The organism is Flavobacterium sp. 103, from assembly GCF_003096795.1.
Taxonomy (GTDB): domain Bacteria; phylum Bacteroidota; class Bacteroidia; order Flavobacteriales; family Flavobacteriaceae; genus Flavobacterium.
Window position 1 is genome coordinate 3,090,514 of record NZ_QENX01000001.1, and the last position, 461,373, is coordinate 3,551,886.

At 34.4% G+C, this 461,373-nt stretch carries 397 protein-coding genes, 8 tRNA genes, 3 rRNA genes, 1 other RNA gene, 3 pseudogenes and 1 riboswitch (2 of these 413 cut by a window edge); of the genes and pseudogenes, 169 read left to right on the plus strand and 243 right to left on the minus strand.

Going from position 1 to position 461,373, the window contains the following annotated elements; all coding sequences use genetic code 11:
- From C8C85_RS12960 to uraH, 6 genes are all read left to right on the plus strand, one after another.
- Positions 1 to 30 carry the end of a lycopene cyclase domain-containing protein gene (locus C8C85_RS12960; protein WP_207786933.1) on the plus strand. Its footprint begins 651 nt before the window's first position, so 30 of the gene's 681 nt are visible here — the last part of the coding sequence; its start codon lies beyond the left edge, outside the window; it ends in the stop codon at positions 28 to 30.
- A complete protein-coding gene (locus C8C85_RS12965; protein ID WP_116797435.1) occupies positions 27 to 488 on the plus strand; it encodes an SRPBCC family protein in 462 nt (153 codons plus the stop codon). The genes C8C85_RS12960 and C8C85_RS12965 overlap by 4 nt, the downstream gene beginning before the upstream one ends.
- On the plus strand, positions 488 to 1,783 hold the full coding sequence (locus C8C85_RS12970; RefSeq protein ID WP_116797436.1) for a cryptochrome/photolyase family protein: 1,296 nt from the start codon (positions 488 to 490) through the stop codon (positions 1,781 to 1,783). The genes C8C85_RS12965 and C8C85_RS12970 overlap by 1 nt, the downstream gene beginning before the upstream one ends.
- Before the next feature lie 364 nt (positions 1,784 to 2,147).
- Entirely contained in the window at positions 2,148 to 2,717 is a 570-nt protein-coding gene (locus C8C85_RS12975; protein WP_116797437.1) for a Crp/Fnr family transcriptional regulator, read from the plus strand.
- Positions 2,718 to 2,863: 146 nt separating this feature from the next.
- Complete coding sequence (locus C8C85_RS12980; protein WP_243412108.1) at positions 2,864 to 3,310, plus strand: heme-binding protein; 447 nt, start codon at positions 2,864 to 2,866, stop codon at positions 3,308 to 3,310.
- Between the two features lie 21 nt (positions 3,311 to 3,331).
- Positions 3,332 to 3,739 (plus strand): hydroxyisourate hydrolase, encoded by a 408-nt coding sequence (gene uraH, locus C8C85_RS12985; RefSeq protein WP_116797438.1) that lies wholly within the window; start codon positions 3,332 to 3,334, stop codon positions 3,737 to 3,739.
- Positions 3,740 to 3,855: 116 nt separating this feature from the next.
- On the opposite strand, the gene C8C85_RS12990 is transcribed toward uraH, so the two are convergent.
- From C8C85_RS12990 to C8C85_RS13025, 8 genes are all read right to left on the minus strand, one after another.
- A complete protein-coding gene (locus C8C85_RS12990; RefSeq protein ID WP_116797439.1) occupies positions 3,856 to 5,274 on the minus strand; it encodes an SDR family oxidoreductase in 1,419 nt (472 codons plus the stop codon).
- Positions 5,275 to 5,404: 130 nt separating this feature from the next.
- Entirely contained in the window at positions 5,405 to 6,016 is a 612-nt protein-coding gene (gene folE / locus C8C85_RS12995) for a GTP cyclohydrolase I FolE (RefSeq protein WP_243412109.1), read from the minus strand.
- Positions 6,017 to 6,036: 20 nt separating this feature from the next.
- Positions 6,037 to 6,720 (minus strand): SDR family NAD(P)-dependent oxidoreductase, encoded by a 684-nt coding sequence (locus tag C8C85_RS13000; RefSeq protein WP_116797440.1) that lies wholly within the window; start codon positions 6,718 to 6,720, stop codon positions 6,037 to 6,039.
- A 13-nt stretch (positions 6,721 to 6,733) separates the two neighbouring features.
- Positions 6,734 to 7,018: a TIGR03643 family protein gene (locus C8C85_RS13005; RefSeq protein WP_116797441.1), complete on the minus strand. Its 285-nt coding sequence runs from the start codon at positions 7,016 to 7,018 to the stop codon at positions 6,734 to 6,736.
- 17 nt (positions 7,019 to 7,035) lie between these two features.
- On the minus strand, positions 7,036 to 8,520 hold the full coding sequence (locus C8C85_RS13010; protein WP_116797442.1) for a cryptochrome/deoxyribodipyrimidine photo-lyase family protein: 1,485 nt from the start codon (positions 8,518 to 8,520) through the stop codon (positions 7,036 to 7,038).
- Positions 8,507 to 8,662, minus strand: coding sequence for a DUF2256 domain-containing protein (locus C8C85_RS13015; protein WP_116797443.1), 156 nt, complete (start codon positions 8,660 to 8,662; stop codon positions 8,507 to 8,509). The genes C8C85_RS13010 and C8C85_RS13015 overlap by 14 nt, the downstream gene beginning before the upstream one ends.
- Before the next feature lie 4 nt (positions 8,663 to 8,666).
- Positions 8,667 to 9,974 (minus strand): ABC1 kinase family protein, encoded by a 1,308-nt coding sequence (locus tag C8C85_RS13020; RefSeq protein ID WP_116797444.1) that lies wholly within the window; start codon positions 9,972 to 9,974, stop codon positions 8,667 to 8,669.
- Positions 9,974 to 10,633: a TetR family transcriptional regulator C-terminal domain-containing protein gene (locus C8C85_RS13025; RefSeq protein ID WP_116797445.1), complete on the minus strand. Its 660-nt coding sequence runs from the start codon at positions 10,631 to 10,633 to the stop codon at positions 9,974 to 9,976. The genes C8C85_RS13020 and C8C85_RS13025 overlap by 1 nt, the downstream gene beginning before the upstream one ends.
- A gap of 118 nt (positions 10,634 to 10,751) precedes the next feature.
- Between C8C85_RS13025 and C8C85_RS13030 the strand changes: the two genes are divergently transcribed.
- Positions 10,752 to 11,663, plus strand: coding sequence for a TIGR01777 family oxidoreductase (locus C8C85_RS13030; RefSeq protein WP_116797446.1), 912 nt, complete (start codon positions 10,752 to 10,754; stop codon positions 11,661 to 11,663).
- Between the two features lie 2 nt (positions 11,664 to 11,665).
- Here C8C85_RS13030 and C8C85_RS13035 read toward each other — a convergent pair whose 3' ends face one another.
- From C8C85_RS13035 to rmuC, 4 genes are all read right to left on the minus strand, one after another.
- A complete protein-coding gene (locus C8C85_RS13035) occupies positions 11,666 to 12,205 on the minus strand; it encodes a YceI family protein (protein WP_116797447.1) in 540 nt (179 codons plus the stop codon).
- A 209-nt stretch (positions 12,206 to 12,414) separates the two neighbouring features.
- Complete coding sequence (locus C8C85_RS13040; protein WP_116797448.1) at positions 12,415 to 12,963, minus strand: acyl-CoA thioesterase; 549 nt, start codon at positions 12,961 to 12,963, stop codon at positions 12,415 to 12,417.
- 4 nt (positions 12,964 to 12,967) lie between these two features.
- Positions 12,968 to 13,333 (minus strand): 6-phosphogluconate dehydrogenase, encoded by a 366-nt coding sequence (locus tag C8C85_RS13045; RefSeq protein ID WP_116797449.1) that lies wholly within the window; start codon positions 13,331 to 13,333, stop codon positions 12,968 to 12,970.
- Between the two features lie 6 nt (positions 13,334 to 13,339).
- A complete protein-coding gene (gene rmuC, locus C8C85_RS13050; protein ID WP_116797450.1) occupies positions 13,340 to 14,713 on the minus strand; it encodes a DNA recombination protein RmuC in 1,374 nt (457 codons plus the stop codon).
- A gap of 183 nt (positions 14,714 to 14,896) precedes the next feature.
- Here rmuC and C8C85_RS13055 point away from each other — a divergent pair, with 183 nt between their 5' ends.
- From C8C85_RS13055 to C8C85_RS13070, 4 genes are all read left to right on the plus strand, one after another.
- A complete protein-coding gene (locus C8C85_RS13055) occupies positions 14,897 to 15,763 on the plus strand; it encodes a protease complex subunit PrcB family protein (protein ID WP_116797451.1) in 867 nt (288 codons plus the stop codon).
- Positions 15,764 to 15,854: 91 nt separating this feature from the next.
- Positions 15,855 to 16,175 (plus strand): hypothetical protein, encoded by a 321-nt coding sequence (locus C8C85_RS13060; protein ID WP_116797452.1) that lies wholly within the window; start codon positions 15,855 to 15,857, stop codon positions 16,173 to 16,175.
- 22 nt (positions 16,176 to 16,197) lie between these two features.
- Positions 16,198 to 16,743, plus strand: coding sequence for an RNA polymerase sigma factor (locus tag C8C85_RS13065; protein ID WP_116797453.1), 546 nt, complete (start codon positions 16,198 to 16,200; stop codon positions 16,741 to 16,743).
- 32 nt (positions 16,744 to 16,775) lie between these two features.
- On the plus strand, positions 16,776 to 18,386 hold the full coding sequence (locus C8C85_RS13070) for a hypothetical protein (RefSeq protein ID WP_116797454.1): 1,611 nt from the start codon (positions 16,776 to 16,778) through the stop codon (positions 18,384 to 18,386).
- Between the two features lie 102 nt (positions 18,387 to 18,488).
- On the opposite strand, the gene C8C85_RS13075 is transcribed toward C8C85_RS13070, so the two are convergent.
- Positions 18,489 to 18,854 carry a hypothetical protein gene (locus C8C85_RS13075; RefSeq protein WP_116797455.1) on the minus strand — a complete coding sequence of 122 codons (366 nt, stop codon included), beginning with the start codon at positions 18,852 to 18,854 and terminating at the stop codon, positions 18,489 to 18,491.
- Between the two features lie 168 nt (positions 18,855 to 19,022).
- On the opposite strand from C8C85_RS13075, the gene C8C85_RS13080 reads away from it, so the two are divergent.
- Genes C8C85_RS13080 through C8C85_RS13090 form a run of 3 tightly spaced genes read left to right on the plus strand, consistent with a single transcriptional unit; the run spans position 19,023 to position 20,560 of the window.
- On the plus strand, positions 19,023 to 19,598 hold the full coding sequence (locus C8C85_RS13080) for a pseudouridine synthase (RefSeq protein WP_116797456.1): 576 nt from the start codon (positions 19,023 to 19,025) through the stop codon (positions 19,596 to 19,598).
- Between the two features lie 25 nt (positions 19,599 to 19,623).
- Positions 19,624 to 20,076 (plus strand): tRNA (cytidine(34)-2'-O)-methyltransferase, encoded by a 453-nt coding sequence (locus C8C85_RS13085; RefSeq protein WP_116797457.1) that lies wholly within the window; start codon positions 19,624 to 19,626, stop codon positions 20,074 to 20,076.
- Position 20,077: 1 nt separating this feature from the next.
- Positions 20,078 to 20,560 carry a hypothetical protein gene (locus tag C8C85_RS13090; protein ID WP_116797458.1) on the plus strand — a complete coding sequence of 161 codons (483 nt, stop codon included), beginning with the start codon at positions 20,078 to 20,080 and terminating at the stop codon, positions 20,558 to 20,560.
- 15 nt (positions 20,561 to 20,575) lie between these two features.
- Here C8C85_RS13090 and C8C85_RS13095 read toward each other — a convergent pair whose 3' ends face one another.
- A complete protein-coding gene (locus C8C85_RS13095; RefSeq protein ID WP_116797459.1) occupies positions 20,576 to 21,073 on the minus strand; it encodes a hypothetical protein in 498 nt (165 codons plus the stop codon).
- 309 nt (positions 21,074 to 21,382) lie between these two features.
- Here C8C85_RS13095 and C8C85_RS13100 point away from each other — a divergent pair, with 309 nt between their 5' ends.
- Positions 21,383 to 22,990: a class I SAM-dependent methyltransferase gene (locus C8C85_RS13100; protein WP_116797460.1), complete on the plus strand. Its 1,608-nt coding sequence runs from the start codon at positions 21,383 to 21,385 to the stop codon at positions 22,988 to 22,990.
- Between the two features lie 60 nt (positions 22,991 to 23,050).
- Here the strand turns inward: C8C85_RS13100 and C8C85_RS13105 are convergent, their stop codons facing one another.
- The 4 genes from C8C85_RS13105 to C8C85_RS13120 all read right to left on the minus strand — a co-directional run bounded on the left by C8C85_RS13105 (position 23,051) and on the right by C8C85_RS13120 (position 26,499).
- Positions 23,051 to 23,827, minus strand: coding sequence for an ABC transporter ATP-binding protein (locus C8C85_RS13105; RefSeq protein WP_116797461.1), 777 nt, complete (start codon positions 23,825 to 23,827; stop codon positions 23,051 to 23,053).
- A gap of 51 nt (positions 23,828 to 23,878) precedes the next feature.
- Positions 23,879 to 24,223 carry a 5-carboxymethyl-2-hydroxymuconate Delta-isomerase gene (locus tag C8C85_RS13110; protein WP_116797462.1) on the minus strand — a complete coding sequence of 115 codons (345 nt, stop codon included), beginning with the start codon at positions 24,221 to 24,223 and terminating at the stop codon, positions 23,879 to 23,881.
- 97 nt (positions 24,224 to 24,320) lie between these two features.
- Complete coding sequence (locus C8C85_RS13115; protein ID WP_116797463.1) at positions 24,321 to 25,349, minus strand: iron ABC transporter permease; 1,029 nt, start codon at positions 25,347 to 25,349, stop codon at positions 24,321 to 24,323.
- 7 nt (positions 25,350 to 25,356) lie between these two features.
- Entirely contained in the window at positions 25,357 to 26,499 is a 1,143-nt protein-coding gene (locus tag C8C85_RS13120) for an ABC transporter substrate-binding protein (RefSeq protein WP_116797464.1), read from the minus strand.
- 97 nt (positions 26,500 to 26,596) lie between these two features.
- Here C8C85_RS13120 and C8C85_RS13125 point away from each other — a divergent pair, with 97 nt between their 5' ends.
- The 5 genes from C8C85_RS13125 (at position 26,597) to cobC (ending at position 30,703) form a co-directional block, all read left to right on the plus strand.
- Positions 26,597 to 26,959, plus strand: a complete 363-nt coding sequence (locus C8C85_RS13125) for a DUF5522 domain-containing protein (RefSeq protein WP_116797465.1) — start codon at positions 26,597 to 26,599, stop codon at positions 26,957 to 26,959.
- Between the two features lie 32 nt (positions 26,960 to 26,991).
- Positions 26,992 to 27,522, plus strand: coding sequence for a bifunctional adenosylcobinamide kinase/adenosylcobinamide-phosphate guanylyltransferase (cobU, locus tag C8C85_RS13130; protein ID WP_116797466.1), 531 nt, complete (start codon positions 26,992 to 26,994; stop codon positions 27,520 to 27,522).
- 150 nt (positions 27,523 to 27,672) lie between these two features.
- On the plus strand, positions 27,673 to 29,370 hold the full coding sequence (cobT, locus tag C8C85_RS13140) for a nicotinate-nucleotide--dimethylbenzimidazole phosphoribosyltransferase (protein WP_116797468.1): 1,698 nt from the start codon (positions 27,673 to 27,675) through the stop codon (positions 29,368 to 29,370).
- Between the two features lie 14 nt (positions 29,371 to 29,384).
- A complete protein-coding gene (locus tag C8C85_RS13145; protein WP_116797469.1) occupies positions 29,385 to 30,182 on the plus strand; it encodes an adenosylcobinamide-GDP ribazoletransferase in 798 nt (265 codons plus the stop codon).
- Complete coding sequence (gene cobC, locus C8C85_RS13150) at positions 30,167 to 30,703, plus strand: alpha-ribazole phosphatase (RefSeq protein WP_116797470.1); 537 nt, start codon at positions 30,167 to 30,169, stop codon at positions 30,701 to 30,703. The genes C8C85_RS13145 and cobC overlap by 16 nt, the downstream gene beginning before the upstream one ends.
- Before the next feature lie 15 nt (positions 30,704 to 30,718).
- On the opposite strand, the gene C8C85_RS13155 is transcribed toward cobC, so the two are convergent.
- Positions 30,719 to 30,982, minus strand: a complete 264-nt coding sequence (locus C8C85_RS13155; protein WP_116797471.1) for a Txe/YoeB family addiction module toxin — start codon at positions 30,980 to 30,982, stop codon at positions 30,719 to 30,721.
- A complete protein-coding gene (locus C8C85_RS13160; RefSeq protein WP_116797472.1) occupies positions 30,973 to 31,185 on the minus strand; it encodes a DUF2683 family protein in 213 nt (70 codons plus the stop codon). Before C8C85_RS13160 ends, C8C85_RS13155 begins: the two co-directional genes overlap by 10 nt.
- 64 nt (positions 31,186 to 31,249) lie before the next feature.
- Positions 31,250 to 31,529, plus strand: a riboswitch (cobalamin riboswitch).
- A 30-nt stretch (positions 31,530 to 31,559) separates the two neighbouring features.
- On the opposite strand from C8C85_RS13160, the gene C8C85_RS13165 reads away from it, so the two are divergent.
- On the plus strand, positions 31,560 to 33,407 hold the full coding sequence (locus C8C85_RS13165) for a TonB-dependent receptor plug domain-containing protein (protein ID WP_116798486.1): 1,848 nt from the start codon (positions 31,560 to 31,562) through the stop codon (positions 33,405 to 33,407).
- A 4-nt stretch (positions 33,408 to 33,411) separates the two neighbouring features.
- Positions 33,412 to 34,509, plus strand: coding sequence for a YncE family protein (locus tag C8C85_RS13170; RefSeq protein WP_116797473.1), 1,098 nt, complete (start codon positions 33,412 to 33,414; stop codon positions 34,507 to 34,509).
- Positions 34,510 to 34,727: 218 nt separating this feature from the next.
- Here the strand turns inward: C8C85_RS13170 and C8C85_RS13175 are convergent, their stop codons facing one another.
- On the minus strand, positions 34,728 to 36,176 hold the full coding sequence (locus tag C8C85_RS13175) for a S41 family peptidase (RefSeq protein ID WP_116797474.1): 1,449 nt from the start codon (positions 36,174 to 36,176) through the stop codon (positions 34,728 to 34,730).
- Between the two features lie 124 nt (positions 36,177 to 36,300).
- Between C8C85_RS13175 and C8C85_RS13180 the strand changes: the two genes are divergently transcribed.
- The 4 genes from C8C85_RS13180 (at position 36,301) to C8C85_RS13195 (ending at position 38,570) form a co-directional block, all read left to right on the plus strand.
- The gene (locus C8C85_RS13180) at positions 36,301 to 36,810 is read left to right on the plus strand and encodes an RNA polymerase sigma factor (RefSeq protein ID WP_116797475.1); all 510 of its coding nucleotides are present in this window, start codon (positions 36,301 to 36,303) and stop codon (positions 36,808 to 36,810) included.
- The gene (locus C8C85_RS13185) at positions 36,797 to 37,246 is read left to right on the plus strand and encodes a hypothetical protein (protein ID WP_116797476.1); all 450 of its coding nucleotides are present in this window, start codon (positions 36,797 to 36,799) and stop codon (positions 37,244 to 37,246) included. Before C8C85_RS13180 ends, C8C85_RS13185 begins: the two co-directional genes overlap by 14 nt.
- 255 nt (positions 37,247 to 37,501) lie before the next feature.
- Positions 37,502 to 38,029 carry a DUF4252 domain-containing protein gene (locus C8C85_RS13190; protein WP_116797477.1) on the plus strand — a complete coding sequence of 176 codons (528 nt, stop codon included), beginning with the start codon at positions 37,502 to 37,504 and terminating at the stop codon, positions 38,027 to 38,029.
- 1 nt (position 38,030) lies between these two features.
- Positions 38,031 to 38,570, plus strand: coding sequence for a DUF4252 domain-containing protein (locus C8C85_RS13195; protein ID WP_116797478.1), 540 nt, complete (start codon positions 38,031 to 38,033; stop codon positions 38,568 to 38,570).
- A gap of 218 nt (positions 38,571 to 38,788) precedes the next feature.
- Here C8C85_RS13195 and C8C85_RS13200 read toward each other — a convergent pair whose 3' ends face one another.
- The 8 genes from C8C85_RS13200 to C8C85_RS13235 all read right to left on the minus strand — a co-directional run bounded on the left by C8C85_RS13200 (position 38,789) and on the right by C8C85_RS13235 (position 43,893).
- Complete coding sequence (locus C8C85_RS13200; RefSeq protein ID WP_116797479.1) at positions 38,789 to 39,424, minus strand: NTP transferase domain-containing protein; 636 nt, start codon at positions 39,422 to 39,424, stop codon at positions 38,789 to 38,791.
- Entirely contained in the window at positions 39,414 to 40,175 is a 762-nt protein-coding gene (xdhC, locus tag C8C85_RS13205) for a xanthine dehydrogenase accessory protein XdhC (RefSeq protein ID WP_116797480.1), read from the minus strand. Before xdhC ends, C8C85_RS13200 begins: the two co-directional genes overlap by 11 nt.
- Positions 40,176 to 40,216: 41 nt before the next feature.
- Positions 40,217 to 42,400: a xanthine dehydrogenase family protein molybdopterin-binding subunit gene (locus C8C85_RS13210; protein ID WP_116797481.1), complete on the minus strand. Its 2,184-nt coding sequence runs from the start codon at positions 42,398 to 42,400 to the stop codon at positions 40,217 to 40,219.
- Between the two features lie 2 nt (positions 42,401 to 42,402).
- The gene (locus C8C85_RS13215; protein ID WP_116797482.1) at positions 42,403 to 42,861 is read right to left on the minus strand and encodes a (2Fe-2S)-binding protein; all 459 of its coding nucleotides are present in this window, start codon (positions 42,859 to 42,861) and stop codon (positions 42,403 to 42,405) included.
- 163 nt (positions 42,862 to 43,024) lie between these two features.
- Positions 43,025 to 43,369, minus strand: coding sequence for a hypothetical protein (locus C8C85_RS13220; protein ID WP_116797483.1), 345 nt, complete (start codon positions 43,367 to 43,369; stop codon positions 43,025 to 43,027).
- Positions 43,370 to 43,584: 215 nt separating this feature from the next.
- Positions 43,585 to 43,667, minus strand: a tRNA-Leu gene (locus tag C8C85_RS13225).
- Between the two features lie 42 nt (positions 43,668 to 43,709).
- Positions 43,710 to 43,782, minus strand: a tRNA-Lys gene (locus tag C8C85_RS13230).
- 38 nt (positions 43,783 to 43,820) lie between these two features.
- Positions 43,821 to 43,893 (minus strand) — tRNA-Lys (locus C8C85_RS13235).
- Between the two features lie 127 nt (positions 43,894 to 44,020).
- On the opposite strand from C8C85_RS13235, the gene C8C85_RS13240 reads away from it, so the two are divergent.
- Positions 44,021 to 44,539 carry a shikimate kinase gene (locus C8C85_RS13240; protein ID WP_116797484.1) on the plus strand — a complete coding sequence of 173 codons (519 nt, stop codon included), beginning with the start codon at positions 44,021 to 44,023 and terminating at the stop codon, positions 44,537 to 44,539.
- On the opposite strand, the gene C8C85_RS13245 is transcribed toward C8C85_RS13240, so the two are convergent.
- Together C8C85_RS13245 and C8C85_RS13250 are read right to left on the minus strand one after the other, a co-directional pair.
- Complete coding sequence (locus tag C8C85_RS13245; protein ID WP_116797485.1) at positions 44,531 to 45,031, minus strand: phosphoribosyltransferase family protein; 501 nt, start codon at positions 45,029 to 45,031, stop codon at positions 44,531 to 44,533. The genes C8C85_RS13240 and C8C85_RS13245 overlap by 9 nt on opposite strands.
- Before the next feature lie 92 nt (positions 45,032 to 45,123).
- The gene (locus C8C85_RS13250; RefSeq protein ID WP_116797486.1) at positions 45,124 to 45,513 is read right to left on the minus strand and encodes an RNA-binding S4 domain-containing protein; all 390 of its coding nucleotides are present in this window, start codon (positions 45,511 to 45,513) and stop codon (positions 45,124 to 45,126) included.
- Between the two features lie 79 nt (positions 45,514 to 45,592).
- Between C8C85_RS13250 and C8C85_RS13255 the strand changes: the two genes are divergently transcribed.
- Complete coding sequence (locus tag C8C85_RS13255; RefSeq protein WP_116797487.1) at positions 45,593 to 46,624, plus strand: FKBP-type peptidyl-prolyl cis-trans isomerase; 1,032 nt, start codon at positions 45,593 to 45,595, stop codon at positions 46,622 to 46,624.
- Positions 46,625 to 46,868: 244 nt separating this feature from the next.
- On the opposite strand, the gene C8C85_RS13260 is transcribed toward C8C85_RS13255, so the two are convergent.
- From C8C85_RS13260 to C8C85_RS13285, 6 genes are all read right to left on the minus strand, one after another.
- A complete protein-coding gene (locus tag C8C85_RS13260) occupies positions 46,869 to 47,666 on the minus strand; it encodes a hypothetical protein (RefSeq protein WP_116797488.1) in 798 nt (265 codons plus the stop codon).
- Positions 47,667 to 47,955: 289 nt separating this feature from the next.
- Positions 47,956 to 48,909 carry a transketolase family protein gene (locus C8C85_RS13265; protein ID WP_116797489.1) on the minus strand — a complete coding sequence of 318 codons (954 nt, stop codon included), beginning with the start codon at positions 48,907 to 48,909 and terminating at the stop codon, positions 47,956 to 47,958.
- Positions 48,910 to 48,972: 63 nt separating this feature from the next.
- On the minus strand, positions 48,973 to 49,827 hold the full coding sequence (locus C8C85_RS13270) for a transketolase (RefSeq protein WP_116797490.1): 855 nt from the start codon (positions 49,825 to 49,827) through the stop codon (positions 48,973 to 48,975).
- Positions 49,828 to 50,163: 336 nt separating this feature from the next.
- Positions 50,164 to 50,478: a rhodanese-like domain-containing protein gene (locus C8C85_RS13275; protein ID WP_116797491.1), complete on the minus strand. Its 315-nt coding sequence runs from the start codon at positions 50,476 to 50,478 to the stop codon at positions 50,164 to 50,166.
- A gap of 8 nt (positions 50,479 to 50,486) precedes the next feature.
- Positions 50,487 to 50,765, minus strand: coding sequence for a rhodanese-like domain-containing protein (locus C8C85_RS13280; protein WP_116797492.1), 279 nt, complete (start codon positions 50,763 to 50,765; stop codon positions 50,487 to 50,489).
- A 132-nt stretch (positions 50,766 to 50,897) separates the two neighbouring features.
- Positions 50,898 to 51,332: an endo-arabinase gene (locus C8C85_RS13285; RefSeq protein ID WP_116797493.1), complete on the minus strand. Its 435-nt coding sequence runs from the start codon at positions 51,330 to 51,332 to the stop codon at positions 50,898 to 50,900.
- Positions 51,333 to 51,530: 198 nt separating this feature from the next.
- Here C8C85_RS13285 and tgt point away from each other — a divergent pair, with 198 nt between their 5' ends.
- The 8 genes from tgt to C8C85_RS13325 all read left to right on the plus strand — a co-directional run bounded on the left by tgt (position 51,531) and on the right by C8C85_RS13325 (position 60,522).
- Positions 51,531 to 52,661: a tRNA guanosine(34) transglycosylase Tgt gene (tgt, locus tag C8C85_RS13290; RefSeq protein ID WP_116797494.1), complete on the plus strand. Its 1,131-nt coding sequence runs from the start codon at positions 51,531 to 51,533 to the stop codon at positions 52,659 to 52,661.
- Positions 52,662 to 52,763: 102 nt separating this feature from the next.
- Positions 52,764 to 53,852: an LptF/LptG family permease gene (locus C8C85_RS13295; RefSeq protein WP_116797495.1), complete on the plus strand. Its 1,089-nt coding sequence runs from the start codon at positions 52,764 to 52,766 to the stop codon at positions 53,850 to 53,852.
- On the plus strand, positions 53,839 to 54,726 hold the full coding sequence (locus tag C8C85_RS13300; protein ID WP_116797496.1) for a DMT family transporter: 888 nt from the start codon (positions 53,839 to 53,841) through the stop codon (positions 54,724 to 54,726). Before C8C85_RS13295 ends, C8C85_RS13300 begins: the two co-directional genes overlap by 14 nt.
- Before the next feature lie 128 nt (positions 54,727 to 54,854).
- The gene (locus C8C85_RS13305; protein ID WP_116797497.1) at positions 54,855 to 55,808 is read left to right on the plus strand and encodes an acetyl-CoA carboxylase carboxyltransferase subunit alpha; all 954 of its coding nucleotides are present in this window, start codon (positions 54,855 to 54,857) and stop codon (positions 55,806 to 55,808) included.
- 140 nt (positions 55,809 to 55,948) lie between these two features.
- Entirely contained in the window at positions 55,949 to 57,496 is a 1,548-nt protein-coding gene (dnaB, locus tag C8C85_RS13310) for a replicative DNA helicase (RefSeq protein ID WP_116797498.1), read from the plus strand.
- A 325-nt stretch (positions 57,497 to 57,821) separates the two neighbouring features.
- The gene (locus C8C85_RS13315; RefSeq protein ID WP_116797499.1) at positions 57,822 to 58,493 is read left to right on the plus strand and encodes a sensor histidine kinase; all 672 of its coding nucleotides are present in this window, start codon (positions 57,822 to 57,824) and stop codon (positions 58,491 to 58,493) included.
- A 3-nt stretch (positions 58,494 to 58,496) separates the two neighbouring features.
- Entirely contained in the window at positions 58,497 to 59,162 is a 666-nt protein-coding gene (locus C8C85_RS13320; RefSeq protein WP_116797500.1) for a response regulator transcription factor, read from the plus strand.
- Positions 59,163 to 59,262: 100 nt separating this feature from the next.
- Positions 59,263 to 60,522, plus strand: coding sequence for an asparagine synthetase B (locus C8C85_RS13325; protein ID WP_116797501.1), 1,260 nt, complete (start codon positions 59,263 to 59,265; stop codon positions 60,520 to 60,522).
- Positions 60,523 to 60,592: 70 nt separating this feature from the next.
- Here the strand turns inward: C8C85_RS13325 and C8C85_RS13330 are convergent, their stop codons facing one another.
- Positions 60,593 to 61,396 (minus strand): endonuclease/exonuclease/phosphatase family protein, encoded by an 804-nt coding sequence (locus tag C8C85_RS13330; RefSeq protein ID WP_116797502.1) that lies wholly within the window; start codon positions 61,394 to 61,396, stop codon positions 60,593 to 60,595.
- Positions 61,397 to 61,841: 445 nt separating this feature from the next.
- On the opposite strand from C8C85_RS13330, the gene C8C85_RS13335 reads away from it, so the two are divergent.
- The 8 genes from C8C85_RS13335 (at position 61,842) to C8C85_RS13370 (ending at position 73,258) form a co-directional block, all read left to right on the plus strand.
- Positions 61,842 to 62,612 carry a DUF2490 domain-containing protein gene (locus tag C8C85_RS13335; RefSeq protein WP_165818124.1) on the plus strand — a complete coding sequence of 257 codons (771 nt, stop codon included), beginning with the start codon at positions 61,842 to 61,844 and terminating at the stop codon, positions 62,610 to 62,612.
- A gap of 253 nt (positions 62,613 to 62,865) precedes the next feature.
- Entirely contained in the window at positions 62,866 to 64,482 is a 1,617-nt protein-coding gene (locus C8C85_RS13340; protein ID WP_116797504.1) for an NAD-dependent malic enzyme, read from the plus strand.
- Positions 64,483 to 64,739: 257 nt separating this feature from the next.
- Entirely contained in the window at positions 64,740 to 66,419 is a 1,680-nt protein-coding gene (aspT, locus tag C8C85_RS13345; protein WP_116797505.1) for an aspartate-alanine antiporter, read from the plus strand.
- A gap of 185 nt (positions 66,420 to 66,604) precedes the next feature.
- Positions 66,605 to 68,014 (plus strand): aspartate ammonia-lyase, encoded by a 1,410-nt coding sequence (gene aspA, locus C8C85_RS13350; protein WP_116797506.1) that lies wholly within the window; start codon positions 66,605 to 66,607, stop codon positions 68,012 to 68,014.
- 51 nt (positions 68,015 to 68,065) lie between these two features.
- On the plus strand, positions 68,066 to 69,496 hold the full coding sequence (locus C8C85_RS13355) for an aspartate ammonia-lyase (RefSeq protein WP_243412110.1): 1,431 nt from the start codon (positions 68,066 to 68,068) through the stop codon (positions 69,494 to 69,496).
- Between the two features lie 60 nt (positions 69,497 to 69,556).
- Positions 69,557 to 70,615 (plus strand): type II asparaginase, encoded by a 1,059-nt coding sequence (locus tag C8C85_RS13360; protein ID WP_116797508.1) that lies wholly within the window; start codon positions 69,557 to 69,559, stop codon positions 70,613 to 70,615.
- 80 nt (positions 70,616 to 70,695) lie between these two features.
- Positions 70,696 to 72,036, plus strand: a complete 1,341-nt coding sequence (locus C8C85_RS13365; RefSeq protein WP_116797509.1) for an anaerobic C4-dicarboxylate transporter family protein — start codon at positions 70,696 to 70,698, stop codon at positions 72,034 to 72,036.
- A gap of 19 nt (positions 72,037 to 72,055) precedes the next feature.
- Positions 72,056 to 73,258, plus strand: a complete 1,203-nt coding sequence (locus tag C8C85_RS13370) for a porin (protein ID WP_116797510.1) — start codon at positions 72,056 to 72,058, stop codon at positions 73,256 to 73,258.
- A gap of 90 nt (positions 73,259 to 73,348) precedes the next feature.
- On the opposite strand, the gene rplT is transcribed toward C8C85_RS13370, so the two are convergent.
- The 5 genes from rplT to C8C85_RS18370 form a co-directional block, all read right to left on the minus strand.
- Positions 73,349 to 73,693: a 50S ribosomal protein L20 gene (gene rplT / locus C8C85_RS13375; RefSeq protein ID WP_086453231.1), complete on the minus strand. Its 345-nt coding sequence runs from the start codon at positions 73,691 to 73,693 to the stop codon at positions 73,349 to 73,351.
- A gap of 99 nt (positions 73,694 to 73,792) precedes the next feature.
- Positions 73,793 to 73,990, minus strand: a complete 198-nt coding sequence (gene rpmI, locus C8C85_RS13380) for a 50S ribosomal protein L35 (protein WP_007810722.1) — start codon at positions 73,988 to 73,990, stop codon at positions 73,793 to 73,795.
- 121 nt (positions 73,991 to 74,111) lie between these two features.
- Positions 74,112 to 74,669 carry a translation initiation factor IF-3 gene (gene infC, locus C8C85_RS13385; RefSeq protein ID WP_371594681.1) on the minus strand — a complete coding sequence of 186 codons (558 nt, stop codon included), beginning with the start codon at positions 74,667 to 74,669 and terminating at the stop codon, positions 74,112 to 74,114.
- A 16-nt stretch (positions 74,670 to 74,685) separates the two neighbouring features.
- A complete protein-coding gene (gene thrS, locus C8C85_RS13390) occupies positions 74,686 to 76,632 on the minus strand; it encodes a threonine--tRNA ligase (RefSeq protein ID WP_116797511.1) in 1,947 nt (648 codons plus the stop codon).
- Positions 76,633 to 76,645: 13 nt separating this feature from the next.
- The gene (locus C8C85_RS18370) at positions 76,646 to 76,855 is read right to left on the minus strand and encodes a hypothetical protein (protein ID WP_133243388.1); all 210 of its coding nucleotides are present in this window, start codon (positions 76,853 to 76,855) and stop codon (positions 76,646 to 76,648) included.
- A gap of 693 nt (positions 76,856 to 77,548) precedes the next feature.
- Here C8C85_RS18370 and C8C85_RS13395 point away from each other — a divergent pair.
- From C8C85_RS13395 to C8C85_RS13420, 6 genes are all read left to right on the plus strand, one after another.
- Positions 77,549 to 79,062: ribosomal RNA gene (locus C8C85_RS13395) — 16S ribosomal RNA — on the plus strand.
- Positions 79,063 to 79,209: 147 nt separating this feature from the next.
- Positions 79,210 to 79,283 (plus strand) — tRNA-Ile (locus tag C8C85_RS13400).
- Positions 79,284 to 79,375: 92 nt separating this feature from the next.
- Positions 79,376 to 79,449, plus strand: a tRNA-Ala gene (locus C8C85_RS13405).
- Positions 79,450 to 79,575: 126 nt separating this feature from the next.
- A 23S ribosomal RNA gene (locus tag C8C85_RS13410) occupies positions 79,576 to 82,461 on the plus strand.
- Positions 82,462 to 82,617: 156 nt separating this feature from the next.
- Positions 82,618 to 82,727 (plus strand): 5S ribosomal RNA (rrf, locus tag C8C85_RS13415).
- Together the 16S, 23S and 5S rRNA genes with 2 tRNA genes alongside form the textbook arrangement of a ribosomal RNA operon.
- 258 nt (positions 82,728 to 82,985) lie before the next feature.
- On the plus strand, positions 82,986 to 83,390 hold the full coding sequence (locus tag C8C85_RS13420) for a T9SS type A sorting domain-containing protein (protein WP_116797512.1): 405 nt from the start codon (positions 82,986 to 82,988) through the stop codon (positions 83,388 to 83,390).
- A 287-nt stretch (positions 83,391 to 83,677) separates the two neighbouring features.
- Here the strand turns inward: C8C85_RS13420 and C8C85_RS13425 are convergent, their stop codons facing one another.
- Entirely contained in the window at positions 83,678 to 84,322 is a 645-nt protein-coding gene (locus C8C85_RS13425; RefSeq protein WP_116798487.1) for an endonuclease III domain-containing protein, read from the minus strand.
- A gap of 90 nt (positions 84,323 to 84,412) precedes the next feature.
- The gene (locus C8C85_RS13430) at positions 84,413 to 84,850 is read right to left on the minus strand and encodes a DUF4268 domain-containing protein (RefSeq protein WP_116797513.1); all 438 of its coding nucleotides are present in this window, start codon (positions 84,848 to 84,850) and stop codon (positions 84,413 to 84,415) included.
- A 92-nt stretch (positions 84,851 to 84,942) separates the two neighbouring features.
- Here C8C85_RS13430 and C8C85_RS13435 point away from each other — a divergent pair, with 92 nt between their 5' ends.
- Positions 84,943 to 85,596: an NUDIX hydrolase gene (locus C8C85_RS13435; protein ID WP_116797514.1), complete on the plus strand. Its 654-nt coding sequence runs from the start codon at positions 84,943 to 84,945 to the stop codon at positions 85,594 to 85,596.
- A gap of 97 nt (positions 85,597 to 85,693) precedes the next feature.
- Entirely contained in the window at positions 85,694 to 86,503 is an 810-nt protein-coding gene (locus C8C85_RS13440; RefSeq protein WP_116797515.1) for a lysophospholipid acyltransferase family protein, read from the plus strand.
- A 32-nt stretch (positions 86,504 to 86,535) separates the two neighbouring features.
- Here the strand turns inward: C8C85_RS13440 and C8C85_RS13445 are convergent, their stop codons facing one another.
- A complete protein-coding gene (locus C8C85_RS13445) occupies positions 86,536 to 87,189 on the minus strand; it encodes a hypothetical protein (protein ID WP_116797516.1) in 654 nt (217 codons plus the stop codon).
- Positions 87,186 to 87,689 carry an RNA polymerase sigma factor gene (locus C8C85_RS13450; RefSeq protein WP_111409049.1) on the minus strand — a complete coding sequence of 168 codons (504 nt, stop codon included), beginning with the start codon at positions 87,687 to 87,689 and terminating at the stop codon, positions 87,186 to 87,188. Before C8C85_RS13450 ends, C8C85_RS13445 begins: the two co-directional genes overlap by 4 nt.
- A gap of 319 nt (positions 87,690 to 88,008) precedes the next feature.
- Between C8C85_RS13450 and C8C85_RS13455 the strand changes: the two genes are divergently transcribed.
- Entirely contained in the window at positions 88,009 to 89,184 is a 1,176-nt protein-coding gene (locus tag C8C85_RS13455; protein WP_317046348.1) for a lactonase family protein, read from the plus strand.
- A gap of 1 nt (position 89,185) precedes the next feature.
- Here the strand turns inward: C8C85_RS13455 and C8C85_RS13460 are convergent, their stop codons facing one another.
- On the minus strand, positions 89,186 to 90,247 hold the full coding sequence (locus C8C85_RS13460) for a DUF3810 domain-containing protein (RefSeq protein ID WP_116797517.1): 1,062 nt from the start codon (positions 90,245 to 90,247) through the stop codon (positions 89,186 to 89,188).
- A gap of 147 nt (positions 90,248 to 90,394) precedes the next feature.
- Here C8C85_RS13460 and C8C85_RS13465 point away from each other — a divergent pair, with 147 nt between their 5' ends.
- Positions 90,395 to 91,858, plus strand: a complete 1,464-nt coding sequence (locus C8C85_RS13465) for an aminoacyl-histidine dipeptidase (RefSeq protein ID WP_116797518.1) — start codon at positions 90,395 to 90,397, stop codon at positions 91,856 to 91,858.
- Between the two features lie 257 nt (positions 91,859 to 92,115).
- Here C8C85_RS13465 and C8C85_RS13475 read toward each other — a convergent pair whose 3' ends face one another.
- The 8 genes from C8C85_RS13475 to C8C85_RS13510 form a co-directional block, all read right to left on the minus strand.
- On the minus strand, positions 92,116 to 93,408 hold the full coding sequence (locus C8C85_RS13475; protein WP_116797519.1) for a DUF389 domain-containing protein: 1,293 nt from the start codon (positions 93,406 to 93,408) through the stop codon (positions 92,116 to 92,118).
- On the minus strand, positions 93,401 to 93,760 hold the full coding sequence (locus C8C85_RS13480; RefSeq protein WP_116797520.1) for a DHCW motif cupin fold protein: 360 nt from the start codon (positions 93,758 to 93,760) through the stop codon (positions 93,401 to 93,403). The genes C8C85_RS13475 and C8C85_RS13480 overlap by 8 nt, the downstream gene beginning before the upstream one ends.
- Before the next feature lie 37 nt (positions 93,761 to 93,797).
- Positions 93,798 to 94,946, minus strand: a complete 1,149-nt coding sequence (locus C8C85_RS13485; protein ID WP_116797521.1) for an acyltransferase family protein — start codon at positions 94,944 to 94,946, stop codon at positions 93,798 to 93,800.
- Between the two features lie 248 nt (positions 94,947 to 95,194).
- Entirely contained in the window at positions 95,195 to 98,536 is a 3,342-nt protein-coding gene (gene secA, locus C8C85_RS13490) for a preprotein translocase subunit SecA (RefSeq protein WP_116797522.1), read from the minus strand.
- Between the two features lie 96 nt (positions 98,537 to 98,632).
- The gene (locus C8C85_RS13495; protein ID WP_007138072.1) at positions 98,633 to 98,854 is read right to left on the minus strand and encodes a DUF2795 domain-containing protein; all 222 of its coding nucleotides are present in this window, start codon (positions 98,852 to 98,854) and stop codon (positions 98,633 to 98,635) included.
- Between the two features lie 182 nt (positions 98,855 to 99,036).
- Positions 99,037 to 99,606, minus strand: a complete 570-nt coding sequence (locus tag C8C85_RS13500) for a cob(I)yrinic acid a,c-diamide adenosyltransferase (RefSeq protein WP_116797523.1) — start codon at positions 99,604 to 99,606, stop codon at positions 99,037 to 99,039.
- A 57-nt stretch (positions 99,607 to 99,663) separates the two neighbouring features.
- Positions 99,664 to 100,521 (minus strand): RimK family alpha-L-glutamate ligase, encoded by an 858-nt coding sequence (locus C8C85_RS13505; protein WP_116797524.1) that lies wholly within the window; start codon positions 100,519 to 100,521, stop codon positions 99,664 to 99,666.
- Between the two features lie 65 nt (positions 100,522 to 100,586).
- A complete protein-coding gene (locus tag C8C85_RS13510) occupies positions 100,587 to 101,303 on the minus strand; it encodes an ABC transporter ATP-binding protein (protein ID WP_116797525.1) in 717 nt (238 codons plus the stop codon).
- Between the two features lie 460 nt (positions 101,304 to 101,763).
- Here C8C85_RS13510 and C8C85_RS13515 point away from each other — a divergent pair, with 460 nt between their 5' ends.
- Positions 101,764 to 102,438, plus strand: coding sequence for a hypothetical protein (locus C8C85_RS13515; RefSeq protein WP_116797526.1), 675 nt, complete (start codon positions 101,764 to 101,766; stop codon positions 102,436 to 102,438).
- 364 nt (positions 102,439 to 102,802) lie between these two features.
- Here C8C85_RS13515 and C8C85_RS13520 read toward each other — a convergent pair whose 3' ends face one another.
- Together C8C85_RS13520 and C8C85_RS13525 are read right to left on the minus strand one after the other, a co-directional pair.
- The gene (locus C8C85_RS13520) at positions 102,803 to 103,432 is read right to left on the minus strand and encodes a carbonic anhydrase (protein WP_116797527.1); all 630 of its coding nucleotides are present in this window, start codon (positions 103,430 to 103,432) and stop codon (positions 102,803 to 102,805) included.
- Between the two features lie 23 nt (positions 103,433 to 103,455).
- A complete protein-coding gene (locus C8C85_RS13525; RefSeq protein WP_116797528.1) occupies positions 103,456 to 104,235 on the minus strand; it encodes an O-methyltransferase in 780 nt (259 codons plus the stop codon).
- Between the two features lie 215 nt (positions 104,236 to 104,450).
- Between C8C85_RS13525 and C8C85_RS13530 the strand changes: the two genes are divergently transcribed.
- On the plus strand, positions 104,451 to 106,004 hold the full coding sequence (locus tag C8C85_RS13530; RefSeq protein WP_410501041.1) for an SDR family NAD(P)-dependent oxidoreductase: 1,554 nt from the start codon (positions 104,451 to 104,453) through the stop codon (positions 106,002 to 106,004).
- A 147-nt stretch (positions 106,005 to 106,151) separates the two neighbouring features.
- Here C8C85_RS13530 and C8C85_RS13535 read toward each other — a convergent pair whose 3' ends face one another.
- The 7 genes from C8C85_RS13535 to C8C85_RS13565 form a co-directional block, all read right to left on the minus strand.
- Entirely contained in the window at positions 106,152 to 106,595 is a 444-nt protein-coding gene (locus C8C85_RS13535; protein ID WP_116797530.1) for a hypothetical protein, read from the minus strand.
- Positions 106,596 to 107,043: 448 nt separating this feature from the next.
- A complete protein-coding gene (locus tag C8C85_RS13540; protein ID WP_116797531.1) occupies positions 107,044 to 107,508 on the minus strand; it encodes an FKBP-type peptidyl-prolyl cis-trans isomerase in 465 nt (154 codons plus the stop codon).
- Positions 107,509 to 107,554: 46 nt separating this feature from the next.
- Positions 107,555 to 108,037 (minus strand): FKBP-type peptidyl-prolyl cis-trans isomerase, encoded by a 483-nt coding sequence (locus tag C8C85_RS13545; protein ID WP_116797532.1) that lies wholly within the window; start codon positions 108,035 to 108,037, stop codon positions 107,555 to 107,557.
- A gap of 297 nt (positions 108,038 to 108,334) precedes the next feature.
- Positions 108,335 to 109,576, minus strand: coding sequence for a BamA/TamA family outer membrane protein (locus tag C8C85_RS13550; RefSeq protein ID WP_133243389.1), 1,242 nt, complete (start codon positions 109,574 to 109,576; stop codon positions 108,335 to 108,337).
- A 187-nt stretch (positions 109,577 to 109,763) separates the two neighbouring features.
- A complete protein-coding gene (locus C8C85_RS13555) occupies positions 109,764 to 110,336 on the minus strand; it encodes a hypothetical protein (RefSeq protein WP_116797534.1) in 573 nt (190 codons plus the stop codon).
- Positions 110,337 to 110,514: 178 nt separating this feature from the next.
- Positions 110,515 to 112,377, minus strand: coding sequence for an ABC-F family ATP-binding cassette domain-containing protein (locus C8C85_RS13560; RefSeq protein WP_116797535.1), 1,863 nt, complete (start codon positions 112,375 to 112,377; stop codon positions 110,515 to 110,517).
- Positions 112,378 to 112,502: 125 nt separating this feature from the next.
- Positions 112,503 to 113,456, minus strand: a complete 954-nt coding sequence (locus C8C85_RS13565) for a T9SS C-terminal target domain-containing protein (protein WP_116797536.1) — start codon at positions 113,454 to 113,456, stop codon at positions 112,503 to 112,505.
- Positions 113,457 to 113,804: 348 nt separating this feature from the next.
- Here C8C85_RS13565 and C8C85_RS13570 point away from each other — a divergent pair, with 348 nt between their 5' ends.
- The 11 genes from C8C85_RS13570 to ftsY all read left to right on the plus strand — a co-directional run bounded on the left by C8C85_RS13570 (position 113,805) and on the right by ftsY (position 122,847).
- A complete protein-coding gene (locus C8C85_RS13570) occupies positions 113,805 to 114,995 on the plus strand; it encodes a BamA/TamA family outer membrane protein (protein ID WP_116797537.1) in 1,191 nt (396 codons plus the stop codon).
- Positions 114,996 to 115,079: 84 nt separating this feature from the next.
- On the plus strand, positions 115,080 to 116,243 hold the full coding sequence (locus C8C85_RS13575; RefSeq protein WP_116797538.1) for a glycosyltransferase family 2 protein: 1,164 nt from the start codon (positions 115,080 to 115,082) through the stop codon (positions 116,241 to 116,243).
- A gap of 83 nt (positions 116,244 to 116,326) precedes the next feature.
- Positions 116,327 to 117,637, plus strand: a complete 1,311-nt coding sequence (locus tag C8C85_RS13580) for a dihydrolipoamide acetyltransferase family protein (protein WP_116797539.1) — start codon at positions 116,327 to 116,329, stop codon at positions 117,635 to 117,637.
- Between the two features lie 133 nt (positions 117,638 to 117,770).
- Positions 117,771 to 118,541 carry a 3'-5' exonuclease gene (locus tag C8C85_RS13585; protein WP_116797540.1) on the plus strand — a complete coding sequence of 257 codons (771 nt, stop codon included), beginning with the start codon at positions 117,771 to 117,773 and terminating at the stop codon, positions 118,539 to 118,541.
- 66 nt (positions 118,542 to 118,607) lie between these two features.
- Positions 118,608 to 119,219 carry a fumarylacetoacetate hydrolase family protein gene (locus tag C8C85_RS13590; protein ID WP_116797541.1) on the plus strand — a complete coding sequence of 204 codons (612 nt, stop codon included), beginning with the start codon at positions 118,608 to 118,610 and terminating at the stop codon, positions 119,217 to 119,219.
- A complete protein-coding gene (locus tag C8C85_RS13595) occupies positions 119,219 to 119,563 on the plus strand; it encodes an Hpt domain-containing protein (RefSeq protein WP_116797542.1) in 345 nt (114 codons plus the stop codon). The genes C8C85_RS13590 and C8C85_RS13595 overlap by 1 nt, the downstream gene beginning before the upstream one ends.
- Positions 119,564 to 119,688: 125 nt before the next feature.
- Positions 119,689 to 120,942 (plus strand): CinA family nicotinamide mononucleotide deamidase-related protein, encoded by a 1,254-nt coding sequence (locus tag C8C85_RS13600; protein WP_116797543.1) that lies wholly within the window; start codon positions 119,689 to 119,691, stop codon positions 120,940 to 120,942.
- Positions 120,943 to 121,014: 72 nt separating this feature from the next.
- Positions 121,015 to 121,251 carry a 50S ribosomal protein L28 gene (gene rpmB, locus C8C85_RS13605; protein ID WP_024980263.1) on the plus strand — a complete coding sequence of 79 codons (237 nt, stop codon included), beginning with the start codon at positions 121,015 to 121,017 and terminating at the stop codon, positions 121,249 to 121,251.
- A gap of 27 nt (positions 121,252 to 121,278) precedes the next feature.
- Positions 121,279 to 121,461 (plus strand): 50S ribosomal protein L33, encoded by a 183-nt coding sequence (rpmG, locus tag C8C85_RS13610; protein WP_017495179.1) that lies wholly within the window; start codon positions 121,279 to 121,281, stop codon positions 121,459 to 121,461.
- A 74-nt stretch (positions 121,462 to 121,535) separates the two neighbouring features.
- Positions 121,536 to 121,688 carry a DUF4295 domain-containing protein gene (locus C8C85_RS13615; RefSeq protein WP_111409010.1) on the plus strand — a complete coding sequence of 51 codons (153 nt, stop codon included), beginning with the start codon at positions 121,536 to 121,538 and terminating at the stop codon, positions 121,686 to 121,688.
- A 178-nt stretch (positions 121,689 to 121,866) separates the two neighbouring features.
- The gene (gene ftsY / locus C8C85_RS13620) at positions 121,867 to 122,847 is read left to right on the plus strand and encodes a signal recognition particle-docking protein FtsY (RefSeq protein ID WP_116797544.1); all 981 of its coding nucleotides are present in this window, start codon (positions 121,867 to 121,869) and stop codon (positions 122,845 to 122,847) included.
- Between the two features lie 298 nt (positions 122,848 to 123,145).
- Here the strand turns inward: ftsY and C8C85_RS13625 are convergent, their stop codons facing one another.
- The gene (locus C8C85_RS13625; RefSeq protein ID WP_116797545.1) at positions 123,146 to 124,216 is read right to left on the minus strand and encodes a serine hydrolase domain-containing protein; all 1,071 of its coding nucleotides are present in this window, start codon (positions 124,214 to 124,216) and stop codon (positions 123,146 to 123,148) included.
- Between the two features lie 268 nt (positions 124,217 to 124,484).
- Here C8C85_RS13625 and C8C85_RS13630 point away from each other — a divergent pair, with 268 nt between their 5' ends.
- On the plus strand, positions 124,485 to 124,928 hold the full coding sequence (locus tag C8C85_RS13630; protein ID WP_116797546.1) for a hypothetical protein: 444 nt from the start codon (positions 124,485 to 124,487) through the stop codon (positions 124,926 to 124,928).
- A complete protein-coding gene (locus C8C85_RS13635) occupies positions 124,909 to 125,205 on the plus strand; it encodes a DUF721 domain-containing protein (RefSeq protein WP_077376378.1) in 297 nt (98 codons plus the stop codon). The genes C8C85_RS13630 and C8C85_RS13635 overlap by 20 nt, the downstream gene beginning before the upstream one ends.
- A gap of 150 nt (positions 125,206 to 125,355) precedes the next feature.
- Here C8C85_RS13635 and C8C85_RS13640 read toward each other — a convergent pair whose 3' ends face one another.
- From C8C85_RS13640 to bshC, 3 genes are all read right to left on the minus strand, one after another.
- Positions 125,356 to 125,775 (minus strand): nucleoside-diphosphate kinase, encoded by a 420-nt coding sequence (locus C8C85_RS13640; protein WP_035625955.1) that lies wholly within the window; start codon positions 125,773 to 125,775, stop codon positions 125,356 to 125,358.
- Positions 125,776 to 125,886: 111 nt separating this feature from the next.
- A complete protein-coding gene (locus C8C85_RS13645) occupies positions 125,887 to 127,158 on the minus strand; it encodes an acyltransferase family protein (protein WP_116797547.1) in 1,272 nt (423 codons plus the stop codon).
- Positions 127,159 to 127,256: 98 nt separating this feature from the next.
- Positions 127,257 to 128,867: a bacillithiol biosynthesis cysteine-adding enzyme BshC gene (gene bshC / locus C8C85_RS13650; protein WP_116797548.1), complete on the minus strand. Its 1,611-nt coding sequence runs from the start codon at positions 128,865 to 128,867 to the stop codon at positions 127,257 to 127,259.
- 104 nt (positions 128,868 to 128,971) lie between these two features.
- Here bshC and C8C85_RS13655 point away from each other — a divergent pair, with 104 nt between their 5' ends.
- The 11 genes from C8C85_RS13655 to bglX all read left to right on the plus strand — a co-directional run bounded on the left by C8C85_RS13655 (position 128,972) and on the right by bglX (position 144,903).
- Positions 128,972 to 130,255 carry an MFS transporter gene (locus C8C85_RS13655; RefSeq protein ID WP_116797549.1) on the plus strand — a complete coding sequence of 428 codons (1,284 nt, stop codon included), beginning with the start codon at positions 128,972 to 128,974 and terminating at the stop codon, positions 130,253 to 130,255.
- 178 nt (positions 130,256 to 130,433) lie between these two features.
- Positions 130,434 to 130,688, plus strand: a complete 255-nt coding sequence (locus C8C85_RS13660; protein WP_116797550.1) for an autorepressor SdpR family transcription factor — start codon at positions 130,434 to 130,436, stop codon at positions 130,686 to 130,688.
- Between the two features lie 4 nt (positions 130,689 to 130,692).
- Positions 130,693 to 131,349: an SdpI family protein gene (locus C8C85_RS13665; protein ID WP_116798489.1), complete on the plus strand. Its 657-nt coding sequence runs from the start codon at positions 130,693 to 130,695 to the stop codon at positions 131,347 to 131,349.
- Positions 131,350 to 131,581: 232 nt separating this feature from the next.
- Complete coding sequence (locus C8C85_RS13675) at positions 131,582 to 132,958, plus strand: alpha/beta hydrolase family protein (RefSeq protein ID WP_116797552.1); 1,377 nt, start codon at positions 131,582 to 131,584, stop codon at positions 132,956 to 132,958.
- A 116-nt stretch (positions 132,959 to 133,074) separates the two neighbouring features.
- Positions 133,075 to 135,279: a B12-binding domain-containing radical SAM protein gene (locus C8C85_RS13680; RefSeq protein WP_116797553.1), complete on the plus strand. Its 2,205-nt coding sequence runs from the start codon at positions 133,075 to 133,077 to the stop codon at positions 135,277 to 135,279.
- Positions 135,280 to 135,751: 472 nt separating this feature from the next.
- Positions 135,752 to 136,237, plus strand: coding sequence for an acetyl-CoA carboxylase biotin carboxyl carrier protein subunit (locus C8C85_RS13685; RefSeq protein ID WP_116797554.1), 486 nt, complete (start codon positions 135,752 to 135,754; stop codon positions 136,235 to 136,237).
- Between the two features lie 120 nt (positions 136,238 to 136,357).
- Positions 136,358 to 137,797, plus strand: a complete 1,440-nt coding sequence (accC, locus tag C8C85_RS13690) for an acetyl-CoA carboxylase biotin carboxylase subunit (protein ID WP_116797555.1) — start codon at positions 136,358 to 136,360, stop codon at positions 137,795 to 137,797.
- A 247-nt stretch (positions 137,798 to 138,044) separates the two neighbouring features.
- Positions 138,045 to 139,586: an acyl-CoA carboxylase subunit beta gene (locus C8C85_RS13695; RefSeq protein ID WP_116797556.1), complete on the plus strand. Its 1,542-nt coding sequence runs from the start codon at positions 138,045 to 138,047 to the stop codon at positions 139,584 to 139,586.
- Positions 139,587 to 139,748: 162 nt separating this feature from the next.
- Positions 139,749 to 140,846 carry an SGNH/GDSL hydrolase family protein gene (locus C8C85_RS13700; protein WP_116797557.1) on the plus strand — a complete coding sequence of 366 codons (1,098 nt, stop codon included), beginning with the start codon at positions 139,749 to 139,751 and terminating at the stop codon, positions 140,844 to 140,846.
- A complete protein-coding gene (locus tag C8C85_RS13705; protein ID WP_116797558.1) occupies positions 140,836 to 142,215 on the plus strand; it encodes a sialate O-acetylesterase in 1,380 nt (459 codons plus the stop codon). The genes C8C85_RS13700 and C8C85_RS13705 overlap by 11 nt, the downstream gene beginning before the upstream one ends.
- 393 nt (positions 142,216 to 142,608) lie before the next feature.
- Positions 142,609 to 144,903, plus strand: a complete 2,295-nt coding sequence (gene bglX, locus C8C85_RS13710) for a beta-glucosidase BglX (RefSeq protein ID WP_116797559.1) — start codon at positions 142,609 to 142,611, stop codon at positions 144,901 to 144,903.
- Here the strand turns inward: bglX and C8C85_RS13715 are convergent, their stop codons facing one another.
- Both C8C85_RS13715 and C8C85_RS13720 read right to left on the minus strand, forming a co-directional pair.
- A complete protein-coding gene (locus C8C85_RS13715; protein ID WP_116797560.1) occupies positions 144,904 to 145,239 on the minus strand; it encodes a DUF5615 family PIN-like protein in 336 nt (111 codons plus the stop codon).
- Positions 145,239 to 145,469, minus strand: a complete 231-nt coding sequence (locus C8C85_RS13720) for a DUF433 domain-containing protein (protein ID WP_116797561.1) — start codon at positions 145,467 to 145,469, stop codon at positions 145,239 to 145,241. The genes C8C85_RS13715 and C8C85_RS13720 overlap by 1 nt, the downstream gene beginning before the upstream one ends.
- 97 nt (positions 145,470 to 145,566) lie before the next feature.
- Here C8C85_RS13720 and C8C85_RS13725 point away from each other — a divergent pair, with 97 nt between their 5' ends.
- Entirely contained in the window at positions 145,567 to 146,523 is a 957-nt protein-coding gene (locus tag C8C85_RS13725; protein WP_116797562.1) for an aldo/keto reductase, read from the plus strand.
- A gap of 62 nt (positions 146,524 to 146,585) precedes the next feature.
- On the opposite strand, the gene C8C85_RS13730 is transcribed toward C8C85_RS13725, so the two are convergent.
- The 7 genes from C8C85_RS13730 to C8C85_RS13760 form a co-directional block, all read right to left on the minus strand.
- The gene (locus C8C85_RS13730; RefSeq protein WP_116797563.1) at positions 146,586 to 147,515 is read right to left on the minus strand and encodes an ROK family protein; all 930 of its coding nucleotides are present in this window, start codon (positions 147,513 to 147,515) and stop codon (positions 146,586 to 146,588) included.
- A gap of 49 nt (positions 147,516 to 147,564) precedes the next feature.
- Positions 147,565 to 148,860, minus strand: a complete 1,296-nt coding sequence (locus tag C8C85_RS13735; protein WP_116797564.1) for a glycoside hydrolase 5 family protein — start codon at positions 148,858 to 148,860, stop codon at positions 147,565 to 147,567.
- Positions 148,861 to 149,015: 155 nt separating this feature from the next.
- Positions 149,016 to 150,248: a glycoside hydrolase family 26 protein gene (locus tag C8C85_RS13740; protein ID WP_116797565.1), complete on the minus strand. Its 1,233-nt coding sequence runs from the start codon at positions 150,246 to 150,248 to the stop codon at positions 149,016 to 149,018.
- An 8-nt stretch (positions 150,249 to 150,256) separates the two neighbouring features.
- Positions 150,257 to 151,441, minus strand: a complete 1,185-nt coding sequence (locus C8C85_RS13745; protein WP_116797566.1) for an AGE family epimerase/isomerase — start codon at positions 151,439 to 151,441, stop codon at positions 150,257 to 150,259.
- Positions 151,442 to 151,443: 2 nt separating this feature from the next.
- Positions 151,444 to 152,637, minus strand: a complete 1,194-nt coding sequence (locus C8C85_RS13750) for a glycosidase (RefSeq protein WP_116797567.1) — start codon at positions 152,635 to 152,637, stop codon at positions 151,444 to 151,446.
- A gap of 24 nt (positions 152,638 to 152,661) precedes the next feature.
- Positions 152,662 to 154,077 carry an MFS transporter gene (locus C8C85_RS13755; protein ID WP_243412111.1) on the minus strand — a complete coding sequence of 472 codons (1,416 nt, stop codon included), beginning with the start codon at positions 154,075 to 154,077 and terminating at the stop codon, positions 152,662 to 152,664.
- Positions 154,078 to 154,081: 4 nt separating this feature from the next.
- Positions 154,082 to 155,227: a glycoside hydrolase family 26 protein gene (locus C8C85_RS13760; protein WP_116797568.1), complete on the minus strand. Its 1,146-nt coding sequence runs from the start codon at positions 155,225 to 155,227 to the stop codon at positions 154,082 to 154,084.
- 278 nt (positions 155,228 to 155,505) lie between these two features.
- Between C8C85_RS13760 and C8C85_RS13765 the strand changes: the two genes are divergently transcribed.
- The 8 genes from C8C85_RS13765 (at position 155,506) to C8C85_RS13800 (ending at position 170,169) form a co-directional block, all read left to right on the plus strand.
- Positions 155,506 to 156,384, plus strand: coding sequence for a helix-turn-helix domain-containing protein (locus C8C85_RS13765; protein ID WP_116797569.1), 879 nt, complete (start codon positions 155,506 to 155,508; stop codon positions 156,382 to 156,384).
- A gap of 314 nt (positions 156,385 to 156,698) precedes the next feature.
- The gene (locus C8C85_RS13770) at positions 156,699 to 159,887 is read left to right on the plus strand and encodes a SusC/RagA family TonB-linked outer membrane protein (RefSeq protein WP_116797570.1); all 3,189 of its coding nucleotides are present in this window, start codon (positions 156,699 to 156,701) and stop codon (positions 159,885 to 159,887) included.
- Between the two features lie 11 nt (positions 159,888 to 159,898).
- Positions 159,899 to 161,494: a RagB/SusD family nutrient uptake outer membrane protein gene (locus C8C85_RS13775; RefSeq protein WP_116797571.1), complete on the plus strand. Its 1,596-nt coding sequence runs from the start codon at positions 159,899 to 159,901 to the stop codon at positions 161,492 to 161,494.
- Between the two features lie 18 nt (positions 161,495 to 161,512).
- Entirely contained in the window at positions 161,513 to 162,553 is a 1,041-nt protein-coding gene (locus C8C85_RS13780) for an IPT/TIG domain-containing protein (RefSeq protein WP_116797572.1), read from the plus strand.
- 196 nt (positions 162,554 to 162,749) lie between these two features.
- The gene (gene galA / locus C8C85_RS13785; protein WP_116797573.1) at positions 162,750 to 165,635 is read left to right on the plus strand and encodes a beta-galactosidase GalA; all 2,886 of its coding nucleotides are present in this window, start codon (positions 162,750 to 162,752) and stop codon (positions 165,633 to 165,635) included.
- Positions 165,636 to 165,733: 98 nt separating this feature from the next.
- Positions 165,734 to 166,972 carry a glycoside hydrolase family 27 protein gene (locus tag C8C85_RS13790; RefSeq protein ID WP_116798491.1) on the plus strand — a complete coding sequence of 413 codons (1,239 nt, stop codon included), beginning with the start codon at positions 165,734 to 165,736 and terminating at the stop codon, positions 166,970 to 166,972.
- A gap of 9 nt (positions 166,973 to 166,981) precedes the next feature.
- A complete protein-coding gene (locus C8C85_RS13795; RefSeq protein WP_116797574.1) occupies positions 166,982 to 167,947 on the plus strand; it encodes a glycoside hydrolase family 5 protein in 966 nt (321 codons plus the stop codon).
- A gap of 107 nt (positions 167,948 to 168,054) precedes the next feature.
- On the plus strand, positions 168,055 to 170,169 hold the full coding sequence (locus C8C85_RS13800) for an ATP-binding protein (RefSeq protein ID WP_116797575.1): 2,115 nt from the start codon (positions 168,055 to 168,057) through the stop codon (positions 170,167 to 170,169).
- Positions 170,170 to 170,302: 133 nt separating this feature from the next.
- On the opposite strand, the gene C8C85_RS13805 is transcribed toward C8C85_RS13800, so the two are convergent.
- A complete protein-coding gene (locus C8C85_RS13805) occupies positions 170,303 to 170,752 on the minus strand; it encodes a GNAT family N-acetyltransferase (RefSeq protein WP_116797576.1) in 450 nt (149 codons plus the stop codon).
- Between the two features lie 466 nt (positions 170,753 to 171,218).
- Here C8C85_RS13805 and C8C85_RS13810 point away from each other — a divergent pair, with 466 nt between their 5' ends.
- From C8C85_RS13810 to C8C85_RS13820, 3 genes are all read left to right on the plus strand, one after another.
- Positions 171,219 to 172,586 carry an NAD-dependent succinate-semialdehyde dehydrogenase gene (locus C8C85_RS13810; RefSeq protein WP_116797577.1) on the plus strand — a complete coding sequence of 456 codons (1,368 nt, stop codon included), beginning with the start codon at positions 171,219 to 171,221 and terminating at the stop codon, positions 172,584 to 172,586.
- Positions 172,587 to 173,141: 555 nt separating this feature from the next.
- Positions 173,142 to 174,155, plus strand: coding sequence for an outer membrane beta-barrel protein (locus C8C85_RS13815; RefSeq protein ID WP_116797578.1), 1,014 nt, complete (start codon positions 173,142 to 173,144; stop codon positions 174,153 to 174,155).
- Between the two features lie 165 nt (positions 174,156 to 174,320).
- Complete coding sequence (locus C8C85_RS13820) at positions 174,321 to 175,058, plus strand: tyrosine-protein phosphatase (RefSeq protein ID WP_116797579.1); 738 nt, start codon at positions 174,321 to 174,323, stop codon at positions 175,056 to 175,058.
- Between the two features lie 239 nt (positions 175,059 to 175,297).
- Here the strand turns inward: C8C85_RS13820 and C8C85_RS13825 are convergent, their stop codons facing one another.
- From C8C85_RS13825 to C8C85_RS13915, 19 genes are all read right to left on the minus strand, one after another.
- On the minus strand, positions 175,298 to 177,667 hold the full coding sequence (locus C8C85_RS13825; RefSeq protein ID WP_116797580.1) for a GumC family protein: 2,370 nt from the start codon (positions 177,665 to 177,667) through the stop codon (positions 175,298 to 175,300).
- A 7-nt stretch (positions 177,668 to 177,674) separates the two neighbouring features.
- On the minus strand, positions 177,675 to 178,466 hold the full coding sequence (locus tag C8C85_RS13830) for a polysaccharide biosynthesis/export family protein (RefSeq protein ID WP_116797581.1): 792 nt from the start codon (positions 178,464 to 178,466) through the stop codon (positions 177,675 to 177,677).
- Positions 178,467 to 178,512: 46 nt separating this feature from the next.
- Positions 178,513 to 179,655 carry a DegT/DnrJ/EryC1/StrS family aminotransferase gene (locus tag C8C85_RS13835; protein WP_116797582.1) on the minus strand — a complete coding sequence of 381 codons (1,143 nt, stop codon included), beginning with the start codon at positions 179,653 to 179,655 and terminating at the stop codon, positions 178,513 to 178,515.
- A gap of 1 nt (position 179,656) precedes the next feature.
- Positions 179,657 to 180,457, minus strand: a complete 801-nt coding sequence (locus tag C8C85_RS13840; protein WP_116797583.1) for an FkbM family methyltransferase — start codon at positions 180,455 to 180,457, stop codon at positions 179,657 to 179,659.
- Positions 180,458 to 180,516: 59 nt separating this feature from the next.
- Positions 180,517 to 181,551 carry an ATP-grasp domain-containing protein gene (locus tag C8C85_RS13845; RefSeq protein ID WP_116797584.1) on the minus strand — a complete coding sequence of 345 codons (1,035 nt, stop codon included), beginning with the start codon at positions 181,549 to 181,551 and terminating at the stop codon, positions 180,517 to 180,519.
- A gap of 2 nt (positions 181,552 to 181,553) precedes the next feature.
- Positions 181,554 to 182,150, minus strand: coding sequence for a sugar transferase (locus C8C85_RS13850; RefSeq protein ID WP_116798492.1), 597 nt, complete (start codon positions 182,148 to 182,150; stop codon positions 181,554 to 181,556).
- Entirely contained in the window at positions 182,143 to 183,297 is a 1,155-nt protein-coding gene (locus C8C85_RS13855; RefSeq protein ID WP_116797585.1) for a glycosyltransferase family 4 protein, read from the minus strand. The genes C8C85_RS13850 and C8C85_RS13855 overlap by 8 nt, the downstream gene beginning before the upstream one ends.
- The gene (locus tag C8C85_RS13860; RefSeq protein ID WP_116797586.1) at positions 183,297 to 184,367 is read right to left on the minus strand and encodes a glycosyltransferase; all 1,071 of its coding nucleotides are present in this window, start codon (positions 184,365 to 184,367) and stop codon (positions 183,297 to 183,299) included. The genes C8C85_RS13855 and C8C85_RS13860 overlap by 1 nt, the downstream gene beginning before the upstream one ends.
- A gap of 14 nt (positions 184,368 to 184,381) precedes the next feature.
- Positions 184,382 to 185,257: a glycosyltransferase family 2 protein gene (locus tag C8C85_RS13865; protein ID WP_116797587.1), complete on the minus strand. Its 876-nt coding sequence runs from the start codon at positions 185,255 to 185,257 to the stop codon at positions 184,382 to 184,384.
- 2 nt (positions 185,258 to 185,259) lie between these two features.
- Entirely contained in the window at positions 185,260 to 186,330 is a 1,071-nt protein-coding gene (locus C8C85_RS13870; protein WP_116797588.1) for a glycosyltransferase, read from the minus strand.
- Complete coding sequence (asnB, locus tag C8C85_RS13875) at positions 186,330 to 188,141, minus strand: asparagine synthase (glutamine-hydrolyzing) (RefSeq protein ID WP_116797589.1); 1,812 nt, start codon at positions 188,139 to 188,141, stop codon at positions 186,330 to 186,332. Before asnB ends, C8C85_RS13870 begins: the two co-directional genes overlap by 1 nt.
- Positions 188,142 to 188,154: 13 nt before the next feature.
- On the minus strand, positions 188,155 to 189,279 hold the full coding sequence (locus C8C85_RS13880) for an O-antigen ligase family protein (RefSeq protein WP_116797590.1): 1,125 nt from the start codon (positions 189,277 to 189,279) through the stop codon (positions 188,155 to 188,157).
- A complete protein-coding gene (murJ, locus tag C8C85_RS13885; protein ID WP_165818125.1) occupies positions 189,276 to 190,535 on the minus strand; it encodes a murein biosynthesis integral membrane protein MurJ in 1,260 nt (419 codons plus the stop codon). The genes C8C85_RS13880 and murJ overlap by 4 nt, the downstream gene beginning before the upstream one ends.
- Positions 190,536 to 190,630: 95 nt before the next feature.
- Entirely contained in the window at positions 190,631 to 191,725 is a 1,095-nt protein-coding gene (locus tag C8C85_RS13890) for a glycosyltransferase family 4 protein (protein ID WP_116797592.1), read from the minus strand.
- A gap of 265 nt (positions 191,726 to 191,990) precedes the next feature.
- Positions 191,991 to 192,896 (minus strand): N-acetylmuramoyl-L-alanine amidase, encoded by a 906-nt coding sequence (locus tag C8C85_RS13895; protein ID WP_116797593.1) that lies wholly within the window; start codon positions 192,894 to 192,896, stop codon positions 191,991 to 191,993.
- 36 nt (positions 192,897 to 192,932) lie between these two features.
- Positions 192,933 to 193,424: a hypothetical protein gene (locus C8C85_RS13900; protein ID WP_116797594.1), complete on the minus strand. Its 492-nt coding sequence runs from the start codon at positions 193,422 to 193,424 to the stop codon at positions 192,933 to 192,935.
- A gap of 79 nt (positions 193,425 to 193,503) precedes the next feature.
- Positions 193,504 to 194,817, minus strand: a complete 1,314-nt coding sequence (gene rimO, locus C8C85_RS13905) for a 30S ribosomal protein S12 methylthiotransferase RimO (RefSeq protein ID WP_116797595.1) — start codon at positions 194,815 to 194,817, stop codon at positions 193,504 to 193,506.
- Positions 194,818 to 195,167: 350 nt separating this feature from the next.
- Entirely contained in the window at positions 195,168 to 196,673 is a 1,506-nt protein-coding gene (locus tag C8C85_RS13910) for an OmpP1/FadL family transporter (protein WP_116797596.1), read from the minus strand.
- A gap of 44 nt (positions 196,674 to 196,717) precedes the next feature.
- A complete protein-coding gene (locus tag C8C85_RS13915) occupies positions 196,718 to 197,668 on the minus strand; it encodes a hypothetical protein (protein ID WP_116797597.1) in 951 nt (316 codons plus the stop codon).
- Between the two features lie 102 nt (positions 197,669 to 197,770).
- Between C8C85_RS13915 and proS the strand changes: the two genes are divergently transcribed.
- The 5 genes from proS to rpsT all read left to right on the plus strand — a co-directional run bounded on the left by proS (position 197,771) and on the right by rpsT (position 199,920).
- Positions 197,771 to 199,249: a proline--tRNA ligase gene (gene proS, locus C8C85_RS13920; RefSeq protein WP_116798493.1), complete on the plus strand. Its 1,479-nt coding sequence runs from the start codon at positions 197,771 to 197,773 to the stop codon at positions 199,247 to 199,249.
- 78 nt (positions 199,250 to 199,327) lie between these two features.
- A tRNA-Glu gene (locus C8C85_RS13925) sits at positions 199,328 to 199,399 on the plus strand.
- A gap of 45 nt (positions 199,400 to 199,444) precedes the next feature.
- A tRNA-Glu gene (locus C8C85_RS13930) sits at positions 199,445 to 199,516 on the plus strand.
- Positions 199,517 to 199,560: 44 nt separating this feature from the next.
- Positions 199,561 to 199,632 (plus strand) — tRNA-Glu (locus C8C85_RS13935).
- Positions 199,633 to 199,668: 36 nt separating this feature from the next.
- Positions 199,669 to 199,920 (plus strand): 30S ribosomal protein S20, encoded by a 252-nt coding sequence (gene rpsT / locus C8C85_RS13940; protein ID WP_039109573.1) that lies wholly within the window; start codon positions 199,669 to 199,671, stop codon positions 199,918 to 199,920.
- 95 nt (positions 199,921 to 200,015) lie between these two features.
- On the opposite strand, the gene C8C85_RS13945 is transcribed toward rpsT, so the two are convergent.
- Both C8C85_RS13945 and C8C85_RS13950 read right to left on the minus strand, forming a co-directional pair.
- The gene (locus C8C85_RS13945) at positions 200,016 to 200,414 is read right to left on the minus strand and encodes a response regulator (protein WP_116797598.1); all 399 of its coding nucleotides are present in this window, start codon (positions 200,412 to 200,414) and stop codon (positions 200,016 to 200,018) included.
- A gap of 4 nt (positions 200,415 to 200,418) precedes the next feature.
- Positions 200,419 to 202,131 carry a PAS domain-containing sensor histidine kinase gene (locus C8C85_RS13950; protein WP_116797599.1) on the minus strand — a complete coding sequence of 571 codons (1,713 nt, stop codon included), beginning with the start codon at positions 202,129 to 202,131 and terminating at the stop codon, positions 200,419 to 200,421.
- Positions 202,132 to 202,304: 173 nt separating this feature from the next.
- Here C8C85_RS13950 and typA point away from each other — a divergent pair, with 173 nt between their 5' ends.
- A complete protein-coding gene (gene typA / locus C8C85_RS13955; RefSeq protein WP_116797600.1) occupies positions 202,305 to 204,101 on the plus strand; it encodes a translational GTPase TypA in 1,797 nt (598 codons plus the stop codon).
- A 110-nt stretch (positions 204,102 to 204,211) separates the two neighbouring features.
- Here typA and C8C85_RS13960 read toward each other — a convergent pair whose 3' ends face one another.
- From C8C85_RS13960 to C8C85_RS13975, 4 genes are all read right to left on the minus strand, one after another.
- A complete protein-coding gene (locus C8C85_RS13960; protein ID WP_116797601.1) occupies positions 204,212 to 206,347 on the minus strand; it encodes a GH92 family glycosyl hydrolase in 2,136 nt (711 codons plus the stop codon).
- 3 nt (positions 206,348 to 206,350) lie between these two features.
- Complete coding sequence (locus C8C85_RS13965) at positions 206,351 to 207,271, minus strand: alpha/beta hydrolase (protein ID WP_116797602.1); 921 nt, start codon at positions 207,269 to 207,271, stop codon at positions 206,351 to 206,353.
- A 16-nt stretch (positions 207,272 to 207,287) separates the two neighbouring features.
- Entirely contained in the window at positions 207,288 to 209,123 is a 1,836-nt protein-coding gene (locus C8C85_RS13970; RefSeq protein WP_116797603.1) for a glycoside hydrolase family 13 protein, read from the minus strand.
- Between the two features lie 79 nt (positions 209,124 to 209,202).
- A complete protein-coding gene (locus tag C8C85_RS13975; protein ID WP_116797604.1) occupies positions 209,203 to 211,110 on the minus strand; it encodes a beta-L-arabinofuranosidase domain-containing protein in 1,908 nt (635 codons plus the stop codon).
- A gap of 123 nt (positions 211,111 to 211,233) precedes the next feature.
- Between C8C85_RS13975 and C8C85_RS13980 the strand changes: the two genes are divergently transcribed.
- Entirely contained in the window at positions 211,234 to 212,079 is an 846-nt protein-coding gene (locus tag C8C85_RS13980) for an AraC family transcriptional regulator (RefSeq protein ID WP_116797605.1), read from the plus strand.
- A gap of 154 nt (positions 212,080 to 212,233) precedes the next feature.
- On the opposite strand, the gene C8C85_RS13985 is transcribed toward C8C85_RS13980, so the two are convergent.
- From C8C85_RS13985 to C8C85_RS14000, 4 genes are all read right to left on the minus strand, one after another.
- Complete coding sequence (locus C8C85_RS13985) at positions 212,234 to 216,709, minus strand: T9SS type B sorting domain-containing protein (protein WP_116797606.1); 4,476 nt, start codon at positions 216,707 to 216,709, stop codon at positions 212,234 to 212,236.
- A gap of 22 nt (positions 216,710 to 216,731) precedes the next feature.
- A complete protein-coding gene (locus C8C85_RS13990) occupies positions 216,732 to 219,065 on the minus strand; it encodes a T9SS type B sorting domain-containing protein (protein ID WP_116797607.1) in 2,334 nt (777 codons plus the stop codon).
- Between the two features lie 13 nt (positions 219,066 to 219,078).
- Positions 219,079 to 219,915 carry an ABC transporter permease gene (locus tag C8C85_RS13995; RefSeq protein ID WP_116798494.1) on the minus strand — a complete coding sequence of 279 codons (837 nt, stop codon included), beginning with the start codon at positions 219,913 to 219,915 and terminating at the stop codon, positions 219,079 to 219,081.
- A 71-nt stretch (positions 219,916 to 219,986) separates the two neighbouring features.
- The gene (locus C8C85_RS14000) at positions 219,987 to 220,880 is read right to left on the minus strand and encodes an ABC transporter ATP-binding protein (protein WP_116797608.1); all 894 of its coding nucleotides are present in this window, start codon (positions 220,878 to 220,880) and stop codon (positions 219,987 to 219,989) included.
- Between the two features lie 366 nt (positions 220,881 to 221,246).
- Between C8C85_RS14000 and C8C85_RS14005 the strand changes: the two genes are divergently transcribed.
- Positions 221,247 to 222,314 (plus strand): hypothetical protein, encoded by a 1,068-nt coding sequence (locus tag C8C85_RS14005; RefSeq protein ID WP_116797609.1) that lies wholly within the window; start codon positions 221,247 to 221,249, stop codon positions 222,312 to 222,314.
- Between the two features lie 19 nt (positions 222,315 to 222,333).
- Here C8C85_RS14005 and C8C85_RS14010 read toward each other — a convergent pair whose 3' ends face one another.
- From C8C85_RS14010 to C8C85_RS14065, 12 genes are all read right to left on the minus strand, one after another.
- On the minus strand, positions 222,334 to 222,576 hold the full coding sequence (locus C8C85_RS14010; RefSeq protein ID WP_111408951.1) for a hypothetical protein: 243 nt from the start codon (positions 222,574 to 222,576) through the stop codon (positions 222,334 to 222,336).
- A 215-nt stretch (positions 222,577 to 222,791) separates the two neighbouring features.
- Positions 222,792 to 223,850 (minus strand): nucleoid-associated protein, encoded by a 1,059-nt coding sequence (locus C8C85_RS14015; protein WP_116797610.1) that lies wholly within the window; start codon positions 223,848 to 223,850, stop codon positions 222,792 to 222,794.
- A 45-nt stretch (positions 223,851 to 223,895) separates the two neighbouring features.
- On the minus strand, positions 223,896 to 224,255 hold the full coding sequence (locus C8C85_RS14020; RefSeq protein WP_116797611.1) for a four helix bundle protein: 360 nt from the start codon (positions 224,253 to 224,255) through the stop codon (positions 223,896 to 223,898).
- Positions 224,256 to 224,384: 129 nt separating this feature from the next.
- Entirely contained in the window at positions 224,385 to 224,924 is a 540-nt protein-coding gene (locus C8C85_RS14025; RefSeq protein ID WP_111408949.1) for an IS1096 element passenger TnpR family protein, read from the minus strand.
- A gap of 94 nt (positions 224,925 to 225,018) precedes the next feature.
- Entirely contained in the window at positions 225,019 to 226,689 is a 1,671-nt protein-coding gene (locus tag C8C85_RS14030; protein WP_116797612.1) for a S41 family peptidase, read from the minus strand.
- A gap of 133 nt (positions 226,690 to 226,822) precedes the next feature.
- Positions 226,823 to 227,428 carry an HPP family protein gene (locus C8C85_RS14035; protein WP_116797613.1) on the minus strand — a complete coding sequence of 202 codons (606 nt, stop codon included), beginning with the start codon at positions 227,426 to 227,428 and terminating at the stop codon, positions 226,823 to 226,825.
- Positions 227,429 to 227,438: 10 nt separating this feature from the next.
- The gene (locus C8C85_RS14040; protein ID WP_116797614.1) at positions 227,439 to 228,710 is read right to left on the minus strand and encodes a chloride channel protein; all 1,272 of its coding nucleotides are present in this window, start codon (positions 228,708 to 228,710) and stop codon (positions 227,439 to 227,441) included.
- A 185-nt stretch (positions 228,711 to 228,895) separates the two neighbouring features.
- The gene (locus tag C8C85_RS14045) at positions 228,896 to 229,285 is read right to left on the minus strand and encodes a VOC family protein (RefSeq protein WP_116797615.1); all 390 of its coding nucleotides are present in this window, start codon (positions 229,283 to 229,285) and stop codon (positions 228,896 to 228,898) included.
- Complete coding sequence (locus C8C85_RS14050; protein ID WP_116797616.1) at positions 229,282 to 229,542, minus strand: hypothetical protein; 261 nt, start codon at positions 229,540 to 229,542, stop codon at positions 229,282 to 229,284. The genes C8C85_RS14045 and C8C85_RS14050 overlap by 4 nt, the downstream gene beginning before the upstream one ends.
- A 64-nt stretch (positions 229,543 to 229,606) precedes the next feature.
- Positions 229,607 to 230,068 carry an SRPBCC domain-containing protein gene (locus tag C8C85_RS14055; protein ID WP_243412112.1) on the minus strand — a complete coding sequence of 154 codons (462 nt, stop codon included), beginning with the start codon at positions 230,066 to 230,068 and terminating at the stop codon, positions 229,607 to 229,609.
- Between the two features lie 127 nt (positions 230,069 to 230,195).
- Positions 230,196 to 230,654, minus strand: coding sequence for a YciI family protein (locus tag C8C85_RS14060; RefSeq protein ID WP_116797618.1), 459 nt, complete (start codon positions 230,652 to 230,654; stop codon positions 230,196 to 230,198).
- Between the two features lie 21 nt (positions 230,655 to 230,675).
- Positions 230,676 to 231,134: a DinB family protein gene (locus tag C8C85_RS14065; RefSeq protein ID WP_116798495.1), complete on the minus strand. Its 459-nt coding sequence runs from the start codon at positions 231,132 to 231,134 to the stop codon at positions 230,676 to 230,678.
- Positions 231,135 to 231,284: 150 nt separating this feature from the next.
- On the opposite strand from C8C85_RS14065, the gene C8C85_RS14070 reads away from it, so the two are divergent.
- From C8C85_RS14070 to C8C85_RS14100, 7 genes are all read left to right on the plus strand, one after another.
- A complete protein-coding gene (locus C8C85_RS14070; protein WP_116798496.1) occupies positions 231,285 to 233,444 on the plus strand; it encodes a TonB-dependent receptor domain-containing protein in 2,160 nt (719 codons plus the stop codon).
- A gap of 251 nt (positions 233,445 to 233,695) precedes the next feature.
- Entirely contained in the window at positions 233,696 to 234,109 is a 414-nt protein-coding gene (locus C8C85_RS14075; RefSeq protein WP_116797619.1) for a DUF2141 domain-containing protein, read from the plus strand.
- A 26-nt stretch (positions 234,110 to 234,135) separates the two neighbouring features.
- On the plus strand, positions 234,136 to 234,756 hold the full coding sequence (locus tag C8C85_RS14080; protein ID WP_116797620.1) for a hypothetical protein: 621 nt from the start codon (positions 234,136 to 234,138) through the stop codon (positions 234,754 to 234,756).
- A gap of 24 nt (positions 234,757 to 234,780) precedes the next feature.
- Positions 234,781 to 236,136 (plus strand): 2TM domain-containing protein, encoded by a 1,356-nt coding sequence (locus C8C85_RS14085; RefSeq protein ID WP_116797621.1) that lies wholly within the window; start codon positions 234,781 to 234,783, stop codon positions 236,134 to 236,136.
- A gap of 79 nt (positions 236,137 to 236,215) precedes the next feature.
- Complete coding sequence (locus C8C85_RS14090; protein ID WP_116797622.1) at positions 236,216 to 236,521, plus strand: 2TM domain-containing protein; 306 nt, start codon at positions 236,216 to 236,218, stop codon at positions 236,519 to 236,521.
- A 127-nt stretch (positions 236,522 to 236,648) separates the two neighbouring features.
- Complete coding sequence (locus tag C8C85_RS14095; protein WP_116797623.1) at positions 236,649 to 237,002, plus strand: 2TM domain-containing protein; 354 nt, start codon at positions 236,649 to 236,651, stop codon at positions 237,000 to 237,002.
- Between the two features lie 105 nt (positions 237,003 to 237,107).
- On the plus strand, positions 237,108 to 237,878 hold the full coding sequence (locus C8C85_RS14100; RefSeq protein ID WP_116797624.1) for a LytR/AlgR family response regulator transcription factor: 771 nt from the start codon (positions 237,108 to 237,110) through the stop codon (positions 237,876 to 237,878).
- 92 nt (positions 237,879 to 237,970) lie between these two features.
- Here C8C85_RS14100 and C8C85_RS14105 read toward each other — a convergent pair whose 3' ends face one another.
- The 9 genes from C8C85_RS14105 to C8C85_RS14145 form a co-directional block, all read right to left on the minus strand.
- Entirely contained in the window at positions 237,971 to 238,744 is a 774-nt protein-coding gene (locus C8C85_RS14105) for a CDP-alcohol phosphatidyltransferase family protein (protein ID WP_116797625.1), read from the minus strand.
- A gap of 171 nt (positions 238,745 to 238,915) precedes the next feature.
- Positions 238,916 to 239,935 (minus strand): COX15/CtaA family protein, encoded by a 1,020-nt coding sequence (locus C8C85_RS14110; protein WP_116797626.1) that lies wholly within the window; start codon positions 239,933 to 239,935, stop codon positions 238,916 to 238,918.
- Between the two features lie 24 nt (positions 239,936 to 239,959).
- Positions 239,960 to 241,381, minus strand: coding sequence for a CCA tRNA nucleotidyltransferase (locus C8C85_RS14115; protein WP_116797627.1), 1,422 nt, complete (start codon positions 241,379 to 241,381; stop codon positions 239,960 to 239,962).
- 84 nt (positions 241,382 to 241,465) lie between these two features.
- The gene (locus C8C85_RS14120) at positions 241,466 to 242,032 is read right to left on the minus strand and encodes an L-threonylcarbamoyladenylate synthase (protein WP_116797628.1); all 567 of its coding nucleotides are present in this window, start codon (positions 242,030 to 242,032) and stop codon (positions 241,466 to 241,468) included.
- Positions 242,033 to 242,038: 6 nt separating this feature from the next.
- Entirely contained in the window at positions 242,039 to 243,016 is a 978-nt protein-coding gene (locus C8C85_RS14125; RefSeq protein WP_116797629.1) for a glycosyltransferase family 2 protein, read from the minus strand.
- Positions 243,017 to 243,074: 58 nt separating this feature from the next.
- Positions 243,075 to 244,667 (minus strand): capsule assembly Wzi family protein, encoded by a 1,593-nt coding sequence (locus C8C85_RS14130; protein ID WP_116797630.1) that lies wholly within the window; start codon positions 244,665 to 244,667, stop codon positions 243,075 to 243,077.
- Positions 244,668 to 244,887: 220 nt separating this feature from the next.
- Positions 244,888 to 245,841: a glycosyltransferase gene (locus C8C85_RS14135; protein ID WP_116797631.1), complete on the minus strand. Its 954-nt coding sequence runs from the start codon at positions 245,839 to 245,841 to the stop codon at positions 244,888 to 244,890.
- Between the two features lie 9 nt (positions 245,842 to 245,850).
- Positions 245,851 to 246,795, minus strand: coding sequence for a hypothetical protein (locus C8C85_RS14140; protein WP_116797632.1), 945 nt, complete (start codon positions 246,793 to 246,795; stop codon positions 245,851 to 245,853).
- A gap of 82 nt (positions 246,796 to 246,877) precedes the next feature.
- On the minus strand, positions 246,878 to 247,819 hold the full coding sequence (locus C8C85_RS14145) for a glycosyltransferase family 2 protein (RefSeq protein WP_116797633.1): 942 nt from the start codon (positions 247,817 to 247,819) through the stop codon (positions 246,878 to 246,880).
- 558 nt (positions 247,820 to 248,377) lie between these two features.
- Between C8C85_RS14145 and C8C85_RS14150 the strand changes: the two genes are divergently transcribed.
- Positions 248,378 to 249,139, plus strand: a complete 762-nt coding sequence (locus tag C8C85_RS14150; RefSeq protein ID WP_116797634.1) for a Kdo domain containing protein — start codon at positions 248,378 to 248,380, stop codon at positions 249,137 to 249,139.
- On the opposite strand, the gene C8C85_RS14155 is transcribed toward C8C85_RS14150, so the two are convergent.
- The 3 genes from C8C85_RS14155 to C8C85_RS14165 all read right to left on the minus strand — a co-directional run bounded on the left by C8C85_RS14155 (position 249,123) and on the right by C8C85_RS14165 (position 252,029).
- On the minus strand, positions 249,123 to 249,914 hold the full coding sequence (locus C8C85_RS14155; protein WP_116797635.1) for a glycosyltransferase family 2 protein: 792 nt from the start codon (positions 249,912 to 249,914) through the stop codon (positions 249,123 to 249,125). The genes C8C85_RS14150 and C8C85_RS14155 overlap by 17 nt on opposite strands.
- Complete coding sequence (locus C8C85_RS14160; RefSeq protein ID WP_116797636.1) at positions 249,911 to 250,891, minus strand: glycosyltransferase family 2 protein; 981 nt, start codon at positions 250,889 to 250,891, stop codon at positions 249,911 to 249,913. Before C8C85_RS14160 ends, C8C85_RS14155 begins: the two co-directional genes overlap by 4 nt.
- A gap of 73 nt (positions 250,892 to 250,964) precedes the next feature.
- Positions 250,965 to 252,029, minus strand: coding sequence for a glycosyltransferase family 9 protein (locus C8C85_RS14165; RefSeq protein WP_116797637.1), 1,065 nt, complete (start codon positions 252,027 to 252,029; stop codon positions 250,965 to 250,967).
- Between the two features lie 124 nt (positions 252,030 to 252,153).
- On the opposite strand from C8C85_RS14165, the gene C8C85_RS14170 reads away from it, so the two are divergent.
- Positions 252,154 to 252,903: a glycosyltransferase family 2 protein gene (locus tag C8C85_RS14170; RefSeq protein WP_116797638.1), complete on the plus strand. Its 750-nt coding sequence runs from the start codon at positions 252,154 to 252,156 to the stop codon at positions 252,901 to 252,903.
- Positions 252,904 to 252,982: 79 nt separating this feature from the next.
- On the opposite strand, the gene C8C85_RS14175 is transcribed toward C8C85_RS14170, so the two are convergent.
- A complete protein-coding gene (locus C8C85_RS14175; protein ID WP_116797639.1) occupies positions 252,983 to 253,798 on the minus strand; it encodes a 2,3,4,5-tetrahydropyridine-2,6-dicarboxylate N-succinyltransferase in 816 nt (271 codons plus the stop codon).
- Positions 253,799 to 254,088: 290 nt separating this feature from the next.
- Between C8C85_RS14175 and ruvX the strand changes: the two genes are divergently transcribed.
- Together ruvX and C8C85_RS14185 are read left to right on the plus strand one after the other, a co-directional pair.
- A complete protein-coding gene (gene ruvX / locus C8C85_RS14180; RefSeq protein WP_116797640.1) occupies positions 254,089 to 254,499 on the plus strand; it encodes a Holliday junction resolvase RuvX in 411 nt (136 codons plus the stop codon).
- 109 nt (positions 254,500 to 254,608) lie between these two features.
- Positions 254,609 to 256,102, plus strand: coding sequence for a malate:quinone oxidoreductase (locus C8C85_RS14185; RefSeq protein WP_116797641.1), 1,494 nt, complete (start codon positions 254,609 to 254,611; stop codon positions 256,100 to 256,102).
- A 242-nt stretch (positions 256,103 to 256,344) separates the two neighbouring features.
- On the opposite strand, the gene C8C85_RS14190 is transcribed toward C8C85_RS14185, so the two are convergent.
- The gene (locus C8C85_RS14190; protein ID WP_116797642.1) at positions 256,345 to 258,558 is read right to left on the minus strand and encodes an FUSC family protein; all 2,214 of its coding nucleotides are present in this window, start codon (positions 258,556 to 258,558) and stop codon (positions 256,345 to 256,347) included.
- 194 nt (positions 258,559 to 258,752) lie between these two features.
- Here C8C85_RS14190 and def point away from each other — a divergent pair, with 194 nt between their 5' ends.
- The 3 genes from def to mazG all read left to right on the plus strand — a co-directional run bounded on the left by def (position 258,753) and on the right by mazG (position 260,792).
- Positions 258,753 to 259,340 (plus strand): peptide deformylase, encoded by a 588-nt coding sequence (gene def, locus C8C85_RS14195; RefSeq protein ID WP_116797643.1) that lies wholly within the window; start codon positions 258,753 to 258,755, stop codon positions 259,338 to 259,340.
- 69 nt (positions 259,341 to 259,409) lie between these two features.
- The gene (locus C8C85_RS14200) at positions 259,410 to 259,889 is read left to right on the plus strand and encodes a DUF5606 domain-containing protein (protein ID WP_116797644.1); all 480 of its coding nucleotides are present in this window, start codon (positions 259,410 to 259,412) and stop codon (positions 259,887 to 259,889) included.
- A 129-nt stretch (positions 259,890 to 260,018) separates the two neighbouring features.
- Complete coding sequence (gene mazG / locus C8C85_RS14205) at positions 260,019 to 260,792, plus strand: nucleoside triphosphate pyrophosphohydrolase (protein ID WP_116797645.1); 774 nt, start codon at positions 260,019 to 260,021, stop codon at positions 260,790 to 260,792.
- A gap of 36 nt (positions 260,793 to 260,828) precedes the next feature.
- Here the strand turns inward: mazG and C8C85_RS14210 are convergent, their stop codons facing one another.
- Complete coding sequence (locus C8C85_RS14210; RefSeq protein ID WP_116797646.1) at positions 260,829 to 261,509, minus strand: Crp/Fnr family transcriptional regulator; 681 nt, start codon at positions 261,507 to 261,509, stop codon at positions 260,829 to 260,831.
- Between the two features lie 109 nt (positions 261,510 to 261,618).
- Here C8C85_RS14210 and C8C85_RS14215 point away from each other — a divergent pair, with 109 nt between their 5' ends.
- The 8 genes from C8C85_RS14215 (at position 261,619) to C8C85_RS14250 (ending at position 270,461) form a co-directional block, all read left to right on the plus strand.
- A complete protein-coding gene (locus C8C85_RS14215; protein ID WP_116797647.1) occupies positions 261,619 to 263,997 on the plus strand; it encodes a heavy metal translocating P-type ATPase in 2,379 nt (792 codons plus the stop codon).
- A gap of 117 nt (positions 263,998 to 264,114) precedes the next feature.
- Complete coding sequence (gene ccoS / locus C8C85_RS14220) at positions 264,115 to 264,294, plus strand: cbb3-type cytochrome oxidase assembly protein CcoS (protein ID WP_100430019.1); 180 nt, start codon at positions 264,115 to 264,117, stop codon at positions 264,292 to 264,294.
- A 61-nt stretch (positions 264,295 to 264,355) separates the two neighbouring features.
- Positions 264,356 to 266,533 carry a cytochrome-c oxidase, cbb3-type subunit I gene (gene ccoN / locus C8C85_RS14225; protein ID WP_116797648.1) on the plus strand — a complete coding sequence of 726 codons (2,178 nt, stop codon included), beginning with the start codon at positions 264,356 to 264,358 and terminating at the stop codon, positions 266,531 to 266,533.
- A 16-nt stretch (positions 266,534 to 266,549) separates the two neighbouring features.
- Complete coding sequence (locus C8C85_RS14230; protein ID WP_116797649.1) at positions 266,550 to 266,717, plus strand: CcoQ/FixQ family Cbb3-type cytochrome c oxidase assembly chaperone; 168 nt, start codon at positions 266,550 to 266,552, stop codon at positions 266,715 to 266,717.
- Between the two features lie 27 nt (positions 266,718 to 266,744).
- Positions 266,745 to 267,674, plus strand: coding sequence for a cbb3-type cytochrome c oxidase N-terminal domain-containing protein (locus C8C85_RS14235; protein ID WP_116797650.1), 930 nt, complete (start codon positions 266,745 to 266,747; stop codon positions 267,672 to 267,674).
- 87 nt (positions 267,675 to 267,761) lie between these two features.
- Positions 267,762 to 269,180 (plus strand): cytochrome c oxidase accessory protein CcoG, encoded by a 1,419-nt coding sequence (gene ccoG, locus C8C85_RS14240; protein ID WP_116797651.1) that lies wholly within the window; start codon positions 267,762 to 267,764, stop codon positions 269,178 to 269,180.
- Positions 269,181 to 269,239: 59 nt separating this feature from the next.
- Positions 269,240 to 269,692 carry a FixH family protein gene (locus C8C85_RS14245; protein WP_116797652.1) on the plus strand — a complete coding sequence of 151 codons (453 nt, stop codon included), beginning with the start codon at positions 269,240 to 269,242 and terminating at the stop codon, positions 269,690 to 269,692.
- A 67-nt stretch (positions 269,693 to 269,759) separates the two neighbouring features.
- Complete coding sequence (locus C8C85_RS14250) at positions 269,760 to 270,461, plus strand: sulfite exporter TauE/SafE family protein (protein WP_116797653.1); 702 nt, start codon at positions 269,760 to 269,762, stop codon at positions 270,459 to 270,461.
- A 231-nt stretch (positions 270,462 to 270,692) separates the two neighbouring features.
- On the opposite strand, the gene hemN is transcribed toward C8C85_RS14250, so the two are convergent.
- The 8 genes from hemN to C8C85_RS14290 form a co-directional block, all read right to left on the minus strand.
- Positions 270,693 to 272,057, minus strand: a complete 1,365-nt coding sequence (gene hemN, locus C8C85_RS14255) for an oxygen-independent coproporphyrinogen III oxidase (protein ID WP_116797654.1) — start codon at positions 272,055 to 272,057, stop codon at positions 270,693 to 270,695.
- 124 nt (positions 272,058 to 272,181) lie between these two features.
- Positions 272,182 to 272,652 carry a hypothetical protein gene (locus C8C85_RS14260; RefSeq protein WP_116797655.1) on the minus strand — a complete coding sequence of 157 codons (471 nt, stop codon included), beginning with the start codon at positions 272,650 to 272,652 and terminating at the stop codon, positions 272,182 to 272,184.
- A gap of 111 nt (positions 272,653 to 272,763) precedes the next feature.
- Complete coding sequence (locus tag C8C85_RS14265; RefSeq protein WP_116797656.1) at positions 272,764 to 273,111, minus strand: hypothetical protein; 348 nt, start codon at positions 273,109 to 273,111, stop codon at positions 272,764 to 272,766.
- 343 nt (positions 273,112 to 273,454) lie between these two features.
- Entirely contained in the window at positions 273,455 to 275,467 is a 2,013-nt protein-coding gene (locus tag C8C85_RS14270) for a DUF349 domain-containing protein (protein WP_116797657.1), read from the minus strand.
- Between the two features lie 288 nt (positions 275,468 to 275,755).
- On the minus strand, positions 275,756 to 276,505 hold the full coding sequence (locus C8C85_RS14275) for a shikimate dehydrogenase family protein (protein WP_116797658.1): 750 nt from the start codon (positions 276,503 to 276,505) through the stop codon (positions 275,756 to 275,758).
- Positions 276,505 to 277,902 (minus strand): tetratricopeptide repeat protein, encoded by a 1,398-nt coding sequence (locus C8C85_RS14280; RefSeq protein WP_116797659.1) that lies wholly within the window; start codon positions 277,900 to 277,902, stop codon positions 276,505 to 276,507. The genes C8C85_RS14275 and C8C85_RS14280 overlap by 1 nt, the downstream gene beginning before the upstream one ends.
- A gap of 177 nt (positions 277,903 to 278,079) precedes the next feature.
- Positions 278,080 to 279,261, minus strand: a complete 1,182-nt coding sequence (locus tag C8C85_RS14285) for an aspartate aminotransferase family protein (protein ID WP_116797660.1) — start codon at positions 279,259 to 279,261, stop codon at positions 278,080 to 278,082.
- A 125-nt stretch (positions 279,262 to 279,386) separates the two neighbouring features.
- Complete coding sequence (locus C8C85_RS14290) at positions 279,387 to 281,015, minus strand: OstA-like protein (protein WP_116797661.1); 1,629 nt, start codon at positions 281,013 to 281,015, stop codon at positions 279,387 to 279,389.
- A 286-nt stretch (positions 281,016 to 281,301) separates the two neighbouring features.
- Here C8C85_RS14290 and C8C85_RS14295 point away from each other — a divergent pair, with 286 nt between their 5' ends.
- Positions 281,302 to 283,173 carry an alpha-amylase family protein gene (locus C8C85_RS14295; protein WP_116797662.1) on the plus strand — a complete coding sequence of 624 codons (1,872 nt, stop codon included), beginning with the start codon at positions 281,302 to 281,304 and terminating at the stop codon, positions 283,171 to 283,173.
- A gap of 61 nt (positions 283,174 to 283,234) precedes the next feature.
- On the opposite strand, the gene C8C85_RS14300 is transcribed toward C8C85_RS14295, so the two are convergent.
- The 7 genes from C8C85_RS14300 to rsfS form a co-directional block, all read right to left on the minus strand.
- Positions 283,235 to 284,011 (minus strand): superoxide dismutase, encoded by a 777-nt coding sequence (locus C8C85_RS14300; RefSeq protein WP_116797663.1) that lies wholly within the window; start codon positions 284,009 to 284,011, stop codon positions 283,235 to 283,237.
- A 13-nt stretch (positions 284,012 to 284,024) separates the two neighbouring features.
- A complete protein-coding gene (locus C8C85_RS14305; RefSeq protein WP_111408894.1) occupies positions 284,025 to 284,291 on the minus strand; it encodes an acyl-CoA-binding protein in 267 nt (88 codons plus the stop codon).
- A complete protein-coding gene (locus C8C85_RS14310; protein WP_116797664.1) occupies positions 284,291 to 284,944 on the minus strand; it encodes a phosphatidylserine decarboxylase family protein in 654 nt (217 codons plus the stop codon). The genes C8C85_RS14305 and C8C85_RS14310 overlap by 1 nt, the downstream gene beginning before the upstream one ends.
- Entirely contained in the window at positions 284,934 to 285,785 is an 852-nt protein-coding gene (locus C8C85_RS14315; RefSeq protein ID WP_116797665.1) for a phosphatidate cytidylyltransferase, read from the minus strand. Before C8C85_RS14315 ends, C8C85_RS14310 begins: the two co-directional genes overlap by 11 nt.
- A gap of 1 nt (position 285,786) precedes the next feature.
- On the minus strand, positions 285,787 to 286,389 hold the full coding sequence (locus tag C8C85_RS14320) for an LUD domain-containing protein (protein ID WP_116797666.1): 603 nt from the start codon (positions 286,387 to 286,389) through the stop codon (positions 285,787 to 285,789).
- Between the two features lie 110 nt (positions 286,390 to 286,499).
- Complete coding sequence (gene ftsH / locus C8C85_RS14325; protein WP_116797667.1) at positions 286,500 to 288,425, minus strand: ATP-dependent zinc metalloprotease FtsH; 1,926 nt, start codon at positions 288,423 to 288,425, stop codon at positions 286,500 to 286,502.
- Positions 288,426 to 288,440: 15 nt separating this feature from the next.
- On the minus strand, positions 288,441 to 288,812 hold the full coding sequence (gene rsfS / locus C8C85_RS14330) for a ribosome silencing factor (protein ID WP_077374189.1): 372 nt from the start codon (positions 288,810 to 288,812) through the stop codon (positions 288,441 to 288,443).
- 96 nt (positions 288,813 to 288,908) lie between these two features.
- Between rsfS and C8C85_RS14335 the strand changes: the two genes are divergently transcribed.
- A complete protein-coding gene (locus tag C8C85_RS14335; RefSeq protein ID WP_116797668.1) occupies positions 288,909 to 289,637 on the plus strand; it encodes a biotin--[acetyl-CoA-carboxylase] ligase in 729 nt (242 codons plus the stop codon).
- A 77-nt stretch (positions 289,638 to 289,714) separates the two neighbouring features.
- Here C8C85_RS14335 and C8C85_RS14340 read toward each other — a convergent pair whose 3' ends face one another.
- Both C8C85_RS14340 and pyrE read right to left on the minus strand, forming a co-directional pair.
- Positions 289,715 to 290,107 (minus strand): SRPBCC family protein, encoded by a 393-nt coding sequence (locus C8C85_RS14340; RefSeq protein ID WP_116797669.1) that lies wholly within the window; start codon positions 290,105 to 290,107, stop codon positions 289,715 to 289,717.
- Between the two features lie 66 nt (positions 290,108 to 290,173).
- On the minus strand, positions 290,174 to 290,815 hold the full coding sequence (gene pyrE, locus C8C85_RS14345; RefSeq protein ID WP_116797670.1) for an orotate phosphoribosyltransferase: 642 nt from the start codon (positions 290,813 to 290,815) through the stop codon (positions 290,174 to 290,176).
- Between the two features lie 7 nt (positions 290,816 to 290,822).
- Here pyrE and C8C85_RS14350 point away from each other — a divergent pair, with 7 nt between their 5' ends.
- The gene (locus C8C85_RS14350) at positions 290,823 to 291,425 is read left to right on the plus strand and encodes an NUDIX hydrolase (RefSeq protein ID WP_116797671.1); all 603 of its coding nucleotides are present in this window, start codon (positions 290,823 to 290,825) and stop codon (positions 291,423 to 291,425) included.
- Positions 291,426 to 291,435: 10 nt separating this feature from the next.
- Here C8C85_RS14350 and C8C85_RS14355 read toward each other — a convergent pair whose 3' ends face one another.
- The gene (locus tag C8C85_RS14355) at positions 291,436 to 293,166 is read right to left on the minus strand and encodes a M14 family metallopeptidase (RefSeq protein WP_116797672.1); all 1,731 of its coding nucleotides are present in this window, start codon (positions 293,164 to 293,166) and stop codon (positions 291,436 to 291,438) included.
- A 290-nt stretch (positions 293,167 to 293,456) separates the two neighbouring features.
- Between C8C85_RS14355 and C8C85_RS14360 the strand changes: the two genes are divergently transcribed.
- From C8C85_RS14360 to C8C85_RS14370, 3 genes are all read left to right on the plus strand, one after another.
- Positions 293,457 to 294,653 carry a BamA/TamA family outer membrane protein gene (locus tag C8C85_RS14360; RefSeq protein WP_116797673.1) on the plus strand — a complete coding sequence of 399 codons (1,197 nt, stop codon included), beginning with the start codon at positions 293,457 to 293,459 and terminating at the stop codon, positions 294,651 to 294,653.
- Positions 294,654 to 294,951: 298 nt separating this feature from the next.
- Positions 294,952 to 296,301: a DEAD/DEAH box helicase gene (locus C8C85_RS14365; protein WP_116797674.1), complete on the plus strand. Its 1,350-nt coding sequence runs from the start codon at positions 294,952 to 294,954 to the stop codon at positions 296,299 to 296,301.
- A gap of 236 nt (positions 296,302 to 296,537) precedes the next feature.
- The gene (locus C8C85_RS14370) at positions 296,538 to 296,978 is read left to right on the plus strand and encodes a hypothetical protein (RefSeq protein WP_116797675.1); all 441 of its coding nucleotides are present in this window, start codon (positions 296,538 to 296,540) and stop codon (positions 296,976 to 296,978) included.
- Positions 296,979 to 297,049: 71 nt separating this feature from the next.
- On the opposite strand, the gene C8C85_RS14375 is transcribed toward C8C85_RS14370, so the two are convergent.
- From C8C85_RS14375 to C8C85_RS14395, 5 genes are all read right to left on the minus strand, one after another.
- Positions 297,050 to 297,628: a PhnA domain-containing protein gene (locus tag C8C85_RS14375; RefSeq protein WP_116797676.1), complete on the minus strand. Its 579-nt coding sequence runs from the start codon at positions 297,626 to 297,628 to the stop codon at positions 297,050 to 297,052.
- A 159-nt stretch (positions 297,629 to 297,787) separates the two neighbouring features.
- Positions 297,788 to 298,252 carry a pantetheine-phosphate adenylyltransferase gene (gene coaD, locus C8C85_RS14380; RefSeq protein ID WP_116797677.1) on the minus strand — a complete coding sequence of 155 codons (465 nt, stop codon included), beginning with the start codon at positions 298,250 to 298,252 and terminating at the stop codon, positions 297,788 to 297,790.
- Between the two features lie 6 nt (positions 298,253 to 298,258).
- The gene (locus C8C85_RS14385; RefSeq protein ID WP_116797678.1) at positions 298,259 to 298,831 is read right to left on the minus strand and encodes a TMEM175 family protein; all 573 of its coding nucleotides are present in this window, start codon (positions 298,829 to 298,831) and stop codon (positions 298,259 to 298,261) included.
- Between the two features lie 48 nt (positions 298,832 to 298,879).
- Complete coding sequence (locus C8C85_RS14390; protein ID WP_116797679.1) at positions 298,880 to 299,494, minus strand: hypothetical protein; 615 nt, start codon at positions 299,492 to 299,494, stop codon at positions 298,880 to 298,882.
- 124 nt (positions 299,495 to 299,618) lie between these two features.
- Complete coding sequence (locus C8C85_RS14395) at positions 299,619 to 300,590, minus strand: D-alanine--D-alanine ligase (RefSeq protein WP_116797680.1); 972 nt, start codon at positions 300,588 to 300,590, stop codon at positions 299,619 to 299,621.
- Positions 300,591 to 300,707: 117 nt separating this feature from the next.
- Between C8C85_RS14395 and C8C85_RS14400 the strand changes: the two genes are divergently transcribed.
- Positions 300,708 to 301,328: a PASTA domain-containing protein gene (locus C8C85_RS14400; protein ID WP_116797681.1), complete on the plus strand. Its 621-nt coding sequence runs from the start codon at positions 300,708 to 300,710 to the stop codon at positions 301,326 to 301,328.
- Positions 301,318 to 302,358, plus strand: a complete 1,041-nt coding sequence (locus C8C85_RS14405; RefSeq protein ID WP_116797682.1) for an RluA family pseudouridine synthase — start codon at positions 301,318 to 301,320, stop codon at positions 302,356 to 302,358. Before C8C85_RS14400 ends, C8C85_RS14405 begins: the two co-directional genes overlap by 11 nt.
- A 65-nt stretch (positions 302,359 to 302,423) precedes the next feature.
- Here the strand turns inward: C8C85_RS14405 and C8C85_RS14410 are convergent, their stop codons facing one another.
- Genes C8C85_RS14410 through C8C85_RS14425 form a run of 4 tightly spaced genes read right to left on the minus strand, consistent with a single transcriptional unit; the run spans position 302,424 to position 306,946 of the window.
- Entirely contained in the window at positions 302,424 to 303,650 is a 1,227-nt protein-coding gene (locus tag C8C85_RS14410; RefSeq protein WP_116797683.1) for an ABC transporter ATP-binding protein, read from the minus strand.
- Positions 303,651 to 303,675: 25 nt separating this feature from the next.
- A complete protein-coding gene (locus C8C85_RS14415) occupies positions 303,676 to 305,091 on the minus strand; it encodes an adenosine deaminase (RefSeq protein WP_116797684.1) in 1,416 nt (471 codons plus the stop codon).
- A 53-nt stretch (positions 305,092 to 305,144) separates the two neighbouring features.
- On the minus strand, positions 305,145 to 306,422 hold the full coding sequence (locus C8C85_RS14420) for an MFS transporter (RefSeq protein ID WP_116797685.1): 1,278 nt from the start codon (positions 306,420 to 306,422) through the stop codon (positions 305,145 to 305,147).
- Positions 306,422 to 306,946 carry a GNAT family N-acetyltransferase gene (locus C8C85_RS14425; RefSeq protein ID WP_116797686.1) on the minus strand — a complete coding sequence of 175 codons (525 nt, stop codon included), beginning with the start codon at positions 306,944 to 306,946 and terminating at the stop codon, positions 306,422 to 306,424. Before C8C85_RS14425 ends, C8C85_RS14420 begins: the two co-directional genes overlap by 1 nt.
- Before the next feature lie 167 nt (positions 306,947 to 307,113).
- Here C8C85_RS14425 and yaaA point away from each other — a divergent pair, with 167 nt between their 5' ends.
- Complete coding sequence (gene yaaA / locus C8C85_RS14430; RefSeq protein ID WP_116797687.1) at positions 307,114 to 307,872, plus strand: peroxide stress protein YaaA; 759 nt, start codon at positions 307,114 to 307,116, stop codon at positions 307,870 to 307,872.
- A gap of 354 nt (positions 307,873 to 308,226) precedes the next feature.
- Here yaaA and C8C85_RS14435 read toward each other — a convergent pair whose 3' ends face one another.
- The 29 genes from C8C85_RS14435 to C8C85_RS14570 all read right to left on the minus strand — a co-directional run bounded on the left by C8C85_RS14435 (position 308,227) and on the right by C8C85_RS14570 (position 336,832).
- The gene (locus C8C85_RS14435; RefSeq protein WP_116797688.1) at positions 308,227 to 309,810 is read right to left on the minus strand and encodes an MDR family MFS transporter; all 1,584 of its coding nucleotides are present in this window, start codon (positions 309,808 to 309,810) and stop codon (positions 308,227 to 308,229) included.
- Positions 309,811 to 309,956: 146 nt separating this feature from the next.
- Positions 309,957 to 311,036: an HlyD family secretion protein gene (locus C8C85_RS14440; RefSeq protein WP_116797689.1), complete on the minus strand. Its 1,080-nt coding sequence runs from the start codon at positions 311,034 to 311,036 to the stop codon at positions 309,957 to 309,959.
- A gap of 14 nt (positions 311,037 to 311,050) precedes the next feature.
- Positions 311,051 to 312,370 (minus strand): TolC family protein, encoded by a 1,320-nt coding sequence (locus C8C85_RS14445; RefSeq protein ID WP_116797690.1) that lies wholly within the window; start codon positions 312,368 to 312,370, stop codon positions 311,051 to 311,053.
- Positions 312,360 to 312,986, minus strand: a complete 627-nt coding sequence (locus C8C85_RS14450) for a TetR/AcrR family transcriptional regulator (RefSeq protein ID WP_116797691.1) — start codon at positions 312,984 to 312,986, stop codon at positions 312,360 to 312,362. The genes C8C85_RS14445 and C8C85_RS14450 overlap by 11 nt, the downstream gene beginning before the upstream one ends.
- A gap of 228 nt (positions 312,987 to 313,214) precedes the next feature.
- On the minus strand, positions 313,215 to 313,682 hold the full coding sequence (locus C8C85_RS14455) for a GyrI-like domain-containing protein (RefSeq protein ID WP_116797692.1): 468 nt from the start codon (positions 313,680 to 313,682) through the stop codon (positions 313,215 to 313,217).
- 6 nt (positions 313,683 to 313,688) lie between these two features.
- Entirely contained in the window at positions 313,689 to 314,144 is a 456-nt protein-coding gene (locus C8C85_RS14460) for a GNAT family N-acetyltransferase (protein WP_116797693.1), read from the minus strand.
- 20 nt (positions 314,145 to 314,164) lie between these two features.
- Entirely contained in the window at positions 314,165 to 314,926 is a 762-nt protein-coding gene (gene trpA / locus C8C85_RS14465; protein ID WP_116797694.1) for a tryptophan synthase subunit alpha, read from the minus strand.
- A gap of 58 nt (positions 314,927 to 314,984) precedes the next feature.
- Positions 314,985 to 315,722, minus strand: a complete 738-nt coding sequence (locus tag C8C85_RS14470; RefSeq protein ID WP_116797695.1) for a carbon-nitrogen hydrolase family protein — start codon at positions 315,720 to 315,722, stop codon at positions 314,985 to 314,987.
- 36 nt (positions 315,723 to 315,758) lie between these two features.
- Positions 315,759 to 316,079 carry a gamma-glutamylcyclotransferase family protein gene (locus C8C85_RS14475; RefSeq protein ID WP_116797696.1) on the minus strand — a complete coding sequence of 107 codons (321 nt, stop codon included), beginning with the start codon at positions 316,077 to 316,079 and terminating at the stop codon, positions 315,759 to 315,761.
- 156 nt (positions 316,080 to 316,235) lie between these two features.
- Complete coding sequence (trpB, locus tag C8C85_RS14480) at positions 316,236 to 317,417, minus strand: tryptophan synthase subunit beta (protein ID WP_116797697.1); 1,182 nt, start codon at positions 317,415 to 317,417, stop codon at positions 316,236 to 316,238.
- 1 nt (position 317,418) lies between these two features.
- The gene (locus tag C8C85_RS14485) at positions 317,419 to 318,060 is read right to left on the minus strand and encodes a phosphoribosylanthranilate isomerase (RefSeq protein ID WP_116797698.1); all 642 of its coding nucleotides are present in this window, start codon (positions 318,058 to 318,060) and stop codon (positions 317,419 to 317,421) included.
- Positions 318,061 to 318,141: 81 nt separating this feature from the next.
- Positions 318,142 to 318,924, minus strand: coding sequence for an indole-3-glycerol phosphate synthase TrpC (gene trpC, locus C8C85_RS14490; RefSeq protein ID WP_116797699.1), 783 nt, complete (start codon positions 318,922 to 318,924; stop codon positions 318,142 to 318,144).
- Between the two features lie 86 nt (positions 318,925 to 319,010).
- Positions 319,011 to 320,003 carry an anthranilate phosphoribosyltransferase gene (trpD, locus tag C8C85_RS14495; protein ID WP_116797700.1) on the minus strand — a complete coding sequence of 331 codons (993 nt, stop codon included), beginning with the start codon at positions 320,001 to 320,003 and terminating at the stop codon, positions 319,011 to 319,013.
- A 71-nt stretch (positions 320,004 to 320,074) separates the two neighbouring features.
- A complete protein-coding gene (locus C8C85_RS14500) occupies positions 320,075 to 320,917 on the minus strand; it encodes a c-type cytochrome (protein WP_116797701.1) in 843 nt (280 codons plus the stop codon).
- Between the two features lie 37 nt (positions 320,918 to 320,954).
- Positions 320,955 to 321,521 (minus strand): anthranilate synthase component II, encoded by a 567-nt coding sequence (locus C8C85_RS14505; RefSeq protein ID WP_116797702.1) that lies wholly within the window; start codon positions 321,519 to 321,521, stop codon positions 320,955 to 320,957.
- Positions 321,522 to 321,601: 80 nt separating this feature from the next.
- Positions 321,602 to 323,002 (minus strand): anthranilate synthase component I family protein, encoded by a 1,401-nt coding sequence (locus C8C85_RS14510; RefSeq protein ID WP_116797703.1) that lies wholly within the window; start codon positions 323,000 to 323,002, stop codon positions 321,602 to 321,604.
- Positions 323,003 to 323,294: 292 nt separating this feature from the next.
- Positions 323,295 to 323,861: a YceI family protein gene (locus C8C85_RS14515; protein ID WP_116797704.1), complete on the minus strand. Its 567-nt coding sequence runs from the start codon at positions 323,859 to 323,861 to the stop codon at positions 323,295 to 323,297.
- 303 nt (positions 323,862 to 324,164) lie between these two features.
- A complete protein-coding gene (locus tag C8C85_RS14520; protein WP_116797705.1) occupies positions 324,165 to 325,442 on the minus strand; it encodes a hypothetical protein in 1,278 nt (425 codons plus the stop codon).
- Positions 325,443 to 325,897: 455 nt separating this feature from the next.
- Complete coding sequence (locus tag C8C85_RS14525; protein WP_116797706.1) at positions 325,898 to 326,464, minus strand: YceI family protein; 567 nt, start codon at positions 326,462 to 326,464, stop codon at positions 325,898 to 325,900.
- Between the two features lie 51 nt (positions 326,465 to 326,515).
- Positions 326,516 to 327,148, minus strand: coding sequence for an NAD(P)H-dependent oxidoreductase (locus C8C85_RS14530; RefSeq protein WP_116797707.1), 633 nt, complete (start codon positions 327,146 to 327,148; stop codon positions 326,516 to 326,518).
- A gap of 13 nt (positions 327,149 to 327,161) precedes the next feature.
- Positions 327,162 to 327,617 (minus strand): MarR family winged helix-turn-helix transcriptional regulator, encoded by a 456-nt coding sequence (locus C8C85_RS14535; RefSeq protein WP_116797708.1) that lies wholly within the window; start codon positions 327,615 to 327,617, stop codon positions 327,162 to 327,164.
- Positions 327,618 to 327,750: 133 nt separating this feature from the next.
- Positions 327,751 to 328,197, minus strand: coding sequence for a ZIP family metal transporter (locus tag C8C85_RS14540; RefSeq protein WP_133243390.1), 447 nt, complete (start codon positions 328,195 to 328,197; stop codon positions 327,751 to 327,753).
- Positions 328,198 to 328,316: 119 nt separating this feature from the next.
- Complete coding sequence (locus tag C8C85_RS18475) at positions 328,317 to 328,478, minus strand: hypothetical protein (RefSeq protein WP_165818126.1); 162 nt, start codon at positions 328,476 to 328,478, stop codon at positions 328,317 to 328,319.
- Positions 328,479 to 328,555: 77 nt separating this feature from the next.
- On the minus strand, positions 328,556 to 329,881 hold the full coding sequence (locus C8C85_RS14545; protein ID WP_207786934.1) for a DUF2252 domain-containing protein: 1,326 nt from the start codon (positions 329,879 to 329,881) through the stop codon (positions 328,556 to 328,558).
- Positions 329,882 to 330,321: 440 nt separating this feature from the next.
- A complete protein-coding gene (locus C8C85_RS14550) occupies positions 330,322 to 330,507 on the minus strand; it encodes a DUF2892 domain-containing protein (protein ID WP_116797711.1) in 186 nt (61 codons plus the stop codon).
- 16 nt (positions 330,508 to 330,523) lie between these two features.
- Positions 330,524 to 330,829 (minus strand): hypothetical protein, encoded by a 306-nt coding sequence (locus C8C85_RS14555; protein ID WP_116797712.1) that lies wholly within the window; start codon positions 330,827 to 330,829, stop codon positions 330,524 to 330,526.
- 62 nt (positions 330,830 to 330,891) lie between these two features.
- Entirely contained in the window at positions 330,892 to 334,128 is a 3,237-nt protein-coding gene (locus tag C8C85_RS14560) for an efflux RND transporter permease subunit (protein ID WP_116797713.1), read from the minus strand.
- Between the two features lie 233 nt (positions 334,129 to 334,361).
- A complete protein-coding gene (locus tag C8C85_RS14565; RefSeq protein ID WP_116798497.1) occupies positions 334,362 to 335,453 on the minus strand; it encodes an efflux RND transporter periplasmic adaptor subunit in 1,092 nt (363 codons plus the stop codon).
- 68 nt (positions 335,454 to 335,521) lie between these two features.
- The gene (locus C8C85_RS14570) at positions 335,522 to 336,832 is read right to left on the minus strand and encodes a TolC family protein (RefSeq protein WP_116797714.1); all 1,311 of its coding nucleotides are present in this window, start codon (positions 336,830 to 336,832) and stop codon (positions 335,522 to 335,524) included.
- 246 nt (positions 336,833 to 337,078) lie between these two features.
- On the opposite strand from C8C85_RS14570, the gene C8C85_RS14575 reads away from it, so the two are divergent.
- Together C8C85_RS14575 and C8C85_RS14580 are read left to right on the plus strand one after the other, a co-directional pair.
- Complete coding sequence (locus C8C85_RS14575) at positions 337,079 to 339,094, plus strand: PAS domain-containing protein (protein WP_116797715.1); 2,016 nt, start codon at positions 337,079 to 337,081, stop codon at positions 339,092 to 339,094.
- A gap of 219 nt (positions 339,095 to 339,313) precedes the next feature.
- A complete protein-coding gene (locus tag C8C85_RS14580; protein WP_116797716.1) occupies positions 339,314 to 342,625 on the plus strand; it encodes a PAS domain S-box protein in 3,312 nt (1,103 codons plus the stop codon).
- Positions 342,626 to 342,653: 28 nt separating this feature from the next.
- Here C8C85_RS14580 and C8C85_RS14585 read toward each other — a convergent pair whose 3' ends face one another.
- The 17 genes from C8C85_RS14585 to C8C85_RS14660 form a co-directional block, all read right to left on the minus strand.
- Complete coding sequence (locus tag C8C85_RS14585; RefSeq protein WP_207786935.1) at positions 342,654 to 344,897, minus strand: tetratricopeptide repeat protein; 2,244 nt, start codon at positions 344,895 to 344,897, stop codon at positions 342,654 to 342,656.
- Positions 344,898 to 345,045: 148 nt separating this feature from the next.
- Entirely contained in the window at positions 345,046 to 345,222 is a 177-nt protein-coding gene (locus C8C85_RS18480; protein ID WP_165818127.1) for a hypothetical protein, read from the minus strand.
- A 62-nt stretch (positions 345,223 to 345,284) separates the two neighbouring features.
- A complete protein-coding gene (locus C8C85_RS14590) occupies positions 345,285 to 346,409 on the minus strand; it encodes an ABC transporter permease (protein ID WP_116797717.1) in 1,125 nt (374 codons plus the stop codon).
- Between the two features lie 84 nt (positions 346,410 to 346,493).
- Positions 346,494 to 347,600 carry an ABC transporter permease gene (locus C8C85_RS14595; protein WP_116797718.1) on the minus strand — a complete coding sequence of 369 codons (1,107 nt, stop codon included), beginning with the start codon at positions 347,598 to 347,600 and terminating at the stop codon, positions 346,494 to 346,496.
- 96 nt (positions 347,601 to 347,696) lie between these two features.
- Entirely contained in the window at positions 347,697 to 348,437 is a 741-nt protein-coding gene (locus C8C85_RS14600) for an ABC transporter ATP-binding protein (RefSeq protein WP_116797719.1), read from the minus strand.
- Positions 348,438 to 348,540: 103 nt separating this feature from the next.
- A complete protein-coding gene (locus tag C8C85_RS14605) occupies positions 348,541 to 349,437 on the minus strand; it encodes an ABC transporter ATP-binding protein (RefSeq protein ID WP_116797720.1) in 897 nt (298 codons plus the stop codon).
- A gap of 55 nt (positions 349,438 to 349,492) precedes the next feature.
- A complete protein-coding gene (locus C8C85_RS14610; RefSeq protein WP_116797721.1) occupies positions 349,493 to 350,368 on the minus strand; it encodes an HlyD family secretion protein in 876 nt (291 codons plus the stop codon).
- A 71-nt stretch (positions 350,369 to 350,439) separates the two neighbouring features.
- Positions 350,440 to 351,693 (minus strand): TolC family protein, encoded by a 1,254-nt coding sequence (locus C8C85_RS14615; RefSeq protein ID WP_116797722.1) that lies wholly within the window; start codon positions 351,691 to 351,693, stop codon positions 350,440 to 350,442.
- Positions 351,690 to 352,283, minus strand: a complete 594-nt coding sequence (locus C8C85_RS14620) for a TetR/AcrR family transcriptional regulator (protein WP_116797723.1) — start codon at positions 352,281 to 352,283, stop codon at positions 351,690 to 351,692. The genes C8C85_RS14615 and C8C85_RS14620 overlap by 4 nt, the downstream gene beginning before the upstream one ends.
- A 119-nt stretch (positions 352,284 to 352,402) precedes the next feature.
- Positions 352,403 to 352,603 carry a DUF6132 family protein gene (locus C8C85_RS14625; protein ID WP_116797724.1) on the minus strand — a complete coding sequence of 67 codons (201 nt, stop codon included), beginning with the start codon at positions 352,601 to 352,603 and terminating at the stop codon, positions 352,403 to 352,405.
- The gene (gene trxA / locus C8C85_RS14630) at positions 352,600 to 352,902 is read right to left on the minus strand and encodes a thioredoxin (RefSeq protein WP_116797725.1); all 303 of its coding nucleotides are present in this window, start codon (positions 352,900 to 352,902) and stop codon (positions 352,600 to 352,602) included. The genes C8C85_RS14625 and trxA overlap by 4 nt, the downstream gene beginning before the upstream one ends.
- A gap of 12 nt (positions 352,903 to 352,914) precedes the next feature.
- On the minus strand, positions 352,915 to 353,103 hold the full coding sequence (locus C8C85_RS14635) for a hypothetical protein (RefSeq protein ID WP_116797726.1): 189 nt from the start codon (positions 353,101 to 353,103) through the stop codon (positions 352,915 to 352,917).
- Between the two features lie 57 nt (positions 353,104 to 353,160).
- Positions 353,161 to 353,994: a methyltransferase domain-containing protein gene (locus tag C8C85_RS14640; protein ID WP_116797727.1), complete on the minus strand. Its 834-nt coding sequence runs from the start codon at positions 353,992 to 353,994 to the stop codon at positions 353,161 to 353,163.
- 1 nt (position 353,995) lies between these two features.
- Positions 353,996 to 354,199 carry a DUF2892 domain-containing protein gene (locus C8C85_RS14645; protein WP_116797728.1) on the minus strand — a complete coding sequence of 68 codons (204 nt, stop codon included), beginning with the start codon at positions 354,197 to 354,199 and terminating at the stop codon, positions 353,996 to 353,998.
- A gap of 62 nt (positions 354,200 to 354,261) precedes the next feature.
- Positions 354,262 to 355,674: an MBL fold metallo-hydrolase gene (locus C8C85_RS14650; RefSeq protein ID WP_116797729.1), complete on the minus strand. Its 1,413-nt coding sequence runs from the start codon at positions 355,672 to 355,674 to the stop codon at positions 354,262 to 354,264.
- A gap of 195 nt (positions 355,675 to 355,869) precedes the next feature.
- Complete coding sequence (locus C8C85_RS14655; RefSeq protein ID WP_116797730.1) at positions 355,870 to 356,658, minus strand: sulfite exporter TauE/SafE family protein; 789 nt, start codon at positions 356,656 to 356,658, stop codon at positions 355,870 to 355,872.
- Between the two features lie 170 nt (positions 356,659 to 356,828).
- A complete protein-coding gene (locus C8C85_RS14660) occupies positions 356,829 to 357,455 on the minus strand; it encodes a Crp/Fnr family transcriptional regulator (protein WP_116797731.1) in 627 nt (208 codons plus the stop codon).
- 280 nt (positions 357,456 to 357,735) lie between these two features.
- Here C8C85_RS14660 and C8C85_RS14665 point away from each other — a divergent pair, with 280 nt between their 5' ends.
- The 8 genes from C8C85_RS14665 to C8C85_RS14705 all read left to right on the plus strand — a co-directional run bounded on the left by C8C85_RS14665 (position 357,736) and on the right by C8C85_RS14705 (position 369,275).
- Positions 357,736 to 358,041, plus strand: a complete 306-nt coding sequence (locus C8C85_RS14665; RefSeq protein WP_116797732.1) for a rhodanese-like domain-containing protein — start codon at positions 357,736 to 357,738, stop codon at positions 358,039 to 358,041.
- A gap of 76 nt (positions 358,042 to 358,117) precedes the next feature.
- Positions 358,118 to 359,698, plus strand: a complete 1,581-nt coding sequence (locus tag C8C85_RS14670) for an NADP-dependent glyceraldehyde-3-phosphate dehydrogenase (RefSeq protein ID WP_116797733.1) — start codon at positions 358,118 to 358,120, stop codon at positions 359,696 to 359,698.
- A 525-nt stretch (positions 359,699 to 360,223) separates the two neighbouring features.
- Positions 360,224 to 362,110 (plus strand): M1 family metallopeptidase, encoded by a 1,887-nt coding sequence (locus C8C85_RS14680; protein WP_116797735.1) that lies wholly within the window; start codon positions 360,224 to 360,226, stop codon positions 362,108 to 362,110.
- A 141-nt stretch (positions 362,111 to 362,251) separates the two neighbouring features.
- Positions 362,252 to 362,653 carry a c-type cytochrome gene (locus C8C85_RS14685; protein WP_116797736.1) on the plus strand — a complete coding sequence of 134 codons (402 nt, stop codon included), beginning with the start codon at positions 362,252 to 362,254 and terminating at the stop codon, positions 362,651 to 362,653.
- 400 nt (positions 362,654 to 363,053) lie between these two features.
- Positions 363,054 to 366,371 carry a sensor histidine kinase gene (locus C8C85_RS14690; RefSeq protein ID WP_116797737.1) on the plus strand — a complete coding sequence of 1,106 codons (3,318 nt, stop codon included), beginning with the start codon at positions 363,054 to 363,056 and terminating at the stop codon, positions 366,369 to 366,371.
- Positions 366,372 to 366,396: 25 nt separating this feature from the next.
- The gene (locus C8C85_RS14695; RefSeq protein WP_116797738.1) at positions 366,397 to 367,746 is read left to right on the plus strand and encodes a sensor histidine kinase; all 1,350 of its coding nucleotides are present in this window, start codon (positions 366,397 to 366,399) and stop codon (positions 367,744 to 367,746) included.
- A 109-nt stretch (positions 367,747 to 367,855) separates the two neighbouring features.
- Entirely contained in the window at positions 367,856 to 368,239 is a 384-nt protein-coding gene (locus C8C85_RS14700) for a response regulator (protein WP_116797739.1), read from the plus strand.
- The gene (locus C8C85_RS14705) at positions 368,232 to 369,275 is read left to right on the plus strand and encodes an adenylate/guanylate cyclase domain-containing protein (RefSeq protein ID WP_116797740.1); all 1,044 of its coding nucleotides are present in this window, start codon (positions 368,232 to 368,234) and stop codon (positions 369,273 to 369,275) included. The genes C8C85_RS14700 and C8C85_RS14705 overlap by 8 nt, the downstream gene beginning before the upstream one ends.
- 95 nt (positions 369,276 to 369,370) lie before the next feature.
- On the opposite strand, the gene C8C85_RS14710 is transcribed toward C8C85_RS14705, so the two are convergent.
- The 9 genes from C8C85_RS14710 to C8C85_RS14755 all read right to left on the minus strand — a co-directional run bounded on the left by C8C85_RS14710 (position 369,371) and on the right by C8C85_RS14755 (position 380,570).
- Positions 369,371 to 369,787 carry a cupin domain-containing protein gene (locus C8C85_RS14710; protein WP_116797741.1) on the minus strand — a complete coding sequence of 139 codons (417 nt, stop codon included), beginning with the start codon at positions 369,785 to 369,787 and terminating at the stop codon, positions 369,371 to 369,373.
- Positions 369,788 to 369,928: 141 nt separating this feature from the next.
- Entirely contained in the window at positions 369,929 to 370,987 is a 1,059-nt protein-coding gene (locus C8C85_RS14715; RefSeq protein WP_116797742.1) for an NAD(P)-dependent alcohol dehydrogenase, read from the minus strand.
- A 529-nt stretch (positions 370,988 to 371,516) separates the two neighbouring features.
- Positions 371,517 to 371,951, minus strand: a complete 435-nt coding sequence (locus C8C85_RS14725; protein WP_116797744.1) for a DUF6526 family protein — start codon at positions 371,949 to 371,951, stop codon at positions 371,517 to 371,519.
- A gap of 36 nt (positions 371,952 to 371,987) precedes the next feature.
- Positions 371,988 to 372,173, minus strand: coding sequence for a Thivi_2564 family membrane protein (locus tag C8C85_RS18710; protein WP_116797745.1), 186 nt, complete (start codon positions 372,171 to 372,173; stop codon positions 371,988 to 371,990).
- Positions 372,174 to 372,428: 255 nt separating this feature from the next.
- Positions 372,429 to 373,532, minus strand: coding sequence for an NADH:flavin oxidoreductase (locus C8C85_RS14735; protein ID WP_116797746.1), 1,104 nt, complete (start codon positions 373,530 to 373,532; stop codon positions 372,429 to 372,431).
- A 380-nt stretch (positions 373,533 to 373,912) separates the two neighbouring features.
- A complete protein-coding gene (locus C8C85_RS14740; protein ID WP_116797747.1) occupies positions 373,913 to 375,331 on the minus strand; it encodes a TolC family protein in 1,419 nt (472 codons plus the stop codon).
- Between the two features lie 65 nt (positions 375,332 to 375,396).
- Positions 375,397 to 378,621 (minus strand): efflux RND transporter permease subunit, encoded by a 3,225-nt coding sequence (locus tag C8C85_RS14745; protein ID WP_243412113.1) that lies wholly within the window; start codon positions 378,619 to 378,621, stop codon positions 375,397 to 375,399.
- Between the two features lie 9 nt (positions 378,622 to 378,630).
- A complete protein-coding gene (locus tag C8C85_RS14750; RefSeq protein WP_116797748.1) occupies positions 378,631 to 379,773 on the minus strand; it encodes an efflux RND transporter periplasmic adaptor subunit in 1,143 nt (380 codons plus the stop codon).
- A 218-nt stretch (positions 379,774 to 379,991) separates the two neighbouring features.
- Positions 379,992 to 380,570 (minus strand): TetR/AcrR family transcriptional regulator, encoded by a 579-nt coding sequence (locus tag C8C85_RS14755; protein WP_116797749.1) that lies wholly within the window; start codon positions 380,568 to 380,570, stop codon positions 379,992 to 379,994.
- A gap of 405 nt (positions 380,571 to 380,975) precedes the next feature.
- Here C8C85_RS14755 and C8C85_RS14760 point away from each other — a divergent pair, with 405 nt between their 5' ends.
- A complete protein-coding gene (locus tag C8C85_RS14760; protein WP_116797750.1) occupies positions 380,976 to 381,233 on the plus strand; it encodes a hypothetical protein in 258 nt (85 codons plus the stop codon).
- A gap of 222 nt (positions 381,234 to 381,455) precedes the next feature.
- Here C8C85_RS14760 and C8C85_RS14765 read toward each other — a convergent pair whose 3' ends face one another.
- The 4 genes from C8C85_RS14765 to C8C85_RS14780 all read right to left on the minus strand — a co-directional run bounded on the left by C8C85_RS14765 (position 381,456) and on the right by C8C85_RS14780 (position 388,634).
- Positions 381,456 to 382,355 (minus strand): alpha/beta hydrolase family protein, encoded by a 900-nt coding sequence (locus C8C85_RS14765; RefSeq protein WP_116797751.1) that lies wholly within the window; start codon positions 382,353 to 382,355, stop codon positions 381,456 to 381,458.
- 521 nt (positions 382,356 to 382,876) lie between these two features.
- Complete coding sequence (locus C8C85_RS14770) at positions 382,877 to 383,962, minus strand: efflux RND transporter periplasmic adaptor subunit (RefSeq protein WP_116797752.1); 1,086 nt, start codon at positions 383,960 to 383,962, stop codon at positions 382,877 to 382,879.
- 1 nt (position 383,963) lies between these two features.
- Entirely contained in the window at positions 383,964 to 387,236 is a 3,273-nt protein-coding gene (locus tag C8C85_RS14775; RefSeq protein WP_116797753.1) for an efflux RND transporter permease subunit, read from the minus strand.
- Positions 387,237 to 387,248: 12 nt separating this feature from the next.
- Positions 387,249 to 388,634: a TolC family protein gene (locus C8C85_RS14780; protein WP_116797754.1), complete on the minus strand. Its 1,386-nt coding sequence runs from the start codon at positions 388,632 to 388,634 to the stop codon at positions 387,249 to 387,251.
- Positions 388,635 to 388,797: 163 nt separating this feature from the next.
- Here C8C85_RS14780 and C8C85_RS14785 point away from each other — a divergent pair, with 163 nt between their 5' ends.
- Complete coding sequence (locus C8C85_RS14785; RefSeq protein WP_116797755.1) at positions 388,798 to 389,832, plus strand: sensor histidine kinase; 1,035 nt, start codon at positions 388,798 to 388,800, stop codon at positions 389,830 to 389,832.
- An 89-nt stretch (positions 389,833 to 389,921) separates the two neighbouring features.
- Positions 389,922 to 390,629, plus strand: a complete 708-nt coding sequence (locus C8C85_RS14790; protein WP_116797756.1) for a LytR/AlgR family response regulator transcription factor — start codon at positions 389,922 to 389,924, stop codon at positions 390,627 to 390,629.
- A 47-nt stretch (positions 390,630 to 390,676) separates the two neighbouring features.
- Here the strand turns inward: C8C85_RS14790 and C8C85_RS14795 are convergent, their stop codons facing one another.
- The 4 genes and pseudogenes from C8C85_RS14795 to C8C85_RS14810 form a co-directional block, all read right to left on the minus strand.
- Entirely contained in the window at positions 390,677 to 391,867 is a 1,191-nt protein-coding gene (locus tag C8C85_RS14795; protein WP_116797757.1) for a thioredoxin family protein, read from the minus strand.
- A gap of 144 nt (positions 391,868 to 392,011) precedes the next feature.
- Positions 392,012 to 392,575, minus strand: coding sequence for a 2'-5' RNA ligase family protein (locus tag C8C85_RS14800; protein WP_116797758.1), 564 nt, complete (start codon positions 392,573 to 392,575; stop codon positions 392,012 to 392,014).
- 127 nt (positions 392,576 to 392,702) lie between these two features.
- On the minus strand, positions 392,703 to 393,083 hold the full coding sequence (locus C8C85_RS14805; RefSeq protein ID WP_317046351.1) for an alpha-ketoglutarate-dependent dioxygenase AlkB: 381 nt from the start codon (positions 393,081 to 393,083) through the stop codon (positions 392,703 to 392,705).
- Positions 393,084 to 393,091: 8 nt separating this feature from the next.
- Positions 393,092 to 393,256: pseudogene (locus C8C85_RS14810) on the minus strand (hypothetical protein); the annotation flags it as partial.
- Between the two features lie 16 nt (positions 393,257 to 393,272).
- Here C8C85_RS14810 and C8C85_RS14815 point away from each other — a divergent pair.
- On the plus strand, positions 393,273 to 393,848 hold the full coding sequence (locus C8C85_RS14815) for a helix-turn-helix transcriptional regulator (protein ID WP_207786936.1): 576 nt from the start codon (positions 393,273 to 393,275) through the stop codon (positions 393,846 to 393,848).
- A 165-nt stretch (positions 393,849 to 394,013) separates the two neighbouring features.
- On the opposite strand, the pseudogene C8C85_RS18570 reads toward C8C85_RS14815, so the two are convergent.
- Positions 394,014 to 394,136 (minus strand): annotated as a pseudogene (locus C8C85_RS18570) (beta-xylosidase); the annotation flags it as partial.
- A 65-nt stretch (positions 394,137 to 394,201) separates the two neighbouring features.
- On the minus strand, positions 394,202 to 395,047 hold the full coding sequence (locus tag C8C85_RS14825) for an AraC family transcriptional regulator (RefSeq protein ID WP_116797759.1): 846 nt from the start codon (positions 395,045 to 395,047) through the stop codon (positions 394,202 to 394,204).
- Between the two features lie 179 nt (positions 395,048 to 395,226).
- On the opposite strand from C8C85_RS14825, the gene C8C85_RS14830 reads away from it, so the two are divergent.
- The 6 genes from C8C85_RS14830 (at position 395,227) to C8C85_RS14855 (ending at position 403,585) form a co-directional block, all read left to right on the plus strand.
- On the plus strand, positions 395,227 to 396,141 hold the full coding sequence (locus C8C85_RS14830) for a dihydrodipicolinate synthase family protein (protein WP_116797760.1): 915 nt from the start codon (positions 395,227 to 395,229) through the stop codon (positions 396,139 to 396,141).
- A 67-nt stretch (positions 396,142 to 396,208) separates the two neighbouring features.
- Complete coding sequence (locus tag C8C85_RS14835) at positions 396,209 to 397,801, plus strand: aldehyde dehydrogenase (NADP(+)) (protein WP_116797761.1); 1,593 nt, start codon at positions 396,209 to 396,211, stop codon at positions 397,799 to 397,801.
- The gene (locus tag C8C85_RS14840; RefSeq protein ID WP_116797762.1) at positions 397,794 to 398,804 is read left to right on the plus strand and encodes a 4-hydroxyproline epimerase; all 1,011 of its coding nucleotides are present in this window, start codon (positions 397,794 to 397,796) and stop codon (positions 398,802 to 398,804) included. The genes C8C85_RS14835 and C8C85_RS14840 overlap by 8 nt, the downstream gene beginning before the upstream one ends.
- 75 nt (positions 398,805 to 398,879) lie before the next feature.
- Positions 398,880 to 400,115, plus strand: coding sequence for an NAD(P)/FAD-dependent oxidoreductase (locus tag C8C85_RS14845; protein ID WP_116797763.1), 1,236 nt, complete (start codon positions 398,880 to 398,882; stop codon positions 400,113 to 400,115).
- Positions 400,116 to 400,119: 4 nt separating this feature from the next.
- The gene (locus C8C85_RS14850; RefSeq protein WP_116797764.1) at positions 400,120 to 401,415 is read left to right on the plus strand and encodes an aminopeptidase P family protein; all 1,296 of its coding nucleotides are present in this window, start codon (positions 400,120 to 400,122) and stop codon (positions 401,413 to 401,415) included.
- 10 nt (positions 401,416 to 401,425) lie between these two features.
- Positions 401,426 to 403,585: a S9 family peptidase gene (locus tag C8C85_RS14855; protein ID WP_116797765.1), complete on the plus strand. Its 2,160-nt coding sequence runs from the start codon at positions 401,426 to 401,428 to the stop codon at positions 403,583 to 403,585.
- 75 nt (positions 403,586 to 403,660) lie between these two features.
- Here C8C85_RS14855 and C8C85_RS14860 read toward each other — a convergent pair whose 3' ends face one another.
- From C8C85_RS14860 to C8C85_RS14870, 3 genes are all read right to left on the minus strand, one after another.
- Entirely contained in the window at positions 403,661 to 404,872 is a 1,212-nt protein-coding gene (locus tag C8C85_RS14860) for a M24 family metallopeptidase (RefSeq protein WP_116798499.1), read from the minus strand.
- A gap of 69 nt (positions 404,873 to 404,941) precedes the next feature.
- Positions 404,942 to 406,006, minus strand: a complete 1,065-nt coding sequence (locus tag C8C85_RS14865; protein ID WP_116797766.1) for a proline racemase family protein — start codon at positions 406,004 to 406,006, stop codon at positions 404,942 to 404,944.
- A gap of 10 nt (positions 406,007 to 406,016) precedes the next feature.
- Positions 406,017 to 406,979, minus strand: a complete 963-nt coding sequence (locus C8C85_RS14870) for an ornithine cyclodeaminase family protein (protein WP_116797767.1) — start codon at positions 406,977 to 406,979, stop codon at positions 406,017 to 406,019.
- 151 nt (positions 406,980 to 407,130) lie between these two features.
- Between C8C85_RS14870 and C8C85_RS14875 the strand changes: the two genes are divergently transcribed.
- Positions 407,131 to 408,417, plus strand: a complete 1,287-nt coding sequence (locus C8C85_RS14875; protein ID WP_116797768.1) for a S28 family serine protease — start codon at positions 407,131 to 407,133, stop codon at positions 408,415 to 408,417.
- A gap of 373 nt (positions 408,418 to 408,790) precedes the next feature.
- Here C8C85_RS14875 and C8C85_RS14885 read toward each other — a convergent pair whose 3' ends face one another.
- From C8C85_RS14885 to C8C85_RS14920, 8 genes are all read right to left on the minus strand, one after another.
- On the minus strand, positions 408,791 to 411,088 hold the full coding sequence (locus tag C8C85_RS14885) for an aminotransferase class III-fold pyridoxal phosphate-dependent enzyme (RefSeq protein ID WP_116798500.1): 2,298 nt from the start codon (positions 411,086 to 411,088) through the stop codon (positions 408,791 to 408,793).
- A gap of 26 nt (positions 411,089 to 411,114) precedes the next feature.
- Positions 411,115 to 413,226, minus strand: a complete 2,112-nt coding sequence (locus C8C85_RS14890; protein ID WP_116797769.1) for a beta-galactosidase — start codon at positions 413,224 to 413,226, stop codon at positions 411,115 to 411,117.
- A 19-nt stretch (positions 413,227 to 413,245) separates the two neighbouring features.
- Positions 413,246 to 415,243: an MGH1-like glycoside hydrolase domain-containing protein gene (locus tag C8C85_RS14895; RefSeq protein ID WP_243412114.1), complete on the minus strand. Its 1,998-nt coding sequence runs from the start codon at positions 415,241 to 415,243 to the stop codon at positions 413,246 to 413,248.
- 243 nt (positions 415,244 to 415,486) lie between these two features.
- Entirely contained in the window at positions 415,487 to 416,992 is a 1,506-nt protein-coding gene (locus C8C85_RS14900) for a RagB/SusD family nutrient uptake outer membrane protein (RefSeq protein ID WP_116797770.1), read from the minus strand.
- Positions 416,993 to 417,013: 21 nt separating this feature from the next.
- Positions 417,014 to 420,151 carry a SusC/RagA family TonB-linked outer membrane protein gene (locus C8C85_RS14905; RefSeq protein ID WP_116797771.1) on the minus strand — a complete coding sequence of 1,046 codons (3,138 nt, stop codon included), beginning with the start codon at positions 420,149 to 420,151 and terminating at the stop codon, positions 417,014 to 417,016.
- A gap of 120 nt (positions 420,152 to 420,271) precedes the next feature.
- Positions 420,272 to 421,825 (minus strand): aldehyde dehydrogenase family protein, encoded by a 1,554-nt coding sequence (locus tag C8C85_RS14910; RefSeq protein WP_116797772.1) that lies wholly within the window; start codon positions 421,823 to 421,825, stop codon positions 420,272 to 420,274.
- Positions 421,826 to 421,892: 67 nt separating this feature from the next.
- Complete coding sequence (locus tag C8C85_RS14915; RefSeq protein WP_116797773.1) at positions 421,893 to 422,705, minus strand: DUF1338 domain-containing protein; 813 nt, start codon at positions 422,703 to 422,705, stop codon at positions 421,893 to 421,895.
- A gap of 763 nt (positions 422,706 to 423,468) precedes the next feature.
- Positions 423,469 to 425,163 carry a tetratricopeptide repeat protein gene (locus C8C85_RS14920; protein ID WP_116797774.1) on the minus strand — a complete coding sequence of 565 codons (1,695 nt, stop codon included), beginning with the start codon at positions 425,161 to 425,163 and terminating at the stop codon, positions 423,469 to 423,471.
- 572 nt (positions 425,164 to 425,735) lie between these two features.
- Between C8C85_RS14920 and C8C85_RS14925 the strand changes: the two genes are divergently transcribed.
- The 15 genes and pseudogenes from C8C85_RS14925 to C8C85_RS18730 all read left to right on the plus strand — a co-directional run.
- On the plus strand, positions 425,736 to 426,995 hold the full coding sequence (locus C8C85_RS14925) for a tyrosine-type recombinase/integrase (RefSeq protein WP_116797775.1): 1,260 nt from the start codon (positions 425,736 to 425,738) through the stop codon (positions 426,993 to 426,995).
- A 53-nt stretch (positions 426,996 to 427,048) separates the two neighbouring features.
- Positions 427,049 to 427,723 carry a hypothetical protein gene (locus C8C85_RS14930; protein WP_116797776.1) on the plus strand — a complete coding sequence of 225 codons (675 nt, stop codon included), beginning with the start codon at positions 427,049 to 427,051 and terminating at the stop codon, positions 427,721 to 427,723.
- 74 nt (positions 427,724 to 427,797) lie between these two features.
- Positions 427,798 to 428,067, plus strand: a complete 270-nt coding sequence (locus C8C85_RS14935) for an excisionase family DNA-binding protein (protein ID WP_116797777.1) — start codon at positions 427,798 to 427,800, stop codon at positions 428,065 to 428,067.
- Positions 428,068 to 428,073: 6 nt separating this feature from the next.
- On the plus strand, positions 428,074 to 429,312 hold the full coding sequence (locus C8C85_RS14940) for an AAA family ATPase (protein WP_116797778.1): 1,239 nt from the start codon (positions 428,074 to 428,076) through the stop codon (positions 429,310 to 429,312).
- A gap of 47 nt (positions 429,313 to 429,359) precedes the next feature.
- Positions 429,360 to 430,649 carry a DUF6371 domain-containing protein gene (locus tag C8C85_RS14945; protein ID WP_207786937.1) on the plus strand — a complete coding sequence of 430 codons (1,290 nt, stop codon included), beginning with the start codon at positions 429,360 to 429,362 and terminating at the stop codon, positions 430,647 to 430,649.
- A gap of 19 nt (positions 430,650 to 430,668) precedes the next feature.
- A complete protein-coding gene (locus tag C8C85_RS14950) occupies positions 430,669 to 430,896 on the plus strand; it encodes a helix-turn-helix transcriptional regulator (RefSeq protein ID WP_116797779.1) in 228 nt (75 codons plus the stop codon).
- 645 nt (positions 430,897 to 431,541) lie between these two features.
- Positions 431,542 to 433,989: a type I restriction-modification system subunit M gene (locus tag C8C85_RS14955; protein WP_116797780.1), complete on the plus strand. Its 2,448-nt coding sequence runs from the start codon at positions 431,542 to 431,544 to the stop codon at positions 433,987 to 433,989.
- On the plus strand, positions 433,980 to 435,197 hold the full coding sequence (locus C8C85_RS14960) for a restriction endonuclease subunit S (RefSeq protein WP_116797781.1): 1,218 nt from the start codon (positions 433,980 to 433,982) through the stop codon (positions 435,195 to 435,197). The genes C8C85_RS14955 and C8C85_RS14960 overlap by 10 nt, the downstream gene beginning before the upstream one ends.
- A complete protein-coding gene (locus tag C8C85_RS14965) occupies positions 435,194 to 436,981 on the plus strand; it encodes an McrB family protein (RefSeq protein WP_116797782.1) in 1,788 nt (595 codons plus the stop codon). The genes C8C85_RS14960 and C8C85_RS14965 overlap by 4 nt, the downstream gene beginning before the upstream one ends.
- A 2-nt stretch (positions 436,982 to 436,983) precedes the next feature.
- Positions 436,984 to 438,303, plus strand: a complete 1,320-nt coding sequence (locus C8C85_RS14970; protein WP_116797783.1) for a 5-methylcytosine restriction system specificity protein McrC — start codon at positions 436,984 to 436,986, stop codon at positions 438,301 to 438,303.
- A gap of 4 nt (positions 438,304 to 438,307) precedes the next feature.
- On the plus strand, positions 438,308 to 441,391 hold the full coding sequence (locus tag C8C85_RS14975) for a type I restriction endonuclease subunit R (protein ID WP_116797784.1): 3,084 nt from the start codon (positions 438,308 to 438,310) through the stop codon (positions 441,389 to 441,391).
- A gap of 1 nt (position 441,392) precedes the next feature.
- On the plus strand, positions 441,393 to 442,109 hold the full coding sequence (locus C8C85_RS14980) for a M48 family metallopeptidase (protein WP_116797785.1): 717 nt from the start codon (positions 441,393 to 441,395) through the stop codon (positions 442,107 to 442,109).
- Positions 442,110 to 442,156: 47 nt separating this feature from the next.
- A complete protein-coding gene (locus C8C85_RS14985) occupies positions 442,157 to 443,599 on the plus strand; it encodes an ATP-dependent RecD-like DNA helicase (RefSeq protein ID WP_116797786.1) in 1,443 nt (480 codons plus the stop codon).
- A gap of 63 nt (positions 443,600 to 443,662) precedes the next feature.
- On the plus strand, positions 443,663 to 445,498 hold the full coding sequence (locus tag C8C85_RS14990) for an NACHT domain-containing protein (RefSeq protein ID WP_133243391.1): 1,836 nt from the start codon (positions 443,663 to 443,665) through the stop codon (positions 445,496 to 445,498).
- A pseudogene (locus tag C8C85_RS18730) lies at positions 445,485 to 449,108 on the plus strand (S1 RNA-binding domain-containing protein); the annotation flags it as partial. The gene C8C85_RS14990 and the pseudogene C8C85_RS18730, both read left to right, overlap by 14 nt.
- 1,256 nt (positions 449,109 to 450,364) lie before the next feature.
- On the opposite strand, the gene ssrA reads toward C8C85_RS18730, so the two are convergent.
- Positions 450,365 to 450,761, minus strand: a transfer-messenger RNA (tmRNA) gene (ssrA, locus tag C8C85_RS15000).
- A gap of 495 nt (positions 450,762 to 451,256) precedes the next feature.
- On the opposite strand from ssrA, the gene C8C85_RS15005 reads away from it, so the two are divergent.
- A complete protein-coding gene (locus tag C8C85_RS15005; protein WP_116797789.1) occupies positions 451,257 to 453,335 on the plus strand; it encodes a GEVED domain-containing protein in 2,079 nt (692 codons plus the stop codon).
- A gap of 198 nt (positions 453,336 to 453,533) precedes the next feature.
- Here C8C85_RS15005 and C8C85_RS15010 read toward each other — a convergent pair whose 3' ends face one another.
- Positions 453,534 to 454,742 carry a serine hydrolase domain-containing protein gene (locus C8C85_RS15010; RefSeq protein WP_116797790.1) on the minus strand — a complete coding sequence of 403 codons (1,209 nt, stop codon included), beginning with the start codon at positions 454,740 to 454,742 and terminating at the stop codon, positions 453,534 to 453,536.
- Positions 454,743 to 455,173: 431 nt separating this feature from the next.
- Between C8C85_RS15010 and C8C85_RS15015 the strand changes: the two genes are divergently transcribed.
- Positions 455,174 to 456,376, plus strand: coding sequence for an NAD(P)-dependent oxidoreductase (locus C8C85_RS15015; RefSeq protein ID WP_116797791.1), 1,203 nt, complete (start codon positions 455,174 to 455,176; stop codon positions 456,374 to 456,376).
- A 149-nt stretch (positions 456,377 to 456,525) separates the two neighbouring features.
- On the opposite strand, the gene fumC is transcribed toward C8C85_RS15015, so the two are convergent.
- The 3 genes from fumC to C8C85_RS15030 form a co-directional block, all read right to left on the minus strand.
- Positions 456,526 to 457,911, minus strand: a complete 1,386-nt coding sequence (gene fumC / locus C8C85_RS15020; protein ID WP_116797792.1) for a class II fumarate hydratase — start codon at positions 457,909 to 457,911, stop codon at positions 456,526 to 456,528.
- 145 nt (positions 457,912 to 458,056) lie between these two features.
- Positions 458,057 to 458,485, minus strand: coding sequence for a hypothetical protein (locus C8C85_RS15025; protein WP_116797793.1), 429 nt, complete (start codon positions 458,483 to 458,485; stop codon positions 458,057 to 458,059).
- A 437-nt stretch (positions 458,486 to 458,922) separates the two neighbouring features.
- Positions 458,923 to 461,373: the 3' portion of a M16 family metallopeptidase gene (locus C8C85_RS15030; protein ID WP_116797794.1), read on the minus strand. The gene runs 261 nt beyond the window's last position; only the last 2,451 of its 2,712 coding nucleotides appear in the window; its start codon lies off the right edge, out of view; the stop codon is at positions 458,923 to 458,925.

Below are 461,373 nucleotides of genomic sequence, written 5' to 3' on the forward strand. Positions count from 1 at the left end.
TTGATGAAAATAATTGATAGAGAAAAATGAAAGTATATAAAAAAGAAAGTGTTCAACATGTCAATGCAACTTTGGATGAATGTTGGGCTTTTTTCTCCAGTCCAGGAAATTTGCAAAAAATAACTCCAGTGTCTATGGGATTTGAAATCACCGATTTTGATAACCAATTGATGTATGCTGGACAAATTATTCAATACAAAATTTCTCCCCTTTTGGGATTAAAATTAAATTGGGTCACCGAGATTACCAAAGTAAAAGACAAATCCTATTTTATAGACGAACAACGTTTTGGACCCTATAGTTTTTGGCACCACAAGCATTTTTTTGAGGCAACTGAAAATGGAGTCAAAATGACCGATGTTGTACATTATGCATTGCCTTTGGGGTTTTTGGGGCGAATCATGAATGCTTTAATTGTCAAAAACAAACTGAAAGAGATCTTTGAGTACCGTTTTGTAAAAGTTGATCAAATTTTCAATTCAAAATAATGCAAAAACAAGAAGTATCTATTTTTTGGTTCCGACGCGATTTGCGTCTCGAAGACAATGTGGCTTTGTATCATGCTTTGGGATCCGATTATCCTGTCATTCCTCTGTTTATTTTCGACACTGATATTCTGAATAGTTTGCCAAAAAACGATGCCCGTGTTGGTTTTATACACGAGTCACTCAGTAAAATAAATATGAAATTGAAAGCCATAGGTAGTTCAATTTTAATCAAAAAAGGAACAACAACTGAAGTTTGGGAATCTCTTTTTCAAGAGTTTGCTATTTCGAAAGTTTTCTTCAATAAAGATTATGAACCCTATGCTATTAAAAGAGATTTAGCCATTTCAGAATTGGCAAAAGCGAATAATGCGGTTTGTTTTTCGTTCAAAGATCAAGTCATTTTTGAAGAGAAAGAAATCACGAAAGCGGATGGATTACCCTATACTATTTATACGCCATACAAAAATAAATGGTTGGAAAAATACAAATCCATAGCGCCGCTTGTAGAATACGATACCCAAAGTTATTTCTATAATTTTCACAAAAGCAATTTTGATTTTCCCACTTTACAACAAATAGGTTTCGAGGAAAGCAACATAAAAGTACAGCCACATAATCTCACACAAATAAGTAATTACCATGAAACCAGAGATTTTCCTGCTATAGACAGCACTTCGTATTTATCACCCCATTTGCGTTTTGGAACATTGAGTATCCGAAGATTAGTGAATTGGGCGGTTCATAAAAACGATGTTTTTTTGAGTGAATTGATATGGAGAGAATTTTTTATGCAAATTCTGTTTAGCTTCCCAAAAGTAGTCAGCCATAATTTCAAATCTGCTTATGATGGAATTCAATGGCGCAATAATGAGGAAGACTTCAAGCGCTGGTGTACAGGAACTACAGGTTATCCTATGGTGGATGCAGGAATGCGTCAGCTCAATGCAACAGGTTATATGCACAATAGAGTACGTATGGTGGTGGCGAGTTTTCTATGCAAACATTTACTGATTAACTGGCAATGGGGCGAAGCTTATTTTGCCGAAAAATTATTGGATTATGATTTGTCGGCTAATGTCGGCAACTGGCAATGGGCGTCAGGAACGGGCTGTGATGCGGCACCTTATTTTAGGGTTTTTAATCCCGACATTCAGCTGAAAAAATTTGATGAAAAAGGAATTTATATCCGCAAATGGATTCCTGAATTTGATTTAGGTTACGGACAGCCAATGGTAGAACATGCTTTTGCGAGAGACCGAGCGATTGCTGTCTATAAAACGGGGATTTTGAAGTGATTTTTTATTCCACCGACAAACATTTATAAAATCGTGAATTATTGGAAACGTTTATGACAGTTGTGCAGAAGTTCTATTGAAAATTAGTAAAAAAAGAAGAGAGAACAATAATGTACAAAAAATTTATAGGTCTTAATCCTTAAAATAAAAATGTGAAAAGAGTTTTAGATGAACTTTTATTACAATCGTAAATAAAAAAAACGACAACACTTGCTGCGATTAACTTGGCTAATTGACTTAGTGAGAAAAATGATTTTGCATTGGGATTCATGTGGCATATTCGAAACGGGACTTAATTTAGTCTCAGCCCTACTTTATTTTCATTACCTTATATACTATTTTTAACTACGATTATCATAAACCAATGTATTCAACTCTTGAGAAATTTATACGAAGTAAAACCGATATTGATGACAAAACACTTGAGGAAATATCATCCTGTTTTAGACTAATAATAACAAAGCGAAATGAAATACTTTTAAGTTATGACCAAGTTTGTAAACATTACTATTTTATAAATAAAGGTTGCATTCGTTTATTTACTACAACTAAGGAGGGTAAGGAAAATTCAAGATATTTTGCTTTTGAAGGAAGTTTTGCTACAGCTTTACCAAGTTTTATTGACCAACTGCCTGCCGAAGAGTTTTTACAAACAATTGAAAAGTCTGAATTGCTTTGTATTTCAAGAACGGACTTCTATTATCTAACTAAAACGGTACCTGAATTTGCAAAAATATACACTGAGATTTTAGAGCTAGGTTTTATAGTAGCACAAAAAAGAATTTATGGTTTTCAGGGTTTTAGTGCATTAGATAGGGTGAAATGGGTAATTGAAAATCAGCCACAATTGTTGCTTAGGGTATCAAATAAGAAGGTGGCTTCTTATTTAGGAATATCTCCATCAACGTTAAGTAGAATAAAATCCAAATTGTAAAAACGTTGACATAGGGCAACAGTTTTGATTTTTACTGTCATTAATTTTGCAGAAACAAATATGACGTGAAAATACAATTCTTATTTCTGCTGCTAAGTTCAAGTATATGTTTTGGACAAAATAATACTGACATAAAAAAGTTACTCTTGCCGGTTGATTACTACGTAAAGGCAGTTAATAATTTAACTCTTGAAGCCTCGTTGGAGTTGGCGAATCGTGTTGCAAAAGCAGCATCTTTACTAGACAAAAAAGTTTCTTTGGCCATAATAGACGCTTCTGGATCCACTATTTTAATTATCCGAGGAGATGGTGTTGGACCACATAACACGGAGGCCGCAAGGAGAAAAGCTTATACAGCTTTATCTACAAAAACATCTACACTTTTATTATTAAGAAGCGCAGAAGTAAATATTGATACAAAAAATTTAAATACACTTCCAGAGTTATTGTTATTGAGCGGTGGAGTTCCGATTTGGTTCAAAGGTGAGATAATCGGTGGAGTTGGAGTGGCAGGTGGTGGTGGTCCTGAAAATGATGATTTGATAGCCAAGTCTGCTTCCATACCTGAAATCGGAATTACAACAACAAAATAGTTAAACTTAATAAATGACAAAATGAAAAAATTAATCGTTACCATCCTTTTATCCATATTATCAGCAGGAGCTTTTGCTCAAAAAAATAACTATCAACTTTCAAGTCATATTTTAGATGTATCTAAAGGTACACCAGCTATAGGAGTGACTATTAAACTAGAGAAATATAATCAACAGTCAAAAATTTGGAATTTTATTGATGAAAAAACTACTGATTCAAATGGTAGGGTTTCTGATTTTCTAAATTCAGAAAAATCTAATACAGGTATTTATAAACTGACGTACTATACTAGCGATTATTTCAAAAAAAATAACACGGATAGTTTTTACCCTTTTATTGAAGTTGTATTCCAAATCAAAGACAATAATCATTACCACGTTCCAATAACACTTTCAGCCTATGGTTACTCGACTTATAGAGGTAATTAATAGTAAGGGAAATGAGAAAAATACTGTATAATATTTAGTAAACGAGGCAAAAAAAGGCTCTTATAATCCTTTCTTTTTGAAAATTTAAATTATTTTTTGAGTAAAAAAGAGGAAAACTATTGAATCAACTTATTGAGCATTCCCTTAAAAATAAAACCGTGAAAAGGCAAAACGGAATACCAGTACAATTTTCCCCAAATACCCTCGGGTCTAAAAGTTGCCGATTGGTACAAAGTATTGTTGATGATTTTGAATTCGAGCCAGGCTTCTCCAGGTAGTTTCATTTCGGCATAGAGAATGAGTTTGCCCTCGTCTTTGTTGGCATACAAAACCCGCCAAAAGTCTAATGCATCACCGGCATGAATGTCGTGTTTGTTGGTGCGTCCTCTTCGAGAACCTACACCTCCAAAAAGTTTATCGATAAATCCGCGTAACTCCCAAAGCCAATCTCCGTAATACCAGCCGGTTTCACCACCAATGGACCAAATTTGGTTAATGGTAAACGCTCTATCTTGGATTTCCATTTTTCTTCGGTCGATAAAACAGTCTTTCTTGGGTACTTTGAGATAGTCGCTTACGTTGCCCACAAATTGCCCGCTAATCATGGCATCTTTCCAACTCGAAGCAATAGTGTCATTGTCAATTTTGACTAAGGCTTTGGACAATGCCAGTTCATAAGGCATAGGCGTAACATTCAAAATGGAATTGATGCTGTTGTCTCGGCAAATGACTTCGACTTTCATACTGCTTACCAATGCCGATGCTAATTTATAGGAGGTCGAGGTTACAAAATACAGCCAATAAGAAGATAATTTTGGAGTCATTACAGGTATGGTGTAAATGTATCTTTTGAGGTGAATGGCTTTGGCGAAGCCTAAAAGCATTTCTTTGTAAGTGAGGATGTCTGGGCCGCCGATATCAAAGCTTTGATTATACGTTGATGGGTTTAAAAGTGATTTTGTCAAAAATTCCAAAACATCTGCAATAGCTATGGGTTGGCATTTGGTATTGAGCCATTTCGGGGTAACCATTATGGGTAATTTTTGAACTAAATCCCGAATAATTTCAAAGGATGCACTACCGGAACCTACTATGATTCCGGCTCGCAATGTGGTCGTAGCAAAGGTTCCCGTATTCAAAACCTGTTCTACTGCTTTTCGTGAGGATAGGTGTTTGGAAAGTGATTGGTCGTTGACAATTCCACTTAAATAAATGACTTGTTTGGCATTCGTCAGATTGATATGTTCTACAAAATTTAAAGCCGAAGTATGTTCCAATTCATCATAATTATTAGCTGAACCTGACATGGAATGGATTAAATAATAAGCGGCATCTATGTCTTTTGGTATGTTTTCTAAAGAGTCTTTTTTTAAGAAATCAACTTCGATTACTTTTACCTTATTTTCATATTCTTTTGGACAAAAAAAACGCTGCTTGTCCCGCACGCAACAAATTACGTCATGGCCTTGTTCTACCAAAATTGGTAAAAGTCGTTTGCCTACGTATCCTGTTGCGCCTGTTAAAAGAATTTTCATATTATATTGATGTTAATTTTATTAGAACTTTACTCTTAAGAATGACTTCTAAAAAAAAGCCACGAATTTTACGAATTAGGAGTAATATTCGTGGCAGATAAATTATTTCTTATTGGTTTTGTTTTATGATTTAGCTCAATTTGTTTGAAACGAGACTTATAAATTCTTTTCTGGTTTTGTCTTTTTCGAACGCACCTGTAAAGGAAGAAGTTGTTGTTACCGAATTTTGTTTTTGAATTCCACGCATTTGCATGCACATATGTTGTGCTTCGATGACAACAGCTACGCCAAGAGGGTTCAATGCTTCTTGTATGCAGTTTTTAATCTGGTCAGTCAATCGTTCTTGTACTTGCATTCTTCTGGCAAAAGCATCGACAATTCTGGGAATTTTACTTAAGCCAACAATTTTTCCGTTGGGAATGTAAGCAATATGTGCTTTGCCAAAAAAAGGCAGCATGTGATGTTCGCACATCGAATATACTTCTATATCTTTTACTACAATCATTTGTTTGTGGTCTTCAGAAAACAATGCCGATTTTAATATGTTTAACGGATCTAATTCATAGCCGTGTGTTAAATACTGCATTGCTTTTGCTACTCTTTCGGGAGTTTTTTCGAGTCCTTCTCTTGTTACATCTTCACCTAAATCACCAATAATTTTTTTGTAGTTTTGGGCTAGTTGTTCTGTTATTTCGGTGTCGTATTGTTCGATTTTCTCGTAACTTCTCATTTCTTTGATCATCTTTTTTTTGCTTTTTTTTATTAAATTTTAAAACTTACGATTCCATAATCCATTTCAAAAACTTGTCCAGAAATGGATTTTGCATTTTCTGAAATTAGGTAATTTGCCATTTCGGCAACTTCACTGGGTTTTAGATAATTTTTCATCGGGTGGCGTTCCACCATGTTTTCTTTCATGCGGTCGTTTCTAAGAATATTTGCCGAAAGCGAAGTTTCGGTTATCGTCGGAGCGATTGCATTTATGCGAACCACCGAAGCCAATTCGGCACCGAGGGATTTTACCAAACCTTCAATTCCAGCTTTTGCAGTAGCAATACTGGCGTGAAAAGGCATTCCTAGTTTTGCCGCAACCGTACTAAATAATACAATCGAAGGATTATTTCCTTTTTTTAGAGCAGGCAAATATTTCTGAATCGCTTTTACAGAGCCAATTACGTTGATTTCAAAATCATTTCTAAAATCGTCAAGATTCAAACTCAAAATGGGTTTTAGTGTAATTGAACCGGGACAATATATAAGAACATCTACGGCTTCAATTTCGGGTAAATCATCTTCAAGAATCGAAATTGGATAATGAATTAAGTTAGGGTGTGTGATGTCAGGAGTCGTCCTGCTGATGTTATATACTTTATTGTTTTCTAATTGTTGCAATAGGATAGCGCTTCCAATTCCTTTGCTACCGCCAATGATTACTATGTTTCGCATATTTTTCTAAAAATTATCTTTTTGATATTTTATTGTTATTGATTTGTCTTTGTCTGGAACATTTGAATCGGCCTTCTTGAAAGTTTCTTAATTTTTCGTGTTTTGTCTTTCGGCCTTGCACTCGCTCGCGCCACATTTTGAAACTGGAAGGCTTCATTTCGGCACGCATAAGGTTGATTACTTCTTGTTCTTTTAAACCAAATTGTATCTGAATTGCATCAAAAGTGGTTCGGTCTTCCCAAGCCATTTCTATGATTCGGTCTATTTCTATTGGTGTTAGTTTAATTTGTAAATTCATCCTATACAATTTTGGGATTAGTCACTATCTCCGATATCAGCCATAGTGTGTAGTTTTAAGATTCTGTTGTTTTCTTCTTTCACAAGAGGATTTTTTTTCATTTCCCACAAAAAATCGCTAGCGTGTTTTCTGGTTCTGTCTATATTAACAATTGGTTTTGGATAGTCAACTCCTAAATCAAAATTGCAAAACTTCTGATCCAAAAAAGTCATTTTTGATGGATTGTGTACAAAAGGAATAGGCAGATTTTGTAATTCCGGAACCCACTTTTTTATAAATTCTCCATTAGGATCGTGTTCTAAACTGTTTTTTAAAGGATTGTAAATGCGCAGCATATTGATTCCGGTTTCTCCCGCTTGCATTTGCAATTGCGGAAAATGAATTCCGGGCTCAAAATCCAGAAACATTTGGGATAAATGTTGGGTTGCTTCTTGCCAGGGTTGCCAAAGATTATGGGTAAAAAAGGAAACGACCATAGCTCGCATTCTGAAATTCAAGTAGCCCGTTTCGTTCAGACATCGCATACAAGCGTCTATTATTGGAAATCCTGTTTGTCCTGTTTGCCAAGCTTGGATATAAGAATCGTTTATTTTCTTTTTTAAAGTATGATATCCCTTGTTTACGCTTTCAAATTCCATGATTTCTTCCATTTCAAATTTTTGTATGAAATGAGCTTGCCATGTTAATCTGGAGACAAAAGAGTCAATTTGTTTTTTGTCAGTACTGATAAATCGAAAATTGGCGGCCTTTTGTAAAACCTGTCTTGAGGATAAATTTCCCCAAGCGATGTAAGGCGATAAACGGCTGCAGCTTTTTCTGGCCAATAAAGGCTTCGAAATATTGCGATTATAATCCAAATACCTATTAGAAAAAAAACTTTCTAAATATTTATTGCCCATCGTAGTTCCTCCTTTTTGAAAAACATCATTTGGAATGGTTTCCAGCGAAACGGTTTCGAAACTGTTTTCTAAAAATTGGATACTTTCGAGAGATAAGAAATTTTGAGAAGTTGCTTCAAAAGGAAATTGCTTGGAATTCATATATTCTTCCCAAAGGCTTACCCATTTTTTTCTGTTTTCTAATCCTCTAAAGATTCCATTATTGATATTTTCTTTCCAATGGATAATATTGTTTTTGCAAAAGCGTTTAAAGGATTTGTCTCTTTCATAAGTAGTTTTGATACCTGTTTCCTGATGAGAAAAAACACTGTCAATTTTGTAAATTTCCTGGATGGAATTGATAATTGAAATCACTTCGCCCGAAACGCTTAAAATTTTAGTATTAAAAGTAACAAGCTGTTGATTGATGTCTTTAATGGATTGTTTGATAAAGTTCCAATGTCTCTCGCTATAATGGCCATCATTTTGTAATGAATTTTCAAAAACATACAATAACAAAGTAGGTTTATTGGACTGAATGGCATTGAATAGAGCTTCGTTGTCTTGCAAGCGAAGGTCTCTTTTGAACCAAACTACATTGATATGACTTTTATTTGTGCTCATTTTTTTTGCTAATGATTTTGTTTCTCCTGCATTTTTCGCTACAGTATTTTACGTCATCCCAAATATGTTTCCATTTTTTACGCCAATTAAAAGGACGTTTACATACCACACAAATTTTTGACGGCAACCCTGATTTTTTCAAACCTTTATTCGTATTTTTTATACTGATTCACCACAATATTAGCTTTCAAATCAAACAGCAAATTGTACAAACCAAAAAAGGTTCGGTTCATATAAATGAAATGCTTCGAACCACGATTACCGTTCATTTTTTTTAAGTTGGTGTCTTTCGAAAATCGTTCTCCGAGTTGTGCAATATTTCCAAAAAATTCCGGATCCGAAAAATCAAAGGTTTCTCCCTGAAAAGGCTGGGTGAAGAGAGACAATAAATCATAAAACATTTGAGTGAAATAGACAATCTCTTCCGCAGAATCATCCGTTCTTAGGATTTCTAATTCAAAAAGTTTCTTTTTGAACAATTGTGGGTTGTCGAGAATTTTTGGATCGACCAATTCAAAATACGGAACGTAAAAATCATTTGGAATTTTCTTCATGCAGCCAAAATCCAAAGCAACCAATTGATTATTATCGTTAACCAAAAAATTACCGGGATGCGGGTCTGCATGTACTTTCTTCAAAATATGAATTTGATACATATAAAAGTCCCATAACGCTTGCCCCAGCTGGTTTCCTAATTCCTTATTTTTGTTTTTGGCGGTGAATTCAGAAAGGTGAATTCCTGTCATCCAGTCCATCGTGATGATTTTCTCAGAAGAGAACTCAGGATAATATTCGGGGAAAACTAAATGCTCTATTTTTTTGCAGGCGGCAACGACCTCTTGACTTTGTTGGAGTTCGAGTATATAATTGGTTTCTTCAATCAATTTGTCTTCGACTTCTTTAAAATACTTATCGGAGTCTTTTCCTTGCAAATTAAACATTCGAATAGCAATGGGTTTTACCAAAGCCAAATCAGAAGAAATGCTATTGGCAACGCCAGGATATTGAATTTTTACGGCCAGTTTTTTACCATTTTTCGTGGCAATATGTACTTGTCCAATACTAGCCGCATTAACCGAATTGGCATTGAATTCGTCAAAAACTTCAAAAGGCGTTTTTCCTAAGTTGGTTTTAAAGGTTTTCAAAACCAAAGGCGCCGACAGAGGCGGTACTGAAAATTGTGACAATGAAAATTTTTCCACATACGCCTGTGGCAAGAAACTTTTGTCCATACTTAGCATTTGCGCCACTTTTAGAGCACTGCCTTTGAGACTCTTTAGACCATCGTAAATATCCTCGGCATTGTTTTCATTGAGTTTGTCGCGGGTCAAATCAGAATTGACCATTTTTTCTCCGTAATATTTCAAATAATTCACGCCTACTTTGGCACCGGTTTGCACTAGTTTTGAAGCTCTTTCTATTTTGGAAGTTGGTATGTAGTCTATCGTTTTCATTATTTGTTGTTTATTTTTTCTTTGAAAATGAATTTTCCAAAATCTATTAAGCTGTCTATTGGTGTAATGTCTATTAATTCGAAAGAAACTTTTACCGATTTTTCGATGTAGATATCCGTTTTCTCAAACGAAGGAGAGGAATCTTCCATCCAAAATTTTAAGGTTAATAGAAATTGAATCCAAAATGATTCCGCTAATACTTTTTCTTGGTATTGCTGTAGCTTTTCAATTTTGATTAGGAAATCATCAGTGATTATCTCGGAGATATAATCTTTGAATTTATTTCTAAATTCGGATAAAATCATTAGGTTTTTTAGTTGATTTTGATGTTGTTTCAAAGTCATGACTATATAACTTCTATTGGCGGTTATCAATTCAAAGAAAGTAAAATAAAAACTCAAGAGTTTGGTTTTCATATCGTAACTTTCGTAATTATCATCTTTCTGCAATAGCTCGATTGTTTTGTCAAAAAGGATATTGAATATTTCCTTTTCAATACTTTCCAATGTGCCAAAAAATGTATAGAATTCAGCCTCTGTAAAACCATTCACTTTTGAAAAATGAAATACAGACTTTGGTTTTTCATTATGTTCTAAAGTATAGTTCATATACATTGAGACAATGAGGTCTTTGGATAAATTTATTTTTTTAGTTGCCATGTTTTAAGTTTTATTTGTGTATAAAGGTAGTAATGTTTAACGTATTATTAATAATGTTAAACAAAACATTAACTTATATTTGTATAGTTTTAATTGATTGCCCCTAATTTATAAAGTAATGAAGCAAAATGTTTTAATAACTGGAGGTACTGGATTTATTGGTAAAAAATTGACCGAAATATTGTTGGAAAGAGGCTTTTCTGTTTCAATACTTACACGAAATAGTAAACCAAATATAGAGGGAGTTACCTATTATATTTGGGATGTATCTAGTCAAAATATTGAAGAAGCTGCTGTGCTCAATGCCAATTATATTATTCATTTGGCAGGAGAGAATATTGCCGAAAAAAAGTGGACTGCCACGAGAAAAACTGAAATCAGGGACAGCAGAACACAATCAGCTCAATTGATTTATAACGTTTTGAAAAAACACAATAAACGGATTGAAGCTTTTGTTTCGGCTTCAGGAATCGGTTTTTACGGAGCCATTAACGGGGAAGGCATTTGTACCGAAAACACATTGCCAGCCAATGACTTTATTGGAGTGACTTGTCAAGAATGGGAAAAATCAGCCGATTTGATGGAAGGTTTGGGTATTCGAACCGTAAAAATTCGAACCGGTTTGGTTTTAGGTAAAGATGAAGGAATATTAAAAAAACTTACTCCAATTTTTAAACGAGGTTTAGGTAGTGCTTTAGGGTCAGGGAAGCAATATATGCCTTGGATTCACATATACGATTTATGTATGATGTATATCGAAGCGATTGAAAACGATAAGATGTCTGGGGCGTACAATGCCACGATTAACGACAGTACTACTAATTTATCCTTCTCCAGAGCATTGGCGAATTCTCTTGGTAAGACAATTTGGTTACCGAAAGTTCCAGCTTTTTTAATCCGAATAGGAATGGGGGAAATGGCCGATATTGTTTTGACCGGAAGGAGAGTCTCTTCGGATAAAATAAAGAAACTGGGCTTTAGATTCCAATTCAAAAACCTCAAAAAGGCACTGAAAGATTGTTTGAAATAAGATTAGTTTAAAATACAATCGATTTGAGTATTTACACTTTTTGAAATTTTGGCAATTACAATACTTGGGATTTCAATATTGAAGTCGTCTGTATTTAATGTGAAATGGGAGTTTATCTGGATTCCATTATCTACTTTTTTAATTTTAGCATTTACAGTAATCAACCTGGTTTGACCATGGAGTGTTAGTTTTCCTTTTATCTGAAAATCTTTTTCAGTTTCAGTTACAATTTTCAAATCAAATTTTTCGATAACTCCTTTAAAAATAGCTTTCGAATAGCGGTCACTTTCCATGTAATTGCTATTGAAATGTTCTTTCATCAAATCTCTTTTGAATTGAAAATTTTTAATGACAGCAGTAAAGGTGATTTGGCTTTTGTCTGGAATCAATGTACAGTCAACTGCATCGTTTTTTGCTTCAACGGCTTCAAATAATGGTACAGAAGCTTCGAAGTAAATGGTGCATTTTGAGGTGCTTAGTTTTTTTTGGGCACTAAGGGGGTATAAGACAAACAACAAGGCTAATAGAGTAAATTTTTTCATAATTATTTCTATTATAGGTTTAATCTAAAGTTACGTTTTTTTTTGTGACAATACTCTTAAAATTACGCCAAAAAAGAAGCCAATATCAAAAGATCGATCTTTTGATATTGGCTTCTTTAAATAGATTTTAGTGTCTAAAAAAAATATTTTCAGTGAGTGTTCTACTCAGAAGCTTAGTAAATTAGGGACTTATTGTTTTTAAGAAAAAATTAATCCAAATTGATTTGAATATTGTATTTTTTTAGTCCCTCCAATGTTTCTTTTGAGGTGTAATTGAATTCTTCTTCGTGCAATTCGCGTTCTTTTTTTAGGGCTATTTGTTTTAATGAATTGCAAAAACGTTTTACATCTTCAAAATTCGATAGTATTAAGCCCGGAACTGCCACACTATTGCCTTCATTATCTTTGGCAACCATAGTGAAATACGAAGAATTACAATGTTTTTTATAACCAGTCTGAATGTTCTCGGCTTCTACTCGAATCCCAACAATCATAGAGCTTTTTCCAACATAATTTACAGAGGCTTTCATTGTCACTAGTTCACCGACTTCAATAGGTTTCAAGAAATTGACAGTATCTACGGAGGCTGTAACACAATAATTTCCGGAAAATTTGGATCCACAGGCAAAGGCTATTTGATCAAGAAGAGATAATATATAACCACCGTGAATTTTTCCGCTAAAATTGGTATGTGAAGGCAGCATTAATACCGAAATGCTGACATGCGATGAAGCAACTGTTTTGTATATTTTCTCCATAGGTTTAGTTTTGGTTAAAAGGGGATTTTTCTTTTTGTATTGTTTTGATAAAGTATCTGGTTTCTCCCCACCAGAAAAAGGTTCTGTATTTTTCTACATAAGTAAGTTTGACGTAATGTCCTTGTAAGATCTTCATTTGTTCAATCACTTCTTTGTCACTATCCAAAACAGAAAATTTGAAAATTTGTGCACCGGAAATTCCTTGGCTCAATTCACCTTCCCAAGTTTTTATGACAATGCCTTTGTGGCTCAATCGAATCAATTCTCCGGATCGAATTCCTTCGCTGACAGGAACATAATAGATGAAAGCAAAATAGCTTAGAAAACCAACCGTAATTGCAACTATAATAAAGGCAAGGACTTTTTTCATTTTGTCTTAATTTAAAAGTGAATTCTCGTCTGTTTCCGCTCTTTTCAAAATATTGTCGGGAAGTGCTTTTTTGGCTTTGGCTCCCATTTTTTTAAGTTTTTCAACGCTGGTGATCAGGTTTCCTTTTCCGTCTACCAGTTTGTTCATGGCGCCTTGGTATTCTACTTTGCTCTCGTCTATCTTTTTTCCAATTTTTATCAAATCGGCGACAAAACCTTCAAATTTATCATATAATGCACCCGCTTGTCTTGCAATTTCGAAAGCGTTTTCCTGTTGTTTTTGGTTGGTCCACATACTGTCAATGGTGCGTAAAGTAGCCAATAAAGTAGATGGTGTAACAATTACGATGTTTTTTTCGAATGCTTTGTTGTATAAGGTGGTGTCTTCATTTAGGGCTATAGCAAAAGCAGGTTCCATAGGGATAAATAACAAAACAAAATCGGGGCTTTCTATTTGGTATAAATCCTGATAATTTTTATTTCCTAATTGTTCTACGTGAAGTTTTATCGAATTGACATGCTCTTTTAAATAACGATTTTTTGTCGTTTCATCGTCATCTTCGTTGATGTATTTTTCATAGGCAACCAGAGAAACTTTAGAATCGACAACCATTTTTTTGCCATCAGGCAAATTGATGACAACATCCGGAAATACTCGATTTCCATCTTCGGTGATATGGCTTTGCTGTACTTCGTATTCGCGTCCTTTTTCCAATCCTGATTTTTCCAGTACGCGTTCCAGCACTAGTTCGCCCCAGTTACCTTGCATTTTGCTGTCACCTTTCAAGGCTTTGGTCAAGTTGATGGTTTCCTTGCTCATTTGAATATTCATTTCGCGTAAACCCAATATTTGTTGGCGTAAAGCAGCATGGTAATCAATACTTTCCTTGTGTGTGTCTTCGACTTTCTTTTCGAATAACTGAATTTTATCTTGTAACGGCGACAGGATATTTTTCATGTTTTCCTTGTTTTGCTCGGTAAACTTATTTGATTTTTCTTCCAATATTTTATTGGCAAGATTCTCAAATTCTTTGGTGAATTTTTCCTGAAGTTTTTCGACTTCCTCTTTTTGTTCCTTGTTGCGTTCCCAAAGATTTTCAAAGTCAACTTCTTTTTTAGAAAGTTGAATGGCCAGACTGTCTTTCTCGTTTCGAATGTTTTCCTTTTCGGAATTGGATAATTCCAGTTGTTTTTCGAAAGTGTTTTTATCCAATAAAAATTGTTCTTTTTGTTGGTTGAATTGTGAATTCAGTGCGATTAATTTCTCTTCCAGGCTTACTTTTTCCGACTGGAATCGTGCCGAAAAAATGAGTTTACCAATAAAGATACCGATTGCAAGAGCAATAATAAAAACCAATAATAAAGGAAGAGTTGTTAACATAGAATTTCATTTTTTAAAAAAGTAAAAGTACGCATTAATACGTAGTACTTAATTTTAAAAAATGAAATTTCACGAATTATTCTAAATCTAATACTAAACGAACAATTTTATTTTTTTTTAAGATTGCAACGCAACCTTTTTATAATAAAGCCATCTTTATTATAAAACCAATTAAAATATAATATGAAGAATTTAATTTCAATCTTGTTTGTTGCCTTAAGCTTTTATTCGTGTAATGATATATCTGATGATAATGCGCAAAATTGCGGCAGTATTACCAATGTAGTTTATGAGAGTTTTAGTTATTGCGGTGTTTTGAAAGAAAACCCAAAACAATATTCTTTTGTGATTTTAAACTCAAGTGAAGATGTACAAAAAATATTTACAACTTGTCAAACTGTCAATGTCGCGCTACCGGATTTTACTCAGAAAAGAATATTGGGGATTTATGCTGGACCAAAACCAACAAGTGGATATGCCATAAAAATTCAATCAGTGGTTGAAGATGATTGCCAAATAGTTGTTGAGTATTTTGAAAAAGAACCAACAAAGGATGAGGTTGTAACTACTGTTATAACTTACCCAGCAGACTATGTTATACTTCCAAAATCAAACAAACCCATTTTATTTAAGAAAGCGAATCAAATTAATGATTATGTAGTTATGGGAACTTATTTTGGTAACTGTACTGGGAATGATTGCCAACAATTTTTTAGAATAGAAAACGCAAAAGTTCTTCATTATCTAAAAGTGAATTATGGTTCTTATGATTTTAATCAATACAGTTACAAAACGTTAGGTTTTAAAGATGATTTTGCAGCTTTTCTTTTGAAAATCCCAACTGAAATTAAAGATTTGAAAGGGAAAACAAAAACATTTGGCTCACCTGATTCCCATGATCAAGGCGGTGTATATTTTGAATGGAGTCAAGCTGGCACTGTAACTAAAATATATTTAGATGCCGATAATTCAGCAGATCAAACGCAAAACATTATCCTTTTTAAGAAAGTAATTCAAGACAAAATAACTGAGTTAAAAACAAAATCATAAAAGAGGGTTAGTTATCAAGACAAACGATGATTTGCGGATAGTAAATCGGAATTGAAGATGAAAACCAGTATCAATATTTAATACTTGCGAAATGGAAAAATTAATTTTTATAATTTTTATTGCTCTTACTTTTTGTTCATGTGCTAATGACGATGCTGGTTTTGATTCAAATTCCAAAAAAGAAATAATGGAGAGTTGGGCCTGGAAAATTTTTATTTTTACAGATGAAGGAGAATTTACACCTGTTGAGACGGTCAAAAATAAATTTGATAATACTACAAAAGTAAGACCTATTTTTGTAGAAGATGTTTTGGGAATTTATAGCAATGACGATTTGTTTTTGAATAATCAAAAAGAAGTATCCAATGCTCCAATTGTTTTTGCCAATTTAAATTTAGCTAAAAGAAAATAATAACGAGTTTAAAACTTATTTCTTGAAAGAAAACATAGAACTATATATAAAAAAATGTGTCGAAAACGACCGGGAAGCACAACTGAAAATTTATCAGTTGTTTTCTCCTGTTTTATATGGGCTATGTCTTAAATACATGCGAAATGAAGATGATGCAAAAGATGTTTTTCAGGAGGCTTTTGTAATTGCTTTTCAAAAAATGGGACAATACAAATTTGAAGGCAGTTTTGAAGGTTGGATTAAACGAATTTTCATCAATAAATTACTGGAAACACTAAAGAAAAAGAAAAAAGATGTACTCTTTCTGGATGTTTTTGATACCGATGTAATTGAGGAAGAAGAGTTAGAACTGGCTTCAATTGATCAAGAAAAGTTATTGGAATACATTCAAGAATTACCCGACCAATACCGAATGGTTTTCAATTTGTTTGTCTTCGAAAAAATGAAGCACAAGGAGATTGCAAAGTTGCTTGAAATTTCAGAAGGAACGTCGAAATCGAATCTGAATAGAGCCAAGAGTATTTTGAAAAAAAGAATTTTGGCTGTATTAAATTGTAAAATAGCATGATAAAATACCATAAAAGTAAATAGAAACAAGGCATGAAAAATAAAGAAGCAAAATCTATTTTTTCTTCATTGGAAAACTTCTCCAGTATTCCGCCTCCCGAATTATGGGATAAAATTGAAGCGCAACTAGATGAACCTAAAAAGAAGAAACGCGCCATTATTTGGTGGTCGATTGCTGCTAGTTTAGTAGTTGGACTTTCTGTTCCAACTATTTTGTATTTTAATGCCAGTCAAGGAAATGGTCTTGAAATGAATATGGAAAATAATGCGAATGAAGTTGTTTTGCAAAAGGATTCGAATTTGAAAAGCAAGAGTGCTCAGGATGGAAATAAAAACCAAAGGGGAAGTAGTAATCTCAATGATAAAGGAATTAAAAATGATGATTTAAATAACAATCAAGTTGTCACAACAACTGTTTCGAGTATTTTTTCTAAAGCAAAAGATTCTGCAAAATTTAATAATTTGAATCAGTGCAGAAAGAAGGGAAAGATTCAAATTGCTAAGAATGAATCACAATCAAATGCAATAGTTTCAAATCAAAATTCAACTTCTACTATTCTAAAATCTGACTTGGCAATTGCCAAATCTGCTCATGGCGAAAATTCAAATTCAAATAAAAATGCAATAGTTAGTAATAAAAAAAGTGACGTTTCAAAAGCAAATAAGGATAAAGGAATTGCAGAAAATACCATTTCAAAATCAGAGATTGTAATTAGTAAATCGGTTCAAGTAAACCAAACATATGCCAATAACAAATCTATTGTAAGTAATCAAAATAATGATATTTCGGGATTAAACAATGATAAAGGAATTACAGAAAAAACAAGTTCAAAAGATTCTTTAAGTAAAATAAAATCAGAAGTTGAACAATTAGAGAAGGCTTTAGTGCAATTGGATAAAGACAAAACAGAGAAAAAAACGGTTTCAGAAAGTATAGATAAATGGTCGCTTCAAGTTTTTGCGGGTGTTATGAGTTCTCAAAATTATAACAATGAAAAAGCGCTGGGAAATACTGTGGCTTCAAAACAGTCTAATGGTTATGGTGTGAAGACGAATTATAAACTGAACAAAAAATGGGGTGTAAGTTCCGGTTTCAAAATTAACGAACTAGGGCAAAAAATAGCTGGAGTTTCTTATTATAAACAGCAAAATTATTCAGGAATGGTATCTGGAAGTTTACCAATAGCAAGTGATACCTATCAACCTAGTTCTGCCAAAAACAGCTATCAGATAGTTTTAATATCAAACAATCAAGATTATATGTTTGCTTCTAATTCTAAAGCTGATAACGGTTTTGAAAAAGGGGATGTAACACAAAACTTGAAATATTTCGAAATGCCATTGGAGGTTTCGTATGCTATTTTGAGTAAAAAGAAAACCAATATTAGCATGAACACAGGAGGTTTTGTCGGGAAATTAATTTCTAATGATATTGCTTTGAATGGTAGTTCAATAGGGGAAAACAAAAATGTAAATGAATTTGTTTACGGAACTTTATTGAGCAGTACGCTGCAATATGAACTCTTTAAAAAGACCAAATTTTTCATTGAGCCAGGAATGAATTATTACATCAATCCTTTAGAAAATCAATCCTTCAATCAATTTCAATGGATGTTTAATGTGGGTTTAAATGTTACTTTTTAATTGGAAATATTAATTCTATACTATTATTTAATTCTTAATACGATTAATATAAAATGCTAGATATTCTTGCGAAAATCTAGCATTTTGTATTTTAAATTAATTTCACTCATCCAATTTTTGGTTCCCTCTGTCTATATGATTGTCTGGATTTGAGTTTGGATATCGATTGGGGGTTATATCAGAATTTCGATCTCTATTTTCTAGTGTTTTTTCTGTGTCTTTTTCCGTTAAAACTCCACGGTTCAAGCCTTCTTTTTCTAGTTGATCTTTATCGATTTCTTCAGGAAGATCTGGAGTAGTTCCTTCAATATTGCGAGCTCTTTGAACTATTTTTTTATTTCCATGGCTATCAATTTCTATTTCTTCCTTAAGTTGTGATATTTCTGGATTCAAGTTTTTGCCGATGGATTCAGTGTCCGAATTTTGCTTGTTATTGGTTTTTTTAGAACCTAAATTATTACTTTCCATATCGTTGAATTTTATGTTAATACTATAAATTACTATAATGATACGCTTTTTATCTGCAGTAATTCAATCAATTAACATAGCATTGGGTTTGAAGAATGAAATGTGCAGTAGTCTTTTTTTAATACTGCAAAAACAAATCTATCTTTGTGCTCACAAAACAAATCTAGAATGTCCCACCATCATTTCGTCCTTCACAAACCTTATGGTTATTTAAGTCAATTTATTTACGAATTGAAGCGTAAGAAGAAACTCTTGGGAGAATTACACGATTTTCCTGCCGGAACAATGGCTATTGGTCGGCTTGATGAAGATTCCGAAGGACTACTTTTATTGACAACCGATGGAAAAATGAGTGAAATCATTCGGAGCAAAAAAGTTGATAAAGAATACTATGTGCAAGTTGACGGTATTATTACTCCCGAAGCCATTGAGCAATTGAAAAGTGGTGTCGAAATTGGTTTTAATGGCACAAAATACATCACCAAACCCTGTGAGGCTTTTATTGTAAATGAAATTCCTAATTTTGGGGCAAGAGGAAAAAAGATCCGGGACGAGCGCCATGGTCCTACTTCTTGGGCTTCTATAACTGTGAATGAAGGGAAGTTTCGACAAGTACGCAAAATGACGGCAGCTGTTGGTTTTCCAACCTTGAGATTGGTGAGAGTCAGGATAGGAAACGTACTTTTGAATGACTTGAAAGTGGGTGAGGTTTTGGAGGTTTCTAATTTCCAATTAAACGATTAAAAAATTACCGATTAAACAAATAAATATGCTAAACATTGTTCTCGTAGAACCTGAAATACCTAATAATACCGGAAATATTGGTCGTTTGTGCGTTGGCACCGAAAGCCGTTTGCACCTTATTCATCCTTTTGGATTTGTCATCAATGACAAAAACCTAAAACGTTCCGGACTTGATTATTGGGTACATCTTGATGTCACTGAATATCAAAATGTAGCAGAATGGATGTCGCAAATTGCAGATCAATCAAGAGTTTTTCTGATGAGTTCCCATGCTTCAACATCAATTTATGACGCAAAATTCCAAGACGGGGATTGGTTGGTTTTTGGCAAGGAAAGTGTGGGTTTGAGCGCCGAAGTTTTAGCTTTATTCGAAAACCACCTGACTATCCCTATGTCTCCGTTAATTAGAAGTTTTAATATTGCTAATTCAGTTGCTTTTGTTGTTGGAGAAGCAAAGAGACAGGTTAATTTTAGATAGGATGAGACCAATAATAGATCCAGATAATTTATTACATTCAGAAGAAACCCGGGTTTATATTTCAAGGGGTACTATTGGTTTCAGGATATTTATGCTTGTCCTAGCTTTTGGATTCAGTTTATATTTATTTTGCGTTAAGGAATATTTTTCTGCTCTTATCGTTTTTGCTTTTTCCTGTTCTTTTATTAAAGAAATTAAGAAGTTAGCATCTGAATGGGAGGTAGTTCAAATGAGAATCAATTCCCAAGGAATTCAAATTAAAAATGAGCCAATAGTTACGTGGGATAAAATTGAAAACGAAAGAATCGTTACTGTCGTATTGGATACAAGTGATGGTCACAGTTATCAGCATGACTTTGCTTTTTATGATGCCAATAATCATACCACAATGCAATTCAGTGAGAATGAATTTAATCTCAGCTCACAGGAATTATTAACTTCTACTAAAATCCACAGACAGCGATTTAACAATAAAAAAAACTAAGTAATCACCAACTTCCTATCGGGCAATGAAATTAATATAGGAATTTACAATTCTATTTGCGGTGCTTTCCAATGAAGGTTTTGCATCTTTGAAATCTTCCTTGAGTTTACCTTCAGGAGTAAAAAAATTAGCCACTTTAGTTTTCAGAGGAACCTTATCAATATAAATTTCTTCTACAGTAAAAGTAAGGGTATATTTTTGATTTTCTCCAAACACAATTTTAAGACTGTATTTGATGTCTAAATTATATTGTACAGCTAAATTCCAATAGTAATATGCATTTTCGTAGCGAGCCTCTATTGTTAAGGAATTTTCGGTCACATCAAAAACATCAGAACCCTTTGCATTGTAATACGATGCCCATTCTTTAGATTGTTCTATTAACTTATGAATGGGTTGATTGGGTATATCTATTACAAGAGGAGCAAAGCCTTTAGGTGTTAATTCCAATTTTGTCTGTGCCGAACTTACGATAATCCAAAAAAGTAAGACTATTTTAAATAAGTATTTCATTTATAAGTGTTTATGGCTTTTACAAAGATAAACAACTTATTGTAGGTTTTTGAAAGTAAATTTTCCTTTTTCCCTTTGGAAAATTCATTTTCGTCCCTGAATATGAGATCAAAAACTATTGACCAGACCTAATGTTGTAATTAATCACAAGTTTAATCTTGCTAATTCAGTTAGCAGAGACAACGAGATAGATTTGATTATGTATTTAGGATGAGGAGTTTAAAATCTATTGATTGTAATGGATATCAGTTTTTTAAAGGAAATTTCATATATTTGAGATGGACAATATTAGGTCTTAAATCTCTTTTTATGATAGATAACGTATCCTTACGAAGTACTATTTTTAGACATCTCGACGGTTTGGTAACTGCTCCGGTAGCTTTTTGTTTGTATAAAAAAGGAGTGTTAGCTTATATTTTAGACAAAAAGGAAGTAAGCCTTTCTGAACTCACCGATAAATTTAAAGCCAATGAAGGCTATCTCAATGTGGGTTTGCGGGTTTTGGCTTCTCAAGGTTTCCTCAATTATCAGATTGATACGAATACTGACCTAATTACCATCAGTGGTAATGAAAAAAGTGAAATCGCTTTTTCCCTGTTTCCATTGTACAAAGATGCTGTTGATTTATTGCATTATTCGATGGATTTTCATCCCAGATTATTTGAAGAAGCTCCCTTTGAACGCTTAAAATCTATTTTTGAAAAGTATAAAGACAATTATGGAATTTCGTTCTCTGAAGATTCTTTGACCAATACCATTCAGCATCAAATTTTAAAGCATATTGAAGGCTTTTTGGTTGGCCCAACTGTAGTGCGTCTCGGTATGAGTGGTATGTTCCATAAATATTTTATGGAAATATCCTTTCGCCCTGAAGAGTTTCATAAATCACCTGAAAATTTCAAAATCATTCTTGATTTTCTGGTTTATTTAGAATGGTTTACCCAGAAAAACGGCAATTATCAGTTTACAGAAACTGGTTTGTTTTTTGCCAAAAGAGCTTCTGCATATGGTGTAACGGTTTCGTATCTGCCTACTTTTAGTAAAATGGATGAATTAATTTTTGGTAATCCTTCTGTTTTAAGAATCGTTGGAGATGGGGAAGATGAAATTCATGTGGATCGAGAAATGAACGTCTGGGGAAGTGGTGGTGCACACGATACATATTTTAAAGTAGTTGACGAGATTATTATCAAATTATTCAATTTGCCTATTGCTAAGCAGCCGAAAGGGATATTGGATATGGGTTGTGGAAATGGTGCATTCTTGGAACATATTTTTGATGTAATTGAACGTCAAACTTTGAGAGGAAAAATGTTGGATACGCATCCTTTATTTTTGGTTGGTGCAGATTATAATCAAGCTGCTCTCAAAGTAACAAGAGCCAATTTAATCAAAGCCGATATTTGGGCCAAAGTAATTTGGGGAGATATTGGTCGTCCAGATTTGCTGGCAGAAGATTTACGAGAGAATTATAATATCGATTTGAAAGATTTGCTAAACGTGAGAACTTTTTTGGATCACAACCGAATTTGGGATATGCCAAAACAAATTACCAACGGTAGAAAAAGCAGTTCAACAGGAGTATTTGCACATAGAGGCGTTCGAATAAGCAATAATTTAGTCGAGGATAATTTATTGGAACACTTCAAAAAATGGTCACCTTATGTTCATAAATTCGGATTGCTCATTATTGAATTGCATACTGTTTCACCTCATTTGACAGCTGCAAATTTAGGCAAAACAGCTGCGACGGCTTATGATGCGACACACGGTTTTTCGGATCAATATATTGTGGAGATTGATGTTCTACATAAAATTGCCGCCGAAGCAGGATTGTTTCCAGACTTCAATTATTTTAAAAAATTCCCAGATTCGGAAATTGCGACAGTAAGCATTAATTTATTGAAAGGAGAGTAGTTATCAGTTATCAGTTTTCAGTCGCGTTGGGATAACTGACAACCGACAACCGACAACTTTCTAAGTAATAACAAACTTCCCTTTTTCGCTGTCAAAAACGATATGTTCGTCTTTGAATAAAGTATTAAAACTTCCTTTGCTGATTAAGTTGCAAGGTTCGTCTTGTACCACACTTTCGGGAGTCATAATAATCATCTCGTCACTTAATTGTATAGCCATATCAATATCGTGAGTCGAAAATAAAATACATTTTCCTGTTTCATGCGTTAGTTTTTTAAGGAGTTTTAGCAACGAAACTTTGTGTAATAAATCCAAATGAGTTGTGGGTTCGTCTAGAATAATCAAAGGAGTATCTTGTGCCAAAGCTCTTGCAATCAAAACCTTTTGTAGTTGGCCATCACTTATTTCGTAATGTTTTTTTTGTGCCAAATGGCCAATTTGAGTTAGCTCAATTGCGTCTTGTACAATTTGAATATCCGCATCGGATAAAGTACCTATCCAATTCGTGTATGGCTGACGCCCCAAAGCAACCAATTCAAAAACGGTTAAATTACTAGGAGGTAATTTTTCGGTTAAAACCATGCTTAAATTTTGGGCGAGTGCTAAAGGTTCATAGCTGGTTATTTTCTTATCGTTCAAAAAAACAGTTCCCTGTAAAGGCTTTTGAATTCCAGTAATAGTGCGCAACAAAGTAGATTTTCCGATACCGTTTGCCCCAATCAAAGCAATCAGTTTTCCTGCCTGCAAGTTCAGGTTGAGGTTTATGGCAATGGTCACAGTTTCTTTTTTGGAAGTGTATCCAATGCTTAAATTTTCTGTGGTTAGGATATTACTCATTTTTGAGATGTTCTAAATTCTTAGGTAGTTACTTTACTGAAAAACGAAAATTTAAACCATAGATTTATTACAATAGGTTGCTTTTTCAAAATCTCTAATGTTTATGGATAAAATCGGGACCTCAGGAAACATTTGCTTCAACTGACTAACTATTTTGTTCGAGAGATTGCTTTTTTGAGTTATTGTCCGGCCTTCCATGATGTTTGCAAAAATATGAATAAAATCATCGGTAGTATTTCCAACATTGTAATATTGAAAAGGATTGATGCGAACTTTGATGTCACCGGGGCTAAAAAGGCCAGTGGATTCTGCAGTGTCATAAACAGCTTGCATAATTTCTTGGGGGGATTTTAGATTCAGTATGCTTTCGGAACAATCAATTACAAAATGTGGCATAATATGTTTTATTTATAGTTTTATTTTTTTTTAACCACATAGATTAAATTTTGAAATCAACACAGAATCTATGTGGTTATAATTGAATCCTGCACCATTACTTAAAATTCCTCTTTCGAACCAACAACCAAATGACTACTGGCGCGCCCAATATCGAAGTAATAGCATTTATAGGCAAAGTAATTTCCATTCCTGGCATTTGGGAGACTACATCGCAAACCAACATTATAGCTGCTCCAAAAAGCAAAGTGCTCCAGAATAAAACAGTATGATTACTGGTTTGAAAAACTAATTTGGCTATATGGGGAACTGCCAATCCAATAAAAGCGATTGGACCTGCATAGGCTGTTATACTTCCTGCCAAAATACTCGTCGCTAATATGATTATAAGCCGAGCTTTGTTGAAATTTAAACCCATACTTTTGGCATAATTTTCACCTAATAATAGTGCATTTAATGGCTTTATACTAAGCAAACTGAGGAATAATCCCAATAAGACACAAATCGTTAAAATAAGGATGGATGTCCAAGACAAATTGCCGAGATTACCCATCGACCAAAAAGTGAATTTTTGCAGTTGTTCTGCTGAACTGAAATACGTTAAAACGCCCACAACTGCACTGGTAAAACTGCCAAACATAAGTCCAACTATCAAAATTGCCATAGTGTCCCGCAAGCGTTGGGAAACCAATAAAACCAATAATAAAACGGAAGTACTGCCCAGCGTTGAAGCCAATACAATTCCGTAAGGTGACAATAAAAGACCACTCAAAAAAGAAGGCAATACACTAGCTCCCAATATTACAAAAGCAACACCCAAACTAGCACCCGAACTGAGTCCCAAAACATAAGGCCCAGCGAGTGGATTCCGAAATAAAGTTTGCATTAATAATCCACTGATAGATAGACCCATCCCAACTAAAACTGCCGTAATCGCTTTGGGTAAACGGTAGTTGATGATGATGTATTCCCAAGTCGATTTACTGGATTGGCCTCCTGTCAAACTGGTGTAAATTTCCTTGAAAGGGATAGTAATTGACCCCAAACTGATGTTCACAAAAAACAGCACAATGAGCCCTAAAAAAAGGAATGAGAATAAGATTGTATTTCTTTTTTGATTGTTCAATTTGTATCTAATTCAGTTTAGTAGCAAAAGTAAAAGCATAATCGGGAAGCAATTCAGGATGAAAAATTTTAATGTAATCTTTCAATACTAAATCAGGTCTCGATGGTGATAATTCATAAAAAATAGTACCTCCAGTAGCTCCCATTTTTCCTTCGAAAGTATAAATGGTTTTATTTGTAAAAGCATCAAATTGGCTGTAATGAGGATTGGCTTTTTCCAGTTCAGACAATGATTTGAACGAACCAGTTGCAATCCAAAAATTAGCAGTTTTTGCTTTGTCCAATATGTTTTCAAAAGACAACCCAAGACTTCCGGTACCTTCGAGGTCTTTCCAAAGATAATCGGCTTTGGCATCTTTCATAAATTGGGCAACCCAGCTGCTTCCTTTGGCCACAAACCATTGGTCTTGGTACATAGAACCATACAAAACAGTCGAAGTTGGTTTTTTATCAGCAACCAAAGCTAGAGCGTTGTTGTATTCTTTTACAATGTTTTCAAACAGAACGTCAGCTTCTTTTTCCTTTCCAAATAAAGCTCCGTAAAGTTTTAACCATTCTGCTTTTCCAAGAGGGGATTGCTCCATCCAATCGGCTTGAATTAATACTTTTAAGCCACTTTTTTGTAAATTTTCAATAGAGGGATTGTTATTGTCAATCCCAAAAGTGACGATGAGTTCCGGTGACAATTCTATCAGTTGTTCAATATTGAGTTTCTCGTTTTGTCCAACATTTTTAACTGAACCAGCATCAATTAAGGCTCTTGTTTTTTCGGATGAGATATAATCGGTATGAGGGAAACCAACAAGTGATTTTTCGACACCGAGCATTTCAAGAAACGGAATATTTGTGGTCGAAGTTACTACAATAGATTGCAATGGAACTGAAATTTCAGTGTATTTTTTTAAGCTGTCCGGAACAATTCCGTTTTTTTCTTTTAGAATATAAGTGAAATCTTTAACCGCATCCGGCCAAGGATTTGAAACCGTTACCACTGTATAACCTTCGTGTTTGTGAATGGCTAAACTTTTGGCATACTGAATGCTATTTGGAGTGTTGACATCAGTTTGAGTGTCATTTTTTTCATTTTTTTTACATCCAATAAATGAAAAAAGAATGACGAATAAAATAACTTTGTAGAACGAAAATTTCATATTATATTTTTTACAATAAGAGCAAAGGTATATTAAATTATAAATTTCCTGTTTAGTTTTTGAAGTAAAAAATTAAGACAAACGCTATCTTTACCAAATGAATACATTAAAAGTGAAACATTGTTCGGCTTGTAAAATGCCTTTTGGCTGTGGAGATTCAGTTGAAGGAAAGGAATGTTGGTGCAATGATTTTCCTCCCATTTTCAATCCTTTTGATATTATGGATTGTCTATGCCCCACTTGTTTTAAAACCGCTTGTTCCAATAAAATAGACGAATTTGTGGCCACTATAACTCCTGAAACGGCGGTAGGAAACAAAGCTTCACTTTTGCCCGAAACCGCAAACATAATTGAAGGAATTGATTATTATTTTGAAGACGGGAACTATGTTTTCAAACCGTGGTTTCATCTCAAACGGGGATATTGTTGCAAAAGTGATTGCACGCATTGTCCTTATTAAAAAAATAGCTACAAAACACAATATACCCAAAAATGATCTATTTAATTACAGGCGGAGAACGTTCCGGAAAAAGCAGTTATGCCGAAAATTTAGCCAAAGGTTTGTCCGAAAACCCAATGTATGTGGCAACGGCTAGAAAATGGGACGATGATTTTCAAAAAAGAGTTGACCGACACCAAAAAGATCGAGATGAACGTTGGATTAACATAGAAAAGGAAAAACATTTAAGCGAAATTGATTTCTCTGGAAAAGTGGCCGTTGTTGATTGTGTGACGCTTTGGCTGACTAATTTTTTTGTGGATACCAAAAATGATGTTGCTTTAAGTTTGGAACAAGCCAAAGCCGAATTGGATGCAATTGCAAAACAAGAAAACACAAATATAATAATCGTAACCAATGAAATCGGAATGGGCGTTCATGCGGATACGCACATTGGTAGAAAATTCACAGAACTTCAAGGTTGGATGAATCAATACATCGCCCAAAAAGCTGAAAACGTTGTATTAATGGTTTCAGGAATTCCGGTTGTGATAAAAAAACAAGGTCAATATCAATTGCAATAGCAAAAATCAATAACAATAACAATAACAATAGCAATAACAATAGCAATAGCAATAGCAAAAATAAATTTTTAAACATTGTCATTGACATTGATATTGCAATTGACATTGAATACCCCATTGCCATTGAAAAATTTTAAAAAGACAGTTAAGATGTCCAATTTAGATGATATTATAAAATCCCGTCGTGACACCCGTCATTTCACAAGCGATGCAGTCCCAGATGAAGTGATTCAAAATGCTTTACAGGCTGGACATCATGCTCCATCTGTGGGTTTGACGGATGCCACCAAATATTATCTGATAAAGTCGGCTGAAATTAAAAAAGCGATAAAGGATTTATTTTTGGATTATGACAAAAAAGCATCAAACCTAACCGATGATGAACTGCAAAAAGCACAATACAAATCTTTAAAATTGGAAGCGATTGAGGAAGCTCCTCTTGGATTAGTGATTTGTTACGACCGTTCCGTTTTGAATAATTTTACGATTGGAACAGTAGGAAGTAATGAAGCCATAAAATTTAGTGCAGTTTGTGCAGCCCAAAATATTTGGCTTTCATTGACGGAACAAGGCTATTCGATGGGCTGGGTTTCAATCCTAAATTATTATCAGTTCAAACAGCTTTTGGGATTACCCGAAAACATAGAGCCTTTGGGATATTTTTGCGTAGGCAAACCTGCTACCAATTATGACAGCCAACCAATGTTGCAACAATTGAATTGGAAACAAAAGCGAGAAAATCCTTTTGTGGAAGAAATTAAGGTTGCAAATAAAAGTAACATTACTATAAATCCTGATTTTTTACCTAAAATTTCCAATTCGCAACTTATCCATGTTCCCCCTTCGGGGGTTAAGGGGCTTCTCCAACAAAAAATAGACAATAAAACCAAACCCACAGGTTCACTTGGCGTTTTGGAAAGTTTGGCAAAACAAATAGGAACCGTTTTTCAAACTTTAGAACCCAAAATAACAAAACCCAATATAGTTGTTTTTGCCGCCGACCACGGTATTGCCAATCACGGCGTAAGTGCCTATCCGCAAGATGTTACCCGACAAATGGTGACTAATTTTCTAGATGGAGGAGCAGCAATAAATGTGTTTTGCAAACAAAATAATATTGATTTAACGATAGTTGATGCAGGAGTAAATTATGATTTTCCAACAAATACTAATTTGGTTTCAGCGAAAATTGCGAAGGGAACACAATCATTTTTACATTGTCCGGCAATGAGTCACTCAGAATTGGATTTGTGTTTTGCTAAAGGGGCAGCAATAGTGAATTCCATTTTTGAAACGGGTTCCAATTGCATCGGTTTTGGTGAAATGGGTATCGGAAATACTTCCACAGCTTCGGTTTTGATGAGTCTACTTCTGGAATTACCTATCGAAGATTGTGTCGGAAACGGAACGGGAGTTGTTGACGAAAAGCTAATTCAAAAGCAAAATATTCTGAAAAAAGCTCTTGAGAATTATAATGGGTCAAATGATTTAGAAAGTAAGTTAGCCTATTTTGGAGGATTTGAAATTATGCAAATGGCGGGAGGAATGCTTCAGGCTAAACAAAACAATATGCTCATTTTGGTAGATGGTTTTATTTGCACGGTTGCTTTTTTAATTGCCTACAAAATGAATCCATCAGTAAAAGAAAACGCTATATTTTGTCATTCATCTGCAGAGAAAGGACATCAAACAATATTGGATTATCTAAATGTTCAGCCGTTGTTGCAACTTGATTTGCGATTAGGTGAGGGAACAGGTTGTGCTGTTGCATTTCCAATTATTCAATCCGCTGTTTGTTTTTTGAATGAAATGGCCAGTTTTGAATCTGCTGGAATTAGCGGTTCATAAATTTAATTTTAAATATGAAAAAACAATTACATATATTTTTCACGGCTTTGATGTTTTATACCCGAATTCCGTGTCCCAAAAACATCGATCACAATTCCGAATACTTAAACAAAGCATCCCGATATTTTCCTTTAATTGGCTGGATTGTTGGCGGAATTTGTTTCGGAATTTACTATCTGTCTTCGATTGTGTTTTCTGTAGAAATAGCTTTGATACTATCCATAATTGCTGGAATTTTGACTACGGGAGCATTTCACGAAGATGGTTTTGCTGATGTTTGCGACGGTTTTGGAGGTGGCTGGACCAAAGAAAAGATCCTTATGATAATGAAAGATAGTGCCATTGGAGCGTATGGAGCTATTGGTTTAGTGTTACTTTTTTTATTGAAATTTGAAGCTGTTTTTAGTCTAGTTTCCAAATCAGAAATTATTAATCTGCAATCTGCCGTCTGCAATCTTCTCCTCTTTATTTCTGCTCATTCGATAAGTCGATTAGCGGCAATCTCCATAGTTTTTACACATCAATATTCAAGAGAAGATGCGTCGAGCAAAAGCAAACCAATTGCTCAGAATTTCACTTGGAAAGAAGTAATTGGAGCTGCGTTTTTTGGCTTGTTGCCTCTTGTGGTTTTGTCGTTTTTTCAATGGCAATTAGTATTGGCTTTAATTCCCGTTTTTATTGCCCGTTTCTTTCTTGCCCGTTATTTTCAGAAATGGATTGACGGATATACCGGAGATTGTTTGGGGGCCACGCAGCAAGTATGTGAAGTTATTTTTTATCTGTCAATTATTGGAATATGGAAGTTTATTTAGTCCGTCATACTGAAACGGTTTGTGAAAAGGGGATTTGCTATGGTCAGAGTGATGTCGGAATTCGGGAGCCTTACGATGCCGTTTTTGAATCCATTTTAAATCAATTGCCACAAGATGCTATTTTGTATTCCAGTCCGTTGCATCGATGTGCTATTTTGGCCAAGCATATCAAAGAAAATACTCAAATCGATTCCATTATTGAGGATTCAAGATTGATGGAAATGAATTTTGGAGATTGGGAACTAAAAAGTTGGGATGACATCCCTCAAGAAGTTTTAGATCCTTGGATGGAAGATTTTGTCACCGTAAATGTGCCTAATGGAGAATCATTCGTGGATTTGGATTATAGGGTTAGAGAATTTTTGGATAATGATATTTCGAAAGGACATTCAAAGCCGATTATTATTGTTGCGCATTCTGGAGTTATTCGAAGTATTTTGTGCAAAATAAATAATCTCCCTCTGCAGGAAGCTTTTAAAACGTCATTGGATTACGGTGCTGTGATTAAAATTGAGATTTAAAAAAGATAGTGATTTTTAGTAATGCCCTTTTAAAGAATGGATTAAAATAATAGAATCATCTTCGAATATTTCATAAACTAATCTGTGTTCCAGATTAATTCTTCTACTCCATAACCCTGATAAATTATGTTTTAATGGTTCAGGTTTTCCAATTCCTTCGTATGGGGTTTCCTGAATGGATACCAAAATCTGTTTGATTTTCTTTAAAACGATTTGGTTATTTGTCTTTTTGAAATAGTCTAAATGGGATTTAGATTTTGGAACGAAAATTATTTCAATATATCATCTAAATCAACCTTAATACCTTTTCCAGCTTTATAATCTTCTCTGTTTTCTTCAACCATAGCAACAAAATCTGGATCATAAGGACTTTCTGCTGAATCAGTCGTTTGGTTTTCAAACTTTATTTTCAATGCTTCAAGAAAAGCTTTGACCACTTTTTTCTCCTCATTGTTCTTTGGATGTATGATGAAAGTTTCCATAATGAAATTGTTTAGTACAAATATAAAAAATAAAACTCTAGGATTTTTAAATTCATTTTTGCAATATTTGCACCCGAATTAAGGTTGTGTTTTACTTTTTACGAAAACACATTAAAAGGGAAGCAAGTGATTGAAGATTGCTGATTAACGATTTTTGATTTCAGAATTTAACTTCTGAAATCAAGTATCAGACATCAAAATTCAAAAATCTTGCGCTGTTCCCGCAACTGTAAGCTATCAAGCTTGTTGTTATCTACAATGCCACTGTCTCGTTCTAAAAACGAGATGGGAAGGTGAACAACAAGACGCAAGCCAGGAGACCTGCCTTTTTTCTTAACGAATATCGAACTTTCGGGAAAAAAGGTTCAGAAATTATGACTTTAAGAAAACTAATATTTGCCCTTTCTTTGTTAATGTGCCAATTGATTTCGGCGCAAAATGACTCTATAACCAATTTAAAAGAAGTTATTGTTTCTGACCGTACGTTGTATTCAGGCAATAAGTCACAATCCATCCAGATTCTTAATGATTCGGTTATTAATAAAAATCAGTCTTCCCTTTCCAATTTATTAAATTATAACAGTGTATTGTATTTCAAGGAATATGGACGCGGAATGTTGTCTACGGTTTCTTTTAGAGGAACGACAGCTTCACAAACGGCCGTAATTTGGAACGGAATAAATGTCAATTCTCAACTCAATGGCAGTGCTGATTTTAATACTTTCACTGCTCCGGATTTTAATTCGATAAGTATAAAAGCCGGTGGAGGAAGTGTGAGTTACGGAAGCGGTGCCATCGGAGGGACAGTTCACTTAAGCAATGATTTGGTTTTTAAAAATAAATTTGAAAATGATTTTCGATTGGATTATGGAAGCTTCAATACTATTGGAGTCAATTATAAAATGGTTCTTTCGAACAAAAAATGGAGTACTCAGCTCGGATTTTCCAGAAATAGCTCGGATAATGATTATCCTTACCTAAACCAATATACTTGGGATGGCATTCAACGAAAAAACGAAAATGGGCAATATGCTACGACCAATTTGTTTGCTAATGTGGGTTACAAAATAAAGCCCAATTCTATCATTACCTTTTACAGTCAATCCTCAAACACGGACAGGAATCTTTCTTTGATATCCGAATCGGATTCGAAAACAAAATACGTGAATACTTTTAGCCGAAACCTTTTAGAATATTCAACGACCAAAAATAGTTTCAGTAGTAATTATAAAGTGGCGTATCTCACAGAGCAATATCAATATTTTGAGAATATCGACAGCGATGATTTTAGTTTTGGAAAATCAGAATCATTTATCGCAAAAATGGATTTGGGTTACAAAGTGACGGAATCCATCAAAGTGAATGGAATTTTAGATTACAATCGTACCAAAGGTTTTGGTACTAGTTTTGGGGATAACACGAGACAAATTGGTGCTCTTGCGATTAAAGCTTTAGAACAACACAATGAAAAATGGCAAAACGAATTGGGCTTTAGAAAAGAAGTAAGTTCAGATTATGATAGTCCTTTTTTATTTTCGTTGGGCTCTTCCTATAAGTTTTGTTCACTTTATAATTTAAAAATCAATCTTTCTAGAAACTTCAGAATCCCGACTTTCAATGATTTGTATTGGGAAACAGGCGGTAATCCTGATTTGAAACCGGAGAGTTCCTATCAGGCTGAGCTTGGAAATGTTTTTAAGTATAAAAAATTCACTTTGTCCGAAACAATTTATTTCATAAAAATAAGCGACCTGATTCGTTGGGCTCCTTTGGATGGCAGCAATTGGACACCCGAAAATATTGACCGGGTAAATAGTTATGGTTCTGAAACGAATTTGGGTTGGACTAATACCTATGGAAAAAATAATATTGCACTAAATGCAAGTTATGCTTACACTGTTTCCGAAAATGTAGAAACAGGAGAACAATTAATCTATGTTCCGTATCATAAATTCAATTCGAATCTTTCCTATTCGTATAAAAAAATAGCTGTAACCTATCAGTTTTTATTTAACGGAGCCGTTACGACACCTTCCCAAAAAAATCATTTAGTCAAAGAATATTGGGTCTCCAATTTGGGTTTCTATTACGATTTGGGAAAGGAATATACATGCAAAATAGGTTTGCAGGCATTGAACCTTTTTAATCAAAATTATCAAAGTATTTCACAGCATTATATGCCGGGAAGAAATTTTACAATCAACCTAACCTTTAAATTTTAATAAAATGAATTTCAGTAAACTAGTTTTAATAGCGTTAATTTTTTCGTTGTTTTTTGTTTCGTGTACCAATGATGACACGAATGAAGACACTCCATTAGGAAGTTATGACAATGGATTCTTGATTTTGAATCAAGGAGGATTTGGTCATAATGATGCTTCGGTTTCTTATGTTTCCTCAGATTTTTCAATTGCTCAAAATGATATTTTTTCGGTAGTAAATCCTTCAATAACATTGGGTGACACAGGACAAGATGTTGGTTTCAATAATGAATTTGCTTATATCGTTTTGAATGCAAGCAACAAAATAGAAATTGTAAATCGCTATACTTTAAAGAGTGTTGGAAGCATCAATTCAGGATTGAAGAATCCAAGATATATTGCTTTTGCAAATGGTAAAGGATATGTTACTAATTGGGGTGACGGAAGCGTTGCAACAGATGATTATGTGGCCGTAATCGATTTGAACACAAATAAAGTATCAAGCGCTATTCCGGTTGTAGAAGGACCTGAAAAAGTTATAGCGAATTTGGGAAAATTATACGTAGCTCATAAAGGGGGGTTTAACTATGGTAATAAAATTTCGGTTATTGATGCAGCTTCAAATACTGTTTCAACAACAATTACTGTTGGAGATGTTCCGGAGAATATGGAAATAAAAGACGGAACTTTATGGGTATCGTGTGCCGGAAATCCTAGTTATGTAAGCGCTCCTTTGACAGAAACTGCAGGTCAAATTGTTAAAGTAAGTTTAGCGTCAAATAAAGTGACTAGCACAATTGCCTATTCAGATGCCACTAAGCATTTATCGAATTTGGTATTGAACGGGAACGATGTTTATTACACTATCGATTCTGATATTTATAAAATGAGTGCAACTGCAACAGCTTTATCTACAACTTCAGCATTTAGTACTACGGCACAAGGAGTTTACGGAGTGTATAGTTTTGCAGTACACGGAAACCATATCTATGTTGGGGATGCAGGAGATTACACCCACAATGGAAAAGTTTATATTTATGCATTAACCTCACCATCAATTGGTACATTAGAAAAAACATTCTCAGTTGGTGTTATTCCAGCGGGTTTCTATTTTAATGATTAATTTATACTCTTGGTCAATTTTTTTAGTCTAATAGTTTTTATTATAATACGGTTGTGGGTTTAATAGTTTGTGGTATTTCTATTGGCTTAATTAACGTATTAGGTAATTGTTTTTTGAAAAAAGAAGGCTTTCAGTGATGAAAGCCTTTTTTTGATTGAGTTTGTTTGTTTTAATTTGGTTAGAAATGAAAATAATTTATCGTTTCTAACAATGCTTTATTATTCTAAAGATCTTAACAATCCCGCTGGTACTTTGTCAACATACATTTGGTTTTGTACTCCATTAATTGATTTTGAATCTTCAAAATAAGGGAATTGTTTTCCTGTAGTTTTTTTAACCATTTTGGCAGTTCCAGTAATTTTTCCAATGGCAGTACTCAAAAGAGGTTCTGAAGAAGTACCTAAAACACCCAAATTGGTTATGTTTTCTTTTAAAGAATATGTTGGTGTTAAGCCATTAAAATAATCACCAAAATCATCAGCGTTTACAATTTTTAGAACAATAGGCTGCATTGCATAACGATGATGTGGATTTCTGTTTTCTTTTCCAAAAGTAGGTGAGTCATAAATGGTTATAGATCCTACATTTTTTCCTGTAGTTATATCTCCAATCTGAACCACATCGATATAAGGTTTTAAACCATTGATTATCAGTTCGCTTGCAGAAGCAGTGCTTTTTGTTGTTAAGATGTAAACCTTGGTAAGGTTTAAGCTGTTTACCGCTGTGCCTTCAATACTGCTTGTAAATAAATTATTCAATGCGCTTGGGTCTTCGGATTCGAAATAAGCATTGATTTTGTCATTCCATCTCTGTTTAGAAAATACTTTATCGGTAAATTGCCCTGTTATCATGCTGGCCAAACGTGTTGCTGTTTGTACAGAGCCGCCACCATTGTATCTTAAATCTAAAACTAAATCGGTAATACCTTGTGATTTTAATGAACCAAAAGCCTCATTCAATTGCGAATCATAGTTTGGATAAAATCCGTTATACATAAGATATCCAATTTTATGGCCTCCAGTTTCAATTACATTGTTTATTAAAATTGGATTCTCGGAAAGTTCTGTTTTTGTTAATTTTACCGATTTTCCGTTAGGCGTAATTTGACCATTATTATAATCAGCTAAATTTAAAGTGTAGTTTTCTGCATTTAATAATAAGGTTTGGTAATTGCTTACTGTAAGTTGAGTTCCATTTACACCATAAAAAATGGCACCACGTTTAATGTCTTTTGTTGAAGCATCAGAATTGGGTATGATATAACGTACCCAACCAAATATATCATTAGAATCTGAAGCTTTACGGTAAAGACCAAAATCTACACCGTCATTTTTGGTAGTTCCTTGTAGCATTCCTTCCAATTCTCGATAATCGCTTACAATCCAACTGAATCGATCGATCGATTTATCAACTCTTAGCGCATCAAATAAAGCTTCTGGTTCTGGATATCCTTTTAAGAATGTATTTAAATCGGCTTGATTGGCAAATCGGGTATCTGCTAAATTAGGAACATCGGCTTGCCATAAATAATATAAATTGAGGCCTTTCCAGATAAAATCATTTACCTCCAAGTACTCTGGAGCTGCAACATCGTCCATGTCTTCGCAACTCTGAAAAGTAAAAAGGGCTATGAATAATAAAAGTGTAATTTTGAAAGATGCCTTCATGTTAAGAATTTATTTGTAGGTATAGAACGCAAAAATACTAACTTTAGTTTAAATTAAACTTTTTTTGTAACAAATATAATTGTGAATCGTCTTGATTATATAACCGAATTAATATAGCCGTTTTATGAACCAAAATGAATTTGTGCTTTTAATCAATCCATTCAAAGATAAACTCTTTCGATTGGCCAAGCGATTACTCGTGAGCACAGAGGAAGCAGAAGATGCTACTCAAGAAATTTTGGTAAAATTATGGAGTAAAAATGGAAGTTTAGAATCGTATAATAGTGTCGAGGCAGTGGCAATGACAATGACCAAAAATTATTGTTTGGATCAGTTAAAATCGAAAAGAGCGGGTAATCTTAAAATTGTTCACAATAATTTCACCGATAGAGAGCCAAGTTTAGATAAAAAAGTTGAAGATAACGATAGTTTAAATTGGGTTGAAAAAATTATAGACCAATTGCCGGAACAACAACGACTGATCATTCAGTTACGGGATATAGAACAATGCGAATTTTCGGAAATCGCAAAAATAGTAGAGATGAATGAAACTGCCGTGAGAGTGGCACTTTCAAGAGCAAGAAAAACGATTAGAGAATATATGTTAAAAACACACAGTTATGGAGTTCAATAAAATGGAAGGACTTTTAGAAAAATACTTTGAAGGAGAGACAAGTATTGCCGAAGAAAATGTGTTGAAAAACTATTTTTCTTCTTCAAATGTAGCGCCACATTTAGAACAATACCGACCACTATTTGGGTATTTTACTGAAGCAAAAGAACAAAAGTTTGCAAATGAGGTATTACTAGTTTCTAAAAAAAGAAAAATGGCATGGTTGTCAATAGCAGCATCTATTGTGGTTTTGATGGGAGTAGGAACATACAGTTATTTCAATGAAAATGCAGTAAATGAAAACAAGGAGCTGGGAACCTATGATGATCCTAAGGAAGCTTTTGAAGCAACGCAGAAAGCATTGGCGATGTTATCCGATAATGTAAATGTCGGTGTTGAAGGGGTGCAATATCTTCAGGTATATCAAGTGACCAAAGAGAAAGTATTTGTTGAATAAAAGGAATAAATGTCAGAATAAATCAGATTTTGTTTTGCGTGAGTGATGGCAGTGGAGCTCTTTTTTTGATCCCGTTTTTTACGGGATAAAAAAAAAGCGGGAACGTACAGCACGACCCGTAGGGACACGCCCAAAAGATTTTAAAAAATTAGTTGAAGAAAATAAAAATAATAAAAATAAAGCGAGAGTGATTCTAGAGCATTCAAGCCCATTAGTTGAATTGAATTTTAAAAATAATCATTAAATCAAAATAAAATGAAGAAGTTAATAATCACATTAGTAGTAGTATTAGTATCAAGTCCGTTTTTTGCGCAAGGAGCATTCGATAAATTTGACGGTCAAGACGATGTAACATCGATTGTTGTCAATAAGAAGATGTTTGAATTGATGAGTAAAGTAAAAGTGGATACCTCCGATAAAGAGGCACAGCAATATATGAATCTGATAAAGAAATTGGATAATTTGAAAGTGTTTACCACTCAAAGTACAAGGGTAGAAGGCGAAATGAAAACTGCAGCAGAGAAGTATATAAAAACTGCAGGTTTGGAAGAATTGATGCGTGTAAATGACAAAGGAAGAAACATTAAAATAATGGTGAAATCTGGAGCAAAAGACTCACAAATTAAAGAGTTGCTTATGTTTGTTGAAGGAGGGAAAGATGAAGACACTGTTTTGATGTCATTGACAGGAGACTTTGATTTGAATGAGATTTCGGTCTTGACGGATAAAATGAAAATTCCTGGAGGTGATGATTTGAAAAAAGCAACTAAAGGTAAAAAGTAAAATGAAAGTCATATTATTTATAATCACGTTGCTTGTCAGTTTGGTTTTTGGAAGCTGTAACTCAGAGCCTACTTTACAAAAATACTTTGTTGAGAATACCGAAAACAAAGATTTTATTGCTTTGGACATTTCATCAAATATTTTGAATGTTGATAAAACCAAATTGACTGTTGCACAAAATGAAGCATTGCATTCTTTTGATAAAATGAATGTTTTGGCTTTCAAGTTGAATGAGAAAAACAAGGCTCAGTTTGAAGTAGAGCGTGCTAAAGTGAATTTAATTTTAAAAGATCCAAAATATCAGCAGTTGATGAAGTTTGGTTCAGGCAAACAAGGTGCTTCGGTAAGTTATGTGGGGACAGACGAGCATATCAATGAATTTGTGTTTTTTGCGAATAAAAACGATGCTGGTTTTGCAGTTATCCGAGTTTTGGGAAAAGACATGAATCCAACGAACATTATGAATATGATTTCGGTTTTGAAAGAATCCAAATTGGATTTGGAGCAATTAAAACCATTGCAGGAATTAATCAAGAAATAAGGTTGAATTTAATTTTAAAAAAGCGTTTCGATAGATTTCGAGACGCTTTTTTTATGTTTATTTCTGATTGGAATTTGAATTAATATTCCACAATTAAATTTCGCGAAGATACTCAAAGGAGGCACAAAGGTTCGAAAAGAAAAAAAGGATTATTTAAATTGTGTTTAAAACCTTTGTGAATCTCTATGAATTCTTCGCGTTTCTCTGTGAAATAAAATCTAATGCCTACTTTGGGCTAAATACGTTGCCCAATCGTTATGTGTGTTTAAGTTTTTTAGGATGCAGGAATCGGTTACTGTTATTGTTGTTATTTTGGAAGGAATTATTTTTTTGATTTCCAAATCCAATCTGTTGTTTTCATCGATTGGATTAAGTAAAAGTAAAGGTTCCCAAAATTCAAAATCTAGCTTTATCGGATGACCATTTTTACCTTCGAAATTTGGAAGTACAATTTGGTTTTGTTCTGCAATAATGTTCTGCAATTCTGTTGTGTTCAATATCGGAATGTCAATGGGATTAATTAATACCGATTTGTTTTTGGAAATTTGCCTCAAAACGGTTTGGAGTGTTGAGAAAGATCCAAGTTCAGGATTTTGGTTTATGAGAACTCTTACGTTTAAATTTTTATATGAAACAAAATGTAATTGTGCTTCTGTAAACCAAGCAATTTTATTTAAATATTCTTCGTAACGATAACCCAATCCGATATAAACTTCGGTTATTGTTGAAGTTGAAATTCGGTTCAATTGCTCCAAAATCCAATAGGTGTTTTGATATTCCAGCAAGCCTTTTGCAATGCCCATCCTCTGTGATTTGCCGCCGGCCAACAATACAAATACTGTATTATTTTTCATAATAAACTTTCAGTAATTCGGAGGCGACGCTTATGGCAATTTCTTTGGGAGAATTACCACCCAAATCCAATCCTATCGGACAATGAACTGGTTTGATCCCGGGTTCAAAATTCAATTCGTTTATCAATAAGTTGTTGAATTTGTTTTTCTTGGTTTTGCTACCAATTAATCCAATATATTTGGTTTGTTCGTGAAGTGCCAAAGCTGTAATTTCAAAATCCAGTTTGTGGTCGTGTGTCAAAATAACAACGTAACAATTCGGTCCCCAGTTTATTGTTTGTTTATAAAGGTCAAAAGGAATGGCACTGTAAGTAACCGTTTGGTCAATTTCGATAGTTTCTCTCCAATCTTCCCGAGTGTCAAGAAGAGTAATAGCGAAAGGTGTGTCTTTTAAAACCTCGCATATGGCAACACCTATATGTCCAGCTCCAAAAAGGTATAATTCTGGGGATTGATTCATGGGTTCAATAATTAATTCTACTTTTCCTCCGCAACATTGTTCAAATTCGGGGCCTAAAGTATAACTGGTTTCAAAAATTTTATTTTCTCTAATGGCGCGAACAGCTTCATCTATTACCTGAAATTCTAATTTTCCGCCTCCAATCGTTCCATATATTTCTTTTTGTGGCGTGACAATCATTTTTGAAGCTACTTTACATGGAGCCGAACCAAGAATTTTAGTAACGGTAACAAGTGCAACAGGTTTCTTTTTGTTTTTAAAATCTTGTAATAGTTCAATCCAATTGTTCATTAAAAATAAGTATTCGTTTGGGATTTTAATTTGTCAATCAGTTATACAAGATCGTAATCACTTAAAGGCAAGTTGTAATACCGCTTTCCTGTTAGTTTGAAGATTGCATTGATTATGGCCGGGGCAATTACCGGAACGCCAGGTTCGCCTACACCTGTTGGTCTTTCTGAGCTTTCTACAATTTCTACGTGAACTTTTGGTATTTCATTCATACGAATCATTCTGTAGTCACTGTAACTGTTTTGTTCAATAGCTCCATCCTTAGCTGTGATTTTACCGTAATAGGCTAATGACATTCCGAAAACAGCAGCACCTTCCAATTGAGATTTTATGGTGTCCTTATTAACTGCTATTCCGCAATCAATAACAGTATGAACATTATGTACTTTTACTTTGTCATCAACCATTGAAACTTCGACAACGGAAGCTACATAGGAATAAAAACTATAATGAACCGCTATTCCGTGCACATGCCCTTTGGGTAATGGTTTCCCCCAATTGGCATTTTTTGCTGCCATTTTCAAAACATTTTTGAGGCGAGCTGTATTGTATTTTATGGGGTCTTTGGTGTCTTCTATTCGATCGTCACCAATTAATTTTAGTCTAAATTCTAATGGATCCTGTTTGGCGGCATGTGCCAATTCATCGGCAAAAACATTGATGGAAAATCCATGTAGAATATTAATCACCGAACGCATCCATCCAATTCTAACCATTGCAGGGGCTTGACCTGATTCAACTTTGAAATTTTTTATGGCAAAAGGAACGTCAGCAGCACTGGAGGCTTCCCATCCGGCAGGATAATCGGTGCCTGGTTTAAAGGTGGACATTATTGAGGGAAATGCAGAGCGGTGCAACCAACCTGTAACATTGCCTTGCGGATCCAGCGAAGCTTTCATGTATTGTGAACTTACGGTATGATAATAACCATGTTTTATGTCGTCTTCCCTTGACCAAACCACTTGTACAGGTGCATTGATGGCTTTGGAAACCATAGCCGCTTCTACAATATAGTCGGGTTTTGATTTTCGTCCAAAACCACCACCAAGGAAAGTGACATTTATAGTAACTTTATCTAGCGCGGTTCCCAAATAATTAGAAACTTCCTCTCTGGCAGATTGTGGAGATTGAGTTGGTGCCCAAACTTCACAAGTGTCCCCTTGAACCCAAGCTACCGCATTGGGAACTTCCATCGGGGCATGCGCCAAGTGAGGTAATTGAAAAGTACTTTCGATAACTTTAGCAGCTTCGCTAAAAGCTTTGTTTACATCTCCAATTTCTTTTTCAACTTTGCCTGCTTTATGAACTCTTTCGGTTAATTCGGCCATGTATTTCTCGGAATCATAACCTTCGTTTTTGCCATAATTCCATTGTATTTCAAGAGCTTCTTTTCCTTTAAATGCGGCCCAAGTATTCGAAGCAATAACCGCAACGCCACCAAGTGGACCGAAAGGTTTTTCGATTCTTGGAATTTCGATTACATCTTGTACACCACGAATTTTCATGGCTGCTGTTTTGTTAAAAGATTTGACAGTTCCAAAAGTAACGGGGCATCTTGCTATGGCAACTATTTTCATGTTGGGTAAGCGTTTGTCAATACCATAAACAGCACTTCCGTTTGCAAAATCTTTAACATCAACACTTTTTAGCGTTTTACCAATATATTTGAAATCTTTAGGGTTTTTATAACTAATGGTTGTTGGAACTGGCAAAGTTTTTACTATTTCTACCAATTCTCCAAAGCCTATTTTTTTTCCGCTGGAATGAATAATAAAATGGTTCTTGGCCGTACATTCACTTTCGGGAACTTGCCATTTTTTTGCGGCAGCGGTTATAAGCATCATTCGAGTCATGGCACCCATTGTTCGCATGGTGTCGTAAAAATCGGCTACACTTCTGGAGCCATCGGTGTTTTGGTCACCATATTTGGCGTCTCCTGTGGCTTGTTTTACTGAGACTCTATTCCAATCGGCTTCCATTTCATCAGCAACTACAGAGGTCAAGGAAGTTCTTACTCCATTACCCATTTCGGAGCGAGCAGCAATTATAATAAGACTTCCGTCCGAATTTAATTGTACAAAGAGATTAGGATTAAATTCAGTTACAGTTCCCGATTCGGTATCTTGAGAGAATAAAGTGTAATTACAGGCTAAGATTAATCCACCAGACGCTAATCCCATGTTCTTGATAAAAGCCCTGCGACTTATGTTTTGAATTTCATTCATGACTAGCGTTGTTTTTTAAGTTCTACGGTATGTTTAATGGCATTTTTGATACGCTGGTAAGTGCCACAGCGGCAAATATTACCACTCATGGCATCGTCAATATCAGTATCCGAAGGGTTTTTATTAGAATTGAGTAGAGAAGTGGCCGTTATTAATTGTCCAGGTTGACAATAGCCGCATTGGGGCACGTTGAATTCTTCCCATGATTTTTGTAATAATTGCAAATTTTCCGCTGTACCCTCAATAGTTATAATGTTTTTGCCGACAACCGTTGAAACAGGAGTCAAGCATGAATAGGTAGCGACATTGTCAACTAATACTTTGCAAGCGCCGCAAGCACCAATGCCGCATCCAAATTTGGTCCCAGTAAGACCGATGATGTCTCTTATAGCCCAAAGTAAAGGCATTTCTTGATCAACATCTATTGTGTATTTCTTCTTGTTTATGAGTAGTGTTGTCATTTGGATTTCAATTTTGCAATTAGGAAGTTGAAAGTTATGACTTTTTTTAAAATTTGTGTTTAAATTTTTTAAAGAAGATATGAGTTTGGGTTTAATGTAAAAAAAAACAGCAGCTATAAAGTTTTGATATAGCTACTGTTTTATGCTGAGTATTAAATGATTTCTAATAAATCGATTTCCTTATTAATTGATATCGTTCTTTGCTTTTGGAGGAAATTTGAGATAAACTGTATTTACCAAATAGCTTGTCAAAATATAATTTTGATTTTAGGTAATTTTTATTTTCATAATAGTAATTTCCAAGAGACTCATAGATTTCAACCGATTCATAGCCCTTGTCGGCAATTCGTTCATAGGTTTTTTGGACATCTACAAGTACATATTTTTGTTTACTTACACTATCATATCGAACGGTTTGCGAATTAGCAGTTATTGTAGCCAAAAGTATAAAGGCAAAGCTTAAAAATAGGGATAAATTGTATTTTGATGATTTTGCAGTTTTTTTCATGGACTAAATTTGTTTTGGTAGAAAGGGATTACTAATGTGTTTAATTTGAGTAAATTAACGTTTTTATTTGCTGTATATTGCATTAGAATAAAAAAAATAATTAAAAATTAACAATAATATTGATTTGCGCTTCCATGAAATTCCGCTTTGAAACCAAAAAGAGTATTAAAAAAGGGCTATATAAGCCTACTTTTTTAATACTCTTTTTGATTTTGTGACCACGGTGGGATTTGAACCCACACGCCCTTACGAGCACCACCCCCTCAAGATGGCAAGTCTACCGTTTCTCCACGTGGCCTTAAAAAATAAAAGGTCAAGTAATAAATTACTCGACCTTTTGTGACCCGACTGGGGCTCGAACCCAGGACCCCATCATTAAAAGTGATGTGCTCTACCAACTGAGCTATCGAGTCATTGCTTCAAGGAAAATATGTGTTGATCACTAAAATTGTGACCCGACTGGGGCTCGAACCCAGGACCCCATCATTAAAAGTGATGTGCTCTACCAACTGAGCTATCGAGTCATATTCTTTCCTTGAATGCGGGTGCAAATATAGGGACTTTTTTTTGAAGTTTCCAAGCAATTTTATTATAAATTTGTCTTTTTTAAACAAATAATCTTAATGCCTTAATTTGTAAGGGCTTATTCAAATGAAAAAAATTATATTATTAGGGTATATGGGTTGTGGGAAGTCTACAATCGCTCAAAAACTTTCTGGAATCGTCTCAATTCCGTATGTTGATCTCGATGAATATATCGAAAAAAACGAAAAAATGTCAATCAAACAGATTTTTGAAGATCATGGAGAAATCCATTTTAGAAAATTGGAACATACTTATTTTGTCGAATTATTGAATACTCCAGAGGAAATTATTATTGGACTAGGAGGAGGGACACCTTGCTATGCTAATAATCATGAATTGTTAATAGGGGATGAGGTGACTTCTATTTATTTGAAGGCATCGATAGATACGTTATTTAATAGATTGGTGTCTAATAAAAGCAAAAGGCCGCTTATTGCGGATAAAAGCGAAGAGGAAATGAAAGAGTTTATAGCCAAGCACCTTTTTGATAGGAGCTTTTATTACAACCATGCACAATATAAAGTGAATGTTGATGATAAATCAATCGAGGAAACGGTAAATGATATTTTAAATCTATTAGCTTAAACTGGCATAACTATCGCCATTCTTGTCGAAAACAACATCTACGTGTTCTAATAGGGAAGTAGAAAGTGATATTCCTTTAAAATCGGCTTTAATCGGAAATTTTTTGTGATTTCTGTCAACAAGGACAACGGTTTTGAACTTTTTTAAAGGAACATCCAAAAAATGCTTTACTGCATATATTAATGTAGTTCCAGAACTCAATACATCATCTACTAATATTAAGCCTTTATTGCTGTATTGTTCCTTCGTTAAGGAAGTAGTTATGGGTAATTCTGGTTTTTGTTTGCTGACATTGACTTCGCAAAGTGAAATTTTTATAGGAGAAATGGTAGACAAAACTTGAGCAATTTTTTCAGCAAAAACAAAACCATTTGTCGTAATTCCGGCAATCACAATTTCTTCTTCCTCTACAAAAGTTTCATAGATTTGGTAAGCTATTCTTTTGGTGGTGTGTTCAATTTGTTGATTGGTAAGAATAATATTTTTGCTCATGGCGTTTTGTTATTTTTTTCAAAGATAAAAAAGTTAGACGAATTTTATATGATTAAATCTGGTTTCAAAACTAAAAAGGGAAACTGAATATTTTAGTCTATTTCGTCTTCATCTTTTATTTCATTTCCAAATTCATCAATGTCTCTTCGGTCTTTTTTGGTGGGTCTTCCGGTTCCGTTTTTTCTGTAATGCTCTTTTGAAAGTTTTAATAATTCTAAGTGAGCATAGGCTTCGGCGGGAGTTTCATTTTTTCGATAAATATCAACAAGTTTGGCACCCACACGATTTTCAGGGATGTCAAGAACGGTAATAATTTGTGTGATTTGGTCTTTTCTAAAAGTGATTTTATCGGTAGGAAAAACTTCCTTCGAAGGTTTGGCAACCATACCATTTACGGTAATATGATTTTTTTTGCACGCTTCGGTTACCATATTTCTGGTTTTGTAATACCGAACACACCATAAATACTTATCTATTCTCATGAATTTTCTAAAATCGAAGTTAAATACTTTACAAAAGTAAATCATTAATGTATATTTGCGGCTTAAACTACACCTAATAATGAGCAAAATTAAGTTTTATTTTATTTTTTTGATAGCAGCAGTCGTTTTAATAAGTTCATGTAATAAAGATGATAATAATGTGCCTGTTACGCCTCCAAAACCTTACGCTGAACAGTATCCTATAGACATTGCTACTATTGAAAGTTATTTGAAAGCAAACTATATAACTGTTGTGAATAATCCGGGTGCTGTAAATGATCAGGATATTACAATTGCTGCTTTAGATGCAGACCATCCAACGTCAATTTGGGATCAAACAGTATACCCTTTAAAAAGCAGAAACGTAAATCTTCATGGTATTGTATATAAATTGTATTATTTAATATTGAGAGAAGGTACGGGTGAGTCTCCTTGCAATGTAGATGGTGTATTTACAGCTTATAGAGGTGAATATTTGGCAAGTGAAACAGCATCGGGTGTTACTACAATTACCTCGAAATTATTTCAGGAAGTAAAGTCTCCAAATACTATTTTTGAATTATACGGTACTATAAGAGGTTGGAAAGAAGTTTTTCCTCAATTAAAAAGTGGAACATCTACACCAAATGCTGACGGAACAGTTTCTTATAATGATTTTGGTGCTGCAGTAATGTTTATTCCTTCTGGTTTGGGGTATTACAGTAAAGAGCAGGTAGGTATTCCGGCTTATTCTCCGTTGGTTTTTAATGTTAAACTCTATGCTTTAAAAAGGTTAGATCAAGAAATCAACATTATAAATGGTGTGCCAGTTACAGATCCGGATGGCGTTAAGTCGTTTCAAGAGGATCGTGATGGAGATGGGTATATGTGGACTAAAAGTGAATTGCAAGATGGTGTAACTACAAATCCAGATGATACTGATGGTGATGGAACACCAGATTTCTTGGATTTTGATGATGATGGGGATAATTACGCTACAAAAGGTGAAATCAAAGATGCGAATGGAAATTATTATCTGTTTGAAAATATTCCTGATTGTTCAGGAAATACAGCCGATCCGAATAGGTTAAAAAGGTATTTGGATAAAGATTGTATCAAAATGAATCAATAATATATTAATCCCATCCATAACGAATGGGATTTTTTTTTTGATATATGTCTAGTCCTGAAATAGCAATACACAACAATAATCGTTATGAAAGAAAATGCTAATTAGTAAATCTCCCAATGTGATTAAGTATGTCCAATGAGGACTTATAAAATAAAAAACAGTAGTAAACCTGAGCTCACTACTGTCTAAAATTATGCTTTTATTTTTGTTAATCCTGTATTCCTTTTTCAGGATTAGATGTCTTTTAAATACTATTATTTACACTCATTTTAAAAGAGCTAATTCTATTGTCGTAGTATTTACTTCCATTTATCCAGCTTTTATACATTCTTAAAGTGGCTAGATTATTGTGGCTTGTTTGTGAGTTATATGAATTCAAAGACATGCCAAAAGAATAGCCTCCATAGTTTCTTTCTTCATAAAATATTGCGGTCACTTGTTGAAAACCTTGAGGGGAAAAACCTTGTGGTCCTACCGAAAGATTAATCGAAGATATTTTATCTTCAATGTTATTAATATATGCTGAATCTCCTATTCTAAGAATTGATAGATTAGGCTCTCTAATTGTATAATAAGGGAAAGGGACGTTTATTTCTACTTTATGTAGTAAAGTATTAGGATCGAAATCTGGATTGTCATACAAAGATAGTGTTATTAATGAGGCACCGGTAATTGAGGCTGTTTTATTGGTCGATGTAGCTTTTAGTGTTTTTATTTTAGTGTTTTTATTTATAAAATTCACCATAGTTTCACTATCTTTAAATAAATAAAGAATTTTGTCGCTTTCATCATAGTAAGAACTTGCTGTAAGATTTGTTTTAAAATAATCAGTTATTGTTTTTTCTTTTCCTTCTTGACCTTTGTCTAATGTAATATTTCCTTGTTTGTCTTCAGTAAAAGTAAAAGAATGTTTTGTTCCATCAATGGAAATTACATCTGTTTCTTTTTTAGAAACTTGATCTGAGTTTTCTTGATCACTTTCTGAGCATGCTACTAGAGAAAGTAATAATGTAATTGCAAATAATTTAATTAAATGTTTCATTTTGTTTTGTTATTATTTATAAGATTAATATTATGCAATGATATCATATTTTTTTTAAATAATCTAATTCCTATGTTTTTTTTTAGTCAATTTCTTTCTTTTTAGCAAAAAAATAAAAATGAACAAGAGTTATCGCTAATTATGGTAATGATAAAAACAAAGAAATCCCATTTCGTTGACCGAAAATGGGATTTCTTTGTTTTCTAATAATTGTATTCTAAGTTTTATACTAAAAAAATCCCATCTCATTTTTTACAACGAGGTGGGATTTTATATTTATAGAGAAAGATTACTTTCTTTTGATCACTCTTTCTACAGCTTCAACAATCGCTTGATTGTTTAGTTTGTATTTCTCCATTAATTGCTCTGGTGTTCCAGATTCTCCAAAGCTATCATTAACCGCTACAAACTCTTGTGGAGCTGGATGGTGTAATGCTAATACTCTAGAAACGCTTTCTCCAAGACCTCCAAGAATGTTATGCTCTTCGGCAGTAACGATACATTTGGTTTTTGCCAATGATTTTAGAATCGCTTCTTCGTCTAATGGTTTAATGGTGTGGATGTTGATTACTTCGGCAGAGATTCCTTTTGCTTCCAAAGCTTCAGCAGCAATAAGAGCTTCCCAAACCAAATGTCCTGTAGCAACAATTGTCACGTCAGTACCTTCGCTTAAAAGAATCGCTTTTCCAATTACGAATGGTTCGTCAGCAGGCATGAAATTAGGCACAACCGGGCGTCCAAAACGCAAGTAAGCTGGACCATGGTGGTCAGCAAGGGCTAATGTAGCCGCTTTTGTTTGGTTGTAATCACAAGTGTTGATTACAGTCATTCCTGGTAACATTTTCATTAATCCAATGTCTTCCAAGATTTGGTGTGTAGCTCCATCTTCTCCAAGAGTTAATCCTGCGTGAGAAGCACAAATTTTCACATTTTTATCTGAATAAGCAACAGATTGACGAATTTGGTCATAAACTCTTCCTGTAGAAAAGTTAGCAAAAGTTCCTGTGAAAGGAATTTTCCCTCCAATAGTTAATCCTGCTGCAATTCCGATCATGTTTGCTTCTGCAATTCCAATTTGGAAAAAACGCTCTGGGTGATTTTTCTTGAAATCATCAAATTTCAATGATCCAATTAAATCAGCACAAAGTGCCACTACGTTTTCATTCTTTTGACCCAATTCAGTCATTCCCGCTCCAAAACCGGAACGAGTATCTTTACTTCCTGTATTTGTATATTTTTTCATTTCTTAATTTAAAAAGTTGAATGCATTCATTACTGAATACTGAAATCTGAATACTGCAAACTATTAATAGTCTTGTTCGCCACCTCTATTATAGTTTTGAGCTAGAGCATTTTCAAGTTGAGCATCATTTGGCGCTTTTCCGTGCCATGCGTGAGTGTTCATCATAAAATCTACACCGTTACCCATTTCGGTATGCAATAATACACAAACAGGTTTTCCTTTTCCGGTTCTAGATTTAGCATCTGTCATGCCAGCAATAATTGCTTCAAGATCATTTCCTTCTGTAATTTCAAGAACGTCCCAATCAAAAGCTTCAAATTTAGCACGGATACTTCCCATACATAAAACTTCGTCGGTAGTGCCATCAATTTGTTTTCCGTTAAGGTCGATAGTAGCAATAAGATTATCTACTTTTTTTGCAGATGCATACATAATTGCTTCCCAGTTTTGACCTTCCTGTAATTCACCATCACCGTGTAGTGTATAAATAATATGGTTATCACCGTTTAGCTTTTTAGCCTGTGCAGCACCAATTCCTACAGATAATCCTTGTCCTAATGAACCAGAAGCCATACGAATACCAGGTAATCCTTCATGTGTTGTTGGGTGTCCTTGCAAACGAGAGTTCAATAATCTGAAAGTAGCCAATTCCTTTATTGGGAAATAACCGCTTCTTGCCAAAACGCTGTAAAATACAGGTGAAATATGTCCGTTCGAAAGGAAGAATAAATCTTCTCCAATTCCGTCCATGTCAAATCCTTTTTTGCGATCCATAAGGTTTTGGTACAAGGCCACTAAAAATTCGGTACATCCAAGAGACCCTCCTGGGTGACCTGAATTAACAGCGTGAACCATACGAAGAATGTCTCTTCTTACTTGGATAGTTAAATCGTTTAATTGTTGTGTGTTAGGCTTCATTTTGTGTGTAAAAGTTAAACTGCTGCAAAAGTAATTTTTATTTTGGCGTAAGACAAATGATTTCAAGTACAATTTCAATGATAAAGGCAATTTTAATTACAATTTCAACTATTGCCTTGTGTGAAGTAGAAGAGATAAAATTTAAAATCTACAATCTAAAATCTGTAATCCGACTTCATCTGGGCGTGCCACCATAAGAAAAAGGGGCTGACTAATAGTATCGATTAGTCGCCCCTTTTTCTTATGCTGTCGGGCTATCCGCGCTACTTCGGTAGCTAGCTTTTATCCCTCACGCAATCGTTAAGCCAGATATTTAGTGATTAAAAACGAATTGATTTATATTTTATTCTGTAGGCCACTCCATCCGCCGCCATTATGGACATCAGTATATCCGTGTGTTTTCAGGATACTTTTGGCTGATGCGCTTCGCATACCCGATGCGCAACAGGTAATGATGGTTTTATTTTTGTCTTTCAATTGAGTCAAACTGTTTTTTAAAACATCAACAGGAATGTTTATGGAATCTTTGATGTGACCGCCAGCATATTCCCCTTTGCTTCGTACATCTAGGATAATGGCACCTTTTTTCACAAGATCTGCATAATCTACAGTTGTCCCGAAACCGAATATTTTTTTTAGTTTATTTAGCATTTTATTTTTTATTTGGATTGATAATAATTGACGTCAAGCCATGAGCCTCCATTGTAGCAGTCGATTTCTTTTTGAGAAAGATAATGCTGCGCTTGTCCGCTTCGGTTTCCGGAGGCACAACAAAGAACCAAGGGTGATTTTAGGTTCTGGATTTCTTCAAATCGCTCTTGAACTTCATTCAGTGGGATATTAATTGACCCAACAACGTGACCTCCGCTGTATTCCTCTCGCGTTCGTACATCTACAATCGTGCATCGTTTTTCTTTAATTATATTTTCTAATGTCATAGTGTTTGCTTTAAAGTGTATTGTTTATATAATGCAAAATTACAACAGAAATTAAGGATGTACAGTAACTTTTGTTACACAAGTTTTTTTATCCAATCTTTCATCAGATTTTCAGGTTAGATGTCTCAAATATTATTTATAGGCGTGAATAGATTGTCCTACAAGTTTCCAATCGCCATTTATTTTTTCAAGTAATCGAATTTCATGCGAAAAGGTTTTCTTACCATCTTTCGCAATCGATACTTCATCATGACTGACCCAAGCATTATCGTCATGAATACTCATTTTATAATTTGTATTTATGGAGGTACCACCACTGGAGTTTGCAATCGGTTTGATAATGTTTTCAGCAGGAATATCTAACGTTTTACCATCAACAGTCGAAATCAAAATTTTGCTATAAGGCTGAATGTGCCAGCATGCAGCATGTGTTTTACTGTCGCCCAATCTCCAACTGGAAGATTCTTTCTCAAGGAGACTTTTAATGGCTTGCGCATCATCTGTTTTTGAATTACAACTCAGTAAAATTAAACTCGGTATAAGATACAGGACTAATTTCAATTTCATGATAGTGTGGTTTTTGGTTATTAGAGTCGGAAAGATACGTTTTGTCTAAATTAAATACTAAAACATTTTTAATTTCGTAATTACCTAATAAGTATTTAAATTTTGACTGTCATGAATCCGGTTTTCATTCATCGGAAGGAAAATTTTTTGATGCGGGTTTTAAATTAGACTATCTTTGCCGACTGATAAAAAGCCTATATGAAGTTTGATTTACTAAAAACAGATCCGCAATCGAAAGCTCGTGCGGGAAGTATTACTACCGATCACGGTGTTATTGAAACGCCTATTTTTATGCCTGTTGGAACGGTTGCATCAGTAAAAGGGGTGCATCAACGGGAATTGAAGGAAGAAATAAACCCAGATATTATTCTTGGAAATACATACCATTTGTATTTGCGTCCACAAACCGAAATTCTTGAAAAAGCGGGTGGATTGCATAAATTCATGAATTGGGATCGTAATATTTTGACCGATTCCGGAGGATATCAAGTGTATTCCCTTTCGGCAAACCGAAAAATTAAGGAAGAAGGAGTAAAATTCAAATCACATATTGATGGTTCGTATCACTTTTTTACGCCAGAGAATGTGATGGAAATTCAGCGTACCATTGGGGCAGATATTATTATGGCTTTTGATGAGTGTACGCCTTATCCATGTGATTATCGTTACGCTCAACGCTCAATGCACATGACACACCGTTGGTTGGATCGTTGTATCAACCATTTAGAAAAAGTGCCAGTAAAGTATGGTTATGACCAAACTTTTTTCCCAATTATTCAAGGAAGTACTTATAAGGATTTGAGAAGACAATCGGCAGAATATATTGCCAATTCCAACCAACAAGGAAATGCGATTGGTGGACTTTCGGTAGGGGAGCCTGCAGAAGAAATGTATGCCATGACCGAAGTGGTTTGTGAAATTCTACCTGAAGACAAACCTCGTTATTTGATGGGAGTGGGAACGCCAATCAATATTCTGGAGAATATCGCTCTTGGAATCGACATGTTTGACTGTGTGATGCCTACGCGTAACGCCAGAAACGGAATGTTATTTACGGCCAACGGAACGATCAATATCAAGAATAAAAAATGGGAAGCCGATTTTTCTCCATTGGATGAAATGGGATATACATTTGTAGATACGGAATATACCAAAGCGTATTTGCGTCACTTGTTTGCTGCCAATGAATATTTGGGGAAACAAATTGCCACAATCCACAATCTAGGTTTTTATATGTGGTTGGTTCGTGAGGCCAGAAAACATATCTTAGCAGGCGATTTTAAACCATGGAAAGAAATGATGGTAAAAAATATGAGCCAAAGATTATAAAAGAAGTTTAAAAGTTTAAGTGTTTAAAAGTTTAAAGTTCTCTCGAAACTCCTAAACTATCTTAAACTCTTAAACCATATTTAAACCTTTAAACACAAAAGAATGCTAACAATAATAGACAAATACATTTTAAAAAGATATTTAGCCACTTTTGCGGTGATGCTTTTGTTATTTGCTCCTATTGGGATGATTATTGATATATCCGAGAAGATCAATAAAATGATTGAGAATAAAGTGCCGGTTTTAAAAATCGCCATTTATTACTATCATTTTACGATTTACTTTATGAATAACCTCTTCCCGATATTTTTGTTTATATCGGTGATTTGGTTTACCTCAAAATTAGCAAATGACACAGAGATTATTGCCATTCTGAGCTCTGGAATTTCATTTACTCGATTCATGAGGCCTTATATTATTGGGGCTTCCATCGTATCTGTTATCGTTTTGCTTATGGGGTTTTGGGTTATTCCCGTATCAAGTGAGGGTTACAATAATTTCCGGTACACCTATCTGCGGAATGATGGGAAGGCGCTCATGCGGGGTGATAATACAGATGTTTACAGACAGATAAGCGATAATGAGTTTATCTATGTAAATAGCTTTAATAATGAGTCTCAAATGGCTTATAATTTTTCATTGGAGCGATTTAAAAAAGAGAAATTAGAATATAAAATCACGGCCAGCAGAATCAAATGGAATCCTAAAGAAAAGAATTATTCTTTGTTTGATTATACCAAAAGAATCGTTGGGAAAGAAGGGGATGTGATCGAAAAAGCACCGGAAAAGAAGATGAAGTTCAGTTTTGATCTGGAGGATTTGGCGCCGGTGGTTTATATTGCCGAGACTCTAAGTCTTGGTGATTTGAAAGCTTTTATCGACAAGGAAAGAAAACGTGGTTCATCCAATATCAATGTTTATTTGGTTGTTTTGTATAAAAAATTCAGTGTTCCTGTTTCAGCATTTATATTGACTATTATAGCTGTTTCCGTGTCTTCGATGAAACGAAGAGGAGGGATGGGAGTCAATTTGGCCATTGGAATTGCCGTGGCATTTTCATTTGTCTTTTTTGATAAGATATTTGGTGTCTTGGCCGAAAAATCTGCATTTTCGCCACTCCTGGCTGTTTGGTTACCCAACATTGTTTTTGGAATATTAGCTGTTTATTTATTACGAAATGCGAAACGATAATTTAAGAAGTTACCTTAATCTACATTTAATTGTTTTTATTTGGGGATTTACAGCAATTTTAGGGGCATTAATTACGATACAGTCTCAATTTTTAGTTTGGTATAGAATGTTTTTTGCGGCAATATTTATTGCTGTTTTTCTTGCTGTCAAAAAGAAATCATTTAAAGTTGCTCCCAAGTCATTAGTTAAATTCATAATTGTTGGTCTTTTGATAGCACTGCATTGGATTTTCTTTTTTGAAGCGATAAAAGTCTCAACTGTATCCATAACCTTGTCTGTTTTTTCATTGGGTGCATTTTTTGCCTCCTTGTTGGAACCTTTATTTTACGGTCGAAAAGTACTTTGGTATGAGGTTTTCTTTGGACTGATTATCATTGCGGGTTTAGGATTAATCATGCAGGTGGAGATTAATTACTGGAGCGGTATGTTATTGGCATTGGTTTCCATAATATTGGGAGTATTATTTACTTTAATAAATGGAAAGTTAATCGCAGATCATGACCCATCGGTGATTTCATTTTATGAATTCTTAGCCGGTTTTATTTTTATTTCAATCTATTTTTTATTTCAAGGTTCTTTCAATGCAGATTTTTTTGTGTTATCTGCCAAAAACTGGATTTTGATTTTGATTTTGGCATCCATTTGCACCGCTTATGCTTTTACGGCTTCGGTAAAAGTAATGCGACAATTATCACCATACACGGTTATGTTAACGACTAATTTAGAGCCTGTTTACGGTATTGTACTGGCTTTTTTTATCATTGGCGGAAAAGAAAAAATGAGTACGGAATTTTATATTGGAGCCGTTGTAATTGTAATTACGGTGCTCTTAAACGGTATTATAAAACATTATAGAAAAGAAGATGAATTGTAAGATTTTTAATTGCCGTAACACCTATTTTTTCTACTTGAATAAAAAAATAAGTGTATAACGATATTAAATTTTATATTTGCAGTTCCAAATCGAAAAATTAAAAACAATAATAAATACGCACAAATCCTATGGAATATTTAGATTTTGAGCTTCCAATAAAAGAACTTGAGGAACAATTAGATAAATGTGTTGTTATTGGTTTAGAATCGGATGTTGATGTTACCAATACTTGTAAACAAATCAACAAAAAATTAGAGGAGACCAAGAAACAGATTTATAAAAACTTAACTGCTTGGCAACGTGTGCAGTTATCAAGACATCCAAGCAGACCTTATACTTTGGATCATATCAAAGGGATTTGCGGAGATACTTTTCTGGAACTTCATGGGGATAGAGGTTTTAAGGATGATAAAGCCATGATTGGTGGTTTAGGAAAAATTGGAGGACAATCTTTTATGATTGTTGGACAGCAAAAAGGATTCAATACCAAAACGCGTCAGTATAGAAATTTTGGGATGGCAAATCCTGAAGGATATAGAAAAGCATTGCGTTTGATGAAAATGGCAGAGAAATTTAATATCCCTGTAGTTACTTTAATTGACACTCCGGGTGCTTATCCAGGTTTGGAAGCGGAAGAACGCGGACAAGGTGAAGCTATCGCAAGAAATATTTTTGAAATGGTTCGTTTGAAAGTGCCAATCATAACTATTATAGTTGGTGAAGGAGCATCAGGTGGAGCATTGGGAATTGGTGTTGGAGACCGTGTTTATATGTTGGAAAACACATGGTATTCTGTAATTTCACCAGAATCTTGTTCATCAATTTTATGGAAAAGTTGGGATTTCAAAGAGCAAGCTGCCGAAGCCTTGAAATTGACTTCTGCCGATATGAAAAAACAAAAATTAGTTGACGATATTATTCCAGAACCATTAGGTGGAGCTCATTATGACAGAGAGACTACTTTTACTACAGTTGAGCAATATATCATAAAAGGATATAATGAATTGAAAGACTTATCAACAGAGGAATTAATCGCTCAGAGAATGGATAAATACTGTAAAATGGGAGAGTTCAAAGAATAAACCGCCATTTTTAAGACCTTAATCCGAAGCCTTACAGTTTCGGATTTTTTTTTGGTTATAAACAAAAAATAGGTATTTATAAACAATAAATTATAATAACTCAATTGTGATTTTTTTTTAATTTTAGTTACTTTCGCTACATGGAAAATTTCAAAAATATAAGTCCGGTTAAAGTGGACAAAACAACAATTATTAACCTAGAAAAAGGAAAATTACCACCACAAGCATTAGATTTAGAAGAAGCAGTGCTTGGGGCAATGATGATTGATAAAAAAGGGGTAGATGATGTAATTGATATTCTGCAAGCTGATGCATTTTACAAAGATGCTCACAAATATATTTTTGAGGCCATTGTTCAATTATTCAATGACACACAACCAATCGATTTGTTGACCGTTTCGGCACAACTTCGAAAAACTGCTAAATTAGATCTTGCTGGAGGTGATTTTTATTTAATTCAGCTTACGCAAAAGATTTCCTCATCGGCACATATTGAATTTCACTCCAGAATTATTCTGCAAAAATTTATTCAACGTAGTTTAATCCGCATTTCATCTGAAATTATTGAAGATTCCTATGATGAAACTACCGATGTATTTGATTTGTTGGATAAAGCCGAATCTAAACTTTATGAAGTAACTCAAGGAAATATCAAACGTAGTTCCGAAACTGCTCAGAGTTTAGTTTTGCAAGCTAAGAAACGTATCGAAGAAATTGCAGGTCAAGAAGGACTAAGTGGTGTTGCCACTGGTTTTGATAAACTGGATAAATTAACTTCGGGCTGGCAGCCAAGTGATTTAATTATTATTGCGGCGAGACCTGCGATGGGAAAAACTGCTTTTGTATTGTCTATGGCTAGAAATATAGCTATCGATTTTGGGCATCCAGTTGCTTTGTTTTCCTTAGAGATGGCATCCGTACAATTGATTACCAGGTTGATTTCTTCTGAAACAGGTCTGTCTTCCGAGAAGTTACGTACTGGAAAGTTAGAAAAGCACGAGTGGGAGCAGCTTAGTACCAAAGTTAAGAACTTAGAAAAAGCGCCACTTTATATTGATGATACACCTTCTTTATCCATTTTTGATTTACGTGCAAAAGCACGACGTTTGGTGTCGCAACATGGTATAAAAATTATCATCATTGATTATTTGCAGTTGATGACTGCCGGTGGAAACGGAAAAGGTGGAGGAAACAGAGAGCAGGAAATTTCTACAATCTCCCGAAATTTAAAGGCATTGGCGAAAGAGTTGAATATTCCGGTGATTGCACTTTCACAATTATCTCGTGCTGTTGAAACTCGTGGTTCTAGTAAAAGACCTTTGCTTTCGGATCTTCGTGAATCTGGAGCGATTGAGCAGGATGCGGATATCGTTTCATTTTTATACCGTCCTGAATATTACAAAATTGATGAATGGGATGATGAAGAAGCCTCTCCAACTGCTGGTCAAGCAGAGATTATGATTGCCAAACATAGAAATGGTGGTATTGAAAATGTTCGTTTGAAATTTATTGGTCATTTAGGTCGATTTGACAATCTAGAAGATTACAGTGGTGGTTACGATGATTTACCATCCAGTATGAATCATGATGAAAATTCATTTATTACCAAAAATCTTCCGTCCGCAAATGAGGCTTTCGGAAGCAATTTTAATAATGATGACGATGATGATGGTGATGTTCCTTTTTAAAATTTAAAGATCGTATTTCACAACAAAAGAGAATATTTTATGAAGATAAGATATTCTTTTTTTTTATGCTTTAATTTTTGCTTATATGATTCTAGTTTACAGTAATTTAAGTTTTTTTATTCTTCTCAAATAAGAATTTTTACTATGTTTGTGCTAATAAAAAACATTTAATTTTATTAGGAAAATAGCTAAATATGGTTATATTTGTCGTTTAAAGTTATATAAAAACAGATAAAGTGCGTGTTTATTTATTTATAATAAGATAAATAGTGTAAAATTTCATCAAAGCGATAAGGAAGTTAATCATACTTACAATAAAAAGAAGATGGAAAAGAAATTAGAATTTGATAATTTAGATATTTTCCTGAAAAACAAGCAATTATCGGCGGTAATTCGTACACTAGAGTCGGATAGAAAGCGAATTGCACAGGAATTACATGACGATATATGTTCAAAATTGAATGTGATTTCGTTGAATTGCCATCTTCTGAAGATTCCTAATTTACCTGCAAAAGAGATTGAAGAAATCACCAAAAACATTATTGAATACACCTCAAAAGCTTTGAATAGTTCAAAAAAAATGACGCATAGTTTGCTTCCACCGGTATTGGATAAATTTGGTCTTCATGCTGGAATTGAAGAATTATGTGCTCAGTTAATTGACGATATTGCTATTGATATTCAATACGAGAATAATTTAAAGTTTGATTTTAAAGAGAACGATAATCATATTCATGTTTTTAGAATTCTACAGGAGTTATTTACCAATTCGATAGAACATGGGAGGGCAACTTCAATATCTGTTTTTTTTGAGGAAATTGATGGAAAAAGAACATGTAAGTATTCAGATAACGGAATCGGTTTTGATTTAAATCAATTGGAAAATCATAAGGGTCTTGGAATGAAAAATGTGGTAAGTAGAGTAGCTATTTTAGAGGGAAGCCTCTCGATTGAATCGCAAATGAATAATGGAATTTCAGTGATTTTTAATTTCTAAATTATGAAGGAAACTATAAAAATAATTTTAGCTGATGATGAAGTTCTATTCAGAAAAGGAATTTCTTTTTTATTATCTAGAGAAGAAAATATTGAAGTGATTTTTGAAGCTTCGGATGGTATTGAATTAATTGATTTTCTAAAAGGGGATAACCCTAAGCCCGATATTGTGATTATGGATTTGAAAATGCCATTGCTTAATGGGATAGAGGCCACTAAAATTATCCATAGAGATTTTTCGGATATAAAAATCATTGCCTTGACGAGTTATGATTCAAAATCGTTTATAGCCAATATGATTGATGTGGGAGCTGTTTCTTATTTGGTTAAAAATGCCACTCCTCAGGAATTATTTGCAACCATAAATGAAGTAGCCACAAAAGGATTTTATTATTCAGAATATGTGATGGACATCATTCAAAATGATTTGATTACCAATAAAAAAACCAAGTGCAGTTTTGATACCGGATTTATAACTTCTCGTGAACTAGAAGTATTACAACTTATTTGCAAGCAAAAAAGCACGATAGAAATTGGTGAAAAACTATTTATTAGTCCAAGAACTGTAGAAGGTCACAGAAATAATTTGTTGCTTAAGACAGAATCCAAAAACATTGCAGGATTGGTCGTCTATGCTATTCAAAATGCCATTGTATCTTTGGATATTTAATAGACTGAATGTTAAAAATATTTTTTTGCACGATTATAAAAGATAAAAGAAGTACTTTAATTCCTTCCAGTTATCTTTGCTTTAAAAATAGTTTTCAATGATGTGCAAAAGGATTCTTTTTATATTTATTTTTCTATTATCGATTTCCTCGAGGGCTTCTTTTATTTTGTTGCCAATGGACGAAACTACGCAGCAAAATCACCTGAAAGCGTATGGAATTACCTATTGGTGTTTAGCCAAAAACTACAAAGCCAGTTGGTTACTTAATTACCGTGGAGGTTCTTTTTTATTACCCGATGCTGAAGAAATTAGAAAAGAATGCCAAATACGAGGTGTTAGTTTTGAAGTCATTTCGGATGCTGAGGAGACATCTATTTTGAATGAGATTTCAAGTCCTTCGCAGAATATGGAAGCTGTTATACTAGAAAAAGCTCCCAAAATTGCAGTTTATACCCCCAAAGGAAAGCAGCCTTGGGATGACGCCGTTACTTTAGTATTGACGTATGCTGAAATTCCTTTTACACCCATTTACGATGAAGAAGTTTTAAGTGATCAATTATTGCTTTATGATTGGCTGCACTTGCATCATGAGGATTATACTGGACAGTATGGAAAGTTTTATGCAGCTTACAAAAATATTCCTTGGTACATAGATCAAAAGAGAGATGCTGAGGCTTTGGCGAAGAAATTAGGTTACGAAAAAGTATCTCAGGAAAAAGGGGCAGTTGCCAAAAAAATTAGAGATTTTGTAATTGGAGGCGGATTTTTGTTCGCAATGTGTTCTGCAACCGATAGCTTTGATATTGCTTTGGCGGCAGATGGTGTTGATATTTGCGAATCCATGTTTGACGGTGATCCCAGCGAAGCCAATTATCAGTCCAAACTGAATTTTAATAATACTTTTGCTTTCAAGAATTTCACTCTGGAGCGAAGACCAGAGCAATATGAGTTTTCGGATATTGATATGACCTTAAAAAGAAAGGTACCAATGGATAAGGATTATTTTACTTTGATGGAATATTCGGCCAAATGGGATTTTATTCCAAGTATGTTGTGTCAAAATCATACACAATTAATCAAAGGGTTTATGGGGCAAACGACTTCATTTGATCCAGAACTGATAAAATCGAATGTTTTGGTTATGGGAACTTGTGAGCTGAATGGTGAAGCACGATACATACACGGTGAAAAAGGAAAAGGAATGTTTACTTTTTATGGAGGACATGATCCAGAGGATTACCAGCATCAAGTTGGCGATCCAGCTACAGTTTTGGATTTGCATCCCAATTCTCCAGGCTATCGATTAATTTTGAATAACGTTTTGTTTCCTGCAGCCAGAAAGAAAAAGCAGAAAACATAGAAAAATAAATCTCAAACTGAAAAATCCAAATTCCAATTGTAACTATTGGATTTTGGATTTTTTTTGATAATTAATTCAAGGAAAATTCAAACCAAATAGGAATATGATCAGATATTTTCCGCGCTTCTTTTAAGGAAATGAATTTTTTATAAAACATAATCACATCCGATTTTATATAGTTTATGGAACTGGTTTTATAAAACATATTGTCATATTCAGACGCGAGGTAATTGTCACCTTTTGGTTTTGTTTTTAGTGATGTCTTTTGATTTTCTAAAATAGGAGCGAAGCCCATTTTCTTTAAAGGCGTAAAAACCGAATGCGATTGGGGACAATTAAAATCTCCTGCAAACAGTAAATTCAAAGTAGGGTATTCTCGTGGCAAAAGCTTGAAATATTTAATCTCAGTTTCGGGTTGCTTACTTTTTGTGATAGCATGAAAAGTAGCAATGGTAATGTTTTTTCCTTTGATTTCAAAAGTAGCAAAATAAGGTTCACGATCTATTTCCAAATGATATTTTTGCTCCAGCCAAGGTTTTCCTTTTAGTTTTAGACTACTGGTTTTCCAGATAAAAGCATAACGTTCTGTTTTATAGTTACTGCTTGAAGTGGGGTCACTTATCCGATAATCCCATTTACTTCCTTTTTGGTTGAGTGCATCAGCTAGTTTTACCACGGCCTGTGCTCCACCGTTTCCAGCCACTACTTCTTGAATTGTGATTATATCATATTCTTTTACTGTATTGACAATAAATGCAATCTCCTGATCTGATTTGGATTTACCAAAGTTTTCCAGATTCCAGGAAAGGAGTTTGGTTTGGGAATAAAAAGTATTGAAAAAAAGTAAAAAGAAAAGAAAAAATACTTTGTTCATAGATTAGGATTAATGCCCAAATATAAAGATTGTAAAAAGAATTATCAGTCTTCCGGGAAACAAAGAGTCGTTTTCAATTTGCTTCCGGTTTAAAAACATTTCCATCTTCGTGAGTATCTTTTAGTTTGCCATAATCAATTCATTCAACTTGAATGTCGATAGTTTCCTCTTTCTATATTGACGATTGTATAGGAACCCTGTTTGCTTTTTATATTGATGACATCCGATATGGGTTTGAAAACACAAGCAATATATTTTTCGAATTACTTAGTATTTATTAAAGGTCTTATTTTTTCTAATTATAAATGCCTCATTTTCTTCTTCCAAATGATAAATATCATGTTTAAATATTGAAAGGGAAAGTAATTTTACTGTAAAAAAAATAGTAATGATATTTTAATTAATTTTATTACAAACTTATTTTCGATTTAAACCCTATGCTATTTTGAAAAATTTATCTAAAATTTTAGTTTTATTCTTCCCCTTTTTAATCTTCGGTCAAGGGGCGACAAAAAAAGAAGTTAATCAGCAAGTTCAAACTTGGGTTTCATTGAACACGGTGACAAAGTTCAGTGATCACTGGGGAGTTGTTGCCGATGCCCATATTCGTGAAAATGGTTTCTTTGAAAGTAATAATTTTTATTTTTTGAGAGGCGGTGCTTCTTATATACCTAATGCATCGGTTTCATTAACGGCAGGTTATGCCCATATGTGGTTAGCTCCAACAAAAGAGGGATGGTCAACTTACGCGGATGAAAACAGAATATATCAACAAGCACAATTAATCACCAAAGTTGGAAAAGTAAGTATTCTTCAAAGATTGCGAAACGAACAAAGATGGCAAGAGAAAATGGTGAATGATGAACCCTCAGGCGAACTTCGTTTTACCGATAGAATACGTTATTTAGCCAGTTTCACTATTCCAGTATTCAGAAAAAAAAACTTACCTTCATTGGTTTTATCGGATGAGTTGTTAATTCATTTCGGCAAAGAAGTGGTCTATAATACATTTGATCAAAACAGATTGTTTATTGGAATCAAACAAAATATTAACCCCAAATTGAGTTATGATTTTGGTTATATGAATGTTTATCAAGAAAAATATTCAGGTTATCAATACGATATGAACCATACTATTCGATTGTTCTTTTACCTGAATACAGCAATAAAGCATAACGCACCTAAAGCTCCAGAGCATCATTCGGGAGACGAATAATTACCATATCTGTTTTTTTAGTAGCTAAATATCAAAGAATGATATTCCGAAAGTAATATTTAACGATTTGGTATTGAATATTTTAGTAAGTTTATGTTGTAAAATTCAAAAAGCAGGAATCCTCTTTTTGAATTGTTATTTTTTTAAAGTTTTCTTTTATAGGACGAAATGATTTTAAGAACATTCATTTCTGAATTGTAATAATAGATATTTTGTTGATTTTAAAAAATATATAATTTTTAAACTGATTAAAATGGAAGATAGCACTGGTTATTCAATATTACGGAATCCTCGATTAAATAAAGGATCAGCTTTTACTCAGGAGGAAAGAGATAAATATGGTTTGCAAGGAATGTTGCCAGAAGCAGTTGAAACCATTGAAACACAAATAGTACGTATTCAGGAACAACTGGAAAATTTTGAAAAACCCATAAATCAATACATTTTCCTGATGCAGTTGTTGGAGAATAATGAAACTTTATTTTTTAAAACAATCACCAGTGATCCTGCCAAGTTTTTGCCCCTTGTATATACTCCGACAGTTGGAGAAGCTTGTCAAAAATTTGGACAAGTAACACGAAGACCCAGAGGTTTATATCTATCGATTAATCAAAAAGATCATATAAAAGAGATTCTGCGAAATTGGCCCGAAAAAGATGTCCGATTTACTGTTGTTACAGACGGCGGACGTATACTAGGATTGGGGGATTTGGGTATTTTTGGTTTAGGAATACCCATAGGGAAATTAGTTTTATATACCAGTTGCGGAGGAGTTCCTCCAGAATATACGCTGCCAATTGTGTTGGATGTTGGTACCAATAATGAAGAGTTTTTGAATGACCCACTATATCCAGGTTTGAAATGTAAAAGAATTAGAGGTAAGGAATTTGATGATTTTGTTGCCGCATTTGTTGAGGCTATGAACGAAGTTTTCCCAAAAATTTGCATACAATGGGAAGACTTTCCAGGAGTTGATGCCATCAAGATTTTAAATACCTACAAAGAGAAAGTTTGTACTTTTAATGATGATATTCAAGGAACGGCCGCTATCGCTACTGCAGGATTTATTTCCATAAGTCGTTTGATGGAAAAAAGATTTATTGATCAGCACTTTTTATTTTTAGGTGCAGGTGCCGCAGCTTTCGGTATCGCTGATATGCTTGTTAAAAAATTCCAAAGAGATGGTTTGACTAGGGAAGAAGCTTTAAATCAAATTTGGATGTTTGATGTAAATGGATTGTTGGTAAAAAGCCGAACGGATCTTGTTGAGCATCAATTCGATTTTGCCCATGATTCAGATCCTTGTACCGATTTTGCCGAAGCAGTCCTTAAAATTAAGCCGACAGCCATTGTAGGTGTTAGTACAGTTGGAGGAGCATTTAATCAGCAAGTAATCGAAAATATGAGTGCCGTAAATGAACGGCCTATAATTTTCCCCTACTCCAACCCAACTTCTCATTCTGAATGTACTGCTGAACAGGCATATAATTGGAGTAAAGGGAAAGCCATTTTTGCTAGTGGAAGTCCATTTGCCCCGGTAAAATATCAAGGTAAAATCTTTACACCAGGCCAAGGAAATAATGTATTTATTTTTCCGGCTTTAGGACTCGCTATTTTTGCAACCGAAGCGAAGAGAGTTACAGACGATATATTATTGACTGCCGCAGAAGCTGTAGCAGAACAAGTATGTTTAGCGGATTTTGAAAAAGGTTTAATTTATCCCAATGTTACCGATATTTTGAAAGTATCAGTAAATGTCGCTGTAAAAGTTGCGGAAGATATTTTTAATTCAGGTTTAGCAGGTGTTGAAAGGCCTGAAAATATTAGTGATTTTATCAAAAGCAAAATGTACATTCCGAAATACAAATAGTCTAATTAGTTTTGGAATGTATGTAGATAATAAATTATGGAGAATTGAAAATATTGTGATTGTTAAGTTATTATGAATGTTTGTTAATTGTTTGAATATAATTGCTAATATTAATTATATTCAATATAAATTGATGAAAAAAAGTGTGATATTCTTTGTTATACTTATTTATGTATTAACTTTATTGTTAATTTAAAAGCTTGCCCCTGTTTTTAAAGTAGAGTGTATTTTGTTAATGGATTTTAAATCTGAAGTTAATGGAAAGTTTTGCACATATTTTACGGGATCATCCTGAGTTAGCCGTTTTTTTGACACTATCTCTAGGTTTTGCTTTAGGGCATATAAAAATTGGTACTTTTAAAATTGGGGTAGTTTTGGGAACTTTGTTCGCAGGGGTTCTTATTGGCCAATTGAACATCGAAATCCCCCCAATTGTCAAAACTATTTTCTTTGATTTTTTTCTTTTTGCCACCGGTTATAAAGTAGGACCACAATTTTTTCAAGGTTTAAAGAAAAATGCATTCCCTCAATTGATGCTTACAATTGTTATTTGTGTTAGCTGTTTGCTAATTGCTTTCGGGAGTTCCAAAATTTTAGGTTACGATACAGGAACTGCTGCCGGACTTTTGGCGGGAGCATTTTCAGAATCTACACTTATAGGTACTGCCTCTGAGGCGATACATCAACTTTCTATTTCTGAAGTAGAGAAAATAAAATTAATTAACCATATACCTGTTGCTTATTCACTTACCTATCTTATTGGGGCAACTTCTTTTGTTTTCTTTTTGACAACAATTGCTCCAAAGTTATTAGGAATCAATTTAGTTGAAGAGAGCGAAAAACTCAGCCAAAAATTAACTGGCGAAACGGAACATGAACCAGGTATACAATCTGCCTATCAAAGATGGATCATAAGAGCTTATCAAATAACCAATGAAAAATGGGTTGGACTTACCATATCCGAATTTGAAAAGCAAAATAAAGATTTAAGGTTAATCATTCAACGAATGAGACACAATCAAGAATTAATAGAACCTACTCCCAAAACAATTATTCAAAAAGATGATATATTGGTAATAATGGCTCAACATGGGATTATTTTGAACAGTCTCTCCAATATAGGTCCTGAAGTTTTAGATGAAGAATTGTTGAAATTCCCATTGGCACACATGGATATAACAATCACAAATAAAGAAATTTCTGGAAAAACAATTAAAGAGTTACGTAATCGTTTCGGGAATGGATTGATGTTGGATAAGATTACTAGAGAGTATCAGGAGATTCCTTTTAACTTAAATACTGTTTTACAAAAAGGCGATGTTTTGAAGCTTACGGGCAAAATGGTTCTAATGGAAAAGGCCGCCAAAGAAATTGGATATTTAGATAGACTAAGTACTGCAACTGATATTGTTTTTTTAGGATTGGGAATTGTTTTAGGCGGACTTTTTGGATTGCTTTCAATAACTGTTTTTGGCATTTCAATTACGCTGACAGCCAGTGGTGGAGCATTGGTAATGGGATTGGTTTTTGGCTGGTTGCATTCACAAACACCAATATTTGGCAGTATTCCAGAACCTGCTTTGTGGATTTTTGACAATGTTGGATTGGCAACATTTATTGGATTGGTAGGGATGGCAGCAGGGCCTAGTTTTATTTCTGGACTTCAAGAAATGGGTTTTAGCATTGTTATCGCTGGTTTTTTTGTGTCAATCGTGCCACACATAATTGGGCTATTTTTCGGAAAATATGTTTTAAAAATGAACCCAATAATTCTGTTGGGTGCTCAAACGGGGGCTGGGACTTCAACCATTGGACTTAAGGCTATCCAAGATGCTTCGGCAAGTAAATTTCCAGTTTTAGGTTATACAATTCCTTATGCATTGGGGAATATACTGTTAACGGCTTGGGGACCAATTTTGGTTTCCATGATGAATTGATTTTATATTGAACTCAAAAAATATGGATTTTAAATAGAATCAAATGTAAAGCGTTATTTTTTTTCAAATGTTTTTTTATTTCTTTATTAAAAACAAATATTAGTATTAATCTTTATAAAAAATATAAATTTATATTACTTTTATTATAAAATAAAAAAAATTAAATTTAATAAATTAATGTTATTATGGAAGCAACAAGAAGAGAACATGATTTTTTAGGTGAATTAGAAATTCCAAATCATCTATATTATGGGATTCAAACATTTAGAGCAGTCGAGAATTTTAATATAACAGGTATTCCAATTTCGAGAGAACCATTGTTCATTAAGGCTTTGGGCTATGTGAAAAAAGCTGCTGCAATGGCTAACAAAGATTGTGGTGCTTTGGATGCTAAAATTGCTGAGGCCATTTGTTATGGAAGCGATCAAGTAATTGCGGGAAAATTTGATAAGGAATTTGTTAGTGATTTAATACAAGGAGGAGCTGGGACATCCGTAAATATGAATGCTAATGAGGTTATTGCTAACATTGGTTTGGAGTATTTGGGACATAAAAAAGGAGAATATAATTTCTTGCATCCAAATAATCATGTGAATTGTTCTCAATCTACAAACGACGCATATCCTTCTGCTTTTAGAATTGCACTGTATTTAAAAATGGATCATTTTATAAAAACAGTAGAAAATCTTGAAAAAGCTTTTGCAGCAAAAGGTAGCGAGTTCAAGAAAGTTTTAAAAATGGGAAGAACTCAACTGCAGGATGCAGTACCAATGACATTGGGACAGGAATTCCACTCCTATGCAACTACAATAGGTGAAGATGTTTTAAGGTTAAGAGAGGCTCAAAGTTTAGTGTTAGATATTAACATGGGGGCAACAGCCATTGGAACTAAAGTAAATGCTCCGGAAGGTTATCCAGAAATTTGTGTCAATTATTTGGCTAAAGAGGTTGGAATTCCATTGACATTGTCGCCAGATTTGATCGAAGCAACTGTGGATACTGGGGCTTATGTTCAAATAATGGGTACAATGAAAAGAACAGCGGTCAAAATTTCAAAAATATGTAATGATTTACGTTTGTTAAGTTCAGGACCAAGAACAGGATTTAATGAAATTAACCTGCCTCCTCGTCAGCCTGGCTCATCAATTATGCCTGGAAAGGTAAATCCTGTAATTCCAGAAGTGGTGAATCAAACCTGTTTTTATGTTATAGGGCAAGATTTAACCGTGACTATGGCGGCTGAAGCTGGACAATTACAATTAAATGTTATGGAGCCGGTAATTGCTTTTGCAATGTTTACCTCATTAGATTATATGTCAAATGCAATTCAAACATTAATTGATAAATGTATTACTGGTATTACTGCAAATGAGCAACATTGCTACAATATGGTAATGAATAGTATTGGAATTGTAACTCAGTTGAATCCAATTTTAGGATACGAAGAAAGTGCCAGTATTGCAGGAGAAGCATTAAAAACTGGAAAAAGCGTACATCAAATTGCAGTTGTGGAACGCAAACTTATTACTCAAGATAAATGGGATGAAATCTATTCAATAGAGAATTTAATTAATCCTAGGTTTATTACCTCATGATTTTATTTTAACTATAGTATTAGACTAATGAAAAATAAATTAAAAATTTTGATGATAGTATCTCTAGTTCTGCTAAGCTATTCGATGTTTGCTCAGTTTAGAACTGAAAAAGATTTACTAGGTGAAAAACAAATTCCTGCAGATGCTTATTATGGTGTGCAAACGGCCAGAGCATTAGAGAATTTTCAGGTAAGTGGTGTAAAGACAAGCTTTTATCCAGATTATGTAAGGGCATATGCAATGGTTAAATTAGCCGCTGCCAGAGCTAATGCAGATGTTGGTCGCATGAAAAAAGATAGACTTGACGCTATTGAAAAAGCTTGCCAGGCAGTAATTGACGGCAAGTACCACGATCAGTTTTTGGTAGATCTTTACCAAGGGGGAGCGGGAACATCTGCCAATATGAATGCCAATGAAGTACTTGCGAATATTGCCCTTGAATTAAGCGGTCATAAAAAAGGGGAGTATAAATTTATAGAGCCTCATGACGACTTGAACATGGGACAATCTACAAATGACGTCTATCCAACGACCATTCATGTCGCATTGCTATTACACAATGATAAATTGATGAAAGAGGTAAAGTTACTTTCGGATGCTTTTCATAAAAAAGGGGATGAATTTAATAAAATACTAAAAATGGGTCGTACCGAGGGTCAGGATGCTGTTCCAATGACTTTAGGACAGGAGTTCCATGCTTTTGGTTACCAACTTGATGCAGAAATTGAAGGCTTACGTAAAAGTGAAGCTTATTTGTATGAAGAAAACATGGGAGCTACCGCTATTGGTACAGGGATTACGGCTACCCCTGGTTATGCAGAAAAATGCGCTACACATTTAGCAAAAATTACAGGAAAGCCTATGAAATTAAGTCCAGATTTGATTGCAGCCACTTCTAGTATGCAAGGATTTGTGATGTATTCATCAGCCTTGAAAAGTTTATCCGTGGCAATTTCAAAAATTAGTAGTGATTTAATTATTCTTGCTATGGGACCACGAACAGGGTTATTTGAAATCAACCTGCCGGCCTTACAACCAGGATCGTCTATTATGCCGGGTAAAGTAAATCCTGTGATGCCAGAATTAATGAATCAGATTTGCTACAAAGTGATTGGAAATGATGTGACAGTTACATTGGCTTCCTCAAATGGACTTCTTCAATTGAATGCCTACGAACCTGTAGTGGCCATTTCTATTATGGAATCTCAAGCTCTTTTTTATAAAACATTGCCTTTATTTAGGAAAAATTGTATTGATGGTATTACTGCCAATGAAGAAGTCCTGAAACATTATATTGACAGGAGTGTAGGTATAGTTACGGCACTAAATCCTGTTTTAGGTTACGAAAAAACCACAGAATTGGCAAAAGAGGCACTTTCTACAAATAAAGGAATACTCGAACTTATCCGTGAAAAGAAATTATTAACGGAGGATCAAATCAAAAAGCTTTTGGATCCAGCAACCATGACGGGTCAGAAATAATGCTTTGAAGTCTTATAGATTATATTAATCGAAAATAAATTAACTATAACTTGATAAATTATGAAAAAGATTGTTTTACTATTTATGATCTCAGTTTTTGTTTTACCGGTGCAAGCACAAAATAAAGCACCAAAAACCTCGCCAAGAATCATTATTTTGGCAACAGGCGGAACCATCGCCGGTTCCGGAGAATCAGCGACTAAAGCGGCTTATACAGCTGGAAAAGTACCTATTGACGATTTGCTAAATGCAGTACCTCAAATCCATGATTATGGAAAAATAACTGGAGAGCAAATTGCCCAAATTGGCAGCCAAGATATGAATGTGGTAACTTGGTTGAAATTATCAAAAAGGATAAATGAAATTTTCAAAAACAATGAGGCCGATGCGATAGTTGTGACACATGGTACCGATACGCAGGAGGAAACTGCCTATTTCTTGGATTTAACGGTGATGTCAGACAAACCTGTAGTGTTGGTAGGAGCTATGCGTCCATCAACAGCCATGAGTCAAGATGGTAACCGAAATTTATTGGATGCAGTAATGGTTGCGGCTAGCCCAAAAAGCCAGGGAAAAGGTGTGATTGTTGCTATGGATGAAAAAATTTATGATGCCAGAGACGTGACTAAAACCAGTACTACGAATCTGGAAACTTTTCAATCCCGTAATTTTGGTCCAATTGGATTAATTTATGATGGTAAAGTAAATTACTACTATCAATCATTAAGAAATCCTTCCAAAAAGTTTGATGTCACAAGCTTGACTTCTTTACCTCAAGTTGAAATTGTTTATGGATATGCAGATGCTAGCCCCGTGTCAGTAACAGGAATAGCAAATTCAGGCGTAAAAGGGATAGTTTATGCAGGAATGGGAAATGGTAATTTCGGAGAGCCAGTAGGAAAAGCATTGGCAGATGCTGCCAAAAAAGGAATTTTGGTTTGCCGTTCTGCAAGAGCAGGTTCCGGCAGAATTACTTTAGACAATGAAGTGAAAGATAAAGAACTTGGCTTTGTGGTTTCTGATGATTTAAATCCTCAAAAATCTAGAGTTTTATTGATGCTAGCTTTGACAACTACATCGGATAGAGAAAAGATACAACAGTTTTTCTTTGATTATTGATTAGCTGAAAAGTGAATTTTTATAAGATTCACTTTTTTTGTTTCAAATAGAATAATAGTAATAACCTTAAATACAACTATATGATTTGGATTGAATTTGCTGTTCTTATCGGAATGATTCTTATAGGGTCACAAATGAAAGGAATTGGATTAGGTGTAATGGGCATGGTAGGACTATTCGTTTTTCTTTTTGTTTTCAAAATGAAACCTACAGATCCGCCGCTAGATGTGATGTTAATTATTATGGCAATTGTAACAACGGCTGCAACCTTACAGGCATCGGGAGGATTAGATTATCTAGTGAATTTGGCTGAAAAAATTATTCGAAGCAACCCATCAAATATCACATTTATAGCGCCTTTTACGGTTTACTTTTTATGTCTGTTTGCAGGAACCGCCCATATAGTTTATTCCTTATTGCCTATTATTTCTGAAGTGTCGGCTAAGAAAAGAATTCGACCTGAACGACCATTGAGTATTTCGGTTATTGCTTCCCATTTGGCTCTTACGGGAAGTCCTATGAGTGCGGCAACAGCGGCTTTGGTGGTTATATTGGGTTATCCTGGCGCTTTGGTGGATATTATGATGATTTGTATTCCAGCATGTATCATAGGTTTGTTACTTGGTTGCTTTTCAGTTTTTAAAAAGGGAATCGAATTGAATGATGATCCTGTTTTTATTGAAAAAATGAAAGATCCTGAATTTGCAAAAAGTATGCAAGCAGATGTTGAAGGTGAAGTAAAAAGTTTAAAACCTGGAGCTAAAACTTCGGTTTTAATATTCACGTTTGCAATAGTTCTGATTGTAATTGCTGGTGCGTTCCCAAATTTAGTTCCTAGTTTTGAACCTGGCACCAAAACTCTTGCAGTTGCTGCTAATGGTTCTTTGTCTATGGTGACCATAATTAGTGTGATTACGCTTACTGCTTCTGCAGCTATGATGTTAATTACTAAAACAAGTACGACAGATGTTACTAAAGCTAGTTTATTTACTTCAATGGCTTCTGCGGTAGTGTCTGTTTTTGGGGTGGTTTGGATGAGTTCAACCTTCATGTATTCCAATAATGATATAATACAAGGAGCATTAGGAGGTATTGTTACCGACTATCCTTGGACTTTTGCTATAGCAGTTTTTATAATGGGTGTTTTGATGTTTAGCCAAGCAGCTACTACCAAAACAATGATGCCATTAGGAATTGCTTTAGGACTTCCCCCATCAGCATTGATAGCTATATTCCCAGCTGTAAATAGTGATTTTGTTTTGCCAGGATATCCAACCTTATTAGCGGCTATTAATTTCGATAGAACAGGAAGTACAAAAATAGGGAAGTACGTTGTTAATCATAGTTTCAATGTTCCCGGTGTGGTCGCAATTGGGGTGGCAATCGCAGTTGGATTTTTATTGGGATCATTTCTATTATAAATTTTAAAATTTGATAATTATGAGAAAATACTTTATTTACTTATTAATTGGTTTTTTACCAATTTTTGCAATGGCTCAAGTGGAGCAAGTGGAAAAACAAACGAATGAAGGGGATTTTTTTATTCCAGATTCCTTAAAATCGTTGATACCTGTTTCTAAGCAATCTTTGTTAAGGGATGTTGACGTAATTTTTAATTCACGTATGGCTTACAATAGCAATTTTATGGATGGCAGTCATACACTGTCAGAATTTAATGTAAACCAGCTTCGATTTGAAATGAAAGGAAAAATTCATGATAAAGTTTATTTTAGATTCCGTAACAGATATACTAGAGAACCTATTCCCGGAAATTTGGATAATATAAGTCGATCAGTCGATCTCGCTTTTTTGAGAATTGATTTATCTAAAAGCACAAAGCTTTCTTTCGGAAAATTATGTGCCGATTGGGGAGGTTTTGAATTTGATTTTAATCCTATTGACATATTAACCTATAATGATATTATTGAAAACGCCGATAACTTTTTGGTAGGTGCAGGTCTATCTCATGATTTTGCCGATGGTAAAAACTCAATTTCTTTTCAAGTATTAAATTCTAGAACCAAAACTTATGAAGAACAATATGGCAGTACGGCTCCGCCAAACATAAATCCTTCTGAATATCCATTGGCAATGGTAGGTAATTGGAGAGGAAGCTTTTTCGATGGCAAATTTGAAACCACTTATAGTTACAGTTTTTTCAACGAGGCACAAGGATCACATATGAACTATTTTGCGCTAGGAAATAAATTTAAAGCAAAGAATTTTGTTTTGTATTATGATTTTCAATACAGTGATGAAGGACTGGATCGTAAAGGAATTGTTTCTAGTATTATAAGTAGTCAATATCAATACGCAGCACAAAATGTTCTTTATGTGGAAAACTGGGTTAGAGCGGAGTATTTGGTAACTCCTAAAGTTAATTTACTTTTAACAGTGATGAATAGTAATCATTCATGGAAAGATAATCCAGATCCAAATAGCAGTTCAAAATTATCTACTAGCTATGGGCTTATTCCAACTATTCAGTATATGCCTTTCAAAGATTTCAATATAAAATTCTATGTGGCATATACAGCTAGAAGATATGAGTATACTAACTATGCTGAAAATGCTTTCGGGGTCAAAGATTATACAACTGGACTTTTAGGCTTTGGATTTATAGCTCCATTACTGGTTTTATGATTTTTATGAAACTCAATAAAAACAAAAAACCCAATCGTAAGATTGGGTTTTTCTATAAGTAAGTAATTCTAAATTGAGTTTATATAACGTTTATTTTACTTTATTAAGTACTGCTTTGAAAGCTTCAGGGTGATTCATCGCTAAATCAGCAAGAACTTTACGGTTCAATTCGATTCCGTTAGCTTTTACTTTACCCATGAATTGAGAATAAGACATTCCTTCCAATCTAGCTCCAGCGTTAATACGTTGAATCCATAATGAGCGGAAATTTCTTTTATTCACTTTTCTGTCACGATATGCATAGCACATTGCTTTTTCTACCGCGTTCTTTGCAACTGTCCAAACGTTTTTACGTCTACCAAAGAAACCTTTGGCTTGCTTCATTATTTTTTTTCTTCTTGCTCTTTTAGCAACTGAATTTACCGATCTTGGCATAATTTTATTGTTTTTTTGTAGCAGGCGTCCTGAATTTAATCAAAGGAACTTATGGCCATACTCCAAGGTTATTGAATTTATTTTTAACCTAAAGAATTATTAGATAATTCTTAATTGTTGTTTGATGCTTTTCATATCTGTAGAGTGAACTAGCGCTGAGTGAGTCAAAGCTAATTTACGTTTTTTAGATTTTTTAGTCAAGATGTGACTTTTGAAAGCATGCTTTCTTTTAATCTTTCCAGAACCAGTAACTTTGAAACGTTTCTTGGCGCTAGATTTGGTTTTCATTTTAGGCATTTTTTCCCAGTGTTTTAATTTATTATTACTTACTTAATCTTTTGTTTAAAGTTTCAGACTTCAGGTTTAAAACTGAACAATGAGAACTGATACTATTTTTTATCTGCTTTCTGCAAACTGATTACTTTTTCTTTTTAGGAGCAATAAACATAATCATTCTCTTTCCTTCAAGAACAGGCATTGCTTCAACTTTTCCGAATTCTTCTAAGTCAGTAGCCAATCTCAATAATAAGATTTGCCCTTGGTCTTTATAGATAATTGAACGCCCTTTAAAGAATACAAAAGCTTTTAATTTCGCTCCTTCTTTTAAGAATTTTTCAGCGTTCTTTCTCTTAAATTCGTAATCATGCTCATCAGTTTGAGGACCAAAACGTATTTCTTTTACTACTACTTGAGTAGATTTCGCTTTTAGAGCCTTATCACGTTTCTTTTGTTCGTAAACAAATTTCTTGTAATCCATGATTTTACAAACCGGTGGCTCTGCGTTTGGAGAAATCTCAACTAAATCCAATTCAAATTGGTCAGCTAATCTTAAAGCTTCTGCAAGTTTAAAAACTCCAGGCTCTATGTTTTCACCCACAAGTCTTACTTCTTGTACACCGCGAATAAAATTATTTATTCTGTGTGCATCCTTTTTTTCTACGCGAGGTTGGTAACCTCTGTTGCTTCTTATTGCTATGACTTTATAATTTAAGTTAAACTGTAAATACTTTTAATGTTTTTTTGATTTCCTCGTCAACAATCGAAGCAAATTCTTCTATTGTAACGCTGATATTACCTTTTCCTTCTTGACCATGGCGACGAATAGAAATGGTTCCATTTTTCTCTTCTTCCTCACCAACAATCAGCATAAACGGGATTTTCTGCATTTCTGCATCTCTAATTTTCTTTCCTATCGTCTCGCTTCTGTTATCAATTAGGGCGCGAATTTCGTGATTTTCTAGCAGATTTAAAACTTTTTTAGCATAATTTTCATATTTCTCACTCAAAGACAGTATAATTGCCTGCTCAGGCATTAACCAAAGTGGGAAATTTCCTGCCGTGTGTTCTAATAAAATAGCAATAAAACGTTCCATTGATCCAAAAGGTGCTCTGTGAATCATTACAGGTCTATGTAATTCATTATCAGATCCTTTGTAAGTCAATTCAAAACGTTCAGGTAAATTGTAATCTACTTGAATTGTTCCTAATTGCCATTGTCTGCCTAAAGCATCCTTTACCATGAAATCCAGTTTTGGACCGTAGAAAGCAGCCTCTCCGTATTCAACAACTGTATTCAGTCCTTTGTCTGCTGCCGCATTGATGATTGCATTTTCTGCTTTTTCCCAATTCTCATCAGAACCTATGTATTTATCTCTGTTCTCTTTATCTCTCAATGAAATCTGAGCTGTAAAGTTTTCGAAGCCTAATGAACCAAATACATAAAGTACTAAGTCAATTACTTTTTTAAACTCCTCGTCCAATTGCTCTGGAGTACAAAATATGTGAGCATCATCCTGAGTAAACCCACGTACACGAGTTAAACCGTGTAATTCACCACTTTGCTCATATCTATAAACTGTTCCAAATTCAGCATAACGCTTTGGTAGATCTTTGTATGACCAAGGTCTTACGTTGTAGATTTCGCAGTGATGAGGGCAGTTCATTGGTTTCAATAAAAACTCCTCTCCCTCAGCAGGAGTGTTGATTGGTTGGAAGCTGTCTGCTCCATATTTGGCATAATGTCCAGAAGTTACATATAACTCTTTTTGACCAATATGCGGAGTTACAACTTGCTCGTAACCTGCTTTCTTTTGTGCTTTTTTCAAAAACTGTTCCAAACGATCTCTCAAAGCGGCTCCTTTTGGTAACCATAACGGTAAACCTTGGCCTACTTTTTGTGAAAAAGCAAATAGTTCCAATTCTTTTCCTAGTTTTCTGTGGTCACGACGTTTCGCTTCTTCAAGTAATTCTAGGTATTCAGTTAAATCTTTCTGTTTCGGGAATGAAGTTCCATAAACACGGGTTAACTGCTTATTTTTTTCATCACCTCTCCAGTAAGCTCCAGCAACACTCATTACTTTCATCGCCTTGATGATTCCTGTATTCGGAATATGTCCACCACGACATAAATCAGTAAAAGTTGAATGATCACAAAAAGTGATAGTTCCGTCTTCAAGATTAGAAATTAGTTCTGTTTTGTAAACATTGTCTTTGTACATCTCCAAAGCTTCGGCTTTAGTAACAGGGCGCATTTTAAATTCGTGTTTTTCTCTCGAAATTTCAAGTACACGGTCTTCAATTTTCTTAAAATCAGCTTCAGTGATCTTTTGATCTTCAAAGTCAACGTCATAGTAAAAACCATTAGAAATAGCAGGTCCTAGAGTTAATTTAACTCCAGGGTACATTTCTTCAAGAACTTGAGCCATTACGTGCGATGTTGAATGCCAAAAAGCCTTTTTACCATCAGCATCATTCCAAGTATATAATGTAAGACTGCCGTCGGTCGTCAGTGGTGTAGATGTTTCAATAGTTGTACCATTAAAAGATGCCGAAATTACATTTCTGGCAAATCCTTCACTAATGCTTTTTGCAACATCCATCGGAGTTACTCCTGGAGCAAACTCTCTAACTGACCCGTCGGGCAAAGTAATCTTAATCATTGTTTTTTATATTTTAAGATTGCAAATATAAAGTATTAGCAAAACACATACAATAGATATATAAGGTTTGTTCTATATATAAGTATAAAATCCAAATAGGTGTTGTTGTAAAAGAGGAATCCGAATGATCAGGAGCTATTTCCAGCTGTACACTATATCTGTTGTCCCGAACCCCGGGACAACAGGATGCCGCTTCCATCTGGGCTAGGGCATCAGTTTTCATAAGATGCAAATTGAAAAAATCACACCTTATATATAAGGAAGAATATTAGAAGAGGAAATCATTCTCAAAATGCTCTCAATCCCATCAAGATTGGGATTATGCTCTTAAATGTACCTCCCCAAAGGTGTCAAAGCGTAAAGGAAGTGGTTCTAAAGTTTGCTTTTCAGTGTCTCTACGAGAAAATAAAGCATTGTTTACGGCATTTCGTGCGAAACTCACAAGGGTTAAAAATCAAAATAAAGCCCAATAACCAAGCTGAACTTCGATAAACTCCTAAAACCTTCAAAAAGCTCTTGATGTAAATTTCAAGTTATCAGTCTGTTAAAAAATAAACGCAAAATAATTGCAAAAAGCCATTGTTTAAACGAATAAACTAGCTACTTTTGCACCCGCAACAACGCACAAGTTCTTTCACATACTGGCAAGCAAACGAATTGAAACTGAAAATTTATTTCAAAAAATATTCAAAAAAGCTTGTGAGAAAAGAAAAAGCTTTGTACTTTTGCACCCGCTAATCGAGAGACTGGCGTACAAAAACAAGAAGAACACGTTCCTAGACATATTGAATTGACAGCCGTTTTTATCGAAAGATAAGAACAAAAGAATAAGAGTAATAGAATCGGAAGATTTGAATAAAGAACCACTAGAACTTCAGTCAAACATTAATAGCTTAAGCAATTAAGCAAACAATATACGATGAAGAGTTTGATCCTGGCTCAGGATGAACGCTAGCGGCAGGCTTAACACATGCAAGTCGAGGGGTATTGGTTTTCGGACCAAGAGACCGGCGCACGGGTGCGTAACGCGTATGCAATCTACCTTTTACAGAGGGATAGCCCAGAGAAATTTGGATTAATACCTCATAGTATAGTACAATCGCATGATTGAACTATTAAAGTCACAACGGTAAAAGATGAGCATGCGTCCCATTAGCTAGTTGGTAAGGTAACGGCTTACCAAGGCTACGATGGGTAGGGGTCCTGAGAGGGAGATCCCCCACACTGGTACTGAGACACGGACCAGACTCCTACGGGAGGCAGCAGTGAGGAATATTGGACAATGGGCGCAAGCCTGATCCAGCCATGCCGCGTGCAGGATGACGGTCCTATGGATTGTAAACTGCTTTTGTACGAGAAGAAACACTCCTTCGTGAAGGAGCTTGACGGTATCGTAAGAATAAGGATCGGCTAACTCCGTGCCAGCAGCCGCGGTAATACGGAGGATCCAAGCGTTATCCGGAATCATTGGGTTTAAAGGGTCCGTAGGCGGTTTGGTAAGTCAGTGGTGAAAGCCCATCGCTCAACGGTGGAACGGCCATTGATACTGCCAGACTTGAATTATTAGGAAGTAACTAGAATATGTAGTGTAGCGGTGAAATGCTTAGAGATTACATGGAATACCAATTGCGAAGGCAGGTTACTACTAATGGATTGACGCTGATGGACGAAAGCGTGGGTAGCGAACAGGATTAGATACCCTGGTAGTCCACGCCGTAAACGATGGATACTAGCTGTTGGGAGCGATCTCAGTGGCTAAGCGAAAGTGATAAGTATCCCACCTGGGGAGTACGTTCGCAAGAATGAAACTCAAAGGAATTGACGGGGGCCCGCACAAGCGGTGGAGCATGTGGTTTAATTCGATGATACGCGAGGAACCTTACCAAGGCTTAAATGTAGATTGACCGGTTTGGAAACAGATCTTTCGCAAGACAATTTACAAGGTGCTGCATGGTTGTCGTCAGCTCGTGCCGTGAGGTGTCAGGTTAAGTCCTATAACGAGCGCAACCCCTGTTGTTAGTTGCCAGCGAGTCATGTCGGGAACTCTAACGAGACTGCCAGTGCAAACTGTGAGGAAGGTGGGGATGACGTCAAATCATCACGGCCCTTACGCCTTGGGCTACACACGTGCTACAATGGCCGGTACAGAGAGCAGCCACTGGGTGACCAGGAGCGAATCTACAAAACCGGTCACAGTTCGGATCGGAGTCTGCAACTCGACTCCGTGAAGCTGGAATCGCTAGTAATCGGATATCAGCCATGATCCGGTGAATACGTTCCCGGGCCTTGTACACACCGCCCGTCAAGCCATGGAAGCTGGGGGTGCCTGAAGTCGGTGACCGCAAGGAGCTGCCTAGGGTAAAACTGGTAACTAGGGCTAAGTCGTAACAAGGTAGCCGTACCGGAAGGTGCGGCTGGAACACCTCCTTTCTAGAGCCTTAGTGTTAGTAGCAATACACGCTGAGGAAAGAAGACGAAAAGAACTATTGGTTACAAAAACAAAGATTATATTACTCTTGCTGTTAATTTAAAAAACATGCGTAAAATTAAAAAAAGCGCAAAAATAAGAATGAAGAGTGTCTCGTAGCTCAGCTGGTTAGAGTACTACACTGATAATGTAGGGGTCGACAGTTCGAGTCTGTCCGAGACAACTATTTTCACCTTTAAAAAAGGAAATTCTAGAGTTGAGAAGTTAAGAGTTAGACTAATAACTAATTACTAACAACTAATAGCTCAAAAAATTGGGGGATTAGCTCAGCTGGCTAGAGCGCCTGCCTTGCACGCAGGAGGTCAACGGTTCGACTCCGTTATTCTCCACAGATCCGAAAGGATAAAAGTTCATTGACATATTGAGATAAGAAATAATAAAAAGTAGAAAGCAGTTTTTTCTAATTTATTAGAGAAAACGAAAAAAAACGGTCGTAATTGATTTTACGATTGGTACAATAAGCAAAATAAGGGCGTATGGGGGATGCCTTGGCTCTCAGAGGCGATGAAAGGCGTGATAAGCTGCGAAAAGTTACGGGGATTGGCACACACGATATGATCCGTAAATACCTGAATGGGGCAACCCACTATGTTGAAGACATAGTACACCGATAGGTGGGCAAACCCGCTGAACTGAAACATCTAAGTAGGCGGAGGAGAAGAAAACAAAAGTGATTCCGTAAGTAGTGGCGAGCGAACGCGGATTAGCCCAAACCAGTGTTGTTACGGCAATGCTGGGGTTGTAGGACCACGACATTTTATGCACAAAGAATTAGAATCTACTGGAAAGTAGAGCCAAAGAGAGTGATAGCCTCGTATAAGTAATAAGTGTAATAGATAGTGGTATCCTGAGTAGGGCGGGGCACGTGAAACCCTGTCTGAATTTGGCGGGACCATCCGCTAAGGCTAAATACTCCTGAGAGACCGATAGTGAACCAGTACCGTGAGGGAAAGGTGAAAAGAACCGTGAATAACGGAGTGAAATAGATCCTGAAACCATACGCTTACAAGCGGTCGGAGCCCTTTTGTGGGGTGACGGCGTGCCTTTTGCATAATGAGCCTACGAGTTAACGTTGCTGGCAAGGATAAGTGGTTAAGCCACGGATCCGTAGCGAAAGCGAGTCTGAATAGGGCGCTTTAGTCAGTAGTGTTAGACGCGAAACCGTGTGATCTACCCATGGGCAGGATGAAGCGCTGGTAACACAGTGTGGAGGTCCGAACCGGTTGACGTTGAAAAGTCTTCGGATGACCTGTGGGTAGGGGTGAAAGGCCAATCAAACTCGGAAATAGCTCGTACTCCCCGAAATGCATTTAGGTGCAGCGCACGGCGCAAAGTTATATAGAGGTAGAGCTACTGATTGGATGCGGGGGCTTCACCGCCTACCAATTCCTGACAAACTCCGAATGCTATATAATGTTTCCGTGCAGTGAGGGCTTGGGTGCTAAGGTCCAAGTCCGAGAGGGAAAGAACCCAGACCATCAGCTAAGGTCCCCAAATATATGTTAAGTTGAAAGAACGAGGTTTGTCTGCCCAGACAGCTAGGATGTTGGCTTGGAAGCAGCCATTCATTTAAAGAGTGCGTAACAGCTCACTAGTCGAGCGGACGAGCATGGATAATAATCGGGCATAAACATATTACCGAAGCTATGGATTTAGAGTTTACTCTAAGTGGTAGGGGAGCATTCTAACAGGGTTGAAGGTGTGTCGTAAGGCATGCTGGACTGGTTAGAAAAGAAAATGTAGGCATAAGTAACGATAATGCGGGCGAGAAACCCGCACACCGAAAGACTAAGGTTTCCACAGCTATGCTAATCAGCTGTGGGTTAGTCGGGACCTAAGGCGAACCCGAAAGGGACAGTCGATGGACAACGGGTTAATATTCCCGTACTACTGATTACTGTGATGGGGTGACGGAGTGATGAAAGCGCCGCGAACTGACGGAATAGTTCGTTGAAGTACCTACCTATAAGCTGCGCAGGCAAATCCACGCGGCTTGGGGAAATACGATAGTACTCGGAGTCTTCGGACAAAGAGATAGTGCGCCTAAGGGCTTCCAAGAAAAACCTCTAAACTTCAGGTAATTAGTACCCGTACCGCAAACCGACACAGGTAGTCGAGGAGAGAATCCTAAGGTGCTCGAGAGATTCATGGCTAAGGAATTAGGCAAAATAGACCCGTAACTTCGGGAGAAGGGTCGCCTCTGAGTAATCAGAGGCCGCAGTGAAGAGGTCCAGGCGACTGTTTATCAAAAACACAGGGCTCTGCAAAATCGTAAGATGAAGTATAGGGCCTGACACCTGCCCGGTGCTGGAAGGTTAAGAGGAGATGTTATCTTCGGAGAAGCATTGAATTGAAGCCCCAGTAAACGGCGGCCGTAACTATAACGGTCCTAAGGTAGCGAAATTCCTTGTCGGGTAAGTTCCGACCTGCACGAATGGTGTAACGATCTGGACACTGTCTCAGCCATGAGCTCGGTGAAATTGTAGTAACGGTGAAGATGCCGTTTACCCGCAGTGGGACGAAAAGACCCTGTGCACCTTTACTATAGCTTAGTATTGACCTTGGATAAATGATGTGTAGGATAGGTTGGAGACTGTGAAGTGGCGTCGCCAGGCGTTGTGGAGTCATTGTTGAAATACAACCCTTTGTTTATCTGAGGCCTAACCCCGAAATTCGGGGGACATTGCTTGGTGGGTAGTTTGACTGGGGTGGTCGCCTCCAAAAGAGTAACGGAGGCTTCTAAAGGTTCCCTCAGTACGCTTGGTAACCGTGCGTAGAGTGCAATGGCATAAGGGAGCTTGACTGAGAGACATACAGGTCGATCAGGTACGAAAGTAGAGCATAGTGATCCGGTGGTTCCGCATGGAAGGGCCATCGCTCAAAGGATAAAAGGTACGCCGGGGATAACAGGCTGATCTCCCCCAAGAGCTCATATCGACGGGGGGGTTTGGCACCTCGATGTCGGCTCGTCACATCCTGGGGCTGGAGAAGGTCCCAAGGGTTGGGCTGTTCGCCCATTAAAGTGGCACGCGAGCTGGGTTCAGAACGTCGTGAGACAGTTCGGTCTCTATCTACTGTGGGCGCAAGAAATTTGAGTGGATCTGATTCTAGTACGAGAGGACCGAATTGGACTAACCTCTAGTGTATCTGTTGTCCCGCCAGGGGCACCGCAGAGTAGCTACGTTGGGAAGGGATAAGCGCTGAAAGCATATAAGCGCGAAACCCACCACAAGATGAGATTTCTTTTAAGGGTCGTGGGAGATGACCACGTTGATAGGCTATAGATGTAAAGGCAGTAATGTCATAGTCGAGTAGTACTAATAACCCGTAAGCTTATGTACACCTTTTCTCTCTCGTCCAAAAGACGAGAGAGAAGAAACTTTCTAATACTTTTTATGTTCTTTATCTCAGTATGTTAAGATATTAGTTTTAATTATGAATTGATAATTGTCAATTGTTAATTAAAATAAAGATTGCCCAAAGCAATTATAACGACTTAAGGTGGTTATTGCGGCGGGGCTCACCTCTTCCCATCTCGAACAGAGTAGTTAAGCCCGCCTGCGCAGATGGTACTGCAGTTATGTGGGAGAGTATGTCGCTGCCTTTTTTTACAAAACCCCGTTTCGAAAGAAACGGGGTTTTTTGTTTTATAAAAGTTTTAGGTTTTTAGCGGATTTTATAAAAATAGCAATTTTAAAAACTATTCAAAATTACCCTAGATAGATACTAAATTGTCTTAATATGTAATATATCGTTTTCGTAAGGTTAAAATAGCATTTGTATCGGAAAATGCAGTTGTGTTTTAAACAGAATTATGATACTACTTTAGCAATAGAAATTATTACTAATTTAAAACAACAGTATTATGAAAGCGATTTTAAAACTTAGTCTGGTGGTATTGGTAGCGATGACTACGATGAGTAGCTATGCAATCGATGGTGATTTTTTACTTAATGTAAAAAAAGGAACCGGTAAAGAAATTAGTTTTTCGGTAAATGAGATTCAGAAAGCCAATGTAACAATCTACGATAAATCTCATAATGTAATCTACTCTGAAATAGCCACCGGCAAAGGAGGGATTTTGAAAACCTACAGCCTTGAGGAGTTTCCTGACGGGGTTTATTTCCTGGAAGTGGAAACCAATCTAAAGAAAGTGACGCACGAGATTGTGATCACCAATGAGGTTTCTACACTATCGAGAAAATCAGTGGCCGAGGTGTACAAAGGGGATCTGAAAATGAAAAACCAAAATGTGGCCACGGTGAATTAATTGGGTTATTTAAAAAAAGTGCTTACTTCGAAATCACAAAAAACAGCTCCTCTTTGGGGCTTTTTTTTTGTTTATAGGACAATACTAAATTTAATCATTAAATACTAAATACGGTTATGGAAACGCGATCGCATGAGGGATGGAAATGGCATCTCCTGATTTAGAAAAACAAGGCCTTTTGGCGTAGTTTTTGTTAATTGGGAATACAATGGACAGCCCGACCCGCAGGGACATGCCATAATAATAAGGATGAAAATTGGGAAGCTTTTAAAGAAGAATATAACTCTTTATTTTTTATTGGTTTTATAATACAAACAAATTGTATTAATTGGGCATTCTTCACATTTTGGTTGTGGTCTGCAAATTTCTCTACCCAGAAATGAAATTGCCATGCCAATTTCTCGCCAAATGTTTTTTGGTAAAATTTGCATGAGTAGTTTTTCGACTTTATTACCGTCCTGCGTTTCTGGGATTAATCCAATTCTAGGGGAGACGCGAATAACGTGTAAATCGGCAATGATTCCTTCGGCGGGAACTCCAGCTTCTCGCATAATAACGTTGGCAGATTTTCGTCCGATTCCTTTCAAGGCTGTTAAATTTGCCATTGTTAAAGGAATGTTTTCGTCTTTTTGGACTATTTGTGCAATCTCGATTAACCAGTTGGCTTTGGTTCCAAAATTTCGAACTTTCGAAATATGAGGTATTAATGCATCAACATTGGAAATAGACAGATTTTCCATATTAGGAAAAATTTCAAACAAGGAAGGGGCTATTTTGTTAATGTTGGCATCCGAATCTTGAGCCGAAAGGACGACCATAACGACCAGTTGATATAGATTTTGGTAATCTAGTGGATGTTTTCGGTCTTTGTATCTTTCTAGAATTGGGGTTAATTTAGTCTCCCAATCATTTGTTTCTCTAAATAAATCCATTTTGATTTTTGATTTAGGATTAACGATTTTTGATTGTAGATTTCGTTCTGCTGCTTTAAATCTCAAATCAGCACTCGTTAATCAGCAATCTTAGATCTCAATATCTTTTATAAATTCATCGTACTCGAAGTAAAATAGTTCCAGAGCATTCATTTTTTCATGGAAAAAATCAAATATCTCATCCCAATACTTGCGGTTGCTTACACTAACATTTAGTTTCTCGACCCAAACACGGCTAATGGTTTTTCCGTTTTCTAGAGTGTGGTTTTTTTCAAAAACCAAATCTTTGACAAATTCTTCCTCGAGTATGTTTTTTAATGCTTGGAGTTTTTCAAAATATTGAATACGCAATTCTGGATTTCTCATTTCGATATCGATATGTACTTGGGCTTTGGTGTTTTCGACATAAAATTTAAAAGAGAAATCTTTGATTTTAGTATCATACAAGACCCATTTTCTTGGATATTTTTGTGCAAATTCGACCCAAAATTCGTGTTTTAGTTTTTGATTTTCTTCTTTGCTGTACATATTGTTGGGTTTTGGATGTTTAAAAATTTGTTTGGCACTTATTTCTAAAGTATATTTAGATATTATTTTATTTGCAAAAATAACCTTTGATTATGGATTTTCAAGATTTTTTACAAATTGTTCCTCATTTGGATGCTGTAAATCTTCCTGGTGAGGCTGCCCATAATGTTATGGTACCGCAACAGCGTCTTGAAATTACAAAAAAAATAAATTTTAATGAAATAAAGCCAAGAAATGCTGCAGTTATGATGTTATTTTATCCTAAAGACAGTATAACTCATTTGGTTTTGATTGTTCGAAATTCATACAAAGGAGTTCATTCTTCCCAAATAGCTTTTCCGGGAGGGAAGTATGAACAGGAAGATGCCAATTTTATGCAGACAGCATTAAGAGAAACCTACGAGGAAATCGGAATTCATCAGGATAAAATTGAAGTGCTAAAAGCGTTTACCCATTTATACATACCTCCGAGTAATTTTATGGTTTACCCTTTTTTGGGAATTTGCAGGGATGAAATAGCTTTTTATCCTGATCCTAGCGAAGTAGCAGACATAATTGAATTGCCATTGACTACTTTTTTAAGTGATTCCATTGTAGTCAATACAGAAATGACAACATCTTATGCAAAATCCATTGAGGTGCCTGCGTTCAAAATTGAGGATCACATTGTTTGGGGAGCGACAGCCATGATGTTAAGCGAATTAAAAATTGTTTTGAATTCTGTTTTGAATAAAATCAATTTTTGAATGGTTAGTTTTGTTAAAAGCATCGCCTTTTAATATTAAAAAAGGAAAAATAATCGTAATTTTGCAATCCCAAATCTAAAAACAAACAATCAATCTTATGGGATTATTTAAACGAAATCCTTTTGGACACATACTATTTATAAAAAAATGGTTGATTAGAATCTTCGGATTTATTAGCCACAGGCGTTATCGTGGTTTTAATGAACTGCAAATTGAAGGTTCTGAAATTATTAAAAAGCTTCCTGATACAAACGTTCTTTTTATTTCCAATCATCAAACTTATTTTGCAGATGTAACAGCGATGTTTCATGTGTTTAATGCCAGTTTAAGCGGGCGTGAAGATTCCATTAAAAATGTTTGGTATATGTGGAATCCCAAATTGAATATTTACTATGTGGCTGCCAAAGAGACTATGAGAGCTGGCTTACTGCCTCGAATCATGGCTTATGCTGGCGCTATTACCGTAGAACGTACTTGGCGTGCCAAAGGACAGGATGTAACCGAAAAAAAGGATGTAAATCCAAATGACACGGAGAATATTAAGATTGCATTGGCTGATGGTTGGGTAATTACTTTTCCGCAAGGAACAACCAAGTCTTTTAAGCCAGTTCGAAAAGGAACTGCACACATCATAAAACAACACAGACCTATAGTTGTGCCAATTGTAATTGATGGTTTTCGACGCTCGTTTTGCAAGAAAGGATTGTATATGAAAAAGAAGGGTATTCTTCAGTCACTTGTCATCAAAGAGCCTTTGGCCATTGATTATGATAATGATTCCATTGATGAAATTGTTGAAATGGTAGAATTCGCCATTGAGCAACATCCATCTTTTCTGAAAGTCATTCCACTAGAGGAATTGCAGGAGCAAGAAGAACTGAATAAAAAGAGACAATGGGAATATTAAAATAAAAAAAAGAGACATATTGTCTCTTTTTTTTATAAATCAATTTTCTTCAATTCTTCGAAGTTATTCTGCAAACGCTTTAATAAAATACCATAGATTAATTTGTAAATCAACCAAAATGCAAAGGTAAAAATCGCTGTAGCCAAAATTAATACAATCAAGGATATCAAGGCAATGTGTAAAGGCATTTCGGGATGAATCACGCCATTTTTTGAAGCTCCTTCCAAATAGCCTTCGTAAAATAAATAGCCTCCAAAAACAATAAAAAACACAGCAAAAAACGATAAGTTAAACGCGATGTATTGCTTCACTACTTTTCTCGTTTTTAATATCGTTGAAATAAGTTTTTTGGTATTGTCATCAACTGCAATTTTACGGTACATAGTGTAAAACTTGAAAATAAAATACAGAATAACAGCATACAATAGGACAGTAGCTGCTATATAGTAGCCATAAACACCCAAATGTTTAATTAATTCCATGTTTTTCTCATCGTATTTGGTAAACGATAAGGCCAATCCCAATACCAACCCTAATCCAAGTTCTATGATACTCACTATAAAAATCCACTTCACTACCGAAGATGATTTTTTATGAATCATTTTGTAAATCTCATTTTCCGATACCTGCTCAAAAGAAGCTGCGTTCTTTTTCCAGTCTTTTTTCAATAAATCCAACTCTTTCATACGCCTAATGGATTTAATATTTTTTTTAATTTCCCTTTTATACGATTCATTTTTACCCTTGCATTCACTTCACTAATCCCTAAAGTTTCCGATATTTCGGTATAATCCTTGTCTTCCAAATACATAAATACTAACGCTTTTTCAATATCATTGAGCTGATAAACTGCTTGGTACATCAATTTCAACTGCTCCTCTTCCTCATAATTATATTCTATGTCATGCGTAAAATGTTGTCTCCCTTCGTACTCAACGGTTGCAATGCTGCGCTTACTCTTTCGATACAAAGTAATTGCCGTATTCAAGGCGACTCGATAAGCCCAAGTCGAAAATTTACTTTCCCCTCTAAATTTCGGAAAAGCTTTCCACAACTGAATCGTGATTTCCTGAAACAAATCCTTATGAGCATCCTCACCAGCAGTATACAATCGACAAATCTTGTGGATTATATTCTGGTTTTCTTGCAATTGCTTGACAAAAGAAGGTTCTAGATTTTCACTCATATCCCATTAGTACGACACCCGCACATTTTGTTACAAAACAGTTTTTTTATTTTAAATAAATTACAATAATTAGGAGCACAAATTAATCATTCATAACTGCATTACTCCCGCTGTGCGCTATATCTTTTTATCTCGAAAAGACGAGATAAAAAGGATGCCGCTTCCATCGGGGCTAATCCAGAAATTTATTTTTTCATAATATCTTTCCAAAGGAAAATAAAAATTAAAAAATATTTCCAGTTTATGAGACCAATGTTCAGTCCCAAACCTAATTAAAATAATATAACTTAGCAACTCTGAAATACATAAAACAAAAATTTTGCAACTATCAAATTTCCTTTCAAGAATTCCAATCACAATTTCCAAAAAGCTTAAATCAATATTTACAATTCTGTTTGCATTATTTATCAGTTTTAATTTTTATTCGCAAAATACGTATGTATTTGTCGGTTCTTATAACTTTAATAAAGACAAAAAAGGAATTTATGTTTTCAAATTAGATACTGTAACAGGTCAATTAAAGAAAATTACAACTGTCAAGAATGTTTTAAATCCTTCTTATTTAACGGTCTCTCCAAACGGTAACTATATTTATGCCTGCACAGATACCAAAACTCAAAATGCAGGAAGTGTCAGCAGTTTTGAATTCAAACCTCAGAATAAGACTTTGACATTTATTAACAGTCAAAAAAGTGGTGGTGAAAATCCAGTTTATCTATCTGCTCATAAAAACGGAAAATGGCTTGTAAATGCTAATTATACAGAAGGCAGCGTCGCTGTTCATTCCCTAACGGAGGATGGTAAAATAAGTCCAATTATTCAAACCTTCTCCTATCTAGAAGGTAGTATTGATAAAGAAAGGCAAGATCGTTCTCATGTTCATTCAAGCGTATTTTCTCCCAATTATGATTTTATTTTTTTACCTGATTTGGGTGCGGATAAAATCAGATCTTATCAATTTGACAGTTTACAAAAACAACCGCTTCAAGAAACTTCATATCCATTTACTCAAGCTGTATTAGGAAGTGGACCAAGGCATTTTACATTTCATCCCAATGGGAAATTTGCCTATTGTGTTGAAGAACTCACAGGAACAGTAAGTGTTTATAAATACGCGAATGGAAAATTAGATAGTATTCAAAGAATTGCATCTCATACTGATGAGTTTAAAAAAGGATTTAATAGTGGAGATATTCATGTTTCTCCTGATGGAATTTTTTTGTATGTAACCAATCGTGGTGAGGAAAATAACATTGCCATTTTTTCGATAGAAAATGATGGAACATTAAGATCAGTTGGATATCAACCTACTTTTGGAAGAACACCAAGAATATTTGCCGTTGATTCCCAAGGAAAATTTATAATAGTGGCGAATCAATCTACAGGAAATGTAGTGGTTTTTAAAAGAGATTCGGTTACAGGATTATTAAAGAAATGTTCAACAAATACAAAAGTAAAAAATGCTTCTTGTGTACAAATTAAAGAATACTTGTAAATTATAATGCCCTAGTTTTATAATAGTTCACCATTAAATTCACAAACTTGCTATAACTGTCCATACCATCTTTTTGTTGGTTGATTTTTAGGAAACGATCGTAAAAAATATGAAAACCCGTTTCAATTGGAGTTTGGTATTGTTCCCAAAAATCCTCACTCTCCCGATAATTTTTTAAAATACCGGGATGGACGGTTTTGAGTAATTGTTTTAATACTTCTTCGTTTCGTACTTGCCAATTACCCAGACAATAACGCAAAGCCATACTGTATCCTGAATATTGAAAATACAGATTGTCATTTTTTATGGAAGACATAAAGCCAATAAAATTGCATTCGCTCTCACTGGCATATCCCATCTGATGGGCCATTTCATGATTTGTGGTCATCGGAAAACTGTACATTGGTCCTAAATAATTTACCTGTGCTTCATTGGTAAACGGATTCAGATAGCCTCCAAAACCCATATAGGTGAGTGGCAAACTAAAAAGGGATTTCTTAATACTCAAATGGGAATAGGTAAAAAAATCATATTCTCTAGACAGGTTTTTATACCCATTTTGATTCATTTCAAAAACTTGGTTTTGGGAATAGGGAAATACTACTTTCAAACTGTCGTTTTTGGTAATTTGACTTTGGATAGCATTCGTTTTTGCAATTAATTTTTTGGTAAAAGTCAATAAATCGGCATCGGTATAATCCCTTTCAATGTTCATTTTTTCGAACAACGGTTCACGATAATAATTCAATGCCCAAAGGAAATGAAAGAAAAAATAAAACACCGAAAGAACACTCAAAATAGTTAAGAGATTATTTTTCCATTCTTCTTTCCAAGACTTTCTGTTTTTCCAAAACCATTTTAAAACGAGTAAAATCAGAATAAAATAAATACAATCACCTATTGAAAAAGGAATTTTTCCCAAAACAATTCTCGAAAATTTTGATAGATAAACATACAATCCGTTGCTGTAAAAACGTTCTACACATTCTGGGGAAAACCGAATGATTTTTAAGATTACAATTTGTATCAACAAGAATAAGGGGAGAATGTAACTTCGTTTCATTTTTTATAAATTGTATTGTAAAGAAACAAATTTTGGTGGATTATTTATTTTAAAATAATTTAAAACTTTTATAAAACTAGCTTTAGGAGTTTGTAACTTTGAGCTTTTATTATTTTAAACGTTTTTAATTAAAAAATATACAAGAGAATGAGTCAAGAGATAAGAAATCTAGAACCAAAAGCACTTTGGAACAAATTTGCCGATTTAAATGCGGTACCTCGTCCTTCCAAAAAAGAAGAACGTGTAATTGAGTTTATGAAAGACTTCGGTACCAGTTTGGGACTAGAAACTTTTGAAGATGAAATCCGAAACGTGATTATTCGCAAACCTGCAACTCCAGGAATGGAAAACAGAAAAGCTCTTGTGTTGCAAGGACATTTGGATATGGTGCATCAAAAAAATGCAGATACTGTTTTTGATTTTGATACACAAGGAATCGATATGTATGTAGACGGGGATTGGGTTCGTGCCAGAGGAACTACTCTTGGAGCAGATAACGGTCTTGGTGTTGCGACTATTATGGCAATTTTAGAAAGTAAAGATATTCCGCATCCAGCAATTGAAGCTTTGTTTACCATAGATGAAGAAACTGGAATGACAGGAGCGTTGAATTTGCAAGGAGGAATTCTTAAAGGAGATATTTTATTGAATTTGGATACCGAAGAGGATGATGAGATAGGTATTGGATGTGCTGGTGGAATGGATGTTACGGCCACTGCAGAGTATGATGAAGAAGAAACTCCTGAAGGTTCTGTTGCATATACGATAAAGGTAAAAGGATTGAATGGTGGACATTCAGGAATGGATATTCACAAAGGTTTGGGTAACGCGAACAAAATTATGAACCGTTTATTATTTGATGGTTTTGATAATTTTGGATTGCAAATTTCTGAAATTAACGGAGGTAGTCTTCGTAATGCAATTCCGCGTGAAAGCACAGCGAAAGTAATTATTGCAGCTGTTTACGACGAAGCTTTTGTATTTGATATGCAACAAATTGTAAACGAAATCAAAGCAGAGTTTCAAACTACTGAGCCTAATCTAGAAGTGGTTTTTGAAAAATTAGACACTGTTCCGGCAACGGTAATGCCAACGATAGCACAGTTTTATTTTGTTAGAGCGATGTATACCGCTCACAATGGCGTTTATAGAATGAGTGCAGATTTTGACAATCTAGTTGAAACTTCTAATAATATTGCAAAAGTAACGCTGGGAGAGGGGAAACTTTCTGTTCAATGTTTGACACGTTCTTCTGTGGAATCGTCCAAATTTGATATGGCCAATGCTTTGCGTTCAGCATTTGAATTAATGGGTTGCGAAGTGGAATTCTCTGGTTCATATCCAGGTTGGTCACCAAATCCTAAGTCTGAAATATTAGATGTTTTGGTTTCCATTTATGAAAAACAAAACGGTGAAAAACCAAATGTAGCGGCTTGTCACGCCGGATTAGAATGTGGAATTTTAGGAACAAACTATCCTGATATGGATATGATTTCTTTTGGACCAACTATTCATGGCGCACATTCACCCGATGAAAGAGCAAGTATTTCTTCTGCCCAAAAATATTGGAAATTTGTATTGGAAATTTTAAAAAATATTCCAGTTAAATAATTAAGAAAATTAATAAATACAAAACCCTCGTTTAGCAATAAGCGAGGGTTTTTCAATATCAATAATTAATCCCTTTTTGGGCTATTTTTCTTTTCTCTCTTTTCTTCCTTTTTTTCTTTAGCGGTTTTAAGAGGCTCTTTTTTGACGGTTTTCTTAGCGTCTTGACTTTTTGACATAATAGTATATTTTTAGTTGTTTTTTAATAATTGAATATAGTCTAGTAAAGATACCCATTTTTTTGATTCGATAGTAGATCATTACCGTTGTCTGTAAACTTCTACGCTATCTTTTTCCAATCTTTGCTTAAGCCAACGCGTTAATTTTTTTTTAGAATCCAATTTTAATTCAGTTTTGCTTTTGTATAAAAGTACTGGAATAGTTTTGTTTTTGCTAGCATATTGTGTGATAGCAATTGGTTTAATTTCAGGGAATAAAATAATAACTTCATTACTGACTTTTGTATTGTTGGCTTGATAATTTGATATCTTTTTTTGTAAATCATTAATCAATTCGTCTTTATCGGCTCCAGATTTTTTATGACTATTAATGGTATTTAGGATATCATTTTTTAAATCAAAAGTGTCCTGTTTGATTAAGAGTTGTGTATTCATTAAATCATATTCTTTTAATTTCTGATTGAAAGATTTAATTTCGATAGGGCTGAATTTTTTGGATAAAAAAGCCAATTGTATAATTTTTGGATTAGTATTATAGTCTGTTTTTTTATAAATAAGAGTGTATTCTTTTTGAGGAAATTCCTTTTCGATAAATTCTTCAGTTCGCTGTATGTATTTTTTTTCGTCAAATAATCGATAAGCAAAATATACACTTGGAATAATCATGATTAGAAGAAGTGCTGTAATTCCTTGTTTCACCTGCTTTTGATGTTTCAAATCAATTTGTTTGGCAATTGGGTATTTTAAAAACTTCACAATAATAAAAGTGGCAATGCATATAAAAACACAATTGATAGTGTACAAATACAGCGCTCCTCCAAAAAACAAATAATTCCCGGTTGCCAAACCATAACCGGCTGTACATAAAGGAGGCATCAAAGCCGTGGCAATTGCTACTCCCGGAATAGGATTTCCTTTTTCAACTCTGGTAACTGCAATAACACCAACCAATCCCCCAAAAAATGCAATTAAAACATCATATATGTTTGGTGAAGTACGAGCCAAAAGTTCTGATTGAACTTCTTTGAATGGGCTAATATAAAAGTAAAGCGTCGAAACTATTAAGCTGACAATTGTTGCTATCGCAAGATTTTTGATTGACTTTTTCACCAATTCAAAATCATACATTCCCAATCCAAAACCGGCCCCTACGATAGGTCCCATTAATGGCGAAATCAACATCGCTCCAATAATTACAGCAGTTGAATTGACATTGAGTCCCACAGAAGCAATAACAATAGCACAAGCCAAGATCCATAAATTGGAACCACGAAAAGAGATATTGCTGATAATGTTTTCCAGTACTTTTTTTTGGTCTTCTTCTCCTTTTTGAAGGTCGATGAAGTTTAAAAACTTCCGTATTATTTTATTCATCTTGATTCTCTTTGTTTAATTTTAAAAATGCTCCATCAATGATTAATAAAGTAACTTGATTTGCGGTCACGGAACGATGCGAACTCAAATCGTCTGAAACAATGTAGGTCATACCTTGGGTGAGTTTATAAATTTCTCCATTTTCTAATTCGCTACTGAATTCGCCTTCCAAACAATGTACAATATGGCCTTTTTGACACCAATGATCTGCTTTGTAATTATCCGAATAAATCACTTTTCGAATACGTAGACCATCTAATAGAACTGTTTGCCAGTAGGCTATTCCTGCAGTTCCTTTATGTTCGGTAGTCTCAATATTGTCCCAATCTATGGTTTGAAAAGATATGTTCATTTGATTTTTTTTAGATTCCTTTTAGACAAATTTATTTTCACTCGGGGCGAGAATTTATTATTGCAAATCGTTCCTTAAGTTTTAAAAATGGTCGCTCAAAATAGCGGTAGGATAAACTTGCCATACCAACTGTAAATACAAAAACGAGAATAGTACCGATTACTGATATTGTCATTGAAGAAAATTTCCAGTGCAACAGTGGTTTTTCCCAATAAGTCTTAAAATTATTGAAAACGAGATGAAAAACGAGCGAATGAAACATATATAACCCAAATGAAATACGGCCTAAATAGACTAAACTCTTTGGAATAAATTTTTGAGGTGTACCCAGTGTCGTTAAGAAAAATAGAGTTGAACCTCCCAAAACCAGTAACCAACCAAGAATTGCCCCAGAAACAGTCGGATGCCCATCATAGCTTTTTACACCAAATCCATAAACGGCAAAGAACCAGCAAAACAAAGCAATTATGAAAAGAATGAATCGAATTGATATTGTCCATTTAGGAATTCTTCCTTTAAGGAAAATTGCTAATAAAGCTCCGGCAGCAAAAAATTGAAATTGGAAAAAACTATTTAACCATTGTCCGCTTTCGCCGCTATACTGCAATTTTGCATAATAAACACATAAGGCGTACGATACTATTAGTAAAGCAATACTAACTTTGGTTAGCAGTTTTCGTCCTCCCATTTTCGTTAATAACGGAATAGCTATATAAAACTGTTCTTCTACAGCAATGCTCCAAAGCGGATCTATTGGGCCGCCAATCCATCCAAAATGAAATATATACCAGTTTCCATAAAAAAACAGAAACGCCAACCAGGCGTATACTTTATTGGTAGCCACGCCAGGTATGAATTGCCCAAGAATAATTAATCCAATAAAAACCGCAAAATAGAGTGGCCAAATGCGCAATATTCTACGAGTATAGAATGATTTTATATGTATTGTATCCGTTTTTTTTAATTCCCGAAGCAAAAGTTCCACAATTAAAAAAGAACTCAAAAGAAAAAAAATTGGAACGCCAAATGCCCCAGCAGTACAAAAAGTGTAAAATATTGGTTGTGTTTTTTGATCGACAGGAACATAGTCCATAAAATGAAAAAAGAAAACACACATAAAGGCGAAAAATCTTAAGGCATCGAGTTCTGGTCGATAGAAGCGGATAGTATCGGATGTTTTAGGCATTTTATATCAAATAATTTTTCAGATGGTTTTGGGTATTAAAAACTTGTAGGTAACTCAAGATAGATCCAATAAGCACTCCAAATCAATTTTTTTAAGGGATTAGTCTTGTATGTAACTTTTTGTTATAGTTCAAATTTAAACTTATTTTATATTTTTTTAATGATTTATAATTTTGAATCGATATGCAGGAATAAAAAAAATCCCCAACTACTTTCGTAATTGGGGATTCAAATCAAATTTATGTTTTATTAAGAAACCAAAACCCAAGCTCCGCTAGCTATTAAGCTTTCGGCTTTTTTGTATTTCATTTCCTGTGTTTGACCATTGGCTACATTTTGTATTGTAACCGTATCGTTACGATTTATTTTTGGTTGGTCGCGAACGATAGTTTCAGTTACTTGTCTTTGTTGCGTTTGTCCAGCTTCTTGATTAGCACTTTCACTATTTGGAATTTCGTCTTTGCTTAATTTGTAATCTTCAACCTTACGCTCGATTCTTGCTTCTTCAATAACAGGAGCATTTTGAGCAGGCAAATCACCTTTGAATAAAAACGAAATTACATCTTTATTCACATTATCAAGCATACCGCGGAACAAGTTAAACGCTTCTAATTTGTAAATAAGCAATGGGTCTTTTTGTTCGTGAACTGCCAATTGAACTGATTGTTTCAATTCGTCCATTTTACGTAAATGTTTTTTCCAAGCTTCATCAACAATAGATAAAGTGATGTTCTTTTCGAAATCGGCTATCAGTTGAGCTCCTCCAGTTTCGTATGCTTTCTTTAAGTCAGTTACAACGTTGAATACTTTTATTCCATCTGTAAAAGGAACTACAATGCGCTCAAAATGGTTGTTTTTGTCCTCGTAAACATTCTTGATGATAGGGAAAGCTTCTCTAGCGCTTCTTTCTGTTTTTTGAGTATAAAATTCAAGTGTCGCTTTATAAAGTTTACCTGTGATTTCAATTTCAGTTAATTTGGAAAAATCCTCTTGTGTTACTGGTGATGTAAATGAAAAATAACGAATAATTTCAAATTCAAAATCTTTGAAACTATTTTTAGCTTTGTTTTCGTCAACAATTAGTTCGCAAGTATCATAAAGCATATTGGCGATATCCAATTTTAGGCGCTCACCGAACAAGGCGTGACGACGACGTTTGTAAACTACTTCACGTTGAGCATTCATTACGTCATCGTATTCCAATAAACGTTTACGAACACCAAAGTTGTTTTCTTCTACTTTTTTCTGAGCACGTTCGATAGATTTTGTCATCATCGAATGTTGGATTACTTCTCCTTCTTGCAATCCCATTCTGTCCATTACTTTGGCAACTCTTTCAGAACCAAACAAACGCATTAGGTTATCTTCAAGAGAAACATAAAATTGAGAACTTCCCACATCTCCTTGACGACCAGCACGACCACGTAACTGACGGTCAACACGACGAGAATCGTGACGTTCTGTACCTACAATTGCCAAACCTCCAGCAGCTTTTACTTCGGGAGATAATTTAATGTCGGTACCACGACCAGCCATGTTGGTAGCAATAGTCACTACTCCTGGTTTTCCTGCTTCTTCAACAATTTGTGCTTCTTGTTTGTGCATTTTTGCATTCAATACGTTGTGAGCTACACCACGCATTTTCAACATTCTGCTCAATAATTCTGAAATCTCAACCGAAGTGGTACCAATAAGAACGGGTCTTCCGGCATTTGACAATTCAGTTACATCTTCAATAACTGCATTAAATTTTTCACGAGTTGTTTTGTATATAAAATCTTCTTTGTCTATACGAGCCATTGGCCTGTTGGTTGGAATTTCCACTACATCCAGTTTATAGATTTCCCATAACTCACCAGCTTCGGTAACAGCTGTACCAGTCATACCACCCAATTTGTTGTACATTCTGAAATAATTCTGTAATGTAATGGTAGCAAATGTTTGTGTAGCAGCTTCGATTTTTACGTTTTCTTTGGCTTCAATCGCTTGGTGTAAACCGTCAGAATAACGACGACCATCCATGATACGACCTGTTTGCTCATCGACAATCATAATTTTGTTGTCCATGATTACATATTCCACATCTTTTTCAAAAAGACTATATGCTTTCAAAAGTTGTGTCAAAGTGTGAATACGCTCACTTTTTACACCAAAATCTTGGAACAATCTTTCTTTTTCTTCTGCTTCGGCATCTTTATCTAACTTTTTCTTTTCGATAATAGAAATTTCAGTTCCAATGTCTGGAAGTACAAAAAAGTTCTCTTCAGTATCTCCTGAAAGGAATTTGATACCATTATCCGTTAAACTTACTTGGTTGTTTTTTTCTTCAATTACAAAATACAAAGCTTCATCCACTTTTGGCATTTCGCGATTGTTGTCTTGCATATAAGAGTTTTCGGTTTTTTGAAGCAATTGTTTAATTCCTTCTTCACTCAAAAACTTGATCAACGCTTTGTTTTTAGGTAAACTTCTGTAAGCCCTCAATAATAAGAAACCACCGTCTTTGGTATTTCCTTCTTTGATTAATTTTTTAGCTTCAGCAAGAAAACCATTAGCCAATTGACGTTGTAACGCTACCAAGTTTTCAATTTTTGGTTTCAACTCATTGAATTCATGACGGTCTCCCTGAGGAACTGGTCCTGAAATGATAAGAGGAGTACGGGCATCATCAATTAAAACAGAATCGACCTCATCGACAATAGCGTAATTGTGTTTTCTTTGAACCAAATCTTCTGGCGAATGTGCCATATTATCTCTTAGGTAGTCAAAACCAAATTCGTTGTTAGTACCATAAGTAATGTCGGCTTCATATGCTTTTTTTCTTGCTTCAGTGCTTGGTTGGTGATTATCTATACAATCAACGGTCATTCCGTGGAATTCGAATAAAGGTGCTTTCCAAGTACTATCACGTTTGGCCAAGTAATCATTCACAGTTACCAAATGCACACCGTTTCCTGTTAAGGCATTCAAGTATAATGGCAAAGTCGCCACTAATGTTTTACCTTCCCCTGTTTGCATTTCGGCAACTTTACCTTCGTGCAAAACCATTCCGCCAATTAATTGAACGTCATAGTGAATCATGTCCCAAGTAATTTCTTTACCGGCTGCATTCCAAGTGTTAGCCCAAATAGCGTTATCACCATCAAGTGTAATATAACTTTTTGTAGCAGAAAGTTCTCTGTCTTTTGGGGTAGCGGTAACTACTATTTGTGAGTTATCTTTGAAACGTCTTGCTGTTTCTTTCACAACCGCAAAAGCTTCAGGAAGAATTTCCATTAGTGTTTTCTCAGATATATCGTAAGCCTCTTTTTCAAGAGCATCAATAGCAAGATATATATCTTCGCGTTTGTCAATGTCTTCAATACCTTCTACTTCCACTTTAAGAGCGGCAATTTTGGCATCTTTTTCGGCACGAGCTTCTTTTATTTTTTCTTTAAAAAAAGCTGTTCTAGCTCTTAATTCGTCATGTGACAAGGATTGCAAAGCACTTTCAAAAGTCTTTATTTTATTTAAATACGGTTGTAAAGCTTTGACATCTTTCTCAGATTTATCTCCAACAAAGATTTTAATAATACTGTTTATGAAACTCATGATTTATTTTTATTTCTATTTAATGTAACTTGTATATCTGTGTAAAATTAAACAAAAAAAAAGCCTCTTTTGAGACTTTTTCTTGGTTTACTTTTTTTAATATTCATCCTCGTTCCAAAGATAATCTTCGTCCGTAGGATAATCTGGCCAAATTTCTTCCATTGATTCATATATCTCGCCTTCATCCTCAATAGATTGAAGGTTTTCTACTACTTCTAATGGAGCTCCTGCTCTAATAGCGTAGTCAATAAGTTCGTCTTTGTTAGCAGGCCACGGTGCATCGCTTAGATAGGATGCTAATTCTAATGTCCAATACATATTTGTCGATTTAGTTTGTGCAAAAATAAATTTTTTACTGAAAAAGACAAGTAAAAAATGATTTATTTTTTTTAAAGTTAAGAACGTATTTTCAGACAGAAGATTTAAGGTTGGAGATTCCAGATTTTAAAAGTGAAAATCTATTCTAAAATACCGTATACTACAATCTGCAAACTGAATACTTATTTCCTCGGTATCCATTTCACTTCATCAGCCTTCAAATCTAAAGACAACTTTCGTGCCAATACAAAAAGGTAGTCAGAAAGTCGGTTTAAGTATTTAATGGCTATTTCGGCAACTGGTTCATTATGACTTAAATGCACGGCAAGTCGCTCTGCGCGACGACAAACACATCTAGTTATATGACAATATGACACAGTTTGGTGTCCGCCGGGTAAAACAAAATGAGTCATTGGTGGGAGTGCTTCTTCCATAGTGTCTATTTCATTTTCCAATAATTCGATGTCGGTTTCCGTTATTCCAAGTTTTTTTAATCGAAGTTCTCCATTTTTCATCACCTCTTTCTCAGGTGGAGTTGCCAGAATTGCACCTATGGTAAAAAGGCGGTCTTGTACTTCAATTAGGATTTCTTTGTAGTGACTGTTTATTTCCTGGTCACGAATAAGCCCAATATAGGAATTCAGTTCGTCTATAGTTCCATAACTTTCTATGCGGGCATGGTCTTTTGGTACGCGGGTTCCTCCAAAAAGAGCAGTAGTTCCACCATCTCCGGTTTTTGTATATACTTTCATTCTAATTTTAGATTTATGAATTTAGAATTTAGATTTCAGCTCGTCTGAAAAACAAAATTACTTTATTAATTCGATTATTGAAGAAACAAACCGTTCTAGTGCTCCTTCACTGATGTTGAAATACAAATCAGGTTCGATACATTCTATTTCCATTAAATGCAATTCAGTACCAATTACAATTCCATCAACTCGGGCGTATAATAATTTGTGATGAAAAGTATTTACGACTTTTTGTGCTTTGTCTATTAATTCTTGACTTGGTTGTATTAAAGTGTATCTCCCTCCAAATTGGGATTGCACTCTAAAATCACCATCAATTGGTTTTTTATTGACGGCATGAGAGAATGTTTTATTGAAAAAGATAAAAGAGGTTTCTCCCAATGTTTGGATTTCTGGTATGAATTCCTGTAAAAGCAATTCTTTTTCTTGAGCTATTTTTGTGTATTCGTCATTAGTTTTTTCAATATCTGATACATCAAAAACAGTTGTTTGATAGGAACCTGCAGAAAAAGCCGGCTTTAAAACTGCTTTTTCCCAATGTTTTGGAATTATTTTGCCAAGAATTAGGTGTTCGGTTTTGTCAATGAAAATAGTGGGAAGAATAGAAATTCCTTCCTTTTCCATTTCGCGTAAATAAAATTTATGCTTGTTTTGTTTAATGATCTCAATTGGATTGAGCGTTTTAATACCCAATTGTTCTATTTGGTTGAGCCACAGATTAAATTCGGTTTCTTTCTCAAAATAATCCCAAGTATTGCGAAAGATTAGATAATCAAAATCACTCCAATTGATTTTTTTGTCATTCCAAATTACCGCTTTAGCAATGAGGTTGTGTTTGGCTAGTTCTGGAATTAATTGTTGATCTGAGATTGTTAAATCAGGAAGTTTTTCACAGGTAAGTAAACCAATTGTCATTTGCGTTTAGGTTCTAAGGTTTTGGGGAATTATTTAGAGGGTAATTCTAAAAGTGTTAAGCTGATTTATTTATATACTGTTTCTTCGCGATACTGTTCCTTCACGCTATCGCTCTCAATGATTCCGTCTCTCAATCGAATAACACGATGAGCGTATGCTGCGATTTCTTCTTCGTGAGTTACTAGGATTACGGTGTTTCCATTGGCATGAATGTCTCCAAAAAGTTTCATTATTTCTAAAGAAGTTTTACTGTCTAGATTTCCCGTTGGTTCATCGGCGAGAATAATAGAAGGTTTGTTGACCAATGCTCTGGCGATTGCCACACGTTGACGTTGCCCTCCTGAAAGTTGATTGGGTTGGTGGTCCATTCTGTCGCCTAGATTTACTTGATTCAGTACTTCGGTCGCGCGTAAATTCCTTTCTGTTTTTGAATAGCCTGCATAAATCATGGGTAAAGCCACGTTATCAAGTGCAGTTGTTCTAGGTAAAAGGTTGAACGTTTGAAAAACAAAACCAATCTCTTTGTTTCGAATTTCGGCCAATTCGTCGTCTTTCATGTGACTCACATCTTTTCCGTTTAGAATGTAAGTTCCGGAGGTAGGTGTGTCCAAACAACCTAATAAATTCATTAGTGTAGATTTACCAGATCCCGAAGGCCCCATTAAGGCTACATATTCTCCTTTATTAATTTCTAAATCAATACCTTTTAATACATATACAATTTCGTTTCCAAGTACAAAGTCTCGTTTGATGTTGGTAATTTTTATAAGTGGATTTTTCATAAGAATATTGGATTGCTTGGCCAGTTCGCCCTTTGGGCTCGTGTGTAGATTGTTGATTTTCGGTTTTAAAAGTACAAAAGACTTTTTAATTTATGATAAGTAGTTATAGTTGGATTTTTGTTACAATCTTATTGGATGCAATATCATCGTGGCTGAGATTAATTCTAATGTTAAAGTGTTTATTTAAATCAAATTTGTTTGATAGCAGTTTTTTGCGTGAGTGATGGCAGTGGAGCTCTTTATTGAATTGCACCGCTTTTTAAGGTGCAATTCAATAAAAGCGGGAACGAACAGCACGACCCGTAGTTTTTACGGAGGGTCACGCCCAAATGTATCATTACTGTCTGATTTTCATTTGTTTCAGAATTTTTTTGATTGTTTATATAATTACCACATATAAATTATATATGATATGACTTGGGGTAAATTTGATGAAGAAATGTAAAACAAATATAATATTATGGAAACTAGAAAATTATTATTGGGAATGGCAGTAATTGCTTTGGGATTTTCATCTTGTAAGGATGAAAAAAAAATACAAGCTGAGAAGTCAGTAGAAACTTATGTTGTCTATGTTGATTCATTAGGAAAAATGGACTCTGTAGCGACAAAAGAAAATTGGGAATCTATTCAAGCTACTTATGAATTACGAAATGCAGAAGCAGAAGCAGCTTTGCAGAATTTGAAAGAGGATATAAAAGCACAAGAGCGTATTAATGCTAGTAGAGCGAAATATGAAGAATTGAAAGCTAAAATGATAGCTGAAGAAGAAGCTGTAAATCAAGCTAAAATTGCTGATAGCCCAAAACAACGATTAAGAAATGCACTTTTTGGAGAAGGAAAAGTGGGGAATGATATGAATTTTAACTGGGTAAATGCCAAAAATATACTTGGTGTTTATCAAATGTTTGTGGATACAGCCCATAAAAACAAAGATAGTTACACTCGTGAGGATTGGGACGAAGTGAAGTTGATGTATGAAGCATTGGACAGCAGAAAAAACACTGTGGAAAATGAAGGTCTTACTTCAAGCGATAACCATAAAATTGCTGCATTGAAATTGAAATTTGCACCAATGTATACTTTGAATAGAATGGGGGCTAAATCTGATGAAATGGCAAAAGCAAAAGGGTAATTAAATATTGATTCAATGAAAATGGCAATCAGAAATGGTTGTCATTTTTTAAGAAAATATTAATTCAAGTTTTGTTAATTTAGTAGCTAAATAACTGTTAAAAATATAAAATAGTGTATTTTGTCTATTTTATGTGAATTTTAACGATTTTTTTCTTTGTGTTTTGATTCTTATACTTTAAGTTTGCTTTATTAAAAGTTTATAAGGACGATTAAGGTTATCTATTCTAACTTTGTATTTTGAAAAGTTTTTGTTCTATAATTTATTATAGATTTAGTTATTCAAAATGAAAATTGACAGTCATGGGGGTGACTGTCTTTTTTTTTGTTATAAATTGAATAGATTTTAATGAATTGACCGATTGCTAGTTCGAAATTTTGTAAATTTTAGTGATGTCCTTTAATATTTCTGTAAAGTTGATGTTCAGATCAATTAATTTACCACTGTGTATATCAAAAATCCAACCATATACTCTTAAACCTCTTTCTTTGAATGCTTTTTGAACTTCGGCAGTTTTTATGACATTGATACATTGTTCCTGGACATTCAACTCGACCAGTCTTTTGTATTTTTCCTCTTCGTTAGTTATTGCATCAAGTGTTTTTTGATGGATTCGGTAAACGTCCCTAATGTTTCTTAGCCAGGGATTTAAAATTCCCAAATCGGATTGTTGCATGGCAGCAAGTACACCGCCACAGCCATAGTGTCCACATACTACAATGTGATTAACTTTTAATTGCACTACCGCATAATTGATAACCGACATGGAATTTAGATCTGTATTGGGGACCATATTGGCAATATTGCGATGCACAAAAACCTCTCCAGGTTCTAATCCCATAAGCTCTTCGGCAGAAACTCGGCTATCTGAACAGCCAATATAGAGAAATTCAGGAGTTTGTCCTTTTGAGAGTTTTTCAAAATAATGTTCGTCCATTTCGAGTTGTTTGACAACCCATTTTTTATTGTTCTCAAAAATTTGTTTGATATCCATGGTGTGATTTTAAATTTTAAAAGTTAAGTTCTAATTATAAAATGCTGTTTGGGTTGTTCGTATCTGAAGAAAACCAGTCCCCATTGAAATGTGTCAATACTTACGGTTACTTTCGGATTATTTTTTATGATTTCCCAAGCTTCTTCCATTTCTGATGACCAGTGAATATCATCGAATATCCATACTGTTTCGTTGGTTATCGTAGGTAATAGTAATTCGAAATATTCTATGGTAGCTTTTTTTGAATGGTTGCCGTCGAAGTATATCAGATCATAGATTACAGATTTTAGATTACAGATTTCTAAGTAGCTTTTAAATTCAGTAACGACACATTCTACATTATTGAAATTAAATTTCTGCAATTGCAACTGAGCTTGTTTTGCCGTTTCCGGACAACCTTCTAGCGTTGTGAGTTTTGCTTCTGGATATCCTAAAGATAGGGCAGAAGTGGCTAATCCTAAAGATGTTCCTATTTCTAAAATCGAGGATGGCTTAAAATAATTCACAATCCGAAACAATAATTGAGCTCGTTTGGTTGAAATCCCTGCTGTTTTGGCAATCTGCGCAATCTGTCTCGTATTGGATTTAAAAACACGGGAACCCGCTCCAAAATCAGTAACTTCAATGGTGTTTTTGTTTTGCAGAAGTTCGCTTCGGTACTGTCGTAAAAGAACATATTCCGATTTGAATTTTTTGTTATAAAAACAGTTGGTCAATAAGCTAAATACAAATGGTGAATGCACGGCGTGTTCGTTTTTGGAATGCCAAAGAAATTTAATATAGGATTTGATTTGGAATAACATAAAAGCTCAATCAAGGTTTTATAAACGATTGGCGAAGATACTAAGATAATTGTCCAAAGTCCAATATCATAAAGTCGAAAATTATTAAAGAGTCAAAAAAATAAAGATATTGGTGTGATTTCCAGCTTTTGACTTTATGACTTTGAAACTTTAAGACTTTAAAAAGACTATCTTTGCGCCCTTGGAATTTACCCACGAACAGAAACAGAATTTTTATGATGATGGAGGAAATAATAGAGGACAGGAAAGCAATAACATTGGAAGAAATAAATCAATGCATCGCTATTTTGACGCAATTGAATACGGATACCTATCAGATTTTTGAAATACCAAAAGAGCAACGAACCGCTTTAATCAAAGCAGCTGGGCAATTTTCACGTCCTGATAGAGATGAGTTTGCTAAAAGAAAAAAGGACGGAAAAGCATTGGCCAAACGCAAGCAGGAAAAGAAAGACAGAACGGCACGTAAGGAAACTGGAATTCGTTCTGCAAGAGAAGCAAGTGTTTTTATAGCTCCAAAACTTTTGGCATCAAATGATTTAGCTTCTAAAGAACAGTTGGAACTTGAAACGCCTAGAAAATGTTATGTGTGCAAAACGGAGTTTACCAAAATGCACCATTTTTATGACTCAATGTGTCCTGATTGTGGCGATTTTAATTATGCCAAACGTTTTCAAACGGCTGATGTGAAAGGACAAATTGCAGTGATTACGGGTTCTCGCCTGAAAATTGGTTACCATATAACTTTGATGCTTTTGCGCGGTGGAGCGACTGTAATTGCTACGACTCGTTTTCCAGTGGATTCGGCATTGCGTTTTTCCAAAGAAGAGGATTTTATGGAGTGGGGACACCGCCTGAAAATTCATGGATTGGATTTGAGACATATTCCGAGCGTGGAGATTTTTTGCAATTTCATAGAACAAAAATACGGGCGATTGGATATTCTGATCAACAATGCCGCACAAACCGTGAGAAGACCTGCAGGATTCTATACTCATTTAATGGAAAATGAGGAGTGTCCAATTGCTTCTTTGCCACAGCTAGCACAAGATTTATTATTGGATCATGCCAATTGTTTAGAAGAATTAAAAGTATTGACTGCAGGAGCTTCTTCGAATCAAAATATGCCGGTAACTTGGCACGGACCCGAACCTGGAATTGGTTTAAGGGCTTCTGCCAAATTATCACAAATTCCATATTCATTTGATAATGCATTGGTCACACAAGAAGTTTTTCCCGAAGGGGAACTGGATGCTGATTTGCAACAAGTCGATTTGCGCAAAGTAAATAGTTGGCGATTGAAATTAGGTCAAATAGAAACTACTGAAATGATTGAAGTACAACTAGTGAATTCAGTTGCACCTTTTGTGTTGTGTAACCGTCTATCGGAAGTAATGAAGAAAGACAATACGGGCAAAAAACATATCATTAATGTTTCGGCTATGGAAGGGAAGTTTTATCGTGATTTCAAGGAAGACCGCCATCCACATACCAATATGGCCAAAGCCGCCTTGAATATGCTCACACACACTGCCGCAGGAACTCTTGCAAAAGACGGAATTTTTATGAATGCGGTAGATACTGGTTGGGTAACCGATGAAGATCCAGCTGAACTGGCCAAACGAAAACAGGAAGAACAGGATTTTCAACCACCATTGGATATTGTGGATGGAGCGGCTCGGGTTATGGATCCTTTATTTGACGGAATCAATACAGGAAAACACTGGTGCGGGAAATTCTTGAAAGATTATCGACCGATTGCTTGGTAAAATTTGATATTTTATAAATAAAGAACCACAGCATAATTGGATTTTGCTGTGGTTTTTTATTGCTGTATTTTACTAGCTTAGAAAATATTTTACTTATAAAATGGTGTTATATTTCGAATAACTCGTTCAGTTGGTTTTGCAATTGCTCTAAGGGGTTAATTTTTTGACTTCTTTTTGAATAACTGGTTCCATATCAGTGAAGGTTTCTTGTTTTATTTTTCGAAATTTTTTAATAAAAGAGGAAATCTCATTTTCTAATTCTTCGTGCTCGCTTCTAAATTTATGAGAGTCATATTTAAATAGATCATCAATTAGTTCTGTTAAATGGGTCAAATGTTTGGATGTTTTCTCTAGTAGTCTTTCACAGTTTATGTTTGTTTCAGACAAACCGGATGATAGAATTCTCATTTCTCCCAGATTTTCTTTGTTGATCAGTGAAATAAAATATTTGTCAACAAGATGATACAAAAAGTTCAAATCCTCTTTATAGAACTTCAAATCTGACTGCCAATGTTCGGTGAGAATGTATAATTCTCTGTATTCGGCAGTCCATGTGAAATTTCCTTTCGGTCTTAAACTAAAATTTTCCATAATAGTCAAGTATAAGTAAGTGTGAATGATTAAAAAATAAATAAAGTTAATTAACTGATTGAATATCAGGTTTTGTTGTCGTAGTGCTACTTTTCCAAATTGCAATAGAATCTGTAAGAATCAATAGTAAATTTAAGGATTTTATTTTGAGCAAACCTTTTTTAGTTGTTGTTTTTTTACCAGTAAATGCATGTGCCGTTCAAAGTAATAAGATTTTGCATAAAAGTAGTTATTTTTGGTTTTTTGTAGTAAATGACAAGAGAATTTGGAGAATAATTGTTTTACTATAGTTCAATCAGCATTGGCTTAGGCGACAATTAATTTTATATTTTACTTTAATCAATAATGTGTTATTCAGCTCAAAAACAAAAACCACAACAGAATTGGATTCTGTTGTGGTTTTTGTTTTTATTGTGACCGAAATTTAATTTCTCTTGGATGAATGTGTTTAATTTACCGAAATTAATTTAACGTCAAAAATAAGTACTGAACCTCCGGGAATACCTCGATAATCATAATTCCCGTATGCTAAATGTGCTGGTATCAAAAGAATACCGCTGCCTCCAGTTTTGAAATAAGGAATGCCTTCTGTCCAGCCTTTAATCACTTGGTTTAGACCAAAAGAAATCCCTGCGTCTGAACTTTGATCAAATATAGTTCCGCTGGTGTAATATCCTTTGTAGGCTACTGTTACATTTGAAGTTGTAGTAGGTTGTGTTCCTGTTCCGGGTTCTTTAATTATATAATAAAGACCAGACTCGCTTTTTTGTGCAGTTAAATTATTTTTGGCCAGATAATCTGTGATTTCTTTGTCGTTTCTGGCAACATAATCAATGTTTTCTTCTTTGTCATTGGAAGAAGAACAAGAAATAAAAAGAGTTAAGGCCACAAGGGCAGATAATAAGTGTTTCATAGAAATGGGCATTGTTATTCAATTTACTTTTATGCGAAAAATTGATTTAGTTTACCGAAATTAATTTTACATCAAATATAAGTGCTGAACCTCCAGGAATAGGTCCCATCGTTTCATTTCCATATCCTAAATGAGCTGGTACCAAAAGAATACCGCTACCTCCGGCTTTGAAATGAGGAATACCTTCAGTCCATCCTTTTACCACTTGATCCAAGCCAAAAGAAATTCCCTCTGGTTTACTTTCGTCAAATACATTTCCGTTAGTGAAATAACCTTTGTAAGCTACAGTTACATTTGATGTAGCGGTAGGTTGCGCTCCAGTTCCAGGTTCTTTAATTATATAGTACAAACCAGACTCGCTTTTTTCGGCTGTTAAATTATTTTTAGCCAGGTAATCTGTGATTTCTTTGTCGTTTTTGGCAACGTAATCAACTGGTGTTTCTTTTGTTACTTCGTTTGTTACTTCTTTATTTTTGTTACAAGAGATAAGAAGAGTCAAGGCCACAAGGGCAGATAATAGATGTTTCATAGAAATGGGTTGTTTTTTTTAAAGCGCAAATATAGTAAAAACCGATACTTATTTTTTGTTAAAAACTGAATTCGATTATTACTGTTTTTCTTTCTTTAATGATGGCAAAAAAGCAAAATCTCTCTCTTTAGCCCCGATAGTAATGAAAATCCTTGTTTGCCGGTCCCGATGGCTATCGGGAGGCAAACAAGATTGCAACGGATTGCTTCGCCAGTTCGGCTTTCGCCTCGTGTGCGGGACGATGTTGCCTAAAAAAGCCAAATCTTTCTGCTTCAAAATTTGCAATAGAATTAAGATTTAAAATCCTTCTCCGTCATTAAAATAGAATGTTTGTGAATCGCGTCCGAGACCAAAATTGACGATAAAATTGGTTAGCGTGTCTTTGTCTAGCAGAACTCGCAATCCCACTCCAATCGCGGGCTGAATAGATTCGAATAAGTTGAGGTTTTTGTCAATATCACTAGCTGTTGTGGCATTGGCAAATACTGTTCCACTGATCATTTGATTTTTGGTAATTGGGAAACGATATTCGCTTTCAAAATACACAAGGTTTGTACCTCTAAAAAGCCCTTGCGTATACCCTTTCCCGCTTCGGCTGTTTTGATCCCAACCAATGGCAGGAAGATTTAAATAGGGGAGTTTACCGCTTGCTAAAAACTGGCCATAAGCCCAAAAACCTAGAACGTATTGTTTGTTTATTTTGCTGAGAGGTATAAAATATCTGGATTCAAGTAATAAAGTGGAACTGCTGTGTCTGTTAAGATCGGTTTGCGGATTGTAGCGGTAATTCATATTCAGAAACAAACCTTTATTGGTGTTTATTAGGTTATCCCTAGTGTCGTATATCAAATTTAGACTCATCCCATTGACAGCATAATTCTTATCGCTAAATCCATATTTTTTTGAATAATTATAATGGTAGGTGTACTGTTCGTTGGCAACATCCAAAAGTTTGTCATCGATGTTGGAATAACTGTCAAAATGTATTCCTAATCCAATAAAAAAAGAGGGAAAGATGTTGTAGGATACTGTTTCATGGAATTTAAAGTAATTGTAATTCATAGGCTGCTCTATAGAGCTAAAATTAAAATCTTTAAATTCTGTGCCCCAAGGTATAATATCTGTTCCTAGACCAAAATTGGATTGTGAGAAAATATAATAACGAAAATCACCACTAAAGTAGAACTTGTCATTACTGATGTACATATTGTTTTTTAGATAGGTCAGAACTTGTTTTTGCGTACTATAGGAAGCTCCTCCCGAAAGTAATGAGATCTTGTTTTCTGGCTTTAATTTAAAACTAAATTGGCTTATAAACCCAAGCGTAAAGCCATTTGCGGGCTGATAACCTAATGTGGGAAATGCAATTAAATTTGTTTTGGAATCCGGTTTGCTTATTTTTAGAGTATCTTCTTTTGTAAATAAATCAACAATGGAACGCAGTGGGCGTTTCTTTTCTTCTTCTATTTTTTCTCCCCCTTGGGAAAGAATTGTTTGGGAATAAAAAAGGATTAGTAGAAATATGATTTTCGATTTCAAAATAGTTTTAAAATTCATAATGAAGATCCTGTGCTTTAATCAAATTTTTAAAAGATTTTTCTAATCCATTTTTTCTTTTCAAAACATAAAACTAAACAAAATTTCTTTGTGAGGTTTTAATTTAAAGTAATAAAACTGTTTTATTGCTTGTTTTTGAAACTATTGGTTCTAAATTAGAAGTAAGATTTTAAAAATAAAGCCCAAATTTGACTGAAGCTTCCGGATTGAGCAAAGGTAAATTGTATTCTTTGTTGTCCAAAATGAATTCATCATTGCCTGCAACTTTAAGGCTTAAACCTGCCCAAGGCGAAATATAGATGTTTTTGTAAATAGTGAAGTTATAACCCAAACTGCCGTTTAATAAGAAGTTTTCGAAGTTTTTTGTGGCATTGTTGCTATCACTTTGGATGTTGCTTTTCCAGTAAACAGGCCCACCACCAATCCACCAACCTTTCCAATTGTCTTTCAAAAAACGATCCAAAACAACCGCATAAGCTTTTATGTGATGGTTTGTGAAACCGTCTTTGGTTGTGAAGTCGGGTTTGTTGACATCGGCCAAAAGAGCTCTGCCTCGCCATTTATTTTTGCCCGCCCAAATTGCTCCAAAGTAGCCTCCTGTAGCATAAGGCAAAACGTCTAATTCCAGTCCAAAATTCCATTTGGAAGTTCGATTTTTTTGTAAAGAATCTGTATCGTTTTTAGATTGCGCCTGTGATTGCATCGAAAGAACTGTGAAAACAAGGAGTATTGCTTTTTTCATGGATGGGGTTTTGGAGTTGTAAAAATAGTTATAATTCAGGTAATCGAAGTGTAATTATCTTTCTATAAAATGCTGGTTTTATATTAAACAAAAACCACAACAAAATTAAATCTTGTTGTGGTTTTTAAATATTGTCTAACGCTGCAAACCGAATACTGAATACTGCAAACTAAAAAAACTACCCTTCCATCTTCGCTGAAAGCTCAAACCATCTTTCCTCTTTGCTTTCAATTTTCTTGATGAGGTTTTCCAATTCTCTAGCTTTCTTTTCAATATCCGCATCGGCTACTTTTCCATCCGAGAATAACTGTTCAATTTTGGTTTTATCGATTTCAAGATCCTTGATTTCTCTCTCGATTTTCTGGAATTCCTTTTGCTCGTTGAAAGTCAAATTCCCGGTTGGATTGTTTTGCTTCCATTCTTTTTTCTCTGTTTTATTGTCTTCTTTCTGAGCGACATCGGTACTGTCTTCGTAAGCTCTAAAATCGGAGTAATTTCCTGGGAATGTTTCAATCTCTCCCTGACCTCTAAAAATGAATAACTGATCCACAATTTTATCCATAAAATAACGGTCGTGCGAAACAACTACTAAACATCCCGGATAGTCCAAAAGGAAACTTTCCAATACATTTAAAGTAACAATATCCAAATCATTCGTTGGCTCATCAAGAATCAAAAAGTTTGGATTCTGAATCAAAATGGTACATAAATATAAACGTTTCAATTCACCACCGCTCAGTTTTTCGACATAATCGTATTGTTTTTTGGCATCAAAAAGAAAACGTTCCAACAATTGCGAAGCCGAAATTAATCTGCCTTTTGTTAGCGGAATAAATTCTCCGTATTCTTTGATGACATCGATTACACGTTGACCCGGTTTTGGGTTAATCCCGCTTTGGGTATAATAACCAATTTTGATTGTCTCTCCCACAACCACTTTTCCAGAATCTAAAGGTAAAGTTCCTGTCAAAAGATTCAAGAATGTAGATTTTCCAGTTCCATTTTTACCAATAATTCCAATGCGTTCGCCACGTTGGAAATCATAACTGAAATTATCCAGAATTATGCGATCCTTGAATTTTTTGGAAATCTTGTGAAGCTCAATGATTTTGCTTCCCATTCGTTCCATATTAATCTCCAGTTCCACCACGTTTTCTTTTCTGCGACTTTGGGCTTTTTCTTTTATGTCATAAAAATCATCCTGACGTGATTTCGACTTGGTCGTTCTCGCTTTGGGTTGACGGCGCATCCATTCCAATTCTTTGACAAACAAGTTTTGGGCTTTATCAACACTGGCATTTTCTGAGGCGATGCGCTCTTCTTTTTTCTCTAGGTAATAAGAATAATTTCCTTTGTATTGGTATATTTTTCCGTTGTCCAGTTCAATGATTTCGTTACAAACACGCTCCAAAAAGAAACGGTCGTGCGTTACCATAAACAACGTGATATTTTCTTTTGCAAAATAGCTTTCTAACCACTCAATCATTTCTAGATCCAAGTGATTCGTTGGCTCATCCAGAATTAATAAGTCGGGACGGTTAATCAAAATGATGGCAAGAGACAACCTTTTTTTCTGTCCTCCCGAAAGGCTTTTTACTTTCAGTTTAAAGTCTTCCAACTTCAGTTTGAACAAAATTTGTTTGTATTGCGTTTCAAAATCCCAAGCATTATGCTGATCCATTCCATCAAAAGCTTTTTGATAGGCTTCCTCATCTTCAGGATTCTCCAGTGCTTTTTCATAAGCTTCAATGATCTTCAAACTTTCATTGTCAGATGCAAAAATGCTTTCTTCAATCGTCAATTCATCCTGTAGTTTATTGTCCTGTGACAAAAAAGCCATTCGGATGCTTTTTCGAAGTACCACTTGTCCAGTATCCGGTTCATCAAAACCATTAATGATGTTCATAATAGTGGTTTTTCCCGAGCCATTTTTGGCTATAAAGGCAATTTTTTGGTCTTTGTTGATTCCAAAGGAAATGTCTTTGAAAAGCGTACGCTCCCCAAAAGATTTAGATATATTTTCGACTGATAAATAATTCACAAGGCTAATTTTTTTGCAAAAGTAAACTATTATAACACTATTAACGAATAGTTTATTTTGAAACGTGAATTAATCTATAGCAATTTAACGATTCAACAGATTAACGATTCAACGATTTAGCCTTTTTACTCTTTCAAATACGGACTCAAATCAAAGGTATGTATTTCTTGTGGGTTGAAGATAAAGGTGTTTTTCGTGGCTTCATTTGTCACATAAAACAGATGTCCATCTTCGGTAGTAATTGCTTCTATCTGATGAAACAGCAGCGAAAGTTTTATTTTTCTTTTATTTCCTGTCGAAAAATCATTGTTTTTATAGTCGTACAAAAGATAAATAAAGGGGTGTAAAAAATGCGAATATCCACACAAAACAACCCCCTTTTCTTGCGGCAATGTGGTTGCGCCGGTTATTAAACCTTCCACATTGATTGTTTCTTTGAGTTTTGCAATATGAGTTCCTGGTTTTTTTGGTAAGCTGTACACACTCGTTTTTTTAGATGCCCATTGTTTGGTAAACAAATAAATGCTGTCCCTTGAAACCACAAATGCCTCACAGTCAAAATCGGTGGTGTTAGCCTTTTTTTTGGGTTCAAAATTTTTTTGGTTGTCATAGGAAAACGCGATGGTGTCAATAGCCGGGGCAGGATTCTTAACAGAGTTTTTATCAATCCTCAAAATGTGTAAATCTTTGCGGTTTCCAAGGACATTATTTCCAAAATCGCCTATGTAGAGATACAGACTATCCTGAGAAATATCCTCCCATTCGATGTTTTTTACCCCTTCAAGATTGATTTTTTTTCTGATTTTTCCTTTTGTGTCCAGTCCAAATAACGTAGTGCTCTGGTCGTCATTGTGCGTCCACAATAAATTTTCTGAAGCAATCAAGCCCGAAGTTTCCGCAATGGAATCGCTTAATTCTTTGGTGAATTTCACTCTGATTTTTGCGGAAGCATATTTACAGCTTCCATTATTTTCCGTCGCTTTTGGATTGTAATTTTCCGCAAGACGATCTGTACATCCTTTGGTTTGGGCGTAGGAAAAAGACACAAAAAGAAAGAAAAGAATAAAAGTTTTTTCCATAACGCTATTCAATTGAAAATAAAAAGAAAGATATTAAACAAAATCGTACAATCCTAGATTTGATAGATAAAAAGGATTTGGAGCGAATGATTGGGCTTTTTAGGGAAAGATCGTTCCCGTTTTTCGCTTCAATCTCCCGAGAAAAATCGGGAGGATTTTCACTTCAACCGGGGCTAGTCAGGTTTTATGGTTTTTTAGATTTTTTTCTTTTTAGCTGAAGAAAAATTTTCGCAATTAGCTTGGTAATTCGAAACAAATCAGCTTGGTATGTTGTTTAGGATTGTAATTTTTTATTTATATTTGGGAAGCTGAAAATAGTTCCTTTTCTAAAAAAATCAACCAAAATTTATGGGTTTCATTAGGCGAAATTTGATTCTGTTTTTTGTTGTTACTTCTTCATTTTCTTCCTTTTCACAGAAAATAGATTTTAGAAGTGATAGTTTGGATATGAAACAGATTCTGAAAAGCATTTTCGTAAAAAAGGATACTGCAAAGAAAAAAGAACCAAGCAAAATTGCCTTTTCGTTAATGCCAGCTCCCGATATGAAGAGTTCCGAAGGAGGTCTTGTGGTTTCATTTGTGACCACTTTTTTTCTGGATGAGAATCACGAAACCACCAAAATGTCCGAAGTTTATTTTACCCCAACAACCAGTTTTTCTGGGCAGTATTCCTTTCCCATACAGTCTTATATTTATACAAAGGACAATAAATATAATTTTATAGGTGATTACAGGTATATGATTTATCCGCAGTTTACGTATGGTTTGGGAGGGAACAGTTCCAAGGATCCACAATCCGAGGTTCATTACCAACAAATTCGGTTTTATCAATTTGTAACACGAAAAATAAAAGGGGATTTCGGTTTGGGATTGGGTTTTCAATTGGATAATTATCAGCATATTTCCGAAGATTCAAAAATAACGGAACCAACAGATTTTAATATATACCAAGATGGAGATTACTCCGATGAACTTTCATCAGGAATTGCTTTTCAAGCTTTGTATGATTCCCGTAAAAATATTTTGAATCCCAAGCAGGGTTATTATTTTGAAGCAGATTATCGTATCAATTCCAAAGCTTTTGGAAGTCACACCGAATGGAAATCTATATATATAGATGCGAGAAAGTATCATTCGTTTAGTAATACACGTCATAAGGTTCTGGCCACGCGAGTGTTTTATTGGGCAGTTTTTGACGGAAAGCCACATTACTTGGATTTGCCAAGCATCGGTTGGGACCGTTACGGAAAAACAGGCAGGGGATTCACTCGCAACCGTTATCGAAGTAATTCTTTATTGTATTTGGAGACCGAATACCGCACAGATATTACCAAAAACGGTTTTCTTGGAGCTGTTTTTTACGGTAATCTTTCTTCAGTCTCTAATTTAGATACCTATCATTTTGATAATTGGACTCCTGCAATCGGATCTGGATTAAGAATAAAATGGAATAAGATCAATGACTGTAATTTAGTCTTAGATTATGGCATTAGTAAAGATGATTGGACTTTTAGGGTTGCACTTTCTGAGAATTTTTAAGATTTTTATGGGAGTTTGTGCCTATGATAGACTTTGTAGCTAGTAAACTTTGTGACTTTGAGGCTTAAAATATATCTTTGAAAAATGCAACTATCCGTTATCATTCTCAATTATAATGTTCGCTATTTTTTGGAACTATGTGTACTAAGCGTAGAAAGCGCTTTAAAAAACATAGAATCTGAAATTATTGTGGTTGATAATGATTCCCAAGATGATAGTTGCGAGATGATAAAAACTCGTTTCCCAAATGTCAAACTTATTCAAAATAGCCAAAATGTAGGTTTTCCAAAAGGGAATAACATTGGTGTATCACAAGCCAAAGGAGAATATATCTGTATTCTAAACCCGGATACTGTCGTTGCCGAAGACACCTTTGAAAAAGTGTTGGCATTTGCCCGAAAACAAAAAAACTTAGGAGTTGTAGGTGTCAAGCTAATAGACGGATCTGGTAATTTCCTTCCTGAGAGCAAAAGGGGAATTCCCACACCTTGGGTAGCCTTCACCAAAATCACCAGTTTATATAAAATATTTCCGAAGTCTCCATTTTTCAATAAATATTATGCGCAGCATTTATCCGAAAACCAGACAGGGGAAGTGGAAATTTTGGTAGGTGCTTTTATGTTTCTGAAAAAAGAATTGTATGAGGAAGTAGGTGGTTTTGATGAAAATTGTTTCATGTATTCGGATGATATTGATTTGTCTTATATGGTGTTGCAGAAAGGAAAAGTTAATTATTATTTCCATAAAACAACCGTAATACACTATAAAGGAGAAAGCACTATTAAAGATGGTACTTACATGAAGCGTTTTCAAGAAGCAATGGAGTTTTTCTATAGAAAACATTTTCAGGTTTCTTATCTTTTTTCTGTATTTATGAAAATTGGAATTGTGTTTTTTTCTTTAATAAAAAGAATTCAAGGCAGGTCAAAAATCAAAATGCGCCCTAAAAATTATTTGCTCATATCGGCATCTGATACACTGACAAAAATAATAGCTCTTCTTGTCCAAAAAAAGCTAGATTTTCTCGATTGGAAAACAGAAAAAGAGGTAAATTTGTCATCAATTTCAATAAGAAATGGGGTACAGATTATTTTGGATAATGAGTTTGTTTCCTTCAAAGAATGCATAAATATTCACAAAAAGCATAGAAACAAAGGAATTACCTTTAGAATTATTCCCAAAAACACAAATTTTATCATTGGAAGTGATTCTTTTAATGATAGAGGAGAAATTGTAAAAATCAAATAAAAATTACATTTAGTGAAATTTATATTGATATTTTTTAATAATTTCGCAAACTGAAAATCAAAATCACCTTTTAGATTAACAATATGGCAAGATTTGAATTAAAGCTTCCTAAAATGGGAGAAAGTGTTGCAGAAGCAACCATCACAAATTGGTTAAAAGAAGTTGGCGATAAAATTGAAGCGGATGAAGCCGTTTTGGAAATTGCGACCGACAAAGTAGATTCTGAGGTTCCATCGGAGGTTTCAGGTGTTCTTGTCGAAAAATTGTTTAGAAAAGACGATTTGGTTCAGGTGGGACAAACTATTGCTATTATTGAAACAGAGGGTGGAGATGCCGTGTCCGTAAGTTCAGAAGTTGCTCCGGCAATTATTGAGGAAATTCAAAAAACTGTTGAGGTAGCCAAAGAATTGGTTGCGACGCCGGTGAATTTTTCTGAAAGTGATAAATTCTTTTCTCCATTAGTAAAAAACATTGCAAAAGAAGAAGGGATTTCTTTAGGTGAATTAGTGAGTATCAACGGTTCTGGGAAAGAAGGACGTGTTACTAAAGAAGATATATTGAATTACGTAAAAAATAGAGGGACACAACCTGCTGCTGTAGTGGGAACAACAGCTAAAGCGGTTGAAGCTCCAAAAGCTCCAGGAGTTACTCCTTCGCAAACAGTTTCTCCTGTTTCTGTAAATGGCGGTGATGAAATTGTGGAAATGGATAGAATGCGTAAGTTGATTTCGGGTTATATGGTAGCTTCAGTTCAAACTTCGGCTCACGTACAATCATTTATCGAAGTTGATGTTACTAATATTGTAAAATGGAGAGATAAAGTTAAAAATGCTTTTGAAAAAAGAGAAGGCGAAAAACTGACCTATACTCCTATATTTATGGAAGCAGTTGCCAAGGCGCTGAAAGATTATCCAGGTATGAATATTTCTGTAGAGGGTGATTTTATCATCAAAAAAAGAAACATTAACCTTGGAATGGCAGCAGCTTTGCCAAATGGGAATTTAATTGTTCCAGTTATTAAAAATGCAGACCAATTGAATCTGGTTGGTATGGCAAAGGCGGTTAATGATTTAGGAAACCGTGCAAAAATGGGGAAACTAAAACCAGACGATACTCAAGGAGGAACTTATACGGTTACCAATGTGGGGACTTTCGGAAGTGTTTTTGGGACTCCAATTATCAATCAGCCACAAGTAGGGATATTAGCATTGGGAGCTATCCGTAAAGTGCCTGCAGTTATTGAAACTCCAGAAGGGGATTTTATAGGTATTCGTCAAAAAATGTTCTTGTCACACAGTTACGATCACCGAGTGGTTGATGGTGCGTTGGGAGGTGCGTTTGTGAAAAGAGTAGCGGAATATCTTGAAGCATTTGATGTAAATAGAGATTATTAATTCAGTATAAATTGAAAATGAACCCGACAAATTTTTATAGTTTGTTGGGTTTTCTTTTTTTAGCATTTTTAGCATTGACTTTAAATGAAATCAATCCCAAATCTTTATATTTGTACCAATTCAAATACAAAAAATGGAACTAAAACTCAATAAGCCAATTTGTTTTTTCGATCTTGAAACTACAGGAATTGACATCGGAAAAGATAGAATTGTGGAAATATCAGTTTTTAAAGTTTTTCCAAACGGAAATAAAGAAAGTAAAACTTGGTTGGTGAATCCAACGATTCCAATTCCACCGCAATCAACGGCTATTCACGGAATAAGTGATGAAAAAGTAGCCAATGAGCCTACGTTTAATGAACTTGCTCCTCAAGTATATAATATGATTAAGGATAGCGATTTGGCAGGATTTAATTCAGATCGTTTTGATATTCCATTATTGGCAGAAGAATTATTGCGAGCTGGAGTTGATTTTGATATGAAAAATAGAGTTTCTGTGGATGTACAAACTATTTTTCATAAAATGGAAGAGCGTACTTTGAGCGCAGCTTTGAAATTTTACTGTGGAAAAGGGCTCGAAAATGCACATTCAGCCGAAGCAGATACGATGGCGACCTATGAAATCCTAATGGCTCAATTGGATCGTTATCCCGAATTAGAAAACGACATTAAATCTTTGTCTGAGTTTAGTACCAGAAAAAAAATAGCCGATTTTGCAGGAATGATAGCTTTTGACGCCGATAATGAAGAGATTTTTACCTTTGGAAAACATAAAGGAGCCAAAGTCGATAAAATTTTGGAGATAGAACCGGGTTATTTCAGTTGGATTCAAAATGCAGATTTTCCGCTGTATACCAAGAAAGTTTTGACGGCCATAAAATTAAGAAAACTAAATACAAAATAGGTTTTGATTAACAAGTTTCGGGGTTGTCTGAAATTTAAAATCTAAAATCCGCAATCTAAATTAATAATGAAGATCATCTGCATCGGTAGAAATTATGCCAATCATATTGAGGAATTAAAGAATGAACGCCCTTCGGAGCCAGTTGTTTTTATGAAACCAGATTCGGCTATTTTATTAAAACAACATCCTTTTGTAATTCCTGAATTCTCTGAGGATATTCATCATGAAATAGAACTTATTGTAAAGATAAGTAAGGTAGGGAAGTATATCGAACCTAAGTTTGCTCATAAATATTATGATGAAATTAGTGTAGGGATTGACTTCACCGCAAGGGATTTACAGGCGAAGTTGAAAGCAAAAGGACTTCCATGGGAAAAAGCCAAAGCATTTGATGGCTCGGCGGTTATTGGAGAATTTTTGCCTAAAAGCCAGTTTGTTTCGTTAGAAAATGTTACTTTTGAATTAACGAACAATAATGTTACAGTACAAAAGGGTAATTCTGAGATGATGATGTGGAATATTGATGAATTAATATCCTATGTTTCTCAATTTTTTACTTTAAAGATTGGTGATATTATTTTTACGGGAACGCCAGAAGGAGTTGCAGCAGTAAAACCAGATGATGTTTTAGAAGGATTTTTAGAAGGACAAAAACTATTTAGAATACAAGTAAAATAATGGCTTTAAAATACAATTTAGCAAAAGTGTACGCACTTTCGGATAATGATCCAGAGTTTGTGAATGAAATTTTGAATTTGTTCGTTACTGAAGTTCCTGAAGATTTGATGCAAATCGGAGAGGGAATTAAGAAAAAGGATCACAAGCATACTTATGCCTTTGCTCATAAATTGAAACCAACATTAGATTTGTTGGGATTAAATGTAGCATTCGAGGAGATTCTTCAAATAGAAGCTTGGACAAAAACAGAAGGTAAAAAGAAAGAAATAATCGAGACTTATAAAAGCGTTAAGACACAGGTCAAAGACGCTATTAAAGAGTTGAGAAAAGATTTTGATCTTTAATTTATTGTTTCAATTTTTTACTTAAAATAACAAGAAAAGAATATTGAATAATCCAACAGTTGTATCACTTTATACAGCGGTTGGATTATTTTTTTATCTAATTTAAAAAGGAAATTTATCAAAAGATGAGAGCAACCATAGTAACAATTGGGGATGAAATTTTAATTGGTCAAATTGTCGATACAAATTCAGGTTTTATAGCAAAATCTTTAGACAGAATAGGGATTGAGGTTCATGAGATGTTGTCTATAAGTGATTCTCAGCAACACATATTAGATACCTTTTCAAAACTTCAAGACACAGTAGATGTCGTTATAATAACCGGTGGTTTGGGGCCAACTAAGGATGATGTTACCAAGAAAACTTTCTGTGATTATTTTGAAGATGAACTAGTGGTTGATAAAAATGTTTTGGAACATGTTACCCAATTAATTGAAGGATATTTTAAGAGAAAAATAACTCAGATTAATAAAGATCAGGCATTAGTCCCTTCAAAAGCAACAGTGCTTCATAATCTATACGGAACAGCGCCAGGATTATGGATGAAAAAGGGAGATACGGTTTTTGTGTCGCTTCCTGGAGTTCCTTTTGAAATGAAATATTTGATAGAAAATGAGATTATTCCAAAGCTGGTAAAGGAATATGAGCGACCTTTTATTTTGCATAAAACAATATTAACTTATGGTCAAGGCGAAAGTTTAGTGGCCGAGCGTATTGAAGAATGGGAAAATAGTCTTCCTGCTTTTATAAAATTGGCCTATTTGCCTGCTTATGGAAAGCTTCGTTTAAGACTTACAGCTCGAGGAACGGATAAAAAAATGCTGGAAGAAACAATAGCGGAATATGTAAGTTCGTTGGATGCTATCATTCATGATATTATTGTTGGTTTTGAGGAAGATGAAACGATAGAAGTGATTTTGGGAAGAATGTTGTCTGAACGAAATCTTTCATTGTCAACAGCCGAAAGTTGTACAGGAGGAAAAATAGCTGAAATGATTGCTTCGGTTCCTGGAGCTTCGAATTATTTTAAAGGAAGCATTGTGGCTTATGCGACCGATGTGAAAATAAATGTACTTGGTGTTTCTGACTCTTTAATAAATGAGTATAGCGTTGTGAGTGCGGAAGTTGCAAAAGCAATGGCTTTGAGTGTGAAAGCATTGCTAAAAACAGATTATGCAATTGCGACAACTGGTAACGCCGGTCCTGCGAAAGGTGAGGCCACAGCAGAAATTGGAACGGTGTTTATAGCATTGGCTACGCCAAATGAAATTCTCGTTGAGGAGTTTAATTTTGGTCAACCACGTGAAAAAGTGATAGATAGAGCTTCGGTTAAAGGGCTTGAAATGTTGCTTAAAGAAATTTCAAAAAAAGAACAATAAATATTTTGGTTTATAGGTTTATTTTTCTTTTCTTTGCACCCTGATTTTGAATAACGATAAAAGATAAGTATAATGTCAAGAGTTTGTGACCTTACAGGTAAAAGAGCGATGGTAGGAAATAACGTTTCTCACGCTATGAACAAAACTAAGAGAAAATTTTCTGTAAACTTAGTTAAAAAGCGTTTTTATCTTCCAGAAGAAGATAGATGGATTACTCTTAGAGTAGCAGCATCTACGATAAAAACAATTAATAAAAATGGAATCGCTGCAGTTTTGAAAAAAGCGCAGTCAGAAGGATTTATTAAATAATCTTTTCCAAAATAAAAAAATAGCAAGATGGCAAAGAAAGGAAATAGAATCCAGGTAATTTTAGAATGTACTGAACACAAAACATCAGGTGTTGCAGGTACTTCAAGATACATAACGACAAAGAACAAAAAAAATACTCCAGACAGATTAGAGATTAAAAAATTTAATCCAATCTTGAAGAGAGTTACTGTTCACAAAGAAATTAAATAATAATAGAGATTTTTTTTAAAATCTCAAATGGTCACATTTGGAGATTTTATTGAATTTCAAATAACATTTGAATCATGGCAAAGAAAACCGTAGCATCGTTACAAACATCTTCTAAGAGATTATCAAAAGCCATCAAAATGGTGAAATCTCCAATAAGTGGAGCATATACATTCGTTGAATCTATTATGGCTCCTGAAGAAGTTGATGAATTCTTGAAAAAGAAATAATTAACTATTACATTTTATAGAAAAGCTACTTTCATTCGGAAGTAGCTTTTTTATTTTCTATATTTACACCTTGAAATTAAAAGACTTTTTTGAGAATTTCTTTAAAGATAAATTTGATTGTTTTTATTGATTTTTCTTGTTTAAGTTGACAAATGTAAATTCCAAATTATAAAACTCCATGAGCTTTTTTAAAAAAATATTCTCCTCAGAGAAAAAAGACTCGAGCTTAAGCGAGCAGGCAAAAGAATCATTAGACAAAGGTCTAGAAAAAACAAAAACTTCATTTTTTTCCAAATTAACTAAAGCGGTTGCCGGAAAATCAAAAGTAGATGATGATGTTTTGGATAATTTAGAAGAAATTCTAGTTTCTTCGGATGTGGGAGTTAATACAACCCTTAAAATTATTACCCGAATTGAAAAAAGGGTGGAAGCTGATAAATATCTTGGAACTGACGAACTCAATCAAATTTTGAGAGACGAAATCGCGGGATTATTATCTGAAACCAATACTGGCGAAGCAACTGAGTTTGTTATTCCGACAAATACAAAACCTTACGTTTTGATGGTAGTTGGAGTAAATGGCGTGGGTAAAACTACAACAATTGGAAAATTAGCTTACCAATTTAAAAAAGCTGGTTTTAAAGTAGTTCTTGGTGCTGCGGATACTTTTCGTGCAGCGGCTATTGACCAATTGCAAATTTGGGCTGATAGAGTAGGTGTGCCTATTGTTCGTCAAGAAATGGGAAGTGATCCAGCTTCTGTGGCTTTTGATACGTTGCAATCAGCGGTGGCTCAAAATGCTGATGTTGTCATTATTGATACTGCTGGTCGTTTGCATAATAAAATCAACTTGATGAACGAACTTTCGAAAGTAAAACGTGTAATGCAAAAAGTGGTTGGCGATGCGCCTCACGATGTAATGCTTGTTTTGGACGGTTCTACAGGGCAAAACGCATTTGAACAGGCCAAACAATTTACTGCGGCGACTGAAGTTACATCATTGGCCGTTACCAAATTAGACGGTACTGCCAAAGGTGGAGTTGTTATTGGTATTTCAGACCAATTTCAAATACCTGTTAAATACATTGGTGTTGGAGAAGGAATTGAAGATTTGCAGGTTTTCAATAAGTACGAGTTTGTAGATAGTTTTTTTAAATAATAAATAAGTTCATGAATTTTTCTTCAATAAAAAATGCTAACCCTATATATTTATATTTAGTAAGCATCGCCGCTTTTGTTTTGGCAAATATTATTAGAACAACCAATGTTGGTTTTTATTATGGTTTATTAATTGTCGGTTTGGTCTTTTTCTTTTTAGGATTAATGAGAAGAATTAAAAAGTAGACTACTATATTTCGATAGCTATCAATAATGAAAAGTTTAGCGGTGTTTCGTAACTAAGAAATTACGAAACACCGCTAATTATTTAAGACTATTTTTGGATAAGTAATTTTTATCTACTGATATAAAGCACTTATTTTTGTCCAAAGCATTTCATCAAAATCAGATAGAGCTAAGTTTACGTTGTCTGCGGCATCACCCATACGGATCACTACCATTTTTTTGCTGGGAATCACATAGATTTTTTGGTCATTTTTGCCCAAAGCCATAAACATATCGTTTGGCGCTGTAGGGATTATACTTCCTTGAAAAGTAGCCTGTGATTGTGGTAAATGATAATTGGCTTTGCCGTTCAGCCACCATAAATAGCCATAACCTAAATTGATGTTTTGTGAGGTGTTAGTTGCTTCGTTGAAGTAACTTTCGTTCAGAATTACATTGTTTTCCCATTTCCCCTTATTGAACATCAATAGCCCAAAACGTGCCATACTTCTTGTGGTACTGCTGTAAACAATATTGTTGCCAGATGTAAACCAAGCGCCGTTCATCCCGATTTTGTCCCTTAATTTGGTGTTGAAATAGTTATTCCAGGATTGTCCGCTGGCTTGTGCAATGACATCTTGTAGTTTTACATATACGTTGTGATACGCCCAACGCGTGCCTGCATCGGCAGTATAGGTAAGGGCGGAGGGTAAAACATCATCGGTGGTGTCGTCTAGGCCTGAAGTCATAGTCAGTAGATTTTTGCAGGTGATTAGGTTTTCTTTGGCTAATGGTGCACTTGTCCAACCCGTTCCAATATATTGTGATACTTTGTTATTGATGTTAATAAGGTTTTCCTGTTGTGCAATTCCCGTTAGGGTTGATGTCAATGTTTTGCCTGCGCTTGCCCAATACCAGTTGGTTGTGGCATCATGACCGTTGAAATAGTTTTCCATTACGATACGGCCATTGACAAGGATGATAAATCCTTTGGAATGTTTGAGTTCTAAATAATCCAATAAGGGTTGGACAGCCGATTGCTTCCAGCCAAGGCTTTCTAGTGATTTGGTTTCCCAATTGCTGCCGGAAAGGGGAGGGAAATATAGTGTTTCTGTAGGAGTTGGCGCAGGTGCTGGTTCTGTATTATCAGAGGAGCAATTGATGCAGAAAAGCGAAAATATGAGTAATAGTATTGATTTTGACATGGTTAAGAAGTTTGGTTTTGGGTAAGACCAAAAATATCGAAATAAGTTTAATGAGAAGGTGAAATTTTTATTTTCTTTGGATTTTTAAAGTTTAACTTTGTCGTATTAGATAAAGATGTTGATAAACGGAATGCGCTAGCCCTGATTGCTTCGCCAGTTCACTTCGCTCGTGTGTAGTGGAAATCATTATGAGTCTCGTTTTTTTCTAACGAGACTCATAATATTGAAACGGATAGCAGGAAATAGCTCCTAAAAAAGAAAATTATTTATGAAAAAAGTTTTTGGTGTTTTACTGGTTGTCCTTTTTTTTGTTGGATGTGAGCAAAAAATAACTCCTGCTGACGTTGCTAAAATCAATGGTTATTGGGAGATTGAAAAAGTGGTTTTAGAGGATGGAAATGAGAAGCAATACGGAATGAATGAATCTTTTGATTATTTTAAAATTGACAAAAATAATTTAGGGATTCGTAAGAAAGTGATGCCACAATTGGATGGGACTTTTTTGGTGAATGATACATTTGAGAATGTAAAAATAAGGTTTACTGATGGCCAGACTTTTTTGGATTACAACACGCCATATACGAAATGGAGCGAGGAAATAATAACATTGACAGATAAAGAGTTGGTTGTTTTGAATGCAGAGAAAAAAGAATATCATTATAAAAAAACGGGACCAATAAATCTAGATGACTATGGCAAAAAGACTAAATAATCAAAGTTCTATAGGGGACGTTTTGAAGCAAATTATCGAGGTCAATAAATTACAATCTGGAATGGATGAGATTGATGTGAAAGATGCTTGGCGTAATTTGATGGGGAACGGTGTGAACAGTTATACCAATAATGTGGTTTTGAAGGGTTCGACTTTGTATGTTCAGTTAACATCTGCGGTTTTGCGTGAGGAATTGAGTCACGGTAAATCCAAGATCATAAAAATGATTAATGAGGAATTGCGAAGAGATGTGGTGAGGGATGTGGTTTTGAGGTAAGGATTTTAGATTGTTGATTAACGATTTTAGATTTCAGATTTTTCGGTTTGATATAAAAAATCCCGTCTCGTTCTTAAAAACGAGACGGGATTTTTATTTATACAGATTTTTAAATCGTTAATCTAAAATCTAAGCTCTTAAATCTGAAATTTAGAACTGCTCTCTTCCTGCAAAGTGGAATGCCCCTTCGATAGCAGCATTTTCATCGCTATCAGAACCGTGAACTGCATTTTCTCCAATAGAAGTTGCGTATGCTTTACGGATAGTTCCTTCAGCAGCTTCAGCTGGGTTTGTAGCACCAATTAAAGTTCTGAAATCTTCAACCGCATTATCTTTTTCTAAAATAGCAGCAACGATAGGACCACGAGACATAAATTCTACCAATTCTCCGTAGAAAGGTCTTGCTGCGTGTACAGCGTAAAATGCTTGAGCATCTGCAACTGTTAATTGAGTTAATTTCAAAGAAACGATTTTGAAACCACCATTTGTAATCATTGCCAATATGTTTCCGATGTGTCCGTTTTGAACTGCATCAGGCTTAATCATTGTAAAAGTTCTATTAGTTGCCATTTTTCCTGTGTTTTAAAATTTTGTGCAAAAATATACTTTTTTTATCGAATGATTTTAGCAAATCGTTAATTTAATGGCGGAAATCTGTGATTACTGTGATTTTTGTGTTTTTTAAACTTTAAAATACATTTTCTTTTTGTAGAAATACGCCAAAAGTATTGTCCATAAACTTACATAAAGAAGTGCAAATACTAATGAAGCTGTCATCGGATTATTGAAAAAAGGTTGTACTCCGAATGCATACAAATAGTCTAAAAGATTGATTTGTTCTGTCGGTATTTTTGGGTTTGGAAATGAAATCATCACAAAAGCTTGCGGAATAATTTCGGATAGAAAGAAAACAATCATTGGATTCACTCCCCAAATCAGGAATAATTTGGTTCCTTTTTTATAATCGGCAATATCAATACAATAGTATAAAATGGTCAAGACCACTGTGGCTAATCCAGCAGTGTATAAAACGAAAGAACTAGTCCAAAGTGCTTTGTTTATTGGAAAAATAATATTCCAAAGTTGTCCCAATGTGATAAGAATGATTCCTATTATAGCCATTTTTTTGGCCTTTTCCAATTTTAATAATGGACTGTTAAGCAATTGGCCAATTAATAAACCAATAATTCCTGTTGCAATAGCTGGAATAGTGCTTAGTATTCCTTCGGGATCCCAAGTATTTGTAACTTCCCACATATGTCCTTTTAACAAAACGCTATCTACCCAAGCGGCTAAGTTGGTTCCTTTTTCAAGGTTTGTTATTTCGAATCCAGGCGCTGGAATGAGCGTCATAATTGCCCAATAACCCAGTAGAATTCCGATAGTTGTCAGTAATTGTGTTTTTTGATTCGTTTTTAGATACAAAAGTGAGGCAACGAAATAGACAATTCCGATGCGTTGCAATACTCCCGGAAGTCTTACTATTTTATAAGCTTCGATACCGCTATAGGCTAAGATTAAATAAATTACTAAAATTGAAACGGCCAAATAGGTTTTTAGTTTAGCATTGAAATTCCCCATCAACGCATATCCAACTGCAGCCGTTATGATTAGACGACCAATCACTAATGGAATACCTTCTAATCCGAAGAGTTGTATTTTTCCAAAAAAGTTAAAAAAGACGCCCAAGCAAAACATACGCAACGAACGCGTTAGAATTTTGTTGAATGTTGTACTGTCATAGTTTTTGGTTGGCATTGCAAAAGAAATAGCCACTCCCATAATGAAAATAAAGAACGGAAAAACCAAATCGGTAGGAGTACAGCCGTGCCATTCGGAGTGAAGTAAAGGAGGGTAAACGGTTGCCCAGCTTCCTGGATTGTTTACAATTGTCATTAATAAAATAGTCAATCCTCTAAATACATCAAGCGAAATAAGGCGGTCTTTGGTCATTTTTTTAAGTTTCTGAGATTCTAAGTCTCTAAGTTTCTAAGTTTTTTTCTGTTGTTATTCAAATCTAAGTTGCTTAGAATCTAAGCAACTCAGCAACTTTAAAAAGTTATTATATTGAAATTTTGCTCCAATGGTTTGAGTTGGCTCATTATTTGCGGAATCAAACGTTCTCCGTTTTCTAAATAAAATTCAGAAAAATTAGCTTGACGTTCCTGTAAACTTTGGTTAGGAAATAATTCGTTTTGCAAGTCAATGATGCGTTGTAGCTCATCATGAAATTTTCTTTTTTGTGCAATAAGTAATCTCTTCTCGAGAGTTTCCAATCCTTTGGTCTGTTTTGTTTCTTGTGCTTTTACAGCACCTAAGAAAGATTTATCAGTTTGATTGGCTAATTCTAAAAGTTTTTCGAATTGTTTTTTTAATGCTTCTTTTTGCTCTGTGAAATCAATCGGAAAATCAGATAGCTTTTGAGTAATACGATTGATTAAAGATGCTTGTTTCGAAAATAAATCAGACCAAGTCAAGTTTAATTTGTCGGCCTTTTTGTTCTGTTTTTCGGTTGCCAAAAGAACAGAGTTTCTCAATAACAATATTGGGAAAGTTACTTTAGCGGAAGCGAAAAATGATTTCAATTCGAACCAATACGCAATTTCACCGCCTCCACCTATGTAGCATAAATTGGGAAGAATAACTTCTTGGTACAAAGGACGCATGATGACATTCGGACTAAATTTTTCAGGATTACTTTCTAATAATTCCAAAATTTCAGATTCTGTAAATTCGATTTTGGTGTGATTGACCTTGTAAATTCCATTATCAAGAATAATTCGTTCTCGCAAATTATCTTCAATATAGAACAAATTGATTTCGCGCGGATTCACCTGAACGAAATAGTTTTTTAATTTTTCGATGGTTTCGGTTACCATCTTAAAAGATGTTTGATACAGTAATTCCTCTTTTATGTACGGTATAAAATTGCGTTTCAAATTCTGGTCATCTGCATCCAAAATAACTAAACCTAATGCTCCAAAAAGAGCATTGGCCAAATATCTCGTTGCATCGGCTAAGTTGTCATGCTTGACATAGGAATCTTCAAATAGTTTTTTGATTGTTTTGGCATTGGCGCTTGAACCTATTTCAAGTGCAAATATTTCAAGAAAATTGTCTAATCCTTCGGTGGATAATCTTCCGACAGGTCCAGTACTTTCCCTGTTCCAGTGAAATTTTTTTCCTTTGAAACTGAAATAATTAATTTCTTCAAAATCGTGATCTTCGGTTGCCATCCAATATACTGGAACAAAATTATAGTCAGGATATTTTGCTTTTAATTCGGTTGTCAAATTAATAGTCGAAATAATTTTATACAAAAAGTACAATGGTCCGGAAAATAAATTCAGTTGATGTCCTGTGGTAACTGTGAAAGTATTGGCACTGGCCAAAGCTTCAATATTTTGTTTCGTTAGATCCGATGTGGGAATATTTGAATATTGGTTTTTCAGAGCCGTAACTAAAACGGCTCTTTTTGTGTTGAAATTGTTGTTGCCGTTACCGTTGAAATTTTCTTTTTTTTCCTTTATTTGTTCTTCGAAATTTTCAAGATTTGGGAATCGATTGTAAAGCGACTGCGTTGGCTCTTTTTGGTTTAAATAATCATTCATCAAAGGAGAGAAATATCCAGAATTTTGGTAGCTGATACAGTCGGTTGGCATATTTAAGTTTATTTGATGCTAAATTACCAAAAAATATTGGAACAAAATCTTTGTTCCTTTCGAAAATTAAAATCAACTATTTAGTTTAATATTATAAAATTCATATGCAAGAAATAACCAAACCAGCCAAAGTAAATTCTTTGAAACACATACTTTTTGGCAGTTTAATAGGTACCACGATTGAGTTTTTTGATTTTTATATCTATGCCAATGCCGCCGTTTTAGTTTTCCCGCAATTGTTTTTTCCAAGCGCAGACCCTACGATGGCAACCTTACAATCGTTGGCAACTTTTTCAATAGCTTTTATATCCCGCCCATTGGGTTCTGCTTTTTTTGGGCATTATGGAGACAAAATTGGTCGTAAATTTACTTTGGTAGCTGCTTTACTGACTATGGGAATTTCTACTGTAACCATTGGTTTTTTGCCAAGTTATTCCAGTATTGGTATTGCTGCTCCTTTGTTATTGATGTTGTGTCGATTTGGTCAAGGAGTTGGCTTAGGAGGCGAGTGGGGGGGAGCTGTTTTATTAGCTATAGAAAATGCGCCGCCCAATAAACGTGCTTGGTATGGAATGTTTCCCCAACTAGGCGCCCCAATTGGTTTACTGCTTTCAGGAGGGACTTTCTTGTTGTTAACCGATTCTATGAGTAATCAAGAATTTATGGATTATGGTTGGCGAATTCCTTTTATTGCTAGTTCTCTTTTGGTTGTAGTTGGTTTTTATATCCGAACTAAAATTACTGAAACTCCTTCTTTCGAAAACTCAAAAAAAGAACAAAAAGAAGTTAAAATTCCTTTTCTTACTTTGGTTAAATCGTATAAAAATCAATTGCTTTTTGGAACATTGGCCTCTATTACTACTTTCTTGGTATTTTATTTAATGACCGTTTTTACATTGAGTTGGGCAACATCTGATTTGGGTTACGAAAAACGAGATTTTTTATTGATTCAATTGTTTTCGGTATTGTTTTTTGCTTTGTTTATTCCAATTTCTGCTGTAGTTGCTGATAAAATTGGGCGTCGAAAAATGTTGATTGTCGCTACAATTGCGATTGCTTTTTTTGGTTTTTTCTTTTCTCATTTTTTAAAGTCTGGCAGTACAGTAATGGTAACTTTCTTTTTATGTACAGGAATGGCTTTGATGGGATTTACGTATGGACCTTTGGGAACTTTTTTGTCAGAATTATTCCCTACCAACATTCGTTATTCTGGAGCTTCATTAACTTTTAATATGGCAGGAATTGTTGGAGCTGCTTTTGCGCCAATGATTGCCATTTGGCTGGCATCAACTTATAGTTTGACCTATGTTGGATTCTATCTTACTATTGCGGCTTGTATTTCGTTGTTTTCTTTATTGGCGATTAGTAAGACGGAACATAAATTTTAAATTAAATAGTTATACCGTTTATTAAAGAGTTGCAAATTCGTTTTGCAACTCTTTTTTTTGATTTATAGATTTCTATTTTGCTTTCGTATTACCATATTTTAACAAAAAAATCTGAAAGTTATTTGGTAGTTTGAAAAAGTATTTAGACATTTGCCTAAATATATAAATACTTTAAATCATGAATGACATATTTAAAGCATTGAATGATGCCACGAGAAGAGAAATATTGGAGCTTTTAAAAACAAAGAATTTGTCAGCCGGAGAAATAGCCGATCAGTTCAATATGTCAAAGCCGAGTATTTCCCATCATTTGGATATTTTGAAACGTGCCGATTTAATCACAGCCGAAAAATCGGGACAATTTATTTTCTATTCCATCAACACCACCATAATGGAAGATGTGTTGCAGTGGATTTTAACTTTTAAAAAATAAAATGATGAATGTAACTTTCAGAAAAGAACTTCCTATTATTGGAATTGTTTTAATGCCTTTTATTTATTTAGCTTTTATTTGGAATACATTACCAGAAAAAGTCCCAACACATTGGAATTACAAAGGTGAGGTCGATCATTGGGGAGATAAATTTTCCTTGATTGGATTACTTTTTATGTTGCCAGTTTTGGTGTATGTTTTACTGCTTGTTGTCCCAAAAATCGATCCTAAAAAAAGGATTTCCATAATGGGTGGTAAATATTATCAATTGAAGTTTTTCCTTGTTTTATGTATGTCCATGTTGGCTTTGTTTATCATTTTCATTACAAAGAATCAATCATTTTCGAGTCCTAATTTAATTTATATAATAATCGGAATTTTATTTTTGGTTCTGGGTAATTATTTCAAAGTGATTCAGCCCAATTATTTCATCGGGATACGCACTCCTTGGACTTTAGAGAATAATGAAGTTTGGAAAATGACTCATGTTTTTGCAGGTAAACTTTGGGTTATTGGTGGGTTGGTAATAGTATTGGGAGGTTTGATTTTTGAAAATAATTATTTCTCAATTGTATTTATTTCACTTGTTGTTGTATTGGCAATCGTCCCAATGGTGTATTCTTACATGAAGTTTAAGGAAATAGAAAAAAAAAGTGTATAACTCGAGTTTGATCATTAATTTGAAGCAGAAATATTTGGCATTTTTGCCAGTATCGTCCCGCTATCTGTTGCAATCTTTGTAGGCTGAACCCCAGCCCACAAAGGATTTTCACTGCTATCGGGGCTAGAGGAGAGAGATTTTGCCTTTTTGCCATCATCTAAAAAAAGAAAAATCGAACTAAGATTTCAAGGTATTTCACATCAATTTTAATTTAAAAATAGAATCAAATAAAATGAACAAAGCAGTATTTTTTTTAATGACAATTTTGTTGTCTTTTACAATGTTCGGGCAAGAAATTACGGGACAATGGAATGGTTTTTTAAAAGTTCCCGGAGGACAATTAGCACTTGTTTTTAATATAAGCAAAAGTGAAAATGGATACAGTGCTACGATGGATAGCCCAGACCAAGGAGCAAAAGGAATTCCCGTTACAACAACCAAGTTTGAGAATACTACTTTAAAATTAGAGATTCCAAGTGCCCGGATAGTTTTTGAGGGGGAGCTAAATCAGTATAATGTGATTGTTGGTACTTTTACTCAAAGCGGTCAATCTTTTCCGTTGAATTTGTCTAGAGAAATTTTAAAAAAAGAGACGGTAATAAGACCTCAAGAGCCACAAAATCCGTTTCCGTACTATACAGAAGATGTCACTTTCGAAAATAAAACAGATAAAAATGTTTTGGCAGGAACGTTAAGTTTACCTAGTAAAGACGGCAAATTTCCAGTTGTGATTTTGATAAGCGGAAGTGGTCCACAAAACAGAGATGAAGAAATATTAGGGCATAAACCGTTTTTGGTTTTAGCAGATTATTTGACAAAAAAAGGTATTGCGGTTCTACGATTTGATGACCGCGGTGTTGCAAAATCTACAGGAGAATATAAAACGGCAACTACTTTGGATTTTGCCAAAGATGTCCAAGCAGCAGTCGACTATTTGAAAACCAGAAAAGAAATAGATAAAAATAAAATAGGATTAATCGGCCACAGCGAGGGCGGAATAATTGCTCCTATTGTTGCACAGAACTCGAAGGATGTAAAATTCATTATATTATTGGCTGGACCTGGACTTCGAGGAGATCAATTAATGCTTTTGCAAAAAGAAATGATTGAACGTCAAAAGGGAATTTCAGAAAATGAAATTAAAAAAGGGCAGGAAATCTTTAAAGGAGCTTATGATATTATTGTAGCTTCTTCAGCAAATGATATAAATCTAAAAAGCAAGGCATTCAGTTATCTAAAATCAAAATTAGGTGATACTGCCAATGATACCCAGATTAGTGCACTTTCCTCTCAAATTACTAGCCCTTGGCTGGTTAGTTTTTTAAAATTAGATCCTGCAATAGCTTTAGAAAAAGTGAAATGCCCAGTTCTTGCACTCAATGGAGAAAAAGATTTACAAGTACTTCCCGATATTAACCTGGAAGCTATCAAAGTGGCACTAGCCAAAGGAGGAAATAAAAACGTAACCACTAAGAAGTTGTCCAATCTAAATCATCTCTTTCAGGAATGTAAAACGGGTTCTCCTGATGAGTACGCAGCGATTGAGCAAACATTCTCTCCAATTGCATTAGAGGAAATATCCAAATGGATTTTGGTTCAAGTAAAGTGAAACTGAATTTATATTACACGTGAAAAGCCCTTTTATTGGGCTTTTTTTGTTTTACTCGATTTAGAACTTCAAAGTCGTTAAATATCCCTTATTTTTGCACGAAAACAATCTCACTTTTGAAAACTAAACTTTTCCTCATCACGCCCCCGTTTACTCAACTGAATACGCCTTATCCAGCGACGGCTTATATCAAAGGGTTTCTGAATACCAAAAATATAGAATCGATTCAGGCGGATTTGGGGATTGAAGTGATTTTGAAATTGTTTTCGAAGGAAGGGTTAGGAAACTTGTTTCAAGTTCAAAGTTTCAAGTTTCAGGTTTCTGACCAAAATATTTCAGATAATTCCAAGAGAATTTTTGCTTTACAAGACGAATATATTAAAACGATTGATTCTGTTATTGCGTTTTTGCAGGGAAAGAATCCAACGTTGGCGCTCCAAATATGTCAAGAGGATTTTTTGCCGGAGGCTTCCCGATTTGCACAATTGGAGGAACTTGATTGGGCTTTCGGAACGATGGGGACGCAGGACAAAGCTAAGCATTTGGCGACTTTGTATCTCGAGGATATTTCGGATTTTATAGTGGAATGTGTAGATGAAAATTTTGGGTTCAGCCGTTATGCGGAAAGACTGGGACGAAGTGCCAATTCTTTTGATGAATTGTACGGAGCTTTGCAACAAGAACCTACTTATATTGACGAGATTTTGCTTTCGATTTTAAAAGAGAGAATAGAAACGATTCAGCCAACTTTATTCTTGATTTCGGTTCCGTTTCCCGGAAATTTATATTCTGCTTTTCGCTCTGCTCAATGGGTGAAAAAACACTATCCGAATATCAAAATTTCGATGGGTGGCGGTTTCCCAAATACCGAATTACGTTCGCTTTCGGATGCTCGGGTTTTTGAGTTTTTTGATTATATCACTTTGGATGATGGTGAAACGCCAATTGAAGAATTAATCGCCAGTATTGAAAATCCACATCACAATTCCTATAAAAGAACATTTCTTCTTGAAGATGGAAAAGTAGTTTACAAAAATAATTCCACTAAACCAGATTACAAACAATCCCAAGTGGGAACGCCGGATTATTCGGATTTGCTTTTGGATAAATACATTTCGGTTATCGAAATCGTAAATCCAATGCATCGCTTGTGGAGTGACGGACGCTGGAATAAACTCACGATGGCTCACGGATGTTACTGGGGGAAATGTACGTTTTGCGATATTTCTCTAGATTATATCAAGGTATACGAACCCGTTGCGGCGAGTTTGTTGTGCGACCGAATGGAAGAAATGATTGCCCAAACGGGAGAAAACGGTTTCCATTATGTCGATGAAGCCGCGCCACCAGCGTTAATGAGGGCTTTGGCACTTGAAATTCTTCGTCGAAAATTGGCAGTGACTTGGTGGACAAACATTCGATTCGAAAAAAGTTTTACGCAAGATTTGTGTTTGTTGCTCAAAGCTTCGGGATGTATTGCTGTCTCAGGTGGACTAGAAGTAGCTTCGGACAGATTATTGAAACTGATTGACAAAGGCGTAACGGTAGAGCAAGTGGCGAAAGTTACTCGGAATTTTACCGAAGCGGGTATTATGGTACACGCCTATTTGATGTACGGTTACCCAACACAAACAATTCAGGAAACGGTGGACAGTCTCGAAATGGTGCGCCAATTGTTTGAAGCGGGTGTGTTGCAATCAGGGTTTTGGCATCAATTTGCGATGACGGCACACAGTCCGGTGGGTATGTTTCCAGAGCAATTTGGAGCCGTAAAGGAAACGGAAGCCATTGGAACATTTGCCAATAATGATATTAATTTTGTTGATTCAACAGGAATCGATCACGATAAATTTAGTTTTGGACTTAAGAAATCGCTGTTCAATTTTATGCACGGAATCTGTTTTGACTATGAGTTGCAAGATTGGTTTGATTTCAAAATTCCGAAGACAAAAATTGGTGCTGATTTTATTTTTGACGCGCTACAGGAAGAAACTAATTTTAATACCAAACCTACTGCTAAAATAGTTTGGCTAGGTGGAAAACCAACTGTAGAACATTTTACTAAATCCAAAAAAGGGAATTCTTGGGAAATGATGACTTTGACTTTTCACGACAAAAAGGAAAGCTTCACTATTCAGACCAATAAAACAGAAGGAGAATGGCTTGTTGAAATGCTTCAGAAAATGTCAGTTTCGAATAGTAAAACTTATTCTTTTCAGGAAGTAAAAACTGATTTTGAACAGCAGCTAGAAGATTTTGAGTTGTTCTGGTATTCAAAACCTGTGAATACGTTGAGGGAATTCGGGTTGTTGGTGTTGTAGCATACTTTGAATTGGCCACAGATTATACGGATGAAACTGATTAGCACGGATTCTTTTATTTTTAAAGTAAAGTCCATTTTACCACTTAATTTTCTTTTTCAATTGGTTTGCGTGAGGGATAGAAATCAATGTCATTAAGTTAAGGAAAAAAATAAAAAAACAGCACGCAGATTTGGCAGATTCGGCAGATTTTTTTACTCATTTTTCTGCGGAAATCTGCGAAATCTGCGTGAAAATAAAAATAGCAATTCCTTAAACTTAATGACATTGGGATAGAAATAAGCTGCCGAAGTAGCATGGATAGCCCGACTCCAGTAGAGAATGGGCCGTATATGCGCAAAGTAAAGTAGGCCCATTTTCTACTGGAGGCACGCCCTAGTAATACCACTTCGGACGATTTTGTCTAGAATTTGTTTTTTTGTTTACGAAAACGTTTTCTTTTCATACTTTTACTCCCCTAAAAAGACCAAGAATGAGTGATAATTACAAAGTAACTGTAAACGATGCTTTCCATTTTGATTTTGAAAAGGAAAGTATTTCTCAACTGGATGCAATACCTACGGGAGTAAATGAATTTCATATACTGCATCAAAATTTACCTTATAAAACGGAAATCACCACTTCGGATTTCAATCAAAAAAGCTATACGGTTAAGGTAAACAATACAAATTATACTGTCGCCATTTCAAATCCACTGGATATTTTGATTAAGGAAATGGGGTTTGAAGTTGGGTTGACCAAACAAGTTAACGCAATCAAAGCGCCTATGCCGGGATTAATTTTGGAAATTAGCGTTGTTGTCGGGCAAACCGTGAAAGAGAATGATAATCTAATCATTTTGGGCGCTATGAAAATGGAGAACAGTTTTCTTTCGCCTCGTGATGGTGTGATCAAATCCATTTCGGTGAGTACGGGAGATGCAGTAGACAAAGGGCAGTTGTTAATTGAGTTTGAATAAGGAGGACAAGTAAGAATCAAGAAGAAAGAGACAAGAATCAAGAGCAATAAAGAATGTTAGAATTCTTTTATCTTGACTCTAGCAGCGAAGCGATCTTTCCTCTTTTATTTATTTTAAAATATGAAGAAAATATTAGTTGCCAATAGAGGGGAAATTGCCATTAGGGTGATGAAAACCGCACAGAAAATGGGTATTAAAACCGTGGCAGTATATTCTACTGTCGATAGAAATGCACCGCACGTAAAATTTGCCGATGAGGCTGTTTGGATTGGAGAAGCGCCTTCTAGCCAATCGTATTTATTGGGAAGTAAAATTATTGAAGTAGCTAAATCTTTGAACGTAGATGCGATTCATCCAGGATATGGATTCCTGAGTGAAAATGCAGATTTTGCTCTGGAATGTGAAGAAAATGGTATTGTATTTATTGGTCCAAAATCACATGCCATAAAAATTATGGGAAGTAAACTAGCGGCCAAAGATGCCGTAAAAGCATACAATATTCCGATGGTTCCCGGTATTGACGAAGCGATTACCGATATCGAAAAAGCAAAGCAAGCTGCAACAACAATTGGTTTTCCTATCTTGATTAAGGCTTCGGCTGGTGGTGGAGGAAAAGGAATGCGTGTGGTAGAAAGCGAAGCCGATTTTGAGTCTCAAATGAATCGCGCCATAAGTGAAGCGGTTGCTGCATTTGGTGATGGTTCGGTTTTTATAGAAAAATATGTGGCCTCTCCAAGACATATAGAAATACAGGTGATGGCGGACAGTCACGGTAATATTTTGTATTTGTTTGAAAGAGAATGTAGCATTCAGCGTCGTCACCAAAAAGTGGTTGAAGAAGCGCCTTCGGCAGTTTTAACGCCAGAATTGCGTAAGAAAATGGGTGAAGCAGCTGTCTTAGTTGCTAAATCCTGTGACTATCTTGGAGCGGGAACAGTTGAGTTTTTATTGGATGAAAACAATAATTTCTACTTCCTTGAAATGAATACACGTTTGCAGGTAGAACACCCGGTTACGGAATTGATTACCGGTACTGATTTGGTTGAATTGCAAATCAGAGTGGCAAGGGGAGAAGAGTTGACAATCAAACAAAAAGATTTGAAAATAAAGGGACACGCATTGGAATTACGTGTTTATGCTGAAGACCCGCTGAATGATTTCTTGCCGAGTGTTGGTCATTTGGATGTCTATCAATTGCCAGTTGGCGAAGGAGTTCGTGTAGATAACGGTTTTGAACAAGGGATGGATATTCCGATTTATTATGATCCGATGTTGGCCAAATTAATCACTTACGGACAAACTCGTGAAGAAGCAATTCAGTTGATGATCAAAGCTATTGAAAGTTATCAGGTGGAAGGAGTTCATACGACCTTGCCTTTCGGGAAGTTTGTTTTTGAGCATGAAGCCTTTCGTTCTGGAAAATTTGACACACATTTTGTTAAGCAATATTACAATGCCGATGTGTTGAAGAACCAAATGGCTCAGGAAGCTGAAATTGCTGCTTTGGTAGCATTGAAACAGTATTTTGAAGATCAAAAAATAGTGCGATTACCGAATTAAAAATATTTGAACCATTAAGGAATTAAGTTTCATTAAGAAAGACAAAACTTAATTTTCTTAATTTCTCAATGGTTTAAAATTAAGTTGACTTTCGCCAAAAAGGGAAAAATATTTGAACTATTAAGGATTTAAGTTTTATTAAGAAAGACAAAGCTTAATTTTCTTAATATCTTAATGGTTTAAAAAAATAATTTGGCTTTAGCCAAAAAAGAAAAGGATTACTAAAAAACTTAGCGGTTAAAAAAGTATGCAAGACAAAATAAAAACACTAAATGATAAAATTGCCGAAGCTCATTTGGGTGGAGGAATAAAACGTATTGCGAAACAGCATTCGAACAAAAAACTGACTGCAAGGGAACGTATCAATTATTTGATGGATGAAGGTTCTTTTGAAGAAATCGGGATGTTGGTGACGCACCGAACCACCGATTTTGGAATGGAAAACGAAATGTATTATGGTGATGGAGTCATCACAGGATATGGAACCATCAACGGAAGATTGGTTTATATTTTCGCACAGGATTTCACGGTTTTTGGAGGTTCGCTTTCTGAAACGCACGCAGAGAAAATCTGTAAAATTATGGATATGGCTGTCAAAATGGGTGCGCCTATGATTGGACTGAACGATTCGGGGGGAGCGCGTATCCAGGAAGGCGTTCGTTCGTTGGGTGGTTATGCCGATATTTTTTTCAGAAATGTACAAGCGAGTGGTGTGATACCTCAAATTTCAGCAATTATGGGACCCTGCGCCGGTGGAGCAGTATATTCTCCTGCTATGACCGATTTTACGATGATGGTTGAAGACACCAGTTATATGTTTGTTACGGGACCGAATGTGGTAAAAACAGTAACCAACGAATCCGTTACTTCGGAGGAATTGGGAGGGGCGAGTACACATTCTACCAAGTCGGGTGTGGCACATTGCACATCGACAAATGATGTGGTTTGTCTAGAAGACCTGAAACGATTGTTGAGTTATTTACCTCAAAACAACAAAGAAACAGCACGCAACTTACCTTATGAGCTAAAAGATGAAGTGCGTCTGCAATTAGCAGATATTATTCCGGATAATCCGAATAAACCTTACGATATGCATAGCGTGATTGGAGGGATTATTGACGAAGATTCGTTTTTTGAAATCCATAAAAACTATGCAGAAAATATCCTTGTGGGTTTTGCCCGACTCGGAGGCCGAAGCATAGGAATTGTGGCGAACCAACCGATGTTTTTGGCGGGTTGTTTGGATGTGAACAGTTCAATAAAAGCGGCGCGTTTTACTCGTTTTTGTGATGCGTTTAATATTCCGTTATTAGTATTGGTGGATGTACCGGGCTTTTTGCCGGGAACCGATCAAGAATGGAATGGAATCATTGTTCACGGTGCAAAACTGCTTTACGCTTTAAGCGAAGCTACGGTGCCAAGAGTAACCGTAATCACCCGTAAAGCTTATGGTGGTGCTTATGATGTAATGAATTCTAAACATATTGGCGCCGATATGAATTTTGCCTGGCCTACTGCAGAAATTGCCGTAATGGGAGCTAAAGGAGCTTCGGAAATTATCTTTAAAAAAGAAATCCACGATGCTGAAGACCACGAAGCCAAACTTCTCGAAAAAGAAGCTGAGTACGCCGAGTTGTTTGCCAATCCGTACACAGCAGCTCAACGTGGTTTTGTGGATGAGGTAATCCTACCACAAGATACGAGACGCAAATTGATAAAAGCGTTTAGTATGCTAGAGAATAAAGTGAGTGTAACTCCTGATAGAAAACACGGGAATATTCCTTTGTAGTTGTTTATAAGAATTGGAAAGCCACCCGATGAGGGTGGTTTTTTTGTTTGTAATAAGAGCTATGTAAATTTTTGATTATAGTTTGAAAAAATAGTATCTAATCCTGAATCGCAATCGTTTTATATTTGCTATCTATACTATTGTGAAAAGCCCCAAAAGATTATGAATTATATAAATAAATGCCTTTTATTTTTACTGATTTCCATTTCGTGTGTTTCGGTTGCCCAAAAAAAGGCAGATGCCAAATCACTTTTTGAGTATCAAGGAAGAATTGAAAAAATGCAAGACGACAAAGTTGTTCTCATAGGTTCTGCTTCTTCAGTGTCATTCGATTTTAAAGGGAATTCCTGTTCCGTTTCTTTGCAAAGTGTTGAAAATCATCAAAACTATGTTTCTCTTGAACTTGACGGTAAATATATCGGTAGAATTCGAATTGAAAAAGGAGATGTAAAATCCTTTCCGATAGTAGCCACCAATAACAAAAAAACACATCATCTATCGATTTATAAAGCAACAGAAGCTGCCAATGGAGGCGTTTTATTTGCAGGAACTTCAGCGAAGTTAGTTGAAAATACTGCGCCTAAAAACAGAAAGAAGATAGAACTCATAGGTGATTCGATAACTTGTGGTTATGGAAACGATGCGTCCACGATTCCTTGTGGCAGTGGAGATTGGTATGATCAGCACAATGGGTATTGGGCTTACGGACCTATACTTTCCAGAGCGTTGAATATCGATTTTGTGTTGAGTTCCGTTTCGGGTTATGGAATGTATCGCAATTGGAATGACGAACATCTGGATGAGCCTATTATTCCCGATGTTTACGAAAATTTATATCTGAATAGAGACAGTTCAAAGCCTTATGATTTTGCTTTTCAACCCGATTTGGTGAGTATTTGTTTGGGGACCAATGACCTTTCAGATGGTGATGGTAAAAAAACGAGATTGCCGTTTAATGAAGATAAATACGTTACGAATTATATTGCTTTCATTAAAACAGTTTACAAACACGCACCCAATACCAGAATAGTTTTGTTGAACAGTCCGATGGTTTCAGGAGAAAGAAATGTGACTTTGGTAAAATGCCTGAAAAAAGTGATTCATAATTTTGAAAGTGATAAAGCTCATAAGCCAATTGAATTGTTCGAATTCCAGCCAATGAGTCCAAAAGGTTGTGGCTATCATCCCGATATTGCAGATGATAAAGTGATGGCTGAACAATTAATTCCTTTCTTTAAAAAGTTACTCAATGAAAAATAGTATAATTGTTTTTGTTCTTTTCCTGATACTTTCGAATGCCGCTTTCGCAAATGTTACGCTGCCGAATGTGTTTTCGGATAATATGGTTTTACAACGAAATGCCGAAGTTACCATTTGGGGCTGGGCAAATCCGCAGGAAGAAGTGGTGATTACGCCAAGTTGGAATAATGAAACGTACAAAATCAAAGCCAGTAATCAGGCCAAATGGGAAATTGCGATTCCAACACCAAAAGAAGGAGGGCCATATACCATTACGATAAAAGGATATAATGAAATTGTCTTGAAAAACATTCTGATTGGTGAGGTTTGGATTTGTTCCGGGCAATCTAATATGGAAATGAATGCCAGTTGGGGAATTGAAAACGGTGATGAAGCAGTCAAAAATGCAACAAACCCGAATATTCGATTGTTTTTAGTCCCAAAATTAACTGCAACGTCTCCCCAAAATAATCTTTCAGGAAACTGGACAGAATGCACACCCGAAACGATGAAATATTTTAGCGCGGTTGGTTATTTTTTCGGGAAACGTTTGCAAGAAGAATTGAAAAATGTGCCTATCGGTTTGATTTCGTCCAATTGGGGTGGAACACCGGCTGAGATTTGGATGCCAGAAGAAGTGATTCAGAACGATCCTGTTTTATTGGAAGCAGCCAAAACCCGAAAAGAAGAAAGCTATGGTCCAAACCAGCCAGCTCGTGCTTTTAATGCGATGATCTTTCCTTTGACTAAATTCAAAATTGCCGGCTCATTATGGTACCAAGGAGAAAGTAATGTGGGTTCGACGATTTATGACAAAACCCTTTCGGCACTCATCACTTCGTGGAGAAAATTATGGGGCTATGATTTCCCGTTTTATTTTGTTCAGATCGCGCCCTATAAATATGGGGAAGACCATTTTGGAGGTGCCATTATTCGTGATGCACAACGAAAAGTGTTGCAGGAAGTTCCAAACACGGGAATGGTGATGACCAGTGATATTTCGCCTGTTGAAGAAATCCACCCAAAAGATAAAAAATCGGTTGGAATTCGTTTGGCAAATTTGGCTTTGGCGAATACTTATAAAACCAATACGGCATTGGTAAACGGGCCACTTTATAAAGGAATTATCATTGAGAAAAATAAAGTGACAGTGACTTTCGATTATGCTGAGGGATTGTATTTTAAAGACAAGAAAGCTTATCTGTTTGAAGTTGCAGGAGCTGACAATATGTTTTATAAAGCGACAGCTGTCATCAAAAACAATGCAATAGTGTTACAATCGGATAAGGTGAAAGCACCTGTAAAAGTACGTTACGCATGGAAGAATACAGATCAGTCGACTCTTTTCAATAAAGCTAATTTACCGGCTTCGTCTTTTATCTCGAAATAATAAAATAGAGATGATTTTAACCCGTTGGGTGAAATTAAAATGAATTAAAAAAATTGAACCACATAGAGGCATAGATTTATAATTAGTGCCAAAGAATAGCTAGAAAATAGTACTATTTTTTCTCATAGATTGCTATGTGAAAAGTAAAACGTCTATCAAACTCTTTAAATTATTACTATTTTCTATGTTTCTATGTTGTTAAAACAATTTCACCGAACGGGTAGATGATTTTATTTTTCGTTTAAAGATAAAAAGTTGTCGTTTACTCTGAATTGCGTGAGGGATAGTAGGCGGTATCCTCGCAGCGTAGCGGAGAGATAAAGCCGTATAGCCCGACTCTTGTCCTGATTTTTCTTCAGGACAAGAGGCACGCCCAAAAAGAAATTACAAATTATGAAAAAGAATACATTAATTATTGCAGGGATTTTTGCCCTGATTAGCACAGGAAATATGATTGCACAAAAATTACCACATTTGGATGAAACAAAACCAATTGAAGGACGCATTGATTTGTTGATGAAACAAATGACACTGGAAGAGAAAGTCGGGCAAATGAATCAATACAATGGGTTTTGGGAAGTAACCGGCCCAGCGCCAAAAGGTGGTAATGCCGAATTAAAATACAAACATTTGCGTGACGGTTGGGTAGGTTCGATGCTGTCGGTTCGCGGGGTGAAAGAGGTAAGAGCGGTTCAGAAAATTGCCATTGAGGAAACTAGATTGGGAATTCCGTTGATTATTGGTTTTGACGTGATTCACGGTTACAAAACGTTGAGTCCAATTCCGCTAGCAGAAGCGGCGAGCTGGGATATGGAAGCGATTAAAAAATCGGCTCAGATTGCTGCAGATGAGGCTTCGGCATCTGGAATCAACTGGACTTTTGGACCGAATGTTGATATTTCGCAGGATGCGCGTTGGGGACGTGTGATGGAAGGTGCGGGCGAAGATCCTTATTTGGGAAGTAAAATTGCAAAGGCAAGAATCACCGGTTTTCAAGGTGATACGAGAGCCGATTTGCAAAAAGTAAATACGATTGCGGCTTGCGCCAAACATTTTGCAGCATACGGTTTTGCCGAATCTGGAAGGGATTATAATACGGTGGATATTAGTAATTCAAAATTGTACAACACAGTTTTGCCCCCGTTTAAAGCGGCTACTGATGCCGGTGCTCGTACCTTGATGAATTCGTTCAATATTTTGAATGGAGTTCCTGCAACCGGAAATGCCTTTTTACAAAGAGATATTCTAAAAGGGAAATGGAAATTTGATGGTTTTGTGGTTTCGGACTGGGCTTCGGTTCGGGAAATGATTGCTCACGGTTTTGCCAAAGATGGTGCAGATGCAACTGCCAAAGCGGTCATAGCAGGTTCGGATATGGATATGGAATCGCATTTGTATGTTGAGGAATTAGTAAAATTGGTTAAAGACGGTAAAGTAAAGGAAGCTTTGGTTGACGATGCTGTTCGCAGAATTTTGCGTGTAAAATTTGAATTGGGATTATTTGACGATCCTTACAAATATTGTGACGAGAAAAGAGAAAAAGCAACTATAGGTAATAGAGCCAACAACGACGGAGTTTTGGATATGGCGAAAAAATCTATTGTGTTGTTGAAGAATGATAAAAATTTGCTTCCGTTAAAAAAATCAGGACAGAAAATTGCTTTGATCGGGGCTTTGGCAAATGACAAAAACAGCCCATTGGGAAGTTGGAGAATTGCATCGGATGACAATACTGCAGTTTCAGTTCTGGAAGGAATGCAACAGTACAAAGACAATCAATTGACCTTTGAAAAAGGAGCCGATTTGACTATTGGTAAAACGGCGTTTGTGGATGAATTGGTTTTTAACACTACAGACAAAAGCGGATTTGATGCTGCCAAAAAAGTAGCTTCAAATGCTGATGTTGTTGTGATGGTTTTGGGAGAACACGGTTTTCAGTCGGGAGAAGGACGCAGTAGAACAAATCTTGATTTGCCAGGAGTTCAACAAGAATTATTGGAGGAAATCTACAAAGTGAATCCAAATATTGTTTTGGTTTTAAACAACGGAAGACCACTGGCTTTGCCTTGGGCAGCAGAACATATTCCTGCTATTGTTGAGGCTTGGCATTTGGGAACGCAAACTGGTAATGCTGTGGCGCAAGTGTTGTATGGAGATTACAATCCAAGTGGGAAATTGCCAATGTCTTTTCCTAGAAATGTTGGTCAAGTGCCTATTTACTATAATAACTATAATACGGGAAGACCTGTAAATAGTGATAAAAATGTATTCTGGTCGCATTTTAGCGATGTAGAAAAAACGCCTTTGTATCCTTTCGGATTTGGGTTGAGCTACACTACTTTCGATTATAAAAATTTGAAACTAAATAAAACCGCTTTCGCAAAAGGGGAGCCGGTTGTGGTTTCGGTGGATATTACCAATTCGGGTAATTATGATGGTAAAGAAGTGGCACAATTGTATATTCAGGATGTCGCCGCAAGTTTGGCCAGACCTGTAAAAGAATTAAAAGGTTTTGAAATGGTAGCCCTGAAAAAGGGTGAAACCAAAACCGTAACGTTTACTTTGACTGACAAGGAATTAGGTTTCTTTGATAATGAAGGCAATTATTTGGTTGAGTCAGGAGCTTTCAAAATTTGGGTGGGAGGAAGCTCGGATACAGGTTTGGAAAGCGGTTTTGAACTGAAATAATTAATAAATTTCAAGAATCATTAGTTCATTATTCAGAATGAAAGATTCAATAGTTATCTTTTTATCTATTAATGTTTGGGCAAGTTGTTTAGTATTTTGATTGAAAGTTTTTAAGATTATTACTTTTGGAGGAACACCGTTCAAAAGTAATAGTTTTTCAAAATCTTCATCGTGTGTGAGTATGGTGAAATTGTGTTTTTTTGCAAATTTCCAAATCTCATTATCCTTTGCAGGTTGTTCAATATTTATGTCTTTGGAATGTAAACAATTTGGGAATGCATTTTCAATGATTTTTATAATTCTCCAAGAAATATTGGCATCAAGAAGTAGTTTCATTAAGCTGCAATTATTTTGGTGATATTTTCCCTATTAGCCGCAAAAGCTAAAGCAGCAAGAATGTCTTCTTTTTTTAGTTCTGGAAAGTCCAAAAGAATTTCTTCCATAGACATACCTTGAGAAAGCCAAGATAAAATGTCAGATACACAAATTCTAGTACCAGTTATTGTGGGTTTGCCAAATCGAATATTGGAGTCTATTGAAATTGAATTTTGCCAATTATTATTCATATTTTTATCGTTTGATACAAATTTACAAAAAAAGTACATAGGTATTTTTAAAATAAATTAAGAGTTAAATTGTACTAATAGTATAAAAAAATAAAAAATGAAATACAACAGATGTGGAAAAAGCGGCTTGTTATTGCCTCAAATTTCTTTGGGATTATGGCACAACTTCGGTTCAGTAGATAGTTTTGAAAATGCGGAAAGTATTGCCAAAGCAGCTTTTGATAAGGGAATAACTCATTTCGATTTAGCCAACAATTACGGTCCTGTTCCGGGTTCGGCGGAGACTAATTTTGGTGCTATTCTTAAAAATAATTTTAAAGGTAACCTTAGGGATGAAATCGTAATCACGACCAAGGCGGGCTACACGATGTGGGATGGACCTTATGGTGATTGGGGTTCCCGCAAGTATTTGCTATCAAGTTTAGATCAAAGTTTGAAACGAATGAATTTGGAGTATGTAGATATTTTCTACTCACACCGTTTTGATCCCGAAACGCCTTTGGAAGAAACAATGATGGCTTTGGATTATGCCGTTCGTAGCGGAAAAGCCTTGTATGCCGGAATATCCAATTACAATCCAGAGCAAACGAGAGAAGCTACCGAAATCTTAAAACGATTGGGAACACCTTGTTTGATTCACCAAGTAAAATATTCAATGTTTGTAAGAACTCCCGAGGAAGGATTGCTTGATGTTCTTGAAGAAAAAGGGTTGGGCTGTATTGCTTTTTCACCTTTGGCACAAGGACTTTTAACCGATAAATACTTAAAAGGAATTCCAGAAAATTCTCGTGCTCACAATCCAAACGGACATTTAAAAGAAGATGAGGTTTCGGAGGATAGAATCCAGAAAATTATTAAACTGAATGATATTGCAAAACAAAGAAATCAGTCTTTGGCACAAATGGCTTTGGCTTGGTTACTAAAAGACAACAGAGTTACTTCTGTTTTGATTGGCGCCAGTTCTGTGGGACAATTAAATAATAATATAGATTCGTTGCAGAATCTGGATTTCTCGGAAGAAGAATTGGTTGCGATAGAAACTATTTTAAAATAAATTGTTTTGGATCATGTACAGATAGGCACTGCAGTGGGTCTCTGTACATGATCTACAATTTTTTACCCGATCAATGTAGTTTCTAAATTAGTGTTATGATACAATAAACTTGCTGCACCCAATAAAGCTGCATTTTCGTTGTCCTCAGAGATTTGTATGGTAATCTCTAAACCTGCATCTTTAATTTTTTTGTTGAAAGCTGGTAAAAATAGTGCGTTTGAATCGGCTATTTTGCCACCTATTATAAAATGTTCAACAACAAAATTTTTAAAGCACGGAATCACAATTTCAGCTAAATCTTCGCCCATTTTTTCAAATGCTTTAACCGCTATTTTGTCTCCGGAAATAGCAAGATTATAAAGCTCTAATCCGCTTTCTACTGTTGTTTCTTTAAAGTCGGAATACTTGGCGATAAGTCCTCTTAATGACACATAATCTTCGGCTATTCCATTTCTAAATGGAAGATTCCATATTTCGCCATCCGTAGGTACTTGATTTCCGGAACTAACTGAGGTTCCTTTGTCGATAAAACAAGAACCCAATCCTGTTCCTAGTGTAATGGCCATTACTTTTTTCGAAAGGTTATTTTTGTCTTTATAGACTTCACCTTTGCCAAAACAAACGGCATCATTTTCAAAAAGAATCTTAAAATCATCCGAAAGATTGAGTTTTTTTCGAAGTAAATCAGCAATATTTAGTCCATAGAAATGGTCGTATTTAGATTGGCCTTTTATCCAGCAAATGCCATTTTCATAATCAAATGGGCCAGGCATGCATACCGTTATGCCAGCCAGGCTTTTTGCACCTGAATTATTCCATGAAGTGCGTATCGTTTTTTCCCAGATATCCAAAACCTGGTCTACCGGCAGATTAGAATCAAAAGACTCTTTGTGCATCGAAGATTTAAGGACTTTCATATTGGTAGTATCGATGACTCCGGCGGTAATATGAGTTCCGCCGATGTCCAATCCCACAGCATATTTCTTTTTCATTGTCTTTAATTTGTTAATTTATGTTGTGTTTTTATTTTATTTCAGACTATCATTTTTTTAATTCCAGATTATACTTTTTCACCAATTCCAAAGTCGATTTGTCAGTCGAAAAAACCGAATTTAAACCCTGTGGTTCTTGCGGTGGGTCTGTAGTCAAGGGATCACCTGGTTTCCATTTTCCGTCTTTGGTAACCGCTTTTCCTTCACCACCAAATCCCCAAAAATTGGCTGCTTGCAGCACCCCGTTATTTTTATGGCTCTCCGCGACTCTTTGGAATATATAATTGTAAAAAACATCCCTGTTGGCTACAGAAGTTGTCGAAACCAAACCTTCGTTTTCTCTTGGTAAGCCAAATTCTTCGATGATGATTGGCCTTTTCAAATCATTGGCCACCTTTACGTGTAAATCAATATATTTTCCAGCATTTTCAAGTGTGATAGGTAATGTTTTTTCGGCATCTTCGGCTTTGTACCAATTCCAGTTTTTTGGCCAAATGTGCATCGTTAAATAATCAATATTCGGATTCAGATGCGTTCTTTCAAAAATTCCCATATCGTCGTTGGAACTGTTTTTTCCTTCAGAACCAGTTGAAATCAAATGGTATTTATCCAAACTATCAATCAAATTGACAATGTTGTTGAGCCAAACAGTAAATTTTGCTTCATTTTCGACAGTAAAAAGCCTCGGTTCATTTCCAACTTGCCACGCCATAATCGTATTGTCCTCGGTATATTTTCTTTTGGTATAGCCATTTGTTCTGGCCAAAATAAATTTCACGTGATTGTTCAACGCTTCCATACACGGTTCACAACTATGAAATTTCTCGGTATAACTCATGAATTGTGGCCAAGTATTTGGTGGGATGGCAGGAACCGGAATTGCACCTTTTCCATTCCATTCCAGGTATTGCGACATTCCGCCGGACCATTCCCAGTTATTTGTCAAAAATAAAACCGCGTACATATTGCGTTTTCCCATTTCGGCGATAAGGAAATCTAAGCCGTCAAGTAAATCTTGGTCGTATTTACCTTGTTCATATTGCAAAGCTGGGCGAACAGTATAATCGTATTTTCCGCCATCGCCACCAACGAGAATTCGCAAATTATCAATACCATTTTTCTGCATTAAATCCAGTTCCCGAAGCAATCTTTTTCGGTCTCCCACTTTCTTCGAAGCCAACAAACTTCCATACCAATAATTGGTTCCAATATAGGAATACGGCTTGTTACCTTTGTAAAATTGAGTTCCTTTCACAGTGATTCTGGCTTGTTGTTTTTGAGCTTCACAAGAAAAGCTCGCGAAACATAAAAGAACCAAAACTATTTTTAACGCCGATTTCTTCATAATTAATTTAATTTTTAGGAGCTGTTTCCTGCTATTCGTTGCAATCTTTTTCTCGGTTGAAAAAACCTCAAAAAAGGATTTTCACTGCTATCAGGGCTAGGGCATTCCGTTTTGGATCTTATTTACTGCAAATTTTTTAAAATATGTTGCTTGGATTAATTTGGTAAAACATACATACTTGGTAACGTATTCACCAAAGCCGATTTTGATTTGGTTGCAAAAGTTTTAAAATCTGCGGCATTCGTTGCTGTGGGCGTTGGAACATAATAGCCATCTAAATTATTGTTCCAAAACATAACATAACTTATTTGGATGCTATTTGCTGTTAGCGTACTGTACAGATAAGTTGAGAACCAATTGGTCACAGGTGCAATAGTTGCTGTAACTCGATAACCTGTTTCGGTCATTGCGGCAATTTTCACTTTGGTTGTGGCTAAATCTGATAGCATTTTTAACTTGGCAGTAGCTTTGTCAGCTCCTGTTTGACCTTGGTTGTTCAAATCGCCATAATTGTCCATACCCAAAACATCTACGTAGGCATCACCTGGATAGCGACTCAAATAATTGGTTGAAGTAGAGTAGGAGTTGTCAGGGGAAAAAGCATATAAAATGTTGTGAACCCCTTTGATATCTCTTAAATATTCAACGGTGAATTGATAAACAGCTTTATAATCTTCTGCGGAGCAGAAATCAGCTCCCCACCAAAACCAGCTTCCGTCAAATTCATGAAAAGGCCTGAAAATAATCGGAATCAATTCTCCTCTGGAACCTTTTAAATTGGATACCACACTGGCTACTTTATCGAGTTTCGTTTTATACCAAGCATTATTTACACCACCAGGTAAAATACTCTTGAAGGCTGTAGTTTTTTGTTCCGTGGTCATATCGGCGGCATAAAAGCTATCCTCTTTATTAGGTTCTCTTATGTGCCAAGAAAAAGTGTTAATCATTCCTTTGGCATAGGCTTCTTTGACATCATTCGTTATAATAATTTCCTGTTGGTAAAACCAATTATCGGCCTGACTATTATTACTTTTATCGGTAATAAACATAAAATCGGAACCCAAGAGCGCGGGGTCATAACCTGTTGTTTTTTTTATGTCTGATTCAGATGAAGAACCATTATTGTAAAAACCATTAAAAGCATCTTGCTGGCCAATGGCAAATTTGGTTTTAGCCAATTTTTTTAAGTTGTAAAATAACGCAGTAGTTTCTGCAGTCGCATTTTTGTCGACCATATAAGTTTTTACGTTCTGTGTTGTTAGCACATCAGTAACCACTACTGGTGGAATGACCACAACCGGATCGGGTGCCGGATCGTCTTTGGAACAACTGCTTAGTACAATTATTAAACTGGTAATTAAGCTTTTAAGAAATAGGTTTTTCATGTTGTCTTTTAAATTCTGTGAATTAATTCAATGCATGCTCTGCTATTGTGATATGGGCATTTCCAAAATCCGGCTTTGTCTTTTTCCATTGTGGAATAATCAGCATAAACACCCCAAAACCATTCTCCTTTTTCTTTGTCAATAATATATTTTTGAGTGAAATCCCAGTTTTTGAAAACAATGTCTAAATATTCCTGTTGTCCGGAAAGTTGCCAGGCAGTAAAGTAACCAATCATCAATTCGGCTTGTGGCCACCAGTGTTTTTCGGCCATCAATTCTTTGGTCTCTGGATTGTATTCATACCATAATCCGCCATCTGAGTCGATTCCTTCTTTAGTTGCATCCGCAATTTGAATGGCATGTTTTTTATAATTGGCAATTAATGTTGAATCTCCTGAAATTTGGGCGCATTGTAATAAAAGCCAAGCTGCTTCAATATCATGTCCATAGGAAATAACATCTTTCTTTTCTGCCCAATTTTCATCAAAAAACAATCGTAAATGACCTGTTTTAGTATTGATGAAGTATTTTTCTATGGTTTCCAATAATTCGACAATGACTTTTCGTAACGATTCGTCTTTCCAAACCGTATATAAATTAGCATATCCTTCAACGATATGCAAATGGGTATTCATTGTTTTCTTTTCGTTGGCGTCTTTTTCGCTCAAGCGTAAATCTTCAATAGGTTGCCAGTCACGGGTAAAAGCTTCAAGGTAACCGCCTTTTGAGGAGTCGTAACTGTGTTTTTGAATTTTTTGATACAAGGAAATGGCTATTTGCAAGGCTTTATCATCTTTGGAAATTGAATAATATTCGCTCAATCCATAAATGGTAAAGGCCAAAGCATAAATTTGGTTTTTGGTGTCTTTTGGAGTACCGTCATAATTGATACTCCAAAAAATGCCTCCAAATTCTTTGTCGTAAAAGTGTTCCGAAATGTATTCAAAAGCACGTTTTGCAATTTCTAAATGTTCTTTGTTATTTGAAATTTTATATGCAGCAGAAAAGGACCATAGCAATCTTGCATTTAATACAGACCCTTTTTCTGCTTCTTCATTTTTAGTGTTATTGTAATCTATTTGACCAACAAAACCGCCATTTTTAGTGTCAATTGTATTTTCCATCCAATAGGAAAGAATACTTTGAAGCTCCAACTTTAGTTCTATTTTTAGATTTTTTAAATCGGTTTGCACAATTATGAAATTTCTTTGTTTTTATTCACTTGCTTGATAATTGTATTGACAGAACCTGCAGATGTAAAAGTGTCTTCTGGAGAATTGATAACATAATCCACCAGTTTATCCACAGATGAAACCGCTACGTGCATTCTGGTATCTGAAGAAGCATAATAAATAAAAACAGTCCCGTCTTTATCCTCAATCCAACCATTAGAAAATAAAACATTGGAAACATCTCCAATTCTTTCAATACCTTCAGGGGCCATAAAATGTCCGGCAGGAGCGTGTGTTACCTTTGCAATATCATTCAAATCGGTCATGAACATGTACAGTGTATAGCGCAAACCGGCTGCAGTGTTGCGAACACCATGGGCTAAATGCAACCAACCTTTTTCAGTTTTGATAGGAGCTGGTCCAAGACCATTTTTCAATTCATATACGGTGTGATATTGTTTTCCATAAATGATTTTTTCTTCATTTACGACAGGATTGGTCATGTCTTCCACGAAGCCAAGTCCAATTCCGCCACCGTTTCCTACATCAATGAAACCATCTTGCGGACGAGTGTATAAAGCATATTTTCCGTTTACAAATTCTGGATGCAAAACTACATTTCGTTGTTGTCCTGTATTCGAAATCAAATCGGGTAATCTTTCCCAGTTGATTAAATCTTTGGTGCGTACAATTCCGGCATTGGCAATAGCAGTACTAGTGTCGCCTTTTGGCGCTGATGGATCTTTTCTTTCGGTGCAGAAAATTCCATAAATCCAACCGTCTTCATGGGCAATTAAGCGCATGTCATACACATTGGTGTCTGGTTCTTCCGTTTGCGGAATCACGCAAGGTTTATCCCAAAATTTGAAATTGTCAACACCATTTGGGCTTTCGGCAATAGCAAAGAACGATTTCCTGTCGGCGCCTTCCACGCGGGCAACAAGGATGTATTTGTCGTTCCATTTTATGGCTCCAGCATTGAATGTGGCGTTTATGGCAATTCTCTCTAAAAACAGTGGATTTGTATTTGGATTAAAATCAAATCTCCATTCCAGCGGTGTGTGTGCGGCTGTTAAAACTGGGTTTTTGTAGCGAGTGTATATTCCGTTTCCAATACCGTCTTGTGGTTCGTTTTTTGTTTGAATTAAAGTATTGAATTGCTTGTCGAGTTCGATTTTTATATGTTTTAAATCGTCATTTATTTTTGTAGTGCTCATAACTGAATTTTCTAAAATCAAGTATTATTTGTTTAAATTTCTTTTGTGATTAAGTTCGTCTTCAATGGTCTGCAGTTTTTCTTCAGATAATGGGTAGAATAGGATGAAAAGTACAGATAGTGCTGCAGCAATTGCCGGAAGAATGCTCAGCATTAATAATATTCCGTTTTGTGCAGTGATGGTTTGCACTACGTTTGCTTGGAAGCCAAAGTACCCTAAAAGCCATCCAGTTGCAGCCCCACCGATTGTCCAACCAAATTTTTGAGACATTGAGGAAGCCGAAAAGATAAGACCAGTAGCTCTTCTTCCTTGTTTCCACTCGGAGTAATCAGCACTATCAGCATACATAGACCAGATTAATGGGAAGATGCAACCTGCACAAATACTAATCATTACTTGGAAAACCATGATAAGTACGATGTTCTCTTTTCCGATATAATAGAAAAAGATACTTAAGATTGCAGCAAGTGCCATAGCACCAAAAAAAGTTTTCTTTTTACCAATTTTGTTAGCAATCGGAGTGGCTGCAATCACACCGATGATGTTTGCGGCTTGTCCCAATACCAGATAAAGTGTGGTTGGAGTCATTGCAAAATTTTCCCCAAAAATGTTGAAACTATAACTTACAGTACTGCTTACATAATATTTGAAATAATAAACAGCAGCCCCATCACGTATTGAATTGAATACTAATGCACCAATTCCGGCACCTAGTAAAATCCACCAAGGTCTGTTTTTAAGAAGATCGTTTAAATCTTCTTTTAAATTTGGTTTTTCATCATTTATAGGGAGTACTCTTTCTTTTGTTAAGAAAAAACAAGACCAAAAGAATATCGTAGTAATGATTCCAAAAACGATTATGGTATATAACCAGCCTGTTTTGGAGCTTAAACTTCCACCAAAATGATTTACTAATGGTTCAATTAACCAAAGGGCCAACAAGCTTCCGCCAAAGGCAAAAACCATACGGTAGGAGGAAAGGGTTGTGCGTTCTTTTCGGTCACCAGACATTACCCCCAGCAAGGAAGCGTATGGCACATTAATGATAGAATAGATCATCATCATTAAGGAATAAGTAACGTATGCATATATTATTTTTCCTTTTTCGTCAAAATCAGGGGTGTAAAAAGTCAGTACTCCAATTATGGCAAATGGAATTGCCGTCCACAATAAATAAGGCCTGAATTTTCCCCAACGGCTTTTGGTACGGTCTGCAATAATTCCAACCAATGGATCGAAGCAGGAATCCCAGATACGGGTAATCAAGAACATGGTTCCAACCACGGCAGGCGCTATCCCAAAGACATCGGTGTAAAAAAACATAAGATACATGCTGAAAATTTTCCAAAACATAGAGGAAGCGGCATCTCCTAATCCGTAACCAACTTTTTCTTTTAAACTGATTTTACTATCCATTACTTTCTTGGGGTTTGTTGTCATGGTTTTATTTTTTATAAAGGTTTATTTTTGCGGCATCTTTTTCAAAAAGAGTATTATCTAGATTGTAAAATTGAATAAAATCTTTTTCACTTACTTGTCCTTTGAACGGTGCATAATAATGCATTTTTTGTTCTTTCTCTTGCCAACCGTGATTTCTCCAAACCAACACATAGGATATTTTGTAGGATCCCATGGCTTTCATCAAAGTGTCTGTCCACCATTTATCATATGGAATGGCCTCGTAACCTGTTTCTGCAAAAGCAATGATTTTATGTTGCTCTTTGGCAATTTGGTCTATTATTCCAAATTGTCTTTGGCAATTTTCCACAAACGAATTATCCTTCAAAGGGTCGTTGTAAATGTATTTGTCAAAACTTAAAATATCAGCATATTCGGGACCCGGATAGTATTCCAAGAAATCTTCTCTAGAATTAAAATCGGCGGTATTGTATACATATATTAAATTATGAACGCCTTTCTTTTGGAAATAATCAATAGTGAATTTCCAAAGTTTTTTAAACTCTTCCGGACTTCCATTGTTTTTGCACCACCAAAACCAAGTTCCGGTAAGTTCATGAAAAGGGCGATACAACAAAGGAATTAAATTGCTTTTTTTATCCTTTAAAGTTAAGATGTATTTTGCAGCTTCGTCTAACCAAGCTTTGTATTTTTCATGACTTTGACCTCCAGGTAAAGCCGAAGCTAATGATTTTGGAGTAGTGTCCCAAGCATTTCCATCTGTTAAAGGATTATTAGAATGCCAACTAATAGTGATAATGCCTCCTCTGTTGTATCCGTCAATGATGTATTGTCTCATTTTGTCAAAAGGAACACCGTCTATGTTTTTATCTGACTTAGTTTCAAGTCCTCCTAAATCCCATCCATAAACTGCTGGATAGTCTCCAACAACATCTTTTACATCGCTTCTTCCTTCTTCGTATTTCCAGTTTACACCATAAGCCAAATCATCTTGATGACCAAATAATATTCCTTTATTGGCTGTTTTGTATAAATTTTGATATAACTGTATGGTATTTTTTGTAGCTTTTTTGTCAGATAATGATAATTTAGTATCACTGCTCTGTGAGTAAGAGGAGTAAAATGTACTAAAAGTTAAAAAAAGTGAGAATATATAGTTCGTTTTTGTCATATCTATTGTAATGAGTTTTTATTAGCTTAAAATATAATCAAGATCGATTCGAATTGAATATCAAATGATTAAAATTTTAAAGTTGAAATTTTATGTTTTTATTAATTTTTTGTCAAAATATTAAAAAAATAACCTCTTTAAAATGATTTGTATTTTTTAATGATATTTTTAGTTTAAAATACATAAATCCATTTTTCAAAGATATAGTAATAACATCTTTTGGATTAATATTATTTTATCAATTTTATATCTTATTATTGCAAATAAAAAAATGAATTATGAGCGCTTTTAAAAATTTTCATAGAGAAATAGTTCCACTTGCAGCACAAGATAGTTTTTTGGTTTTTGACAGAGTTAAAGATGAATTTGATTATCCGGTGCATTATCATCCCGAATTTGAGATCAATTTTATATTGAACGGAAAAGGGGTGAAACGCGTTGTAGGTGACAATATAGAAGAGATTGACGATATAGAGTTGGTATTGGTTGGGCCTAATTTGTATCATGGCTGGGAACAGCATAAATGTAAAAACAAAGATATTCACGAAATAACAATCCAGTTTCATAATGATCTTTTTCATGAATTTTTATTGTCCAGGCGAATTATGACACCTATAAAGGAGATGTTTAATCGTTCGGTACATGGTATTTTATTTTCAAATCAAGTAGCCGAAATGCTCACCCCGAGGTTAATAAAGATATCCAAATTGGATGGGATGGATTATTTCTTGGAAATCATCTCCATATTATATGATCTCGCGAACTCCCGTAATCAAAGACTTTTATCAACTTTTACCGTTGAAAATGATACTTTTGAAGAGTATGACAAAATGAAATTGATCTATGATTATATCCAAAAGAATTTTGCAGAAAAATTATCACTGGAAGAAGTAGCGGGCGTGGCGAACATGACGACGATTTCTTTTAATAGATTTATAAAAAAACGCACCGGAAAAACATTTGTCAATTATATTAATGACATTCGGATCGGTTATGCAGCCAGATGGTTAGTGGAGAAAGACCTTAGTGTTTCGGAGGTTGCCTTCAAGTCGGGCTTTAATAACATAGCCAATTTCAATAGAAGTTTCAAGGCTTTTAAAAAATGTACCCCTAGTCAATACCGAGATGATTTTTCAGGATTAAAGAGAATCCTGTAACGCACTTCATTTTTTTTGTTAAAATGCTTCCTGAGAGAGTCTTTCAGGAAGCATTTTTAATTTTAAAATTAATTATATGGCATATATTATAGGTATTAAATAGTAATAATTTAAAAAATTCTGATTATAATTTTGTTATGTGTAATTAAATTTTTCATTTTGAAAATATATTATCATGAAATGATATAATAATATTAATTTGATGTTAACTACTGTTATAAATTTGTTAATTATAAATCATATTTATTAATGCCAATAATAATAGCCGAATTACCCTTTCGGAAATTATTAAACTTAACTAACAAATTTTAATTATGAAAAAATTATTGTCCGACTTGATTCATTGGAAAGTAAACCACAGAAAGGTTCCATTGATGTTCTTACTATTTACCTGTGGTATCATGAATGCACAGCTTAAGGTGCAAGGTGTTGTTACAGATGCTAATAATCTGCCGTTATCTGGAGTTAATATTAAAGCAGAAGGTGCTACACAAGGAGTTTCTTCTGATTTTGACGGGAAATACTCAATCGATGTACCTGCAAATGCTATATTGACATTTACGTTTGTTGGTTTTGACAGCAAAAAAGTTGGGGTAAAAGGAAATTCTAAGCTAAATGTTACTATGACATCTGCTTCTGAAAACTTGAAAGAAATCGTTGTAATTGGTTATGGAACTCAAAAAAGAGGTAATCTTAATGGATCTGTTTCTACTGTAAAAGCCAAAGATATTGAGAACCTAAAAGTAGTAAGTGTTGACCAGATGCTTCAAGGTAAGGCTGCAGGGGTAAGTGTAACGAATAACTCAGGTGCTCCTGGAAGTGCTGCTTCTGTTAGGATTCGAGGGACAACTTCTATATCTGGAACTAATGAACCTTTATATGTAATTGACGGTGTTCCTGTTTCTGGAGATGCTACAGGAAAATCTACAAGTGGTCGTCCTTTGGCCGGTAGAGATGGATTTTCTTCATCAGGAGGAAGCGGAAACAATGCAGTTAGCCCATTATCAATGATCAATCCTAGTGATATTGAATCTATGGATATTTTGAAAGATGCTTCTGCAACAGCAATTTACGGTTCAAGAGGTGCTAATGGAGTTATTATTATTACTACCAAATCAGGGAAAAAGGGTACAGGTAGAGTTGCTTATGAAAATTTCACTTCAATTAGTAATGTTACCAATAAATTAGATGTTTTGACTTTGCCGGAGTATGCTACTCTAAAAACAGATTTGGCTAAATTATGGGGATTTCAAACGCGTCAGGAATTTTCACATCCTGAATTATTAGGACCTGGAACAAATTGGCAAGATGAAGTATATAGAACAGCCATTTCACAAAGTCACCAATTATCTTTTTCAGGTGCTAAAGATGGTACTAGTTACTATTTGTCCGGAAGTTATTTGGATAATGAGGGAACTATCATTAATTCTGGATTAAAAAGATATACTGTAAGATTAAATTTGGACTCTAAAATTAAAAGTTGGTTAAGAGTAGGAGGAAATATGTCTGGAGGTATTACCAATGAGAATATTACAGTAAACCAAAGTTTTTCTGGATTAATTTCGAATACTTTATTGCAATCTCCAGATATACCAGTTAGAAATGCTGATGGAACATTTGCAGGACCACCGTCATCAGAACAAAGTGTTACCTATTATAATCCGGTTGCAGAAGCTTTGACTAGAGAAAATACTTTGGTTCGAAAAAATTTCTTAGGAAATATGTATGCCGAGGCAGATCTTTTTAAAGGATTGAAATATCGTATAGAGATTGCTGCAAATACTGAATTTTCTGAAAATGACGATTTTAGACCTTCTTATAAATGGGGTAGTCAAGAAAATTTATTAGCAGATCTAGATGTTAGAAGACAAAATTGGTATTCTACGAATATTAAAAACTTACTGACTTATGATAAAACTTTCGATAAACATCATTTTACAATTTTATTAGGTCAAGAAGCAAATGATTCGCATTGGGAAGGATTAATAGCATCTGCGCAAGGTTTTAAAACAAATTCTATTCATACCTTAAATTTGGCCGATGTTGATAATAATACAGTAACCCAATATAAAGGAAGCGCTTCTCTTTCGTCTCTTTTTGCTCGTGTAATTTATGACTTTAATGACAAGTACAGTATCACGGCTTCTACAAGACAAGACGTTTCATCAAAATTTGACCCTACAACAGACAACCAAAAAGGTGTTTTTAACGCAATTTCTGGTTCTTGGAAACTTTCTAATGAGTCTTTTATGGAGGGAACACGTCAATATGTGGATAATATTAAATTCAGACTTGGATATGGAGAAACTGGTAACCAACAGATTCCAAACAATAGCTATTCTGCGATGTTGAATGTTCAAAACTCAGGATTGGGAAGCGGGTTTTTACCGGCAAATTATCCAAATCCTAATTTAGTTTGGGAATCATTGAATCAAACTAACTTTGGTATTGATTTTACAATGTTGGAATCTAAATTGTTTGGTAGCGTCGATTTTTACGATAAAAAATCAGAAGGATTTTTGTTTCAAGTGCCATTACCTCTATACTTAACTGGAGGTGGAAATCAATACGGAGGGGTTTCTGCACCCTATTCTAATTTAGGTACGATGAGTAATAAAGGATATGATATTACTTTAGGATATAATCTTAAATCTTCAGGCAATTTTAATTGGGATACCTCTTTGGTTGTATCACATTACAAAAATAATTTAGATGAAATTGCCAACGGAATTATTTTAACGCAAGAGGTTAATACTAATGGATACCAACCAGTCGTTGTCACCAATACAACCGTTAATAATCCTATCGGAATGTTCTACGGCTATGTTACCGAAGGGATATTCAAAGATCAAGCAACTTTAAACAGCGCACCAATTCAGTTTGGTCAGCCAGTTGGAACAGGAGCAGGAGAGACTTCTTTGGGGGATGTAAAATACAAAGATGTTAATGGAGATGGTAAAATAGATGCAAATGATAAAACATTTATTGGAAATCCTCATCCAGATTTGACTTTTGGATTTACAAATAACTTCAAGTATAAAAACTTTGATTGTTCTATATTCTTGCAAGGATCTTATGGTAATGATGTAATGAACTTGACCAAAAGAGCAGGAACAACAAATGCATCTTTGTATGACAACCAACTTGTAGATGCTATGGATTATTATTCTGATACGAATACAGTAAGTAATAACCCAAGACCTATTGCGGATTCAGCAAATAATAACTTACTGATTTCAGATCGTTATGTTGAAGATGGTTCTTATATAAGAATTCAAAACGTTACACTTGGATATTCTTTGCCTTCTGACGTTATTTCTAAATTTAAAGTAACAAGATTAAGATTATACGGTACAGCTCAAAACTTGCTTACGTTTACTGATTATTCAGGTTATGATCCAGAAATAGGTTCATTTAATCAGAATGTGCTTTTGTCAGGAATTGATAATGGAAGATACCCAGTAGCCAGAACATTTACAATTGGACTTAACGTAGAATTTTAAAAAAAGATAAAATGAAAAAGAAATTGTTTTTAAATAGATATAGTTTACTGCTCGTAGCGGTAACGTTCCTCGTGTTTGGGTCGTGTCAGGAAGATTTTACAGATAGACCTTCTGAAGATGGGATAAGTTTGGATTCTTATTACAGCACAAATGATCAAGTAAGTTCGGCAACCAATGGGATGTACAGCAGAACTTGGTTTCAGATGTATAATAAATTTTGGTGGGCTATTGAAGTAGGTTCAGGAAACATGTACTCGGGATCTCCTGATGTTAGTGGATTAAGAACTTTTGCTTTGAATGGAAGTGATCCTGAATTGGTAAACGGTTGGTCGGCATTATGGGCCAATGTGCAACAATCTAATATGATTATTAACTTTTTGGCCAGTAGAGTTGGGCCAGATGTTGATAAAAATGTATTGGACAATGCTATTGGAGAAGCTTATTTTATGAGAGCTACTGCTTATTTTGATTTAGTAAGACTTTGGGGGCCAGTGCCAATTATTGAAAATCCTTTAGATTTCACAAGTAATCCTTATGTAAATACAAATACAGTCGATGACATATATAAATTGATAACTAGTGATTACTTAAAAGCGGCTGATTTATTGGTTGCCAAAACTAGAGGTGCTAATTATGCCAGTAACGGACATGTATCTAAAGGTTCTGCAAAAGCAATGTTAGCCAAAGTATATTTGTATAAAAAAGACTACGCTAATGCCAGGGCTATGGCTGAGGAAGTTATTAATAGCGGTGAATTTAAATTGTTAGGTGGTGATGAATTGCCAGCAAAAAGCTTTGCCGACTTGTTTACTTATGCAAACAACAATAACGAAGAATCTATTTTTGCCATTCAGTGGAAAGGTGATGGTTCTTATGGTTCTGCCAATAACTGTAATACACAATTTGGATTTAAAGACGGAGATTTGTCTACTTCAAATGCTTCATATGCGGGAGTTTTTGGGCCAGGTCAAGAGATCTTTACTTTATATGATGCTACAGATAAAAGAAAACATGAAACGATCATGGTTGCAGGAGATACTTATCCAAACATGAAAACAACCGAAGGAATTGGTTTTACAGTGCCTACCGGAAAAGATTTAGCGCAAGGATCTGGTGGAGCAATCAAAAAATATTGTATTGGTGTTGTAAACGGAGCTGCTACAGGTTCAGCAGATGCTTGGGCCATGATGGACAACAATACTTATATAATGCGTTATGCCGAGTTATTGTTAATTCATGCCGAAGCTGTTTTGGCAGGTGGAGGAAGCACTACTGATGCAGCAGCTTTGAAGTCAATTAACGCTGTTAGAAGAAGAGCTGGATTGAGTAATTTGACAAGTGTAACTTTTGATGATATTTTTCTTGAAAGAAGAAAAGAATTGTGTTTCGAAGGAGACTATTGGTTCGATTTAGGACGTATCGATAAAACAAAAGCAATCGCAATTATGTCAGCACAAAACAGAGGAGACAGATACGGAGCACGTTACTATACGCCGGTATATAGCGAGGATCATGCAACAAATGATTTTTATATGGACTATCCAGATAATGAGGTGGCAAAGAATCCAAAATTACTAGAGCCACCAGTTCCATATACCTTTAAATAATTATTTAAAATTGATATTATGAAAAATATAAAAATAAAATACCTATTGTCCATTGTTTCAATGGCCCTTTTGGTACTGGGTGTTTTTTCTTCATGTAGTGATGATAGTTCCAATTCAGGTTCAGGGACATTGGCAATTACTAGTGTGGCCAAAGCTGAAGAAGGAGATTTAGTTCCGGTTACACAAGGTGATCCAAAAAATTACTATATTATTAGAGGTTCTGGATTTACGACTGTTGAAAAAATTTACTTTAATGATTTTGACACTTATTTTAATCCTGTACTAGTTACAGATACTGAAATATTTGTATTAATAGATGAAAAAACACCTTATGCAGGTGCAAGTAATAAATTAAAAGTTGTTACAAAATTGGGTACAATAGTTTACGATTTTGTGGTATCTCCGCCATCACCAACTTTTGGAAGTTTTCAACCAGTTAATGCGGCAGAAGGTGACCTAATCACAATTTATGGAAATTATTTCTTAAATCCGATTGTTAAAATTGGAACTGAAACTGTACCTGTAATTTCTTCTACTTTAACTGAAATTAAAGTGAAGCTACCTGCCGGTGCTGATAAAAAGTATATTTCAGTAACCAATATTTCGGGTACTGCAACTTCTAAGTATGCCATTGGTACCGCAATTTATGATGATATAGCTTATTATGGTTTTGATTTTCCAGATTGGAATAATCTTACCTATGAGTCGGATGGTAAAGCTGATCAAGGCTTAATTAATATCAAAAAGAAAATGGCCGCTTGGGACAATGTACAAGGAAACTGGTCTTGGTATGATCAAATATCCGATTATAAAGGAATTAGACTTTCTATAAAAGCAGATAATCCAGGAACACTTAAGTTATGTTTTAATGGAGATTGGTCTGAAAGAAACATGATGGCTGTTACAACTGGGTGGAATACTTTTGTATTTACCTGGGCGGAGTTGGGCAACGCAGATCATGTTCAAAATATTACATTCCAAAATATGTCTAAAAATGCAGCAGGCGATGGTGTTGAGAACACATTCTATATTGACAATATTGGTTTTGTATTAAAATAAAATTTGGTTTTTGTTTATTGAGTTAGTTTAAGATATTCCCTAATTGAAAAATTGGGGAATATTTTTTTTAGAACAGTTTGTGTTTTCTTTTTTTGCTGTTTTTTAAGCATATTTTGAAAAAAAAGTATCACTATCTTTAGTTTCTATTAAGTATCCTTGTAAGTTGAACTCTTCTTTTTTTTGTAAAAATTATTAAATGAAAAATCCCAATACAATACCTTTTCTGCTTTTTATATCCTTTAGTTTTTCCTTTTCTGTTTTTTCACAATCGACTTCAAACAGCAGGAATCGGGAGCATATTTCCATAGATAAAAATTGGGTATTTGCCTTTGGTCATCCTTTCGATACAGCCAAAGATTTTAATACAGGAACCGGTTATTTCTCCTATTTGGCGAAAACCACTTATGGAGATGGAGCTGCTGCTACCGATTTTGATGATCGCTCTTGGCGAAAATTAGATTTGCCGCACGATTGGGCAGTAGAGCAGGGATTTAGCGAAAAAGCGAGTTACAGCCACGGATTCAAAAATATAGGTAGATTATTTCCTGAAGCCAGCATTGGTTGGTATCGCAAAAAAATAACGATTCCAGAAGAAGATTTGGGACGCAGAATACACATTGCTTTTGATGGCGTTTTTCGTAATTCGACAGTTTGGTTCAACGGGCATTATCTGGGAAATAATCCGTCGGGTTATTTGGGTTTTGAATACGATGTTACCGATTATGTTAATTATGGGGGCGAAAATACAATTGCCGTTCGGGTAGATGCCATGATGGAAGAAGGTTGGTTTTACGAAGGAGCCGGAATATACCGTCACGTTTGGTTGAACAAAACCAGTTCGTTGCACGTACCCGCAGACGGAACTTTTGTGAGCACAACCAAACTCAATGAAAATACTGGCGAACTGACTTCTAAAGTTTCGGTAATCAATGAAGGAAGTAAGTTTCAGAATTTTAAAATCATTCAGACCGTTTATGATAATACCGGAAAATCAATCGCCACGGCAACTATCGATAATCTGAATTTGAGACCAATGGAAACCAAAGAATTCAGTGCAGAATTGGCGGTGACTAATCCGATATTGTGGTCAGTTGACAATCCATATTTGCATAAAATGGTGACCAATATCTATGTTGGAACCGAATTAGTCGATACGCATACAACTACTTTCGGAATCCGAACCTTACGTTTTGATGCCAACGAAGGCTTTTTCTTAAACGGTAAACACCTAAAAATAAAAGGAACCAATAACCATCAAGACCACGCGGGAGTAGGAGTGGCAATGCCCGATGGTTTGCAGGATTTCAGAATCGCCATTTTAAAATCATTTGGTTCCAATGCCTATCGCTGTTCTCACAATCCACCAACACCCGAATTACTAGATGCCTGCGACCGTTTGGGAATGGTAGTAATAGACGAAACCCGATTGATGGGAATTACTAATGTACAGTTGGGTGAATTAAAACGGATGATGCTCCGCGACCGAAACCATCCGTCCATCATAAGTTGGTCCATCGCCAATGAAGAATGGGGCGTAGAAGGAAATATCATTGGCACCCGAATGGCCAGAACCATGCAGGATTTTGCCAAAACGATTGATACTACAAGAGGAATAACGGCAGGAATTAGTGGTAATTGGGATAACGGAATTGCCACAGCTGTTGATGTAGTAGGCTATAATTACATCAAACACGGAGGCAAGGAAACCACCGACAAACACCATCGCGAATTTCCTAATCTGGCCAGTTGGGGAACCGAGGAAGGCTCGACCTTTGCAACTCGTGGCATTTATTTTGAAGACAACGAAAAACAATACAAACCTGCCTACGATTTTCCGCAATCGGCCAATGCGCATAGCATCGAACAAGGTTGGAAACACTATGATTCAAGAGCATATTTGGCTGGAATGTTTATCTGGACAGGCTTTGATTACCGTGGCGAACCCACTCCGTATGTGTGGCCGGCGACAGGTTCCTATTTTGGAATGGTTGATCAATGTGGTTTTTACAAAGACGACGCATGGTACTTAAAAGCGTGGTGGGGATCCGAACCTGTTTTGCACCTTTTGCCGCATTGGAACTGGAACGGAAAAGAAGGACAGCCCATTGACGTTTGGGCTTATAGTAATTGCGATGAAGTGGAACTTTTTCTAAACAAAAAAAGTTTAGGAAAAAAGGCGATGGAAAAAAATGGTCACTTGGAATGGAAAGTCAATTATGCACCCGGAACTTTGGAAGCGATTGGCTTTAAAAATGGAAAGAAAACCCTAACCGAAACCGTAAAAACTACTTTCGATGCAGTCGCCATTGGTCTGCAATCCAATACAAAAACTATTAAGGCAAATAACGTGGATATTGCGATGATTAACGTCGATACCAAAGACAAATCAGGCCTGCAAGTACCCATTTCCGAAAACGAAATCGCCTTTATCATTTCAGGTCCGGGAAAAATAATCGGTATTGGAAACGGGAAGCCCACTTCCGTAGAACCTGACCAATTTTTGGAAACTAACGCGGTTATCAATATTTCGAACTTAAAAGAAAAAATCGTCAATTCTATTTCAGAAACTGCCGAGACAGTAGATAATCTCGATGTTTCCAATTGGGACAAGGCTTTCAAAGACAGCCGTGACACCATTTTTGGCAAGAAAACCAAAGCCGTGGTGTATCGGACCGATTTTGATTTGCCAGAAAATTTCAAGGAGACCAAAATCAATCTGTTTTACAATAGCATCGGTCAATCGCAATCCATTTACATCAACGGAAAATTAATCGCCAATGCCATTCCTGAAAACAAAAAAGGAGACACTTTCGTACTCGACAAATCCAATCTCCGTGCCGGGAAAAACACCATTGCGATTGTTGCCGTACCTTTAATTTACAGATACAAGTGGGGAACTGTCAACACCAATCCAGGAACAATTCAAATCCTAACGCCGGCGCCCGCATGGAAACGCACATTGTTCAGTGGTTTGGCACAAGTCATTGTGCAATCAACTGGAGAAACTGGCGAAATTACATTGACCGCGACCAGCAACGGGCTCAAAAAAGCCGAAATAAAAATAAATGCAACAAAACCATAAAAATATTTAGGGCGTGACCACAATCCCGATAGCCCTCACGCAAATTCTGCAGAACAAGAAATTTAGTGATTAAAACAATAGAATTAAAAAAAATAAAAATGAAAAAAATACTTCTCAGCTTTCTTTTAGGAAGCATCGCAATTCAGGGATTCTCTCAAGGAAATGTTTATAAACAAGGCACTGGAAAATTCGAAGGCCTTGCGATGACACCACCAATGGGTTGGAATTCTTGGAACACCTTCGAAACGAACATCGATGAAAAATTAGTCAAAGAAACCGCCGATATTATGGTTGCCTCAGGAATGGTTGCGGCAGGCTACAATTATATTGTACTCGACGATGGTTGGATGACAAAAGAGCGTGATACTGATGGAAATCTAGTCCCAGACCCAATCAAATTCCCAAGCGGAATGAAATCCTTAATCGATTATGTACATTCTAAAGGACTAAAATTTGGTTTGTACAATTGTGCCGGAACCCACACTTGCGCAGGTTACCCAGGCACGCGAGGATATGAGTACCAAGACGCACGCTTTTATGCCAATTTGGGAATTGATTTCTTAAAATACGATTGGTGTAATACTGCAGGAATCAACGCTCCCGAGGCTTATGCCACGATGAGTAACGCTCTTAAAACCGCAGGGCGACCTATTGTTTTCAGTCTTTGCGAATGGGGTGACAACAAACCTTGGGATTGGGGAAAACCAATAGGAAACCTTTGGAGAATATCAGGTGATATTTATCCATGTTTTGATTGCGAGTTCCATCACGAGGAAGGGAATTGGTCGTCTTGGGGATTCATGAAAATTGCCGAAATGCGCAAAGACATCCGTAAATTTTCCGGGCCGGATCATTGGAACGATTTTGATATGATGGAAGTGGGTGACGGAATGACCAATACCGAAGATAAAACCCATTTTTCGATGTGGTGTATGATGGCTTCGCCTTTGATTGCCGGAAATGATTTCAGAAAAATGTCCAAAGAAACATTGGCTATTTTGACCAATAAAGAGTTGATTGCCGTGAATCAGGATAAATTGGGAATACAAGGATTCAAGCTTTCTGCCGAAGACGGATTGGAAGTTTGGGTAAAACCTTTATCCGATGGAAATTGGGCAATCACCTTTTTAAACAGAACCGATGCACCGAGAAAAATCAACTACGATTGGAAGAAAAATCCAATCAAAGATGCTGATTTTGGTTTTGAAGCCGATTTCAATAAAACAAACTTCAAAATCAAAGACCTTTGGAAAAACAAAGAAGTAGGAACGACCAAAAAGAATTTCACTGCCGATATTGCTTCACATGATGCAATTACACTAAGACTAATTCCTTAATTTAGAGATATGAAATTAAAATTTAAAATTATCTTGTTTCTGCTGGCATTAAGTTTTAGCATGGCAAACGCACAATTCGTCAAAAAGCACGGGCAGCTTAGCGTAAAAGGAACTCAATTGGTAGATAAAAATAAAATGCCAATTGTTTTGAGAGGGGTAAGTCTTGGCTGGCATAGCATTTGGCCAAGGTTTTATAATGAAAAAACGGTAGCTTGGTTAAAAAAAGATTTCGATTGCACGATTGTTCGCGCCGCAATGGGAATCGAAATAGGAGAGCATCCTTATATGAAGGAACCCGATTTTTCTAAAGATAAAATCGAAGCGGTTATAAAAGGAGCCATCAAATCTGATATTTATGTAATCATCGATTGGCACAGCCATAATATTAACTTGAAAGAAGCCAAGGAATATTTTGATGGAATCTCCAAGAAATACGGAAAGTACCCAAATGTAATCTATGAGGTTTTTAACGAACCGGACTATGAAACGTGGCCTGAAGTAAAAGCCTATTCCGAGGAAGTAATCAAAGTGATTCGAGCCAATGATCCGGATAATATTATTTTGGTGGGTTGTCCAAAATGGGATCAGGATATAAATTTACCTGCCGCAGATCCCATAAAAGGCTATACTAATTTAATGTATACCATGCATTTCTATGCGGCGACACATAAAAAAGAACTTAGAGACAAAACTGACGAAGCAATAAAAAGTGGCTTGCCAATTTTTGTTTCTGAATCGGCTGGGATGGAAGCTTCTGGTGATGGACCAATGAATTATGTAGCTTGGCAAGAATACATCGATTGGATGGAAGCGAGAAAATTAAGTTGGATTATTTGGTCCATTTCGGATAAAGACGAAACCTGTTCGATGGTAAAGAAATCTGCAAGTTCAGAAGGAAATTGGAAGGATGAAGACCTTAAAGAGTCTGGGTTGAAAACACGTAAATTTTTAAGAAAATACAATGGCAAGAATTAGTTTGTTTAACTTAAAAATCCAACTCTTCGACATGTTGGATTTTTTTTATGTTGTAAAATAAAACAGTATATTGCAACACTGTTTTTGACATAATTACTTGTAAATAAATGAAGTTGACATTAAAATTAACGACTTATTCTAAATTGGTATTGTTGATCATAGGGATTTGCTCGTTATTTTTATTACTGTTTATATCTCTTTATTTATACACTGTTCAGCAAGAAAAGGACGTCTTTAAAGCCAATTCTGATCAGTATAGAACGGAAGTAAATCGGTTATTTGATTTTAATTCAAAAACACAGATTGTTACCATAAATGATCTTACGTATTGGGATGCTTTGGTCAATTTTACAAAGTCAAAAGATACAACTTGGTTTAATAGGTATATAGTAAATGAATTTCCTACTTACGAAGTGGATTATATTGGGGTTTATAATTTAAATAAAAAATTTATTGTCAATACATCAAAATCTAATTTTAAATCCAAAGATTTTATACCCAGTCAAGCAATGATGCATTTGTATAGAACCAAGTTTTCTCGGTTTTATATGCGGGTTCCCGAAGGGGTGGTTGAAGTATTTGGTGGAACCATCCACGCTTCAAATGATCCTAAAAAAGTAAAAACGAAGCCATCAGGTTATATGTTTATGGCGCGTTTACTGGATCAAAAATATTTTAAAAATTTAGAAGATATCTCCAGTTCCAAAATTCAACTTTTGGATAAAGTAGATATGGATACCATTGGGAACAAAAAAGTAACTTCTGTAGTAAAATTGAGAAATGCAGATAATATGGTAGTAGCCAAATTATTGTTTGAACGACCTTCTCATCTTAATTTTGAAAAAACCAAAGAGTTGTTGTTGATTATAGTAATTGTAACCCTAATCAGTCTTATTGCTGCTGTTCATTATTCCAGAAAATGGGTGTATAAACCTTTGAAATTGGTTACTACTATTTTAGAAAGCGATCGTGAAATTTCAATCAGTCTCCTGAAAAAGGAGCCTGGTGAATTTGGTTATATTGGTAATTTGTTTGAAGATCACAGAAAGAATCGATTTCAATTGGAAAAATCAAAAGAAAAAGCCGAAGAAAGCGATAAACTCAAATCAACTTTCTTGGCCAATTTATCACATGAAATAAGAACTCCCATGAATGCAATTATTGGTTTTTCGGATTTACTGATGGATGATAAATTAAGTGATGAATTAAAAAATAAGTATCTGAAAATCATAAATACCAGTGGTAAAAGTCTGGTGTCTATTATTGAAGATTTGATAGAGATGTCTAAAATTGATGCCAAACAAATTGCACCAAAATTTAAAGGATTGAACATCGAAAAATGTTTAAACGAATTATACAATACGCTAAAAGTTACAATACCAGATGATAAAAACATAAAGTTCTATCAACTGGAAAATTGCGTTAAACTACCGAATGATGTTTTGACTGACGAAATTAAATTGAAACAAGTCATTGTTAATTTATTGACCAATGCCATAAAATTTACGGATAGCGGTCATGTTGCATTTGGGTATAGCATTTGTCCAAATAATAATTATTTGGAATTTAGGGTTGAAGATACTGGGATTGGAATTGGTAAAAAGGATTTAAAAGTCATATTTGACCGCTTCAGAAGGGTTGAAGATGATTATTCTATTTCGCTTAGTGGTTTAGGATTGGGATTGTCAATTTCCAAAGCCTATGTAGAAATGCTCGGTGGAGAAATTACAGTAGAATCGGTTTTTGGGGGTGGATCAGTTTTTAAATTCACTATTCCATTGTGTTATGACGAAACGGTTCATGAGGAAAATGATAGTGTGCCAGAAATAGCATATAATGAGTCTGAAAGCAAAACCATTTTGGTGGCTGAAGATGATAATATTAATTTTCTGTTGCTGAAAACCATATTGGAAAAGAAAAACCATATTGTTTTGAGAGCTAAAAATGGTCAGGAAGTTGTTGATATGAGCGCATCGGATTCGAATATTGATTTAATTTTCATGGATATAAAGATGCCTGTTTTGGACGGTTATGAAGCTTTTGAAATGATAAAAAAAGACAATCCAGATCGAATTGTAATAGCTCAAACAGCACATTCTTCAGGCGAAGTGAAAGAAAGTATTATGAAGGCTGGTTTTTCAGGTTATATCACCAAACCTCTTGATAAAGAAAAAATATTCGAATTAATTAATCAAGTATTTCAAAATAAGGCCATTTGTTAAGTTTGATCTTATTCGAAAAAAGAAAGAGGATTTCGTGTTGAAATCCTCTTTCTTTTTGACTCTATAATTTTATACCAAATGTTCATCAGGAATAGTCAAAACTTGCTAAATAATTGATTTTTGCATTTTGTTATTAATTCACTGCAAGGTCGTAACTATATAAAAAATCCTCCCTTATAAAGCCCATTTTATGGTACAATCCTTGAGCTACAGTGTTGTTTTTGGCAGTTCTTAATCGTATGTCATGAGCGCCTAACTCTTTGGCTAATTCAACAGTTTGTAAAATTAATTTTTCACCTATTCCTTTTTTTCGGGCAGAAGAGTCCACAAATAAGTCATTAAGAATAAGTATTCTATTGAGTGCCAATGAAGAAAAAGTTACATAAATTAGAGCAAAACCGATAAGTTTATCTTCATTTGTTTCATCGGAAGCGACAAAAATGGTAGCCTCATTGTTTTCTAATCGTTCCTTTAGATAGGCATAATGTTTTTCGTAATTGGATGGATTTTTATAGAAAACAGCATATTGATCAAAGAGATTCGTCAATTGATCTAAGTCCTGAGTAGTAGCTTTTCGTATCATAATGTGTTGGCTTTTAGTGGTTGGAAAACTAAATTTACAAAAAAAACTTTACTTTAAGGATATTGAAGTTTAGTTTCCAATCTTAATTTGTGAATTTTTTTTTAGTTTGTTTATTTTCTAAAAAATCTAAATCTACTATCTTCTGGAAGAGGTTTAACAATTAATTCTGAATATACGGAAAGTTCTGCGATTTGGTAATAAGCTGATTTTTGGTAAAAAACATTTAAGCAATAATATCTCTGGAAAAAAATGATACTGTGATTGGCTGAAAATTGGAGTAAAAGAAACAAAATTGAATATTGGTGTTATGACTATATAATTATAGTTTAGTGTAAATGATTGACTAAATTTGAATGTAATAAGTGGAAGTGAAATATATGTTTTGATGCTAAAAGCAATAAGTATATGAAGGTTTACAAAATACCACAACCTGATTTGGAATTAACAAAATTATCAAGTTAACAAAATGAATAATACAAATAAAATATTTAAATCTATAAATCCGTTTACGGGATCCATTATAGGGGAGCATGAAGTTTTAACCAATTCTCAATTGGCTCAAAAACTGGAATTGTCTCAATTGGCTTTCAAGAGTTGGCGAAATACGACTTTTATGGAAAGAGCTGATAAAATGAAAAATTTGGCTGGCATACTTAGAGAGAACAAAAACGAATTGGGAGTGCTTATTACCAATGAAATGGGTAAAATTCTTCCTGAAGCAATTGCTGAGGTTGAAAAATCAGCTGGAAATTGTGATTACTATGCTGAAAATGCAGAGAAAATGCTCAAAGATCAATATTATGACACGCCTTTCAAGAGCATGTCGGTTTATGATCCAATGGGTGCTGTGTTTGCTATTATGCCATGGAATTATCCTTTTTGGCAAGTATTACGTTATGCAGCACCAGCAATTATGGCGGGGAATGTCACTCTTTTAAAACATGCTCCAAATGTTATTGGTTGTGCGAAAGCTATCGAGAATATGTTTCTGGAAGCTGGTTTTCCAGAAGGCGTCTTTCAACAAATAAGCATTGATATTTCACAAGTGGAAAGTGTGATTGCTTCAGATATCGTTTCTGGAATTACTTTGACGGGGAGCGAAATGGCAGGTTCTTCGGTTGCTGCATTGGCTGGGAAATATATCAAAAAATCAGTGATGGAGTTGGGAGGATCGGATGCTTTTATTGTTTTGGATGATGCCGATTTAGAAAAAGCAGCTACAGTGGCTACGAAATCCAGAATGCTAAATGCGGGACAGGCTTGTATTTGTGCAAAACGCTTTATCGTTACTGAAAAAGTCGCTGATGAATTTACTGCACTTTTTGCTAATAAAATAACTGCTCTGCAACAAGGGAATCCATTGCAGAGTGGAATTGATATGGGGCCTTTGGCGAGAATTGATTTGGCCGAGAAGTTAAGCTATCAACTAGAAAATTCTTTAAGGCAAGGGGCAAGAATGGTAATGGGAGGTGAGCGTGATCATTGCAATTTTCAGCCTACGCTAATTGATTTTGTGGATACTAATAACATTGCTTTTAAAGAAGAAACTTTTGGTCCTTTGGCTACTATTATTAGAGCCAGGGATGAAAATGATGCTATTGCAATAGCAAATAATCACCGATATGGGTTGGCTTCGGCGATTTGGACCGAAGATAGAGAACGGGCGTATGCTTTTGCCAGAAGAATTGAAGCAGGTAATGTTTTTGTTAATTCTTTGGTTCGATCCGATTCTAGGATTCCTTTTGGAGGAATAAAGAAATCGGGATACGGAAGGGAATTATCCGAGATTGGAATCAAAGAATTTATGAATATGAAGTCATTGATTATTGAATAATGATTTTTATGAATACAGAAATTAGTAAACTATTTTATTTCTGGTGAAGGAGTATTTGGAATGAAATAAATTTTCAAGAAAGTTTTGTTTTGTAGATTTTAAAAACCTTAAACTCGTACTAATTATTAGTGTGTGAGTTTAAGGTTTTTTTTGTTTTATCGATTTAAAGGAATGCTTTTATTTTGCTATTAGTCTTGATTTTTATTTTTATACATTTTTATTTACACCCCTATTTTTTATAGGGGTTGTATTTTTTTTTGTTTTAAAATTTAGTCTAAAACTATGTTTTTTTAACTTTAAAATTTAAAATTACTTTAAATTTTGGTAGTATTTTGCAAAAACATGATTATTGAATTTATAATATAATTTAAAAAAAATAGGAAATACATATTATTTTTTAGATGATTTTTGGATATCGATAATTCTTCTCTGAAAGTTTTAAAAAAATTTTTCTGTTAACGAAAAGTTAATAATTTCGTTCCAAGAAAAAAGAAAAAATAACCAAATTCGATTCAATTACCCTAATTGAATTACTAACTAAAAATCAGATTAAATATGAAAAAAGTAATTACTATTTTAGTGTTAGCCTTGACTACAAATTTTGCATTTGCACAAGATGCTCCAGAAACTACTCCGTTGCAAATTTCAGGTTCTGGAGATTTGTATTACAAGTATGATTTCGCAAAAACAGCAAATATTAAAACAAGTTTTGGAACAGACCAAAATTCAGTTTCTTTAGGAATGCTGGATATTGCTTTGAAGAAAACCATAAAAAAAGTGTCTTTTGTTGGAGAAATATCTTTCGGTCCAAGAGGGCAATATCAATCAATCCCAAATGGTGATGGAATCGATGCAAATTCCTTCCATATTCAAAATTTATATGCTTCTTATGCAGTTTCGGATAAATTAAGTTTTACCGCTGGATATATGGGAACTTATATTGGTTATGAGGTAATTTCACCTGTCGGTAATTTCTCTTATTCAACTTCATATTTGTTTACCAATGGACCATTTCAAAATGCGGGTGTTAAAGCCAATTATAAGATAACAGACAAATTTGGTGCAATGTTAGGGGTGTTTAATGACTCTTGGAATTCATACAAAGCCAATCCAGCAAAAGGATTAAATGCTGTAGGAGGTCAATTGTCTTATGCTTCTGGAGCAAGCAGTGTTTATCTTAACTTTATGGATGGTTCTGTAAGTGGCACTATTTTTGATTTAACAGCTACATTCCAACTTACCGATAAATTCAAGTTAGGTTTAAACGGAGCTGATTTTTCAAACGAAGGCGACGTAGGTTACACAGGAGCTGCGATATACCCATCTTATGCGTTTAGTGATGCTTTCGCTTTGGGAATACGTGCTGAATATTTTAAATACAAAGAAGGCTCTGGAGATACTGATGTAACAGCTTTTACTTTATCAGGTAACTATAAAGTAAGTGGATTGACTATTATTCCTGAGTTTAGAATTGATACCAATTCAGATGATGTTATGTTTGTTAATTCGGATTTGGCTCCTACTAATTCTGCTTCTCAAGTACTGTTGGCAGTAGTTTACGGGTTCTAATTGAAAGCTATTCTCAAGTGAGTTTAGACTGATAAATATTAAAAAATATTTTTTTTTTGCTGTCAAGATCCTTAGTGGTTTTGGCAGCTTTTTTTGTTTAGGACTTACTAGTTATGGTTTGTTTAATTTTTACTTCCTTTGTAGTTCATTTTTAAATAGGTTCAATTGTTTTTATTTTTCAAAAATAAAGCTGTGCTAAAAGATTTGATTCCGTCGAATCATGTAGATATTCATTCTCATTTACTGCCAGATATTGATGATGGTGCTCGCACTTTTGAGCAAACACTTGAGTTGGTTCAAGCACTTCAAAGTTTTGGAGTTTCACAGTTTATTACCACTCCTCATATTATGTATCAAGTTTGGGACAACACAAAGGAAAGTATTCTTGCAGTTAAAGATCAAACAATATTTAAGCTGGAAAAAAATGAAATAAGAGTTCCTTTTCGTGCGGCTTCAGAGTATTTGATGGATACTCAATTTGTAAAACTTTTTCAGACAGGAGAGTTGTTGACTTTGAAAGATAATTATGTATTGGTCGAGATGTCATATATAAATGCACCGATGCAATTGTATAATATACTTTTTGATTTGCAGGTGGCGGGCTATATTCCAGTTTTGGCTCATCCCGAACGGTATACTTTTTATCATAATAATTTTGATGAATATGTAAAATTGAAACGGGTCGGCTGTTTGTTTCAGCTAAATCTGTTGGCGGTTGTGGGATATTATGGGGAATCAATCGCTAAAATGGCCGAGCAATTACTGCAAAAAGGTATGTATGATTTTGTGGGATCGGATGTTCATCATAGTAAGCACATAGCTTCTTTTGAGGAAAAAGTAAAACTGAAAGATGTGACAGCACTCAAAGAAGTGATATCGAATAATCAGTTTTTTAGAATGTAGTAGGGTTTATTTTTTTTGTAATTATTTAATTTAAAGCAAAATATCTTTCCAAACATGAAGCTGTTGATTTGTGAGTGAGGGATAAAAGTAAGCTACCGAAGTAGCACGGATAGCCCGACAGCAATAAAAAAAGAGGCAACTAGCACGTGTGGCGAGTTGGCCTCTTTTTTTATTGGTGACACTCCCACACTAGCTTAAATAACTGAGGAAGTAAAAGGTTTTTATTGATTTTTTGTTTTTTATTTAGCCCATAATTTTTTGTACCAAGGTCTTTTTTTGGCTTTTATGCCGTAACCGTAACCGTAACCATAACCTTTTGTTGAATCAGTATCGTTGAGTAGTAAGCACATATTAGGCAACTTTTTTTCCATATATAAATCATTGGCTATATTTAACATTCGTTTTTCCAGAAAATTGGCTCGAATGACAAATAAGAAGCAATCGGCATGTTTTGCTATTAAGAGGGTATCAGTTACGAGACTTACGGGAGCGGTATCAACAATTATGTAATCGTACTGGGCTTTGATGGTTTTGAATAAGGTATCGACTTTTTGGCTCAATAATAATTCGGCCGGATTGGGCGGAATTAAACCTGCCGGTAAGATATAAAAGTGTTCGTAACCTTTTTGTTTGATGATTAAATCTTCCAAGGGTATGTCTTTGTTTGAGAGGTAATTGGTGAGTCCTTGATCTGGTAAGGAAATGTAATCGTCTAGTTTTGGGTTTCTAATATCCATTCCTATAAGCAATACTTTTTTACCGGATAATGCAAAGGTTGCCGCTAGGTTCACTGATACAAACGTTTTACCTTCTTTTGAAAATGTCGAGGTTAGGAACAGGGTTTTGGCCTGATTTTCTGGAACTTTACTGAGCATGAATTCCAGATTGGTTCTGATGATTCGTAAGGCCTCAGCAGAGCTGGTTCTGCTTTCTGACTTTATGATTTGGGTATTTGCATCGGATGTTGGGATATCTCCGAGATATGGAATCGTAGTTTTTCCTTCTAAATCGAGGCGACTTTTTATTTTGGTATCCAATAAATCGATGAGGTATATAATTCCAAAAGGAATTAGAATTCCAATTAAAAAAGCAACCAAGTAGATGATTTTTTTCTTGGGTGCTACAGGAAGATGGGAGGCTTTTGCAGCGTCTATTACTCTTGCGTTAGGCTCTGTAGCTGATAAAGAAATAGCTGTTTCTTCTCTTTTTTGAAGGAGATATAAATAGAGTTCCTCCTTTATTTTCTGTTGCCTGGCAATGACTTTAAATTGACGTTCTTGAACTGGAATTTTTTCAATCTTGGTATCCATAATTCCTTTATGGCTGTCTAAATCTCTTTTTTGGATAATTAAACTGGATTTTAAACGGTCTAGACTCGCGAGAAGGTTTTGTTTTAAAGATACAATTTGTTGATCCATTTTCAAAACGGTTGGATTGGCAGGAGTTGCCGATTTTAAGATTCTATTGCGGTCCAAAACCAACTCATTATACATATTGATTATGCTTGCGGCATCCTCTTCCCCGCCTATAAGGTTGGTGGGAAGCAAATCGGTAGTGTTACTTTTTTTGATGTAGTCTAGCATTGAGTTGACTACATTAAGTTGTATTTCCGTTTCTACTGCTTTTTTGTCATAAGTATTTGATCCTTCTATAAAAAGTTTGGCTTCCGAATCGATGTCGGTTAGGTTATTAGTCTTTTTAAAACTTTCAACATCCTGTTCTACACCGTCCAATTCTCGTGTGATTAACGACAGCCTTTCGGCTATGAATTTTGAGGTGTTTTCGGAAATTTGGTTTTTATCGGTAATGGCATCTTGATTGTAAATTTGGATTAAATTATCCAAGAAAATTTCTGCTTTTTCATATACGGGATCGACCAATGATAATTCTACGACGCTACTGGTTTTACTGAGCGGATTTATAGTAAGTCTATTCCTAAAACCGTCCACAACTTCATCCATTGGATTTACTTGTATGGTAATTTCCCGATTGGTTGCTTTAAATAATTTGCTTGGATTTTTAGTTATGACCAAATTCCAATTTTGAGTTGTTATAAGTTCTCCATATTGAAATTCATTTTTATTTAATAAGCTATTTTTAGATGATTCACTGTCAAGTTGGTTTTCTAATTGAAAAGATGTGGGTGAAATTTCTATAAAGCGAAGCGTTGTATTGGTCTCATAAAATTGAACCGACTTTGGGATAAAATGAATGTTAATGGGTTTTTCTTTAAACATTTCAGAATAAATAATATTCCCTTTGATGAATATCGAAATATTCAGATGCAGTTTTTTTACTGTATTTTCTATTAACGTTCTTGATTTTAAAATTTCAGTTTCGTTATCGAGGTTGTTTTTTAAACCGCTTTCAATTCCCATATCCGAAAAAGCGGAAAGTTCAGATAACATACCGCCTTTTTTTTCATCTTTTACCAAAATTATGGCAGTAGCTTTGAATTGAGGTGTTGTATAGCGCAAGTAAATAAAGGCTATAATAAAACTTATAAGGGTTCCAATTAAAAACCATCTCCAGTGAATTAAATAGTGATCTATGAAGTTTCGTAATAGAAATTCTCTATTCTGATTTTCATTTGAAGGATTTCTTTCCATAGAAGGATTATTTTGAGGTAGTTACGATCAAAGTTATTAATGTAATCAATAAGGAAGTGATTGAAATTATGACTCCTGTGTTTGGACCTACTGCCGATCCGTTAATCTTATTTTTATTGGGTTCTACATAAACAACATCATTCTGTGCCAAATAGTAAAAAGGAGAATTCATGAAATCAGCTTTTGTAATATCAATTCTGTTATAGGTTTTTACGCCGTCAATTTCTCGTATAATTAAGATGTTATCACGTTTTCCATAAATGGTTAAATCTTTAGCCATCGATAAAGCTTCAATTAGGGTCACGCGTTCCGATGAAATAGTATATGTGCCTGGTAATGTTACCTCTCCCTGTACCGAAATTTTAAAATTCATGATGCGAAGATTGATGATGGGGTTCTTGATATAGACCGAAATTTTGTCTTGCAAAAGTTGTATGACTTGCGACCTTGCCATTCCACTTACTTTTAATCGTCCTAAAATTGGGAAATCAATAAATCCATTGGAATCGACCAAATACAATTGGGTAGTTTGAGCACCGGCAACATCTTGTTTGTTTGGATTTACAGTTGTGTAAGTTTTTAAATTAAAAGGAGCTGCAATTTCGGAATCTTCTGCAGAAACGATAATCATAAGCAAATCATCGGGTTGTATTTTTATTTCATATGAATTGGTTTTTTCTTGTAAAGAAGTTTTATCAATATCTTGATAGTAAACTATATCTTTCCGAGAAGCACAGGAAAAAAGGAGTAGGGTTAGACATAATAAAGATATTTTTTTAAATGATAAAGTTGAATCCATATGTTGATCTATTTTTCGAAGTCAATATTTAATAATTCAAACCGAATTATCCCAATAATTTTTGCAAAACAGTGCCTATTCGATCTCTATCCAAATCAGTTAGATTAGAACCTGAGGGTAAACTCAGTCCGTTTTCAAACAGTGTTTCGGCAATTTTATTTCCATAAAAAGGATAGTTTTTATAGAGCGGTTGCAGATGCATGGGTTTCCATAAGGGTCTGCATTCTATATTGGAATCCAACAACCTCAATCGGATGGTCTCCCGATCGATTCCATTTTTGGTTTCCTTAGGATTTACAAGTATGGAAGTCAACCAGTAATTGGCGAAGTAATCTGGATTTGTTGTAGAATAAACAGTAATTCCGGGAATGTTTTCAAAAAGGGATACATAAAAATCATGCATTGCCCTCCTTAAAGTAATATGTTCATCCAATACTCTCATCTGTCCTCGACCAATGCCTGCGCAAATATTGCTCATCTGGTAATTATATCCTACTTCGCTGTGTTGATAGTGAGGAGCTTCATCCTTTGATTGTGAGGCTAGAAACTGAGCTTTTTTCTTTAATTGATGATTTGAGGTAACAATTGCGCCACCTCCAGAAGTGGTTATGATTTTGTTTCCATTGAATGAAAAAACGCTGATGTCTCCAAAAGTGCCACATTTTTTTCCTTTGTAGCTACTGCCCAAAGCCTCTGCACTGTCTTCAAGAATAGGGATGTTGTATTTGTCGGCAACCGCTCTTATTTTTTCTATTTGATATGGAACACCATATAAATGAACAGTAATGATTGCTTTTGGTATTTGTCCTTTGTAAATACAGTCCACAATAGCATTTTCTAAAGCAATCGGGCAAAGATTCCAAGTTTCAAGTTCGCTATCGATAAATACGGGAGTTGCACCTTGATAAAGAATAGGGTTTGCCGATGCCGAAAAGGTGAGTGATTGGCAGATAACAACATCACCTGTCTTTACTCCCAAGAGAATTAGACCCAAATGGATAGCTGCAGTTGCTGAGCTGAGAGCCGTTACAAAAAGACCATGGGATAGATATTTTTCTAAATCATGTTCAAATTCGGTTATGTTTGCTCCCAATGGTGCAATCCAATTAGTGTCAAAGGCCTCATGAATGTAATTGAGTTCAGTTCCTCCCATGTGTGGGGATGATAGCCATATTTTTTGGTTGTTCATTTTAATGGTAATATTGGAAGAATATATTCGGGGTTTTTTTATTTAGATAATCATTATAGTCAATAATCTCTTCTAATTTGTCGTTGTAGATCGTATAATCATATTTTTTGAAAAAAGTTAAAATATTTTGAGCTTCATTTTGGATCTCTACCATTATTTTTGGTCGATGATTAGCAATAGTATTTTTAAATCCTTGTAATACATTCCATTCATATCCTTCAACATCAATTTTCACAAAATCGGGTAAACGAATAGCTTTTTCATAATAACTGTCTAAAGTAATTACTTTTGCTTGAGTAACAATCATCTCCGAAGAAGTTTCGGCGGATAATTTTCGACTGGATAAAAAACCATCGAAGTTCTTAATGAATGAATTATTTTGGCCAGATATGGGGTCTATATAAAAATCAAAAGTTCCATTGACATTTCCGGCTCCGACATTTTCTACAGCTATGATTTGTTGTGTTTTTTTTTTCAGAAACCCAATGTTTTTTTTTAAATAAAATAAATTAAGCTCACTGGGTTCAAAAACATCAATTTTTCCTGTTTCTCCAACTAATATGGAATATAAAGTAGTGAAATAACCAATATGTCCACCAATTTCCAAAACATAGTCACCTTTTCTAATCCATTTTTGAAATATTCGGATAGTGTTTTCTTCTCTTTTTTTCCCAAAGTACCAATAGCCTTTATGATGATAGGTGTTTATGAGGAATTTTTTATTTGTATAGTGATGGGTAATAGTTGTATTTATAGCTGTAGCCTTAAGTGTTTTTAGAAATAGTCTTCTAATTATATCCATTTTTTGTTGATATTTTATTCATTAAAATTCTAAAATAAACAAGATGGTAGTTAGTAACGTTAAAGGGTTTTTTTATCAATTGTTATTTTTTCGGATTTGTTGGTATTGAATTTTATTTCACGAACAGAATCATAATCTCGAATCAAAATTTCATCATCATAGCGTAACATCATTAGATTTTCCTCCCAATCTTCATGATAAGCTAATTGGGATTCTCCCAGTATATATTCTTGTATAATCCATTTTGGATAGTTTCCTCCTGCAAGGTAGCTTAACGGAAATCCACCGCTAAACCGGGGGTTAATTTCGATACCATAAAGTATTTCTGTTTCATTATTGACAAATAATTGTAAAGATATACATCCTCTTAATCCTGAAATGTGTTTGAACTTTGAGGCAATTTCATCAATAAACCAAGTTCTTCTTGTTATGGCCTTATTGACTTCACCTGCGCGAATTTCCAGTCTCTCCCTAGGAATCAAACATTTTAGATTATTTGTTTTGTCAAAATACATATCGATGGTATATTCTGTAAAATCGGTATGCTCCAAATACTCAAAAAATAATAATTTTTCATTTGAGAAATGATAAGCTGTCAATTCTGATTCCTTTTTTACAATATAATTATCAATACTTCGACTACCGTCGATTGGCTTTATATAAAGCGGTAAAGTGAAATTGTCTTTGTCAAATTCTTTGGCATAATTAATTCCTAATTTTTTAAAAAAAACATTGGTAAGCCTTTTGTTTATTAATGTTTCGATATTCTCATAATCCGAAATTAGGATTTCGATATGGTGTTTTTTGAATAGATCTATGTTTTGAGATAAAACAAGTAACTCAGGATCAATCGTTGGTATGATTAGTTTAATGTTATTGTCAATTGCAATTTGAAGCAGATCGTCAATATAATTGTAATGGGTAACTGGGGATACTTTAAAGTAACCATCAGAAACTCTGCAAGCAGCTGATTTTTCAGGTGAGGAATCAGTGGTATATACTTTTGAATCCGAAAAAATAAGTTTCAGTTCAGTTTTAAACGAACGAACAAGGGAGACTCTTTTTCCTGCACAAGTGATTAAGATGTTACTCATAGTTAATTTTTACCGTTAAACGATTCTGTCGTTGTTGTATTGGTTTTCAGTGGTATAAGTACCTTTTTTAGAGTTAAAAATACAATTTTTAAATCCAAAAAAAAGCTTTTATTTTCAATATACCATAAATCATATTCAAATTTTGTTTGCCAAGAAGTGATATTTTCTTTATTGACTTGAGCCCATCCAGTCATACCAGGTTTCACTTCATGGCGTCGTTTTTGAGTTTCATTATATAAAGGCAAATATTCGGGTAATAAAGGCCTTGGTCCCACAAGACTCATGTCACCTCGGATTACATTGATGAGTTGAGGGATTTCATCTAGTGACATTCTCCGGGCAAAGTTGCCTAATTTGGTCATTCTTCTGGAATCGGGAAGTAAGTTTCCATTAGCATCTTTTCTATTAGTCATAGTTTTGAATTTAATGATATGGAATATTTGGCCATTTTTTCCAGGTCTTTTTTGAATGAAGAAAGGTTCACCTTCATTTGCAATAAAAAGCACAATTGTAATAATTAAAAATAATGGTGCAAGTAACACTAGGTTTATGCTTGCTAGAATTATATCAATTATTCTTTTGAAAAAAGGATTATACATGACCTTCCAGTTTTTGATATTCATCTAAAAGGGCTTTCCAAACCACAATTTGTTCAAATCGAGAAACAACCATTGGTCTTGCATTTTGGTGTAAATAACTTCGCATTGTAGTGCCAGAAATTATTTTTTTCATTGCCATGAAAAGTGCAGCAGGATCTTTAGGAGGAATTAATATTCCATTTTTGTAGTCTTCAATTATTTCATTGCAACCATTAATATTTGTAACAATGCTGGGTAATCCCATAGCACCTGCTTCCAAAACGGCATTGGGAAAACCTTCGCGATAACTTGGAAAGACCAAAGTAGTCGAAATCGCATAATAGGGACGAACATCTTCTTGAAATGGTACAAAAATTACTCGCTCATTATCTTTGATTTCAAATAATGTGTCTTTATTTAGAGGGTCCAATTCTGATTCGAAAAAGCCAACCAATAATAGTTTGGCACTACTAAATTCGAGAGCAATTTTTTGGAAAGCAACCACCAGTTCATTTATGCCTTTATCACCCGTCAATCGACCAACATACACAAAAACAAAATCATCGGGATGTATTCCTAAAGTTTTTTTTAATTGGAACAAAACCTCATTTGATATTTTCTCTGGATTGAAAAATTGGGTATCTATCCCATTGGTACTGCCGTTCGCGATAATTTTTATTTTTTCAGGTTTGCAAAAACCTTCTTGAATAATAATATTTTTCAATCCTTTGGAATTAGGATAAATTTTGGAAGCGCAGGAGTAGGTTATTTTCTCTACAAAATTCAATAGTTTTCGTTTACCACCATTAGTTTCCAGTAAAGGCAGACCTGCAACAGTATGTAAACGATGCGGAACACCGGCCAATTTTGAGGCAATCATCCCGATTGTTCCGGCTTTAGGAGTATGTGTATGAACTATTAATGGTTGTTCTTTTTTGAGATAACGATACAGTTGCCACAACGCTTTTAAGTCTTGCCAAGGAGTTATTTTTCGGGTCATATCTACTGTATAAACAGGTATGTTTTGGGATTTTCCCACTTTTTCTAAGTTTTCTTTATCCGAAGAAATTGCCGTAACTTCATAATAATCTTTCATGAAAAGCAACTGATTGTCCAACAGTTTTTCAAGAGAGATAGGAACAGTAGTGATGCGGGTGAGTTTTTTCATTATTGAAGTTCTACTTCTATAGTTACAATGAAATTTTCTATGGATCTTTCCTGAAGAAAGGATTGAAAAAGAATGCTGTTTTTGGAGTGATCATCACTCAACGATTTTAATATTGCCTTGCTTAAATTTATATCATTTGCAGTTTCGACAGTTGAAATTCCAGGGATCAAATCGATCTCATCTGTGCATTTTGTCGAAACCACATGATTATTTTGTGACATCATTTGTAATAAAACATTCGGAAAACCTTCTATTCTTGACGAAACCACACAAACTTTGGCTGCTTTAAAATAAGGATAAACATTTGAAACATGACCTTTTAAAATTACTGAGCTTTCTAAATGGAGTTCTTTTATTTGAAGTTCTAAATTTTGTCTTTCTTTGCCTTCCCCCAAAATAATCAATAGTAAATCAGGATGTGTTTTTGCGATTTCTTTGAAAGCATTAATCAAAATATCAAATCCCTTTTCTGGTATTAATCTTCCGGCGCTTACAATGAATGGAAACTCGATATGTAAAGCTTCGGCTGTTTTTATTGGAATTAAATTAACCGGATTGGGAATAACTTTAATATTTATTTTTTGATCAATCCAAGGCAAATTGGTAATCAAATCCTTTTTCATCTGTTGGGTTTGACAAACTAATAAGTCAAGACTCGGATAACCCAATTGGTACATTTTTTCATATAAAAATAGTTTGTAACCATTAAAACGCTCAAATATTCGAGTAGATTCTCTCCCTATAAAATGTTTTTTTTGAATGAGTCCCAAACGAACAAAAACTCCTACCATACCGGTAACAAAAACGTGTGAGGTAAATATATAATCGTACTTTTTTTTAGGTTTTATCAAAAGATTCCAAGCATAAAATAAAGCACCCCAATATTCTGAGTCTGTATTTTGATATTTTAATTGGATAAATCGATTGTCTATTGTCCATTCCTTATTCGTTTTGTGCTTCAAAAATTGTACTTCTACCAATGCATCCGAATAATACTGAGCGATCATCTTTAAGATTTGCTCGGCGCCTCCTAAAGTGTCGTTGGGTAAAATGATCAGTATTTTTTTCATTTAATAAAATCAGATTATTTTTGTTTTAATCTAATGTAACCATTCAAAAGCAGGCCAAATGGGAATGCAGATACAATCAAAAAAGGACTCTTGGTTTGTTTTAAATAGTTGATATCTTTTGCAAAAAGGGAGCAAGAAATCAGATGAACCATATTCTTAAATCGCTCTTTCATATTAGTGCTTAAATTAATTTTAAGGATTCGATGTAAAGCAAAACCTCTCGGATTATTGCGATACAGCGAAAATAGGTTTTTTGTAAAACCATCTTTTTGATAATTAACAATGACGAATATTTCGTTAATGGGTTTGAGAACATAGTCTTGATCAATTAATCGATACAAATAGCCAGGAGGAATGAATTTTTCTCCTTCAATGATTGGATATGGTGCGTATTTTTGTATGACTTCGGTGCGATAGACTATTTTTTTATCTCCTTTTACACCATGTTTATGGTATAAATCTGAAAGGGTGCTTTGAATTATGTTTTTCGGAAATTTGGTGCCAATTACATTTCCTTTGAAATCACTGTCCAATCCTACAATTCCTGCGAATTTGGAATCTAAATTTGGAATGCTTTTCAAGATTAATTCCACAGCATTATTAGGCATATAATCATCCGAGTCAATACTGACATTCCACGATGTTCTTATATTGGCATAAGCGGTATTGTGAGCGCCATTCATCCCTTTGTTTTCTTGATGGATATACAGAATTTCTATTTTATTTTCTTTAATCCACGACTGTACTAATGAACTTGTGTTATCGGTTGAGCCGTCATCAATAACCATCCAAATAAAACTAGAATGGGTTTGTCTTACCAGACTTTCATAAAGTTGGTGCAAACAATATCCTCTGTTGTAAGTGGCCGTAAAAATGGTTAATGCTTTCATCGTCATGCAGATAAAAACAAAGTTTCGTATTGATTTAGAATACTTGATTTGTCGAATTTTTTGGAGACACTCTGGATGACGTCTTCTGCTTTTATTTTTTGAATGAGTTCCAAATTATTTAAAATCGAAAGCATTTCAGTTTCATTTTTTGCCAAATAGCCATTGATACCGTTTTGGATAATTTCTCTTGTTCCTCCAGGAGCTTCAAAGGCCAAAACAGGAGTTCCCACAGAACAACTTTCGAGTAATGCATTTGGAAAACCTTCTACATAGGAACCTTGCAAAAAGAAATCATGCTGTTGCATTTCACTTAAAATATTAGATGTAAAAGGAATAAAATGAACTTTCTCTTCCAATTTTAGTCTCAGGACTTCTTCTTGAATAATCTGACATTCGTTTTCCAATCCAGTTCCAATTATGGTATATTGAAAATCATATTTTAGTTGGGATAATATTTTTAAAATACGCAAATGTCCCTTGATCCAACTCATTCTCCCAACAGTAATGAAGCGTATGGTACCCGATTTATTTTTAGGTTTTACGGTTTGGATTTCGTTTATAATTGGGTTGTTTATTACGATAATTTTTGATGGATTGATAGTCAGTTTTTGAACCAAATCAGTTTTCATATCATGGCTTTGGCAAATGATGACATCCAAATATGGATACAATTGTTGCATCAAAAAAAACAACAGACGATTTTTTTCCTGCGGAAATCCATTCACTACCGAAACGATATTAGTTTCCCTGACGATGAATTTTATTTTAGAAAAAAATAAGCTAAAAAGCCCCAACGTAATGTTGATATGACCAGAGGAACTAAAAACAATATGTGGTTTTTCTCTTTTTATCATTTGTAACAATAAAGGAATAGCTTTTAAATATCTGGATTTGTTAAGGAAATGGGTCTCTATGTTTTGAATGTCATAAATTGCATCTTTCTCAAAACCAATAACGATTAATTTTACTTCAAATAAAGTTGTGTTTATATTCTGAGCCAGAAAAGCAGTTATGCGTTCAGCTCCACCTGCTTTCAAAGTGGGAGCAACAAATAGTATTTTTTTTCTATCCATTATTTTTTAAAATAGCCAAATTCCTGATACCATTTGGATAACACATAAACCCGCCAGATATAGGAGGAGTAATCCTGTTTTCCGTTAAGATGGTTTTGAAGCATTTTTTTGAATTTTGGAACATTCAAATTGGGAACTTGCTCCAAAAAAGCATCAGGTAAATTTTGAAGAAATTCTTCTTTTAATTCATTGCGGATCCAAGAATCCATTGGAACTGAAAATCCTTTTTTGGGCTGTTCAAAAACATCTTCAGGTATATACTCCTTCAAAATATCTCTCAGAATTCGTTTCTTTCTCCCTTTTTGGTACCGATAAGAAACAGGCAACGTTCTGGCCAATTCTATAATTCTATAGTCTAAAAAGGGACTGCGAATTTCGACTGAATAGGCCATACTGGCTCGATCCACTTTTACATTGCTGTCGTTCTCCAACCATAATTTGATATTTAAGTCGGCTGTGGTTTGATGTAAATCTTCGGAATTTTTTTTAAATCCATTATAAAAAGAAAGCCAATCTAAATTCCGATTTTTTAAAAGCGAATTATAACCAACAAATATTCCTGCTATAAAATCGTGTTTGGATTTTGTTTTTAAAATTCGTTTCAAGGGTTCGGTTCTTTTTCCTAAAACATCAAAAATCAACAGGTGGCTTGTCAAAACTCTTAAGTAATAAGGCATTTTAAGAAGCATCTTGAATTTGGAAACCCAATCAAAATGATTGTAACCCAAAAAGCTTTCATCTCCCCCGTCACCGGACAAAGCCATCGTTACCTGTTGCTTGGCCATTTTATTCAATAATAGGGAAGGCAATGCCGAGCTGTCTCCAAAAGGTTCATCATAAACGGAAACTAACTTAGGAATTAGTTTCATGATATCTTCTGGTTTACAAATGGTCTCAAAATGTTGGGAATTGATAATTGTTGCAAATCGACCGGCAATTTTACTCTCATCGTATTTTGGGTCTTTGAAGCCAATGGTGAAAGTATGAATCGGTTCTTTTGAAATTTTTGAAGCAATACTGGAAACCAATGCGGAATCAATTCCACCCGAAAGGAAAGTCCCGAAAGGAACATCAGCCTGCAACCTAATTTTTACTGCATCTTGTATTAGCTCGTGTAGCTTTTCTTTGGCTTCGTCGTATGTTAATTTCGATATTTTGACAGGCTCTAAATCCCAATATTTTGATATGGAATACCGTTTTGTTGTTAAATCAATTTCTAAATTATTTCCTGGAGGTAATTTGTGTACATCTTGAAAAATGGTAAATGGACTTGGAATATAAGTACAATCCAAATACATAGAAATAGCTGCTTCATTCAATTTTTTATTTTGGCAAATGGGACGCAACTGACTGCAAATTTCGAATTTTCCATTGCTCCAAGAAAAATAAAAAGGTTTGACACCCAAACGATCTCGAGAGCAAAATAGCTTATTTGAAGTTGCATTGTAGATGGCAAATGCAAACATTCCATTTAATTTTGGGACTATTTTTTCTCCCCATTGTCGGTATCCTTTCAATAAAACCTCTGTATCTCCAGTGGTGCGAAATGTATGACCAAGTGCAATTAATTCCTCTTTTATTGCTGCAAAATTGTATATCTCGCCATTAAAAACGATTGTAAATTCTTCAAATTGCATTGGTTGATTGGAACGAACATCCAAATCAACAATAGCTAAACGTAGATGTCCAAAGGTCAGATCACCTTTTTTTTGGATTCCGGTATTATCAGGGCCTCTAAATTGTATGGATGCTAGTTTGTTTTTGACCTCTTCTTCTACAAAGGGAATATTAGTTACATAAATACCACACATATTATTTGGGGTTTTAATGAAGTAGGGTTTCCAAACATGTATATTCTTCTGTTTTCTTTATTTCTATCTGTTGAAAAAGCCATATGGATATGGACAACAAAATGTAATTATTGAAAAAATTATGGGTCGTTAGCATATAAATAAATAGAGAAAAAGAGACTAATAAAAGTAAAAAGTCTTGTTTGAAATAATGAATGCCACTCAAAACGAACCCTCCGTAAAGCCATAAAAAATATAGAAAAACAAATATCCCAGCTTCGCCAATTATTAAAAGCGGAGTGTTGTGCACACCCTCTATTCCGTAGGCTTTGTCATCTTCTCCGTATGTTTTTCCACTAAAACTCAAATATCCATTTCCGAAAAATGGATGATCTAAAATCCGATCATAATATTTAGCCCAAGTTAATGTTCTTGAATTTTCGGCTAAATCCTGACTAATTTTTCCATCGAGTATAGTGGCGAATGCCTCAAGACGTTTTGTATTAAAATCAAATTTATTTCCAAAAGAAACAAAAAAACTAATCAATACAATTCCTAAAATAATTTTGTAGGAATTTTTATAACTGATGGATAAGGAAAGAATATTAACGAGTACCCAAAGCAATAAAAAAGTTCTTGAAAAGGTTACAAAACCTGCATAGGAAAACAAGATTTGCCCAATAATTTTTATTTTTTTGTCAGAAATTGAAAAACTAAAACAGTAGCCAAGAATACAGATACAACCGGCAAAATTTGGGTTCAAGTAAAAACCACTATAACGGCCCCCAATGTCGATTACAAAAATGGACTCATATATGATACTTAAAGCACCAATTAATAACAATGTGAATATTTCATTTTTGGTAACATCTTTTATCACACTGGCTCCCATGGTTACAAAAATTAAATATTTGACAAAAGTAGCAACAAACCCATCTGAATTCTGAGAATCGATGAGGATCGAAATTAAGAAATACGATAGTCCAAGAATAACCAAAGGGACAATTGGCATTTCCTTTTTATGGAGGAAATAAATAATAATAAGAAAGAAAGTCCCATAACTCAAAAAAGCTCCGGTAGTAGCATCCAGATGTACCAGGGAAAAGCTAGGCAGATTACAAAAGAGTAATGTTAGAATGACTATTTTTAAATATGTCATAGCGAAAGATCTTTTCTTTGTTGGTATCTAACGAATACAAAAAGAACTATAAAATTGATACTATATACTAGAGTGGTGGCAATTGCGAGTCCATAAATGCCATACTTTTTGGCAAAATAATAATTGAGTATTACATTCAAAACCAGATTGATTATTGAAGCATAAAACATATGAATGTTTTTGTTGATGCTGGTTAGGAATTTTATGATGATAATAGTAGCAATATAAAATGGAACGTATATCAAAATTATTTTTTGAATTTGAGATACTACCAATGTATTTTGGGCAGTAAAATTTCCTCTTTCAAATAAGAGTGTAATAGTGGTTTCTGAAAAAATGAATAGAAAAGCAGCAATAATTAATGAGGTAAAGAAAACAGTTGTTATGGATTGGTATAAAACGCGATAAGCTTTTTGCCTGTTATCCTGCACTAGATTTGAAAAATAAGGTAATATAACATTTCCTATCGAGATCACTAGAACGGTGGCCAGAAAGGATGGAATTTTCATACCATAATTGAATGAGGCTATAGAACCTACTGCCAACTGAGCTGCAAAAAACTGATTGACAAAACCAGTGGAGCCGGTTAAAAAACCAGAACCTATTTTTGAAGGCAATTGTTTGTAAATCATTTTGATATTCGATGAATTGAAATTGGGCTTTGCAAATTGTAAGGTTTTTTTATAAACCGATACTATCAAAACATAAGCCAATTCCAGAAAACTTCCCACGAGCATTCCGATTGCCAGAAGGGTATAGCCCATTTGATTTTTGAAAAAAAACAAGCAACCCAAAATTACGATTGAAGTAAAAACGGACGAAATGGAAGAAAAACCAAATAGTCCCTTTATTTCTAAAAGACAACTGAATAAAGAAGAGAAGGACCAAAAAAGAATGCAAGGCAATACAACATAAAATTGAGACCGAATGAGATGATAATACTGTAAGCTATGATTTTTAAAAACAGATTCTAGGAATAAATCGGTAAAAAGATAGGACACGAGCATAAGGACTATTCCCAAACCAAAAGTAAGGATAACACAGGCACTAAGAAAAGAGGCACCTGTTGATGAAGTTCTCATTTCGGCAATGTAATTGGGTACAAAAACGTTTTGGAAAGAGGACATAAAAACAGTGTTTATAAATCCTGGTATCAATGTCGCGATGAGGAAAGTATCCAGTATCTCTGAAAGGCCAAAATGACTTCCCACTTCCATCTCTTTATAAAACCCCATTCCTTTCACTATGAGAGTCATAAATCCAACAGTGAAAACATTTATTAATATTGGGTTTTTAATAAAGTGGAAAATGTTTTTTTTTTTCAAAATAAAACTTTGCATTTAAAATATTTTTAGGCTCCTTGAAATACTAATGATTTCCATTGTTTGTATATCTCATCTGGATAATATTTAGCCGTTGATTGTATGGCATTCGAGCTAAATTTTAAACGCAATGTCTCATTTTCCATTAATTCAGACATTTGTTTTTCCAATTGTTTTTGATTGTTGTTTTCAAACAAAAAACCATTTTCTGTATGTTTAATCATTTCGGACGGACCAGAATTACAATCTGAAGCGATGCATGGAATTCCAAAAGATAAGGCCTCCAATAAAGCATTTGGGAAACCTTCGGATTGGGATGTAAAAACAAATAGTTTAGCACTATTGTAATAATCCTCAATATTGCTTACTGTTCCAATAAAGTCAACTTTATTTGCAATGCCTAATCTTTTGGCTAACATTTGGTATTCCGTTTTTAAAACACCATCTCCAACAAGTACAAGTCTCCAATTCTTTGTGTTCAAATTAGCAAAAGCTTCTAAAAGTAGTTTCTGATTTTTATTGGCATCCAATCGACCTACTGTCAAAATAATATTGTCTCTTTTTCCATATTCTTCCCGTCTAGATAAAAGATTTTCATCAATTGGATTCGGAATAATTTGAATTTTTTTTGGTTTCAAAAAATGTTGAAAGTATTTTTTTGAAAAAGAGGCCTGAACAATAAGTGCATCAGTAAAATGATAAAGAATGCGTACGGAAATTTTTCGGAACAAAGAAAGTTGATATACTTCGGGATTGTTTCTCTCGCTAATATAAGAAGCACTTTTTATAAAAAAATTACTTAAAATAACTAAGATATTAGCTGTTGTGGTAAAACTTATAAGTATATCAATTTTATTGTGTCTTACTATTTTTATCAGTTGTTTGATAAACCTGAAATTGTTTTTTAGCGCTATGAACCAATTTACGCTTGGAATGTAAGCTTCTTTTAAAAAATGAATTTGAATGCTGTTATCAACAGTGTACATCGTTTTTGTTTTATTCAAAACAAGGAGAAAAACTTCATTTTCATTTATAAATTTATTGGCTAGTGTGACTGCAACCCGTTCGGCACCACCAGCCTCTAGAGAGGGAATTATAAAAGCTACTTTTTTCTTTTTTATCATCAAATACGCTTTTTAAAAAGGAAAATAGTTTTAATGATTTTTGAGGTCTTGATTATTTAAATTTCACGAACTGTATCTCATAGCTCCGCGTTTCCAACTCCCATTTTTAGGTTCAAAATAGAGAAGTTGAAAAGGTAGGATTTGGGCTAAACATCTGACACTTATTGATTAAATGTATAAAAAAATGTTGAAAGTTGACGTAGAAACACAAAAAAACGCCTTTTGAATCGACCAAAAAGCGTTTTTTATAGATTAAGTGAAAATTTTATTTTTTGTAAATCGAGTAGATAGTGCTAATCGTTTTTTCGTCCAAAATATCATTAACTTCAGTTTGGATGTAATGAAGTTTGAAGGCCATTATGGCAGCCGAAAGATTTTTGGTATTGTATCCTATTACTTGTAGACCTTGTTCCACATTAAAGTCACTGGGTGGACAAGGTAAAGTGTCGTCTTGCCAAACTCCAAAACCATTCAAGGCTAGAAGCTTCCATGGAAATAAGGCGCTCGGATCTTTTTTTCTAGTTGGCGCAATATCTGCATGACCAATTATGTTTTGTGTAGGGATATTGTAGTCTTTTTTCAATTTGGTCAAAAGTGCCAATAAAGTATTTATCTGTAAATCCGAAAAGGGTTCAGAGCCATTATTGTCTAATTCAATTCCGATGGAACTGGAGTTTATGTCTGTGTCCTTTCCCCAGGATCCATTTCCGGCATGCCAAGCTCTTAGGTAATCATTGAGCATATGAACTACTTTTCCATCTCTGGCAATCACGTAGTGTGCACTCACTTTAGTGTCTTTTAAAGTAAAAGTTTTTATAGTTTGCTGTATCGAATCCTGCGCTGTGTGATGGAGAATTATGAAATTAGGCTTTCTTAAATTAAAATTGACTGTACCCACCCACTCTGAGGCAATGCCATTTTGTAGAATATTGGTATCAGTTTTAGAAAGTGTATCCTTATAGTTAAGTAATTGATTTTTGTATCGATACGCAACACTGTCAATTACTACATTGGGTTCGCTTTTTAATGGAATAGCTTCTTTTGCGGATATAGTTTCTTTTAAGTTTTTTATTTGAGCATTGTATTCCTTTTCGGTTGCTTTATGAGGGTTTTTTGTTGCACAGGAAGCAATAAAAAGAAGAAGAATGATATTGTAAAAGTGCTTTTTCATAAGGTAGGCATTTCAAAAAAGTTTTATACTAAACTCTTAGTGTTTTCTAGATTCTATTTTATTTTTTCGGTCCTCACTCAAGATTTGATATTTTGCTTTTTGGTCTTTGTTCAATATTTCCATTACTTCCAAATCCGTCATTTCGCCAAGAACCTTAAATTCTTTTTCTTTCTCCTCGTCACTGCTCTCTTTTTTGATTAGAGCCTCTTGTTTTTTGAGTGATTTGGTATAAATATTATTGAGTACTATTACTTGAAGATCATCCAAACTAAGTTCCTTTTTGTAATAATCTACAATTTTGGCTGCAGTTACTTCCACCGGAATCTCTTTAGGTTTGTTTTGCTGATTGCTTTGTGACATTTGTGACATTTGGTTGGATCTGCCATAACCATTCCCACCGTATCCGCCGCCGCCGTATCCACCGCCACCATAACCGTTTCCGCCGTATCCATTTCCGTATTGAGCCGAAATGGTATTAGCTGACAAGAATAAAAAAGCTATAAAAAGTACTGTTTTAAATATTTTCATAATTATAAAAATTTAAAAAATTAAAATTCTGCACATTAGCCCAAAGGGCGGACTGACCAAATAATCTGCAATCTAAAAACTAAACTGGTTCTCCGTATAAATCAAACTCTGTTGCTTCAATAATTTTAATCATTGCAAATTCACCAGTTTTAACATAGTGTTTTGTAGCGTCAATTAAAACTTCGTTATCCACATCTGGACTGTCAAATTCTGTTCTTCCCACAAAATGACCTCCTTCTTTTCTGTCAATAATACATCTAAAAGTTTTACCCACTTTCTCTTGGTTCAAATCCCATGAAATCTGAGACTGCAGTTCCATTATTTCATTGGCACGGTCTTGTTTTACGTTGTCCGGAACATCGTCTTCAAGTAAATATGCGTGAGTGTTTTCTTCATGGGAATAAGCAAAACAACCCATTCTGTCAAATTTCATTTCTTGGACAAAATCTTTCAGGATGTTGAAATCTTCTTGAGTCTCTCCAGGATAACCAACGATCAAAGTCGTACGAATAGCCATTCCAGGAACCGCTGCTCTAAAGTCTTTCAATAATTGTGTGGTTTTTTCTTGAGTAGTTCCGCGACGCATTGATTTTAAAATTGAATCCGATATGTGTTGCAACGGAATATCAATATAATTACAAATCTTAGGTTCGCGTTTCATGATTTCAAGAACATCCATTGGGAATCCGGTAGGGAAGGCGTAATGCAAACGAATCCACTCAATTCCTTCGACTTTTACCAAGGCTTCAAGCAATTCGCCCAACGCTCTTTTTTTATATAAATCAAGACCATAATAAGTTAAGTCTTGAGCAATTAAAATCAATTCTTTCACACCGTTTTTAGCAAGTCCTTCGGCTTCTTTTACCAGTTTTTCAATGGTTTGGGAAACGTTTTTTCCTCTCATTAACGGGATAGCACAAAAACTGCAAGGTCTGTCACAACCTTCTGAAATTTTTAGATAAGCATAGTTTTTTGGAGTGGTTGTCAAACGTTCTCCCAATAATTCATGCTTGTAATCGGCACCCAAAGCCTTCAATAATGCAGGCAATTCAGTAGTCCCAAAATACTGATCCACATTTGGAATCTCTTTTTCTAAGTCCGGTCTGTATCTTTCAGATAAACAACCCGTAACAAAAACTTTATCTACAAGTCCTCTCTCTTTTTTATCGGCATATTCCAAAATCATGTTTACCGATTCGGCTTTTGCATTATCAATAAAACCGCAAGTGTTAATCACGATAATATTCCCTTCATCTTCTGCTTTGGCTTCGTGGGTTACCTCTTTTCCGCTCGCACGGAGTTGTCCCATTAGCACTTCACTGTCATACACATTCTTGGAACACCCTAACGTGATCACATTTATTTTGTTCTTTTTTAAAGACTTCGTTCTCATAGTATTATATCCTTGATAATTTAGGAATTTGCAAAATTACAATTTTTTGGGCAAACCCTGCCTGTTTCCTTTCAAAATGCCTGTTTTTGATTGTATAAAAATAATTTGGAGCACCACATTTGATGTGTTCAAGATCATTAATCCCGCTATTCGTTGCAATCTTATAAGCCGAACCCCGGCTTATAAGGATTTTTACTTCTATCGGGGCTTGACTAGTTATTTAGTTTTTCATAACATGAATCAAAAACTCTTCCTTATTATATTCAATATTAAATCATTTTTACCATAAAAAATAAAAACCACTTTTGAGTATGTTCAAAAGTGGTTCAGTTATATGGAGTGAGTGTTTTTTACATTTCAAATATGACAGTCATAGTGAAATTGTTTTTGTACGTATTGATTCTGGCACTTTCTGTAAAACCTTGCGAAAAGAACTGATTTTGTGATGTGGAATGAACATTCACATACGAAAAATCAAGCTTTATGGAGCCAAAACTATATCCTAAACCACCAGAAAAACTGTTTAAATCGCCTACAGTAGCCGAATTATTATAAGGACTTCCTTCAAAACGATATCCGCCTCTTAGTCTGAAGTTTTGTATTTTATATTCGGCACCCACTCTTACTTCATTGCTGCTACCAAGGGCATTATGCATAGCACTATTTAAACCTCTGTAATAAGGATCGTTTGTTGGGCTAAATTCTGTACAGCTATAGTCTTTGTATTTGTAATCTACACTTATTAACCCCGATTTTCCAAAAATATAGGCAAAACTTCCGGTTAAACTTCCGGGAGTGCGTAAATCATAAGGAGCATAATAATTAATAACAAATGGATCGACCACATCAGGAGGAAGTGTTTCTGCGATGTTGCTGCTAATGGCTGTTAATCTTTGCGAAAGTTCGTCTTGTAAATTATACCATGTTGGTGATTCATAAGCAAAACCCAAACGCATTTCATTAGTTAATTTTGCAATAGCTCCTACTTGGAATGAAAAACCTGCTCCGTAAGTATGTAAGCTATTTGAAAAATTCAAGCTCTTAACTTCATAATTTGCATCCAAAGGATTATTGTTGGATTCATAGAAGTTAGTGTTCTGTACGTAATCAGTAAAGTGAGAATTCAGGTTAAAACCAAAATACAAGAAATCTTTGTATTGTAATCCGCTGTTAAAAATAAGTTTCCCGTTATAACCATGGGAATAAGTACTGTTTTCTTGATGGTAATTGCCTCCTGAGCGAACATTTGATGTGTATAATGTATTAGTGGGAGTGTTGCTTACTGGGTTGATGATATAGCCTTGATAGCCCAGAAAAGCTTGCTGTGCTCCATTGTCTAAACTAGCATAATTACCATTTTCGAGTAAGTCTAAAGGAACTCCATTTGCATAACTTATAAAATAATTTGCAACTGAATTTACAGGGCTTGTTCCAGCTGAAAATAATGAATTGTCATAATTATTAGTATTTTCATAATTGATGGACATCGAGAATTTTTTCCAATCGTTATTAGGGTCTCTGGTTTTAAAAACGAAAACACCTCCTGCTTGATTTAGGTCGAAATTGCTATCACTTGCCGAAGTGCCAGTTCCAAAATAATCAGAATTGTTTTTGGTGCTGTAACTTCCCATTGTAGTGGCAAATTGATTGTTGTTGAACACCGCCGAACCCGCTGGATTTACATTGATGGATGATAAATCTCCTCCCAGTGCTCCAAAAGCACCGCTCATAGCTGTAAAACGAGCTGTTCCGTGCAATTCGCTTTGTGTATAACGCATTGCATCTTTAATTTCCTGTGAGTGTATTGTAGAGAACGTTAGCCCTGCTACTAAAAATAACAATAGGTTCTTTTTCATTTGGTTGGTCTTAGGGTTGGTTAATTTCTAGTTCAGTGATTTTTCTATCTTCTGCCGCCACCACCCATTCTACCGCCACCGCCACCGCCGCCGCTAGACATTCTGGCACCTCCACCGCTAGACATACTGCTGCTGCTACCACTACTTCTGTATGAACTATTACTGCTACTAGGAGAGTAACTTGATCGTTGGTAATTGCTGGAGGAGTTGGATCGACTTTGTGTGTAAGAACTTCTTGATTGATTTTGAGTGTAATTTCTCCATGAAGTATTACTATTTCGGTTCGTGAAAGTAGGAGCCTGTCTACTTATGCTAGTACTGTTTCTATTGTAAGTACTATTTCTGCTTGTAATACCGTTTCTGCTATAGGCGCTAACTCTATTATTGTTGTAAATTGAATTGTTATAACTTCCGCCATAAGAGGAACCTCTTCTACTGTAATTATAAGCATAAGGTGTTGCGTGAGCATATCCATAACCATAACCAGGATAGCCGCATCCGTATCCTGGATATCCCCATCCGTAACCTGGGTATCCCCAACCATAATAAGGATATCCCCAGCCATAATATGGGTATCCATAACCATAACCATAATAAGGGTAACCCCAACCAAATCCTATTGACCAATAACTGTCGGGATATACAACTACAGTTGTTTCTTGAGGAGAACTACCCCAGGATGCATAGCCTGTTGATGGTGCTTGTATAGAATCATTTTCGGTATTATAGTTACTGCCATAACTATTTACATCTGTAAATATTTCACCAGAACCTCCAGTGCTTTGTAATGAACTGAAGTATTGTTTGTATTGAATTGAAGCTGAATTGGGTTGGTTGTCCTTTATCACAATTTTCTCTCCATTTGTGCTATAAACTCCGTCATTATCGTAATAGGAACTATTTTGGTAAGAGCCACAAGAGGTTACTACTAAACTCAAAAAGCCGATTAAGAAATAAAGTGGTGTTTTCCGAGTAATTAATGCATTTGTTTTCATTTCGGTAGATTATTTTATTGTTGGACAATACAAATTTAGTTAGTTTTGCGTAATTATTTAGTTAAATTATATATAAACAAATATTATGCCAAATTATTCAAAATGAGCAAGAACCTTACGACACGAGCAGAAGATTATTCAAAATGGTACAATGAGTTGGTTGTTAAGGCCGATTTAGCTGAAAATTCAGGAGTTAGAGGATGTATGGTGATTAAGCCATATGGGTATGCTATATGGGAAAAAATGCAAGCAGAATTGGATAGAATGTTTAAAGAAACAGGACATCAAAATGCCTATTTCCCTTTATTTGTTCCTAAAAGCATGTTTGAAGCCGAAGAGAAAAATGCAGAAGGATTTGCCAAGGAATGTGCCATTGTTACTCACTATAGATTGAAAAATGATCCGGATAAACCTGGAAAACTAATGGTGGATCCCAATGCAAAACTGGAAGAAGAATTAATTGTCCGTCCTACTAGTGAAGCTATTATTTGGTCTACCTATAAAGGATGGGTACAATCCTACAGAGATTTACCATTGTTAATTAACCAATGGGCCAATGTGGTGCGTTGGGAAATGAGAACTAGATTATTCTTGAGAACAGCTGAGTTTTTATGGCAAGAAGGACATACGGCACATGCAACGAAAGCTGAGGCTGTAGAAGAATCAGAGAAAATGATGCATGTGTATGCTGATTTTGCCGAGAATTTTATGGCAATTCCAGTTATAAAAGGATTGAAAACAGAAACAGAACGTTTTGCCGGTGCTGAAGAAACCTACTGTATCGAAGCCTTGATGCAGGATGGAAAAGCCTTGCAGGCTGGAACTTCTCACTTTTTGGGTCAAAATTTCGCAAAAGCTTTTGATGTTAAATTTGCTAATGCAGAAGGTAAGCAAGAACACGTTTGGGGAACTTCATGGGGTGTTTCGACCCGATTGATGGGAGCGCTGGTAATGACGCATTCTGACGACCAAGGATTGGTGTTGCCTCCTAATCTAGCTCCGATTCAAGTTGTTATTGTTCCTATATATAAGAGTGATGAACAATTGGAAGCTATTTCAAGCGAAGTGGATGTTTTGGTTAAAGCGTTAAGAAAATTAAATATCTCGGTAAAATTCGATAATAGAACAACTCAAAAACCAGGATTCAAATTTGCTGAATGGGAATTAAAAGGAGTGCCTGTGCGAATAGCTGTAGGTCCAAAAGATTTGGAAAACGGAACTTTTGAAGTAGCTAGAAGAGATACTTTGACCAAAGAAGTGGTTTTAAAAGATGGAATCACAACTTATATAAGCGATTTATTGGAGCAAATTCAAAAAGATTTGTTCGAAAAAGCATTAAATTATAGAAATACTCACATTACAGAAGTAAATAGTTTTGACGAGTTTAAGGCTATTCTTGATGGTGAAGGAGGCTTTGTTTCAGCACATTGGGATGGTACTGCGGAGACCGAAGAGAAAATTAAAGAATTGACAAAAGCAACGATAAGATGCATTCCTTTGGATAGGGTTGAACAGGCGGGAAGCTGTGTGTTTACTGGTAAAAGTTCGGTTGGAAGGGTGCTGTTTGCTAAGGCATATTAAAAAAAATAAATTTTTTTTGCCTCTACTATTGCGCTTCTCAAAAATAGTTGTATTTTTGCATCCGCATTACAGAAGTAGGGTCCGTTCGTCTATCGGTTAGGACGCCAGGTTTTCATCCTGGTAAGGGGGGTTCGATTCCCCCACGGACTACAAGAAGTATTTAGATTGAAAAATTTCTGAGAATAAAAAAACAACGGTCCGTTCGTCTATCGGTTAGGACGCCAGGTTTTCATCCTGGTAAGGGGGGTTCGATTCCCCCACGGACTACAATTTTTTTTGATCTAGAATGTTCCAGAACTTAGAGGGATAATGGTCCGTTCGTCTAGGGGTTAGGACGCCAGAATTTCATTCTGGTAACAGGGGTTCGATTCCCTTACGGACTACAAAAAATGAAATAATTAAGATAAAAAGATAACAAAATGGCAAATCATAAGTCAGCTCTAAAAAGAATTAGAAGTAACGAAAAGAGAAGAGTATTAAATAGATACCAACACAAAACTACTCGTAATGCTATTAAAGCATTAAGAATTGCAACTGATAAAGTTGATGCGACTTCAAAATTGTCAAGTGTAATCTCTATGATCGATAAATTAGCAAAGAAAAACATCATTCATGATAATAAAGCTTCAAACTTGAAGTCTAAGTTAACTAAGCATGTTGCTAAATTGTAAGTAATATAATTTATATAAAAAAAAAGCTCCTTTTTAAGGGGCTTTTTTTTATGTCTGATTCTTGGTGAATCAAATTCTTAAATTTTGAAATATTTTTAAAGTTTGCTATTTAAATAATCCAACATTTCAACAGTGATGGGTTTGGATAGAAATCCAATGACATTGGGGTATGATTTCGATTTTTTGATGTCCTCTGGATCTATGGTTGACGTTAAAATGATAACTTTTGTATTGTTTAGGTTAAAATAATTGGAAGCATTAAACAAATCGAGAAACTCCCATCCACCCATGACAGGCATATTTAAATCTAAAAAGATTAATTGTGGCTTTTTTTCTTGATTGGGATTGTTGTTAATTGTGTTGATTAAATTAATAGCTTCCTGGCCATTAAAAGTGTTTGTTATTTCTTTTGCAAAAGAAGCTTTTTGTACTACTTTTTTGAATAGCATCAATGTGATAGGGTCGTCATCAATGCACATGATAAGTTCCAACATTTTATCAGGATTTAAATGTTAGTGTGAATTCTGTTCCTTTTTCAACCTCGCTTTGTATACTAATAGTGCCTCCCATGGTTTCTATTTGTGATTTGACTAAGAATAAGCCTAATCCTTTGCTGTCTGGGTAATCGTGAAATCTTTGGTATAGTCCGAAAATTTTATTTTTATTTCTTTCTAAATCGATGCCTATGCCATTGTCTCTGAAAAGGATTTTTATAGTGTCGTTTTCTTCTTCAGCTATTATGATGTCAATTACTAAGTCTCGGTTTTTTGATCTGTATTTTAAAGAATTGGTGAGTAAATTGATAAAGATGCTTTCAAAATAGGCTTTGTTTGTGTTTATTTTAACAACATTTCCGTAAATGATATTTAATTGTGGTTTTATGCTCTCGAGCTGTATATGGAGTTGGTTAAAAATGTTTTTGAAAATGTCTCGTATCTGTAATTCTTCGTTTTGTATGGATGTGCTGTCTTTTATGGTAATTACCTTGGCGAGATCATTAATGGTTTCATTGAGTAAGTGTGTTGATATTTTAAAGCCTCTAAGGATTTCTTTTAATTCTTCGTCTTCAATTGTAAAGTCTTCAATTAGATTCAATAATCCAGTCAAGTTGGATAGGGGGGCTCTTAAATTGTGAGAGGTGATATAAGAAAACTGTTTTAAGTCTTTGTTGTTTTGGGTTAATTCTCTTATGAGTATTTCTTTTTCTTTTTCTAATTTTTTTTCTTCTGTAATATCTCTTTGTATGGAAATCCAGTGGGAAAGATCGTGTTCAAGATTATAAACTGGAATAAAGGATAGTCTGACCCAGTATTCGGATTGGTCTTTTTTATTAAGGATGATTTCCAGAAAACATTCTTTTTTGTTTTTTATGGAGTCAGTTAATTTTTCAATTTCTTGCAAGTCGGAGTTTTTACCCATAAAGAAATTAGGGGATTTGCCTATTATTTCGGAATGCTCATAACCTGACATTTTGCTAAAAGCAGGGTTGGCAAAAACTATTTTTGGAATTTGATTGTCGTCTGAGAATGCTTGGGTGATGATGATAGAATCTTTGGCTTCGGTAAAAACGGTTTCAAGTAATTTTAAGCGATTTTCTTCTTCCTTTTGTTTGGTGATGTCCTGTATAGCACCAATCATTCGGACGGCTTTTCCATTTTCGTCTTTTAGAATAAAACCTCTGTCCAATACATATTTGTATGTGCCGTCTGCACATTTAAAGCGATATTGATCCTGCCATTTTTCTGTTTTTTGTTCCAAAAAAGAATAAAGTTTAACCGACATTTTTATACTGTCTTCAGGATGGATATTATCAAACCACCACTTGGAATTTTTTCCCACTTGATCTTGGCTGTAACCAAATATTCCTTTGATTCCCTTATTCCAGGTGATGTGGTCCTCTGGGATTTTCCAGTCCCAAATAGTGTCGCTAGTGGCTTTGGCAACGATGTCGTATTTGTCGTTTGACTCTTTTAATTTATCATTAGTTTGTCTGAGACTTTTATTGATTTCAGTATTTCTTTTGTCGTTTTTGGACAAGATGTATCTAAAGAGAATTCCTGTAATAGTGATGAAAAATATGTCTTTGATGAAACTGAAATTATAGCAATCCAAATGCGAAGAATATTGTTTGGCTAATTTAAAGCTAATGATAGCTAAAAATAATGCGAAAAGGGTGTAGATTAAGGTTATTTGGTTGGCTTTGTTTTTCATTAATCAAATATAATTAATAAATGTTAAAATTTAAAACATCGATTTAAATAAATTCGGACATCATAATTTTAAGTTTACAATAAGTGCTTATGTGTTAACAAAATAGCAAACTATTGCGTAAAGGTTTTTTATATCAAAATAAAGTGTACCTTTGCACCCATTAAAAATCACAGATGGAAGCTATTAGAAACATTGCAATTATTGCCCACGTCGATCACGGTAAAACAACTTTGGTTGATAAAATTATGTATCACTGTCAATTATTTCGTGACAACGAAAACACAGGTGATTTAATCCTTGATAACAACGACTTAGAGCGCGAAAGAGGTATTACTATTACTTCTAAAAATGTTTCGGTTCAGTATAAAGGTACCAAAATCAATATTATCGATACTCCTGGTCACGCCGATTTTGGTGGTGAGGTAGAGCGTGTTTTGAACATGGCTGATGGTGTTTGTCTTTTGGTGGATGCTTTTGAAGGTCCAATGCCACAAACTCGTTTTGTATTACAAAAAGCTATTGATTTAGGTCTTAAGCCTTGTGTTGTAATCAACAAAGTAGATAAAGAAAACTGTACTCCTGAAGAAGTTCATGAAAAAGTTTTTGACTTAATGTTTGAATTAGGTGCTCAAGAATGGCAGTTGGATTTCCCAACCGTTTATGGTTCAGCTAAGAATAACTGGATGTCTGATCACTGGGAAAACGTAACTGATAATGTTGAAGCATTGTTGGATATGGTTGTTGAGAATGTACCTGCTCCTAAGGTTTCCGAAGGAACTCCACAAATGTTGATTACATCTTTAGATTTCTCAGCTTTTACAGGACGTATTGCTATTGGTCGTCTAGAAAGAGGAGTTTTAAAAGAAGGTATGCCAATCTCATTGGTTAAAAGAGATGGTACAATAATAAAATCAAGAATTAAAGAGCTTCATACTTTTGAAGGTCTTGGACGTAAAAAAGTACTAGAAGTAATTGCTGGAGATATCTGTGCGATTGTTGGAGTTGAAGGATTTGAAATTGGAGATACTATCGCTGATTTTGAAAATCCAGAAGCGTTGAAAACAATTGATATTGATGAGCCTACAATGAGTATGTTGTTTACAATTAACGATTCTCCTTTCTTTGGAAAAGAGGGTAAATTTGTAACTTCTCGTCATATTAGAGAGCGTTTGACAAAGGAATTAGAGAAAAACTTAGCAATGAAATTGGGTGAAACTGATTCTGCTGATAAGTTTATGGTTTTTGGCCGTGGTGTACTTCACTTGTCTGTTCTTATTGAAACAATGAGAAGAGAAGGTTACGAATTGCAAATTGGTCAGCCGCAAGTTATCATCAAAGAAATTGATGGTAAAAAATGTGAACCAATTGAGGAATTGACAATTGACTTACCAGAAACTCTTTCAGGTAGAGCGGTTGAGTTCGTTACTATGCGTAAAGGTGAAATGCTGAGTATGGAAACTAAAGGTGACCGTATGATTGTAAAATTTAATATTCCATCACGTGGAATTATTGGATTGCGTAATCAATTGCTTACTGCTACTGCAGGTGAGGCTATTATGGCACACCGTTTTATAGGATACGAACCTTACAAAGGAGAAATTGCTGGACGTAACAAAGGTTCATTGATTTCTATGGAAAAAGGAAAAGCTATTCCTTATTCTATCGATAAATTACAAGATCGTGGTAAGTTTTTTGTTGAACCAAATGCCGAAATTTACGAAGGTCAGGTAATTGGAGAAAACTCTCGTGGTGATGATATGTGTGTAAACGTAACTAAAGAGAAAAAACAATCTAACGTTCGTTCTTCTGGGAATGATGAAAAAGCGAGAATTATTCCTCCAATCATTTTCTCTCTTGAAGAAGCTTTAGAATATATTCAAAAAGATGAGTATGTTGAGGTAACTCCAAAATCTATTCGTTTGAGAAAAATTTATTTGACAGAAACAGATAGAAAAAGATTTAAAATCTAAAAGATTTAAATTTCAATATTTAAAATCCCAAATTCCTAAGTACTGGAATTTGGGATTTTTCATTTTAGAAGTTTTCTTAGACTTTGAAAAGCAGCTTGTTTTTTTATATTTTACTCAAATTTCAACTCACCACCCTGCATAATTTGTTTGTAATTGATTTCGATTCCATTAATTTTGGTTCCGTTCAAGGTAATTTTTTTATAAGATTTTCCATTACAAATAATACTTAAAGTTATATTTTCAGCGAGATGTATAGTTGCTTTTTTGACCTGTGGCATTCCAAAAACAAATGCACCAGTAGCAGGATTTACGGGATAAAAACCTAAAGTGGTGAAAATATACCATGCGCTCATTTGACCACAATCGTCATTGCCTGTAATTCCGTTTGGAGTATTATTGTAAAACTGATTATATATTTGAGTAATTAATTTTTTTCCTTTTTCAGGTTCGTTCGAGTAGGCATACAAATAGGAAATATGGTGGCTAGGTTCATTTCCATGGGCATATTGACCAATCATTCCTTCTTGACCAAGATGTCTGTTGTCTTTTTCACCATTTAGTGTAAAAAAAGTATTCAACTGTTTGGTGAATTGTTCTTTTCCCCCTAATAAGTTTGTAACTCCCGTAATATCGTGTTGAGTAGAAGCCCAGGAATATTGCCATGCGTTGGCTTCAGTATAATCTCCAGGATTATTCATAGGAGAGGTCGGTTTTAAGGGGTCGAATGGCGTTCTCCAATGACCCTGAGAATCTTTTCCTCTCATTAATCCCGTTTCTTTGTCGAATATGTTTTTGTAATAAGAGGCTCTTTTATAATAAGTTTTGGCAACCGTTTTACGGCCTAACTTTTCGGCTAATAACGCCACACAGTAATCGTCATAACCACTTTCTAATGTTCTGGAAACGGATTCGTTATCTATTTTGTCAAATGGATAATACCCATATTTACTGTATAAAGTCCAATCGTTATTGGGGTGATTTTTGGTAGTAGTTTCAATCATAGCTTGCAAAGCTTCATTAGCATCAAAATCTTTGAATCCTTTGCTGTACGCATCGGTTATAATCGGAATTGCATGATTACCAATCATGCAATTGTTTTCTTGTCCCCAAACTGTCCAAATAGGCAAATATCCCGCAGCCTTATGATGAAGGAGCATTGTGTTTATAAAACCGTTTACACGTTCTGGAACAAGTATAGTGTATAAAGGATTTGCAGCTCTATAGGTATCCCAAAGCGAAAGTGTCGAATAATATTCTCCGTTGGGTGCTGTTGCAATTTTATCATCGGCACCACGGTATTTTCCGTCTACATCGGCAATATTGCTGGGTTGAGTAAATAAATGGTACAGGGAAGTATAAAATATTTCTTTTTGTTTTTGAGGAGCTTCAATTTCGATTTTAGCTAAATAGCTGTTCCATTTGGCTTTGGCATTGGCTACCGTTTGTTCAAAATCCCAATGGGGCAATTCCGTTTTTAAATTATTTTTAGCTCCTTCGATGCTTACCGTTGAAAAAGCAATTTTGGCTTGTAACGTTTTGTTTTTTAATACAAAATCAAGAATATATCTAGGTGCTTTTTCTTTGGTTTTTTTAGGTAATTCTATTGCATTTGAAAACGGAGTATCAAATGTTAATGTAAAGAAATATTTTCGCTGTACCCAGTTTTTGTTATGACAATAGCCTGAAATAGTTGTGTTGCTTTCAATGCTAACTTTACTGTCCAATACCAATGAGTCCGTTAAAAAACGCAATCCGTGTTGAATGTCAATCAATAATTTAGCTTTGTTTGTGGGATAGATAAATTGATTAAAGGCTACTCTCTCAGTTGCTGTTAGATTTACTTTTATACTGTCGTTTAATGTAACCGAATACAAACCTGGACTGGCTTTTTCAGTTTTCTTATTATAGCCGGTTTTAAAACTTTCAGTTTTGTTTTCTACAAACGGGAGTAATAGAACATCTCCTAAATCATTAATGCCGGTTCCGCTCAAGTGGGTTTGGGAAAAGCCTAGAATTTCAGGATTTTTGTATTGATATCCTGAGGTGTAATCCCAACCTATATCAACATTGTCTGGACTAGGCTGTACCATTCCAAAGGGCAAACAAGCACCAGGAAAAGTATGACCTGTTCCATCAGTTCCTATAAAGGGATTGACAAATTGGGTAAAATCTTTAGATTCTTCTTTACTTGAGCAACTTTCTAAGGAAAGAAATAGTAAAAAAAATAAGATTGATAATTTTTGCATATTTTACTTTTTTAATAAAAACAACAATGGAATATCCAATCTCTTAGCCCATGCTTGTTCTGAATGATTTTCTCCAGGGAAGGATTTAGTTTCCCAGTTTTTGTTAGTAAAACCTTTGGCTTTCATTACAATATCTATTTTTTCTTGCAAAGGTTTATACATGGCGTCAAGGGTCTGGTCTCCATAGTCAAAATAGATTTTATGGTCTTTTGGGTTTGGGAGATTTGCTTTTAAATAATTGGCAAAAGCATCTGGAATAGGATTATTGATAGCAGAAAATGTCCCTGGCCAGTGCGTTGACAGGCAGGCTGCACCACCGAAAATTTTTGGATATTCGCAAATCGCGTACATAGATATTAGTCCTCCCATACTGGATCCCGCTATAAATGTGTTCTTTTGATCGGTCTTTGTCGAGAAATTTTTATCAATAAATGGTTTTAATTCGTTTACCAGAAATTTTAAATACAAATCCGAATAGGGAGTGAAGATTTCTTTGGTTCTTCCTGCTTTTTGTAATTGAGCGGTGACCGTGTCTTTTTGAATTTGTGTTAAACTTTCATAAGGTTTTTGGGGGAAATATTCGGGATGTCGTTTGGCGCCATTGTTCCAAATCCCGACAACTATGAATTTTTGAGTTTTGCCTTCTCCGATTAATTTTCCTGCCACTTCGTCAACTTCCCAAGCTTGTTTGTTCCAAGTACTTTCGGCATCATACAAGGCTTGACCGTCATTCATGTATAAAACGGCATATTTTTCTTTGTTTGAATATCCGTCTGGTAACCAAATATCAATGTTTCGGGCATCAATTAGTTTGGATTGAAAATTTGCCATGCGTTGTACTTTTCCGGAAGTAACTTTGACTTCTTGAGCGTTTGAAGGGAAGCTAAGCATTCCTACAATGAATAAGATTATAGATTTTTTCATTTTAAAACTATTATGTTTATTTTATTTCTAGAATTATGGCGCTTTTTGGAGCGATTTCTAAAGTATTATTTACGGTGATGTCGTTATTGCTAATAATTTCTTTGGCATTGAATGTATTAGGTACCATTTTATTGTATTTATTCATATCGAGATTTACTTTTTCTTTGTTTTTATTCAAAATCACCATTACTTTTTCTTTGTCATTGTATCTGAAATAGACGTAAACATCATTCTTTTCTGGAGCATAATGGATGAATTTACCGTTATGAATGACAGCTGCATTTTTTCTCCAATTGAGTAAATTACTCAAGTATTTTTGGGCTTCAAGTTCTTTGGTGTCAAGTCCTTTTCCTGTAACAGCATTTTTACTGTCTCCAGGCCAGCCTCCATAAAAATCAGCTCGTCTTTGACCGTCATTTCCTGATTTTTCATTGGTAAATAATAATTCGGTTCCGTAATAAAATTGAGGAATTCCTCTCATTGTGGTGTATAGTGCCATGGCGATTTTCCAGTTATCAAGGTCTTTATTCAGCCTAGAAAATATACGATCCATGTCATGATTGTCCGGGAAAATCAATAAATTGTTAGGATTTGGATAGAGATAATCTTGCCCCATTCCTTTATAGTGTTCTTTCCAAGTAGATTCCCAATCATTTTTTGTAGTGAGGGATTTTACTAAGTTTTCTGTTAAAGCAAAATCCATCAAAGTTGGTAAATAGCATTTATAACCATCAACATTCACTTTATCTTTTTGCCAATAGGCCGAAAGCTCAGTTACTGTGGTCATTTCTTCTCCCACTATATTAAAATTAGGATATTCATCCAAAACAGTCTTCGTCCATTTAGCCAAAAAATCTTTATCGGCATAAGAAAAAGTATCTTCTCTAAAGCCAGATAGTCCTGCATATTCTACCCACCAAATCGTATTTTGAATTAGGAAACTCGCCATAAAAGGATTTCTCTGATTGAGATCGGGCATGGAAGTATCAAACCAGCCATCCGTATAACCAATTTTATCTTGTTCGGTTGCGTAAGGGTCTAACAACGTTGATTTGATGTGATTTGTTCTTGTTTTGGTTTCCTGAAAATTAAGCCAGTCTTTCATAGGTAAATCTTTGACAAAATAATATTCGGATCCACAATGATTGAGAACTACGTCCCAAATTACACCAATGTTTCTTTTTTTTGCTTCTTCAACCAATTTTTTGAATTGTTCATTAGTACCATAACGGCTGTCTATTTTGTAAAAATCGGTAGCAGCATAACCGTGATAGGAATACTTTGGCATATTGTTTTCTACAAGAGGTGTGTTCCAAATTTGAGTATAGCCTAAGGTTTTTATATAATCTAAATTATTTATGATTCCTTGAATATCACCGCCGTGTCTGCCGCTTTCATCGTTTCTATCGACTTTTTCTAAACTACCAGTTGTATTGTCGTTTTTAGGGTCTCCATTGGCAAAACGGTCGGGCATTAGTAATAAAATAGCATCTTTTGGAGCGAAACTAGCTCGGTTTGCACTATTGATTTCTCTCGGCAATAATGGAAAATCTTTAGTGATTATGGTTTTATTGTTGTTTTTGAAATTTATTTTGGCAGTCCCAACAACAGTTTCTGGGCTAATATTTATCGTTACAAATAAATAGTTAGGGTTTTCTACCTTTTCAGTTTTTACAATTTTTACTCCTTGGTATTTTATTTCAGGTTCTAAATTTTGAATATTAGTTCCGTAAACCAAAAGGGTTATTTGATTTAGTTTCATTCCAACCCACCAATTTCCGGGTTCAATACGACTGATTTGTGCGTTTAGGCTATTTGCTATAATTAAAAATAGGATTGCAAATTTTTTCATTTATTTAGAATTTGTTCGTTGATATAATTTGATCTACTTTATTTTTTAAATTGTAAATGTCGATTTAAAATATTTTAGATTAAAAAGAAGCCTGTCTTAATACCGTTTGTCCAAAAGGAACTAAAACAACATTCTCTAATTGATTGGTAGCGGTGTTTTTTAAGGTTACGTTGATTGTATCATTCTCAAATTTTGCATTGTTATTTTCAATGAATTGATATTTTGTATTTTCTATCGGACTATAAGTTACATCATAAAAATCTCCCTTGTATATTTTACCCTTAAGTTCGTTTGCTTTAATTGGTTTGGCAAAAACTTGTGCGCCATAAGTGAAATATTTTTCTTGATTGGCATCTTCTTTCACTATGATTGAAGCCTTGAACTCAATTTGTACTTGGTCTTCTTTGTTGAATTTTCTGTCTAGAACAATAAATCCATTTTCTTGAGTAAATTTCTCTTTGGTTTCAACTTGTGTTGCCCAACTGGGTTTTCTAATTTTTAGTTTAAAGTTACCGTTTTTTGGATTGTAAATTTTAAATGTAAACTTGTTTTTAAAAGGATATTCAGTGATTTCTTCAATTCGAATAGGATTATTGTCTATCGTTGTTTCAACATCATTTGGAGAAAGTACTGTAGCGACCAATGTATTATTTCCTTCTTTCATCCATGATTTTTCTAAAAAATAAGGTGTAATTCTTCCTGCATTTGGATTGCAACAAACGGCTACGTCTTGGTGTGCGGGTGAATATTTATAACGAGTTTGTTTGCGGTCGGGTTCTATTTCACCATTTTTGGTGCCCAACATTTCATACGAATTATCGGTTTTGAGATAAGCAATACAAGAATGTTTTGGGTCCCGACTACCTTGAGCGGCATTGTAGAAAATGGTCTCAATTTCATCGGCAGTTTTTATTTGACCTTCTTTTTGCATTAATACCGTATAACTATCCAGTAATTCGTGCAAAGAGCAATATTCATAACCGGTATGCGTTGCATTTGCATTTCTTTCTGCAATCCATTCATCGCCAATTGCTCCACCTGTTTGGGTTGTTGCATTTTCAATTCTTTGTACATAAATAGCTAAGGCTTTTTTCAATTCTGGATTTTCAGTTGCATAAGTGGCCACGATCAATGGACGTAAATGTTCGAAAGTATGAACACCATGAGATTGTAACTTGTAATTTGGATTAAGAATATTGGCTAATTGAACATCCTTTTCGGATTGATATGTTTTAGAAAAATCTAAATACAGAAACAAAGCATAATCCACGTATTTTTTGTCTCCAGTCATTTGATACATTTTGTCCAATACATCTGTAAATGTTAGTCCGTGCGATACACCACCGTTGAATTTTTCACCTGATGAAAATGGACTCGATGCATTTATTGGATAATTTTCCATTACATTATTGACTGCTTTAACCAATGCATTCCAAACTTTTGGGTCTTTAGAATAGTCATAATAGGCGAGCAGCCCTCTGTATAATGTAGCTTTTGACCAAAGTTCTCCATTTTCTGAATTGAATTTATAACGCAATTCGGGATCATAAATTCCGAGATAGCCATCAGCATCTTGTGTGGCCAAAATGTGGTAAACATATTTTTTTGTTTTTTCTATACCCACTTTATCATCAAGCAGTATTACATTCCGAATATATCCATCCCACCAATTGGATTGTGTTTCGCTGTTCCACCACATATATTGTTCGCTACCTTCGGCATCACCTTCTTTTAGATTTCCTAACTCTTTGTTTTTAGAATGTTTTTGAAGCCTTCCTGTGCCATAAATTGGATCATTAATTAAGTCAGGCACCAATTGATCCAAATTACCCACAAATCCGTTTATATCTTTTTGCATTTGTACTTTAATCCAACCATTTGGTTTTATGCTGCCAAAAGGTAATAATTGATATTTTTCGGCTACTTTTTCTTGAGCATTCATAAAACTAAAGGTGAATAAACAGATTGTAATTGCTAAGTGTTTCATTTTTAAGTTATTTTATTCAAAATTAATTCCTTTTCGTTGGATTTTATAATTCGGAATTATTAATTTATGATACTATACTCAATTATTTTAATTATTTTTACCTGTAAATTGAAAGTATAGTGTATGAAACCCATTTATGAAGACATAAATTCACATCAAGGCATTGCTAGTTTTTATGCTTACCGATTTCAAATTCCTTATTTTGAATTTAAATGGCACTATCATCCTGAATTTGAATTGACTTATATTATAAAAGGGAGTGGATATCGATTGATTGGGAATAGTCATGAGACTTTTGGAGACGGTGATTTGGTTTTGTTAGGGTCCTATTTGCCACATACTTGGGTTGGTAAATCAAATGATTTTGAAGATTTTGATGCTGTTGTAATACAATTTTCACCCACTTTTATTGATTCTTTTTTAGGATTTGAAGAGAGTATTGCCTTAAAGTCGCTGCTAGAGAAGTCCAAAAAAGGTTTGTTTTTTCCGGCTGAAAATTTGGAATTAAAAGCTGATTTGGTACAATTGGTAGATTCTAATGGTTTTAATCGCATCATTGATTTGATTAAAATCTTAAATCAATTGACCGTATGTGAACAAAAAGTATTGTGCTCGAATCCATTTCAAACGGTGAATTCTGCCGAAAGTGAAAATAGAATCAATGTAGTTTGTAATTTTTTGGAAAATCATTTTGCCGAATTCATAACATTGAAGCAAGTTGCCGATTTGATTCCATTGACGGAAAATAATTTTTGTAATTTTTTTAAAAAAGCTACCGGAAAGACCTTTTCAGATTATTTGAATGCTATTCGGATAAACAGAAGCTGTCAATTACTGTTGCAAACAGATAAACTTATAAATAGTATTGCTTTTGAATGTGGATTTGAAAATTTAAGTTATTTTAATCGTGTTTTTTTGAAGAAAAAAGGGATGACACCCAAGGCGTTTAGGAAAAAGATCTTTGAATAAAAATATTCTGTTAGTTCAATGCATTTTGCGTGAGGGATAGGAGTAAGTTACCGAAGTAACACGGATAGCCCGACCCCGTTGCGTAAAGTGGCTGTATAGGCGGTATCAATATTTAGCCACTTTGCTCAACGGGGGCATGCCCAAACTCTTGTTTTTATCTTTGTAATGAAAAATGCCCTTTGGCTTCTCGGCCATCTTCCAGTTTTATGGTATACCAATAATCATCTGCAGGCATTGGGTTCCCGATGAAAGTTCCATCCCAGCCTTCAGTTGCGGCCAGAACTTGTTTGATTAGTTTTCCATAACGATCAAATATTAGGATTTTTGCTCCGCTATTGAATGTTTCATTAGCTCCTTTGATATTCCAATAATCATTATAGCCATCATTATTAGGCGTGAAAAATTTAGGAATTCCTAAAACTGCGATGGTTTTTTGAAGGGTACCACATCCATTTTTGTCATGGACATAAAGGTCATGTATGCCTGGGGACACATTTTCCAATATATTGGATTCTTGGAAGGGACCGGTGGGTAAATCTATGCTGTATCCATAATTTCCTTGACCTGAAATGTTTGCAGTGACCGTATTGGAGTCTGATAAATCTGAGATCGCAACCGAGTTAAGATGTGCAATATCTGAAGCAGTTACTGTTATACTTCGGGTTCTTTCACAGCCTTTTGCTGTAGCAACGGTTACCGTATAAATACCTTCTTCGTTGACATCTAGTGTGTAATTGTTTTCGCCAGGAATGATACTGCCGTCTTTTGACCAAATGTATTTGTAATCGCTGGTTGGTGTATTGTCAATTATTCCAGCATCAAGTTTGACAAAAAAGCTTGGTAAATTGGAACAGACTAATTGATTGGCATTTTGATTGTCGTTGGTATCAATATTTGGTTTTGGGTTTACTTGAAGTGTAACATAAGATCCTAATCCAAAACAGGCATTGTCGAGATTACTGTCTATTCGTACCCAAATTTCTTGTTGGTTTGGTGTTGTGTTTCTATAATTAGAAGGGTTTGGAATGGCATTAGTTTCAGCCAAGGCATCAGCTCCATTAGCATAGAACTTTATGATATAATTCGAACTAGGAGATGGAAGCAAGGCTTGAATGTCAGTTATTACACTACTGAAATCAAAGGATGAAATACCATCTTTGTCGTCATTTGTTGCATCAATAAAATCATCACAGGTTTCAATGATTTTTTTGAAGTTGGAATTGATCTGGGTTGTGGAAACGATTAGATTCAACTGTGCTATACTAAAACAGCCATTTGAATTTTCGACTCTTGCCCAAATACTTTTATTGCCACTAGTAAAGCTAATAGGATTTGTTATAAATACCGAAGCATCTTTTGTATTTGCTCCTGCCATCGTGGTGTAATAGGTGAAAGTCTCGATGATGGAATTAGCCGAAATGAAGCTATTTTTTTCGGTTACATTAAAGTTGGAAATCCCATCTGTATCGTCATCACATTGCACGAGGGTAATTGGAGAATTTAAAACGGGTAAAGCGTAAATAGTCAAAATGGCTATTGCAGAAGTTAGTCCACATACATTATTGTTTTTACTTAAAACAACGCGATATTGATACCCATTCATACTAGGAATCACTTTTGCAATAGTTAATGATTTAGTATTTGTTCCTGAATAAACAAGATCATTTACGAGAGTGTTCCAAGTATTTCCGCTATCTATAGATAATTGCCATTTAAAACCATCGGCATTAGATTCAATTGTAAAAGAGCCATTTTGTAATTCACAAACAGATTGATTTTGAGGTTGTGTTGTAACAAGAATTGGAGTTGCTACAATATAATTAGTATTTGGAACGGTGTAGCCGTTTGTTCTGCTGGTTACGATTCCTTTTGAATCCACTACAATTGGAGTATTTCCTAATTGACCGTCAAAATCTGGATCAGTAAAACCAGCTTCAATTACATCATTACAGCCATCATTGTCACTGTCTTTTTCAATATAATTTAATTCTCCATCAGCATCTGAATCGGCAATGGAGTATTTTAATATTCCGCTATCAGGTGCGCTTTCCAAAATATCTAATAATCCATTCGTTCCAACATTGCCATCAACTCTTCCGTCATTATTGCTATCCAAAGCGTTGTGTCCTGCTTCGACAACATCATAAATGCCGTCATTGTCACTATCTAAATCCAATACATCTTTCACATAATAATAGCTACCATTAAGATCGGCATCAGAATTAACTGGGTTTAATCCAGGTTCAAAATTATTGTCCAATCCATCTTTATTGCTGTCTACACCTGAAAGCGATTTAAAGCCTTTTCCTTGTGCTTCAATATAGTCAGGAATTCCATCGTTGTCTTTGTCAATATCGAAGGCATCTGGTATACCGTCTAAATCGGAATCAAAAGGATCTTTTGTATTGATGCTGAATGAAGCACTATTAGTTGTTGTGTCTGAAAGATTGTTGTGTTTGAAAATTAACGAAGTGATGTCATATCCCTCGATTTTAAAAGTCAATGAACCGGCTGGTGCAGGGACAGTGCTTTTTAGACGAAAACGAATTTCAAAAGAAGTAAATTCTTTGACACCACTTTCATAAATCCCGTCAAAATTAGTATCGATGAGTAGTTGATTATTTGGGTCGGTTATTGTTAATGTCTCATTGGAAGGAACAGATACAACAAAATCACCTTCTGAATTGGCAAGGTCAGTAATTGGTGTAGTTTGTACGTTTCCATCTATAATATACTGAAAAAATATTTTTTCAGGTTTGGTAAAGTTGACTGTATAAGTGTTTGAACTGTTTTTTCCTTCGGGAATAGTAGAAACAAAACCATAAGTTGGATAACCACTTACCGTTCCGTTTCCAGTAACTGATCCATTAAAGTTGCTGCCCAATAAAGGATTTGCTTGAGTTACAAAAATAAAGTTGCTTTCGTCAGTATTCAGAATTCCGTCATTATCCCAATCAATATCTATATTATTATTGGCTCCATCATTGTCAGAGTCCAGCGGGCAGTCACTAACAGGTATTTTATCTGAATAGACATCACTTAAACAACCGGATATGCTTCCTCGTACTTGGTAATAACCTGGATTTGTGGGAGTATAGCTGATGTTGGTAGCTGATGGTATCAGAAGGTCGTCTTTATACCACTGAAAAGTATCATAGGATGATAATGAATTTATTTTTAAGGATACATTTGGAATACAGGAGGAATTGGCAACGGCTATTTTACTGGATACAATTTCTGGTTTCAAATCAAAACCAGAATAATACCCTCCATAAGTTGCCGCACCATTTGTTCCAAAATAGGATACATATACTTGTTTGGTTGATTTTACCGCTATATTTCCAGATAAGCCTGATATAGTGTATCGTACGAATTTTGAATTTCCTGTAATAGCAATTGGAGGAGAAGTAATGGGGCCGTTGTTTAATAAAACAGTGGCTCCGGATTCGGTTACGATATTTAAGATTCCATTAAATGTTGTATTTCCTATAGATTGAATTTGCGGAATATTATCGACGGTATTGGGTGTAGAACAATTTATGGGAGGAACAAAAAATAAGTTTTGATTGGCAGGAGAATCCGATCCTCCAATACTCTGATAAGCAAACAGATTTTCGGTTGCGGTAATATATAAATTTCCATTGATGAATTGGCTCCCATCGAGAGCAATGTATTCTCCTTCGTTAAGTGTTTTGAATGGTGTAGCATTGCCATTGAGGTAAATTTGGGTATTATCGGAATGTGCCACTAATAAAACACGTTCCAATTCATCTGTTCCAATTCCTTTTACAAATACATATTCTTTTCCTGTTTTTTCCAATGAAACAATTTGGTCAAAACCTACATCCCTTCCTGCAGGAGACAAGCCACCACTATTTGGATTCATTCCCATTACTGAACTGTTACTTCCTCCAAACGAACCCGAGTTGACTACAACGGGTTTATCTGAGGTTACCAATGCACCAATTATTTTTGAGCTATTTGAAATAGTACTACCATCATCGTAGTTCTGTAATGCGAGCACATAACTTTCGTTTTTATTCAAAGTAACTGTAATGGGGCCAGAAACAGTAGAGCCGTCCAACAGTTTGGTTCCGTTTTGAAGGTTTGAAATGGTGACTTTGGTTCCGTTTTCCGGGGCGAGTATAGAAGCAAAATTCAATAATGTTGGATCAAAAAGTGGATTCAACATTGCACCTAGTCTAAAAGTGGTTCCGAGTGCACTATTCCCTTTAGAAACTAATCCTCCTGCGTGATTGTAACCTCTGTTGTTATTGATTCCAGCATTGACTCTGGCGCTTACATAGATTAAATCTTCGGCTTCAACTACGTATCCTTTATTGGCTACAATCCCAGTATTGGTTAGTGGGGTGAATAGTTGGGTATCATCACCAGCTCCAATACTATAGCGATAAGGATTGCTACTGTTTACGGTTCCATATATGACGCTGCCACCATTTGGAATTATCTTAAAGTTTACATTGGTAAGACTGGGTGTTGAGATGTATAAATATTGATCTTCAACAAGTCCATTTGCTGAAATTAATGGCGGTATATAATGCGTTTTGCTGAACTGAGCAAAACAACTTAAACTGAAAAAGGATATGAGGACTAATAAGGTGTTTTTCATTTGTTAAAAATATTGATAAAAGCTATCTTTTTAAAGAAAAATGACCTTTTATTATTTTTCCGTCTTCAAAAGTTATGGAAAACCAATAATCATCTGAGGGAAGGTCTTTTCCGGTATAAGTTCCGTTCCAGCCATTGCTTGTGGCGTTGAGCTGTTTTAATAATTTTCCATAGCGGTCAAAAATCGTTATGGTTGATTTTGGGAGAGCTTCCAGATTTTTAATTTTCCAAATATCGTTAAATCCATCATTATTTGGTGTAAAGAAACGAGGATAATCTAACACATAGACTTTGTAGGGAACAGAAGTGCCACAACCGTTTTTGTCTCTCACTGTAGCCCAATAGATTCCAGCACTGAGCCCTTTAAAAATTGGACTGTCTTGGTAAAAATTACCATCTAGTGAAAATTCGTAATCTCCATTACCTGAATATGACAGTGAGACGGAGTTTTCGGATCCGGCAAAATCAGAAACGGCTACATCAGTGATAGTTCCAATGCCAGAAGGGGTAACGATGTATTTTTTTGTTTTTTGGCACCCTTTTGAGCTTGTTACAATTACTGTGTATTCTCCTGGAGATGTCACATTTGTTGTATTGGTTGTTGCGCCATTACTCCATAGATAACTGGAAAATCCGCTATCAACAGTCAAAACTTTGCTGGAACCATCACATAGTCCAGTTGTTTCGTCCTGAAAATTGGGTGGATCAAAAGTGTTTACAACAAGTGTTTCAGGAGTGATTTTATAACAATCCGGACCATTAACAATCCGGGCATAAATGATTTGTTGATTTGGAACTGTATTGGTAAAAAGATTGGGTAATTGGTTTTTTTGCGCGATGGCATCGGTTTGAGTCAAGTAATATTCAATAGTCAAACCAGAAGCTAATCCATTAATCACTTGTGGTGTAACTTTTGCATTCAAATCAAATTGTGTTATTCCATCCTGCAATGAATCTGCATCACAACTTTCTATTGGATTTTGTGTTGAGATGGGATTATTGGATATTGATAAATTCAATTGGGCATAATTAGTACAACCAAAGTCATTGCTTACTCGGGCAGTAAGAATTTCATTGGGAACCGAATTAGTATAGGTCGATGGATTCTTTATTGGATTTATTTCATTTTGGGCATCAGACAACGATTTATAATAAACCAATTTTGTCAATTTTGGATCATTGTTTTTTACGATGTTATCGACTTTGGTTAAATCAAATACCGAGATTCCATCGCCGTTATCGTCACATTGATATAGAATTGTGTTCTTTAAAACTATTTGAGGCGCATATTCTATTTTTATTTCATCTTCGGCGGTACAAGTCGCTGGAGTTAAAGTAACTTTTACTTTATAAGTGCCCGCATCAGAAATAGTAAGAGTTGGTTTTGTTTCACCAAGAAGGGCAGTTGCCGAACCGTCTTTATACCATTCGTAAGTATAAGATGCGGGTAGTTTGGTATCAATGGTAAAACTATCGCCATAGCACAACGGATTGTTCGTTGCAGCGGTACGATCTGGCCCTAAGTCGATATCTGCCGAAAAACTTCCTGCTTCCAAGAATATGGCTGAATCATAATATTGGTATTTATCATCGGCAATCACTAATTTGATATGATATGTTTTACCGATAATTACATCAGTATGGGCATTCATTTTTACAATTTGTCCACTATAATTAACCGGGCTTGACGCGTTATTATAACCGCCAAAATAGGATTCATTTATAGCAGGACATCCTGAATGAGAGGTTCCTAATGCATCTACTACATTATTTATGGTAGGATGGACATTTTTGGAAGATACTGGGGTTGTGGTTCCAGGTAATACGGCAATGTTTTTATAGTTATCTGTACTTCCTTTTTCCTTAATCAAAAAGGCAAAAGCATCCGAAAATTCGCAAGGAAAATACAGTTGGTATTCATTGGATGCAAAAATGTAATTGAAACTGATGGAAGTGGTTAAAGGAACAAAATCAAATTCGAGCACTGTGGCGTTAATGCTGGTTATACCTAATGTTTGATCTAAATCGGTATCTCCTTTCCACGATGGACTTCCTCCTCCTTTTTGGTTTTGATATGGCCCAATAGCTTCTTTACTGCTTGACGTACTCAATAAAACCCCTTCTTTAAGGGGAAAATTACTGGTACCGGCATTGAAATAAGCATAACTGTTTTGACCAGATGTAAAGTTGTCTCCTGTTGCATTGAAATTGGAAACATTGGCACAAGTACTTTTGACCAAAACATTCTCAATTAGTTGTTGAGCAGTTTGGGTATCATCTACAGTTATGACTTGAGCATTTACAATACCCAAGGTGAACAAAAGAATAATTTGTACTAGTAACTTTGGAGGATTCATAGAAACAAATATACTACAAATCTCTGTTTTTTAATATTCTATAGGATAGGAATAGAAAGATAATGGTCCAACATAAAACGATTACAATTGCGGAAAAAGGAACACTATAATCCTTGAGATTTTCAACGCCCATTTGGTCGCCAATTGATTTAATAAGCGATAATCTGGAAAAGGGTTCCAATATTAAATTAGACATTGCTTCCAATGGAAAAAATTGAGTGATATAGCCTGCAGTTTTGCCTTCCGGAAAAAGGCGAAAGTTCAAAATTCCTTTTGCAATGGCTTCGATAATATTCCAAACCAATAAAAATCCCAATGCAAAAGCGGATCGTTTTACCAATATTCCTAAGAATAAACAGAAAGAGAAAAATCCAACCAACTTTATAAAAAAGGCTAAGACATATTCTAAATCAGAAAAGACAATACCAATTTCAGTATATGACGAAAAGCTATAACCAAGAATTAAGGTCATTACAAAAACAAAAACAGTTGAGCATAATGAAAACAATACTATGGTTACGAATTTAGAAAGTATAAATTCTTTCTTGCTTAATCCGTCAATTAGGTTTTGTTTTAAAGTGCCGTAACTGTATTCATTCGCCATCATCGAAACAATCACAATAGCCAAAAAGAGTTTTAAAATAGCAGCAATATAAGTGTTGAAATGCCAGATATAAGGGAAATTAAAAATACCCATTTCGGCAACTTGAAAATGAATGTTACCAATGTCAAACCTAATGGAGGCAATCAAAGCAATAAAAGAAAGTAATATAAAGTAGGTCAAAGTCAAGACACGACTTGCTTTGTTTAGCCATATTTTTTGTAATTCTATAGAGAGTAATCGTTTCATGTTTTTAATTTTAGATTTTTGCATTGCCATTGCCATTGAAATTGACATTTGCAATTGCTATTGCCTTTTTGCTATTGTTTCGTTAATTCTAAAAATTGCTCTTCTAAGCTGTTTTTACGTTTTACCAGATGGCTTAAACAGATGTTATTGGTAAATAAAAACTGATTCAAATCTTTCGATTCTAATTTTGTTTTTAAGTAAACCAATACTTTTCCTTCTGATGTGGTAATTTTTTCAATTGCTGGATGGGTGTTTAATACCTGAATTAAAGTATCAGTATCATCCGCCTGCAATTCGAAGAATCCTTCATTGGCAGAGATACCATCAACAGGGCCGGTATAAAGAATTTCTCCTTTTCTTAAAACCATAACATGAGTACATACTTTTTCAACTTCGTCCAATAAATGTGAAGCCAATAAAATGGTAGTGCCTTTCGAAGCAATTTGTTTGATGATATCCCTTATTTGATGAATTCCTTGAGGATCTAATCCATTTGTTGGTTCGTCCAGTATCAAAATCTCGGGGTCGTTCAGTAGGGCGGAAGCAATAGCTAAACGTTGTTTCATTCCTAAAGAAAAAGTGCTGAATTTGCTGTCTTTTCTATCGTTGAGACCTACCAATTCTAATTTCTCCTGAATTTTGGAGTAATTGATATTTTTTATTTTACAAACCAATTTCAGGTTTTCCTGAGCGGTCATGTAAGGGTAAAAATTGGGTCTTTCTATGATTGCTCCCACTTTTTTCAAAGCTTCATGTGTTTGTAGATTTCCATCAAACCAACTGTATTCACCAGAAGTTTTGTTCACTACGTTGAGAACGATACCCAAAGTAGTCGATTTTCCACTTCCATTTGGGCCTAGAATACCATAAACATTGCCTTTTTTTATTTCTAACGAAACATTTTTTAAAGCTTGAAGACTGCCATAACGCTTGTTGAGGTTATGTATTGAAAGAATTGTTTCCAAATTAGTAAGTGTTTTTTGTATAGGACGAGTTTGCTTTGTTTTTGTTACTCTAAGGATTCGAATATTTTCATTTAGAACACATTTATCCCAGAATCAGCATTAGATTTTATTACGCAAAGGACCACGAAGAATTCGCAAAGTTTCACAAAGATTTTTATGGGCCATAAAGAATTCGTTTTTCCTTTTGCGCATCTTTGCGCGTCCTTTGCGAATCTTCGTGACATTTTTTCTACTGAGGAATCTTGGTTTGTGAGATGGTAAGAAACTGTTTAGCAGCTTAAAATCAAATGCTTTTATTGATTTAAAAAGGGAAAGACCTTGAATAAACAACCGTATTGATGTAAATTTGTAACAAATCTACCTGAAATGAGTGAGGCGCCTTTAATGTTTTTTAAAAAACCATGTTATCCTATAAATAGTTCATTAATGAATTATTTGGAACGATTTGATCTTGTATCCAAAGAACCTGTTGTTTATGATGACCTTTTGCGATTTTCGGGTGCAATAAGTGTTTTTGATAAAAATGATCAGGATACCTTATGGATTAGGGTATATTATAATGAGTTTGAACGAGAAGAGATCGATTTGAATCTTAAGAAAGTATATTCATTATTGTATTCCGATGGTAATACCGATATTTTGAAGTACTTGAATGTTGATGCAATTGACTATTGTACTTTTGGAAACTCAAAGCCATTTAGAATAAAAGTCAGAAATATTTTGAATGACAACTACACTTATTTTTACATCAAAAAAGCCGATGCATCCAGAGTTTATGGTTTAGAATTAGAGCATCTTCTCTCTCCTTACAAAATTAATTTTTTGGTATTTAAAGATACTTTGATAGAAGAGCATATCACTGGAATTCCGGGGGACGTTTTTATGCAAACTTTATTGAGTAAATGTTCCGAAACCGAAAAGGCACAAATTGCCAAAGAATTTGTAAAGTTCAATGAGCGTTGTATGATTCGTTTGTTGGGAGATATGAGATCGTATAATTATGTTGTTATTCCGATTCATGATTTTGATCAAGTTGTCTATAAAATTAGACCAATTGACTTTGACCAACAATGTTATGAAGGAAATTTTAAAGTGTATCGACCTCAGTTTTTCAAAGAAAACTATCCTATGATTCAAAATATAAAGAACAAACTTCAGGATCGTTCTATAGAACAATATAAAAATGAAGAGCGCTCGGCATTGGCCAAAAGAATTAATACTGCCGAAAGCAGGATTAAGATTCTGATGAAAATTATGGGTAATGACAATATCTCTACAGAAGAAAACTTGAATAAACTCAAATTGGAATTGTATCGTTACACGAACGACATGAATTTTAAAAATGCAAAATCAATGGGGAATGTATTGAGTGCCGCTTTTGAATTTGTTACCAGAAATTTCAATAGCTCCAATTTATTCAGACCTGGATTTTAGAGAAAATATTTTAAAACAATTACATTGACGAAAGTCTCTTTCTTGTGTAATGATTCAATAAAGTTTCATTTATTTTTTTTAACTCAGGAGTTAGAAATGTTTTTCTGTCCTGTAAATCATTGGTTAATTCAACCTGACAAACGGTGCATTTATATTCTTTGAAATGACCTGTTACGTTTCTGACAGTCACTATTTTGTGGCCAAAAATGGAACAGGCAGTTTTTTTATCGACAAATTTCGACATAAAATCTAAGAAGCTCATAGTGTGGGGGTTATAAATTTCAACAAACGTATAAAAAAAACACTTATAATTCAAATAAAACCGATGAAATGCGTATTTTTTTACTGAAAGAAGTGTAAATCTTACAATAATGTTATTTATATAAAATCGATAGAGTTTATTGTTAAAAAAAATCCCCAACTATCTAAGCAGTTGGGGATTGTGATTTTATTGAAATAATTCTTTACGAATACTTATTAAGATTTCTCTTCCTTATTGAAATAAACCAAATAGTAATACATTTGTTTTTCTTCGTCCCATCCTTTTTCCACAAATTTTTCAGCACTTTCAGGATTGATAAAATCCATTTTGATTTGGATATGGGTATCAAGGTTGATTACGTTCTTAATTGATTTTCTGGCGTCGCTTACCGCTGCATTGGCAATTGGGAAAGAGGTTACGTCTTCAATACTGTATTTTTCTCCTTTGTCTACTTTATAATTTTTAAATTCAGGAATTAAGTCAGGGTTGTCCAGTACTTCATTTAAGAAATTGGTTTCTTCAAATTGATCGTTTTTTGCAAAATAATTGACAGAACGATTCATAAACATTACTTCTTCTTTTTTGTCTTCGGCAGGGAAAACAACATCTTTCGCAAAGCCTTGACAGAATTTCAAGTATTTTTTGGTAATAAAATTTTCATCCTCAAATGCATCTACCGATAGGAAATGTTCTAACCAATATCTGGCATCATAACGATTGCTGTCAACCGATAGAATTTTGTATCCTTCTTCTTTTTTGTAATTAAAAATCAAACAACCTTTGTCCAGTTTGTTTAAGCTTACTCCATGTTGCAATATCATTTCCAATTGTGTTCCTTTTTCTTCAAACTGTAAAAAGTCGGATTGGATCTCACTTTTGAAAATACCGATGGCATCAACTACATTGTTGTCAATACTTAAATTGGTCAAATAAGTTACATATACCTCACCATTTTTGATATGTGGGTGGTTTGATTGTTCAAAAAGGTGGTTGGTCATCTTTTTGGAAACATCATGCAAAGCACTTGGATTGTTGAAAATTTCAGTAGCATATTTAAACATGTCATTGTAGTCCAAATCCACTTCGTGAGCAAATTGAAAGTAATTTTCTTCTTTTTCTTTAAACGGTTTAAAGAAAAACTCTTTCATCAATGGTACAATCTCATCGTTTAATCTAAAAGGTTCTTCCGATAAAAAAAGAGGCTCGTTACGACTCATGTTTCCCACACGGTGTATGGATAACGTTTCAATGTGCGTGTTGTACAGGTTGATCATTTTTTTTGAGTTTCTGAGGGACTAAGTTGCTAAGTTTCTGAGATTTTAATCGCGTTCTTTTATTTTTTTTATGAAAGCAATCAACATTCTTTCCACTTCTCGACTATCCTCATATAGGTTAATAAATTCTTCTTCTTTTAAAAAATGTATGTTTTTGGCAATTTCTAATTGAGTTTGCAGTTCAAATAAAGAACCTACAGAAATAGTGAGGAATCTTAAGAGTTCGTTTTTACCATCTCTTCCAATTCCTTCTGCAATATTACTAGGGACTGAAACGGAACACCGTCTTATTTGTGATGTTAAGCCGAAAATTTCTTCCTTGGGAAATGTTTTGGTATTGTCGTAAATTTTTGTTGTCAATGACATGGCTTTCTGCCAAACTAATAGTTTTCTAAAGTTGCTCATTTTTTTCTAAGATTCTAAGTTAGTAAGTTTCTAAGCTCCTAAGTTATTATCTTTTTGAGTAAAAAAACCTACAAATTTTAAAAAAAACTTAGAGACTTAGCACCTCAGCAACTTAGCGACTCAAAAAAACTAATTCCAATTCTCCTCAAAGCCATAGTCTTCAAAACTATCGTCTCCTTCGAACATGTCTAAATCGTCTTCGTCTAAATCGTCTTCAAATTCGCCATAGATATCATCATGCATATCAGCTTCAAAGTTTTTCTCGATAGCTTCGTCTGGCATTTCTCCGTGAGAAAATATAGTTTCTGGATACGTATTACCTACAATTTGTTCTTCGACAGCAGCCAATTCAACTAGGAAAGTCCACATATTGATAAAGTCGTAAACGTAAATAATTTTGGTATTTTGCTCGTCTAATATGTCGGATAATTGATAGTCACTCATGATTTTTTGCTCACCTGGAACATCTCCCGTATCAAACATAGAAATCTCATCTTCTTGATTCCAAGTTTCGTCGCAGGTATAGAAAGAAGCAACTTCCATTCCGTCAAAGCCAAATGAATTGAAAATAGCATTGTGTAAATCTTCTAAAGTGTCTTCTGCAAGTATTGCTATGTCTCTAAAAATGTCTTCCTCGGCATCTAGAATGACTCTGAATTTATAAACCATAATCTTTGTTTTTTTGAAAGAGCAAATGTAAAGTTTAATTTTAGATTTCAAATTTATGAATTGGGTTTTGTTGAAAAGATTTTTGCTTATATAATTACTTTCCTGTTTCAATAAATTGCAAAGCCCTGTCCAGCACTTCGTCTCTTCCTTCTTGAATGCCTTTGATAGTTTGTTTCACTTCAATATCTGGAACAATTCCGATTCTTTGTGTTACTTTTTTGTTGGGATAAAAAACACCATAACAGGTAAACCATGTTTGAAATCCATTACTTTGTATACATGCATTTGCACCATCAGCTCCTGCAGTTTGACTACCAATTATTGTTGCATTAGGAGCAACTTTCAAACACATTGCTGTATATTCAGAATGGCTAATGGATTTTTCATTTACTAAAAGAATTACTTTCCCTTTGTAATAATCTGGGTTAATTCTTCCACACGTTTCAATGCCATTTCTCCAAATATACCTGCCTGGAAAGCTTAAATCGGGATCAATAAACTTAACAAATTCCTTAGGTTCTGGATTTAAGTATTCAGCTATTGCATAATTAGTGTCTTTTGGATGATTTCTGATATCAAAAATAATGGCTTTGGTTGATTGTAAGGTTTCTATCATGTCTGGAACATTTTTAGCTCGTAAAATTTCCATATCAACATAACCTATATTATTGTCTAAAACTTTAAACTTTTCTTTTTTGATTTTGGCACCTTTTTTATATTCATTTCTGTGAGAATCGTGTTCATTATACCAATTTATAGTTTTTGTTATATACTTTCCGTCTTGAAGAAATTCTAATTTAACAGTATCTGAATATCCAGATAATGCTGATTCCGTTAGTCTGTCTAGATAAACAGCTTCATTTGATGCGGGAATTAGATCTCTATTTTCGGCAATAATTTCTTTTATCGTTTTGTTATTTACCTTAGTAATGACAGTGCCTATTTTTATATTTTGAGCTTCTGCCAGACTATCTGCCCGAATTTCTGTAACAACTATTTTTTCATCAATGATTTTACATTTGGCTGGAAAATAATTTAGGATTTTGTTTGAATCTGGGCCTGTATATCTATAAAACACAACATGAGAGTCGTTAAGTTTAGCGGTTAGTCTTTGCATTGCGTCGTAAAAATCGTCTTCATTTTTGGCTACCATAAAAAGAGGAATCATTTTTTCTAAAGTGATATCCCATTTCTGATCCATTTGATATTTATATGGAAAAAAGTATTCTACGTAATTCCAATATCTAAAAAACGTTAAAATGTGTAAATTTTTATCGGTCCATTTAAAATTTGGATATTTATCTTCATTATTAAATTGTAAAATGTTACCACTATCAAGATCATATTGCACATAGTACTGTTTTTCTTGATATCTATTATCTGTAACAAACTTAAGTTTTTTGGACAGGTTTTTGGAAAATACACTAGAATCGTCTATCCATTTTAAATTTAAGTTTTTTGTAAAATACTCCACTTTTGGGTCTGGTTTTGTGGCTTCATATTTTTTTACTTCTCCTTGAGAAGCAATCCAGTTTTCTATAACCAACGAAAATTCTTCTTTAGTTTTGGCTTTTTCAACTAGAGGCAAAATTATAAAAAGTTGTTCGTCCCAATTTTTACTTCCATCTGCAACATTGGGATGATAATATTTTAAAAATCCCCAAACCTTACAGGTAGCGGCAAGTTTTTGATTTTCGGTAAGATTATTACTGCCGAATGCAGTCTGTGTAACCACCAATAATAGTAGGAGAATTTTTATTTTCATTTAAAGGACTTTTGGTTAAAGTGAGATTAATTTTACCAAAAATAGCATTTTAAATATCAAACAATAATAATAGCAGAAAATTTTTTGAGAATAGAGATTCTAATTAATATGTGATTCAGTCAGCTGTTCGAATTTAATTTTGTCTTTTACTTAAGCGTTTTTTTAATTTATGATAGTGTTTGTGATAAGTACTATGGCTTGGATAAGTACGACTGGAAGTCATATTGTTGAAAATTAAAGCTGTTAGAAGTAAAATCAATACGCCGATTAGAACTGGTGAAAACACATACATATATCCTAAGGCTTTTATTTTGTCGGAACCAATCACGGCGATAAGCGCGGTTGCCCCTCCGGGTGGATGCAAAGTTTTGGTGATTTGCATGAAAATTATGGAAAACGAAACGGCTAGAGGAGCGGCTATCCAAATAATATCGGGAACTAATTTATGAACGGTAACGCCTATTATAGCCGAAATTACATGTCCTCCAACCAAATTCCTTGGCTGTGAAAACGGACTTTGGATAATTCCATAAACCAATACACTCGATGCTCCAAATGAGCCAATTAAGTAAACAGCATCATTTCCTTTAAAATGGATGGATTGTATATAAGCAAGAACCCCGATGCCGACAAATGATCCTAAAAATGACCAAAATTGCTCTTTATAATCAACTAAAGTTTCTTTGTAAAGTATGTATTTTGTTTTGCGATAGGTTCGCTTTATTTTTTGAATCGGCATGAGAGGAATATTATTTTGCTAAAGTAGGTGAATAAGTATAGACCGTAAATGGATAAATCATTTTTGCAGTGTATTTCGAAATCAGACAAACTACTAAAATAGGAAGGAATAAAGTGTAATCATTCGTCAATCCGCAAACTAGAAAAATAGAAGTAAAAGGTGCGTGGATGCTAGCACTTAATACTGCTGCCATTCCGATGATGATGAAGTTTATTGGAATAACGTTGGCCGAAAAATAAGTGTTTAAAACTAAAGCAACCAGTAATCCCAAAAAGGCACCAATAAAAAGGCTGGGTGCAAAAACACCTCCGTCGCCACCCGAAACCAGAGTTGCTGAAGTAACTATCGGTTTTAGGATTAAGATTCCGATAAATGTCAAAAGTATTGACAAGGTTAATTGTGTTTCATTTGGGTTTACAATTAGTGCTTTGATGGCGTGATAGCCTTCGCCATATAGTTGTGGGAATAAAAGTAATGAGATGCTCAGAATACTTGAACCGATGATGATTTTAAAATAGTGTGTTTTTATTTTCGAAAATTGAACTTTGAAAAACAACACGCATCGGGTTAAATAAACGGAAACAAATCCCGCTAAAATTCCCAAAAGGATGAAATAAGGAATTGCTTTTAGATGCCAAGTCGTAATAACTACGTTAAACAATGGTTTTTCGTTTAACAGAAAAATAAGTCCAAAAGCGGTAGCAACTGCAATCAAATTACTGATTAGGAATGCACGGGTAACTTTTCTTGAAATAACTTCTAAGGCAAACAGAATTCCTGCAATTGGGCTACTGAACAAAGCTGTAATTCCTGCGGCAACGCCAGCACAGATTAATTCGGTTTTGTATTCTTTGAAGACATTCTGTTTTCTTTGCGCTACAGAACCAATGGTTGCCGATGCGACAACGGTAGAAACTTCTATTCCAGTTGAGCCTCCAAAAATCACGGTCAATAATCCGTTGATGAAATGGGAGGATATTTTGTAATTGGGTAAGTTCTGTGATTTTGAATTGGTGCTTTCAAATATTTCCTTGATGCCTTTGTTTTCTTTTTTCTTAAAAAGATACTCCCGAAGAAAATAAATAACGGACAATCCAAAGATTGGAAAAAGGATATAATATAAAGGATTAATTGAGGCTTGGTGAGCAAATATTTCTTCGTAATATTCGGTTAGTTTTTTTAAAGCAACTCCCAGAAAAGCCGAAAGAAAACCAATTAAAATAGAAATGATAACTAATTTTTGGAGTTTTAAGAATTGAAAATTTCGTACTGTTTGTATCATTTTCTTTATTTAAACCGGATAGGCTGGATTAATTTTGATAGAAACGAACCTTTTAAACTAGATAAAAAGGTCCTTTTTATTTTTTTAGGAATACAAAGCTAAAGAAAGAAAATTGGAATTGTATTAGATGCCAGTTATAATAACAATGTTTTGTGATTTCTTTAAGAAATAGAGTACGGTCGTTTTTATTTCTCGTAAAACTCAATGGGCGTGTTATCCGGGTCTGCCATGAAGAAGAATTTTTTATCGGTAAATTCGTCAATGCGTATTTCTTCGGCATCGCAGCCTTGTTCTAAAATGTATTTTCGGGTTTCCTGAATATCATTTACTTCAAAGGCTAAGTGTCGTAATCCGGCCGCTTCCGGACCGGAAACTCGTTTTGGTGGATTTGGGAATGAAAATAACTCAATTATAAAATTTCCATTGAGTGCCAAATCCAATTTATAGGAATCCCGGTTCTCACGATAGATTTCTTGAATGATAGTCAATCCTAAAATATCAATATAAAAATGTTTTGATTTTGAATAATCGCCAGCAATTATGGCGATGTGGTGTACTTTGTTTAATGTAATCATTGTAGATAAGTCATTTTAGGTAAATTGGCATCTGGATTTTGTTCCAATGCTTTGGTATGCAATTTATCAATTAATTTTTTTGTGTTCACTATAGAATTTATCCTGAAAAGAAACAGCACTTCGTTTTCATCATCGACATTTTGCCAAATATGCTCCAGATACATTTCTTCCGAAGCGTGAAAAGCTCTGTCATTTTCCAAAATTTCTTTGATGGTTTCAAAAGGAACATTTCTTAGTGTTGCTAGGAGGTGTGGCATTTGTTTTCGTTTTTTTAGAATTATTAAGAACTTTATAGCTGGCTTTAAGATATTCTTGAAATTGTTATTTTTCGCAAAGTTCTTTCAACTTGTCTAGTGCTTTTGGATAGGTCTGTTTCATATAATCAACAAAATCTTCTGCGGTGTCTAAGTCAACAGTAACGGTTGTAGACCCATTGTTTTCTTCGAAGGTATAGTTTTCAAATCCGTTTGCCCATTTTTCCACTTCTGGTCCTTCTGTAATTTCCTTGTCAGCTTTAAAAAGGCCATAATGTTGAATCGAAACAAATTGATTGGGAATGTTTTCAACTATCTTGGAAACCATACCTCCCTTTTCTCCTTTTTCATCTACTCCAATAAATAGAATTTTATTTCCCTTGTCCCAACTTCCTTCATAGGTCGATGTCTGGTTAAACAAAGAAGTCCATTGCTCATATGTTGATTTACTGTTGGTGCCAAGCATAAAATCATAAATTTTGGTCACAGGTGCGTTGATGCTTACTTTGAATTGTAACTTTTTCATCATATTAATATTTGTTTAAATTAATCTTTTGAGTTGTTATTTTCGGTAAAGTTGTTACCTGTTTTGGAATGTTTTTTACAGTCTTCGGATGGTTTTTGAACTATTAATCGAACTCAGCTCTTAAAAAAACCTAGATTTTGTTTTTCGTTATTTTTTCATGAATCTTCAGTATTTCCTGTAATGCTGCAGTTCCGTACCAAGGTGTTAGTTCCGCTTCCAAAAGATTTGCTTTTACTGCTGGATCTGTGGCAACGAGTTCTTTTGCTTCTTCGATGGTAGCTACATTAAAAATGTAAAGACCTCGATAGTTTCTGTCATTTTTCATAAATGGCCCAGCCAAAGCCAATTTTCCTTCTTTTGCCAAACGTGTAATGTTGGCCATATGTCCCTTGAACAGTTCGTTTTTTTCTTCATCTGTTGCTGTGGTATTGCTTCCGGTTTTCAAAATGCAAAACACATATTGTTTCATTCCGCGTTCATCTGCATTCAGGGATTTGGCGAGTTTTTCGTCATAAGTGGGATTAGCTTCTTGTGCAAATCCAGTTGCAGCAACGAACAAAAAAACGATTAATAGAATACAATTTTTCATAGTAAGGTCTATTAATGAAAATTAAATTAACTTTTTGAGAATAACAATTTGCCCTAAATGATAAACATCATGCTGGATTATTCCGTGAATATGTTCGTAATACGTATGATTGTTGTTAACATATATTTTTTCTAAATCTTTGTCGTCAAAATCATCAAAAAAAGCATTCCACAATTCCTGAGATTTTGCCAGATTTTGGAGTGATTGGTGCCAGGCAACTTCTGATGGGTCTAAAACGGGTACAAAATAATTATGGTCAGGAGTTGTGATTGTTTCTCCTTGCATACGCCTCAAAATATTCCTTCTCCATTGTATGAGATGATTGACAATTTCCCAGATTGTGTTTAAATCAGGATTGATTTTCCTGTAGGCCTGTTCTGCAGTTATATCTTTTAAAGTGTTTGTCAAAGTGACTTCAAGCCACGGATTACCATCATAAATGGACTGATATAGATTCGAAATTCTTTTACTTTCTGACATATCAATGATTTTTTGCAATTCATAGCTAAGATACAAAATAAGTAATTGACAACTCATCCCCAATTTTCCCCAATTGGGTCAGAACAATTTCAATTCCCTTTTTTTCTGGATGATATTTGTCTCATCAAAATCATCAAAATGATCAAAATCATGAAAACCATTTTATTCGCCATCGTTTCTTTATTTAGTTTCACACTTTTTTCGCAAACCACTATTTCAGGTAAAATTGTCAATGAGAAAGGAGTTCCAATTGCAGGTGTCAATGTTTATATTGAAGGCAGTTATGATGGCGCTTCCACTTCTGAAAACGGTGACTTTGCATTTGCCACCACGGCCACAGGAAATCAAAATTTGGTAGCAAGTTCATTGGTTTACGAAACTTTAAATATTGTTATAGATGTAGCGCATTTTCAAAATCAAACTATTAAACTTAGGGATAATGTCAATGCACTTGATGCAGTAATAATCACAGCGGGCTCTTTGGAATCTGGAAGCAAAGCCCGCATGTCTGTACTGAAACCTTTGGATATTGTAACTACAGCTGGCTCGGCAGGAAATATTGTGGCTGCTTTACAATCTTTGCCAGGAACTCAAAGAGTTGGAGAGGACGGAAGACTGTTCGTTCGAGGAGGTGAAGCCAATGAAACCCAAACGTATGTCGATGGGATGCGAGTGCCGCAGCCTTATGGTTCGACACCAAATAATTTGCCTACTCGAAGCCGCTTTTCGCCTTTTCTTTTTAGCGGTATTTCCTTTTCTACAGGTGGATATTCTGCCGAATATGGCGACGCTTTATCGAGTGTTTTGCTTTTGAATACAATAGATGAGCCAGATCAAAGTAAAACGGAAATCTCAGTAATGACTGTAGGTGTCGGTCTTGGAAATACTCAAAAATGGGAAAAGAGTTCTTTTAGTATTAATACTTCCTATATTAATTTAACGCCTTATCAGGCACTTGTTCCCCAAGATGTAGAATGGAAAAGCGCACCACAGTCTTTGTCAGGAGAAATGGTCTACAGATACAATTTTGAAAGAGGAATTTTTAAGATGTATGCTGCTTTTGACGCTTCTCAATATGTTATTAAACAAGAAAATATCAATTCGATTGACAAAATCACGGTCGATTCCAAAAACGATAATTTCTATCTTAACTCTTCATACAATGGTTTTTTTGGAACCAATTGGAATATTACTGCCGGCTTGAGTTATGGTTATAATCAAGTGAAATCGGACATTGATTTGGACAATTATGGTAATGTGGAAAACGCCGTGAATATGAAGCTGAAATTAAAAAAGAACATCTCCAATCGTTTTAAATTGTCTTTTGGAGCCGATTATTTTATTACCAAATATACTGAAGATTTTACCCGAAACGCAGGGAACACCTTTGATTACGGATATGACAACACCATTGGAGCATTGTATACCGAAGCCGATATTTTCTTTTCGAAAAAGTTGGCAGCAAAAGTTGGTATCCGCGCTTCCGCAAATGAATTAACAAATGACAATTCTATTTCTCCAAGAATTTCGTTAGCCTACAAAATGGCAAAATTCAGCCAATTGTCTTTTGCGTATGGCGATTTCTCCCAAACGCCAAGTGTCGAGTACATTAAGTTTTCTAAAAACAATCAGTTTGAGAGTGAAAAAGCGTCCCATTATATTTTGAATTATCAATACAGCAAAGAAGGGCGTACACTTAGAGCTGAAGCCTATTACAAAGATTACAGTAATCTGACTCGATTTGACAGTCCTACAGTTGCCTACAATTCAATATTTACCAATGATGGAACAGGATATGCCAAAGGTTTGGATTTGTTTTGGAGAGATGGAAAAACCATCAAGAATCTCGAATATTGGGTTTCGTATTCGTATATAGATACCGAGCGTTTGTATAAAAATTACCCAACTCAGGTAACTCCCAATTTTGTACCAAACAATAGTTTGTCGATTGTGACGAAATATTGGATTCCAGAGTGGAAATCTCAACTGGGTTTCACGAATTCCTTTAGTACGGGAAGGCCATATAACAATCCGAACGAAACCCAATTTATGAACGGAAAAACAAAATCATACAACGATTTGAGCTTCAATTGGGCTTATTTGTTGACTACTCAAAAGATTTTGTATTTCTCGGTTTCGAATGTTTTAGGGGCAAATAATGTGTATGGATATAATTATGCTGTTCGACCTGACGCCAATGGAGAATACAGAAGAAGCGCCATCAAACCGGCAGCGGACAGATTCTTCTTTATCGGTTTCTTTTGGACCATCAGCAAAAACAAAAACGACAATCAGTTGAAGAATTTATAAAGGTGCTAAGTCGCTAAGATTCTAAGTTACTAAGAAAAAAACTTAGAGCCTTAGCATCTCAGAAACTTAGAAACTTAAAAAAAACAATTCATCCATCAAAATTGACAGTTCGGTATTATTTAGTTTTAAAAGAGCTAATGTCAATATAAATTTGTTCAAGAATAAAAGCGATAACAATAGCAATAACAATTTCAATAAAAATAAAAAAAAGAGTTTCAATCACCATTAATCACAACTAAAAATCAAAGACCATGTTAAAAATCATCACCGCAATCGCATTTTTCATTTGTAGCTTATTATCAGCTCAAAATGTCAATCTTACCGTTTCTGTTTCAGGTTTAAAAAGCAATACAGGAATTTTAAAAGTAGGTTTGTACAATTCGGATGCCACGTTTCTGAAATCAACTTACAAGAGCATTACTTCTGAAATTAAAAACAACAGTGCCACCGTTACTTTTGTTGGTATTCCAAAAGGAGAATATGGAATATCGACCTATCAAGATGAAAACAGCAACGGAAAATTGGACAAAAATATGATGGGAATCCCTTCAGAAGATTTTGCCTGCTCGAACGATGCAAAAGGATTTATGGGACCTCCAAAATATGAGGATGCCAAATTCAACATCGACAAAAATTCAAAAATAGAAATCAAATTCAATAACTAAAAAATAACCATTTAACATAAATCAAAATGAAAAAAATTATCACCACTATCGCATTATTTGTAGCTGTAATAAGTTCAGCCCAAGGACAATTTGAACAAGGAATGGGAAAAGCACTTCAGCTTTGGAAAGAAGGAAAAAATACCGAAGCTTCAGATATGTTTGAGCGTATTGCTTCTGCAGATAAAACCAGTTGGTTGCCTAATTATTATGTAGCGCTGGTAAATACCACCACTTCTTTTGGAACTCAGGATAAAACTCAAGCTACTGCTTTGCTGACCAAAGCACAGAATGTCTTGGATGTTGAAATGATAAAAGATCAAAACAACTCCGAGTTGTACGTAATGCAAGGTTTGATTTATACTGCTTGGGTTGTTATAGATCCGATGACAAACGCAATGAAATATTCGTCTAAAGTTATGGAGGCTTACGCCAAAGCAAAAACTTTAAATCCAAATAATCCAAGAGCAGTTTTTGGTGAAGTTGATTATCAGTTAGGAGGCGCAAAATGGACTGGTGTTGATACAAAACCGCTTTGTGCACAAGTTGATAAAGCTATCGAACTTTTTGCTACTTTTAAACCGGAAACGCCTTTTTCTCCAAAATGGGGATTGGATAGAGCATTAGAAGCTCAGAAAAACTGTAAATAATTAAATTAATTTAAGCTGATTATAATGAAAGACTATAGAGATACATTTTCTGATTTAAAAAGTGGAACGATTACATGTTTCAAAATTTCTATGGTCTTTACCGTTATTTTTTCAGCTTTGTTAGGGAGTGATTTTAGTATAAAAAATGTTTTAATAACCTTCTCTTTGAGTTGTTTGTATTCTTTTGGTTTAGGTTTTGGGAATGGTTTTTTAAATCATTTGCTTGACAGAAAATGGGATTGGTTGGAGCAGACTAATTTGAGGGTTTATTACGGAATTTTGGTTACTGTTTTGTACACGATTCCGATTGTTTTGGGAATCGATTATATCATTTTCGTGGTTTTACAAAAAATGCCATTGGATCAGTTTTTTAGTGAGAGGATGGTTTGGATTCATCTCTTTTACATCATTTTGTCATTAGGGGTTTCAATTTTTATGCAGGCCAGAAGTTTTATGGTAAAATGGAAACAGGCTTCAAAAACTGAAGTAACTCAGCAAAAAATCATCGCCGGAACTGCAAATGCCAAGTTTGAAACCTTAAAAAATCAAATCGATCCACATTTTCTTTTTAATAGTTTGAATGTTTTAAGTTCATTGATTGAGGAAAATCCAGAAAATGCACAACGTTTTACCACTTCTTTGTCCAAAATATACCGCTATGTTTTGGAACAAAAAGACAAAGAACTGGTTTCGGTTGCCGAAGAGTTGTCATTTGCCAAAACGTACATGAATCTTTTGAAAATGCGTTTCGAAAACAGTCTGTTTTATGAATTACCGGAAACAGATATAAATCCAGAGGCCAAAGTGGTGCCGCTTTCTTTGCAGTTGCTTCTGGAAAACACTGTAAAACACAATGTGGTTAGTGAACAAAAACCGTTGCACATCAGAATATTTATTGATAGGGATTATTTGGCAATTCAAAATGATTTTCAAAAGAAGGAAGTAATTCAAAGTCGTCAAGGCGTAGGATTGCAAAATATTGTCGATCGCTATGGAATTATCACCAATAGAAAAGTGTTAATCGAACAAAATGAAAAAACATTTACGGTTAAGATTCCGATTTTAACCAAACAAATTAGCGTTATGGAAACAACTTCAAATTACAACGAAAATAGTGCTTACTACAGAGCAAAAAAGAGAGTAGAACAACTCAAAGGATTCTATGGGAACTTGATTTCTTATTGTTGTGTAATTCCAATTTTAATATTTATTAATCTCACCTATATGCCAAAATTTCATTGGTTCTGGTTCTCTGCAGCGGGTTGGGGATTTGGGTTAACTATGCATGCTTTTAAGGTGTTTGGATACGGAACCGATTGGGAAGAGAGAAAAATTAAGGAAATATTGGCCAAAGAAAACAACAAGCAGAGTTGGAAGTAGTGTTCAGTTTTCGGTATTCATTACGAATCTAAAATCTATCCCGATAGCTATCGGGATTAAAATCTAAATTTTAAAAGTCATGGAAAATCAATATACAGAAGAAGAACGCTATTATATAGCAAAAAAAAGGGTTGAGGAAATTAAAGGTTTTTATGGAAACTTGATTTCATATATTGTGGTGAATTGCTTTTTATTAGTATTAAATCTAGTAACATCACCCCAGTATTTATGGTTCTTTTGGCCTTTATTAGGATGGGGGATTGGTGTGCTTTTTCACGGATTGAAAGTTTTTAATTATTCACCGTTTTTTAATAAAGAATGGGAAGAACGAAAAATTAAAGAATATATGGATAAGGAAGAGCAATCTAAAAAATCATGGGAATGATTTTTTAGAGATATAAAGTTGCTAAGCAACTAAGGCACTAAGTTTTTTTTAATTCTCGATTTCGAGATAATTAGATTGTCTTTTTTAAATCTTAGCATCTTAAAAACTAATAATAAATAAAAACAAAATGGGAAGATATAGAAAACAGTTATTTGAAAATTTTCAGGATGAAAATTTCAATCCAGACACGAGATATGAATTGGCTTATAAACGAGTGAAGCGAATCAAAGGATTCTATATTCATTTACTGGTTTATGTATTGGTAAATGCTTTTATAATTGTCTCTAGTTTTAATAGGAGTGTATTGGGAACCGAAGTTTTTTTTAGATGGGAAACATTCTCTACAGCATTGTTTTGGGGCATCGGTTTGGTGGCTCATGGGATGTCAGTTTTTGGTAGAGACCTATTTTTTGGTGCCGACTGGGAAGAAAGAAAAATTAAAGAGTTTATGGATAAAGACAAAAGCCAAAAGTGGGAGTGAGTTTGGGGTTTAAAGGTTTAATGTTGTTTAAGGGTTTAAAGTTTTAAATTATAACAACTAAGAGCTATTCACTAATCACTAATTTCTAATCACTAACAAAAAAGAATGACCACAATAATAATAGAAGACGAAAAACCGGCGGCAAGATTGTTGCAGCGCAAACTCGAAAAAATAAATGTTCAGGTAGAAGTGATGCTTCACTCTGTTGAAGAAGCCTTGAGTTGGTTTTCGGAAAATGAGCATCCCGATTTGATTTTTTTGGACATCCAATTATCGGATGGTTTGTCATTTGAAATCTTCGAAAAAACAGACATAAAAAGTGCTGTTATTTTCACGACTGCTTACGATGAATATGCATTGCGTGCATTCAAATTAAATAGCATTGATTACCTTTTAAAACCCATCGACGAAGATGATTTGGAAGTGGCGGTAACGAAATTTAAAGACCGTTTTCAGCTTTCAAAAAAGACAGATAATGAATCCATACAATTGGATTTTGAACAGATCCGAAAAATGCTTTCCAACCCTTTTGAAAAAACATTCAAAAAAAGATTTACCGTGAAAATAGGGCAGCACCTCAAGGTGATTTCCACCGATGAAATCGAATGTTTTTTTAGCGAAAATAAGGGGACATACATTCACACTTTCGACAACAGAAATTATTTGATGGACTGCACTTTGGAAGTTTTGGAGCAAGAATTAGACACTACTGATTTTTACAGAATCAGCAGAAAATTCATTATCCCGCTAAAGGCAATAAAGGAAATTGTAGTGTACAGCAACTCCAGATTAAAGATTATTTTGCCAACTTATAAAGAAGATGAGGTGATTGTAAGTCGAGAAAAGGTGTCGGATTTTAAAAATTGGATAAGTTAAAAGTAACTTCAAATTATTATTGATGTAATTTATTTTAAAATGCTGAATTTATGTTGTTTAAGTATTGTCAATAGATTTTGATTATGATGATTTTAAGGCTGTATAAACGCTTTTCTTATCGCTATTAGCACAAAAATAAGAAAAGAGTAAATGATAAAGAACGGGGCAATGTATTCGATCCTGTTTAAAGAAAGCAGGACGGCAATTATCAATAATTGAAATCCCAATCCATAAATTGAAAGTATAGTCATAAACCAATTTGGGAATGATTTTACCTTGTAGGCCTCTTTGTCCAAAGCGTGAATAATCTTGTCAAAAACACCATAAACGATAGTGTAAATTTCAAACAAAATATCGACTGATTTTTGACTCTCGCCGGGCAATGCACGCGGGGATTTGTCTTCGAAAATTTGACTTGTCGTGTCCCCTCCAACAGATTTATTTCTCAAAATTACATAGTAATAGTTGTACAAAGTGCCTTGCAATTGTATCGCGATAAATGCCAAGAAAGTTATCCAAAAAGTAGTTTTTGATACAAAGCAAATGGTCATCAAAATTAGAAAGTTCAAGATTATATCGAACACGCTATCAAGGTATCTCCCGGTGTAAGATGGTGTATTTTTAACTCGTGATAATTCACCGTCGGCGGCATCAATTATTGATTTTAAAATAATGAAAAAAGAGGCCAAAAAATAGTGATTTTGTAAAATACAAAAGATAGCAATCAGACCGGAAATACCAAAAAGAAGGGTTACGTGAATAGGGGTAAAACGAGTGTTTTTTAATTGATTGGCAAATATTTTGGCAAGCGGTCTACCGTAATCGGATAAATCAAGAAATTGATTTTGAGCTGCAAGTTTAGACATTTTAATAGATGAAAGAACAAGATGTGACAATATAGTCGGACTACAAAAGTAAGTCTAATTTAAGTATTTGAATCGTAAACAGTAGTTAAAAATAACAAAAACGCTTTTAGAAACAGAATAATTTCTTCGAAGAAACTGTTTCTAAAAGCATTTTTTAGCTCTAAAATAGTCTTATTTGCTCAATCGGTGCAAAGTGTATGTCATTGCCGTCAATAGAAAGAACGCTACAATTTGATGGGTTAAACCAAGCCAAAGTGGTACACTGTACAGTAATGTAAAAACACCCAAAGTAAATTGAAGAAAGACGATTACTACCAAGGAGTTTAATCCATTTTGTTGTTGTGATGTCAGTTGGTATTTTTTACTTTTAAAATAAAGGAATAAAATGAATCCAACCACAAAGTACGCTAACGTTCGGTGAACCAATTGAACACCACTTTTCCCTTCAGTAAGATTCAAGAATAGTGTTTTTTGTTCGATAAATACACTATCATGAATGAATTGCCCGTCGCTCATCATTGGCCAATGGTTGTGGACTAGTCCTGCATTTAAGCCTGCTACAAAGCCTCCGTATATAATTTGCAAAAGCAAAAGAACCAATGTGATTCGGGCTATTTTTTTCAAGGGAACAATTGGCGCTTTTTTATCGGGATAAATTAGGTCCAAGGCTACCCACAGTGTGTATGCAAAAGTGATAAACGCAAATGTAAGGTGCAAGGAAAGACGAAAATGGCTTACATCTGGATTGTCGATCAAACCACTTTTTACCATAAACCAACCAAAAAAACCTTGCAAAGCTCCCATTCCGAGTAGCACAAAACATTTATTTAAAGTGGCCTTGTCAATTTTCTTTTTTGCTAAGAAATAAAAGAACGGAACGATGAAAACGAGTCCAATTATTCTTCCGATAAAACGGTGAAACCATTCCCAAAAATAGATGAATTTATAGTCGGATAAGGTGAAATCGTTATGGATGTTGATTTTTTGGTATTCAGGGAATTGTTTGTATTGGTCGAAAGCTTCCTGCCATTTGGCTTCGGTTAGCGGGGGAAGCGTGTCGGTAACTAGATGCCAATCGGTCATCGATAAACCGGAATTTGTCAATCGGGTGATGCCACCCACAACAACCATTACAAATACTAAAAAGCAACCTGAAAGTAGCCAGATAATCACGGATTTGTTATTTTTCATTTTAATTATATTAATCTTTTTCAGTTATTTTTCCGCTTTTTTCAATCCCAATTTCTCAGCTCTTTTCATCATAAATTCATAGGCGGCATCATAATCATTGAGAATTTCTCCTTCAAGGATGGCTTCTTTAATGGCTTCTTTAAGCATTCCTATTTCTCGGGAAGGTTTTAGATCAAAAATTTCCATAATCTCTTCACCGGAAATCGGAGGTTGAAAATTGCGAACATGATCGCGTTCTTCGACTTCCACAATTTTTTTGCGAACAATTTCAAAATTGCTATGGTATTTCCTGAATTTATTTGGGTTTTTGGTTGTGATATCGGCTTCACAGAGTGTCATTAAATTCTCTACATCTTCACCGGCATCAAAAACTAAACGACGTACAGCTGAGTCGGTTACAATATCCTGTGCCAAAACGATTGGACGAGAACTCATGATAACCATTTTTTGGACAAATTTCATTTTGTGATTCAACGGCATATGAAGGCGCTCAAATATCTTTTTTGCCATTTTTCCGCCAAGAAATTCGTGTCCGTGAAAAGTCCATCCTTGTTTTTTATTGAAACGTTTCGTTGGAGCTTTTCCTATGTCGTGGAGAAGGGCTGACCAACGTAACCAAACATCGTCGGTATTGGGACAAATATTATCAACCACTTCAAGTGTGTGATAAAAGTTATTTTTGTGTGTATGTCCTTCTATTTCTTCTACTTGGTTTAAAGCGGTCAGTTCCGGAAGGATGATATCCAAAAGTCCCGTTTTGAACAACAATAAAAATCCAACGGAAGGTTTGTCTGTAGAAAGGATTTTATTCAATTCTTCCACAATGCGTTCTCCAGAAATGATTTTGATACGCTCGGCATTTTTGGTAATGGAGTCCAATGAATTTTGGTCTATTTCAAAGCCCAGTTGAGTTGCAAATCGGATTCCTCTAAGCATACGCAACGGATCATCAGAAAAAGTGATGTCCGGATCAAGAGGTGTTTTTATGATTTTGTGTTCCAAGTCAGAAATACCATTGAATGGATCAGAAAGGGTACCAAAATTATTACTATTCAATGATAAAGCCAATGCGTTTATGGTAAAATCCCTACGGTTTTGATCATCTTGAAGCGTTCCGTTTTCAACAATAGGATTTCTGCTGTCAAGATTATAGGATTCTTTTCGAGCACCCACAAATTCAATTTCGGTGTCTTCAAAACGCAACATTGCAGTTCCATAAGTCTTAAAAACTTGTACTTTTGGTTTTTTAGGAAGTAAATCAGATACTTTCAAGGCCAGTTCAATTCCACTTCCAACGGCTACAACGTCTATATCTTTTTTTGAGTTTCTGTTTAAAAGTAAATCACGTACAAAACCTCCAATTACATAACTTTCGACATTAAGTTCTTGGGATGCTTTCGAAATGACTTCGAATATTTTATTATTTAAGGCTTCTTTGTAGTTCATTCTAAAAGTTTAAAGTTTCAAGTTTCAGGTTTCAAGTTTTAAGAGTGCTTCTAAAACTTGAAACCTGAAACTTGGAACAAAAAATTATTTACGAATCACTTTTACCTGCGAATCATTAGTTAATTTAATGATTGTTGACGGTTTTTCAGCAATTTTATCGTGGTGCAAATTTACAACATAGTCAACTCCTTTTATAATTTCGGGACTAATTTCTTTGAAACTTTTTGGAGTTGGCTGACCAGAAATATTAGCCGAAGTGGAGACTAATGGTTTTTTCATGCGCTCCATCAGTTTGAAACAAAATGGCTCTTTGACGAGGCGAATGCCTAATGTATTATCGGGCGCAATAATGTTTGGAGCTACATTTCGAGGTTTGTCTAAAACTAAAGTAGTTGGATTTTCGGAAAAATCCATAATTTGCCAAGCTACTTCTGGAATTTCTTTGAAAACATTGTAGATCATTTTTTCGCCATTCATCAGGCAAATCATGCTTTGAGTTTCTGCCCTTTGCTTGAGTTTATATATTTTAGCGACAGCTTCGGGATTGGTTGCATCACATCCAATTCCCCAAACGGTATCGGTAGGGTAGAGTATTATTCCACCTTCTTTTATGACTTCGAATGCGTTGTGTATTTCTTGATTGATGTCCATTTTGTTTTAATTTAATTGTCTTTTTCCTCTTATCTTGTCGATTAAATTTCTAAAAAAATAAAAAATCGGATTGGCTTTTTTTAGCGATTCGTTGCATTTTTTGAATAAATCCAAATAAGTTTCGGCTATTTCATTAAAATTTACCGGGAAGTCGTCCTTAACTTCTTTAGAAGCAGTTTTGAATTTTAAATAATTGCGATAATAGACTTTAGCTAGTTGATTATATTCCTGAAATGATTTGGGAGCATCATGACCCAAAATATGATTACTCTTTAGTTGATATTTCTTTGATTTATTTATTTTAAGATTACTACTAATACCACTTTGTTGGCTTGAATGAATTCTGTATGAGATTAATTTATCGGTTAGGTATTTTAAATTGTTTCGGGAGGCTATAATTATTGCAATCCATTCGTCATGATAGAATTTTTTGATATTAGGAATGGGCAAAATTAAATTTTTTATTTCTTTTTTAATACAAAGCGTGGCACCAGTTACCATATTTGCTTTAAATAAAATATGTTGATATAAATCAATTGGTTTCGATAATTGATTTTCCATAAAAAAAACAGAATCCCAAAGAGAGCTTGTGTTGATTTCTTTATTTTTCTCATCAACTAAATCACCGTCAGTAAAAACGGCTTCAGTTGATGGATTCTTTAAAAAATATTGAACGACTTTCTCGACTTTATTTTCTTTCCAAATATCATCCTGATCACTTAAAAAGATGTAATTGCCAGAACAAATTCCAATTGCTTTTTCAAAATTTTTTGTACTTCCTAAATTAACGTGGTTCTTATATAAAGATATTTTATTGGGATTTTCTATTTGAATTAGCTCAATAATTGCAATAGTTTTATCATTGGAACCATCATCACAAATGATTATTTCATCAATAGCTACAGTTTGGTTTAAAATACTTTTGAGCTGTTCTTTAATATATTTTTCTCCATTGTAAGTACACATAGCAACAGATAGTTTCATAGTATGTTTTATTTGTTATGAAATGAAAACTACATTTTGGATACAATAATTCTTATTTTTATAACTGATATTGTAATGATAATTGAAATTGCATATTGATTTTATTGTCTTCAAATTGATATTGAAAGTTCCTCATTTGGGCGAAGTTTAGTTTAGCCTGAATACCCAGATCTCCAAATTTTTTATATGCATAAGTGTTTATTGCTAAATCAACCCATTTATGATTAAAGTCTGTATAAGCATCGTAATAAAAATCCATGTTGTGGGCATAGCGTTCTGCTTGTATTCCCCAGACTTGATCTTTTTCCCATACACTGAAATCTAAAGTCTGTAAATTACTTCCCGGGCCTATTCCTGCTCCAAGAACTTGTCCTTTGTTGGTGTAACCATGTAAAATAATACCATGCTGGTACCAAGCCCCCGCTGGTCTGACTATGCGATCGGCACTTTGTTCCAAATGAGTACTTTCAAAATTAAATTTTAAATATTTATTTTTATCCTTATTTAGCATAAATATTTTACTGAATCCAGCTAGATATGCCCTGGAATGTTCTGGCGAATCAAATAAGTCCCAAATAGTTGACGAATGGTCATTCCAGCCACTTTCCGCATAAAATTCAAATTTAGATTCTTTCATGACCCATCTAAGGAAAAGTGATGCCAATTGATCTCTATTTTTAGCATCTTCGTTACTTAGATTTTTTTTCTGGAAAGGTGAGAATATTGGCATATAATCTGAAAAACCACTACCCATATCATCACGATAAACCTGTATGGTACGGTTCATTCCTACAAATAATCCAGGAACCCATTTTGGGTGGTAGTTTATGGAAAGGCCGTTGATATAGCGCCAATCATTTTTTTTAGGAACCTCGTAATCCACGCCATCAATTATAAATTGTGATTTTGGGCTAGTTAAACCGGAGCCTTCGAGTTTACCACAAATGATTTGTCCCTCAAAGCTTCCTATAAAAGTTTCTATAGGTTGTCTAGTATTCAAGGTAAAATGTAAAAAACCAGGTGCGTTATTGCTCATAATCAATGAATTTCTGGATCCGGGTCCCCACCATAAGTTTTCGGTTGAAACACCAATAGAAAATTTGTTGATATTAAGTTTGATATTACTCTGTCCCCAGTGCAATTTACTATAGGATTTATCTCCATAAGGTGTTGGTAAATCTGTCGTGTTTAAATAAGAAACGTTCGCTAATCTAGCGAAACTTGTCTCTGTTAATGGAAAAATATCAAAACTTGGATTAGCAGCAAATACATATTCAGGTTTTAATTGAGCACTCAAAATTCCATATTGAGCATATAAACCTGCAGTTAGTTGTGTTTGATAACCTTTTGCAGGTATCATTGAACCATCATTCCAACCATAAGGTGTAAATGTATTGTATTGTTGGGTTAAGGTTATTGGAAGTGCCTTTATCGTTATTTTTTTGGAATGAATATCATTTGTTTGTGAGGAGTCTACTATTTCTAACGCTAATGGTCTTAAAGTATAGGAGATGAGCGGATTTCCATTGCCTAATAATTGTTCATTTCTACTTCTTTGTTCTATCATATCAATAGAACCTACGGGGATGTTTTGAGCTAATAAGGAATTACTTAGTAGGAAAAAAATAATAATTCTAAATTTTATATTCATAGTTTGAAGGCTTTTGCAAGGTTTTTACGATACCCAGTTTTAAAAATGGCAAAGTTAGACTTATATTTTTAAATGATACTTTTATAGCTTAATGAAAAGTAAAAAAGAATGTGTTTTTTAGAGGAAATCGGAAAAAAAATAATCGAAGTACAACCCAATGCTTATTATTAATTAAATGATATCGGAATTAAATTTATAATATCTAATGAGAAAAAAAAGATTATTTTTTTCGTTTACCTAACAATCGGTCACTAATCATTACAAATCGGTATCGAATAGGAAATTTTAACTTCATCTTTATGTTTAAATCATGAAATTCGGTATGGCTTTTTGTTATTAAATCTTGAATATCAATTTTTATTGAATTGAATTTTTGATACTTTTTTGATTTATGAAATTTCAAATATTTTTTTTTTGACAAATGTCTATATTCTAAAAAACTTGACGGTTTTTCTAAATCAAGAATGATTCTTTTCATTCTGTTTTTGTGAACAAGTTTGTACATGTTTTTCATACCTACTTGTTGTTTATTATGAATTCTATAGGAGATTAAATTTTCAGATGAATAATAAAGGGATTTTCTTAAGATTAAAAGGGTAGCTATTTTTTCATCATGTAAAACATCGTCTTTGAAATTGGTAATGAAATCTTTTACATGTTTTCGAATACATAATGTAGCTCCAGTTACAATATTTCCATTTTTCGAAACTACATTAAAAAAATCAATAGGTTTAGGTAATTCTTTTTCCAAAAAAAAGACAGTATCCCAAATGGTCATTGAAGAGATTAGATTGCTATTTTCATCTATTAAGTCTGCATTTGAGAAAACGCCTTCTGCATTTGGATTTTGATCAAAAACATCTAAAATTTTTTGCACTTTATCTTTTTTCCAAATATCATCTTGGTCTGCCAAAAATATATAATCTCCAGAGCAGAGATCTATAGCTTTTTCAAAATTTTTTGTGCTGCCCAAATTGACAGGATTTCTAAATAAATTAATTTTATTTGGATTCTCTTGTTGTATTCGGGATATGATTTCTAAAGTTTTATCATTTGATCCATCGTCACAAATAACAATATCATCTATAGGAATGGTTTGATCTAATATACTACTAAGTTGACTTGCAATAAATTTATCCCCATTGTATGTGCACATTGCAACAGATAATTTCATTTTATTTTTTTAATTAGTGATCTGATTAATCCATTCCTCTATGCTGTATTTTTCGAATAGGTCCTTCGGAATTTTTTGGTATTTATTACTGAAAAAATCTAAAGGAATGTTAGTTTTTTTCTCGTCTATAATCAATATGTTATTAGGGTTGTAGAAATCATAATTTTTAATGTCAGCATTTGTTGTGATTATTTTTTTTTCTAGTCCAAGACTTTCAAAAACCCTAAAAGTGAGCCCTTTTTGTCCGACTCGATTGATATCTAGTAAAACTTGAGTATTATGTAAATAATCATTGACTTCAGACAATGGAATTTGTTTTGATATGTATTCAACGCTAGAGTTATGACTTTTATTCTTTTTGTCAAAAATAATTATTTTATAATTGATCTTTTTTTCTTTTAAAATTGAGGCTATTTTTACTATTAGTGAAAAACGCTTGTCTTTCGAACTGATGTTAAAAACTTGATACTCTGTATTCCTTGTGCCACTTTTTGGAATAGGATAGATCCAATTGGTAAGAAACTTTAGACTGTGTTTTTCGCAGTCGTCTTTTTCAAAAGAATAAACTTCATCAAAATTAGGGATAACGTGTTTAATTTTTGGACACCTAGTAATACTATCATTAAAAAAAGCAATCGATTTTTTGGTATACTTCTTAAATTCAAAAATAGCTTTAGGATCAATGAAATCTCCTTTTATGGTCAAAATTAAATCTTGGACTTCGTTATTTTCTTTTAGCTTTTTGAGTATTTCATCACCATAATAAATGTTTTTAATATTTTTATTGGATACAGTTTTTAAAATAAAATTGTAAATCTTAGATTGAATGTTGGGATATTTATATTTAAAGTAAAAAAAATTAATATGGTGCACAGTATGGCCTTTCTGTATTAAGGCATTTATTAGATGGCTATTTAGCCCCCAATTATCATAGCTTATAACTGTTATTTTCATTTGTAACCGGTTGTTTTTTATCTATCCAATTTATACAAGTCATCTAATTGTAGCCAATTGAAATCATATCAATTTAATTATATTAATTAACTTGTTTGATTTTTTGAATTTGTTTTAAAGATTTAGTCAAAGGGGCTCCATTTAAAACTAATATGAAAAGAGCTCTGTTTTTAGATTTTATAATGCCACTAAAAAAATATTTAATGCTAAGAAAAACCAAAACTATTTTATGTGCCCAAAAACCGTAATGTTTTTGAATTACATATAAGAGAGATATTTTTAACTCTTTCTTGATAGCAATAGATTGTGTGGTGCTAACACCATGTAAATGAATAAATTTTGCATCAGGTATTAAATAGGCCAATTTGGATATATTGAGTAATCTTTTACATAAATCAGATTCTTCATGATATAAAAAGATATTTGTATCAAATCCTCCAATTTCATTGAAGTCCTCAGTTCTCATAAACATAAAACTTCCTGTTATATAGTTTACTCGTGTAGGATTGTCGTAAAGTCTCTTGCTTTTAGGATATTTTTTAGGATTTAATTTTTCTAGTATCTTTTTTCCAAAAATCTCAGTATAAGGGGATGCAAAATGATCTGAACAAAGCATAAATGTTCCGTCTTCTTTATAGGCTTGGCCTCCAACTATACCAGTGTTCTTGTTTTCTTCCAAGAATTTTTTTAATATGGAAAGACAATCATTCATCAACAATGTGTCGTTGTTTAAAAAGGCTAAATAATTGGCATTCGCAAATTGTACACCATGCATATTACCTCCTCCAAAACCAGTGTTAATATTACTGCGATATAATTTTATGTTAGGGTTGTTTTCTTGATCGCAAAATTTCTTTAAATTTAAGTAGTCTTTTTCTTCAGAGGCATTGTCTGTGATGATGATTTGAAAATTTAACCTATCAGATGTATTCTTAAGTATCGAATGAATACAATTAATACTGTGTTCGCTTGAATTATAGTTTATTAAGATTACAGCTACGTCGTGTTTTTCTTGCGTTGTCATAAAAAATTATTCTTTATCTCTAAATTTGAGTTTCTTTTAAATCGTTTAGTTTTCGATTCTAAATTTATGTCAATTTGTGTCTTATTTCTTTAGAAAAACCAACATTTACATAAATCATTTTGATTAGGTAAAAGCGGGGTCTTGGAAACACCATATCAGTTTATACAAAATACTTAAAAAGTCAATCTCAGTATGATATGCCTAGTAATTGATTTTAAAAATTTCATTTTTGCAAAGTAACAAATAAAAAACATGAAAAGCGTACAATTTTTGAGGGGGTTATAATAAGGAAAGAGTGCTTTTTAATAAGATTTTGTATGTAAAATTTTGTGTGGTTGTAAATACAATTTTTATTTAGTTTTCAAAGATTGAATTTAATATAGAAAGATAAAATAATCTGTCCTGGTCTTAATCAGATTAGTATAACAATAATAGTTTTTTGAATAAGAACTGAATTATGACTCAATATGTACATAATTTATTAGAAAAAGCGTAATTTTTTCGGGGTCTAAAAAAATCATTTGGTATTTTTACCAAAATTTTAATGTCATAAAGCTAATGTCTCATATTATAAATTCAAAATTCACTTCAAAATCTAAAGAAATTGATAGTTATATCCGTGATTTCAAGACTTCAGGAAAACTCTTTGGTGACGGAAAAAGAAATATCATTAAATTATTTGAACTTGAAGATATAATTGTTAATATCAAATCTTTCAAAATCCCAAATTTGATTAACAAGATTGCTTACAGGTATTTTAGAAAGTCTAAAGCAAGACGTTCTTTTGAATATGCAACTCTTTTATCGGAAAAAGGAATTGGAACGCCGCAACCTATTGCTTATTTAGAGAATTATAATTGGATAGGATTGAAAGACAGTTATTATGCCAGTGAGCATCTACAATGTGATTTGACCTATAGAGAATTAGTGGAAATCCCAACTTATCCAGACCATGAAAATATTCTACGCCAGTTTACTCGCTTTTCTTATTCTTTGCATCAAAAAGGAATTGAATTCAAAGATCATTCTCCTGGGAATACATTAATTAAAAAGAGTATTGAAGGACAGTATGATTTCTTTTTGGTTGATTTGAATAGAATGAATTTTCATGAAAAAATGTCGTTTGAATTGCGAATGAAAAATCTTTGCCGATTAACACCTGTAAAAGAAATGGTAGCCGTAATGAGCAATGAATATGCAAAAGTCTCAGGTGAGCCTGAGAAATTGATATTTGATACACTTTGGGCTGAAACTACTAATTTTCAGGAAAAATTTCACAGAAAGAAAAGATTGAAGAAGAAGCTTAAGTTTTGGAAGTAAGATTCGGATTTTGTTTCCATAGTTTTTTTAACTCTTTGTATCGAACAACTATAGAATAAGCGTTTAGGTAACAAATGATTATCCCTTTTTTGCCATCAAGAATTCCCAATCTGATGAAATAGTTATAAAGAAAATTATAACTAGGATGGAAAAATTGATTTAAAACTGTTGGTTTTACCTTTTTTATAAATTTTTCTTGAGCTTTAAATTTACCGTAAAAAATAATCTTTTCTCTGTAATCTTGGTAACTAGAATAGGAATGGTGAATTAGTTTGTTTTTTAAAAAACCAATTTCACCGTTAACGATTAGTTTTTCGTGAACCAATCTTTTTTCATCATATCTTGCTGATTTTTTATCGAAAAGGCGGAATATTTTGTCCGTTTGATTACCACTATACTTTAAAACAGTATTCTCAAACATAAAAATTCTTTCAAAAAAGTAAGCTACATAAGTTTGGTTGTTTTGTAGTGTTTCTATAATTTCCTGCTTTAATTCAGGCGTTAAAACCTCGTCGGCATCAAGAAACAGAATCCAGTCATTTTTGGCTTGTGAGATTGCAAAATTTCTTTGTGCGGAAAAATTTTCAAATTTATTTTGTGTAAACGTTACTTTAGGAAAAGTTTTTGCAACAATTTCTGTTCCATCGGTACTAAACGAATCGACAATTATTATTTCATCTGCAAAATCTAAATCAGATAATAAAGCTTTTAAATGTTCTTCTTCATTTAAAGTTATAATTAACACAGACAATTTTTTAGCATTGCTATTTGTCATAAGTTTATTTTTTGATAGTTTACAGATCTTTTACTTAACCAAGTTTGTTTTTTTATCGCATAAAAATAATAAGAACAAAGATTTTTGAGAATGTATCTATTTGTTTTTAATTTCAAATTAAAAAATAAAAATAAGCTTAAAAGTGATAGGAAGGTTTTTTCTAAAAGTATAAAGAGTATCAAAAAACCATGTGCTAGTGCCTTGGTTATTGGCTTAAAATTATTGTTTATGTATACATGTTTTGAAATGATAACTTCGGTTTTGCTGATATGTTCTGTTTCAAAATCGTTTCTTGAAGAACCACCGTGTTCATGTAAAATAGTAGTGTCTCTAGTCACTGCCATTTTACCATTGTTCTGGGCTATTTTTCTGCAAATATCGACATCTTCAAAGTAGAGCCAATAATCTTCGTTCCAACCATTCACTTTTTTAAACCAATCCTTACTTATAAAAATTACTGCTCCTGTGACCCAGTCAGGATAAAATAATTCTTTTTTGGAGTTGAAAATTGTGTTCGTTCTTTTATTAATTATTTTTCTGTAAAAAAACCTGCTTATCGCAAAAAGGCGCGCTAATGATGGAAAAATGTTGGTTTGATAAAAAAAACGATTTTTTTTGTCAACCTGTAAACAGGATAATATTCCTATTTCCGAATGGTTTTTATAAGTTGTATAAAGTGTGTTAAGGGTATTGGGAGAAATTACAGTGTCAGGATTCAGAAATAAAAAATATTCTCCTTTTGCTTCTTTTGCTCCCATGTTGCATCCATTCGCAAAACCAGAATTAGTATTGTTTCTGATGAAAATAAAGTCTTTAAATTTATTTTGAAACGAATCAAACTTTCCATCATTCGAAAAATTATCAACAATGATTACTTCAAAATTTATTTTTGTTTTATCTATCGAAAGTAAGGATTCTAGACAGTTATGTAATGGCTTCCAACTTCGGTAGTTGACTATAATAATTGAAACGTCCATTATAAGATAGGATAAGTTTTTGATGAATTTGATCGTGTAAATTGAACTTATTTAATAAGGCTTAGTCGTATCGTTAATTATTGTCTATGAAAAAATCAATTTTGTCTTTAAATAGTTCTGGAGAAAGTTGTTGATACAAAGAGGTGTGGTTTTTCTTTATCTCATCGTGATTACTATCAGCAAATAGCTCAGGTTTGAAATCTTTTAAATGAACAGATATATTTTTTATTCCATCCTCAAAAGTTGCCCAAATTTTCTTTTCTACAAAAGGAGAAAAAATCGTAAAGGCAGGTTTAATTAATGCTTTGGCCATATTGATCGCTCCCCCATCGTTACCAATAATTAAATCACATTGATTCATTATAGCTATAAATGATCTCAAATCTTTACCAAATAAATCAAAATGTATTTTTTCTTGAGTCTCTTTTGAACAGGAATTGTAAATTGTCTTAGCGTCCTCAATTTGGCTTTCAAAGTAATTAAAAAGTATCGTTACATCTTTATGGTTTGCGACATATTCAACAACCTTCACCATGTATTCTAGAGGATAGGTTTTGTTTTTCTCACTTCCTAGTAGACTAATCATTATCGTTTTTTTGCTTCTGTTTATTTTGTGTTTTTCAAAAAGCAAAATTGTTGCTTCATTTTCTTCAGGACTCACAAATAATTTGGGATGGGGGTCTATTTTATTTTGATCTAGATTTAGTGGCTCCAATAATAAAAGCCTATTGTCAATGGCGAATCCATATTTTGGCGTGTCGGTATTTTCAAAACGTTTTAAATTATGTGTATAAAACAATTTAGTGTACCATTTGTGGTAAGCTATTTTAATATGGGAACCAGCAAACATTGTAATTAGATTTGTTTCCAATTTATTGTAAACATCAATTACAACATCATATTTTTTAGCTCTAATTTCAAAAATAAACCTAAATAGAGAGAAATAGTTTTTTCTAACTTTATGGGATAATGGTATTACGTTGTCAATATTTGGATTTCCGATTAAAACGTCAAGACTATTGGTATAACACATGTAATCAATTGTATATAAAGGAAATTGCTTTTTTAAATTATTACATATTATCGTACTTGTAAGCACATCACCAATTCTTTTTTGCTGAATAACTAAAATTCTCATATTGAATAAACTTAATTTGAGTGCTAAAATACAAAGTATTTATAGATATTTGTGGGAGCTAGATTATAAATGGAGTAATCTAGTTGGAAAAACTATATTTTTGTAGCAGCAAATAAATATTACGATGGCAATAAGTGGTTTGATTATTACTTTTAATGAGGAAAAAATGATAGGAAAGTGTATTGATGCACTTTTCAGAGTTTGTGATGAAGTAATTATAGTCGATTCTTTGAGTAAAGATAGAACAGTTGAGATAGCTAAAGCTAAAGGGGCAATAGTCATTGAACAGCCTTTTTTGGGAGATGGTCCTCAACGTACTCATGGTTTACCTTTTTGTAAAAATGATTGGATTCTTAATTTGGATGCTGATGAGTTTTTGGACGCAGATGCTGAAGATTTTATTTTAAAAGAGAAATACCTAAACGGGGATTATGATGCCTTTAGTTTTAGAATAAAAAATTTTTTGGGTGATAAGTTAATTGATTTTGCAGGTTGGTATCCAGATCATAAAGTACGGTTTTTTAATAAAAAGTCGGCAAATCCATCTGATTCAAAAGTGCACCAAACTATAGTTGCGACCAATGAAAAGAAAGTTGCCGTTCACATACTGCATTATGGCTGGGATTCTTTGGAACAAATTATTTCCAAAAAAAATCAATATTCAAGCTGGCATGCACAACAACTCTTTGATCAAGGAGTTAGAATATCAGGGTATAAACCAATTCTGAATGGGGCAGTTGCATTCATACGTTGTTACTTTTTTAAGAAAGGAATTTTGAATGGGCTAGACGGATTGACTATTTCTATGATTCAAGGTTTCTTTTCTTATATGAAATATGCCAAACTAATTAAAATTCAAAAAAAAAATAGTTGATGTTTTGAATTTTGGTTGATATAAAAAGAGGTCTTATTTTACAAAATAAGACCTCTTTTCTTTATAAAATAAAATGATTTTAAACCGCTACATCATATTCGCGTAAAGCGTTATTCAAAGATGTTTTTAAATCAGTAGATGGTTTACGAGTTCCAATAATTAATGCACAAGGCACTTGGAATTCGCCAGCAGCAAATTTCTTGGTATAACTTCCAGGAATTACTACCGAACGAGCAGGAACAAAACCTTTCATTTCTACAGGCTCATCACCAGTTACATCAATGATTTTTGTAGAAGCGGTCAAACAAACATTGGCACCCAGAACAGCTTCTTTGCCAACATGAACACCTTCAACTACAATACAACGAGAGCCTACAAAAGCACCATCTTCAATAATAACTGGAGCTGCTTGTAATGGTTCTAGTACTCCACCAATTCCAACACCACCGCTTAAGTGTACGTTTTTACCAATTTGAGCACAGCTTCCCACAGTTGCCCATGTATCTACCATAGTTCCTTCGTCTACATAAGCACCAATGTTTACATAACTTGGCATCATGATTACACCGCTGGAAATATAAGCACCATAACGAGCAGATGCTCCAGGGACTACGCGAACTCCTTTTTCGGCATAATCTCTTTTTAGCAACATTTTGTCGTTGTATTCAAAAATTCCTGCTTCCAATGTTTCCATTTTTTGAATAGGGAAATACATTACAACAGCTTTCTTTACCCATTCATTTACTTGCCAGCCATCGGCAACAGGCTCAGCAACACGTAATTTTCCTGTATCTAATAATTCTATAACTTCTCTGATAGCGTCAGTAGTTTTTGTTTCTTGAAGCAAAGCACGGTTTTCCCAAGCTTGCTCTATTATTGTTTGTAATGGATTCATATGAAGATAATATTTGATTTTTATTGGAACATGGTATCGCCATTCTAACTGTATTTTTGGTTGGGAATCATGGCGATTTCAATTTTGATAGATTTTTGGCAAAGATACCATTTTTAACCAATAGCAAAAAAGAGAAATTGTATGGAAAATGTTATAGATTTAACTTGTGAATGTTTAATTGTCTTAAATTTGACAAACGAAAAAAAACAAGGTATATAATACGACTATTCCTTTTTCCTTGTTGTTCAGAATTGGAAAATTAAAATAGTTACCTTTGATAAAAAAATAAAATGCCAAGAATACTCTCCATAGATTACGGACAAAAACGAACAGGAATAGCAGTTACCGATGAATTGCAAATTATTGCTTCGGGATTGACTACGATTCCATCACCAACCGCAATTGCTTTTTTAAAAGATTATTTTGCTAAAGAAAAAGTAGAAGCGGTACTTATTGGCGAGCCCAAACAAATGAATGGAGAACCTTCTGAAAGTGCCTCAATAATCAAAGGATTTGTAACTCATTTTACCAATCATTTTCCGGATATGAAAGTCATTCGTGTTGATGAGCGTTTTACTTCCAAAATGGCTTTTCAAACAATGATTGATAGCGGTCTCAGTAAAAAACAGCGTCAAAACAAAGGTCTAATTGATGAAATTTCGGCCACTATCATGCTTCAGGATTATTTGAATCGAAAATAGTAATCTTAATTTAACAAACTGTTATGTTTTTTGGGTGTTTTGTAACCAAAAAATAATTTTTTTTTGTGGTTTTTAGAGTTAATTTTGCAACTTCTTAAAAAACACAAAAATGTCCGATACAACAATACGATCCAATTCAGATGTAGTTTTAATTGGAGCTGGAATTATGAGTGCTACTCTAGGTTTAATTTTAAAAGAATTACAACCTGATTTAAAGATTGATATTTACGAAAGATTAGATGTTGCAGCGGCAGAAAGTTCTGACGCATGGAATAATGCAGGAACAGGACATTCCGCTTTTTGTGAGCTTAATTATACTCCGGAAAGTGCCGATGGAACAATAAATCCAAATAAAGCCATTAGTATTGCCGAACAATTTGAGGTTTCAAGACAATTTTGGGCTTATTTGGTCAAAGACGGAAAACTTCCAACTCCAGAAGATTTTATAAAAAGTATTCCTCACATAAGTTTTGTTTGGGGTGATAAAAATGTTGACTTTCTAAAAAACAGGTTCAAAGCTTTGCAATCAAATCCTCTTTTTGCCGAAATGATTTTTAGTACTGATGTTTCCGAATTGCAAAAATGGATGCCGTTAGTAATGGAAGGCAGAAATCCAGATGAGAAAGTAGCCGCAACTTCAATGAAAATTGGTACTGATGTGAATTTTGGTACATTGACCAGAAACATGTTGGCTTATTTGACAAAATTGGACAATGTTACCATACACTACAGCCATGAAGTTAAAAAATTAAAACAACGCGAAGACAAATCTTGGAGAATAAAAATCACTGACTTGGCTTCCGGTCAAAAGAAAAAAGTATATACCAAATTTGTTTTCATAGGTGCTGGTGGAGGTTCATTGCCATTATTGGAAAAAGCAAATGTGCCCGAAGGAAAAGGATACGGAGGTTTTCCTGTTAGCGGACAATGGCTAAAATGCACAAATCCTGAAGTAATTGCAAAACACCAAGCTAAAGTATATGGAAAAGCGAGTGTAGGTGCGCCACCAATGTCTGTTCCTCATGTTGATACCCGAATGATTGATGGAGAGAGAGCATTACTTTTTGGACCGTTTGCAGGATTTTCTACGCGGTTCTTAAAAAACGGCTCTTATTCAGATTTGCCTTTGTCTATAAAAGCAGACAATGTAATTCCGATGATTGTTGCTGGGTATAAAAACATCCCGCTTACCAAATATTTGATTGAGCAAGTGCGTCAATCTCCAAAAGACAGAATGAACGCCTTGCGCGAATATGTTCCTAACGCCAGAACCAAAGATTGGAAACTGGAAAGAGCAGGACAACGAGTTCAAGTTATTAAGAAAGACGAAGAGCTAATTGGGAAATTGGAGTTTGGTACAGAAATTATCAATACACACGATGGAACTTTGGCGGTTTTATTAGGAGCTTCTCCTGGAGCCTCGACCGCGGTTTCTATTATGGTTGAGTTGGTGAGCAAATGTTTCCCAGAGCAATTTAGTTCTCCAGAATGGCAGGAAAAAGTGAAAACTATGATTCCTTCTTTTGGTCAGTCTTTAAATGAAAATCCAGAGCTATTGGCAACTATTAGAAAAAATACAGCCGAAGTTTTAAAATTAAGCTAAACCGATTGTTAATTTTTGGAGCAATAGCATAAGGCTTTTTTAGTCACATAGAACCTGCTCTACACTATATCTTTGCTTTTTTAAAGAAAAAAAGCAAAGGATGCCGTTACGATCAGGGCTAAAGATGAAGATTTGGCATTTTTGCAATGATTTTCAATTAGAACAGGCTCAAGTTGATAAACACAAAAGGACAGTTTTTGGTTTCGAATAAAAGAAACCAAAAGCTGTCATTCTTTTTTTACTCAATCCTCCATTAGTTTTTTAGTGTTTTTTAAAATTCCCTCGGATAAATTGGTTAGCCAAATTAATTGCTCTATTACCAATTGTGCTTCCTGCATTTTTAAGGCAAAAGCTTCTTCGTCAATTGGATTTCCCTCTTTTAGTTCGCTTTCTCGAATGTTTTTTAATTCTATAAAACGATTAGCTAATTCTTCTTTTGTAATTTCATTCGAATCATTAACTAACTCTCCTTTTAAATAGGCAATCGCCTGCTCTAAGTTTTTAACCACTTTTTCGACAACAATTGTCAAGGCTTTGGAAGAAGGTGTTGTTTTGTGGGATTGAATATAAGTTCCTAAAGAGGCTGTCGATGAAAGCAAGGAATGATTCAGTTCTGTTAATTTATATAGAAGAACTATTTTTTTTTGTTTTGATTTTGGTTCTTGTGACATTCTTTGAAACGAAGCCATCAGGTTTCCAACTTCAATAAATGCATTTTTTCTTGCCAAACGGTATGAGGTCGTAACTTCCCCTTTTTGGGTATAAAAAATAAAAATTTCTTTCAAATAATCTCGATTGGCAATAATAGATTTTTTTAAGTATTCCGGGGCTTTGATGTATTCCCAGGATGGCCATAAAAAATGATTGGCCAAATAAGCGAGCAATGCTCCCGTTAGAGTGTCCGCAATTCTAAATTGGATGACATTTAAAAAATCAGGTGATAAAATTCCATGCAAGAATACAATATACATGGTTACAAAAGTGGCACTTACAGTGTAATTGGTCTGTGTGAAAGAAAATCCAAGCAGCATGCATAATATTGCCAAAATGCTTAATAAAAAATGAGTAGGCATTAAGGATAAAATGCTGAATGCAATGATACCGCCAATGACAGTCCCAATAACACGTTGTATGGATCGCTGTTTGGTTAACCCGTAACCCGGTCTCATGATGATGATGATAGTCATCAAAATCCAGTATTCGTTTTGAAATGCCAGAAATTTACCTATAATACCTCCAAAAATAAGAGCAACCGTTAATCGTAAGGAATGTCTAAATATAGTAGACGAAAAACTTATATTTTGAATAAATGTACTTATTGGGTAGTATTGGGGAGTTAAAAATTTTTCTAAATCTTTATCTTTTCCCTTAAAGTCGTAAGTGTTCGATACTGAGGTGAAAGCGCGTTCAATTACTTTGATTTTTTCAATTTGTTTCTCTGCGTATTCCATCATGGTTTTTAGCATCAAAACACCCTCAGAAGCTTCTGCTTTTCCTAACTCGTTTTCGTACTCAATTATAGCAGTTTCTAGAGCTAATAGATGGTTGGATAATTTATGCTTGGGGATATAATTGGTTCTTTTTTCAATGTTTTTCGATAATTGTTTTAACGTTGAAGCCAAATTGTAAGCCAAATATTGGTAAGTGGCTAATGTTTTGGGATGCTTTTCAAATTTTTGATGCAATCGATTATGGTCGAATGAAGTTGATAGCGCTAACTCCAATATTTCTACCAAGGAAATAAATACAATTAGCATTTTTCTATTTTGGTTGGAAGAGACAGCATTTATTTGTTTTCCAATAAGTACTCTTCTAATATTATGATGAATGTCATTGAGTTCGACTTGTAAATGCAGTTGTTTTTCTAGAATTACTTTTCTGTCGGCAATGCTGTTCCATAAATCTCCTCTTAGTTTTAAGTATTTGGATGTTAATTTGATGCATTCCGCAACTTGTAGTTCGGCGTAGCGATAAGGTCTTAAGTAATGAAACAGCAATGAAATGACTAGGTAAAACAAACCCCCAGCAAGTATTAATGCCGAATGTTGAACCATTTCCATTCCCGTATGCAAATGGGAAAAAGATAATGATACCGATAATAAAGCAGAAAAGGATGTGAAAGTAGCTCTTTGTCCGTAGACAGATAACATAGCTAATATGAATACCAATATGGAGAAAAAAGGATAGAAAATAAAAGGAATGGGGTAGGTAAGATTGATTAATAAATTGACTCCCGCTATTAGAAAAGCGGTGACAATAATTCCGTTTATCTTATGCTTTAAACTACTTGGAATGTCACTAGGATAAGTCAAAAAAGCACCTAATGCAATGACAAAACCAATTTCAAAAAGGCCAAAATAGGTAAATATCAATACGGGAAGAACTGCTGATATAGTTGCTTTTAATGCATTTGTGAAATAAGTGCTATCAGTGAATTTTTCTATTTTGGTAATCATGGAATTTCATTTAATACAAAGATAAGTTATAAATGGCTTCGTAAGATTTTATATAACCTATCAATACAATTGTACAAAAATATGCTAATTATCAAATGTAGATTATTCATTATCTATTTTTTTACTACTTTTGCCAACTTAATAAAGTGGATTTTTTCCTTTATTTGCGCTAGGTATTAATAAAAATAAATCAAATGATATTACCAATTATAGGATATGGTGATCCTGTTTTAAGGAAAATAGGGGAGGAACTTACTCCAGATTATCCAAATTTAAAAGAAATTATTGCAAACATGTATGAAACCATGTATAATGCAAGTGGAGTTGGTCTTGCTGCGGAGCAAGTGGGGTTGTCATTGCGATTGTTTGTTATTGATACGACTCCATTTAGTGATGATGAGGATTTGGAAGATAAGGAACAAAATAAATTGAAAGGTTTCAAAAGAACTTTTATCAATGCTAAAATCATAAAAGAAGAAGGTGAAGAATGGGCTTTTAATGAAGGTTGTTTAAGTATTCCTGATGTACGTGAAGACGTATACAGAAAACCAACAATTACCATTGAATATTGTGAAGAAGATTTTGTGATGAAAACCGAAGTTTTTGATGGTTTGATTGCCAGGGTTATTCAACACGAATACGATCATATCGAAGGGATTTTATTTACAGATAAAATATCATCTTTGAAAAAGCGTTTGATCCAAAAAAAATTAAAAAACATCACCGAAGGGAAAACATTTCAAGATTATAGAATGAAGTTTTTCGCCAAAAAGGGGAGGTAATTTTTAAGTAAGCAGTTAGCAGTAGTAAGTATTCAGATTTTTAATAAAGAATAAATAAAAAAAATAAAAATGAGTTTAGAGAAAATATTATCGATTTCAGGGAAACCAGGTTTATATGTTTTAAAAGTACAGACACGTACAGGTTTTGTTGCTGAGTCATTATTGGATGGGAAAAAAATCACGGTAAGTTTGAAAAGCAATGTAAGTCTGTTGTCTGAAATTTCTATTTATACTTATGAAGGTGAAAAACCTTTGGCTGAAATTATGCAAAGCATTGCCAAAAAAGAAAACAATGGACAAACGATTTCACATAAGGAAGATAATGCTACTTTGTTGTCTTATTTTAGAGAAGTATTGCCGGAGTATGATGAAGAAAGAGTTTATGCATCTGATGTAAAGAAAATAGTTAATTGGTACAACATGCTTCAAGAAAAAGGTTTACTTGTTTTTGATGCCCCAGTTGTTGTGGAAGAAGCTGCTCCAGTTGCAGAAGAGGTTGTTGCCGAAAAGAAAGCGCCTGCTAAAAAAGCAAAAGCTAAAAAAGAGTAATTTTAAAGTTATTCAAAATATATTTTAATCCTGTCAAGATTTTTCCTGACAGGATTTCTTATTTTTACAATTATTGCGTTTAGTCAAAAGCTAAACTTTTAAACTTAATAACCTATCTAAACTTTTCTAATGGACACTAAACAAAAACAACTCCAAGCCTTCGAACGATTATTGAATATTATGGACGATTTGCGTAAAAAATGCCCTTGGGATAAAAAACAAACCATGCAAACGCTTCGTCATCTTACCATTGAAGAAACTTATGAATTGGGAGATGCCATATTGGATAATGATTTAAATGAAGTAAAAAATGAATTAGGGGATTTATTGTTGCATATTGTTTTTTATGCCAAAATCGGCAGCGAAACGAACGATTTTGATATGGCAGACGTTTGTAATGATATTTGCGAAAAACTCATTCACAGGCATCCTCATATTTACGGAGATGTAGTTGTTAAGGATGAAGAAGAAGTAAAACAGAATTGGGAAAAACTAAAACTAAAAGAAGGAAAAAAATCCGTTTTGGAAGGAGTTCCTAGAAGTCTACCAGCTCTTGTGAAAGCCAGTAGAATTCAGGACAAAGTTAAAGGAGTGGGATTTGATTGGGAAGAACCGCATCAAGTTTGGGATAAAGTCCAGGAAGAACTGCAGGAATTACAAGATGAGGTGGTTGCCGGAAACCAGGATAAAATGGAATCCGAGTTTGGGGATGTTTTATTCTCGATGATAAATTACGCTCGCTTTTTGAATATTAATCCTGAAGACGCATTGGAACGAACCAACAAAAAATTCATTAAGCGCTTTCAATACTTGGAAAGTAAAGCCGATCAACTAGGAAAGCCCTTGATGGATATGACTCTTGCCGAGATGGATGTCTTTTGGAATGAAGCGAAGAAGCTTTAGGTTCAAGCAGTATTTAGAACGCAGTAAAAGATTACTTTAATCAGCAATCTTTTTTAATTTATTAATGTCTTTTAAAACAATTTTTTTACCCACCAATTCAATCAACCCTAATTTATTGAAATCAGATAGTAATCGGATACAGCTTTCGGTTGCGGTGCCTATCATACTGGCCAATTCGTCTCTGGAAAGTTGTACTTTTAATGTCTTGTCAGTATTTGTTCCAAAGGTTTCATGAAGATAAATCAAAGTTTCGGCTAAACGTTCTTTTACGGATTTTTGGGCCATATTGACCATGTGGTCATCTGCCAATTTTAAATCACCGCAAATTGTTTTCATAACATTCATCGAAAACTGATTGTTTTTATCGAAGAATCCTAAGATTTCAGTTTTTGGAATAAAACAAACTTGCATATCTTCTAGAGCGATGGCACTCAAATTAGCCGGTTCGTCGCTTATCATGGAACGTTGTCCCAATAATTCTCCTTTAGTGACCAATTTTACAATCTGGTCTTTTCCGTTAGGACTTAATTTGGTCATTTTACATATCCCGTCCTTAACGCAAAAAATACCGTTTACATTTTCTCCTTCCGCAAATATAGTTTCTCCTTTTTTTATAGTTTTAGAGGTTTTGCATTCTGCAATTTTAATAAGTTCGTCTTTATTTAGCGCTTTCAAAGAACTAAACTCTCTCACGATACATTGTTCACATTTACTCATAATGGAATTGGATTTTCACGTACAAAGTTATACATTTATATGATAAATATCATAGTTGAGACATATTCAATTTGTGAATTTTGTATCTGTTTAATCACCCCCCTAATTTATGGAGAAAAATAACTGTTTTCATTGCGGTTTAGATATAGTAAAAGAAGAACAAATTGTTTTTGACGAAAAAGATTTTTGTTGCAATGGATGTAAAACTGTTTACGAAATTTTCAGCCTAAATGATTTAACCTGTTATTATGATTTTGAGAAATCACCAGGTGCCACTCCACAAGATATTAACGGAAAATATGATTTTTTAGACAATGAAAGTATCGTTTCAAAATTATTGGAATTTCAAGAAGATTCAACCGCTATTATTTCACTTAGCATTCCTCACATACATTGTAGCTCGTGTATTTGGATTTTGGAAAATCTACAACGTCTTCAAAAAGGAATAAACACTTCGCAGGTTAATTTTCCTGAAAAGAAAGTCCGAATAAATTACAATCCCGAGATAGTTTCTTTAAAAAACATTGTTTATTTATTAAGCTCAATAGGGTATGAGCCTTACATCAGTTTAGATAATTATGAAACGGGAAAAAATAATGTTGACAGAAGTTTGACTTACAAACTCGGAGTTGCTTTCTTTTGTTTTGGAAATATCATGTTGCTTTCTTTTCCGGAGTATTTTGAAGTAAAGGAATTTTGGTTGGATAATTACCGCCCATTTTTCAGGGGATTAATTTTCGCCTTGTCTTTACCTTCTTTCTTTTATTCGGCAAGTGGTTATTATGTTTCGGCCTATAAAAGTATTCGATCAAAAATGCTGAACATTGATATTCCTATTGCGTTAGGAATTGTCGTAATGTTTGTTCGAAGCACTTTTGATATTGTCATGAATTATGGTTCCGGTTTTTTTGACAGTTTGACCGGTTTAATCTTTTTCATGCTTTTGGGAAAGATGTTTCAAATCAAAACTTATAGTTTTCTTAGTTTCGAAAGAGATTTTAAATCCTATTTTCCAATAGCCATTACCAAAATAAATACAGACTCTACTGAAGAAAGTATTCCTGTTTATGAAATCGAAAAAGGTAATAGATTATTGATTCGTAACCAAGAACTGATTCCTGTTGATGGTGTTTTAATATCGGATAAAGCGGAAATTGATTACAGTTTTGTTACAGGTGAAGCCGTTCCAATAACCAAAAAATCGGGAGACAAAGTTTTTGCTGGAGGAAAACAAATAGGGAAAGTGATTGAAATGGAAGTGTTGCATTCGGTTTCCCAAAGTTATTTAACCCAACTATGGAGTAATGATGTTTTTCAGAAGAAGGTAGAACAAAAACACAAAACCATCACTGATAGCATTAGTCGTTATTTTACACCAATTCTATTGCTTATAGCATTTGCAGGATTTGGATATTGGATATTTTTTGATGCCAATACCGCTTTCAATGTTTTTACGGCTGTATTGATAGTCGCCTGTCCTTGCGCATTGGCATTGACTGCTCCTTTTACTATGGGGAATATGTTGCGAATTTTTGGCAATAAACATTTTTACCTCAAAAATGCTTTAGTAATTGAGCAATTGGCCAAAGTTGATACGATCGTTTTTGATAAAACAGGAACGATAACCACCAATGCAAAATCAAATATTTCCTATGAAGGTAAAATACTTGATGAATCCAATTTGGCAATATTAAAAAGTGTACTTCGTGCTTCAAATCATCCTTTGAGCAGAATGCTGTATGATTTTTTGCCTGAAACCAAAAGATTGAAATTGGACGAATTCGAAGAGATAACAGGAAAAGGAATTCAAGCGTTGATTGACGGAGTTTCGATACAAATAGGATCTGCTAATTTTATTGTTGAAAACAGGGAAGACGAAATCAAGCAAACGACTGTTCATATAAAAATTGGTGAGGAATATTACGGTAAATATATTTTTAACAATCAATATCGAGAAGGTTTATCCGAGTTGTTTGGTAAACTTAGCGCTGAATATCAGCTGAAAGTTTTATCGGGTGATAATGAAGGGGAACGTAGTCTGCTGGAATCGATTTTGCCTAAGGGCACACAAATGATTTTTAATCAAAAACCCGAACAAAAACTTGAGTTTATAAAAGCTCTGCAAGAACAAGGCAAAAATGTAATGATGGTAGGAGATGGGCTTAATGATGCCGGTGCTTTGGCACAAAGCAACGTCGGAGTTTCCATATCCGAAAATGTGAATGTTTTTTCTCCTGCCTGTGATGCAATTTTGGACGCAAAACAGTTTCAAAAGTTGCATTATTTTTTAAAATTATCCAAAAAAGCCATCACGACCATCAAAATGAGCTTCACTTTGTCACTTTTATACAATGTAGTTGGATTGTCTTTTGCCATTACAGGAAACCTCTTGCCATTAGTTGCTGCGATTATTATGCCGTTGAGTACCATTACGATAGTAAGTTTTGTCACAATAATGAGTAATTATTATTCGCGGAAAATAAAATAGTTTAACAGGGAATTGTTTAGTTTTTTTTCATATTTTTAACATATTACATTAAATATGATAATTGTCATTTTTTGTAAATAGTGATACCTATAATTTTGTTAACTTAATATTAAGATTATGAGTGTAATTTATTTGCTTATTGCTATTAGTATTTTCGTCGCGATTGGATTTTTTATTGCATTTGTTTTTGCTGTAAAATCAGGTCAATATGATGATGACTATACACCATCGGTCAGAATGCTTTTTGACGATGAATTGATTAAATCTTCCCAAAAGAAATCAGAAATTAAGAGTTAAATTACTCTTTAATCTTTTTAACAATTACCAATTTTAAACAACTTTAAAAACAATTATAAATATGGAAATGGAACAATTTTATTATGACAACAAAATTGTAAAGAAGTTCATTTATGCTACCATACTATTTGGAGTAGTGGGAATGTTAGTGGGTCTTATATTGGCTACGATGTTCCTTTTTCCAAACATGACCGAAGGTATTTCATGGTTAAGTTTTGGTAGATTGAGACCTTTACATACCAATGCAGTAATTTTTGCCTTTGTTGGTAACGCAATGTTTGCGGGTGTTTATTATTCGCTTCAGCGATTACTAAAAGCCAGAATGTATAGTGATTTCTTGAGTAACCTGAATTTTTGGGGTTGGCAATTAATTATTGTTGCAGCTGCAATTTCACTTCCATTGGGATATACATCTTCAAAAGAATATGCCGAATTGGAATGGCCTATAGACATTGCTATTGCTTTAATATGGGTAGCTTTTGGGATCAACATGATTGGTACGATGTTGAAAAGGAGAGAGCGTCATTTATATGTTGCCATTTGGTTTTACTTAGCCACATTTATTACGGTTGCCGTTTTACATATTTTTAATAGTTTGGAGTTGCCTGTTTCTGCTATGAAAAGTTATTCTGTTTATGCAGGAGTTCAGGATGCGTTAGTACAGTGGTGGTACGGTCATAATGCTGTTGCCTTTTTCTTGACGACACCATTTTTAGGGTTAATGTATTATTTTGTGCCTAAAGTAGCCAATCGTCCTGTGTACTCTTATAGATTGTCAATTATCCATTTTTGGTCGTTAATATTTTTATATATCTGGGCAGGTCCTCACCATTTGTTGTATTCTGCTTTGCCTAACTGGGCTCAAAATTTAGGAGTTGTATTCTCTGTAATGTTGATTGCGCCATCTTGGGGAGGTATGATTAACGGACTTCTGACCTTAAGAGGCGTTTGGGATAAAGTTCGTGAAGAACCAGTATTGAAGTTTTTTGTAGTTGCCATGACAGGTTACGGTATGGCAACTTTTGAAGGACCAATGCTTTCTCTTAAAAATGTAAATGCTATAGCACACTATACAGACTGGATTATTGCCCACGTTCACGTTGGAGCATTAGCTTGGAATGGTTTTATGGCTTTTGGTATTATTTATTGGTTGATTCCAAGAATGACAAAGACTACTTTATATTCTACCAAATTGGCTAATTTCCATTTCTGGGTTGGAACATTAGGAATTATATTATATGCATTACCGATGTATTTGGCTGGTTTCTTGCAAGCTTCTATGTGGAAGCAATTCAATCCGGACGGAACCTTAACCTATGGTAACTTCCTTGAAACCGTTACTCAAATCATGCCAATGTATTGGATGAGAGCAATTGGAGGATCTATGTATTTGGTAGGAATGTTAACATTGGTTTACAATATTATCCAAACAGTTAGAGCAGGTCAAGAAGTTGAAGATGAATTGGCGGAAGCTCCTGCATTGCAAACGATTAGTTCTGGAAGACTTAGAGGAGAGAAATACCATTCTTGGTTGGAAAGAAAACCAATCAAAATGGCCATATTTGCTACAATAGCTATATTGATTGGTGGAATTATTCAAATTGTTCCAACGATTATGGTGAAATCAAATATTCCAACAATTGCAAGTGTTAAACCGTATTCTCCGTTAGAATTAGAAGGACGTGATTTATACATTCGTGAAGGTTGTGTGGGTTGTCACTCTCAATCAGTTCGTCCTTTTAGAAGTGAAGTAGAGCGTTATGGACCACAATCCAAAGCAGGAGAATTTGTATATGACCATCCATTTTTATGGGGATCGAAACGTACTGGTCCGGATCTGTTAAGAGTAGGTGGAAAATACAATGACAATTGGCATTTTAATCACTTTTGGAGTCCTCAAAGTATTTCTGCGGGTTCTATTATGCCAAGCTACAAATGGTTGTTTGACAACAAAGCTATGGATATTTCGATGACCGAAAAGAAAATGAAAGCGATGGTTACTCTTGGTGTTCCTTATTCTGATGCTCAAGTTGCAAACGGATTGAAAGATCTAAGAACACAAGCTATTGCAATTGAAGAAAGCCTTAAAAATGATCCAGATTTTGTAAAAAGTTATGAGGATAGCAAGAAAAAAGCTTTGGCTAAAGGTGAAAAATTCGTTCCTATGAATGAAAGAGAAATTGTGGCAATGATTGCTTACATACAAAGACTAGGTACTGATATTAAAGTTAAAGAATAATAAAAAAGTAAGCGTTATGTTCGAACAAATAAAACACAATATGGAGACCATTGCAGGTGTAGCAATTTTTCCAATAGTATCGTTGCTGATTTTCTTTTTCTTTTTTCTTGGCTTAGGACTTTGGGTTTATTCCTATAAAAAAGAGACGATAGACGAAATAAGTCAAATCCCATTAGAAGATTAAATTGTACAATTTCAAAAAATATAAATAATGAAAAAATTAATTCCACCTTATATAAGAGTTCTTTTCATATTTTTCTCAGTCTTAGGATTGATGGAATATTTTATAGACTCTGGAGATCGTCCTGCTTTTATAAAGTATCCAATGGTTGCAGTCTTTTTATTTGTATTGCTTTTCCTTTTGATTGCAATCGAAATAACATTGAATGCTGTTAACACAATTACTTATAGATTGTTAACAGACGAAGAGAAAGCAAAACTAGCTCATGAAGATAGTTTAAGTTTGAAAGATAAAATTTGGTACAAAAACTTAATGCAACGTTTGACAAGAACAGTGCCAATTGAAGACGAAAAACAATTATTGATGGATCATGATTATGATGGAATCAAGGAATTGGATAACAATTTGCCGCCATGGTGGGTCTATTTATTCTATGCCTGTATTATTTTTGCTGTAATATATTTGGTTCGTTTTGAAATAATGGGTGCGCCAGACCAAGAAGCTGAATTGAAAAGTGAAATGGCTCAAGCCAAAATTGAAGTGGCCGAATACATGAAAACAGCTCCCGATTTGATGGATGAAAAAACAGTAACTTTGTTGACAGATCCCGCTGATTTAAATGCAGGAAAAGCTATATTTACTACGAACTGTGTAGCTTGTCATAGAGCTGATGCAGGAGGGCAAATTGGGCCTAACTTAACAGATGATCATTGGATATTGGGTGGTGGAATTAAAAACTTATTTCATACAATTACTAATGGTGGTCGAGATGGTAAGGGAATGATTGCTTGGAAAGGAACTTTAAAACCGAAGGAAATTCAGGCGGTTGCAAGTTATGTTATCTCTTTAAGAGGAAGTAATCCTAAAGATCCAAAAGCACCAGACGGAGAAATTTGGGTTGATGAGAATGCTCCAGCAAGTGCTGCTGCCCCTGCGGTAGATAGTACACAAGTAAAATAATAATTTAACGATATATTAGAATGAAGAGCTTTGTCAAAAATCAATACTTTTGAGAAAGCTCTTTTTTAGTATTTTAAAAATAGAAAAATGTCAAGTAATCTAGACGAATCTTTCAGAGATACCATTGGGACTATTGATAAGGAGGGTCATAGAAAATATATTTATCCCAAAAAGCCTTCTGGTAAGTTTTACAAATATAGAAAGTGGGTCAGCTATTTTTTATTGATTATTCTCGTTGCTAATCCTTTCATAAAAATAAACGGTAATCAATTTATGATGTTCAATGTTTTGGAACGTCGTTTTAATATTTTTAGCTTTCCTTTTTGGCCACAGGACTTCTATATTTTTGTTCTGTTTATGGTTATTGGAGTTGTATTTGTTATTTTATTTACGGTTATTTTTGGGCGAATATTTTGTGGCTGGATTTGTCCGCAGACTATTTTTATGGAAATGGTTTTTCGTCGTATAGAATATTGGATAGAAGGGGATAGGGGAGCACAAATCCGCCTAGAGAAACAAGAATGGAATGGAGAGAAAATTAGAAAGAAAGCTTTAAAATGGTTTGCGTTTCTAGTGATTTCGTTTCTAATTGCCAATGTGTTTTTAGCTTATCTTATCGGTAGCGATGAATTATTTCGTTTAATTGAAGACGGACCTTTAGCCCATTCGAGTAGTTTTGTGTCATTGTTGATTTTTACGGGTGTTTTCTATTTTGTTTTTGCTTGGTTTAGAGAACAAGTTTGTATTATTGCTTGCCCTTATGGAAGGTTGCAAGGAGTTTTATTGGACAAAAAATCAATAAATGTTGCTTATGATTTTGTTCGTGGTGAGAAAGAAGTTGGTAGAGCCAAATTCAATAAACAGGAAGACAGGGCAGCTTCGGGAAAAGGTGATTGTATAGATTGTAAACAATGTGTACATGTTTGTCCAACGGGTATTGATATTCGTAATGGAGTTCAGCTCGAATGTGTAAATTGTACCGCTTGTATTGATGAATGCGATACAATAATGGAAGGTGTTGGGTTGCCTAAAGGACTTATTCGATACGCCTCTGAAGATGAAATTGAAACCAAAGCGAAATTTAAGTTCACCGCTAGAATGAAAGGTTACACAGCAATATTGGTCATTTTAGTTGGTGTACTTACAGGTTTGCTGTTTTTAAGAACCGAAGTCGAAGCCACCATTTTGAGATTACCAGGTCAATTGTTTCAACATAAAGGGGATAATATCAGTAACATATATACTTTTAAGATTATCAATAAGACGAATCATGATATTAAGGATATGAATTTTAAATTGGTTGGAATTAAAGGTACTTTAAAAGTAGTTGGTGTTCAGGAATTACAAGTTCCAAAACGAGGAATGACGAGCGGAACTATGTTTATCGAAATCAATAGGTTTTTGTTGGAAAGTGATAGAACTAAATTGGAAATTGATCTCTATGAGGGAAATAAAAAAATTGAAACAACATACACTAATTTTTTAAGCCCCCGTAGTTTTGATTAGCTAAAGTACATTTTAAAAAAAAGTAATTTAATTAGAAGAAATCTTTAAAAAGAATAAAAATGAAAATTAATTGGGGAACTTATATCGTGATTGCTTTCGCTTTGTTTATAAGCTTCATTATGTATTTTGTGGTAAAAGTGCAGTCAGATAGTAAGTATGATAATGATTTGGTGGTCGAAGAGTATTATAAACATGATGTTCATTTTCAAGATGAAATGGCACGCATCCAAAATGCTCATGATTTAAAGTCGAAGCCTGTAATTACTGTCGGCGCTAATGGTATTACGATTGTTTTTCCCGCTGATTTCAAACCTGCAGCTATCAAAGGAACTGTTGCTTTATATAGACCTTCCAATAAGAAATTTGATTTTCAATTGCCACTTTCGTTTACTGATTCAGCCTCATTATTTATTGCAAAGGATAAGCTAATTGGTGGTGAATGGGATATCAATATGGAATGGAAATATAAAGGAAAGTCTTATTTGACCAAACAAGAGATTTATATTAAATAGAAAAGAAATAGAGAAGAAAAATTAGTTTCAAATCATTTCACTCTAAAATCTGCAATCTAAAATCACAATGTTTTACACCGCTTTTTTATTTGGTTTAATCAGTAGTTTTCACTGCATAGGAATGTGCGGTCCTATTGCTATGATGTTGCCTGTAGAGCGAAATAATCCAGCCAAAAAAGCAATTCAAGTCATCACTTATCATTTGGGACGGTTAACGGCTTATGGGAGTATAGGTTTGCTTTTTGGATTGTTGGGAAGAGGTTTGTTTTTGGCAGGAATTCAACAGCAACTTTCTATTTTTATTGGGGTGGCTATGATTTTGGTGATTCTGATTCCCGAAAAGATTTTTGCCCAATATAATTTTTCGAAACCGGTTTACGGTTGGATTTCAAAGATTAAGCAAAGTCTAGGTAGTCATTTCAAAAACAAAAGTTTCAAATCGCTTTTTATTATTGGTTTGCTCAATGGGTTTTTGCCCTGTGGGATGGTTTATGTGGCTCTATTTGGTGCAATTGCAATGCAAAGCGCCGGTTTTGGAGTTTTATATATGTTGCTTTTTGGTTTAGGAACCGTGCCTTTGATGAGTTTGGTGGTATATATTAATTCGTTTATCACTGTTCCCATTCGAAATAGAATTCAAAAAATAATTCCTTATGTTGGGATTGTAATAGGTGTATTATTTATTCTAAGAGGGCTTGGGCTTGGGATTCCTTATGTTTCTCCCTCGAATATGAGTTTGTTTGTACAAGAAAAAGCCAATTGTCATTAATTGGCTTTTTTTTGGTATCTCGAATAATATTGAATGTTTAAAAATTCCCTGTTTTTGCGTGAGTGATGGCAGTGGAGCTCTTTTTTTTGATTCCTTTTTTGAGGAATCAAAAAAAAGCGGGAACGTACAGCACGACCCGCAGTTTTTACGGAGGGGCACGCCCAAAAGAGCTTTAAAAAACAGGTGAATTAAATTAATATGATATTCTTTTAAGATATCCTTAGTTTTCTTTTAAATGGTCATTGAAAATAATGCTGTCTCTGGCGCTTTTCTTTTTAATCTTAAATCGAAGGCCATGCAAATGTTACGAACATATGCTTTCCCTTCTTCCGTAACAATTATTTTGTTGTCACCTATAATCAATAAGCCATCGTTTTCCATTTCTTTTAGCTGAAATACAATTTCTGGGATTTCAGAAACATAATTTGCTGAATCCTCCCAACTGGTTTCAAATTGGCACATTAGATTTAAAATGTGTTTCCTGATAATTAGATCTTCAGTAGATAATAAATGCCCTCTATAAATAGGTAATTCGTCTGATTCTAGTACTTTGTAATACTCTTCTATGGTTTTGACATTTTGGGCAAAGCTGTACCAGCTGTCGCTTATGGAGGAAACGCCTAAACCAATCATCAATTGAGTTTTGGAGGAACTATAGCCCATGAAGTTTCTGTGTAATTTTTTGTCTTCAAACGAATGATATAAACTGTCCGATTTTAAGGCAAAATGATCCATTCCGATTTCATAGTACTCATTTTCAAAAAGCAGTTCTTTTCCAACTTCGTATAATTTTCTTTTGGCGTCGTCTTTAGGAATATCTTCATCATGAAATCCACGTTGTCCATTTCCTTTTATCCACGGCACATGGGCATAACTATAAAATGCCAAACGATCTGGTTGTAAGGAGTTTGTCTTTTCGATAGTATCTACGATATCTTCAACTTCTTGAAAAGGCAATCCAAAAATAATGTCATGACCTATTGAAGTATAACCAATTTCTTTTGCCCAAAAAGTAACCTTAGCAACATTGTGAAAAGGCTGTATTCTATGAATGGCTTTTTGTACTTTTTCAGAATAATCCTGTACCCCAAAACTCACTCTTCTAAAACCCAAATCATATAGCTTTTTCAAATGGGCAAGAGTAGTATTATTGGGATGTCCCTCAAAACTGAATTCATAACCTTCAGCTTTTTCGGCAAGCGAGAATATTCCGTTTATTAATTTTTCAAGGCTTTCTATGGAGAAAAATGTTGGTGTTCCTCCGCCCAAGTGGATTTCTTTAATTTTGGGTTTTTTGCCCAAGATATTACGGTATAGTGTCCATTCTTTTAGAACGGCATCAATATAAGGATTTTCAGCATTGTGGTTTTTGGTGATGCGTTTGTTGCAACCGCAAAAGGTGCATAAGCTTTCGCAAAAAGGCAGATGAATGTATAAACTAATGCCTTCTTCGTCATTACTTTCCTGAAATGATTTTTTTAGGGTTTGTATCCAAGTTTCAATAGTAAATCCTGACTCATCCCAATATGGAACCGTAGGATAACTTGTATAACGTGGCCCAGGAACATTGTATTTTTGAATAAGTGAGGTCTTCATAAATATGCATTTTATATGATGTCAAAATTAAGGTGACTTTTTTAGGATTAAAATGATATTTATCATATTCGTTTATAGTCATATACAAACAAAGAGGTTCATTCGAACCTCTTTGTGGAGTTTTTTATAGACTTTCATTAATTAAACCGACCCATTTTTTTGCCAGTTTATGGTCTTCAAACAAACAATTGAAATCTAAAAAATGATTTTCGATATTATAGATTGGAATCATTTCTTTCTTCATGGTGTTCTTATGAACCAGTTCTATTTCGACTTTTTCCATTGTGCCTAATCTGCTTCTGGTAGTTTCCAGTAGAGTACACAGAATAATGTTTGTTAAATCCACAAAATAAACTGTTTCTTTCTTATAACTGAAATCAATAAATAGAAAGCCTTTATTCTTCTGGTCTATGGACAGAATTTTTTTGTTCTGTGTTTCGGTTATTTCAAAATTATAACGATTGTTTTGGCTGTATTGTTTCTTTATCTCTTTTATTTTTGCTCTATTCGTTATATTGGAACGGAAGACTAAAGTTAACGGAATACCTATTAAAATTGTGATTATAAGACCTATTATGGTTACTGATGTGTCCATTTTTTATTTTTTTTGTAATTATATATAATGATTTATTTTCTTGATTCAGATGAAAACAAGAAGGATTTAAAAGTTATTTTAACTTTTATAATACGGAATCATGATATTAAATCACCAAAAATAATGGAAGGGGAAAAGTAAAATCGAGATTTTTCTACATCGATCGATGTCTTGATCTGATAAAACTATTTTAAGATTACTTTCTTTAAAACTTGAAAATAATGGAAGTGTCGTATTGGAGTCGTCTATATTGACTGGAATACGGTTGTTGTGTTTTAGGTCAGGATTGTTTCTTTCTATACTGGGTTGGACGAAATGAGAAATGCTTAAACTTTCTTTACTGAATGAAGTGTTGTTATCCTTTCTAAAAGAAATGGTAGCATCGTGATTTGCACTATAGGCAAAACTGAACTGAATCAGTAACCCTGTAAATACGATAAATTTCCAAAACTTTCTCATATTGCAAAAATAGAGAATAGGTTTTTGTTTAAGGAGTGTATTATGGTAAATGAAAGTTAAAATTAACCCGTTGGGTGAAATTAAAATGAATAAAAAAAATGAACCACATAGAGACATAGATTTATAATTAGTGCCAAAGAATAGCTAGAAAATAGTACCATTTTTTCTCATAGATTACTATGTGAAAAGTAAAACGTCTATCAAACGCTTTAAATTATTACTATTTTCTATGTTTCTATGTTGTTAAAACAATTTCACCCAACGGGTTAAAATTATATATTTTATAAAAAAAGCCTCAAACTTATTAAGGTTTGAGGCTTTGTATCTATTTGTGAATTTAAACTTATTCGATGTTTAAATTTCTCAATTGTTTTAGTTTTTCTTTCCAAACATCTAAGCTTTCTTTATGGATAGCAATGTTTTTTCGAACTTCCAATACGATTGAATTTTCTTTTTTTGCGTTTTTTGTGTTAGTGAAAAACTGAATGTTATTCTCTAGTTGGAAAATTTCATTTTGTACTTCTTCAATTTTACGCATCAAGAAAATCTTCTCATTATCGAGTTTTCTAGTGTCATTGCTTTCAGATAAATGATCCATTCTGTTAGAAAAACGCATCATTTCGGTATCTTTTTTGCTTAAGCTTAATTTTTCAAATAAGGCATCTAGAATTTTATTGAATTTACCTTCGATATGTCTTCTTGGGAAAGGAACTTTACCAAAGTTTTTCCAAGTTTCAATATGTAATTTAATCGCATCTAAATCTGTTTTGTGATCTCCAGTTAATTGGAATTCTCTCAACGTCTCCAAATAGGCTTTCTTCTTGTCAAAAGCCTCTACTTCGTCAACGTTTTCAACACTTTTGTGTTCTTTTAATTTGTCAAAATAGTGATTGCAAGCTTCTCTAAATTCGTTCCAGATTTTATCAGAGTATTTTCTTGGAACGTGACCAATTTTTTTCCACTCCTCCTGAATTTGTTTCATGATAGGAGTAGTGCTGGCAAAATCAAGACTTTCCTGTAGTTCTTTGGCTTTCTTTACCAAAGCAATTTTTTTGTTCAGGTTGTCGTTTTGGTCTTTTTTAATGTCTTTGTAAAAAGAATTTTTAAAGCTGTTGAAATTTCTAACGGCTGTTTTGAAAGCGGCCCATGTAGCTTCGTTAACATCAGCTGGAACTTTTCCTGCTGAGAAAAACTCAGAACGTAAAGCTTCTACTTTTTCGATTTGGGCTAGCCATTGCGAATGTGCATTCACTTTTTCGGTAGCTAAAACTTCAATTTTGGCAATAATTTCTTTTTTCTTTTCTAAGTTTTCGAGCTCGGTTCCTCTTAAGTTTTCAAACAATACTTCACGCTTATCATGCATTTTTTTTGTTAGTTCACTAAATTGGTTCCAAATTTCATCGCGATGTTCTCTTGAAACAGGACCTATGTCTTCTTTCCAAATTCTGTGTAAATCTTGAAGTTCTCTAAAAGCTTTATTGATGTCAGCTTCTTTAAGTAGTTCTTGAACACGTGCAATGATTTTTAGCTTTTGCTCTAGATTGTATTTGAAATCAATATCCCTTGCTTCTCTGTCTAAGTGCAAATAATCATAAAAATTTTCTACGTGAAAATGATAATTATTCCAAACGTGATTGTATTTATCTTTTGGAATTGCACCTGCATTTTTCCATCTTTCTCTTAATTCATTAAAATGATTTAAAGTGTCTTTGATGTTTGCTTGTGGATTGATTAATTCTTTTAGTTCTTCTACAATAGCCAATCTAACTTCCAAGTTAGTTTTCAAATTAGATTGCAAACTCTTAAAGTGTAAGTTTTTATTGTCTTTGTAGATTGTATAATATTGATCGAACTTTAATTTTAGTGGAGAATGGTATTGGAATTCTTCGTTAGGATCTTGATTTTCCTGATTGAATTCTTCCCTTTTTTCTTCTATGAGGTGATTGTATTTGGCTAAAAATGCTTTTCGAATTTCTTCAACATGCTCTTTAATTGACATTACTTTTTCATTTGTAACCAAATTTTTCAATTCACTTACAAGTGTTTCCATCGGTAATGCATCATAATCAAGCATTGGAATATCATGACGTTCTTTTAGCGTTTCATCTTCACTTTCTTCAGCATTTGTTTCAGCTATGGCGTCTATCACGTTTTGCTTTTCGTCTGTTTCGTTTTCATTCGGAATTACTGTTTCAGAAACGGGGTTTACCGTATTTTCTTCTGCTGCAGCATCACTGATTTCACTTTCTGTTACTACAGACGCTTCTGATTGAATTGTTTCTTGCAATTCATTGGCTGTTTTTCCATCTATCTCAGTTTCTTTTAGAGACAGGTTATCGTTCTTTTCTTCTAACATTTTGTAAATGTATAAGGTTTTTATTTTTTGAATGCGAAAGATACTAAAGGTGCGTCAAAATACAAAATAAAACTTTTGTTTATAATCAAATTTAGTAGATAAATCTTACTTAAATAATGTAATTTGAATTCTTTCTAGTTTGCTCACTTGTTTTTTTATTTTATTGCTACTCTTTTCATCACAGAACATTAAATAGAAAACCCTCAAAGGATAATCCATTTTGAGGGTTCAGTATTTTTATAATCGAAGAGTTGATGCTCTTGTAAAATTAATAGAATAAGTAGCTTTTTATTTATTCCAAATCTTCCAGGCTTTCTCTGCTTGAAAAATAAGCATGTCCAAGCCATTTTTAATATGAGCGCCATGTGCTTTGGCTTTACTAAGAAATTGGGTTTCTGCGGGATTGTAAATCAAATCGTAAGCAATGTGTTTCTCTGTAAAGAATTCATAAGGAATCAGCGGGAATAAATCAACATTCGGGCTTGTTCCAACCGGAGTACAATTGATTATAATTTGGTAGTTGTCAAATGTTGTGGCATTGATAAGACTGTAATCAATACAATTTTGTTTGGCTTCGCGAGACACAAAAGTGTAAGTGATATCCAATTGATCCAATGCAAAAGCTACTCCTTTGGAGGCTCCACCAGTTCCAAGAATAAGTGCTTTTTTATGATGCGGTTGCAGTAGTGGTTCAAGAGATTTCTTGAAACCGTAATAATCGGTATTGTAGCCTTTTAATTTTCCTTTTTTGGCGAATTTTATGGTGTTTACGGCTCCAATTTGTTCAGCGTTTTTAGATAGTTTATCCAAAAAAGGAATCACAGACTCCTTATAAGGGATAGTTACGTTTAGTCCATTAAGGTCTGTATTGTTTTTTATTAACTCGGTAAAATCATTAATTTCGGGAATATCGAAATTTTCATAACTGCATCCTTCAAAATGTTCTTTGCTAAATTTTTCTGTAAAATATCCTTTTGAAAAGGAATAACTGATATTACGACCTAATAAACCAAAACGTTTTCTTAAAACTTCAATCATTATTGTTTTTTATGTTTGTCAATATAATTTCGCACCATTTTTTTCTCCCAGACTACAGGGAATAAATCTTCCAAGAGGATGTAATTGTTATAATTCAGACGCAGAGCATTGCTCAAGTGAAATTTTGCTTTGATGTTGTCTGAAATCATAAAATACAATCCAGCCAAACGATATTCTACCTCGTTTTCTTCTGGGAAGTACTCGGATGCTTGTAATAATGTTTGAATTGCGCTTTCGAATTCGCCTAAAAATTGTAAAATGTCAACCCAGAATAACCAGGTGTCGAGTTGGTAATCCCCAAATTCTACTGCTTTTCTATATCCAAATTCGGCTTCTTCAAACAAGTTCATTTGTTTGTTGATGGCTGCAAATCGTTTCCAATACAATTTATTTTGGTTGTCAATGGCTAAAGCTTTATTGACAAAAAACAATGCTTTTTGGAAGTTTTTTTGACGTACATAAAAATCGGTAATCGCAATCCATCCTTTGTCCAAAAGTGGATCTTCATGTACTGTTTTGTTGAAATATTTAAGGGCTAAAACTTTGTTGCCTAATTTTTCATAACATTTCCCTATTCGAAGCAAGGCATAGGATGTTGCATCGTCCAATTCAATGGTTCGATTGTAACTTTCAATGGCAAGGTCGTACTTTTTTAGACGTTCCAATGCTTTTGCTTTTTCCATAAAAGCACCAAGAAATTCCTCGTCTATAAGAGTTGCATAATCAAAAGCACGTATGGCGCTTTCGTATTCTTTTACGCCATAGTACAAACGTCCCAATTGATGCCAAGCAATCTCACTATATGGGTTTTTGTCAATATATTTGTTTATATATGCTATTGCTTCTTGGTTTTGATCCAAAAATTCAAAGCAATATACCACATTGTATAAAGCCGATTGGTCTTCGAAATCTTCTTCCAGACATTTAATGAAACTTTCTTTGGCTAATTCTAGATTGTCCATAAAAAGATATTCCATACCGATTAAGTTGTAAACATCTGCATAGTCATCGGTGTATTCTAGAGCAATCTTAAGCATTTCTACTGCTTTTTCATGCTGATCCCTTTTGGAGCAAATATTGGCTTTCTGGATGTAAATTTCTTCGTTTGTGGGTTCAATGGCATACAGCTCATTCAATAACTTTTCGGCTATTTCGAGTTTGTCGTCATAAATGAGCATTTCTACTTGAACTAATTTAAGCCCACTGGATCTTGGGTGTTGTTCCAGAGCTAATTTTAAAGCTTTTTTGGCCAATGCTGACTTGCCCATGTCGAGGTAATGAAGAATGATTTCTTCAAATTCTTCGGAGTCAAAAAAGAGTACTTTGTTGGTTTTCAACATGGACTCAAATTTGGATAGGGATAAGTTATACTCTTCTTCTTCGTTGCTTAATTGCATACTGTGTGTTTTTAAATTATCCTAAAATAAAATTAGGAAAACGTATTGTTGAAATGAGGAAGAATTTTATTTGTTGTGAACAATTTAATTAACAGGTTTCAATGGCAATTTCAATGTCAATATCAAATTTTTAAACCTATTCAAAAATCTAAAATCTGCATTCTGAAATCTGCAATCTTAAATCTTAATTTCATTCATTACTTCAAGAATTATCGCGCAGCCTTCTCTGATTTCTTCTTCGGAAATTGTAAGAGGTGGTGTTATTCTAATCGCGCATCCTTCAAAAAGCAACCAAAATAGAATTAAACCTCTGTCTTGACATTTTAGAATGACTTCATTCGTAATGTCTGCACTCGCTGTCATAGCAGCAAGCATCAATCCTTTTCCTCTTATTTCTTGTATCAAAGGATGTACCAAAAGGGATCTAAAGAGTTTTTCTTTCTTTAAAGCTTCTGTCATGATGTTGGTTTCAGTTAATTCTTTCAAAGTGGCCAAACAAGCTGACGCAATGACAGGGTGACCTCCAAATGTGGTGATATGACCTAATTTTGGATTTTCGGTTAGTAAATCCATCATTGCAGTTGAAGCTGTGAATGCACCTACAGGCATACCACCGCCCATTCCTTTTCCCATAACAACGATATCCGGTACAACATCATAGTTTTGGAATCCGAAAAGTTTTCCCGTTCTTCCAAATCCCGGTTGTATTTCGTCGAGTATCATCATTGCACCTACTTCGGTACATCGTGCTCTTACTTTTTTCAGAAAATCATTATGAGGCTCAATAAAACCAGCTCCTCCCTGAATTGTTTCCAGTATGATTCCGGCAGTTCTGGTAGTTATTTTTTGTAAATCGGCTTCGTTGTTGAATGTTATAAAATCGACATCTGGAAGCAATGGACGAAAAGCTTGTTTGCGTTCTTCAAATCCCATAACGCTCATCGATCCCATTGTGTTGCCATGATAGGCGTTGTGGCACGAAATCAATTGACTTCTCCCTGTAGCTCTTTTGGCTAGTTTTAAGGCGCCTTCTATACCCTCGGTTCCCGAATTAACTAAATAGGTTTTGTCTAGAGGAGAAGGCAGGAGTGAGGCCATCAATTTACAATATTCCACCGCTGGGCTTTGGGAGTATTCACCATAAACCATAACATGCGAATATTTGTCTAACTGATCCTTTATGGCGTCATTCACTCTCTTGTTTTGATGTCCTAGTGTGCAAGCCGAAACACCTGCAACAAAATCTAGATATTTTTTGTTATTTGTATCAAAAATATAAGAACCAATGGCATGCGAAACTTCCATGCCCAATGGATAGGGTGAAGTTTGTGCTTGGTATTTAAGGAAATCAGGATTCACGGTGCTTTTTTTATTAATGTTTTGATTGCTGATTTAAGATTAACGATTTTTGACTCGAGCGATAGCGAACTGGCGAAGCATTTTAGATGTTTAAATCTGCACTCAAAAATCGTTATTCCTCAATCTTAAATCTTTTTCTTCTTATCGTAATTCAACGTTTCTTTTCGAATTTTCATGGGGACAGCTTTTTTAGCTTTGTCTTTTGTTGTGGCTTCAATGACTTTGAGTTCTTCGGCATTTTCTTCTTCGCTAAAAACGTCGTCTTTTGATTTTATTCTTTCATCTCCGCGCCATTTTAGTCCTTTGAGTGTTCTCGCGTTTTCGGGCAATTCGGATTCGGGATAAATATCGCCATCCACTTGTTTGAAAAAAGTGATGGTTTCTATTGTGTTTTTATCAAAAAGAATATTGATTTTACTGCTCACATTTTTGTTGATACCAATTAGTTCCTTGGCATCATTCCGCATATAATAAATCACTTCTGCATTTTTTATGATATCCACATCATGGAGTTTCCCTTCTTGAAATTTTCCAAATAAGTTTTGCCCTTTTGTCTGATTAAATCCGGTACCAAGAGTGTCCTTCGAGACCAGAAAAGTGTTGTTGAGCACTTTGAGCGAATCAAGTTTTTGGGTCTTTTTATCTCCAATGAGGTGCATCACATCACCTGTAATTTGGCTTTCACCATTCCATAGTATTGGGTTTCCAATCAATTTTGTTAGACCTAATTTTGAGCTGGAATGGATAGAATCACATTTTCCGCTCATATCTGTTTTGTAAAAACGAACATTATTGAAGGCGCGAATGATTCGGTTTCCTTCTTTTCCGGTAACCATGAGTTTTTTGCCATGAATATAAACCGAGTCGTTATCTACAAAATTAACAGCCAAGGCTCTTTTAGTCACAAACATGGAGTCTTTCTTTTTGTATAATTCGGCATAATGTCCTCGAATTACTCCTCGATTAATAGAATCGGTTATTTTTACATTTCGTGTTGCAGAAGCAAATTCTTTGTTTCGGTCATAATACAAACTATCTCCTTTTATCACTCGATCATCATACCTAATGTAAGATTTGTCCAGAAAATGGGCAAGATTTTTCTTGGTATCGTAGAAGCCTTTTTCGGTGTAAATATAATTGGCTTTACTTGTTATTGTTGATGGACCAAAAAGGTACGAATGACCTGAATTACTGTAATAATCCAAATGATTGGATTTGATTTCGTATGTTTTGTTGGTAAGTGTTACAGCAGTTAGGAACTGGAATTTTTTCTGGGTAACATAATATCTTCCGGACTTACTTTTTAAGGTATTGTCTTTGTTAACGATAGTTCCGTTTGTATTGTAATATACTTCTTGTATGTTTCTGTCAAAATAGATTGTGTCCGTAGCCAAAGTTGCATCTGGTGAACTCATTACTGCATTTCCAGTTGCAAATGCTTTTTTTAATTCACCACTGTATTCCGCATAATTACTGTTCAAATACAAAGTGTCGCCTTGTACCAATTGTACATTTCCAAAAGCTTTCAAATAATTTTCTTTCTGAAAAAAATAAGCTTTATTACAGGTTAAAATGACTCCGTCGTGACTAACTCTTACATTTCCAGTAAGCAAAAGCGCATCTGGAATCTTAAGTTGATCGACATCAGCAAAGTCAGACTGTTCAATATGTATTTTTTTGGGAGCTTGTGCCAAAACAAGATTTGCACTAAGAAATACTAGGCTATAGATAATGAAATTTAAAGATTTCTTCAATGGTCTTAATTTTTTTGTAAATTTATGAAAAATGGGGCAAACCCCTTATATATTAGGATTTATTTATAACAGTTTGTTATTTGAATTATAAGAGCGATTTTTTTAAAAAATATTTATAAACAAAAGGATTAGCTATTACGTTGTAGTGGTTTTTTAATTTGTAAACTAACCTGAATCAGTAGGTTTTGGTGGTTATTTTTTTGAAAAAAGCGTTAAATTTATGGATTGATACCGAATACAAATATAGTATCAAATCTATATTTTTAATTTTTTATAATTTAAAAAAATGATCACAAAAAAAATAGTAATGGCAGGAATAAGTGTTTTGCTTATAGCGACTGCATGTAAAACTAAAGATGTAAAAATGAGTGTACAAAAGAAAGAAACCGTCTCTGGAAATAAAGCAGTAGTTTATCAAGTTTTTACTCGATTGTTTGGTAACAAAAATACAACCAATAAACCATGGGGTACTATTGAAGAAAATGGAGTTGGAAAATTTAACGATTTTACAGATAAAGCGCTTCATGAAATAAAAGATTTAGGTGCTACCCACATCTGGTACACAGGCGTTCCGCACCATGCTGTTATACGAGATTATACAGCTATCGGGGTTTCAAATGATGATCCAGAAGTGGTAAAAGGAAGGGCAGGATCACCTTATGCTGTTAAAGATTATTACAACGTGAATCCTGATTTGGCAGTTAATCCTGAAAAGCGTTTGGAAGAATTTGAAGCTTTGATTAAAAGAACCCATAAGGCAAATCTTAAAGTAATTATTGATATAGTTCCCAATCACATTGCTCGTAAGTACGAAAGTAAAAGTAATCCAAAGGGAGTGAGGGATTTTGGTGCCGATGATGATGTTACTGTGGAATACAAAAGAGACAATAACTTTTATTACATTCCGAATACGCCTTTCCAATTACCTGATGGTGACAAGCCTTTGAACGGGGAAAGCAATCCGCTTATTGACGGTAAATTCGAAGAAAATCCAGCTAAGTGGACTGGAAATGGTTCTCGATTGGCAAAACCGGATAAAAATGACTGGTACGAAACGGTTAAAGTAAATTATGGTATTCGACCTGATAGTTCAAAGGACTTCCCTGAATTACCGGCTGGCTATGATAAACTATCCTATAAAGAACATTTTGATTTTTGGAAAGATAAAAATGTCCCTAGTTCTTGGACTAAATTTAGAGACATTGCTTTGTATTGGACCGCCAAAGGTGTTGACGGTTTTAGATATGATATGGCCGAAATGGTTCCTTACGAATTTTGGAGTTATATGAACTCGGCAATAAAAAATGTAAATCCAGACGCATTCTTAATGGCCGAAGTATACAACCCGAAAGAATATCGCAATTATATTCATTTGGGTAAAATGGATTATTTGTATGATAAAGTAGAGACTTACGACAAACTGAAAGATATCATCCAAGGAAAAACTCCACCAGATGGGCTTTCATATATTCAAAGCGGTTTAGCTGACATTGATATACACATGTTGAAATTCTTGGACAATCACGATGAACAAAGATTGGCTAGTCCAGAATTTGCAGGTTCTCCCGAAAAAGGAAAACCAATGATGGTAGTTTCCACTATGATAACTTCAGCGCCTATTATGATTTATTTTGGACAGGAAGTAGGAGAGGCAGGGAACGAAAATGGTGGATTTGGCTCTCATTCCAGAACATCAATTTTTGATTATGTAGGAGTTCCAAATCATCAACGATGGATGAATGATGGTGCATTTGATGGCGGAAAGTTATCGCAAAGCGAAAAAGATTTACGTGATTTTTATAAACGATTGCTCAATTTCTCTGCAAAAAGTTCTGCAGTAATGGGACAATTTCAAGATCTTCAAGAAGTAAATCGCAATGCTGGCCTTGGTTACGATCCTAACCATCTGTATTCTTTTGTACGTTGGTCAGATAATCAAAAACTAATTGTGCTTACTAATTTTTCATCAGAAGCTTCTAATACTTTTGAGCTAAAAATTCCTGCTGATATAATTAGTAAATGGAATTTGAAAGACGGAAGTTATACGATAAAAGATCAGCTGTATGAAAAAAGTATCATTCAATTACAAGTTGTGAATGGAGAAGGAAAAACGTCTATTACAATACATCCGTTAGAATCATTTATTTACCAGTTGTAAAAGTGCTCGATAAAATAAAAAAGCTGAAGTAAAATTAATTTTACTTCAGCTTTTTTATTCTTTACTTTTTAAAAGTAGCTTTATAATTTTCGTTTACTTTTTCCCAATTTATTATATTGAAAAAAGCATCGATATATTTTTTCTTTTTGTACTGATAATCCAAGAAATAAGCATGTTCCCAGAGGTCAATTCCTAAAATTGGTGTTCCGTGAAATCCAGCAACAGGAGCATAGGTCATTAATGGATTGTCTTGATCCTGAGTTGTGGATAATTGCAGGACTCCTGTTTTATCAACTACCAGCCAAACCCAGCCAGATCCGAATTGTTTAGTTGCAGCGTCTTTAAATACGGTTTTGAAATTGGAAAATGAGCCAAAATCTTTAGTGATCTTTGAAGCTAATGTGTCTGTTGGTTCGCCACCTGCTTTTGGTCCTATGGTTTTAAAGTACAAACTATGGTTGTAATATCCACCTGCATTATTACGTAATACTGGATCGTTGATGTCTAATTTGTTTAATATATCTTCTATCGAAAGGTTTTCTTTGTCAGTTCCTACAATCGCCTTGTTTAGGCTGTTGGTATAATACAAATAATTTTTATAATGTGATTCTACTGTCAAAGCTGATAGATCAGGTGATAACGCATCATATCCAAAAGGAATTTTTTCCAATTGAAAAGATCCTTCATCCGCTTTTAAATCATTTGGATTGCCTATAGAAACTTTCTCTTGTACTGTAGGTAAAGGGACTTCGACAACTTCAGTTAATTTTTTATCGTTACAAGAAATTAAAACCGAAATAAAAAGCAAATGAGCTATTAGAAAAGTATTTTTTTTCATAAGATTAATACAATTACTTTATTAAGGAATGAATTAGTTCAATATATTGTTGTTTGGCTTCGTCTTGCGTTAGATGACTGATTTGAATCCAAGCATTGGTTTTGAACGCATTTCTTAGGTCGGAATTGTCCGTAACGGTAAACTTGGTTCTGTCAAATGTCGCATGCTTGTAAAAGGCATAAAGACGTAACTGGACATCTTGTGGTAAAGATGCTTGGGTCATAAAAGAAGCAATTTCAACAGCTTCCAGAAATTGTTTATCTAAATCTTTTTCAATCATTAAGGTTTAATTGCAATTATAGTTTTTCCTCCAATTGCTTTTTGGTCAAGTACCACATTAATTGGAGTACCTATTGGTAAAAATATATCTACTCTTGAACCAAATTTAATAAAACCAGCATCGGTACCTTGTACTACTTGCATTCCTTCTTGGGCATAATTTACAATACGTCTGGCTAAAGCACCGGCAATTTGACGATACAATATCGCGCCAAATGTTTTATTTTCAACAACAACTGTGGTTCTTTCGTTTTCTTCACTTGCTTTTGGATGCCAAGCTACAAGAAATTTACCGGGATGGTATTTGCTGAATTTTACAATACCACTTAGAGCATAACGCGTAACGTGAACATTTATAGGAGACATAAATATAGAAACCTGAATTCTTTTGTCTTTGAAATATTCAGTTTCAAATACCTCTTCTATAACAACAACTTTTCCATCTACTGGAGCAATAATATGGTTCTCATTTATTTCTACTGTTCGTTTTGGATTTCGGAAAAATTGCAAAATGATGATTAATAGCAATAGAGCAGCTATTTCAATGGTCATTTTAATCCATTCTGTTTGAATAAAACGATCTGATACTAAACAAACGATGGCAGTAAAAATAGTGCCAAATAAAATACTTTGAGTTCCTTCTTTATGAAACATAACTTAAAATTTGATAAAATAAAAATATTATTGGTGCTACAAAGATAACACTATCTAGTCGATCTAAGATGCCTCCATGGCCAGGCATTATGTTTCCACTATCTTTTTTTTCTGAAATTCGTTTGAATTTGGATTCTACTAAATCCCCTATTGTTCCAAAAATACCTACTATTAAGGCAATTATGATCCAAATGTAAGTGTTTTTTTCAGGGAGCATCAAAAAATATTTTGATATAAAATAACTGGCAATTAATGCAAATCCAATTCCACCCAAAAAGCCTTCGATGGTTTTTTTAGGGGAAATTCTTTCAAATAATTTATGCTTACCAAAAGTTTTACCAACTAAATAGGCAAAAGTGTCATTGGTCCATATTAAAATAAAAATACTGATTAGGATGTTTGGATTATAGCCTTTTATTCCAAAAGGTATTTTTGTAATTATAATAAATGGTAAGACAATATATCCAATTAGGTAAGCAAATTTTGAAAAAGTATCTACTTTTAAATTTTTATTATCAAATAGAAATACGATACATTTTAAGGAAACAACTAGTGATAAAAAAAGTACAGCCAAATCAAAATTTTTGCTGTAGCGTAATATATAAAAAATGCCGTCTACCTTTGCAGCTACAGCAATTTTATAAAAAAACAAGTAAAATATAAGGGCAATTGCAATAGGGGCAATTTTGTTTAAGTGAACTAAATTGCAAAATTCCATTACCGCTATCAATAAAAAAACTCCAAATAGAATGAAAAAAGTTTCTATAGAGTATTGTATTGAAGCTATTAATAATAAAATGTAAATAGCTCCAGATATTGACCTTTTTAGTGTTTCATTCATTTTAAAGATCTTCTAAAAGCAATAAATATAAATTTTTGGCTGAGCTTCCGTATTGAGTAAAATCTTCCTCTTTTGCTTTTTCAAAATATTTTATTGTTGTGATATTTGTTGGGTATTCTGTCAAGTATTTTTTTCTAATAGCACTAAGGCCATCACTTTTTCCTTCTACTATCTGGCTAGTATTGGCTAAAATAATGATGTTAGTGGGTAAATCATTAGGTTTTTTTTGTTTGATTTGATTTGAGGAAAACAAAATGGAACCTTCTTCGGCTACTAGATTTTCACAGCTCGACAATAAAAATTTGGGATTTATGTTTTGACCGTAAGTGAGTTTATTTTCATCTAGCAAAAAGTGCAATTTAGGTTCATAGCATAAAGCTTCACTTTCAAACCAATCGTTTTCTTCAAGTATATTTTCAAATTGTTCTTTTACTTCATTTAAGTTTTCACAGTATAAAAATTTACCCCCATTTTTTTTGAAATTATAGATAAACTGCTCATCCAAAGGGGAATTAATATCTGGATTTGGTCTGTTTGAATGGCCGCTTCTAGCTTCATCTGAAGAGGGGTCGTTAGAACCAAATAATTTTTTAAAAAGATTCATAATTTGTTAATAATCGTTTTGTGTTACTTGAAAACGTTCAAAGATAAAAAAATCTTAATTCAAAACAGGGTTTTGAATTAAGATTTTAAATATTTGTGTTTTTTATGTAATTACGATACTACTTCACCTAAGTTTTTGTCAAAAGTTCTTTTTCCAAAAATAGTTTCTAAATCGTCTTTGAAAATGACTTCTTTTTCGATTAAGATTGCAGCTAGCTGCTCTAATTTATCTTTATTATCTTCTAAAATCTTTATTGCTCTTTGGTATTGGCTTTCGATAAGATCTGAAATTTCTTTGTCAATTACTTTGGCTGTTTCATCAGAATAAGGTTTAGAAAAACTGTATTCACTTTGTCCGCTTGAATCGTAGTAGGTAACATTTCCAATTTTATCATTTAATCCGTAAACGGTAACCATAGCACGAGCTTGTTTGGTAACTTTTTCTAAATCACTTAAAGCGCCTGTTGATATTCTGTCGAAAGTCACTTTTTCTGCAGCTCTACCACCCATAGTTGCACACATTTCATCTAGCATTTGATCTGTGCGAACAATTAAACGCTCTTCTGGAAGATACCAAGCAGCACCAAGACTTTGTCCACGAGGAACGATAGTTACTTTAATTAACGGTGCAGCGTGTTCCAACATCCAACTTACAGTGGCGTGTCCAGCTTCGTGAATGGCGATGGCTCTTTTTTCTTCTGGAGTAATTATTTTGTTTTTCTTTTCAAGTCCACCTACAATACGGTCAACTGCATCTAAGAAGTCTTGTTTGTCAACAGCTTCTTTATTGTTTCTTGCGGCAATTAATGCAGCTTCATTACAAACATTGGCAATATCAGCTCCAGAAAAACCTGGGGTCTGTTTAGCTAAAAAGTCGGTATCCAATCCTTCAATTTTTTTCAAAGGTGCAAGGTGTACCAAGAATATTTCGGCTCTCTCACGAATATCCGGTAAGTCAACAAAAATTTGTCTGTCGAAACGACCTGCGCGCATTAAGGCCTTGTCCAAAACATCGGCTCTATTTGTTGCAGCCAAAACAATTACATTTGAATTGGTACCAAAACCATCCATTTCAGTCAATAATTGGTTTAATGTGTTTTCTCTTTCGTCATTACCACCTGACATATTGCTTTTTCCTCTAGCTCTACCTACAGCATCGATTTCATCGATAAAAATAATTGCCGGAGATTTTTCTTTGGCCTGTTTAAAAAGATCACGTACTCTTGAAGCACCTACACCTACAAACATTTCAACAAAATCTGAACCAGATAAAGAGAAGAAAGGTACTTGAGCTTCACCAGCAACGGCTTTTGCCAATAATGTTTTACCAGTTCCCGGAGGTCCTACAAGCAGAGCTCCTTTCGGTATTTTACCTCCTAGATTGGTATATTTCTCAGGGTTTTTAAGGAATTCTACAATTTCTTGTATCTCTTCTTTAGCACCTTCTAAACCTGCTACATCTTTGAATGTAGTTTTAATATCTGTTTTTTCATCAAAAAGCTTGGCTTTCGATTTTCCAATATTGAAAATTTGACCGCCTCCGCCACCTGGGCCACCGGACATTTTTCGCATAATAAAAATCCAAACACCAATGATGATGATTATTGGCAACAGACTTACAAAAAGATCAGTCCAGTTGCTTTTTTGCAGAAAATTAAAATCTTTTAATTTTCCTTCAGCAACTGCTTTTTCTAATTTGGTTTGAAAAATTTGGTCATTACCAATGTCAAACGAATAATGAGGACCTTTGTTAGGTCTGTCCAGTACGTCTTTTGATACTTTTTTATGTTCTGGATCACTTAAAGCTTTCGCATTTAAATAAACTTCAGCTTCATTTTTATTGTAAACAATTACTTTTTCGATTTGTCCTTTCTCTAAATAAGAATTAAATTTAGAAGAAGTTAATTGAGCAGGCTCTTGAAAGCTAGATCCACCAGTTACAAAACTTATTCCTAGAAAAATTAATAGTATTGCAGTGTAAACTAACCAAGGACTTACTTTAAATTTATTTGAATTTGGATTATTATCTTTAGCCATTAGAAGATTATTTCTTTAATATTTGTTTTCGATTTTAGTGATTTTGGCATCACCCCAAAGACTTTCAATGTTGTAGTATTCACGGATGTGTTTTTGGAATACATGCACTACGATGTGTACATAATCCATCAAAACCCATTCTGCTACATCAGAACCTTCAACATGCCAAGGTTTGTCTTTTAAATCTTTAGAAACTGTTTTTTGAATAGAGTTGACAATGGCATTCACTTGAGTGTTTGAGTTACCATTGCAAATAACAAAATAGTCACAAACTGCGGTGTCTATTTCTCTTAAATCTAAAATATCGATATCACTTCCTTTTACTTCTTCTATTCCTTTTATAATGTTCGCCAACAGAACATCATTGTTTATAGTCTTTTTCGCCATTTAATTTTTTATATAAGTTTGTAAAGTTACCATTTTTTGTGATTAATTTTGAACCTTAACATAATATTAAATTATGTTTTACAAAAAAAAGTACACATGAAGCTAATCAAACTCGATGCCATAGATTCTACAAATGAGTTTCTAAAAGGTTTGTCGAACAAACAAGAGGTCCAAAATTTTACTGTAGTTACTGCTGAAAATCAGTTGAAAGGGAAAGGGCAGATGGGAGCTAAGTGGGATTCTGAGTCTGGTAAAAACCTTATAATGAGTGTTTTGGTTAAGGATTTTTTGTTTGATAATGAAGCAGTTTTTAACCTGAACGTAGTGGTTTCGTTGGCTGTAATTAGAACCTTAAAAAAGTACAATATTCCTGAATTAAGTGTAAAATGGCCCAACGACATTATGTCAGCTAATAAAAAAATAGGTGGCATATTGATTGAGAATAGCATAAAAGGAACTGGAGCAATTACATCGATTGTAGGGTTGGGACTGAATGTAAATCAAATGCAATTTGAAAATTTGCCCAGAGCATCATCATTGGCTTTAATATGCAATTCCTTTTTTGATAAAGAAGAAATTCTATTGGGTATAGTTGCAGAAATGGAGCAAATGATAGCTAATTACGATGCAATAGCTTCTGATCTATGGGAAGAATATAGCACTGAATTATTTAAAATGGGAGTTCCTACAGCGTTTACAGATGAAAATGAAAACAATTTTATGGGAATTATAAAAGGGGTTTCTTCAATAGGTAAACTTCAGATTCTTTTGGAAGACGATAGTATTTGCGAATACAACCTCAAAGAAGTGCAAATGCTGTATTAAAACGAGATTTGTTCTTATCGCCAATAAAAAAGCCTTTTAGTTTTAGCTAAAAGGCTTTTGCTCTTTGTAGAAAAACACTAAAGTTTTGTCATATTGTTTGCCAGGGTTTCGATGAATTTCCCGATTGGGCCTTTTACCATCATAGCCATCATTGCATTGAATTCGCCTTCAAAATCTAGTTTTACAGCGCTTGATTGCTCTGAAATAGTTTCAATATTAGCGACTAAGGTAAATGGAAGTTTGTCGCTTGCAGCACCCAATACAATTTTGTTTGGCGCTACTTTCTCTTTCATTTTTAATTTGATTTCGGGCATTCCTTTTAATCCAAAAATAAAAGCATCTTCTCCGATAACTTCAAATTTTGCGATATTATCGGGCATTAATTTTTCGAAGTTTTTTACATCACTCAATAAATCGAATAATTCTTGACTTGATTTTTCAACAGTAACTTTTGGACTTTCTAAGTTCATTATTTTTATGTATTGTTTGTTATTTTGTTTTAAAGGAATTTTATTTAAAATCAGAAAGGTTCTATTTTAAACACTCCAGGTTGACGGACTTCCATTCCATTCTCTCAAAGTTTGCTCTTCTTCTTCTGTAATATACTTTTTGGCAACGGCTAAATTCAATAAATTTTGATAGTTGCTCAAGGTGTACAAATCAATTTTAGCATTTTTGAAGTTCTGGTCTGCAACGTCAAAGCCATAAGTAAATATAGCTGCCATTCCTTTTATAACTGCTCCTGCTCCCCGTAAGCCTTCAACGGCAAGCAAACTACTGTTTCCAGTACTTATTAAATCTTCTATAATTACTACGCTTTGTCCTTTTTGCAAAAAACCTTCTACTTGGTTTTGACGACCGTGTTTTTTTGGTTCTGGTCGAACATAAACAAAAGGTAGTCCCATACTTTCTGCAACGAGCATTCCTATTCCAATTGCTCCAGTGGCTACACCGGCAATAACGTCTGGTTTACCAAATTGTTTCTCGATGTTTTTAGAAAATTCGTCCCTAACATAATTTCTTATGGCTGGAAACGAGAGGATTAAACGATTATCGCAATATATAGGCGATTTCCATCCAGAAGCCCATGTAAAAGGATTTCCTGGATTCAATTTAATTGCATTTATTTGCAAAAGCAATTCGGCTGTTTTTTCGGCTGTATCTTTATTAAAAATCATAATACAAATGTATAAAGTTTTTGTTAACGACAAACCACTTTTTTTGACAAATCAAATCTCCAAGGAGACTGATTTTCAACTTTTCTTGCTGGATAGTATTGATATCGAGCAGGTTATTGTGAAAATGTTTCAAAATAAAATTAAGAAAGCCTATCTCTATCACCCTGATGAAAGTGTGATTATGAAAACTTTGAAAGCAAAAATTCCTGTAAATAAAGCGGGAGGTGGATTAGTTTATAATAAAAAAGGGGAGGTTTTATTTATTTTTAGAAATGGAAAGTGGGATTTACCAAAAGGCGGTACCGATAAAGGAGAGTTAATTGAAGAAACCGCCATGCGAGAAGTTGAAGAAGAAACTGGTGTAAATGAACTGAAAATTGTTAAAAAACTTCAGAAAACTTACCATATTTTTAAACGAAATGGAAAATACAAATTAAAAATTACCCATTGGTTTGAAATGCAATCTACCTTTGAAGGCATTCCAATGGGACAATTAGAAGAAGGAATTGAAAAAGTAGCTTGGTTTAAGCCAAGTGAAATTCCAAAAGCATTGGGAAATTCATATGAGAATATTAAGCTTCTATTTGAAGAAGAAAAATTAATCAAATGAATAGAGCCAATTAGTTGAGTAATCTGTAAACTGGGTATTGTAAATGTTCTTTTTCATAGAATTTAGAATGTTTATAAACCCAATCCAATTGTGCTTCACTATTTTTTGCAAATGCAGGGTCATTATTGACTTTGGTATCCAATTCCTTTCTTAAACTAGGGTTGTCTTTTAAAAGTTGGGCAGCTAAATCCTCAAAAACATATTCTGAATATCCTTCTTTTTGTTGTAAAATGCTATCAAAAAAGTTCCAATTGAAGAACGAATCAACAGCTTCGGGTTCTAAAGTTTCCAGTAAATATTTTACCGCTTTTTGTTCTGTAGAAAACACATAATCTCCTTTGGCAAAGGTTTTATTCTCAATAGTTGTAGTTAATTTTGCATTTCTATGGGGATAATGCCCTTCGTAAGCTTGACTTGAAGTTTTGTAATCTGCAATTTTATAACTTTCTACTTTAATAATAGTATCTTTTTTTAATTGTGTGTAGCTACAATCATTACTTTTTAATAAATCAATAACATTCCAATATCCTTTTGGGATAATGTAGGCTTTTGGAATCGTAACATCCTTAACCGATTTATATTCTTTTATATAAGGAACGTTCTTTTGATAGGGTTTGGTTCTGTCATAAAATAATCGTTGGCCTGTTGTAACTTCACTTTTTTTGTAAGAAGCCTCAAACCCTGAAAACAAATAGGTTGTTGCCTTGGAGCTGTCTATTTTCCATTCAATAGGGTACGACTTTTTAGGTTTATATTGTTCTTCATTTTTGGCACGCAATTCTTTTATTTTTTTATAATTCAAGTCGGTAAAATCGATTGTAGAAATCATATATTCATAAGTAGCTTTTACGCGATCAGCATATTTTTTTAGCATATGGGTTTCAACAACAAACCCAATAGTGTTGAAAAGAGAAGTGTAACCTGTTGTATATCTAGGTGTATCCGAAAATTGCACAAAACCATTATCGGGTGTTTCCTCGAATGCATTGACATAAGGTGTTGTCGGAATGTTTTTTTGCTCCAAATCTTTTACAATAAAGGGCATCATTTCGGTATTCATATAATCTCCTAAAACGGTACCCAATTTATTGTGCTGTGTCATTATATAGGTCAGTTTGTATTGATAATCAGATCCATTGCTCACGTGATTATCGATAAAAACATCTGGATTTATTTTATGGTAGATAGCAATAAAACTTTTGGTATTTCGGGTATCCGACTTGATCATATCGCGATTCAAATCATAGTTTCTGGCATTGCCTCGAAAACCATATTCTTCTGGTCCTTCTTGGTTGGCTCTTGAAGTTGAGTTTCTGTTCAAAGCACCGCCGATATTGTAAATTGGAATCGTAACTATTACCGTATTCTTAGGTGTTTTGATTTTGCCTAAAGCTAAATCACGAAACAATTGCATCGTTGCATCTATACCATCGGGTTCGCCTGCGTGAATTCCATTATTTAGAAACAATACTGCTTTGTTTTTTTGAATTTCATCAAAATTAAATTTTTTTTCAGGATTGAAAGTAATCATGTACAATGGTTCGCCACTATCCGTCAGTCCCATTTTTTCCATTTTGATAGTTTGAAAATCATGAGCCAAAAGGGTATAATAAGTAATTGTTTCTTGATAATTAGCCGATTGGTTTCCATTTCCTTTTTCGAAAAAAGTACTGTATTTATTGTTTTTTTGGGCAAAAACAGAAACTGTGATCAGTAGGAAACAAAAGCGTATTAATTGCATAAGGTTAATTTTGAATGTGGGTTTCAAATGTAATTAATTTATAATTATTTTTTGTCTCAAATCTGGAAGAAGGTTTTTATGAAGGATTAAGATAATTGCGATTGTATTTTTTTTGTACTATAAAAGAATAGTTAACATGAATGCCAATTTTGATGATGTGCAGTTCGTAATTCGTTGATAATTAATCAATTTATAGGGGAATAAAAATCGTTTTTAAACTTGTTTATGCTTATTTTTGATAGTTGAATTTTTACAATTATCATTTTTTTGTATCCAAAATTTAATTTCAAATGAAAAGAAGCTTCTTACTCCTTGCATTTTTATTTAGTACTTTTTATGTTTTTTCATTTTCGAAAAATGAAAAATCGCTATTCTCTAAAAAAGAAATACGGTCGATAATATTGGTTAGTAATTTGGATACCGTAAAAAAGGCAGATACCATAAAAAAGAAAGAAAAGAAATTTGCCTTTATGCCTATGCCTACTTTGACATACGACCGTTCCCAGGGGCTTGGAGCCGGGGTCATTGCAATGGGTTTTTTCAAGGCTGACAATTCAAAGAAGGTGCCTCTTTCCAGAGTAGTGGCGGTGGGAAATTATGCGACAAATGACTCTTACTACATTATATTTGGGACACGTCTTTATCTTAAGGAAGATTACTGGAGAATACTCGCAGCAGTAGGATACATAAACTATAATTTCCAGGCCTATCAAACTTTTGAAGATATAGATGAAGGGAGCCAGACAAGTGTCTATGAAACTCCTTATACTACAAAGGGAAGCCTATTTGCATTTGCGATACAGAGAAGGATTTTTGAAAATTTTTATTTGGGAATAGGTGGATCAATGATACGTACAGATGTGATTGTCACACTTCCGGACAAATCAGAACTAGTTGATCCGAATAATACCAATTCACTGGCCATACCCTTTAGTTTTGATACCCGAAACAGTATCTATAATCCAAGTTCAGGTATTTTTATAGACGGTAGAATTGCAAGCATACCCTCTTGGCTTGATAACGACGAAGATTTCGTTAAAACGATGTTATATGTAAACCATTATAAAAAATTGGGTGAGCACAAAATTTTAGCCAGTCGCTTTGCAATGAAAGCCAATTTTGGCGACGTCCCTTTTGCTGCGCAGGATTATATCGGTCAAACAGATTTGAGGGGATATACACAAGGGGAATATAGAGGAAATCAAACCTATACAGTTCAATCTGAGTTTCGAAATAATTTTTATAAAAAATGGGGATATGTCGGTTTTGCTGGACTAGGAATCGCTTACAGAAAGTCAGAAACCGGAGCTGCTGCGGGAGATTGGTACAATTCTGGAGCTTCCTGGAGTAAGCCATTGCCAAGCATTGGTGCCGGAATACGTTATCAGGTGATTGAAAAGGACAGTCAAAAAATAAATGCTGGAATTGATGCCGCAGTGGGTCGTGGGGATTGGGGAATTTATTTCAGGATTACCGAAGCTTTTTAAAGTTATACTGGTTCAGACAATAATTAATTTTGGAGCAGAAAGATTGCGCATTTTAGCCGGCATTGGTCCCGCTATCCGTTTCAATCTTTTTATTTTTAAAGGAAAAATAAAAAGGATTTTCACTGCTATCGGGGCTAAAGGGCAATGTGATTAATTTAAGCTTTGTTTTTTCTCGCGAAGACCCAAAGAAGCAAAGCTTAGGACTTATTTTTTTTTGCGACTTCGCGTCTTTGCGATGTTTAATTTTGAAAAATATTAGCAAAGAAATCAAAGTGTTATTTTTGATTACCTTTGCAAAATGAATAAGAAACACCACTCCAACAATATATTACTGAATTTAGGTATCGAAAGCCTAAATGAAATGCAAGAAGTTGCGCAAGATGTCATCCTAAATGACAATAATGTTCTATTGCTTTCTCCAACAGGTTCGGGAAAAACATTGGCATTTTTATTGCCAATTTTCGAAATGTTACAGCCCGAAATTTTATCGGTTCAATGTTTGATTCTGGTTCCATCTCGTGAATTAGGATTGCAAATCGAACAGGTTTGGAAAAAAATGGGAACCGATTACAAAGTAAACGTTTGTTACGGCGGTCATTCCATCGATACAGAAATCAAAAATTTGAGTAATCCTCCAGCAGTTTTAATTGGAACTCCGGGCCGAATTGCAGACCATATTGACAGAGGTACTTTTCGATTGGACAAAATCCAAACTTTGATTTTGGATGAGTTTGACAAATCGCTCCAGTTAGGTTTCCACGAACAAATGTCCTTTATCATTGGAAAACTGAGTAAACTAAACAAACGAGTATTGGTTTCGGCTACATCGGATATTGAAATTCCAAAATATACTCGAGTTGTGAATCCAACGATTTTGGATTTTATCCCAACTGAAGAGGAACAAGAAAGTAACTTGGCCACCAAAATGGTTGTTTCGAAAGAAAAAGACAAACTGGGAAGTTTGTTTAATTTGATTTGTTCTTTAAAATCACAACAGGCGATTGTTTTTTGCAATCATCGTGATGCTGCTGAACGTATTAGCGATACCCTAAACGAAAAAGGGATTTATGCCACTTATTATCATGGTGGGATGGATCAGGACGAACGTGAACGATCATTGATTCAATTCCGGAATGGAAGCATGAGTTATTTAATCACCACCGATTTGGCGGCTCGTGGACTTGATATCCCCGAAATGAAACATGTAATCCACTATCATTTGCCTTTGAAAGAAGATGAGTTTACCCATAGAAATGGACGTACCGCTCGTATGCTCGCTTCCGGAACTGCATATGTAATTGCTCATGAGAGTGAGAAAAAAATGGACTATCTGGATTACGGTATGGAAGTGTTTAATGTTGAAAACGCAACCTCACTGCCAAAACCTCCAGAGTTTCAAACCATTTACATTAGTGGCGGAAAGAAAAACAAACTTAATAAAATTGACATCGTAGGTTTCTTTTCCCAAAAGGGGAAACTGGAAAAAGGAGATTTAGGATTAATTGAAGTGAAAGATTTTATCTCATTTGCAGCTGTGAAATTCAATAAAGTCAAAGATTTACTGCATCATGTAAAAGATGAAAAAATGAAAGGGAAGAAATTCAAGATTGAAGTAGCAAGAAAAGTTATTAAGAAAGAAGAGGAGTAGATTACAGATTTCAGAGTGCAGAATTTAGAATTTTCTGGTATCATTATTTTCTATGCAATCTGCAATCTAAAATCTGCAATCTAAATTCTTATGAGTTGCAGTTTTAATTTACAAACAAAAAAAATAAATTAGTGTTGATAAAAACATAATAATAGAAAGGAGTTGTTTCTTTTTATTATTATGTTTGCTAACAAATACTTACCTACTAAAGTATATCATTAAACCCCAAATAAATTATGAAAAAAATTATTGCGATTGCTGTTTTGTTTATTAGTTCTGTTGGTTTTAGCCAAATTAAAGTTGTTGAAACTGTGCCAGTTGAAAAATTGGGTAGAGTAAATAATAGTTTTTATGTTCAAAAAATTGGAGATGAGTTTACCTTTTTTTATACAACTGTTCAAAGTGAGGATGAAGAGTCAGCTTTAAAAGCTTTTACATTTAAAAATGTCGATAATGCTTACCAAAGTCTTTATGGTATCATTTCAAAAGGTTTTACTGCAAGTCCTTTGAATGATGTAAAATTGGAATTACCTAATAATTTTGTTTGGTTGCATTATATTGTAAGCTCTGATAAAACGACTGTACAGTTTATGGTTTCAAACAAAGAGGCTAGTGCTACTCATATTTCTGAGCCATTATCAAAAGAGCAAGTTGAAAAATTGTTCCAAAAAAGCTAAATTGAAATAACATTATAAAGCAAAAACGTCCCAATGAATTGGGACGTTTTTTATTTTTATGGAAACCGAAATTATATTTTCTTAACGTATTGTGTAATAATCACAATTTGTTGTCCATCTACTCTTCCCTCAATGTATTCGGCATTTTCATGATCCAAACGGATGTTACGTACCGAAGTTCCTTGTTTAGCAACCATGCTCGATCCTTTTACTTTTAGATCTTTGATTAATACAACCGAATCTCCATGCGCTAAAATCACGCCATTTACATCTCGGTGTACGATTTTGTTTTCGTCATCTTCTCCTTCACCCGTGGCTTGTGCCCATTCCAAAGTGTCTTCATCCAAATACATTTGCTCCAAAAGCTCTTGTGGCCAACCATTTTTACGCAAACGACTCAACATTCTCCAAGCTGAAACCTGAACAGGAATATGTTCGCTCCACATACTGTCGTTCAAACATCTCCAGTGGTTTAAATCTTCATGACCAGGATTTTCAATTTGGTCAATACAAGTAGGACAGGCAAAGATACTTTCGTCCAATCCACCTTTTTTGGTAGGCAAAATTTGGAATTCTTTTAGATTTTCAGTGGCAGCGCATAATTCACATTTGGAACCGCTGCGTTTATTTAATTCTCTTTCGAAGCTCATTATAAGGTGTGTGTTATTTTAGGTTGCGAAATTACGCTTAAATGCTAGGTTTTGCAAGTTTATGTTTTGCTCGTGTCTTCTGGTAGTATCAGAGTTTATAATTTTCAAAGAATTCCATTTCTTCAAAATCTTTGTACTAAATCAAAACATTAACCAATACTACTTATGCAATTTAACCCTTACGGCTTCTGGAACCAGCATTTCGTATTCACCAAAATTTCGGATAACGTCTCTCACGATGCTAGAGCTGATATAGGAAGTTCGTGCTGCGGTCAATAAAAAGACCGTTTCTATTTTGGACAATCTTCTGTTGGTGTGGGCGATGGCTTTCTCGAATTCGAAATCGGCGGGGTTGCGTAATCCCCTTAGTATGAAGTCGGCTTTGATTTTATGGCATAAGTCTATGGTTAAGCCTTCATAAGTGATGACGGTAACTTTGGGTTCATTTTTGAATGTTTCTTCGATGAAACGTTTTCTTTCCTCGAGTGAAAACATGTATTTTTTTTCGGCATTGACCCCAATGGCAATTACGATTTCATCAAAAAGCGAAATACCTCTGTTGATGATATCTTCGTGACCTAAAGTGATCGGGTCAAAGGATCCTGGGAATATTGCTTTCTTCATTTCAATTTAATTTAGTTGTTTTTCAATTCTTGAATCTGGAACAATCCAGAGCATTGCTACTGCAATATAAAGCAGACCAGAAATCCAAGGTGAGACAAAAGCCAAGGGAATTGCCAAAAGATAGGCTAATGCCGATAGTTTACCTTTTAAGTCCTTTTCAACTGCACGGTGCAAAATTGAATCTTTACCTTCGAGTCTTATAATTTTATTTTGGAGCAAATTATAGGCGATAGCACACATCAGTAGGACAAAGCCATAAATACTCATTGGCACTGCTGCAAAATGATGCTCTCCAATCCAGCTTGTTGCAAACGGAATTAAGGAGAGCCAAAAGAGTAAAAAAAGATTGCCCCACAAAATAGAGCCATTCACTTTTTTAACCACTTGAAACATATGATGATGGTTGTTCCAATAAATCCCAACATAAATAAAACTCAAAACGTAGCTTAAGAAAACAGGAATCAAGTGTTTTAACGATTCAAAACTATCTTCTTCAGGCGCTTTTATTTCTAAAACCATTATGGTAATGATAATGGCTAAAACGCCATCGCTAAAGGCTTCAATTCTGGTTTTGTTCATTTTCTATTTAGTTTCTAAGTTTCTGAGATTCTAAGTTACTAAGATTTTTTATTTTCTTGTAATTGAGAATATTTCATCTTTATGGTATAGCTTTAATAAATCCTTTTTTGAATAATTAATTTTCTGGTTTGTGTAATTTTCTGTTTTGTTTATTTCTTCAACTTCTGACTGTAAATATACATCATAATCATTTTGAGTAAGGTAAACACTGTCATTAGTCACTTTATCTATTCTCATTGATGAATAATAGCCATTTGAAAATTTCACATTGTAAACATCGCCAAAAGTTGGTGTTTTTATTAAAGTTTCAGCCTCATTATTTGTTTGAAATAAGTTGACAAAATAAAAGGCGATGTAACAAATCAATATAATGATACCGGAAAATAACCAAATAGGTCTTTTTCGATTAGTCTTTTTATTTTCATCGATGAGTTTTGTTTTAGTATTCTCATCTAAATCGTCAAAATCAATTTCTTTTGAGCAATTATTACATTCGATATTTATTGTATTTCCAACAGGGAATAATGGGATAAATGTTAATGAGGTATATCTGGTAAAAATGCTATAATCTATTGCCGAATGAAAGTTGCAATTAGGGCATTCTGTATTAGGAATTGTTCCTTTTAATAAGCAAGTTTCATTTGTTCCAATCAATACCATCATTCTGCGAAAAATTTATTTTTTGTTGTTAATGGAATTTACTGAAAGGACTTTTTTTATATTGTATTTTTTAAGATTCTAAGCCATTATGAGTCTTAGAAACTTAACAGCTTAGAATCTCAGTAACTTAATTTAGTGCCAACTCAATTGCATTTGTAAACAAGTCTTCCAGTGAAATGCCGGCAGCCTTGGCTTGTTGTGGAATCAAACTTTCGGTTGTTAGGCCGGGAATGGTATTCATTTCGAGCATATGCGGTTCGCCGTCCACAATGATGAATTCGCTTCGGGAGAATCCTTTCATTTTAAGCACTTCGTAGGCACGTTTTGCAATTTCCCCTACTTTTTGGGTCATTTCATCCGAAATTCTAGCCGGTGTAATTTCCTGTGACTTACCTTGGTATTTGGCTTCATAATCGAAGAAATCATTCTCGGAGATAATTTCGGTTATTGGTAAAACAGTTACTGTTCCTTTGTAGTTGATGACTCCAACTGAAACTTCGGTACCATCAAGGAAACTTTCTATGATGATTTCGTTGTCTTCTTTGTAGGCCACTTCGATGGCGATTGGCAGTTCGGCAGCGGTTTTTACTTTTGAAATACCAAAACTAGAACCAGCTTTGTTTGGTTTTACAAAACAAGGCAAACCTAATTTTTGTACAATTTCGTCCGTGTTAATAATGTCTCCTTTATTTAGGTAGTAGGAAGTGGCAGTTTTGATCCCGTATGGTTTTAATACCGACAATAAATCGCGTTTGTTGAAGGTTAAAGCAGCTTGGTAGTAATCGCAGGCGGTTTGTGGAATGTTTAGCAATTCGAAATAGGCCTGCATCAATCCGTCTTCACCCGGAGTTCCGTGAATGGCATTGAAAACGCAATCGAAAGTTTGCTTGCTTCCGTTTATGTTTATCGAAAAATCATTTCGATCTATTGGAAATTCGGCATCATTGGCATCAACATATACCCATTTTTCTTTAAAAATATGAATACGGAAGGCATTGTATTTGGTTTTGTCCAGGAATTGATAAACTACGTTTCCGCTGATGAGTGAGATCTTGTATTCGCTTGAATAGCCGCCCATGATGATGGCAATGTTTTTCATTTTAAACGTTTAATCGGTTAAACGTTTAATCGATTAGCCGATTAAACGTATTCTAAACAAAATTATCATTTTTTTTGAAACGAAATAGCTTTATCTTTGCGGGAAACAAAAATATTTATGAGCTTAAAAAAATATCTTACTAGTCGCGTATTTTTCGGACAGGTGTTGATTGCACTTGCCATTATTGCAGTTTTGGGTTATTTATTCATGCATTGGTTGACATTTACAACGGATCATGGGCATGAAATTGCTGTTCCAGATTTGAGAAAATTGACTGAGGAACAAGTGGAAGACAAGCTGGATGAATTGGATTTGGATTATGAGCTGTTGGACAGTGTGGATTTTAGGGGAGATTACCCAAAATACAGCGTAGTGGAGCAAGATCCGATGCCTGGGACGATGGTGAAAGTAGGTAGAAAAGTATATATTAAGATTAACTCATCTGGGTTTTCGTCTGTTCGAATTCCCGATTTGATTGATAAAACCTATCGTGAAGCAGTGCCAACACTTAAGGCATTGGGACTTGAAGCGGGAACTATTACGTATGTGCCTAATTTAGGAAAAGACATGGTTTTGGAAATGCGTTATAAAGGAAGAAACCTAAAAGTAGGAGACAGAGTTTTGAAAGCCTCTAAAATCGATTTGGTTTTGGGAGACGGAAAAGAGAGTTATCAAGAAGAAGCAGTGGACAGTACAGCTACTCCACCAGCACAAGAAACAACAACAAATGAACAATAATATTGAACAAATAGAGGATTTAGACGAAGAGTTATTTGAACATTACAGGTTTGAGGTTCCAAAAGGGCAGGCCATTTTGCGAATTGACAAATACTTGATGGGTTTGATTCCAAATGCCACACGAAACAAAATTCAAAACGCAGCCACCGAAGGGAATATTTATGTGAATGATGCGACTGTAAAGTCCAATTATAAAGTAAAACCTTTTGATGTGGTTCAGGTGATGTTGTCACATCCACCTTTTGAAAATAGGGTAGATCCAGAAGATATTCCGCTGGATATTGTTTATGAAGATGAGGCACTATTGCTAATCAATAAACCGCCTGGATTGGTAGTACATCCCGGTCATGGGAATTATACAGGAACTCTAGTGAATGCATTGGCATTTCATTTTGAGAATTTACCAATGAACAGCAGTGAGCGTCCAGGTCTAGTTCATAGAATTGACAAGGATACTTCAGGATTATTGGTTATTGCCAAAACTGAAGCTGCAATGACGCATTTAGCCAAACAATTTGAAGCCAAAACATCGGAAAGAGAATATATTGCTTTGGTTTGGGGTAATGTTACTGAAGAGCAAGGAACCATTGAAGGGAACTTGGCAAGACACTTGAAAGATCGTATGCAAATGGCTGTTTTTGCCGATCCTGAAATTGGAAAACCTGCCATTACGCATTATAAAGTTTTAGAGCGTTTTGGATATGTGACTTTAATTTCCTGTAAATTGGAAACAGGAAGAACACACCAGATTCGTGCGCACTTGAAACATATTGGGCATCCGCTTTTTAATGATGAGCGTTACGGTGGTCACTTGATTTTGAAAGGAACTACGTTTACAAAATACAAACAGTTTATTGAAAATTGTTTCAAAGCATTGCCACGTCAGGCATTGCATGCTAAAACACTTGGTTTTGTGCATCCGAATACAGGAGAAATGATGCGTTTTGACACGGAATTGCCTCAGGATTTTAAGGATTGTATAGAGAAATGGAGAGGATATTCAAAATCACACCATGCCGAAGAAGATTAATGATAAAAATATAAAAGCCTCAATTTTGAGGCTTTTTTCATGAAATACAGTTACTTGATTTCGCTTTAAAAGTGATGTTTTATAACCCCTTTAGAACCTGTTGGACTTGGGGTTAATTCTAAAACAGAATTTGGAGAAAGATTCGGTTCTATTCGATGTGAAACAAATAAGATGGCAATATTGGTTTCTTTCTTTATCAAATTGATAAGTTGTGTTACCAATACTATATTTTGGTCATCTAAACCTTCAAGAGGCTCGTCCAGAATCAATAGGGGAGGATGTTTAATAACTGCACGGGCGATTAGGGCAACTCTTTGTTGACCAATGGACAGGCGATTGAATATTTTGTTTTTTAGATGGCTCATTTGAATTGCTTCGAGCCATTGTGCAACGATTCTTCGCTGTAAGGTTGTGGGTTCTCTGTATAATCCGATGGAATCAAAAAATCCCGAGAGAATCATTTCTTCCAGACTATAACTTTTATTAAATAAGTCGGTCATTGCCGTATTGAAAAAACCAATTTGTTTTTTGATTTCCCAAATACTTTCGCCACTTCCTTTTTTTCTTCCAAAAAGTTCTACATCCTGTCCATAACCTTTGGGATTGTCACCTGAAATTAGAGACAATAAAGTACTTTTTCCAGAACCGTTTGGTCCAATTAGTTGCCAAAAATCCCCTTGTTTTATAGTCCATGAAAGAGAATCAATAATTGGTCTTTCATCATAGGAAACGGATATGGCATTCATTTTAACCAGAACGCGGTCATCGAAAACTTCTTTGTGAATTGGTATTTTATGGCTGTCGTTTTCAAATGAATTATTTTCTATTGTATTTATGGATTTCAATTCAAATGAATTATCGGCTATTAGTGCCTTATTGGCAATAAAAGGAAGCAAATCAATAGTTCGGTTGACCAATTGGATAATTCGAACAGAGCTCAAAATTGCTTCAATTGCGAATGTTAATTCAATTCGGGAAGTATAATCCAGATGATCCATAGGATTGTCCAGAATGATAAAGTCAGGATTTTTCTTTAGACAATATTTTAAAAATTCCTTTTTTCGCTCTCCAGATGAAAAGGTGCGCAGGTTTCGTTTGGATTCGGTGGTAGCTTCAATGGAATCGTATTGGTATTCTTCTTCGATTAATTTTTGAATGGAAATGTCTGAATACAGAATGCCGTTTAACGAATTGAAAACCGACAACTCCCCCTGAATCTCTCCCGATAATAATGCTTTTATAAAGCTTTTTTTATCAACTTGATTGGATAGAAGTATGTCCCAATGTTTCATTTTGTTACTATGTTTTGCATTTAAACTAATTTGTAAAATTAGCCTCAAAAGTCTTAAAACGACTATCCAAGTCTTGAATTAATTGTTTTTTTACCGCAGGATCTTGAATAAAACTATAGTTGATGCTGTTGTAAACAAACTGTTTGATATCGGAATAAGAAATGGTTTTATATCTTTTGGCCAGTAAAACATATTGCTCTGTCATATTGGTTCGCAATATTCCGGCATCATCAGTACTAATGACAATTGGCACTCCAAATTCTTTGTACAATAGAATGGGATGGCGGTTTTCTTTTACTTTTAGAATGAACTCGTTACTGGTAAGATTAATTTCAATCGGGATATTATTCTTGGCCATATAACGCATTAAATCATAGCTCTTTTCTTCGTAGGCCACATCAACTCCATGTCCAATTCTATTGGCGCCAGCAGTATAAATAGCCGCATTGATATGCCAAGACAATTCCTCTGGACGAACCAATCCAAGTGTGAGTTCACCTGCGTGCATAGAATATTTTACCTTTGGAAAATGGCTGTGACAATATTTGAACATAACCATGTGTAACCAATAATCTTTCATAGATGTTTCGCCATCTTCGGGAGAAACGATATTGACACCTGCCATCAACGGACTGCTGTCAGCAGATATGAAAGCAACCACTAAGTTTTTGAATAAATCAACCGGTTCCATAAAGCGCAAAACAAAGTTTTGATAGCGCATCGTAAATTGACTGTCATCAATTTTAAGCTCTTTGTGCATTTTTGCAACAAAGTTAGTATTGAAATCGGCGGCGTATTTTTTGGCTTCTTTTTGATTGAAAATTGTATACAAGGAATCCAAAGATTGCATAACGGCTTTTTCATTTTTGCTTGCCGCAAATTTTCTCAAATTGGTATTGTATTTTGTCAAATCATCTGTTTTTATCGCACAGGGAATAGTCGATAACTGGGTTTCGATGTAGCTTACATTTTCTTTGATTGCCCTGTTTTTTAGTTCCAATAAACCGGCTCCAAAATTATTGTTTGTTGCAGGTTCAAACTTCATAAAGGATTCAAAAAATAATTTATCCGAAGGATAATCAACATTATTATAATCTTTGACAGACCATTTATGTATTATTTTTTGTTTGTAGTTGTCTAATTCGCCATTCTTTTGTAAAATCGAAAATTGTACCCAGTCACTTCCATTCTGTTTTTCTTGACTTACAGTCATGGTTTGTGTATTAAGATAAAAATCTTCGGCAATGGCGTGAGTTAATAGTGGTTCTGCATAAATTGAACCAGAATAATGATGGTGTAAATCGCCACCTTTTGGCATTTGAGCAAAGAAAGCTGTGAGTTCAACTTCATTATCTCTTATTTTTTCAAAATATTGATTGGCAGATTGTGCAAAACCTACTTGGAATAGGGTATAAAAAAGGAAGGTGAAAAATATCTTCATTGTATAAATTTCATTCAAATATAAAAAATAAATAGAAATTTACTTCATCTCACTTAAATAAAAGTTTCATCATTGCTCTCAGAATAATCCAAATCTACATGGAAAGTCTCCTTTAATTTCCCCAGTGCCAATAGGGAAATGATTGATAATAAGGAGCCAACAATCATTCCAGATTTAAGAATATCACCATGAAAGAGACGGTCGCGGAAGAAGCTATAGATCAAAATAATTAACGGAAGCGAACCCCTAACAAAATTAGGAACCGTTGTTGTTACTGTAGCTCTGATGTTGGTTCCAAATTGCTCGGCAGCTATGGTTACGAATAAAACCCAATACCCAACTGAAACTCCCATTGCAAAACAAAGTAAATAGAAAGTCGAAACCGAAATTCCGTAAGCATTCAAATAAACAAAAATCATAATTAGGTTAAAAACCAAAAACAGGCACATGATTTTTTTTCGGCTTTTTAGCCATTGGCTTAATAATCCGCTGGCAATATCGCCAATAACCAAACCGCTGTAACAAAAAGCAATTGCTTTTCCGGCAGCTATAGTTTCGGCTTGTTGCACACCAAGGGCTTTTGCAAATTCAGGTGAAAAAGTAATCAAAACGCCTACCAAAAACCAAAGTGGAATTCCAATAAGTATGCATTGAAGGTATTTTGAAAATCTTTTTGAGTTGGTAAACAAAGACAGAAAATCTCCTTTCTTTTCCTCACTTTGCTGTACTTGCTTGAACATACCTGATTCGGTAATACGGATTCTTAAAAACAATAGCAGGATACCAAGACCACCTCCTGCATAATAGCATAAACGCCAATCCTGGAAAAACTGATAGACCAAATAGGCGGCAACCGCTCCCGATACACCTACCGAAGCTACAATCATAGTTCCGTAGCCCCTTTTGTCTTTCGGCAGGGACTCGGCAACCAAAGTGATTCCTGCCCCCAATTCTCCCGCAAGTCCAATTCCTGCAATCAATCGCCAAAACGCATATCCATCAACAGTAGTTACCATTCCGTTGGCAATATTAGCCACCGAATACAGTAAAATTGAACCAAATAAAACGGATATTCGTCCCTTTTTGTCTCCTAAAATGCCCCATAAAATCCCGCCGAAAAGCATACCGAACATTTGCATACTGATAAGATATTCGCCTTGGTTTCTAACTGCGTCTCCTGTTATTCCAAGGTCTTTTAAACTATCGGTGCGAACAATCCCAAAAAGTAATAAGTCATAAATGTCCACAAAATAACCAAGAGCGGCTACAATCACTGCGGCATTGAGTATGGATTTCGGATTTTTCGTAATGGATGGGGGAGTACTGGTCATTAGGATTTGGTCTTTATTGGCAGTTTCATTAATAAATCGGTTTGTTGGTCATTGCCTAGAATGAAAATATGTTTGTCGAATGTGACAAAACCATTTTTTGCATAAAATTGTAAGGCTCTGTGGTTTTCTTCCCAGACACCCAGCCAAATATAATCGACGTCATATTCTTTTGCAACTTTTATAGCTTGGTCTAGTAATAGTTGACCTATTTTTTTTCCGTGAAAAGCTTTTAAAACATAAATGCGTTGGATTTCGATTGTTTCGTCTTTTATTGTTTCGGTTTGTGCATTGCCTAAATTTAATTTTAAATAACCAACAGGTTCCCTATCGAAATAAGCAATATAAAAAGGAGAATCAGGATTGTTTATTTCTAAAGTTAATTGTGTGGTATTGAAATTTTCCTGCAGGTATTTCTCCATGTTTTCTGGAGTATTTATTTCGGCAAAAGTTTCGGTGAACGATTGTTTGCTGATGTTTTGTATCGTAATGAGGTTTTCTAAAAAGGCTTTCTTGATTTCAATCATTAGAATTGTTTTTTTTTCTTTATAAAACCAAAAATAAACAAAATAACAGCATTCATTTTAAAAATCTATGATTGCATTAAACAATTCAATTCAGAGTTTCTAAATTCTAGATTTCAATTTGTACTTTTGAAATTGTAAATAAAAAGAATTCGAAAGCCCCGTCAAATATGAAAATTGTACTATCTCCTGCCAAATCCTTAAATTTCGAAAAAGAATTACCAACATCTCGATATACAAGTTCTTTTTTTCTAAAAGAATCCGGACAGGTTCATAAAGTTTTAAAGCAACAATCACCTAAGAACTTATCAGAATTGATGTCGATTTCAGATAAATTGGCCGATTTGAACTGGAAACGTAACCAAGATTGGAAAACTCCTTTTACACCCGAAAATGCGCGTCCTGCAGTATATGCTTTTGATGGCGATGTTTATACGGGATTGGATGCTTACTCGATTCCAATGGAGAAAATGGAACAACTTCAAGGTACTTTAAGGATTTTATCGGGTTTGTATGGTTATTTGAAACCATTGGATTTAATACAACCGTATCGTCTTGAAATGGGAACGAAATTGCCCATTGGCGAAAGCAAAAACTTATATGAGTTTTGGAAAAAAAATATCACCGCTTCATTGAACAAAGAGCTTAAAAAAGGGGAGTTGTTTATCAACTTGGCGAGCAACGAATATTTTTCGGCTGTGGATGTGAAAGCTTTGAAGGTTCCTGTTATTACGCCAGAATTTAAAGATTATAAAGACGGAAACGTGAAAATAATCAGTTTCTTTGCCAAGAAGGCTAGGGGATTAATGGTGCGTTATATTCTAGATACCAATGCCCAAACTCTTGATGATTTAAAAGGATTCAATTACGAAGGTTATCAGTTTGACGCTAATTTGTCCAAAGGGAATAACTTGGTTTTTACTAGGTAGGTTTCAGGTTGCAGAAGGCAGATTTCGGATAGTAGATTTAAGTTTGCAGATAGCAGAATTAAGAATTTAGAAGGCAGATTTCTGTGCAGAAATAAAAAAAGCTCCGAATCTCACTATTGATTAGTGAAATTCGGAGCTTTTTATTTGTTTATTTTTTTGTTTGTGGCAAAAATCGAAATCTCTTTCTTTAGCCCCGATTGCAGTGAAAATCCTCGTAAGCCGGGGTTCGGCTTATGAGATTGTAACGGAAAGCGGGACTAATGCCGGCTGAAAAAGCCTAATCTTTCTGCTCCTAATTAACAACCTGCCAATCTGCATTCTATTTTCTGAAATCTGCCACCTGAGTTCTGCAATCTAGTGCATTGCATCGGCTGGATCTATTTTGTTTTTTCCTTTTTTGATCAAAAGAATAAAAGGAATACACAGCAGGAATAAGATGCCGAGATACATAAAGATGTCCATAAATGACAGTACGGAACTTTGCTGCATTACTTTTCCTTCGAGCACTTTATAGGCTTTGGACAAAGCCTCATTGGCAGTATATCCTTTGGCCATAAAACCCATTTGCAGTTGATGAACTGTTTGTTGTACTTTATAAGAAGATTGGTCAAGGTATGAAATTAAATTCACGCGATGTTCCTGATTGAGCCTGGTGAGGTAAGTGGTAATGATGGCAATACCGAATGAACCTCCTAATTGTCGCATCATTCCCGTAAAGGCCGCACCTTCACCAATATGTTTCCCTTTTAGGGTTGACAATGATAAAGTGGTAATAGGAACAAATAATAATCCCAAACCAACACCTCTAAGAATTAATGGCCAAAACATGTGTTCAACGCCAGTATCTGGTGTCATTACACCACGCATCAAAAAGGTGAAAAGAAAAAATACTAGGAATCCTACTGCAACCATATAGGCTTGAGGTACTCCACGCTGAATCATTTTACCTATAAAAGGCATCATAATACCTGTTGTTATGGAACTTGGAATTAACAATAAACCTGCATCGGTAGCTGTCCATCCTAATAGAGATTGGGTGTATACTGGAATGATAAATGTCGATCCATACAATCCAAATCCCATAATGAAAGACATAATGGTTCCGATTCTAAGGTTACTGTCTTTTAATACTTTCAGATTCACAATTGGATGCTTATAGGTGAGTTCCCTCCATATAAACAGCACTAAACCAAAGACAGAAATTACGCTTAATGTCAGAATCATACTGTCATTGAACCAGTCGTCCTGTTGACCATGCTCCAAGACAAATTGCAAGGAACCAATGAAAGTTGCCAAGAGTCCAATTCCCCACCAATCGACTTGGTTTGCTTTTAGTTTGTCTCCATATTTTGGGCTTTTCACATAACCAATGGTTAGTAAAGTTGCGATAATACCTATTGGAATGTTGATGTAAAAAATGAAAGGCCAAGAAAAATGGTCAACAATATAACCTCCCAATGGCGGTCCCAATGTTGGGCCAACGATAACTCCCATTCCGTAAATAGCCTGTGCCATTCCTCTTTTTGCCACTGGATAACTCTCGGTTATAATGGTTTGCGCAGTTACTAATAAAGCTCCTCCACCTAGACCCTGTATGAATCGAAAGGCCACGAGTTCCCATATATTTGTAGCATTACCGCACAAAAAGGAAGCCACTGTAAAAATAACAATGGAAGTTGCAAAGTAATTACGACGCCCAAATTGCTGTGACAACCAACTCGTCATCGGGATTACAATTACGTTTGCAATAGCATACGCAGTAATTACCCAGGCGATATCGGTTAGGGTAGCACCAAGACTACCTCTCATATTATTTAAAGCTACGTTTACAATCGTAGTATCTACAATTTCGAGTAAAGCACACATGATACAGGTTATCGTGATGATGACCCTGTTAATGCCGTATTCTACTAAATCGTCTTCTTGGTTTTGTACCATTTTGAGTTTTTAATATGTAATGGTTTAATAAGCGTATAAGTCGCAATGAAAAGTTTTACCATATAAGAAATATAAGGGCATATAAGTTTTTGTTTTTTACGTGCTGCTTAAATGAACTTATATTTCTTATATGGTTAAAATCTATTTTATTTCAAATGAACATCTACATCGGCGTTCATACCTGGGCGAAGCAATTTTATTTTTTCAGGATCGTTTGAAGCATTCAAGCTTATTTTTACCGGTAATCTTTGTATTGTTTTTACAAAGTTTCCAGTTGCGTTATCTGGCGGAAGTAATGAAAAACGAGATCCAGTTGCTGGTGAAAATGAAGTAAGGGTTCCTTCAAAAGCATAATCAGGATAAGCATCTACTTTTACTGTTACTTTTTGACCAATAATCATTTTGTTCAATTGTGTTTCTTTAAAATTGGCTACAACCCAAGCTTCATTGTTATTGATGATATAAAATAAAGATTGTCCTTGTTGTACCAATTGTCCCGGTTGAATATCAATTTTCGAAACTTGTCCATCAATAGCTGCTGTTACAACTGTGTAAGTCAAGTTCAATTGAGCCACTTCAAGTAACGCTTTTGCTTTTTTGATATTGGCAGCGGCAATTTCTGTTTGTTTATTGCTAACTCTTGATTTTGCTTCAATTACCGATTTTTGGTAAGTACTTGCTTTTTCTTGTTGTTGCAAAATACGTACTTGGCTTTCCGCTTCTTGTTTGGTTGCCAATGCTTGTTCGTATTGTTGTTTCGTAATCGAATGATTTTTGTATAAGTTTTCGTAACGAACATAATCACTATTTGCTCTTCCCAATCTAATTTTTGCAGTTTCAATATTTCCTCCAGCCGACTGTACATTGGCATCCGAAACAGCGATACTTGCCATAGCGCTTCCAATATCTTCTTTGGCTACTTCAAATCCACCTTCTGCAGCTATAAAAGCAGCATTTGCTTCTTCGATTTTTAATTGGTAATCTCTTTTGTCAATTGTAAATAAGGTATCTCCTTTTTTTACATAATCATTGTCTTTTACATAAACCTTACTGATATATCCCGAAACTCTTGGGATTATTGGATTCATGTTTTTCTCAATTTGAGCATCATCCGTTTCTTCGTGTCCTTGAGAGTGAATGTATTTTGTTATTCCGTAAGTTCCTCCTGAAAGGACTAAAACCAATAGGATTATAATGAATTTGGCGTTTGTTTTTTTCTTTTCCATGATATTGGTAGTGGTTATATTTTTGAAAGGTTGAAGGTTTGTGATAGTTGTCCGGTAGCCGAAAGTAATTCGTAGTATTTTTGAATAACATCTACTTTGGCAATGGTTTCGGCTATTTTTGATTTCAGTTGTTCTACATCTGCTTCCAATAAATCATTGGTATCCGAAAGCCCGTTTTCGTATTTGTCTTTTACGATTCGGTAATTTTCAGTAGCTTGTTCAACAGCTTGATTGTAAACTGCACTTTGTTTTATAGCCAAATCGTAATTGGTAATCGCTTGTTGTACCTGTACTCTAATATTATCTTTTAATAATTCCTGAGTGTTTTTTACTTCAAGCGCTTTGCTTTCTGCAATTTTTACTTGTGTGCTATTTTTTATAATACCACTGACATCATAAGATATTCCAACACCAATAAACATTGCATTCTCTAATGTCACAACATTATTCAGGTTTAAAGCTGCATATCCACCAGTCAAAGCTACGGCAGGATAGTAATCTCCTTTGGCTATTTTTATATTGTCTTGGGATGCTTTTTCCTGAAATTGTAATGCTTCTAAGTCTTTACGGTTTTGAAAGGCCGGTTGTTCATCAGTAGGAACTGAATTCTTAGGAAAATTAATTAAATCACTTTCGGTTACTGTTAATCTTGTTTCTGTTGGTAATTTCAACAAAGTAACCAGATAGTAATTGATTATTTTTTCATTATTCAAAGCTTCGTCAAGAGATAACTGAATTTTCGAAACCTGAAGTTGGGATTTCAATAAATCATTTCGTGGAATGATTCCGTTTTTTTCCAAAGCTATAAAATCAGTAACACGTTGTTCAGCACTTTTTTGATTTTCCTTTAATAATTCAATTGTTCTTTGCGCTTTGTACAAATTAGCATAGTAGTCTATGACTCTCATAGCCACATCTTCTTTGGTTTTAGATGCCATTGCATTTTCTGCTTGGAACAAATTGTCCTGAAGCTGTATGCCGTTTTGAATTTTCATTCCTGCAAATATTGGCATTTTCAAACTGGCTTGACCAATAAGCATTCTGTCTGGTACGGGAAATGAACCTGATCCGGCATTAATTTCTAGTTTAACCGTTGGTTCGGTTAATTGAAGAAATTGTCCAGTAAGCTTTAAGTCGGGATACTGCGTGTTCTTAACCGATTGTAATTCTTGTTTTTTCGTTTCTACTTTGGTGCTGGCCAATGAGATTTCATTACTTTTTGTCCAAGCCAATTGTATCGCATCTTCCAGCTTTAAATTGGTTTTGTCTTGGGCATTGATGGATGAAATTCCAATGAAGAACCCTCCAAAGATCATTAAATAACTAACTTTCATATGTCAAGAGGGCTTTAATGGTTTGTTGAATGTGCATTGTTAAAGTTGTTTTTATATAGGTATTGTATTCTTCTTCGGTTTTCAAGTCTAATAGATTTTCGTAAAAAGGCCTATTCAAATGAAAATGGAAATAGGTGCCCAGAATCGTTGTGGTAAGAAGTGGAATGACAATGTCTTTTCTGAAAATTCCTTTTTCCTGACCATCTTGGATAATGGATTCGATTGATTTTAAGTTTCCTTTTTTTAAATCTGTAAAAGCTTGAAGGTTAATTACTCTTTGACTTGAGGAAAATTCAAAGTGCATAATTTTGTATATGCATCTGTTACTGTTTATCTTATCAATATAAAGTTCAATAAGTTTTTGTATTTTTTGAAGTGGATCTAAATCTTCCAAAGTCAAAATATCCAGTTGAAGTTTAATATCTGTGACACGGTTTAAAATAATGGATTCCAATAATTGCTCTTTGGATCCAAAATAATAGGAAACCATGGCGACATTTATTTTAGCTTCCTTGGCAATGTCCCTTATCGAAGTGCCGTCAAATCCTTTTTCTGCAAATAGCTTTTCGGCTACGTGTAAAATTTGAATTTGTTTTTCGTTAAAATCCGTTTTCAAAGCTTTACTTTTAAATTCAGTACAAAATTAAACAACTGTTTAAATTAAACGATTGTTTAAATTTGTTTTAACTTTTTTTTAACGGAAATAATAAGTTAGAATTACGGTTAAATCGATTTCGTAAATTCTAATAAAATGAGAGATTAAACACATAAGGCATATAAGTAATTGGTTTTAAAACCTAACTTATATGCCTTATATGGTAAAAATGAATGTTGTTTATTTCAGTTATTCTTTAATAGGAACCCAGATTTCTTCCTCCGAATTTGGGTCATCTTTTATATATTTTGCTCCCAATATTTCAAAATGGGGTCTGTGGTCCAAATCGTATTTTGAATTTGGAATCCAAGTTCTGAAGATATAATCAAAAATAGCGATATCATGTCCTTTAAGTTCGAAAACTGCATAAAGCCCCCCTGATAAAGTAATAGATTCCATTTCTGTAGGTATGTTATCAAAGTCAGAAACCTCAAGCGTTGCCCATTTTTCAAAAACGGTATTGGGGTTGAAAATTTCAAAATAGGTTGGCTCATACACTTGCACGGCAAAAAGATCCGAACTGATTGGATTAATAATTTCAGCACGTCTTGGCATAAAACTTCGCCACAATTCATGTGTTTTGTTATTCGCAAGAGACATTTGTAATCGTTTGCCAATTAATTTTTTTTCGGTTAAAATTTCAATTCTTGGAGTCATTGTAATCTATTTAGAAATGGATTTTTTTAAGCAAACGCTAGTTTCAATATTTTTATATTGACCGTAATTAGAGATTATCTCGTAACCGTTTTTTTGATACATTGCGATGGCTTCGGGATTATTTTTACCAGTTTCCAGAACGCAGTTGGTATAATTGAATTCACTTGCCCAAATTTCCAGTTCTTTTAAAACTGTGCTGGCAATTCCTTTTCCTCGGTAATCAGGATGAACAAACATTCTTTTTATCTCAACAGTATTATGATCAAATTCCTTGAATGCACCACAGCCAATAGCTATAGTTTCCTGATAGCAAACCACAACATGATTTATTTTGTCTAGTGTATTATGCTGGGCATAAAAATCATGAGCTTCACCATCTTTCATTCTTAAAACTTCATCAAGTAAAACGACAAGGTTTTGAAAATCGATATTATCGGAGGTTGTTCTTGTTGTGGTGGTCATTGTACTATTTTTTTTGCAAACTAACGAATCGCTTTCACAAACTCTCCAATTTTCCCAGTTCCATTTTCTGTTAAATGGGTGATAAATGCACTTCCAATAATGGCTCCTTTGGCATATTGGGTGGCCTGATTGAAGGTTTCGGAATTGTTGATTCCAAAGCCTACTACTTGTGGATTTTTAAGATTCATATCCCCAATGCGTTTGAAATAATCTTCTTGGGTATTTCCAAAACCAGTTTGTGATCCCGTTACACTCGCCGAACTCACCATATAGATAAATCCATTCGAAACACCGTCAATAAAACGAATGCGTTCATCTGAAGTTTGTGGTGTAATCAAAAACACATTGATTAATCCGTATTTTTCAAAAGTAGCTTTGTACTGTTCAGCATATACATCTACCGGAAGGTCGGGAATGATCAAGCCATCGATGCCAATTTCAGCGCATTTTTTGCAGAAATTCTCCACTCCATATTGCAACATCGGATTGAAATAACCCATAATCACTAGCGGAATGGTTACGCTTTGACGAATGTCTTTTAATTGGTCAAATAAGATTTGTGTCGTCATTCCGTTATGCAAAGCCTGTGTTGAACTAGCTTGTATAGTTGGTCCATCGGCCAAAGGATCACTGAATGGTAATCCAATTTCGATCATATCTACGCCATTTTTCTCTAAATCCTGAATGATTTGTACGGTGTCATTCAAGTTAGGATATCCAGCCGAAAAGTATATGGAAAGTATCTTTTTGTCTTCTTGTAATTTTTGGTTTATTCGGTTCATTTTTAAAGTATTTTATCTTGGGATTTTGAAAATCCTCTAGTTATGTTTTTTTGTTTTATTAATCGTTCAGTATTTTGCTTGTCCAATCAGAACTGTGCTTTTCTACAAGGAGTAATCCAGATCCTGAATCTTTCATTTGGGCAATCAATTCTCCTTTGTTGTTCCAAAAAGCAGAACGGCCGCCAGATGGGCTACCATAAGAGTCACCACCAAAATTAGCCATCAGGACATTCATTTGATATTCCGAAGCATAGTTTTGCAATGATTGGTGTGCTTGCGGAATCCCATTTGGCGAAAAGAAAATACTGGCAACATAGGTCGAACTATTGTTTTTACTTGCATTTTCTGCGTGTTTCGGATTATCAATATCGGCACAAATAGCACAGGAAATGCGTTCGTTTTCTATTTCGAGTATTGTATTGTAATCGAACGAAGGCTGGTAATAAATCTCTTCACCTGTATGTAAAAATTGTTTGGTGTATATGGAAACAGAATCGTTTGGAGCGATGCAAAATTCGCCCAAAAACAAGCTTGATTCTATTCGAATTGGAGCTCCTGCGATGATAATGATTTTATTTTCGGTGGCTAATTTTTTTAAATAATCCAATCGGGAATCATTTGCGGAAAAAGCCAAATCTGCGGCATCTTCTCTTTCATAACCCGTAATGGACAGTTCCGGAAATACTATTAGTTGCGCTCCGTTTGCGGCAGCCAATTTCACTAGACGATAATGTTCCAAAAGATTGGAATCGATATCTCTACGAATTGGTTTGGTTTGCGCAGCAGCTAAAATCATTTTTATCTTATTTCGTTTTAATTTTCTTTATTGTTTCTAAATGGCAGCACTATAAGCCCAAGCTTTTTGGTTTGATTGCAACGTTACTTCCACACGTTTGTAATGCAGGCCTTCATACAAATCTGCCTGATGAAGTTCTCTCATTGAGACTTCATATAAAATTCCACTAATGGTGTCATTGGAATCATTGGTTTCCATAATAATTGGATAATGTTCTATGCCAAATTCTTCTTCGATTTGGATTTCATTTAATTCATAACCAATCAATGTTTCAGGAGTTCCTTGAAGAACACGTCCAAAAAGGTTTTCTTGAACATCTTGATCTCGTAAAGTACCGTAAGCGAATAATTTTTGCATAGATTCTTTTTTTTTGGTTTAGTCAATAGTGGTTATTTTATGGTTATGCACTGAGCGCGTTAGGGATGGAAGCGGCATCCTTTTTTGTTCCATTTTTCGGAACAAAAAAGATATAGCGGACAGCCCGACCCTTGTGGTAACGCCCCAATCATTATATTACAATTTGAAATAATCGATGTAATTGTCTAAATCTTTGTCGCCGCGACCAGAAAGGCTGATTACAACGATATCAGTCGGCTTGAATTTTTTCTGATCCAAAACTGCAAAAGCATGTGCGCTTTCGATGGCTGGAATAATTCCTTCTAATTTGGTCAGCTGTAAACCTGCGTTCATGGCTTCATCATCGGTTACTGAGAAGAATTCTCCACGGCCAGTTTGTGCCAAATGAGCGTGCATAGGACCAACGCCTGGGTAATCAAGGCCCGCAGAAATCGAATACGGTTCTGTAATTTGTCCATCTGGAGTTTGCATCAATAGGGTTTTGCAACCGTGAATAATACCCACTTTTCCAAGTTTACTAGTCGCCGCACTATGACCGCTGTTTACGCCTTTTCCGGCAGCTTCAACAGCAATAATTCCAACTTCTGGCTCGTGTAAAAAATGATAATAAGTTCCTGCGGCATTACTTCCTCCGCCAATACAAGCGACAACATAATCAGGATTTTCACGTCCTTCTTTTTCTTTTAGCTGCCATTTGATTTCTTCGGAAATGACACTTTGAAAACGGGTTACCATATCCGGATAAGGATGTGGCCCGATGGCTGATCCGATGATATAATGCGTGTCTACGGGATTGTTGATCCAATCACGAATTGCTTCGTTGGTTGCGTCTTTTAGTGTTCTTGATCCGGAAAGAGCTGGACGAACTTCGGCTCCCAACATTTTCATACGGGCAACATTTGGTGCTTGACGGGCAATGTCGATTTCGCCCATATACACAATGCAGTCCATGCCCATTAAGGCACAAACAGTTGCTGTTGCCACTCCATGCTGACCTGCACCAGTTTCGGCAATGATTCGTTTTTTGCCTAGTTTTTGGGCTACCAATATTTGGCCAATGGTATTGTTGATTTTGTGCGCACCCGTATGGTTGAGGTCTTCTCTTTTGAGATAGATTTTGGTATTGTATTTTTCAGAAAGTCTTTTGGCAAAATACAATGGGCTTGGACGGCCCACATAATCTTTGAGCAGTTGGTCAAACTCTGCTTTAAACTCAGGTTCGGATGTGATTTCTAAATATTTCTGACGTAATTCTTCTACATTTGGATATAACATTTCGGGAATGTAGGCACCTCCAAATTCTCCGTAATAGCCTTTTTCGTTGACGTTGTATGACATTTTATATTTTTTTATTTGTTTCCGTAGAGACGTGATTAATCGCGTCTGTACATAATGATATGTTTTTTAATCCTGGTTCAATTTCAAATTTACTGTTTACATCGATGGCATAAAGCGGTAAATCGGTTTTTGAAATTTCGTTTATGTTTTCTAATTCTTCGATTCCAATTCCGCCACTAAGGAAGAAAGGTTTTGACGACGAGTATTTTTCTAATATTCGCCAATCGAAAGTCGTTCCGTTGCCGCCAGGCAGTTTTCCTTTGGTATCAAAAAGAAAATAATCGCAAACGGATTCGTATGGTTTCAAAACGCTGAAATCAAAATTTTCGTCTGCCGAAAACACTTTAATAATTTCAATGGAAGTACCAAATTTAGCTTTTAATTCTGAACAAAAATCAACTGATTCCTGTCCATGTAACTGAATGGCCTGCAAATTGTATTTCGTTATTTTCTCTTCAATTACAGAGATGCTTTCATTAACAAAAACACCTGTTTTTTTAATTGATTTTGGCAGTTCTGGCATTTCTCCTTCAAAATAGCGAGCCGATTTTGGCCAAAATATAAATCCCATATAATCGGGTAGGAGCGAACCTACTTCTAGCATATTGTCGGGATATTTCATACCACAGATTTTGAGTTTCATAGCGATTTAAAGTTTTGACACAAATTTCACAAATTTTCACAAATTGAATTCGTGCTAATCTGTGAAATCTGTGTCTTATTTTTATTTTAATTGCTTAATAAATTCTGTTGCCGCTTTTCCTGCATTATCGGTTTTCATGAAGTTTTCCCCAATCAAAAATCCCTTGTAGCCGTATGGTTTCAGTTCGTTGATAGCTTCAATGGAGCTTATGCCGCTTTCGGAAACTTTTACAAAATCATTTGGAATTTTTGAAGCCAATTCTTTGCTGAAATAAAGGCTTACTTCGAAAGTTTTCAGGTTTCGATTGTTTACACCAATCATGTCCAATGTTGGCATAATTGATTTTTCCAATTCCTCAAGATTGTGTACTTCTAGTAATACCTCAAGTCCTAGTTTTTTAGCAAATTCAGATAATGATTTGATTTCTTCTCTTGTCAAAACGGCTGCGATAAGCAAAATCAAATCGGCTCCGTGAGCTTTGGCTTCCAGAATTTGGTATTCATCAACAATAAATTCTTTTCGCAAAAGCGGAATATTTACTGATGCTCTTGCCAAAAGCAAATCGTCTAGAGAACCTCCAAAATACTTTCCATCCGTCAAAACCGAAATTCCGCAGGCACCGGCATTTTCGTAACCTTTTACGACTTCTTCAACAGTAAAACTTTGATTGATAATTGCTTTTGAAGGCGAACGGCGTTTGTGCTCTGCAATGATTCCAGAGTTACTGTTTTTTAAACTTTGACTTAAAGAAATTGTTTCTTTTCCAAAGAATACCGAAGCTTCCAATTGTGAAACTGGAATGATGGATTTCTTGAGCACAACTTCTCTTTTTTTGTCGATTATTATTTTGTCTAAAATATTCATTAATTTTTTGTTTAAAGTTTTCTTTGTTTAAGGTTTAAAGTGGCACAACATTTTAACAACTTTAAACCTTAAACTTTAAACTATTTTTATTTACTTAGTTCTTGTAATTTATTCAAAGCTACCAATCCTTTTCCGGAAAGTAAACTTTCTTTAGCCAGTTCAAAACCTTCCAACGGCGTGCATTTGGTAACTGTTGCAATTGCTATTCCGGCATTGGCACAAACCACATTGTTTTGGGCTTCGTTTCCTTTTCCTGAGATGATATTCACAAACATTTCTGCGGATTCTTCGATGGTTTTTCCGCCTTCAATTTCGCTTTGTTCCAAAAGGCGAACACCAAAATCGTTAGGATTTAGAATTCCTTCTTTGGTGCTGGTTATAATTTTTGTAGGTCCTGTCAAAGACACTTCATCATAGCCGTCCAAAGAATGTAAAATCGTAAAATTCACATCGGTATTTTGATATAAATAGCCATACATTCTGGCTAATTCAAGATTGAAAACTCCAACCAATTGGTTTTTTGGAAAAGATGGATTTACCATTGGTCCCAACATATTGAAAAAGGTTTTAACACCCAATTCTTTTCGAATTGGACCCACATTTTTCATGGCAGGGTGAAAGAGAGGTGCGTGTAAAATGGCAATCCCGGCCTTGTCGATGCATTTTTCAATAAATTCACCATCATTGCTGAATTTAACTCCTAATTTTTCCATCACGTTACTGGAACCCGAAATAGAGGAAACTCCGTAATTTCCGTGTTTGGCCACTTTTATTCCTGCTCCAGCTGCAACAAATGAAGCTAAAGTTGAAATGTTGAAAGTATCTTTTCCGTCACCACCTGTACCGCATAAATCGATAGTGTTGTAATTGGATAAATCAACTCGAATGCACAATTCCAAAAGCGCTTCCCTGAATCCCGCCAATTCTTCAATACTAATGCTTCGCATCATATATACGGTCAAAAAGGCCGAAATCTGACTTGGATTGTAACTCCCGCTGGAGATGTTTACCAAAACATTTTTGGATTCCTCTTTGGTCAGAATTTCGTGGTTGATTAATCTGTTTAATATGTTTTTCATTTTTTAAAGTTGCTAAGATTCTAAGAAACTAAGTTTCTAAGCTTTATTTTTATTCCTCTAACTTCTATGTTCTATTTTCTAACTTCTATTTTCTTTCCAGACATGTATTTTAAATACTTAACTATTTCCTGCGATTCTTGTTTTGTAATTCCCAGTGTAGGCATTTTTACTTTGTGTCTGAAAGAAGCCGGATCTACGATATAATCGACTAATTCATTTTCTTTCCAATATTCGGTTACGCTTTTGGGATAATTTAATTCAGGTCCCATTTCGCCTCCAATTCCGTTTATGGCATGACAGGTAATGCATTGTTTTTGAAATAGTGCAAAACCTTTCATTGCTACCTCATCATCTTTTGGCTGCAAGGCTTCAACGTTTTTATTTTTCGATTCAAGTCGAAATTTGATAACATTATAAGGCCATTTGTATTCCTGATTATCTGTTGACGTTGATGTGTAAACCAAATAAAAAGGGTCAGCATTCATCTCGTTTCCGTTTTTGACAATCTTTTCCCAATTGGAGCCTTTTGGAGCATCAACATCTTTGAAAGCCAGAAAAGGATTTGTTTTTAAAAATAATTCAAGAGGCATTTCAGGTTTGTAGCCATCGATGCATTCAAAAATTATTGATGTGTTTTTTATGTCAACTTTTGATAAATCAATTTCGTTTTTTAAAAGAAGCAATGCGTTTACAGCATGATATTTCTTTGTTTTATGATAAACTGGATCATTAATAACAGTGATAACAGTATCTTTTCCCAGTTTGCTTTTTTCCTTCAAAGCCAGTAAATCCAATTCCGTTTCGGGTTGGACATTAACTGTTGTTTCCGTTTTTTTCTCTTTTTGCTTGTTGCAAGAAATAAGGAAAAATATAAAAAGGCAAGAAATGAAAAATTTGATTTTAACTGTTTTCATATTTTTTGACTGATTACAAATAATTGAACACTGACCACTAGTTCTTCAACCAGTTTTCCAAAATCTTTTTTCCGTTTGGTGTCAACACACTTTCTGGATGAAATTGTACACCTCGAACATCGTATGTTTTGTGTCTCAACGACATTACCTGACCGTTTTCGTCAAAGGAAGTGGCTTCCAATACATCGGGTAAATTTGCGTCAACTACCCACGAATGGTAGCGTCCCACTTCAAATTCATTTCCTAAACCTTCGAATAAAAGTTCGTCATTAACAGATGTTTTTACCAGTGTCGCCACTCCGTGATACACTTTGTCTAAATTAGAAAGTGTTCCTCCAAAAACTTCTCCAATAGCTTGTTGTCCAAGACAAACTCCAAGAATACTTTTCGTTGGGGCATATTTTGTAATTACAGCTTTTAATAAACCCGCTTCATCAGGAATTCCTGGTCCTGGAGAGAGTAATATTTTGTCGAAACCCGAGATTTCATCGATATCAAATTCATCGTTTCTGTAAACGGTAACTTCACAATCTAAATCTTCCAGATAATGCACTAAATTATAAGTGAAACTATCGTAATTGTCTATGACTAGTATTTTTTTCATTTTGTTTAATTTTTTTGTTTAAAGTTTAAAGTTTCAGGTTTTGCAACTGGATACTAAAAACTGAATACTGCTTACTCTTTTTATATCGTTTCTGCCAAATCCAACGCTTTGTTCAACGCCAGCAATTTATTGTAAACTTCTTGCATTTCGCTTTCTTCGTTTGAACTAGCCACAATTCCTGCACCGGCTTGTGAATGCAATTGGTGGTTTTTGCTCAAGAAAGTTCGAATCATAATCGCATGGTTAAAGTTACCTTCAAAATCCATAAAACCGATAGCACCTCCATAAAAATTACGGTTTGTTTTTTCGTAATCTTCAATCAGTTGCATCGCTCTGTGTTTTGGCGCTCCGCTCAAAGTTCCTGCAGGGAAAGTATCGGCAACCACTTGCATTGTTGTTGCTTTTTCGTGCAAATGTCCTGTCACTTTGGAAACCAAATGGATAACGTGCGAGAAAAACTGCACTTCTCTGTATTTTTCCACATTTACATTGTGTCCGTGACGGCTTAAATCATTTCGGGCCAAATCGACTAACATCACGTGTTCGCTATTTTCTTTTTTGTCTTCCGATAAATTTTTGGCAAGCACGGCGTCTTTTTCGTCGTCACCCGTTCTTTTGAAAGTTCCTGCAATAGGATGAATTTCGGCTTTACGGTTTTTGACAATAATTTGAGCTTCAGGTGAAGAACCAAATATTTTGAAATCACCATAATCAAAAAAGAACAGGTAAGGGGAAGGGTTGATGCTTCTCAAAGCTCTATACACATTGAATTCATCACCTTTGAAGCCTTGGGTAAATCTTCTGGATAATACCAATTGGAACACATCACCACGGAAACAATGTTTTTTGGCCAAAGCCACATTTTGTTTGAATTCTTCATCGGTTAGATTCGAAAAACCTTCACCTTCTTTGGAGAATTTATAAGAAGCAATGTTTCTGGATTGTAATAATTGCTCAATTTCGGATATGTTATTTTTACCATCTAAACTGTGACAGAAAATATAAGCTTCATTTTTGAAATGGTTGATTGCAATGATGTTTTGGTAAACAGCATAATACACATCGGGAATAGAATTGCTGTTTTCTTTTTTGGCAATGGTTACTTTTTCAAAATAACGTACTGCATCATAAGAAATATATCCAAATAAACCATTATTGATGAATTTAAAATCCGTTTTGTCCGATTGGAATTGTCCTGAAAAATTTTGAATAATTTCTGGAATATTTGTGTTTGTATCAACGGTAATTGTTTCCGAAGTTCCATCAGGGTATTTTTTGAAGATGGTTTCGTTTTCTATTTTTATAGAAGCGATTGGATTGCAGCAGATATAGGAAAAACTGTTATCGTTTCCGTGATAATCGCTACTTTCCAGTAATAAACTATTGGGGAATTTATCTCTTATTTTGAAATAGATACTCACTGGCGTTATGGTATCGGCCAGGATTTGTTTGTAGTTGGTTTGTAGTTTATATGTTTTCATGCTTTTTGTTGCTTTTGATACAATGGATTTTTTCTTTAATTAGTTTCCCTATTTTTTGAAATAAAAAAAAGGCCTGTCGTGATGACAAGCCTTTTATATTTATAGTTCAAATAATACTATAGGAGCTTAGTTCACGACGACTGACGTAAATTGTTCCACCACCAAGTATTGTTTGTTATTGTTTTCATGTTTTATTTTCTTATTCGCAAATATATAAATGATATTTGGTCTGACAAAAATAATGAAATAAAAAAAAAGATAAATTTTTTAATTTTTTGTTAAATTGTTAAGACTAGTAAACCAAAGTCACGTTTAAATCAAAATCATCATAAATAGTTTTATCCCCTAAATCATCAAAATAACTTCCTGAACCGTATTTGATGTCATATTTGGTTCGGTTTATAGTTAATTCGGCGGTAGCTTTCTTTCCGTTAACAACTAGATCAAACTGGATACTATTTGTAATTCCTTTAATAGTCAAATCAGCATTTATGAGATAAGTGTTGTTTCCTTTACTGGCAATACTCTTAAACACTAAAGTAGATGTAGGATAATTATCAATATTAAAAAAGTCTTCCGATCTTAAATGGCCTTCTAATTTAGATTTGGAACTTCCTGTTTGATCTGTATTTGATAGTGTTTTCATATCCGCAGTAAAACTTCCTCCAGTCACTTTTTTGTCTTTGAAAACAAGATAGCCGTCTTTGAAGTTGATAGTTCCTTCGTGTTGACCCGTTATTTTTTTCCCCTCCCAGTTAATGATACTTTTGGAAACATCAATTTTATAGGTTTGTGAAATTCCTTGGTTGAAGGAAAAAAGAACGAGTAAAATAATACTAACTGATTTTAAGTTTCTCATATTTCTAGTAATTAAGTTAATAAAAAAATTAATGAAACGTAGGTTGATTTCATTCTGATAAAAAACATGAAATCGATTTGAAATGGAATCTTAAATAATGATAAGCGGTAATTCTAAATGATTTATAAAGTTAATCCAAAAAAATGTATTTTAATTATTTTCAATATATTATTTTAAGGATTAGGTTTTTATGTTGCTTTTGGAGTAGGAGTTCTGAATAATTTGTAAAAGTTATTTTTAAATTAGTTTGTAAAAAAGCCCGATATTTATATATCAGGCTTTGTGAATTTTATTGGAAACCAATTATTTTGAACTAGCTAAAGGGCTTGTGCTTCTTGCCCTGAAATCAGGCGATTTTTTGACATCCGACTGAATGAATAATTCAATATTATTCAGTTTTGTAGTTTCTAATGAGAATGTATCGCTATTGTACCAGTTTGACAATTCTGGATTTACTGTTGCATTTTCGCTTTGGACAATTCCATTGCATCGATTAATTTGTAAACCTTGGATGTTAATTTTTGCTAAATTGGCTGGTAGAACCCCGATTTTATTTTCGAGCAAAACACAAGTACTAAAGCCATCAATAATACTATTGTTTATATTGAAATAACTTTTTTCCTTGATATAAACCGCTTCTCTTACCAGTCCTTGATTATTATCTTCAGTATTTACCAATGTCATGTTGTTGGCAGTAATTTTGGTTAGTTTTTTGCTCACATCGGCATTTTCAATTTTATCATAGGAATCAATTTCAAAACAGCGAGAGCCAGAAAAATCCGAAGAATAAGGATTTCGAATAGCAATGCTATTGGATATAGTACATTGAACTCCTTGTGTGAAATCAAAATCGTCGTCGGTCGCTCTAAACGAAATCAAGTTGTTGAAATTGATATCGCCTCCATAGCATTCGAATGAATCATCATTTGAAAAGCTGATTTGTACAAAATCGATTTTCGTGCCTTTCCCTATTCCTGCCATTGACAAACCGTTCAATTCCTTAAGCGCATTTATTTTTCGGCCAGAGTATTCAATACGCACATATTTTAAAATACCTGAATTGCTGTTGGGATCCTGACCGCCGTAGTAACTAACTGCCGGGTCAAAATTGAAATCCAAAAATCCCACACCACCTATTTTATTGATAGGTGCTTCTCCAAGAATTACGATTCCGCCCCAATCTCCAGGTCTTCTTTCAGAAATATTATTGTTTGAAGTAAAAACTATTGGATAGGTAGCAGTACCTTCTGCCATAATTTTGCAGCCTTTGGTAATTACTAAAGTTCCGCAAGATTCCTTATCGCCTCTTATAACTGTTCCGGGTTCTATGGTCAAAACAGCATTATTGGTCACATAAACTGTGCCTACTAATTGATAGGTATTGTTTCTTGTCAGTTTCATATCAGTGCTGATTGTACCTGCCAATATTTGGTTGACTTCATTATATTCTGTAGTTGCTGGCTTGAAATTGGTCCAATTGGCAAACCAGTTTGTGTCGCCAGTGATTCCTTTTATTTGTTGTGCATTCAGAGGTATAATCGAAAGGAAAATAATAATGACAACGAATAGTTTTTTTTTCATAACGCTAATGATTGTAGGTTTTTGAAGTGTTTTTTGGTTCTTTATTTTTTTTCAAAAGTACCGCAACAATGTTTTTAGCGTATTTTCTTAATATTATTTATTTGTGACTTTTAAGTTAAGAAGCTTGTGGACAGGCTAAGATTATGTTTTCGTAAAAAAAATAACTGCCCGTGATTAGCACTATTTCTCGTAACATGAGTTCGGCATTTAGTTTTTTTGGATGAAAACAAAAATGCAAAAGCTTTCCCTTTAGCCCCGATAGAAATGGAAATCCTTATATGCCGGTGTTCGGCATATAAGATTGCAATGGAAAGCGGGCCCCATGCCAGCAAAAAATCCAAATCTTTCTGCTCCAAGTTTAAAATTATACACAGATGGATAAGCTGGGAATAGTCATAAAAAAAATACCCCCGACAAAAATGCCGAGGGTACTCTTTCCATTAAGGATTCTAAAATTAAAATTTCAAGTTCACTGTTAAGTCGAAATCATCGTAGATAGTTTTATCTCCTAAACCTTCGAAGAAACTTTTTGAACCGTATTTAATATCGTATTTAGTTCTGTCAACTTTGAATGCTGTAGTAGCAGTATCTCCTTTTACAGTAATGTCAAAAGTAACAGGATTTGTTTTCGCTTTGATTGTCAAATCAGCAGTAACTGTATATACTCCATTTCCTTTAGCAGCAATAGTTTTGAAAACTAAACTTGAAGTAGGGTATTTGTCTGTTCCAAAGAAATCGTCTGCTTTCAAGTGACCGTTTAATTTCCCTAGGTATTCTCCGGTTAAATCTGTAGAAGTTAATGTTGTCATATCAACAGTGAAAGTTCCCCCAGTTAATGCATTTTTTTTGAAAACTAAAGCACCACTTTTGATGTTTACAGTTCCTGTATGTTCACCTGTTACTTTTTTTCCAACCCAGTTGATTGTACTTTTTGAAACGTCTACTTTTTTAGTTTGTGCAGTTACTGTTAATGTAGATAATGCTACTGCGAATGCCAATGCAATTGTTTTTAAATTTTTCATGTGTAATTTGTTTAATTTGATTTAATTGATTTTAATTTGAATTAGTAATTATTATAAAGTGATAAATAAGTCCTCTTGTGATTTTCTAACTTTTTTGTAAAATTGGGTGGCGTCTTCTTCATGACGGTATCCAACAGTTGCAATAAGTGAAGCATTAAGATTTAGTTTGTCCAATCCTAATATTTCGTTTACCTGGGCAGGAACAAATCCTTCCATAGGCGTTACATCAATTTTAAGTTCGGCAGCTGCATTCAATAAATTCCCTAGTGCTAAATAGGTTTGTTTTGAGGTCCAAACATTTTTGATTGCTGGCTCCAGAGTTGATATTTTAGATTTCATGAAATCACCATATCCTGCCAAAGATTCCATTGGAGTTTCTCTAGTAACGCTTATTGTATTTAAATATTCGTCGATTGCTTCATCTCCAATATTAGTATCATTGGCAAAAATAAATAAATGTGAAGCATCAACGATTTGCGATTGTCCCCAGGCAGCCTGTTGTAATTGCGCTCTTAATTCTGGATTTTCAACAATAATAACTTTGTAAGGTTGTAAACCATAAGAGGATGAACTCATACGAATAGCTTCTTTTAAAGTATTTAAATCTTCTGCTGAAACTTTTTTTGTGGCATCAAATTTCTTTGTTGCGTATCTCCAATTTTGATTATTCAAAAAATTGCTCATAATATATTTGTATTTATTTAGTTCGGTATTTTTCTAATAGGGTATTCAATTGTACTAATTCTTCTTCATTTAAATTTTTGGAGAAGATTTCTTCGTGCTCTTTTACTTTTGGATCCAGTTCGGTTAATAAATCCAAACCTTTTTGTGTGATTAAAACTTCAATTTTTCTTCTGTTTTCTGGACAAACATTACGTGTGACCAAATCTTTGAGTAGCAATTTATCAACCAGTCTTGTTGTATTACTCGTTCTGGCAAGCATTCGTTCCTGTATGATACACATATTTGCAGGATGCCCTTTTTGTCCTCTCAATATTCGTAATACATTATACTGTTCCCCTGAAATATCATAAGGTTTTATGATTTCATTAAAGCTGTCAGTGATTACGTTTTGCGTGTACATCAAATTTAAAACCACTCTCGTTGATTTAGTATAATCAACCGTACTTTTTAATTCATCTTCAATCTTCATATTTGTAGGTGTCTTATTTGTTGATACAAATGTAGTCATATTTATATTTGTATATACAAGTGTTGTGTTATTTTTTTGTTAAAAAAAATATATAAAGAATAATTGTGTTTTGATTTAATGGTTACCGGAATAATCAGTGTGAATACTCAAATCTAATAATAAATACAGAAAGGGAAAATCCTAGAATGGTAGCCACACCGGCATGTTTTCCTCCGTGCTCATAAGCTTCCGGGATCATCGAGTTGGCCAGCATCATTAGAATTGCGCCTCCTGCAAATGCTTGAATAAAGGACAGCCATTTCTCGGATGTAGTGGTAAAAAGGCTGAATCCTCCAATAGTGATAACGGCTAGCAATAAGGCAATGAAAAGCCACAATAAAAAAAATTTACTCTTTTTCCACCCATCGCTTTTCATTCCGGATGATCCCGCAATCGATTCGGGAAGGTTGGATATAAAAACAGCCGATAGCATAGCCAGGCTTATCGTTCCGCCTTCAAGTATCCCCAACCCGATTACTATAGATTCGGCAATTCCGTCAAGGATAATGGCCAATACCATGGGAATATTGTGCCCCAGCACTAGTGGAAGATTTTGTAGCTCCCAATTTTGCAATCAGCATATCGCTGAAATAAAAAGTAAAAGCACCTACAAAAAATCCATAAGCTGGAAATCCAGTTCCACACCCAATTTTTACTGCCTCAAAAAACCAATTCGTAGGAAACAGCCGAAATCAATGTGCCGGCCCCAAATCCCATAATAATCCCAATAGTATTCTTGCTTAAATTAAAAGTTGAAGAAATTAATCCCCCAAAGACCAAGGAAGAGGTGGCTAGTAGTCCCCACAAAAAAGTATTCAGCATAGTTGATGTTTTTTAGATTATAACCAAATTTAATTAAAAATGAACGATTTTACGTTCATTTAAAATAGAAAAAACTTTTAGGACTCTGCTCGCGCCACTTTAATTCTTCCACTGGCTGCCGCGGCCTCCAAAGCTTGATAATCCTTTTCCGTCTGATCTGCATACGCAGAAGCAAACTGAACCATAGCTTGATCAAATTCATCGCTTTTTCCAAGATAACCGGAAATCATAGCAGCATCTCCAGATTTGGCATGTGCCAATGCTAAAGCCTCTCCACAAAGTTTGCAGTATTCAGGATAGTTATTAATATTTACTTTATCAGGATCAAATTCTAAACCACCTTTCATGTCGCGCAACTGGCGCACATAAAAATGAATGCCATCCTGCTCGCCCCAACCCAGGAAAATATCAGGAGCGGCTTGTAGCAATCGTTGTCCAGCTACAACGCGCTGTCCGTGATTTGTATAAATGCTTTTTGAAATAAAAGGTTCTAAGACAGAAGGCTGTGCTTCTTTTATCTGCAAAAACAAAGGATCTTCAGAATTGCTTCCTAGCATAAAAACAATCCAGCATCGTGTTCCTACACTTCCTACACCAACAACTTTACGAGCCACATCAACAATGCGGTAATGTTTCAACAATTGCTTACGGTCGTCTGCAAGGGAGAGCATATAGGATTCAAGGAATAGCCCCAATGCTTCATCAACTGTTCTTCCGCTTTTTGTGTGTGTTTCATGTACAATAAAAGGTGCATCATCTCTTAATCTATATTTATTGTCTACTATATTGGCCATTTTATCAAGCACTTGAAAATGGGTTCGTTCACGGGCTTTGTCGGTAATTTTTTTCAAGCCTTTTTGTACTTCTGGAGGCAGTTTTCTTTGAAGATCTTTTTCGGTCATAGTGGCGTAAACCAATTCAATGTGACCCATTTCGGAATAATTTCTCATGCTTTTTTTATAGGAATTAACCGCCGCCAAAACACTTTCAACACATAAATTATTTTTGGCACCCAAGAATCTTCCTGATGCAACAATACTTGTTACAAGCCGTTTTATATCCCATTCCCATGGACCCGGCAAGGTTTCATCAAAATCATTGATGCCAAAAATAAGGTTGCGTTCCGCTGATGCAAATATGCCAAAGTTGGCCACATGCATGTCTCCACAGGTCTGTACATTTATTCCGGTTGTTTTTGGGCCAACGGCAAGGTCAGCGGCCATAATAGCCGCAGCTCCCCGAAGAAATGCGAACGGAGAAGTTAGCATACGGGCATACCGTATAGGCACCAGTTCGGTGAGACGGGTTTTCCCTTGTTCTTCTAAAATAGAAACAGGATCCGCACGTTTAGGATCGGGTTTGTAATCCCCTTGTTCTTTTCTAGAAAATTTATCTCGTAGCACTTTGCCTTCCTCAAAGCGTTCTTCAATCGTTTTTTGTTTCGATTTAAAGTAATTTATTGTTTTTCTATCCATGACTTTGATGTTTAATTAATCTGCTTATTTTTAAATAATTTTTCATCTTAAACTTGTAAACTTGTTTCAAAATTCAAAGAATTAATGGGTTTTAAAGTCTTTGAATATCCATATTGTTTTTTATACAGGGACATGCTATTTTTAATAATAAATATACTGAATATTAGAGTGTTAATTATTTTTTTGTGTTTTATATTTTGCTTTGTTTAAATGAAATCTTAAGGGAATTTCCAAGTGAAAGGATGATTTGAATAGGATATAGTAAATTGGTTAAAGTATAATTTTTATCTTTTAGTTTTCACCTTGATTTCAAGACGTAAAAAAAGCCGAAATGTGAGTTTCGGCTTTTATAAAATTTTGTTCCAATATTAGTCTTTCACTCCTAGTTTGTTTAGGATGTCATCCATCAAGCACCATTTGGTTATAGACGATTGCAATAAGTTGGCACCTACAAAGGCCGTAAACCACAACCAATTTTGATTGACATAAATGGATAATAGCAAACTGGCTAAGATGAATGTACCTGCAATACCTCTTACGATTCTATTTTTCATTTTCTTTAATATTAGATTAATTTGATTTTTCGATGTTAAGAACGGCAATATGGATGTGAGATAACGATTCCTGCTCGACATTGAAATATTCCACAAGTTCAAATAAAGCATCCACTTTTTCTTTTGCTGTAAAAGCATAAAAAAGGATGGAATCTGTTTCGTTCATTTCACTGCCAAACCAATTGGAATCGACTTCTTCGTTGGAACTATTTTTAAATCCTTTTACATTTTGGTAAGAGAAGGATTGAACAGCTGCTTTCTTGAGCAATTGCTTGATTTCATTCTCAAATTCTTTGACTGCTGTTATGAGTAGTAGTTTCATTTTTTTAGTTTATAAGGTTTATGAGTTTAAAAGTTTAAAGTTTCTAAAACTTGAAACTGATTTTATTGATTAGGAGTGTCTGACTCCCTTCCTTCGGAGGGGTTGGGGGAGGATTCCCATTTTTTTCTCTCTGTGATATAATAAATCAAAGGCACTACCAATAAGGTTAATATTGTCGAAACGATGGCTCCAAATACTAATGAAATCGCCAAACCTTGAAAGATAGGGTCAAACAAAATAATGGAAGCTCCAATAACTACGGCACCTGTGGTTAGCAAAATTGGTGTGGTTCGAACAGCACCTGCCTCAATAATGGCTTGTTTTAAGGGTACACCTTCGTTCAATCGGATTTCGATAAAATCGATAAGCAATACCGAGTTCCTTACCATCACTCCGGCCAATGCAATCATACCAATGAAAGACGTTGCCGTGAAATAAGCATTCAGCAACCAGTGTCCAAACACAATCCCTATTAGCGAAAGCGGAATGGCCAACATCATTACCATTGGTGTTTTGAAGTTTTGGAACCAACCCACAATCAGCATATAAATAATCACTATAACCACCATAAACGCCACACCCAAATCACGGAATACTTCTAAGGTAATTTGCCATTCGCCATCCCATTTTACGGTAAAATCGCTTTCGTCTGTAGGTTGTTCCATATAGAGTTCGTTGACTTTATATCCTTTTGGCAATTGCATTTTGGCTAGTTTTTCATTCATTCCCAAAATGGCATACACGGGACTTTCTAATGCTCCAGCCATATCAGCGGTTACATAAACCACACGTTTTTGGTCTTTTCTATAAATGGTTTTTTGCAGCGTGTCCATTTCTACTTTTACCAAATCACTCACCGGAATCATATTTCCTCGACTTCCTTTGATTTTTAGGTTCTCAATGTCTTGTAAACTCGTTTTGTCTTTGTCGTCAAGCGAAAGAACGATGCCCACATTATCATTGGAATTTTCATCGTACAAATTCGAAACTGGATATTCTTTCAATAAATACGTGAGGTTGCCTACTACTTGTTGAGGTGCAATACCGTTTAGCATCGCTTTTTCTTTGTCGATTTTCAGTTTGTATTCCGTTTGATTGTCCTCTACCATCCAGTCGATGTCCACAATATCTGTAGTGTTTTCAAGAATCGATTTTACTTGCTTGGCTACTTTTATTTGGTCTTTATAATTAGGGCCATAAATCTCGGCTACCAAAGTCGAAAGAACAGGAGGCCCTGGCGGAACTTCAATAATTTTTACGTTGGCTCCGTATTTCTTGGCAATCTTCTGAATCTCGGGACGCATTTCTTTTGCAATAGCGTGACTTTGTAAATCACGATCTTCTTTGTGCAATAAATTTACCTGAATATCAGCCATATTGCTGCCTCCGCGTAAATCATAGTGACGCACCAAACCGTTGAAAGTTATAGGTGCCGATGTGCCAATATAATTTTGATAATCCACCACTTCGGGTTTTGTCGAAAGATATTGAGCAATTTCTTTGGTAACAGCGGCTGTGCGTTCTAAGGTTGTTCCTTCTGGCATATCAATCACCACTTGAAATTCGTTTTTATTATCGAATGGCAACATTTTTACCACCACCGATTTATTAAAAAACATGAAAACAGATCCAAACAGCAAAAACACGGTTACCGCAACCAGAATACGCCTTTTGGCACTGCTTTCCAAGAAGGGACGTTCCAGTTTGCTGTAGATTTTATATACCCAACTGGTTTCGATACCTTCGGATTCTTTGTGCTGTTGCTCTTCTTTTTCCTGAAGCAAATGATAACCCAAATAAGGTGTCACCGTCAAGGCCACAAACAACGACAATAACATCGCGATCGAAGCACCAATTGGCATCGGACTCATATAAGGTCCCATCATTCCAGATACAAACGCCATGGGAAGTATCGCCGCAATTACGGTAAACGTTGCCAAAATCGTTGGATTTCCGACTTCGTTAATCGCATAAATCGCCGCTTGTTTGAATGGCAGTCGCTTCATTTTGAAATGGCGGTGCATATTCTCGGCAATAATAATACTGTCATCGACCACAATTCCCACCACAAATACCAAGGCAAACAGCGTAATTCTGTTTAGCGTATAACCCAATAAATAATAGGCAAACAACGTCAGCGCAAACGTCAAGGGAACGGAGAAGAAAACCACCAATCCACCGCGCCAGCCCATAGCAAGCATTACCAAAAGCGTCACGGCAATAATCGCAATTCCCAAGTGCATCAATAATTCACCCACTTTATCCGAAGCCGTTTCTCCATAATTACGTGTTACTTCAACGTGTACATCGTTTGGAATTAAATTCTTTTTTAATTGTTCTACTTTGTCAATAATTTTTGCCGATATTTTCATTGCATCTGCACCTTTCACTTTTCCTACAGAGATCGTAACGGCAGGATATTCGGATTTGGCGGTTTTGAATTTTTCATTGGCTTTGCCATACCCAAACGACACATAACTTCTGGCTGTAGAAGGGCCGTCTTGCACTTTGGCAACTTGTTTCAAATACACAGGCAGGTTTTTATTGACACCCACTACCAAGTTTTCTACATCTTCGGCATTCGATAAAAATTGTCCCGTGGTAACCAAATATTCTTTGTCTGCATTGACAAAACTGCCCGATTGAGAACTGCCGTTATTGGCCTGAATCATTTGCATAACGCCCAAAGCATCCACGCCATTTTCGGCCATTTTATCTTTGTCCAAAATCACTTTCAGTTCGCGATTGTTGCCTCCAATTTCCTTGGTAATGGCCACATCTTTTACTTTCTCAATTTCCGAAGTCACTTCTTCGGCAAGCTGACGCAACTGAAAACTGTCTTGTTTTTCGCTCCAAAGTGTTAATCCCAACATCGGCACATCATCAATCGAGCGGGTTTTTACCATTGGTTTGTACACTCCCTGCGGAAACATATCTTCGTGTTTCGCCAATTCGTCATATAATTTTACATACGAACGCTCCACATCCTGCCCCACAAAAAACTGCACAATCAACATCGCCTGACCGTTCATGGCCATACTGTGCACGTGTTCGACTCCTTTGATATTTGAGATTACTTTCTCCAAAGGCTTGATCACACGACTCTCAACTTCGGCGGGATTAGCGCCGGGATAGCCCACCATTACGTCGGCCATCGGAACATTTATTTGTGGTTCTTCCTCCCTTGGGATTAAAAACGAGCTGTACACTCCTATAATCATCAAAGCCACCATCAACAGTATCGTTAATTTCGAATTGATGAAAAAATGGGCTATTTTACCTGAAATTCCTTCTTGCATAATTTCTTTTATTTATTTGGGCGTGACCCTCCCAAAAAAGGTCGGGTCGGGCTATTCGTTTCAATCTTTTTATCAACAAACCCTGTCGGGATTTATTAATAAAAAGGATTTCCACTACTATCCCTCACGCGGAATTAATGATGAATTCTATATTTTATCAAACTATTTTCTTACTGCAATCTGCAATCTGCATTCTAAAATCGGCAACCTGCAATCTGATTTCTGCAATCAGACTACTGAACACTAACCAAAGCTCCATTATACAATTTCCCTTCAGCCGAAACGATATAATGCTCATTTGCCGATAAACCAGACAAAACTTCTACTTGATTGCCAAAGTTTTTACCAACACGCAACCATCTCAATATGGCTATATTTCCAGTCCCGATAGTATAAATTCCAATTAATTGTCCTTGTTGTACCAAAGCACTTTCGGGAACCAGAACTTTTTCGTTTGTTTTTGTTTGCATTGCATTGGTAACAGGAAACTGAACGTTTACGAACATTCCAGATAATACAGAAGAATCGGTTTTGTCCAAATTGATTTTTACCAAATATTGTCCCCCCGTATTTTTTGCTGAGAGACTCACTTCGTTTACTTTTCCGTTCAGGCTTTTGTTAGAGGATTTTACCAACACTTTTACAGCCATTCCTTTTTTGATTGAGGAGATATCATTTTCAGAAACCATAGCTGTAACTTGTAATTTCGAAGCGCCTTCCACACTTACCAATGGCATTCCGGGATTGGCCATATCGCCTTCTTTTACAAAAGTATTGGTTACCACACCCGCAAACGGAGCTGTGATATTCGAGTAAGAGAATTGCGCCATTACTTCGTTTCGCATTTGTTTGGCACCTTCCAAACCTGCTTTTGCCATTTCGTAACGGGCAGTCATATCATCCAATTCTTTTTGTGAAGCGCTTTGTTGTTTGAATAAATTCACAAAACGATCGTAATCTTTTTTGGCATTGTTATAGCCAGCTGTTGCTTGCAGAATACTGGCATCCACTTGTGCTTTTTTGGCTTGTAAATCGGTGTTGTTGATGCTTACCAACAATTGTCCTTCATTTACTTTTTGCCCCACTTGAACGTGAATTTTGGTTACATAGCCCATCATTCGCGTGCTTAAATTTGCGGAGTTTTCGGCTTCAATTTTTCCACTGGCTGTTATAAATTGCCCGTTGTTGTTTTCAGACGCACCACTAACTTTTACCGCGATAGCAGGTTCTTTAGTTAGAGATTCTTTCTTCTCTCCATTACAAGAGGAAAGCAGTAAAACGAATAGGGGAGTGATTATAGCTGATTTTAATAAGATGTTCTTCATTGTATATTTTTTATAATTGATATTGATATTGATATTGATTTTTGCCATTGCCATTGCCATTGAAATTTTTATTTAGTCAAAAAGCCTAAGTATTCTTGTGTATAATTATATTCAAAAACAGCTTGTAAATACTCTAGTTCTTTTTGATACATCTGCGTCTCTGTCAGCAATAAATCCGTGGTTTTTTCCAATCCTTGCGTAAAACGATTGCTTCTTATTCGGTACGCTTCTTTAGACTGTTCCAAAGCCAGTTTTTCTAAATTCACTTTATTTTCGGCATCTCTGAGTTGTCTGTTGGCTTTGCTCAATTCCATTTGGCTTTGTGCCTTGTATTGTTGGGTTTCGATTTCCGATTTTTGAAAATCAGCTTTGGCTTTTTCCATTTTCCCAATGGATTTATACCCGTCAAAAGCATTCCAAGATAATTGTGCACCTACTACATATCCATTCGAATTAGAACCAAAAATTTCTTGGGCGTACATTTCGTAGCTTCCAAAAGCGTTCAATCTGGGCAAGAAATTCATTTTACTCGACTGTAACATTTTGGCATAGGATTCGGTTGTTTTGTTCATCGCCAGAATGTCTTTTCGATTATCGGATAAGGAAGTATTGAAAGCATCAATTATAATAACATTATCCAATTCCTCAATGGGTTTATAGACCTTGTTTGCAGTGCCTTCATCCAAAAGAAAAGCCAAATAATCCGAAGCGTTTTGAATGTTACTTTTGGCATATTGCAATTGATTTTGGACTTCATTGACGCGTACTTGCATTGATAGCAAATCGGTTTTTTGCAAAATTCCCTGATTGAAATAATTTTGTATCAATTTCAAATTGGCTTCAGCCGTTACATTTGCTTTTTCAATCACTTTTACGGCTTTGTAACTCATTTGCAATTGCATAAAAGCTTTGTTTATTTCCAGCTCCAAATATTCTTTGGTTCTTTCGGTTTGCAATTGATAGGCATCCATTTTTGATTTGGCTGCTTGTCGTCCATACAATCCGTCAACGTTGATAAGCGGTTGCAAAACATCAATTCTTGTCGCAAAATTTTGGGTTTGTGACGGATTGTTCAATTTTGCAGGATCAAAATCCGAAGGCGTTAAAATTCCCTGATTTAATTTAGAACCAAAAGCCATCAAAGGATTGGTCGTAGCCATAGAAGTATGCGAAGCTGAGATATTAGGCAAGAACAACGAATTCGATTGGCGATAATCAGCTTGAGCCGATTTGAAATCTTGATTCGCCATCTTGATTTGCAAGTTCTTGTCAGCTGCTTTTTCCCAAATGTCTTTTTTAGAAATAGCTATGGTATCTTGACTATATCCAAAATGGGTGATTGAAATAATTCCTAGTAGTATAAAATTGATTTTTCTCATAATTGGTTTTCTTAATTATGAGGCAAATTTAGAATGATGAAAAGCGATAGTCAGTAACAATTGTCACAGTAGTCACAAGAAATGAAAAAATAAAAGGAATGAATGGAGTGAACAAAAGCAATGCTTTTTAAATGAATTAACTGAAATGTTTTTTTGTTTTATCAACAGTTATTTTTTTTTCTGAAAGACTGTGCTATATTTATAAAAATTTTGTAACAGCAAACATTAATTATTTAATTTCTAATAATGGAAAAGACGAAAAAGGAGTTTACATATGATGAATTACTCCAAAAAGTTGAGGCGCAAGAATTGCTAATTAAAAAGTTAAATGATGAAAAGTTTGCTATAACCAATTTTGAATATTTCGTAAAAGAGTCCCCGGATTTAGTTTGCATCGCCGATACTAATGCTTATTACAAAGTAGTCAATGATGAATTTGTCAAAACCTTAGGCTATTCAAAGGAAGAATTATTATCAAGACCTTTTCTTGAATTTGTACATCCTGATGATTTAGATAAAACTTTAGAAGAAGTTCGAAATTTGACCAAAAACAATCCTACAGTCGATTTTGAAAATAGATATATAAAAAAAAATGGAGAATCGGTTTGTTTACAATGGAAAGCCAATTTGCATACCGCCAATAATTTAGTTTATGCTATAGCTCGAGATGTGACAGAGATTAGAAAAACACAGGAAAAACTTTTATCCAGTGAAAAATCACTTAATGAAGCTCAGAAAATTGCAAAAATAGGAAGTTGGGATTTTAATTTAGTGACTCAAGAATTAAATTGGTCCAATGAATTATATGAAATATTCGAAATAGAGAATTTCCCTAATGATTCGGAGTTATATGCCAAATATTTATCCTGTTTTTTACCCGAGGACGCAGAGAACTTAAATAAAAATGTATATAATACCATTTCAAATAAGGTACCGTATGAAATGGAGCATCGAATTGTTTTAACAGATCAAAAAACAAAATGGGTTTTTTGTAGTGGAGTTCCCATAATGGATAAGAATAATAATGTAGTGGCATTAAAAGGTGTGGTTCAGGATATTACCCAAAAAAAGCAAATTGATGATACTATCAAGGCCAAAGAGAAAGCCGAAGCAGCCAATAAAGCCAAGTCGGATTTCTTGGCCAATATGAGTCATGAAATACGTACGCCACTTAACGGGATAGTTGGTTTTACGGATCTGTTATTGAAGACAAAATTTGATAATGACCAATTGGAATATCTCAAAACAGTGAATGAATCGGCCAATACTTTGATGGAAATTATAAATAACATTTTGGACTTTTCAAAAATTGAGTCAGGTAAACTGGAATTGAGTACTGAGAAAATTGATATTATTCAATTGTCAAATCAAATTATCAATTTATTCAAATACGAAGCCAATCACAAAAAAATTGAGTTATTGCTTGATATTGATCCCAATGTGCCGAAATACATCAATGGCGATTCTTTTCGATTAAAGCAGATACTAGTGAATTTGCTAAGTAATTCGATGAAATTTACCTTTTCGGGTCACATAAAATTGAAAGTAACTCAAGTTGAAGAGGACAAAACGATTTCAAAAATTAAGTTTTCGGTAATAGACACGGGAATTGGAATTAAAGACCATAATCAAAAGAAAATTTTTCAATCATTCATTCAAGCCGATAATACCACTACCAGAAAATATGGAGGAACAGGGCTGGGATTGGCGATTTCAAGTCAACTTTTAGCATTAAAAAATAGTGAACTGCAATTAATCAGTGCTTATGGAGCGGGAAGCGAATTCTTTTTCACGGTTGCTTTTGAGAAAATACTTTCCGAGACAAATGATTTATCGGTTAAAGATAATTTGATTTCAAATGTGACTTCGCATTTGTCAAATTCACTCAATAATTTCAAGGTGTTAATTGCTGAAGACAATAAAATAAACATGCTTTTGGCTAAAACGTTGGTACGTAAAATTATAAAAAATTGTGATCTACTAGAAGCCACAAATGGCTACGATGCAGTGGTCTTGGCAGAAGAAAATTTACCGGATTTAATTTTGATGGACATTCAAATGCCAATTCAAAATGGCTATGATGCTACTTTAGAAATCAGAAAATCAGAAAACACCAAGCATATACCTGTAATTGCCTTAACGGCTGGAGTTTTGAACGGAGAAAAAGAAAAGTGTATGGAACACGGAATGTCTGATTATATTACAAAGCCTATTATTCAATCCGATTTGGAAAAAGTACTATTAAAATGGTTGAATAATTAGTCTAAATAGTTATCATTTCTTTCTTTTGAAAATATTTTCTTAGTAATAATAAATCTTCTTTTCTGAAAATAGTGAAGGAAGATTTTTTTTTGTCCTAATGTGTTGGCAGTTTTGTAATTGTTTATCTATTAGTACATTATGTGATATAAATTTTATATCTTTAGTTTTGTGTTTTTTGTCATTTGGTTTTGTCTACTAATTCAATTTTGTTTTGAGATTATGAAAGAAACTATACCATCTATTGAAGAATTACTGCAAAAAATAAAAAAACAAGAGAATAAGATTTCGCTATTACAAAAGAAAATTGATTCGATTGCTAATTTTGAATTTTTTACCAGAGAAACTTCAGATTTCATTTGTGTTTCAGATTTAAATAGTTATTTCAAGGAATTCAATCTTGTATTTATTAAAAAATTAGGCTATTCCAAAAGAGAGTTATTATTGAATAGCTATATCAAATACATTTATCCTGAAGATGTTGGCAAAACAAGGGAAGCACTTCAAGAACTTTTAAATGGAAAGACTTCAGTAATTTTTGAAAATAGAATCATTTCAAAAAAAGGAGAAATCTTATCTGTTCAATGGACATCCATTATAAATCCTTCAAAAAGTCTCGTTTATTCCATTGGACGAGACATCACTGAAATTAGAAATATTCAAGAGCAACTAATTGCTAGTGAAAACTCATTAAATGATGCTCAGAAAATTGCCAAAATAGGAAGCTGGGAATTTAATTTAAAAACGCAAGAACTGACTTGGTCTAAAGAATTGTATCGTATTTTTGAGATTCCCAATGACACTAGTGAAAACTTATATCAACTATATCTAAACCATTTTTCAGAGGAAGATAAAGCGATTATCAATGAAAAAATAAGTGAATCAGTCAGAACAAAATTGCCTTATGAAATAACCCATAAACTACTCTTTCCCGACAACCGTTTCAAATGGGTTTACGGTACTGGAATTCCAATTCTGAACGATAAAGGAGAAACTATTATTTTGAGAGGAGTTGCTCAAGACATAACCGAAAAAAAGCGAATTGAGAGTGAAATTTTGGCTAAAGAGAAAGAAGTGTCGGCTATTAAAGAGAAAGAGAGAGAGCAACAAAGTAATGCCAAATTTAGAAACTATGTGGAGAATGCGCCAGATGGCGTAATAGTAGTAAATAAGGAAGGGGCTTTCTTGGAAGTAAATCCTGCAGCCACAAAAATAACGGGTTACTCCAAAAATAAATTATTAAAAAAAACACTTTATGATTTAACACCTACAAATGCTCAAAAAAGCATTGAGTGTATTTTTAAAACCCTTTTTTTACAAGGAACTTCAAACGATATAGTTCCTTTTGTGCATGAAAAAGGATCAATACGTTGTTGGTCTATTGATGCTATTAAATTATCAGAAAAGCAAGTTTTGTTGTTTGTCAAAGATGTGACCGAGCGAATACAAACAATAGAGGCATTAAAAGAAAAGGAAGAACGTTTTAGGATATTGGTAGAAAATGCACCAGAAGCACTTGTAGTTATCGATTTGGAAGAAAAAAAATTCGTTAGTGTCAGTCAGAGTGCAATGACTTTATTTAAAATGTCGGAAAAAGAGCTGTTAGGAATGGAACTTAGAAATTTGAGTCCAGAATATCAACCCAATGGCCGTTTGTCTGTTGATATGGCAAATGAAAAGTATAATGAGGCAATAGCTGGCGGTAAACCATCTTTTGAATGGATTAACTTAGACAGCGAGGGTAAAACTCTGTTCTGTGATGTTAGATTCGTACGTTTGCCTGCTGAAAATAAAATGCTGATACGAGCCAGTATTATCGATAACACTGAAAGAAAAAATGCCGAAATTAAATTAAAGGAAAGCGAACTTTTTTTAAAAGAAACGCAAATCATTGCACAATTGGGAACTTACAGCATCAATATGCATACGGGAAAATGGACGAGAACCGATTTACTGAACACTATTTTAGGAATAGATGCTGACTATGATTTGAATGAGGAATCTTTTAGGGCTTTGGTGCATCCAGACTGGAGGGAGAACTTGGAGACGTATTTTCGAGAAGAAGTCATAAACAAGAGAAAACCATTTGACAAGGAATACAAAATCATACGGGTAAACGATAGGGCCGAACGCTGGCTGCATGGAATTGGAACTTTAAAATGGGATGAAGATAACAATCCTTCCGTTGTTGTTGGAACTATTCGGGACATAACCGACCATAAATTGTTGGAATTGGAATTGATACGTGCCAAAGAAAAAGCGGAAGAAAGCGAAAAAGATTTATATGTAAAATACATTGAATACGAAGAAATCAATGAGCAATTAAAACAAACCAATAAAGAACTTAAAAAAGCTAAGATTCAGGCCGAGGAAGCAAATAAGGCAAAATCAGATTTTTTGTCCAATATGAGTCACGAGATCCGAACTCCATTAAACGGTATCGTTGGTTTTACCGATTTATTGATGAAAACCGATCTCGAAAAAAATCAGTTGGAATACATGTCCACAGTGAATGTTTCTGCAAATTCACTAATGGAAATCATCAACGACATACTTGATTTCTCCAAAATTGAATCCGGTAAATTGGAATTACATTTAGAGGATATTGATCTTTTTAGGCTGTTGCACCAAGTCATTGATTTGTTTAAACATCAGGCCAATATTAAGAACATTGCTTTATCACTAACTATTGAAGAATGCGTACCACAATATATATATGCAGATTCGATTCGATTGAAACAAATATTAGTGAATTTAATTAGTAATGCCTTAAAATTCACCTCTTTTGGACATATTCATTTGGATGTTGATCAAGTAAAAGGAGGCAAAAAAAATGCGACCATAAAATTTTCAATTAAAGATACCGGAATTGGAATCAAGCAATACAATCAAAAGAAAATTTTCAATTCTTTTGTACAGGAAGACAGCGCAACTTCAAGAAAATTTGGAGGGACTGGCTTAGGCTTGGCTATTTCTAATTTGCTTCTTGAATTAATGAATAGTAATTTGCAACTGAAAAGTAAATATGGTGATGGTAGTGATTTTTTCTTTTTTGTTAAATTTAAAAAAGCGCAACCTCTTAAAGATACTTTTGTCGAATTGATGCCTCATAAGACAATTCGAAAGGTTCCAAGTACAAATAATTTGGATGCACTGCGTATTTTGATTGTGGAAGACAATAAAATAAATATGTTTTTGGCCAAAACATTAGTCAAAAGAATTATTCCGAATGCCATTATTTTGGAAGCCATAGACGGACAGGAAGGGGTGGAGCAATTTGAAATCAATAATCCCGATTTGATTTTGATGGACATCCAAATGCCGATTAAAAATGGATATGACGCCACTGTTGAAATTCGAAGCCATAAAAAAGGAGAGAAAATTCCCATTATCGCATTAACAGCAGGAATCATGGTAGGTGAAAAAGATAAATGCCTAGAGTTTGGAATGAATGATTATGTTTCCAAACCAATAACCGAAGATGATCTGGATGTTATACTTCATAAATGGCTGCCCAAAAAGCAATTGTCATAGGTTGTCTAAAGGTATTTTAATTGTTTTATTATTGCAATCCCAAATTTTTAAACAATTCCTGATAATTTGGATTGCTTGGATCCATCTGCTTTAATCGAAAAGCCGTTTGCTGGGCTTTTGTTTGGTTTCCGGTTTGGATGTACACAAAAGTAAGTGCATAATATAAATCGGGTGCATCAGGGTTTATAGCAATTCCTTTTTGCAGAATAGCTTCGGCTTCTTTGAACTTTTTCTTGGCATTCAGCATCAAACCATAATTATAATACACTCTTGGATTTTGCGATTTTAAGGATATTGCCTTCGCAAAAGAGCTTTCGGCCGCAATAGTATTGTTCATTTCATTATAAAGCAATGCCAAATTGTAATAAATGCGTTCGTTATTCGGGTCATTTTTTAGTGCTTTTTGTAATACTTGCAACGAAGCATCATTTTTTCCAACTGCATTGTACAAAGAGGATAAATTAAGCAAGGCGTAATTTATCTTATTGTCTTTTTTAAGGCCTTTTAGATAAAAAGATTCGGCATTAGCATAGTCTTGAATCTTCAGATAATAATCAGCAAGCATTATATTTCCAACAGAAAAGTCTGTTTGATAACGAAGATAACTAACCAATTCTTTATTTGCGGATTCAAAAGTACTAGTGTATTGACTTGGAATTTGGTCTTTCGGCAAACTCACAAAAAGATCAGCCGCTGCGATACGAACCGCTCTCACTTTATCCGATAATAAAGGTCCAACATTCTCAATCCAACTGTTTGGAGGAAAACTAGACAAACTGCGTAAAGCTCTATAGCGAACTTGGGCATCATTATGATTTAAGCAGGATAATAACGTATTTAAACTCGCTTGTGTGTTGAAGCTACCCAAGTAGAAAGCCGCAGTGGCTTTGATCATATTTGGAGTGGTTTTGGTATTGATCAATTGGATTAAATGTGGTTCGCTATTGGCGTCCAATTGACTCCCTGGTATCAAATCATCGGCAAAATGGTATTTTCGATTTGGGCCAAACCATTTTACGACAGCGGTTGCCAAATCTTTTTCGGATTTATCTTTATGACAGTTGCTGCACGCATTTGGAGTTCCGTATTTCACAGAAAGATCGGGTCTGGGCACTCTAAAACTATGGTCGTGGCGTAAATCATTACCCATGTATATTTTTCCGGGCATATGACAATTTACGCAAAGTGAACCTTTTGAGCTTGGTGTATGAAAAGTGTGTTTTGGAGTGTCATATTTTTTTGGAATATGGCATTGCACACACGTTTGATTATCGATGTGTTTCAATTTTGTACTGTGTGGATTGTGACAATTACTGCATTTTACCCCTTTACTGTACATTTTACTTTGTAAAAAAGAAGTATAAATATAATCTTCGTCATCGACCTGTCCGTCAGCTTGGAAATACTCAGTATCTGGAATTTGCGGAATGTAATTATCCATGATTTCTTTGCTGTCGATGTGTTTAGGACTGATCTCGGATACACGGGCATGACAAGGAGCGCAGGTGTTTATTTGTTCCAATTGCCCAGAATTTTTACCTAATTTCATAAAACTGCCGGTTACCTTATCTCCTGATTTATAATCAGAACTATTAATGTATCCCAAATGTTTTTGTCCTGCTCCATGACAACTTTCGCAGCTAACATTGATGATGCTATAACTCGTTTTATAAGTGTCTGTTTTGGTGTCGTAATTTTTATGTAAGTTCGTCGAATGGCAAGTTGCGCACATGGTATTCCAGTTTTGGGCGTTTCCTGTCCAATGTAGCCAATCGTGTGAAGGTATTTTTTGACCTGCATATTGGTTGAACCATCTTTTTTTGTTGACATCCCAACTCAAGCGAGGAACTTGCATTCTTCCTCCCGGAAATTGAACCAGATATTGTTGTAAAGGTTCGTATCCAAAGATATATTTCACTTCAAAGTCATAGTTTTTACCGTCGCTTCCTTCGGTATTTATGAAAAATTTGGATCCTTTTTTATAGAATTTGCTTGTGATACCATCCGCAGTGAAAGTAATATTGTTAAAATTTCCTTTTACAGTCGAATCATTAGCGGGAAGCATTGACATATAATGGTCGGACTGTTTCCATTGATGATGCTCTGCGGTATGACATTTTACACAAGATTTATCGCCCACATAAGCATTGTTGTCTGAGAGAACTTCGCTATATTCTGTATCTTTTGAACTACAACTGTCTACTATAAAAACTCTAAAAATGGCAAAGAGAATAAGAAGAATTGCTATGACAATTGAAGATTTTTTGAACATGAATAGTAAGTTTTTTCAAAAATATAGAATTATAAAATAGGAGCAAAGGGATTTTTAATAATAGATTGCCTGTAAAATTAGTTTTTTGCATAAAAAAAGAGTGCTTGAATAAACAAACACTCTTTTAGGGTATTATAAATTAATTACATTACATTTTCTTTTCAGATTTTGCTGTGCAGCACGATTTTTTGGATTTGTCGCACGCCTTTTTTTCTTTAGCGGTACATTCTTTTTTAGGGGTTTCTTTTGGTTTTGTTTCTTGAGCGCTTGCATTCATACCTGCCGAAAAAAGTGCTACTGCCAAAACTGTGATTAGGTTTTTCATAATTTTTGGTTTTTTGATTTTAATGATGAGTCAAAATTATTGTTTTTTTTGAATCATGTATATTAATTAACTTTTTTATAACTCAATACGGCAAGAGTATTCAAAACTACAGCATAAGTTGTTATTATAAAAAATTGAGTTGTGATATCTGAAAACGTAGCTCCTTTGAGCATTACCATTCTAACGATTTCAACAAAATACCGAATCGGGTTGAATAATGTAATGTTTTGTGCCCATTGTGGCATACTTTCTATTGGGGTAAATAGGCCGCTCATCAAAATAAAAATCACCATAAAAAACCAAGAGATGAACATTGCCTGTTGCTGGGTGTCGCTGTGATTGGAGATAAACAACCCCATTCCAAGTATGAGCAATAAATACACTGCTGTAAATCCATAAATTAATCCCAAATTACCTAACATGGGAACATTGAAAACGAGTTTGGCAATGAGTAAACCCACTGTTAAAATCACTAAACCGAGTATCCAAAAAGGGAATAGTTTGCCAATAATGAATTGATGTTTCTGAATTGGAGTTACATTGATTTGTTCCAAAGTGCCTATTTCTTTTTCCCGAACAATATTCATGGCCGAAAGAAAAAGAGTTATCATAGTGACTAATAGTACCAAAATTCCGGGCACCATATAAGTCTTATAGTTCAGTGTGTTGTTGTACCAGAAGGATGGGATGGTGATTATGTTTTGTGGCGCTACAAAGGAATCGTCTTTGTATTGCAAAAGTTGGCTTTGAATTTTTTGATTGTAAGTTCCAATGATTTGCGAAATATAGACGTTCTCAACTCCAGCAGATGCCCCATCGATGGCATTTATACTCACGGATAGTGTGGTGGTTTTATCAGTGATGAGGTTGCGTTCGAAGTGTGTGGGGATTTCGAGGATAATATCTATGTTTCCTTTTTGCATTTCGAGGTTGGCTTCTTGTTTGGTATTGAATTGGTTTACAATTAGGAATGATTTTGAAGCTTGAAATTTACTGATGAGTTCCCTGGAAGCAGCTGAATGGTCGTGATCGATGTAAGAGAACTTGATATTTTGGATTTCAAAACTGGCAGCATTGGATAAGATTAATAATTGAATTAACGGTAAAACAAATATGATAGGCAACATTCCTTTGTTTCTAAAGATTTGCTTGAATTCTTTTTGGATGATGAATAGGATTGTTTTCATGTTTTTTATCGCTTATGTTATTGGCACACAGATGACACAGATTTATATGGATTTTTTTATTTTGATTACCATTGAAATTGTGATTTATTCCAGTCTGATCTTATATTTCTTGATGCTTATTGCGATAAAAAGCACCGTCATTCCTATCAATATTAAGGTTTCTTTCCAGATCGTATATATGGTGGCTCCTTTGAGCATGATGGCTTTGATGATAATGATGAACCACTTGGCCGGGATGATGTTACTGATGATTTGCAAAGGCAACGGCATACTTGAAATAGGAAATATAAAACCTGACAGGATAATAACGGGCAGCATTAATCCCGCTAAGGAAAACATCATGGCGGTTTGTTGCGATTGGGCAATGGTCGAGATTAAAATTCCTAACGATAGTGCCGTGATGATGAATAATATACTTTCTAATGCTAATAGAAAAAGACTGCCTTCGATGGGCATTTCGAAGACAAAAACACCTAAAAGCAAGATGATTGTTGCATTGATTATGGACAGAAAAATATACGGAAACACTTTTCCAATAACCACTTGAAAGGGTTTTATTGGCGAAACCAAAAGCACTTCCATAGTGCCCATTTCTTTTTCCCGTGTGATGGAAATGGAGGTCATCATAGCCGAAACTAGCATCAAAATTACCGTCATCACGCCGGGTACAAAAGTGAAGACACTCTTAAGTTCTGGGTTGTAATAAAGTTGTGTTTGGGTTTGAATTTGATAAATGGGTTTGCTGTTTGCATTGGCTTCCAGCGAATAGTTTTGCAAAATGGCATTGATGTAATTCGTGATGGTATTGGCCATATTCGGGTCGGTGGCATCGGTGATGACTTGGACTTTGGAGTTTTTTTTGTTTTGTAAATTTTGGATAAAATTTTTTTCGAACACCAAAACAGCTTTGACTTTTCCAGTTCGGAAAACACTTTCTATTTGGGCTTCGTGCGTGATTTGGTTCACGATTTTAAAATGCTTGGAAGCACTTATTTTATTGATTATTTGTTGGGTTTCGCTGTCTTTGGATTGGTCGAAAATAGCGATATTGACATTGTTAATTTCATTGGTAATGGCAAATCCGAAAAGCATAATCTGAACCATAGGCATCCCGAAAAGAATGAACATAGTTCGTTTGTCCCGAAAAATGTGGTAGAATTCTTTTGTTACAAAACCGATGAATCTTTTCATTTCAAAAAAATGTTTAAAAGTTTAATTGTTTAAAGTTTTAGGTTTTGAATCATTATGGGAATTAAAAAAGGTTTTAGTTTTGTTCCCCCTTTGGGGTTAGGGGGCTTCAACATTTCGTGCGAGTTTCAGGAATACATCATTCATGGAATCGACATTGTATTTTTGTTTTAAATTTTTTGGACTATCCAAAGCTTCTATTTTTCCTTCGACCATTATTGAGACTCGGTCACAATATTCGGCTTCGTCCATATAATGAGTGGTGACAAATAGCGTGGTACCTTTATGTGCTTCGGCGTATATCATTTCCCAAAATTGTCTTCTGGTTATAGGATCAACGCCTCCTGTGGGTTCATCAAGGAATACAATTTTGGGTTCGTGCAAAAGTGCCACTGAGAAAGATAGTTTTTGTTTCCAACCTTGGGGCAAGGATTTTACTAGTTTATCGGCGACGTCCTGTAAATTTAAATCCTGAATTAATTGTGCTGTTTTTTCTTTGATCTGGGCACGGGACAAACCATAGATTCCACCAAAGAAAGTGATGTTTTCCTTGATGGTCAAATCGTCATACATCGAGAACTTCTGGCTCATATAGCCAATGCTTTTTTTGACCATTTCGGCATTGGTTTTTACATCAAATCCTGCCACTATCGCTTCGCCTGATGTGGGTCTCGAAATTCCGATGAGCATTTTCATAGCCGTCGTTTTTCCGGCTCCATTGGCACCAAGAAACCCGAAAATCTCTCCTTTATACACATCAAAAGAAATACTATTGACAGCGGTAAAACTGCCAAATTCTTTGGTGAGATTGTTTACAGATATGATTTTTTCTTGGTTCATTTTATTTTTTTTGACACAGATTACACAGATTAGCACAGATTTTTTTACTTTTTATAATCAAATTAAATGCAAAGAAAATCTGTGAAATCTGTGTTTGACCTTTTCACAAATCCATAAAAACATCTTCTATGGTTGGTTTTGTCATTTGGATTTCTATTTTGGTATGTTTTTTATCTTCTAAATATTTCTTTAATGCATCAGAATCAAATTCTGTTTCCTTGTCGGTGTAATGTATCGATTCACCAAAAGCATAAACGCTGTATTGACTAGGATAGTTTTTTAGATCGAGTAGGAGCTGATACGTATTTTTTCCTTGGACATCATAAATGGTTTTGTCGTATTTCTCAATAATGTTTTGGGGAGAATCAATTTTAAGGATCGTTCCTTTTTGGATTAATGCGATTCGGTCACACAAAGCCGCTTCGTCCATATAAGGTGTTGAAACCAAAATCGTTATTCCTTTTTGCTGCAATCGCTTTAGCATTTGCCAAAATTCTTTACGGGAAACGGGGTCAACTCCTGTTGTGGGTTCGTCCAGAAATAAGACTTTAGGTTTGTGAATTAAAGCACAGCATAAAGCTAGTTTTTGTTTCATTCCGCCCGAAAGCGCACCTGCTCTTCGGGTTTTAAAAGGTTCTATTTGAATATAAATATCTTTGATTAAATCGTAATTTTCTTTGATGGTGGTGCCAAAAAGTGTCGCAAAAAACGTTAAGTTCTCCTCAACGGATAAATCGGGATACAAAGAGAATTTTCCGGGCATGTAACCCACACAGTTTCGTATGGATTTGAATTCTTTTACAACATCAAAACCCGCAACGGAGGCAGTTCCTTCATCGGCAAACAACAAAGTGGTCAATATTCTGAAAAGCGTTGTTTTTCCTGCACCATCAGGTCCAATGAGACCAAATATTTCACCTTCATTTACTTCAAAAGAAATGGCTTCAACAGCTTTTATCTTGTTGTAGGATTTGGAGATATTTTGGACTTTTATACTCATGTTCAATGGTAATTTTAATGGTAAAAATCAATTTGAAAATTGTAGTTTCGTTGGTTTATTTCAACCACATTTCGGCAGGCATTCCTATTTTTAAACTGCCGTCATTTTTCACATCCACTTTCACGGCATAAACTAAATTTACTCGTTCTTCTTTTGTTTGGATGATTTTTGGAGTGAATTCAGCTACCGATGAAATCCAGGAAATAGTCCCAGGATAGGATTTCATTCCAGTTCCATTGTCAATTTTTACGGTTACTTTTTGATTTAGTTTTATTTGTGGGAGTTGGGTTTCACTTATATAAACCCTCAGCGTCATTAGGCTGAGATTGGCTATTTTATAAAGCGGTTTTCCAAATGAAGCAATTTCATTGGGTTCAGCATACTTGGCCAAAACGGTTGCTTTTATCGGATTAATGATTTTGCTGTTCTTGATTTGGTCATTGATTTTTTTAATCTGAACATCAATCGAAGCGATTTCATTTATAATAGGTGCGTTTTGGGTTTGAACTCCTTTTATTTGTTCTTTAATGACATCTACTTTTCCTTCTATTTCATCCACTTGGCGTTTGGTTGCTGCATTTTCGGCAAACATATTCTGAATCCTTTTTTGTTCAATAAGTGTGGTTTTGAGTTGTGCCTGTAAGACACTGATTTGAGACAACACATTTTCTGACTTGGAATACACCGTCGCTTTTGAAGCTATGAGCTGCTGTTTGTTCAAATGCAATTGGATGGTGTCGACCAATCCTACCAAAGTATTCGGCTCAATGATATCGCCTTCTTCAAGATTTAGAAACTCCAGTTTCCCATTGGCTTCTGCCGAAATAGTGATTTCGGTTGCTTCAAAATTGCCATAACCATCGGCTTTGTTGTCGCTGTTGTTGCATGAAAACAAACTTAATAGGAGCGTTAGAATAAATATATGTTTCATTTTGTTTAAAGATTTATTTGTTTGTAAACCTTTCTCAAAGTTTAGAACTTAGACAGAGGTTTAAAGGATTACTAATTGATTCCAAGAGCAACTTGATAATTGGCTTTAGCGAGTTCCAATTGTATTTCATGTATTTTTTGGCTGTTTTTGGCCTCATACAAATTGATGAATTCGGTCAAATATTCTGAGGCTGTAATCACGCCATTTTTTAATTGCGAACTGGCTGATCTCTCTACATATTCACGTAAAGTAATTATATCAGTATCGGTTGCAATGTTAGCTTCCGATTTTTGTATTTCTGCATTAATTTCTTGCAGTTGAATGTTGTTGTTGAGTAGGAATGTTTCTTTTTCGGTAGCGATGATATCAGCAGAAACAGTAAGTGCTTCCTTCTCGGATTTTGATTTATTCCAATCAAATACATTCCAATTGGCTTTCAATCCTACCATAAAAATTGGTTCAAAAGAATTCTCAATCATGTTCAGTCCCGGATTACCATAACCTGCTATTCCAAAGGCATTTATTTTTGGCAAATTGTTTTTAGTCAATATACTTTTTGAAACATCGATTTGTTGTTCCTGTAATTCAAAATAATGTATTTCTGGTCGGTTTATGGTTGTGTTTGTTGGTGTTGTAATAATTGGTTTGTCTAATTCTGTTGTTTCTGGAATTATGGTATAGGTTATGGAAGAAAGATTTTCAAACAACTTTTTCTTGTCGTATTGAATTTCCGAAAGCTGCTGTTTGATTTTCAGGTTTTCGGCTTCCAATACTTTTTCGGAGGCAGGCAAAATGGCGCCAAATTGAATTCCCGTTTTGACTTCTTTTATTTTGGATTCCAATTGTTTTTGTTTGGCTATCAAAAGGTCTTTTCGCTCCTGCAAAAGTAAAATAGAAAAAAACAACTGATTGATTCTAGATTTGAGTTGGTATAAATTTACCTCGACTTGTTGTTGTTGGGTTTTGGTTTGGGCCTCTTTGAGTTTGGTATTGGCATCAATCAAACCTCCATTGTAAAGCAACTGATTAACGTCTAATGTTGCTTTGTATTGGTCTTTATTTAGTGGGGATATAAATGGATTTGGAATTTCGGTTACTTGATTTTGGTAGGTTCCTTGGGCATTCAAATCTATTTTTGGCAATTTTCCAGTTTGTAAAGCATTTACTTCATAATCGGATTTTTGCTGTAATAAAGTAATTTGTTTGGCGGTTGGATAATTTTGCCGAACTAAAGAATAACAATTTTCAAGCGTCATTTTTTGCTGCGCTAAAGCAAAAAGCGGGAATAAAAAAAGGATGTTAAAAGTATATTTTAAAGTTCTCATTTTTTAATCGAATTAATAATAGTTTCGGCTATGCTTGTTTTTCGTTCTTCCATCATTTCATTGAATTCAGTTTCTGAAAGCTGAATGATTCCTTTTACCATTGTTTTGGCTGCAAAAGGAAAAACCGTCATCGAAAAAATATCTAATAAAAGCTGTTTTGGAGGAATAGGTTTAATGATTCCTTCTGCTATTTCTTTTTCGATTTGCGCTAATAATGGAGTAGGATTGGGGCGGTTTTTATGATTTAGAAAGGATAGTACAAATTCAGGATTGTTATTCATTTCCTGAATTACGAACGACGGCAAATAAGGGTTGATAATGACAAATGAAATATAACTGTTTGTGAATTTTTTAATTTTTTCGAAAACTGTTGCATCCGAATTGAAGATCTCATTAATCTGCGGAGCCAATTGGCTGAAGGCATTCATAAAAACTGCTTCAAAAAGCAATTGTTTGTTTTTGAAGCAATAATGCAGCATCGCTTTATTGATACCTGCTTCATCTGCAATTTCTTGCATGCGTGCCCCGGCGAATCCTTTTTTTTGGAACACTATTCTGGCGGCATTGAATATTTTTTCTTCGGTAGTCATTGGTGCTAACTGTATGGTTTAACCGTTTGGTTAACAAAGATAGATAAAAAAAGTATTTCGGGTTGAAATACTTATGATTTATTTTTATGATCCTGCGTTCTAATTTAGCAGTTAACGTTTTATTTCTGCTTTTTCTCTTCTTTCACAAACATATTAAACAACAATCCCCCTAGTAAACTGCCATAAAGAGTGGAGTTTACAGGTTTTGAGGTTATAGCGCAACTGCCCGAAGCACAACCCACAAAGTGATAATATAAATAACCGGAAATAGCCCCAACGACAATTCCGATGCTTGTTATGATAATTGCTTTTCGGTTCATGAGTTACTTTTTTCTACAATAACCTTGATTAAATCGGAGGTGCTTAGAACTCCAGATTGTCTCCACAATTGTTTTCCGTTTTGAAAAAGAATCATCGTAGGAACGCCTCGAACTTGATATTGCGAAGCGATTTGCTGGTTTTTATCGACGTCAATTTTGATGATGGAAATTCGATCGCCCAAATTGTCTTTTACTTGTTTCAAAATAGGAGCCAATGTTTGGCAAGGCCCACACCAAGTAGCAAAAAAATCAACCAAAACTGGTTTTTCGGATTGAATGATATCGCTGAAAGTACTCATTTTTTTATGTATTTATTTTTTAGGAATTGTGCAGCCTGTTGGTCCGCAACCCGTATTAAAAACAGCCTGAATAAAGAAAAATAATCCGAAGGCGATGAAGAACCATTCGTTTGTATAATAAGCTTGTGCGAATAAAAATACGGCAAAAGCCAATCGAAAAATTCGCATAATATGCCAGTTGCTAAATAGTAAATCTTTCATTTTTTGTGTTTAAGAAAGTTTATTTGAATTGCTTCCTGCTTCAGCTGGAGGAAATTTTTATAATTTTTGTTTAATTTTATATTTTTCATCATAAGCGATTTCTTTTTGCAGCGTTTCTAATGCAACTTCAACTTTACTTACAATCAATACTTCTGCAAAATTACTACTCATGCTTACGTTTAAAATACTTTCGAGTGCCGAAAATTTCTCAGAAACTGTATTCTTGCAACCATTGCAGGTGATTCCTTCAAATGGGTATAAATTGACTAGTACTTCACTGTTTTTTTGCAATTCGATAAACAATTCGGAACCAGCTCTCGGCGTGGCAGAATTTTGGCAAACTTCCATTTTTAGAAAATTAAAAGCCTGTTGAAAAAGCAAATTATATTCTTCTTGGCTTCCGCCAAAAGGAGGGCCACTTTCAAATGTTCGGTTGAATAATAATCCCGAAATTTTTCCTTTGTTGGCCAAAAGCTGATGCATTTTCCAGACGTATTTTTGCCGCATTGTGGGAGGCAAAGCACAAAAGAATGTCTGTTCGATGATTAGATCATATTCACCTTGATGTTCAAAAAAGTCTCCCAATACGATATTGATATTGGAATTATTCTTGAATTTGGTTTTTAGATTTTCTATTAATGTTGGAGCAATGTCAATTACGGTAACGTTTGTAAAACCCTGTTCCAGAATATATTCCGCTTCATAGGTATTTCCACACCCAGGGATTAAAATTTGAATGGCTTTGTCTTCTAAAGTATCAATATAACTTTTTATGGGAGGGGATACTTCTCCCAAATCCCAACCAGTTGTATTGGATTGATATTGGTTGTCCCAATAGACTTTATCCAAAGGTTTTTCACAGGACACCACGCAGCATTGCAGTTCTTCCATATTATTGTTTTTTATTGGTGTTTATGCCTAAAAGTGTGTACAATGGGCAAAAACTAATGAAGCTGGTTAGTAAAAAGATGATGGCAAAGGCTAATAAAACAATGGCTAGTGTACCGGTTATAATACCGGCATAGTATAATATTGCAATGATAATTCCAATTATCGAACGAATCAACTTGTCTGTAGCACCCATATTTTTTTTCATGATAAAAGTATTTATTGGTTAATGAATTGTATTTTTTAAAATTGCCATTGCTATTGAAATTGCTATTGAATTTTACTTTGGCACACAAAATCGGTTCTTGGAACATCGGTTTTGGCGATAGCGTTAAATCCACCCTCTATTTCACTGAAATTTCTAAAACCACGGGCTTGCAAAATCGATGCTGCAATCATGCTGCGGTAACCACCAGCGCAATGCATAAAGAAATGCTCTTTAGGGTCAATGTCTTTTATCCAATCGTTGATGTTTGACAGCGGTTTGCTGAAAGCTTCTTCGATATGTTCAGCGCTGTATTCACTTTGTTTACGGATGTCGATGATTTTGCTTTCACCAATTTTTACTTGCGCTTTGAATTGGTCTGGAGTGATTCGGTTTACGGTATCAATTTCTTTGCCCGCTTTTTTCCACGCCTCAAAACCACCTTCTAAATGTCCCACTAAATTGTCAAAACCCACACGGCTCAAACGTGTCACAGTTTCTTTTTCTCGTCCTAATTCGGTCACTAATATGATAGGCTGTTTTACATTGGCAATCAAAGCGCCCACCCAAGGAGCAAAATCACCATTGATTCCGATGTTTATGGATTGCGGAATGAAGCCTTTTGCAAAATCGCCGTTGTTTCTTGTGTCTAAAATTAAAGCACCCGTTTCCTCTGCGATTGTTTCAAATTCATTGACGGATAAACCTTTCATACCTAGATCCAATACATTTTCAAAACTGGCATATCCTTTTTTATTCATAGCCACATTCATTCCAAAATAGGCTGGGGGAGGCAGTAGTCCATCGGTCACTTCTTTGATGAATTCAGTTTCGGTCATATTGGCTCTCAAAGCATAATTGGTTGCTTTTTGGTTACCGATGGTAGAAACAGTTTCCTTGCTCATGTTTTTGCCACAGGCACTACCCGCACCATGAGCAGGATAAACAATGACATCATCTGCCAACGTCATCACTTTGTCTCTTAACGAATGATATAATAATCCAGCCAATTGTTCCTGTGTCATGGAAGCTGCTTTTTGGGCAAGATCAGGTCTTCCAACATCGCCAATAAACAAAGTGTCCCCAGAGAAAATAGCGTGGTCTTTTCCGTTTTCGTCGATTAGTAAATAGGTAGAGCTTTCCATGGTGTGACCAGGAGTATGCAGTACTTTTATTTTGATATTTCCTATTTCAAATAGTTGGCTGTCTTTCGCAACGGTGGCTTTAAATTCTGGTTGGGCTGTTGGTCCATAAACGATTGGAGCTCCTGTTTCTTTGCTTAAATCCAAATGTCCCGAAACAAAATCGGCATGGAAATGGGTTTCAAAAATATACTTCAGCTTGACTCCGTCACGTTCGATTCGATCCAAATAAGGTTGTGTTTCTCTCAGCGGGTCAATTATGGCCGCTTCACCATTGGAAGTGATGTAATATGCGCCTTGTGCCAGACAACCTGTATATATTTGTTCTATTTGCATTGTGTTTTTATTTTTAATGTGATACAAAGTTACTTCTGTTTTATGATACTATCTGTGACAAAAATTACTTTAACGAAAGTTTAATTTAATGAGTGACTGAGATTCTAAGCCACTAAGTTTCTAAGATTTTGATGAATATTTCTTTTTTTAATCTCAGCAACTTAGAATCTCATCGGCTTAGTAGCTTTGAATATTCTAAATAGCAAAAAATTCCTTAACAAAAATATAGATTCCCATTACCAAAATAAACCAACCGAAAATGGGTTTTAGTTTGTCGCCGTCTATTTTTTTAGACAATTGTGTGCCAATAATCATTCCGATAAAAGCCATGCCTGAAATAGTTAATAAGAAAGGATAATCGATGGGTGTGCCAATATATAAATCGCCAATAAAACCAATGGAGGAATTAACAAAAATAATTAATAATGAAGTTCCAACAGCCTGTTTCATGGGTAAATTGGCAAAAAATAAAAGAGCAGGAATAATTAAAAATCCTCCGCCAGCACCTAAAAAACCAGTTACAATTCCAACTACAGAACCAATTATTGCCAATTGCAGATAATTGGTACCAGTAGATTGTATTTGAGAATTAGTTTTATTAATCATCGAAAAAGAAGCTGCCATCATCAAGATTGCAAAAACAATCATGATTAGAAAATTTTTGGTAACCTGAAAATCATTTATCGTAAAAATGATATTGGGAATCTTTAAAATGATTACTTCTCGGATAACCAATATTGAAAATACAGAAGGAACTGCAAAATACATTGCCGATTTGATTTTGAGATTTCCCATTCGGTAATGAGTGTAACATCCGGACAAAGCCGTAATTCCGACGATAAATAAAGAGTAACTAGTGGCCAATTTTGGGTCTATTTTGAATAAATAAACCAATATGGGAATAGTCAAAATAGAACCTCCACCGCCTATTAAACCTAATGAGAGACCTATTATGACAGATGCCAAATAACCGAAGTATTCCATGTTTTATATTTTGTTTGGAGCAAAGATGCGAAGACTATTTTTTGTAAACTGTAACTTTTGTCACTTTTTAAAAAGTTTTCAGTTTTCAGTTATCGGTTATGAGTTATCGGTTTTCAGTTATCGGTTTTCAGATAACTCATAACAGATAACTCATAGCAGAAGACTGACAACTACATCAAAATCTCAATCTGATTGCGATGTAAAACCACCAAGCCTCTTTGTTCCATTTTCTTGAGCAGTCTCGAAATAACTTCTCTGGAAGTATTCAAATCAGAACCGATTTCTTGATGGGAAAGTTTAAGTTCTTTGCAACCACAAGCTTCAACCTGTCGTTTAAGGTAAAACTCCAGACGTTCATCCATAGCTCTAAATGCAATACTGTCTATAACTTCCAGTACTTCTTCAAAACGATTTCGATAAGTGCCAATAACAAATTCATACCAAGACCGATGCTGCATCATCCATTTGTCCATAAGCGACAACGGAACCATAACTACTTCGGCATCATCAACCACTTTAGCCATAATTTGGCTTTTTTCATTCTTAGCTGCACAAACCATAGATAGGGCACAGGCTTGTCCGGGCTGTAAATAATACATAAAAAATTCACCACCATCGTCATCTTCACGATAGACTTTGATGGTTCCCTTGGTTACCAGAATTGTGTTTTTGATATATTGTCCAGTGCGCATGATGACTTCACCCGAATTGAAATTTTTGATAATTTCAGTTGCTTTTATATCTTGAATCAGTTCTTTTGAAAAGGATGGGAATATTTTTTTGAGCTGCTCTGGCATTTTTATTTTTATTTTGAAATGAGTTTTAATTCCAATACTGTAAAAGTAATAAAAAAGGAGAAGTCTTTGATAAATGAAAAGGGAAGTAGCTGTAATAAATTATGAAATACAGAAAAGAATCGGATAATTAAGTCCTGATTTTAAACTATAAATAACAGATGTTTGCATTTGTTGAATATTGATTTTTACGAAAACGTTTTCTTTAGTTTATTGATTAATTCACAAAAAAGGGGTGTATTGTTTGAGGAAAATCTCGTATTTTTACGAAAAAATAAATATTATGAATTTGACACAAGAGGAATGGGTTTCTCAATTTGAAGCCGATGAAAATGCAGTAATATTAGATGTAAGAACTGAAGACGAATGCGATCAAGGCATAATTGAGGGTTCTATTAATATCGATATTCATAAGGGACAGGAATTTATAGATGCTATTGCAGCGTTGGATAAAAACAAAAATTATTATGTATACTGCCGCTCAGGAATGAGAAGTGCAAAAGCATGTGAAATCATGAACGAGTTAGGGATAGAAAATGCCTATAATTTACTTGGTGGTATCATAGAATGGAATGGTGATATAGTATAATATCACAAACAATACAAAAAAGAGGCTTCAGCCTCTTTTTTAAATCTATTAAAAAAACAACCAAAATAACCACAGAATGAATACAATACCTCAAGAATTTCAAATTACAGCACCACTTATTCAAGATACTTATTTGGTAAATGGAAAATTGAAAAAATGGACAGGAAAAACAACCGAAGTTTATTCTACAATTTCTTCAACCGAAAAATATGAACCAACTCTATTAGGTTCAATTCCTTATATGGGTGAAGCAGAAGCGCTAGAAGTGGCAGAGTCTGCAAAAGCTGCTTTCAATAACGGACAAGGTTTATGGCCAACGATGAAAGTTGTTGACCGTATTAAGTGTATGGAAAAGTTTGTTGCCCAAATGAAAGAAACCCGTACCGAAGTGGTAAAACTTTTGATGTGGGAAATTGGAAAAACACTTGGTGACTCCGAAAAAGAATTTGACAGAACGGTAGAGTATATTATAGACACTATCGAAAGCTATAAAGAATTGAACAGTCGTTCAGCTCATTTTTCTAAAGTGCAAGGTATAAATGCGATGGTGCGTAGAGGACCTATTGGAGTGGTGCTGTGCCTTGGACCGTACAATTATCCATTGAATGAAACTTTTACATTGCTTATTCCTGCTTTGATTATGGGGAATCCCGTAATTTTCAAACCGGCAAAACATGGAGTTCTATTAATTTCTCCATTGTTGGAAGCTTTCAGAAGCAGTTTCCCAAAAGGAGTAATCAGCATTGTTTATGGTAGAGGGCGTGAAATCGCTTCGCCAATAATGAAATCTGGAAAAATCGATATTTTGGCCTTGATTGGAAATAGTAAATCGGCGATTGCTTTGCAAGACCAACATCCAAACAAAAACAGATTGCGTTTGGTATTAGGTTTAGAAGCGAAGAATCCAGCGATTATTCTACCGGATGCCGATTTGGACTTGACAATTCAAGAATGTATTGCAGGAACTTTATCTTTTAATGGTCAAAGATGTACTGCATTGAAAATTATATATGTACACGAAAATATAGCTGCTGAATTCAACAAACGTTTTGCCGAAAAAGTAGATGCTCTTGCTTTTGGAAATCCATGGGAAAAAGGAGTTTCTTTGACACCGCTTCCAGAAACTGAAAAACCGGCTTATATCCAGGAATTGATTGATGATGCTACCAGTAAAGGGGCAAAAGTAATCAATGCAAAAGGAGGGAAACACACGGATAATTTTATATTCCCAGCCATTTTGTTTCCTATAAATAAGGAGATGAGAGTGTATCACGAAGAGCAATTTGGTCCAGTAGTACCCGTTTTGACTTTCAAAGATATCCAAGAACCATTAAACGATATGGCCGAATCTAATTATGGTCAACAAGTGAGTTTGTTTGGTAAAAACATCAAAACCATTGCGCCGCTTATCGATACTTTGGTGAATTTGGTTTGCAGAGTAAACTTGAACAGTTCTTGCCAGAGAGGTCCAGACGTTTTTCCATTTACAGGAAGAAAAGATTCCGCTTTTGGGACATTGAGTATTCATGATGCTTTACGTTCATTTTCAATTAGAACTTTTGTGGCTTCAAAAGACAATGCCTATAACAATGAAATTTTGCAGGAATTGTTGAATAGCAAAGAATCTAATTTCATCAATACAGATTATATTTTGTAATCAATTTTTATACAATTTAAAAAGCGTCTCATTTTTTGGAATGAGGCGTTTTTTTTTAGCGTAAAAGAGAATGGTGTTATTGTAATTGTTTGTTTTATAATGGTGTATAAAATTTGGCTTTAAATTGTTTATATTTGTATAAATAGACACATGCTATTTTTTAATGTGGATTATTGGATAACTGCAGTTTAACTCTTGCTTATAAATTTTTAAAAATAATTGCCATCAAAAGAAAAATAAAAATAGCAGCCAAAAGTATTCATGAACGTTTGCATAGTGAACCTTATTATATGCATGCCAAACTGAGCTTTATTCCTAATATTGTAATTAATATTATCACTTTTATTATAGCATTTGCTTTAGTAGCTACTATTTTGTATTTACTGATAAACTTTTTGATAAAAGCGTTTTATCATTTGTGATGGCGAATGAGGTAAAAAATCTTTAAAAATTTGTTACAAAAATCTTTATTTTTAGACTTATTGGTTATTATTTGTAATAATCATCAAAACCAAAAATCTAAAAATGAGAAAACCAACCTTCTTAAAATTATTATTAGCATTTCTATTTCTTGCGCAAAGCGGTTTTGCACAAGAACTTTATATGCCTAGAAACATCAAAGATGCTTATGCAAAAGGAACCCGTTCTATGGATGGTTTGCCTGGCAAAAACTATTGGCAGAATCACGGTAAATACACCATGGATATTACGGTAGACGCCACTACCAAAATAGTAAGCGGAATAGAAACTATTGTGTATGAAAATAACAGTAGGGACACTTTGAAGAATATGCCAATACGTTTTGTAAATAATTTGCACAAACCGTCTTCTCCCAGAAGTGGTAATGTAAGTGATGATTTTTTATCAAATGGGCTAACGATTACTTCTTTAAAAATAAATGGAGAAGTTTATAAGGAAGATGCCAGAAAATGGGGAACGGTCGGTAATGTAAAGATGAAAAAGCCTATTCTTCCAAAATCCAAAGCAACTCTTGAAATTGAATGGAATTACCCTTTGTCTAAAGAAAGCGGTAGAGAGGGACAAATTGACGAAACTACTTTCTATGTTGCTTACAGCTATCCTAGAGTATCTGTTTTTGACGATTACAATAGATGGGATAGATTGCCCCATACCGATCGCCAAGAGTTTTATAATGACTTTAATGACTATACCTATACGGTAAAAGCACCCAAAAATTATGTCGTTTATGGAACAGGTGATTTATTGAACCCAGATGAAGTTTTGCAACCTGAGTTTGCTGCCCGTTTAAAAAAATCATACACAACAGATGAGGTAATACATATAGCCAATGACAAAGAAATGAGTGAAGGACGTGTAACTCAACAGAAAGATTGGAACAGCTGGAAATTTCAGGCTAACAACATTACCGATGTTTGTTTTGCTTTAAGCAATCATTATGTATGGGATGCCGGAAGTGTTATCGTAGATACCAAAACCAATCGTAGAACCAGTACTCAAGCCGCTTATGATTTAGTAAAAGGAACCGATTTTATGAACTCTGTTAAAAATAACAATTATGCGTTGTCTTGGTTCTCCAATAATTGGCCTGGTGTGCCGTATCCGTTCTCTAAGATGACCGCTTTTCAGGGATTTGCCGATATGGAGTATCCTATGATGGTTAATGATTCTCAAACGGGAGATGCCGTTTTTGCACAATTGGTGCAGGATCATGAAATCGCGCATACCTATTTTCCTTTTTATATGGGAATAAACGAAACCCGATATGCTTTTATGGATGAAGGTTGGGCTACTACTTTTGAATATTTGATTGGTATAGCTGAACATGGTAAAGAGGCAGCTGATAAATTTTATAAGGAGTTCAGAGTCAATTATTACATCAATGATTCTTCAACAGAGGAGGATCAGCCTATAATTTCGATGTCAACTCAAGTATCGGATGCAGGTTACGGCAATAATTCATACGGTAAAGCTTCTCTTTCTTATCTTGCCCTGAAAGACATGCTTGGAGACGAGCAATTTAAAAAATCACTGCATTTTTATATGGATACATGGAATGGGAAACATCCAATTCCTTGGGACTTTTTCAACTGTATAAATACTAGTTCAGGTAAAAATTTAAATTGGTTTTTCAACAATTGGTTTTTTACCAATAACTACATTGATTTAATGATTGAAAAAGTGGAAAATGGTAATTCAAAAAATACAATTTGGGTTAAAAATGTAGGTGGTTTTGCCATTCCTTTTGATGTTGTTGTTGTGTATAAGAATGATACAAAAGAGGTTTTACATCAAAACCCTGCCATTTGGCAAGCGAATCAAAAAAATACAGTAATTTCTTTAAAATCAAATAAAACAATAAAATCAATTTCTATTGATAATGGTATATTTATGGATGCTACTCCGTTAAATAATTTATGGAATAATCAGTAAATTTTGATTATATCTGATATTTATTAATTTTTTCTAATTATTCTGCTTTTTACTTAAAAAAGTGCTGATTTCATGATAAATGTCAGCTTTATTGCTACAACGTTTTCTTAAATTTGACGTATAATTTAATAGCATCAAGCCATGAAAGTAGAATTCAAAATTTTCGTAGTATTAGCTTTACTAATTGTGTCAGGGACAAAATGTATTGCGCAAGAAATAAGCTGGGTTGCACCAGAATATTCTAACTCATTGAAAAATCCATTTGTAGGAAATCAGAAGGCAACCGATGAAGGAAAAGAAATATTCAATCAGATGTGTGTATTATGTCATGGTGTAAAAGGACAAGGAAATGGAGAAGCAGGACTTACTTTGCAACCCCATCCTGCGAATTTTTTAGCTCTGAATGTAAAAAACCAACCCGATGGTGCTATTTTTTGGAAGATAACCAACGGGAAAGCTCCAATGGCTACTTACTTTGAACTTTTAACAGACGACCAACGATGGAAATTGGTCAACTATATACGAGAATTAGAAAAAAAATAGTTTTGAATTAGTAAAGAAATAAATTTTTTTTTAAGGGAAACCGCCGCCACTTATACTTAAGAGGTGACGGTTTTTTTGTGGATTAAATGGAACTCATTTGACTCAATAATCTAATTTTTGTACTGTACTGAAATTACTTTTTATAAGTGCGTTTGCATTTAAAATTGAAAATGGAGTAATAAGTTTGTTAATTTTTATGTAATTTTAAGACGTTTAATCTGTTGATATATATTTAGTTAAGTTTTATATTTTTTGGTACCCAATCTATCCTGCAAAATATCGGTTTTCGAATGTCTTAGTATGCCATAATAAACGAAGATATTGATAATCGAAAAAAGTGGCCTAAGAAGATTTAGTAAGTGAGGTTGTACTCAAACAAATTAATAAAAATAGCTGGATTATGAAAAAGTACTTTTTTATCATCTTATTAGTCAGTTTTCAGGTATTTTATTCCTCAGTTTCCGCACAACTTATTTCCAGTAATTTCACTGCTTATCCTGATTTGGGAGGCACTTTTATCACCGATATTATCACTGACAAGCAAGGGATAGTCTGGATAACAACCAGTAATGGACTTGTGCAATATGATGGATATGAATTTAAACATTATGATGTAGATCCCAAAGATCCCAAAAAAATGGGCAGCATTTTAACCAAAAAACTTTTTGAAGCTCAGGATGGCCATATTTGGATTGGCTGCACAGAGCTACTCAGTGAATATAATCCCGTTACAAAAACATTCAAAAACTATGATTTTTTAAAGCTAACGGATTTTCCTTTGGGTTCACAACCCTCTATAATGACTATAAATGGGGATTCGAGAGGGAGGATTTATTTTGGAGTGGATTCTTTTGTTGGTTTAAAATCTACTCATGCTCTTTTCTATAAAGATGAAAAAAGTAATGCACTCAAACGTTTTGATTCACCCAATGATCAAGAAATAAAAAATGTTTATAAAGCTGCTACAGACCATTTGGACAATATCTGGGTATTTGCGGATAATGGTTTTTTTAGGATTGACAAAAATAAAAATATTCATAAAGAGAAGTGGCCAATACCCGAGTATCTGAGTAATCAATACTATAGCACAATTAAATGCGATGATAAAGGCAACGTCTGGATGAGTTCAAGTAGTGAAGTCTATTCAGTTCTGAGTGTCTGGAATCCCAATACAGGTAAAGTGAAATCCTATCCTTTTAAAACACCATTCATTAAGAATAATGATTTTTTTATTACTGAAATAGAGTTTGATTCAAAAGGGAATATCTGGTTAGGTACTACTTATGGTTTAATATATTTTGATCTGAAAAAAGAACAATTTGAAGTGTTGAATGAAGATCAAAATCAAAGATTGACAAAAAATGTTCTTACTTGTCTTCATTTGGATTCTTTCGATAATCTTTGGATCGGAACAGAAGCTCAGGGATTACTTAGATATACTAATCGAGTTGTGTTGAAATCCTATGTCTATAAAAAAAATGAAAAAAAATCCATTACTCAAGGCTGGGTCAATAAAATATTTGAAAGTGGGGATGGTAAAATTTGGATGACTAACGATGGGGGTTTTAATTTTTTTGATCCTGTTACCAATTCTGTAACACCTTATCCGATTTCGAATATACAATCGGGAGTAATTTGGTTTTTTGGTATTGGTTTAAATTCTCCCGATGAAATTCTCTTCCAAACCAACCTTGGTTTTTTTCTTTTTAATACCAATACAAAGACTTGTAAAAAAGCTATTCTGGATTCTAGAATGTATAAGCTTCATATTTACAGTCTATTTAATGATAGTAGGGGAAATCAATGGTATTGCACGGTTAATGGTGTTTTTTTAAAAGCTAAAAATAGCCACGTATTTATTCATTTTGATTTGTCAAAGACGTTTGGATCTGGTAATAACAGTAATGATGTAGCCAATATTTATGAGAGCCCTGGTCAGGGAATATGGTTACTTTCCAATAATGGATTATTTCTATATAATTATGATACCGATAAAATAGTAAGACATGCATTTGATAAGAAGAAAGGTGATGTTTTAAAATCGCAAGACATCAATTCGCTTTACGTTGATAAAGAAGGAATAGTTTGGGTTGGGACTTGGGGTGGTGGTCTTAGCAGATACAATATCAAAACAGGAAAAATTATAACATATAGTACCAAAGATGGTTTGCCCTCTATGGGTGTCCAAGGTATTTTGTCAGACGAAAAAAACAAAGCACTTTGGCTTAGTACTTTTGATGGAATCAGCAGATTCAGTATTGAAGAAAAACAATTTAATAATTTTTCGATGGAAGAAGGTATACAAGGGCGTCTTTTTGCCGATGGATCATGCCTTAAAACATCTGGAGGCCTTATGTTTTTTGGTGGTAGTAATGGTATCACTGTTTTTAATCCAAATAATGTATCTAAAAACTCAACCCCACCGAAAGTATATATTACCGATTTTAAAATTGGTGATATTTCAATGTATTATGGCAGTGATTCTATTCAAAAATATAAAAGACCATTACCCAAAGATTTTATTCTAAAGTACAATCAAAACAGTATTTCCGTCAATTATACAGGAATACATTATGCTAACCCTAGCAGAAATAAATTCAGCTATAAATTGGAGAATTATGATAACAATTGGCGTGAAGTAGGGAATGTTCGCACGGCTTATTATTATGATCTGCCCCCAGGGAACTATATTTTTAAAGTAAAAGGGGCGAATAGTAATGGTGTTTGGAACAAAATAGGAGACTCGGTGGCCTTTAGTATTACTCCACCTTGGTGGCGTACTTGGTGGGCGTATGCGTTATATGGTGTATTCTTTATGTTAGTTGTATTTTTGATAGACCGCTTCCAACGAAAAAGAATTCTTGAAAAAGAGCATGCTTTGGCTAAAGAGAAAGAACTTGTCCATGCTCGTGAAATAGAAAAGGCCTTTAATACACTAAAAAACACCCAACTTCAACTCATTCAATCCGAAAAAATGGCTTCGCTTGGGGAGCTTACTGCCGGGATTGCCCATGAGATTCAGAATCCATTGAACTTTGTCAATAATTTTTCCGAAGTTAGTTTGGAACTGATTGACGAAATGAATGATGAAATGGATAAAGGCGAAACGGAGGAAGCCAAAACAATAGCAATCGACCTCAAACAAAATTTAGAAAAAATAATCTTTCATGGCAAACGTGCCGACGGAATTGTAAAGGGGATGTTACAGCATTCCCGCGTTAGTTCTGGACAAAAAGAAGTGACGGATATTAATGCACTTGCCGATGAATATTTAAGACTGGCTTATCATGGTTTACGAGCCAAAGACAAAAGCTTCAATGCTGAAATTGAAACTCATTTTGATGCAAAACTTCCAAAGGTTGATGTAATTCCGCAGGATATAGGTCGGGTTTTACTCAATTTGTTCACCAATGCTTTCTATTCCACACACCAAAAACAAAAAACGACGACGCAAGAATACAAACCAGTTTTATGTGTGACAACAGTTCAAAAAGGAAATTTTATCGAAATTACGGTAAAAGATAATGGTACAGGAATTCCAAATGCAATTAAAGATAAAATAATGCAACCATTTTTTACTACAAAACCTGCTGGGGAGGGAACCGGTTTGGGATTGTCATTGAGCTATGATATTGTTGTGAAAGGACATGGAGGCACTATCAATGTGGAAACGGAAGAAGGCAGTGGAGCCACTTTTATTATAACACTGCCAATGTAACTTATTACTATTTAATTATTTAAATATGAACTTTGATTATATCCTATTACTAATCGTTTTTAGTCATTTGCGAAGAGCATTGCAAAGTAAAATTTTATTACCGAAAATAGATAAATATTTGGCAATAGGTTTTTGGTTCTCGATTGCACTTATGATTGCGCAACTTATTTTAGATTCCCATAAAGGTATAACCGCTTGGATAGCACATGCAATGTTATTTTCTCTAATCTACTTTTGCCTTACTCAAAAAGAATTTAAATCTGTTAAGTCTTTTATTTATTCCATATTACCTTTTGTAGTTGTGAATTTTATAGAAGATTGTATTGAGTTGATCAATTCTCCTTTTCATGATGAATGGAATAATTATTTTGATACGGCAATCTTTTTTTCAATCGTTTGGTTTTTTGCCATGTTTTTCATTACCAGAAAACAACGAAAAGAAATGGAAAAAGAACAGTTAAAAGCCATTGAGTTTGAAAAAGAGTTTCAACAGTCTGAAATTTTAAAAGAAAAATTAGAAAAACAAGTAGCAGAGCGTACAGCTGAAATCCTTGGTCAAAAAGAAAAATTGCAAAAGGCCCTTGATAAACTCAAAACTACGCAAGTGCAATTAATACAATCTGAAAAAATGGCTTCACTTGGTGAACTCACAGCAGGAATTGCCCATGAAATTCAGAACCCACTAAACTTTGTCAATAATTTTAGCGAAGTGAGTAGTGAACTTCTGGATGAAATGAATGAAGAAATTGAAAAAGGAGATTTTGAAGAAGTGAAAAACATTGCAAGCGACATCAAAAAAAACTTAGAAAAAATAAACTATCATGGCAAACGGGCCGATAGTATTGTAAAAGGAATGTTGCAGCATAGCCGAATAGGGAATAATGTAAAAGAACCCACAAACATCAATAAACTTGCTGATGAATACCTTCGGCTTGCCTATCACGGACTTCGAGCCAAAGACAAAAGTTTTAATGCTGACCTAGTTACCGATTTTGATGAAAACCTACCTAAAATAAATGTGTTGACACAAGAAATTGGCCGTGTATTACTGAATTTATTCACAAATGCTTTCTATGCTACACAGCAAATGCAGAAGAAATCAGGAGAAACCTACAAACCAATGGTTAGTGTGAAGACTGTACTAAAAGATAAAGGAATTGAGATAACAGTAAAAGACAATGGAATTGGAATCCCAGAAGCTATCAAAGAGAAAATAATGCAACCGTTCTTTACCACCAAACCAACAGGGGAAGGAACTGGTTTAGGCTTGTCATTGAGTTACGATATTATTGTTAAGGCGCATGGTGGTAGAATTACTGTTGATAGCCGAGAAAATGACTATACTGCCTTTACAATTTTCCTTCCACTGGAATAAAAGTAAAATATTCAAATAATAAAATTTGTAAATTTAATGGTGCTTAAATGATTGATAGTTAGTGATTATGGGTTGCTGTTTAAATAATAATAATTTTAAATATGTTTAAATGAAGATATTAGTAGTAGACGATGAAGCCGATATACAGCCGCTTTTTTTGCAGCATTTTCGCAAAGAATTACGTCATCATGATTTTGAATTCGACTTTGCTCTTTCGGGTGAAGAAGCGTTGGAATATCTTAATGGTAATAGCTTGGAAGTGGTGCTAATTCTATCTGATATTAATATGCCAGGAATGAGCGGTATTGATTTATTATGCAAAATCCGACATGATTATAAAGACTTCTCACCGGTTGTGATGATGATTACCGCTTATGGGGATGAAGAAAATTACAAACAGGCAATGGAAAAAGGTGCGGATGATTTTTTGACAAAACCGCTGGATTTTAATCTATTAAAAGAGAAACTAAAAAAAATCATGGACAATGGCTAAGATACTTGTAGTTGATGACGAAGCAGATTTAGAGATTCTGGTAAAGCAAAAGTTTAGAAAAAAGATTCGGGAGAATGTTTACGAATTTATTTTTGCCCAGAATGGGGAAGAGGCTTTGCAGAAAGTTTCGGAACATCCAGACTTGGATATCATATTGAGTGATATTAATATGCCAATAATGGATGGACTAACTTTGTTGAGCAGGTTGCCCGAGGCCAATCCTATGCTGAAAGCGGTTATGGTGTCTGCTTATGGAGATATGCAAAATATAAGGACAGCAATGAATAGAGGTGCTTTTGATTTTGTCTGTAAACCCGTTGATTTTGATGACTTGGATTTAACTATGGAGAAAACCATAATGCATGTCAAACAATTGCAGGAAACCATAAAAGCAATCAAGGAGAATAATATTCTGAAGATGTATGTAGATGAAAATGTAATTAATTTTATGACCAATAAGGAGTTTGAAACCAGTCTTCTTAAAAATGAAATGCTGGAAGCCACGGTACTTTTTGTAGATGTCTGTGGATTTACTTCAATTACAGAACAATTTCCGGCAAATACAATCGTGAATTTACTTAACGGATTATTTGATACAATCGTAAAAGAAATTATTGCCCAGGAAGGCCATGTAGATAAATTTATGGGCGATGCGGTTATGGCTGTTTTTAGAGGGAAATATCATCTGGACAGGGCTATTGATGCAGGACTTGCTTTAAAAAATCAAATCAAAAACATAGAAGAAATAACAGTTGGAGATAAAAAATACAAACCGGAAATTTCAATTGGTATCAACTCTGGGGAAATGGTTTCCGGAAATATTGGTTCGGCATCTTTAAAGCGATTTGATTATACCGTTATCGGCGATGCAGTAAATACGGCTCAAAGGTTGCAAAGTGTTGCCAAACCAGGTCAAATCCTTATTTCAGAAGCAGTTTTTAATATTGTAAAGGAATCTTTTAAGTGTGAACTAAATGGTGAATATGTTCTAAAAAACAAATCGGTATCCGTAAACACCTATGAAGTAATTGAATGAGTTTTTTAGTTCTTTAAATACAAAAAAAACGGTATTACTTAAGTCTTGAGTAATACCGTTTTTTGAAGGTGTGAATTTTGAATTAATTACCTTTTTTAGTGATTGTAACTATTGAATTCCTCATCGGTTACTCTCTCCAGCCAATCAACAGCTCCTTTTGGAGTAACAGCAGTAATGGCTAAATGAGTTAGTGCATGATCTCGTGAAGCACCATGCCAATGTTTAATATCGGCAGGTATTTTGATTACATCGCCTCTCTGAATCAATTGAATCGGTTTACCTTTTTCCTGATAATAACCAATTCCGTCGGTTACAATAAGGATTTGGCCACCCGGATGCGTATGCCAATTGTTTCGGGCTCCTGCTTCAAAAGTTACGTTACCAATCACACTGTTGAATTCATTTTCATTCACCAATAATTTAACCCAGGCATTTCCAGTGAAATAATCAGGATTTGCTTTATCGCCTTGAGGGAAAAGAGGGTTTTGTTCTATTTTATCTGTTGTGGTCATGTATTTTTTTTATTAAGATTCTAAGTTGCTAAGATACTGAGTTACTAAGATTTTGAATTAATGAAAAAAGTTTTCAAGTCACAATATAATGCAGTTTTTCAATCTTAGAGTCTTAGTAACTCAGTATCTCAGCAGCTTTTCTCATCCTTTAAGCGAAGCCATATCAATCACAAAACGGTAACGAACATCACTTTTTAGCATTCTTTCGTAGGCTTCGTTGATGTCCTGCATTTTGATTATTTCAATTTCGGATACAATGTTGTGTTTACCGCAAAAATCTAGCATTTCCTGGGTTTCGGCGATTCCGCCAATCAAAGAACCCGCTACCGATTTTCTTCCCATTATCATCGGAACAGTATTTAAAAACGGTTCCAGACCGCCCAAGTATCCCACCAAAACCAAAGTTCCATTGGTATTCAAAGTCCCCACATAAGGATTTACATCGTGAACATAAGGAACGGTATCAATAATCAAATCGAATTTTCCGCCTACAGCACTCATTTGATCATCCTCAGTTGAAATTATAACAGCATCGGCACCCAAGTCCAAAGCGTCTTTTTCTTTACCTGGACTTCTCGAAAATAAAGTGACTTCTGCACCCAAACCTTTGGCCAGTTTTATGGCCATATGGCCCAAACCGCCTAAACCTACAACGGCAACTTTACTTCCTTTTCCAACTTTCCAGTGACGAAGTGGTGACCAAGTCGTAATACCGGCGCACAACAAAGGCGCAGTGGCGGCAAGGTCAAGATTGGCAGGCACTTTCAGAACGAAGTGTTCTTCGACCACAATTTTTTCAGAATAGCCTCCATAAGTCATACCTCCCAAATATTTGTCCGGACTGTTATAAGTACCAATCCACCCATTAGAGCAATATTGTTCTAAGTCGTGTTTGCAGTTATCGCAAGTGTGGCAAGAACCGACCAAACAGCCGACAGCGGCAAAATCACCCACTTTTAGTTTGGTGACTTCGCTTCCTACTTTAGTCACTTTCCCCACAATTTCGTGGCCAACAACAGTCGGATACGTCGTAAATCCCCAGTCATTTCTGGCGGTGTGTAAATCCGAGTGGCAAACGCCACAATACAAAATATCGATTTCAATATCTTTCGCAGTTGCGTTTCTGCGTTGGATATCCATTTGTTTTAAAGGAGCATCAGATGCCTCAGTGCCGTAAGCTTTTACATTTGTGGTTTCCATTCGATTAGATTTTAAATTATTTTTTTAAATATGTTATTTTAAGGCACATAAAGATACTGAGTTTTTGGTTAATTATTTAATATTGTGCGAATTAACAAAAGTTTTTTCATGGTTTTTAGGAGCAGAAAATCCATTTTCATAAACATATTCAGTCCCGCTGTCTACTATATTCCCGATTAAGAAAAAACTACGGCAAAAAAGCCTTGTTTTTCTAAATCGGGAGATGCCGTTTCCATCGGGGCTAAACGAGGAATTTAGTTTTTCATAAAAATTTTGCCCAATTGTATTGTTATGCTTCATACTGGCAAGAGCTTCTCGTTCGTACATACAATTAACTCAACAGTATCCTAAAACTATCATTTGTGGTAAAAGAATTAGTTGTTTTTTATACTGCCAATTTGGATCAGAAAGTGAAGGTCTTCCAAAGGCCTGCATACATTTTTTCAGAATGTAAGCCAAGCAGATGATGGTGAAGGGCTAGGGAAGTTGAATAATTAGATTATACAAGTTTGTCTGCAGTTATTAGCATTTAAACTCTATTGTAATCCCCTTTCCAGTTTTTAATTGCTTTTTTAATTTCAGTTCCTGAAAGATTTTCATAAAGCGTCTTTTCAACCAGTTTTACAAATTCATCATCCGGAGCAAATCGTAAAGCAAATAACTGATTATCTTTTAATCGTTTTTCGAAATTCTCCATTTTTTTTCCGGTAAGAGAAAAATATCGATATCGGAGTTCCAAGCGTACAATTCTATTTTGTAAAGTAAGTGCATAATGTTGACGCAGCATAAAAGCTAGAAAAAACAACACAATAAAAATAGCACTGATAAAAGTCCAAATCAATTGATCTTCTGAAGTAAAAATGAAATACACACTAAAAACCAACAATGTCATTACAACCGGATAATAAATAAAATGATGCGGCGTATAATATCGAATGTGATTTTTAAAGGATTGTTTTTTCATGCCTCTTATTTTTTATATCATGCTTCAAGTTATACTTTACACATGTATATTCATTATATTATCAAAAAGCCCAAATACTTTAAGCAGCCAGATAATAACAAAGATTACAACGACTATGTTAAAGATATTTTTGATTTTAGAATCCATCGGGATATAAGTGTTAACGAGCCAAAGAAGGACACCTACAACAATTAATACGAGCAATACGGTAATTAATGGCATAACATTGAAGTTTTAAAGTTAAACTCAAATGTATTTCACATTTTACTGAAACTCTTTATATAATTATTTTTAAATGTTGCATAATTCAATTCCTAAACAATTGTGTCCTATACTATTGTTACTAATTGGAAACCTTATTAAATGAAAAAACGCTGTCAAACCGAAGTCTTACAGCGTTCATCAAATTAAATAATAAAAAAAGGGTATTATCTGGGCTGTTCAGTTGCTGACACAGCTTACTTGTCTGCAAATTTATTACAATATTAATTCGGCTAACGCTTCTTTACTGAATCCTACAAGCTCATTAGTTTTTCCAGATTTTATTTTTGCAGTCCAATTTGGGTCAGAAAGTAAAGGCCTTCCAACGGCAACCAAATCAAAATCGCCTCTGTCGAAACGTCTTGTCAGTTCATCTAAAGAGACAGGCTGAGAACTTTCGCCAGCAAAAGCACCAAAGAAATCACCAGAAAGTCCAACAGAACCAACGGTAATGGTTGGAGCTCCGGTTACTTTTTTAGCCCATCCTGCAAAATTCAGATCCGATTTTTCAAATTCGGGTTCCCAGAAACGGCGTTGTGAACAATGCAGAATATCAACTCCCGCATCCACAAGAGGCGTAAGCCAAGCGTCTAATTCCTGCGGTGTTTTCGCCAGTTTATAATTGTAATCAGAAGGTTTGAATTGAGAGAAACGCATAATAACCGCAAAATCATTTCCGACTTGTTTCCTGATTTCTTTCACGACTTCAATTGCAAACCGACTGCGTTCCTTCAATGTTTTTCCGCCATAAATATCAGTGCGTAAATTAGTTTCCGCTCTAAAGAACTGGTCGATTAAATAACCGTGCGCACCGTGAATTTCGATAGTGTCAAAACCCAATCTTTTGGCATCGGCAGCAGCTTTTCCGAAAGCAATAATGGTGTCCTCAATATCTTTTTCAGACATCGTATTTCCGTTATTGAAATCAGGACGATTCAATCCAGACGGACCTTCAAAAGGCACCGGCGGAACCCAGCCCGAATGGTGATTGTCCATAATTCCCATATGCCAGATCTGCGGCCCCATTTGACCTCCGGCTGTATGCACTTTATCAATCACTTTTTTCCATCCTTTTAGTGCTTCATCGCCGTAAAAGTGAGGAACATTTCCATCATTTGATGACGAAGGTCTATCGATGACAGTTCCTTCGGATAATATTAAACCAACTTCACCCTCAGCTCTTTTTTGATAGTAGGAAGCAACTTCATCAGTCGGAATTCCGTTTGGAGAAAAGGAGCGCGTCATTGGCGCCATTACGATTCTATTTTTAAGATTTAGCGTCTTCAGATTGAAAGGCGTAAATAAATTAGTTGTACTCATATTATTTATAATTTAGGTGTTATTAATTTTTATTTTTAGGAGCAGAACATTTGATATTTCATCAACAGTTGTCCCGCTATTCGTTACAATCTTGTGAGCCGAACCCCGGCTCACAAGGATTTCCACTACTATCGGGGCTAAAAGAAAACATTTGGTATTTTTATAATCATTTAAAAAAAATTATAGCCTAAGTTCGATTATTCAACAATTTATTATTTTTTGAATATCCTGCAAGGTTTTTTTTCAACCTTGTAGGTATGATTACAGATTATAAGATACCTACAAGGTCTCGAAAAAGACCTTGCAGGAACATTAACTGACATAATTTATTTGTAAATAAGTTTTGTACCATATTAATCGAACTCAGGTTAGAAATTATTTTATCTCCAACCGCCGCCCAATGCACGATATAACTCGGTATTGGCAGATAATTGTTCTCTTTTGATGTTAGCCAGTTCCAGTTCGCTTTGCAATAAACTTGCCTGTGCTGAAAGTACTTCAAGGTATTCTGCCATTCCGTTTTTGAATAGCATTTTCGCATTTTTGATGGCTAGTTGCAAGGTTTTGACACGCTCTTGCAAAATGGATTCTTGTTGGTGCAATTTCTCCACTTTTACCAAAGCATCCGACACTTCACTAACCGCTAATAACACCGATTGTCTGAAATTCAAAACTGCTTTTTCTCTTTCCGCTACAGCGATATTATATTGCGTTTTTAATTTTTTGTTATTCAATAAAGGCTGTGTTAGACCACCGGCAACAGTTCCAAATAAGGAAGCCGGAATGTTGAACCAGTTACTAGATTCAAACGAATTTAATCCGCCTTGAGCTGTAATTCTTAATGCAGGATACAAATCGGCTTTAGTGATTCCAACATTTGCATTCGCAGATTTCAGAGCCAATTCAGCACTTTTTACATCAGGTCTTCGGCTTATTATTGAAGAAGGAATCCCGATTGAAGCATTATTTTTCACTTCAACAGCACTAAGAGCAATGCTTCTTTTTTTCGAATTTGGGAATGAACCTGTTAATACGCTCAAAGCATTTTCCTGAATCGCAATGTTTTGTTCCAATAAAGGAACCAATTGCGCCGCATTTAATTTCTGCGCTCCCGATTGCTGAATAGCTAATGAAGTAACCTGTCCGGCATCAAATTTCAATTTGATGATAGTGGTAGTGCTGTCAATTAACTGCACGTTTTTCTTGGCGATTTCTAATTGTGCGTCCAGCATCAAAAGATTGTAATATCCATTTGAAACATTGGCCACAACAGTAGTCTGCAGTGCTTTTTTTACTTCTTCCGATTGAAGATAATTAGCAAAAGCTCCTTTCTTCTGATTTTTGATTTTCCCCCAAATATCGGCTTCCCACGAAAGTGAAACTCCGGTAGAGAAATCATCAATATGTTTTGCACCTAAAGCCTGATCCAGAGTTCTTCCCGTAAAACTGTTGTCAGAAGGATTGTTGGTATTGGCAGTCACAAATAAATTGGCTTGCGGTACATTTCCCCATTTGGATTGTGTGAATCTGTATTGCGCAATTTCGATGTTTTTAGTTGCGATTTGCAAATCATTATTTCTGACTACGGCACTGTCAATCAGTTGAATAATATCTTTTTCTGTAAAGAAATTTTTCCACTCCAAATCACCGATGCTTGCGGTGTCTTTTGAAACCGATGCATTCCTGAAATTCTCAGGAAATGCATTTTTTGGAGTTTCAATATCCTTCGAAACAGTACAGGATATTATTGTGGTGATCAAAAAGGCGATCATCACGGTTTTGGTTATATACTTTTTCATTTTTACTTTTTCGTAATTAAATTTCTGGACAGCTATCTTTTTTTGTTTCAAGATCTTTTGACACTTTATACGCTATGTACGTGAGGCTGATGATGATTGTCACCAGAATTGTTGTGATGTAATTTTCCATTTTTGTTTTCGTAGTTATGAGTTACAGCTACTGGTTTTCCAGTAACTTTTTCTTGTAAATATTGGAATACGATGAATAAAACAGGGATGATCAACAACCCTAGAATTACTCCCGAAACCATTCCTCCGGCGGCACCAATACTGATAGAGTGATTACCTTGAGCCGATGGACCTGTGGCGTACATCATTGGAATTAATCCAACAACGAAAGCCAGTGATGTCATTATAATTGGACGTAAACGCAGTTTTGCAGCGTCTATTGATGCTTTGACTAATGCTTGTCCAGATTTTCGCTTTTGGACAGCAAACTCTACAATCAGAATCGCATTCTTGGCGAGCAGTCCTATAAGCATTACCAAGGCAACCTGCACATAAATGTTGTTTTCGATTCCGGTCAAGCCAATGGCTACAAATACTCCAAAGATTCCTGCTGGGATGGAGAAGATTACTGCCAAAGGCAAAATGTAACTTTCGTACTGTGCAGCAAGCAGGAAGTAAATGAATATCAGACACAATAGGAAAATTGTAGTTGATTGTCCTCCCGAAGAAATCTCTTCACGGGTTTGCCCTGAGAATTCATAGCTGTAGCCTGCAGGTAATTGCTGTTTTGCCACTTCTTCAATTGCTTTGATGGCGTCTCCAGAACTAAATCCAGGTTTCGGAATCGCATTCACCGAAATTGAGTTGAACAAATTGTATCTCGAAGCCGTTTCAGAACCATAAATACGGCTTAGTTTTATCAAAGTATTTATCGGAACCATTTCGCCGTTTTTGTTTTTTACAAATACACGGTCAATAGCTGTCGGATCTGCTCTGTCGGCAATATCTGCTTGGACAACCACTCTGTAATATTTTCCAAATCGGTTAAAGTCTGATGCCTGTGCGCTACCAAAATAAGCCTGCATAGTCTGCAGTATGTCTTTGACTTTTACGCCTAATTGATCGGCTTTAGTGTCATTAATGTCTAATTGCAATTGCGGATAATCAGCTTTGAAACTGGTAAAGGCGACAGCAATTTCTTGGCGTTTCATTAATTCTCCAATGAATGTCTGTGAAATACCGCTGAACTTATCCAATTTACCACCCGTTTTATCCTGTAATACTAAATCCAATGCTTCAACATTACTAAAACCTGGTACAGTTGGGAAACTAAACACGAAGAAACTGCCTTCGGAAATCGCGCCTAATTTGCCACGAACCTGATTCATTATTTCATCAATATTTTTAATGCTTCCGCGCTCTTCATTTGGTTTAAGCAATACAAAAACAACTGCCGATGACGGGCTTGTAGAATTTGTCAATAAGTTGAAACCTGAAATGGCGGTTACAAATCTTGAAGATTCCAAACCTCTTAAAGTATTTTCAGCTTTAGTCATTACTTTTTGAGTTCCATCTAGAGAAGTTCCCGAAGGAGTGTTTACAGCAATGGCTATAAATCCTTGATCTTCTGTTGGAATAAATCCTGATGGAGTCGTTTTTACCATTACAATAGTTGCAATTGTAATTAAAGCCAAACCGCCTAAACTAACCCATTTATTACGAATTAAGAATTTTAGCCCGCCAACATAACGGTTGGTTAATGACTCAAAACTATTGTTGAATCCGGTAAAGAATTTCTCTTTAAATCCTTTTTTCTCATAAGGAGTATCTCCGTTAGCGTGATTATCTTTCAAAAATAAAGCGGCAAGGGCAGGACTCAATGTCAAAGCATTTACAGCCGAAATTACAATCGCAATTGCCATAGTGAAAGCAAACTGACGGTAGAAAACTCCTGTTGAACCTTCCATAAAACCAACCGGCAGGAATACCGCAGCCATTACCAGTGTAATCGAAATAATCGCACCCGTGATTTCGTGCATGGCTTCATGCGTTGCTATTTTTGGAGACAGATGTTTGTGCTCCATTTTGGCATGCACGGCTTCGACGACGACAATCGCATCATCGACTACAATACCAATCGCCAAGATTAAGGCAAAAAGCGTTAAAAGATTGATCGAAAATCCGAATAACTGCATAAAGAAGAATGTTCCTAAAATCGCCACTGGTACTGCAATTGCGGGGATTAAAGTCGATCTAAAATCCTGAAGGAAGATAAATACAACGATAAATACCAATATAAATGCTTCAAGTAAAGTATGCTCTACTTGTTCAATAGATTGATCCAAAGAAACTTTTGTGCTGTAGAAAATATTGTGTTTTATTCCGGCAGGAAAATCTTTGGAGGCTTTAACCATCAATTTGTTAATCGCAATCTGAATGTCATTCGAGTTAGATCCCGCCAGCTGAATAACACCAATTACGATTCCTTTTTTACCATTCAAACGTGTTAAACTGTTGTAGGAGTAGGCGCCAAGTTCAACTCTTGCCACATCTTTTAATCGAAGTACAGAACCATCAGAATTCGAACGTATGGCAATATTTTGATAATCTTCGGGTTTGGTTAGTTTTCCTTTGTATTTAATCACATATTCAAAAACTTCGGTGCTTCTTTCTCCAAATTTACCCGGAGCCGCTTCCAAACTTTTGTCCTGAATAGCTGCCATAACTTCATTTGGGGTCACATTATGAGTGGACATTTGAGTTGGATTCAGCCAAACGCGCATAGAGTAATCTTTTACGCCTCCAAAAATACTGGCAGCGCCAACTCCTGGAATACGTTTGATTTCAGGAATAATATTGATTTGAGCATAATTGGCAACAAACGTCTGGTCATATTTGGACTCATCGGCGGTGTACATACCGATTGCCATAATAAAACTATTTTGTTGTTTAGCAGTGATTACCCCTTGCTGAACCACTTCCGCAGGCAATTGACTTGTAGCCTGTGCCACTCTGTTCTGAACGTTTACTGCAGCCTGATCGGCATCAGTTCCCAATTTAAAGAAAACCGTAATCGCAAGCGTACCGTCGTTACTGGCAGTGGAACTCATATAAGTCATATTCTCCACACCATTTATAGATTCTTCCAGCGATGGCGCAACAGAACGCAACACCGTTTCTGCGTTGGCTCCCGGATAAACCGCCGTGACCAGAACCGAGGGAGGAGCAATGTCAGGAAACTGTTGTAAAGGCAATTTCGTAAGACCAAGTATTCCTAATATCACCAGTAAAATGGAGATAACGGTTGCCAGTACGGGTCTTTGTATAAATATTTTGAACATCTGTAAAAATTATTTTTTGTTAATGATTTGAGCAATTTTAGTTGCTGCTTTTTCAGGCTGAATCAATTGTCCTTCCTGAAGTTTATCGATACCGCTTAATACAATTTGGTCACCCGATTTTACGCCGTCTTTGATGAGGTAGTTTGCACCGCTTTTACCGATAACTGTAATAGGCATTTTGGTAACCTTGTTTTCTTTGCTTACGGTAAAGACAAAAACTTTATCCTGCATTTCTATTGTAGCCGATTGCGGTACCAAAATCGCATCGTCATGTTCTAATCCTAAACGAACTTTCCCTGTGTTTCCAGAACGTAATGTTTTGTTAGGATTGGAGAATTTTGCTCTAACGGTAATAGCTCCAGTGGTTTTATCAAATTGTCCATCGACCATATCAATTTTTCCCGTTTGTGGATAATCGCTGTTATCAGCCAATATCAAAGTAACCGGAGGCAGGTTTTTTATTTTGTCACCAATACTGTTTCCTGCATATTGTGATTTAAATTTGATAAAATCGGTTTCACCCAAAGAGAAATAAGCATACACTTCCTGAACATTTGAAAGAGTTGTTAATGCCTCAACATCTGTTGCAGAAACTAAGCTTCCTTGTTTTTTTGGCAATCTTCCAATATATCCATTTACAGGAGCCGTAATATTGGTATATCCTAAATTGATTTTTGCAGATGCAGCAATTGCTTTGGCCTGTTCGATATTGGCAGCGGCAATTTTTTGGGAAGCTTTAGCCGATTTCAATTGATAATCAGAAACGACTTTGTTTTGAACTAATGGAGTTAGTTTATCAACTTCAAGCTGTGCGTTGATGTAAGACGCTTCGGCTGCGTGAAGACTGGCCAAAGCATTGTTCAATTGCTCGCGGTAAGGACGTTCGTTTATTTTGAACAAAGTCTGCCCTTTAGTAACATAAGCGCCTTCATCGACCAAAACGCGGTCTAAATTCCCGCTTACCTGCGGACGGATTTCAACATCCACAGTTCCTTGTATGGCAGCAGGATATTCAGCATCAGTGGTGGTGTTTTCGGTAGTGACTGCCATAACGGGCAGGAGGGGAGCGGGCGCAGCGGCAGGTGCCTGCGATTTATCAGAACAGCTGATTAAAAATACAGCCATTAAACTTAAAAAGATGATTTTTTTCATGATAGGGATTAGTTTTAAGTTAGTCTTAAATATTGTAGTTGTTTTTGAAATAAACGTTTCAGAATTCATGGTGTTTTTTATTTAAAGGTTAGTAATTGGCTGTAGTCATAATTTTGAAACAATCGTTTCAGAATCAATGCTGTAATTTAAAAATTCGTAGGCGCCATTGTGTATTGTTTCTGAAATAAACGTTTCAGAAAGTAGATAAAAAAAGGGGCTTATTTAAATATATTTTTAATCAGGAATTCTGACATTTTTTTGATTTTGATAGGATTTCCATGAAGGATATACGATTGCTTCCATCCAGTAAAAGAAGTCGCAATGTACTCAGCCATTAATGAAGCATCTTCTGTATCGTCCATTTCGCCATCATCCATAGCTTTTTGAACTATTGTTGCCATAAATTCGATGAAAACTTCATTGTTTTTACTCATCTGGTTTCGGACAGTGGAATCATCTGGAGCAATTTCGAAAATCGTTTTCATACCCAGACAACCTTTGTCGCAGGATACAACCCAATCAGCCTTATCAGTAATAATTTTAATCAGTGCAGCTTTGGCTGATGTTTCTTTAGCCACTTTTTCTTTTATTTCCAGCATAGCATTATCGAAATAATTGCCAATGCATTTCATAAATAATTGATGCTTGTCGCCAATGGTGTTGTATAAACTGCTTCTGTTGATCTGCATAGCATCCACTAAGTCCTGCATAGAAGTAGCATTATATCCTTTTTCCCAAAAGACATTCATTGCTTTTTCAATTTTTTCGACCTCGTTAAATTCTACACATCGAGCCATAAGACTTCATTATTATTTTGCAAATGTAAAACTATTTTTGAAACAAGCGTTTCAGAAACAATATTTTTTTAATTTTTTTTCAAAAGAGCCATTTTTTGCATCTGCCTTAATTCAAATTTGTATTCCATTTATTGTAGATTTTGGGGAAGATTTTTATGATTTTTAGGAGCAGAAAGTCTATTTTAATAAACATATTCAGTCCCGCTGTCCGCTACAATCTTGTAAGCCGAACCCCGGCTTACAAGGATTTTTACTTCCATCGGGGCTAAACGAGAAATTTAGTTTTTCATAAGGAGATTTTTCAATATAAAAAACTGATAATTATGCAACAATAAAAGTTTTGGTTGAAACTATATTATTTTGTTTTAGGTTAATTTTATAATAGTTATTTTAAAAACAACGATTATGAAAAAGAGAGACAATCAACTTGATAAGAGTAAAAAAAATCAAAGTGTAGCTGAAATTGCCGAGCAAGGTTTTATGGTAAGAAACGGTCACAACCCAAACAACCCAAATCCGTTGGAAGACCCTACTTCCAATGAAACAAATGATAATTTAAACACAGATTTAGATTTAGAAGATGACGAGTTTGACGCTGATGGAAATTTGAAAATTGTGAATGATGAACTTGATAATCCTTCCGATTCAAATCGTCATAAATAACTATAAATTAACAAACCAATTTTTTTTTCAAAATTGAATTTGTATGGATTGTTTTGCTTTTTTTTTATTTTGTAATGTGTTGAATTCTAAAGACAATTACGGAAAAAGTCGGAATACTTTTATTACGTTTATGATTTTTTAAGAACTTTTTAAGAAACACAAAGTCAGAGACATTTGCCGAGCATACATGTTTCCATAGAACTCTTCGGGGAGCGGGGTGTTTTATTTAGATGCTTTAGACTTCTTAATATTCAAAGCTTTCTGTTTTATCCATTGAATTGAAATATCAAAAGGTTCTGTAATATTGCCAGAAGAAGTATTATGTCCTAATGTTGAAAACAAGGTGTATTCGAAAGGTTTGCCTTGAACTTTAAATGTATTTAATTGTTCTATACACAACTTTACCGGAATTTGGATGTCTTTCTCACCAAAAAGCCAAAGCCCTGGAATTGAAAGAGTATTCAAGGAAATTTTTGGGTCAGTAGCTGTAAATTGATATCTGTCTAGGTCATTTTTAGTATGGTCAAGAGCATCTGCTTCTGTATGGTTTTCCCAAAAATTATTGTTTCCATTAGTGTAAAACTGAAATCGAAGTTGTTCTAGGGTTGTAATTGTAGGGCAACTAAATAAAACCATAAACTCTATTTTAGGATTTTTGCTTGCAGCAATTGGGATTATCCATCCTGCCTGACTGAAGCCGACTAATCCAATAGGTATTTTTTTATCTTTCAAATAGGTTCGAAATGTATTTACTGCCATACTTGCATCTTGAGATAATAAATTAAGATTAGTAGTGTCAATATTATTCGTGCCAACAGAAGGTCCTACATATACACCACCAGATTCTCCAACTCCACGTTTATCATAGGTCAGTACAGCAATACCTTCTTTGGCAAGGCGTTTAGCGAACTCCATTTCTCTTTTTACAGGGTCAGAACCATGAACAATTACAACTGCTGCAACTGTTTTTTTAGGTGTTAAAATTGAGCCTGCAAGAGTGATGCCATCACTTTCAAACGTTACATCTTGAATGGTATAGTCTGTTGATTGAGAAAATACCATATCTGGTAAAACTAGTATTGATAACCATAGAAGTAAATTATAGAAAAAGTTACTATTCATTTTAGTTTAATATAAAAATTGTTTTTGAATGACTCTGCGTGTTAGTTGTTGCCAAATTTCTCGCGCTTCTAGAGGTTTACAAGTTATGAAAACGAGTATTTTCGGCTAATCGAAAGTACGATAAAAACTATAAACTAACAAACCAAAAATTTTTTGCAAAATTGAATTTGTATTGATTGTTTTACTTTTTTTTAATTTTGTAATGTGTTGAATTCTAAAGACAATTACGGAAAAAGGCGGGAGGCTTTTAATAGATTTACCTTTTACAAGAACATTGAAAAAAGTTCGAAGTCGGGAGACTTCGAAGAGCGAGAAAACTTTTATAAGTTTTCAGAAGGATTTTTATAGAGTAAAGCATCTTTTAAATCGCAAAAGCCCTAGCCCTGATAGAAGGGTAAATCCTTTTGTGCCGGGGTTCGGCACAAAAGATTGAAACGGATAGCAGGAATAAGCTCCTAAAAAAAAATGCCGTAAAACCTAAGTCTTACAGCACTTTCTTCCCAAATTAACCTAATTAAAAACTATTCCTTTATATCATCACCGTCCTTAATTTCCTCATTTGCTTTACTAAGTAAAACATCATTTTGTTGTAATGAATCACTGAAAACTTCAATTTTATCATCAACTTCAAGTCCAAGGCTTACTTTGACGCGTTGTGCTTTTTTGTTGACTACTTTTATCAAAAAGATTCCTTCTGCTGTATTCACAACCGCCGATTTAGGAACAACAAAAGTTTCTTTTTTGCTGTTAAGTGGTAGGATCACTTCGGCAACCATTCCCGGGAGTAATTTTTCATCAGAATTGATTACATCCAGTTCGACACGTTCCGAGCGTAGTTTGAGGTCCAGTGCTCCGGACATTCTGCTGATTTTAGCTTTGAATGTTTCGCCACGTAAAGACACTACATTAAACCCAATCATATCACCCACTTTTAGGTAACCTGTGTACGCTTCAGGCACAGATAACGATAGACGAAGTTTCTTTTGGTCCTGCACAGTCAGCAACGGAATTTGGGCTCCTTGTCCCACATAAGCTCCAGTGTTTACATTTCGTGCCGTTACTTTACCGTCAAAAGGAGCACGTATTTGTAAATAGTCTTGAATCGATTTGATTTCCTTGTGTCCAGCACGGGCAGCGGCTAATTGTGCAAAGTCTGAATTCTTTTTGGACAAAGCCAGTTCCAAGTCATTTTTAGAAATCGTTCCTTCGACCTTGCTTGTTTCAAGTAATCGTTGGTAGGTGCTGTTGCTGGCTGTATAAACCGCTTCTTGCGAATGCAGGCGAGATTCAGAAGCCGATAATTGCGAACTGATTTCGGGTGCTTCCAGTTCAATTAGCAATTGACCTTTTTTTACATCAGAACCAATATCTACTTTAAGTGTTTTTACATAACTGTTCACTTTGGCATATAAATCCACTTGACTAAAACCGGATAACTCGGCCGGTAAACGCAAGTCGGTGGTTAGTTTTGATTTTACCAAAGAAAAGGTTTCCATTTTAGGTTCTAATTCGGCAACAGGCTCTTCTTTTTTATTCGAATTGCAACTGCTTAGAATAAATAGTGCTACAAAAAATAGCGCGGTCGGTTGTAATATTTTAGTGTTCATTTTATGATTTTAGTGATGATATATAATGCTCGCTTTCTTCGTCTTCAGGGTCTAAAGAGATCGATTTTATGGATGTTTTTTCTTGTGCCCAGGCAAAAATTAAAGGCAAAATCAGCAATACGGTAAAGGTCGAAAATAATAATCCACCAATTACGGCTCTTCCCAATGGAGAAACTTGATCGCCTCCTTCGCCATGTCCAATCGCCATAGGCAACATTCCCGCAATCATGGCCACAGAGGTCATGATAATAGGGCGAAGTCGTAAGGCAGCTGCTTCCCGTGCCGATTCTAAGGCGTTACCATTTCGTTTTCGTAATTGTTCGGCATTGGTGACCAGTAAAACGGCATTGGCGATTGAAACCCCAACCGACATGATGATTCCCATATACGATTGTAAATTTAGCGTTGAACCAGTAATCGTTAGCATTAATAAGGCTCCCAGAACTACAGCCGGAACGGTTGTCAAAATAACAGCAGAAACTTTGAACGATTGAAAATTGGCGGCAAGCATTAAGAAAATGACAAATACGGCAACTAATAATCCGAGTTGTAAACTGCTTAATGTTTCTTTCAATACTTTGGTCATACCAATGGGTTCGATAAACAAACCACGAGGCAATTCCCCTAATGAACTTATCGTTGCCGCCACATCTTTAGTCGCTTTCCCTAAGTCGGTTTTATAGGTATTTGCAGTAACGGTGATGTAAGGCATCGCTCCTAAATTGTCATTCTCACCACTTACAACTGTAGGTGTGATTGTAGCCACATCACTCAAAACAGGACGAAGCGAATTTTTTAACAGCGGAATTTCATCGATGTCATTTTTGCTTTTCATTTGGTTCAAAGGCACTTGCACCTGAACGTTATAGGACAAGCCCGCTTTTTCATCAATCCAAGTATTTTTTTCGGTATATCTTGAAGAAGATGTCGAAGCGACTAAAGAGCGTGAAATATCATTCATGTCAACACCCAATTCGGCTGCGCGCTTTCTGTCTATGTTAATATTCATTGCAGGATAATGAATTGGCTGTCCAATTTGCACATCTCTGAAATAGGATATTTTCTTTAATTTTTCGACTATTTGATTGGCATATAACTCATTTCTTTTTTTGTCTTTTCCAGCAATTCGAACTTCAATTGGAGTAGGGGAACCTTGGCTCAATACTTTGTCTGTAAGCTCGATTGGTTCAAACGAGATTTTCACATCAGGCAGAATCTTTTTAATTCGGGCTCTAAACGCGTCTTTAAAATCCTCCATATCAGTTTCGTAATCTTTCAAACTCACTTGAAAAACCGCCTCATGCGGACCAGCCATAAATAAATAAATTGGGTTAATGGAGAACAAAGATGGATGTTGACCCACATAAACCGATGAAATACCAACGTGTTCTTTGCCCACCATTTTGTTTAATTCTTTCAATACCAAAACCACTTTTTCTTCTGTACGTTCCAATCGTGTTCCGTCTGCAGCTCTCATTCTAAGTTGAAACTGACTCGAATTTACTTTTGGAAAAACATCTTTCCCGATGGAAGTAATAAATACTACTGCCAAAAGTGTAATTCCGATAAGATAAGCTAAACTGCTTGCTTTTTTGTATGGGAAAAGACGGTCCAGCGTTTTCATGAATCGAATTCTGAATCGTTCAAAATGACTTATTTTATGGTCATTATTAAAATCGTCTCTTTCAACCATAACCTTTTTTTGGCTGATGATATCTTTTTCGGATTCCGGTGTTAATCCGCAAGCATTAAACTCGGCTTCATCATCTGTAATATTTGGGGTGTGTTCCATTTTTGGATGGTCTTTCATCAACCAATTGGCCATAACGGGAACAAAGGTTTGCGATAATAAAAATGAAAATACCATCGAAAAACCAATTGCTAAAGCCAGAGGCAAAAACAACGCTCCTGGGATTCCTACCATCGTAAAGGCAGGGGCAAAAACGGCCAAAATACAAAGCAGAATCAGCAGTTTTGGCAGCGCAATTTCTTTACAGGCGTCCCAAATGGCGAGTGCCTTGGGTTTTCCCATATCGAGGTGTTGGTGAATATTTTCTATGGTTACCGTACTTTCATCCACCAAAATTCCGATAGCCAAAGCCAGCCCGCTCAATGACATCAAATTGATGGTTTGTCCAAATAATTTCAAGAATAAAACTCCCGAGATAATAGAAATCGGAATCGTTAAAATCACAATTATGGCGGCTCTTCGGTCACCAAGGAATAATAAAACCATTAATCCCGTCAACACCGCTCCGATAATCCCTTCGGTAATTAAACTTTTCACCGAATTGATTACATAAACGGATTGGTCAAATTCATATGATAATTTAACATCTTCGGGTAATGTGCTTTGAATTTTTGGTAATTCAGCTTTCAGTTTTTTAACCACATCCCAAGTTGAGGCATCGCCCGCTTTGGCAATACTGATGTAAACAGAACGTTTTCCGTTGACCAATGCATAACCTGCCGTGATATCAGCACCATCTTTTACGGTAGCCACATCGCCTAAAGTCAGGTTTTGAACTCCGCCTTTAAACAACGGAATTTTTTCAAAATCCTTAACTTCTTTAATTGTATTGTTTGTGGGCGTGATGTAATTTTTATCTCCAATTCGTACGTTTCCGGAAGGAGCGGTAAGGTTGTTTAGTCGTATTGCTTCCACAATTTGATCAGGTGTCATATTATGGGAACGCAACAAATCAGGATTAACATTTACTTCTATTGTTCTCGGGCTTCCGCCAAAGGGAGCCGGCGATAATAAACCGGGAATAGAAGTAAAGGAAGCACGAACATATACGTTTGCCATATCCTGTAATTCATTGTTGGATCTGATTTTACTGCTCAAAACCAATTGTCCGATCGGTAATGAAGAAGCATCAAAACGAATGATAAAAGGCGGTTGTGTTCCGGGAGGAAATGCCGCTTGAATTCTATTCGAAAGCGCACCCAATTCCGCAGCTGCCTGCGCCATATTGGTGTTTTCATAATAGGTCAGTTTCATAATCATCAAACCTTGGATATTCTTGGTCTCCACTGATTTTATACCATTGGCAAAAGGAAGAATATTCACGTAGGTTTTTCCAAAATAAGCTTCCATTTGGTCAGGAGTATATCCTCCAAAAGGATGCGCAATATAAATTACCGGAAGGTTCATTTTGGGTAGGATATCCACTTTGATATCTTGTATGGCACCTATTCCAAAAAAGAATAAGCCTGCTACCAGTACCATTATGGAAATGGGTTTGCGGAGTGCAAATCGTATTAAATTCATCAGGATCTTTTATTAAAATTCATTTATAAATAAGTCAAAATTGCCTATTGCGGCTACTTTTAGCAAATACGATTGCCAAACATTATTGTTGACGATATCACGGTCAATTTCGGCACGATTGAGAATAAATAGCGTTTGCGTCAAATCAGTCAAATCGGTTAAACCATTTTTGTATAAAGTTGATTTTTGCAAATAAGCCTGGGCGGCTGCTTTTACCTGAATAGGGGCTTCGGCATAATTGTCAAGCGTGATTCTTATTTTGTCATCGGCCAAAGTCAATTGTGATTTTAGTTCACGGTCAGCTTGGTTGTATTCTTCCTGTAAACCTTGCGAAACAAATTTTTGGGCACTCACTTGTTTGCTCGTTCTAAACGGAGTAGTCAAATTCCAGCTAATTCCGATTCCAACCAAATAATTGGAACGGTCAGGATTCACACCATCCAAATAATTTCTGCTGAAAGAATTTCTATCCAATGCATAATCATTATTAAACCCGGAAGCACGCGTTTGCACAACACCAAAAGCACTCATCGTTGGGTAGTAAAATCGTTTGTATAATTTGACTTGTTGATTGCTGTAGTCAATTTTTGTTTTGTAGAATTGAAGTAAAGGATGTAAACTATCGCTGGCTTTTTCATCCATTATGATGTTTTTTGGAATTCGATTCACAAAAACGGTATCGGTGATGATGTCCTGAGGAGTAATCCCCATCAAATCGACCAATTTATTGTTTTGTTCCTTTACCAAATTTTTAGCCAGATTTAAGGCAATTTTGGCTTTAGAAACCTCGGCTGTCGCCAAAGTGGAATCAACTCCGGCAAGTAAACCGTTTTTGACTCTTGCAACAGCATTCTTCCTGAAAACTTCGGTACGACTTAAATTCTTTTGCTGTGAGATCAATAGTCTTTGGCTGGCCAATAAATTCAGATAAGCAGAAGATATTTTAATCTCTTGTTGAAATCGTTCTTGTTGTAGGTCATTTTCACGGCTCTGAACATCAATTTTCGCCAGATTGATTTTTTCTTGGGTTTTCCCAAAAGTAAAAAAGTCCCAATTCACGTTGGCCAAATACAAAGCGCCAAAAGCGGCATTCCAGTTTTGTTCTGCCAATGTTGGGCCGGAAGAAGCGGTTCCTAAACCATTAAATCCATATAAAGGGCCATTTTGCCCATTGATAGTTCCGTAATCCTGCTGGGCAGATAGATTAAGGTTGGGTAAATAATCGCGACGAGTTTGTTTAAGTGTCTCTCGCGAAGCATTGGCGTAATTGTTTTTTGCTTTTATAGAACCAAAGTTTTCAAGACCCGTTTTTATGGCTTCTTTCAAAGACAAGGTCTGTGAGTAACTCACGGAGGCAAAAATCATGAAAAACAATATAGTGATTTTTTTAAAACACATAAAATTCAAAATATAATTAGTGGCACAAAATTATTTCACTTGCAGGGAAATACCCTTTCTTAAATGATGTAATACGATTATAAATGACCAATTCAATTGGTCATTTATTAGAAATAAAAACGAAATATTAGTGGTTAATTTGCAACCTATTTAAGTATTTCTAATGAATAAAAAATTTGATAATTTAATGGACAACAAATGGTGGCAAGAAATTGCCGTTGTTGGTTTTTCATTGACGATTTATACCTTAAAGAACGATTGGATGTTATTTAGTTCTTTGGCATCCATTTTAATGGGTATTTCTTTCTATCTCATTTTGTACATACACGCCCAATTCAATCGTTTTTTTCTGCTTCCAGTACTATTTAAGGGACAAAGACCATTAACTTATTTGTCTTTAACTTTATTGGGAGTATTAGTATTTTCGGTTCTTTTATTTGAAATGTCTACTTTGGATATTTTCAGTAAAAGTCATTTGTATCAAAACTCACATCAAAGAAGCTATGTGTACCAATTGGCGAGTGTTTTAGGGACATTGGTTTGTATTTTGAGCCCGATAATTGTTTTTAAATTTTATAGAATTCATAAAAAACAAACAGACGAAACTTTACTGTTTAATCAAATGCAGTTGAATGCACTCAAAGGACAATTGAATCCACATTTTTTATTCAACACGTTCAATACGCTTTACGGAATCAGCTTAGAATTCCCAGAAAGAACCTCTGATTTGATTATGAAAGTGTCGCAACTCATGCGTTATCAGCTTGAAAGCAACAGTAAACAAAGTGTCTCTCTTGAAGATGAACTTGATTTTATAAACAGTTACGTGCAACTTGAAAAAGAACGTGTAGGTTACCGTTGCGATATTACGTACGATTGCAAAATTGACAATGAAAATGCCTATAAAGTGTCACCGATGTTACTGATCGCTTTTATCGAAAATGCTTTCAAACACGGAACTTGTGCCATAGAAAAATGTTTTGTCCGAATCATAATTACTGTTGAAAACGGTTTGTTGCATTTACATGTTGTAAATTCCATTCCGAAGAAAACAGACGTTGTTTCTACTAAAATTGGTTTAAAAAACACTATAGAACGTTTAAATTTAATTTACGGTAAAGACTATAAATTAGATATTCAAGATGACAAAAATACGTATATTGTAGATTTGAAATTACAACTCAAAAAGACTTTATAATGAAATGAGCATGACAGTAAATTGGTTCCAAATACCAATGACGATATGCGAATTACATATGACCGATAAAAAACAATAAATATTAACATATGAAAGAACTCAAAAAGTGTATTATTGTTGATGATGAGCCGGCAGCACACTATGTTTTGGCGAATTATATCAGACAAAATCCACGATTAGAGTTGGTTTTTCAAGGTTATAATGGCATTGAAGCCATGGATTATCTTCGTGAAAACAAAGTCGATTTGATGTTCTTGGATATCAATATGCCTGAGATTTCTGGTATGGAATTGCTGAAAATACTTCCTACACATCCCAAAACCATTTTAACTACTGCTTATTCTGAATTTGCTCTCGAAAGTTATGATTATGGCGTTATTGATTATTTGTTAAAACCCATTTATTTCCCCCGTTTTTTAAAAGCAATAGATCGTTTCTTTTCAACTGAAAACGCAATTAAAGTTGAAGAAGATAGAATTAATTCAGTTAGTGTAAAAGTCGATGGCTATTTTATTGACATCGAATTGGACCAGCTTTTGTTTGCACAAAGTTTTGGAAATTACGTCAAATTATACACATTGAAAAAGACCTACCTCGCATCAATTACCACAAGTGAGTTTGAGAAATGTCTTCCTGAAAAAAACTTCATGCGCATTCATAAATCCTATATTGTTGCGTTGGACAAAATTGACACCACTGAAAAGGATTTTGTCATTATCAAAAATGAAAGATTGCCTGTCGGGATTACGTATCGCAGAGAATTGATCGATAGGTTGAAGAATAAAAGTATTCAATAGCGACTTGTTTTTTATGATAAAAATTTTGTATTGAGAACAGATAGAATTTATTTTATCCCTAAATCCAAATAAAATTGGTCTATTTCTTTTGTGTCCCAACCCATTGCTGTGATGATATTTTTGGTTTTTCGGGCGTATGTTATGGCTGTTTTTTTATCCTTGGTTTTGTTGTACAATCGCGCCAATGATAAATTACTTTCGGCGGAATCGTTCAGTTCGACAGATCGTTTTGCCCATGTGATAGCGGATTGTAAGGCTTCTTTATCATTTATGTACTGGATGTAAATTTTGGTAATTTCGTTGATGGTTTTGTAATCGCTCCAAGCCCATTTTTGAACTGATTCTAAGGTGGTTTGTTTGTATTTATCCCAGCATTTACAGGCTTCATACATTTGTAGATCGAGTTTGAACACTAAGGAATCCACTTTGGTTAAATTGCTGTTTTTGGCAAGGATTCTGTTCTTGGAATACCCGATTGAATCTAGGCTTTCCATATTGTGTTTTAAGGATTGATTGACTACGCTTACAATTTTGGCTTCGACTCTTTTGGGTGATGCCACTTTGGCAAAATCACTTTGATGATCCAAAATGAAATCAAATTCTTTTGTATTCAATTTATTAACGCCAAAGGCAATAATCTTCCAATTGATTGCCGTAAAGAGTTGGTCTTTGGGCTGGGTGGATAGATATTTTGCCACAATTTCATCGGTTTTGTCTCTGTCGATGCTCTTTCTTAGGGCGTTTAAATAAAGCAGACAACTTTCTGAATTTCGAATATCGTCATTAAATTGGCTTTCTAAATAAGGTAATTGTGTATTTGGATTTAATGCTTTTTTGGATTCCGAAATAAATTCTTCAGACGTGAATTCACCTCCCGTACTATAGAGATGGGTTTCCTTTTCGTTCAAGTATAAAAATGTCGGAAAGGAAGTTACCCTAAATTTTTTCATAAAATCTTTACCCGTCGGAGATTCCCCATCCATCATTACATTGATGTAGTTGGCGTTAAAAAAATCAATTACAGCTGGGTCTTTTAAAACAGTAGCTTTCATTTTGTTGCAATGCGGGCACCAAGTGGCATAAACCATTACAAAAATTGGCTTTTTGGATGTTTTGGATTGTTCAAGCGCCAGTTTATAATCATTTTCTATAAAATTAATTGTTGTCTTTTGTGCCTTTGCGAACGATACAAAAAACAAGAGGAAGATGATAAAAATATGTTTTATTGAAATTTTCATTGATAAGCTATTTGGGGATAATTGCAATTCTTTATAAAACTGCAATTTAATACTTTTTGTTTATCCGTTTTTTTTTGATTCTATCAAAAGGTATAATTGGCATCAATTACAACTATGTATTTTGTCTTATTTAGTGAAGCATTATTAAAAAAGTGTTCCCTGTATTGATTCTGGTTGCGGATTGTCATTAAATTCGAAAGTATCGATTACAAAAAACTGTTTTATTTTCTCGTCAAATTGGCGTAAAACCACACGGTCACAAACAAAATGTAAATCAATTTCGGTAAATAATTGATTGGCTTTTATTAGATTTTCGGAACTTAATCTTCGGGCAATGGAGAGATGTGGATTGTCGCTTTTTAGCATATTTGGAATGAGTAGTGATTTATGAAATCGTTTCATGATGTTCTTTAAGCTTTTCTTGGAATCGTTGTCGGGTGCTATGAAAAAAGCACCGTTTTTTGGAAAGGAACCAAACTCATTTAGATACACTTCAACAGGGGATAGTGTATCACATATTTTAAGAATTTGATTTTTGATATTCTCAATTCCCTTTTCGGTTGCCTTAAATTCGCAGATGGTAATATGTCCCACAGAATTTTTACTATTGAACCAGCCAACTTCAGCCGCCAATTGTTCTTTCATAGACTTTACCAAAGCAAGAATAGGCTCGGGAGGGTGAATAACAAGTGAATATGTCTTTTCCATTTTTTATATTTTTTAAGATTAAAGTAAAATTAATATAATAGACGATTATTTTATCGAATACCTTGAAATTGGGAATGTTTTTTATATTTATGATGTTTGCTTAATCTGTCTGAAAGTAAGATTAATTCTAGGAAGTACGTCTCTCGCCGTTTTTGGTAACTGATGTTCCCAGTAACTGTTTGTTGGTCCTGCCATCAATAAAAAACCACCCGTGATGTAATGGGATTTCTATTTGCGGAATATGCTTTATAAATTTATGTCGCAGGCGAAACATACGAGTTTCTCCAAAAGTTACCGATGCAATAATCATATCTTTATTAGTGCTAGGCGTTTTGTCACTGTGCCAAGCTACGCCGTCTTTACCATTTCTGTAAAGATTGAGTAATACTGCATTAAATTTTATTTGTGTTTCAATTTCAACTCTTTTTTTTATTGATAATAGTTCTGTAGGCCAGTCTGCATTTGGTTCCCTTCCGCTTCGGTCGCTATCACCGTACCAAGAAACCATTCGGGGAGCTGTGGATGTCCTTGCTTTTTGCAGGAATCAAAAAAGTTGTCCTTTACTTTTTGCAATGCTGTTTTTGACCGCCCTTTGCCACTCATGGTCCGACGTAAAATATCGCCATCTGCTGCTGGCAATCCTCCATAATGCAAAGCAATTTTTATTACATCTTCCTGATACCAAGTTGCTGATAATTTGTCTATTACATGCGAACGATATTCAAAATATGAAGAAAATAAATCGGATCCTCCGTTGGAAATTTTGCAGAATATTTCCCGTTATTATCATAATAGTATTGAGATATTTCTTTCTGTTGAATTGAAAAGTATTCCCATAGAAAATTTGCTAAAGCTTGGCGATAACAGAATATTACTGCCGATAATGGTAGATCGAAATCAAAATAATTATATTGAGATTGTACCCCATAATGCTAAAGCGGGTTATGCTGCCGGGGGATATTCTGATTCCACATTTATTTCAGAGCTTGAACATATTTATCTCCCTTGGCTCGACAAAAATGAAAAGTACAGGACTTTCCCTGTGGATGAAGATTCTATGCCTGCTCACAACGACAAGTCTTATATAATTGGAAGGTATATTGAAAAAATTGGAGATGTTGTGGATGGTAAAACTTATATTATCATTACCAAGAATCAGGAAATGGTATATAAGCGGCTAAATAAAAACGGAAAAAATGTATTGGTTTTAAAGTCGGATAATAATTTTTATAAACCTTATGAGATTAGATTTTCTGAAATAGCGGAAATATGAGAATATACCGGAAGTCTTGAACGCGAAAATTATAAGCCTGAAGTTTTCGATGCCAACAGTTTAGAAGTCATTATCAGCAAGATGCAGCAAGATATGGAAGAGCTCAAAGACAAGTTACAGAATTAGAATTAAGTGGGTTATAGTTTGGAATAATTAAAAGCCATAATATCCGACAGCATAATTTGAATTTCTAAAATCATTTGCTGAATAAATTAAATAATACAAACTGTCTTTTTTCAGTACTGTAGGTCCTTCAGCAACTGTACATTCAACTTTTTGGATGTTTTCACATTTCCAATTGTGGAGGGCTACTATAAATCGTATTGGAGTCTTTTACAAGTATGGAATTCCTTTTAGATATTTAATTTTCTATATTGCAAAGGAGAATTGTGTTTTAGCTCTTTAAATTTTCTATTGAAGTTTGAAATGTTGTTAAAACCACATAATTCGGCAATTTCTAAAACGGAAAGTTCACTGTTGTTGGCCAATAATTTTGAAGCACTTTCAATTCTTACCTCTATCAAAAACTGAAAAAAAGACTTGTTGGTTCTAACTTTAAAGTACCTGCAAAAAGCATTTTTGGTCATATTTGCAATTGAGGCAATCTCGTCTAGAGTTATGTTTTTGTGGAAGTTAGTCATAACATGTTCAAAAACGGTCTGCATTCGTTTGCCTTCATTATCTGTAATTTTTTTATCATATAAATAATTCGAAAGTTGCTCTTTTTCATTATTCGAAATCCATTTTATGATATCTAAAAACAGAATAAAGCGTTCGAAGTTGTCCGCTTTTTTTAATTTTTTAAATGATTTGATTATTTTTTTTGGAGGATTATGAATGATGAATCCGTTTTTACTGTTTTCTAAAAAAGGATGAATATTTTTGAAGGTGTTTAAATTAAAAAAATCTTTTCCAAAAGAATTAGTGGTAAAAAACAGAGTGCACATGATTGACGATTCATTTTCACGAGCATCACTTCTAAAAACATGAGGTAAATTACTACCAATAACCAAAATATCTCCTTCTTGATAATGTGAAATAGTATCTCCTGCAAAAACAGCACCTTCACCTTTTTCGATAAAACTAATTTGAATTTCTTCGTGTTGATGGAGTTTGTCATAAAATACAACTTCTCTATCTTCTTGATAAATAAGAGGTTCTTCGCCTGATTTGGGTATTTTAAACGGAAAAACTTTCATGGTTGGTTAGGTTAATTTATATCAAATGTATTTTATTTATCTATAAAAGTGGTAATATATTAGTCTATTTTTTTATCAATAACCATATATAGGATAATATAGTATTATTTTGAGGTAATTTATTGGCGGTAGCCTTCCTGCATTATAAATAATTTTGAACTATAATTAAAATCGATATTATGAGTATTCAATGGAAAGGTGTAATGCCAGCAGTAACAACAAAATTTACTGCAGATGATAAACTAGACTTCAAAATGTTTGAAGTAAATGTAAAAGCACAATTAGAAGCAGGAGTTGAAGGAATTATTTTAGGAGGAACACTTGGTGAAGCAAGTACACTTTTGGAAGAAGAAAAAAGAGAACTTGTAAAAGGTACTGTTGCGATGGTAAACGGACAAGTTCCTATTATAATGAATATTGCAGAGCAAACGACTCGCGGAGCAATTTTGGCAGCCAATAAAGCCGAACAAGACGGTGCAAAAGGATTAATGATGTTGCCGCCAATGCGTTATAATGCTTCAGATTATGAAACAGTTGTGTATTTTACGGAAGTAGCCAAAAACACTTCATTGCCTATTATGGTATATAATAATCCTGTAGATTATAAAATTGAAGTTACATTGGATATGTTTGAAGAAATGTTGAAATACGATAATATTCAAGCGGTAAAAGAATCTACAAGAGACATATCAAATGTAACAAGGATTATTAATCGTTTTGGTGATCGTTTAAAGATTTTATCTGGAGTAGATACTTTGGCATTAGAGAGTTTATTGATGGGTTCTGATGGATGGGTTTCAGGTTTAGTAGATGCTTTTCCAAGAGAAACAGTGGCTATTTATAAATTGGCTAAAGCAGGAAGAATCGATGAAGCTCTTAAAATATACAGATGGTTTTTGCCTTTGTTAGAATTGGACATCAATGCATTCTTGGTTCAAAATATCAAATTGGCAGAAGTAGCTACAGGAATTGGTACAGAATATGTACGTGCGCCTAGATTACCGCTTCGTGGTGCAGAAAGAGAAAAAGTTTTGGCTGTTATTGCTGAAGGTTTACGTACAAGACCAACTTTACCAGATTACAAAAATTTGTAATAGCATATTCACATGATTGGCTTTACGGTTTTGATTTGTAAAGTTTAAATTCATAAAAACAATATAAATGATTACAGGAAGAAATTATATAGGAAGTCAACTTAAAGCAAGCGGAACGAAAACGTTTAAAACATTTAATCCGCAATTGAATAAGGAAAATCCTTGGGTTTTTACAGAAGCAACTCAAGAAGAAATTGATGAAACGATTATTTTGGCCAATCAGGCGTTTGCTGCTTATAAAAAATGTTCTGGTTTGGAAAAAGCGAATTTTTTGAATACAATTGCAGACGAAATTTTGGCTTTAGGTGAAGAATTATTAGTTCAGTATTGCAGCGAATCTGGTCTCCCAAAAGGGAGAGCAGAAGGTGAGCGAGGTAGAATGATTGGTCAATTGCGTTCGTTTGCAGATATGCTAACCGAAGGAAGTTGGGTTCAAGCTACTATTGACACAGCAATTGCAGATAGACAGCCTGCTCCAAAAGAAGATTTACGAAAAATGCTAGTGCCTTTAGGACCTGTTGTTGTATTTGGCTCTAGTAATTTTCCGTTTGCATTTTCTACAGCAGGAGGGGATACGGCCTCTGCCTTAGCTGCAGGTTGTCCCGTTATTGTAAAAAGTCATTCCATGCACATTGGCACTGGTGAAATGGTGGCTTCGGCAGTTATTAAAGCTGCCAAAAAAACAAATATGCCAGAAGGCGTTTTTTCGAATCTTGTAGGTGGAGGAACAACTCTTGGAGCAAGTTTGGTAAAACATCCCCTTGTTAAAGCTGTTGGTTTTACAGGAAGTATTCGTGGAGGTAGAGCTTTATTTGATTTGGCTGCACAACGCCCGGAACCGATTCCTGTTTTTGCCGAAATGGGAAGTGTAAATCCTGTAGTGCTTTTGCCTAATGCTTTAAAAGAAAACAGTCAAAAATGGGCTACAGCTTATGCAGGATCGATTACGCTTGGAGCGGGTCAGTTTTGCACCAATCCAGGATTATTGATCGCGGTAAAAGGTGCCGAACTTACTAAATTTACCGAAGAATTAGCTACTGCTATTGAGAAAATAGAACCTTTTTGTATGCTGCATCCAACGATGCAATCGGGTTTTCAAGAAGGCGCTCAAAAGGTTATTTCTCAAGAAGGCGTTTCAAAAGTAGCAGAATATAAAGGAGAAGTTGCTCCAAATCATGGTGCTCAAATTGTTTTGACTGTCGATGGAAAAACATTTTTGGAGAATAAAATGTTATCTCACGAAGTTTTCGGTCCATTTTCAATCATTGTAAAATGTGATGATGAATCTCAATTACTTGCAATTGTAAATCAATTGGATGGACAGTTAACAGGAACTATAATTGGAGAAGCAAATGAATTAAATGCACATACAGGAATCATTGCAGCAATGCAAAATAGAGTAGGGCGTTTAATCTTTAATGGAGTTCCAACTGGAGTAGAAGTTTGTCCAGCAATGATTCACGGAGGGCCTTACCCAGCTTCCTCAGATTCGAGATTTACTGCTGTAGGAACACATGCTGTTTACCGTTGGGTGCGTCCTTTTAGTTATCAAAATTGGCCTAATAGTTTATTGCCATTGGCTTTACAAAATGAAAATCCGTTGCAAATTTTAAGAACCATAAACAATACCCAAACTCAATCACCTATAAATTATGTTTAAGAAAACTTTTTTTTGTGTAGATGCGCATACATGCGGAAATCCTGTGAGAGTAGTTGCGGGCGGTGGACCAAATTTAGTTGGTGCAAATATGAGTGAAAAACGACAACATTTTTTAAAAGAGTTCGATTGGATTCGTAAAGGATTAATGTTCGAACCCCGAGGTCACGATATGATGAGCGGTAGTATTTTGTATCCACCAAGCAATCCCGAAAATGATTTTGGAATTTTATTCATAGAAACTTCAGGTTGTTTACCAATGTGTGGTCACGGAACTATTGGAACCATAACAATTGCCATAGAAGAAGGTTTAATTACTCCTAAAGTTCCTGGAAAAATTAAAATGGAGGCTCCTGCAGGTTTGGTAAATATAGAGTACCAACAAACAGGAAATAAAGTGGATTGGGTTCGTTTGACAAATGTGAAATCATATCTAGCTGCAGAAGGTTTGACAATTGACTGCCCAGAATTGGGTGAAATTACTTTTGATGTTGCCTATGGCGGAAATTATTATGCAATTGTAGATCCGCAGCAAAATTTTTCAGGGATTCAAGATTTTACGGCTGGCAAAATTATTCAGTTTAGTCAAGAAGTTCGCAAAAGAATCAACGAAAAATACCCTAATTATTTTATTCATCCTGAAAATGATACCATTCGTGATGTAACCCACATGTTGTGGACAGGTGAACCATTAGATCCAAAATCATCGGGACGAAATGCTGTTTTTTATGGAGACAAAGCTATAGATCGTTCTCCTTGCGGAACAGGAACTTCGGCTAGAATTGCACAATTACACGCCAAAGGCAAACTAAAAAAGGATGAAGATTTTATCCATGAAAGCTATATTGGCAGTAAGTTTATTGCACGCGTTGTCGAAGAAACCAGTATTGGTGAAATCCCTGCAATTGTTCCAAGTATTCAAGGTTGGGCAAAAGTGTATGGATATAACAACATAATTATAGACGAAAATGATGATCCATATGCACACGGTTTTCAAGTGATTTAATATGTAATTTAAAATATATAAATTCATTGATAAGCGTTGTCGGTCTTATCAATGAATTTTCTAATTCCAAATATAATGAAGAGAGTAAGTATTGTTGGCGGAGGAATTATAGGATTGTGTTCAGCCTATTATCTTGCCAAAGAAGGTTATGAAGTAACTGTTTTTGATCAATCTGAAATGAATGATGGTTGTTCTTATGGAAATGCAGGAATGATTGTTCCTTCGCATATAATTCCGCTTGCTCAACCCGGGATGATTGCCCAAGGAATGAAATGGATGTTTGATAGCCAAAGTCCGTTTTATGTTAAACCAAGATTAAATGCTGATTTGATAAAATGGGGGCTTCAATTTTACAAACACGCAAACGAAAAGCACGTTGAGAATTGTATGCCTGCTTTGCGTGATTTGTCATTGTTGAGTAAAGAGTTGTACCAAGATTTTGCAAAGGAAAATGATTCTTTTTTTTATAAAGAAAAGGGACTTTTGATGTTGTATAAAACTGATAAAGTAGCCAATGAAATGTTTCATGAAGCCAAGGAAGCAGAGCGTTTGGGATTGGAAGTTGATTATTTGACAAGAGAAGAAGTTTCTCGATTAGAAAAAGGAACAATAACAGATGTTTTGGGTGGAATTCATTATAAAAGTGATGCCCACTTGTACCCTCAAAGGTTCATGGAATTCATTAAAAAAGAATTGCAACACTTACAAGTTGAGATTTATTCTTCCACTTCCGTGAAAGACTTTGTTTTTGACCAAAATAAAATATCAAAAATTATTACCAGTAGAGGGACATTTGCAACAGATGAAGTTGTTTTGGCAGCTGGTTCTTGGAGTCCAACTTTGGCCAAAAAGTTAAGGATTTCGATATCCATTTTGCCAGGGAAAGGATATAGCTTTACGTTGAAAGATGAAAATCACAAGCCTTCAATTCCGTCTATTCTATGTGAAGGAAAAGTAGCCGTAACTCCTATGAATAATGATATTCGTTTCGGTGGAACTATGGAAATAACTCATACAAATGACACCAAAATTAATCAGAACAGACTGCAAGGAATTGTAAATACCATCAATGAATTTTACCCTGAAATGGAAGTTGAAATGCCAAAAGTAGAAGATACTTGGTATGGATTTAGACCTTGTACTCCATCGGGTATGCCTATTATTACTAAAGATAAAAAAGTAGTAAATTTGACTTTTGCAACTGGACACGCAATGATGGGGTTAAGTCTTGCACCTGCAACAGGAAAAATTATTACCGAAATAATCTCAGGAAAAACAACTTCTGTAGACACAAAAATGTTCCAAATATAAAAATATGCGATACGATTCGATTCCAGTTTCTTTGTTTGAAAATAACCGAGGCCGATTTACTTCAAAAATGCAAAGTAATAGTTTAGCTATTTTGACTTCAAATGATGTAATGCCTAATAATGCTGATGATGTAATGGGTTTTGCTCAAAATAATGATTTGTTTTATTTGTCTGGAATCGAGCAAGATGAAACTATTTTGGTGCTTTTTCCAGATGCTTTTAAAGAAGAAAATAGAGCCATTTTATTTGTAAAAGAAGTCAACGAGCATAGTTTAATTTGGGAAGGAGATTTTTTGACAAAAGAACAAGTTAAGGCTATTTCGGGTATTAAAAATGTAAAATGGACGCACGAATTTGAAAAAACATTTCAACTATTTGCATTTGAATCGGATGTGATTTATTTGGGACATAACGAGCATATTAAAAGAGTAACTTCAGATATGTCGACTCGTCAAGATCGTATGATTTTGTGGTGCAAAGAAAAATACCCGCTGCATCAATACGAAAGAGTGGCTAAAATTACCCGTGATTTACGACCAATTAAGTCTGATGAAGAGGTAGCTTTAATTCAAAAAGCAATTGCTATTAGTATCAAAGGTTTTAAATCTGTATTAAAAGCAGCAAAACCAAATGTAAAGGAATACGAACTAGAAGCTGAGTTGGCTTATCATTACATAAAAAATGGAGCAACACGCCACGCATTCAAACCTATCGTGGCTTCAGGTAAAAATGCCTGTGCGCTACATTATAATACCAATGATGCTGTTTGCAAAGATGGGGAAATGATTTTGGTCGATTTTGGAGTTTGCTATGGCAATTATAATTCGGATACCACTCGTTGTCTTCCAGTAAACGGAAAATTTAGCCCTCGCCAGAAAGAGGTGTATGAATCCGTTTTATATTGTTTAAAAGAAGGTTCGAAATTATTAAAACCTGGAGTTTTATCAAAAGATTACGAATTGAAAATGGCTGAATTGATTGAAACAGAATTGATTAAATTGAGATTGATTACCTCTGAAGATATTGCAAATCAAAACCCTGAGAATCCTGCGTATAAAAAATATTTTATGCACGGAACAGCCCATCATTTAGGACTCGATGTTCACGATGTGGGTTTGTATTCAAGACCTTTTGAAAAAGGAATGGTTTTAACTTGCGAGCCCGGAATTTATATTAGAGAGGAAGGAATCGGTGTTAGATTAGAAAATGATTATTTACTTACAGCTGATGGAAACATCAATTTGTGCGAAGACATGCCTATTGAAATTTTTGAGATTGAAGAATTAATGAAAACCAAATAACCTTATCGAAATGAAAAAACTTTTATTATTATTTATCCTTGTTAGCTCAAGTCTTTTTGCTCAAAAAAATAGTATTATAAACCAATTAAATTGGTTGCCAAATTCCCATTCCTTTTGGGTAAATGAGCAAAATAACGTTGTAGTTTATGACGTGGATAAACTGGATAAAAACAAAACAGTTTTGACCAAAGAACAATTGAAGACTTCTGGTTTTGAAGGTGTAATTGAAGAGTTAGTTTGGAACGAAACAAAAACAAAAGTATTGGTTTATACCAATTCTAAAAAAGTTTGGAGAGCCAATACCAAAGGCGACTATTGGTGTTTTGATTTGGAAACAGGGAAAGGAAAACAACTGGGAGCAAACTTAGAAAAATCATCGCTGATGTTTGCTAAATTCTCTAGTGATAATGAAAATGTGGCTTATGTTTCAAAACACAATATTTATATTGAAAATCTAAATTCAGGAAAAATAACGTCTTTAACTACAGATGGAACCGACAAAATTATCAACGGTACTTTTGATTGGGTTTATGAAGAAGAATTAGCCGCTCGCGATGGTTTTAGATGGAGTCCTGACGGGAAAAGTATTGCTTTTTGGCGTGTAGATGCCACCGAAACAAAATTCCATTTAATGATTAATAATACTGATGCTTTGTATCCGTTTATCGTTCCTGTGGAATATCCAAAAGCGGGTGAGAAACCGGCATCGGTAAAAATTGGAGTTATCGACGTTGCTTCTTTAAAAACAAATTGGTTAAATATTCCAGGTGAACCTGATAATAATTATTTGGTTCGTATGGAGTGGGTTGCTAATCAAGAAGTAATGGTAGTGCAATTAAACAGACATCAAAATCAAGCAACACTTTATAACTGTAACACTCAATCAGGGAAAGCTAATGTAATTTACCAAGAGAAGTCAGATACTTGGATTGATGTTTTTGATATTTCTTCTGGGGTATATGATGGATTTCCGTGTCAGTTTGTCGATAATGGTAAAGCTTTTTTATGGAGCTCTGATGCTGATGGGTGGATGCATATTTATAAAATAAGCATTGACGGAAAAAAGAAAGAATTGATAACTACTCAGGGATTTGATGCTTACTTTAAAGCGTACAACGATAAAACAAAATCGGTTTATTATATCGCTAGCCCAAAAGATGCAACGCAACGCTACTTGTATGAAACGAATTTGAATTCGAAAAAAACAAAACGAGTAACGCCAGAAGTTTATGTTGGAACCAATAACTATGAGTTTTCTACAGATGGAACTTACGCAAAGCACTTAAATTCTAGTATCAATCGTAACTTTAATATTCGTTTAGTTTCTTTATCCAATCATAAAAAAGTATTACCGTTAGAAGCGGATGTTTTTACAGAACCGAATAGAGATTTTTCTTTAGAAAAATTTAAAGTTACAACAGTTGATGGTATTGAAATGGATGGAATAATGGCAAAACCTTTGGATTTTGATCCGAATAAAAAGTACCCATTGTTTTTTTATGTTTATGGCGAACCCATGGCTTCTGTAGCAAATGATATGCCGTATTTTAATGATTTTATTGAATTGTTAATACCAAAAGGATACATAGGAATTGCAATGGATAATCGAGGAACTCCAGTTTTAAAAGGTACCCAATGGAGAAAATGTATTTATAAAAACATTGGAATTATTAATACTCGCGATCAAGCGATGGCTGCCAAAGAAATTTTAAAATGGAATTTTATTGACACCGATAGAGTGGCAGTACACGGTTGGAGTGGTGGTGGAGCTGTTACTTTAAATTTGATGTTTCAATATCCAGAAATTTACAAAACGGGAGTAGCAATTGCAGCAGTTACTGATCAGCATTTTTATGACAATATTTATACAGAACGCTATATGGGATTGCCAACCGAAAGTGAAGCGTCTTATATTCAAGCTTCGCCAGTAACTCATGCTAAAAATTTAAAGGGTAATTTACTATATATTCACGGAACGGGAGATGATAATGTTCATTATAAAAATGCCGAAGTTTTGATAAATGAATTAGTTAAATATGACAAAATGTTTGACTTAATGATATATCCAAACCGTACTCATGGTATTTATGAAGGTGAAGGAACTTCGAAACATCTAAGCGATACTTTTGTCAAATTTATTGAGAAAAATTGCCCTCCAGGAGCAAAATAGAAGAAACATAAATAATTAAAAAGGGAGCATTTCTGTAATGGAAATGTTCCCTTTTTGTTTAACTATCTAAATGTATTAATATCCAAAAGGATTATCAATACTGTGCATAGGAGTTGTAAACCACTTTGGACCTTCAGTAGTCATATAAAAATGATCTTCGTGTCGAATTCCGAATTGTCCAGGAATGCAAATCATAGGTTCGTTGCTGACTACCATTCCTTCTTGTAAAAGTGTTTGATTACCTCTAACCAAATACGGGTATTCATGAATGTCCAAACCTGTGCCGTGACCAACACGATGCGGTAATCCTGGAATTCCATAATCGGAGCTTAATCCTGCTTCTCCTAATATTTTTCTAGCAGCATCATCTACAGAACCACAAGTAGCTCCTAATTTTGCAGCATCAAACGCCGCTTGTTGGGTAGCTTTTTCAAGGTTCCAAATTTTGCGGTGAGCTTCCGTAGGAGTTCCATAAACATAGGTACGTGTTATGTCTGATAAATAACCTTCTAAACGACAACCCGTATCAATCAAAACAATATCATTGTCTTTTAAATCTTGAGGAACAGTTACACCATGTGGATATTGCGAATCATCAGAAAACAAAACGATACAGAAATAGGAACCCGAAGAAACACCCGCTTTAATATGCGCTTGGTTGATGAATTCGACAACAGTATCGGCTTTAATACCTAGATATAAAATACGTGCTACTGCACGCTGAACAACCATTGTTATTTCTTTGGCTTGCTGAATAATAGCAATTTCGTTAGCTGATTTTTGAATTCGGCAACCCGTTGTAATGGGTTGAGCATTTACGAAAGTGTAATTTGGATTGGCTTTGGTAACGCCATCAATTAAAAAGTAATTAGCAGATTCATCCAACGCAATTGTTCCGTCATTGTAATTCTTATGCTGCAAAAGCATTCCCATTAAAGTATACGGACTCTCGTGCTCTTCCCAACAATTGATTTTTCCATCAATTTGCATGAATTTTTTAAAAGTTCCGTCTTCAAATTTTGGGACAATGTATTCTAAGGTTCCGTCGTCAAATAGTAAAGCACCCACCATTCTTTCGGATGGATTCCATTTTGTTCCTGTAAAATAATATAAATTGGTTCCAGCGTTGAGGTAAATGGCTTTGTAATTGGCTTCTTTCATCAAAATAATTGCCTTTTGAATACGAGCTTGGTATTCTTGTATTTGAATGGGTTTTACATTCAACGTCATGTCTTGTATTTTTTTTAGCTCTATTTCTGCGGTAGATCCGCCAACTCCTATAGTCATTTTTGTAGTTTTTTGAGATTGTTTTTGTTTGAATAAAGGTATCAAATGATTGGGTACGATGTTTTAGAATTAACGTAAAATGAATCCATTTTTCATGGGATCAATAGGGTCAATAACAAAAGTATTCATTCCTGTAATATGTGCTGTTCCTTCAACTTGCGGAATAACAGCTTTAAAATTTCCATAATCAACTTCAGATATTAATGAACAATTAAATTCGCTATCTGTAATGCTTTCAATTGTGATTGTTTTTTTATAATCAATGTTTTTTCGAGCATGTTCAATTGCGACTCTTCCTGAAACACCAGAACCTGTAGGTGAACGATCAACTTCACCTTCGGCAAAAACGCAAACATTACGACTGTGGTTTTTAGAATTATGCGGCTCATCAATAAAAATAGTGCCATACAAAAAACTTAAATCCTCTTCAAAAGGATGTAATATTTCGCGATCATCTAGCATAACGGTACGTTTTATATCCATTCCAGTTTGTATAATTGCACGGTAATCAGCTGTGGTTAAGCTCAAGTTTAAATTATTTTTTCTAAGGTCAACATAGGCATAAAAAGCGCCGCCATAAGCCAAGTCATAAGTGATTTCGCCCAAGCCAGGAACATTAACCACACGATCTAAACCGACTACAAAACTTGGAACACAATGAAATTTGACACCCGCAACTTTTCCGTTTTTAATATTTACATAAGATGTAATTCGGCCACAAGGAGCGTCAATTTTTAATTCATTTTCACCTTCAACAAGATCAATCCAATTCATTTTTGCCGCCAACGTACTTATTGCAATAATTGCGTGACCGCACATCGTACTGTATCCTTCATTATGAAGAAATAGGATTCCAAAATCAGCTTCATTATCATTGGGTGGAAGTAAAATACAGCCATACATATCGGCATGACCGCGTGGTTCAAACATTAATGTTGTTCTCAGGAAATCATAATTTTCTCTGATGTCTCGGCGGTATTCTAAAACTGAATTCCCTTTTAATTTAGGAAATCCATCTATAATCACGCGCAAAGGTTCTCCGCCAGTATGCATGTCAATTGTTTTAATTTGCACCCAATGTTTGGGAACTATAAAGTTTGTGTTTTCTAGAATGTTTTGGTAAGTTGATGTCATTAGGTTTAAATTATTTTTGGGTAGTAAATTCGTTATAAAAGTGTGCCGCTGCAACTAAATCTTCAAGCGCATGACCAACGGATTTGAAATAAGTAATTTCTTTGTCAGAAGTTCTTCCTTTTTTGGTTCCTGAACACAATTCGAATAAATCGGCTTTAATTGCATCTTTGGTAATAATATTTGTAGAAAGTGGAATATAAATATCACCGCTTTCTTTGAGTCCGCCTTGGTAAGTGTCGATAAATACACTTGATTTTAAAATGGCTTCGTCATCAGCTTCTCGCATATCCTTTTTATAAGCACCAACCAAATCCAAATGTTGCCCTTCTTGCAGCCATTTTCCAAAAACTAAAGCAGTAGCAGATAAAGTAGCGCACGAAATAATGGCTACGTTCCGAATCACATTTTCAATATTTTCAACGACTTCGCATGTAAACGGAAAATCTTTCAAGTCGTCACATACTGTTTGCGCTTTCGCAGAGTTTCTTCCCCAAACAAAAACTTTTTTTATTGGGCGAACACTTGCATGCGCTTGAATTAAATTGGTTGCTAATGCTCCAGTTCCAATCATCAATAAACTGTCAGAATCGGCTCGTGATAGGTAGCTACTCGCCAAAGCAGAAGTAGAAGCAGTTCTTTTTGTGGTTAATGATTTGGCATCTAATATTGCTTTGATATTCCCTTTATGAGCATCTAAGTAAATGTAAGTTCCTTGAATTGCCGGTAAATCGTATTTTCCGTTATTGGGACTAACGGTTACAATTTTTACGCCCAAATCATTACCTGGATTAAAAGCTGGCATTAATAATAAAGTAGAATCTTTATTTTCTTCTGGATTTCTAAAATCGTGATGATGGCGCATAGGGACTTCGATTCCTGTATTCGAAAATCCTTTTCGTAAGGCTTCAATTAAGTTCTTGAAATTGCAGTTTTCTTCAATAAAATCATCAGAAATATGTTGGATTGTTTTCATTTTTTTTAAATTTTAAATAAAGTTAAATCAATTTTTAGTTATTGTATTATTTTTTCAAAAATCAGATAAAATATCATAATTTAAGGGTAATATAATATCAGTTTTAGGGAGGCATTGGTTTTAATTTTATAAAATATATTAAGCCTAAAAAATGAAAAAAATACAAAACATAGTTTTACTATTCTTGCTTTTCTGCACGACAATCGAGAGTTCTGCTCAAACAGTGACAGAATTGAATCAAAAATTAGCTCAATTATTTCCGAAAGCGGAAATAACACAAATTGATAATTTACAAGGTTTTACCGAATCATTCCAACTAATTTTAGATGAACCATTAGATCACAAACATCCTGAAAAAGGAACTTTTAAACATTATATTTATTTGTCACACATTGATTTTAAAAGTCCGATGGTTATTGAGACACATGGATATAATACCGCAAATATTAAAAGTGAAGTAAGTTCATTATTGAAAGCAAATCAAGTTGCTGTCGAATATCGTTTTTACGGAAAATCACGCCCAAATCCGATACCTTGGGAGTATTTGACCAATGATCAAGCAATAGAAGATTACCATAATATTGTAGTCAAACTAAAAGAGCTATATACCGGGAAATGGATTTCTACAGGAATAAGTAAAGGAGGGGAGACCGCTTTGATTTATAAATCGAAATACCCGAAAGATGTCGATGTTGCAATGCCTTATGTTGCTCCTTTGATCGATACCGAAGAAGATCCTAGAACGATAGTGCATACGAAAACTGTTGGAAGTGCAGCATGTAGAGCAAAGGTTGAAAGTTTTCAGCGCACTGTTTTAAAAAATAGAGAAGCAGTTTTAGAAGAATTTAAGAAATATGCTGTTGCCAAAAAAATGGATTTTACTGAAGTTCCTTTTTCAGAAGCTCTTGAATATGCAGTTTTAGAATTTCCTTTTTCTTTTTGGCAATGGGGAGGAAAATGTGATGAGATTCCACTCGAAACAGCGCCTGCCAAAGCCTTGTTTGATTATTTAAATAAAGTCGTTGGAGTTGGAACTTATAATGATAAAATGTATTTCAATTATTTGCCATCTTATTACCAACATTTAAGTGAATTAGGATACTACGGATTTGATTTTTCTCCAGTTGAAGATTTACTTCAAATTGTAAAAAACACTTCAAACAACCGATTTTCACCAAAAGGAGTGCCTATTAAATACAATCCGAAATACATTAAAAAGGTTAGAAATTACGTTGAAACCAGAGGAGATCATATTTTATATATCTATGGAGGTTATGATACTTGGTTTTCTTGTTCCCCAAAACCAAATCCTAAATTAGATGCCTTGAAAATGGTACTTCCACAAGGGAGCCACGCTACAAGAGTGAAAGACTTTCCAGAAAAAGAGCAATCATTAATTTTGGAAACTTTGAATAGATGGCTGGGGGAATCGTCTTAAAATAGGTTAACTAGGTTAATAATATAAAATTGGTTAAATCGGAACATAATTAATTCTGTTCCGATTTATTTTTTCCCATCGTTTTAGTTTGATTTTGTATAAATTTAAAAATGTGATTATTTTAAGTCAACTTACTCAATTTATAAGGATAATTTATATCAACATTGGAATCGCAACAGCTAAAGGCATTTCCTTATAAGTGCTCGCATCTGTAGCGTATAATAAGCGCATGGTATGATCATAAAATAATTTACCCTCTAATTTATGTTCTAAACTTTTAAGATTGACAATACTCTTGGCAAGAGAATTTTTATGTTTCATTTAGAATAAAAATATTGCTTAATCTAGTATTTTATATATGGATGATGGATTGTTACAACTCGCTTAAAGCAATATCTAATAGCTCAATCATCTCATCTGCATTTTGTTTATTGAAAGGCATTGGTGGCTTTATTTTTAAAACATTATGCAAAGGACCATCTGTACTTAGTAAAAAACCTTTTTCTTTCATTTTTTCAACAACTATATCAATTTCAGCAACAGCTGGCTCCATTGAATCTCGGTCTTTAACCATTTCCGCACCTATGAATAAACCGTGTCCACGAACATCACTAATAATAGGATATTTAGCCATTAGTTTTCTAAGACCGTCCATCAGGTGGTTTCCCACTTCTAATGCATGTTGTTGCATTTCTTCGTCTTGAAGCACATCTAATACAGCCAAACCTGCCGTCATAGATACAGGATTACCTCCAAAGGTGTTGAAGTATTCCATACCGTTATTAAAAGCATTTGCAATTTCATTAGTAACAATTACGGCAGCCAGTGGGTGTCCATTACCAATTGGTTTTCCTAAAACAACAATATCGGGAACGACATCTTGCAATTCGAAACCCCAAAAATGGTCGCCAATTCGTCCAAAACCAACCTGAACTTCATCAGCAATACAGATTCCTCCAGCAGCTCTAACGTGTTCATAAGCCGTTTTTAAATAATTTTTAGGAAGTGGTATTTGGCCTCCAACACCTAAAAGCGTTTCGCAAATGAATACAGCAGGCGCTTTATCTTCTTTTTTTAAATCTTCGATAATTCGTTGCACATCAGCAGCATATTTTTCGCCTGCATTTGTATCTCCATATTTATAAGGACCACGATATAAGTCGGGATTAATCGCTTTATGAATCCAAGGCATTTTTCCGAAACCGCCTTTACCATCAAATTTATATGGGCTCATTTCCATAGCAACCGTCGATGTACCATGATAAGCATGATCCAGTACAATAATGTCCTTCTGTTTCGTGAAATGGCGACTCATTCGAATTGCCAAATCATTAGCTTCACTGCCGGAATTAACAAAATAGCATACACTTAAAGCTGCAGGTAAAGTAGCAGTAAGTTTTTCGGCATATTCAATAATAGTGTCATTAAGATAACGTGTATTCGTGTTTAAATTAGCAATTTGTTTTTGCATTTTTCGAACAACAACAGGATGGCAATGACCTACATGTGATGGGTTATTTACACAATCTACAAAAGTTCTTCCTTTATCATCATAGAGAAATTGTAAAGCGCCTTTTGTAATTTTTAGTTTGTCTTTGTATCCAATACTTAAATTTCTACCTATTTTTTCGTGACGAATTGCCAATAAATCATCATAATTTTCATCAGTAATAATTCCTGTAAAACCACAAACTTTTCTAAAAGTATCTTGCGCTTTTATTGGATTAATTCGAATAAGTTGGTTTAGCAATTCCCAAGCTGGTTTTTCAGTAAGAAAATGATGTTCATTGTTGCTTTCTAAAGATGAGTTGTAAGCTGATTGTGTCACACTGATACAAAGTCTCGCTGCAATTAGATAATACAATAAATCAACTTCTTGTTCATTGAGTGCATACGATTTATGATACCCTTCAACAATTGATGCAGCAACTGTCAACGGGTCTTTCTCACCAAGCATGGCATAAGTACACGCAATCGCTAGATTGTTGATAAGCGATGTGTAAACCATATCACCAAAATCAATCAAACCACTAATGTGATTTTCTTGAACTAGGATGTTATAATCATTAGCATCGTTATGTATGTAGGCATGACGCAAAGTATGGACTAGAGGAAGTACTTCGTTATCAAATTGCAACAAGAAATAACCTGCGATTCGTCTTTTTTCGTGATCTATAATATATTTCAGATTATCATTTGCCTCGCTAGCACAATTGATATCCCAAGTATAGCGACGGTGCATAGCAAGATGAGAAAAGTAGCGAAGTTCATAATCCATATTTCCTAAAAAGGATCCTAGATTGTAAAATAACTCCTTTGATTTGTTTACTTTTTCTACCCAAAAAGTACCTTCTAGAAAATTGAGAATTCTTACATAATATATTTTAGAATTGACTTCAACTTTTGTCAAAGCATCGCCCTGCGTGTTGATGCAAAACTGCTGAAATTTGTTTGCAAGGCTGCTATTTGATAGGTGCTGAATGATTTTTACCTGCGCGTCTAAAAACGGAAGGGGATGATCTTCATTAGATATTTTTAGAATATACTTTTCGTTTGTTTCTGTAGATAAAAGAAAATTTAACTCGTCATAACCATTTAATGATTTTGCGGTTGCAGTTAGCCCGTAATGTTCTTTGGCTAATTGCTCAATTGTTTTTTCTGAAAAATTCATCAGTAAATTTTTTGTATTCGTTAATTTTATTTCCAAATTACGGCTTGTGCAGGCTGCAAAGGATTCTGTCCAACCAATATTTTACTTCCTTGTGGAATAGCAAGTTCAACAGGGTCGTTTGAATAATTAACTCCTACATAGAAGCCATCTCTCCATTCGACAAAAACACCTCTTGGTAAATTCTCAATGGCCACATTTGCTCTTTCATATACATTGCGTACAATTTGTCTCTCTAAATTTCCCTCAGTACTTTCTACGCCAATGTAAGTTACTGTTCCTTTACCTAACTTTCTAGTAACTGCGGCAGCTTTGCCTTTATAAAATTGGTCTTCATAGGTGGCTAAAACTTCGGTTCCTTTTCTAGGCGATAATACATCTGCCCAGGTGTTCCATTGAAAGTTATTGTTATCTGCTTTTATATTTCCTTTCATATCTGTAACTAATACATCAAAAAAGTCAACATCAGCTCCAATTAGAGGCACGATTGGCGCACTCCAGTTGGCTTCAAAAAAATGTCCGTTTTTGTCTTTTTGTCCAGTTCTACACGTTAAAATCAAATTACCTCCTTTTTCAACATATTTAGTCCATTTGTCCACTAATTTTTGATCAATAAGCTGATACGAACTAGCCACAATAAAATGATATTCATCAAAATTATCTTCCTCTGTAAGAAAATCCACTGGTGCTCCAGTAGATTTGATGGCTGAAGAATACGTATTTCTATGTCTCCAAGTATTCCAATTTTTGGTTTGCTTGTGATTTTCTAAGTCCCAAAGGTTTTCATGACTCCACAGGAAACCTGTTTTCCTGTTGGCAATTTTTTGCGGAAGTACTGCTTTTGGGTTGTACTCTTTACGCAATAGTTTCATGTCTTGAATTGATTGTACAAATTCTTTTCCACCAGTAGAAAGTGTGACTCCGTCAGTGCCCACAATACCTTCGTGATACATTTCGCTACTTCCTAGTGGGTGTCTGTATCTGTAAGTACAGGTAAAAGCGCAACCGCCTCCAAAGGCTTGTGAAAGCCACATGTGAACCGTTCCCGGTTGCAATTGTGGATTAATATCCGCCCAGTTTACTTGTCCTGGTTGTAATTCCATAATCCCTGTAACGCCACTGATGGAGCGATAATAATCGTTTGCTTCATGGATTTTACTAGGATGTCCGATTCTAAAATTGGCTCCACCTAAATTATTTTGACCACTTACGGGGTACATTGTATAGGTGATGAAGTCCATTTTATCAGCCCTTCTTGGGTCTGAGTCGTAAGTCACATTAGTGAAGTTAGTCGTAATCCATTGTTTTGAATCCGTATATTTTCTCAATATTTCGGCTTGGTCATTTAAGAAGCTAGCTTGAGCATCTGCAGTGAATCGCTTGAAATCTAAAATCGTATGTGGACTTAACTTATCTTCAAAATAAACTTCGGTGTTAGGTAATACGATTTGTTCAAAGTTAGAATAACGTGTACTCCAGAAACTACCAACCCATTCCGTATTCAATTTTTCAATAGTCCCGTATTTGGCTTTAAGCCAAATTTGAAATGCCGTGCGAGCAGAAGGACTAAAATCCTCCGTAGACAAAGGCTCGTTGTCAATTTGCCAACCTATAATATTTTTGTTTTTACCGTATCTCTTTCCCAGTTCAGCTACTATTTTCGCTGTGAATTCACGGTATTTTTTATTGGTTACTGAAATGTTTGCTCTATTTCCGTGTTGTCTTCGGTTGCCCTTAGAATCAACTAGATATATTTCAGGGTATTTATCACCCATCCAAGCTGGTGGAGTAGGTGTAGGCGTGCAAAGAATCACTTTTAAACCTTCTTTTTCGGCTATTGATAAGGCATCATCAAGCCATTTAAAATCATATTTTCCCTCTTCAGGTTCCATATATGTCCATGCAAATTCGGCGAAATGGGTGAATTCAAAACCTAACTTTTTTATATTTTTTAAGTCACGACCCCATTGTTCTCTTGGCCATTGCTCAGGGTAATAATACACCCCAATTTGCATTAAATCAGCTTTATTGAAAAACCTCTGAGGATTGTTTTTTTCTTGAGAATGTGCATTCAACTGAAAACCGAATAAGGCTAAAAGTAAAAATATAAGTTTCGTTATTAAGGAATTATAATGAGTCATTACTTAATTGTTTTTGTTATTAGTTATTTAAAATTAAAAGTAAAAAATGTGCTGCCGACCAGCTAAAATTTTGCGCTTCTAATCCTTTTCCAGTTTTTGGATGATAATTTTCTCGAATAGACATTCCTTTTTCTAAAGCGCCTTCGGTGTTCTGAATAAGTTTACCCGTAAGTAAATCGACTTCTTTTTTATAACCATATTTTTCTAATCCATTGATACCAAAATAAACTTGATCTAACCAAATTGGACCTCTCCAATATCCGTCTTCTGGATTAAATTTTGGATTGTTAGCCGCCAAGGTTGGTAGCGGAACAAATGTGTTGAAAGTAATTGGATTTAATAAATTGTTTTTAATCGCATTCGCTTGTTCAGAAGTAGCAACCTCAGTCCAAAGTGGTAAAAAACCTTCGCACCCCATATCTTTAACGGATGTTTTTCCATCAATTGATGTGTCATAAAACCATCCAGTAGTAGCATCCCAAAATTGCGTCTGAATTTGTATTTTTAAAGTATTACTTTCAGATTTCCATTTTTTTTCTTCATCCGCTAGTTTTAAAACTTGTGCCATCTTAGCCAAATAATTTTTTTCAGCATATAAAAATGAGTTTAAATCGACACTTTCTTGGTCTAGCGAGTAAGCCTTTTCTCCATTTTTTAATATTTTACTATTATCAAAACGTACCGCGTTGTCCATGCCACTTTCCCATTTAGCTGCAATTACACTACCATCTGTAGAACCAAATTCGCAAAGGCCATCTTGATCATGATCACGTTCTTTGTACCACCAATCATGGTATTTTTTTAATTTTGGATACATTTCTTTAATGAAACTAACATCTTTATTTTGTTTGTAAATTTCCCAAACTGCCCAAGCTGCAAGTGGTGCTTTTGTATTTCTATAATTATTAGGCTCAATTGTCGTATCCCGATAAATACAATCTGGAATAAATCCGTTTGGTTCTTGATAATCAAACAAAGCACGCATTTGATTTTTAGCTAATTCAGGACTAAAGTGAGCTAATGCTGCAGCATGTTTCCAGCTATCCCACGCCCAAAAACCATGAAACCATTCGTAGTTATAGCTTGGAAATACACCTTCATGCTTTAATCCTTCTGCAGCAATTCTAGTGTTGTTTTGTAAAGTGAGGATTAATTTTGCTAGGAAAACAGAATAATCATCACCGTTATAAACCATTTTCTTTTTAGCTATTAATTGAGCTAATTCTTTTTCTTTGGCCTGTTGATTCGTACTTAAAACTGAATTGAAGGTACTTTTTGAAATTTTTATTTTTTCATTTTCCCAACTATACTGTGGAAAAATATACGATTGTGAAACTATGATTTCTTTTGTTTCATTAGGCTTTACTGTTATCAAATTTAATTTAGCACTATAGCCTTCATTCGTCGTTTCGATAACGGTGTTTTTGTCAAAAAACTGAATGTAACCAACAGCATTGCTTTTTGAAGAAATTAATTTTAGGGTTTGATTTTCTTTAGAAAACTGAATCGTATTTAGGTAAGTTTTAGAGTCAAAAACGGGATTTAAAGAAATTTTTTTTGATGAACGATTAGTAATACTTGTTTTTTGGATTGCCGTATTTCCCGAAAAGAATACCAACTGTTGTTTTACCTCAAGCAATTCATTTTGGAACAATTGTTCTAAATGACTGTTGTAACTATTTTGATTTACTAAAGATTTTTCCCAGTTGATTTCATCTTGTTTGTTGTCATTCAAAAGACGCAACGAAACAAAAGAAGAACTTAGCCAAACACCATTTTGTTCCGTCATTAAAAATGGCCCTGAAAATCCACCTTGAATGGATCCTGGTTCAAGAAACCCAAAACCAAACCAAGCACCTTTGTCTGAAAATGCCAATGACTTACGATCGGTCGCATTTTTTGGAAAACCTTTATAATTCAAGCTGTTTTTACTCAACTCCAAAATTGGAAATTTTGTTTGAGAAAAGGCATTTTGAAGTATCAAAAAGAATAAAAGAGTCGATATAAATTGTTTCATTTTAATATAATATTTGTTTCGATTATGCATTTTGAGATGAATCTCAGCTTTGCAGTAAAGTGGGTTTTTAAAAATGCATATTATTGCTATTCCTCTTTTAATCTATAAAAACCTTTCAAGTTGAACTTGTTTCAAGATTTGAGTTTTTAAGTTATTTAAAATTAATCTTTTAAATGTTATAAAAGAATAGTCCAACTCTTGAGTGGACTATTCTTTTTTTAGTACTAATTCTATGTGATGAGTTTAATTATTTTGTATTTCGGTTAAAGGAACTGGGTAGAAATTATTCTTTGCAGGATCAAAATTGGTGCGCCCAACAGCATCTAAAGCAGATTTTGTTTTTCCCCAACGACGTAAATCGTAAAAACGGAAATTCTCCAACGGGAATTCAATAATTCTTTCATGTTCAATTTGAGCTTTAACCGCATCATAGCTTGCACCTACCATATTTGGCATATCGGCTCTAGCTCTTACTTCATTAATAAATGGTATAGCTTCTGGAGAACGTTGTAATTCGTTTAAGGCTTCAGCTTTCATCAAAAGAACATTTGAGTATCTCATTAAAGGAACATTCATACCCAAAAATTCAGTATCCATTTGTTCTTGAGTAGGAGGTAAGTACTTGCGGAAAACAGGTTTGTCTGTAGTTCCGAATTTGTCATCATACGTTTGACCAAAAATCCTTGGATTTGCAGGGTCATTAAAATAGGGATCTTTAAAGAAAATGTTACTGTAAAGACGAGAATCGTAATTTCCTGTTGAAGCTATTTTTCCTTCTTTTTTAAATTCATTCATCAACATATCTGTAGGTAGAATTTCATCCCAACCACCTAATTCACTTGCACCCATCCAGAAATGAAGAGCAGTACGGTAGAAAGCACCATTAGAGGTGTTTTCACTAAATTGAAGTTCAAAAATAGATTCTTTTGAGTTTTTGTTAGTTCCATTAAACATACTAACGTAATCTTTTACCAGTTCATAACCTTGTACTTTATCAAAGGCAGCAAGGGATTCAGTAAGGTAAGTTTGTTTCTGAGCTGTTTCTTCATATGCTCTAGTTAAATATGCAAATCCAAGATAACTGTTAGCTGCACCACTAGTTGCACGCCCTGCTTTTTCTGCTGGTTGAGTAGCTGGAAGCACTTGGGCAGCAGCTTTTAATTCACTTATGATAAAATCCCAAGCTTCTGTACGTTCTGAAAGAGGAGCATCTATTTGGCTTTGATCAGTAATATATTTGTTTCTGATTTTTATTTTTTCCCAGTTAAGAATTAACTTTAAATGGTAATAAGCTCTTAAAAATTGTGCTTCTGCAATTATTTGATTTTTGTCTACATCAGTAATTGCAGATGATGGCATTTGTCCAACCTTGGTAATAACTTGATTAGCATTACTAATACCACGATAATTAAGTGTCCAATAACTTGTAAATTGACTATTGCCATTGGTGTACGTAAAATCAGCAAGTTCTACCCAATTTTGATAATTAAGGGCATCGCTTCCTAGTTTACAAATGTCTTCGCGATATGCTTCTACAGGCCATTTTACCTCAGTGAATGCATATTCGTCGACAGCTCCTTCAAGTAAGGCATAAGTTGCAGAAAGACCTGCTTCGGCATCTGATTTGTTTCTCCAGAATGTTGAAGAGTCAAGTTGATCCGGTGATTCTTGATCTAGGAAATCATCACTATTGCATCCTGCGAGTGTTAATAAGCCTAAAACAGTAAAAAAATTGAATATCTTTTTCATGATTGTTTCTTTATAAATTTCTTAAAATACGTATTGTACGCCCAAAATGAATGATCTTGTGAATGGATACACGAAACGGTCTACACCAGTATCTAGTAAAGTGTTTCTTGAAAATTCTGGATCAGTACCTGAATAATTGGTAATGGTAAATAGATTTTCAGCAGTTACATAAAATCTCAGTTTGTCTATTTTGGTTGCATCTAACAGTTGTTTAGGTAAAGTATATCCAATTTGTAATTGACGCATACGAACGAAATTTCCATTTTCAAGAAAACGATCAGATTCTCTACTGTTTCCATTAGGATCCCCAAGTACAGCACGAGGAGTGTCACTGTGGTTTTCTGGTGTCCACGAATTAAGGGTAGTAGCCAGCATATTTGTTCCTGAACTCATAGATTCGTAGAAATACCTGTTTCCGTTGTATAATTTATTTCCCCATCCACTTCCTATTAAAGCGCTAAAATCAAAGCCTTTGTAACTAGCACCTAGAATTAAGTTGGCTTCTAGTTTTGGCAAACCTGTACCGGTGTATTCTTTATCTTTTTCATCAATTACTCCGTCATTATTTAAATCTTTGAATTTAACATCACCTGGCTTAGCATTTGGCTGAATTAAAGTACCATTATTGGTATAACTATCTACTTCGGCCATAGATTGAAAAATTCCATCAGTTCGGTATAGGTAAAAGGCACTAATTGGTGTGCCAACTCGTGCTTGAGTAGGGAAATGCTCATCACCATATTTTAGACCTTCTCCATAAATAGCTTGATCTGCATTGGCAAGAGATTCTACATTATTGTGAAGGGTACTAAAATTTAAGCCTACATTATATTTGAAATCATTAACCTGATCAGCATAATTAATTTCGAATTCAAATCCGCTGTTACTCACTTTACCAACATTAAGAATAGGATCATCAATTCCTGCAGAAGGAGCTAATTTTTTTGTGATTAACAAATTGTCAGTAACATTATGATAGTAATTCATAGAACCACTAATTTTCCCGTTTTTAAGAACATAATCAATTCCAATGTTTTTAGAATCTGTCGTTTCCCATTGTAGTTTTCTGTTTTCTAATGTAGTTGCAATACTACCTGGCCATGGATTACTTCCAGTTCCTTGTACATAACCTGAGTTTAACGAATTTCCAGAATGAATTAATGAACTAGAAGCATAGTATCCTAATGCTGCTTCATTACCTAATTGTCCCCAACTCGCACGTAATTTTAATTTAGACACAAGAAAATCTTCTGGGAAGAAATCTTCTTTATCAATTTTCCAACCTAAAGCAACCGATGGGAATGCTCCCCAACGAGTGTCTTTTCCGAATTTAGATGAACCGTCATAACGTACCGTAGCTTGAGCCAAATAACGATCTTTGTAAGAATAATTAATACGGCTGAAATAAGAAAGTCGATTGTATTGGTATTTAGATCCATCAGCTGAATAAGTTCCTCCTTTTCCTGCTCCAATGGTTTGGAAACTAGGATCTAAAAAACCTGCGGGATGCTCTATAGACACGAGTTGTCCATTTTCTACAGTATGATCCGTTGTTTTACCTTCTACTGTAATATCATTCCAGTTAGAAGAGGAAGGGTTCATGGTAGTACCTAATAAAAAGTCAAAAGAGTGATTTCCAAAAGTTTTAGCTGCCGTTATAGTATTTTCCCAAATCTGTTGATCCAAGAAAGTTCTTTGCTCCCTTTGCACTGTGTATTTTTCAGGAGATTGTACGTTTGCGATAAATGGAGGATTGTGCCATGTTTGTTGTGAGTTTAGCTCATGGTAAGAATAAGCAGTTTTAAACTTTAGCCAAGAGGTGATATTAGCAGTTATTGATATATTAGCTGTTAAATCTTGTCCTCTCGTATCACCACTTCTATAATGCTCATCTGCAACTGGATTTGTATTAAAAGGTAAGCCGTCTTTATTTGTTAAGCCATAACCATAAGGTTCATTTGGGTCTAAAACAGGGACTAAAGGCGAAATAGCATAAACTTCTTTTAACTGAAAATTGGGTTGTTCGTTTTTCGTTGAGACATACGCTAATTTAGTATCAACATCAAAAATTGATTTTTTGAAACTAACTCTTGCACTTGCATTTCTTTGATCAAAATTGTTGTCAATTACAATTCCTTTTTCTGAGGATAAGTTTCCATAAAGAGCAAACTTAACCACACCTTGACGACCTTGAACACCTAAGCCATAATTTTGTGCTAATCCAGAACGGAAAACCTGATCTTGCCAATCTGTATTATTTTCTATCGGATTAGTAATGTATGCAGGTAATGCAACTGGAGTATTAGCATATTTATTGTATTCATCATACATTCTTTTATGAACGGTTTGATAGCCTTGGGAATCTAATAAATCTAATGTTTTGGCTGTTGTTGTACTTTTTACAAAAGAAGTAAAATCAACTTTCATTCCTTCTTTTTGCCCCGATTTTGTTGTAACAATGATTACACCGTTTGCGGCTACAGATCCATAAATTGCTGCTGCAGCACCATCTTTAAGAACCTCCATTGATTCGATATTTGTAGGATTGACTGAATTTATATCTCCTTGAAAACCATCTATAATGTATAATGGGTTTGTATTTCCAAAAGTATTAATTCCTCTAATCTTAACATTTACTGTGGCACCAGCAGTTCCTCCTGTTTTTTGAACATTTACTCCTGGTACTAAACCTTGAAGTGCTTCTGCAGCATTATTGGTTCCTCGAGCTTCCAAGCTTTCTTTTTTTATAGTAGAAATTGCTCCGGTAACATTTCCTTTTTTGATGGTTCCATAACCAATAACAACCACTTCGTCTAACTTGTTATTTTCTTCTTGAAGTACAACGTTTAATTCTTTGCTATTTTGCACAGGAACCTTTAGTGTGTTAAATCCAATATAGGTAAAAGTTAAAGTAGGATTTTTTATATCAGAAGGAATTTGTAATGTAAATTTTCCGTTTTCATCACTATTTGTTCCAATAGTAGTTGCATCTAAAGTTACATTTACTCCAGGTAGTAAAATGCCTTTACTATCCGTTATTTTTCCTGAAATGGTTTTTTGCAATTGACTATTTTGTGCAAAATTGATGTTTGGTAGCCAGAGGCATAACAGGAAGAGGACAAAATTGTGCCTCCTAATCAATGAGGTTGTTTTTTTCATTTGTTAATGGTTTTAGTTAATTTTAGATTCTCTTTTTTTAGGTATTCTTTTTTTAAAAATGGCATACGAAATCCTGTTTACATTATGTAAAGCATTTTTTTTCGTAAAAAACATTATGAATTATAAATCGAATTTGATTCCCTGAGCTAGGGGCAAACTTGTAGTGTAATTAATTGTATTGGTTTGACGACGCATATAGACTTTCCAAGCATCAGAACCGGATTCTCTGCCTCCACCAGTTTCTTTTTCTCCTCCAAAAGCTCCACCAATTTCAGCTCCAGAAGTTCCGATATTTACATTGGCAATGCCGCAATCAGAACCCGTGACAGATAAAAATCTTTCGGCTTCACGTAGATTGTTGGTCATAATGGCAGATGATAATCCTTGTGCTACTCCGTTTTGAACATCGATTGCATTTTCGATAGTTCCAGAATATTTGATCAAATATAAAACTGGGGCAAAAGTTTCATGTTGAACAATTTCAAAGGAGTTATCTGCTTCAGCAATTGCAGGTTTTACATAGCATCCGCTTTCATAACCTTCGCCAGAAAGCACATCACCTTCAACAAGAATTTTACCGCCTTCTTCAATCACTTTTGTCAAAGCATTATTATAAAATTCAACAGCCTGTTTATCAATTAACGGTCCAACGTGATTTTTCTCGTCTAATGGATTTCCAATTCTCAATTGTCCGTAAGCCGATACAACGGCATCTTTTACTTTATCATAAATACTTTCGTGAATAATCAAACGACGAGTAGAAGTACAACGTTGACCAGCCGTACCAACAGCTCCAAAAACAGCTCCGATAACGGTCATTTTAATATCAGCATCTGGCGTTACAATAATCGCATTGTTTCCGCCTAACTCCAACAACGATCTTCCTAAACGGCCAGCCACAGTTTGAGCAACAATTTTACCCATACGTGTAGAACCGGTTGCTGAAATTAGGGGTACACGAACATCGCTACTTAATAATGCTCCTATTTTGTAATCACCATTGACTAGACAAGAAATTCCTTCAGGAAGGTTGTTTTCTTTTATAACTTCGGCAATGATATTTTGACAGGCAATACCACAAAGAGGTGTTTTTTCAGAGGGTTTCCAAACACAAACATCTCCACAAATCCAAGCCAATGCTGTATTCCAAGCCCAAACTGCTACGGGAAAATTAAAGGCAGAAATAATTCCGACAACACCCAACGAATGGTATTGCTCATACATTCTATGTCCTGGACGCTCAGAGTGCATCGTTAATCCGTGTAACTGACGTGAAAGGCCCACAGCAAAATCGCAGATGTCAATCATCTCTTGGACTTCGCCATATCCTTCTTGCAATGATTTCCCCATTTCATAAGAAACCAATTTCCCTAAGGCTTCTTTGTTTTGACGCAATTTATCTCCAAACTGACGCACAATTTCACCACGTTGTGGAGCTGGCATCAATCGAAATGTTTTGAATGCAGCTGTAGCTGAACTTATTACTTTTTCATAATCTTCAGTAGTAGAAGTTTTTACTTTTGCAATTAATTGCCCATCTACAGGTGAATAACTTTCAAGGATTTCACCATTTGAAAAATTATTTACACCTGTTGAAGTTCCATCATTAATTTCCTTTATTCCCAATTGAGATAAAGCTTCTTTAATTCCAAATTGTAATGCTATTGATGTCATTGTACTAGTCTCTTATTTTGATGTGGTTGCGTCGTGTTTAAAATGATATTTTTCTTTGGTGGTTTTATTAAATGCTTTGTAGTTTTACATCAGTGCTTTCAAAAATTTTATCAGCAGAGGAAGTTATAAAACCTTGATACAACTCCCCATTTGACATAGTATAACGAAGAGCAAATTCATAATAACAAGAGGGAATTTGTAAAGATCCTTCTTTAAAATCAACCATATGTAAATCGGCCAATGTGCTTGATTGCTCTAGTAATTGCTCAGGAGTTCCTTTGATTTTTCCTCCAGAAGCATTTAGTTTCCAACCACTATCTTCTAAGAAAGCATTTAAGTCTTGTAGGGTATCAAAATCTTTTAAAGCATTGACGTTTATGGTAAAATGGTTAGCACGGAATCCATAAATATACATCCAAGCGGCATATTCAGATTCTTCTAGTAATTGGTTGTAAATTTCTTGAGAATTTGACTCCCAAACACTACCGCAAATCACCAATTCAGGATTGCTAAAAGTAGATTGATCACAATTATCTAAAATGGTGTTTACGGTTTCTTGTAATTTTTGAGAACATTTTTCTAACTCTAATTCGGATATAAAAATTCGTGGAGCATTTATATCGGTAGTATGTTCATAATGCTTGGCAAATAATTTTTTTGATTCAAAAACATATTCTCCTTTTTCTTCATAGCCAAGTTCTAGAAAAAGTCTTTCTAAAACACTAATATTTACACGCGAATCATTAAATGTTCGAATAGCTATATGATCATTTTTTATTTCTTCACCTTTTCGCTCTAATAGATCGTGAATTTTTTTTGCAGATGGAGTAATTTCAGCATATTGCTCCCACAATTTTGACAGTAATTTAGTTGTATTCATTTTTAACGTATTTAGTATGATATTAAAGGCATTCTTCTTGATAATTCTTTTTCAATAATACTTTCACCAAAACTTCTTTTTTAAAATAATGTGCTGTGGATATGACATTTTCACAAATCCAAAATACATTAGAACAGAAAGCAAAAAATTAGACGTTTTAACGACTGTTGTTGATTTTTTGATCTTCGTAATAATTTATTTGCTAGTTAAATTATTATTCAATTTTAATTTTAAGTTTTGGGCTCACAAATATTAAATTATTTCAAGATAAAGCATCAAAAAGAAACTTTACTTGACCTTTACATCCTTAAACAAAACCATTGTAGATAGTGGTTTTAACAAAGAATTATCCATGTCAACACTGCATTTTTAATGGGATGGAGATTAAATAATAAAAAACAGTTTTTTTCATTATTACATTCTGATCAAAATGAAAATTCAATCATAGAAAAAATAAAAGTGTATTTTAAAGTAAGAATATATTGTTGATTGGTTTGATATAAGAATACCAATTATGAAGTTATTGGTAAGAAATGGAGTGAAACTTTACACTAAAAAAAAAACTACACAACGCTAATTGTATCTTAACACCTAATAAAATGCATCAACAGCATAAAATAAAAAGCAGCACTTATAAAGCAAAAAACAGTTCCAAAATTAATTTCGAAACTGTTTACTGATTTTTCATTATTAGTCTTATGAATGGTATTTATTATGAAAGACTAGGGATAATACTCGAAGATGTCCAAAAAAGGATAATAGCCTAAATGTTTTCAAGATAAATAACTAGGTTGTCTTTGTTTTCTAATCCTAATTTTTTTCTTAGTCTATGCCTTCCAATTTCTACTGAATTAGCAGAGATATTATTAATATTTGCTATTTCCTTAGAGCTAAGTTTTAGTTTAACCTGTACCGCCAACTGAATGTCTTTATCCGTTAAATTAGGATGTTTTTCTTTAATTCTAAATAAAAAATCACTTTGTAGAGTTTCTATGTTTGAGTGAAATTGTTGAATATCTTCATTTAAATCAAATTTAAAAGTGTAATCGTTTATAAGCGCATTGATGTCTTGTTTAAGTACGCTTAAATCGGTAAATTTTAAATTTTTTAAAGATTTTGTCAGATCCTTATAAATATTAGTTCTTTGAGAAATGAACAAAGCTAAATTTGTAAGTTCTTTAGTTCTAAAATCCAATCTGCGTTCTAAATTCTCCTGCAATAGAAATTGTGATTTTAATTTTTCCTTCGAAAGTTGATGATTTTTTAGATAAATAGCTTTTTTCTTTTTTATATTATTCCATAACGAAGCTATTACTAGAATTCCTATGATTGCCAATAGTAAAGAGCCAATCAATAAGGATTTTCTCTTCTGTGATTCCAACTGGTGTTGTTGTTCTAATAACTTGATTTCAGATTCGCGTCGTTCAGCCTCATATAAAATCCGCATTTCAGCCAACTTTTCACTTTTTTTGCTTGTGAAAACTTCAGCGTTACTATTAGTATATTTCCTGTAAAAATGGAAAGCCTGCTTATAATTATTTAATGCTAAATAATAATCGGACATAATTTTATCATTCTCTAAAAGTAGTTCCTTTTTGTTACCCAATACCTTAATAATATTCCTAGATTCTTCTAACAATAAATAACATTCTTCATAATTTTTAAGTTTTAAGTGTACTATGGCAAGTTCATGAAGAATATAAACCTTTTTATAGTCATATTTAATTTGACTCTCAATAACCAGTGCAGACTCTAAGAATTTTTTGGCCAAATTGAGTTCATTAATTTTGCGATAGCAAATGCCCATATTTTTCATAGTTTCTGCAATCCTATCCATATTATTAGAATCTTCTATGAGCTTTAAAGATTTTTTAAAAAAAAATAATGCCAAATTATAATCGCCTTTGCCATCATGAATTATTCCAATACTGTTATAACTGTATGCAATTCGTTGCTTGTCGCCTATTTTTTCATGTATGATTAAAGCTTGGTTATGATAATCTAATGCTTTTTCATAATACCCAATGTCATAGTACAACCAGCCAAGTGTGCGTAAGGTAAAGGCGAGATCATAATCATTTCCGATGGCTTTTCGTATTTCTAAGGATTGTAATCCGTATTTTAAAGCTTTGTCATAGATATTATTAAACAAATAACCCTGACACAAATTTATTAGTGCTAGCCCTTCTTGGTCTTTATTTTTAAACTCAATTGATAAACGTAAAGCTTCCGAGCCATATTTCAAAGTTTTATTAGGATCGGTGGTCCAGTATATCTCGGCAATTCTATTTAATAAAGACATTTTCTTTTCTCCTTTAGATGTCGGCAAGATTGTTAACAAACTGTCTAGTTCAACCTGTGAATCACTTGGATTTTCATCCCATATATTTTTCTGAGAGTGGGCTGTAAAACAGATGAATATAAAACTAATAAGTAGGAGATGGGCGATTTTTTTCATTACAAAAAATTTTAAAGACAAAGAAATACCTTTATTATGAAGCTTTTTAAGTCTTCAAATATCATCAATATTTATGTATTTATGTTGAGTTTTGTCTACTTAAAATAAGTTGAAAACTAGATGGTAATATTGTGGTGATCATTATTATTGCAATGTGATTTCATAAGAAATTCATTTACAGATGTTTTTTCTAGTAATGATGTGGGTAAAATTTATAAAATTTCGTAGGTCTAACGATTAATTTTTAAATCTTTTGCGATTGTACTTTAAACTTTACAACAAGAAGTAAAGGGCAACTAAAACTGTAACTAAAAATAAAAAGCCTTGTAAATCATTTGATTACAAGGCTTTTTGTGGAATCGCCGGTTCTTGAACTTTCTATATTTTAATTTGTAATTAATAAATATTTAGGGCTATAATTGCCTGATAAACATATAAATATTTATATTTGTGTCGCAATTTAATTATATCGAATTATAACAAAAACGGCAACTAAAACGGCAACTGTAAATTTTTTGACCAAAAAACGGCAACGAAAACGGCAACGTTATTTTGTCCTAAATTCCACAAATATGAAGTACACTTTTAAACTCAAAGAACCCAATTCAGAGAAAGAAACTTTAATTTTATTCACTTGTAATTTTAAGGATGAGACGAATCAAAAATTCGTTTATTCAACTGGAGAAACGATACTTCCAAAACATTGGGACAAGGAAAATAAGTTTCCGTATGTTTCAGGTAGTAAAAAAGGAAAAACAGCCGAAACAATCAAACAGCAATTAAACCGCTATTCTGATTTACTTATTGAAACGGCCAGTCTTTATAAAAGAATTGGAGAAACTTTGACTTCAACAGCTTTGAAAAAAGTATTCGACGAGGAATTTAAAAAGACCGTATCCGGCAAGAATGTTTTTTTCGATGCTTTTGATGAGTTTATGGCAGAAAAGAAAAAAGCGCAAGTATGGGCTAAAGCTACAGTATTGAGGTATGACAATATAAAAAATATACTTGAAAACTTTGAGAAAGCCAAAAAGTACAAACTTACATACAGTCGGATAAACAAAACGTTTCACAATGAGTTTACAGATTATTGTATGGGCGATTTGAAGCACATTAATAATACCTATGCAAGAAACTTAACCTTGTTCAAGTCCTTTATGTATTGGTCTTTTGAAAAGAAATATACTTTCAATAATGCATTTATAGGATTTAAGAAAGTTCCAAAAGTTATCACTAATCAAATTGCGCTCACTATTGACGATCTAAATAAATTGATGCAACACAAATTCACAACAGAAAGTTTGGAGCGTGTGAGAGATGTTTTTGTGTTTGCCTGTGTTACCGGTATGCGTTTTGGGGAATTGTCTTTAATTTCAAAAAGCAACGTTTCGGATCAAAACATCACTCTTAAAGAGGACAAAGACGAAACAAAGGAGGCTAGGGAAATCCCATTGACAAGCTTATCGAGATATATTTTATTGAAATATGATTATAAATTACCTCTTATTGCGAACCAAAAGCAAAACAAGTATATCAAAGATTGTTTTCAAGAAATGGAATATACTCACAAGGTGCAAAAAGTGACTACCAAAGGCAAGGAGAACATTAAGGAAGATATCTTTTTTTATGACCGCATTTCGACCCATACGGCAAGGAGAACCTTTATAACCATGATGAAAAGACAAGGAAAATCCGACAAACTTATTGCTTCAATAACTGGCCATAATGATATGAAAACCCTAAATCAGTACTATCAGGTTAACGATGACGAGAAAAAAGAAGCTATGGACGAAGTATTTAGTATTGAAATTCCGTTAAAAAAAATAGTGTAAATCGACAATTGCTAGGCAAATAATCATAAATTAAAATCATAAATTTCAGGTATATGCAAATAGGAAATTCACCATATTCAAATTCGTCGGATAGTTTCCGCAATAAAACACTACAAGAGTATAAAAATGATTATCCGGAATTACTTGATTATTATAAGACTCTAAATGAAGATAACGACGAAATTAATTTTGTAAAAAGCGAGATAAAACTGATAAAAGAATATATAAAACCAGTGGTGAAGAACCAAAAAACAGTAACTGAACAGCAATGCGGTTTCGATTTGGACATTGAAATGATTAAACCAAGATTATCAAGTTATTTTAAAATGATTTCATTTTTAGAATCTAAAAAAACAGAAATTATACACCTCGAATCCACTATTCCCGACAGGGAACAAAAAGAAAGTACAATTTCACAATCTGAAAACGGTTTTACAATTTCATTAAGGCATATTGCATTAAAAGCCTATTATGAGGGAAAGCACATAACGGAGCAAAATGCGAGTGAATTCCTTGTCAGATCTGAATTTACTTCGCATAAAAAGCTCTATCAATACTATACCTTTTATGCTACTAACATTGACAGAAAAGCTAACCCCCAGAGTAAAACCAAACTTAAAAATAAGATTAAATTATTTAAAGAAGTTACAAGCTTGCTTCCCGAGGATAAAAGAGGCAAAGCTATTGACGAGACCAAAATTTTAGAGGGCTTTATACCTCTTTATTAAAATAATAACCGGTTATAACCGGTTCGCACTATTGGGTTGGTCATAATCTTTGTTAAACATTTAAAAACAAAGTTATGATCAATCCATTTGAATTATTAGAAGCCCGCTTACTGAATATCGAAACATTACTAATCGATATTAAGCACCCACTCCAAATTACAGAGACAAAACTTAATTCTGTAAAAGAACTATCCGTTTACGCCGGAGTTTCAGAACTGACCATTAGAAATTGGATTAAAGAGGGAAAAATCGAAGCTAAAAGAATTGGTCGAAGAATCCTAATCGACCAACATCAATTCAAAAAAGGCCTTTCAGAAGTGAAATCTTTAAAATATAAAAGATAAAGGGCCATGGAAACTACTAACTCCCAAAGCCCCAATAATTTATCTTTAACTCCACAAGTCAAAGATAATGATTTTACAAACACGAAACTAAACCCCGTGTTTGATGACCTCAACGACCCTAAAACTTACTTATCCCACTTACAGGAACTGACAAAAAAAAGCGTAGCACAAAGCCTTGCAACTACCCAAGTAGGTATTAAGGATATTAAAGCGGAGGAGGAACGGAATTTAGCCATAGAATCGGGAGAAATCAAAGGACTGTTTATTGTAAAACCTGCAAACAGTTGGATTGAACTAGCTAAAACACGACCTATTCCCAAGATGCTTTTTGGTGAATTTTGGTTTGAGGGAGAACTATGTATTTTGTTTGCCGACACCAACTTAGGCAAGTCAATTTTAGCCGTGCAAATTGGTGACAGCATAAGCACTGGCAAAGAGATACAGGGCTTTAAACTGGAGGCAACAAAGCAACCGATTTTATATTTTGATTTTGAACTTTCGGACAAACAATTTGAAAACCGATACTCTTCAAATTTCGATAGTCATTACAAATGGGACGATAATTTTATACGGATTGAAATAGACCCCGACGCTAGTATTCCCGAAAATCAAACCTTTGAAGATTACCTCAACCATTCACTGGAACGAAGCATTAAAGAAACTGGAGCAAAAGTTTTAATCATTGATAACCTTACTTACCTAAAAAATGAAAATGAAAAAGCTAAAGATGCTTTGCCATTAATGAAGCATTTGAAAGCGTTAAAAAGCAAGTACGGACTTTCAATTTTAGCACTTGCGCATACTCCCAAAAGAGATTTATCAAAGCCGATAACCCGAAATGATTTACAAGGAAGCAAGATGCTAATAAACTTCTGTGATAGTTCCTTTTCCATAGGAGAAAGCAATACTGACAAAAGTTTACGATACTTGAAGCAGATTAAGCAGCGCAATACAGAACAGATTTATGATGCTGAGAACGTATGCGTTTGTAAAATTGATAAGCCTTTTAATTTTCTAGAATTTGAATTAATTGATTTTGGAACGGAGAGGGAACACCTCAAACAAGTTAACGAAAACGAAAAAAAGGAACTTGAAAGTAATGTCAAAGATTTGATGCAAGCGGAACCAACCTTATCTGCTTATGGCATTGCCAAAAGGCTTTGTACAGACGAAAATAAGTTTCAAAGTTTCAAAGTAAAAGTTAATCGAATTGTAAACAGGAATAGTAACAATAGTAACACTTAGTAACAGGTGTTACTAAGTGTTACTATTGTTACTAAAAAAGGTAAACAATGAATGAATACCGATACAGTTTAGAAAAAGGCAGTAAAAAGTTCCATTGCCCTAGTTGCGGAAAAAAAAATGAGTTCGTTCGCTACATTGATAAAGAAACAGGCGAATACTTGCCCGAACAGTATGGACGTTGTGAACGTGTAGATAACTGTAAATACCACCTAAATCCTTCCTCAGATGGATATGCAAAAGCAATATGGAAACAAGAACGAGGTTATCTTTCTGAACTACCATACAACTGGAAGTCATCTCGAAAAAAGATAACACCAACATCTCCTGCTCCGGTATTTTTTGACTTTGAAACCTTCAAACAAACGTTGCAATCCGAACGCTATGAGAAGAACACATTTATACAAAATCTACTTCACAGGGTACAATTCCCTTTTGAAGTTGATGATGTTACAGAGGTCATACAGCTGTACCGATTGGGAACAGTTGCAAATGGCTACAGAGCAGGCGCAATTACTTTTCCTTTTATTGATATAAACGGTAATGCAAGGGCAATTCAAGTAAAACAATTTGACGAACAGAACCACACCACAAGCACAGATTTTTTACATTCAATAATTAAAAAGCATTACACCCAAAACAACAAACCTTTGCCCGAATGGCTGGAAGCATACATAAAGCAGGAGAAAATAATTTCCTGTTTATTTGGCGAACAGATTTTAAAGATGTACCCAAACAATCCCGTTGTTTTGTTTGAATCCCCGAAAACAGCAGTTTACTGTACTTTGTATTTCGGATTACCCGAAACACCTGAGGATTTAATTTTTCTCGCTGTCTACAACAAAAGTAGTTTTTCATTTGATAAATTAAAAGTATTGCAAGGTCGTGTTGTTTATGTGTTTCCTGACCTTTCAAAAGATGGCAATACCTTCAAAGAATGGAAAACCAAAGCCAAAGAATACGAAAGCCGTCTACCTGGAACACGTTTTATATTTTCAGATTTATTAGAACTGTTGGCTCCTGAAGCGGATAAAACTAAAGGCAGTGATCTAGCGGACTATTTGATAAAATTGGATTGGCGAGAATTCAGAAAAAAGGATATTCAGGAACCATCGCCGGAGCCCGAAATAGCTGAACTACAAACAATACCTTATACCGAAATATTTCCAGAAAAGAATGATGAAGAATTTTCATGGGGAAGCCACGAAGCACACCGAATGGTGCAGGAGCGAAAAATACAAGCACTGGAAATCAAAGGATTAAATATTACAAAAGAGGAGTCTTATAACGCAATTCAACATTATATTGATACCGGTACAGATACCTATACGATACAATAAAACTTAAAACTATTTAGCCATGTCAAAAGAAACCATTCAAGAAGCAATCGGTAAATTCATTTACAATGAGCGCAAAAAACAGAAGTTAAGCCTAACTGCATTATCCATAAAAGTGTATAAAAACAAATGTTCGGCAACACGAATCGGAAATATTGAAAAAGGAATTACAAGGGACTGTTCCATAAATACCATTTCAGAAATATTTTCTGCATTAGGCTATGACTTGAGAGAAATTTTTAAAGAATAATCTAATGAAAATTCCTTGAAGTATAACGTACAGTACTAAACTAATGCATGAAATATAGAGTATTATACAAAATAGATTTAAAAGACCTTTATATAATAAATGAAGAAAAGCAAAATCACCTTTCCAAAATTAGCAACTGATTATTAACTGATAATTATTAGGGGAAATCCTGAAGTATTTCGAATGTTACAGGAACGAAAGAGTAAATGATCAGAATTGACTAATGAGGAATTATATAAAGAAATACTATATTTTATTGATAACAATACAGTTATTTATAGGGTATCATAAAAAAATAAACGTTTTATTTTGCTTTGTTTTTTTCGAATTAATCTGAAAGTTTTAAAACCAAATAAATAAAAATTATTTACTCAAAATTTTGTCCCCTACTTACCTCAAAAAAAAAACCACTATTTTTCTTTTTTCTTTGTTCGTTTACTGTTTTCCTCATATTTCTTTCCATTGCTTTTTTGTATGTTTGTTGGAATTGGTTTTGCAGGAACAATTAACGTAAATCAATCCCTAAAGTGAGAACTTTGTTTTTTTGTTTTGAGAAGTAATTAATTTCATTAATTAAAGAGAACAATTATATTATTTAAAGAGTATTGAAAATAAAAATTAAAATAAGAAAAGTAAACAAACAGAATGGCAATTAAAAAATCTGAATTATATAGCTCACTTTGGGCAAGTTGTGACAAATTAAGAGGTTCTATGGAACCAAGTCAATACAAAGATTACGTCTTGGTTTTATTATTTGTGAAGTATGTAAGCGATAAATATTCAAATGATCCAAATGCGTTAATATTTATTCCAGAGGGTGGTAGTTTCAAAGATATGCAAGACCTGAAAGGGAAAAAGGGTATTGGAGAAAAAATGGATATGGCAATAACCAAACTGGCCAAAGAAAATGATTTAGTTAACGTAATTGATGTTATCAGTTTTCAGGACGAAGAAAAGTTAGGAAAAGGAAAAGAAATGATTGATAAGCTAACAGGGCTTATTACTATTTTCGAAAATCCTGCTTTAGACTTTAGCAAGAACAGAGCAGAAGGCGATGATATATTGGGAGATGCTTACGAATACCTAATGCGACACTTTGCATCTGAAAGTGGAAAAAGCAAAGGTGAATTTTATACTCCTGCAGAAGTTAGCCGTGTATTAGCCAAAGTAATAGAAGTAAACAAAGGAAATAAGGAAAGACAAACTGTTTACGATCCAACATGTGGTTCGGGTTCCTTATTGCTGAAGGTAGCCGACGAAGCCGAAAATAAAGTCAACTTATACGGACAAGAAAAAGAAACAGCAAATGCTTCTTTGGCGCGTATGAATATGATTTTGCACAACAACCCGGAAGCAGTTATCGAAAAAGGGCAAAGCACACTTTCCAATCCGTTGCATAAAAACGAGTTGGGTGATTTAAAAACATTTGATTACATAGTCGCGAATCCACCTTTTTCTTCCAAAAACTGGACTGATGGATTTGACCCGGTAAATGACATTTATAACCGTTTTGAAGAAGGGAAAATTCCTCCAACAAAAAATGGTGATTATGCGTTCCTATTACACATCGTAAAATCATTAAAAAGCACGGGAAAAGCAGCTTGTATTTTACCACACGGCGTTTTGTTTCGTGGTAATGTAGAAGCCGAAATTAGAAAAAGCTTAATTCAAAAAGGTTACATCAAGGGCATCATTGGATTACCTGCCAATCTGTTTTATGGAACAGGTATTAAAGCCTGTGTGATTGTAATTGATATGGAAAATGCCGAAAACAAAAAAGATCTTTCCGATGATGAAAAGGGAATATTTATGATAGATGCCAGTAAAGGTTTTATCAAAGACGGTAACAAGAACCGTTTAAGAGAGCAAGACATTCATAAAATAACAGATGTTTTTAACAAACAAACTGAAATACCAAAATTTAGTCGTTTGGTGAGCATTACCGAAATTAGCGACCCGAAAAACGATTTCAACTTAAATATTCCAAGATACATTGACAATCAAGAAGTAGAAGACATTCAAGATATTGAAGCTCATTTATTAGGAGGAATACCAAATGAGGATATCGAAGCTTTAAAACAATATTGGGAAGTCTATCCTTCACTTAAAAAGGAATTGTTTACACCCAACAAAAGACCAAACTACAGCAACCTTAAAATTGCCAAAGAAGATGTCAAACAAACCATTTTTAATCATCCAGAATTTGTTTTGTTCAGCAAAGAAATGGACAAGTTGTTTTACGATTGGAAAAACCAAAACACCATTTTCCTAAAGCAATTATCGGCGGGTATCAAACCAAAAAAAGTAGTTCATACCATTTCCGAAGCGATACTATCTGATTATACAAGTAAAGCTTTGATGGATAAATATGATATCTATCAACACGTGATGAACTATTGGAATGAAACAATGCAAGATGATACCTATCTGATTGCTGTTGACGGTTGGAAAGCAGAACCTTTCCGAATATTAGTTAAAAACAAAGCGGGTGTAGAGACCGATAAAGGTTGGGACTGTGACTTGGTGCCAAAAGGACTAGTTATTGACCGTTATTTTATGCCTGAAAAAACAGCACTTCAAAAACTAGAAGCCGAGAAGGAAACTTTAGCAGCTGCGCAAACAGAGCTTGAGGAAGAACACGATACAGAAGAAGGCATTTTTTCAGATTTTGATAAAATTAACAAAGGAACGGTTCAAAAACGATTAAAAGCTATTGACACACCAAAACTAAAAGCAGAAAATACCGAAGAAATTACCGTGTTAAAAACCTATTTAAAATTAATTGAAGACCAAGCAGTACTAACCAAAAAAATTAAAGACGCTACTGCCAAATTAGATAAAAAAGTATTAGCCAAATACAAAATACTAACCATTGATGAAATTAAACATTTAGTTGTTGATGATAAATGGATGTTAAGTATTGAAAAAAGTGTAAAATCCGAAATGGAACGCATAAGCCAGCGCCTTACAGGACGCATAAAGGAATTAGCAGAACTATACGAAACACCTCTACCCAAACAAACCAAGGATGTTACCGATTTAGAAAACAAAGTGATTGCTCACCTTCAAAAAATGGGATTTGTATGGAAGTAAGAGCAGGTTATAAAAAGTCAGAACTTGGTTTAATACCTGACAATTGGGAGGTTAAGGAATTGGGGAGTATTGGTGAAGTGAAAATGTGCAGAAGAATTTTTAATCACGAAACTAAATCAATTGGTGCAATTCCATTTTATAAAATAGGAACATTTGGCAAAGAGGCTGATGCATACATATCACAAAATTTATACAATGAATATCGTCAAAAATTTTCTTTTCCAAATAAAGGAGATATTTTAATTTCTGCTGCTGGAACTATTGGTAGAACAATTATTTATGATGGAGAAGATGCTTATTTTCAAGACTCTAACATAGTATGGATAGATAATAAATTGTCTGTTATTTCTAATGCTTTTCTGTATCATATTTTTCAAGTTGTTAAATACAATACAGAAGGTGGTACAATTCAGCGGTTATATAATAGTATTTTAAAAGCAACGAAATTTGTATGCCCCAGTAATCCCGAACAAATTGCCATAACCAACGCCTTATCCGATGCAGATAATTTAGTAAAAGGCTTAGAAAAACTCATTGTAAAAAAAAGGAATATCAAGCAAGGCGCAATGAAAAAATTACTTCAACCAAGAGAAAATTGGGTGGAGAACAAGTTAGTAGAATTAACTAAAATATTCACTAAGCAAACAGGATTTGATTATACAGCTTATATAAAGCCCTCTTTAGTTAAGTATAGAACTGAAGATACATTGCCATTTATTCAAAACAAGGATTTTAATAATAAATGGATTAATTTAGATACTGACTACTTTATTCCAAAATCAGTAGCACTTCAATTTCCAAAAATTCTCTTAAATGAAAAATCTCTTTTAATTTCCATTTCCGGAAGTGTTGGGAATGTTGGAGTGTTTGAATCGAATGAATTAGCTTTTATTGGTGGAGCAGTTGCTATTTTAAAGTTTAAAGAACCTGATCTAATAGACTGGGTAATGCTTTATTTAAAATCAGATAAAGGACAGAAAAAAATATTCGATAATGTTAAAGCAGGTTCACATCAAAATCTGATATTAGATGATATTAGGAAAATTGAAATTCTATTTCCACCATCAAAAGAACAAACCCGCATCACAACTGTTCTTTCTGATATGGATGCAGAGATAACCGCTTTAGAAACCAAATTGGAGAAATATAAAAATGTAAAATTGGGAATGATGCAAAACCTTTTAACAGGTAAAATTAGATTAGTATGAAACAATACCACGCCGAAGATATTTATCAATTTTATGATAAATTCATACAAGTTTTTTTGATAGATGGGGATAGCATTTTGAGTGCTCATACGGCTATTTTAAATGACAATACCATCAAAGGATGCTTTTCTAATTATATTGAAAATTACAATGATACCAATGGTAGTTTTGATGCTAAAGTAACAGATCAATTTAAAAATGCTGATTTATCTACTCGATTGGTTTTTGCACACGCAGAATGGTTATGGTCTTTTGCTGTTGATGATATAAGAATTCCAACAAAAAAAGGATATGTAAAAAGAATTACTAATCTAGACGAAGAAGAATTAGTTGATACGATTTATCCAATTGGTTTTGGTAGTGCAGGACAATGGCATACAAACAATAAATACGAGGAGATTAAATTCATTTTAATTCTAATTCGTTTCATAAGACAAAAAATTGTTCTTGGTGAAATTGCAACAGTGCAAGAAGCTAAAGACTGGATAGAATATATATGCTTGTTCCAAAAATACGGTACAGAAAGCACAACGTATATGCTGCCAGATTCATTCAAAGATGAATTACAAGAAAAAAGTTTAGCTGTAACCAATATTCTTACGTATGCTGGTAATCCCGATAATTATGAAAGAATAGCATCTGAAAATCACAAAAATCAAATCCTGGTTTCATTTTGGGGTTTACTAACAGATGAACAAAAAGCAGATGAAAATCTAAATACAGATGATAAAATTTTACTAATCAGAAAAGAATTGGGAGCATTAACAAATCCTAATTTTGATTTTTATGAATATGATTATGCTAGAATTTGGAATTATTCTTTAACAGAGGAAGGATTTTCGGAAGTTCAAGGGTTACAATACAAAAAAGCAATAATATTATATGGTCCTCCAGGAACAAGCAAAACATTTACAGCAAAACATTTAGCAGATGCTTTGATAACCTATGCCTATCTCAAAAATAAAGCAAATGTTACAACCTATTTCAGAGTAAAACCGGATGTAACCACAGATAGAATTCACCATCTGCAACTACATCCCAATTATACTTATGAAGATTTTATTGCTGGATACCAATTAAAAGATGGTAACACGCAAAAGACTCCAGGTATACTTTTTAATATTTGTGAGAAAGCAAAAGCCGATTTAGGTGCTTCTCCAAACGACGATATGCCACACGTATTAATTCTTGATGAAATCAACAGAATTGATTTATCAAGATTATTTGGAGAAGTATTCTCAGCTTTAGAAAACAGAGACCAACCTATTCAAGTAGGTGTTGGAGATTTAGAACTTACAATTCCAAGAAATCTATATATTATTGGCACAATGAACGAAATTGATTTTTCATTGGAAAGAATAGATTTTGCTTTACGCAGAAGATTTCTTTGGTTTTTCTACGGTTATGATGAAAACACATTGTGGAACATCATTCACCACAAAAACAGTGCATTGAATACAAAATTAAGGATGGATGAAGAAATGAATAGATTTATAAGAAATGCTACTCAACTTAACCGCAAGATTTCCTCAATACCAGAACTTGGTAAACAATACCAAATCGGACATACTTTTTTCGCTGAAATTGTAGAAATTTATAAAAGCTATAAAGAAATTGGAGGTTATAAATCGCTAAGATATCAATTGTATAGAGGTGATGGAGCTACCAATATTTTATGGAAAATTTCATTAGAACCAATGTTAGTTTCTTTTCTAGGCAATATGGAATTAGAAGTTCAAAATGAAATATTAAAAGAGTTAAAAATCATTTACAATCAAAATTAGTAGTGAGTTTAGAAACTATAATATTAGAAGCTAACGATTGTTGTTCCTTTAAAAATCAGGAAGGACACGGCGAAGCTATTCAATATTTTATATCTAAAAAAAACAATCTAAATATTTTTAATTTTGGTAAAAAGGCTAAAGAGGATGATGAAGAAATAGCTTACTTTAATTATCGAGAAGCTAAATGGTATGCTGGAAGATTTATTGGAGAAGCGGTTTTTGAGTTTAATAATTTGAAATACAAAATAACTATCAATCCTAGATTTGGAAATACTCAGCTTTTCAGGATGCTCGAAGAAGTGTACAATATCAGACTTCCACATTCAAATAACAATTTAGAAAAACAAAAGGAATACCAATATCTCATAAAGAAATTAATTTCCTTTTTATGGTTAAATCTTTTATCAAAAGCCAATAAACACGGTATTCCAAAAAACAGCATCATCAAATTTCAAAAAGGAGCTACTATAATTGGAAAATTAGACATCAGAAAATCTATTTTGCCATTATATACAGAAGAAAAAATTATCAGTAAGTACCACGAGAAAACCCCTAATAAAACAATTACAAGCATTTTAAAAAATGCACATAGAATGCTAAAGGCAGAATATCATTTAACAAACGAAATGATATCAATGAGTTCTAAAAACGCAATAGAACAGCTATATACATCGAAAACAGATGGCGGATATATATCTGAAAACGATTATAATAAAATACAATATCGAGATATTTATTTATCCTATAAGCCACTTGTTGATTTATCCTGGGACGTAATAAAGAAAAAGAATTTTGGTAATAGTGAAAATAAAAACAAAGAGGGGTTGAGTTTTTTTATTGATGTAGCTGAAATATGGGAAATGTATTTAAGAGCTATTTTAAAAAGACGGTTCTTAAAAGATGGTTGGATAATTAGAAATGATAAAATTACAACTTACAAAGACAAAGATTTTAGCAGAACACTCATACCAGATATTGTTTTAGAAAAAGGAAATGATGTAATGGTTTGGGATGCAAAATACAAACGAATGGAATTTGTTTATTTTGATTATGACCGAGCCGATTTTTTTCAAATACACACCTATATAACGTATTTTAAGCAAAGTAAAAATGTAGTGGCTGGCGGTTTATTATATCCATTTTCAAAGGAGTTTGATAACAATAGACAAGAAAGAAACAAATCAAAAAGTTTATATTCTGAAGAAAAGAATAATATCCAATTTGTAGTTGACGGAATAGATTATTCCGATTTAATAGATGAAAAAATAAGTACGGAAGAAGTAAATTTTCTAGATAGAATTTCCGCAATAATAAACCATTAGACCAATGAGTAAAGTAGGACAAATAGAAAGAGCAACACAAAACCGTGTAGTAAAATTGTTTCAAGAAACTTTGAAATACGATTATTTGGGTAATTGGGAAGAAAGAGAAGGTAACAGCAATATTGAAGAAGATGAATTGCGTAAATACTTGCAAGGCACTAAAAAGTATAGCGATGAATTGATAAACAAAGCAATGTTTGCTTTGAAGAAAGAGGCAACTATAAATTCTAACGACGACCTTTTTACCGCAAACAAAGAAGTCTATTCATTATTGCGTTATGGAACATCCAAAAAAGTAGAAGCCATAAAACGACCAGAACACGTAGATTTCATTGATTGGGAAAATCCATTAAAAAATAATTTTACCATTGCCGAAGAAGTCACTATTAGAGGAGCTAAAGAACGTAGACCCGATATTGTAATCTACATCAATGGTATTGCTATTGGAGTTTTAGAATTAAAAAAAGCTAGTGTTTCAGCTAGTGAAGGAATTAGACAAAACCTAAGCAATCAACTGCATTTATTCAATAAATCATTTTTTACTACCATTCAATTGGTATTAGCCGGAAATGATAGCAATGGTTTGTATTATGGTACGACTAAAACAGAAGAGAAATACTTCCTAAAATGGAAAGAAGACAACGATATGTATGATCCTAATATTATCCTATTAGACAAACACATCGAACAGTTTTGTAGCAAAGAACGTTTATTAGAAATAGTTCACGATTTTATAATATTCGACCACGGCACAAAAAAACTGTGTCGTCCAAATCAATATTTCGGGATAAAAGAAGCTCAAAAATATATTGCTAGAAAAGAAGGTGGTATTATTTGGCATACACAAGGAAGCGGTAAAAGTTTAACGATGGTTTGGTTGGCAAAATGGATATTAGAGAACAATCCAAAAGCACGATTACTAATCGTTACAGACAGAACAGATTTAGACGAACAAATTGAAGGTGTTTTTCTTGGAGTTGGTGAAACCATTACAAGAACAAAAAGCGGTGCCGATTTGATATCAAGGCTAAACAATACTGCACCAAGATTACTTTGCAGTTTGGTGCATAAGTTTGGAGGTAAAGAAGATAATGCCGCCAATGAATTTATTGAAGAACTAAAAATTTCAAAAGATTTTCAACCCAAAGGAGATTTTATTGTTTTCATAGATGAGTGCCACAGAACTCAAAGTGGAGAACTACACGGTGCTATGAAAACCATTTTGCCTGATAATTCCATTTTTATTGGTTTTACAGGTACACCATTATTGAAAAAAGACAAGAAAAAAAGTTTAGAAATTTTTGGTCGCTACATCCATTCCTATAAGTTTGACGAGGCGGTTAGAGATGGTGTTGTGCTAGATTTATTATACGAAGCGCGTGATGTGGACCAACACGTTTTTGACCAAAAAGGCATTGATGAATGGTTTGCAATTGTAACCCACGGAATGAATGATATTCCCAAAGCGGAACTCAAGCAAAAATGGGGGACGATGCAAAAAGTTTTAAGTACTAAAACACGTTTAGAAAAAATAGTATTCGATATTAAAAAGGATTTCATCACAAAACCAAGGTTAAAAGATGGTAGAGGGAATGCTATTTTGGTAGCTAGAAGTATCTATGAAGCTTGTCGTTATTACGAGATTTTCCAATCCTTCGGAATAAAAAAATGCGGTATAATTACCAGTTTTGAACCTAATGAAAACAGCATAAAAATAGAAGAAACAGGAGCTGGAGAAACCGAAAAGAAAGAGCAGTTTGAAATCTATCAAAAAATGCTCAAGGACTACGATTTTAAAGATGCAGAAGCCTTTGAAAAATTCGCTAAAAAGAAATTCAAGGAAGAACCTTCAAATATGCAATTGCTTATAGTAGTAGATAAGCTGCTTACTGGTTTTGATGCTATACATTGCACCTATTTGTATATCGATAAACAAATGCAAGACCACGGTTTATTTCAAGCCATTTGCAGAACCAATAGATTAGGTAAAGAAGAAGAAAATGACCCATATTACAAAGAGTTTGGATATATTGTAGATTATAAAAACTTATTAGAAAACTTAAACAAATCAATTTCAGATTATACTTCAGATGCGTTTGATGAATATGATATTGAAGATGTAAAAGGATTGCTAACCGATAGATTAGAAAAAGCAAAAGAACGTTTGGAAGATGCCGTTGAAGCATTACACCAATTGTGTTTAGACATTCCGGCACCAAAACAATTAGAGCAGTATTATCACTATTTCTGTGGTGACCCAACAAACAAAGACGACTTAAAAGACAACGAACAAAAACGTTTGACTTTATATAAATTGGTAGTGGCATTAATTAGAGCCTACAATAATATTGCATCAGAAATAATTGAAGCGGGATATACACAAGTAGAAGCCGATAAAATCAAAGAAAAAGTAAATTACTACGCCGAATTAAGAAATAGTATCAAACATTATTCTTCTGATTATATCGATTTGAAAAAGTATGAACCAGATATGCGCCAAATGTTAGATATGTATTTAACAGCAGATCCAAGTCGCGTGTTATCTAATTTAGGAGAAGCAACACTTTTACAATTAATAGTTGATAATGGTATTGAAGAAGCGACAGACAAACTTCCTAATAGCATAAAAGGAAACAGAGGCGCAATGAGTGAAACTATTGAAAATAATATGCGTAAAACAATCATTCAGGAAATGCCTATCAATCCGGCATATTATGAAAAAATGAGTGTTTTGCTTGTAGAGTTAATCCGTTTGAGAAAAGAAGGAGCAATATCGTATGAAGAGTTGTTGAAAGAGTATGAAATTTTAGCCAGAAATATTCAACCCAACACCAAAAAAGACTATCCTGGCACTATTGATACAAAACCAAAACAAGCATTGTATGACAATTTGGATAAAAATGATAAACTGGCAAACGAATTAGACCAGCATATTAGAAATACAAAAGATGATGATTGGCGAAGTACACACATCAAGAGAAGAAAAGTAGAAATAGCAATTAGGCAAATATTGGAAAGCAATGGCATTAATGATGAGTTGATGTTAAGTAAAGTCTTTGATATAGTTTCAAATCAAAAAGAATATTAAGATGCACCAAATCGAAGTAAGTAATTTTTCCATAGATGTAATTAGAAAGAGCATAAAAAATATGCACCTTTCGGTTTATCCACCAACAGGTCGGGTACGAATTGCAGCACCATTAAATGTTGATGATGAAGCGGTCAAATTATTTGCGATTTCAAAATTAGCCTGGATAAAAAAGAACCAACGAAAATTTGAAATGCAAGACAGACAAACGCCCAGAGTATTTGAGCAAAGAGAAAGTCATTATTTCGAAGGGAAAAGATATTTATTGCGAGTAATAGAACAAAATGCGCCTCCAAGGGTTGAAATAAAAACAAAAACATACATCGATTTATTCATCAGACCAAATGCAACAGTTGAACAGCGACAAAATTGTATCAATGAATGGTATAGAAAACAATTAAAAAATAAAATCCCACAGCTCATAGAAAAATGGGAGTCAATAATTGGAGTATCAGTATCAGATTGGGGAGTAAAACAGATGAAAACCAAATGGGGAACTTGCAACATTGAACAAAAAAGAATTTGGATTAATTTGGAACTAGCTAAGAAACCCTATAATTGTTTAGAGTACATCATAGTCCACGAAATGACCCATTTAATAGAAAGACATCACAATGAAAATTTCTTGGCGCATTTGGAAAAATACTTACCTAAATGGAAGCTCTATAAAGAAGAATTAAATCGTTTACCAGTAAGTCACGGTGAGTGGGAGTATTAATTATATAATTATCATTTCTTAAAAGGAATAAAATAAATTAATGAGGTATGATTATTAATAAAGACAAATATTTTGATTTTGAGCTAAAACATCAACAACAAAAAGCATTTGATGCTTTATGCCGTTTTATTGAAAATAAATCAGAAAAAGTATTTATTCTGAAAGGTTATGCAGGCACAGGAAAGACAACCTTGATGAGCGGTTTAATTAAACGTTTATCAGAAAATAAAATTCCGTTTGCTCTTTTAGCATCAACAGGAAGAGCGGCGAAAATACTTTCAGACAAAACAAAAACAAACGCTAACACTATCCACAGTCATATTTATGTTTTCAATGAATTGAGTGAAGATTTAGAAAAATTAAGTAAAATACAGCAAGATTTTTCAATAGATGACAAAGGTCAGGTCACTTTGCTTTTTGATTTAAAAACAATAAGTTCAGAGTCTGAAAAAATCTATATTATTGATGAAGCATCAATGGTTTCTGACAAAATAGATAAAAATGTTTCCTTTGCTAAATTTGGAACTGGGGATTTACTAGGTGATATCTTAAATTATGACACCAATGGTAAATTTATTTTTGTTGGAGACCCTTGTCAACTTCCACCAATAAACCAATCAAATTCCCCCGCCCTTTCCGCTTCTCATATTGCTGAACAATACAAATTGCAAACTTCAGAATTTGAAATGACAGAGATAATTAGGCAATCAAACACAAACGGGATAATAGAAGCGTCTTTTAAACTCCGTCAATTATATTATACAAACCCTAATGTAAAATATGCAAATTTCCCCATAAAAGGGCATAACAATATTGTTATTCAAAACTCTCACGCCAGTATGCTAAACGATTATATTGAAAAAATCAAAGCGGAAGGGTTCAAGCACTCAACTTTAATTTGTCAAACAAACAAACATTGTTCTGATTTAAATAAAGTAATTCGTTCCATACTTCAAAAGGACAAAGAAAGAATATCAATTGGTGATTTGTTGATGGTAACCCAAAACAATTACATTTCTAATCTTGTAAATGGTGACCAGATAATAGTTGTTGATATAGGAAGTAAAGAATACAGATGTGGTTTGTCATTTATAAAAGTTAGTGTTGAAGAAATTACATCAAAGAATAAATTTAATTTGCTTTTAATTGAAGATATTCTGTACTCCACATCAACAAATTTAGACTCAAAACAACACAAAGACTTGATGATTGATTATTTTAAACGAATGAAAGAGAAAGGTATTCATCAAAAAGATTCAGCATTCAAAGAGAATATGTTAAAAGACCCATATCTTAACGCTCTAAAAACAGTTTATGGGTATGCATTAACATGTCATAAGGCACAGGGAGGTGAGTGGAATGAAGTATATTTATATCTTGATAATAAAATTCACGGAATCAATAAACCTGGAATTTATCAGTGGCTTTACACTTCAATTACTCGAGCAAAAAAAAACTTACACATAGTCAACGATTGGTTTATTAAATGATTTGTAAATATTTGATAAACTATAAAAAAAATAAGTTTGATTTATTTAAATTAAATAATAAAAATGATGAATTGGGAATTAATAAAAAAAGGGATTTTAAAAGAAATTGTCACAATATTTAACACTATCGATCCAGCAATTGATGTTGATAATTGTTTGAACTTATATTCAAAAATATTAAAGTTTAAAATTTCTATTTCAACCAAAAATGATCTAGATGGACTTGAAAAATCAATTTATGATACTTTAGAAAAAAACTTTATTGATGGTAAAATTAATGATACTTCAGTAGGTTTATTTTCTAAAAATTTTGAGCAGTTTATCAAAAAAATATATTACATATTGGAAGAGGGGGAGTTTGTTAATAAAGAACATATCTTAGATCATTCAAAACTTCAAGCACTTGGCCCATATCTTGCAACTTTTAATAAGATTAGACCAATCTATTTAGATTCAAAAAACAAAGAAGTTGATGAAATTGAATTTGCTCATCATATAAATGGCGAACCAGTTTATAAAATTAATGCTGAAACTGGATCTATAATATATAAACGCTTGTATCCAAACAGTCTTAGTTTTGATAGTTATGCTTCTGTTAGTGATAGGGAACTTAATCAAAAGTACCATAATAACTTTTTGCTTTATCTTCTTAAGGCTATAATTTTAAAAAATGAACAAAGTCACCAAGTTCCAGAACGTAATCGTTTAGATAACGTTACTAACTTTAATTCAACCTTAATTGCAGAATTATGGTTGATTAATTTTTTCAAAAAAGAATTGGCGATTGCTATAAAAAAAGATAGTTATAAAAATAGAGATTTTGATGAATATATAAAAACAGAGATTGAAAGAACAAAAAAGCAAAATTCTAAATTTGTTTCATTAAATCTAAAAGAATTATCGAATCAAACTGATAAAGGTAGAAATGGTTTTATTGAAGATTTATTAGATGACAACCTGAATAGAATTAGAATATTGGGCCAAGGGGGATCTGGAAAAACAACTACTCTTGAATTTCTTGTATATAAAGATGCATCAAAATGGATTGAAAATCCTTCAACCTCAAAAATTCCGGTGATAATTTCATTGGCAAATTTATCCTCTAAAGAAACTGTTGTCGAAAGTATTGCAAAAAAAATAAATGTTGATACTGATTATGCAGAGGAATTACTTGAAACAAACGAATTGAAAATTTATTTAGACGGTATCAACGAAATGGTTGAAAATAGAGAGTCAAAAAAATTAAAATTACAAGAAATTGCTCTTTTACTTGAAGACTATCCTAAATTAAGCATAATAATAACCGATAGATATGAATTCGACAGCTATCAAAATAACATGTTTAATGTTCCTACTTTTTTAATACAAAAACTTACCAAAGATCAAATAGAGGAGTTTGTTACTAAATATTGTAATAATTCTCAGGAGCAATCGGCACATGTTCTTAAAATATTAAAATCTAAAAGCAATATTCAAGATATATTATTGCGTCCTCTAGTACTTACAAGAGCAATTGAAATAATTAAGATTGATAATGATTTGCCAGAGAAAGAGGGGCAAATTATTGAAAAGTTTTTAGATATTCTACTTAGAAGAGAAAAAGACGAAAAAAAAGACCCACTATTAAATGTAAATAATTTTAAATTGTTAATGTCTTATGCTGCAAGTGAAATTTGGCACAAACATAAATCAAATGCTCCCATTCACGAGTTTACGTTTAATAAAATGCTTGTTGATGCGGCCGAAAAATTCGGTTTAGAAAAATTTAATGCAGGCTATATAAGTAGAATAGGATATGAACTAGAGATTTTATCCAAAAATGAAGATTTAATTCAGTTTTATCATCAAAGTTATATTGAGTTTTTTTGTAAACATTATTTAAAATATGAGTTCAGATAAAATATTCTCCGCTGTTTTAAATAGGCATGATCCAAAGGCAATAATATCTCATGGTATTTTAAGATTCTTTGCTGAGGATCTATCTGAAAATGAAAAAATTGAATTTGTAAAATCAATTTTTGATAAGGGGTCTTGGATACTATCAACTGAAATTGCGAGTATATCAGATTCAGAAGAAATAAAAACCTATACACAAGGTAAATTCTTTCAAATTTTCAATAATTGGGTTTCAAAAAGAATTGAACATTCTGCTTATTTAAGCAAAATTTCTAAAAATGCATTTTTACCATATATGTATAAAATGGAATTCAAAGAAGCTTTATTTTCCATAAAGAATCTTAATTTTCCATTAGAAATAATGTCCGTTTTAGAAAGATTTATAAATCATTGTAATTCTGCATTATTAAAAAATTATTTAGATGATGCTCTATGGGTAGTTATAGAAAAATTTGAAGTAGATGAAATAGAAATATTTTTTAGTTATTTCTTAAAAAGATATGATAAAGATAGTAGCGATAATATTCGTGATTTTATATACCATTTTATAAATAGATTGGCATATTCCCATATAATTTTTAATCTTTCGAATGTTTTTATCAATCAATTAGGTAATCTTTCAAAAAACTTTATAGAAGATAATTATCAAAATAATTATCAACATTTAATTTCTATCCTTTTATTGGAATACATAGAGAAAAAGGAACTAGACTTATCGAATTCTAAGTTTGATGATTTAATTGAGGAATACATTAATAATTTAGAAAAAGGAAATCCCTATAGTGTCGATTTTTTCAGGCTTTTAGAGAGTTTTAATTATTCATTTAAAAGTTATGATTATAAATTAGAAGTTAAAATCCTATTTGATACAATTGAAACAAATTTATTTCTAGTTAATTGTTCAGATATCAATCAAATAAAATTAATTTTTATTCATTATATTAAATCGTCGGAAAAATATTTTGAATTATTATTATTTTATATAGAACAAAGTCCCCCTGAATTAATAAAAGACTATTTAATAAATTACACAAAATTAATAGACAAATTAAGATTATCCTTTAATTCTTTATTATGGTTTGATGAATATTCAAACTTCAACATAATTAAAGGCAAAATAGATTCAGTGATACCTGGAGGATTCAATGTTAAATTAGATGAAAATATATTTAATAGAAAAATTGAAGAAAAGCAACTAGAAACATTTTGTACTAAAGAATTTATTTCACAGTATAGTTTTGGATTTCTTAAGACTGAATCTTTAAAAGAATTTTACAGAAGTAGCATTTTTTATAATTTCTTAGAAAATAAAACAACAAAAAAAAATAATCAAGATATTATTGAAATAGCAAGAGAATCCGAATCCGAATCCTTTTTCATTTCAAATGTAAATTATTCAACAACAAACAAAGGAAGCATAATTACATTAGTTCCATTTAATAAGCCATTAAATGATAAAATTATTAGATTTGAATTGAAGAATTTCTTTTCTTCAATTGAATTGTTTTTAATTGAAAAAGCTTATGAATATTTAAATTTAGAATCTCCATTTCATAAAAGAACAACTTTAACAAATAAATTATTTCCTTTCAAATATAATAATGATCGTAAAATATCCTTATCCGAAGAAACATTCTGGATAATTTTAGAAGAATTACGGCCAAATCTATATGAAGCAATTTATCTTAAACATAAAAAAGAAGAAAACTCTTTTAATGAACTTTTAGATGCATATGAAAATGGAAAAACAATTAGTGGATTAGTTAAGTCACGAACCAAAGGTGGTATGTTTGTTGAAATATTGGGACTTGAAGCATTCTTGCCCGGCTCACAAATGGATATTAAACCAATAATAGATTTTGATTTTTACATTGGTAAAACTATGGAATTTAGAATTGTTAAAGTTTTTCCAGAAAACAAAAACTTTGTTGTTTCCCATAGAGTGCTTATAGAAGAAGATTTTGAAATCAAGAAAAAAGATATCATCACAAAATTGCAAAATGGTATAGTATTAGAAGGTATAGTAAAAAATATTACATCTTATGGCGTTTTCATTGATTTAGGAGGTTTTGATGGTTTAATCCATATTACAGATCTTTCTTGGGATAGGATCAACCATCCATCTGAAGTTCTTGAAATAGATCAAGTATTAAATGTTGTAATACTTGATATTGATATTGATAAATCAAGAATTCAATTAGGATTAAAACAATTAAAAGATCATCCTTGGAATAATTTAGATACAAACCTAAAAATAGGTGATATTGTAAAAGGCAAAGTTGTAGAAATGGCAGATTACGGTGCATTTATCGAAGTTGCTGAAGGTGTTGAAGGTTTAATCCATATTTCTGAAATGACGTGGAAATACATTCCTTCAACAAATAAGGAACGTAAGCTTTATGTTCAAAAATTATTTACCATAGGAGATAAAGTAGAAGCGATTATCTTGACTTTAGACAGAGAAGTTCATAAAATGTCTTTAGGTATCAAACAATTGTCTCAAGATCCTTGGAGTGATATACCTACTAAATATCCTATAGGTTCTCGACATTCAGGTATCGTTAGAAATTTTACAAACTTTGGTGTTTTCGTAAAATTAGATGAATATATCGACGGATTAATTTATATAACTGATTTATCCTGGACAAAAAAAATCAAACACCCATCTGAATTTGTAAATGTTGGTGAAAAATTAGACGTAGTTGTATTAGAATTAGATGTTGACAGACGTAAATTATCTTTAGGTCACAAACAAACTACTGCTAATCCTTGGGATCAATATGAAGATTCTTTCGCAGTTGGAACTATCCACACAGCTGAAATTTCTGAAATCGTTGACAAAGGAGCTACTGTAGAATTAAGTGAAGATATCGTTGCTTTCATTCCTACACGTCATCTTGAAAAAGAAGATGGTAAGAAGTTGAAAAAAGGAGATTCTGCTGATTTCAAAGTAATTGAATTCAACAAAGAATTCAAAAGAGTAGTTGCTTCTCACACTGCTATCTTTTATAAAGAAATAGATGGTAAAATAAACCCTTCAAATAAAACTGCTACAGACTTACCTACTAATACGCCAGTTTCAATCGTAAGGGGTGATAATGATACTTATTCATGTTTGAAAGTTGGAGATATTATAAAAGGGAAAGTAATTGAAATTGCTGATTATGGTGCATATATTGAAGTAATTGATGGGATTGAAGGCTTAATCCGTGTTTCTGAAATGTCTTGGAATTCATTCTTGTGCTTAGCTCAGGATTTTATAAAAATTGACGACGTTGTAGAAGTAATTATTATATTCTATGATAAACATATTGGTAAAATGGAACTAAGTATTAAACAATTAACTGAAGACCCTTGGCAAAATATTACTAATAATCTCCCGATTGGTTCAAAACATACAGGTAAAGTAGTCAGTTTTACAAATTTTGGTTTATATGTTGAACTAAATAAAAATATTGTTGGCTATATAGCTAATACAAATTTGTCTTGGACAAAAAATTTCAAACACCCATCTGAATTTATTAATTTAGGAGACAAAATCGATGTGATTATATTACAAATAAATGCTGAAGAGCGTAAATTATCCTTAGGTCACAAGCAAACTAAAACTAATCGTTGATTTTAATGATTAGGAATTATATCAAAGGAAGTAAGCAGTCTATATCTCTCTTTATGCTTTGTTCTGTTCGACTGCTCCAATCAATCGTTAGTAGAAAAAGCCTCCGTGCTTCTTTCCACAGACACTTTGCGAGGCAATAAAAAATAAGTATAAAATAAGCTGATATTTTTATTAAAGCACTCGTTCATCATCTTGACCCTCTCTTTTCCTGCATTAGTGGGGGTGCTGCTTCCACAATACAGTTTCATTCAGTCTCGATCCGTAAGATCTGACTAACATGTCCTTTTTATAGTGAGAAATATTCAGACACAATATTATACCCCCGCATAGGATCCAAAATACAAAAAGGGAAAGTTGATTTTATAAAGGGAGGGGGTGTCTTTAATGAGATTGTATTTTCAAAACTTTTGTCTTTTTTACTTGCCAATCTCTATTAGCAAAAAAGAAGCAATATCGTTTTGTTACTCTAGACAAGAGTAGCAATTTAAAATGTAATAAATTGATAATAAAACAAATACACTGGCAACCTATTGATTTTAACCGACTATTGGCCGACAAGTCAATAAATTGGTTACAAAGTATAGTCTTTTACTTGTCTATTGTATTCATGACGGCTCCCATACAATTACCAAAATACTTTTAAAAATGTAAACCACCAGAAAGAATTGCAGAAGTGTATGTATGTAGTATTATACAAAAGTTTTAGTAAAATGGAATGCAAAATATTAATTCTAGACTTGAGGCGAGACTGTCCCATACGTCCCTTTTTTCAAGTTTTTTAAAAAGATCTTATTTTGTGTTTTTAAAAAACAGGCTTAAAATTTGACTTTTTTTGATTTAAACAAATTTTTAAAATACGCTGTAGACAGAGGTGAAAATAACATTTTGTTTATTATTGTTTTTTGTGTGCTTTTTTACAACAAAACAAGGAATGTTTTCTGGTTTGATCAACATTTTTGATTTTGAGTTCCTCTATGTGATATTAGATGTTTTTGAGGGGACTTTTGTAGAAATAAGGAAACAATAATATAATTACAATCGCTCGAAACACAGTTAATGTAGATTGATTATTATCCGCACAGACAGTTTTAATTTCTATGCACTATATTTAAAATAAAATTTAAGACTGAAAATCTTTCAGAAAAGAGAGGTTTTTTATTGGTAAAAAAAGATATTAGGAGATGGTAAACGGCAACTAAAACGGCAACGAAAAAATAAAAGCCCTGTAAATCAATTGATTACAAGGCTTTTTGTGGAATCGCCGGGAATCGAACCCGGGTCCAAACAAGCAACTAAATAGCTTTCTACACGCTTATTTCCTGAATAGATTTTCGACTTGGAGTTAGGTCAGAAACAACCACTCTTTGCTTAGCTTCTTTAATTTCGAAATCCACCCGAAGCTTGTGGAAATCTAGGTTTAAATTTACGATTTACCTTAATCGACCGCTATAAACCAAAGCTTTCGAGGTAAATCCTGCTTTCCTACCTGGTAGGACGAGGCTAATCTTACTATAATTCAGATTATGCAGCAAGAGCGTAGTTTCCTTCGCCGTGTAAAATGTTTGAGACCTTTTATTTACGAGAATTGTCCCAGTTCTCGACGTGCTTACTTTCCAATTCGACTTGCTGTCAAAACCAGTCGACCCCATTTAATTTTAGATTTATGATATTAGATTTTGAAGCCAATATTTAAATAGAATATTTTGCAAAGTTAGTATAAATTCAAAGGAATTCCGAATGTCAATTTCAATATTTCAATGGTAAGTTTCAAAAAGCTACAATCCTTTCTGTTAATTAAATTGTATATCCACTTTGAAATGGAAGGTATTAAAATTTAGCCATATTCTATTTTGACTTTTTATGGTGTTGTTTGTTGGTTATTTTGTTTAAAATAGACTGTAAATAAGTTTAATTGTTGTTAAATAAAGGGTTATTTGTAAAATTTTGATTATGAGTCGTTAAGTTATTAATTTAAAAAGAAGTTTAATTCTGTTAATATTGCATTTCAGGGGGTATTTTGTTGTTATTTCTTATTAGTATGATAAAAAATATATAATTTGACTTAAATATTAAGATAAAAAAATCATATTTATTTTTTATTCCTTAATATTGTGTGAATTATTTAACTAAAACCAAAATACTATGAAAAAAAAATATTTTACTAAAAAAGGTTGGTTCCGTGTTCTCTTTGTTTTTTGTTTAGGAATAAGTGTTCAAGCACAAACATACACAAGTTGGAAAGTAGGTAGTACTACAGATAAAGTGACGACAACTACAGGAGGAGTTCTTCTTGATGGAGGTAAAGAATCGAATGATAATGCTTTTCGTTGGTTTTTAGGCAAAGCTGGTGGAGGCGATGTGGTTGTTATTCGTGCTAGTGGTGCAAATGGTCATAATGATTATTTCTATTCTCAATTAGGAGTTACTCTTAACTCAGTAGAAACAATATTAATAGATACAAGAGCTAAAGCAAGTATTGCCGAAATTGCTACTAAAATTAGAAATGCTGAAGCTTTATTTATTGCTGGAGGAAATCAATATGATTATATTTCTTATTGGAAAGATACTCCTGTTGAAGATGCTATAAATTATTTGATTAACACTAAGAAAGTACCAGTAGGAGGATCAAGTGCAGGATGTGCTATTCAAGGAAAGTATTATTTTACTGCCGCCACTACTAGTGTTCTTTCTGCAGATGCTCTTGCAAATCCGTATAATTCGGGTGTAACAATTGGGGTTAATGATTTTATAAGCCATCCCATTTTAAACAATGTTATTACTGATACTCATTATGATAATCCAGATAGAAGAGGACGTCAAACTACTTTTTTAGCTAGAATGTGGAAAGATCAAGGGGCTGGATTGAATGCCAAAGGGATTGGTATTTATGAGAATGCTGCGGTTTGTATTGATCAAAACGGGATTGCCAAAATATTCGCTCCTGCAACAACTAACTTTGCTTATTTTTATCAAATAGAATCCAATTCAACTCCTGAAACGGTAACTTCGGGTTCGCCTTTAACTTGGAATAATAGCGGAAAAGGGGTTAAAATTGTTAAGATTGCCGGAGACCCAACCGGGACAACTTCTTTCGATTTAAATAATTGGATTACAACTTCAGGATCCAATGCCGCTTGGGGAAATATTAAAGTGATTAATGGAACTTTGACAGAAACACTTGGGGGAACTCCGCCTAGTGGGAATTCCTGTGCAACTCCCTCTGGAATAACTACAAGTGCAATTACTAATATAAGTGCAACGGTCTCTTGGACAGCTACAGCTGCGACAAACTATACCGTTCGTTACAAAACGGCCGCAGCTTCAACTTGGACAACATTGTCAAATACAACTGCTACTTCCGTATCGCTTACTGGACTTGCATTAGGTACTGCTTATAATGTTGAAATTGTTGGAAATTGTACGTCAGGAGCTTCTACATCAGGAACATCTACATTCACAACAACTGGAGGTTCTACAGTAAGTTATTGTACTTCCAAGGGGAATAGTTCATCCAGTGAATGGATTAAGAAAGTTGTTTTTGGAACTATAAATAATTTAAGTAATGATAATGGAGGTTATGCCGATTTTACAACTCAATCTACTGCAATTACTAAAGGAGTGTCCAAAACTTTGACATTAACACCTGGATATAGCGCTACAAGAAGTTTGTATTGGAAAGTTTATATTGATTACAATAACAATGGTTTATTTACAGATTCCGGCGAAGAAGTGTATTCAATATTCAGTAGTGCGACTTTGAGCCCCAGTATTACTGTTCCAACAACAGCGGTAACAGGTTCCATTAGAATGCGAATTATAGTGAGTTATAACTCTATCAATTCTCCTTGTGGTACTTATAATTATGGAGAAACAGAGGATTATACTTTGAATATTTCGTCTACAGCAAAAATGGCGTCTCAAGCAGGTAAAATTCTTGCCGATTCAAATGATGGAGTAAAAAAACTTCCAGCTAAAATTGAAATATATCCAAATCCGGCTAGAGAAGATTTTAATATCTCGTTTAGTAGTGAAGTAAATGAAAAAGTAACCGTAAAAGTATACAACATTCAAGGGCGAGAAGAAAAATCTTTTGTAATTGATGCTACTGCTGGAGAAAACCGATTCAGAAACAATACCGCCGGATTAAGCAATGGTCAATATGTTGTAAAAGTGATTAAATCCAACGAGATTTCAACTACTAAATTAATAATAGTCAATTAGTGATTTATGTATGTAGCAAAAAACTCCAAAATATTTTTGGAGTTTTTTTTATCAGAATTGTTCCGTTTTGAAATTATTGGCAAATCAAAAATCTATATTCCATCTACAATTTACAATCGGTAACTTGCATTCTGTAATCTATTACCTGTTTTCTATTCTCTTTTTTCTAAATTCTAAAATCTGCAATCTAAAATATCTTTATTCATCTGCCACTTTAAATGGATAATCACCAAATATCACAGAGAGTTTTCGAACCGCATAAGTGTTTCTTGTAAATTTATTGGACAAAGCAATTATAGTTACATTTTCGTCTTTCAGAGGAATATATGATGACGTAAAGCCATGCCACCAACCGTTATGAAAATAGAAATTTTTACCACTTTCCCAATTAATCATTCGAATACCTAATCCGTAATTCTTGGTTCCTTTTCGTTCGTTGCTGTACCCAGTATACACTTGTGCCAATAATTCAGGTTCCAAAAACGATGGGGAATTCCTTGCTCTGTCAAATTTTAATAAATCTCTTGGAGTCGAGTAGATGTTCTTGTCTCCATAAATTTTGTCAAGATAATCAATGCCAATTTCTACCCTGTTGGCTTTATACGATGGAGCTACGTTATGTTTGTCTTTGTCAAAATCCAGGACAAAAGTATTGGTCATTCCTAATGGCTTAAAAATAATTTCAGCCATTGCATCTCTATAAGACATCTTGGTTACTTTTTCGATAATTAGAGCCAGCATAGCATAATTAGTATTGCAATAGGCAAATCGGGTACCCGTTCTTTGTTCCAACCCAATATTTTTGGTTCCCATTATGGTCAATATGTCCTGGTTGGTCAACGTATTATGTCTGTCCCAAACACTTTTGTCACGATCTGTAAAATAGGCATAACTGCGCATTCCGCTTCTGTGATCCAACAACATTCTTATCGTAACATCCGGATAGGGAAATTCTTTAAGGAAATCAGTGACTTTTTGATCAAGGTCAATTCTTTTGGCATTGACCAATTTCAAAACTGCAGTCGCAGTAAGGACTTTGCTTACCGATGCGATATGAATAGGAGTAGTACTTGTTATTGGAGTTTTGTCTCTTAGATTGGCATAACCTTCATATTTTTCGTAGATAATCTGACCATTTTTTGCCACAAGAAAACCACCGTTCATACTGTTGTTTGGCCAGTTTTTCTTGTAAAAAGAATCTATTTGTCGGCGTTTTTCGGCTATATAATCTGCGGTAAGTTTTGGTGTTTCATTTACCAAAGGTTTCATTTTTGGCAATACATTTTTCGGAAGATCGGCATCTTTTAATTCCGCTTTTTCTATTTGTTTAGTGTCTTTTTTACAGGAGCTCACTATTACGTTTAGGAGCAGTAAATTTAGTATAATCGCCTTTTTTGTATAATTCATTTTCGTGGTACTAAAAAAGCAAATATATAGAAACAAATACTTTTGGATTATAGTTTTTTTTAAAATTTAACTTTTTTTTGAAAGCAATTTTTATTTGGCTGATGCTCAGAATAAGAAAACAAATTCTATTTAATTATTTATTGGAATTTAATAGCATTATTCTTGATAAGAGAATAGATAGTAGTTAGAAATAGTACCTATAAAGATTGAAAAAAAGTACTTGAAATGTTGAATCTATTGCGTCAGCCACAAAATAAGTTCGTGCAAAAGGACTTATTAAGCCCACGACTTTGCCCAAACGGATTGTTTAGACTACTTTTATCGACTTTTGTAATTAATCATATAAATATATTTTGTTTTAAAATAAATTGTTATGTTTGTAACAAATAAAGTCAATAAAGTTATATTTATAATTTTTTAAAATAGTCGAAATGAAGTTCGGAATCATAAAAGAAAGGAAAAATCCACCCGATAGAAGAGTTGTTTTCTCACCCAATGAATTGGCAAAAATAAAGCAACTGTATCATGATTGTACTATAAAAGTAGAAAGCTCGGATATTCGTATTTTTACCGATGCCCAATACCAAAGCATGGGAATTGAAGTTGCCAATGATGTAAGTGATTGTGACGTTCTTTTTGGGGTAAAAGAAGTACCGGTTGAGAACTTGATTCCTAATAAAGCCTATTTCTTTTTTTCACATACGATTAAAAAACAACCGTATAACAGAAAGCTGTTGCAAGCTATTTTGGATAAAAATATTGACTTGTATGACCATGAAACAATTATAGATTCACACAATCGTAGATTAATAGGTTTTGGAAAATATGCCGGAATTGTGGGCACTTACAATGCTTTCCGTGCGTTCGGTTTAAAATTTGAATTGTTTAAAATGCCAAAAGCCGAAACGCTTTCAGGCAAAGATGCATTGATTGCCCATTTAAGAAGATTGGTTTTGCCTCCTTTAAAAATTGTGGTAACAGGAACTGGAAAAGTGGGAAATGGTGCCAAAGAAATTTTGGATGCCATGAAAATCAAAGAAGTCACACCAGACAATTATTTGACTAAAAATTACACCCAAGCAGTCTACACTCAAATAGATGTTTTGGATTATAATAAAAGAAAAGACGGTCAAGTACTTGATTATATTGATTTTCACGAAAATCCTTCGGAATATCTTTCTGATTTTGAACGATTCACCAAAGTTTCAGATATTTACATTGCGGGTCATTTTTATGGCAACGGAGCTCCTGTAATCTTGAGTCGAGAAATGCTTCAGGCAAATGATTGCAAGATAAAAGTTGTGGCTGATGTTTCCTGTGATGTCAACGGACCTGTAGCCTGTACGTTGCGTTCTTCGACCATTGCAGAACCTTTATACGGTTATTTGCCTAGCGAAAACAAAGAAGTAGATGTTTTTCATCCTGCTGCAATTGTTGTTATGGCGGTAGATAATTTGCCTTGCGAATTGCCAAAAGACGCCAGTGAAGGTTTTGGCGAAATGTTTTCAGAACACGTTATTCCTGCCTTTTTTAACGGAGATAAAGACGGTATACTTAAACGAGCCAAAATGACCGAAAAGGGAAAACTAACCGAGCGTTTTAGTTATTTACAAGATTATGTTGATGGAAAATAAAGTTAATGACTAATTCCCCAAAAATATAATTGTAATAGAAAAACCTGCAAATTGTCGATTTGCAGGTTTTTCTTTACTAGGCTTAAATGGGTATGGATTTCGGTAAATTCAAAATTCTGAAGTCTAAAATCTGCAATCTAAAATCCTTCTCAAACCATATCCTCCGGTTTTACCCATTCATCAAATTCTTCGGGAGTCACATATCCTAGCCTCACAGCCTCTTCTTTGAGGGTGGTGCCATTTTTGTGTGCCGTTTGGGCAATTTCAGCCGATTTATAATAGCCAATTTTAGTATTCAGAGCCGTAACCAGCATCAATGAATTATTGACCAATTCTTGAATACGTTTGTAGTTTGGTTCAATTCCTTGAGCACAATGTATGTCGAATGAATGACAAGCGTCACCCAGCAATTCCGCCGATTGCAGAAAGTTGGCAGCCATCATCGGTTTGAAAACATTCAATTCATATTGACCTTGCATACCGCCTACGGTAATGGCCATATCATTTCCTATCACTTGAGCACAAACCATGGTCAGCGCCTCGCATTGTGTTGGGTTTACTTTTCCAGGCATGATAGAAGAGCCTGGTTCGTTTTCGGGTATCATTATTTCACCAATTCCAGAGCGTGGCCCTGAAGCTAACATTCGGATATCATTAGCAATTTTATTTAAAGAAACGGCCAATTGTTTGAGTGCGCCGTGGGTTTCTACAATGGCATCGTGAGCTGCCAGCGCTTCAAATTTATTGGGTGCGGTGACAAAAGGATGCCCCGTAAATTGGGTGATATATTCGGCAACTTTTATGTCATATCCTTTTGGTGTATTCAATCCTGTACCCACAGCAGTTCCTCCCAAAGCGATTTGGGATAAGTGTCCCAATGTGTTCTTAACCGCTTTCAAACCATTATCCAATTGCGCCACATAACCCGAAATTTCTTGTCCCAAAGTAAGGGGAGTGGCATCCATCAAATGGGTACGGCCAATTTTGACTACGGAATGAAATTGAGTTGCCTTTTTGTGAAGTGTATCTCTTAATTTTTCGACATTCGGAATAGTATTTTCCACTATTGTTTTATAGGCTGCAATATGCATTGCGGTTGGAAAAGTATCATTGGACGATTGCGATTTATTGACATCATCATTGGCTTTGATAAAAGGCTCATCTTCTGTAATGCTTAATCTTTTAAGTACCTGAGCACGATTGGCAATTACTTCGTTGACATTCATGTTGCTTTGCGTACCAGAACCCGTTTGCCAAATCACAAGCGGAAATTCCTCAGAAAGTTGTCCAGCCAGAATTTCATCACAAACCAAAGCAATGTAATCCCGTTTCTCGACGTGTAAAACACCCAATTCACAATTGGTATAGGCGGCTGCTTTTTTGAGGTAGGCAAAACCTTCAATTATAGCTTTTGGTATGGATGCCGGCGACCCAATCTTGAAATTGTTTCGGGAGCGTTCAGTTTGTGCTCCCCAGTATCTGTCTAAGGGGACTTGGACTTCGCCCATAGTGTCTTTCTCGATTCTATATTTCATTTCGATTTCTTATTGTTTTTTAGTAGAATAATGAGGTTACCTTGTATGACAGATCTTATCCTTTTTTAATTCAGAAGTAAACCACATTAGTTTTTTTATAGGATACTGGATAATTTGATAAAACAAGAGCTGATGTAATATGTTTTTAATTTGGAATGTGGGTTAAATGATAGAATTTTTTTATTTTGGCTACGATTTGATTAGTGGTCATGTTGTTTTCTGCCGTTTCAACTAATTTTAGTTTGCTCGCATCGAATGATTTATCGGAATTTATTTTTTGTTCTAATTTTATTTTTGTTTCAGCAGGTCCAAAAATATACAGTTCATCGACTAATTTGATATGCGATAGAATGCTTTTTAGAAAATGATTGGTTTCATTTTTTCTTCTTTCTTCAAATTTAGTTTCATCGCTACCATGATGACTACCATTGAAGGATCCTTTGCTTCCTTCTTTTTGATGGTATATTTTATTTTCCAAATCAGATTCGATTTTTGATACCCTTTGCTTTCCACCATCAAGAGTAACAATAATTGCTTTTGATGAATCAATCCAGATGCCAGTTTGTTTTTTCATGACTTTGTTTTTTAAAATTAAAATGAGATTAAGTTAGAACTTTACTATTTAGAGGGCAAAAAAATATTTTTTAACAGCAATTAGCAGATTTAAAAATTGAATTATTACTACTATTTTTTGAAATGAAAAGATATTTTTTAGGAAAAGAATCGGGCTTATAAAGTTACGAAATAGTGCTGATTTTAGATTGTTAATTGGGATTTGTTTTAGTTTTGTTGAGTTTATAATTTTTTAAAGTTCATAGTGTCAGTTTTTAAATAAAGGATAAGTGGCTTGCCATAAATAATAATGGAATGTTTGGTTTTAGGGTTAAATCAGAAAAAAAATAGTGACAAAAAAAAGGTGTTGAGCAATCAACACCTTTTTCCGATTTAAATTTTTGCTAGGCTAAAGCTTCTTTGTTTAACTTAGAACTTTAGTTTTTTAGTAACAAAAAATTATTTTTTAACAAAATCTCCAGCTTGAACAATCACTAGTTTTTTTGGATCAAAATATTTGACTAAAGCAGTATTTACTTTTTGAACATCTAAGTTTTTAATTTTAGTTTCAAAATCTTCATAGTCTTTGAAAGTTTGACCTGAATCCATGTTTTCTCTTAGTTCACGAACCAAGAACTCATCAGTTCCAAGCATTGTTTGTCTATTTTGCAACCAAGATTTTAAGGAACTGTCAAATTCTTCTTTGGTAAACCCTTTGCTGATTGCTTTTTGGATTTCTTCATTAAGGGCTGTTGTCAATTTATCCTTCATTGTTGGATTATAAAAAGCATAAATTCCCCATTCTGATGTAGGATCAATAGCATTTGCTTGTACATAAGAACCAGCGCCATAGCTCAAACCTTCAGTTTCACGTAAACGTTGCGGAATTCTGGAGGATAGAAAAGCACCGCCACCCAATAACTCATTTGCCATTTCTAAAGCAGGATAATCTGGATTTTTTTTACCAATATTCAAATTTATTTTTCCAAATAAAATGGCATTCGTTTTGTCATTAATTTGGATGGTTTTTTCATTTGATTTTACATCAAAATATTGCGTTGGAATTCTTTTGTATGCAATTTTCGGGTTCCAGTTGTCAAAAGTGCTGCTCAAGAATTTTTTAATGGCATCTTTATCAATACCTCCTACAAACGAAGATATACTGTTAGATCCGCCATAAAAGGTTGCATAAAAGTTCTTAAGGTCTTCAATAGTGATTTTGTCTAGGGTAGCCAGGCTTTCATCAATTGTTTCCGAGTAATAAGGATGGGTTTTTGGGTACAAAGCAGTTATTTTTGTCAGTTCTTGAGTTGCAACAGCTTGAGGTTCATTTCTGTTGGATTCCAATCCGCTTTTGGATTCCAGTTTCAATTTTTCAAATTCAGTAACATCAAAAGAAGGGTTTCTCAAAATGTCCTGTACCAAGTTTAAAGCATTGTTTAAATTGGCTTTATCCGTACTGATTCTTACATATAAACCATCAACAGATCCCACTACACTTAAGTTTATTTTATATTGGTCAAGCTGGTCGTTAATGTCTTTTTTGGTTCTGGTTTTAGTTCCTAATTTTAACATGTTTGCTGTTAAATTGGCAATCATTGATTTTTGGCTCAATGATTTTTCATCTCCCATTCTCAACAATATACGGGCTTCAATTTTATTTCCTTTGGCAGGTTTCTCCAATAATGCATATTTTCCACCTGATGCTAATTTTCCTTCTTCAGTGGATTTTATAATATTGGCAACAGAGGCTTCAAAGGTATTGGTATTTGCCTCCATTACTTTTCCTTTGTATCCATTTACAAGAGCCGCTATGTCTTTAGTGTCGCTAACTTTGGTTCTTTCGCTAGTTGCTTCGGGTATAAAGCGACCCCAAGTTCTGTTGCTTTGCAAATAGTATTTTTTGGCAGCGTTTTGAATGTCGGCAACTGTCAAAGCTTCGATATTGTCTCTATCTATAAAAAATAAACGCCAATCACCAGCTCCGATGAATTCTGTCATAGCAATCGATAAGTTCAGTGTTTTGTTATAAGTGTTTTCAAATTGTTTTAGCAATTCATTTTTGGCACGTTTAAGGTCATCCTCCGTAAAAGTCATTTTAGGAACATTATTCATAGTTTCCAAAAAGGCTTTTTGCACCGTGTTTATGTCTTTATCTTTTGCAATTTCGCAGGCAAAATAACTGAATGCTGGATCTTTTAATGTCAAGGTATATCCATAGACATTAGTTGATAATTTAGTTTCCACTAAAGTTTTATACAAAATACCAGAAGGGTTATTGGTCAATATTGAGATTAACGCATTATTGGCAGCAAATTCTTTGTCTGAATAACTGGGAGTGTGATAAGCCATAGCAATGTATTGAAGATCACCATTTCTTTTGAGTTCTACAAATCGTTCCCCGTCTTGGGCTGGTTCTACAGTATATGTTTTTTCAATTTCGTTTTTTGATTTTGGTATTGGAGCAAAGTATTCTTTAATCCAGGAAAGCGTTTTTTTCTCATCAAATTTTCCACCTATAATTAATGTGGCATTATTGGGTTGGTAATATTTTTGATAAAATACTTTTAGACGACTTGCAGGAACACGCTCTATATCTTCTTTACTTCCAATGGTTGATTTTCCATAATTATGCCACAAATAAGCAGTAGAGAGAATACGTTCGTTTAATACTCCAGAAGGATCATTTTCTCCTATTTCAAACTCATTTCGAACTACACTAAACTCCTTGTCCAAATCGGATTGCAGTATGGCAGAAGTTATCATTCTGTCCGATTCCATGTCTAAGGCCCATTTTAGATTTTCATCTGTTGCCGGTAGAATTTCATAATAGTTGGTACGGTCATAATAGGTTGTACCATTGGCTTGTGCCCCTTTATCGGCAATTGTTTTTTTGATGTCCGTAAACTT

What these genes read in the sequence shown, in the direction of transcription:
- C8C85_RS12965 (WP_116797435.1), top strand. Translation starts at nt 27, where the DNA reads ATGAAAGTATATAAAAAAGAAAGTGTTCAACATGTCAATGCAACTTTG.
- C8C85_RS12970 (WP_116797436.1), top strand. Translation starts at nt 488, where the DNA reads ATGCAAAAACAAGAAGTATCTATTTTTTGGTTCCGACGCGATTTGCGT.
- C8C85_RS12975 (WP_116797437.1), top strand. Translation starts at nt 2,148, where the DNA reads ATGTATTCAACTCTTGAGAAATTTATACGAAGTAAAACCGATATTGAT.
- uraH (WP_116797438.1), top strand. Translation starts at nt 3,332, where the DNA reads ATGAAAAAATTAATCGTTACCATCCTTTTATCCATATTATCAGCAGGA.
- C8C85_RS12990 (WP_116797439.1), bottom strand. Translation starts at nt 5,274, where the DNA reads ATGAAAATTCTTTTAACAGGCGCAACAGGATACGTAGGCAAACGACTT.
- folE (WP_243412109.1), bottom strand. Translation starts at nt 6,016, where the DNA reads ATGATCAAAGAAATGAGAAGTTACGAGAAAATCGAACAATACGACACC.
- C8C85_RS13000 (WP_116797440.1), bottom strand. Translation starts at nt 6,720, where the DNA reads ATGCGAAACATAGTAATCATTGGCGGTAGCAAAGGAATTGGAAGCGCT.
- C8C85_RS13005 (WP_116797441.1), bottom strand. Translation starts at nt 7,018, where the DNA reads ATGAATTTACAAATTAAACTAACACCAATAGAAATAGACCGAATCATA.
- C8C85_RS13010 (WP_116797442.1), bottom strand. Translation starts at nt 8,520, where the DNA reads ATGAGCACAAATAAAAGTCATATCAATGTAGTTTGGTTCAAAAGAGAC.
- C8C85_RS13020 (WP_116797444.1), bottom strand. Translation starts at nt 9,974, where the DNA reads ATGAAAACGATAGACTACATACCAACTTCCAAAATAGAAAGAGCTTCA.
- C8C85_RS13025 (WP_116797445.1), bottom strand. Translation starts at nt 10,633, where the DNA reads ATGGCAACTAAAAAAATAAATTTATCCAAAGACCTCATTGTCTCAATG.
- C8C85_RS13030 (WP_116797446.1), top strand. Translation starts at nt 10,752, where the DNA reads ATGAAGCAAAATGTTTTAATAACTGGAGGTACTGGATTTATTGGTAAA.
- C8C85_RS13035 (WP_116797447.1), bottom strand. Translation starts at nt 12,205, where the DNA reads ATGAAAAAATTTACTCTATTAGCCTTGTTGTTTGTCTTATACCCCCTT.
- C8C85_RS13040 (WP_116797448.1), bottom strand. Translation starts at nt 12,963, where the DNA reads ATGGAGAAAATATACAAAACAGTTGCTTCATCGCATGTCAGCATTTCG.
- C8C85_RS13045 (WP_116797449.1), bottom strand. Translation starts at nt 13,333, where the DNA reads ATGAAAAAAGTCCTTGCCTTTATTATAGTTGCAATTACGGTTGGTTTT.
- rmuC (WP_116797450.1), bottom strand. Translation starts at nt 14,713, where the DNA reads ATGTTAACAACTCTTCCTTTATTATTGGTTTTTATTATTGCTCTTGCA.
- C8C85_RS13055 (WP_116797451.1), top strand. Translation starts at nt 14,897, where the DNA reads ATGAAGAATTTAATTTCAATCTTGTTTGTTGCCTTAAGCTTTTATTCG.
- C8C85_RS13060 (WP_116797452.1), top strand. Translation starts at nt 15,855, where the DNA reads ATGGAAAAATTAATTTTTATAATTTTTATTGCTCTTACTTTTTGTTCA.
- C8C85_RS13070 (WP_116797454.1), top strand. Translation starts at nt 16,776, where the DNA reads ATGAAAAATAAAGAAGCAAAATCTATTTTTTCTTCATTGGAAAACTTC.
- C8C85_RS13075 (WP_116797455.1), bottom strand. Translation starts at nt 18,854, where the DNA reads ATGGAAAGTAATAATTTAGGTTCTAAAAAAACCAATAACAAGCAAAAT.
- C8C85_RS13080 (WP_116797456.1), top strand. Translation starts at nt 19,023, where the DNA reads ATGTCCCACCATCATTTCGTCCTTCACAAACCTTATGGTTATTTAAGT.
- C8C85_RS13085 (WP_116797457.1), top strand. Translation starts at nt 19,624, where the DNA reads ATGCTAAACATTGTTCTCGTAGAACCTGAAATACCTAATAATACCGGA.
- C8C85_RS13090 (WP_116797458.1), top strand. Translation starts at nt 20,078, where the DNA reads ATGAGACCAATAATAGATCCAGATAATTTATTACATTCAGAAGAAACC.
- C8C85_RS13095 (WP_116797459.1), bottom strand. Translation starts at nt 21,073, where the DNA reads ATGAAATACTTATTTAAAATAGTCTTACTTTTTTGGATTATCGTAAGT.
- C8C85_RS13100 (WP_116797460.1), top strand. Translation starts at nt 21,383, where the DNA reads ATGATAGATAACGTATCCTTACGAAGTACTATTTTTAGACATCTCGAC.
- C8C85_RS13105 (WP_116797461.1), bottom strand. Translation starts at nt 23,827, where the DNA reads ATGAGTAATATCCTAACCACAGAAAATTTAAGCATTGGATACACTTCC.
- C8C85_RS13110 (WP_116797462.1), bottom strand. Translation starts at nt 24,223, where the DNA reads ATGCCACATTTTGTAATTGATTGTTCCGAAAGCATACTGAATCTAAAA.
- C8C85_RS13120 (WP_116797464.1), bottom strand. Translation starts at nt 26,499, where the DNA reads ATGAAATTTTCGTTCTACAAAGTTATTTTATTCGTCATTCTTTTTTCA.
- C8C85_RS13125 (WP_116797465.1), top strand. Translation starts at nt 26,597, where the DNA reads ATGAATACATTAAAAGTGAAACATTGTTCGGCTTGTAAAATGCCTTTT.
- cobU (WP_116797466.1), top strand. Translation starts at nt 26,992, where the DNA reads ATGATCTATTTAATTACAGGCGGAGAACGTTCCGGAAAAAGCAGTTAT.
- cobT (WP_116797468.1), top strand. Translation starts at nt 27,673, where the DNA reads ATGTCCAATTTAGATGATATTATAAAATCCCGTCGTGACACCCGTCAT.
- C8C85_RS13145 (WP_116797469.1), top strand. Translation starts at nt 29,385, where the DNA reads ATGAAAAAACAATTACATATATTTTTCACGGCTTTGATGTTTTATACC.
- cobC (WP_116797470.1), top strand. Translation starts at nt 30,167, where the DNA reads ATGGAAGTTTATTTAGTCCGTCATACTGAAACGGTTTGTGAAAAGGGG.
- C8C85_RS13160 (WP_116797472.1), bottom strand. Translation starts at nt 31,185, where the DNA reads ATGGAAACTTTCATCATACATCCAAAGAACAATGAGGAGAAAAAAGTG.
- C8C85_RS13165 (WP_116798486.1), top strand. Translation starts at nt 31,560, where the DNA reads ATGACTTTAAGAAAACTAATATTTGCCCTTTCTTTGTTAATGTGCCAA.
- C8C85_RS13170 (WP_116797473.1), top strand. Translation starts at nt 33,412, where the DNA reads ATGAATTTCAGTAAACTAGTTTTAATAGCGTTAATTTTTTCGTTGTTT.
- C8C85_RS13175 (WP_116797474.1), bottom strand. Translation starts at nt 36,176, where the DNA reads ATGAAGGCATCTTTCAAAATTACACTTTTATTATTCATAGCCCTTTTT.
- C8C85_RS13180 (WP_116797475.1), top strand. Translation starts at nt 36,301, where the DNA reads ATGAACCAAAATGAATTTGTGCTTTTAATCAATCCATTCAAAGATAAA.
- C8C85_RS13185 (WP_116797476.1), top strand. Translation starts at nt 36,797, where the DNA reads ATGGAGTTCAATAAAATGGAAGGACTTTTAGAAAAATACTTTGAAGGA.
- C8C85_RS13190 (WP_116797477.1), top strand. Translation starts at nt 37,502, where the DNA reads ATGAAGAAGTTAATAATCACATTAGTAGTAGTATTAGTATCAAGTCCG.
- C8C85_RS13195 (WP_116797478.1), top strand. Translation starts at nt 38,031, where the DNA reads ATGAAAGTCATATTATTTATAATCACGTTGCTTGTCAGTTTGGTTTTT.
- C8C85_RS13200 (WP_116797479.1), bottom strand. Translation starts at nt 39,424, where the DNA reads ATGAAAAATAATACAGTATTTGTATTGTTGGCCGGCGGCAAATCACAG.
- xdhC (WP_116797480.1), bottom strand. Translation starts at nt 40,175, where the DNA reads ATGAACAATTGGATTGAACTATTACAAGATTTTAAAAACAAAAAGAAA.
- C8C85_RS13210 (WP_116797481.1), bottom strand. Translation starts at nt 42,400, where the DNA reads ATGAATGAAATTCAAAACATAAGTCGCAGGGCTTTTATCAAGAACATG.
- C8C85_RS13215 (WP_116797482.1), bottom strand. Translation starts at nt 42,861, where the DNA reads ATGACAACACTACTCATAAACAAGAAGAAATACACAATAGATGTTGAT.
- C8C85_RS13220 (WP_116797483.1), bottom strand. Translation starts at nt 43,369, where the DNA reads ATGAAAAAAACTGCAAAATCATCAAAATACAATTTATCCCTATTTTTA.
- C8C85_RS13240 (WP_116797484.1), top strand. Translation starts at nt 44,021, where the DNA reads ATGAAAAAAATTATATTATTAGGGTATATGGGTTGTGGGAAGTCTACA.
- C8C85_RS13245 (WP_116797485.1), bottom strand. Translation starts at nt 45,031, where the DNA reads ATGAGCAAAAATATTATTCTTACCAATCAACAAATTGAACACACCACC.
- C8C85_RS13250 (WP_116797486.1), bottom strand. Translation starts at nt 45,513, where the DNA reads ATGAGAATAGATAAGTATTTATGGTGTGTTCGGTATTACAAAACCAGA.
- C8C85_RS13255 (WP_116797487.1), top strand. Translation starts at nt 45,593, where the DNA reads ATGAGCAAAATTAAGTTTTATTTTATTTTTTTGATAGCAGCAGTCGTT.
- C8C85_RS13260 (WP_116797488.1), bottom strand. Translation starts at nt 47,666, where the DNA reads ATGAAACATTTAATTAAATTATTTGCAATTACATTATTACTTTCTCTA.
- C8C85_RS13265 (WP_116797489.1), bottom strand. Translation starts at nt 48,909, where the DNA reads ATGAAAAAATATACAAATACAGGAAGTAAAGATACTCGTTCCGGTTTT.
- C8C85_RS13270 (WP_116797490.1), bottom strand. Translation starts at nt 49,827, where the DNA reads ATGAAGCCTAACACACAACAATTAAACGATTTAACTATCCAAGTAAGA.
- C8C85_RS13275 (WP_116797491.1), bottom strand. Translation starts at nt 50,478, where the DNA reads ATGCTAAATAAACTAAAAAAAATATTCGGTTTCGGGACAACTGTAGAT.
- C8C85_RS13280 (WP_116797492.1), bottom strand. Translation starts at nt 50,765, where the DNA reads ATGACATTAGAAAATATAATTAAAGAAAAACGATGCACGATTGTAGAT.
- C8C85_RS13285 (WP_116797493.1), bottom strand. Translation starts at nt 51,332, where the DNA reads ATGAAATTGAAATTAGTCCTGTATCTTATACCGAGTTTAATTTTACTG.
- tgt (WP_116797494.1), top strand. Translation starts at nt 51,531, where the DNA reads ATGAAGTTTGATTTACTAAAAACAGATCCGCAATCGAAAGCTCGTGCG.
- C8C85_RS13295 (WP_116797495.1), top strand. Translation starts at nt 52,764, where the DNA reads ATGCTAACAATAATAGACAAATACATTTTAAAAAGATATTTAGCCACT.
- C8C85_RS13300 (WP_116797496.1), top strand. Translation starts at nt 53,839, where the DNA reads ATGCGAAACGATAATTTAAGAAGTTACCTTAATCTACATTTAATTGTT.
- C8C85_RS13305 (WP_116797497.1), top strand. Translation starts at nt 54,855, where the DNA reads ATGGAATATTTAGATTTTGAGCTTCCAATAAAAGAACTTGAGGAACAA.
- dnaB (WP_116797498.1), top strand. Translation starts at nt 55,949, where the DNA reads ATGGAAAATTTCAAAAATATAAGTCCGGTTAAAGTGGACAAAACAACA.
- C8C85_RS13315 (WP_116797499.1), top strand. Translation starts at nt 57,822, where the DNA reads ATGGAAAAGAAATTAGAATTTGATAATTTAGATATTTTCCTGAAAAAC.
- C8C85_RS13320 (WP_116797500.1), top strand. Translation starts at nt 58,497, where the DNA reads ATGAAGGAAACTATAAAAATAATTTTAGCTGATGATGAAGTTCTATTC.
- C8C85_RS13325 (WP_116797501.1), top strand. Translation starts at nt 59,263, where the DNA reads ATGTGCAAAAGGATTCTTTTTATATTTATTTTTCTATTATCGATTTCC.
- C8C85_RS13330 (WP_116797502.1), bottom strand. Translation starts at nt 61,396, where the DNA reads ATGAACAAAGTATTTTTTCTTTTCTTTTTACTTTTTTTCAATACTTTT.
- C8C85_RS13340 (WP_116797504.1), top strand. Translation starts at nt 62,866, where the DNA reads ATGGAAGATAGCACTGGTTATTCAATATTACGGAATCCTCGATTAAAT.
- aspT (WP_116797505.1), top strand. Translation starts at nt 64,740, where the DNA reads ATGGAAAGTTTTGCACATATTTTACGGGATCATCCTGAGTTAGCCGTT.
- aspA (WP_116797506.1), top strand. Translation starts at nt 66,605, where the DNA reads ATGGAAGCAACAAGAAGAGAACATGATTTTTTAGGTGAATTAGAAATT.
- C8C85_RS13355 (WP_243412110.1), top strand. Translation starts at nt 68,066, where the DNA reads ATGATAGTATCTCTAGTTCTGCTAAGCTATTCGATGTTTGCTCAGTTT.
- C8C85_RS13360 (WP_116797508.1), top strand. Translation starts at nt 69,557, where the DNA reads ATGAAAAAGATTGTTTTACTATTTATGATCTCAGTTTTTGTTTTACCG.
- C8C85_RS13365 (WP_116797509.1), top strand. Translation starts at nt 70,696, where the DNA reads ATGATTTGGATTGAATTTGCTGTTCTTATCGGAATGATTCTTATAGGG.
- C8C85_RS13370 (WP_116797510.1), top strand. Translation starts at nt 72,056, where the DNA reads ATGAGAAAATACTTTATTTACTTATTAATTGGTTTTTTACCAATTTTT.
- rplT (WP_086453231.1), bottom strand. Translation starts at nt 73,693, where the DNA reads ATGCCAAGATCGGTAAATTCAGTTGCTAAAAGAGCAAGAAGAAAAAAA.
- rpmI (WP_007810722.1), bottom strand. Translation starts at nt 73,990, where the DNA reads ATGCCTAAAATGAAAACCAAATCTAGCGCCAAGAAACGTTTCAAAGTT.
- thrS (WP_116797511.1), bottom strand. Translation starts at nt 76,632, where the DNA reads ATGATTAAGATTACTTTGCCCGACGGGTCAGTTAGAGAGTTTGCTCCA.
- C8C85_RS18370 (WP_133243388.1), bottom strand. Translation starts at nt 76,855, where the DNA reads ATGAAAACTGATGCCCTAGCCCAGATGGAAGCGGCATCCTGTTGTCCC.
- C8C85_RS13420 (WP_116797512.1), top strand. Translation starts at nt 82,986, where the DNA reads ATGAAAGCGATTTTAAAACTTAGTCTGGTGGTATTGGTAGCGATGACT.
- C8C85_RS13425 (WP_116798487.1), bottom strand. Translation starts at nt 84,322, where the DNA reads ATGGATTTATTTAGAGAAACAAATGATTGGGAGACTAAATTAACCCCA.
- C8C85_RS13430 (WP_116797513.1), bottom strand. Translation starts at nt 84,850, where the DNA reads ATGTACAGCAAAGAAGAAAATCAAAAACTAAAACACGAATTTTGGGTC.
- C8C85_RS13435 (WP_116797514.1), top strand. Translation starts at nt 84,943, where the DNA reads ATGGATTTTCAAGATTTTTTACAAATTGTTCCTCATTTGGATGCTGTA.
- C8C85_RS13440 (WP_116797515.1), top strand. Translation starts at nt 85,694, where the DNA reads ATGGGATTATTTAAACGAAATCCTTTTGGACACATACTATTTATAAAA.
- C8C85_RS13445 (WP_116797516.1), bottom strand. Translation starts at nt 87,189, where the DNA reads ATGAAAGAGTTGGATTTATTGAAAAAAGACTGGAAAAAGAACGCAGCT.
- C8C85_RS13450 (WP_111409049.1), bottom strand. Translation starts at nt 87,689, where the DNA reads ATGAGTGAAAATCTAGAACCTTCTTTTGTCAAGCAATTGCAAGAAAAC.
- C8C85_RS13460 (WP_116797517.1), bottom strand. Translation starts at nt 90,247, where the DNA reads ATGAAACGAAGTTACATTCTCCCCTTATTCTTGTTGATACAAATTGTA.
- C8C85_RS13465 (WP_116797518.1), top strand. Translation starts at nt 90,395, where the DNA reads ATGAGTCAAGAGATAAGAAATCTAGAACCAAAAGCACTTTGGAACAAA.
- C8C85_RS13475 (WP_116797519.1), bottom strand. Translation starts at nt 93,408, where the DNA reads ATGAATAAAATAATACGGAAGTTTTTAAACTTCATCGACCTTCAAAAA.
- C8C85_RS13480 (WP_116797520.1), bottom strand. Translation starts at nt 93,760, where the DNA reads ATGAACATATCTTTTCAAACCATAGATTGGGACAATATTGAGACTACC.
- C8C85_RS13485 (WP_116797521.1), bottom strand. Translation starts at nt 94,946, where the DNA reads ATGCCTAAAACATCCGATACTATCCGCTTCTATCGACCAGAACTCGAT.
- secA (WP_116797522.1), bottom strand. Translation starts at nt 98,536, where the DNA reads ATGAGTTTCATAAACAGTATTATTAAAATCTTTGTTGGAGATAAATCT.
- C8C85_RS13495 (WP_007138072.1), bottom strand. Translation starts at nt 98,854, where the DNA reads ATGTATTGGACATTAGAATTAGCATCCTATCTAAGCGATGCACCGTGG.
- C8C85_RS13500 (WP_116797523.1), bottom strand. Translation starts at nt 99,606, where the DNA reads ATGAAAGTATATACAAAAACCGGAGATGGTGGAACTACTGCTCTTTTT.
- C8C85_RS13505 (WP_116797524.1), bottom strand. Translation starts at nt 100,521, where the DNA reads ATGACAATTGGTTTACTTACCTGTGAAAAACTTCCTGATTTAACAATC.
- C8C85_RS13510 (WP_116797525.1), bottom strand. Translation starts at nt 101,303, where the DNA reads ATGAAAAATCCACTTATAAAAATTACCAACATCAAACGAGACTTTGTA.
- C8C85_RS13515 (WP_116797526.1), top strand. Translation starts at nt 101,764, where the DNA reads ATGGAAACTAGAAAATTATTATTGGGAATGGCAGTAATTGCTTTGGGA.
- C8C85_RS13520 (WP_116797527.1), bottom strand. Translation starts at nt 103,432, where the DNA reads ATGGATATCAAACAAATTTTTGAGAACAATAAAAAATGGGTTGTCAAA.
- C8C85_RS13525 (WP_116797528.1), bottom strand. Translation starts at nt 104,235, where the DNA reads ATGTTATTCCAAATCAAATCCTATATTAAATTTCTTTGGCATTCCAAA.
- C8C85_RS13530 (WP_410501041.1), top strand. Translation starts at nt 104,451, where the DNA reads ATGATGATGGAGGAAATAATAGAGGACAGGAAAGCAATAACATTGGAA.
- C8C85_RS13535 (WP_116797530.1), bottom strand. Translation starts at nt 106,595, where the DNA reads ATGGAAAATTTTAGTTTAAGACCGAAAGGAAATTTCACATGGACTGCC.
- C8C85_RS13540 (WP_116797531.1), bottom strand. Translation starts at nt 107,508, where the DNA reads ATGAAACACTTATTATCTGCCCTTGTGGCCTTAACTCTTTTTATTTCT.
- C8C85_RS13545 (WP_116797532.1), bottom strand. Translation starts at nt 108,037, where the DNA reads ATGAAACATCTATTATCTGCCCTTGTGGCCTTGACTCTTCTTATCTCT.
- C8C85_RS13555 (WP_116797534.1), bottom strand. Translation starts at nt 110,336, where the DNA reads ATGAAAAAAGCAATACTCCTTGTTTTCACAGTTCTTTCGATGCAATCA.
- C8C85_RS13565 (WP_116797536.1), bottom strand. Translation starts at nt 113,456, where the DNA reads ATGGAAAAAACTTTTATTCTTTTCTTTCTTTTTGTGTCTTTTTCCTAC.
- C8C85_RS13570 (WP_116797537.1), top strand. Translation starts at nt 113,805, where the DNA reads ATGGGTTTCATTAGGCGAAATTTGATTCTGTTTTTTGTTGTTACTTCT.
- C8C85_RS13575 (WP_116797538.1), top strand. Translation starts at nt 115,080, where the DNA reads ATGCAACTATCCGTTATCATTCTCAATTATAATGTTCGCTATTTTTTG.
- C8C85_RS13580 (WP_116797539.1), top strand. Translation starts at nt 116,327, where the DNA reads ATGGCAAGATTTGAATTAAAGCTTCCTAAAATGGGAGAAAGTGTTGCA.
- C8C85_RS13585 (WP_116797540.1), top strand. Translation starts at nt 117,771, where the DNA reads ATGGAACTAAAACTCAATAAGCCAATTTGTTTTTTCGATCTTGAAACT.
- C8C85_RS13590 (WP_116797541.1), top strand. Translation starts at nt 118,608, where the DNA reads ATGAAGATCATCTGCATCGGTAGAAATTATGCCAATCATATTGAGGAA.
- C8C85_RS13595 (WP_116797542.1), top strand. Translation starts at nt 119,219, where the DNA reads ATGGCTTTAAAATACAATTTAGCAAAAGTGTACGCACTTTCGGATAAT.
- C8C85_RS13600 (WP_116797543.1), top strand. Translation starts at nt 119,689, where the DNA reads ATGAGAGCAACCATAGTAACAATTGGGGATGAAATTTTAATTGGTCAA.
- rpmB (WP_024980263.1), top strand. Translation starts at nt 121,015, where the DNA reads ATGTCAAGAGTTTGTGACCTTACAGGTAAAAGAGCGATGGTAGGAAAT.
- rpmG (WP_017495179.1), top strand. Translation starts at nt 121,279, where the DNA reads ATGGCAAAGAAAGGAAATAGAATCCAGGTAATTTTAGAATGTACTGAA.
- C8C85_RS13615 (WP_111409010.1), top strand. Translation starts at nt 121,536, where the DNA reads ATGGCAAAGAAAACCGTAGCATCGTTACAAACATCTTCTAAGAGATTA.
- ftsY (WP_116797544.1), top strand. Translation starts at nt 121,867, where the DNA reads ATGAGCTTTTTTAAAAAAATATTCTCCTCAGAGAAAAAAGACTCGAGC.
- C8C85_RS13625 (WP_116797545.1), bottom strand. Translation starts at nt 124,216, where the DNA reads ATGTCAAAATCAATACTATTACTCATATTTTCGCTTTTCTGCATCAAT.
- C8C85_RS13630 (WP_116797546.1), top strand. Translation starts at nt 124,485, where the DNA reads ATGAAAAAAGTTTTTGGTGTTTTACTGGTTGTCCTTTTTTTTGTTGGA.
- C8C85_RS13635 (WP_077376378.1), top strand. Translation starts at nt 124,909, where the DNA reads ATGGCAAAAAGACTAAATAATCAAAGTTCTATAGGGGACGTTTTGAAG.
- C8C85_RS13640 (WP_035625955.1), bottom strand. Translation starts at nt 125,775, where the DNA reads ATGGCAACTAATAGAACTTTTACAATGATTAAGCCTGATGCAGTTCAA.
- C8C85_RS13645 (WP_116797547.1), bottom strand. Translation starts at nt 127,158, where the DNA reads ATGACCAAAGACCGCCTTATTTCGCTTGATGTATTTAGAGGATTGACT.
- bshC (WP_116797548.1), bottom strand. Translation starts at nt 128,867, where the DNA reads ATGCCAACCGACTGTATCAGCTACCAAAATTCTGGATATTTCTCTCCT.
- C8C85_RS13655 (WP_116797549.1), top strand. Translation starts at nt 128,972, where the DNA reads ATGCAAGAAATAACCAAACCAGCCAAAGTAAATTCTTTGAAACACATA.
- C8C85_RS13660 (WP_116797550.1), top strand. Translation starts at nt 130,434, where the DNA reads ATGAATGACATATTTAAAGCATTGAATGATGCCACGAGAAGAGAAATA.
- C8C85_RS13665 (WP_116798489.1), top strand. Translation starts at nt 130,693, where the DNA reads ATGAATGTAACTTTCAGAAAAGAACTTCCTATTATTGGAATTGTTTTA.
- C8C85_RS13675 (WP_116797552.1), top strand. Translation starts at nt 131,582, where the DNA reads ATGAACAAAGCAGTATTTTTTTTAATGACAATTTTGTTGTCTTTTACA.
- C8C85_RS13685 (WP_116797554.1), top strand. Translation starts at nt 135,752, where the DNA reads ATGAGTGATAATTACAAAGTAACTGTAAACGATGCTTTCCATTTTGAT.
- accC (WP_116797555.1), top strand. Translation starts at nt 136,358, where the DNA reads ATGAAGAAAATATTAGTTGCCAATAGAGGGGAAATTGCCATTAGGGTG.
- C8C85_RS13695 (WP_116797556.1), top strand. Translation starts at nt 138,045, where the DNA reads ATGCAAGACAAAATAAAAACACTAAATGATAAAATTGCCGAAGCTCAT.
- C8C85_RS13700 (WP_116797557.1), top strand. Translation starts at nt 139,749, where the DNA reads ATGAATTATATAAATAAATGCCTTTTATTTTTACTGATTTCCATTTCG.
- C8C85_RS13705 (WP_116797558.1), top strand. Translation starts at nt 140,836, where the DNA reads ATGAAAAATAGTATAATTGTTTTTGTTCTTTTCCTGATACTTTCGAAT.
- bglX (WP_116797559.1), top strand. Translation starts at nt 142,609, where the DNA reads ATGAAAAAGAATACATTAATTATTGCAGGGATTTTTGCCCTGATTAGC.
- C8C85_RS13715 (WP_116797560.1), bottom strand. Translation starts at nt 145,239, where the DNA reads ATGAAACTACTTCTTGATGCCAATATTTCTTGGAGAATTATAAAAATC.
- C8C85_RS13720 (WP_116797561.1), bottom strand. Translation starts at nt 145,469, where the DNA reads ATGAATAATAATTGGCAAAATTCAATTTCAATAGACTCCAATATTCGA.
- C8C85_RS13725 (WP_116797562.1), top strand. Translation starts at nt 145,567, where the DNA reads ATGAAATACAACAGATGTGGAAAAAGCGGCTTGTTATTGCCTCAAATT.
- C8C85_RS13730 (WP_116797563.1), bottom strand. Translation starts at nt 147,515, where the DNA reads ATGAAAAAGAAATATGCTGTGGGATTGGACATCGGCGGAACTCATATT.
- C8C85_RS13735 (WP_116797564.1), bottom strand. Translation starts at nt 148,860, where the DNA reads ATGAAGAAATCGGCGTTAAAAATAGTTTTGGTTCTTTTATGTTTCGCG.
- C8C85_RS13740 (WP_116797565.1), bottom strand. Translation starts at nt 150,248, where the DNA reads ATGAAAAACCTATTTCTTAAAAGCTTAATTACCAGTTTAATAATTGTA.
- C8C85_RS13750 (WP_116797567.1), bottom strand. Translation starts at nt 152,637, where the DNA reads ATGAGCACTACAAAAATAAATGACGATTTAAAACATATAAAAATCGAA.
- C8C85_RS13755 (WP_243412111.1), bottom strand. Translation starts at nt 154,077, where the DNA reads ATGACAACAAACCCCAAGAAAGTAATGGATAGTAAAATCAGTTTAAAA.
- C8C85_RS13760 (WP_116797568.1), bottom strand. Translation starts at nt 155,227, where the DNA reads ATGACAAAAACGAACTATATATTCTCACTTTTTTTAACTTTTAGTACA.
- C8C85_RS13765 (WP_116797569.1), top strand. Translation starts at nt 155,506, where the DNA reads ATGAGCGCTTTTAAAAATTTTCATAGAGAAATAGTTCCACTTGCAGCA.
- C8C85_RS13770 (WP_116797570.1), top strand. Translation starts at nt 156,699, where the DNA reads ATGAAAAAATTATTGTCCGACTTGATTCATTGGAAAGTAAACCACAGA.
- C8C85_RS13775 (WP_116797571.1), top strand. Translation starts at nt 159,899, where the DNA reads ATGAAAAAGAAATTGTTTTTAAATAGATATAGTTTACTGCTCGTAGCG.
- C8C85_RS13780 (WP_116797572.1), top strand. Translation starts at nt 161,513, where the DNA reads ATGAAAAATATAAAAATAAAATACCTATTGTCCATTGTTTCAATGGCC.
- galA (WP_116797573.1), top strand. Translation starts at nt 162,750, where the DNA reads ATGAAAAATCCCAATACAATACCTTTTCTGCTTTTTATATCCTTTAGT.
- C8C85_RS13790 (WP_116798491.1), top strand. Translation starts at nt 165,734, where the DNA reads ATGAAAAAAATACTTCTCAGCTTTCTTTTAGGAAGCATCGCAATTCAG.
- C8C85_RS13795 (WP_116797574.1), top strand. Translation starts at nt 166,982, where the DNA reads ATGAAATTAAAATTTAAAATTATCTTGTTTCTGCTGGCATTAAGTTTT.
- C8C85_RS13800 (WP_116797575.1), top strand. Translation starts at nt 168,055, where the DNA reads ATGAAGTTGACATTAAAATTAACGACTTATTCTAAATTGGTATTGTTG.
- C8C85_RS13805 (WP_116797576.1), bottom strand. Translation starts at nt 170,752, where the DNA reads ATGATACGAAAAGCTACTACTCAGGACTTAGATCAATTGACGAATCTC.
- C8C85_RS13810 (WP_116797577.1), top strand. Translation starts at nt 171,219, where the DNA reads ATGAATAATACAAATAAAATATTTAAATCTATAAATCCGTTTACGGGA.
- C8C85_RS13815 (WP_116797578.1), top strand. Translation starts at nt 173,142, where the DNA reads ATGAAAAAAGTAATTACTATTTTAGTGTTAGCCTTGACTACAAATTTT.
- C8C85_RS13825 (WP_116797580.1), bottom strand. Translation starts at nt 177,667, where the DNA reads ATGGAAAGAAATCCTTCAAATGAAAATCAGAATAGAGAATTTCTATTA.
- C8C85_RS13830 (WP_116797581.1), bottom strand. Translation starts at nt 178,466, where the DNA reads ATGGATTCAACTTTATCATTTAAAAAAATATCTTTATTATGTCTAACC.
- C8C85_RS13835 (WP_116797582.1), bottom strand. Translation starts at nt 179,655, where the DNA reads ATGAACAACCAAAAAATATGGCTATCATCCCCACACATGGGAGGAACT.
- C8C85_RS13840 (WP_116797583.1), bottom strand. Translation starts at nt 180,457, where the DNA reads ATGGATATAATTAGAAGACTATTTCTAAAAACACTTAAGGCTACAGCT.
- C8C85_RS13845 (WP_116797584.1), bottom strand. Translation starts at nt 181,551, where the DNA reads ATGAGTAACATCTTAATCACTTGTGCAGGAAAAAGAGTCTCCCTTGTT.
- C8C85_RS13850 (WP_116798492.1), bottom strand. Translation starts at nt 182,150, where the DNA reads ATGTATAATCCTTTTTTCAAAAGAATAATTGATATAATTCTAGCAAGC.
- C8C85_RS13855 (WP_116797585.1), bottom strand. Translation starts at nt 183,297, where the DNA reads ATGAAAAAACTCACCCGCATCACTACTGTTCCTATCTCTCTTGAAAAA.
- C8C85_RS13860 (WP_116797586.1), bottom strand. Translation starts at nt 184,367, where the DNA reads ATGAAAAAAATACTGATCATTTTACCCAACGACACTTTAGGAGGCGCC.
- C8C85_RS13865 (WP_116797587.1), bottom strand. Translation starts at nt 185,257, where the DNA reads ATGAAAGCATTAACCATTTTTACGGCCACTTACAACAGAGGATATTGT.
- C8C85_RS13870 (WP_116797588.1), bottom strand. Translation starts at nt 186,330, where the DNA reads ATGGATAGAAAAAAAATACTATTTGTTGCTCCCACTTTGAAAGCAGGT.
- asnB (WP_116797589.1), bottom strand. Translation starts at nt 188,141, where the DNA reads ATGTGTGGTATTTATGTAACTAATATTCCCTTTGTAGAAGAAGAGGTC.
- C8C85_RS13880 (WP_116797590.1), bottom strand. Translation starts at nt 189,279, where the DNA reads ATGACATATTTAAAAATAGTCATTCTAACATTACTCTTTTGTAATCTG.
- murJ (WP_165818125.1), bottom strand. Translation starts at nt 190,535, where the DNA reads ATGACTCTCATAGTGAAAGGAATGGGGTTTTATAAAGAGATGGAAGTG.
- C8C85_RS13890 (WP_116797592.1), bottom strand. Translation starts at nt 191,725, where the DNA reads ATGATAAAAAAGAAAAAAGTAGCTTTTATAATTCCCTCTCTAGAGGCT.
- C8C85_RS13895 (WP_116797593.1), bottom strand. Translation starts at nt 192,896, where the DNA reads ATGAAAAAGCACTTTTACAATATCATTCTTCTTCTTTTTATTGCTTCC.
- C8C85_RS13900 (WP_116797594.1), bottom strand. Translation starts at nt 193,424, where the DNA reads ATGAAAATATTTAAAACAGTACTTTTTATAGCTTTTTTATTCTTGTCA.
- rimO (WP_116797595.1), bottom strand. Translation starts at nt 194,817, where the DNA reads ATGAGAACGAAGTCTTTAAAAAAGAACAAAATAAATGTGATCACGTTA.
- C8C85_RS13910 (WP_116797596.1), bottom strand. Translation starts at nt 196,673, where the DNA reads ATGAAAAAGAACCTATTGTTATTTTTAGTAGCAGGGCTAACGTTCTCT.
- C8C85_RS13915 (WP_116797597.1), bottom strand. Translation starts at nt 197,668, where the DNA reads ATGAAAACAAATGCATTAATTACTCGGAAAACACCACTTTATTTCTTA.
- proS (WP_116798493.1), top strand. Translation starts at nt 197,771, where the DNA reads ATGAGCAAGAACCTTACGACACGAGCAGAAGATTATTCAAAATGGTAC.
- rpsT (WP_039109573.1), top strand. Translation starts at nt 199,669, where the DNA reads ATGGCAAATCATAAGTCAGCTCTAAAAAGAATTAGAAGTAACGAAAAG.
- C8C85_RS13945 (WP_116797598.1), bottom strand. Translation starts at nt 200,414, where the DNA reads ATGTTGGAACTTATCATGTGCATTGATGACGACCCTATCACATTGATG.
- C8C85_RS13950 (WP_116797599.1), bottom strand. Translation starts at nt 202,131, where the DNA reads ATGAAAAACAAAGCCAACCAAATAACCTTAATCTACACCCTTTTCGCA.
- typA (WP_116797600.1), top strand. Translation starts at nt 202,305, where the DNA reads ATGGAAGCTATTAGAAACATTGCAATTATTGCCCACGTCGATCACGGT.
- C8C85_RS13960 (WP_116797601.1), bottom strand. Translation starts at nt 206,347, where the DNA reads ATGCAAAAATTATCAATCTTATTTTTTTTACTATTTCTTTCCTTAGAA.
- C8C85_RS13965 (WP_116797602.1), bottom strand. Translation starts at nt 207,271, where the DNA reads ATGAAAAAATCTATAATCTTATTCATTGTAGGAATGCTTAGCTTCCCT.
- C8C85_RS13970 (WP_116797603.1), bottom strand. Translation starts at nt 209,123, where the DNA reads ATGAAAAAATTTGCAATCCTATTTTTAATTATAGCAAATAGCCTAAAC.
- C8C85_RS13975 (WP_116797604.1), bottom strand. Translation starts at nt 211,110, where the DNA reads ATGAAACACTTAGCAATTACAATCTGTTTATTCACCTTTAGTTTTATG.
- C8C85_RS13980 (WP_116797605.1), top strand. Translation starts at nt 211,234, where the DNA reads ATGAAACCCATTTATGAAGACATAAATTCACATCAAGGCATTGCTAGT.
- C8C85_RS13985 (WP_116797606.1), bottom strand. Translation starts at nt 216,709, where the DNA reads ATGAAAAACACCTTATTAGTCCTCATATCCTTTTTCAGTTTAAGTTGT.
- C8C85_RS13990 (WP_116797607.1), bottom strand. Translation starts at nt 219,065, where the DNA reads ATGAATCCTCCAAAGTTACTAGTACAAATTATTCTTTTGTTCACCTTG.
- C8C85_RS13995 (WP_116798494.1), bottom strand. Translation starts at nt 219,915, where the DNA reads ATGAAACGATTACTCTCTATAGAATTACAAAAAATATGGCTAAACAAA.
- C8C85_RS14005 (WP_116797609.1), top strand. Translation starts at nt 221,247, where the DNA reads ATGAGTGAGGCGCCTTTAATGTTTTTTAAAAAACCATGTTATCCTATA.
- C8C85_RS14010 (WP_111408951.1), bottom strand. Translation starts at nt 222,576, where the DNA reads ATGAGCTTCTTAGATTTTATGTCGAAATTTGTCGATAAAAAAACTGCC.
- C8C85_RS14015 (WP_116797610.1), bottom strand. Translation starts at nt 223,850, where the DNA reads ATGATCAACCTGTACAACACGCACATTGAAACGTTATCCATACACCGT.
- C8C85_RS14020 (WP_116797611.1), bottom strand. Translation starts at nt 224,255, where the DNA reads ATGAGCAACTTTAGAAAACTATTAGTTTGGCAGAAAGCCATGTCATTG.
- C8C85_RS14025 (WP_111408949.1), bottom strand. Translation starts at nt 224,924, where the DNA reads ATGGTTTATAAATTCAGAGTCATTCTAGATGCCGAGGAAGACATTTTT.
- C8C85_RS14030 (WP_116797612.1), bottom strand. Translation starts at nt 226,689, where the DNA reads ATGAAAATAAAAATTCTCCTACTATTATTGGTGGTTACACAGACTGCA.
- C8C85_RS14035 (WP_116797613.1), bottom strand. Translation starts at nt 227,428, where the DNA reads ATGCCGATTCAAAAAATAAAGCGAACCTATCGCAAAACAAAATACATA.
- C8C85_RS14040 (WP_116797614.1), bottom strand. Translation starts at nt 228,710, where the DNA reads ATGATACAAACAGTACGAAATTTTCAATTCTTAAAACTCCAAAAATTA.
- C8C85_RS14045 (WP_116797615.1), bottom strand. Translation starts at nt 229,285, where the DNA reads ATGATTACATTAAACAAAGTACACCACATCGCCATAATTGCTGGCGAT.
- C8C85_RS14050 (WP_116797616.1), bottom strand. Translation starts at nt 229,542, where the DNA reads ATGCCACACCTCCTAGCAACACTAAGAAATGTTCCTTTTGAAACCATC.
- C8C85_RS14055 (WP_243412112.1), bottom strand. Translation starts at nt 230,068, where the DNA reads ATGATGAAAAAGTTACAATTCAAAGTAAGCATCAACGCACCTGTGACC.
- C8C85_RS14060 (WP_116797618.1), bottom strand. Translation starts at nt 230,654, where the DNA reads ATGAAAAATTGTATTCTATTAATCGTTTTTTTGTTCGTTGCTGCAACT.
- C8C85_RS14065 (WP_116798495.1), bottom strand. Translation starts at nt 231,134, where the DNA reads ATGTCAGAAAGTAAAAGAATTTCGAATCTATATCAGTCCATTTATGAT.
- C8C85_RS14070 (WP_116798496.1), top strand. Translation starts at nt 231,285, where the DNA reads ATGAAAACCATTTTATTCGCCATCGTTTCTTTATTTAGTTTCACACTT.
- C8C85_RS14075 (WP_116797619.1), top strand. Translation starts at nt 233,696, where the DNA reads ATGTTAAAAATCATCACCGCAATCGCATTTTTCATTTGTAGCTTATTA.
- C8C85_RS14080 (WP_116797620.1), top strand. Translation starts at nt 234,136, where the DNA reads ATGAAAAAAATTATCACCACTATCGCATTATTTGTAGCTGTAATAAGT.
- C8C85_RS14085 (WP_116797621.1), top strand. Translation starts at nt 234,781, where the DNA reads ATGAAAGACTATAGAGATACATTTTCTGATTTAAAAAGTGGAACGATT.
- C8C85_RS14090 (WP_116797622.1), top strand. Translation starts at nt 236,216, where the DNA reads ATGGAAAATCAATATACAGAAGAAGAACGCTATTATATAGCAAAAAAA.
- C8C85_RS14095 (WP_116797623.1), top strand. Translation starts at nt 236,649, where the DNA reads ATGGGAAGATATAGAAAACAGTTATTTGAAAATTTTCAGGATGAAAAT.
- C8C85_RS14100 (WP_116797624.1), top strand. Translation starts at nt 237,108, where the DNA reads ATGACCACAATAATAATAGAAGACGAAAAACCGGCGGCAAGATTGTTG.
- C8C85_RS14105 (WP_116797625.1), bottom strand. Translation starts at nt 238,744, where the DNA reads ATGTCTAAACTTGCAGCTCAAAATCAATTTCTTGATTTATCCGATTAC.
- C8C85_RS14110 (WP_116797626.1), bottom strand. Translation starts at nt 239,935, where the DNA reads ATGAAAAATAACAAATCCGTGATTATCTGGCTACTTTCAGGTTGCTTT.
- C8C85_RS14115 (WP_116797627.1), bottom strand. Translation starts at nt 241,381, where the DNA reads ATGAACTACAAAGAAGCCTTAAATAATAAAATATTCGAAGTCATTTCG.
- C8C85_RS14120 (WP_116797628.1), bottom strand. Translation starts at nt 242,032, where the DNA reads ATGGACATCAATCAAGAAATACACAACGCATTCGAAGTCATAAAAGAA.
- C8C85_RS14125 (WP_116797629.1), bottom strand. Translation starts at nt 243,016, where the DNA reads ATGAAACTATCTGTTGCTATGTGTACTTACAATGGAGAAAAATATATT.
- C8C85_RS14130 (WP_116797630.1), bottom strand. Translation starts at nt 244,667, where the DNA reads ATGAATATAAAATTTAGAATTATTATTTTTTTCCTACTAAGTAATTCC.
- C8C85_RS14135 (WP_116797631.1), bottom strand. Translation starts at nt 245,841, where the DNA reads ATGAAATTATCTGTTGCAATGTGCACATACAATGGGGATAAATTTATT.
- C8C85_RS14140 (WP_116797632.1), bottom strand. Translation starts at nt 246,795, where the DNA reads ATGAAAATAACAGTTATAAGCTATGATAATTGGGGGCTAAATAGCCAT.
- C8C85_RS14145 (WP_116797633.1), bottom strand. Translation starts at nt 247,819, where the DNA reads ATGACAACGCAAGAAAAACACGACGTAGCTGTAATCTTAATAAACTAT.
- C8C85_RS14150 (WP_116797634.1), top strand. Translation starts at nt 248,378, where the DNA reads ATGTCTCATATTATAAATTCAAAATTCACTTCAAAATCTAAAGAAATT.
- C8C85_RS14155 (WP_116797635.1), bottom strand. Translation starts at nt 249,914, where the DNA reads ATGACAAATAGCAATGCTAAAAAATTGTCTGTGTTAATTATAACTTTA.
- C8C85_RS14160 (WP_116797636.1), bottom strand. Translation starts at nt 250,891, where the DNA reads ATGGACGTTTCAATTATTATAGTCAACTACCGAAGTTGGAAGCCATTA.
- C8C85_RS14165 (WP_116797637.1), bottom strand. Translation starts at nt 252,029, where the DNA reads ATGAGAATTTTAGTTATTCAGCAAAAAAGAATTGGTGATGTGCTTACA.
- C8C85_RS14170 (WP_116797638.1), top strand. Translation starts at nt 252,154, where the DNA reads ATGGCAATAAGTGGTTTGATTATTACTTTTAATGAGGAAAAAATGATA.
- C8C85_RS14175 (WP_116797639.1), bottom strand. Translation starts at nt 253,798, where the DNA reads ATGAATCCATTACAAACAATAATAGAGCAAGCTTGGGAAAACCGTGCT.
- ruvX (WP_116797640.1), top strand. Translation starts at nt 254,089, where the DNA reads ATGCCAAGAATACTCTCCATAGATTACGGACAAAAACGAACAGGAATA.
- C8C85_RS14185 (WP_116797641.1), top strand. Translation starts at nt 254,609, where the DNA reads ATGTCCGATACAACAATACGATCCAATTCAGATGTAGTTTTAATTGGA.
- C8C85_RS14190 (WP_116797642.1), bottom strand. Translation starts at nt 258,558, where the DNA reads ATGATTACCAAAATAGAAAAATTCACTGATAGCACTTATTTCACAAAT.
- def (WP_116797643.1), top strand. Translation starts at nt 258,753, where the DNA reads ATGATATTACCAATTATAGGATATGGTGATCCTGTTTTAAGGAAAATA.
- C8C85_RS14200 (WP_116797644.1), top strand. Translation starts at nt 259,410, where the DNA reads ATGAGTTTAGAGAAAATATTATCGATTTCAGGGAAACCAGGTTTATAT.
- mazG (WP_116797645.1), top strand. Translation starts at nt 260,019, where the DNA reads ATGGACACTAAACAAAAACAACTCCAAGCCTTCGAACGATTATTGAAT.
- C8C85_RS14210 (WP_116797646.1), bottom strand. Translation starts at nt 261,509, where the DNA reads ATGAGTAAATGTGAACAATGTATCGTGAGAGAGTTTAGTTCTTTGAAA.
- C8C85_RS14215 (WP_116797647.1), top strand. Translation starts at nt 261,619, where the DNA reads ATGGAGAAAAATAACTGTTTTCATTGCGGTTTAGATATAGTAAAAGAA.
- ccoS (WP_100430019.1), top strand. Translation starts at nt 264,115, where the DNA reads ATGAGTGTAATTTATTTGCTTATTGCTATTAGTATTTTCGTCGCGATT.
- ccoN (WP_116797648.1), top strand. Translation starts at nt 264,356, where the DNA reads ATGGAAATGGAACAATTTTATTATGACAACAAAATTGTAAAGAAGTTC.
- C8C85_RS14230 (WP_116797649.1), top strand. Translation starts at nt 266,550, where the DNA reads ATGTTCGAACAAATAAAACACAATATGGAGACCATTGCAGGTGTAGCA.
- C8C85_RS14235 (WP_116797650.1), top strand. Translation starts at nt 266,745, where the DNA reads ATGAAAAAATTAATTCCACCTTATATAAGAGTTCTTTTCATATTTTTC.
- ccoG (WP_116797651.1), top strand. Translation starts at nt 267,762, where the DNA reads ATGTCAAGTAATCTAGACGAATCTTTCAGAGATACCATTGGGACTATT.
- C8C85_RS14245 (WP_116797652.1), top strand. Translation starts at nt 269,240, where the DNA reads ATGAAAATTAATTGGGGAACTTATATCGTGATTGCTTTCGCTTTGTTT.
- C8C85_RS14250 (WP_116797653.1), top strand. Translation starts at nt 269,760, where the DNA reads ATGTTTTACACCGCTTTTTTATTTGGTTTAATCAGTAGTTTTCACTGC.
- hemN (WP_116797654.1), bottom strand. Translation starts at nt 272,057, where the DNA reads ATGAAGACCTCACTTATTCAAAAATACAATGTTCCTGGGCCACGTTAT.
- C8C85_RS14260 (WP_116797655.1), bottom strand. Translation starts at nt 272,652, where the DNA reads ATGGACACATCAGTAACCATAATAGGTCTTATAATCACAATTTTAATA.
- C8C85_RS14265 (WP_116797656.1), bottom strand. Translation starts at nt 273,111, where the DNA reads ATGAGAAAGTTTTGGAAATTTATCGTATTTACAGGGTTACTGATTCAG.
- C8C85_RS14270 (WP_116797657.1), bottom strand. Translation starts at nt 275,467, where the DNA reads ATGTTAGAAGAAAAGAACGATAACCTGTCTCTAAAAGAAACTGAGATA.
- C8C85_RS14275 (WP_116797658.1), bottom strand. Translation starts at nt 276,505, where the DNA reads ATGATTGAAGTTTTAAGAAAACGTTTTGGTTTATTAGGTCGTAATATC.
- C8C85_RS14280 (WP_116797659.1), bottom strand. Translation starts at nt 277,902, where the DNA reads ATGCAATTAAGCAACGAAGAAGAAGAGTATAACTTATCCCTATCCAAA.
- C8C85_RS14295 (WP_116797662.1), top strand. Translation starts at nt 281,302, where the DNA reads ATGATCACAAAAAAAATAGTAATGGCAGGAATAAGTGTTTTGCTTATA.
- C8C85_RS14300 (WP_116797663.1), bottom strand. Translation starts at nt 284,011, where the DNA reads ATGAAAAAAAATACTTTTCTAATAGCTCATTTGCTTTTTATTTCGGTT.
- C8C85_RS14305 (WP_111408894.1), bottom strand. Translation starts at nt 284,291, where the DNA reads ATGATTGAAAAAGATTTAGATAAACAATTTCTGGAAGCTGTTGAAATT.
- C8C85_RS14310 (WP_116797664.1), bottom strand. Translation starts at nt 284,944, where the DNA reads ATGTTTCATAAAGAAGGAACTCAAAGTATTTTATTTGGCACTATTTTT.
- C8C85_RS14315 (WP_116797665.1), bottom strand. Translation starts at nt 285,785, where the DNA reads ATGAATGAAACACTAAAAAGGTCAATATCTGGAGCTATTTACATTTTA.
- C8C85_RS14320 (WP_116797666.1), bottom strand. Translation starts at nt 286,389, where the DNA reads ATGAATCTTTTTAAAAAATTATTTGGTTCTAACGACCCCTCTTCAGAT.
- ftsH (WP_116797667.1), bottom strand. Translation starts at nt 288,425, where the DNA reads ATGGCTAAAGATAATAATCCAAATTCAAATAAATTTAAAGTAAGTCCT.
- rsfS (WP_077374189.1), bottom strand. Translation starts at nt 288,812, where the DNA reads ATGGCGAAAAAGACTATAAACAATGATGTTCTGTTGGCGAACATTATA.
- C8C85_RS14335 (WP_116797668.1), top strand. Translation starts at nt 288,909, where the DNA reads ATGAAGCTAATCAAACTCGATGCCATAGATTCTACAAATGAGTTTCTA.
- C8C85_RS14340 (WP_116797669.1), bottom strand. Translation starts at nt 290,107, where the DNA reads ATGAACTTAGAAAGTCCAAAAGTTACTGTTGAAAAATCAAGTCAAGAA.
- pyrE (WP_116797670.1), bottom strand. Translation starts at nt 290,815, where the DNA reads ATGATTTTTAATAAAGATACAGCCGAAAAAACAGCCGAATTGCTTTTG.
- C8C85_RS14350 (WP_116797671.1), top strand. Translation starts at nt 290,823, where the DNA reads ATGTATAAAGTTTTTGTTAACGACAAACCACTTTTTTTGACAAATCAA.
- C8C85_RS14355 (WP_116797672.1), bottom strand. Translation starts at nt 293,166, where the DNA reads ATGCAATTAATACGCTTTTGTTTCCTACTGATCACAGTTTCTGTTTTT.
- C8C85_RS14360 (WP_116797673.1), top strand. Translation starts at nt 293,457, where the DNA reads ATGAAAAGAAGCTTCTTACTCCTTGCATTTTTATTTAGTACTTTTTAT.
- C8C85_RS14365 (WP_116797674.1), top strand. Translation starts at nt 294,952, where the DNA reads ATGAATAAGAAACACCACTCCAACAATATATTACTGAATTTAGGTATC.
- C8C85_RS14370 (WP_116797675.1), top strand. Translation starts at nt 296,538, where the DNA reads ATGAAAAAAATTATTGCGATTGCTGTTTTGTTTATTAGTTCTGTTGGT.
- C8C85_RS14375 (WP_116797676.1), bottom strand. Translation starts at nt 297,628, where the DNA reads ATGAGCTTCGAAAGAGAATTAAATAAACGCAGCGGTTCCAAATGTGAA.
- coaD (WP_116797677.1), bottom strand. Translation starts at nt 298,252, where the DNA reads ATGAAGAAAGCAATATTCCCAGGATCCTTTGACCCGATCACTTTAGGT.
- C8C85_RS14385 (WP_116797678.1), bottom strand. Translation starts at nt 298,831, where the DNA reads ATGAACAAAACCAGAATTGAAGCCTTTAGCGATGGCGTTTTAGCCATT.
- C8C85_RS14390 (WP_116797679.1), bottom strand. Translation starts at nt 299,494, where the DNA reads ATGATGGTATTGATTGGAACAAATGAAACTTGCTTATTAAAAGGAACA.
- C8C85_RS14395 (WP_116797680.1), bottom strand. Translation starts at nt 300,590, where the DNA reads ATGAAAAACATTGCCATCATCATGGGCGGCTATTCAAGCGAATACAAG.
- C8C85_RS14400 (WP_116797681.1), top strand. Translation starts at nt 300,708, where the DNA reads ATGAGCTTAAAAAAATATCTTACTAGTCGCGTATTTTTCGGACAGGTG.
- C8C85_RS14405 (WP_116797682.1), top strand. Translation starts at nt 301,318, where the DNA reads ATGAACAATAATATTGAACAAATAGAGGATTTAGACGAAGAGTTATTT.
- C8C85_RS14410 (WP_116797683.1), bottom strand. Translation starts at nt 303,650, where the DNA reads ATGAAACATTGGGACATACTTCTATCCAATCAAGTTGATAAAAAAAGC.
- C8C85_RS14415 (WP_116797684.1), bottom strand. Translation starts at nt 305,091, where the DNA reads ATGAAGATATTTTTCACCTTCCTTTTTTATACCCTATTCCAAGTAGGT.
- C8C85_RS14420 (WP_116797685.1), bottom strand. Translation starts at nt 306,422, where the DNA reads ATGACCAGTACTCCCCCATCCATTACGAAAAATCCGAAATCCATACTC.
- C8C85_RS14425 (WP_116797686.1), bottom strand. Translation starts at nt 306,946, where the DNA reads ATGATTGAAATCAAGAAAGCCTTTTTAGAAAACCTCATTACGATACAA.
- yaaA (WP_116797687.1), top strand. Translation starts at nt 307,114, where the DNA reads ATGAAAATTGTACTATCTCCTGCCAAATCCTTAAATTTCGAAAAAGAA.
- C8C85_RS14435 (WP_116797688.1), bottom strand. Translation starts at nt 309,810, where the DNA reads ATGGTACAAAACCAAGAAGACGATTTAGTAGAATACGGCATTAACAGG.
- C8C85_RS14440 (WP_116797689.1), bottom strand. Translation starts at nt 311,036, where the DNA reads ATGGAAAAGAAAAAAACAAACGCCAAATTCATTATAATCCTATTGGTT.
- C8C85_RS14445 (WP_116797690.1), bottom strand. Translation starts at nt 312,370, where the DNA reads ATGAAAGTTAGTTATTTAATGATCTTTGGAGGGTTCTTCATTGGAATT.
- C8C85_RS14455 (WP_116797692.1), bottom strand. Translation starts at nt 313,682, where the DNA reads ATGACTCCAAGAATTGAAATTTTAACCGAAAAAAAATTAATTGGCAAA.
- C8C85_RS14460 (WP_116797693.1), bottom strand. Translation starts at nt 314,144, where the DNA reads ATGACCACCACAACAAGAACAACCTCCGATAATATCGATTTTCAAAAC.
- trpA (WP_116797694.1), bottom strand. Translation starts at nt 314,926, where the DNA reads ATGAACCGAATAAACCAAAAATTACAAGAAGACAAAAAGATACTTTCC.
- C8C85_RS14470 (WP_116797695.1), bottom strand. Translation starts at nt 315,722, where the DNA reads ATGATTTTAGCTGCTGCGCAAACCAAACCAATTCGTAGAGATATCGAT.
- C8C85_RS14475 (WP_116797696.1), bottom strand. Translation starts at nt 316,079, where the DNA reads ATGCAAAAATTATTCGCTTACGGTACTTTACGAGATCAAGATGTTCAA.
- trpB (WP_116797697.1), bottom strand. Translation starts at nt 317,417, where the DNA reads ATGTCATACAACGTCAACGAAAAAGGCTATTACGGAGAATTTGGAGGT.
- C8C85_RS14485 (WP_116797698.1), bottom strand. Translation starts at nt 318,060, where the DNA reads ATGAAACTCAAAATCTGTGGTATGAAATATCCCGACAATATGCTAGAA.
- trpC (WP_116797699.1), bottom strand. Translation starts at nt 318,924, where the DNA reads ATGAATATTTTAGACAAAATAATAATCGACAAAAAAAGAGAAGTTGTG.
- trpD (WP_116797700.1), bottom strand. Translation starts at nt 320,003, where the DNA reads ATGAAAAACATATTAAACAGATTAATCAACCACGAAATTCTGACCAAA.
- C8C85_RS14500 (WP_116797701.1), bottom strand. Translation starts at nt 320,917, where the DNA reads ATGAAAACAGTTAAAATCAAATTTTTCATTTCTTGCCTTTTTATATTT.
- C8C85_RS14505 (WP_116797702.1), bottom strand. Translation starts at nt 321,521, where the DNA reads ATGAAAAAAATACTAGTCATAGACAATTACGATAGTTTCACTTATAAT.
- C8C85_RS14510 (WP_116797703.1), bottom strand. Translation starts at nt 323,002, where the DNA reads ATGAAAACATATAAACTACAAACCAACTACAAACAAATCCTGGCCGAT.
- C8C85_RS14515 (WP_116797704.1), bottom strand. Translation starts at nt 323,861, where the DNA reads ATGAGAAACTTAAAATCAGTTAGTATTATTTTACTCGTTCTTTTTTCC.
- C8C85_RS14520 (WP_116797705.1), bottom strand. Translation starts at nt 325,442, where the DNA reads ATGAAAAAAAAACTATTCGTTGTCATTATTATTTTCCTTTCGATTATA.
- C8C85_RS14525 (WP_116797706.1), bottom strand. Translation starts at nt 326,464, where the DNA reads ATGAAAAATTTAAAAACAATTGCATTGGCATTCGCAGTAGCATTATCT.
- C8C85_RS14530 (WP_116797707.1), bottom strand. Translation starts at nt 327,148, where the DNA reads ATGAGCAATTTTTTGAATAATCAAAATTGGAGATACGCAACAAAGAAA.
- C8C85_RS14535 (WP_116797708.1), bottom strand. Translation starts at nt 327,617, where the DNA reads ATGAAGATTGAAGATGAATTAAAAAGTACGGTTGATTATACTAAATCA.
- C8C85_RS18475 (WP_165818126.1), bottom strand. Translation starts at nt 328,478, where the DNA reads ATGCTGAATACTTTTTTGTGGGGACTACTAGCCACCTCTTCCTTGGTC.
- C8C85_RS14550 (WP_116797711.1), bottom strand. Translation starts at nt 330,507, where the DNA reads ATGAAAAATAGAATCGTAAGAGGTATTGCAGGTACATTCATCTTAGCC.
- C8C85_RS14555 (WP_116797712.1), bottom strand. Translation starts at nt 330,829, where the DNA reads ATGAAACTACTACTCATAACAGCAGTCAAAGAATTTGAGAATGAAATC.
- C8C85_RS14560 (WP_116797713.1), bottom strand. Translation starts at nt 334,128, where the DNA reads ATGCAAGAAGGAATTTCAGGTAAAATAGCCCATTTTTTCATCAATTCG.
- C8C85_RS14565 (WP_116798497.1), bottom strand. Translation starts at nt 335,453, where the DNA reads ATGAAGAACATCTTATTAAAATCAGCTATAATCACTCCCCTATTCGTT.
- C8C85_RS14570 (WP_116797714.1), bottom strand. Translation starts at nt 336,832, where the DNA reads ATGAGAAAAATCAATTTTATACTACTAGGAATTATTTCAATCACCCAT.
- C8C85_RS14575 (WP_116797715.1), top strand. Translation starts at nt 337,079, where the DNA reads ATGGAAAAGACGAAAAAGGAGTTTACATATGATGAATTACTCCAAAAA.
- C8C85_RS14580 (WP_116797716.1), top strand. Translation starts at nt 339,314, where the DNA reads ATGAAAGAAACTATACCATCTATTGAAGAATTACTGCAAAAAATAAAA.
- C8C85_RS14585 (WP_207786935.1), bottom strand. Translation starts at nt 344,897, where the DNA reads ATGTTCAAAAAATCTTCAATTGTCATAGCAATTCTTCTTATTCTCTTT.
- C8C85_RS18480 (WP_165818127.1), bottom strand. Translation starts at nt 345,222, where the DNA reads ATGAAAAACCTAATCACAGTTTTGGCAGTAGCACTTTTTTCGGCAGGT.
- C8C85_RS14590 (WP_116797717.1), bottom strand. Translation starts at nt 346,409, where the DNA reads ATGAAAACAATCCTATTCATCATCCAAAAAGAATTCAAGCAAATCTTT.
- C8C85_RS14595 (WP_116797718.1), bottom strand. Translation starts at nt 347,600, where the DNA reads ATGAAAAGATTCATCGGTTTTGTAACAAAAGAATTCTACCACATTTTT.
- C8C85_RS14600 (WP_116797719.1), bottom strand. Translation starts at nt 348,437, where the DNA reads ATGAACCAAGAAAAAATCATATCTGTAAACAATCTCACCAAAGAATTT.
- C8C85_RS14605 (WP_116797720.1), bottom strand. Translation starts at nt 349,437, where the DNA reads ATGAGTATAAAAGTCCAAAATATCTCCAAATCCTACAACAAGATAAAA.
- C8C85_RS14610 (WP_116797721.1), bottom strand. Translation starts at nt 350,368, where the DNA reads ATGAAACATATATTTATTCTAACGCTCCTATTAAGTTTGTTTTCATGC.
- C8C85_RS14615 (WP_116797722.1), bottom strand. Translation starts at nt 351,693, where the DNA reads ATGAGAACTTTAAAATATACTTTTAACATCCTTTTTTTATTCCCGCTT.
- C8C85_RS14620 (WP_116797723.1), bottom strand. Translation starts at nt 352,283, where the DNA reads ATGACTACCGAAGAAAAAATATTCAATGCCGCCAGAATAGTGTTCCAA.
- C8C85_RS14625 (WP_116797724.1), bottom strand. Translation starts at nt 352,603, where the DNA reads ATGAACCGAAAAGCAATTATCATAACAAGCATCGGAATTGTCGTTGGG.
- trxA (WP_116797725.1), bottom strand. Translation starts at nt 352,902, where the DNA reads ATGAGTACTTTCAGCGATATCATTCAATCCGAAAAACCAGTTTTGGTT.
- C8C85_RS14635 (WP_116797726.1), bottom strand. Translation starts at nt 353,103, where the DNA reads ATGAAAGATTTACTATTTAGCAACTGGCATATTATGCGAATTTTTCGA.
- C8C85_RS14640 (WP_116797727.1), bottom strand. Translation starts at nt 353,994, where the DNA reads ATGGAAGAACTGCAATGCTGCGTGGTGTCCTGTGAAAAACCTTTGGAT.
- C8C85_RS14645 (WP_116797728.1), bottom strand. Translation starts at nt 354,199, where the DNA reads ATGAAAAAAAATATGGGTGCTACAGACAAGTTGATTCGTTCGATAATT.
- C8C85_RS14650 (WP_116797729.1), bottom strand. Translation starts at nt 355,674, where the DNA reads ATGCAAATAGAACAAATATATACAGGTTGTCTGGCACAAGGCGCATAT.
- C8C85_RS14655 (WP_116797730.1), bottom strand. Translation starts at nt 356,658, where the DNA reads ATGGAATACTTCGGTTATTTGGCATCTGTCATAATAGGTCTCTCATTA.
- C8C85_RS14660 (WP_116797731.1), bottom strand. Translation starts at nt 357,455, where the DNA reads ATGCCAGAGCAGCTCAAAAAAATATTCCCATCCTTTTCAAAAGAACTG.
- C8C85_RS14665 (WP_116797732.1), top strand. Translation starts at nt 357,736, where the DNA reads ATGAATTTGACACAAGAGGAATGGGTTTCTCAATTTGAAGCCGATGAA.
- C8C85_RS14670 (WP_116797733.1), top strand. Translation starts at nt 358,118, where the DNA reads ATGAATACAATACCTCAAGAATTTCAAATTACAGCACCACTTATTCAA.
- C8C85_RS14680 (WP_116797735.1), top strand. Translation starts at nt 360,224, where the DNA reads ATGAGAAAACCAACCTTCTTAAAATTATTATTAGCATTTCTATTTCTT.
- C8C85_RS14685 (WP_116797736.1), top strand. Translation starts at nt 362,252, where the DNA reads ATGAAAGTAGAATTCAAAATTTTCGTAGTATTAGCTTTACTAATTGTG.
- C8C85_RS14690 (WP_116797737.1), top strand. Translation starts at nt 363,054, where the DNA reads ATGAAAAAGTACTTTTTTATCATCTTATTAGTCAGTTTTCAGGTATTT.
- C8C85_RS14695 (WP_116797738.1), top strand. Translation starts at nt 366,397, where the DNA reads ATGAACTTTGATTATATCCTATTACTAATCGTTTTTAGTCATTTGCGA.
- C8C85_RS14700 (WP_116797739.1), top strand. Translation starts at nt 367,856, where the DNA reads ATGAAGATATTAGTAGTAGACGATGAAGCCGATATACAGCCGCTTTTT.
- C8C85_RS14705 (WP_116797740.1), top strand. Translation starts at nt 368,232, where the DNA reads ATGGCTAAGATACTTGTAGTTGATGACGAAGCAGATTTAGAGATTCTG.
- C8C85_RS14710 (WP_116797741.1), bottom strand. Translation starts at nt 369,787, where the DNA reads ATGACCACAACAGATAAAATAGAACAAAACCCTCTTTTCCCTCAAGGC.
- C8C85_RS14715 (WP_116797742.1), bottom strand. Translation starts at nt 370,987, where the DNA reads ATGGAAACCACAAATGTAAAAGCTTACGGCACTGAGGCATCTGATGCT.
- C8C85_RS14725 (WP_116797744.1), bottom strand. Translation starts at nt 371,951, where the DNA reads ATGAAAAAACAATCCTTTAAAAATCACATTCGATATTATACGCCGCAT.
- C8C85_RS18710 (WP_116797745.1), bottom strand. Translation starts at nt 372,173, where the DNA reads ATGCCATTAATTACCGTATTGCTCGTATTAATTGTTGTAGGTGTCCTT.
- C8C85_RS14735 (WP_116797746.1), bottom strand. Translation starts at nt 373,532, where the DNA reads ATGAGTACAACTAATTTATTTACGCCTTTCAATCTGAAGACGCTAAAT.
- C8C85_RS14740 (WP_116797747.1), bottom strand. Translation starts at nt 375,331, where the DNA reads ATGAAAAAGTATATAACCAAAACCGTGATGATCGCCTTTTTGATCACC.
- C8C85_RS14745 (WP_243412113.1), bottom strand. Translation starts at nt 378,621, where the DNA reads ATGTTCAAAATATTTATACAAAGACCCGTACTGGCAACCGTTATCTCC.
- C8C85_RS14750 (WP_116797748.1), bottom strand. Translation starts at nt 379,773, where the DNA reads ATGAAAAAAATCATCTTTTTAAGTTTAATGGCTGTATTTTTAATCAGC.
- C8C85_RS14755 (WP_116797749.1), bottom strand. Translation starts at nt 380,570, where the DNA reads ATGGCTCGATGTGTAGAATTTAACGAGGTCGAAAAAATTGAAAAAGCA.
- C8C85_RS14760 (WP_116797750.1), top strand. Translation starts at nt 380,976, where the DNA reads ATGAAAAAGAGAGACAATCAACTTGATAAGAGTAAAAAAAATCAAAGT.
- C8C85_RS14765 (WP_116797751.1), bottom strand. Translation starts at nt 382,355, where the DNA reads ATGAATAGTAACTTTTTCTATAATTTACTTCTATGGTTATCAATACTA.
- C8C85_RS14770 (WP_116797752.1), bottom strand. Translation starts at nt 383,962, where the DNA reads ATGAACACTAAAATATTACAACCGACCGCGCTATTTTTTGTAGCACTA.
- C8C85_RS14775 (WP_116797753.1), bottom strand. Translation starts at nt 387,236, where the DNA reads ATGAATTTAATACGATTTGCACTCCGCAAACCCATTTCCATAATGGTA.
- C8C85_RS14780 (WP_116797754.1), bottom strand. Translation starts at nt 388,634, where the DNA reads ATGTGTTTTAAAAAAATCACTATATTGTTTTTCATGATTTTTGCCTCC.
- C8C85_RS14785 (WP_116797755.1), top strand. Translation starts at nt 388,798, where the DNA reads ATGAATAAAAAATTTGATAATTTAATGGACAACAAATGGTGGCAAGAA.
- C8C85_RS14790 (WP_116797756.1), top strand. Translation starts at nt 389,922, where the DNA reads ATGAAAGAACTCAAAAAGTGTATTATTGTTGATGATGAGCCGGCAGCA.
- C8C85_RS14795 (WP_116797757.1), bottom strand. Translation starts at nt 391,867, where the DNA reads ATGAAAATTTCAATAAAACATATTTTTATCATCTTCCTCTTGTTTTTT.
- C8C85_RS14800 (WP_116797758.1), bottom strand. Translation starts at nt 392,575, where the DNA reads ATGGAAAAGACATATTCACTTGTTATTCACCCTCCCGAGCCTATTCTT.
- C8C85_RS14805 (WP_317046351.1), bottom strand. Translation starts at nt 393,083, where the DNA reads ATGGTTTCTTGGTACGGTGATAGCGACCGAAGCGGAAGGGAACCAAAT.
- C8C85_RS14825 (WP_116797759.1), bottom strand. Translation starts at nt 395,047, where the DNA reads ATGAAAGTTTTTCCGTTTAAAATACCCAAATCAGGCGAAGAACCTCTT.
- C8C85_RS14830 (WP_116797760.1), top strand. Translation starts at nt 395,227, where the DNA reads ATGAGTATTCAATGGAAAGGTGTAATGCCAGCAGTAACAACAAAATTT.
- C8C85_RS14835 (WP_116797761.1), top strand. Translation starts at nt 396,209, where the DNA reads ATGATTACAGGAAGAAATTATATAGGAAGTCAACTTAAAGCAAGCGGA.
- C8C85_RS14840 (WP_116797762.1), top strand. Translation starts at nt 397,794, where the DNA reads ATGTTTAAGAAAACTTTTTTTTGTGTAGATGCGCATACATGCGGAAAT.
- C8C85_RS14845 (WP_116797763.1), top strand. Translation starts at nt 398,880, where the DNA reads ATGAAGAGAGTAAGTATTGTTGGCGGAGGAATTATAGGATTGTGTTCA.
- C8C85_RS14850 (WP_116797764.1), top strand. Translation starts at nt 400,120, where the DNA reads ATGCGATACGATTCGATTCCAGTTTCTTTGTTTGAAAATAACCGAGGC.
- C8C85_RS14855 (WP_116797765.1), top strand. Translation starts at nt 401,426, where the DNA reads ATGAAAAAACTTTTATTATTATTTATCCTTGTTAGCTCAAGTCTTTTT.
- C8C85_RS14860 (WP_116798499.1), bottom strand. Translation starts at nt 404,872, where the DNA reads ATGACTATAGGAGTTGGCGGATCTACCGCAGAAATAGAGCTAAAAAAA.
- C8C85_RS14865 (WP_116797766.1), bottom strand. Translation starts at nt 406,006, where the DNA reads ATGACATCAACTTACCAAAACATTCTAGAAAACACAAACTTTATAGTT.
- C8C85_RS14870 (WP_116797767.1), bottom strand. Translation starts at nt 406,979, where the DNA reads ATGAAAACAATCCAACATATTTCTGATGATTTTATTGAAGAAAACTGC.
- C8C85_RS14875 (WP_116797768.1), top strand. Translation starts at nt 407,131, where the DNA reads ATGAAAAAAATACAAAACATAGTTTTACTATTCTTGCTTTTCTGCACG.
- C8C85_RS14885 (WP_116798500.1), bottom strand. Translation starts at nt 411,088, where the DNA reads ATGAATTTTTCAGAAAAAACAATTGAGCAATTAGCCAAAGAACATTAC.
- C8C85_RS14890 (WP_116797769.1), bottom strand. Translation starts at nt 413,226, where the DNA reads ATGACTCATTATAATTCCTTAATAACGAAACTTATATTTTTACTTTTA.
- C8C85_RS14895 (WP_243412114.1), bottom strand. Translation starts at nt 415,243, where the DNA reads ATGAAACAATTTATATCGACTCTTTTATTCTTTTTGATACTTCAAAAT.
- C8C85_RS14900 (WP_116797770.1), bottom strand. Translation starts at nt 416,992, where the DNA reads ATGAAAAAGATATTCAATTTTTTTACTGTTTTAGGCTTATTAACACTC.
- C8C85_RS14905 (WP_116797771.1), bottom strand. Translation starts at nt 420,151, where the DNA reads ATGAAAAAAACAACCTCATTGATTAGGAGGCACAATTTTGTCCTCTTC.
- C8C85_RS14910 (WP_116797772.1), bottom strand. Translation starts at nt 421,825, where the DNA reads ATGACATCAATAGCATTACAATTTGGAATTAAAGAAGCTTTATCTCAA.
- C8C85_RS14915 (WP_116797773.1), bottom strand. Translation starts at nt 422,705, where the DNA reads ATGAATACAACTAAATTACTGTCAAAATTGTGGGAGCAATATGCTGAA.
- C8C85_RS14920 (WP_116797774.1), bottom strand. Translation starts at nt 425,163, where the DNA reads ATGAAAAAAATCGCCCATCTCCTACTTATTAGTTTTATATTCATCTGT.
- C8C85_RS14925 (WP_116797775.1), top strand. Translation starts at nt 425,736, where the DNA reads ATGAAGTACACTTTTAAACTCAAAGAACCCAATTCAGAGAAAGAAACT.
- C8C85_RS14930 (WP_116797776.1), top strand. Translation starts at nt 427,049, where the DNA reads ATGCAAATAGGAAATTCACCATATTCAAATTCGTCGGATAGTTTCCGC.
- C8C85_RS14935 (WP_116797777.1), top strand. Translation starts at nt 427,798, where the DNA reads ATGATCAATCCATTTGAATTATTAGAAGCCCGCTTACTGAATATCGAA.
- C8C85_RS14940 (WP_116797778.1), top strand. Translation starts at nt 428,074, where the DNA reads ATGGAAACTACTAACTCCCAAAGCCCCAATAATTTATCTTTAACTCCA.
- C8C85_RS14945 (WP_207786937.1), top strand. Translation starts at nt 429,360, where the DNA reads ATGAATGAATACCGATACAGTTTAGAAAAAGGCAGTAAAAAGTTCCAT.
- C8C85_RS14950 (WP_116797779.1), top strand. Translation starts at nt 430,669, where the DNA reads ATGTCAAAAGAAACCATTCAAGAAGCAATCGGTAAATTCATTTACAAT.
- C8C85_RS14955 (WP_116797780.1), top strand. Translation starts at nt 431,542, where the DNA reads ATGGCAATTAAAAAATCTGAATTATATAGCTCACTTTGGGCAAGTTGT.
- C8C85_RS14960 (WP_116797781.1), top strand. Translation starts at nt 433,980, where the DNA reads ATGGAAGTAAGAGCAGGTTATAAAAAGTCAGAACTTGGTTTAATACCT.
- C8C85_RS14965 (WP_116797782.1), top strand. Translation starts at nt 435,194, where the DNA reads ATGAAACAATACCACGCCGAAGATATTTATCAATTTTATGATAAATTC.
- C8C85_RS14975 (WP_116797784.1), top strand. Translation starts at nt 438,308, where the DNA reads ATGAGTAAAGTAGGACAAATAGAAAGAGCAACACAAAACCGTGTAGTA.
- C8C85_RS14980 (WP_116797785.1), top strand. Translation starts at nt 441,393, where the DNA reads ATGCACCAAATCGAAGTAAGTAATTTTTCCATAGATGTAATTAGAAAG.
- C8C85_RS14985 (WP_116797786.1), top strand. Translation starts at nt 442,157, where the DNA reads ATGATTATTAATAAAGACAAATATTTTGATTTTGAGCTAAAACATCAA.
- C8C85_RS14990 (WP_133243391.1), top strand. Translation starts at nt 443,663, where the DNA reads ATGATGAATTGGGAATTAATAAAAAAAGGGATTTTAAAAGAAATTGTC.
- C8C85_RS15005 (WP_116797789.1), top strand. Translation starts at nt 451,257, where the DNA reads ATGAAAAAAAAATATTTTACTAAAAAAGGTTGGTTCCGTGTTCTCTTT.
- C8C85_RS15010 (WP_116797790.1), bottom strand. Translation starts at nt 454,742, where the DNA reads ATGAATTATACAAAAAAGGCGATTATACTAAATTTACTGCTCCTAAAC.
- C8C85_RS15015 (WP_116797791.1), top strand. Translation starts at nt 455,174, where the DNA reads ATGAAGTTCGGAATCATAAAAGAAAGGAAAAATCCACCCGATAGAAGA.
- fumC (WP_116797792.1), bottom strand. Translation starts at nt 457,911, where the DNA reads ATGAAATATAGAATCGAGAAAGACACTATGGGCGAAGTCCAAGTCCCC.
- C8C85_RS15025 (WP_116797793.1), bottom strand. Translation starts at nt 458,485, where the DNA reads ATGAAAAAACAAACTGGCATCTGGATTGATTCATCAAAAGCAATTATT.